This is a genomic window from Vibrio sp. SBT000027, assembly GCF_963894355.1.
Lineage (GTDB): Bacteria > Pseudomonadota > Gammaproteobacteria > Enterobacterales > Vibrionaceae > Vibrio > Vibrio splendidus.
The window spans coordinates 346029-807401 of the sequence record NZ_CAWQGD010000001.1 but is presented as its reverse complement, the minus strand read 5'-3'; the positions used below and the strand labels follow the sequence as shown (position 1 = coordinate 807401).

Below are 461373 nucleotides of genomic sequence, written 5' to 3'. Positions count from 1 at the left end.
GAAGCTGAAGTGACGGGTTTTACTTCCTCACTACCACCAATCGGTGTCATGTCATCTTTGTCGACGTTTCCTTCATACAAATAAACCGATTGAACGTAAGTATTGTCATTTGTAGGGTTACAAGCTTCAAAAGTTGTACTCGCAACAGTCCCTTCAATGTTTCCTGTCTCAACCGTATTGATAAGGCTCACAGACGTTCTTTGAATGGTGTAATCAGGGAGACTTGAACTGTTCTTTAGCCCACGTCGAAGATCGAACTCGACAACAAAGTCGTTACTTTGTTGGTTCACGTTAAATGAATCATTAAAGTAAAGTACGCCAGCGTTATCTTCTTTACCCACGCCTTGCGGGCACGCGCCTTCACCTTTCACCGTTAGCTCACGATTCGTATCATCGTTTTCTATCACGTAAGATAGATCTGTTGGATGATCGCCGTCATTTGCGAACACACACAACTTATAACTGCCTACCGGAATGACCTCATTTTCAATCAAAGGAAGCGCCTCGCTACCTTGGTAATCCAACAAATTCACACTTAATGGAATCGGATCCTCACCATCTGGCAATGGATCGCCATTTTCATCAACGTAGTCGCCGTTTTCGTCCGTTTTATACACATCATAAATCAGTGGCGAACCTCCCTCTTGAGGAAGCAAAGCGACCTTACTGAATGTCACGGTGACGTCTTTAACATCATCAATGGGCGCATCACTCACGCTCAAGGTAATGGGTGTCGTGCTGCTTGATGAACCTGAATCACCGCCACAACCAACAAGCCCAGCCAGCACAAGGCTCGCTAAAGCGGTTTCCTTTAAATACTTCATAACTCATTTCCTATAAATCACTGCTCAATAAAGGGCTTAGTTTGTTGCCCTCTTATTCTTTTCCTTAATGTGACTCATAGATAAACCGCGCTTATGGCCAAAATCGGTTAGCCCTATTATTTAGGGATTTCTTCATCCAAAAACTCTGTTCATCAAGGTGCACATATCAGGTCGCACATAGGTTAATTAAGTCTAGTAAGTAAATTGTCAGTAGTCGCACGTATTTGGCAAGGTTGCTGTCAATTGTGTTGGAATGGTCGGTATGTATAGGGTCGGAGAGGATGATTGAGAGCACTCAAATCAAAGTCAAAAATCGCCACCAAGATCAAAAAAGGCCGTTAAGACAACCTGTTGCTGAACTTAAACGACCTTTTTATTGAATGTGGATTAAGCTAATTCGATATTAGCTCATTCAAATTCACTTATTTTTGAAGTTGCTCTTTAGCGGCTTCAACCTTAGAAAAATCTAGGCCAAGCTCTTCAACTGCTTCTTTGATTAGCGCAGGGTTTTGCATTACCTGGCCCATCAGCATTTGAAGTTTGTCTTGAGGTAAACCAAGTTGGCTGATTGTCGCCATTGCTGCAAGAGGGTTCTCTGTCAACGTCTTGAAAATCTCGCTGATCTGCTCGTCGCTAATATTGTTCTCTTTCAACATTGCTAAAATCGGGTTCATTTTTTTGCCTTTGAAACACTAAATTAAGTAGGAGCACAGCATACCATCTAGCTGTGCTCGATTGTACTAGCAAGTGAAGCTTTGGTTTAACACGAACTGTACTTTTCCCAAACGAAAATAATGCTTGGGCTTAACGAGATTCCAATGGGTAAGAGCGGTAGCTCCACATACCATACGTTCTCAGTGCGTCACGGTAGATGCCTAGAAGCTCACCACTGCTCGCTTTCTTAAGATCTTCTAGCGGCTTGTCTGGGTAAGAAACCGTATCGAAGGTAATGCCCTGAGGGCCCGTTTGCCAGCTCGCGATTTCAAACAGAGTTTGACCACGACGAACATGGCTTGCCGAGCTGATAATGGTCGCGTGTTTAATATCATGACGAGCAAGCGCGTAGCTACTGTACAAGGCATTACCTACCGTGCTGGTCGCGTAATTCTCTTCAATGATGCGATCTTTGCTTACCCCTTTTGAGATAAGCCAATCCGCCATTAACTTGCCTTCAGTCTTATGGTTCTTCGGCACGCCGCCGGTTAACACGATCATCGCGTCTGGGTTAGCTTTCGACATTGCTAATGTGGTTTCAAGACGTTCAATCAAGATTTCATGCATAGAACCATCAGGGTTAAGCGCGTAGCCCAAAGTGACGATGGCACCGTGCTCATCCAATAAACCTTTGTCTGCCGACTCTTTCAGTGGTGTTTCTAACACGCGGTCAACCGTCGCAAAAATACGTTTGATGTCTTCGGCTTTGCCCTTGTTCAGGCTTTCCAGTTTCTCCATATGCTTGTAGGATTCACTTTCATTGCCTTCAAATCTTTGCCAAACCGCAAGATACGCATGCAAGTCGACATCGTCTGGCGCAACCGTCAATGCTTGTTCAAACAACTCAATCGCACGCTCCGCATTCTTGTTGTAGATCTGAGCATTAGCAGCCGAGATCAACAAATCAGTACGGTAAGGTTCTAGTTGGTATGCCTCTAACAATCTGTTAGTCACAATTTCCATGTTGCTTGGCATTTTAGCCGTGAAGCCCGCGTGTGAAATTCTTGCTGGAGACTTAAACGCCTGCAACGCATCAAGAAGTAGTTGGTCTACAACTTGTCGCTTAGTCACCAACTGCGCGTAGTCCGCAGAAGCCTGTACAGCGCCATCGTTAGCAGCAAAAGAATAAGGTGTTGCGCCAAAAGCGAGCATGCCACCAAGAGCGAGGGCGATAATGTTCTTTTTCATGGAAAGATCCTGTGTCGTTAAGTGTTCACATCAGATTTGCTCACCAATGTAAGCCGCCAAGATTAAAAAACCGTGAACCAAACCTTACTCTCCAAGGTTAATATTTATTTGTTGCATAAGGTGTGGCTGCAGATCACGATTTTATGCGCCAGAGTAGGCTCAAATATCCAGATAGCTTCGAGTTATAAGGAGCTCCCTTGATTACTTTGGAATATTTAACTTCGCATCCCACCTGCCTATTCCATCTAAACCCCTAAGTTTCGAAGCTCAACATCAAACCTAAATGTGCATTTTATGTTCATTATTTCAGCAACTTAAAACGCGATTCCCCTACCAGTCGACGATAATTCACGTTTACACAGCCAAGTTCAAAAGGCACAGGGTTTGGTATCAAATCAGTCAATTCACAGAAAATTCAAAAATCAATTATTGAACGATCGTTCAAGTGATGCTTTAATGAGTGACCAATACAAGGAGTTACCCCATGCTTAAGTTCTATTTTCACCAAACACCCAACCCAATGAAGATAGCTCTGTTTCTAGAAGAGACAGGCCTAGATTTTGAACTTGTTCCTGTCGATACCTTAAAAGGCGAGCAACACACACCGGAATATCGTTTAATCAATCCAAATGGCAAAACGCCTGCGATTGAAGACGAAGGACAACGTGTATTCGACTCTAACGCTATCCTGCTGTACCTATCTGAGAAAACAGGCAAGCTAGCTGGTCAGCCAGAAGACAGAGCTGAACTATTATCTTGGATGATGTTTATCGCCAGCGGACTTGGTCCATACTCTGGCCAATCAGTACACTTCCGTCATGCTGCACCAGCAGGCTTAGATTACGCGGTAAATCGTTATCTACGCGAAGCACAACGTCACTACGAAGTGTTAGAGAAACATATGGAAGGTCGTGAGTTTTTCGTCGGAAATGAGTACACCATCGTCGATGTCGCGGCATGGGGTTGGATTGATAAAGCACCGTTCGTGCTTGGTGAAGAAGGCCTAGAACCTTACCCGAACTTAAAGCGCTGGTTCGATGCAATCAACGCCCGCCCTGCCGCACTGCGTGCTCGCGAAATCGGCAAAGACGTTGAATTTAAAACCGAACGTGATGAAGAGGCACTTAGAGCGTTATTCCCGTCTAACTTCGCTGAATAGCAATAGCAATAGCAATAACTCTATTACCGACACTCACCAATTAAGCGTTCAGAACATGAATACGAAGCTCAGTTACGCACTGAGCCGTATTGTCAAAACTGAGCTTGATTGGTGAGTTAAGCTCGTTCTATTAAGTTCGTCCGTTATAAAGCTCGCATGTTATAAAGCTCGTCTGTTATAAAGCAATCCTTATCTATTTCCTTTAAAGCCTTTAGAAGCAGTACCGACTCTCGATTTCAAGCGTGTAGAAACAGACGTTGCGCGAATACGACCAACTACTGTCCAGAAAATTATGAATTGAGTAATGAGTAAGGTCAGCATCTTAAAAGAACTTCATTTCTAACGGCTTTGACTGCTTGGTTTTTCGCCTTTTATGGATATAAATAAACACTAACTTTATAACTATGATTGTCATGACTAACTCGATGATGAACAAAGGAGCGCTTATTCTACAAATTGAATGACATCAGACATCACAGAAGGCTTACATATCAGTTATAAAAATATAAACAAAAAAATAAAGTACTACTTATCAATAACTTGCCACTAAAATCCATATCGACAAGGTTTATTGAAATCAAAAATGGCTTCTATTCATTTCTCGTATTATAAAACGATAATCGTTTGATGATGCGCACATTCAAGCAACTATGCACAATAACGGCTCATCACAACTGAGGTCGTTATGCCGAACTTTCTAGTCCACATTTTTAATACACTAAAGCAATATGATTTGCTGCTTGCCCTTGTATTTATTCTTGCCTATTGGCTTCTCAAGCGCTTTATTTCGACGACCGTTATCAACCTTGCACAGGTAAAGTCTGTCGCGACGACACGCACAATGTTCATCACTCGCTGCTTCAACATTTTCTCGTTCATACTGCTGTTTGCGACCTATATCATCGTCAGTGGGATTGGCTATGGCAACTTCACCATTTTCATCTCGTCCTTGGTGACGGTTTTTGGTGTCGCCTTCATCGCCCAATGGTCAATTCTGAGTAATATCACCGCGAGCTTTCTGATCTTCTTCGTATTCCCTTACCGAATTGGCGATTCAATAATTGTTGCAGATGGGGATGATATCGAAGGAAAGATCCTTGAGATTAAGATGTTTCATACTCTAATCAAGCACCCAAGCGGCAACCTAATTACTTATCCTAATTCTCTGCTGTTGCAGAAAAGCGTAACTAAAGTCTTAAAGAAGAACTCTCCACGTACAGAAAGGCCTCGGTAACCGAGGCCTTATCATGTAATAGAGAAGCGAAACGCATTAGTTAGGTTTCAGTTGCTGTTTCTAGTGCGATTGCTATTTCCAGTGCGGCTGCTAATTCTAGTGCTACCGCTTTTGTCTGCTTTTAACTTTCACTATTTACCGTCAACATCGAGTTTGACACCCTGAAGTTGTTCAATCAGTTTGTCTAAATTACTGTCAAAGAACAACGGACCGGCTAGCGTCAATGCAATCGGTGAAGAAGTATTTTGTGTCGCTTGCAAATACAACTCTTTGGCACCCATGATGTGGCCACGCGCCTCTTCTGCTTTAGCCATTAACAAATAAGTCAGAGGGGTATGTTGATTGTAAGGAATCGACAACAAGATCTTTAACGCCTTATCAGGCTCACTTTGAGACAGCGCTAATATTGCGTTCGCTTCACAAACACGAGGATTGTTTCCTCGCTTAAGAATGGCAGACAAAGATGAGGAATATTGCTCGTTCAACGCCTTAATTCTAGGTTGAATATTTTCCTCATCTTTAGAGAAAACCGCCAGCACTTCACTTATGTAACTCACAGAAATAGCATAAGCGTTATCTGGAGCCAGCGCTCTGGCCTCACGAAAATACTTAAGCGCCATATCAAAATCCACGGTGCTGTAAGAAACCCCGGTCGCAGACATCAACGCCTTGACCGATTCTTTATCCTGTGGGAACACAGAAATATTGCGCTGTAACTCTTCTTCAGGCACATCGATATACATAGCACGCAATAGATCGTCGATCATCGCTGGAAACGTCTCATGGAAACGAGCAAAGTTGGTGGAATAACGGCGGTTTAAATGCACGCCTCCCGACGCTCGGTTAACATACTTCACCAATAACCGTGTTTTCTTGCCGTCACTGCTTTTTGCCGTTGAGATATTAAACTCAATCGCGGCCAACTTCTTATGCTCATCAGACTTAACCACTCTGATATTGCTATAAAAACCAATATGTTCAATCAGCTTAATTACGATTCCATAGAGCTCTGGTTGCGCCTTAACCTCTTCCGTTACATTCAATACAACATAACGAAATTCATAATGACTTAATGAGTGAGTTGAGCTTGCTTGCGAAGGGCTTTGTTTGTTCTGAGAAAACCTCATATATGATGATTGTAAAACAATGACAACCGCCAAAAACGCCAGTATGTAATGCAGCTTTCTATTTCTTGGCGAATTTTCTGATGGCTTTACATAGCCCTCTTCCCTATCTTCTCTTTTGACAAACTCTTTGGCTTCAGGCGTTGCATGGCGTTCATTAGCATCAAGCTGCTCAGTTTTTTGGAGAGCGGGTTTTTGGGGAGCTGTTTTCTGGAGATCAGGTTTTTGGAGCTCTACTTTCTCAACTCTCACTTCGCCATCAAATCGGTAACCACGCTTTGGAACGGTAACAATATAACTGCTTGTCCTTTTACTGTGTGTTTTCAGAACTTTTCGTAGTTCAAATACCGCTTGGGTGACAACTTGATCGGTTAATACACTACCACTCCACACCTCTTCAATTAACTCATCACGCGTATGAGTCAAACCCGGGTTCAAACATAAGAACTCAAGCAACTTAGTGAGGCGGTTATCAATCGTAATACACGAATCAGCAAACTGAATCTGCCCTTCGTTAGGCATAAACTGCCACTCATCAACGATAAAACTGATGTTTTTCTCAAGCATTCACGTTCACTCACTCTTTATGGCTCTTCTTATCGTCTAAACATAGCTGCAATCCAATGATTTTGCTGATAATTTCGACCTGTTGTGTGTGATTTTTCACAATTTTCGTTTCAGCCGACATCATTCAGAGGCATTTCCATAAAATTCACGGCGGTTATTGTGAAAACTCAGAACAAGCAAAAATTAATACGAGTTATCCCAAAGTTTTCTCAATAAAAATAGAGCCTAAATAACTGTAATGATTAACTTTATATTTTCTTGATATTGAAGTTATGAAACTTTATGAACTAGTGAGCTTTACGTTATGTCAGCGAATCACAAAATCTGCATGATAGCTCCACACCGCAAGTGAGGGGCGACATGCAAACGAGAGAAAGGCATAACGTTCCCTGTAGTCACTTGCAATAAGGACATAAGAATTGATGTAGATACATCACCCGCTGACGGATTAGGGAACATTAGTTAACCTTTATATTAAGAGCTTTAAACCATGAAACTGAACGAATTTATTCTTCCTATCGCTGCTATCTTCTTCGTAACTCAAGCAAGCGCTGACCCATATATTGGTGCTAGCTACCTATATTCTGAGTACCAAGCTGAAAGCGACAATACAGATTTCAGTGATGAGAATAGCGGCTACAGCCTTTACTTAGGCTACCAGATTAATGACCTACTATCGGTTGAAGCTGGATACGCGGATTTTGTTGATACACACAAAGATTTCGAACACATTTATTCAGATGCATGGTTAGCAAGTACAAAACTAACACTACCTATTACGATTTTTGACGTATACGGTCGTCTAGGTATCGGTCACTTCCAAAGTAACCTAGGTGATACAGACGACATTTACTACGGTGTGGGTACGGGTGTTACTCTAGGTCCTGTTCGTGTTGCACTGGAATACACAATGTACGAAGCAAAAATCGTAGACAACAGCTACGCACTAAGCGCCGAATTCCGCTTCTAATTGGGTAAGTAATAAGGCTCCCTAGCCTTCCCTACACAATGAACACCATCAAGCCTCTGACATACCATCAGGGGCTTTTTGCGTTGAATTTAAAACTGGACGTGATGAAGAAGCGAAACGAGCACTGTTTCCTTCGAATTATGCGAAGTAGAAGATGCTAGGGATTCAGTACTCTCCTAAGTGCCAGCTAAACCTCAAACAAAAAGAGCCGATGAAATCGGCTCTTTGATCTTTATACCAATCGTACATGGACAAAATATACATCTCTCGTCAAACAGAAAAGTTACACGAAAAAGGAACCATCACTGACGCTCAAAGGTAAATGTACCGATATACGCCCCCGTAGTTCGATGAATTCCATCAACAAAATCGGTATCAGAAATATTGGATGTAAGAAGCTCTATATTCATTTTCGGGGAACTATCTGAATTAGCAGACCCAAAAGTAACTCCACTATCAGTCCCCGAGTCATACACCTTAAGGTCTACTTGAACTTGATCTACCCACGTTCCATTTTGGTAAAGGTTCAAGCTATCAACACCGACAAACCAATCCGGACTGGGAGCAACCATAGTAATTATGCTAACTAAAGGGAAATCTTCATCGATATCGAATGTTAATTCTAATTGACTCTGTCCATTAGGAAGTCCACCTCCTTCAATTAAGGATTGGCTGTTACCTAAATTTTGAATATCCCCAATTTCTGATTTGATGACATTAGTGCTGCCAGTCTCAGCTACTTCTTCAACACCAGAGCTAGATTGACTACCTCTTTGAAACAAGCTTGCTGATGTATTATGTGTCATTCCTATAAGTGGTGAGAAGTGAGAGTTTGAAGGGTAATTTGTCGGGAAGCTAGTCGAAGTCCAATTGCTCGAAAATGTGACTTTATACGATACTGCACTTTCAGGAATAGAAGAATTCGTAGAATCACTTGAGCCACCACCGCAAGCTGTAATTATAATACTTGATGCCAATAAGAGAGCGACTCTCCAGTTTAGTTGATTGCATTTCATAAGTTAGTTCCTATTCCTTAGATACAATTAATATAGACCTAAGAACAGTGATTAAAATTTCAACAAACATTCACAATACAAATAAAAAAATCAATATTACCCAAAAAAATCGCTGCAACTCTTAAGTATCAATGAATTGGTGATGATTCAGATCTCAAATATGGTTCTAAATAAATTGGTTCACCGCTTAAACAAAAAAGAGCCGCTAAAAGCGGCCCTTGATTTTCAAACTATTCGAACTCGTTCAGATTACTCTTTACCGAATACGTTGTTCTCTTGCTCTTGTACACGGATGAAAGTCGTACGCTTAGTTAGCTCTTTAAGCTTTGCTGCGCCTACGTATGTACAAGTTGAACGTACACCACCAAGGATGTCAGAAATCGTGTAATGAACAGAACCACGGTATGGAAGTAAAACAGTTTTACCTTCCGCAGCACGGTACTTAGCAACACCACCTGAGTGCTTGTCCATAGCTGACTGAGACGACATTCCATAGAACTTCATGTATTGCTTACCGTCTTGCTCTACAACTTCACCACCTGACTCAGAGTGACCAGCTAGCATGCCGCCTAGCATTACGAAGTCAGCACCGCCGCCGAACGCTTTAGATACGTCACCCGCACATGAACAGCCACCGTCACCGATGATCATGCCGCCAAGGCCGTGTGCTGCGTCGCCACACTCGATGATTGCAGAAAGTTGAGGGTAACCTACGCCTGTTTTAACACGTGTAGTACAAACAGAACCAGGGCCGATACCAACCTTAACGATGTCTGCGCCAGCTAGGATTAGCTCTTCAACCATGTCACCCGTTACAACGTTACCTGCAGAGATAACTTTAGTCGGGAATTCAGCACGTACTTTCTGTACGAACTCAACAAGGTGCTCTGAGTAGCCGTTAGCGATATCGATACAGATGAATACAAACTCTTCGCTAAGAGCCATGATCTTCTTAACTTTCTCGAACTCAGCTTCAGATGTACCTGTTGATACAAATACGTTGTTCAGTGTTTTCTTGTCTGCTGTTTTAGCGAACTCAGCCCACTGCTCTACTGTGTAGTGCTTGTGTACTGCAGTCATAACACCGTGCTCTGCTAGAGCAGCTGCCATTTCAAAGCTTGCTACCGAATCCATGTTCGCTGCAATTACTGGAGTACCAGACCATTGACGACCGCTATGCTTGAATGTAAAATCGCGGGTTAATTCAACTTGAGAACGGCTTTTAAGGGTAGAACGCTTCGGACGGAAGAGTACATCTTTGAAACCTAACTTAAGTTCTTGTTCGATACGCATGGTGTTTTCCTTGATTCATAAAATTATGTGTCTCTCGCGAAATGCGTAGTAAAACCGTTGGCAGACGAGTTTACTTTTCTTCGGACACAAAAAAACCGGAGCGTTGGCAGACGCTCCGGTTTTCAGCATTATAGGTCGTGATTTAGTAACAGCAAGTCTGATATTTCACTTTTTTTTATGCTATCCTCTCAAAGATTCCATATTCGCTAAAACTCTCTCAGTTACACTTCCCAACTAAATTCATATTAATTAATAACTTAGCGAACCATTCACGCAAACGCTGTTGGTTTATTGCGCAATCGTTTTCCTTCATATTTCACACAATATCGCCCTCATAATGCAAATATGTGAAGAAAGTGCCTCGAAATCACATAAAAACCACACTTTTCTCCAACAAAAAAATGCCTTTTTTCTTAAATAAATTCGATTATTTTCCAATTTTTATCTGTTTTTGACCAAATTGGCTAATCTCGTGACGTTTCTGTTTTGCGGTCACTTAGAAAAGTAGAGTGAAAAGGACTCAATCTAGAGACCAATATTCACTTGGGTTTGATAATTCAACCTTCACACTCCATTAAATGCCCCTTCTCAACTTGCACTTTATAAAACCAATCTCTATTAACCCGTGGCATTACGGTTCCAAAAGCGCGTTTCGTCGCCGCCCTTTCGTTCATGTAACCTAGAAGACTCTGCAAAGCGCTCAGAAAAAGAGGATTGGTTGGCGTGAAGAACTGGGGAAAAGGTAAGATTTGAAGAATAGAAAGCAAAAAAATGGCTAAGGTGGTTAACCTTAGCCATTTTTATTCGCTGATTAGACTGATGCTAATACGCGTATAGGAATGCGTTGTTTGGCGAATAGAGCGATCTAGTTCTTTTGAGAGACTAACGCTTCAGCGGTCGCATCTTGAATAGACAAGAACAATGAGTTGACTTGCCCTGTTGGTGAGCGCATTGGGTTTAGCGTCACGTTCTGATACATGAAATCGGCTTGTTGAGTTACAGGGCGAACATTGCGGCACTTAAACAGATAAGGCCTTTGTTGCCATGTAATGAAACTGCGACAACCTAGGTCATAGACTGGCTTGGTTTTCAGCCTAAACCACTCTTCTGGGATCTCAGGGAACAGTTCAAAGATAGACTTACCGATCGCATCATGCGATTGCTTACCGCTATGGTGCGTCATAAAGCCATTCCAAACTTGTACCTGAAAATCACGGTTAATAACCACCAGCCCCATATCGACGTTTTGAACCATGTCGACCATCCAGTGGAACTGTTCAAATTCAGCAGGAAGATTCAGCATATTAAAACTCCTCCATTAGGTAGGCCAATTTGTTGTCTAGAAGAGGCAGAGACTCATCAACGAACATAAATAGAAGATCACAACGGATAGAAGTACCATCAATGTTGTAGCTGACTTCAAAGGTCATGGTCTTTTTGAACGAGCCGCTGGTATTTTCAATCACCGAATCAATCGAGATGTGTTGACCTAGCAGTACAGGAGAGCTCTGGAAGAAACGAACTTCTGACTGCTCCCCTAATCCATTCAAGAAAGAGCCGACTAAGATGTTCGATACATCCATCAACAACTCTAATTCTTCTAGCTGTTCGCTTTCGGTTGGCACCTTCATGAGCTTCTTAAGATCGCTCACACTAGAATCACTCAACAAGACTAATGCTTCGCCTGCAATGCCTTCTCCGCTAAAACCTTGGCAAACACCCGAAACTTGGTCGTTGTCTGCTAAGTCACGAAGCGCCATGTGCAATTCGCTCACTTCGAAGATGTTGACGTTCGGAAGTGGTAAGTGGACAAATACATTAAAATGACGAGCCAGTGCATCAGCGGCACGGCCTATCGCTACGTTCGCGACTTCCATATAAATATCGCGTCTGCGAAGTATTGGCAGTTCTAAAGCGGTTGGAGTAATGATCTGAGGCTGTTTTGGCGGCTCAACATGCTCACGTAAGATAGCTTTTAGCGCTTCTTTATCGATTGGCTTTTGTAAAAACGCTTTGGCGCCGAGATCCAGAACCTTCTGTTGTGCTTTTGGTTGTATGTCACCCGAAACAACGACAACGGGCGTGGTATCACCCAAACGTTGCATCTCTTCCAAAGTGCCATAGCCGTCCAATTCCGGCATGGTGAGGTCGAGGAACATCAATTTAAATTGGTTTTGAGCTAACTCTTCAAGTGCATTAAGCCCATGAACAGCAAAAGTTATATCTGCATTTAGAGAACTAGGCAGTGATCGAGCCATCTGCTTCCTTGCTAACGCAGAATCATCACATATAAGAACTGGGAACGACATAAATGCACCACCGACAAATTAAAGCTAATTCGGACGAGTGTAACAGAACATTATAGTATCAGGTACGGGGTGAATGAATTTATGTGTAGATTATTAGTAAGAATGATGGAACAAGCAGGTGAGTTATTATCTGGCATTATTCTTCATGAAAAACAATATGCTACAAAGGTAATAACCGTTCATCATTATAGAGTAATAGCACTTTTTGATAGAGCAATAGAGCTAATTTATGAAATGGCAGCCTTAATAAGTGAGTTTATTAAGGCTCGGTTTGCTCATTCATTTATCGGCTTTATGTAACTATGACAAGAGACGTAATGTGAACAACTAGAACTGATATGAAGGCCATAAAATCAGTAATGCGAAACGTATAACCACAGCAAACACCAATAAAGCGATACCCAAACGATACCATTTGTATTCCGCGATACTCATTGGGATACGCTTATAAAACATCGTAATCACGCCCTTCCAATCACTACTGCGTCTTCCATACTGCATCATGCTCGTCAAAACAAACAGTGCGCCAAGCACTAACATTCCTTTTTCAGCCCAGAACAATCCAACTTCCATTTGTGTATTCCTTGATAAAACGGTGAGCAACTCAAATCATTCTAGTCACCTTTGCGCTCAGTTTCTGTAAGACCAAGGTCTAACCCACTATCTACTTACTTGAAGGTACTTATCTGAACGAATTTAAGTGAACGTAAATCGCTGAGCACACTTAACTGAACAGCGTGTTCATATCGAGTTCAGCTTCGCCATCTATACTCATGTTTCCACTAACAGGAGAAATTCAATGAAATCACTGAAAAAGTCGCTTTGTGTATTAACTGCTTCAGCTCTACTCGTTACCGCTCCGTTTGTGAGTGCTTCATCACCACAACAACCGCCACAGCCAGCAGTGAGCCCGCTGCAAATGGTTATTGCTTCTTTAAACCTAAGCGAAGAGCAACACGCGGAAGTCATCTCCCTTGTTGAAGGCTACCAATCTGATAGAACACAGATTGACATGGATAGCGCAATCGAGCTCAAGAAGAAACAGATCAGCCTTGTGACTCAACCTGATTTCAATGAAGCCGAGATGGAAAAGATCATCGACACCGTTCAAGCAACCGAGAAGTCGATGGTGATGCAAGAGATGCGTCTCAAGAACAACATTTATAATGTGTTAACTGAAGAGCAGAAAGAGCAGTTCAAAACCATGATGAAGTCTGCGCTCTCTGGTGGAAAGTAGTCTGGTGGAAAGTAGTCTGGTGGAAAATAGTCTGGTAGAAAGTAGTCTGGCAATAAATCGTCTGGTAGACAATAGCTGCCCCTAATCCTGATATTGATTCTTCCCATCTCCCCCAGAAAAGGGAGAACCTGAATAGACAACAATAAGCCGCAGTCATTATGATGACTGCGGCTTTTTTGTGTTCAGTACACCATTAGCAAATCACGTATAAGCATGATTCGACAAATCCGGAGATTGGCTGTTCTTTTGGATGACACGCATCAATTGGATAAGCAGCAGAATACCTGTCACGCCCAAACCCACGCCGATTCCGCCCCAGATCCCCGCCAATTCGAATTTTGGCATCAAATACCAAGCGGCAGGTAGGCCAAATACCCAGTAACCGATAGCAGTCATCACTGTTGGCATGGAGACAATCTTCATCCCTCTCAACAAGTTAATTGCCAGTAACTGCCAAGCATCGACAATAAAGCACAACGCCACTACCCAGATAACAGAAGCCAACAATGAGGTCATCGCGCCAGTGCCATCGTCCAGCTTAAAGATAGACGCGATAATTTCCGGCCATATGATGAACACGGCAGACAAAGCAACGCTCAACACCGACACTAAGATAAAGCTGAGAATCGAGGTTCTTTTGATCCCTTCGTAATTACCCGCACCGAAATCACGCCCCACCAAAATCGCCGCAGCTTGTGAGAAACCGAAATTGAAGTTCCAGGTGAAGCTTAAGCATTGCAGCAGGATTTGGTGTAAGGCTAACGAAGCAATACTGATCGTGCCCGCCATCAAGGTGCCGCCGTAAATAAGGCCATGTTCAAGTAATGCCGCTAGTCCGATAGGTAAACCCATCATTAAAAGCGGACTCATCAACTTAATTGAATACTCTTCTGTATTTAACCAAGGGGCGAACTGCTTGAATTCGTCACGTTTGAATACCCAAACTGTGTATCCAACCATCACGATAAATGCCGCGATAGCCGTACCTAGCCCTAAACCCGTTAAGCCCATGTCTAATTGGAAGGTTAAGAAGTAGCTGACTGGCACATTCAGAATTACGGTGATAATAGACATCACCAGAATAGAGCGCACATTACCAAACGCACTGGTTAAGCCGCGAAGCACCAATAAGATAAGCGAAGGCAACATCACCCACTTCAAGGCGTGTACATATTCCATCGCTAAAGTGATCACTTCTGGCGGCTGTTTGGCTGCTTCTAATACCAACGGAGCAAACCAGAAGCTGGCCATTAGGGTCACGCTGAGCACGAATGCCAACATGGTTGCGCCTTTCACAGCCAATCTAATTTGCGTATTACCAAATTCTGGGCGTGCGACCCGCTGACCATAAGCAATCGCAATCAAGTTCGCGACACAACCCACGGTGCTGCTCGCAATAATGAAGATGAAAAAGTAGATAGAGGCGCCTAAGCCACCAGCCGCAAGGGCTGACACACTGATACGCGACATCATCCAAACATCAGTAAGGACTAACGCCATAGAGATCAGCTGTGAAATGATCAAAGGGAATGCAAGAGTGAGTATTTTTTTCATGAGCGCCTCAGGTAATTTCGCCCAAAATACGATCGATGGGGCTGGCGTTCAATTGATAAATTTGCGACTCTAACATTCCATAAACTCATGCGAACGAATTATGACCCCATATCCTAGCTTGCCATCCTCACATAATGGCTTAAAAGCGTTTGAAGCTGCTGCAAGACTGATGAGCTTTACTCTGGCTGCCGAAGAGCTGCATGTGACACAAAGTGCAATCAGCCGACAGATCAAACAGCTTGAAGATGAGTTAAACGCATCACTGGTTATTCGTAAGCATCGAGCGATTGAATTAACGGTACAAGGTCATGATTTGTATGTGGCTTTGCGTGAAAGCTACGGCAATATCGAAGCTGTCATTGCCTCTTGGAGTGAGCCCAAGCAGAAACGTATCGTGATCAAAGCGACCTTGAGTTTCGCGACGCGAGTATTGATCTCTAAAGTCAGGGAATTAAACGAGCGTTATCAAGATCATGAGATCGTCATTGTTCCTGTAATTGAAGAAGACGAATCGATTAATAGTAGTGAGTATGATCTACTGATCTTCCACACGCGCTTCAAAAAGCGCTATGACAAAGCACCTGACATCACCTTCTTGCGTGAAGAGTTTATGGCACCGGTCTGCTCGACTAGCTTAACGAATTCTGCCAACTTAACGAATAAAGACACCGACCTCGATTCGATCTTAACCTTACCAAGGCTCCACCCGACCTTAGATCATCACGACTGGAAAGTGTGGTTGGCCGATGTTGAATTCCCACCAAAGAAACCCGTCAGAAATACCAGTTTCTTGTCTTTAGATATGGCACTCAGTGCCTGTTTATCCGGAGAAGGGGTTACGGTCACGGATCTATTGTTAGTACAACAAGATCTCCAGCGAGGCTTCTTATACTGCCCTAAGAATGCAAAAATCCAACACAGTGCTTGGACTTACTTCATGCACCAACGTACTCACACGCCTATCATCAATGACCTTATTGAATGGCTTAGGGAAGAGACAGCAAAAGAGATCGAGTTGCTTAAATCACTATCCCATCAGAACCATTGGTTTGGTGTTATCCAAGATTATTAGGGGATCGGTGCCTCATTTTTTAAAACTGCATTAACCTTATAATTTATAACGTTTATTTATCGATTCGAATGACCTATCTTACGCCCTATGAACCAGTACACAGATATTGGCATCTTATTCTTAGGAGAAAGTCATGGAACAACAACGTCTAAAAGTTGCAATTATTGGTGCGGGGCTGAATGGTTTGGCACTTGCATTATCATTGCGTAAATTTGGTATTAAAGCTCGAATATACGAAAAAGCAGCACAACCACGTGCTGACGGTACTGGCATCATTATGTGGCCAGAAGGCATGCAAGTACTTGCGGCACTGGTTGGTGTCGATAAAGTCAAAGCTGCGTGTAACCAAGTCGATACCATCTCGACATTAACGGCGACAGGGTTGCCCATCAACACACTTAATATGAGTGACTCTCCGAGTAAAGCTAACGCGCCAATTGGTTTATTTCACCGCAGCCGTTTATACCAACTGCTATTAAATGAGCTAGGAGATGACTGCATCGTCACTAACCAAACCTGCACTGTTGTTCAAAACGACGATGAGCCGCAAATTCTGATCAACGGCGAACCCATTGATGCGGATATTATTGTGGGTGCCGACGGTGTGTTCTCTCAAGTGAGAAAGTTTGTCGCGCCTGATGTGTCGTTAAGACAACCGAACGTCTATTGCTGCCGTGGTGAGATTGATTTCAAAGCACCTGAAATCAGCGATGATGAGTGTTATGTTTTTGCGGGTGATAAATCTCGTATCGTAACCTACACCTACGACCGAGAAACCCAAGGTAAATACTGGTTTGCTGCGTGTGCCGTTCAAGAAGGTGAAACGCTGTCTAAACAAACCGTGTTAGAGCAATTCTCTCACTACCCAAGCTATTTACTGGATATGATCCGAGATACGCCTGAATCGAAGATCTTGCCTTCTCCACTCACCGATGTCGCCCCATTTGATACTTGGTATCGCGGCAATGCTGTTCTGCTGGGAGATTCTTGTTGCGCTGTGCTGCCGACCATGGGTATCGGGTTCAGCTTGGGCATTGAGAACGCTTACGTATTGGCACAAAGCATTGCCTCCAACTTTGAAGGTACAGAGCAGGCATTCAAACGCTATCAGCAGCGTGCTCAGCAACGGTCGCATGAACTGCAAAACATCACACACCGACTCAGTGAGCTAACTTACAAAGACGAGTTCAACCCAGTCGAAGTGGCGGAGCTTTACCAACAGTTCGCCATTGCCAATAGTCGTTCGCCTTTCTAAACATTTGGCTCGTAAAAACGCGCCAGTTGCAAAACGACTCGTTTACAAAACAATAAGCCGCAGCAGTCGCTGCGGCTTATGCTTTCTACCCGTTACTTTGTTGAGCAAACATTAAAGCTTAAACATACGCGCACTGCGTGGCGGTAAGTTGAAGGTGTGGTAACGAGAAGTCACGGTTTCTGTCGCGCTGCTTAATACGTCTTTGTATTGAACATTCCAATTGAATTCATGTTGGTAGGTATCAACCGTCACGCCACGAGTTTCGCCACACTTGTTAATACCAACAACGCCTTCTTTGCCACGTTTAAACAGCAAAGTACATTGGTCACTCGAAATCATCGTCATCGATTTACCTTGCATCGCGTTATGGAAGCTCAGCATATTCTTCATATTCGAGCTATTCCAAACATCGCCCCAACGACCGTTATCCTTGTCTTCTGAATCCGGTAGGTCATCACTGTAGATCAGTGGCGTGCCACCATCTTTACCAAGGATGTAAGCGTAAGCAAGCTGCTCGTCTTGTGGATCCATAATTTGGTAACGGAAACCGTCATTGGTTGGAATATCATGTGTGATCGCAAAAGTAATTGAGCGATTATCATCCAATGCTTGGCCGTACGCTTTAGGATCATGCAGTTGGTTCAAGCCACCGCCCATTGAGAATGCCGAGCGAATCGACGCAAACAGCGGGAAATCGTACGCGGAGTGATTAGTATTATTCAGGTACGGCGCTAAGAATGACTCATAGCCGCTGTTCCCTGCTCCACCGCTGGTAATGACTTCACCGAACACATGCATGTTCGCAGTAATTTCAGACGTGAATACCTGATCGATTTGGTACTGGCTCATGTGTTTTACCGCATCAATACGGAAACCTTTGATCCCCATATCTTTTAGCGCTTTCAGATATAAACGTTGCTGCGAAACCACCCAGTTATTCGGATCAAGGTCAGGTAAACCTACATCGCCATCGGCACCACACAAACGCCAGTACTGAACGTGACCAGGATCGTTCCAATCTGAAATACAGCCAGCGGCATGGAAATCGTTAGCCGAGACAAAACCTTGTGCTAAGCTGCCAAACAGAGTCTGGTCAGCATAGTAACTTGAACGGCTCGCATAATCGTTTAGCACTTCAGTGCCTGGGTAATCCAAGTCACTTCGCTTCCAGCTTTCATTCGCCATATGGTTGAGTACCACATCGGCATACACATCGACGCCCACACCTTTGAGTGCGGCAATCATTGCAGCTAAATCTTGTTTGTTGCCTAAAGGTGAATCAATGGTACGCAGATCTTGAGGTTGGTAACGCGCCCACCATTGGCTGCCGCTAGACTTCATCGCAGGTGCAACAAGCACCTTCTTATAGCCAGCTTGTGCAATTTGATCGGCGTTGGCCGTTACGTCCGAATACTTCCAATTGAAAGCATGCAAAATAGTGTCAGCATAAGTGGCTGAGCTAAAAGAACAAACTGCAAGTGCGGATATGAGTAGGGTATTGATTGGTTTCATAGAACATATCTCTCATTATAAATTCACAAGAATGATATGAATAAGAACGACAATTAAAACGACGGATAAATCAGAGTTGAATTAGCGTCACCTTCTGTTGATGATGATTTTATAAAACTGAGCTATCGCCGATGTTATGTGGGATGAGTTTTGAACAGAACTGAAATGAGAATTAATTGAATCAAGTTGACCAGAACAGGACAAAGACTTTGGTCGGCTCTTCTAAACTACGTTATGATTCCTTTTCCCCTCAACCAATTGATATTTTTATGCCTTCTTTCTCTTTTTCACTGATCCCTGTAGGGGTTCGGTTCATGATCCTTTCTGCTTTTGGATTCGCACTGATGTCAGCTTGTGTGAAATACGTTAGCAATTACGGCATACCTGTATTTGAAATTGTTGCAGCAAGGGCTTTGGTGTCGTTGATCATCAGCTACATCGACGTCAAACGAAAAGGCATTTCTATCTGGGGCAATAACAAGCCTCTGTTGTTTGTTCGTGGCGCGGTAGGCACCGCAGCCTTGATGTGTGTTTACTACGCTGTGACCACTTTGCCATTAGCAGAAGCGACCATTCTACAATACGTTCATCCCGTATTTACTGCGTTACTTGGCGTACTGTTCCTGAAAGAACGCGTCCAAAAGTCGACCATGATATGCATTGTATTCTGCCTAGCGGGATTATCGGTAATGGTACAGCCAAGCATGAACAGCAGCGCGAGCAGCGAGTTGCCGCTATTCAGTATTATGCTGGCGTTGTGTGGCGCGTTTGGTAGCTCAATTGCTTATGTGATTGTAAGAAAGCTTAGCCAAACTGAAGACAGCTCAGTGATCATCTTTTACTTCCCACTGGTCGCTCTGCCAATATCGACCGCCCTGATCTGGAACGACTTTGTGTGGCCTAGCCTTTTCTTAACCATGATGCTGGTTCTGGTCGGGATTTTCACTCAGATCGGCCAATATGGTTTGACCAAAGCAATGCAAACTCAAGCGGCTGGTAAAGCTTCAGCTTACTCATACGTTCAGATCGTATTCTCAGCACTATTAGGTGTTTGGGTGTTCAATGAGATTCCATCAGTTTGGACCTACCTAGGTGGTGGCCTTATTGTGACGGGTGCTCTTATCAATGTGTTTGGCAAACAACTGTTGGTGCCGTTTAGAGCTAAGTAGATAGCCAAATAACAGAGCTGAATACCATTTAGCTAATCAGCGATTAAATAGATCTAAAAAGGACATTGCGGATTATTCCACAATGCCCTTTTCTATAAATGCTCTAGCGCGTTTTCATTCAGCTAACCAACTTTAATAAAGCGGCGTATTACGGCTAGCTTGTAGCGTTACGTAGTTTTGGATCGTCACTCAAATACTCAACAAACTCGATTTCAAAGCCCGCCGGATCCACAAAGTAGACGTTTTTACGATAAGGTTCTTCGGCACCGGGTTTGGCAATTGGGAAGCCCGCATCAACAAGCCGCTTGGTTACGCTTTCGATATTATTGGTCACATAAGCGAAGTGTGCGAGGCCAATCGAATGCCCTGCCAAATCTCTATTTTCACCTTCACCGTGATCGCTCAACGCGATGTATTGGTACTCGTCACCAAAATGCAGCCAGTTACGTGGCTTGCCTGACCACTCCCCTTGTCCCTCATCACGGACATACCAATGAGGGAACGCCGCTTTATAGAAAACCAGCATTTCTGGGATGTCTTTTACCACTAAATTTACATGTTCAAGTTGGATCATTCTTCTCTCCTTAAAGTATTCTCGTAAGCAACGTTGCATATCCTAATACCTCAAGTTAAGTTGAGGTAAAGGGTTAATTTACGTTTATTTTCGAGAACGTTTTTTAGAGCCCAAATTGTTCTGCTTTGACTACATACAAACCTTAAGTTTAGACGACTTAATCTAATGTGGCTTCCTTGCCTGTGTTCTGTTATTTGTGCCTTGGTGATCTCGTTGTTCAGAACAGATAACTAAATCGCGACACACATTGGCGTATTTGAAATAGGGTCACGAAACACGCTCGCTTTGAGATCAAACACCTTACTGAGCATAGTTTCGGTCATCACCTCATCAGGCGAGCCTTCTGCTATTAAACTCCCTTTTTCCAGAACCACTAAATGGTCGCAGTAACGACTGGCTTGGTTCAGGTCATGCAACACAACAACCACCGTTTTTCCTTTGGCATTCATCTGTTGCATCAGGTTCATTAATTCCACTTGGTGAGACATATCAAGGTATGTGGTCGGCTCGTCCAACATCACTACATCCGTATCTTGTGCAATTACCATCGCAATCCATGCTCTTTGACGCTGGCCACCAGACAGTGACTCAACAGGCTTATCAGCAAACTCAAGCACACCTGTATCACGCATAGCTTGTTCGACAATCCTTTGATCGTCCTGCCCTAGCCTCCCCCAATGAGACACATAAGGCGAACGGCCATATTCGACCAACTTTCTTACCGTGATCCCCTCAGGGCTTACCAAGATTTGCGGAAGAAGTGACAACGAACGAGCAAGCGCTTTATCGCCATAGCTTGATAGCGGTTTGTCTTCAAACAACACCTCTCCAGCCACTGGTTTGTTAATTCTGACTAACGTCTTTAACAAGGTAGATTTACCGCACCCGTTAGGTCCTATCAATGCGGTGATTTTTCCCTTAGGGATAGAAACCGACAGGTTCGGTATGATCGTTTGTTTGCCGTACGCGACGGAAAGATTCTGCGTTTTAAGCATGGTTACCAACCTCGATAACGATAGAGAAGAAAGATGAAATAAGGCGCGCCAATCACAGACGTGAGAACGCCTGCTGGCAATTCAATAGGTGGTTGTAGACCTCTGGCCAACCCATCAGCGCTGGTAACCAGAATTGCCCCTACCAGTGCAGATGCTGGGATTAACAACTTATGATTATGCCCAAACAACAAGCGTGCTACGTGAGGCGCCAATAAACCCACAAAACTGATCGTTCCAGCAACAGAAACGCTAACACTGGCAAGCAATACAGCGGCCAATAACGCGAGAGCTTGAATCTGTTTTGGATTAGTGCCCAATGTGGTCGCACTTTCCTCGCCAAGCCCCATCACATCTAATCGCCACGCCAACCATAATGCCATGGGTAACAACAAGAGCAGCGCACTCCAAATAAACGGGACTTGCTGCCAGTTTCGTCCCCAAAGGCTGCCAGTAAGCCACACCATAGCCGTGTTGATCTCGATCGGGTTGGTGACCAGCAAGAAGTCGATACAACTGGCCAGAAACGCACTCACTGCAATACCAATCAGCGCCAATTTAGCGGGGGTAGGCCTTGACCACCATGCCAATACAGCAATCAGCCCAGCAGCCAATACCCCACCGAACATCGCCACAACCGGAAGCACACTGACTGGTGCATTGGGGAACCAAACTAAACTCGCTGTCGCAGCAAGGCCTGCCCCGGCGCTAATACCCATAAGATCAGGCGATGCTAACGGATTACGTATCACACCTTGCACTAATACCCCTGAAAGCCCTAACCCTGCGCCCACGCTTATCGCGAGCAACATACGTGGTAGCCGATACTGATTGATAACAAAGTCGTCGCTGGAAAACGCGACCAAATGTTCGATGACTTGAGAAACAGAAAGCGAAGCTGCGCCGACAAACAAACCTGCGGATGCCACTAATATGAGAATCCCTGATAACAAAATTATCTTAGTGTGATGGTGCATTAAGATCTCCTCGTCGCAATCAAAATAAAACAAGGTGTTCCGAGCAAAGCAGTAATAACACCAACGGGTGTTTCAGTCGGGAAAGCAATCGCTCGCGACAGTGCATCTGACCAAGACACCAATGCTGCGCCGGCCAATGCTGAAATAGGAATCAGTAAATGGTAATTGTGCCCGACCATAGGTCGAACCAAATGAGGCACTAACAATCCAACAAAGCCAATTGGCCCTGCGATAGCGACACTTGCTCCGGCAAGCAACACGATCGTCAGTCCACTCACGAGGCGAGTAAACCTGATGTTACTGCCCAACCCCACTGCAACCTCTTCACCAAGTGCCAGTAAGTTGAGGTTGCGAGCAAGACTCATTGCCAACACCAAACCAATCACTACAGGCGGCCAAAGCTGTTGCCATTGCTCATCATCCACACTAGACAGTGAGCCAGTAAGCCAATGCAAGACGCTATAAGCCATGTCGTCAGCAAGAATCAGCGCCGCTCGTGTCAGTCCGAGCAATAACGCAGTAATGGCGATACCCGCGAGAACCAAACGTAACGGATGAGAACGTTCGGAGAAAAAACCACCGAGGAGCATCACGGCACCGCCGCTTAGCAATGCACCAAGAACAGCATTAAGGATTGGGTTTAAATCACTAACCACAGGTATGCCTATTGCAGCTAACGCCATAAAACAGGCTGCGCCAGCGTTAATGCCAAGAATCGACGGAGACGCGAGTGGATTGCGCGTCAAACCTTGCATCAATAACCCAGCGACGGCCAAACTCGCACCAATAAACAACCCTGCGTAAGCTCTTGGCGCTCTTAGTGTCGCCAATATTTGATGAGTCATATTGTTTTCATCAAACGCAAACCAGTAGTGAATCAAGTCACTCAATGTTAAAGAGAAATTAGACCACCCGGTCATAGAGGCCGCGTAACCAGATAGTGCCAAAAACGACACTAATGCCGTAAATAATATGACTCGCCACGACACTATTGGCCAGAATCGCTTACTTTTAGGGAACAACATCGTACTCATGATGGATCCAAGATCTGCTCAAGATTTTTCGCCATTTGTTCTGCCGCTAACATGCCTCGATTCAATGACCAAAGTGCTGGTGACACTTCTACAACTTGCTGTTTTTTTGCAGAGGCTAGTACATTGAATAACGGATTTTTCTGCCAATCATCAACAATGTTTGGATGAGAGTAAGCACCAAGGAGCAACCAATCCGGATTGGTTTTCAACAACAACTCAAAGCTGGTTGGTAAATATGCCTTCTCTGTTGGCTTCACAATAGGGCTCGCAATGCCTAATGTGGTGAGCACGCCCCCTGCGTAAGATGCAGGGCTATGTAACCACATACCTTTATCCGACACGACAGCGAATTGGACGGTTTGTTTGAGCGAGAAATGACTTTTGAATTCAGCCATGGCGTGTTGATGTTGTTGAATTCGTTGTTCCATTGACGATTGCTTGTCGAGAGCGATGCCAATCTTGAGCGCAGACTCCAAATTCTCTTGATACGTCTCACCACGGCTTTTGAGCAGCAGAGTTGGTGCGATACGTTGTAGATCTTGATAGACAGTACGATGACGCTCTGCATCTGCGATGATCAGGTCAGGCTTTAATACCGCAATGGCTTCTAGGCTAGGCTGAGAACGCATGCCAACCGATTCCCATGGTTGAACCAATTCACGCACCGCCGGAATCACTCGTGAAGCATCATTGTCATCGGCAACACCAACTGGAGAAACACCCACCGCAGCTAACGCATCTACAAATGAGAACTCCAACACCACAATACGTTGTGGGGTAGTCGCTATCTCAAACTGACCTTGCTCATCTTGTATGACCCTGGTTTGTGCTGAACTGGAGAATGAGAACAAGCTTAAAATCAGCAAAGTTAAGGTTATCGCTATCTTGCTGAATAAACACTGCTTATTGAATGACAGCAGTCCGTTCGACAGCAGCAATGGATTCGAAAACAAAAGGCGAGAGCTGTTTTCCATATTTAATTTTCCTTAAACGCTAGAACCGTGAAAGTCGCCAAGAGTATTGGCGACTTTTATTCGTTGTTACTTTCAATAAATTACGTATTAGAACTGATAATTCAGATCCAAAGTGTAAGAACGTCCTGGGGCTGGATAACGACCAACGGGGCTGGTATCAATACCGCGGAAGTAATAGTCCTCATCAAACAAGTTGTTCACCGCAAGGTTCATGCGCAGCTTACTGTTTTCATCCTTGTACAAATCCGAACCTAGGTTAAAGTTCCAGACCATGTAGGCAGGCACTTTACCTGTCGCGCCCGTTGCATCTTCGGCACTTGTATTCGCATTGTCAGAGTAAGACTCGCTGAAGTAGTAACCAGACAAAGTCGTATCTACCTTGCTAAAGGCGTAAGTCGCATCCCAACTGAATTGATGTTTAGACGTATAAGGAAGTTGATTACCTTTGTTTGCACCCTCTTCCTCTAACGTTGCATCTAAGTAGTTATAGCCAGCGCCCAAACTCAAAGCTTGCATCGCTTGAGGAATATAACGACCAGAGAGCTCAACACCTTGGTGAAGGGTTTTACCAATGTTATCGAAAGTTTGGGTAGCACTTTGCCATTGCAGCTGATCTTCAAAATCAATGCGGTAAAGTGCAATGTTAAAGCTGGTTGAATCTTGGTTGTAGCGAGCACCCAACTCGTAGTTCCACGCTAGTTCACTGCCCTCTTCACCTTTACCACGGATGTAAGCAATTTGTGGTGCACGCAAAGATTTCTGTGCATTGGTGTACCCAACCCATTGTTCAGTCAGATGGTATGCCAAAGTTAAGCCAGGCAGCCATTCCGTCACTTTGTTGTCTGTGCTCTGTGCTGTACCCAGATCATCAAACGTCATATCAATCGATTCGTAACGAATACCCGGCGTGACTTTCAGTACGTCATTGAACAGGCCGATTTCATTGCTGATGTAACCAGCAAAAGCGTCAGTATCTAAGTGCCAATCACGTGGGGTTGTTGTAGCACCACCAGCAATTGGCGTTTGAGTCAGCTTGTAATCGATATCTTCGTTGACGTAGCGTGCCCCAACAATCACATTTTGCGTTACGGTATTTCCGTCAAAGTACATCGCGAGTTTAGGTTCAACACCATAAACAGCAAATTCACGTGGTGACGTACGGATATCGGTTGATGGTAATGCCGGGTCCGCCCAGTGACCGCCAGCGCTGTTAAAGCCCCATTGGAAGAAACGCTCAGAACGGTGGCCAAACGTCAGTATTTCTAATTCGGCGCTATCTGCAATATTCAAGTCATGTAAATACTTCAGGCTCCAACGCGTTGAAGTGCCTTGATATTCATCGTATGGACGCTTCGACTGAGTACGATCTTTGTCATAATCATCTGGCGATAAAGCACCGGGCATTTGGGTGTCGGCATCATAACGTTGAACGAAAGCTTGTAGCTCTTGAGTATCACTCAGTAACCATTGCAGTTTCGCTTGGAAGTTTTTGACATCTGTGTCGGAGTGTTCACGGAAGCTTTCACCTTTTAAGAAATTCCCCTCGACTTGAAGTGCCAGCGTATCGGTCAACCAACCACCCGTTCGCAGGTAAAAGTCGTTGAGCGGCGTATCGCCATCCTCGAATACAGTAAAGCGATTACTGATTTCCGTTTGCCACTCATGTGGAATAGGCTTGGTCACCAAGTTGATCACACCACCGACGTTGTTTGGTCCGTACTGAACCGCCGCACCGCCTCGCACAATATCAATACGATCAAGCATCGACAGCGTTGCAGGGAAAATTGATTGTCCTGTGTGACCATACGGCGCCAGTGTCAGAGGAACACCATCCATGAGGAATTGAGCGTGCCCACTGCGACTCGCTTTCAAACCACGCACTGAGATGTTAGGCAAAACACCGGTGCCCGTTTCGTCTTGAACCTTAATGCCCGGTACACTTTGGAAGGCAGAGTCAATCGAGAGTGCGCCAGTCTTTTTAATTTGTTCATTAGTCAGAACAGTACGAGCTCCCGGATACTCTTTCACATCCTCAAGTTCTGAATTACCGATCAAGCTGCCCGTCACGACAACCGTTTCCATGGTCGTCGTTTGTGGATCTGACGCGGCAAATGCGCCCATGGAAGTCACTGAAGCGATGGCCATTGCAAGGGCACTTAGACGCAACTTTTGATGTGATTGAGTACAGGGTTTACCATCCAAATTCTGGTAAGGCATGAAAATCTCCTAAATAGGCAAGTTAGGATCAAAGGCCATGTTTACGATTCGGCGCTTTGATCCTATGGGCTAAACGGCCTCAAAATGAAGCCAACTGTTCACTCACTCGTAGTGAACAAATCAATCGTTTTTAGAGTCGAACTAGCTCTTAGAAATGAACGAACTCTTAGAACTGAATTAGCTTTTAAAACTGGTAGCCGTAGCTAAGCATAAATTCGGCTGGTGCTCCGTAACCAATCTGGTTAGTACCCGACGTGCCGTTGGTTGCGCCCAGAATGTATTTCTCATTAAGCACGTTGTAAGCATTCGCTTGAACTTTGTGACGACCCGTGGTGTACGCTGCCATCAAGTCAACCGTGGTGTAGTCACCCAGAGCTACCGCTTCATCATTACCCGCGTAACGGTCGCCTACGTATTTCACGCCACCACCTAAACGCCAGTTGTCATCTAACTGATAAGTGCTCCAAAGAGAGAACAAATGATCAGACACATCGTTTGGCTTTTTGCCTGTCTCTTTGTTCTCCGCGTCTAAATAGCTGTAGCCTACAGAAATGTCCCACTGCTCGGTAAACTGACCGCGAGCTTCTAATTCAATACCTTGGTGACGAGCTTCGATCTTGTTAACAACGTCTCCGTCTATATTGGTTTCAGGTTGTTCTTGATCGATTTGGAAGACCGCGGCATTCAGCATCAAAGCGTTATCTAATAGGTAAGCTTTTGCGCCAATTTCTTTTAGATCGGTGTGGAAGAATTCTGCTAATTTAGGGTTGATGTAGATACCTGAGTAAGGTAATTGCCATGAACGAGCTAAGCTTGCGTACACTGACATATCGTTGTTGATTCGGTAGACCAAACCACCGCGGTAGCTCACTTTGTCATCGTCTAGATTCTCTTTTGCTGAGCCTGCTTTTTGCTGTTCAAGCTCCATCGAGTCGTAACGCACATTGCCGATCACTGAAAGATCACCAAAGGTGTAAACGTCTTGAATGTAGACACCTGTCGTCGTTGTCGTGTTATCACGGAAAGGTTTGAAACCCGGATCAGGTGTTGGGCCTGCTACAGGGTTGTAGATATCTTTTGGAGGTAAGGTTTTATCACTTGCGAGCGTTAAGTCGATATTGATCTGATTATAATCCGCACCGATCATCATTTGGTTCGAATCCGTTTCCCAAACTAACTCAGATTGAAGAGTCGTCGTGGTACGAGGGTCGTAACCGAAGTTATTTACAGTCTGAGATACTTCATTCCCAGTTACCGTTCCTTGGCGCGTACCCTTTTGCTCAAGCTCGATATGGTTGTATGCTGCGCGGTTCGTCCATGCCCATTCACTGTTCAAAAGCCATTCATAATTAACGCCAACACGAATGCTATCTGACTCTTGATAGTCATTCGTGCCACCGTAAAATGTGCTTTCAGAGACATCGACAGGCTTACCATTTTTAGATGGAACACCACGATATGGCACTAGCTCTTGGTGCGCATATTCTACATCGAGATCAATGGTATGCCCCTCAGCAGGTAATACACGAATGGTGGGTGCGATAAAGAAATCATTAGAGTCGACGTGATCTACATAGGAATCAGACTGTCGACTTTCCACATTGATACGACCACTAACCTTGTCACTAAGCGCCATCGAGCTGTCAACCTGACCAACAAAAAGATTATTGCTGCCAACACTGCCGTTGACGTGTGTGAAATTATCACCGTTAGCACGCTTGGTGACCAAGTTGATGATACCGCCAGCTGAACCTCGGCCGTAAAGTGCGCCTGCAGGGCCCTTTACCACTTCGACACGTTCGATATTCGCTAGGCTTCGGTACGATTGCAGAGTCCCGTCATCACGCATACCATCACGGTACATGTCGTTAAGCGCATCAAAACCACGAATCACAAATTGGTCTCGGCTTCCCTCACCCAAGGTATTGTTAACCCCTGCGACACCATCAAGTGCATCCACCAAACGTACAGCACCGCGGTCTTCCATTTCCGTCTTTGTGACCACCGATACTGCCTGCGGTACATCCAACCATTCGACATCCGTTTTGGTACCTGACTGAGGCATGTGCTCCGCGTAACCTTCGTACTGATGACCAATAACTTGTAGGGTTTCATCCACCGTTACTTCTTCTGCAGCCATTACATTCGACACGGTAGCCACTGCGGTTAATGCACCTCCAATAGCCAAAGCGAGAGGGGACAAGGCCAATCTAATGTTCATTTTCTAATTCCGTTTTAGTTTATAAAATAACAATATTGCGAATAAGAACAAATATCATTTATATTTGCAATATATATTTTTTGATCTATATTTGCTTTGCAATATGCAACACAACTAATGATATAAGAATCAATAAAAACAATAAGATAGAAAAATTCTCTTTCTTTTAACCCCGAAAGAGAGCACTTGAAAGCGAGTTGTGAGCAGGCGACAACAACGTTTTGGAAATTAGGAAAGCCCCATGAAATCTACGATAATCATCGTGAGTCACGTCGTGAATGATGCGATCACTCACGGCTTCGTGCCGACAGCAAAAGCGATGGGTCTCCACGTCATTTTGATCACAGACCACAAACTCAACCACTTAAAACTGGCAAATGAAGATGACCGCTTTAATCCCGATGAAATTTTGGAATGCGATGTCTTCAACCCTCTTGAACTCATCGAAATCATCACAGAGCAAGAACTAGAACCTCATGCTGTTTTCAGTAACAGCGACCACCTACAAACTTCCACTGCAATCTGTGCACAGTTCTTTGGTTTACCCGCTAAAGATTGGAACGTGACGATTAAGGCGAAAAACAAATACTTAACTCGTCAGGTTCTCAACGAAAAATCGTTACCTAATACTCAAAGTGTTTTGTTAAGTCGAGAGAGCGCTCCTGTATTCGATTTCGATTTTCCTGTCGTTGCGAAGCCCAAGGAAGGCGTGGCTAGTTTAGACGTGCAGCGCTGCGAGTCCGCAGCTGAGCTGGATAACTATTGCGATACGTTTTGGCAAAAGCACCCTACGACTCCCATTTTGGTTGAGGCGTTTTTACAAGGTCCGCTTATCACTGTCGAAACCATTGGCGACGGGGAAAATTTAGTCGCGCTTGGTGGGTTCGATGTAGAACTCTCTGCGCCACCTTACTTCATCGAAACAGCGGCAAGTTGGAATGGTATTAACAGCGTGCACTACCGTGATGAATGTATACGTCAGCTTCAAGAATTCGGGGTGGGGTTTGGTGTCTGTCATAGCGAATTCATCATCACAGATTCGGGGCCGGTACTGGTCGAGATCAACTATCGAAGTATTGGTGATGGACGAGAGTTTTTACTTGATAACCTCAGTAGCGGGAATTGGTTCAATACCATCTTAAATCTTCACTTGGGTCACAAGCTTGACCCTACATTTCGTATTGATGGCAGTGCCCATGTGCACTATGTAGTTGCTCAACAAAGCGGTTTGATTGAAGGGTCATCAACTTCTTTCATTCACCAAGAGGGCGATATTGTCACTCAGCAGCAAGTGCTTAAAAAGGTTGGTGAGACGTTCCAACAAAGTTTCTCCAACAAGGATTACTTAGCGAGAATTTCGGTCGTTTCCCCTTCTAGTCAAACTCTAGAACCCGTACTACAACAGGCAATCTCTCGCTTCAATCTAACAGCAACAAACGAGGTAACAGCATGAATGGCAACGCGTTATACCTCACTCAGCGACTAATCGATACTTGCTTGCGTGAAGATTTGTTTGGATTAGTTTCTCAAAGCCAATTTAAATCTCAGCTACCAAATACACTCAAACTATCTTCTTATTCTCGTAATCAAATTTGGGCTATTTTTGCGGGTTCAGACTTTACACTCTACTTGCCCGTTACTCCGAGTTATTACATGCAGCGTTGGGTATACGGGCAACCAGATGGTTCGAAAGGTGATGGTTGGTTCATCGAGAGAAATGGTGTCGTTGAAACCCAGCAGCACTATCAAGATTGGATCGAACTACTGAAAGCAAGTGCTCACGAAAGCTCGCATTCGTTATTAGATGGTTATTTGCAAGAACTCGAATGCGCAGAAAAACACAAAGGATTGTGTGATAGTGCCTTCAGTCAGCAATCCGAATCACTAATGCAACCGATTTCTCAACTAGAACGTTGGGAGCAAAAGCTATTGCGTGCCGATCAAATCGCATCCTATCTTGACCACCCTTACTACCCGACAGCACGTGCTAAGTTCGGTTTAAGCGATCACGACCTAGAACAATTCGCGCCAGAATTTGCACAAAGCTTTGAACTTCGTTGGCTCGCAATCGAAAAGTCACTCGTTACATTGACCAGTCCACAACCAGAATGTTGGCCAACGATGGAGCAAGTAGGTCTGCCCGCCGATTTTGCTCTTAGCCATGAGTTATTCCCCGCACACCCATTAACACTAAGAAGTCTTAATGGACTTCCTGACGGTGTCATTGAAGCGCCGGTTGCGTGTCTTGAGGTGACTCCTACCCTGTCAGTGCGCACTGTGGTCGTGAATCAAGCACCACAGATCCACATCAAGGTGCCGCTGATCATGCGATCTTTGGGTACTAAAAACATTCGCCTAATCAAACCCTCCACGCTCTATGATGGGCATTGGTTTGAACGTTTGTTGACGCACTTAGAGCAAACAGATCAAGATTTACACGGCACGCTTTTCCATTGTAATGAGAAACATGGCGGCCACGTTGGTGACGATAAAACCTTTGCTTACATTGTGCGTGAATACCCGCCGAATTACTTCCAAGACAAAGCACTGGTGCCTGTGGCTGCGCTTGCCAGTCCAATGCCTGATGAACGTTTGTTCTTGGAACACCTCGCCGAGCAGTATTATCAGCAAGATACGCTGATTTGGTTTAAAGATTACGTTGATCTGCTTTGCAAAGTGCACCTTACATTGTGGATTCGTTACGGTATTGCTTTAGAGTCCAACCAACAAAACGCCATCATTGCATTCGATGAGCAAGGCAAGATGACCTTAGCCATGAAAGACAACGACGCAGCGCGTATTTGGCCAGAACGTTTCCAAACGTTTGAACAACAATCGCCTGTAAAGTGCGAGCAGCTTTTAGATCAACGTATCACTGTAGATAACGAGCTTGCTCTTGGTCAGATGTTTACCACGATTACTTTGCAGTTAGACATTGCCGCGATTGTCGAAGCAATGGCGACGAAAGGAATCGCCACGTCAGCTTATCTGTATGAAGTGGTCGCCAATAGCCTCTCCCAACAGCTTAGCCAGTTGGACAAACAAGGACACAACACCAAGCTCGCAAACGAGATGTTTTTTGAGTCACCCAACCTATACGCTAAGTATCTATTGAGCTCGGGTAGCTTATTGTCTAAAGAGGCGTCTGGTGCAAGCGATATCAATAAATTTTATGGCTTGTCAGCACCGAACTTTTTATTGCTAACCAGCGAAGAAGCACAACACGCTTACCTTGAAAGCATCAAGCAGAGTGTGAGTTAACCCATCATGACCAAACTCATCTATTGTGTACTTTTAAGCCACTTTATCGCCGCGTTTGCAGCCTTAGGAATGCCGCTGTTTTTGCCAATGGTATTGCCAACACTGGATGCAAACATTACTTCGGACTGGGCGGGGGTACTGTTCATTTTGCCGACCTTTTGCACTGCCGTTGCGGCACGCTTTTGGGGGCAGTTTGCTGATAAATATGGCAGACGTCGCTCTCTATTACGTGCTCAACTCGGGCTTGCAGCAGGCTTCGCGCTGTGTGGCTTAGCCGATAATCTCTCAATGTTTGTGTTTGGTCTTATCGTTCAAGGAACCTTTGGTGGCACCATGGCCGCCTCAAACAGCTACTTATCCAGCCAAATCAACGATGCGAAATCACTCGGTAAGTCACTCAATAAAACTCAGCTTTCTGCCCGTCTGGCGCTAATTATTGCTCCGATAGGGCTTGGCTGGAGCTTATCAGAAACAAACCCGCTGAACGCGTATCTGTGGTTGTCCGCTTTGCCGCTATTCGCGCTATTGATCACCTTAACATTACCCATCGATGACTTAGCGAAATCTAAAGGGATTGTAAAAGATCAGGTATCGAATAAAGCTCAAAGCAGCCAAACCAACTCGCTAAATACGCTTTATTGGGTGTTTGGCGCGCAGTTCAGCTTTGCTTTCGCCATGGTCGTCACGTTCCCCTATTTCTCGCCTTATGTGCAGCAATATGGCGTGACAAGCCAAGCGTGGATTGGGTTTTTATATGCCCTCCCACATGGTGTTTATCTGCTCTTTGCAGGAAAAGTCCATCTGTTCTCAGAATGGGTTGATCGCCACCAGTTTGAACGCAATCAAGCGCAGCGTACTTTATGGCTAGGCTTTGGTTTGCTTGCACTCAGTGCAGCAATGCATCTCACTCCTTATCAAGAAGTGTTGGTTATTGCTCGTATTGTTTTCGGACTTGGCATGGTTTGCTGTTATCACGGCTTGCATCAAGCGTTAGCAAACCAAATTGATCGACGACAAAGCGGCAAAGTATTTTCGCGCTTTGACGCTATGTCTAAATGGGGTGGCGTTGCGGCTGGGTTGACCGCGTCTTTTATATCAAGCTTGGGCTGGCTTGAGGTTCCTTTCATACTTTCTATGTTGGTCAGTGGCATTGCTGCTATCGCGCTGATCATCCATTCAAAATTTGGACATCAACATGTTACAGAATCAATTATCTCCTAGTGAGTATTACGCTGAAGACCAAGTTCTTCAAAATCGTAAAAAAGTACTGCTAAACCGAGAAAAAGCCCAACTCAATACCATCATGGGCGTGGTGAACTGTTACTTACGTGAATACGCGATACCAAAGAAACAGGTTAATTGGCGCTACAGTTCTGCCTCTCTGCCTCAAACTTTGAAAAGAAACTACAACGCTCACCAACGCGTGGCCATTCACCTACCTCACCAAGATCAACCTCAGAAAAATGGTCTGATGGTTTTACCCGTTGAGTACATCAGTAAACTGGGGAAAGTAAAGCTCAGTGATACACCTTGGGCTAAAATGCCCGGTGCAGCTTGGTGCAAATTGGACGCAACTCAAACCCTGACGCTTCTACTCAGTTACCTAAAAGAAATGCTGACGATTCCATTCAATCACGAGTTGGTCGAGCAAATGGAAAACAGTTTGTTGATTACCGAGCAGTTCCTAAACTCAGACAACTCACCTCAGCATCACAACGCGTTTATCGCATCAGAGCAATCGTTACTTTGGGGACATACTTTTCATCCAACGCCAAAGAGTCGTTCAGGTGTCAGTATCGATGATCTGCTAGCGTGTTCCCCTGAGGTTGGCGCTAAGGTTCCCCTGTATTGGTTTAAGGTCGACACTACGTTGCTCGACGTCTTGAGTTCAGATAACCGAACCTCACCAACTACGATGCTTGAACAACTTGCACCTGATGAAAACAATTCAGCAGGTACCATGCTTTACCCTTGTCACCCTTGGGAAGTTTACACACTTTTGCAAAATCCAGTGGTCAAAACGGCCATTGAACAAGGCAAAATCATCCCGCTTGGATTAGGTGGTCAAAAACTCTTACCCACTTCATCCGTGCGCACTCTGTACCACCCAGATATGGATTGGTTTGCTAAGTTCTCTATCAATGTACGTTTAACTAACTGCGTACGTAAAAACGCATGGTATGAGCTCGATAGTGCCGTTCAATTAACCTCGATTCTGCATCCCATCAAAGAGAGTGAACAGTTACATAATCCTGTATTCAAGGTAATGACTGAACCTTACGCGACCACATTGGATCTAGAGTCGGTTGCCGAGCAGGAACAAACTGATGTTATTAAAGCTCGCGAGTCGTTTGGGATTTTGTATCGAGAGAATTTCACCTTAAGCGAAACCGATATTTTGCAACCAACGTTAGCGGGAGCCCTCTTTGCTTACGATACAGACGGGAACAGCTGCATCGCCACTCAACTCAAACAAAAAGCGCAAACAACACAAAGCCAATATGACAATGTCGCCACGCTGTGGTTTGAGCGCTATCTGCATTGTTTGATTCCGGGCGTCTTTAACTACTACTTCAAACATGGGGTTGCGTTTGAACCGCACTTACAAAATACGTTGATTGGATTTGAAAAAGGCATGCCTTGCTGTGTATGGATTCGAGACTTAGAAGGTACCAAGCTACTACGCGAGTTTTGGCCATCAGAAACACTTCAGCTACTTTCAGAGCGTGCTCGTCAATCGGTGTACTACAGCCGTGAGCAAGGCTGGAACCGTATTGGCTATTGCACCTTCATTAACAATATCAGCGAGGCCATTTTCTTTATCGCTGAGGGTAACTCGGCACTTGAGAATACGTTATGGAGAACTTTAAAAGACGCTATCGTCCGCTGGCAGTCTATCAATGGCCAGCAACCCGAATTAATGGCATTGCTTAACGATGGTCATTTCCCAAGCAAAAATAACTTCACAACACGTTTGATGCAAAATGCCGATAAAGAGTCCGGTTACACCCAAGTTGCAGCACCGTGGCCAACTCATTCAAAAGGAGTTCACCATGCTTAATTCTCCTCAACTTTCAGCCTCAATCCATCAAGAAATCCAGCAATTGGCCAAGCAACAAACGCAACCATTATGTGCTTATCTTTATGATCTCGATGCATTGGAGCAGCATATTAAGCAGATGCGCCATGTATTGCCAAAAAACGTAGAGCTATTTTACGCCGCGAAAGCAAATCCTTCAGCGCCGATATTACGCACTTTAGCCCCTTATGTTGATGGTTTCGAAGCGGCATCAGGCGGAGAGCTTGCACACCTCCACCAGCAACAACTCGACAAATCACTGATCTTTGGTGGCCCGGGGAAAGTGCCCAGTGAACTGGAGCAAGCGATTATACTCGATGTTGATGCGATTCATGTAGAGAGCCTCACTGAATTGCAACGCATTGGTTCTTTAACACAAAAGTTGAATCAACCTGCTTCGATCTTCCTGCGTATGAACATCGACATTGGTGACATCACACTTAGCAAATTAGCCATGGGAGGAAAGCCAACCCCGTTTGGCCTAGATGAGAGTGAGTTAAGTAATGCCTTGATGTACCTACGCGATTTCCCCTTAATAAAACTGAAAGGCTTTCACTTCCATTTGATGTCACATCAACTCGACGTTGATCGCCACCTCGCCTTGATGCAACGCTATTTCCAAGTGGTCAAAGAGTGGAAAAAAACGTTCTCACTCGATGAGTTGATCATCAACCTCGGCGGTGGCATGGGGATCAATTACCAAAACCCTAAACAACATTTTCCTTGGATGGAGTTTTGCGACAAATTGGAGTTCCTGATTTCCAAGGAACATTTACAAGATTGGAAGTTGCGTTTTGAATGTGGCCGCTACATCTCTGCACCTTGTGGCTATTACGTAATGGAGGTCTTGGATATTAAACAAAATCTTGGCGAACATTTTGTGATTGCCCGTGGTGGCACGCATCATTTCCGTACTCCGGCAGCGCAAAGCCATGACCACCCTTTTGCAATCGTGAAAAGTAATCAGCAACCCACGATTTCACATCCGATAAACCATGCCACAGCCACATTGGTTGGACAGCTTTGTACGCCAAAAGATGTTTTGGCACGAAATCAACATATCGAGCAGGTCGATATCGGTGACTATGTGGTGTTCACTCTAGCAGGCGCTTATGCTTGGAACATCTCGCATCAAAACTTCTTAATGCATGAACCTCCGGTGTTTCATTACTTCTAGGCATCCGCTGTGCTCTATGATTCCTAACTGATAGTTTGAGTTGAAACTCCATAGAGCCAGCTAAAGACACTAAATATAAAAGGCAATCAATAAAAAGACACCAAATAAAAAGGCGTTAGTAAACTCAAGTCTACTAACGCCTTTCTTCTGTTTGTCTTAGCCCTTATGCAAAACAGCTGCAGTGATTGAGCAACCGACTCCCCACTGTGATCGTAATGCAGAACCAAACCGTAGTTAATTCGAATACAAGCACTTAGCATTTTTCATCGACTGCGCAGCGGGAGTGGTACATGGACAACAGAATCACCATTTTAGAGTTTCTCAGAGTGTTCGATAGCATTCGCTCCTCTGGTAAGCAGTTGGATAGTAAATATCAATTGGGCGAGATGGTAGCGTGGCACGATTACGATGGTTACACCTGTTGGTTGAGCTACAGAGACGTTACGGTGACCCTGATGTTCCACGGCTCATTGAAGATCGAATACGACAAAGCATCGAACTATGAAGACTTCATCAAGCGTTGTTTAGCTATGCTTGAAACTGAACCCTCTCCTTAAACTATCCATAGCTATCAGTAAACAACGCAAAACCTATGGGGAGCAGTGGAGAAAATCATGAACGGAACCAATTGTAAAACGCGGTTACTCCTTAGGTTAACCACACCTTTATTCCTTCTACTCAGCCTACATTCGTTAAGTCTTAAGGCAGATGCAACAGGGACAAACATGATCGACTTTACACAAGCTAGTGAGCATCAAAACTGGACAGTGACCAACGACGATGTAATGGGTGGCATCTCAACAGGCGAGCTCATTTATCTTGATAATATGAGTCGATTTAGGGGCGAGCTATCGTTAGAAAATAATGGGGGTTTCAGTTCTGTAAAGCGCTCCATTGAATCACCTGCCCATGTTATAGATAGCGCAGAGCTAGTATTCATTGGTGATGGTCGCACCTACCAACTGAGGTTTACAACATCGAAGGACGGCAATCGAGTTCAATACAAACACGATTTCGATACCATAAAGGGACAGCAGCTAAATAAGGTGTTCCACTTCAATGATTTTCAAGCGGTGTTCAGAGGTCGGCTACTGAGCGATGCGCCGGAACTTAAGGCACAAGACATCAAACAAATCGGCTTATTGATTGCAGACAAACAGCCCTCGATTTTTGAACTAAACCTAATACAGCTTCACTTCAAAACATCGCAACCTATCCCATCACCGGAAGCTGACTAAACTGAAAACAAACAAAAGCCCCTGATACCTTTTCGACGAGCAACAAGATATCAAGGGCTTCTTCTTTTTAAACCGTCGACTATTCAAACAACGACGGATTAAAACATCAGCGATTAGTATTTGATGGCTGTTTTACCAATCGAAGCACTGCTTTCAATACGTTTGTGCGCATCCTTAATGGTATCCACACTAAAGCCATTTAGGGTCGAGGTTAGCGTCGTTTTAATACGGCCCGCATCAATCAGATTCGCTGCTTGGAATAGGATGTCTTGCTGCTTCTGGATGTCTTCGGTGTTAAACAGTGAACGTGTAAACATCAGCTCCCAAACAAAGCCTGCTGATTTGCCTTGCAGCGCTGATAAGTCAATTCCTCCATCGAATTCTACAATCGAACTGATCATGCCTTGCGGTGCGATCAACTCAACCATCGCATCCCAGTGCCCTTTTGTATCAGCAACATTGAAGATGTAGTCGACATGTTGAATGCCTTGCTCTCGCAAAGACTCGACAAGGTTACGGTGGTTCACCACATAGTCCGCCCCCATATCCCTTACCCACTGTTCAGTTTCAGGTCTTGAAGCTGTTGCGATAACATTTAGGTTGGTCAGTTGCTTAGCCAGTTGAATCGTAATCGAACCAACACCGCCTGCTCCACCAATGATCAGGATAGACTTTTTCTCTTCAGGACGAACACGCAAGCGGTCAAACAATGCTTCCCAAGCCGTAAGCGTTGCTAGTGGCATAACGGCTGCAGCTTCATCAGAAAGGCTCTTCGGCGCTTTAGCGGTAATACGGTAGTCCACAGCTTGGTATTCTGCGTTAGCACCCGTACGTGTTACGTCACCCGCATAGTACACACGGTCACCGACTTCGAAGCCTTCGACGTCAGCACCTTTGCCAACAACTTCACCGACTGCGTCATAGCCCAGCACTTTTGGCTGATCAAGAGTTTTGTCTTTGGCATTACGAATACGAATTTTTGCGTCAGCAGGGTTAATCGAAGTCGCGCTTACTTTTACCAGCAAGTCATTATTTTTTAGTGCTGGCAGACTCGTTTCAAACTCAAATAAACTGTCTTGCTCTGTAATCGCAAGTGATTGAGTAAATCCGATAGCTTTCATTTTTGATGGTACTGACATTGTGCTTTCTCCTTGAATTAGACGAGTTAATCTTAGTCAATTCTCACTCTAGATAAACCGCCTAATATTTGAATGATTCTCAAATATTTTTTGATAATGGTGTTGCCGTTATCTGGGCAATGCAGACATCTAACTGCATTGCCAACGGCTTAGAGGTTAAATCAGGCCTTTCTCAATCAACCAATCATGTGTCACTTGATCTTGTGGTTTACCTTCACGGCAAACTTTGTAATCGAGCTCTGCGATGATGTCATTTGAGAAGCGTAGGGAATCCAACTTCTGAATCTGTTGTTCGCTGAACAGATGCTTCTTGTCGTCTCTTAAAAGAAGCACTGCTCTATCAACAATTCCGAGTAGGCCTTTTGGCTCTTTGAGCTCACGAATATCGTAACGATAGTGCAAAAACTGAGGTTTCCACAGTGGCACTACCACCCACTCTTTGTTTGCGACCGCACTTTCAAAGGCATTGAAACAATCGTCTTCACTGCCAGGAAAGAACTGGTAGCCGGCATCGCTCAGGCCATAATCTTTCATCATCTGGATAGAGAAACGTGTGATGCCAGCGCCAGGGTTGATACCTTGAATGGTCGAGTTCATTTTCTCACCCACTTCGGCTTTTAATAAATCAGAGACTTCAGAAACCGCTTCTTCAGGCACATAGTCTGGTACGCCCCACAACGCATAAGGTTCATAATGAAGCCCAAGCTCGATAAGCGGTTCAACTTCTTCAACATCCGCTTTGTAGATACCGTGACTTGATGGCAACCACGCAGAAGAAAGCAAATCCACTTCGCCTGTTTTCAGCTTTTCAAAGTTCTCCTGATGTGGAGAGAGAATACGCTCTACCTCAAAACCCATGAATTTCAATACATTGGCAACCAATGATGCGGTCGTACGGTGGAACGACAAATCCGTTACACCCATTATGATTTTCTTAGTCATCTTGTCCCCCTAGATCGTAGGCTTCGTTCATACAGTGTGTACTGCGCTACGTTGTCGATAGGGGAAATGATAGTGAGAAAATTACTAATGAAAAACAGCCTCATATTTGAATTATTATCAAATTAGTTTTGACAATTAAGTGTTTGAAGCTAACTTAGAAGCGATAATTAGAGATAACCCATCTGCAGATTGTGATGGGGAAATATTCCAACGCCATGTTTAGAACATAATTCAATACAGGTAGACAACATGCTTCTTGAAGACTTACAGGTCATTTTGAAAGTGGCAGAGTTTCGTAGTATCACTGCAGCAGCCACCAACCTAGACATGCGAACGGCCACTGCCAGTGCTGCCGTTAAACGTGTTGAAGCCGCGTTAGGTGCTGAATTGTTTGTCAGAACCACACGCCACCTAAGGCTCTCTTCAGCAGGCGAGCGTTATTTACCGGAATGCGAACAAGCCTTAAAGATGTTGGAGCAAGCGAAGCTCAACATGCGCGAAGAGCTTGGTATTGTTGACGGTGAAATTCGCATCGCGCTTTCTTCTGATCTAGGGCGAAACCTAATCACACCTTGGCTTGATGAGTTTTTACTGGAATATCCTAACGCCGCACTACGTACTAGCATCAGCGATAGCAATATCGATTTTTACCGTGATTCTGTTGATATGGCGTTGCGTTATGGCTCCCCGACTGATGCCAACATGTATGGTTTCAAGATATGCGATGTACCCAGAATAATGTGTGCGGCCCCTGAATACTTGGCTGAAATGGGAACACCAAAACACCCTAGTGACTTAACTCAACACAATGGTCTGCTCTACCAACTTCATGACATATTGCAAGACGAGTGGATATTCAACGATGGCACTCAAGATCATAAAGTGAAACTAAAAGGAAATCGCGCTTCGAACGACGCAGACCTTGTAAGACGTTGGTGTATCGCAGGTAAAGGAGTGGCAATAAAATCTTGCCTAGACATGTCACGTCATCTGCTTTCAAGCGAAGTGGTTAAAGTCATGCCTGAATTTAAACCAACACCCACAGAGCTGTGGTTAGTATGCCCAAGTCGTCAATCCATCACCCCGACTGTTCGCTTATTAAGAGATCTATTCCGCGATAAAACTGCGGAGATCCTTTCGCAACTTAGTGAGCAAGGCATTATAGAAAGCAAAATATCATAGGATCTAATGCAGCTTAGAGATAAGAAGTAGAGATACAAAAAAGGCGTTAGCGAACTTCAATTCGCTAACGCCTTTAATCATTTGAACATCATATGGGTATGATGAACATACTGACTTTATTACAAGTACTTGGTTTAATAACCTTAATACAAGAGTTTAGTTTGACTCGTCTTCAACAACGTCACAACCTGCACAGCACTGAAGAGCAATTTCATGTTCGAAGGTGATGGTGTCTTCGCCTTCTTCCAGTAGCTCTGCGATTTCATCCGCGACTTCTTTCTCATCATCCGCTTCAATTTCGCTTGCTAGCTCTTCTTCTGAATAACCGAAGAAGTTAAGCAATAGGTACTCACGAGCTTCCTCTTTAGTACATACCACGTTTGCTGAAAGATCAGGTGTAATCTCACCTTGCGCAAGCGTTGCTGTCAGTTGAGCTATCACATCTTCTTTCATCGCAGGCGTTAACCAACCAAGATCAGTACTTACCGTCGTTTTTTTACAGTCGAAGCAAGGCAGTTGATGAAAATAGTATTGAAAGGTAGTCATAAGTAATTTCTTCTTTAAATGTTGTATAGCGAGATTATGCGCGTTTTGTAGCAAAATACTATCTCAATCACAACCTAAGGCTGGTTCGAACTGAATATTTGTACCAAGTTCAGAGCACCATGATGACTACTGATAAATTTAAGGCCTAGCTCACTAGGGACATCATCTCATTACGACGAAGTTTGCGAAGTCTTGTTTGCTCCACGCGACTTAGCTTTGTAATTGTGTAACCAGCAACAAAACAACCCGATGCACAGACCCCAAAATGCGCTACCGATTCCCAGTAAATTGGTCCCAGAAGCAGTGAATAAGAAAGTAAGCAGTGCGGGTTCTCGGTAATGACTGTCTGCCATTGATACCGCAAGGCAATTCATCAATGTCGGCATCACCGCTAAGCCAGCAACCGCAATGACAATCTCAGAGGGTACGGCGCTAAACAGCGACACAAATGACATCCCCATCACACCAGCTAACAAGTAAAACCCGCCCATACAGATCCCCGCCATATAACGTGTCTTTGGATTACTATCCGCATTCGGGCCCATGCAAATAGCGCCCGTAATCGCTGCAAGGTTATACGTAAAACCACCAAACGGTGCGAAGATCAAACCTGTCACCCCGGTGGTGGTAATGATCTTCGATGAATCGACTTGGTATCCGTTCGCTTTTAGAACCGCAAATCCCGGTAAGTTCTGTGAAGCCATCGTCACTATAAACAATGGGATACCGACACTGAACAACGAAAAGAACTCAAAATCGGGCGTGATGAACACTGGGGTCGTTAATCCCATAGTCACCTGACTAACATCGAGTTTGCCAAACCCCACACACATGACCAATGCGATGATGAAAATGCTTGGGATCAGTAAATTTCCTAACCGCGCTTTCGCCAGAATAAATACGGCGAGCATGACCGCTACGACTTGTACCTCTTCCATTAACGACGTGAATAAACCTAAGCCGAATTGCAATAGAATCCCCGCGAGCATCGCAGAGGCAATCGATGTTGGAATCTGTTTTAGGACTTTCTCAAATATCCCCGCTAATCCAACTAACGTGATCAACATCGAACTGAACAAAAACACGGCCACGGCCTGATTCATTGTCAGCCCTTCAAGAGATGTGATTAGCAACGCTGCTCCAGGCGTCGACCACGCTGTAACCACAGGCTTCTTGTAATGAAACGAGAGCAGGATAGTAGTTATGCCCATGCCAATTCCCAACGCCCAAAACCATGACGCCACTTGTTCTTCGGTTGCTCCAGCACTCATTGCCGCTTGGAAAATGATCGCCGCGGCGCTCGCATAACCAATGAAAACAGCGATAAAGCCGGTACTGACGTGAGAAAATTTTAGCTTAGTCATGTTAATTTATTCCTGCGTGCGTTATAACGTCCATAGACTGAACTTAGCACCCGTGCGCTATAACGCACAACTAATTTTTGAAAAACTTGTAGAGAAAATATGCAAACAGAAATTAAAGTCGGCGTTAATTTGAAACGCCTTCGCCAAGAAAAAGGCTGGAGCTTAGACAAAACAGCGAAAGCAACAGGCGTGAGTAAAGCAATGCTAGGACAAATTGAACGTGGAGAATCCAGCCCGACAGTCGCTAAGCTTTGGCAGATAGCTTCTGGGTTCGAGGTGTCACTTTCGAGCTTTATCGCGGCTAGCCCAAACAGTGAACTGACGAGTTTATTTAGAGATGCAAACGAACTAAGGCATGAGGAATACAACATTGGTTTTTTCGTCAGTTTGTTGTTTCCTTTTGAGGAAGCACTAGGGTTTGAAATATTCGAACTCACCCTAGCACCCGATTACCAGCATGAATCTGCCCCACATAACGCAGGTGTCACTGAGCACATCTTATGCATTTCGGGAGAGATGGAAGTGATGTTTGATGGTGAGTGGCATACGTTACGCGCAGGACAAGCCGTTCGCTTTAATGCTAACCAGAACCATGGCTATAAAAATGTCAGTGAAGGAAATGCCGTATTTCATAATGTGATTCACTACCCTAATAGTAAGCAATAGTGCCGGATTTGGCGCTAACATATGTTTAGCTCCAACCGGACGTTTAGCGCTAACGGATGTTTAGCACTAACAAAAGAGCTGGCAGACCACTGGCTGTTACTAACTTAAAACAACTATACGTTGACGACCATGCTGCCATCTTCGGCTTGATAACGAGCCCATAGTTGAGAAAGGTTTTCTTTATTAAGCTGTATCTCTTTTTCTTTCAGAAACGCTTCGTTGTGCAGCTTCGAATACGAGCGCTCAGCAAGGTCACAGCTGAATGTAACGATGGTTTTCCCTTTCCCCATTCTAGCTGCAGCGTATAGCGCACCTGCTACGTTCAACGACGAACTGCTTCCTAGAAGAATACCGTCATGTTCCGCAACAAGGCGGGATATCGTCACCAAATCCTGATCGGGCAGTGTGATTGCACGATTGATTTTTGCCTGCCTGAAATTTTCAACCGTCCGCATGATCCCTATGCCTTCCGTGAACGAACTTCCCGTTGCTTGATAGTGTCCATTACGTAGAAACGAATAAATGCCAGACCCATTTGGGTCAACTAACCAAGTTTCGAGATTGGGTTGCTGCTCAGATAGATAGTGTGAGTTTCCGGCAATGGTTCCACCAGTCCCCACCACTGAAACTAGAGCATCAATATTACCCTGTGTTTGCTGCCAGATCTCCGGTCCAGTATTTAAATAGTGCGCTCGATAATTACTGAGATTTTCGAACTGATCTGCCCACCAATAATTCTCATTTTCGACACCAATCCGCTTGGCCGTGTGGTAAAAATGTTCAGGGTTTGCAAAAGGACAAGGGTCGACCAATAACAATTCAGCATTATAAAGCGAGATCATGCGCTCTTTCTCTTGTGCCTGCCCTTTTGGCATCACCACCAACATTTTATAACCGAGGGATTTAGCCACTAGAGCAAGGCCAATCCCCGTATTTCCTGCGGTGCCTTCGACGATTGTCATTCCCGGCTTAAGCTTACCGGCTTCTACTGCATCCATAACCAACTGAAGGGCCGCTCTATCTTTAATCGAACCACCCGGATTCTGGTGTTCGCACTTAATAAGAATCTCACAACCTGATATCTCTGAGAGACTGTTGATTCTAACAAGATCGGTATCGCCGATGAGTTCACTGAGATTGTTTGCAATGTGGGCAGATGACATCGCGACTCCATTTATTTGTTGAGGATGAGTTGTTCATCGATTGGGTTGTCGATGATCATAAGCGTAGCTCTGAGGTCTGCTTAGTCAAGGAGTGGCAGAATTGAAAAGACTCTCATTTTCCAAATAACAATTATAATTAGGGGTGATCGAATAGACTGAGGGTAAAAAAATGTTTCTAAAAGAGAAAAAGAGCGGTGACCTCGTAGATGTAACTGAAATGACCAAATTAACCAACTTATTTCAGGACAGTATCGAAGGTCGGTTTCAAGCTGGCGAAGAACAGCAAGACCCTGAGATGTTTAAAAAGTCCGAACTGGTGTTTATGTCAGGTGAAGAATTACCTCGATGCTGGACAGATCCAAACTACCGCTCAGAGGTTAAATAACCTTAACTCTTCCAGAGTACCAAGTGAGTTGTAATTGAAACTCTGTTCTAAAAGCGTTTGACCATGTGGGCTATTCCCTCTGTTAAAGCGTTCAGATGCATCTTTACTAAACACAAAAAAGCGAGCCACTTAGGCTCGCTTTTCAATTGTTTCTTAAGCAGTTGCTTCGATTACAGAAGTTCTACCGACTGTTGAGCAATCACGAATTCTTCATTGGTTGGAATAACCATTGCTACTGCGCCAAGCATTTCAGACTTAGCGATGATGCCTTCAGCGCCAAAGCGAGCTGCTTCGTTGCCAGCTACATCTTCAACAAAACCAAGAATCTTAAGGTTGTTTAGGATTTCACGACGAATTGGTAGAGAGTTCTCACCGATACCGCCAGTGAAGATGATACCGTCTAAAGAGTCTAGCGTTGCAAGGTAAGAAGCGACGTATTTAGCTACGCGGTAAGTAAACACCTCAAACGCAAGCTTAGCGCCTTCATGGCCCTCTTCCATTGCTTCTAAGATGCCACGAGCATCGCTCGTAAGACCAGACACGCCAAGGAAGCCAGACTCCTTGTTTAGAGAGTTAAATACTTGCTCTTGTGACCAACCTTTCTTAAGTAGGTATTCGATAATACCTGGGTCTAAGTCACCACAACGTGTGCCCATCATAAGACCAGAAAGCGGTGTGAAGCCCATTGAAGTATCAACACTGTTACCGTCTTTGATAGCACATACAGATGCGCCGTTACCTAGGTGAACAGAGATGAAGCTCGATTCTTCTACTGGCTTGTTGACCATTTTCGCAGCTTCACGGCTAACGAAGTAGTGGCTCGTACCGTGGAAACCGTAACGACGAACGCCAAAGTCTGTGTATAGCTCTTTTGCGATTGCACCTGTAAATGCACGTTGTGGCATTGTTTGGTGGAAAGCAGTATCAAACACAGCGAACTGAGGTAGAGAAGGGAAAGCTTCAATCGCAGCACGGATACCGATAGCACCTGCTGGGTTATGAAGTGGAGCTAAGTCAGATAGGCTTTCAATCTCACTCGTTACTTCTTCAGTAATACGAACGGTTTGAGTGAACTTCTCACCGCCGTGAACGATACGGTGACCGATTGCCACGATATCAGCAGTGAAGCCTAAGTCTTCCATCAGACCAACCAATTTGCCAATGGCAATTTTGTGGTGGTTACCCTCGCCTTGAATAGCAATTTCTGTTTTCTGACCTTGATGCTTCCAGCTCATGCGAGCATCTTCAAGACCAAAACACTCCCCTAAGCCACTTAATACTGCGTCACCAGAAACAGAATCGATGACAGCAAATTTAAGGGAAGAACTACCCGAGTTAATAACCAGAACAAACGAATTAGACATTGGATATGGATCCTGTTTCAGTACGAATTTAGTGAAGTTTGCGCTTCAATTTTAGTTAAGTCTATTATTCAATAATTTTTGAATCTTTCAACTTTTGTTTTGCAAAAACCACCAAATGAACACAAATAAGTTGATCTTAGTCATCAATTCATTTCTTTCGAGAACGAAAATTAAAAAATAGTTGAATTAGATAAAGTAAATGCACTTATGAAACTGATAGATTCATACAAACCACATTGAGAGCAAAGTCATCTCGGATTGAAATCTTATCCAAGAGTCCAATTCATAAATTAAGCCCATAAAGCCAAAAAACAAGCTAGCGTTCGACGCTGCGACTTAAAAAATACAGCGCGACACTTAAATATAGAGCGGTTGGTTATCAATACCCGCTGATAGACTTTAAGGCGTTTAACTTCGCCTCAGCACTATAAATAGATCACCTATTCGGATCGAAAGGTTGAGCAGCTCTTACTTCAAAATCCATTTCATTTTTCATTATAGCTGTGCACTTCTTTTGCTATACATCGCTCGACTCCCATACATCCAGACTAAACACGCTACACGGCGCTTTACGCACATCTCACTGTTGCAGCCTTATGATGCGAGGCGCTATCTTAAACAGGGCTTAGAACGTGCTACAGGCGTGAAGAATAAAATAGCAGGCACAAAAAAGCCGAGCATAATGCTCGGCTTTTAAAGTCAATGTTTAAGCTATTCGTCTATAAGCACTTTGCTTGTAAGCTTCAACTTAAACTAAAGGTTGATTAACCTTCGCTGCGCTCTGGACGACGACCGCGGTTGCCGCCATTACCAGCTGCTGCGTTGCCATGGCCACGTTCGCCACGGTGGTTACCACGGTGATCACCACCACGGTTACGGTCAAAGCGACGTTCGCCATCACGACCACCAGCAGAGTTACCATCACGTGCGCCGTCACGGTTGCCACGGTAGCCACCACGACCGCCATTGCCACCTTCACGGTTACCACCTTCGCGATTACCGCCTTCACGGTTACCACGGTAGCCGCCGCCATCACGACCGCCACGACCGCCATCACGACCGCCACGGTTGCCATCACGACCGCCGCCGCCACGACGAGGCTCACGGAAGTCGTTGAAATCAACAACTACAGCGCCAGCTTCTTTTTGACGAATGCGAAGTTTGCTTAGCTTACCAGCAGTTTCAGAGTTCATTGCTTTTGGCAGTTGAACGTAAGTAGAACCTTGGTCTAGCTTGATAGCACCGATAGAACCTTTAGTTAGGCCTAGTTCGTTTGCTAGTGCGCCAACGATGTCTTTAACCTGAACGCCTTGCTCACGGCCAACTTGTAGTTGGTACGTATCCCAATCTTGAGTATTGAAGTTACGACCACCACCGTCACGGCCATTGTCACGATCTTCACGACGCTCTTTGCGACGGTTCTTATCACGCTCAATAGCAGCGATCATTGGGTCTTCGCCAACGTAGAATAGTGGGCTCTTACCTTGCTGACGCTTAAGAAGCATTGCAGCTAGAGTAGCAGCATCAACTTCTAGAGATTCTTGTAATGTAGAGATTAAACCTGCGAAGTTTTCTAGAGCTTTGCTCTCTTTCTCAGTTTCAAGCTCAGCACCAAGCTTAGCAACACGTGCAGCAGCAACTTCGTCACGTTGTGGAAGTTGGATTTCTTCCATTTGAGACTTAGTTACACGCTCGATTGTGCGAAGCATACGGATTTGGTTAGTACGAACTAGTAGGATCGCTTTACCTTTACGTCCAGCACGGCCAGTACGGCCAATACGGTGGATGTAAGATTCAACATCGAATGGGATGTCGTAGTTAAATACGTGAGTGATACGTGGAACATCAAGACCACGTGCTACAACGTCAGTTGCAACTAGGATATCGATAACACCTTGTTTGATGTGATCAACAGTGCGCTCACGTAGAGACTGAGGAATATCACCGTGCAATGCAGCAGCTTTGAAGCCACGTGCAGATAGCCAATCAGCTAGACGCTCAGTGTCTTGACGAGTACGTACGAATACGATTGACGCGTCAGTTTCTTCAGTTTCTAGAAGACGAGACATTGCTTCGTCTTTTTCTACGCCTTTAACAACCCAGTAATTCTGCGCTACTTTGTCAACTGTGTGGTTAGTACCAGCAACGTCAACTCGTGCAGGGTTACGTAGGTAACGGTCAACAATAGTCTTAACCATTGGAGGCATAGTTGCAGAGAAAAGTACGCGTTGTGCAGTTTCTGGAGCTTGCTCAAGAATCCAAGTAACGTCATCTACAAAGCCCATTTTCAGCATTTCATCTGCTTCATCAAGAACAAATGTATGCGCTTCATCTAGGTGTAGACGGTCACGAGTTAGTAAGTCTTTAACACGACCTGGAGTACCAACAACAATGTGAGCACCGCGGCTTAGAGCACGCATTTGGTCAACAATTGAAGCACCACCGTAGATTTCAAGAACTTTAAGACCGTTGATGTCACGACCTAAGTTTTTGATTTCCGCAGCAACTTGAATCGCTAGCTCACGAGTAGGAGCCATGATGATTGCTTGTGGTTTGTGTTGGTTCAGGTTGATTTTGTTAAGTAAAGGCAGAGAGAATGCTGCTGTTTTACCAGTACCAGTCTGTGCTTTACCTAGTGCGTCACGGCCTTCAAGAAGAAGAGGAATAGCTGCTGCTTGGATTGGAGTCGGAGAAACGAAACCCATGCTATCAAGAGCTGAAAGAATGTTATCGTTAAGGGCTAATTCATTAAATTGAATTACAGATTCGGACATTGGGATCCCACTATATATAAGTAAACAAAAGGTCCCGGGAGCTCTATCAATTCCAATACTGATCCAATCAGATACTGATTCCATTCAGAGTTACGAAGCAGTAATAAAACACTTCAAGCCATTAGGGACGTCTAAGGGAGGCGGATTATTCCCTAAATGCATAAAAAAATCCAGAAAAAATTGAAATACATCACATATTTTTCGCTTTTACATCAATACTGGTTATCATATCGTCAAAACTTGATGAATATCTCGTCACAGCACCCATCTTCTAGCAAATTGACCTAGTTAAATAAGAGGGCAATTAATTAACGCTCACTTCGCCTTTAAGTAGTAATCAAGCCTCGCAATGATTATAGTGTGCTCAATTGTCCTCGATAGATAAAAGTCAAAATGTTTCAAGATAATCCTCTACTCGCTCAACTCAAACAGCAAATCCAAGAAACCCTCCCTAAAAAGGAAGGTACAATCAAAGCCACTGAAAAAGGGTTTGGTTTTCTCGAAGTCGATAACAAGACCAGTTTCTTTATCCCACCGCCATACATGAAGAAATGTGTGCACGGTGACAAAGTTATTGCCATCATTCGCACCGAGAAAGATCGCGAAGTAGCAGAGCCTGAGGAATTGATTGAACAGGGTCTTACTCGTTTTATTGCTCGAGTGAAGTTGTTTAAAGGTCGTTTGAACGTAGTTCCTGATCACCCGCAACTGAAAAAGCTGCAACTTAAAGCGAAAGCAAAGAAGGGTCTAAACCCTGAAACGCTAAAAGAAGGCGACTGGGTTGTTGCTCATATCGTTCAACACCCGTTAAAAGGTGACAACGGATTCTTGGCTCAAATCTCTGAGAAAATCACAGATGCTGATGACAAGATCGCACCTTGGTGGGTAACGCTGGCACAAAACGACCTACCTAACAGCGAACCTGAAGGCATTGACGACTGGCAGATCAAAGACGACGCTGATCTTGAACGTATCGACATGACTCACGTCCCTTTTGTGACTATCGATGGCGAAAGCACAAAAGATATGGACGATGCGCTTTACGCTAAGAAGAAAGAGAACGGTGATTTTGAGCTAACTATTGCGATTGCTGATCCTACCGCTTACATCTCTCCAGATGATGCGATGGATAAAGTGGCTCGTGAGCGCGGTTTCACTATTTACCTTCCAGGTCGTAACATCCCTATGTTACCTCGTGATCTAGCTGACAACTTATGTTCACTAATAGAGAACGAAGTTCGCCCGGCACTTTGCTGCACAGTAACAGTATCTAAAGAAGGTGTTATCGGTGATGACATTAACTTCTTCGCTGCGAGCATCAAATCTCATGCTCGTCTTGCTTACGACCACGTATCAGACTGGTTAGAAACCGGTGCATCAGACAAATGGCAACCATCAGAAGAGATCGCTGCGATTGTTTCTGACCTTCACCAATTTGCACAAGCACGTTCAGCATGGCGCTCAACAAACGCTGTTGTATTCCCAGATCGCCCTGACTACCGCTTTGAGCTTAGCGAAGATAACGATGTTGTCGCTATCCACGCAGACATGCGTCGCACTGCAAACAAGTTGGTCGAAGAGTCTATGATCAGCGCGAACATCTGTGCAGGTCGAGTATTAAAAGAAAGCTTTAACCAAGGTGTCTTTAACTGTCACTCTGGATTTAAAGCTGAGAAAGTAGCAGACGTTCTAGAACTGGTTAATCCAGAAGCCGAAACACCATTTACAGAAGAGCAGATCGTTTCTCTAGAGGGCTTCGCAACTCTGCGCCGTTGGTTAGGCTCTCTAGACAACAGCTACTACGACAACCGTATTCGTAAATTCCAAGCGTACAGCGAGATCAGCAATGAACCTGCGCCACACTACGCAATGGGTTTAGACATTTACGCGACGTGGACTTCTCCAATTCGTAAATACGGTGACATGATTAACCACCGTATGCTTAAAGCACACATCTTAGGTAAAGCGCCAATTCAAACACCAGACGAAACTATTGGTGATGAACTTGCCCTGCACCGCCGTCACCACGGTATGGCTGAGCGCAATGTTGGCGATTGGTTGTACGCTCGTACTCTAGCAAACGCTCCTGTAGAAGAGACTCGCTTCCAAGCAGAGATCTTCGACATTAACCGTGCTGGTATGCGTGTGCGTCTGCTTGAGAATGGTGCAGCTGCATTTATCCCTGGTTCTCTCATTATTGATAATAAAGAGAGAATAGAGTGCAACGGTGATATGGGTACTGTATCTATCGATAAAGAAATGGTATACAAACTGGGAGACGTTTTAGAAGTAGTTCTCTTCGAAGTTAATCAGGAAAACCGTAACTTAGTAGCAAAACCTACTCAAGTATTTGCGGACTTGCCTAGCGAGCCTGAAACGACAAACGAAACCGAAGCTTAAGAACTTTAACGGTTACGGCTTTCAAGGTTACGGCTTTCAAGGTCAAAGCTTGCAAGGTTAAGGCTTTCAAGGTCAAAAGCTTCAAAGGTTCACTTCTAAAGGCGCTAATTATTAGCGCCTTTTTTGTAAATGTCTCATGCTTAAACAATACTTAAAAAAAATAATCAATAAGCAATCAGTTTACAACGTTAAAGAAGCACACTATGTCATCAATCACAGTTACTCAATTCAGAAATTTCATTCCCAGGAAACGGGAACGTTACCCCGCCTCTAAAAACGGTATTTTCATCGTTTCTAAAGGCAGTATTTCTTTCGTGCTACCTGATGGGACTGAAGCCTCATTGCAAGCCGGAGATTTTACTCTTTACAATTCTGGTCAGATTAAAGACATCACCGTTGACACTGAGAATGGCGAATTCAGCGCAACCTGTGTAGATTTTGATTTAGCTATTTTTCAGAAATTCATTAATCAGTTTAGCGACCTAGAACCCACTCGAGTCCCAGATAAATACATTAAGTTTAATCAAACTGATACCGAAATCTGCCAATTGAAAGAACTCATCATGTCGCTCGTTCATTCATCGACTCAGAATGACTACGCACTCACTCAATTAGGTTTAGGTTTACTTTCTCTAATGGTGGAGCAGCACCCTGCTCTGTTAGTTATTATTGCCCGAGCGTCAAGGTTAACCGTGACGCAAAAGGTCATTCATTATATTGAACAGAACATTGAGAATAATATCTCACTCGATACCCTAGCCAGCTATATGGGGATGTCACCAGCCACACTTAAACGCCGTTTATCGGCTGAAGACCTTTCCTTTTCAAATCTATTAAAGATAAAGCGAATCGCCCACGCAGCGACACAGCTCAGAACATCGAATAAATCTATTACTCAAATCGCTTATGAATCTGGATTTAAAAGCGCGGCACACTTCAGTACAGCCTTTAAAACCTATCATGGCAAGACTCCAAAAGACTTCCGCTCTTTGGTTGCACAGTCTTATTAGTTGCACAATCTTATTGGCTGCACTGTCTTATTGGTTGAACAGTCTTAGAAAGTGCAGGTGCAGGTAAAAGTAAAAATCTGAAATGTGTTGGTGGGAATTTACGAAGGTCGTTCGTTTTTGGTATCAAACCACCAGCGAACGCCTAAGTAAAATGGTCACGACCAGAAGTAAGATTTAGGGTCTTTTTCTATTTCAGCCAAAATAGCATCAAGATCCTTGGATTGAGGAAGGTAAGGGTAAGGTCCCCAATTGACAGAGTCGGTTTCCGCATTATCTTCAAGTGGCACCATCACCACCCAGAAAGATAACGACTCATCAAAGGTAACGCAGGCGATCTCGTTGGTATAATCACTATGAGATGAGTCGAGTAGATAATGCGCCTGAGAAAACAGCACACCACCCTCACACTCTTCATAAAGGGATTTGCCTAGCTCTACAGGTAAACTACGATTTCGTGAAGTACAGAGCCTCTCAGCTCCAATTAAAAGACGATTCAGTTCTATATGAATAACGGACATAACACCCCTTGTAACTTCATAGAAACTTCTAAGTAGTGAATTCCTCTACTTAGCTTAGGACTCAACGATCATTTTAGCGAACAAGTGCAAACAAAATACCCGCCCTGCTCCCAGAAACGAATCCTTCTTCAGTAAACACATTCTAAAAGGGTAAAGCCGTCTAAATTTCATTAACCAGTGCCATTTTGGCAGCCACACTGTCTTTCACTCACCAGATTAACTGCTATAACGTATCCGTATAGAATTTCACAAAAGTGTCATATAACCGACCTATCATAGCCAACAAATGTTATTAACTAGGAGTTGTTTATGTTACGAGTCGCGCTTGCCTCTCTTTTATCCTTAGCCCTGTCTTCTCAAGCTGCTTTAGCACAAGAAACCACTATTTCGGGCTCCACTTCAGTATCACGAGTGATGGATGTATTAGCTGAGGAGTATAACAAGACTCACCCTGATAACTATATTGCGGTTCAGGGCATCGGTTCTACAGCGGGTATTACCATGGTTAACAAAGGTGTCTCTGATATCGGTATGAGCTCGCGTTATTTAACCGACCGCGAACAGGACGAGAAGTTGAAGGTGTTTCCAATTGCCTTTGACGGCCTAGCTGTCGTAACTAACCGCTCAAACGCTGTAAGCAACGTTACACGTGAGCAGCTATTCGATATCTACAAAGGCAAAATTACGAACTGGAAAGCCGTGGGTGGTGCGGATCAGCCTATCGCAGTTGTAACTCGCGAAGCGTCTTCTGGTTCACGCTATAGCTTCGAAAGCTTGCTTGGTTTAACGAAAATAATTAATGACCGTCTGGTTTCTGACATCAACCCAAATAACTTGGTTGTAAACAGCAACAGCATGGTTAAAACGATTGTTAACCATAACCCACACGCGATTGGATTTATCTCTGTAGGTTCGATCGACCGTTCGATTAAGGCCATTACATTTGAAGGCGTAGAGCCAACATCTAAGAACATTGCTAACCACAGCTATGAATTGGCTCGCCCATTCTTGTTGCTACACAAAACTGAATCAGTTTCTGACGAGAGCAAAGATTTCATCAAGTTCGTGAAGTCAAAGCAAGGGCAAGATCTTATCGAAGAGTACGGCTACACGCGTATTAAGTAGCTTACTGCGTCTAAACTAACTAACCGCGTATTAATGAGCAAAACACGCATTAAGTAGTTACACAAGTACTAAATAGCGACATACACATTAAGTCAGCAAAGGCTTTTCGTGGTGTTGTTACCAACGCTAGAGATGTCGATTTGATACGACACAAACAAAAAGAGAGAGCCTTAAGCTCTCTCTTTTTTTGAATCTATAATCTTCGCTTAAAAGCAGTTCCACTTATAAAAAGCTCTAGAAGTGAAGTTGGATCACTGAAACGATCACAGCGCCAGGACGACGAATACCTTCGATTTCTACGCGAATTTCGCGTTCAATCTCTAGGCCTTTCTTAATTGGCGTTACTTTTGTTAGCGTACTTTTAGCACGAACGTTACTGCCCGATTTTACAGGATATGGGAAACGAACTTGGTTAAGACCAATGTTTACAACCATCTTCGCTGTTGGGAATTGAGACTTATCAGGATCAACACTGTCAGTCAGTCTAGGAAGCAGAGACAAAGTCAAAAAACCATGTGCGATGGTTGTTTTGAACGGAGAATCCGTTTCAGCCTTAGAAGGTTCAGTATGGATCCATTGCATATCTTCAGTAACAAGGCCGAACTGGTTGATACGGTCTTGACTAACATTGATCCAGTCGCCAGTATGAATAACTTCACCGATCTGCTGATTAAGCTCATCAAACACAAGCTGTGCTTCTCGCGTTAATACGAGCGGCTGTTCTATTGGCATCTCTGGTGCATCTTCATTTACAGCAGGTTTGTGGTGATCACGAACCCAAGCAAAGAAATGGCTATTTTGCGTACGATTCAGAAAGTCACCCCAGTAATCTCTAAGAGCTGGAGACATCCATTGCATAAACTCTGAGTGTTGCGAAGACACGCTATCGCCTCGGTGTTTAAATAAATCAATGACTTTCATAAGAACCTCAATGCACAAAAAATTTCAATATAACTATGTAATTTTGAAACACTTCACACTATTGTGCAAATGTTTTCGAGCATACACTCGTTAGCTGAACACTGTTATTTCCATATTAAACAGGCACTTAATAATAAAACATCATTTTATTACAAAACCCAAATTAGAGTGTTAGCTCCATCACAAAACGAACATTTGATTATATAAATAGCGTTTTTATTCACAAGCGGAATAAAAAAGGCTTAGCGTAATGCTAAGCCTTAGTTTTTACAAGGATTTAATCCTGCAAGGGATTAGCCTTGCAAGGCCTTAATCTTACCGGAGTTAAGTCTCCTATTCGTCATCAAGTGGAATCAACTTAGTCGTGCCACCGTGTGCCTTCTCACGCTTACGTTGCACGAATGCATAGAAGCCTGGGATTAGGAAAGTACCCGCTAACAACACACATAGCAGACCGCCGATCAGTGAAATACCCAACGAGTTCTGGCTCACGTGACCTGCGCCCGCTGCAAAGATAAGCGGGAAGATACCTAAGATGAACGACCAAGAGGTCATGTTCACAGCACGGAAACGCAGCGTACCGCCCTTCACTGCCGCATCTTCAATTGATGCGTCTTTCTCTTCACGCTCCACTTTTGCGAACTCTACAATCAAGATTGCGTTCTTCGCGGCCAAGGCTATCAAGAGAACTAAACCAATTTGCGCATAGAGATTCAGCGGTGTGCCCGTCAGATTCAATGCTAAGAAGGAGCCTAAGGTTGCAACCGGTACCACTAAGATAATCGCTATCGGTATTGTCCAACTCTCGTATTGAGCCACCATAAACAGGTAGATGAAGATCAGAGCCAGTGCAAAAGCAAAGATCGCTTGGTTGCCTGCCAATACTTCTTGGTAGGCCATGCCTGTCCATTCGTACTGATAACCCTGAGGTAAGACTTCAGCGGCTACACGTTCCATTGCAGCAATCGCATCACCACTTGAGTAACCCGGTGCTGGTTGGCCTTGAATCACGGCACTGCGGTACATGTTGTAACGCCATGCCACATCTGGTTCGAAGATCTGGTCGTAAGTCACTAATGTACTGAGCGGGATCATCTCGCCATTAGACGAGCGCACGTGGAATCGTTGGAGATCATCCATGCTGCTACGATGTTCACTATCAGCTTGCATGGTCACGCGGAAGTTCTTACCAAACATGGTGAAATCGTTCACGTACAGTGAACCAAGATTACCTTGCAGAGTTTGGAATATTTCCGACAACGGAATACCTAACTGTTGTGCTTTCTCACGGTCGATATCGACATAGTAGTGAGGAACGTTGGCACGGAAAGTACTGAACGTATGTGAAATCTCAGGCTGTTTGTTCGCCTCAGCAATCACGTCATTCATTACCATCGCCAGATCAGTACGACTACGACCTAATGTATCTTCTAGAACAAATTCGAAACCAGAAGCAGCACCCATACCCGGAACTGCTGGAGGTCCCATTGCAAACACAATAGCTTGAGGCAGTTCAGTGGCCGCTCGACCATTAATACGTTGTGAGATAGCTTGTGCGGAATGTTGACCATCCAGTGCGTTACGCATATCCCAATCATGCAGTTTGATAAATAGCGACGCGCCATTCGAAGCAGAAGCGCCCGTCATGAATGCGTAGCCGTTTACCAGTGTTACACCATCAACACCCGGCTCTTGCTCAACCATCTCTAGCAACTGCTCAGTCACATCTTCTGTACGAGATAATGATGCCGCGTCAGGAAGCTGCACGTTAACCAGCAAAATACCTTTATCTTCTTGAGGTACAAACGCCGTTGACGTCGTTTTCGCGAAGTAAGTAACTGCTGCTAGTGCCACAACAAAGAAAGTAAACAGTAGTACACCCTTTTTCACAAGGAAGCCCGCGATTTGGCCGTATTTGTTAGTAACAGACTCTAAGCCACGGTTGAACGCTTGGTACCAACGAGCTGTGTTGCCACCGCCCTGCTTTAGAACCAGTGAACACAATGCTGGTGACAGCGTTAGAGCATTAATAGAAGAGATAACAACAGCGATACAAATAGTCAGAGCAAACTGACGATACATGATGCCAGTAATACCCGGCAACATCGCCACAGGGATAAACACGGCAAGAAGTACCAGTGTTGATGTAACGATAGGACCCGTTACTTCTTTCATCGCGATAAGCGTTGCTTTACGTGGAGAAATCGTTGGGTCTTTGGCCATAGTGGTATCGACGTTTTCGATAACCAAGATCGCATCATCTACCACGATACCAATCGCCAATATCAAACCAAACAGGGTTACCGTGTTGATGGTAAATCCTGTCATCTGCATGACGGCAAAGGTACCAATCAATGACACCGGAATCGCAACCACAGGAATCAAGGTTGCACGCGCACTACCCAAGAATAGATAAGTAACCGCGATAACCAGCAAGATAGCTTCGATCAGCGTTTTCACTACGCCCTTAATCGACTCTGCAACAAAGACTGTGGTGTCATAACTCGCCTCGTAAGCAACACCTTCAGGGAAGTTAGTACTTAGATTGTCCAGCATCGCCATGACCGCTTTACCACTTTCCAACGCGTTTGCGTCTGACTGAAGTGACAGCGTTACGATTGAAGCGTCTTGTCCTCGGTATTTACCATTGCCGTCGTAGAATTTTTTACCTAACTCAACGCGTGCAATGTCTTTTAAGTAAACGGTTGAACCATCTTGATTTGCACGAAGTACAACATTTTCAAACTCATCAGCCGTTTCTAAGCGGCCTTTTGTCACCAAGTTGAACTGTACTTCTTGTGGATTGGCGTATGGTGCAGCACCAATACGACCGGCAGCGACTTGAACATTTTGTTCAGCCAATGCGCCATACACATCAGATGTTGTTAAGTTCAGGTTAGCCATTTTCTCAGGGTCTAACCAAACACGCATCGAATACTCACCGCCGCCCAACACGTTTACTTCACTAATACCCGACACACGTGCCAGTTGGTCTTTAATGTTTAAGTTTACGTAGTTGATCAGGAACTGGTCATCATACTCACCGTTTGGAGAGTAGAAGTTCAATACCATCAAAAGGTCAGGTGAACGTTTCTTAACCGTTACGCCAACCATTCTAACTTCTTGTGGAAGCTTCGATTCGATTTGGGCGACTCGGTTCTGAACGTTGACCTGAGCCATATCAGCATCAGTACCGACATCAAAGGTCACATTAAGATTGTATGAACCGTCGTTAGCACTTTTAGAAGACATATAGATCATATCTTCTACGCCATTCACCGACGTCTCTATGGGGTCGGCTATCGCCTGTTCCACCACTTCAGCACTGGCACCCGTGTAGAATGCCGATACACTGACCGATGGTGGGCTAATTTTTGGATATTCGGCCACTGGTAAGATAGCGAGAGAGATCGCACCCGCCAGCGTTAATATTATGGATATGACAAGGGCAAACTTAGGCCTTTGAATAAAGAAACGACTTAACATAAATAGCCCCCTTACTCAGCTTGTTCAGCAGAAGCTTGAATACGAACGGACATACCATTACGTACACGCTGTAGGCCTTGAGTGATCACCGCATCGTCTCTCTCTAATCCAGATTGAACAATCACCCCACCTTCAACTTGTCGACCCATCTCAATATTTCTACGCTCAGCGACTGGTGCAGCTTCGCCTTCAACCAGTACCATTACAAAGTCACCTTCTAGGTCGGTTTGAACTGCACGTCGCGGAATAGTCACAACATCAATAGATTGTTTTTCACGTAGATCAACGCGCACATGTTGACCCGGAAGTAGTTGCTGATTCGGGTTATCGGCAATCGCACGCATCGCGATTGTGCCTGTATTGAGGTTGATACGGTTGCCCAAGAAATCAAGCTGACCTAGGTGTTCAAACGCTTCACCATTCTCAAGTATGATCTGAACTTCAACCCCAGCAGAGTCGCTGTTGCCGTCGCCTTCAATGCGATCCATCCCTAACTCAATACGCTCACGCTCACTGATGCTGAACGACGCATGAATTGGGTCTAGGCTAACCAACGTAGTTAATACACCTGAAGACGGCGAAACCAGATCACCAGTGCTCACTTTGGTGTCGCTGATTCTTCCAGAAAAAGGGGCGGTAATTTGGGTATGAGAAAGCTGAACATTGGCTGCGTTTAACTGAGCATGGCTAGCTTCAAGTTGTGCTTGAGAGCCTAATAAGTTTGCCGTCAACGCATCGAATTCCGATTGAGAAATGCTGCCCTTCGGGAGAAGATTTTTACCACGGTTAAAATCAAGTTCGGCTTTTTTAAGGTTCGCATTCGCTTGAGCAACAGAGGCTTTTGCACTTGCAACTTCAGCTTCAAACGAAGATGGTTCGATTGAGTAAAGCAATTGGCCGTTTTCGACCATTTGGCCTTCATTGAAATGACGGCTTTGTAGATAGCCTGAAACCTGCGCGGTGATAGCCGTGTCTTCAACGGCTTCAATACGACCGATGTACGACTTACTTTGCTGGTGAGAAACAACGCTAACATCCTGTACAGCTACGAGAGGTAGAGGCGCTTGCTTGGCATTTTGAGCATCTTGCCCACACCCAGCAAGAATAAGAGAGCTTGCAAGAGCCGTAAGGATCAACTTTTTACGCATGGTTATACCGTCACTTATTAGTATTTGAACACCATAAAATTTACGTAACACACTCGTCACCATTGTCCGAGGAATATCAATTATAACTAGCCAAAGTGTATCAATATGTTAATTGAAACCAAGTGCTTATAAAGTGATTACAAACGCGTTACAATTCCTAAGTAAATCAACCTCTCAGCTTTTGTTCTCTATGGATATTGTCTAACATAATGTATGGTCAGACAGATAAGCATTCACATTTAATTGTTAAGGAATTCTCATGATTTCAAAATGGGCTAAACGTTTCTATCAAATGGCGGAATTGGTCGGTTCTTGGAGTAAAGATCCTTCAACTCAAGTCGGCGCCGTAATCACTAAGCACAACCGTATTGTTTCCGTTGGTTTTAATGGCTACCCACATGGCGTGTCTGATAGTGCGGATACTGATGACAGAGAAATGAAGTACCTCAAGACGCTTCACGCTGAAGAAAATGCAATCTTGTTTGCTAAACGTGATTTAGACAGTTGTGAAGTTTGGGTGACTCACTTCCCTTGTCCGAACTGTGCAGCAAAAATCATCCAAACAGGGATTTCAGCGGTACATTGCCCAGAGCAAAGTGAAGACTTCCTTTCTCGTTGGGGAGATAAGATCAAGATAAGCCAAGATATGTTTGAGCAAGCTGGTGTGGAAGTAGACTGGCTACCACTCGCTGACCTAGACTGATATCGAAGCTGAATTTCAGATATAGAAAAGCCGAGAGTCGATCTTATCGCTCTCGGCTTTCTTTTACTTTCAGAGCCTTACGTTTCGAACATGAAATACGTAAACAACATAAAGCGTTAGTTAGGATTAAGCGTTAATTGGGGTCAAACGCTAGTTGGAAAGGCCTCTGCGTACGCTTCCATAAAGTCTTTACGAATATCTTGCTCAAGATGAATCGCTTTTTCGGTCGGACAGAAGATCATAAAGTGCACTTCTTGCTCACCCGTCGAACTGCTCGTGATATGGATATGAGGCTCAGATCCCGGAAGGTCAACGCCAGCGTGTTTTTCGATCACACCGTTATAACGGCGCGCGACATCGATAAACTCTTCACAATGCTCTTCAATTTTCACAATAAGACCCGGCACCATCGGGTATAGATTGACGAAGTCTTTTACCGTCACAAAAAAGTTATGATAAACGTAGCGCTTCATGAAATTAAGGTTCTTGACCGGATAAGTGAAGAACATGCTATTGGGCAGCGTAGCGGTCTTACCTGTGAAATGGTATTGCCCGTGATATAGGTCGATTTCCTGAATCACAGTCGCCATCAAGTTGTGCTCAATCACCTCACCGCTTATTTTGCCTACTTCAATCCAGTCACCAATTCGAAATGAACGAGAGCTTGCGCGTTGAATCGACCCCGTAAAACACAAGATGATCTCTTTAGACGCAACGACTATAGCAACAGCAATGGCGGTGACCGACAGTGCAAATTCGCTGATTTCAGATTTCCACAGCACAAATAAAGTGACCATAATAATGGCAAACGTACCGTTCTTGGTACGTGACATCCAGTTACGTTGATCTTCACTGAGAAAAGCGACATCACCACGGATTCGAGACAGAGTGATTCGTCGGATAATTAATATAATGCAGATGATCAGCACACTAAAAATAAACTTATTAGCGAGTAAGAAATCGATCACTTGCCACAACTTTTCCATTACGTATTCCTTTGTATTACAACAATTAAGCTTTATAACGACGAGCTTTACAGCGACTGACTCAACCCAAAAAACGCATTATAAAAAAGCGCTCAAAAATAGAGCGCTCCTTTTCATGATTAATTCAGCTTAGGTAAGGCTATCATTTTATCTTGGCAGAAGTAATAAATTGACCAAAAGTTTCACACCAAATCACAACCGTATTAAATCGATTAAGATCAGTACCTTCAGGCAGCTCAACCATAAACCGATCAAATGTTTTCACATCTCCGACTCGAAGTAATTCGCTCTTGCTGTCATTGAATGCCTGCTCGGTTTCAATAAATTTAGGTGATAGGTAAACTTTGTAATCAGGCCCCGGTGCCAATTCACCTTCAAAAGCTATCGCATTTTCAGAAACCGAGACGATGCCTTCTCCCCAATGCAAAAAGTCACTGTCTTGTCGGTCTTTAGTGAACTCGCCTGTGTAGATAGCCTGCTGACTGATCGCTTCAACAGAACTTGAGGAAGGAGAATCAGGCTCAATCAAGATAGGTAGTGCATAGACACCAAGCCCAAAACCAAAAGCACCCACGGCTAAGTGGGTGCAAAGTAAAACTAACTTTTTCATCGCGTACTCCCTTATGCTTAAAGAGAGTATTATTGAATACTCTTAAAAATACAAAGAGATATAACGCTTTGATATCCTATTTTTGGTAATGAGTCGCCGTACGCTGAGACAATTCGACAATCACTTTTACCGCTTGCTCCATGCCTTGAATAGTAATGAACTCATGAATACCGTGGAAGTTATAGCCGCCAGTGAAGATATTCGGACACGGTAGGCCCATGAAAGATAAGCGAGCGCCGTCTGTGCCGCCTCGGATCGGTTTGATCATTGGCTCAACATCGCACTCGATCATCGCTTGCTTCGCTAATTCAATAATATGTTGATGCGGTTCAACCATCTCTTTCATGTTGAAGTAGCTATCGGTTAGCACCAACTCAACACGGCCTTTCTCAAGACGCTCATTCAGCTCATCCACTTTCTGCTGCATGAATACCTTACGCGCTTCTACACCCTCACGTTCAAAATCACGGATGATGTATCCCAGTTCAGAGCGAGCCACACCCATTTCCGCCGATTTCAGGTGGTAGAAACCTTCATAACCTTCTGTGCACTCTGGTGTTTCTTGCATTGGCATCATCAATTGGAATTGCGCCGCGATGTTCATCGAGTTCACCATTTTACCTTTTGCGGTACCTGGGTGAACATTTACGCCATGACAGATAACATCGGCGCTTGTGGCATTAAAGTTCTCAAATTCCAACTCCCCTACCGGGCCACCATCAATGGTATACGCCCATTCGGCACCAAACTTCTTAACATCAAACAGGTTCGCACCACGGCCGATCTCTTCGTCTGGCGTGAAGCCAATACAAATATCGCCGTGTTTGATCTCTGGATTCGCTTTGAGGTAAGCAATTGCACTGATTATTTCAGCGATACCCGCCTTATTATCAGCCCCAAGCAGAGTCGTGCCATCGGTAGTGATGAGGTCATGGCCATGCAAGGCATCAAGATCTGGGTATTGGCTTGGGTTCAAGCATTCACCGCTTGCACCTAATTCTATCGTTCCACCTCGATAATCTTTAATCACCTGTGGTTTCACGTTCGCACCGGAAGCATCAGGAGCGGTATCCATATGCGCGACAAAGCCAATGGCAGGCACATCGTAATCGACATTCGACGGCAGTTTCGCCATCAAATAGCCATTTTCGTCTAAAGAGACATCTGTTAATTCTAATGCGATCAATTCTGATTTTAAGGCTTCAGCAAATGTTATTTGACCCGGTGAACTTGGGCACTGCTGATTAGAAGGATCGGATTTAGTATCAAAAGTAACGTAATTCAGAAAACGTTCTACAAGCTTTTCCATAATTCATCTCACCATGGATTAAGTAATTGATTTACTGACTTAATACTTAATATAGGTAAGTATTTTATTGTTAGGGAGTTACCTACACAGAGTCAGTAGCGAGGTTTTTCATCTTACGCCCCTGACCATCTATGTAATTGCTCTACATCATTATTGTGCGAAATTAGACGAGCTTCCTATACTTGAAATCAGAGGGTTTCGTCAGTTCAACATTGCATACGGATGATAAGAGATCGCTTTGTACGCATTCTACGCCCTCCACTCTCAGCCTATAAAAAGTACAAAGTGGATGATGATCACCCTTTATCCTTGATGCAGAATCTGTCATACGTTACACGGAGACACAGTTATGACGATTAATAAATATTTCATTTTATCTCCTCAAGCCTCTGAGGAAACGCTTCAGCCAGCATTAACTGAGAAAGAAGTTCAAAGGCAGGAAGCTCTAAGACAGGCGCAATCTCAAGGTGGGTTTGACACCAACGCGACCTCGTAACTTAATCAATACTCAGAACATATTTATAGAACCCCTAATAAAAGAGCTCTACTTCTCTATGATGTAGAGCTCTTTTGTCTTTGACTCTTCTTCTCTCTTTCTATGATGCCTATTCAAGCGTCGAACCCATTCACGTTTTGTGACTCCCCTGCTTTATATCTATAGCTCCACGACTATGCGGCTAGCTCATTCGCTACGTTGAGAAATGACTCATTAAACTTCCCTCAGCCATACCTTGTCGTGTCATTTTGTGCTAATAATTTATATTCGTTTTCATTCCTCACTCGCTCTCTTTTCAAAAACTCTAATGCGAGTACCAGAGAACTTAACCACAGGAATCCCGAATTCAATGGAATATTCAAAACTAGGAAGTAGTCAAATTCCCGTTTCCCGCATCTGTCTTGGCAGCATGACTTGGGGACTGCAAAATACACAACAGCAAGCCGACCAACAGATCGAATACGCACTAAGCCAAGGTATTAACTTCATAGATACTGCAGAAATGTACGCGGTTCCGCCTTCTCCAGAGACCTACGGTAAAACAGAAGCGATCATTGGTAACTGGCTATCGCGCCACCCGCAGCGCCGCCAAGAACTGATCATAGCGAGTAAGATTGCAGGCCCAGGCCTTCCTTGGGTTCGAGATGGTGGTCCGATAACGGGTGAAGCAGTATTCGAAGCGGTTGATGCGTCATTAAAGCGTCTACAGACTGATTATATCGACCTATATCAACTGCATTGGCCAAATCGAAATACACCTCACTTTGGAAAACAGTTCCCAAATCAAATTCGCTTCAGTGATATCGACCGGATGCAGCATGAAGGGGAAATGTTGGAGATCCTTCAAGCCCTAGCGAGCTGCATTAAAGCAGGCAAAATCCGTCATGTTGGTTTGTCTGATGACACCACTTGGGGTATCAACACCTATCTCAAGCTGAGCGAAAAACACGATTTGCCACGCATGGTCTCGATTCAGAATGAATTCAGCCTACTTCACGCAAAAGACTGGCCGTATCTGATTGAGAACTGTGTGCATGAAGATGTCGCTTACCTGCCTTGGTCACCGTTATCTGGAGGAATGCTTAGTGGAAAATACATTGATGGTGCAAGACCGGAAGGCAGCCGCTGGACATACATGCAGCGTAAGGGCATTTTCCGCGACACCGAATCTGCCAATGAAGCGGTAAAAGGATATGCAGAAGTCGCGAACACTCATGGATTTACTCCGAGCCAATTAGCATTGGCATGGTGTAATCAAGTCGATGGTGTTACCTCATCCATCATTGGGGCGACCACGATGGAGCAGCTAAAAGAGAACGTGGCTGCTTTCAGTAAGCCATTATCAGAAGAGATTCTTACCGATATCAACACAGTGTTTAAGCGCTACCCTGTTCCATATTAAGCTGCAGTTCACCCAGCCTTCTCAGTTCGTCTAGCTTGTTCAGCTTAGTCTTAAATAATTAAATCCCATAAGAGCGCGCTATTTAGTGCGCTTTTCTTTTTTAAGTGAGTTGCTTTTGCTTTTTATGTGGATCGCATTGAGCTATCACGCTTTTGGTTCTCCAACCTTTGTTCTATAATGCGCGGGCTTATATCTAGGATAAAAACATGATTTCAAAAAACCAATTAAAACTCCTTCGTGCTTTGGGCCAAAAGAAACAACGTAAAGCCCACGGCTTGTTTCTAGTTCAAGGTGAAAAGAACGTTCTTGAGCTGTTCAATAGTGACTTAGTCGTGAAGAACGTCTTTGCTACCGCTGATTTTTTATCTGAAAATCACGCTTCACTGTTTGAGTTTGATTGTGTTGAAGCTTCACTAGATGACCTCACCAAAGCGAGTACTTTGGTGAGTAACAATGCGGCGATTGCTGTCGTTGAGATCCCAACATTTGAACTGCCAGAAGCAACTGGGCTGATGATTGCACTAGATGGCGTTTCAGACCCGGGCAACCTAGGTACGATTATTCGTGTAGCAGACTGGTATGGCATTAAGCATATCGTTGCGAGCAGCGATTGTGCAGACCCATACAACCCTAAGACCATCAGTGCAACTATGGGTAGCTTTGGCCGAGTACACGTAAGCCAAACAGACTTACCGGCTTATTTAGAACAAGCGAACCTACCGGTTTACGGCGCGTTCTTAGAAGGCGAAAGTGTTCATAAGACAGAATTTACTGCCAATGGCATTTTGCTAATGGGCAGCGAGTCTCACGGCATTCGTGAACATGCGGCTAAATACGTAACGGATAAGATTACGATTCCTGCATTCGGTGGCGCAGAGTCTCTGAATGTAGCAATGGCGACAGGTATTATTCTCGACAATATGCGTCGTCAGCATAGTTAATCGATTCAAGAGTAAACTACGAAATAGAACTCGCGGATATGAAGAGCAAGATTCCCTATCTTGCTCGTCCCTCGCTGTAGGGAATGACGTAACTTAGAGATAGAGACAAAACCAACCACCAGCTCTCACGGCACAAAGCATCAAGTAGATTTTGAAATATAACGTGGCAAGTAGGTCAATAATTAACTGAATCATCAGCCGTCATCCTCAAGAAGGAGGGACGACTGAGTTGGGGATCTTTTTTTGGGGAAGGTTTATTTCAAGTAACAGAATTACTTTTCTAACATTGCCAACTTATCAGACACACCATTCCACTTTTCAGCTTCATCCATCGGTGCTTTTACTTCCGTTTGCACTGGCCAGATCTCGGCAAGCTCGGCATTCACTTCAATAAAGATCTTTTGATCTTCTGGCAGTTCATCTTCTTGGAAGATCGCTTGAGCATCACATTCAGGTACACATAAACCACAATCAATGCATTCGATTGGGTTGATTACCATGAAATTCGGGCCTTCATGGAACGCATCTGCGGGGCATACCGCCACACAGTCTGTGTATTTACATTGAATACAGTTATCGCCTACGACAAATGCCATGATGCTCTGCTCTATAAGTTAGTCAAAATTGAAGAATGGGGGATAATACTCATCCCAAGGCAAAATTCAACATCATACGACTCTAATATCGTGTCTATTTGCTCCATGTTTCCAAATTAGTATGACAGATAAATCAATTTCTCGTAAAATGCGCGCCATTGTGAGCTTATCGCTTCTTTCAACATCAGCGTTTTCATCAAACTCTGCGTTTAGAAGCGGTCTAGCTAAGACACCTATAAAAACGAGACATCAAAATGATACGTTTAACCGAAATTAAACTCCCACTAGACCATGAAGAGTCAGCCATTCAAGACGCTATTGAAGCAAAGCTTGGCATTAACGCTGATCAGGTACTTTCTTTTAATATCTTTAAACGTGGCTACGATGCTCGTAAGAAATCAAAAATCTTACTTATCTACACGCTTGATGTTCTCGTTGAAAACGAAGCTGAGTTGTTAGAACAATTCATCAGCGATCCACACGTAAAAGTGACTCCTGACATGGAGTACAAATTCGTGGCTAAAGCGGTTGAGAACCAAACTGAGCGCCCTGTCGTTATCGGCTTTGGCCCTTGTGGTCTGTTCGCTGGCCTAGTACTTGCTCAAATGGGTTTCAATCCAATCATCGTTGAGCGTGGTAAAGAAGTTCGTGAACGTACGAAAGATACCTTTGGTTTCTGGCGTAAGCGCACACTGAACACTGAATCAAACGTACAGTTCGGTGAAGGTGGCGCAGGTACATTCTCTGACGGTAAGCTATACAGCCAAGTTAAAGATCCAAAGCACTACGGCCGTAAAGTAATCGAAGAATTCGTAGCTGCTGGCGCACCAGAAGAAATTCTATACGTAAGTAAGCCACACATCGGTACCTTTAAACTGGTTACCATGATCGAGAAGATGCGTGCTTCTATCATTGAGCTAGGTGGCGAAATCCGTTTCAGCACTCGCGTAGACGACGTTCATATGGAAGACGGTCAAATCACTGGCCTAACGCTTTCTAACGGTGAAGAGATTAAAACTCGTCACGTAGTACTGGCTGTTGGCCACAGTGCTCGTGATACGTTTGAAATGCTGCACGAACGTGGCGTTTACATGGAAGCTAAGCCTTTCTCTGTTGGTTTTCGTATCGAACACAAACAAGCGATGATCGATGAAGCTCGCTTCGGTAAGAACGCAGGCAACCCTATCCTAGGTGCTGCGGACTACAAACTCGTTCACCACTGTAAAAATGGCCGCACTGTATACAGCTTCTGTATGTGTCCGGGTGGTACTGTGGTTGCAGCGACTTCTGAAGAAGGCCGCGTAGTAACCAATGGTATGAGCCAATACTCTCGTGCAGAACGTAACGCAAACAGTGCTATCGTTGTGGGGATCGACCCTGAACGCGATTACCCAGGTGATGCACTAGCAGGTATCCGTTTACAGCGTGAATTAGAAAGTGCCGCTTATGTTCTAGGTGGCGAGAACTACGATGCCCCTGCACAGAAAATCGGTGACTTCCTAAAAGGTCGCGATCCAAGTGAAATCGGTGAAGTAAAACCATCATTCACACCGGGTATCCACCTAACTGATATTTCAAAAGCACTGCCTGATTTTGCTATCGAAGCAATTCGTGAAGCAATTCCAGCGTTCGAGAAGAAGATCAAAGGCTTCTCTACGCCAGACGGTCTATTAACAGGCGTTGAGACGCGTACGTCTTCTCCTGTATGTATCAAACGTGGCAAAGACTTCCAAAGCATCAACTTAAAGGGCTTCTTCCCTGCAGGTGAAGGTGCAGGCTATGCTGGCGGCATCTTGTCTGCTGGTATCGATGGTATTAAGGCTGCAGAAGCACTAGCGATATCAATGGCTGAACAGAACCAAGCTGAGAAAATTGAGATCGCTTAAGTTCTCGGTTTAAAGCAAATATCAAAAAGGGCTCAATGAGCCCTTTTTTAGATCTTGATACTAGCCATCGAGATTAATGCTGGTAGATGCAATCACTCTTCGTTTGACTTAATTTGCTCTGAATTCCACTTCCCTTCATGAATCGCTGAATTGACGTCTCTTCTTGGTAACCAGCCCATGGTTTCAAGTTCTGGTTTATCTTTGAAGTGATCAACGTAACCAATACACAGGTACGCCACGATATCGATGTTTTCTGGGATATCTAATGCGTCTCGCAATGTTGAGTCATGCAGGATACTCACCCAACCTAACCCTAGGTTTTCGGCTCTTGCTGCGAGCCATAGGTTTTGAACCGCACACACGGTGCTGTACAGATCCATCTCTTGCTTGATGGTTCTGCCTAACACGACCTTTCCGGTTCGATTACGGTCGCAAGTCACGCAGATTCCGATAGGTGATTCGACGATGCCTTCAAGCTTTAGACGCTTATACATCGCCTGTTTTTCATCGGTGAACATTTCCGCGGATTCGGCATGAGCCTGATTAAAACCGGTTTTGATTTGTTGCTTGGTTTCGATATCACGGACAACGACAAAATCCCAAGGTTGCATAAAACCGACACTGGGAGCATGGTGCGCTGCGGTTAGTACACGCATCAAAACGTCTTCTGGGATCTCATCAGGAAGAAACTGACCACGAACATCTCGGCGAGAAAAAATCGTTTTATATACTGCATCGCGTTCATTCGGCGTAATTTCCATACATCCCTGTCTTATCGTCGTCTTATTGAGTCAGTATTATCCAACTAAAGTGTGTATGTTGCTAGGGCGTGTTGACCTTTCGTGGTTAAATTTTGTTCGAGATAAAAGCGTTTTAATCGCGGCGAGGGAGAAGTAGCCTAGTCATTCTAAGCAAATCTCCCTCAACAAAGAGTAAAACGCTTTTAGCCGAACCCTTCGGGCAGCGTTTGCTGGTCATTTCTACTACGTTATCGGCTTCTCATGTAGGCTAGCTACACATCAAAGCCTCTGCCTTGTATAAATACCCAGCAACTCGCTGCAAAAATTAGCTCGAAAGATCAACATGCCCTAGTAGTACACAAGCAACATGGTAGAATGCCGCCATTAATCTTATCCTTGTATAAGATTGTTGAACCTTTCCATCGCTATTTAGCCAAATCATACCGAGAAACTTATGCCATTTTCCAAGCTTGGATTAAGCTCACCTATTGTTAAAGCCGTTGCAAAACAAGGCTATGAAAAGCCAACCTCTATTCAAGAAAAAGCAATTCCGATTGTGCTTTCTGGTAAGAACCTTATTGCTGCTGCACAAACAGGTACAGGTAAAACTGCGAGCTTTGTTCTCCCTATCTTAGAAATGCTAAGTAAAGGTGAAACACAACGTAAAAAACGCATTCGTGCTGTTATTCTGACACCAACTCGCGAGCTTGCGATTCAGGTTGAACAGAACATTACTAAGTACGCGAAATTCCTAAACCTGACATCATTAGCGATGTACGGTGGCGTGTCTTACCAACACCAGAAAGATCGTCTTATTGAAGGCGTTGATATTCTTGTGGCAACACCAGGTCGTTTGATCGATATGTACGGACAACGTGCCGTTCACTTTGATGAAGTTGAAGTTCTGGTTCTTGATGAAGCCGACCGCATGCTAGACATGGGTTTCATCGAAGACATCAACAAGATCATCGCACGTTTGCCACAAAACATTCAAAACCTGTTGTTCTCAGCAACGCTATCAACGCCAGTGCGTGCGCTAGCGAAAAGCGCAATCAGTGAAGCGGAAGAGATTTCAATTGCCAAAACTGACGCTTCTAAAGCGAACATTGAGCAATGGTTGGTAACCGTCGATAAAGACCGCAAATCTGCGCTATTAAGCCACATGATCACTGACGGTGAATGGGACCAAGCGCTTATCTTTATCGAGACCAAACACGGCGCGGCTAAGCTAGTTGCTCAACTTGAAAAGCGTGGTATCGAAGCGGAAGCTTTCCACAGTGGACGTAGCCAAGCGATTCGTGAAAAGATTCTGGCTGATTTCAAAAAAGGTCGACTAAAGTATCTAGTAGCAACTGGGGTTGCTGCTCGTGGTATCGATATCGATAACCTAAGCCGCGTAGTCAACTACGACATCCCATTCCCAGCGGATGACTATGTACACCGTATTGGTCGTACAGGCCGTGCTGATGCGTCTGGTGAAGCGATCTCTTTCCTATCGAAAGACAACTTCAAGAACCTGTGCATTATCGAAAAACGTCTTGGTCACTTGATTGAGCGTCGCGTTATTGAAGGTTTCGAACCACGCAAAGAAGTGCCAATCTCTGTATTGAACTTCGTGCCTAAAAAGAAAAGAGATCTGCAGCAACCTGAGTAATTTCAGATTTAGAAAATGCGAAAGTCCGCATTAGCCAAAACAAAAATAAGACGAAGCCCAATGTGGCTTCGTTTTGTTCTTTGAAATACAAATAAAACTGAGGCAATAAGATGATCACTCCTATCGCAACGAGATTAACCCGAGGCCAAGACCTAAAGCTTGAGATCCAAAAGCTAGTGACAGCGCACAATATCTCAGCGGGCTCTATCGCGTCTTGTGTCGGGTGTGTTTCTCAACTCAATATTCGTCTGGCTAATGCAAACAACACCAAGCTAATCACAGCTCCGTTCGAAATTGTGTCGCTTATGGCAACGCTAACCCCAAACCACCAGCATGTTCATATATCGGTTGCTGATGAAAATGGAAATGTGATTGGTGGGCATTTGCTTGAAGAGACGATTATCGCAACCACCGCTGAATTGATTGTTCACCGCTACGGTACTTTGACCTTCAACAGAGAGCATGACGATTCAACGGGTTACACTGAGCTCACTATCAGTAGCAACACGCAATAGAACAACAACACGCAATAGATTGACCCATAGCAACACTAAGCGCCCCATATAAAGCGATACAACCAAATAGTATTAGGAAACACGATGGCTCCAAACTCCGCAGACTCCGTTATCGTTCTCGATTTCGAAACCACAGGCTTATCACCAAACATGGGTGACCGAGCGATTGAAATCGGTGCGGTTAAACTCGTGAATGGCGAAGTCGTCGACACCTTCCAGCAGCTCATGAACCCGGGATTTCGCGTTAGTGGATTCATTGAAAGCTATACCGGGATCAGTAACCGTATGTTAAGCACAGCGGCCAGTTGCAGTGAAGTGATGGATGAGTTTGCAGACTTTATCCAAGGCAGCCAACTTGTTGCTCACAATGCGTCGTTTGATAAGCGCTTTCTCGATGCGGAATTAGACTTTATTGGCCGAGACTACACAGGCAAGTTCGCTTGCTCAATGTTGATCGCTCGTCGTCTAATCCAAGACGCACCGACTCATAAGTTAGGCGACCTTGTGCGTTTCAAAAATATCGACAACGACGGTACTTTCCACAGAGCGTTAGCCGATTCAGAAATGACAGCACGGTTATGGTTATTGATGATTGATGAACTGCAAAGTGATCACGGTATTCAACAGCCGAGCTTTCAATTGATGCAGAAAATATCTAAGACCGCTAAAAGCTCGATTCCAAAGCTGCTGATGAGTAATAGAGGCTAACTCTCTGCATTCGGTTTGGGGTTTGTCAGAAGGCTAGTAGCAAACAGTCACTAGCCTTAATATAGCTACCCTACTCCTGCAGTGTCACCAGCGTTGACTTGAGGCTCTCTAACTCATTCATGAAATAAGACCATTGCTTATCACTACTCGCTGCCGCGATATCCACCAAGAATTTCGCTGATGTCTGCATATTCTTATCAAGCTTAGACTCCAGCTCTTGCGGATAATAATCTTCATTGTTCAAAAGTAGCTTCATAATAATTGGCTGTGCAATATGTAAATCGGTCTTCTTCAGCATAAGTGTCGTTAGGTCTTGATACGTATTATTTTGATATTGTCGCCAGCTGTCGTTAGTATTTACCCACTCTTGAGACCACGTCAAAATAATCGTTTTTTGCTCTTTCGATACCGACCCGAGCCATCGCTCTAACCGATCTTCAATTCGACTTCGATAACGTTCTCTCGAATCTTCATCATTCAATGATAATCTTTCTTCGTAATACTCTTGCTGCTTTTCCCTAAAGTTCTTTAAGAATTCGTTATCTTGCTCTGGGGTAAGCTGCATACTTAACGCGTAAATATCTGGAGCGAACTTATTAACGATCGAGCGAATATGATTTTTAGTTTGTTCACTTTGATCAATGATAAAAGCAGAATTCATATCAGAACGGTCTAGATTTTGAATCGCTTGCAGTTGCGACATATACAGCGGAAGTTGGGTTTCTTTGTGCCATTGCTGTAATAAGTCGAGGCGTTCTTCGAGCTCTGATTCTTGACTGTTGGATAGAGAAACAAAGTCTTCAATATAGCTAACCGCAAACCAGCTTATATTGTTGTAGGCAAATTTAGTCCCGCAACCAGCGAATACAAAACAGACTAATAAGACTAACCATCGACACTTTCTCATTTAACCCTCTCACGATATTCAGCAAATCCACAATCCATTAACTCACCCTTTTAAGGTTAGCTCTAGTTCTTATAACGCTCGTTCTAGCTCTTATAAAAGTAGCCTTAATAAGCAGTGGCTGTAAAAACTTTGAGATAAATTGAGACTCAGACTTGCTAATCTAGCTATTTCGGCAAATGATTAAACTAAAAATAATTAATGGCAGTGATGTAACTTGATTTTTATTGCTCATTTGATGTAAACGAAACCTATAAACGAATGGTTTATTTATTTTCAAATGATTAATATTTGGGAGGTAAGCTATGGCCGCTACTCCTCATTATACAAGCGAGTTAGAGTACGAGCTTTGTTATTTTGACGATGGAAGACTAACCACAATTACGATATCCGCTAATAATCGACAGGAAGCGATGACTTGGTATCTTAGCGAAGGAAGACATATCAACGATTTCTATTCGATCAGACCTGATGAATAAACGTTTGATACGTTACTGGCTGTGGAAAACCCTTTACTGCATTATCACTAGCATGACTTAGCAGTAAAGGGAGACAATCTCGAATTACTTCAGAATTCGGGCACGGAATTGACGACCCTTCATTTTACCTGATTCGATTTTACCTAATGCTTTCTTAGCCATTGATCTTTCTACAGCAACGTAAGCACGCATCGCGAACAAGTTGATCTTACCTACTGACTTACCATCAATACCGCCTTGGCCTGTCAACGCACCAAGGATATCGCCTGCGCGAAGTTTCGCTTTCTTACCACCATCAATCTGGATGGTTACCATGTTTGAGTAGTACGGCTTAGCGATTGGTTTAGCTGGCAACTGAGATGGTTCGATTGGCATATCCATGTACTCATCAATTTGAGCAACACGGTGCATCTCTTTTTCGCTAAAGAAGCTAATTGCGACACCTTTGCTTCCTGCTCGACCAGTACGACCGATGCGGTGCACGTGTACTTCAGGATCGCGAGACAACTCAAAGTTGAACACAGCATCTAGGTTATCAACATCAAGACCACGAGCGGCAACATCGGTTGCAACCAAGATAGAGATGGTTTTGTTTGAGAACTGAACCAAAGCTTGGTCACGTTCACGCTGTTCCATGTCGCCATGAAGCTCGATAACACTGAAACCACGGTGGCTTAGCTCATCATTTACGTTCTGTACTTCTTTCTTAGTATTACAGAACACAACCGCTGACTCTGGTTGATGATGAAGAAGCATTAGCTCTAGTGCGTCATCACGAGCTTCAGTACCTTCAACCTTATAAAAGTGTTGTTGGATGCTTGAGTGATCGTGCGTTGATTCAACCTTCACCATTTCAGGGTTATTCATGATGCGGTCTGCAACAGATTTGATCTGTTTAGGGAAAGTTGCACTGAACAATAACGTTTGACGATCTTTTGGTGCTGCTTCAATAACAGCATCTAGTGCATCTTGGAAACCCATTTCCAGCATGCGATCGGCTTCATCTAACACAAGTGTGTTCAACTCAGACAGGTCAATACGCTCTCTCTCTAGGTGGTCCAGGATACGACCAGGCGTGCCCACAAGAATGTGTGCGCCATGCTCTAATGAACCAATTTGTGGGCCCATTGGCATACCGCCACATAGTGTCAGCACTTTAATATTGTGAATGCCACGAGCAAGAGTACGGATCTCTTTTGCTACTTGGTCTGCAAGCTCACGAGTCGGACATAACACTAAAGACTGAACACGGAAACGCTTAACGCGTAGGTTCTGCAGCACGCCTAAACCAAAAGCAGCTGTTTTACCTGAACCCGTTTTACCCTGACCGATAACATCCTTGCCATCCAGAATAGTAGGAAGACTCAACGCTTGAATAGGCGTCATTTCAGTATAACCAAGAGAATCTAACGTATTTAGAAGCTCAGGTTTAAGGGCGATTGAAGAGAATTTTGAAGTGCTCAATGGAAATATCCAACTGGTGAAAAACAGAGTGCATTATGAGTGTTTTTGAAAATTATTCCACCTTAATCACAGTTTTGAAGAAACAAACAACCATAACAAATATTTATCGGTTAGCAGTGTTAATCAGCCATTAAATACAGGATACTATAAAGATGCAATTTACCCCTTAGGATTTGTCAGTATGAAAAAATCGTCATTACGAAAAGGCTTCACACTATTGGAGCTGATTGTCGTTATTGTCATACTTGCCGTTATCGCTGTGGTCGCAGCGCCACGCTTTTTGTCTATTGCGGATGATGCAAGAGAAGCGACTAGCCGAGCACTATTTGATAACTTCCGTGCTGGTGCCGAAATCTATCAAGGCGCTTGTCTAGCGAGAGGTGGAGATGTCTCTGAGCTACAAGGACAAAACACTTCAGATTTCAATATTGATGGTATCTATTCTAACTTTTCAGGAAGCTGTTACCCTGTTCGTAATAGCAATGCAGGGGTGCGCAGAGATATCAACAACGCGAGAGGCTGCTACGAGCTTTTCCAAGACGTCGTCAACAGTGATCACTTCGAAGATATCAATTTTGGTAACGGTGGTTGGAAAAATGGAGAAAGGGTTAGCGAAAGCGACTTGTTGGCCGCTCGTGACGGTGGCTATCAAGTTTTCATCCATCAAAGATCGACATACTTTTCATACTGCCACTACTACAACATTGAAGGTGATTTAAGTAACGCACCTTATCTACTTTACAATGCAGTTGATGGCACTATGGTGTCAGGGACAAAAAACCTGTCGAGCGGATTTACTTGGGCAGATGAACTATTAGAGTACCCAGTTGCTACTCCCCCGCCATACGACAAATAGCTATTCGCAATGAGCCGTTTCGAAAATACCCATTTTAGAGATTAATAAACCCGTATCAAAACAAAAAAGCCAGCTTTGTTAGCTGGCTTTTGCTTCTATTTTGAATCGCTGCCTATGGCACACCGTGACCTTTAGAAGCAACCCATAGGCGATACCATTGTTCGCGAGTCAACTCGATTGTCAGTGCATCAACCGCCGTCTTCACGCGTTCAATCTTACCTGAGCCAATAATTGCAATTGGGTTAGATGGTAAACGACGAACCCAAGCGTAAATCACTTGGTCAATGCTGTCTGCACCCACTTCTAGACGAATCGCCTCTAGCTCATCACGAACGCGAATCGCTTGTGCTGAATCACCACTGAAGATGCTACCACCGCCTAGACAAGACCACGCCATTGGACGAATACGGTTCATCTGTAGTTGATCCAACGTGCCATCATGAGCCACTTCGAAGTTCAATGGGTTGATTTCAACTTGGTTTGTCACCAGTGGCTTACCTAGTCGAGATTGCAATAAGTCGAACTGACGCGGTGAAAAGTTAGAGACACCGAAGTGCTTAACTTTGCCGACCTTATGCAGTTCAGCGAACGCTTCTGCTACTTCATCCGCATCCATCAGTACATCTGGGCGATGAATCAGTAATACATCGAGTTCGGTTACACCCAAACGCTCTAGAGAGTTATTTACTGATTGGTAAATATGATGCGCGCTGGTGTCATAGTGATTGATCTTGCGATCAGGAGTGTGGTCACCACACAAGTTGATGTCGCACTTGGTGACGATTTGGATATCATCACGAAGGCTTGGCTCAAGCGCCAATGCTTCACCAAACAACTTTTCACATTGGTAGTTGCCGTAAATATCCGCGTGATCAACAGTTGTGATGCCAAGATCAATGTGCTGCTTCAGGAAAGTCAGGCGTTGTTGCGAGGTCATACCCCATTCTGCTGTACGCCAGTATCCTTGCACCAACTCAGAGAGTTCTGGGCCTTGTGGCGCTGTCGTTACTCTTGCAACCATGGGTTGTCTCCTTTATCAATACTGAACGTATCCTAAGCGCGTTTTACCGAAGGCTCAACGTATAACAAATGACAAAGGTACACGCTTACTAAAAAATGTGAGAGCCGCAGAAAAACGAACACTAAAATCAATAATAGCTTGCTGTCTGCCCCTCAGCCGTTCTTCTGAAAGGCCTGTTTACTCTAATGAATGACGAAACTATCTATAAATTTGAGCAATTAAAGACGATTTAGTTCAACCATTAAGTTTTCACCATCACTATGCAGCTGAATCCAAGGAACTGAAGAACCAGAAAAAGATGAGGAAGAACTAGGCACATTCCATAAACTCATTTGCTCAGAGGAATGATGTGGTGCATTGATGAATTCGACGAGTTGTTTATCTACCTTGTCGTAACCAACTCCCTCATGTTTCGCTTGTTCGAGTTGAGCGACCACATCGAACTCATCCTCTCCAATACGAATTGAGCTGAGAGCAAAGCCATCTTGGCGAAGGTAGGCTTGAAGTTTTGTGTAACTCAAATTTGAATATGGCAGGCTTAAGCGAACCACTTCGACGCTTGAGTCACCCAACTCCAGTTCAACATAAACATCCAAATCGTAATATTGAGTGAGGTCACTGCACAACAGAGTGCCTTCAACTTCGCCACAATCCATAAGATCGATATCGTTAATATAGTTTTGAGAACTCGGTTGAGTTGGGCTGCTATTGAATACCGTTCGCAACCACCAGCTTTCACTCGCTTGCGCAGAGAATGAAAGGGTATTCAGAACCAATAACAAAGGTAGGATTAAGACAGGAAGAGTTCTCATTAATTGTGCTTATTCGCGCGGTATGAAGCGCCCATTATACGTGACCAATCAACAAACAACCGCTCAAGGCACAAATTTTAGGCGAAAAAAAACGGGCATGCATGCCCGCTAGATAAATTCTATCGCCGAATAACGTAATCCGTCACGTTGAGAACCATTACGGAACTAACAATACCATTCCGACTAATCACACACAATACGTCATACTAATTACTTGTAGCCACCTTCTATTGCTGGCTCTTCAAGCGATAATCTAACTTTGTTACGCTGAATAGCTTCTGGCGGCAAGCTGATGAAACCATATTGCTTCAACACGGCTTGATAGCCATGTAATTTACATTCCGTTATATGCAACATCACAAAATACATTCAGTGAATGTGTCATAATGTTGAAATTACTGGTTAATTTTCAAGGAATGTCATGACTGCAACGAACTATCTCAACCAATTGAATCAAAAGTATCTTGCGACTCATAAAGCGAAAGAAGACTTCTTTTGGGATACATATATGGGGATCAGTGACGACCACGATGGCTCGACACTCGCGCAGACTCAGTGGACTGAATTTCTAAGCTCTGCCGAACAGATTGCTGCTATCGAAACTCAACTCGCTGCTATCGATAAAATTCAAGATCCCCTAGAAAAAGAGAGTACACTGACAGGCTTGAATGGTTGGTTAGCGACCTTTAGATCTCACGCTATTGAGTCTGAACAGTCACAGAAGCTCAAAGCCGAACTCATAAAGTTTGAGGCTGAACTGTTTGAGAAAAAACAAAACCATGTGATGACTTATGTAAATGAAACAGGCGACGAAACAGAAGGGTCGCTGCCCGTTTTAGGTTCAGCCGTTAGAAGTAATGGTAATGAACAAGTTAGGCTTTCTGCACATCAAGCACTATTAGATTTAGAACAGTGGCTGCTGGCTAACGGCTTCATTGAACTAATCAAAAAACGTAACCAATTTGCTCAATCACTGGGTTTTAAAACCTTCTTTGATTACTCGGTGGTTAAAACCGAACAGATGACGACAGAGCAGCTGTTTACGATTCTTGACGACTTCGAAGCACGTACACGCGATAGCCATCAGCAAAGTCTAGCCAATTTGGCTGAGCAGAAAGGCGAGAATGCACTTCAAGCCCATAACTTTACCTACTCTTTTTCAGGTGACGTTATGAATGATCTTGATCCTTATGTTCCATTCTCAAAATCACTTCGACGCTGGATTGAATCTTTTGGTCGCCTCAACATCGAATACTCTCAAGCGGCATTAACATTGGATCTGCTTGATCGCAAAGGTAAATACCCTAATGGCTTCTGCCATGGGCCTATCCCTTCTTTCTACGATCAAGACACATGGGTAGCGGCTCAAGTTAACTTCACGAGCAACGCAAAGCCCGATCAAGTTGGCAGCGGCTATGATGGCATCAATACACTATTTCACGAGGGTGGTCATGCAGCACATTTTGCTAACGTAAAAATGAACGCACCGTGTTTCTCTCAAGAGTTTGCACCAACCTCAATGGCTTATGCCGAAACGCAATCCATGTTCTGTGACAGCTTGTTGAATGACGCCGATTGGCTCAAACAATACGCGCTTAATGCAGATGGCCAAGCAGTACCTGACGAGTTAATCAAAGCAATCATCGATAACAAACAACCCTTCAGAGCTTATCAAGAACGCAGCATTTTAGTGGTTCCATATTTCGAGCGAGCACTTTACGAATTGGCGGATGAAGATCTGACACCTGAAAAGATCACCGCTCTTGCTCGTAGCAGTGAGAAAACGATTCTTGGATTAGCTTGTAGCCCTCGCCCATTAATGGCGATCCCTCATCTATTGTCGGATGAAGCGTCTTGCGCGTATCAAGGTTACCTGCTGGCTCATATGGCGGTGTATCAAACTCGTGCGTATTTCACCGATAAGTTTGGCTACTTAACGGATAACCCAGAAATCGGCCCTTTGTTAGCTAAGCACTACTGGCACAAAGGCAATAGCGTGAATCATGATGGGACAATCAAAAGCCTGACAGGGGAAGGTTTTAACGCCAAATACCTCGCTGACGAGTGCAACTTATCACCAGAGCAAGCTTGGGCGATTGAAGAACAAAAAATCAAACAGCTGTCGACAAGAGAACGTGCGTCAATTGCTGATTTGAATGCGAAGATTTCGATCGTTGATGGGGCCACCGAGTTGGCGAATAATGATAAGTCAAACCATCAGATGTGTGACGAGTTTGAACACTTTATCGTTGGGCAATACGGCCGATAGCGGGTGCTGAGCATCTGTAACCAAGGTTGAACCAAAAAACTCAAACGAAAAAAGGACGATAATTTATTGTCCTTTTTATATTCAGCGTTGGATCTATGCCGTGACACATGTCGAGCGAGTTTCAGTATCAAACTCAACATCAACAGAATCAGCACTTCGCAATGATTTTCGATGAATGCCAAATACTTGCCCCGTCAAAACAATATAAAACTTCTCTGTTTTGAGTAGATTCCAAGCTTCATCAAGAGATTCAGTATAAACCTTGTTCTTGAGATCTTGTGGGCGGGTACCTGCGACTCTTCCATGTTTACGCGCCAATTCAAATAGTCCATTACGATTCGGTTTACACGTAAACAGGGTATCATTTCCATAAATAACACCCTGGGCTGTAATGCTTTTAATCATTACATTTCTCCAGATAATAATTCCACTCGTAGCACTTGAGTGACAAACCACATATCAATCTGTGGATGCTTACACTGCAAAAAGAAGAGAACATGGTGTAACGACCGGGCAAGCTATTACACCATTACCATCAAATGTCCTAGAAGCTCCTAAACTCTGAAGAGTTCAAGTTCTTAGAAGTAGTAGTAAGCTGCTGCGAATACGTGAGTCTCTTCATCATATTGCAAGTTAGAATCGCCAATACGTGCGCCTTCTAGATCTTGCTTGATATCAATACCCATGTCAGCGTTGTCAGAGATGCGGTACATTGCTGCAACGTTGATGTAAGAAGTGTCTACGTCTGATAGGCCATCTTCCTCGTTGTTGTTGAATGCGTAACCTGCAGCAATTGTTAGGTCATCAGAAAGAGTGTAGCCACCAGAGAAGTAGAAACCCGTGTTCTTCATTTCGTCGTTCTGATCGATCCAAGAGTTCAGGCCTAGCTTCATTGAACCCAGCTTCATGTTACCTGCCACAGTGTAAACTTCGTAGTTATCTTCATCATCAAGAGTTTCGTAACCCGCGTATACATTGAAGACTTCTTGCTCAATACCGATGTAGCCGTTCACGCCTTTATCTGCATCGTTGTGATCATCGTCGGTTTCGAAGTAAGAAATCGCGTAAGCAATGCCGTTAGTCGCACCTTGGAACTTAACAACGTTAAACGCATCTGACGCATCGCCAGCAGAAGCACCGAACTCGTATGTGTTGTCACCCGCGCCATCGACTTTATCTAGCGCTGTGTCGTTTTCCCAACCGAAAGAAGCGATACCGTAGCCAGTGTCAAAACCGATCCACGCTTTATCAACGTGAGTCGCTGGGCCAGTGTCGATGCCATTGGTCCACTTGTAGTTTACAGAGTCATTGCTCGCTACGTTGTTGTCTGTCGTGTACTGAAGCATTAAGTCTGTTTCTACGTAAGCCACTACGCGGTTGTTACGGTAGTTAAGAGCCAATGTTAGACCTGTAGCCCAGTCATCGTAAAAAGCTTTAGAGCCCGTGTCGTAGTAACCACCAACACCGAAAGAGCCAGATACTGAGAATTGATCTTTGTGCATTGAATCGAATACAAACATTTCTTCGTTTTGGCTGTTTTGGCTGCTTGTGCTTACAGCGAAAGCTGAACTTGAAATGCTCGCAATCGCAAGTGCTACTAATGTCTTTTTCATGATAACCACTACCTATATATTGATTCGGCCTTGTTAGTCAGGCCTTTTGGAGTGGCGCTATTGTTCAAAAAAACAGGTTATTGATATACCGTAAATTTACTGAAAATTTTATAGCTTTGGTGAATTTCATGAAATAAGAATATATTAATGTGTCGTTTATATTGAAAAACGTAATCCGAGTGTAAAGCCGATATCGGTGCTGTTATCCATATTACGGATGTTTTCAATCATCAGCGCTTCGACTGCGAGTTGATTGAAACGGTAGCGATAGCCCAAAACGACCTCGTTAGAAGGTTCAGAAAAGTCCGGGTCATTGCTCGCCCAGCCTTGGAAATTGAGAGATTCAATCAATAAGCTATGGCGTTGATTCAACCGATACTCATACCCAATTGCCCAACTTGCGCTGAAATTTTCAAGACTAGCGACATACACGTCGCTATCTCGATGTACAAGACCAATGGTTGAAAAAACGCTGTGCCTAGGGGTGATATAGCTGTAGTTAAGCTGAACACCTTGCTCAAAACTGGTTCTCGCAAACTGCCCACTTCTTACATTGTTGTAAAACAAAGAGCCACCAGCCGAGAACGACATTGGCCCTCTAGAATACAGTAGAAGTTCATTGTAGAACGTCAGCGCGTTGGTTAAATCATCACCTTCAAAATCAGATACGTGCACACCTGCATTATGAAAACCCATGGTGAACTGATCTTCCGCCACTTGATCGCGACCATTCTGGCCAATGCGGAACAGGTCATGAAACCCCATAACAAAACTGTCTAAACCATTATCTTTTGCAGCCACAACTCGGTAATCCAGCTCCGTTTTCCAGACAGGTGAAGCTTGCCACTCAATCGCAATATTGGATTGATTTTGATAATAGTCGAGAGCATAAGCACTCGTGTGTGCCCATATACTGGCTTGGGTATAAGAGGACTTGAATTCAATGGTTCCCGCTCGATTAGGCTGAGCAGAGCGAAGTTGTGTTGAAAGCACATTTGAATGAATTGGAGATTGCGCGTAAACAAACATTGGAGAGGTATTCGCGTGTGTAACGGAATGAAAAAGGGTCAACATCGAGACTGAAATAGACAGTAACGTCCTTAAACTTATCACAGTGTTTACTCGGTTATAGAAATGCCCGATCTTATTAAAAAACACCGTTCAATTAATGCAGTAAATGTACTGCTTATCATTCGACAATCTAGAACTAAGAGTTATAAAAAACTTAAAAATAGAACCTATGATATATATAAGAATCTTATCTTGCACTGAGCCACTCGAACGAATATCTTCTGAGTATTGACCTAATGAATGTATCGAGAAAGGGAAAACGTGTCTGCTTTAAGCCTAAGTTTTGAACAGCTATTAATGAAACAATCAACCTCTCTTATTAATAGCGATCCTAAAAACTTTCAAACAACGTGGTCAGAAGCAAGCTTTGACGTACTCGATTGGTTCGGGATTGATCGTTTAACGCTATATCCGAATTCAATGGTCTTACTTGAAGACGGGAAAACTTGTTCAGTATCCAAAGCAAACATACCTCCTGTCGATAAGAAAAGTTTGGTTGGCGGTAACTACCTTGATTACCTAAAGCTATTAAAAACCAATGAAACATATCTCACCTTTACCAGTGACGAACTCGTTTCAACCAAAAACTATGTGTTAAAGAAGATCTATAAAGAAGGGGGAAGATGGCACTGCATCATTCCTTTGCAGCTGTTTAACCAACGCTGGGGAGCATTGTCTTTTACTAACTTTCACGACAACGAAACCACCTTCGACCTCGAAGACATCCAGCGCTTAAAGTTAGTCTGTGAACTTTGGCTCTGTTATTGGCAGCACTCAACGCTAGCGAGGACACTAAAACAAAATGAGAATCGGCTTGCAGATGATAGTGATAAGCTATTATTACTCACCAAAAAACAAACCAAGGTTTTGGCTCTCATTGCTCAAGGGTTTAGTGCAAAAGAGTGTGCAGAACAGCTCCACCTTAGCTCTCGAACGATAGAATCGCATAAATACAGAATGCTTGGATTGCTCGATTTAAACAGCCACAATGACCTGATTCAATTCGCCTTACGCAATGGCCTAGGTCTTACAGAAAACCTACACACGACACGTTAAAGCAAGGCTATGTACACTCTTTACGCATAATGTTGGTTGTTATTCATTGCCTTCACTCAGAGCAAATTTGATTTCATCTGAAGAGAACCCCTTTCGACTTAGCATCGCATAAGCCTTGGAGCGTTCTTTATGATCGTTGAGGTCATATGATTTCTTCTGCAACTGTTCTAAACAAGAAGAATAGAAATCCAGTTGCTCTTCATTAATCAATCGGTCGATGAGCGATGACAGTTCACTAGTGTCGATTTGTCGCTGTCTAAGTTCTTGCTGAATAGCAGTCAAGCCTTTGCCTTTACGAGCATACTTAAGCACCTCTTTTTCCAAATCAGCTTTCTCTGCCTTAATTTGAATATTACTTTTCAGTTCATGCGACTGCGTGTGCTGGTCAATCGCTACCTTCACCTGCTGGTAGCTAAAACCACGCTTTTGCAGGGTCGCGACAAGCTTTTCACGGCTCATGGTAAAACTTGTATAGTAATGGTTGATACGGTCTATCAAGATGGTTTGCTCATCAATAGACTTTTCGAAAGACACCTTATGGATTGCATCAGAAATCACTGAATCGGTCAGGCCTTTCTTCTTCAATTTTTCGACAATATATCGAGAACCGAATTCACCAGAAAAAGCTTGTTCCACGAATTGTTCTGCAAACGCTTGGTCAGACTTGAGATATCCAAAGCCTTTCAAAGTATTCAACGTTTCATCGATCCATTCTTGATTGTCGGTTTTCACTTTGAGCTTCGCAACCAACTCGCTTTCCGTCATGTCTCTCTGGGTTAGATGCCACATCGCAGAGTTCATAACGCTTTCAATTCGGGTCGCTTTTCTTACAGGTGTATTTCTACTATTCGTTTTTTGCTGTGAATCATCCATTCGCTTTCAACTGTCCAAACTAAGCCTACCCCATCATAACGTAATTCTAAGGCGGTTGAGTGACATAAAAGAATGAAGCTCAATATAAACGGAAGCCAATAAAAATGGACGCTTATTCAGCGTCCATTTGATATCACATTAAGAATGATGGCTCTAAGCCATGCTTAGCTTTTTCGTATTAGCTTTTTTCGTATTAGCTTTTTTCGTAATAGCTCTATTCGAAATTACTTCTCGTACTAACTCTTTCGCTTAGCTCTCTTCGTGATTGTAAATATGCACATCTCGTTGAGGGAATGGGATCGTGATACCTTCTTCATCGAAGCGTTTCTTCACGGTTTCCGTCACATCCCAATACACATCCCAATAGTCATCGGTCTTAACCCAAGGTCTGACGACAAAATCAACAGAAGACGTATTCAAGGTATGAAGCTTGATCATATGCTCCGGTTTTTTCAGTACTAGAGGGTGCGCAAGAATGATGTCGTTCAATACCGCTTTCGCTTTATCGATATCATCTGAGTAACCAATGCCGAAGACCATATCAACACGTCTCACACGTTCTGCAGTGATGTTGTTGATCACGTCACCCCAAATCTTGTTGTTCGGGATCACCAAGCGTTGGTTATCGATGGTTTGAATGGTCGTCGACACTAAGCTCATGTCTTTTACTGTGCCTTGAACGCCGGCCACTTTAACCATGTCGCCCACATCATAAGGACGATAGATCAAGATCATCAAACCTGACGCAAAGTTAGATAGTGTGTCTTGCAATGCGAAACCAATAATGACACCCGCCACACCGAAACCGGTTAATAGTGGCGCTAGCTCAATCCCAATTTGAGACAGAGCGATAAGTAAACCAATAAACACGACCGCTTTAGATGCGATGGATACGAAGAACTCCTGCATCAATACGCTAAAGTCCATTTTAGAGTGCGAAACACTCTTACGAACGGTCTTACGAGCCACGTTAGCAATAAGGCGAGTTACGTATAAAATACCGAGAAACAGAGCGAGTTTAACGATAAATGAAGGGGTGTTTTCAAACGCCCATGAACTGAATGAACGAAGCCAACCATCCAACAGATCCAACGCAACATCAACATCCAACACATCAGCGTTAATATCGCCTGTCGTTGCTAGTAACACACGCTTGTAAGAAGTCACATCAACGCCAAACGGTTCCATTAGCGTGATGGTTTCTTCTAAGCTCGCCACCATGACACTGGTTCGCTCACTGAAGCGTTCAAGCTCAGTTTTAATCGTCGCTTTCTCTTCTTCACTTACATAAGATAACCGACGTTCTAAATCTTGACGTTGTGTATCCGTGTATAGAATTGCATTAGTAAGATATTGAGAACGAGAAACAAGTGCCGTTTTGAGCTCAGCTTCAGGAACCGCAACATCAACATCACGCTCTTTCGACCAATCTAATGTCTTAGCAAGCTGCTGATAATAGACATCCATCATTCCGATTCGTTTTTGAATGCGTAATTCAAGGCGTTTTTTAGCATCACCTTCAGCGGAACGGTTTTCTCTGCTCATTGAAACGATTTTAACTTCATTCAATGACAGCAATTTTTGTAAGAGTTCAACCTGCTGAGCAAGAGTGACATCAAGCCCTTCCTTTTTATCGGACGATAGCTGTGAAAAAATCTCTTCACGTAGTGCTTGGTTCTTTCGTCTTAATATATCTTCTAGAAACGGCTTCTCAGCATCGTGCGCTGTTTCTAATGTTGTTAGGTCCAGCATTAGCTGGTCTTGTACTTCTGCTATTTTATCGACACTTTGTGCAAAACTCCCTGATGCCACAAACGCCAACATTAAAAATAGACAACGCCAAACCTTTATCATGTTAATTCCTATGAATGTCTAAATTGACCCCTTAAATAGTAGTAAAAAGAATATGGATAACAAGCATTTAAACGTATGTTGTGTTAAAAATTCGCAAAATATCAGTACGTATCTAATATTTGAGAGTTCCAATCCCCTCTTATGATCTGTAGAGTACGCAACCAACAAAGAACAACAGCCAATATCGTCACTTAAGCACATGCACAAAAACGCCTTAAATCCGATGTTAGCTAACAGCAAGAGAGCATAGAAATGAACAACGAACTTGATATTATCGAATCCTTAGAAGAACTAGAAAAGTTCCTAATCTCAGTGGAAGCTGGCGGTTTGGGTCTTGAAGGCGTTGAAGGTGTAGGCATGGCAACCAATAATTCAGATGGTCGTCACTTCGTTGCTGTATTCAACAGCAGCCACAAAGTTCTGCTCGCTCGCTGGATCACCAAAGAAGTTTTCGAAAATGGTAAAGACTTGGTACGTAATGGCCCTCGCCGTACTCACTAAGCCTTTCCAATAGCACCGATGATTAAAGCCCAACACGTTCACTGACGGTCTGTTGGGCTTTTTTGTATCGCCTCATCGTGGATAAACCACTCAATACAGAATAAATTAGCGATAGCTTCCTGTTGTGGTGAACTTTAGCTACAGCTCAATGTCGTATTCGCGTGAATTGGGGTTTATGCGTCGTTTATCGTGTATCTGCGGTTTCCCGCATTTATACATAGTTTCACTTTAACCATTTTATGACTTGTGGCGCGAAGAGAACTTATCTAAGCTAGCCACAATTCAATGAGCTCGCTTTAACGACTAACATATTTGATTACTGACTAATTTGCTGAACACATCGCTACTTTTCTTATCCACACAGAACCGCCGACAAAAGCATTCGCTTTGGGCGCTCTTCCTTACCGGACTGGTTATCGTAACTTGTCTGGCGAGCACTCTGGCCGTAAAGAAAGTATCGTTATCTACATCCGCTAATGGTCAATCAGTCCTAGTTGGCGCCCAAACTCATACAGAAACCAGTAATCCTCAAACCGACGTCGCTTCTTCAGAAAAAATGGCCGCTCTATACGCTAGTATTTTCGGTTTAGAAGCGTCTAAAATGTTAACGTCACCCACTTCAAGCTCGTGCAGTCTAAGTTCAAAAATGCTGACCTTTGCCGCACCTAAAACGGGCTGGCTGATCCCTTTCGTTCTGATGATTGCTGTTGCATTCAACTTATCTCCGCACATCTCGAGATTATCCGGAGAGAATCACCGCTCTTCTCGACCTACAAAACACCGCTTACACCTAAAGCACTGTATATTTAAAGAGTAAATAACCGGGCTATTCCACCCTTTTATTTATTTTTTGGAGATACATTTGTGTACAACACACTACTAACTAAGTTTGTCGATTCGTTGGCATTCTGCATGCGCACATGCGCAAAAGCTTTCGTCACTGCAATCTTAGTCATGACGTCATATACCGCCCTGGCTCAAACCACAGGCTGGATAAGCGTGCCTGAGCATCCGCCAGTTAAGATGCGAATGATGTCGACGGGTGAACAGTCGGATAACGGCGGTACCGTTCAAACTGTATTGGACGTTACACTCGACGGTGACTGGAAAACCTATTGGCGCAGCCCAGGTGAAGGTGGCATTCCGCCAAGCTGGGACTGGTCTGATTCGACTAATATAGAGTCTGTAGATTGGCATTGGCCGATCCCTAAATACTATGAACAACTTGACGTGATGACGTTAGGTTACAAAAAGCACGTAAGCTTTCCTGTCACCCTAACGTTGAAAGACAAAACGCAACCTGCTGTATTTAGGGCTTCTCTCTCGTTCCCGTCGTGCACCAATATTTGTGTTTTGACTGACTATGACATCGAACTCCCTATCGACACGCAGCAATTGCAGTTCGATGAAGAAGCGATGTTCTTGTTCAACCAAGGCATGAGCCAATCTCCAAGAGAAGCGAACCGGACTTCAGTGAACGGTCTATTTTGGGACAAAAGCAAGCAACAACTGGTCACTCAACTAACCAGTAACGAAGGCTGGGATAAGCCGATGGTGTTGATCGATGGCAAAGAAGTCATCGATGATTTCTTTGCTCAACCAACCGTCCACATCACCGGCAATACGATGACCGCGGTATTTGACGTCAGCAACTGGATAGGCGAAGTCGACTTAACGGATCGCACCGTTAGTGTCACCGTTTCAGACACTAATTTTGCCGAAGAGATGACCGCTCAAGTCGGCTCAGAACCTATTGCTTATCAAGCAAGTAACAACGGTTTTCTTGCAATGATCGGCTTTGCTTTGATTGGTGGTTTAATCCTCAATATTATGCCGTGTGTGCTGCCTGTATTAGGAATGAAGCTAAACAGCATCATTCAAAACCAAGGCGCATCTAATCGTCATATCCGACTCTCATTCTTAGCTTCTGCGTCAGGTGTCATTACATCATTTGCATTCCTAGCCCTTGGCATGACCGTTCTAAAAATGGGTGGCAATGCGATTGGTTGGGGAATCCAGTTCCAAAATGTTTGGTTCATCGGGTTCATGCTGATCATCACTTTGCTGTTCTCGATTAATCTACTTGGGTTATTCGAATTCAGACTACCATCAGGTTTAAACACTTGGATGGCAACCAAAGGTGATGACTCACATTCAGGCCACTTTATTCAAGGCATGTTTGCGACGCTGTTGGCAACGCCGTGTAGTGCTCCGTTCTTAGGAACCGCAGTTGCTTATGCACTTGGGGCAAGCTACCAAGAGTTGTGGGCTATCTTTATCGCACTCGGCATCGGTATGAGTGCACCTTGGTTGATTTTCGCGCTGTTCCCGAGTCTTACAAAACTGCTTCCAAAACCTGGGGCATGGATGTTCAGAGTTAAGCTGGTATTTGGCTTAATGATGTTCATTACCAGTCTATGGTTAGCAAGCCTAATGAGCCCATTCATTGGTAAATTCCCGACGATCCTGTTGTCACTGTTTATCGTGATTACAGTATTGATTTGGATTGGCCGTAAGTTGGGCCGCAAGGTACTTATTCCTATTGTCGCAACCACAACCTTGGTGTTTGGTGCTGCATTGATCGTCGGTAGTGTCACCGCTGATAACTGGGCGACACCGATTGTTGACGATCTCGATTGGCAAAAGCTAGATGCAAAACAAATCCCTCAATTGGTTGAGCAAGGCAAAACGGTATTTGTCGATGTGACCGCTGAGTGGTGTATTACCTGTAAGGCCAACAAGATCGGCGTCATTCTCCAAGACCCTGTCTACAGCCACCTGAAGCAAGAAGACATTGTTTTGATGAAAGGCGATTGGACAACACCAAGTGAAAGTGTCACTCAATACCTACAAAGTAATGGTCGATTTGGTGTGCCATTTAATATCGTCTACGGCCCAAGCTATAGAAGCGGTATTCCACTGCCTGTCATTCTCGACAGTGACACTGTCGTTCAAGCCATCGACGCTGCGAGATAATGGATGAAGACTCCCAACAATGAAGATAAATTTAGCACGACTGAAGACAGCGCTGTAAAGGGTGAAACCAAAAAGCCAAGTCGTCTTAAGAAGTGGGGAAAGGAACTGGTTTCAATGATATTGATCGTTGGCGTGGTTTCATTTGCGATGGACTTTTATCACAGCAGAAGCATGCCTCAGGGCGACGCGATTCCAATTGTGGGTCAATCGCTCCAAGGCGAAGATATTGATGTTATCGAGCTAAGCAAAAATGGTAAACCAGTCATTGTCTATTTTTGGGCGACTTGGTGTGGTGCCTGCAAATTTGTAAGCCCAACCGTCAATAGCTTCAGTGATTCCCATCAGGTGGTTTCGGTCGCTCTATCGTCTGGTCCAGACGAGCGTGTTCAGCGCTACTTGGAGGCGAAAGAGTATGACTTCCCTGTGATCAATGATCTTTCTGGATCAATCAGCAGAAGTTGGGGCGTTAATGTCACTCCAAGCATCGTCATCATAAAAGATGGAAAGATTAGCAGTATCGCAACAGGCATTACTTCCCCGATAGGGCTTTGGTTGAGAACCTACTTTGCCTAACTCGCTTACAAAGAAAAACAGAGCAAAGCAAGGTGAATAACTCGATTTAGCCCGTTTAACGAACAGAATTTCCGTGAGCGCGACCCAATGAGCGCTCACGATTATCAAGAATTAGAGAATAAATAGCATGAAAAAACATCTGATTAGTACACTGATTTTAGGCTCACTAATGAGCACCACTGCCTTCGCTGAGTTAAGCACAGAACAAACCCAGCAACTTGAAGAGATTAACCAATTTCTGAAAGAGAACCCTTCTACGATCTCTGGCTTGCATACCAGCCTAGAGCAGTACGTAGCAGGGCAAGAACAGTCGAAGAAAGCTCAAGCAGGAAGCCATGATTGGTTGTACAACAATGACGCTCACCCTATCACGGGCAACCCGGATGGCAAATCGGTCATCATTAACTTTACCGACTATAACTGCCCTTACTGTAAGCGCTTGGAAAAAGGCTTGGTTCAATTAGCCTCTGAAAACAGCGACATTAAAGTGATCAACGTGTACTTATCGTTTAAACAACAACAAGTTGCAGGGCTAGACACCAACGCGGCGCTATACGCGATGAAAGTATGGAAAGATAACCCAGAAGCATTCCCTGAAGTTGATAGATTGCTGATGGCCAAAAGTGGTATTCACTCGAAAAGCTCACTAGAAGCCGTTGCCAAAAAGACGGGAACAGAGGCGGAACTAAAAACAACTCAAGAACAAAACCAGGTTCTAACCACTAACCATCAAACGTTCAGTGCACTCGGCTTAACGGGCACTCCAACCATGATGATGAACGGAAATGTTTTACCAGGGTATGTGCCTTACGACCGACTTAAAGATATCGTGGATGACGCTTTTTAATCGTGCGTAGATAGAGATAAAGACTCGAAAGAGAAGTGAATAAAAGCCGACTCGCGCAACCCGCAGTCGGCTTTTTCATTGCTTCGAAACAATAGAACACTTTGAAGCGACAGTTCTGAAGTCATGGTTTTGAAGTCATGGTTTTGAAACAAAAAAAGTCGAAGTGTCACCATCTCGCAATAGATTCTTAATTAACCCTCGCTACGCTAAAAGCAGTTCTGTCGATGAGTCAAAGACGTGTTAACTCAAGACAACTGTCCTTTGACCGAGCCTGCTCGGTCTTTTTTTTGCGTGTTTTAATGGCGACACAGTGCATTAACACGGAAACGTCCAACCGACTGAGCCTTAACTTAGCAAGCGACAAACAAGCGCGCCCGGCTCCCTTAATGCATCCACGTTATAGCTGAGTACACGCCCAGAAGATGGTGCGTGGTAGCGGCGACATTCATTACCGAACGCATCATATTGGATAGCGAGCAGATCATCTTGTTCGACACTTTGCAAAAGCTCGACCTGAGGCAGCACAAAGCCACCTATGTCGGCGCGGATAGACACGACGTTGTTGCCTTCTATCCAGTCCATACTTGGCAGCTGACTTGCCTCAAACGGGTCTTCACCCTCAAGCATCTCGTAGTAAGACAGCATATTAAAAACACCGTCAACGGCTCGTTGAATCATATCAGGCTGAGTAAACTTACCCATACCCACTTCCACCGTAATACTCGGAATTCCACTTCGATTCCAAACCGTTTCAAGGATACCTGGGTCGCCCGGATCATTGAGAACACAATCTGGCGTCATCAACCTTGCCATTTCAAGGCATTGTTCAATTCGGTAGTCAGCAAAAACATAAAGTGGGTAGACCGCGCCACGAGTTTGGGTATGCAGGTCAACGGCGAATGTCGCATTGTGTTTGAGTAAGCGATCCCACAAAGACGCAACAAAGCGCTCTGCCGCTAAGCCATTCGCATCACCCGGAAAGAGTCGATTAAGGTTGGCAGGACAAGAGCCCGGATCCGAAGAGATAAAATCGCGGCTGTGATTAAGCAAACCCGACAAGTTCACAGTAGGCACTATCGTGACCGTGCCTTTGAGAGTTTTACCGACTAAGTCTCTGATAATTTGCTGAGCAGCCAACACACCGTTGAGCTCATCACCGTGAATACCAGCGGTGATCATCAACTTAGGACCTGCTTGACTGCCTTTGAAAACAGAAACCGGCATGTTCTTGGGTTGCCCTAGCCCATCACTGGTTACTTGAAACCAAAACTGGTGCTCTCCAACGGGTAGGTCTTCAACATTCAAGGAGCCAATAACCTGCCTACCTTGTAAAACATCGCCTAAGTACTCTGTTTTCATCCAACGTCTCCATCTTGTTGAGCAAAATCTATTCTCTTCTAAGTTTTTGCATCATAGAGGATATCTTAATCAGTACAAACAGTTAATAAGATGAACAAGCTCTGACTTCCCCATAATACTCACTCATATCATCATCACTTCTCCTAAATAGAAGCTTGTGAAAGTCAGCTATCAAGAACAGATAAGTTGTATAACCATTCACAAACCACTCAGTCTATTGAAATAAAAGTGCAATAAAATCAACACTTAAAAAGTTCCCCATTCACGAAAATGTAATTTTATAGAAATGAAAGCTTAATTTAGCTGCTCTAAATTAGCTTCATATCGAAACGGAGAGCACATTGCTCACGGATTTTAAAATACAAGGTAAGTGATTATGAAAAAGGCAGTTCTAGCTTCTGCAGTGGTAGCGGCACTAGTTTCAGGTTCATCTCTAGCAGCAACAGTTTACAGCTCTGATGGTACAGAACTTAAAATTGGCGGCCGTGCGGAATTCCGTGGTGATTTCATCGGGTCAGGCGGTAAAGAAATCGACGGAACCATGAAAAATAAGAGCCGCGTGCGTTTAAATGTTGGCGGTACTACTGAAATCACTAGCGATCTATCTGGTTTCGGTTTCTACGAAGCAGAACAAGGCGTAAATTCTTCAGCGGATAACGATGAAACTGATAACTTTAAACAACGCTATATGTACGCAGGCCTTGAAGGTAACTTTGGTGCTGTTTCGGTAGGTCGTCAAGATACAGCTGCTGCTCAAATCTCAGAAATGTCGGATGTTACTATCTACTCAGGTGATCAAAAAGCCTTCATTAACGCGGGCAACGAGCAGATTAACAACACGTTCGTGTACGCTTACGATGCTGATGCTCTTTCGTTGAAGGCAAGTTTAATCGCTGGCGAAGATAAAGATACAGACGGTTACGGTATCTCTGGTATCTACACATTGCCTATGGGCTTAGGTTTTGGTCTTGGTTACTCAGGTAATGACAATGGTGCGGGTAATGGCTCTGCAACCGCTGTAATTGCTGGTATCAACTACAAAATGGATGCTCTATACCTAGGTGCAACCTACACAATGGGTGACCTAGACGACAAAGCTAAGACTGAGTTCTCTGGTGTAGAAGTTGCGGCTAAGTACAAACTAACCGATCAATTTGAATTGGCTGCTTTGTACCAAAAACAAGAAAAAGACGCGACACAGAACATCACTGTAGATACAGCTGATTTCTTCGAGCTAACGGGTACATACAAGTTCAACAAGTCTATCCGTACTTACGTTGCTTACCAATTAAACAACCTAGACGATGTAAAAGTTGCGGGTCTAGAGACACAAAGCGAAGATTCTCTTCGTCTAGGTCTACGCTACGACTTCTAATCTAAATCGGCTTTAGATACAGACTAAAAGGTTGGGCAATAGCTCAACCTTTTTCATATTCAAATATTCTGACTAACTTCATCAATGCTTTTTCTGGTTAAGTGGTGCTAAATCCGTATCATAGGTGAACCACATCAAATAATTAGAAGCATCATGTCACAACACCATCCGATCCAAGGCGCTAGCTGGATGCTAACCGCAGGCCTAGCCTTTGCCGTCATTAACAGCCTAACTCAAATCGCTAGCATTCATTTCGGACTTACTTCTACTACCGTTGCCGTCATTCAATACGCCATCGCGTTGTTCGCTATTCTTCCTTATCTGAAAACGCTGGGCATTCGCCGCGCGCTAAAAACCGACAACCTCAAGTTGCATGTATTCCGTGTTTTTTTATCGGTAATTGGTATTCAACTTTGGATATGGGCGCTGGCTTACCCTGTTCCTATTTGGCAAGGCATTGCCCTTCTCATGACGTCGCCACTGTTTGCAACCATAGGTTCAGGGCTTTTCCTCAAAGAGAAAGTTGGAGCTGCTCGCTGGGGCGCAACCTTAGCAGGTTTCGTGGGTGCGATGGTGATTCTAGAGCCGTGGGCTGAAGACTTTAACTGGGCAACGCTACTACCGATTGGCGCCGCTTTCTTCTGGGCATGCTACTCATTGATGGTGAAAAAGCTCTCTTCGCAAGATAGCCCTTCAACCATGGTGGTGTACCTGCTGCTATTAATCACACCATTTAACATCCTACTTGCTGCGCCAGATTGGCAGACGCCAAGCGGCGGTACAATTTGGGCTATCTTAATTGTCATCGGCGTTATGACGGCACTTGCTCAATGGGCAATTGTAAAAGCCTACTCAGTCGCTGATGCTTCATTCGTACAACCTTTTGACCACGCAAAATTACCGCTAAATGTCCTAGCAGGTTGGATTGTATTTAGCTGGGTTCCACCGGGTCGTTTATGGCTCGGGGCTGCTATTATTATTGCGTCAGTCGCATTTATAACGCACTGGGAAACGAAAAAGCCGTCAAAACTGAAGAAAGTTTAGGGTTAGTGAAATAAATAGTTCAACTGTCCGTTCTATATGGATAAGAGAATTCAAACGAGGCCGTAACCATGAAGAAACCAGTCAAGATTACACTATACCGTTGGGCAGGCAGCTGGGGTCCATTTAAAGTTAATATCCCATGTGGGGAATGTACCCTTACCAAAGACATTCTTAAGGATACTTTTGAGAATGAGTTATCAGATGTCGATGTCGAACTGGAAGTGAAAGATTGGTTGTCTCACTGGTGGGAGCCTCTAAAACTGGGCTCTTGGCATGCTCCAATCCTTGTTGTTGAAGGCAAGGTTGTAAGCCAAGGCGAAGCGCTTAACCGCGGTGTGTTAGTTCAATCCGTGATCAAAGAGTGGACCAAACGCGACAGCCTAAAAGGCAACATCGTTTATGGTAAAGCGACCTGCCCATTCTGTGTTAAGGCAATGAAAATGCTTGATGAAGCGGGTGTTGAATACCAATACCACGATGTCGTAAAAGACAGCGCAGCTTTGTATCGCATGATTCCTGAGGTCAAAGCGCACATTGGTGAAAAAACACCAGTAACCGTTCCTCAGATCTGGCTCGATGGTAAATACATCGGTGGAGCAGACAACTTAGAAGCATGGATGAAAGAAAATGGTTTAGATACCATTCCAAATAACGTTGTCGACCTGTCCAACCAATCGGCAGGCTAAACTCACACTGAGTTACAAATCCGATCGTGAATTAATCAGTGTTTTTTTGTGTCCATCCACAACAAAACGAGCGATGACCTTCATTAATCGCTAAAACGAAAAAGGCCTTAAACTTCATCGAGTTTAAGGCCTTTTTAAATTCCGTTTTTGAAAATGCTTATTTCGCCATTTTCTTCATCATTCGCTTAAAGAATGATGCTTTTTTTGGCTTTGGCTTGCCATACAATGCTTCGTGCATCATGTTTTTTGCTACCATTTGACCAAGGTATGCGTGGCCTAGTTCGTAATTCATGCTTATCTCCGCACATAATCGATTTTCTTATGCGCGGATTCTACACTTAAAGCGGTCAAAAACAAGATCTAAATCACACTTTAGTGCAAGAATATCATTATATTGCAACGTCCGTATTCTTGTCTCTGCGTAAATCAGCATTGTATCGTTATATCAATGAGTTAATGTTAAGTCCGTCTAACCTTGATTCACCATACCCATTTGCAATCCAAGATATTGGTTTAGACATTCATAAAAAAAGCAGCTCAAGAGAGCTGCTTTTTAAATACTTAGCTTAGAAACACTGACCTTAAAAAGGGCATTATTCGCTAATGCCTAATAGTCAGTAACTTAAACACTAGCTACGCTTTGGCTGTCTGTAAGTTTTACCCGCAATTTGGTATGTGTCTTTTTGCTTTAACTCAAACATAGTTTCAAAGAACCAAGCTGCAAATTTGATTAAGTCATCGCCTTCATTCATGACATGTTCGATGTACTCTTGCTCTTCGCCTTGTTCATTTTCTTGAAGCGTCACGTGGTAAATACGCTTTTCGCCTTCTACTTCAGCTAGCGCAAATTGACCTGTTAGTGATCCAGCAGCCTCAGCGACTTCTGTATCCTCATTGGATTTCAATAGCTCAAGCGCTTGAGGCAGGCCATCTAGTGCGCAGATAGCTTTTACCAGTACTTCAAATTCATTTTGCTGCATGTTTATTACCTATTAAATGGACGCAGGTATTGTAGAAAACCATCCATACAAATACAACGTATTAACGACTGTACGCTGAACTATAGCGAGCTAATTGCTTAACTGTACTCTACTTCAGCTGTTTAACTGTATTCTACTTCGGTAGCTACGACTTTCTTATTCATTTTGGTTGAAGACCAAAGTATTGTGCCCATGCAAGCACCAATAATCAGATAGAACACGCCAAGTTGTAGGTGAGTTGTCACCCAACTTTCCACCAAATATCCTCCTAACAAGCCCGCCAAGCACATCTGAATTGAGCCTGACAATGCCGACACTGCGCCCGCTTGCTTCTTATGAGGTTCTAGCAACATACTGATCGATAGAGGGAACGAGATACCTTGCGCTATCGCCAACCAAGTAAACGCCCAAACTAAGTTAAAGATGGATAACTCATGAGTAAGAAGCCAAGTTCCCGACGCCAAAATAATCAAAATCGCAAGGCTCATCAATTGCGGAGTGCTAAACCTACGATTGAGCAAGTTCAAAGCCACGCTACCGATCAGTAAGCCAGCCGAAGGGACTATCATCAATGAGCCATATTCAGCCGCTGTCAGCCCTAACTGCTCTTGCATTAAGAATGGAAACAGCGATAAAGATACCAAACTTGCCATGTAGCTCATCCAGTTATAACTGGCACTGGTCAACACTTGACGGTTAGTCAACAAGCGTCCGTAGTTCTTCACCACTTGGCAGGCATCAAAGCGACTCTTTCCATATGGCAAAGTCTCAGGCAACACAAAGTAACCCAGAGTGAATATTGCCAGTAGATACAGTAGAACAAACAGGAACACCGCCTGCCAACCTAGATGGAATGAGATCCAACCACCAAATACAGGCGCAATGATCGGCATGATCGAAGCAGTGATCGAAATATAAGACAACGCTTTGGTCAGTTGAGGGCCATCATAGCTGTCGCGAAGCACACTTCGTCCGAGAACCGAGGCACTACCCGCCCCTAAACCTTGCAACAAGCGACCAACCTCTAGCGCCGTCATGTTGTCAGAAAATACGACACAAACGACAGTACCAATCAAATAAACACCCTGACCTAACAAGAAGATAGGTCTTCTTCCCACTGCATCAGACATCGGCCCGTAAAATAGCTGAGACAAGCCAAAACCCACAAGAAACAGCGTGACGAGCAGCTGTACATCTACCTGAGTCACACTTAAATCAGAAGCAATTAACGGCAATGATGGCAAGTAGATGCTCACACCCACCTGTCCCGTAGCAATAATCATCATTGCTAAAAGTAACGGCGTTTTTTTAAAGGTCGATTGGCTCAAAAAATTCCCTATTCGTTTGATATTTGTTCATGATATAAGTTTATATTCAAAACCAGTAATTGATAATTAACCAAATTGGAATTTAATTAAGTCCTAACAGGAAATAATATGGATTGGATTCTCAACGTAAAAAGCTACGTTAGAGTGGTAGAAGAAGGCAGTTTCAATGGCGCCGCTCGCAAACTTAACACCACCAGCTCGGCGATCAGCAAAAGAGTAAACTGGCTCGAAGAGCGTATCGGCACTCAACTTTTAAAACGCACCACTCGCTCGATTAACCAAACCGAAGCGGGTGCACTCTTTTACTTACGGGCCAAGGATCAACTCGACAATTGGCAATCAATTATTGATGAGACTCGCTCGGTTAACCAAACCCCGGCAGGCCTCTTAAAGATAGGCGCGACGATTGCTGTTGGCTCTAAGTTTCTGGTGCAATACATGGACGACTTCTTAGAAAAATACCCAGATATTAAGGTGCAGCTGATCACCACAACTCCAGGCCAATTGCCTGAACTCGGCTTGGATCTGGTTATCAGTCGTGAACTGGAACAGCTCAACTCATTAAGCTTCAGGAAAACACCGCTGTTTGAACACAAGGCCAGTTTCTATGCTGCGCCGAGTTATCTTGCCAAACATGGTTATCCCACCAACGAGCAAGACTTAGAACAACACAACTCCTTAATATGGGGCGAGCGCCCTACCCGTGAAGTCACACTCACTAAAGGGCAGCGCATCACTTTGAACGGCAACTTTGCGACCACCAACCCTGAGGCTTTGTTTCACGCGGCGAAACGAGGAATGGGTGTGCTGTTAACCATCAAAGCAATGATCAAAGAGGATCTTAAACAAGGGACATTAGTTCCAGTATTGCCAAATATTACCGCCGACGAAGTGATGGTTTACGCGTACTACCCTAAGCTTGATTACTCACATACGCGAACCAAGTTATTTTTGGACCATTTGAAAGATAGGCTAGATAAAGAGAGAAATAACCAGATTTTGTGAAATAAGTCTCAACTTAATTTGAAAAATGATACAACGCGGCCAATAATAAACTAAGCGCATATAAAAATAGATGCGTACAAACTAAACACACAGGCTTACACGCTGGATCTGGTTAACTAGGGATGGTAGCTATGACTCAACAAACGTACAACAATATGATAGACACTGAGCGTATAGGGCGCTTGCTCAAGTTGGAAGGTATCGACCTTTTGGAATCAGCAGTGCTTACTCTGCACCAAATGTTCGATACTAAGTACACCACTATCATTGAGAAAAAGTACTTTCCAGACCAAATTGTTCCTTTAGTTATTGCTCATTCTGATCACGTCTTGCATGACAGAATCAACCCTCGTCATGGGCAAATCTATCAGCAAGCCGTGAATCAAAACCACCCTGATTGCTCATTTGCTCAATACGTTGTCAAATCATTACCTACATCTGCCTTTCGGCAAGAGATTACCTCACAGAATTCCATTGCGATTCCTACACGGACTCGAAGCGGTGAAGTCATGGGGGTACTTTTTTCTACGTTTACTTCCCCACTGAGCAATGCTCAGCAACAAGAAGCGATTAAACATCATCAACTTTTTTCGGATATCATCATCCACACCCTGCGTGAGATGTGGTTCAACGATCGCTCTGAGCAACTGGTCAATCAACTCAGCTATGAAGTATCACACGATAGCTTAACAGGTCTACTTAACCGTAGTTGCTTATCTGATACGCTAGAATCAATCACTCAGCAAAACTCAACACCGTTCACGTTAGCAATACTGGACATTAATAGTTTTAAAGCGATTAACGATCTTCACGGCAACTATGTTGGAGACAAGGTACTGCAACATCTGGCTGAGATTTTGAGACGAACACTTCCAGAAAATAACCTCACCTTTAGAACGGCAGGAAATGAATTCGCCTTCATCACCTATTACGCCGACCCAACCGCTATTTGTGAACAAATCGTCGCCAAAGTAAAGCAGGGGTATAACAGTATTGATCTTAGGATCGATTTTGATATCAGCATAGGCATCGCAGGATCAGCCGGAGATAGCAAAGACGTAGAGCAAATCATCTTCAACACCAGCTTGGCGTTGAAAGAATGTAAGCAATATTCGGGTACCCATATCAAGTGCTATGACACCCACTTAAGAGCTCGATATCAGAGAAAGACCGAGTTAATTGCGGCCTTGAGAAATGAACTTGAAAACTCTATCTCGCTGAATAGCGGAATGTATGTTGTGGCTCAGCCGATTGTTGGTCAACAAGACAAACGTTGGAAGTATTTCGAAGTACTCACTCGTTGGAAAACAGAAAAGCACGGCGACATATCCCCAGTTGAGTTTATACAGGTAGCAGAAGAATCCGGACTAATTGTCGAGCTGGGTGAACGCATTATCGAACTGGTATGCCGAGCTAAAACGACATTAGAACAAGGCTTAGGATACAAGGTTAAGCTCGGAATAAACTGTTCCGCCCATGAGCTTACCGACTCTAAGCGTTACATTTCCTACCTCACTCGGACCATTGAACAGCATCACTTTAAGGCTGATGAGTTTGTTATTGAGCTGACCGAAACAGTATTGCTATCTCCAACTCAAGACACCAAAGACGCACTCAACTTTTTGCGAGAACAAGGCTTTACGATTGCGCTAGACGATTTCGGCACCGGTTACTCTAGCTTGAATTACATTCACAGCTATCCGATTGACTGCATTAAAATTGATGCCATTTTCATTCAAAATTTACTCACCAATTCGACATCAGAGAGCGTTGTTTGGTTGATCATCCAGCTTGCTCATCGACTCAACGTATCACTTGTCGCAGAGGGTGTGGAAAAGCGTGAACAGCTAAAGAAACTTCACGATATGGGGTGCGACAAGATCCAAGGATACCTATACTCGCCTCCTATGCGACCTGAAGCTATCGTGAGTTTAGTGACTCATTCAGAAGCACTCATTCAAAGCCCATAAAAATTAAAAATATAAAGCAGTAGCCAGACCAAAATCTAAAAAGCCGCGAAGCATGACTAAATACTTAAATATTTAGAAAAGCTCTCGCGGCTTGATTAATCGGCCTAATTTAGAGAAATCTATTAACTGTTATTAGATTGTGCTTCTAAAGCTACCTTTAACAGCTTATCAGCTTCATCTCTTGACGCTACGAACGTCGCTTTTTCCTTTTTAGGCACTGAATCAGCCATCGGAATATTCGCTGTCATCGCGTTCACAGGACGACCACGTTCGATTAACTCATAATGCAAGTGTGCACCCGTCACTCGGCCCGTTTTACCTGACAAGCCAATACGCTGACCACGAGATACCGTTTGTCCTTTACGAACTAAGATCTTACTCAAATGGAGATAACGTGTTTTGTAAGTGCTACCGTGCTGAATAACCACGTAGTTACCGGCGTATGGGTGCTTACGGGTCATGATCACTTTACCATCACCCGTCGCTTGAACTGGCGTACCAATTGGCGTCGCGAAATCTGTACCGTTGTGAGGTGAGACTCGCCCTGTCACAGGGTGTAAGCGCTTAGGATTAAACTGAGAACTCTGACGCCATCCACTGCTCACAGGGTAACGTTGGAAAGCACGTTGTAAGCTATCGCCATTGGCATCGTAATATTGCCCATCAGTGTGTAAGTACGCAGAAACAACACGATTACGATTCATGATCTTAATCGCTTCGATTTCACGCTTTCCGGTTGCGACACCATCAACAAATTGCGCTTTCTGAAGCACTTCAAACTGATCGCCAGCACGCAGGTCGCGGCTAAAGTTCAGCTTATCTTTAAGAAGCGTCACAATATGGTCAATCTCAAGACTATTCAGGCCAACCTTGTTCGCCGACATAGAGAAACTGCCGTGAATATCACCCACTAAAGGCTTTTGCTTCCATTCACCAGGAATAGAAATGTCTTCAAATTCATAGCTGCCATCTTCAAGTCGTCGGTAAACCGCTTTATCCGCAACACTAAATTGAATTTCCATTTTGGAAAGATTGCCCGTCGCCTCATCACGCCAAAAACGTAATGTATTGCCAGGACGAAGTGTGTCTAGGGCAAGGAAGTTTAAATCGGTTTCCATCACGCTCATCATCGATTTATAAGAAAATCCAAGTTGAGTGAAGATGCTACTCAAGTTATCGCCCGTTTGAATTTGATACTCAAACGTCGGCGGTTCGATAATCGCGACAGAAGAAGGTGATAGGATTGACTCAATAACGGTTGAGTCGGGTAAATCAAGATCGATCGTTTTCGTCAGATCCGATTCTGAAGATTGCAAAGCAATACCAAACGCTGCAATAAGTGGCAGTCCTAAAATAGCTACTTTTTTTACAGGTGAAAGCTCAGCAAACGGAGAGGAAAATATTTTTGAATACACGGTAAACAGGTCTTTCTACGATATAAAGGCATAGGATATGCTTTTCAAACGCATAAATCATCATTGCATTGTCATAATATGATGTGAATCTGCCCAATTTAGACTAAGTCATTGAGTTACCGTAAGTGGAAACCCGCTTCACGATTAATAATATTAACCGCCAAATAAAAAAATAAAAAAGCAGAAACGGCTAGTTTCTGCTTTCTATTGGTTCACGCTACTTCATCTCGATTAAGCGTTAACCGTCGATACCAAGCAATTGTCTTCACCAAACTCATTCGGGATATAACGATCAGCATTCGCATCGTTCACCCATTGTTGGTCATCTACTAGATAGCGGAATTGAAACTCGCCATCTTTAGGCAGGCGAGTTTTAAATTTGTAAACCTTCCCTTTGGCCAGTTTTTTCATTGGGGTGGCTTTCCAATCAAGAAAGTCAGCAACGATGGATACAGAGTTCGCTTCTTGAGCTTCTAGCTCGAAGGTCACTTCAACTTCATCTTTCGTCTTAAAAAAACGTTTATTAATCATTCGCAAGCTCCATTTGTAAAAATAGGCAGACACCAAGCATAAGGAGTGTCTAAATTTCATTCATCTAATTAAGATAATATGTAATTTAGCTCACATAAACAACAGATCCTTGCATTAACGAAAACGTTATTGCTTACCAATTGATTGCGTATCAAAAGAAAAGCTCATTAACACCTTTTCAGAAGGGGATTCTGCAAAGGATTGTTCCGCAGAATGCTGAGTAAAGCCGATAAAACCTTCCCCTGTTTGTTTGCTAGCGGATTGTAAATCTTGCTGCTGAGCGACCTCTAAAGTCTGAATTTGCACTCTATCGCCTAGAAAAAGCTGGTCGACTAGCACGACACGGCTTCGCTGCTGGTCATGTTTAAACAAGCCAAGATAATAGAACACGCCACTGCCTTGGTTAGATACCCACATCGGTGCGACAAAGAAACTCGCCTTGCCCAACGTGACGGCTGAAAGGTTGTTGGTGTCTACCGTTACCACACCACGCTCAACACCCGAGTCATAGCGTCCAAAGGCTATAGCTCTAGGTTCATCGACTTCATTAATAAAAGCGTACGCGTTGGTTTCGGGTACTTTAATTGTCCATGGGTTGGTCGTCTTCAAATCAAAAACGGTTTCTACAACAGGGTCATAACTTACTTGAGAAGAAGGAAACTTCGCCAAGATCTCTTCGTCACTTAAGCTAAAGCGATAAATACCCGCCAGTATCACCACAACCAGCATGACAATTGGAATCAGTAAAATCAGAGGTATAGGTAAGATTTTCTTTTTCATGAGCAATTATATTCTTTTGTTTTCATCCAGTTGTGCAGACCATAAAGGGCTTTAGTATAATTATCAATACAGGGTTAACCAGAAGTGGAGCATGGATGGATATCAATCATATTAAAGATAGAAATATCAGAAGTTGCGAATGCCGCTGTGGAGCAGTCAACCTAGTATGCAGAGGCGAGCCTCAACGAACCTCTGTATGCCATTGCTATGAATGTCAGAAACGCACCGGTAGTGTGTTTGGTGTTCAGGCTCGATTCCCAATAGAACAAGTCACATTAAACGGAGAAGTCACCTCTTTCTCACGCATCAGTGATACGGGCAGTGAAGTGACCTATCAGTTTTGCCCTAAGTGTGGCACCACCATGCTCTTACAATCTGTTGCTGCTGCCGATTTTTATATCGTCCCGCTCGGATTATTTAAAGAGCAAGACTTTCCGCTACCGAGCTTTTCAGTCTACGAAGAACGCAAACACGGCTGGGTCAAATTTGACCATCAAATGAGTCACTACAACTAGCCTGTTACTGACCTTTATCTCGATAAAGCAACAGCATTAGAACAAACTGCAATACTGTTGCCTAAGATCAAATATCAACGCACCACAGCGCTAGCGTATCTTTTCGCTAGCGTTATAATCTGCTCCTCTTTTTAACCCAGGGTGAACCACATGATTTCTAAGCTACCTCGCTGGGTTGAATACGGCGCTTTGCTGCTAGCAGGCCTTGCTGGCAGCGTTAATGCGATTGGCTTACTCGGCTTTCAGCATCAAGCGATCTCCCACATTTCAGGCACCATGTCTTTATTAGGCAGTAGCCTGCTCACACCAACTTCGGCTTCTTTACATCTTTTACTGATTATCATGAGCTTTATGTTAGGTGCAGCCTTCAGCGGGTTCTTTATTGAGAATCAAGCACTGAAGTTAGGGCGTCGTTACGGCGTTGCTCTGTGTATTGAAGGTGGGCTGCTATTTTTAGCACTTTGGGCACTGTTACAGGGCTACACTTCAGGTCAATACTTCGCTTCAGCAGCCTGTGGTTTGCAGAACGCGATGATAACGACTTACAGCGGTGCGATCATTCGAACAACGCACATGAGCGGGATCATCACGGATCTTGGGATCATGATTGGTGCTCGCTTAAAGGGGATGCCTTTTGACCGTCGTAAAGCCAAACTGCTGATGTTCATTGTGGTTGGCTTTCTGTTTGGTGGTTTAAGCGGTGCTTGTCTGTTCCAGCGCTTTGAAATTTTGGCGCTGGCTTTCCCTGCCTCTTTCGCCTTCATTATCGCATTTAGCTACTGGCTCTACCTGACCTATCGAACTGAAACTCCAGTCAATTTATAAATATCTGGCAATATATCTTCAAGTTACGTAACATCCGCAACACTTTATTCTAAACTCTTAATGAGTTGCAGAATAACCAGTGTGAATAGTTAGCGATATTTGATGAATAGTATTGCAAGCACTATCAATACTGGGTAATCTTGCAGCCAATGAGAAAATACGGATGTTTAGAGAATAAAAACGCCAAGGATGTGGCTTTTTTACATGTAGAAATACGAGAACAATTAACATGTCTAACAACACGAATACTGCTCAACCAGAGAAATCTAAAGGCAGTTTCTGGGTTTTCTTAATCCCATCTCTGATTGGTTTATTCCTTTTCATGGCACCAATCAGCTACCAAGGTGATCTAACGATCCCTGTCGCTATTCTAGCTAAATCAATTCAAGCGGTTTTCGGTGAGTCTCTAGTTGCTATTATCACTGCAATCGTTGCCTTCATGTCTGTAGCTTCCGTTTTAAGCACCATTTTCAAGCCTGCATTCATTACATCGAACTCATTTTTGAACGGCCTTTTCAATCCATCTCCACTGTGGTTGTTGGTTCGTCTGATCGGTGGTGCTGCAGCATTCATGGCTTTCTTCCAAGTAGGCCCTGAGTTTATCTGGGAAGAAAACACTGGTGGCTTAGTCCTAGAAGGGCTACTTCCAACACTGTTCTCAGTATTTATCTTTGCAGGTTTACTACTGCCACTGCTGCTTAACTTTGGTCTGCTAGAACTATTCGGCACTTTGCTAAGTAAAGTGATGCGTCCAATCTTCAACCTGCCAGGTCGTAGTGCTATCGACTGTATGGCTTCTTGGTTGGGTGACGGCAGCGTTGGTATCCTTCTTACAAGCAAACAGTACGAAAAGAAATTCTACACTCAACGTGAAGCTGCGGTTGTTGGTACGACTTTCTCTGCAGTATCTATCACGTTCAGTCTTGTGGTTATTGCTCAAGTAGAGCTAGAGCACCTATTCCTGCCTTTCTACGCAGCAATCTGTTTAGCGGGTATTGTGGCTGCAGTAATCATCCCTCGCCTTCCGCCATTAAGCATGAAGAAAGACACCTTCATTGATGGCAGCAAGCCTCACAAAGACGCTGACGCGATCCCTGCAGGTCACTCAACATTCTCTTGGGGTCTTGAGCTAGCAGTAAACAAAGCATCACAAGTTAAGTCTGCTAAGTCAGTATTTGCTGAAGGCATCCGTAACGCCGTGGATATGGTATTTGGCGTACTGCCTGTGGTGATGGGCCTTGGTACGATGGCACTGGTTATTGCGGAATACACATCAGTATTCTCATTCCTAGGTCAACCTTTCATTCCATTCCTAGAGCTACTTGGTGTTCCTGAAGCGGTTGCAGCATCTGAAACGATTGTTGTTGGTTTTGCGGATATGTTTATTCCTGCGATTCTTGCCGCTTCTATCGACAACGAGATGACTCGCTTTGTTATTGCAGCAATGTCGGTAACTCAGCTGATCTACATGTCTGAAGTAGGCGCTCTGCTTCTAGGCAGTAAGATTCCAGTGAACATCCTCGAACTGTTTATTATCTTTATTCTGCGTACGTTAATTACACTTCCGGTTATCGCTGGTGTAGCACATCTAATATTCTAAATTAGACCCTACTGATATAGCGTAATTAAGAACTATTTTATAAAGCCTCACTTTTGTGGGGCTTTTTATTGCCAGTAAATACATTCCCTACCCGCTTAAAATACATTCACCTACCTGACAAAAATACAGCCAATATATAAAATTGGCATATCATTTAATTTCATATCTGTTTACCTTCCTTCTCGTCTGAGAATAGAAAACAACACACATAAACGCTAAATTAATACATTCTTAATGCTCTTACACTCCGATTAAACCAATTCTTCAACTCATTGAACCAAATAACAAAAGTAGCAAATATGTAAATAAGTGAATTTTGCATTGTGTGGGTTGTTGTATTTTTGTAGTCTATTTTGTGAAATTAAACTCAAGTAAATTTCAATCTAGTCGATATATATAATTACAAAAATACGATTAACTTTAGTCTTCGCAAAGTCTGTGAGAAGGGGAAAACTCAATGAAATTTAGCCATAAGGTGGTTGCTGCATCATCAGCCTTGCTGCTAGTGACAGTATCATTGCTTTCAATACAACAACTTTACACTGTAAGAAGTGCTGTAGAAAACCACGTCAATGCAAGCCTGAAAGAAATGGTCTCTGGCGTTAAAAATACCGTCGAATCAGAGATGAACGCCAAGAAAGCGTTGGCTCAATCGACGACTGAAGTCATCGAGATCAACCCTGAAGATCGTACTTACGTAAAAGAAATATTAGAAAAGCCAAAGCTTAAAAGCAGCTTCCTAGCGGTTGGCTTTGGTTACGAAGCAAACGGTTTCGTTATTGAAAATGATGACGGTTGGGAAGCGGGTCCTGATTACGATCCACGAATTCGCCCTTGGTACATTGATGCTAAATCCAAAAACAGTTTAGTTGTTACCGCTCCTTATGTGGATGCATCAAGCAAGAAAGTCATCATATCAGTGGGCACTCCCGTTAAAGACAACGGCCGCTTCACGGCAGGTATGTTCTACGACCTAGAATTGACTAACCTTGCGACATTGGTAAACCAAGTGAACTTGTTCGATGCCGGCTACCTATTCCTAGTCACTGCTGACGGTACAACGATTGCTCACCCGAATGCGAAAAACAATGGCGAAATGCTTTCAAGCTACATGCCACAAGCAAGCATTCGTGAAGGCTCTCAAGAAATTGAAGTCGACGGCAAGATGTTCCTAGTGAACTTCACTCACATCCCAAGTGAAGATTGGTACATAGGTGCTATCCTTGATGAAGAGATCGCTTACCAAACCGTTGAAGATTTGAAAAACAGCTCAATGATCTACTCGTTGATTGCGGTTATTCTCAGCATCATTGCACTGACTGTTTTGATTCGTGTGTTAATGCGTCCACTTGATGTGCTTAACCAAGCAATTCAAGATGTGGCGAGCGGTCAAGGTGACTTAACTAAGCGCCTAGATACCAACACAGACCAAGAGTTCTCTGACCTAGCAAAAGGTTTTAATACCTTTACTGAAAACCTGCAAAACCAAATCATTCAATCAAAAGCGATTGGTGTTGAGATTAAGCGTGGTACTGAAATCACGGTTAAAGGTGCAGGCGAATCAGCAAACGCGATGAACACGCAACTGCAGGAACTAGAGCAATTAGCGACTGCAATGAACGAGATGGCAGTGACTGCAACAGAAGTAGCAAACAACGCTCAAGGCGCAGCAGCGGCAGCCCGTGAAGCAGACGAAGCAACGCTAGACGGCACATCTGTCGTAAGTGACACCACTCAAGCGATTGATAACCTTTCAGCTCGTATCGACCAAGCGGTTGCAGAAGTACAAGTACTGGAATCAGCAACAGCCAACATCGAAACGATTCTTAAAGTAATCAACGATATTGCAGACCAAACTAACCTACTCGCATTGAACGCAGCGATTGAAGCGGCGCGTGCTGGTGAATCAGGCCGTGGTTTCGCAGTCGTAGCCGACGAAGTTCGAACTCTGGCACAACGTACTCAAGAATCGACCACTGAAATCCGCAACATGATCGAGCAACTCCAAGCGGGTGCAAGCTCAGTATCGAACGCGATGAACCAAAGTAAAGACACAGCCACTGACGCCGTTGAACGTGCTCAGCAAGCAAACTCTTCACTTGACCGCATCCGTGACGCGATTCAGCGTATCTCTGATATGAATATTCAGATTGCTTCAGCAGCAGAAGAGCAGAGCTTAGTAGCGGAAGAGATCAACAACAACACAGTTAAGATCAAAGACCTTTCAACACAAGTATCCAACGCGGCTCAAGAAGCAAACACGGCAATGCAGGTACAAACTGACAATGTTCGCCAACAAGACGAGCTATTGAACAAGTTTACGGTTTAACAGAAATTTGTGTTAATCAGCGCTTAGCTTAACCAACACATAGTTTAATCAGCATTCCGCCAAGAACCTAAAAAACAAAAGACCCGTTTACTAGATGCTAGTAAACGGGTCTTTCTTTTTTCGACTTCTCTTTCTAACCGATCAGACTTAACTCATCACAGGTTCGAACTCATTGGTCGTCAACATCATGCACTGATTAGATTCAACCTGAATGGTTAGCGTCTTATCGACACAATCAAACACTGCACCAGACAACAAATCCGTTACTGTACCAGTCCAAGTCAGTGATGCCGTTTTACTTCGCTTCGACTTGTTGATCACCACAATGCCTTTGTCGCCACGGACAAACACCAGCAAATCATCATTTGCCTCAACCACACGCATCGCTTCGCCATGAACATGGTTATGAAACTGAATCATGTTTTTCATGTAAGGCGCTTGCCAATCGTTAAGCCAACGAGGCTGACCGTTCTGATCCAGAATGCCGCTGGTACTCAGTTCACTGTAAACAAGCGGCACACCGCCGTCTCGACCAAGAATAAAGGCGTGAGCTAACCGCTCGTCAACTTCACCCATTACGTGATCCAAAAATACTTCATTATTTGGAATATCATGAGTGACGGCAAAAGTGATTGCTCGCATATTCGATAACGCCTGACCAAAACAGTAAGGGTTGATCAGAGATTTAAAGCTGCCCTGCTCTTCAAAGGCTTTGAAGATGGTATTGAACAGAGGGAAATCGTAAGCGCCTAAGCGAGTGTGTTTGAGGTAAGGCTCAAGGAACAACTCATACTCTTCTTTGGTCGCACCACCATCAGTAATGATCTCGCCAAAGATGTGCATTTCTTCGCAGATATCATCAGTCCACACCTTGCGTAGATGTGACAGTGTCATGTGTTTCGCTGCGTCTATGCGAAACCCTTTCACGCCAATCTCTTTTAAGGCTTTTAGGTAAGCTCTCTGCTGCGCGACCACATTGTCGTTGTCTAACAGCGTTGGCAAGCCAGGGTCACTAACTCCACCGGTAATACGTCCGTTCTGCACTTCCCAAGTGTCTTTCCAGTTTTTGATACCAAACGCTTCAACAAAGTCGTTTTCATCAAATAAAGGCTTAGAAAGATCGCCAAACAAACGTATGGATTCGTAATAGTCAGCATCTTCTTGATAAGACGCCATGTCTTGCTGATTTGGATACGTTAAATCGCCACGGATACCCGACTCATTGGCCATGTGGTTAAACACGACGTCCACATAGGTACGAAGCCCGTGTTGCTTTAACGTGTTCACCATCGCAGTGAAATCTTGCGTGTCACCCAACTGATTATCAATCACACGGTAATCTTGTGGTTGATAGCGCTGCCACCATTGGGTGCCAGAATCACGGTCGCAACCTTTAGGGCCGCGCAGTGATTTCATTGCCGGTGATACTAAAACAGATTTATAACCCAATTCTTGGATCAGTGGGGCGTTCTTCATTACGTCAGCGTAGCACCAGTCAAAGGCATGCAAAATCACATCTGTCGCTGGGTTGCTTAACATAGCTGAACTATCCATGTTGTTCTCCTACCAAACTTGTTTACAGCTTTCTAGATAAATACAAAGGCTAAAAGGCAAAGCTGCATAAATTTCCTTAAGAATGGTATTTATTATATGAGTTACTCATTAAAAACCCTCCTCCTCCCACCGATTAGTCACGGCGGATAGTCAAGGGCGTAGTGCCAATTATCGCATAACGTCCGGGATGAACACTCAGCCATAGTGCTTTTAAATGCGCAAAAAAGTGACAAAAAAGGAGCGTATATACGCTCCTTTTATTCAATCTAACACATATTTATGACTAAGTTCTGTAAAGAACCTTCACGACGTGCCAGCCAAATTTTGTTTTTACAAGGTGTGGTACTAGCGTCTCGCCAGAGAAACAAACCTTATCAAACTGAGGCACCATTTGACCTTTTTTGAACTCGCCTAGGTCGCCGCCCTTTTTACCAGATGGACACGTTGAATGCTTCTTCGCTAGCGTTTGAAACTTAGCGCCTTTTTTAAGCTGCTTGATAATGTCTTCTGCTACTTCTTTATGCTTCACCAAAATATGAAGCGCTGCTGCTGTTCTTGCCATGATAATTCTCAGTGTGTTGCGGTCAGTTTACTTACGACGGTTGCTTAGAACATCGTTAGTGAACTGACTGTTGTAATTCTGTTTATCGCTAACGACTTGTCGACATAAAACCATCGACAGCGCGCGTTTAGCGTGATTTTAACCCAAGAACTGCCAATCTTCACTCTATAACCGAAAACAACTGCCTTAAAGCCCCTAAAAACCGTATAGTGACTTGCCGATACCCCTGTTTCCCTTTAAATTAATCCTTATAAATTAAGCGCGTATTAAGTAGGAGCCACTTATGGCCAAACCGATCAGTAAAGCGAGTCAGTCACAGGGAATGTTGATGTTCAAATTATCCCTTACTCAAAGTTTTGCGATTGGCACGCTTAAGGTAAGAGAAATAGTGCCTTTTCAGCCGATGACTCAAATCCCATACTCCCATCATCACGTGATTGGTACGGTGACCATCCGCGATCTTACCGTTCCAGTCATTGATATGTCTGCAGCGATTGGCTTTCGACCGATAACACCCGCTGAATACCAAGATTGTGTGCTCATCGTCACCGACTGTTTAAGAACAGTAGTGGCCTTTTTGGTTCGTTCGATTGATAAAATCATTGAATGTGATTGGAAAAGCATTGAATCGCCACCCGCCAGCGTGGGTCGTAATGTGTTTGTGACGGGTATTACGCGTTTTGAAGATCGTATCGTGCAAATGCTCGACGTGGAGTTATTACTTTCTAAGATCTACCCGGCTTATGAAAACGCACATATTCCAATGCTGACCGATGTAGAAAGGGAGCGTCTTAAAGCGCTGAATATCTTATTGGTTGATGACTCTTTAATCGCGCGGAAACAGCTATCAGATGCCTTAGACAGCATCAACATCCCTTACAGCATTTGTAATAACGGCTTAGATGCTATTGACCTAATGCGAGGCGAGGCAGCAAAAGGTACAGCAATTGATCTTCTCGTGAGTGATATTGAGATGCCTGGACTCGATGGCTATGAGCTTGCGTTTGAAGTACAAAATGACAGCGCACTGAGTCATGCCTACTGTATTTTGCATACCTCACTGTCCAGTGAAATCTGTGTCGACCGAGCCAATCAGGTGGGTGCACATGAAGCGCTTGAGAAGTTCAATGCGGGCGAATTAATCGAAGCCATGCTACGCGGCGCAAAAGTCTTAAACGAAGCATCTACGGCTGCTTAGATGCTATTTTGGAAGCTAAACCTAGCATCATGCTTAATGGCTTAGCTTCTTAGCTTCTTAGCTTCTTAAGGATTAGATATTAGTTATTAAATATGAATCAATGTAGAGATCTTCCTTAAGATTTCTTTGGCATAGAATAGCTCTTACTCACAAATTCCACTTCTTCAACTTCATTGACATGATTGGTAAAAGACGCCAATGCATAGAGTGTGTTCGCGACTAAGTTGGCGTATTTGAAAAGAATCGGGTCTGGCGATTTTTTGCTTTCATGATGTTCAATGCTCACCAGTGCTCGCACGACTTTTTTAGCCTGACAACGACACAAGTGAAGTTCGCTGGACACTCGATGTCCGCCGGGTAAAACAAACCCTTTGAAACCACCTTCTAGCTGATCGCGAATGTGATGATAATCTTGCTTGAGCTCGACCAATTCAGACTCGGTAATGGCGAGTTTTCCGCGAACAGAGCCATTCAAATGGTAGATGTTTGGCTGCAAGCGTTGCAGGATCTCACGAACCTGAGGCTCTAGCTCTAAAGACAACACCAATCCAACTCGGCAACAAAGTTCATCCGACAAAATCTCAAAATCACAGATAGGGCTGTCTTCATAGATAAATGGGTAACAGAACTCGTCCCAATCTCGACTTACTGGTTTCACGTACCGATCCTTACACATAAATAGTCATCAAACGCCAATATACCAAACTCTTTGATTTAGACATAAAAAAGCCCTCACATTGGAGGGCTCCTGAAGAAATCAGTTAAACGAGATTACTCGTTAGATACTTTTTTGTGGCCTTCTTGTAGGTGAACGAAGTCCACCAGATCATCACCAGACACTTGGTATGCCTGACCAAAGCCTTTAACGAATAGGCCGTTCTCTGCTTTAAGGTTGAATAGAGAGAAGTCTTGAAGTTGGCTCAAACCATCAATGATCTCACCAAAGCGTTCTTGCATCTGGCCGATCACTTGAGTCCAAAGTTCCGTTTCACGCTCAACAACACTTGCTTGCGCGTCAAACGTTAGACGCTTGCGTGCGTAAAGCTGCTTCGAGCTCTCTTCATCTTCAATCATCATCAAAGAGACTTGAGGGTTCGCTTTCAAGTTACGAGCATGACGAGCAATATCAGAAATTAGAACAAAGTAACCTTCTTGGTTCTGAACGAAAGGCGCGTAACTTACGTTCGGGCGACCTTCTTCATCAACCGTTGCAAGTTGAAGGGTACGGCGCTCTTGGCGAAATTCTTTAATTTCTGGACCTAGGCGACCTTGTAGACGTTCTTGTTTTACTTGCTGTTCCATGGGTAATTCCTTTCTTCACTTTCTCTGATTTATTATTTTTGCCCGAGGTTGAGCGATCATTGGCGAACTAAACGATCCTCGAGCATTGATGTACTGTTTAAACGAGTTGGCAACCTTAGTTCAGCTTGCCGTTAATCGTGCTTAAGCTTGTTCTTTTAGTGCTTTGAAGCGTTCTACTTGGTCGGCAATAAGCTCACGCTTTTCATTGCGGCCTAGGTAGATCTTAAAAATGTTCTCGCCCGTTTCACTGAAGAAACCGAAGTAATGACTTTCACGACCCATGAACGCTTTGCTCACCAAACCGATCTGTTTAACGTTATCAAGTTTCAGGTGGCCATGAAGCTCGCCCTCTTTGCCCATTAGGTTGTAGTAACCACGTGCTACTTTGCCTTTAGGGAACGGCGCCTTTACTTCGAAGATTGAGCCAAATGAATGCATAATTGTGGTCACAGGACCCCAACCCACTAAACCTTCTAGAATCTCTTGAGCTCGGCTGCCATCTAGCATTACCGCCATGTCGCTTGGAAAGGCTGCTACTACTTCAACCTCTGAAACACCTAGCTTCTCAGCAATTGCTGTCGGCAGTAGTTTTGGCTCTTCTTCTAAAATTCGAGCTACGCTTTGTTCTAGAGTTTCTGTCATTTCTAATGTTGTATCTGTCATTGAATATGTTCCGTATAAACGAGTAATTTACGTAAGTTATAAACTAAAAATTCGATATTAAGCGTGCTTCAAGCTTGCATGCGGGTGAACGCCCGAACCTGACACTTTCGGCGCTGGGTGCATCGCTTGATATTCAGCGTTAAGCACTTGAATTACACTCTGCGCTAGGCTTACTGCCCAGAAGCTGCCAGCAATAGTCAGGCTCAGATAATCTTCTGAAAGCTCAACCAGACCATTCTTTTCCCAATGTGAGAACAGAGGCTTCAGATAATCGAACGTGTCTTGTCCCATAAAGGTCGGTAATGTGCTTCTTCTAACAACACCAGAATCAAAACCTGCCTTCAATGAAGAGAAGCTTGGCTCTAATGAGCTTTGCTTGGTCATCATGGCAATAGGCAATTGACCTTGCTTTATAGACTCCATGTAGCTGTCTAAAGTTCGATGTTGCATTACACCGTGGCCACCAATGTTGCCACCAGCGCCACAACCAATCGGAAAAACTTCGGCATAGGTTTTCGCTAAGCTGTTGTAAATGCTGCGTTCTCGATTATCACGAGTCCAGTGATTCACGCTTAGCTGCTTCACTTTATTTTTTGCCATGAACTCAACACCCGCCAAATACATGCTCGCCTTATCTGGCGTATTGGCCGGTGGTGGGATTTTTCCTTTCTCAACGAGATTCAGCATAGGAGCATTACCCCCAACAATCAGTTGGTAAAGGTCAATACCGTGAGCACCAGTAGACATGTAATCTTCTAAGTCTTGTTGGAACACTTCCATAGACTGGTATGGTAATCCGTACAGCAAATCCAGAACGATGGGAGCTTGCTCGGTACGGCTCAAAGCACTGATACGTTCCAACACCACTTCACGGTCATCTAAGCGCTTGGCGCTGCGTCGAACCTGAGTGTTAAAACTTTGAATTCCGAATGAGAAGCGATTGAAACCACCTTCAAGCGCACGATCAAACATCTCGTCGCCAAAGCGATTGATACGCCCTTCCAAGGTCATTTCCACATCGTTTGCTAGTGGGAAATATTGGCGAATAGCCTTGCCTAACTGCTCTACTTGTTGAGGAGACAAATCGGTAGGTGTTCCGCCACCAATATAGACAGCATGAAATAGTCCAGACTGAGCCCAAGGCGTTTTGGCTTTTTGCTTTAGCTCAACCATCAGCGCATCGAAATACTCATCCACTAATTTGCGGCTGGCGGCATTTTGGAAGAAATTGCAGAACGTACAACGCACACGACAAAAAGGAATATGGATATACAAGCAGCGCTTATCCTGTTTCTTCCCTTCACTCAGCATCAGTTCATCAAAGAGCTCCAACTTCTTGCTCGGGTCGACCGGTATTGAACTTCCTCCGGCATGGGCAGAATGCTTTTTAGCAAACGCAAAACGAAGCGGATCAGGGCTAGAAACACCCAAGATTGATTCGTCATACTTATAGATATTAAGACTCATATAATCTCTCTAAACACTTACATAGCAAAGTCTGGAAGACTATTCGCTAAAACTGAAATAATCATAAATAGACGCAAATGATAATGCAATTGATAATTGATCTTATTTAGATTCTAGGCAATAATCCGATACAGATTTTGGATTTGGTAAAGGATTGAGTATGGACGTTCCTAGATATGTTATTGCAGGCGGTGCATCGTTAGTGATTCATGCGGCGCTATTATTTGTTGCTCAAGAATCCAAAGTATTCGCGATGCCTGCAGGTAGCCAATCGAACACGGTATCGATCAACTTCACTCCCAAGAGCGCGCCTTCTCCAGCTCAACAAAAAACCATCACGGAGCCGGTTGAACCAGAACCAATCAAAGAAACGGTCTCACAAGCTGAACCTAAACCTGTCGAACCCAAGGCCGTTGAGCCAAAGCAAGCCAAACCGACGCCAAAGAAAAAAGCGATCACCAATAAGCCTCAACCCAAGAAAGTTGAGAAAAAGGTTGTTGAAAAGAAGCCGATTCAAAAGAAACCAAAGACAGAGAAAAAGGTCGTTAAGAAAGAACGCCCAGAACCAGAGCCAAAGTCCAAACCAACACCTCAACCAGAAAAGCTGGCCGACAAGAAAGTCGATAGAAATCTTGCTGAGTCTGCCAACCAACCTCAGCAAGTAAACCAAGGCGTATCAAACCAAGAGCCTGTGCTAGTCACTAAGCCTTCGTTTTCAGCTCCCCCTACTCCCCCGACTTACCCTCGACAGGCAAGACGTCGTGGTATTGAAGGGGTCGCAATTTATGAGGTCTGGTTAGACGCGGAAGGCAAACAAATTAAGCAAGCATTAGTAAATTCATCAGGCGTACTAATACTCGACAACGCCGCTTTAGACGCCATTAAAAAATGGAAGTTCTCACCCCACACTGTCAATGGTCGAGCGATTGCTCACCGAGTACAACTACCTGTTCGTTTTAGGTTGGAATAATCATGCAACAAATCAGTTACTTACAAGATCAACTTGGCTTAATGACTTGGCCTCTTCTTATCTGTTCAGCATTAACCGCAATGATCATCGCTGAACGTGTCTTCCAAGTGATGTTAAGCATTGGTGTTGGCAAACGCGCCATTCGCCGTGAACTCAATCAGATCTCGCCAACCAACAGCAAAGAGATTGAGGCTCTCGCTCAGTCTATTTCAGGTAAACGACCGCTGCTGTACAAGGGCGTCTCGATGTTGCTTGCTCACCACTCTTTTTCGAAAGGACTACGTGAAGATGCGGCAGGCATCTGGCTACAAGAAAAACGCCACCAGCTGCACGCAGGTTTAAGGTTGCTTGGTTTAATCGGCGTGATCAGTCCACTAATTGGCTTGCTTGGTACGGTGCTTGGTCTTATCGAGATGTTCAAAGGTGTAGCTGCTACCACCGGAAGTATTACACCTAACGATCTAGCTGACGGCCTTGGCTTAGCAATGAGAACCACAGCTGCAGGTTTGATGATTGCACTGCCTGCGATCTCAGGGTCTCAACTGCTTGGACTTTGGGCCGATAGGGTTTTGGCGCAGCTAGAACATACTTTGAATTATGTGAATGTGTGGTTAGAAGGCATGTCGATTCAAACTAATCAGTCTGACGAAACTAAAGATTCATCATTAAACAAAGTCGCTGTCGGTGATGCGAGACAAGCATGATTAAAACGCCCCACTCATCTCAAACACAAAGTTTAGCTCCGGACTTAACACCGCTGCTCGACATCATTTTTATCGTGATGGTTTTCCTGCTGCTGACAGCATCGGTGAAGTTGGAGTCATTAGAAGTCGAACTGCCGAGCTCTGATATTAAGAACGTTTCTGAAGTTCATAAAGATTCGATTAGCGTCAATATCTTAGACCACGAACCCTACTGGGCGATTAACGGCCAAGAGTACATCGACTGGGAAAACTTCAAGATTGCATTGCTAGAAGAAACAGGCACATCAGACAAGAAGCCGATCATCATTGGTGCAGATAAAGCCGCCAACGTTGAGAACCTAGTGAAATTGCTGTCTTTCCTTCAAGAGAACGGAATACCAGCGACTCAATTGCTCACTGAAGATGGCTAGAACAACTCTCTATTTTCATGAAGTTTGGCTCTTGATGACTAACACCAAAGAAGCAGAGCTAAACCTCTCTATCGATACGAACTCACAATGCGAACGGACTGCTCACTGAGAATCTTCGCGAAACAAGTAGATAATATAAAGAAATGATTATGAACAACTTAAACGTGCTCAATAAATTAACGACTAAGAGACATCTCCTTTCAGTAGCTGCAATGAGCTTGGCACTGACTGCGCCAACGGCAATGGCCAATGACGTAGAACAACCTCGAATCATAAGTGCGGGCAGTGCTGTGACTGAATTGGTTTTAGCTCTAGGTGCTGAAGAGCAGTTAGTGGCGATTGATGTGACCAGCCATTTCCCTCAAGCAGAGAACCTGCCGAAGATTGGTTACCACCGAAACCTTTCAGCAGAAGGCTTGATTGCTTTAGAGCCAACGACACTCATCGGCTCAGATGAAATGGGACCTGACAACGCGATTTCTCAATTGAAATCTGCCGGTGTCGATGTCGAGATCGTCAATACCGAAGCAAACGTTGAGGGGTTATTAAAGCGTATCGACCAAATCGCAAAAATTACCCACACCGAAGCTCACTCACAACAAGTCAAAGCTGAAGTAAATAAGAAGATTGCAGCACTAAAAGCAAACCAAGTACCCGACAACGAAGCGAAGAAAGTTCTGTTCTTATTATTGCATGAAGGTCGCCCGGCGAACGTTGCTGGCGGTGAAACGTCACCAAACGCGATCATTGAATTGGCTGGCGGTGTAAACCCTGCGGCTAAAAGCCTGACGTCTTACAAACCACTATCGATGGAATCACTCGTTGAAATGCAGCCTGATGTCATCTTGGTGAGTGGCCGCAGCTACCAAAAAATGGGCGGCGCTGACGCCATTCTTAAATCGCTGCCTATGTTAGCAGCGACTCCTGCTGGCATGAATAAGCAAATCATTACCGTAAAAGGCAGTGCATTAGTTGGCGGACTTGGCCTCGAAAGCCTTTCAGAAGCCAAGCGATTAAACGCTCTTATCTATCCGTTATAACTTATCTACCCGCTATAACTCAACTACCCTATTTCCACTGTTGCTTGCTTAATGCTCATCACCGTCTCGTTTTTTGCGAAGTTGGTGAGAAGTATTGAAGCGGGTGATAGACATTGAGGCTCTTTATGTTGCTACGATCCGTCCCACTGAAAACATCGATGTTAGGCCTAGGGGCTACCCTAGTCTTCGTCGCACTGTTCTCAATTACCGTTGGGCCAATGAACATTAGCTTAGCTGACAGTGCAGCGAGCTTACTCCAACCAAACAATGATTTAGCCCCACACATCAATTTAGTGATTCAAGAGATTCGCTTACCTAGAACTATTTTGTGCATGCTAATCGGCGCGATTCTCGCGTTATGTGGTGCGGTTATGCAGGGGCTATTCCGCAACCCGCTTGCTGAGCCGGGGATCATCGGTGTCTCTGCAGGCGCGGCATTAGGTGCAGCGTTGGCTATTGTTCTTTTCTCTGAACTCTCATTGCAATACCCGGCCTTCATGAATTTTGCGGCCGTTCCTGTGTTTGCCTTTTTAGGTGGCGCTTTAACCACACTCTTGGTCTATAAACTGGGCACGGGTAAATTCGGAACCTCAGTAACCATCATGTTGTTGGCGGGTGTGGCGATCAGTGCGCTCTCTGGGGCTGGTATTGGGTTCTTGAACTTCATCGCTGATGACCAAATGCTGCGTGATCTTTCGTTATGGTCGATGGGTTCACTAGCGGGAGCAAAGTGGTCAGGCATTTTGCTTGCTGCAGTTACGCTCGTAGCACTGTTTATTGTTTTTTACCGTCAAGCTATGTCACTGAATGCCCTGCTCTTAGGCGAGTCAGAAGCGCAACACCTTGGCATTCCAGTACAAAAACTCAAACGAAAGCTCATTCTACTGACAGCCGCAGGCGTTGGTATCACAGTGAGCCTGTCTGGCATGATCGGATTCATCGGGCTCGTTATCCCTCATTTAGGTCGTATGTTGGCAGGCCCAGATCACCGAGTTCTTTTACCATTGTCAGCAGTACTAGGCGCACTACTGCTAACAGCCGCAGACATGTTCTCACGCGTGGTACTGGCACCAGCAGAATTGCCTGTGGGCATTGTTACCGCGATTATCGGCGCTCCATTCTTCTTGTACCTTCTATTTCAACAGAAAGGGAGAATCCTTTAATGTTTCCTTCAGCGTTAAAAGCGACCGATATCGAAGTGAAGTTCGGCAGCAAAGTGATATTAGATGGCGTTTCTATTGAGATTGAGGCTGGAAAGGTAACCACACTGCTTGGGCCAAATGGCGCAGGAAAAAGCACGTTACTTAAAGCCTTGTGCCAAGAGATATCAAGCAACGGCGATATCCAATATTTTGGACACACCAAAGACAAGTGGCCTTCTCAAAAATTGGCGAAGCATCTGGCTATGCTACCTCAGCACAGTACGTTGACCTTCCCATTTTTGGCACATGAAGTTGTCGAGCTTGGTGGTATTCCTCTGCAAGAGTCCAACAAGAACCTCACCAACATCGCTAGTCAAAAAATGGATGTTGCCGATGTGACTCACCTGAGTGAAAGGCTCTACCCTTCACTATCCGGCGGTGAAAAACAGCGTGTTCATTTGGCTCGAGTGCTAACCCAGCTTCACTATTCTGGTGACCAATGTATCTTGATGCTTGATGAACCCACATCAGCACTGGATCTTGCCCACCAGCACAACACCTTAAAGATCGCGAGAGATCTCGCCGACAACCACAATGCCGCGGTTATCGTAGTTTTGCATGATTTAAACCTAGCCGCTCAATATTCCGACCGGTTAGTGGTATTGAAGGATGGACACTTAGTTTGCGATGGAAGTCCCTGGGAGGCGCTAAAGCCGTCAATGATTGAAGGCGTATACGGATACAAAAGTATCGTCGAAAAACACCCAACCATGAGCTTCCCTCAGGTTCATCCCGCACAATAAACGCAATCAAAAACTGGCGCATTTAGAGTATTCGTTCCTTCTAACGCCGACACCATTCAAAGCCTCGATTTAGTCGAGGCTTTTTTATTGGCTCACAGCCTCTCTCTCGCCTTAAACTCAATTTTGTTAGTAACCATAGCAATAAGCTACAAAACGGCTCACCCAGAGCGTTTGAGGCTCTAGAAATAAACATAATCAGTTAGTGTTGCTAAGCTTTTCGCAATTGAGGTGGAATGTAAGACTCGAGCGTAAGCATATAAAAAGAAAAGAAATAACTTCATTTGGCACAAAGCAAGATAGCAGAAGCGATATGAGTTCGAGAGAAAAAGAGAAAGAGAAAGAGAAATTTCAGACACAAAAAAAGCCCCCGTAGGAGCTTCTTTTATCGTGTGTTGATTACTGACTCATGCGAATCAATGACTTACCAATCAACCACTCTAGTTCTTTACCGCTAGTATCACCAAACTGAGTTTCAGTCAGCTTGTATAGACGGTCAATACCGTTTGCAGCGAACTCATGAGCGCTCTCAGCAGTAACGATATGATGGAAAAGTAAACGTAAAATTGCTAGGAACTCAGCGTCTTCAAGTGCTGCAACCCAGCTAGCTGAAAATGCGTCAAGGCCATTTTCAAAGTCAATGTGTTCCATAAACATCTTGAAAATACGACCGTCTAAAGCAGCAGTAAAATCCGTTTTCTTAGGAAAGTGATGACTAATACCTGTACGAGAAACGCCTGTTTGTTGACTCAATGTCGTGTATGACATCTTGTCGTAACCCAATCTCAATAGCTGGTCCACAACGGCATCCATGATCTTCTGGATCGTGATTTCTGTATCTTCTTTACTACGCTTTGGCATATTCAGGCTCTTCTCTTTGTAAATCCATCTAACTCAATCAAATGAAGTCAGAATGAAAATCGTTATCAGCATTATGTGAGCAAGATGTTTTTTCGCAAGTATTTAGAACTAAATGCACACAAATACTATGTACGAACAATTTTACAGTGATGTCTCTTTGGACACTTTGTCTAATTATTCTTCGAAAATCACCTTACAATCCTAAGTCGATAATTTTAAATAACGACTTCGAATATGAAATACCCAACGAAAAATTCATTGTATAAATACCTATCAAGCGATAGATAGTCTTATAAAATCATTCCTGACGCAACTAAGTGAATGATATTCTGACAAATTAATAACATTCCTTTTCAACAAAACGTGAGGTAAATCACATACATATTTATCGGCGCGAATGTAGATATTCATTAAACACCTTAACAAACAACATAGCATACCAGTATAAATTAGTTCAAAGGTTTTAATTTTTGTAGATACAGTTCAAATTGCTCGTTAGAATAACCTCAGACTTTGTAAGAGGATTATTTATGAGCCAAGATATTGGTAACAACGATGTATGTGAGGCTTGCGGTTGCGCAGGTGAAATTGGCTTCATCATTAAAGAAGGCGACGAGGTTGCTGAGGTAACGGTTTACGGCAACTCCAAAGCACTTATTGAAGCTGAATTAGCTAAGTACGTTGAGTTAGCAAAGCAGGTGTCTAGCAATGTTGAATTTGAAGCATCAGAGATGACTGAAGACAGCACAGAATTGCACGCACGCTTTAAATTTGAAGTAAGCGCTGAGAAAATTATTTTCGAACTTAAGACTCGCTCTCTAGCGCGTTAATATAAGCACTTATGCTCATATAATTAAAAGACGAGTTTATTACTCGTCTTTTTTTATTATTTCAACCCAACCTAGAGCACCATTGGTCTCAAAGTCATTTTCAGCCACACATTTAATCAAAACACTAGTGACCTCAACGATAGCACCAACACTATATGCCTTATCATTGTAATAACAAACTCGTTGCTGTGAAGTACTCTGAGTGACAACCACTGCCGCTTTTGCAGGCGTTGATATTATTTTATTAGCACTTACTGATATTGAACAAAACGCAGAGGTCAGAATCACAAAGCATTTTAGAATTTGATGCTTTATTCGAACCGAAAATTTACCTTTCATTGTCTCTTATTCCTTTCTACCTACCAACAAATGAGTAAAACACTATGCGAGAATAATTTTTTCTTTATAGTGTTAACGTCTATCGTAATAAGAAGCTTGTTATGCTCCGAATAATTGCACTTATTATTGGTTCTTTAACCATAACAAATGTGACTGCTGAACCACTCGATCAGTATCAAATATTGAACCATCTGGATAATTACGGAAACTTATATTTACGAAATAAGCCATACACATCACTGCCAACAGGGTTAATCGTTGATGGCAACCTCAATATTGAGAACACTGCGATTACCCGCCTACCCAAAGGATTGGAAGTAAACGGAAGTCTTAAAGGCGGTAACAGCCAACTCTCGCGGGTTCCCTCGGGAGTGAAGATAAAAGGCTATGCCGACTTGATTGGCAGTCAGATTACCAGTTGGCCAAGAGGTGTGAGAGTGGGCGGATTTATTAACCTCACGGATACTCCCCTCCAGAGCCTGCCCAATGGCTTTAGAGTGAAAGGCGACCTGAGCGTGATTCGTACGCCTTTGACAGAGCTACCAAACGGGATAGTGATTGATGGCGATTTATATATAGGCGGTTCTGGGATTACAACATTTCCCGATACCATGACAGTCAAAGGTAATATCTACCTCGGTGGTAACACGATTACCACGTGGCCAACCAGCCTAGAGCTTGGTGGCGCTGTCGCTCGCTAGTTCAGCCTAAAACTCTAATGCTCTGAAGCTCTAAAGCTCTAAAGCTCTAAAGCTCTAAAGCTCTAATACAGCAGTAGCAGTAGCAGTAGTAGTAATTCAGAAACAAAAAAGGAGCCCAAGGCTCCTTTTTCAATTCAATCAAGTTACTACTCAACTCACAAGCTAACTAACGCTCGTTAACCAATGTTCTTCACTGGATTCGCATAGCTGTCGATCAAGTACTGACGAGCACCTTGTGGCAAACCAGATAGTTTATCTTCAAACTCCTGCTTAACCGCTGCTGTAATCGACTCGTCTTCTTTTTCCGCTGCCAGCAAGTTTACTGGAAACAGTTTGTAGTTGTCGTGGATCTGGCGGTCGATCTCTTGAGCAAGCGCTTCAGGCGTATCAAAATCTTGATCGATAACCTGACCGAAACCAACATGAACACGTCCTTTATTACCGATGATACCTTGAATGATACTTTCGATATCTTCAAATTCACCCTTTTCGTAACTGCCGTTTACGTCTTTTTCAAAAAGCTCGATCGCTTTCGCGATGTCACATGGATCGTTTTCGTAAGAAATAGACACAGGAACGATCTTCAACGACTTCACGTATTCAGGGAAGGCAATTTTCTGCTTACGACCTTCAACGTGGAACATCTTCAAGATTGCTGGCTCAGTAAAATCATTGCCGTCTTTTGCACGGCCTTCCTTTTGAGCGATCCAGATAGAGTTACCCGTTTCCAAAGAATGCTTGATGTACGAAGACAACTGCCCTAGTGCTTTCATCATCTCACGCGGCCCTTTCAAAGAACGCTTTACAATAAAGCTCTTATTAAGGCGCATCAGTTCAGTCGCACATGGTTTCTTCAACAAGTTGTCACCAATTGCAATTCGGCAAGTTTGGTGATTGTTGTGATGCAATGCGTAATTAACTAACGCCGGATCCATAGCAATATCACGGTGGTTTGAAATAAACAGGTAAGCTTGACTAGCGTCCAGTGACTCTACACCTGTGTATGTCACACCATTCGTGGTTTTCGCTAATGTATCTCGCAAGTATTTCTTAACTTCAATCTGAATGGATTCAACGCTGGTCAGCTTGCTCCATTTCATTTTCAAGTAAACGCGCAAGATCGGGCTCATTAATGCTTTAAACCAAGACGCATGGTTTGAAAAACGATAGTGCAGAATCGCACTGATAAATTCTTCATCATTAATAAGACGGTTTAGTGCCGCTGGAATTTCATCATCGCCGTAAGGACGAATATCAACATATGGATCGGTCGGAGAGGTCATTTTTTAATTCAAATAATAAAAATCTGGCTCATTCTACGCGTTGTTTTGACTTCTCGCAGCTACAGAGTCCATACTTTTGACAAGGTCAGACCAGAAAGATTGAAAATACCCTGTTATTGTTGGCATTCTTGAAAATTAACGGTAATCTTGACGCCCCAAAATTAAGGTACTATCTATGAACTTCGCTATTGAATATACATCGGCTTACTTTTCACACTTGGTGATCACACCTCGCAAGAAAGTACTTAAACATAGCCTTGTATCGGTTCAAAGTGGCTTGGTTTTGATAAAGCTGGGTAAACAAGAGTATGCCGTCGAGCCAGGCCAGAGTGTATGGATTCCATATGACTGCCTAACATCACTGACCTACTTTCCAAACACCCAGGTTAATCGTGTCGATTTCTCAGTTCGTTTGACCGACTCATTCCCGAGACAAGCAGGATACATCACGCAAACCAACCTCTCTTCTGCGTTACTGGAAAAGTTGGAGCTAACCAAAGCTCGCTCTTCAAATGCCAATAATACGGAGCAAGCGTTTAAAGATATGCTTTCTGTTCTCAAGCAAGAAGTGTTGGCATTTAAGCCACTGCTTTGCGAAAGTGCTTTGTCTCAGCGATTCAATCAGTGGAACATCGATGACTCGAACCTACCGCAAGAACACACCTTGGTGATGGTAATGCGCGAGGCAAAGAAACGTATGCAGTCGGGTCAGAAACGTGCACTTGTGATTGATGATTTGTTCTCAGGCAAAGAAGAAGAGTTTGAACAGCTGTGCATGCTTGTTTTTGGTGAAGATTTATAGCTTAGCGATAAGTTATAGCTAATATGAAAGCAACAAACCAGATACTAAAAAGCCGCAAAAACTCAGTTTTTGCGGCTTTTTTAATTCTTAGCATCGATTAATAACCTAACGGTCTAGAACGGCAATTCAACCTGCATCATTAGGTCAGCGTCTCGTGAGTCATGCCAACGGTAATCAAATCGCATGCGCGGTTGCCCTTCTACTTTATCACCAAAGCCAATACTTAATTGAAGGCCATGATTCATCAACCACTCTTCTGTCGACATATCATACTGATCATCTTCGAGATCTTCTGGGAACCACATACCTAATCCAACGTAGTTAGATTCAAGGCTTTGAGTTAATAGAGGCGCATCTTTGCTCTGAATAACCCAATCAGACCAATAGTCTGCCGTTGATTCAGGTTCATCTTCGCTTAATCCGCTGAGCTCCATCATACGTTGACCGAAGGATTCAAGGCTCGTAGATAAGTCTAAACAGTTATTTTCATCGTCAGAAGTCAGCATGATCGAATCTAAGCTAAAGAAATCACAATCAGCGTGAGCAGGCATACTGCATGCTGCAATGATCATCGTCGCTGGTATCGCGCGCTTTAGCATAGTCATCAGACCTCTTAAATTAGTGAATCTACATTATTGTATACAGTTCACCATCTTGCAATATCTTTGTAACTGACTTTGTACTCAATTTCGCAACATTGCTCCCATTTTGCAAAGCAAGGCGGATATCGGTACTACGAATCTTTACTTTTTCAGGGCAAGCCATCACAGACCACTGCTTGGTAATCTCATCTGATTTATAGAAAGATGAGAATTTAAAGAAGTTATCTGGGCCAATAACAAACGTCAGTTCAGCGTCACGATGTAACTTTTGGAGTTCACTGAGCACTGCATAAGTCGTGACGCTTTCACCTGGAGTAAATAGGCTCTTTTCGATCAAAGAAAGCTCCACTTGATCCAGTGAAAGATCGCTAATAAATGCGTTAACTAACTGACATCTCGTATCAAAGTCTAGCATCTCTTTTCCCCAAGCATGGGCAATACTTGGAACAAGTAGAATTTTGTCAAAGTGAGCCAACGAATCAATCACACTTTTGTGCCCTAAGCTCGGCGGATTAAACGCACTACCGAAAATGGCTATTTTTTCCATTATTTATTACTGCCTTCTCTTTCTAAGCTTGTGCAAAGAGGTTTTTAAATCGGATGATTTAGGTATGATAACACTAGATTTTTAATTTGCTTGCAGGAAAGGAATACGAATGGAACAGTTAATTCGTGACGAAATGCGCGTACTACCTTCAATTGACCCTCACTTCGAAGTGACTCGTCGTGTGGACTTTATCAAAACGAAACTTCAGCAGTCAGGCTGCAAGTCTCTGATCCTTGGTATCAGTGGCGGTGTGGATTCGACAACTTGTGGCCGTTTAGCACAAATGGCAGTTAATAGCCTGAATGAAAGCGCTGGTAGCGACAACTACCAATTCATCGCCGTTCGCCTACCATATGGTGAGCAAAAAGATGAAGATGAAGCACAACTTGCTCTATCTTTCATTCAGCCTTCTCAATCCGTTTCTGTAAACATTAAAGCCGGTGTTGATGGGCTTCACGCTGCATCTCATGTTGCTCTTGAAGGCACAGGCCTGCTGCCAACAGATTCAGCAAAAATCGACTTTGTGAAAGGGAATGTGAAAGCTCGTGCTCGCATGATCGCACAATACGAAATCGCAGGTTACGTTGGTGGTCTTGTCATCGGTACCGACCACTCAGCGGAAAACATTACTGGCTTCTACACGAAGCACGGTGACGGCGCATGTGATTTAGCACCTTTGTTCGGTCTGAACAAACGCCAAGTTCGTGAGCTTGCAGCAACGCTGGGCGCTCCAGAGCAACTTGTTAAGAAAGTACCAACTGCTGATCTAGAAGAGCTTGACCCTCAGAAAGCCGATGAAGCAGCATTGAACCTTTCTTACGATCAAATCGATGATTTCCTTGAAGGCAAAGAAGTCTCTCAAGACGTATCCGATCGCTTAGTTGGCATCTACAAAGCAACACAGCACAAGCGTCAATCAATCCCAACGATCTACGATTAATTTTTAAATTAGTCTCAGAATCAAAAAGGCCGGAAGCTCATTTACGAACTTCCGGCCTTTTCTATTTAGTGTTTTTCCTTTTGACCGAACGTGTCGTTAATCCACAACTTCGATATCGGTTTGAGGCACACTGCAACACGCCAGTATCTGACCCATATTGCGTTCATGCTCTTGCAATGCAGGCACATCAGGTTGATGAACTTGCCCAGACTCGAGGGTCACTTTACAAGCGCCACAGAAACCAGCACGGCAGCTTGAAGCGATAGACACACCCGCCGACTCTGCTTGCTCTAGCAAGGTTGACTGATTATTACCTTCGAACAAGTAGCCATTGACACTCAATTGCAGTTGCTTCACCGCCTCTTCGGTAGACTGAGCGACACCAAACGCTTCTTGGTGGTAATGCTGAGGATTAAGCCCCATTTGAATCAGTAGTTTCTTTGCATTGTCCATAAAGCCGTCAGGGCCACACACGAAAGCTTGGCGTTTGTGTAGTTCTTCAATTTTAGCGACATGCGACACGCTTAGACGCCCAGATAAACCATCCCACTCTTTGGTTGGTTGGCTTAATGAATAAATCACACGTAGACCGGCATGCTCACTAGCGATCTTATCAATCTCAGCTTGATAAGGGATGTCTTCTTCGCTGCTGCATTGATGATAGAAAACCACATCATCAATTTGACCATGGTCTGCCAAGTAGCGAAGCATCGACAACATTGGCGTAATGCCACTACCTGCGGATAATAGTAGTAACGGGTGCGTTGGATTTTGTTCTAGATAGAAAGCACCATCTGGGTTTTGAGCAACAAGAGTATCCCCCACTTGGAAGTGATCATTGAGCCAGTTTGAGATTTGACCATCGTCCACTCGCTTTACAGAAATCGCTAAACGCCCTGCGCGTGATGGGCTCGAAGATAACGTGTAACGACGAGACACTTTTTCGCCATTAATTACCATTTCAATCGGTAGATGTTGCCCTGGCTGATAGCTTGGTAATGCGTAGTTCTCTTTCGCTGGCTCTAGCCAGAACGTCGTAAAGTCTCGAGCGATCTCTTCACGTTCAACGCAAGTTAAGTGTAGCGATTCTACCCATGTATCTTCGTAGTGCTCTTTTTCTTTAGTTTCTAATACTTCAACAACATCACCGGCTTTGACTAAGCCTTCATTTTTAGCCACAAGGTTTTGGCCAAAGAAAACGCCACCGCGCTCGTTGGCTCGGAATGAAGAAAAGGTGTTAAGCGGCTCTTTTGTCGCTCTAAGCTCGCCACTCTCGACATCAACCGTGGTTAGGATACATCGTTCACAAGGCTTAACGGATTCAAATTCAACCTCACCAATTCGGATACGCTTCCAGCTATCTTCAGCAAAAGGTTCTGTGTTGGAAACAACAAAGTTGGTGCGGAACTGATCCATTGAATGGGTTTCAGGGCTGCGGCGATTGAGTTCATCAAGAGAGGCTTGGCTGATCACTAACATTGGGTAACCGTCAGCAAAACTCACATTGTGACCGAGCTTTTCACGAACACGATTCGATTGCTCGCCAGAAAACAGTAGCTCAACGCGCACGCCCAACACATCACTGAACCAATCATCGGCTTCATCACATGTCGTGTATGCCGTGAAGCTGTCTTTCCAAACCGTTGCTGGCGCTTCTTGCATCTTGAAGCTCGCATACTTTAAGCGCAGCGGTTCTTTAGCTTCATAAGTGAAGATCAAACCATCTGGTTGCAAACTAGAAGATACCTTGACCATTTTAGGGTACTTACGCGCCGTCACCATTGAGCCGTCAGCCAACGCCAACATAAAACGTCTGTCGAAAGTAAGACCTTGTTTTTCGACCCAAGCAGAAGAGAGCGCAATCCCGCCCACTGACTTAACCGGAAATACATTGATTTGAGATAGAGAAGGCACTTGCTGTGAAGCCTTTTGATCTGACGGTAGCTGCGACATAACGATTCCAATGTTTGTTGTTTGTCCCAATGCTAACAAATGGTTATAAATAGATAAACTGGCAGGCATTAAACACTTGATACTAAGCTATTATCTTGAGATGTTTAGCTTTCTGTTTTGATACATTAAGGCAGCAATGCCGTAACACTCTCCATACGTTCTATACTTTGAACACGATTAATGCATTGAACTTTCATTGAATAAAAAGGATTTATCATGAACAAACTCGTCATTATCATCTTATGTGTACTACTTCCGCCTGTTGGCGTGTTCTTCGCTCGTGGCGCAGGTAAAGACCTATTGATTAACATCATCCTGACTTTCTTCTTCTGGGTGCCAGGAATGATTCACGGACTCTGGGTGGCGACTCGTTAACCCGCCTCCTACCATCTCCGAGAATTAATACCGAATAAAATACTCAGAAAAACAAGCTCCTAGCCCTGAAGAGTTAAAAATAGGATGAAATGAAAGTGCTTTTCCACTATCATCCTGTCGCCTAAACGTAAGCGATTGCTTTCACAGATTTCGCTGAGTTTAGGCTCCAACTAAATAACACTTCAAATGGTGGGAGCCTTCAATGACACAACTTACGATTACTCGTCCTGACGACTGGCACGTTCATCTACGCGATGGCGAAGTATTAAAAGATACAGTCCGCGATATCAGCCGCTACAATGGTCGAGCGTTAATCATGCCAAACACCATCCCACCGGTAACCGATACCGAAATGGCTCTTGCTTACCGTGAACGCATCATGGCAGAGCAGCCAAGCGAGCAATTCCAGCCTCTAATGGCACTTTACCTAACAGACAACACAACACCTGACGAAATTCGCAAAGCGAAAGAGTCTGGTGCAGTAGTCGCTGCAAAGCTTTACCCAGCAGGCGCGACGACTAACTCGGATTCAGGCGTAACGTCAGCTCAAAAGATTTACCACGTACTAGAAGCGATGCAAGAAGTGGGTATGTTGCTGCTGGTACACGGTGAAGTAACGGCTCACGATGTTGATATCTTTGACCGTGAAAAAGAGTTCTTAGACACGGTTCTAGCACCGATTGTTAACGACTTCCCTAACCTGAAGATCGTTCTAGAGCACATCACGACTGCAGATGCAGCGACTTTCGTTAAGAATGCTAACGACAACGTAGCAGCAACCATTACAGCGCACCACTTGCTTTATAACCGCAACCACATGTTGGTTGGCGGCATTAAGCCACACTTCTACTGCCTTCCTATTCTGAAGCGCAACACTCACCAATTAGCGCTTATCGAGGCGGCAACAAGCGGCAGCAAGAAGTTCTTCTTGGGTACAGACTCTGCACCACACGCAAAAGGCGCAAAAGAGTCAGCATGTGGTTGTGCGGGTTCTTACACAGCGCACGCTGCCGTTGAACTGTACGCAGAAGTGTTCGACTTAGAAGGTAAGATTGAGAACCTAGAAGCGTTTGCAAGCCACAACGGCCCTGACTTCTACGGTATTCCACGTAACACGGACACCATCACTCTTGTTAAAGAAGAGTGGAACATTGCTGAAACCATGCCTTTCGGTTCAGACATCGTTGTGCCAATCCGTGGCGGCGAGACGATTGCTTGGTCTGTGAAATAAACACTTGGTCTGTAAAATAAACGCTTAGTCGGTAAATAAGCGCTCATATTGCAAAACAAGAGCGTGGTGTTAATTAAACACGACCCATTAGATTAAAAGGGGCATCATAATGACTATGGTGCCCCTTTTTCGTTTCGTGGAGAGAGGGTTTTATTAAGACCAATAATGAGCGATTACTTACCGCGAATTTTTCCAATCACAGTCCAAACAGCAACAACGATCAATCCAGCTAAGACACCAATAACACCATTCAACAGCGTTGGTACCACCGCGGTTGCAATCGAATGTCCACTGAAGTCCATGATAATCGGCTCAATTAAGTGATGAATCGCAGGAACGTTGTGCACCACAATGCCGCCGCCAACCAAGAACATCGCCGCCGTTCCAACCACCGCAAGCGTCTTCATTAACTTGGGCGCAAATGCGACTAGCCCGTTACCCAGTTGAGTTTTAATGGTACTCCCATTTGATGTTCGCTGGAGATAGAAACCTAAATCGTCCAACTTCACGATCCCAGCAACTAAGCCATAAACACCAATCGTCATCACAACTGCAATCAAACTCACGACAAGAATCTGAGTGACGATACTTGTACCCTTCACGGTACCCAGAGCTATCACGATGATTTCCGCAGATAATATGAAATCAGTACGAATCGCGCCTGCGACCTTTCTCTTCTCATATTCCTCTATGGATTCGCCAGTACTCGTATCCTCTCCCTTTTCATCATCTTGATGAGAATGAGGAAACAGCTTCTCTAAGATTTTCTCCGCCCCTTCAAAACAAAGAAACAAACCTCCAATCAAAAGCAAAGGCATGATCAGCCAAGGAATAAAGGCACTGATCAATAATGCCGCAGGCACCAAAATCAACTTGTTTTTAAATGAGCCTTTTGCAACCGCCCATACCACTGGGATTTCTCGTTCAGCAGAAACACCGGATACCTGCTGAGCGTTCAGTGCTAAATCATCCCCCAACACACCAGCGGTTTTTTTAGCTGCCACCTTAGACATCAGTGCGACATCATCCAACACGGTTGCAATGTCATCCAGTAGCGTTAATAAACTTGCTCCAGCCATTTTATGGTCTCTTTTAAGGGATTAAACAATTGATAAAATGTAACACCATCAATCCACTCATCAAAGTTATGAGTCTGTAAAAAATAGAGTCACAAGTTGTGTTTTCTATTGCCGTCTCAGCTAGACAGGACTAGTCTGTCTTCATCTTTCACGAACATAAAAGAAGAAGTATAGATGAAAAGTGAATACTCCTACCCAATCGGTGAGCCTGGAAAAAAATGGCAACAAGCAGAACGTCAAGCATGGTTCGCTCAAAGAACGGTTAAGCGTGAATATCAACAAGAAGTTGTGCCAAAAATCCAAGCATTGGCAGACCGCTTTGACATCGAGCAATACGGCGCACTGAGCTACGATGAAGCTCGTTTCCCGCTTTTTGCAATCAAAAGCAAAAACTGGGACGCATCAAAACCAACGATCCTTGTAACGGGTGGTGTTCACGGTTACGAAACCAGTGGTGTGCATGGCGCGATCAAGTTCGCCGCAACTCAAGCAGAACAGTACTCAGCACACTTCAACATTGTTGTTGCACCTTGTGTGAGCCCTTGGGGTTACGAAGTCATCAACCGTTGGAACCCAAATGCTGTCGATCCAAACCGCTCTTTCTACGATGGTACACCAGCAGAAGAATCAGCGAACCTACGTGCATTAGTCGCTTCTTTACCAGAAGTGTTGGTTCACGTTGATCTACACGAAACGACGGATTCTGACGAAACAGAATTCCGACCAGCACTCGCAGCGCGTGATGGCATTGAGTACATCGAAGGTATGATCCCAGACGGTTTCTACACAGTTGGTGATACTGAAAATCCACAGCCTGAGTTCCAAGCGGCGGTAATTGCTTCAGTTGAAAAAGTAACGCACATTGCGCCAGCAGATACAGACGGCAAGATCATTGGTTCTGAAGTTACCCAACATGGTGTGATTAACTACCCAATGAATAAGCTTGGCTTATGTGGTGGTGTGACTGATTGTAAGTACGGCACAACCACTGAGGTTTACCCAGACAGCGACAAAGTGACAGACGAAGAGTGTAATGACGCTCAAGTTGCTGCTGTAGTCGGTGCTTTGGATTACGTAATTCAACATGAATTGAACGCGTAAGCTATTAGCTAATAGCTGCTCCCTAAAACTAAAAAGAGCCACAAGTGACGATTCACTTGTGGCTCTTTTTTTGTCTTATCTGCTTGTCTTTGATTTCTTCTTGGGCATAAAAAAGCTCCCTTGCACACAGTACAAGAGAGCTTTGAAATAACGCTTAATAAGGAGTAACTAGCGAACTATCTACTCCCCATACTTGATTACTTTATTTAGCGGTTTCGCTAACGTTTTCTTGTCCTTTATCTACTTCAGTCAGTAGACCTTTCAACAAGCTGAAACAACCAATCAGAAGAATGATCGTAAACGGTAGTGCAGCAATGATCGTGATCGATTGCAGAGCTTGGATAGATTGAGTACCACCAATCCACAACATCACCATTGCAATAGCGCCTGAGATAACCGCCCAAACCACTTTCTGTTTAACAGGAACTTCAAGCTTACCACCCGCTGTCATGCCATCGATAACGATAGAGCCTGAGTCTAGCGTTGTAACGAAGAACACGATGATCAGCGCGACTGCGAGAACCGACAGAATACTACCGAACGAGTAAGCATCTAGCATGTAGAACAAGCTTAGAGACACGTCTGTGATGCCTTGGTCGAGACCAAGTTGCCCTACATGATTAATCACTTGCTCGATAGCCACGCCACCGAAGATAGCCATCCAAGCCGACGTTACCAATGTTGGGATAATCAGTACGCAAAGTAAAAACTCACGAACCGTACGGCCTTTAGAAATACGCGCTACGAACATACCGAAGAATGGTGCATACGCAACCCACCATGCCCAGTAGAACACAGTCCAGCCATGCAGCCATGTTGTGTCTTCACGACCAGAGCTTTGGCTCAACGCTACGATGTTATTCACATAACCCGTCACCGCTGTTGCCACAGAATCAAGCACGGTTGTGAAGTTCAGAACAGCGATAAGACCAAGGAATACGAACGCAATAACCATGTTCAGGTTACTTAGGAACTTAACACCACCGTCCATGCCACGCATAACAGAGATGATCGCCAAGCCCATAATCAAAACGATAATAGATTGCTGAAGGTAGATGTTGTTTTCCAAGCCAAATACATGGCTGATACCACTTGCTGCTTGTGTACCGCCTAAGCCTAATGAAGTCGCAAGGCCAAACAGAGTAACCAGTACCGTTAGTACGTCGATCACATCACCTGTTTTACCCCAAACTCGTTCACCCAGTATTGGGTAAAACACAGAACGCATTGATAGCGGTAAGCCTTTGTTGTAAACAAAGTACGCTAGACAAAGCGCCGTCATGCCATAGATAGCCCATGCATGAAAACCCCAGTGGAACAGTGTCGCACCGAGAGCCAGTTCACGGCCTGCTTCTGTAAAAGGTTCTGCACCGAGTGGCGTTCCGAACCAGTTCGTGAAGAACGCGGTTGGCTCTGCAACACCCCAAAAAATAAGTCCTATACCCATACCCGCTGCGAATAGCATTGCTATCCAAGATGACATGGAGTAATCCGCCGTCGCGTCTTCGCCACCTAGACGAATTTTACCCAAAGGTGAAAACGCGAGAACAACGGCAAACGCTAGCATGATGTTGGCTCCCCACATAAACAGGAAGTCAAACTTTGATAAAACAGCACCCTTAATAGAATCAATTGCAGCTTTAGCATCTGCAGGAGGAAGAGCAAGAAGAGTGATGATGAAGAGAAGAGATAAGCCTACTGAGGCTACGAAGACTGTGTTATGGACATCCATGCCCCATTTACTGACGTTGTCTTGACCAACTTGATAGTCAGTAGAATCAATACTGTATTTTTTTGATTTAAAACTCATAAATTATGATGTTCGCATATCCGAATCAACGAATATAAGGACGCTCTCCATATCCAATTACTACTTGATTGGCTCGCCGCACCACCTAAATAAAAAGGCGATAAAAATCACAATGATTGGTGAAAAATGGACTTATTGGCTCAATCCCAAGGCGCGGATTATAGCACAGCTCAAAGCATTTTGACTGAGTTTTAGCTCAATAGTCACCCAAACCACCGTCAATAGTGATAGTTAAGCCAATAAAAACAGAATAAAATAAACAAATAAAAATCTTTAAATACAGTACTTTAAATTAAAATAACGCACCGTAAAATCTCATTCAAACTTTCTAAAGATAAAATCAACAACAGCCTAATTTATTTATAGCTCTAACAAAAAAGCCCCGCTATAGGGGCGGGGAAATTACCAAAGGTAAAAGAGAAATCAGTATTCAAATGTCAGTGCTACGTCTAGCAGAGCAGCACTGTACATTTCAAAGACAGTACATTTCAAAGACAGCACATTAGATGGCGAAGCAAAAACCTAGGTTATAGTCTTCGCCATTTTTTGCCGTGAACTCTTTATCTTCACTTGAAGCGTTCGGTCGACCGCTTTCATCGCCTTTCACTAAGCTCACCCAGTGACGGATGCCAGAAGAACGGCTCGCCTCAGTTTGGCCAAACGTGGTGCATGTCTCTAACTGGATATCTTGAATATCAACCAATTCTAAGTAGCCAGTGCCTTTACGAGCACCGATTGTCACTTCAACATGTGTACCGCTTTCATCACGAAATAGGATTGCTGAAGGCTTAGACTTATCGCCGGTGAAAGCAACAAAGTGCTTCGCTCGTTTTAGGCCAGTATGTTCGCCATTTTTGAAGTAAACCTGAACATGTCGGTAGTCAATCTCATAGCTCACTGCGTCTTCGTGTGAACCAGCCTCAAGAGGAAATAGAGTATCAAGCAACTGTTTCGCCATTTTTTGTTTTTCGAGCTGCTTGTCTGCTTTCACCATTTCTACGGCAAAGACAGCTTCAGCAATAAATGTTGAATGGTTTCTGTGAAGTTCTGTTCTGTCTAGTGTCAGCATATTCATAGTCTTTCCCTCTTACGGCTTTGAATTTCATGTAGGTCAAAAATCCTGATTGACCCTTTTCAAAATTGTTCTTTACTGTGTTGCTTCCATGTATTTCATACTACTTGTATTTTAGAAACAATTTCACAACAAAAATTTCACAGTGTTAATTTTACTAAATTGCTTTTTTACACAAACCGGTATTTTGAGCCCCCAGCCCTTTATCTAACTGGGTTGAGGGCTCAGTAGAAACACTTTTACGTGTTGTTTGAATTTGTGTAATAACCAACACCAACCAGCTTATTGTCGATCACTCGATAGTAAGTGTGCTTGGTTTCCACTTTGCTCGACAGCGGGTTTAACCATTGATAGGTATAAACGCCTCGGCCATTTTCTTTCGCTAGGTTTAACATCTCAGTGAGAATTGGCTTATCGTCAGGGCTTAGGATTTCGTTGTGTGAACGCCCAACAAGCTCAGGGGATACACCGTGCGCGAGCAGCTTTCCAGAGCTCATATCCATCACGAACACATACAAGTCTCCCTCAACAAAGCTGCCTTCGGTATCATTGAACTCGGCGAGACTGTCCTGCTCTGATTCCACTATCGCGGCCATCGCTCTCGCCAATAATCGCTTAGCTTCTGTTGCACTAGAGCGTTCTGGGTAATACCCCACGGCAACAATCACATCACCCACACGTTCAAAGAAAGTGGTTTTAGGCTCGCCCATGCGGTCAGTCGGATTAGTCCAATGGTACTGAACTTCGCCAAACCCGTTGTGCACAGCCTTAGTGATCATTTCACGGAAAAAGGGATTACCGTAAACGTCTTGAGTATCCAAAACACTGTCGCCCACCAACACCATTGAAGAGCCGCCACTGGCAAGGAATTGGCCATCAATACCAAGAGCAAACACATAGAGCTCACCGTCTATATATTCGGCATCACTCATGAAGTCTTTGACACTCTCATCGCCATCCTTTTGTACATGGACAACCGCTTTAGCAAGCAGGGTTTTGGCTCTTCTTTCAGCATCGCTGACCACATGTGGCTCTGAAATATCGAGCACATTAACTGGCTCGTTTTCTTTTGCTGTTTCTGAATGTTCGGCACGTAGTCCAATGCCACTGATCACTGCAAATACGGCACAACCAATAAGGATAATTCTTGATATATTCATAGTGACTTCTCCTAATAGCCCACTAAGGACGGTAGCCAAAGCGTAATTTGCGGGAAGAAAGCGATAACGAAAACGCCAATGACGGATGCAAGCACAAAGGGATGGATCTTCGCGGTGATCTGTTCGACCGTGGCTCCGCCTATCCCCGAGGCGACAAAGATATTTTCACCGAGTGGCGGCGTAGCAAATCCTATCGAGAGCGTACATACCACCACAATGCCAACGTGAGTAGGATCCGCGCCGAGCATGTACATAATTGGCAGCAAGACCGGTACGATAATCATGATCGCGGCTAACGTTTCCATAAACATGCCAACGAAAAGCAGTAACACAATAGTCAGTGCCCATACCATGTACATATTGTCAGTGAACCCTAACAGTGACTCCGCCACCACAACTGGAATTTTTTGTTCGATTAGCAAGCGACCAAATACCGTTGCCGCGAATAGAATCAGCAACACACGTCCAGTGATCCATGTCGTTGTCGACAATGATTTAATCGTGCTTTTGAACGATAACTCTCGGTGAATAAACACCCCAACAAACAGTGAATAGAAGATAGCCACAACTGCCGACTCTGTTGGTGTGAACATGCCACTGTAGATGCCCCCGAGAATCAAAAACGGAGCCAGTATCGACCAAATACCACGACGCAAAGAGTGTCTTACTTCGCCAAATGACCAGTTTTCAGTCAGCCCTTTGTAACCTTCACGTTTAGCAATAAAGTAGTTAGTGACCACTAGCGTCGACGCCATAATGAAACCCGGCACAACCCCAGCAACAAACAGTTTTGGAATAGATAAAGAGGCAAACTGTCCGTGTTGAGCAATGGCCTCTGGCGGTGCCATCAATCCCATAGCGGAGATGCCGAAAATAACTAGCGGGATAGATGGCGGAATAATGATACCCAATCCCCCTGAAGCGGCAGTCACCGCGGAGGCGTAGCTCTTATCGTAATCTCGCTTAACCATTGCTGGTACCATCAACATACCAACCGCAGCGGTCGTGGCTGGGCCTGAACCCGATATAGCTCCAAAGAAAAGGCAGGCCATTACCGTTGCAGCGCCAAGGCCACCCGTCACAGGGCCGGCTAAGCTCTCGGCTATATCCACCAATCGTTTGGAGATACCCGCCGCCTCCATTAATGCGCCAGCAAGAACAAAGGCTGGTAGTGCCATTAACGGGAAGTTACCCACCGAAGTAAACGCGATTTGTACTAAAGCGATGGGATTTTTGTCGAGCAACATATAGGCCGCCATTGAAGCGCCGGCCAGTGATACTGTGATTGGTGCACCCAGAATTAACAGGGTTAAGAAGCCACCAAATAAAATTAGAGTTAAATAGGATTCCATTATTACATCTCTCTATTACGGCTATTCTCTGTGACGACTACTGTGATGACTTTTGTGCCGTCATTTTTCGCAGTTCTTTGACTTCTGGATCTTCGTTCTTAGCGCCTTTAAACAAACGCTCGTAGTTGTTCCAAATAATTCGAATCATCATCAACGAAAACGCGATAGGCAAAATCATATAGAAGTACTTCATTGGGATGCCTGTCGTTTGAGATTTCCAGAACAGGTTCATTTTGTTGAACACGAAATCGTAACTGAGATAGACAAAGTAACCGTTGAACAGCAACCATAAGAAGTCAGCGATGGTTTCACAGACGGTCTGAACAATCGGAGGGAAGAACTTGAAGTGAAAACTGACTCGGTTATGCGCCGACATTTTGGCCGCCACAACGGCGCCTAGATAGGCAAACCAAACGAACATGTAAGTCGCGACTTCATCACCCCAAGGTATGGAGTAATCGAAAAGCTGACGAGTAAGGATTTGAGTGAACAGTAATAAGACAAAGCTTGCTAGCAACAGACAACAAGTATATTCCTCGATGTTGTTAAGATGCTTTTTTATAGTTTTAGCGACTGACATATAACCTCCAATGTTGATTTCCACATGACAACCAGTCGCTCGCGGTACTGAGCAGATCAGGTACTAAACAGATCAACGAGTAAAGCCATGTAAATGCCCTATCTCACTGTTCTATCGCTAGGTGATTAAGTAGCGGAGAACAGCAGATAGGGCGTATCTGATCGTTACTTTCTACCTAGTAACTCAAGAACGTCGTCTAGCTTGTCTTTACCACCAATGCTTGAATAGAACTTAGGCCAAACTGATTTCGTTACCTTGCTAATCCACTCTTTCTCATTGTCTGCAGGGTCTGTGAATACCATGCCTTTTGCTTGTAGCTCTTCACGGATCTTGCTTTCAGTATTCTCTAGATAAGCAAAGCTGTGTTCTGTTGCTTCCTGACCCGCTTCAAGAATGATCTTTTGCATCTCAGGTGTCTGTTGTTGGAAGACTGTTTCACTGACGATTAACGGCTCAAGTGAGAAGATGTAACGCAGGTTTGTTACGTACTTTTGTACTTCATTGAACTTCATCGCATGAACAGTGATGTATGGGTTATCTTGACCATCAACCACACCTTGCTGCAGGCCAGTAAATGTCTCTGACCATGCCATTGGTGTTGGGTTTACACCCCATGCTTGGTACGAAGCAATCATAATTTCGTTACGAGGGACGCGAATCACTAACCCTTTTAGGTCTGCTGGCGAAGCCACTGATTTTTTAGAGTTGGTTAGAACCCTAAAACCAGAATAAGCCCAACCTACGATGCGAACACCTGCGTCACGAATCGTGTTATCAACAAGGTCTTGACCTACTTGGCCTTGAGTTAATAGCACCGCTTCTTCTGCACTTTGAATGACGTAAGGCATGGTCAATAGACCAACCGTTGGAGAGAAAGGCGTCACGTTGTTGATCGCCAATACAGAGAAGTCGAGAAGGCCGATTGCCGCGTCGTTCACGGTATCTTGCTCATTGCCCAATTGACCATTCGGGAACAGGTCAATTTTGACTTTACCGTCTGTTTTTTGCTCCATCAATTCAGAAAATGATGTCGCTAATTCCCACTGAGTACCACCAGCAGCATCGCCGATAGCCATTTTGAAATTTGCTGCCGCCGCGGTATGAGATAACATCGCTGTTGCTACAATTGTGACGCCAGCAATAATTTTATTTTTAATCAATTTCATAGTCTTAACCTTTAATATCATACAGACGTCCTGCCTGTACTTTGCTCACAAGGTGACCTGGTACAACTTTCCTGGTCGTAGTTCTATTTCCCTATTTTGGAAACAATGTTCGAGTAGTTAAAGCACTTCATCCTTTAACGAATACCACTGATAAAGGAACTGTTGCCCTACTCTTCGAAATGGTGCAAACATCTCAGATTCCACCACTTCCCTCACGTTGGGGAACGGAAGTTTTGATTCAAATATTGGCAAGTCAAGCTTATGACCTTCACCTGCGATCCACTGGGCAAGGCGCTTGCCTGCTTGAGCGGAGTACATCACACCATTGCCGCCATACCCTAGTGCGTAGAATATGGATTGCTTTGGATTCGGCTGATAGATTCTTGGCATCATGTCGTGGCTAACATCTACCCACCCCCACCATGAATAATCGATTTTGATCTGATCGAGAGAAGGGAATTTTCGGGTTAAATCCGCTCTCAACATGTCTTCGTATTTCTTTTCAGGTGCATTCTTGCCACTGATGGCACTGCGTGTACCTATCTGCACTCGGTTATCGGGTAACAAACGGTAGTAATGACGCAAAATTCTGGTGTCAGTAATCACCTGATTGGTTTTGAAGTTACACGCGGCAATTTCGTCTTGAGTTAACGGACGTGTCACCATCGAGTTAGAAAGTACAGGTAATAGGCGATTCTTAAGCTCTGAATGCAAACCTTGGCTTGTGTAACCACCGGTACAAACACCAACAGAGCGAGCCTTAACCACACCACCTGGTGTTTTTAGGTAATGCACACCATTACGTGTTTCCCAACCCATCACAGGGCTTGCGGGGTGAACTTTTACGCCGAGTGCTCTCGCCTTTCTTAGATAACCAAACGCCAGTTTCCCTGCATGGATGCCAATACCTTCTGGCTCATGCATTGCGCCTGCCGCTTCTTGGTCACCAACGTAATCACGCTTTACGGTTTCCGCATCTAAGATCTGCGCGTCGTAATCGAAGGTGTCACGCAGCAACTTGGCTTCTTTCTCGAGTGTTGCCATCACTTTTGGACGGTGAGCAACGTATAAGTGGCCACCCGGCTGCGGGTCACAATCAATGTCTTTGATTAGAGACTTAAAGGTGTTCATGCCATCGATGCATTCGCGGTGCATTTTTAGCGCGGTTTCTAGTCCCCAGCGTTCAATCCACTGAGAACGCTTCAAACGTCCTGACGCACACTGAGCCTGACCACCATTTCGGGTACTGCAGCCCCAACTCATACGGTTAGCTTCAATCACAATCGCTTTAATGCCATACATTTCAGCAAGGTGTATCGCGGTACTTAGGCCTGTGTAGCCTGAACCGATTATCGCCACATCGACATCCATATCCGATGTAATTGGGCCATCATCTTCAGGTGGTGCACCTGCGGTATCTACCCAATAAGTCGGGGCGTATTCCTTACCGTGACCTGGGCTCTTGTCTTTAAGTGGATCGTATTTTGGATCGTATTTATCTTGTGCTTGGGTGCTTTCTTTTGCTTGGGTGCTTTTCACCTTTGGCGGCACATCGGCTGCCGGTTGTTCCATTACTAAACTCATAATTCGACTCTCCTAGTCATAACACGTGAACGGGTTGTGGTTTCGTGTCTAGCTCTTGGGAGTGTTGTTAGGAGTCAAAAGAGGTCGTGTTTTACGGAAGGCATTTTTTACGCTGATTTTTCCAGCTTTCAGGGTAAACACATCAACCATACGAGCTTCGATGACGGTGCCATCAGGGTTAGTCGCAGAGAACGTTGATTCGCTTACCGCGCGGTCGCCACACACAAAGTGGACAGGGTCGCTCCAGGCTGCATCTGGAAAGTTCTGCCAAACCAATTCAAAGCTATTGCGAACGGCTTCGTACCCTTCGATAGTGTTGCCAAGTTCGCCTTCTCCTGCCACGGTGTGGAAGACACAGTCTTCGGTCATAAACGACATTAGCGCTTCAATATCATGGTTATTCCATGCATCACTAAAAGACTGTAAAAAGGCGGTGTCGACTTGGTTTTCCAGCACGAATGTCGCTGCATTGGTTTGCATATTCATATTCCAGAATCCTTTATGTTTTCGTTATTGGTTTAAATTTCAGTAGCTTTGCGCCACTTTTTTATTAGAGTGTTTAAACTAGATCTGTGAAAATTTAACAACTTGATAACAAGATTCGCCACTCTAACTTCGAGTTACTTTATAAACAATCTTTAAGCTCACAGATTTCATCTTTTTATAAATTAATTGGTGTTCTAATTTTATTTATCTCGTAATCACTAGATTTATATGAGCTCTAAATAAAATCAGTAGAAATATTAGACTTTAGTCGAAGTCAAAATCTTGATGGTACTTTCGGCCATACTGCTCAAGCTGGCGATCATGAGTATTAACTTGTAATTCGATATTACCCTCACCTTTATTAATTGCTTGATTGTTATCTACATGGGCTTCATTTTTCAAATCAGCCAGTTTCTCTTCAATATATTCTGTCGGTTCATTTAAAACATTCATGGAGGTTAATTCCTTTATCAGGTTTACTTTCGCTGATGGAAGAATATGAACGGACACTAGACCGTTTGAATATTCTTTCTCATCGTACAAAGGCTGAATGGCATCATTGCCACCTTCCTTAAATGGGTGAATGGAATACCACTTATCTTTTCGTTGCTCTTGCTGATCACAATCAGCCACATTGAATATCTGAGTTCTATTCAGGTCACATGGTGAGTTAAAAACACTAACCTTATGATAATCAATGGCTTTAATAATATTGATACAATCTTTGCTTTGGCTATGACACACAGACCACAACGCATTGACCAGGTTATCTGTCCACTCAAGTAAACGGGTTGGAAACCCCTGTTTCTTGGCTAAACACATCAATAACCAATCGTTTATCTCGTGTGCACTCAACGAATGCCCGCCATAAACTCTCACGGTCGAAAGAAGCTCTTGTTCGACACGGCGAATATTCTTTCGATTTGAGCGACCTAAGCTTGGCATCAAGTTATTATTTTCATAATCACACACGTTATAAATCAAACCACGATGCCCACTACACTCTGTAATAAGTAAATCGATTATTTTATACAGGTCTTCGAGTGAGCTTATATAATGTTTATTTTTCACAACATGCATACTACGATTCACTTAGTTTAAATCCGGTAAAATCCAAATATCAACAACCCTATCAATCGATTATAAAAATCAACCAATAATAACGATTAACCAATAGTCAACGAGTATCGTTATTGTATTTTTTCCTAAAATGATAATAAGTATATATCTTCATAAACAAGTATCAGTATTAGAACCATTCACTAAGTAGCTATGAGTTATTGGTCGATTAATAATAACGAGTAACAAAGTTTATATAGCTATAACCACTTATTTTCCTAATGAACATTTAATTAGTGTTCTAATGTTTAACTGGAAATTATTGAACTAAGCGTTTACGTTCTTCACCTAAGTCCTTTGCCAATACCCGTTGGTATTGCCCGACCACGTTCTCGATAGCACTTTCTCTAACACTCTCGAGATTTCTGTGGCCGGACAAACTTCCTATGACTTATACGTAATCTTTGTATTTATCTAGGAAACGAACCGGTGTTGATAGTGCATCTCGGCGGAACGGGTCGCCCAACTCCTGAGTACACATGATTTCAATGATGGTTGTTTTGCCTTCGTTCATCTGCATGTCGATGGCTTTTTGCAAGGTTGGACCTACATCTTCAAGCTTATCAACCGTGATACCTTCAGCACCCATTGCTCGTGCAATCTCTGCAAAGCTTTGGTTTTCAAGTTCACCGGCAACAAAGCGTCGGTTGTAGAAGTCGACTTGGTTCTTCTTCTCTGCACCCCATTGACGGTTGTGGAATACCACAGCTGTCACTGGAATGTTATGGCGAACACATGTCATGGTTTCCATCAGGCTCATGCCCCACGCACCGTCGCCTGCATATGAAATAGCGGGACGATGAGGTGCCGCAGCTTTCGCACCAATGATGGTCGGGAATGCGTAACCACAGTTACCGAAACTCATTGCAGCAAAGAAGCTACGTGGTTTTTCAAAGCGTAAGTAGCTGTTTGCCACTGAGTTGATGTTACCGATATCCGTCGAGACCATTACGTCTTCTGGCATCGCTTTTTCTAGTTCACGCAATACTTGGCGTGGGTGTAGATATTCGCCACCAGAGAACGGAGTCTCGTGTGAGTTTTCCTCAATCATATCTAAGCTGAACGAGTCACGTTCGTGTGTCCACTCATCAAGCTCTTTTTCCCAAAGAGCTTTCTCTGTTGCGACTGTATCTTGGCGAGCGCCTTTGTTGTCATCGCACAACAGTGCGCGGCCTTCCAATCTTTCAGATAGCGCAACCGCTGCTGCTTTTGCATCACCACAGATACCAACCGAAATCTTCTTAACCAGACCAAGCATCTTGTTGTCTGCATCAATCTGAATGATTTTCGCGTTCTTCGGCCAGTAGTCCATGCCATGTTGAGGCAAGGTACCAAATGGACCAAGACGTGTACCCAAAGCGATAACCACATCCGCTTGAGCCATCAATTTCATTGCTGCTTTCGAACCTTGGTAGCCTAAAGGACCACACCATAATGGGTGACTAGCAGGGAAAGAGTCATTGTGTAGGTAGCTGTTCACAACAGGAGCACCCAGTCTTTCTGCTAATGCCGCACACTCTTGAACTGCATCTGCCATGACCACGCCGCCACCAGAAATGATGACTGGGAATTTCGCTTCAGCAATCAGGTCTGCTGCTTCATTCAGAGACTTCTCACCACCTGGACCACGGTCTAAACGCGCTGGTTTAGGGATCTCGGTTTGAGTTTCACCGTAGAAGTAGTCACGAGGAATATTTAGCTGAGTTGGACCCATTTCGCTCATCGCACGGTCGAAGCATCGGCCTGTGTATTCCGCCATACGATCTGGGTGCGTTACGTGTCCTTGATACTTAGTAAACTCTTGGAACATTGGAAGCTGGTTACATTCTTGGAAACCACCTAAGCCCATTGTTTTAGTGCCTGTCTCTGGCGTCACAATTACGACCGGGCTATGTGCCCAGAACGCAGCTGCAATTGCTGTTACACAGTTACTGATACCAGGGCCATTTTGCCCGATAACCACGCCATGACGACCAGATACACGAGAGTAACCATCTGCCATGTGGGCAGCGCCTTGCTCGTGTACTACTGGGACCAATCGAATGCCAGCAGGAGCAAAGATATCCATTGCGTCCATAAATGCCGACCCCATGATGCCGAACATATCGGTAACATCATTAGCAACCATAGTTTCAACGAACGCTTCTGATGGTGTCATTGTTACTGTGCCGGAAACAACCGTACGTTTTTCTTGCTCGCTCATTCTTCCATTCTCCTTGAGTTAACCAAAATTTCATTTTTCGGAATGAATTGTCTCTTTTTCGAATTCATTTTCACCTTAGTAGTAGAATTTTTGCGCGTCAACTTTTTATATTAAAATGGAACAATTCATTCTAATTAATAAAACTGGATCACATTATTGGTAGTTTTTCGTACAAAAAGTGCCGTTAACTTAAGAGGAGCTGTTAATAATCGATGACATATCGCGATAGCAGCGACAAGTGATGAGCTATATAAAGGGAAATATGATGAAAGAGGCGGAATTGGTACCAACGCAACCGGTAAGTGTGAGAGAACGCTTTGGCATCGACAGCAACCTAACCGTGATGGCATTTGAACATCCGGGTGAATATGTGCCGAAAGTCGACCCAAATTACTGTTTTGATCCTGAAGTGACGTTGGCTATATTGGCGGGGTTCACCTCCAATCGTCGCACATTGATACAAGGCACACACGGAACGGGCAAGTCGTCTCACATTGAGCAAATTGCCGCGAGATTGAATTGGCCGTGTTTGAGGATCAACCTAGACGGACACCTGAGTCGATTGGATTTCATAGGTAAAGACAGCATCGTCATTAAAGACGGAATGCAGGTGACTGAGTTTAAAGAAGGCATTCTTCCGCAAAGCATTCAACAACCCATCGCACTGGTATTAGATGAGTACGACGCTGGTCGCCCTGACGTGATGTTTGTGATTCAGCAGTTATTAGAGCAAGACGGAAAGTACACTTCTTTAGAGCAAAACCGAGTGATCACACCTCACCCTTCTTTCCGCCTGTTTGCTACCTGCAACACGCTTGGCTTGGGTAACTTTTCAGGTTTGTATTCGGGTACTCAAGTGCTTAACCACAGTCAGTTAGATAGATGGAACATCATCGCTACGCTCAACTATTTAGACCCACAACATGAAACCAAAATCGTGCTATCTAAGCTTCCGCAACTGAATAATGAAAGTGGCCGACAACTGGTCGAGAAAATGGTCGCTACCGCAGGGTTAACGCGTAACGGGTTTCGGGCTGGTGACCTTTCGACTGTGATGTCTCCGCGAACGGTGCTCACTTGGGCTGAAAACATCCAAATATTCGATGATGTAGCCACTGCATTTAGGTTGTCATTCTTAAATCGCTGTGAAGACGAAGAGAAAGAACTGGTTAGCGAATACTATTTCCGTTGCTTTGGTGAAGCCTTGGAAACGCATACTCAAAACTATTCGCACTCGGAGTCGTAAACCATGGCCAATGTTTCTTCCCAGCAGAAAAAGATCCTCGATATTGGTGTGTCTGTCGCCAGAGCAATCAGTGGTGAACTCAATCTGAACTATCGGGGAGAACGTCTCTATAAAGGCAATAGCCCCTGTTATTATCAGTCTGCGCATACTAACGATCTCACCTTTGTTTCTCGCCACGAGCTAAAAAACAGCAAGCTATCGATGCAGGGCAAGATCGATTCATCGGCACTGCGATTATTGCTTTCAGACGCTGACCTCCACTATTCACTACGCCCTCAAAACGAAATAGAACGTCTGCTTTACGACTTCTGCGAACAGGTCCGAATTGAATCTCAAGTCCCGCCTTATCTAAAAGGCGTGACCACCAGCATCCAATTCAACTTTGCGTATTGGAGCGACCAATATCATCAAAATGGCTTTACCGAATCACGAATCGGCATGTTGTTGTTTACACTGATGCAGGTCATCCACACCCGTTTAACCGGTGTTCCGGTGTCTGAGCCTATCGCTGAGACCATTGAATCGACTCGCGCCGGCATCGTGCCTACTTTCGGGTACAGCCTGAAGCGCTTAAAGCAACATAGAACCGACCAACAACAGTTTGCTCACTGCGCCAATGAGCTTGCTGCCCTTGCACAAGAGCTCATCAACCAAGAGCAAGAGAGCGATAGCTCGGCTACGCCAACGGTTGAAGAAGATATAAAAATCCTTGCGCAGCTTGCCCTTATCGTTGATGGCGACATTCAAGATGAAGACATCGATACCGACATCACAGGCAGTAGCAAGGTATTCGAGTTGTCGGGCGCCAATTATCGGGTCTTTAATTCAGAATTTGATCAAGTCATCGCCGCAGACAAACTCGTCAGGCGCGCCCTATTACTCGAACTGAGACAAAAGCTCACCGATGACATCATGGCGAGACAAGTAAACACTCGCCGTTTAGCCGCTATGCTCACCAGCTTTGTCGCCACGCCACAAAGGAACCGACGTCAGGATCATTTAGAAGAAGGCATTGTTAACGCCACCACCATAACCAAGCTCATCACTTCGCCATTGGATCGCACTGTCTTTTATCAACCTGATATCGGTGCATCTCATCAATGTGCCATCACGTTTTTGATGGACTGCTCAGGCTCAATGCAAAAGCACAGTCACAAGCTAAGTTTGTTGATGGACACCATTCTCAAATCTGTAGGATTGGCTGATATCCCATTTGAGATCATTGGCTTCACTACCAACAACTGGAATGGTGGCAAGGTCTATCGACAGTGGCTTAAACAAGGCCAACCAAAGCACCCAGGCCGCTTGAACGAAGTTCGGCACATCGTGTTTAAGGATTTTGATACGCATTGGAGACGATCTCGCCTTGGCATTGCGAGTCTTCGTAAAGCAGACGTCTTTAAAGAGGGGATTGATGGCGAAGCGGTGCAGTTCGCTAGTCAACGGTTGCAACAGCACAGTGCACAAAGAAAGGTTTTAATCGTGTTCTCAGACGGCTGCCCGATGGATACCGCCACCAGCACCGCCAACGATCAGTTCTATTTGGATAACCACCTCAAACAAGTGATTGAACGTGAGTCGATCAAAAACGGAATTGAGATTCATGGCGTGGGGATGGGAGTGGATTTGAGCCCATATTACCGCAACAACATTACCTTGGACGTACAAGAGAGCTGCTTGTTCGGGCTATGTAGGAGCATCTTTGAGATGCTAAAGCGCTGACGTGTCAGTGAGGAGGGTGTCATCAAGCATTAAACGAGAATCAAGCCCTCCTCCTTCAAAGATAATTTTGATAAAGAAAACGTTCTAAGCCAAAAACAACGACCATGCAGAGACCGCCATCAAGTACCCACCAATCAACATCAATACAATAAACACTAACTTTCTGAGTTGATCATTAGACAGCGGCGGTGGAAAGCGCCGAGCAAACATCGTGACAAGCGCTACCAAGGGAACAGCAATAGCAGATAACCACAGTATGCTCTGTTCCATGTCGCCTGCAGCGTAGACATTGACAGTACGCGACATCGACGTACAAGCGAAAACCATCAGCAGTGTGCTTCGCACCAGATCGAGCGTAAAAGGTTGCCGATAAAGATGATAAACAATCGGTGGACCTGCCATCCCAAACAACCCACCCGCTAACCCAGAGCTAAAGCCTGAGACAAGGAAAGATACGGTTGCCGAGCGATCCTTTCTGGTTTTAGGTTTGAACATAAAACTCAAACCTGCGAATAGCACCATCGCACCCAATAGTCCTCGGAGAATATGCGTTGCCGAATCGCTTAACTCGTCCAGCAAGTACACCCCCATCGAAACGCCGGGAATAATACCGATGACCAACACCACCAGAATCTTGAGTTCCCCAAGCAGTGGCTTACCCATCAATGCGACCAAGCAATTGAACAAGGTCACAATACTGACCACAGCGGCTATAACGGGTAAGGAAACCAGATTAAGGCTAACCGTTAAACCAATCACGATGATACCGAGGCCAAATCCGGTGACAGTTTGAAAATAGGTACCCACCGCGATGGTGGCAAGAATAGCGAGTAAAACAGGTAACTCCATCAGCAGTCCTAGTTAGGTTGTTTTTGGGGGTTGATTTAAATGTGAGTATCAGCTTCAGGAGCTAGATTTTAGTATCTAAAATCAAATGTCGATTCATCTCTTTTTTCAGAATCAGCCGCCACGTTAGTCTTTGAATTTGCTGTTTTTCCTTGCTGCGCTTGTACCGCGGTCACCGCGATCACATTAAAGATGTCTTGTGCGCTGCACCCTCTTGATAAGTCATTCGCAGGTTGACTCAACCCTTGTAACAGTGGACCAATCGCAACTGCCCCGCCTAACCTTTCCGCAAGCTTATAACCAATATTACCGGCTTCTAAATTGGGAAATATCAACACGTTCGATTGACCTTTCACCTCTGAATCTGGCAGCTTTTTCGCGGCAATCTCAGTCACAATCGCGGCATCGAGTTGAACATCCTGATCGACGGCGATTCCGGGACAACGCTGTTTCACTAGTTGAGCCGCGTTACGAACCTTATCGACCGATTCGTGCTTGGCACTGCCGTTGGTCGAAAACGACAGCATTGCGACTTTAGGTTCTTCCATCAGTAGCGTTTGAGCGCTGTTTGATGCGGCCACTGCAATCGATGCTAGCTCGGTTTCATTGGGGTTAATCACCAAACCACAGTCACTAAAAATCATGCCGCCTTTAAGATTATGGAAAGGCTCACACAACATCATCAGAAAGAAACTGGACACCAATTCACTGTTTGGCGCGGGGCCGATAATCTGAAGCGCAGCTCGCACCACATCAGACGTGGTATAAACCGCACCATTAACTGTGCCATCCACCAGCCCCTCTCTGACCATCAAATTGGCAAAAACGAGTGGGTCTAGAACCAGCTCTAGCGCATCATCGTAAGTCATACCTTTCTCTTTTCTTAATGTATACAACCGCTCAGCGAGCACTTCTTTGAGTGATGACGCCTGTGGGGAAACAATATGAATGCCTACAAGATCAATGTGATGCAATTCTGCAGCAGCGATGATCGCTGGTTCATCCCCGACTAAGGTGATGTAAGCGAGCTGTTTGTCTATCGCCATTCTTGCGGCTGCTAGTACTCGCGGGTCCTCAGCTTCACTCAAAACCACTCGCTTACGATCTAAGTGAGCCTTGTCAATAATCCGTTCAATCGCCTTCATCTTAAATTCCATTTATTGAGATTAATTGTTCCATAATTTATATTTATATTATTGGAATAATAAAAAAGGTCAAATTTTATTCAGATAATTGAAGAATAATGATTTGGTATGTACACTCTTAGGCATAGACATATCGCAAGGATGGATCATTATATGCAAACAGAAACACCACCAGTTCAAGGGGATACACCGACTCTCCGACTTTTTGCACTATTAGAGGTGATAGCGCAAAAAGACGAGTTTATTTCTCTTCAAGGATTAGTCGAAGAAACTGGACTGCCAAAACCTACGCTGCACCGAATGCTTCAGCAGTTAGAAGCGGCAGGCATTATTCAAAGAGACGGCGATGAGAAGCACTACAGCTCAGGTATTCGACTCAGAAAACTTGCCGAAAACCTATTGTTGAATAGCACAATGCACAGTGCCCGACGCACGATTCTCGAAAATCTGAGAGCCGAAGTTGGTGAAAGCTGTAACCTAACGGCGCTATCAAGTGGTGAGATCATCTATCTTGATCGCGCAGAAACTGAAGCACCCCTTCGTTTTCATCTACACCCAGGTTCTCGCGTCCCGGTGCATTGCTCAGCAAGCGGAAAACTGTTTTTGGCGCACATGTCTAAGTCACAGCGCAGACGATTAATTGAAAATGTGCCACTGACTCAATACACCGTGAACACCATTACCGACTATTCAATGTTAGAGAAAGACATCGAAGAAGCGAAAATCCAAGGCTTTGCGATTGATGACGAAGAATTTTTGCCGGGCTTAGTCTGTATCGCCGTGCTGATCCCGTCATCTACGGGTCAATCAAACCTCGGCCTAGCGATACAAGCGCCTGTAATTCGAGTCAAACCTGATGAAGCGATCAAGTACCTACCCGCTCTTCAAAAAGCAGCAAAAGCGCTCGCTAAGATAGAGTCTGATAATTGGAGTCAACAATAGGTCATTTTCTTAGACCGCTTCGAGTGGCTATCGCTTCGAAAGCAACAACTTAAGCACGGACGAACTAGCAAACTAACGAGCTAACGAGCTAACGAGCTAACGACCACTATCTTCGACCAATCAACGGTTGGTCGAAGTCATTTGAACACTCGCCAACCCGCATATAAGCAACACGTCTAAAGTAATCACAACAAAGGAATCACGATGCTAAACATTAAGAACCAGCACTTACTCTCTTTTATGGTGACAGAAGCGAACAACGCAGTTGCAGTCACAAATCCAGCGACAGGTGAACTCGTCGGACACGCACCTATTTCATCACAAGCAGAGTTAGCAAACGCGATTGAACGTGCTCATGTTGCACAGAAAGAGTGGGCCAAGGTTCCAGCTAAATCTCGTGCTGCATCACTGCACCGTTGGCACCAACTGATCCTTGAAAACAAAGAAGATCTGGCTCGAATCATGACGATTGAGCAGGGTAAACCGTTAGCAGAAGCGACAGGCGAAGTCGTGTATGGCGCGAGCTTTATTGAGTGGTTTGCAGAAGAAGCCAAGCGTACTTATGGTGATTCTATTCCTAGCACAGTCGCTGGCAAACGCTTGGTGACCATCAAGCAGCCTATTGGAGTCGCGTGTGCAATTACGCCATGGAACTTCCCTATTGCAATGATCACTCGTAAAGCAGCACCTGCCCTAGCCGCTGGTTGTAGCTTTGTCGTAAAACCTTCAGATGAAACACCGCTTTCTGCGTTTGCTGTGGTTGAACTGGCCTATCAAGCGGGTATCCCGAAAGATCTATTACAAGTGGTGCTTGGCGACAGCCCTGAACAGATCGGTGAACTTTTCACATCACACCCACGGATCAAAAAGATCTCTTTTACTGGTTCGACTCGAGTCGGCAGTATCTTGATGGCTCAAGCCGCACAAGGCATCAAGCGCACCTCAATGGAGCTCGGTGGCAACGCACCTTTTATTGTGTTTGACGATGCCGATATCGACGCGGCGGTTCAAGGCGCAATGGCGTCGAAATTCCGCAATGCGGGACAAACATGTGTCTGTGCAAACCGATTCTACGTTCACAGTAAAGTGTACGATGAGTTCGTGGCTAAATTCGATCAAGCGGTTCAGCAGCTTAAGATTGGTAACGGTTTAGATGAGGGTGTCACCATTGGTCCTGTTGTCAGTCAGAATGCGAAGAACAACATCCAAGCATTAATAGACAGAGCGGTAGAACAAGGCGCGACACCTGTGACGCCAACTCAAGAGCTTGATGGGCTTTTCCTTCAGCCTGTTATTTTAAAAAATGTGAAACACAGCATGGACATTGTTCAGCAAGAGATCTTTGGCCCTGTCGCTCCTGTGATGCAATTCGAGACAGACGAAGAGCTTATTGAGATGGCAAACGACACCATTTATGGATTAGCGTCGTACTTCTACAGTCAGAACATTCATCGAGTATGGAATATCGCAGAGGCACTTGAGTACGGTATGGTCGGTATTAATGATGGCCTCATCTCAACCGAGGTCGCGCCCTTCGGCGGTGTTAAGCAGTCAGGTATTGGCCGTGAAGGCGCAAAAGAAGGCATCGATGAATACATGGATATCAAGTATCTGTGTTTTGGTAGTAACTAGGTCTCGGAAGTAGTTAGGCTTGGTCGTAACTAAGCCTGACTCTTAGGCATCAGCAAGCTTAAACATCGAATAGCCCTACTAACACCTCTCTTCTGAGATTCCCACGCACACCAAAAAAACAGCAAAAAAAAAGCCGCACTATAAAAGCGCGGCACCTTGGGCTCGGTTAAAGGGGGTTTCTTTTTTTAGTATTTTACATTCTCTGTTTTTGTTATTGGGTTGCTTATCTATCCCTGCGCTTTCAGTTTTAGACGCATAGCATGCAGAACTGGCTCGGTGTAACCACTAGGCTGAGCGCAGCCTTCGAATACCAACTGACACGCTGCTGAAAATGCAATGCTGTTTTCAAAGTCAGGTGCCATATTACGGTAGCTCGGGTCGCCAGCGTTTTGCTCGTCAACTACTGCGGCCATGCGCTTCATGGTTTTCATTACTTGGGCTTCATTACAAATCCCATGACGTAACCAGTTCGCAATGTGTTGGCTCGAAATACGCAGCGTAGCGCGGTCTTCCATCAAACCTACATCGTTAATATCTGGCACCTTAGAACACCCGACGCCTTGGTCAATCCAACGAACTACGTAGCCAAGAATACCTTGCGTATTGTTGTCCAATTCGTTTTGGATATCTTTCTCAGTGAGCTTTTGATTACCTAGCAATGGGATAGTCAGAATATCATCAACGTTCGCTCTCACACGCTCGCGAAGCTCTTTCTGACGGCTAGGAACACTCACCTTGTGATAGTGCAGAGCATGCAAAGTCGCAGCAGTTGGAGAAGGAACCCAAGCAGTATTTGCGCCAGCTTGAGGATGTCCGATTTTCGCGTCCATCATTTTCGCCATATTGTCTGGCTCTGGCCACATACCTTTACCAATCTGGGCTTTACCTTGCAGGCCACAAGCTAAGCCAAGATCAACGTTCTGATCTTCGTATGCGCCAATCCAAGTCATGGTTTTCAGCTGTGTTTTAGGAGCAAATGGTCCCGCTTCCATACTAGTGTGAATCTCATCACCCGTTCGGTCTAAGAAACCTGTGTTGATGAACACAACACGATCTTTAGCCGCTCGAATACATTCTTTAAGGTTAACCGAAGTACGACGCTCTTCGTCCATGATGCCAACTTTGATCGTGAATCGATCTAGCCCTAATGCATCTTCAATGCGACCAAACAACTCATTGGTGAACGCGACTTCTTCAGGACCATGCATCTTAGGTTTTACAATATTTATGCTGTTCGCGGTCGAGTTTTGGTAAGCACTGTTGCCTTTTAAATCATGCATCGCGATTAGCGAAGTGATCATGCCATCCATAATGCCTTCAGGCACTTCATTGCCTTGAGCATCAATAATGGCAGGGTTGGTCATGAGGTGGCCCACGTTGCGGATGAACAACATGCTGCGACCTTTCAGCGAGATCTCGCCTCCCGTCACACTGGTGTATTGGCGATCTGGGTTTAGGTTACGAACGATGGTTTTGCCGTTTTTCTCTAGCGACTCTTGTAAGTCACCTTTCATCAAGCCTAACCAGTTACGGTAAGCCAATGCTTTATCTTCACCATCGACCGCAGCTACTGAGTCTTCGCAATCCATAATCGTAGTCAGTGCCGATTCCACCAGCACATCTTTAATACCAGCCACATCAACGCTGCCAATTGGCGCACTCGGGTCAATTTGAATTTCGATATGGAGATTATTGTGCTTAAGCAGAATGCTTGAAGGTGCACTTGCATCACCCTGGTAACCAATGAACTGGTTGCGATCGATTAGAGTGACTTCTTCGCCGTTATCTAAGGTCGCTGTCAGTGTATTGCCAATGCTGACGTTGCTGATGCTGTATTTGGTGACGTCTTTATGAGAGACACCGTTTAACGGTGCAGCGTCATCAAGAAAACCTCGAGCGTAGCTCACCACTTTAGCACCGCGTACCGGGTTAAAGCTTCCTCCCTTTTCCGCGCCGTCACTTTCACTGATGACATCGGTTCCGTAGAGCGCATCGTATAAACTGCCCCAACGAGCGTTGGCCGCGTTAAGTGCAAAACGTGCATTCATAATAGGTACAACAAGCTGCGGACCCGCTTGTGTTGCAATTTCAGGCTCAACGCTGGCGGTCGTTACTTGAAAGTCATCACCCTCAGGAACTAGGTAGCCAATCTGCTGTAAGAACTGTTTGTACTCGGCCGCATCTAGCGTTTGTCCCGCACGCTCTTGGTGCCAAACGTCAATTTGATGTTGAAGATCTTCACGCTTGATAAGCAGTGCGCGGTTCTTGGGAGCCAAGTCTTCAAGGATAGTTGCAAATGATTGCCAAAAGTCTTCAGCGACAATGCCTGTTCCAGGAATGACCTGCTCATTAATTAATTGGTAGAGGGTGCTATCAATGTTCAAGCTTCCCTGTTGAATACGACTGCTCATAAAATCTCTCTCAAACTAACTGATGACTACTCATTAAATCTACGTAACTGGCTTAAATTCACGTTACTAGCTCAAATTTACGTTACTAGATTAAACTTACGCAACGGACATAAATTTAGCTAATTTATGCCGGTTATATTGGATATTCATATAAAAAATACCTTACAAACTATGTTATTCCGTCACGCCACTCTCGATTTCATTGGCGACACTTTTAATCAAACGACGCATCCACTGGTGGTCTGGATTGGTTTGTAACAATGGACTCCACGCCATCTTCACCTCAAAGGGTTCAATCGCAAATGGCGCAGGCTTGATCAACAATCTAGGGTTATTGCGCTGCAGTTGAGCGGCTTTGGTAGGAATAGTCAGGATCAGATTCTTCTGTTGTGCGAAGAGAATCGCCGACAGGTAGTGTCGTGTGAACACCGTGATATTGCGCGTTTTACCAATTCGCATTAATGCTTCATCTATCCAACCTAGCTTTTGCGCTTCGCTTGGGTTGATCCCAACCCCCGTTCCCATACCCGTCTTACTTACCCAGATATGTTGCGCCTTTAGATAAGACAAAATATCGAAGTTGTCGGCTATTGGATTGTCACAACTAAATAGGCAAGAAAACCCGTCGTGCCAAAGGCTCATTTGGTGGAACGACTGTGGAATATCGTCAAATCGATTGATAATTATATCAACGGTACCTTGCTCTACATCCTGATAACTCACGTCACTTGGCGTCATGATATCCAGTCGTATTTTCGGCGCGATCTCGCTTAACCTTTTCAGAAGGGGTTGAATAATAGTCGACTCAGCGTAGTCACTTGCCATGATACGAAACACGCGTTCACTGTCTTCTGCATTAAATTCCGTGGTCGGCTGCAGTGTCTTCTCTACATTAACCAAGATGTTTCGAATCAGTGGCTGCAACTTATGTGCTCGCTCGGTCGGTATCATCCCTTCACTGGTTCTCACTAACAGCGGGTCTTCAAAAAGATCACGCAGTCGGCGTAGGCCATTACTCATGGCTGGCTGAGTAATACCCAGTTGATTTGCTGCACGCGTTACGTTTCTTTCACGTAGCAACATGTCTAAATACACAAGTAAATTAAGGTCTACACGAGCAATATTCATAAGAAAAATACCGAATATAATAACTATAAATTAACAAAATTATCACATACATGGTTATTCTTTGTCCATGGTTAGATTTAATCCAAATCAAATGACCTCGCCAAATTGGCCAACATGTCCACGTGAAACTAAGGAATAGTTATGTCGCAAATTACACAAGATATCGAAAAGATTGAAGTTGCAAAAAGCGCTGCTGGTGCTCCATGGGATGCAATTAACCCTGAATCTGCAGCCCGTATGCGAGCTCAAAACAAATTCAAAACAGGTCTGGATATTGCGCAATACACGGCAGATATTATGCGTGCAGACATGGCGGCTTACGACGAAGATAGCTCTCAATACACTCAGTCTCTGGGTTGCTGGCATGGTTTCATCGGCCAACAAAAGCTGATTTCGATTAAAAAGCACTTTGATGGCAAGACAGACCGTCGTTACCTATACCTTTCAGGTTGGATGGTCGCGGCACTTCGCTCTGACTTCGGTCCACTTCCAGACCAATCAATGCATGAGAAAACCTCGGTTGCTGGCCTAGTAGAAGAGCTATACACCTTCCTACGCCAAGCAGATGCTCGTGAACTAGGTGGCTTATTCCGTCAACTAGATGCGGCACGTGAAGCTGGCGATGTGAATCTACAAGACCGAATCCAAGACAAAATCGACAACCATGTAACACACGTAGTGCCAATCATTGCCGATATCGATGCTGGTTTCGGTAACGCAGAAGCGACTTACCTAATGGCTAAGCAGATGATTGAAGCGGGCGCATGTTGTCTACAAATCGAAAACCAAGTAGCCGATGAGAAGCAATGTGGTCACCAAGACGGCAAAGTAACGGTTCCTCATGCTGACTTCCATGCAAAACTTCGCGCACTTCGTTACGCTTTCCTTGAACTAGGCATCGACAACGGCGTTATTGTTGCTCGTACCGATTCACAAGGTGCAGGTCTAACAAAAGAAATCGCCGTAGTGAAAGAACCTGGCGACCAAGGTGATATCTACAACTCATACCTAGATGTTGAAGAGATCGATGTTGCTGATATGGCTGAAGGCGATGTTTGCTTCAACCGTGACGGCAAGCTAGTTCGACCTAAGCGTTTGCCTTCAGGCTTATACCAATTCCGCGAAGGTACAGGTGAAGACCGCTGTGTATTCGACTGTATTGAAGCAATCAACGCGGGTGCTGACCTTCTTTGGATTGAGACTGAGAAACCACACATTGGTCAAATCAAAGAGATGATGGATGGCGTACGTGAAGTTCACCCTAACGCTAAACTGGTATACAACAACTCTCCATCATTCAACTGGACGCTAAACTTCCGTCAACAAGCATACGATGCACTGGCAGCAGAAGGTAAAGATGTATCAGCTTACGACCGTGCAAGCCTAATGAGTGCGGAATACGATGAAACGGAACTGTCTGCAAGCGCTGACGAGAAGATTCGTACATTCCAAGCCGATGCATCACGTGAAGCGGGTATTTTCCACCACTTGATTACACTACCGACTTACCACACTGCAGCGCTGTCTACTGACAACCTTGCGAAAGAGTACTTCGGTGACCAAGGCATGTTGGGCTACGTTGCGAATGTTCAACGTAAAGAAATCCGTCAAGGTATTGCCTGTGTTAAACACCAAAACATGTCTGGTTCAGACATGGGTGATGACCACAAAGAGTACTTTGCTGGTGAGAATGCACTAAAAGCAGCAGGTGAAGCGAATACATCGAATCAATTTGATTAATCGCTAGCACTTTTGATTAGTCGCTAAGACTTTTGATTAATCGCTAACACTAAAGCCTCCCCCGCCCTTCTCTCTTACTTAGGTAAGATCCGGGGGAAGGCTTTGAGATAAAGCTACTACTGCCAGCTTTATCTCAAAGCCTCAGATTTGTGTTCCACACCACGGTTAACCGAACAACTTCTGTTTAAGCTAACTGTATCCATATTTGTTCAGATTCCTATTTGTTGAGATTCTTATTTTTTGAGAGTGCCTATGACTTCAATACCGACACACCTACAAGATGCAAAAACACTGTTATCAGAAAATGGTTTCGCAACGGGTGATACTTGGTATCACGGCACATCTTCAGCTTTACTCGCGTCTATTCAAGGTCAAGGGCTTAAGCGCTCTGGAGACAAAGCGCTCAACGAGGCCGCTTCAAAAACCATGGCAACGATTGGCAATAACTACACAGAATCCGTTGAACCCGTCTTCTTAACTCAGAGTAAAGAACTGGCGTATTACTGGGCTCAGCAAACCATTCGCGAGCGCAGCACTCGTTTTGAGGGTGAAGAGCAACCTATCGTGTTAGCCGTCAATCTATCTGACAAACAACAAGCAAAAGTCAGACCGGATGTAGGCGCAATGAGCCTGTTGATGATGAGTGTTGGCGAGCAATTCATGTCTCACCTCACCGAGATCTATCAAGAGAACGACATTGCAGGCCCCGACATTGAGCTTCGCACAGCCGATCGCATGGACTATCTGAATAAACTTGGGATGGCCTACATTGATGAAGACATCAGCCGAGCTTGTGTTCAAGAGTTATCGGAACCCGCATTGGCAAACTAGTAACGTTTAAAAACGCCTCTAAGTAGAATAAAAATGGCTCCTAATTAGGAGCCATTTTTTATGTGCGAAGTTATTTACATGCTAGTTAATCAATAGACCTGTTAATTTATGGACCAGTAATCTATAGACACAGACGACCTTGCTGTGCAGGTTGCGTCATTTCAATGTCACCTTGTAGCGAGCGATACACAACGGTATTCCACACTTCACCATTATCCATTTCAAACTCGATAGCATAGTTCAAACCCGCGACAACCTGAGTTCGAACACTCAAGATCTGTTTGAGCTTAGCAGAGGTGTTCATTTGGCCAAGAACGACGTCTAACGCTTGCTTAGCTTGTGGTGTGATATCACTTTGCGACCAACCACCCGTCAGATTTTTAGTGCTACAAATCGGATTCGCATTCTCTTGTGATTGAACTGGAACCTCAGATTTCTGACTGCATCCTGCTAACACAGCGACACTAAGCAAGGTTGCTACTCCAAGTAATGATGTTAATCGTACTTTCTTCATAAATTCTCTCTACCTCTGTCATTCACGAGGCGTTACCCACAATGATGTTTCATATGCAGACAAGCTTAAACCTCGAATGTCATCACTTCATCAGAAATTATGCTGTAGCGCTCCCCTAAACACAGAACACTGTCAGAAAAACAAAGCCGAGCACTCATGCTCAGCTTTTTATCTCAATGGCTTAAATATCATTGATGATAAAAAGCCATTGAGGTTAGTGTCTTAATGAAAGTACACCAACATCTCGACATCATCCCCTTGTTGTTCAGCACTAAGTAAGAAGTGCACATAGCCTTCTTCTGTTACAGGGATTTGTAGGTACTCATTGCTACCACGGTAATCAGACGCATAGTCATGTTGCCCTGCCGTTGGCCAATATGAGTGACTGGCGAACAGATCAACGTTGCCTCGATTTGGTTGCTCAGTATTCTTATCGTTCAACCACACTCGAACCTCTTGTACGCCCTGTGGTACATAGACTGCTGCATAACGTCGTTGGTGCACAGTCAATACTTGAGCCTGACCGGATTCCAATACTACAGGCGTTAAATCATCTTGTTCTTGTGTTGGTGGTATTGGAGTTTCTGTTTCTAGCGAAGCCAACAGTGCCACATCATTGAAATCGGTACGCCCCGCAATACTCATGTAGTAGCGTCCCGGTTTGATATAACCTGATGCCTCTGGTTCAAACGTCACATGCTCATTGCTGCCGTTACCATATTGGCTGAATTCAAAATCATAGTAATGCGCCTGTTTGTTGTAACTCACGTAGAGGTCAGCATCACCTTGGCTTTGTCCTAGAACATGACCTTCAATAGAAACCTCGAAATGCTTGGTGTTCTCTGGCACATCAACATAAAACAACTGCTCGCTATACGCCTCTCCGTTCAGCACCACGCTTTGGTTCGCGACAAGCACAGTGAACTTCTCGGTGGGATCAGTAGGCTCTCCTGGGTTCGGATCCGGGGTTGGTATTTCAGGCTCGGTTGAGACAGATTCTAACCAACGTTCAAACTCACCATTGTATTGTTGCCCAAACACTTTCACTTGCTGCGCCCATTCGGCAAACTGACCAGAACGAGACAATGCCAATAAGCTTTCCACGTCTTGCGGGTGTTCTTCCATCATAAAGCGCACCGCTAAGTAACCCCATCGGTAGATACGATTAGAATCGTGGGAGTAAGTGGTTGCAAACACATCCGGCAGACTCATTTTTCCACTAGCAATCAAATTAATCGCGGCATCGTAGCCTTTCTGGTAATGCATGAACTCGGCAAAACCTTCTAGCCACCACACCACATAACCATGAGCCAAATTGTCACTAAAGGAACCATACTGGTTAAAGCGCGCATCGAGATAGTGAGTATACTCATGCTCTAAATTGAGAATAGAAAGGTCATCGCCATTGGCGTAACGGTAAGCCACAAAACGTGCCACGTTACCCACTTCAGCAGGGTTTCCTTCTAAATACTGACCGCCGTTATCGGTGGTGTTTCCAAACAAGAATGCAGAGTAATCGGTGTAGCTGCCTTTACTGCCAAATACCGCCACTTCAACGCGGTTGTTGTTATCGTCGGCTACAGGTTGTTGGCCCGTATTCGCCACTTGATGAAACTGTGCTTCTTTGGCCGCCAACACATCACACGCTTCAATGGCTTGTGACGCACTCAAGTCTTGAGATCGAATAATGGCAGGCCCTTGGCATTCATGACGATTAGGTAGAACACGCATCGCTAAATCACGTTTTGCTTGCTCAAGATCCAATCCGTTTAAGCCTTCAGGAGCGTAATACCCCATCATCTCAACCGCTGCTAACCAAAGTTTGTCGTGCTCACTGCCAAGCGGGTTTTGTGCCATCACTTGCTGCATAACTCGCAACGCTTTGTCTTTAGTTTCTTTGTTTGGGCTTGCAAGCAAGCGACCTGTTTCACGGACTGCGTTATAAACAAGAAAGCCGGCATCAGTATCCAGTGCCCATGAGTTATCACGAGCGAACGCTGCAAGTGTATCGATATGCTGGGTATGACTCGCCATATAATCGTAAAAATCATCTCTAGCCGCGTGACCAGCCATTGCTCGAAACAGATTGTTTAGCCCGTCGACCCATTGTGAGTCTTGCGCGGTCTCTCTATTGAAATGACTCAGTGCCGCAAGTTGTGCATCCATTGTGAATGGCAGTTGCTTTACGTTATCAACCATTAGCGTCAGGCTTTTCATTGCGCCAACTTGTTCACGACCTTGGTCTAGCGCATTAGGATTAGTAAGGAAGGCAATGGTTGACTGAGCAAACCGCTGGCTCAACGCTTCACTGAAGTCTTGTGCTTGCGCGTTATAGCGAACGTAATAAGCCGCACGAACAAACTCACCAAGGTTTTCTAGCCTGCGAGCTTGTTCAGGTTCGCCTCGATAACGGGCAATTTCTAGGTTCAGCGTAAATTGAATGAGACTTAAGCTCGCTTCGCTGTAGATATTGTTCAATGAACTTTCATCTGCCGAGAACCAAGCGCTATAACAAGCGTTGTCTGCTGCTGAAACTGAAGAAGCAAGATCAGATGCCTGTTGAAGATCAGCAACATCACATTGATTTTCGGCAAAAGAAAAACTAGAAACACTGGCGATCATGCAAGCAAGCGCCAAACGATGACGTGGGAATAAACGGGGATGAGACATACGGCACTCATTAGTTAATTGTATATTTAGGGTCGCCGTTATATTACTTACAACTAACAAGGTTAATTTACTTGCATATGATTTATGAGATTGGTTCAAAAAATAGATATTTCACGTTATTTTATAAATTCAAAAGTTTATGCTCGACTTAACTACACTTGGATCAAATACAGGAATAACCATCACAAACTGTTGATAGTAATGTATTTTATTCTTACATGATTTAGTCAATATATGACAAGCCTATGTTGTTAAGGGGCCGTGCAAGTAGTAGAATCTCGCCCGATTATGCAACTTATCCCTCAAGTAATAGGCTCAAGTAAAGTTACGGCAGACTCGCTCCAAGTAACATGACTCAAAAAAAATACTAAAAAAATTTGTGTCCTGTAGACAGTGCAGATCGAATAAAAATAATTATATAAACCTAGGCTAGGTTCGGTTAATCAAATGAAAATAACGTCGTCTTTAGGCTCACTGTTGGCTAGCAGTCAGTCTATCGAAATAAAACAGCGAGCTCTGATAGAGCTCGTCATCAGTACCTATCAGCCACACGAGCGCACTGCTCTTTTCCAAAGCGTGACAGAATATCGTAGAAGCCAATTAGAATTGCTTTTCCCTGAGCATCAAAACAAAAGCTATTCAGTATTGTTTGAGGTGATGGACTACCGCGATCTGATTCAGCGCTATCCAAACACACTATCTGCAGAGGTTGCTCTTCTAGAGCAGGCCGTAGGCCAGTGCTATATGCATTGGCTAGATTTCTGGTGTGAGTGCGAAATTGCTGCGATCAAAGCAAAATCGCCATTGAACACCAAGTCCCCTTCTCCTGTCGATCTGCCCATTAAAGATAGTGCCTACTACGGTGCAATCGTTGAACACATCGAAGATGCTCAACTTGTAGTGCAAACGCCCTGTCACCCACAAGGAATGTCAATCAGCGATGCCATCGCCTTAAGTAATCTTGAGGTATTCATCAAGGGCGAGAAATGGTTTGAGATGCTGCCTTTATTACACCTTTCCCAGGCAGGTAAGCATTTTATTCTACTCAAACATCCAGTTGATGAAGCCTTTCCGACACTGGTTTCCTCTGCGCTGATTCAAGATTGGTCAAAGAGTGATACGTGGTTAAGTTACGCGCCCCCGTTCAGCAATGAGCAATGGCACTACTGTTTACCCAATCACGGTTACGACGAACTGGCGAAGCTACAACTGTTCACACCGCCTACACTGTCAAAGTGTTACTCTCTGCCAGAATTTGACCAGCAATTCCAGTTACAATTGTCGGCTAAACACGCCCTATGTGAAGTACTGCGTCTGACAGTCAGTGGCAAGACTCAACAAAAGCTCTATTTCCTCTATCTTGCTCAAAAAAAGATGCTTAGTTTACTGTATCAAACAGGCTATAAAATGGGCTTCACCATTATAGACCAACCTTTGATACTCAATTTTTACAAAGCAATCGGACCAAAAGCATATTTACAACTAGGGTCTTGTGACCTGAACGGAAATAACTTACAGACTTACCGCGGTCTATGGAATATTGAACTGATGCTTTTAGCATTCGGTCGCGTCAACTTTCATGACTATAGACGCTGTCTTCGTGAAAATAAAAACACAGCATGGTAGAAAATAATGAACATGTTTGATTTCGGACTAGAGGCAATAGTCTATGCGAAAGCAATAACACTGCTTGCAACTGTAGCCATCGTCGTGATGTGGTTACTCTACTACTGCTATCGCCTTAGACAAAAGAACAAAGTTATTATTGGAACACACCATGCCCCTTACATCGCGTATTCGATCTGTATTGTTGCGTGGATCTGCAGTAACGCCTACTTCCATACCGACTTATTACCAGAACTTGGGGCCTCAGCCGCCGTATACGCAGCAAAATTGGCCAACCTCGCCTCTTTCTGTGCGTTTGCCTTTGCCTATTACTTCTCGTGTAAACTCGCAGCCGAACAACGTAATAGTAAGGTTCACCCGTGGCAACAAGCCATTTTTGTCACACTGACTGTCTATTCCTTCTTTATCAATTTAAGTCCGGGATTAACCGTTGAACATGTCACGATTGCTGGCCCAAGCGAGTTCGTTATTGAGTTTGGCCCGTACACGCCGTACTTTTTTACAGGAGTAATAAGCTTAATTATCCTGACGCTACTCAACCTGGTGGCCATGCGTGCCAACAGTAGCAAGTTAATATTAGCCAAAACCAACTACATGATTACAGGCATTTTGGTTTTCATGCTGTCTACTGCAACAGTTCATATTGGTATTGCCTATTTCATCCGCGACTTCTCACTCACTTGGCTGCCACCAGCCTTGTCGATCAGTGAGATGTTGTTCGTTGGCTATGCTCTACTGACCTCTCGCTTCTATAGCGTGAAATACCTTGCGTACATGAGCTTAAATACGTTGTTGGTGTGTGCAATTTTGGTGATACCTTTTGGCGCGATATTTATCCCACTGACAGACGATAACCAATGGCTCATTGCTATCCCGATCTGCGCGGTTATCGGCATCACTTGGCATTTACTCTACAAACGTGTGAGCAACTACGCCTCCTTCTTTATCTACGGAAACAAGAAAACGCCAGTACAACAGATCCTCGCGCTAGAAGAGGATTTCAAGCTATCAATTGATGATGCAATGCGTCGTTTGGGTAGCCTACTGCAAATTCCAGAAGATAAGCTACGTCTAGTTAACAGCAACTACAACGAAACCTTCTACGAAGATTATCTGTCTACTAACAAGTCCGTTTTAGTGTTCGATGAGTTGTCTCAGGAGCTTGATTACACCGCACCAGCCAAGCGCTCAATCAAAGCCCTGTATGACAAAATGAGCTCCAACGATACCGCTTTGGTGATGCCTCTATTCGGCCAGGGTAAATCGGTCACGCACTTGTTAGTATCGTCACACAAGAGCAACGATCAGATGTTCTCTAACGAAGAGATCTCTGCCCTGCAAACCTTGTTAACTCGAGTACAAAGCACTATCGAAGCCGATAGACGCATCCGCCAAAGTCGTGCCCTTGCTAACTCAATCGCTCATGAAATGCGTAATCCACTGGCTCAAGTGCAATTGCAATTTGAACTACTAAAACAGCACATTGATAATCAAGCACCAGCGAAACAGATCTTACTTGATATTGAGAACGGCCAAGCTGCGATTCAACGTGGTCGACAGCTGATTGATATCATCTTGCGAGAAGTCAGTGACAGCTCACCCGAGCATGGACCAATCACCATGACCTCTATCCACAAGGCCGTGGATCAAGCCGTCAGCCATTATGGCTTTGAGAACGAGAAGATCATTGAGCGAATTCGTTTACCACAACATGCTGATTTTGTGGCAAAACTGAATGAAACCCTATTCAACTTCGTTATTTTCAACCTGATACGTAACGCGATCTACTACTTTGACTCTTATCCAGACAGCCAAATTGAGATCAGCACCAAAACTGGGGCTTACGAGAACGTCCTCACATTCCGTGATACCGGCCCCGGCATTGACGAAGCCATCGTTCATAAGATCTTTGATGACTTCTTCTCTTACCAAAAAAGCGGTGGTAGTGGATTAGGTTTAGGCTACTGCCAACGTGTGATGCGTTCATTTGGTGGCAAAGTTGAATGCCATTCCAAACTTGGCGAGTTTACTGAGTTCCATCTGTACTTCCCTGTTGTGCCCAATGCACCCAAAGCAGACGCACTTCGTACACCTTACTTCAATGATTGGAAAAGTAACCAAGCCGCAACTGAAAACAAAACCAACGTAGACGCGAAGCCAGACAACCAAGCGGCAACGCAAAATTCAGAACCAACAAGCACGCTAACCCCAGGGAATCATTTGGCTCCAACCGTACTGATCGTCGATGATAAAGAAGTACAACGCACGCTTGTTCAAATGTACCTGAGTCGACTTGGCGTCAATAGCTTGCAAGCCAAAAACGGTGAGAATGCCGTCGAGCTGTTCAAAACACACAAGGTCGATTTGATCTTAATGGACGTACAAATGCCAATAATGAATGGTTTTGACGCAAGCCAAATTATCAAGGCACGCTCTCCTCAAACGCCAATTATTGCTTTGTCTGGCGAATCAGGACAACACGAGTTAGATATGATCAGCAAGTTGATGGATGGTCGCCTAGAGAAGCCAACCTCTTTGAAGGCATTGCAACACGCTCTGGACAACTGGCTAGAGAAAGGCTGGGCGTCAAACGCTTCTAAAGAAACAGAAAGTGAATAACTGGCTACGGTAAAGCGGATCAATGGTTAAACAAATCAATAGTTAAATAGTTAAATAGTTAATAAAAAATGCCCTCAAGAGATGTATTGAGGGCATTTTTTGGTCAACTCATTGAATCAATTAAAAACAATCACAGTTAAAGCTTACTGATGGTTGGCTTCAACCATCGCCGTTTCGATCAAATCCAGTAACCATTTGTATTTGGCAGAGTGTTGGTTTTTCTTATGAAGATAGGCAAATACCTCCATTTTCTCTGCATCTTCTTCTAATCCTTCAATCACAATCGAGCGCAATACTCCCTTGTGCTGTTCGATCACCGGAGGCATGCAGGGTGCGATCATATTGGAATGCTTAATCGTTTCTATTAACCCAACAACTGACGTCGTTCGAAGCGCCATATTAATCGATTTACCTTGGCTTAAAACTTCTTCTTCCAATCGCGAGTGTTTGTTTTGGTCGAAGTAAGCAAGGTCAACATGCGCAAATGGAAAGGACAACAAATCATCAATCTGTGCTACATCCTCTTTAAAAGGATGGTCGACTCTTACTGCCAATACAAATTTTAGGGTCACGAGAGGCACAGCAATGATCTCGGCGGGCAGGTTTTCAGCTTCAAAGTGAATAACAAAATCAATCTCGTCACTCTTCAGTCTTTCCAGTGAATCTTGGGAGCTAGTATGACTAATCAACCTCGAAAGTGGACTTTCATATGAGAGTTGATGAAACAGAGAGGGTGTTAACCAAGGCAAAAGGTGCGGGTTCGCCTCTATCTTAAAATCTTCGCTTAGTTCGGCAGGAGTAAACTGTTTACCCTCTTCTATCGCCGTGACCAGCCCGTCCAATAGTGGAAAGACACGTCGATACAGTTCATCAGAATAAGGCGTCGGGAGAAACTGCTTATTGGACAAAACAAATAGCTCTTCACCTAACGATTCCTTAAGCTTTTTGACGCTTTGGCTTACCGCTGGTGTCGAGACAAACAGCTTTTCAGCTGCTTTGCGCAAGCTTTTTTCCTGATACACCACCACAAACACTTTCAATAAGTTCAAATCGACATTATTCAGTTTCATACCCGAACCATAAACCACTACTTAACGAATGGTTAAGTTTATATGAATTAACTTAACGATGTCCACTTTGTATAGTTACCTCACCTTCACGCAGTACACGGATGTAGTGAGATAAATTTATGAGGCATCTATGTTATTACAACGTTCAATCCTTTCTCTAACTCCTTTGTTTCTGGCAAGTGTCGCGTTCGCGGAAGAAGCCGAAATTCAAGATATGTCAGACCCGTTAGCCGTCTATACACAAGGTGGCTTCGGTTACACAGACAAAGGCTTAAACCTGAAAATCGGGCAAACCTATGACACTGGTAGCGATACGACCATGGGTATGAATGTCTTCGAAGTCAAAGGCATCGCTGGTGAAGCCATTGGTTGGAATAACCGAGGCGCAGATGACAGTATCGATTCGATTCGTTTCAGAAACTTCGGCGTAGACTTAACCAATGGTCGAGGCACACAAGTCGATATGTCTTGGGATTTCGATAGTAATCAAGGTAGTGCGTCATACAGCTTTATACAGGCTCTTCCACAAATGGGCATGTTTAATTTCTATCCGCTTGCGGGTGTTGGTGTTGCTGCAGGTGAAGAGTTGGTAGAAGGTTCTGGAGGCAACCTCGACGCAGATCAACTTCGCGACCGCTACAACATGCACGGTACCTTTTACGTGGCGGGTATGTACGCAAAAATGCAACTTACCGACAAGATTTGGTTGAACTATAACCCTATGTATTTAGGCACAATGTCTGGTTCATCAACGTTCAAAGATTATGGATTCGAGGGCAGTGATTCTGTACTCGCACATGAGTTTGCTGCGAGCTACCAGATTAACCCAAGGGCGAACGTTCGTTATTTTGCAAACTGGACAGAAAACACCAGTATCGAAGACGGTGATCACCGCATCGAATTTAACTATCAGTTTTAAGCAGTCACTTTCTGCTTGGATGAGCTCTTTCAGTTTGAACCAATGATTTCGGTTCGACGAGCCATTCCCGTTTTGACGAATAATTTTGAGTTTTTGAGGACACATTATGAATATGATATCTAAAGCCTTTGTAGGTAGTTTCACTTGCCCACTACGCTCTGCTGCCATGCTAGTTTCTGTAACAGCCTTGTTTTCAGCCACAGCGATAGCAGGCAACGGTGATGCGACAGAAACGATCCAAACGCGTGCAGGTGACTTTACTTTCGAAACCGACTTTCTTCATGGCATTCCAACACAAGAAAGCTCAGCAAAACTGTTTGAACTGATGGACTATCAACGCGCGTCACAAGCTTACATTTGGTCCGTGCCTTTGGTGTCAAACTACGCATGGAAACAAGCCTATGCCGACATGGGTGCAGAGGATGGTCAAATTACTTATGTTGAGTCTCATGAATCTAAGCTAGGAGGCTTAACTTACAACACCTCTACGCCTTACGCGATTACTTGGTTTAACGTAGAAAAAGAGCCCGTTATTATAGAAATCCCCACAAATGAACTGCGCGGCGCAGTACACACCATGTGGCAAATCGGTATTTCTCAGATGACTGAGCCGGGCGTCTACGTGGTAAAAGCCAAAGGGTCTGAAACACCGAGCAACCTGCCAAAAGGCGCTAAGGTTTTTGAGTCAGACACCAACTATGTTTTCTTGGGTGTTCGCTTAATGGCAGATTCAGACCAACAACGTATGAAAGACTTAGAAGCATTAAAAATTACTGACCTTAACGGCAAGCCACTGAGCGATAACGGCGTGAACTTCCCTGAGCGTGGTGAAGATGCTAAGCACCCACGTGGTATGGCATTTTGGGAAACGTTGAATGAAGCGATCCAAGCCGAACCGGTGGCAGAGCGCGATCGTATGATGTACGACATGTTACGCCCATTAGGTATTGAAAAAGGCAAAGCATTTACTCCATCAGCTCAGCAGCGTGACATCTTAGAACAAGCTGTAATCATGGGTGAAGCTATGGTCAAAAACATCGATTTCAACAAAACAGAACGTCTACCACATGCGGCTTACGGTAAAGAAGGGAATTCGTGGGAAATCGCAACGGCTTCAACACCAAACCAAGACCGTCACTATGGTATGGATCTCGATGGACGTGCAGCTTGGTTTTATGAAGCCGTCACTAACGACATCGCAATGCATGGATTTGAGAACGGCGGTTGGGGACAGATCTACCTAGACAACTACCGTGACGACAATGGCAAAGGGCTAAATGGCAGTAACCACTATACTTTGACGCTAGATGGAGATGTAAATTTCGCCGATTTGTTCTGGACAATTACAGTCTACAACGTAGAGAACCGCGCCATCATCGACAACGATATTGAACGTGCCGACGTGGGTTCAAACATCGAAGGAACGGTCAAAGACGCACAAGGTAATTACACCTTCCACTTCTCGCCAACTAAGCCAGCAGGTGTGAATGAAGCGAATTGGGTGCAAACTCGAGAAGACGAAAACTGGTTTGTTTACTTCCGAGCCTACTCACCAAGTAAAGCATTTGTAGCGCAGCAGCCAGAGACCTTATTGCCTAACTTTAAGCGTGTGGACTGATCATCTAGAGCGAATCACAGATCATTTATCTATGCGTCTAAAAACTAACAGGCCCATAGAGTAAAAGAAAAGAGGAGCCTCAGAGCTCCTCTTTTTCTTTTCTATCTTCACTAATAACCGGGTAAGACCTTGATAGGTTTAATCTAAAAGTGAACGAACGTAGTCTGCAATGTCTGGGTCTTGGCAATGATCAAACAAGCATTGTTGGAAACGCTCACTGCCAACCGCTGTTTTCACGAGCTCTTGGTCGATTGCTCTTAGAGAATCAATAAAGTTATCTTTCACCACCGCCGCTTTCACTTCATTCAAAATTGCTGCGTTACGTTGCTGTGGTTCTGCACGTTCTAGTGGATACCCATTACCACGCTCGCCTGTGAACGCTTTTTCAAAGATATAACGAATGTTGAGTTCACCTGCCCAGCCAAAGCCTTTAGCAAAAGCGAGAGCGAGAGCATTACCGTTATTGATTTGGTTAAACAAGAAAGCATCTGATGGCTCTAGGCAGTAACCACAAACCACACCCGGATGCAGGTTCAATGACATCAAAGCACCTTGCCCTGTTCCACATCCCGTCACAACAAAGTCCACAGCCTTTGAGTTGATGAGAATACTCGCCATGATACCTAAGTGGATATACGTTAAGTGGTGATCATTCTCGTCGGTCATACCTAGATTAAAAACGTCATGACCAATGCCACCCGCCACTGACTCTAGCTCAGCTGCAACCATGGCATTTTTACCTGCCTGACTGTTTTCCATCATTAGTGCGATTTTCATTTATGTTCTCCTGCAAGATTGCTGCAAATTTAAAATTCTTAACCGTGTTTGTTACAAGGTCAGTTAACGAGCTAACCAACCACCATCAACAGCAATGGTATAGCCGTTAATGTAATCCGATGCTGATGAGGCTAAGAACACACAAGGACCTGCGATATCTTGCGGTTTACCCCAACGTTCAGCCGGAATACGCTCAAGAATCGCTTGATTGCGCACAGCATCTTCACGCAGAGCTTGAGTATTGTTCGTTTCCATATAACCGGGTGCTATCGCATTCACATTGATATTGTCGCGCGCCCATTCGTTCGCCATCGCACGTGTCACTCCCATCACAGCACTTTTTGAAGCCGTATAGGAAGGAACTCGAATGCCACCTTGGAATGAGAGCATCGATGCAATATTAATGATCTTTCCGCCAGTGCCTTGAGCCTTAAACTGCTTTGCAACAGCCTGAGACATAAAGAACACAGTCTTAGTGTTCACGTTCATTACGTCATCCCAATCTTGCTCTGAGAACTCAATAGCATCTTGGCGGCGAATAATTCCTGCATTGTTCACGAGAATGTCGACTTGGCCAAACTCAGCCAAAGTGCGCTCTATAACCTCTGGAATGCACGCTTGATCGAGAAGATCAGCACTCACGTTTAGGAACGAATGACCTGCTGCACTCATTTTCTCAATAGTCTCTTCAGGTTCTGTTCGGTTAACACCGACAACCTTACAACCAGCTTCCGCTAGGCCTAATGCAATACCTTGCCCAAGCCCCGTGTTGCAGCCAGTCACTATCGCTACTTTACCTTCCAGACTGAATGACTCTAAGATCATGCTCGCTTCCTCAATTACATTGGATTCATTGCGTATCATTACTACCAATAATTAAATCATACAATAAGATGTAAATGCGAGAACGATGTTGTAGAAGTTCGATCTTGCACCAAAATCAGTCAAGCAAGTTGAAACGAGCACCACAAACTAAATGAATGGGGGGAAGTGATTTGAAGAACAGAAGCCTATAACCGACTATGAACCATGATCTCGAAGATCACGTAAATCAGATATTTTAGGGATTTGGCAACAATTCCATGATTTAAAAGAGTAAAAGGGTTATACATAATGATGTGTTATCTAAAATACTGAAATTATCATGACGCTCAAAGAGATCCTTAACATTCCCAATGTCCGCTACTTCTTAATGTTTCGAAGCAGCTACTTTGCGCGTTTTTACTACCCTATATTCACCCTACTCTATTTAGATTACGGGCTAACTCTTTCTCAATTCGCGATGCTTAATGTAGTTTGGGCAGCTACCATTGTGCTTGCTGAGGTGCCGTCGGGCGCGTTCGCTGATACCTTAGGCCGCAAGAAACTAGTGGTGCTGTCTTCGATCGTGATGTTTGTTGAGATCGCCATGATAGCGCTAGTGCCAACCGGAAACCCCGACTTGGTGTTCATTGTCTTTCTGATTAACCGGATACTCAGTGGCTTAGCAATGGCACTGGCCAGCGGCGCCGACGAGGCATTGGCTTACGACACCTTAAAAGAACAAGGCAATGAAGAGTTGTGGCCGCGAGTGCTGCAAATCCAGCTTCGTGTCGCCTCAACCGTCGGTATCTTTGTCACATTGATTGGTGCGGCGATGTACGATGTGAACTTCATGGCGAACATCTTTGATTTCCTAGGATTAGCCGAGCCAGAAAGCACTAAAGATCTGATGCGTATTCCTGTGTTCGCCACCCTATTTGTTGCGATGATCGCTATCTATGCCGCGATTAATATGCGCGAAGAGAAAAAGGTGATGCCAAGTGACCAAACCAAATTGGCAACCACCATCTCAAGTCTTAAATTGACGATCGATGCGGGTAAGTGGGTATTTGCTACGCCTTACGTGCTGTTCATCTTGCTCTACTACAGCCTATTCGAACACACCTCACGCATGTTCCTAACCATGAACAGCCAATACTATCTGGCCATTGATATTCCAATTATCTACTTTGGTTTTATTGGTGCGGGTATCAGCTTGCTTAAGATTATATTGGCAGGACAAAGCCGTAGGCTAGCAGAGAGCATGGAGGCTAAAACCTTCATTGTAGTTATGGGATTGGCAAGCATGGCAACTTATTACTGGATCAGTTTAGGTTGGTCGATTTACGGAGTCATTCCGGCACTGGTATTAATCTTAATCATCATGACGATGAACATTTTCATCAGCTACCACCTGAATAAAAAGACCGAATCACACAACAGAGCCACGGTTCTCAGCTTTAAAGGGCTGATGTTTAACCTCGGATACGGCCTGATCGGTATCTTGTACGCTTACTACTATAAGTTGGTGTCTCAGGGCTACACCGAACAAGAGATAGAACAGAACCTTGCCTTCTTGGCCTCACTGTCTTCGTTTTTCTATTACTTCACCTTACTGTTCATTACGATCAGCGCACTGTTCTATTTCAAGAACCGAAAAGAGCCAATTTTTTGAGGCGGCTAGCTATATTGTGTTGAAGTTCAACGAGCTAACTCTTCAAAGGTTAGCTCGCACAAAGTTCTGATTTACCCAAATAGACTATCGCCTGAAAATGGACGCTCAATAAACAAACAAGCCCCTTCTTCTATTGGTTAAATTTGTTAATATAATCATAATTTTATATAACACACGGAAGCGTCATGTCATTTAGTTGGATAGCCTTTACTCTTCTCGCAGCCTTCAGCCAATCTTGGCGCAATGCCTTTCAAAGCAAGTTAAGTGGCACCATGAGTGTTGCTGGTGTGACGCTGGCGCGTTTTATCTGGGCAGGCCCAATCGCCTTAATTTATCTGTGCGCCCTCTATCAATGGAAGCCAGTATCCACACCTGATTTTTCGGGTGAGTTTGTTTTCTACATTATTGCAGCAGCCATTATGCAGATCCTCGCGACGGGTTTAATGGTGATGTTATTTAAGCTCGAAAACTATGCGATAGGAGCAGGCTTAGCCAAGTGTGAAGCCCCCGTATCTGCTGTGTTATCCGTATTGTTTTTTGGTACTGCTTTGACACTAACAGGTTGGGTCGGCGTGCTTATTGGCACATTAGGCGTACTAATCATGAGTAGTTCTTCTGGTTGGCGAAGCTTGTCTCCGAAAGTATTTTTGTTAGGTATGGCGTGTAGTACCGCTTTTGCTTTAACGTCTCTTTGGGTACGGGAAGCAAGTTTGAGCATAGGGTTGCCCTTCCCTCATAGCGCCGCATGGGTGCTGTTCCTCGTCATTTCCCTTCAGACAGTGATTATCTGTACGTATCTCTTTTTCAGAGAACGCGACACGCTGCGCCAGATATTCAAGAAGTCGAAACTGGTCATCATGACAAGCCTAGCGAGTGTTATCGGTTCTCTGGGTTGGTTTAGCGCGATGTCGCTTCAAGCCGTGCCGTACGTAAAGACACTCGGGCAAGTCGAAGTGATCTTCATGGTGTTGATATCCTACTTCTGGTTAGGGCAAAGCATCGCGCGCAAAGACATTCTTGCGCTCATTTTGCTTTCTATCGCAGCGGTATTGGTTATGTGGCAGTGACGAGCTCGTTAATATGACTAGGACAAATTGAAGTCATATTGCGACCGTTTGTTTTCGCTTGATATAACGCTTTGTCGGCTCGGCTAATAAACCCATTCCAACTCTCATGCGGATGAAGCTGAGCAACACCAAAACTCGATGTCAGAAACATCTCATGTTCTTGTACTGCTGATACCTCTGAAATAGACAATCGTAACTTGCAAGCAATAACCTGAGCTTGTTGGAAATCGACATTAGGCAATAAAATCATTATCTCGTCTCCGCCAAAACGAAACGCACTGGCTTTGGGCGATGTTTTTATCGCACTTTGAACCATTTCAGCAAAAGACTTGATCACGAGGTCACCTACAATGTGTCCGTATTGGTCATTGATCGACTTAAAATTATCAATATCCATCATAATGGCACTGACAGGCGCAGTCTCCGCCTGCTTCATGATAACAGGAACCATCTCATCCAATGCTCTGCGGTTTCCCAGTACCGTTAGGGGATCGCTGTAGGAGAGGTCGTGAATAGAACTAAGCAACCTTGCGTTAATCAGCCAAAGCATTGTAAAGCTCATCGACACAATAAGAACGATGCTCACTAAAAAGGCAAGTTGATGAATGAGAGTGGCCGCCATAAAATCCTGCAGCTCAGCCGAAAATAGCGTCACCATTACTCGGAAAACCATAAACCCACCATATATCGTAAATGACAAGGCCATCATCCGAATACCTAGAGTCAAGTCATCACGCAGGCCCTTTAATACCGCAAAGGCAGTGCAAAGAGTCACAAAAGCCAGATATAAACTAATGAGGATAATTCGAGCCTTTATGGAAGGCTCATAGAACGTGAAGTAAATAAAGCATGGTAAAAGAACCAACATCATTAGACTACTGAGGTAGGTGCATTTGAGAGAGTATTCTCGAAACAGACATAAGCTATACAAAGCGAGATGAAAACCAAGCGCAATGACCATATTGGCACCAATAACGGTGATCCAATCAGGGAACTCCCCTCTTAGGCTTAACATCAACGGCCCAGTTCCGATAACAAATATTGAAATGGAAAAGATTGAAAGCCCTTTAATCGGCTGTTGCGTGAATTGAAATAACAATAAGCCAATACAGTAAATGAAAGAGAACAAAATAATAATAAAATTAAGTGTTCTCATATCCAGCGAAAAACCATCCATGATTTTCTATCTTCCATACGCAACCAAATTTCAACATGGTTAATAATCATACAAACCACAAAAACATTCACCATATGAATCTTTATATTTTATAAAATAAGGGATGGATCACATATGCAGAGATTCTTGTCGCATGAGTCCATGATCTGAATAGACATGTAAAACTCGTCCACACATGGCTTCATAGCATCACGGAATCTACAGGCTTCTGCACTCGTTACTTGGTTGAATGGCGACTGTCTGGCATTATGCGCCCAAGAAATCTGTGGTTATTACACAGCAAAGAATGAACGAAGGTAATCAGTGGTAGAAAACAGCCAACAATTAAGTGACCGTTACGACGAACATGGTTACTTTGTTATCAGAAATTATTTCGATGAAGCTCAAATTGCATCGCTTAGAAAAGTCGTGCTGAAATTTCATGAATCATGGAAAGCAGACAACGAAGAATTCTATAAAGAAGAAGCATTTAACTCGTCTTTAATTACGGGAAGCGAATATTTGCTCGCCGACGATAGAAGCGTGCTTTTCGACTTCATCAGCTCGAAACAAGTGATGAACGTGGTTGATGCGGTGATTCCGAACAAACCGGCATTCATGAATACACAGCTGTTCTTCAACCCAGTAAATCCGCAACAAAAAGACTTCTGGCATCGTGACTGTCAATACGACTACGACGTTGATGACCAAATGAAAGTCATCATGGAAACCCAGGTATTGCATCTGCGAGTGCCCATTTTTGATGAGCCAGGTATGGAACTTATCCCTGGCACACACAAGCGTTGGGACAACGAAGAAGAGTACAATGTTCGCCAAGAAGAAAACGGCAAAGTGAGCAGCGATGACATCTCTGGTGGTAAGCAGATACCATTAGCCGCCGGTGACTTATTGGTTTTTTCAGCGGATATGATCCACCGAGGCCGATATGGCTTGGATCGTTTGGCTTTGGATATTTTGATCTTTGATTCGGCGGCAGACTATGTCGACTACGTTGATGATGACTGTTTACCAACACCAGCCATGTTGAGCAATATTACCGATCCAAGATTGTTTATGAACACGCTGCATTTGAAATCGATGTTGTGCTCGTAAACGATGAAAACAGTTACATCAAAAGTCACATGACTTGAAAATAATAACAAATATGTTCACATTTATTTCATAGCGCTCGCAATAAGATAGCTTCATATTCAATATTCGAGATAAGCAATATGAAAAAATTGATTACTAGCATGTCACTACTTACAGCACTTGTTTCGGGTGCTGCTTTAGCCGAAGTGAATGGTGAAGATTTTAACGAATTCCCTAAGCAAGATGCGGCTCACTGTTTTGGTTGGGCTGCAGGCTTAGATAAAGACCAAGATTACGCTAAGTTTATTGTCGAGCTATCGAAAGATCGCACAGTGAGTGTCAAAGAAGATCCTTATATAATGGAAGAGTTCGGCACTGCAATGGGTTATTCAGAAGCGATGTTAGAATTTGCCGGCAAAGAAGCTGCGGATGCTAAATATAAACTAGTCTGCGATCCAATCAAACAAAGCTATGGCTTTTGATCGCGGGGTTTCACCGCTACGTCAAAGACTTGATGCAAAGGCTCCACATGGAGCCTTTAAAGTGTACTGACTCAGTCAGGGATTCCGAATAGTAAAACTTATTTATGAACCTTCGCGATTTTCATTCCATGTATCCAGAACAAATTTTAATTGAACCATGCAAAAACTCGTTCTTTCAAGCTCGCATTCTTTCTCCAAATCCAATACAAGCCTTCCTCTAGCTCTTCAACGCTCATACGACTGGGCTGATAAACCGGATGGCTACCATCGTACTTGGACCAATCTTTAGTAAGAAGTCGCCCTTCACGCTCTAGCTGATTAAAAGACTCCGAACCGGGAAACGGAATCATGTAGTGTGGGATCACCTTATCAACCTTGATATCTTCGACGAACTTCTGCGTTTGTTTGAAGATAGAAGTGTCATGTTCATCAAAACCGAACAAAAAATCTCCCCATACTTCAATACCATGAGATCTTATCTCAGCGATGTACTCTTTCATTTTAGATGGTTTCACAAAGCCTTTTTTCTGAGCCTTTAAAGCCTCTTCAGATGGCGTTTCTATGCCTAATAATACAGCTTTGAACCCTGACTTCACCGCAGCACTAAGCAATTCGGTGTCACGAGCAATCAAGACTGTCGTTTCCCCATAGAAGCTCATGTTAAGCGGCTCAATGGCTTTAAATAGTGCCAAAGCATATTCACGGTCATGAGTGAGATTGTCGGAGTGTAACTCAACCCACTCAATACCTAATGTCTTGAGATCCGCTAACTCGCTGACGATATTTTCGATTGGCCTTTTCTGGAACTTATCAAAGAACCTTGGCACTAAACAGAAGTTACATTTAAATGGGCAACCTCTTGTCACAACTACTGACCATGTATAATTGTACGCTTCAGGATTGATGATATTTGTTGGGTATGGATTGAGCATACTGAGATCGACAGGCTCGGAGCTTTCATAAATAGGCTGTAGCGAACCAAACTCTGCGTCACGTAGTAACTGAACCCAGTAGTTCTCAACTTCTCCCATCGCCAAACAATCCGCATATACTGCCGCTTCTGAAGGGTTAAACTGAGTATGTAACCCCCCGAGTATGACTGTTTTGCCTTTTTTCTTATATTTAGAAGCTAGCTCGTAAGCCCGATAAGCATCTGGAGTCGACATAAATATCACCACCAAATCAGCATCATTATAAAGGTCGGCTTTTTCACCTATGGTCTCATCAACCATATCTAACTTGTACCACTTTGGTGTCGCAGCAGCGGCGGCAAAGATGTTTTGTGGAGGTCCCCCCGTAGAGGCTTTGTATTTTGAGTAATCGCTGCCAGCAGACGCTTTAATTAAATAGATTTTCATAACGTATCCTAATTATTAAATTTTGCTTTGCTACAAAGAGCTAAAAAACTCAAAGACTCTATTGTCCATATAGAAATATACCCCTCCCATCACAAACCAACTGATGATGATTAAGGTAAACAAAACTGGATGTTCTTTTAGCTCAATACGTTCAACAAAGAAGGCTTCTTTTGCGCGAAGATTTTCCCATCCCCAAAACCAGCAAAATAGCCCCCAAATCAGAAGTAGATCAAACTTAAGAGCAAACAAGGCCATGGTCAGAGCCAGCAATGTTTTCCACTTAGACATTACTTCAGGCACGTTCATCTTTATTAACTCCTAGTTATTAAACTAGGAATCATTGTAGATAGGTGTTGGTCAACTTTTGGTTAACTAATTTCAATTTGAACAATCGATTGCCAACAACATCGATGTTGAGCAATATTACCGACCCAAGATTGTTTATGAACACGCTACACTTAAAATCAATGCAGTACTCATAACCCATAAAGGTATCCGAACTATGACTGACACTAAGCAAAATACCCGAATTAGCCAGTTCCGTTTCGGTCAGCCAAAAGAATCTCTCAAGTTAGAACATGTCGCTTTAGGGGCACTAGACAAAGATAAAGTTCGCGTACACATTGAAGCCACTAACATCAACCCTAGTGATCTGTTGTCGATTTATGGTGTGGGCCAATACAAACATAGCCACCAGCCGCCGAGAGTACCGGGATTTGAAGCGGTAGGAAGGGTTATAGAATCCAGCAATGCTGAGTTTGCAGTAAACCAGCGTGTGCTTGTGGCAACCAGTGGAACATGGCAGAACTATGTCGATGTATCACCAGATGATCTGTTCCAAATTCCTCAGCATCTAGAAAATGGTTACGCCTGTCAGTTGTACATTAATGCGCTAACCGCATGGGTGCTAACGACAGAGGTAACCAAGCTGAACCAAGAAGATGTGTTGATCATCAACGCTGGCAGTTCAGCCATAGGTAAGATCTTTTCGCAATTATCAGTATCACTCGGCTTCAAAATCATTATCGTTACATCACAACCGAAACGATACCCAACTACCACCAACTGGATATTAGATACGAACGCTGATCTAGTTTCTCAAATTAAGGCGTTAGACTTGCCTATGCCAACCGTTGCCTTTGATGCGATTGGCGGCTCACCCGGAACCGATCTTATCCACACCCTTGGCAACAACGGGCGCTTTATCAACTATGGGACGCTGTCGTTGGATTTTTACGAGCCACGCTTCTTTGAGTACGCGAAAAGCCAACACATCGATTTCAGCACCTTCTTCTTACGTTATTGGGAAGAAGCGGAAGGTAAAGATGTTCGCCGTGAAAAGTTCACGACTATGCTAGATCACTTCATCACAAACGATATTCAGCTCGACGTTGACCGCTATCTGCCATTCGATGAAGTGCAAACCGCGATTGATCTCATTGAATCGAAAACCACACGCCTAGAGGGCAAGATCGTCTTACTGCCTGTGTAGTTTGGTGGAATTGAGCACACACTATTTACGCCAAACAAGATACAGAACGAATAACCCGCCAAGCGCTGCTGTCACAATACCTACTGGCAGTTCTTGTGGCGCTAATATGGTTCGGCTAATCACATCCCCAAACAGTAAAAGCACCGCGCCCCATAAGGCAACCAAAGGCAGAGCTCGCTTGTGAGTGACACCTGAAAATGGTCGTACTAAGTGGGGTACCATCAAGCCAATAAAGCCGACCACTCCGGTCATCGATACAATCGACGCTGTGCAAAACGCACAACAGAGAAAAATCTCGCTTTGTAGGCGGTGTACGTTGATCCCCAGTGAGCTTGTCGTCTGTTCACTCACTAACAAAGTATCAAGCTCGCGATAACGCTTGAAAATTAACGCAATCAGACATAACACGCCCGCCAAGGCAAAAATCAAATTATCCCAACGTGCGAGCCCTAAGCCTCCCATCGTCCAGAACAAAATCGAACTCGCCGCTCTCTGGTCGCCTGAATAGATCAAAAAACTCGTGATGGCGCCGAATAGAAATGAGATCGCCAAACCACACAAGATCAAGTTGTCATTGCCCTTTTTCTTCTGCATCGAAAACAGAATCAGAACAGCGGTCGCCGACACAATACCACCCGAGAATGCAGCCAGTGGCAGTGACCAAACACCCAGAGCGTCTCCCACTTTGGTGATCACCAACACCGCACCAGCAGACGCGCCAGATGACAAGCCAAACAGAAACGGATCCGCCAGATCATTTCGTGTCGAGGTTTGAAGCAACGCTCCAACCATCGCCAGCCCTGCACCCGCGATAACCGCTAACAATGCTCTAGGTAACCTTAGATCGATCAGTATTCGACTGGTCATATCCGGCGTTGGATCAGTGAAAGAGCTCAGCCCTACAATCACTTCCTTAAAAGACAAAGGGACCGAGCCAAATTGTAAACTCATCATGAAGGCGAGCAGCATGGCAGTGATACCTGTTAGCCATGCTGCTCGATATTTATCAAATAAAATCAAAGGACTACTACTCTTATCAATAACAAGCTTTCATCTAACAACTTTCCCGATCACTCAGAAACGAACGCCTCTGCAAGTTTCTCAATAGCATCGATATTGGCAGGCCCAGGGGTGAGTTGCTCATAACGCAGTTTGACATAACGACCAGAAGTGACCGCATTGGTGTATTTCATCAACGGATGGGCTTCTAAGAAACGTTGCAACGAATCGGCACCACTCGCCGATTGGTAATCCAGAAGAATAATCACATCTGGGTTTTCACGAGCGACATTCTCCCAAGAGGTTCGAGCCCAACTAGCTTCCATATTGCCTGTGATATTTTGACCACCAGCAGCTTCAATCATTGCGTTTGGCATTCCGTACTTACCTGCGGTGAAAGGCTTGTCTTCCCCCGAATCAAACAAGAACACTTTTGGGCTCGGCTTACCTGATGCTTTCTGCTTTTCTGCTACTTTTTCAACTCTCTCTTTCCAGCTGTTTACCAAAGCCTCGGCCTCTAGTTGCTTGTCAAAAATAACGCCTAACTTTTTCATATCGCCATAAAGCAGATCCATTGTCGCACCTTCTTTTTGGTCTTGGGTATGAATGCAACTCTCAGAGAGCACTAAGGTATCAATCCCATATGGCTTCAGTGTTTGAGGCGTCACTTCACCGCCCACTTTCATTCCGTAATTCCAGCCAGCGAAAAAGAAGTCAGCATCAGCAGCAATCAATGTTTCTAATGAAGGATACTTCGGTGCAAGCTCAGGAATATCTCCTAAACGTTCTTCAAACGAACTCGACATCTTGTACCACCCAGTAATGCCCGTAACGCCCACCATCTCCTTTTGAAGACCAAGAGCAAACGCCATCTCGGTCATATTGATGTCGTGTACAACCACACGCGAGGGCCGCTTTTCAATGGTCAGTGGGCTCCCACAGTTATCAACCGTCACTGGGTATTGAGTGCTTGTCGCATGCGCAAAAGAGAAAGGTAAAAGAAACAAAAGACTGGAAATTACAGGCCACTTCATTGGGCTGCTCCTATTAAAGAGTGATTAGAGAGAGTTAAGTGAGTTGAGTAAGTTGATGCAGCTTCAAAATGATGGATGGTGCTGCATAGATTAGGATGATTGAACGTGAGAACGCGCAATCCAAAAACAGGGATCATGTATCGGTCTTGCATCACGGTATCTGGGGCTGAGAACGCCACCATCTTTTGGTGTGACATCAACAAGACTTTGTCGGCGAATGGCGCTACCAAAGGTAAATCATGCAGCACCACAACAGACGCAATGCCGCGTTGTTTAATTAGGCTCAGAAGTTCAAGGCGAGCGAGAGGATCAAGGTGGTTTGTGGGTTCGTCTAAGAGTAAAAGCCTAGGCTCTTGTGCAAAGGCGCGAGCAATACTTGCACGTTGCTGTTCACCACCGGACAGCTCACCAAAGCACCGCTGGCTTTTGTGAACAAGCCCAACATCTTGCATCGCCTGCTGAACCGCTCGTTTGTGCTCTTTTGCACTACAACAAAATGTATGAGGAGTTCGGCCTAAGCCAACATACTCAGCAACACTCAAACGAGGATCAACATGCTCATGTTGAGTAACCACCGCGACTTGCTTGGCTATCTGCTGCCGCTCAAGGCTTCCAAGTGCAATGCCAGACAACATCAACTCACCTGCGACGGCTTTGTATTCGCCTGTAATGCCTTTCAGCAAACTGGACTTTCCACTTCCATTAGGCCCAATGATGGCAACGCATTCACCGTCGTTCACATCAAATGTCACATCGGAGACGGCCCTCCAGTTAGCCAAGCCATCAGCGCAGAGCCCGCGCACAGACAATACAGGTTTATTCAAATTCCCACCGAACATCCAAAAACAACATTTATTGTTACGTTATAACATAACAATAAATTAAAGACATAGTTAATAATAGAAATATTAAGACCGCGCTAAGAAGCATTGGAAATGGCGGGATAACCCAATCACCTTAAACAAAGACAGAAGTGCTTACGGAAATTGATTCACTGAGAAAGTTTGATTCAAGGAATTGAGTATTGAGAACGCAGTAAAGAGTTGTAATGCGTTTCTCCATAATTTAAGTGGTTACGAGATGGTCATGAATCACATTTATTTGAAACATCAGTAAGTTATATCACTATAAATATGACACTGATCACCCATAAGGTAATCTCGATTCTATATGGTAGCGTCATACTTAAAACCACGATGTGAACATACTTATGAAAAGACACATACTATCAAGCGCCATCCTACTCTCTCTAGCCTTTCCCACCTTTGCAGATGATGGCGACATACACGATGTCACGATACTGGGTACTTCAGATATCCACGGTCATTTTATGGCGTGGGATTACGCGGCAGATAAACTCAACACTCGTGGTAGCTTGAGCCAAATCGCGACCAAGGTTGGTGAGATCCGCAAAGAGCAATCTAACATTATCCTTGTCGATGCTGGCGACACCATCCAAGGCAACTTCGTGGAAACCTTCAAAGACGAGCCTGTTGATCCAATGATGCTTGGCTTTAATCACATGAAATACGATGTATGGGTTTTAGGTAACCACGAATTCGACTTTGGCCTTAAAACACTCAACAGAGCCGTTACCCAATTTAAAGGGCAGTCTCTCGGCGGCAACATCAAGAACAAAAACGGAAATCCATTCTTACCGGGTTACACCATTCTAGAACGCGGTGGCATTAAGATCGGCGTGATCGGAATGGATACCCCAATGACGGAGGTCTTTGCGCAAGGTACAAACCGTTTAGAAGGCGTCACTTTCACTAATCCAACCTTGGAAGTGAAGAAAATCGTCAAAGAGATTGATGATAAAGTGGATGCTATCGTATTGGTTGCCCATATGGGAATTGAGAACGAGAATGACATTGCCGACACCGGTGTCACCGACATTGCCAACGCAAACCCAGAGCTTGATGCCATTGTTGCTGGCCACATGCACACTCGTATAGATAAGGCTGTTGTGAATGGCGTTATTATTACTGAGCCCGACAAATATGGCCGAGCCCTATCTCGTATTGATCTTCAATTTGAAGAGCGCGATGGTAAATTCACTCTCGTCAACAAAGACAGCTTCACCTATAAAATTAAAGGTATAGATTCTGATGAGAATATGGACGAGTTATACCAGCCTTATCACAAACAACTCCGAGAAATGGCGAACAGACCTGTCGCTCAGCTTACCGGCGTTGATTTAGTCCCAGAAAACGAAATCCGCGGTATCCCTCAAGTCCACGTTCAAGACACCGGCATCAGTGCGCTATACCAAGAAGCGAGCTTCTTCTATGCACCCAAAGCCAATGTCATCGCACTTCAAATAGACAACGACAATGCAGAGCTCGATGTTGGCCCAATTAAAGCCAAAGACATCGCGTACAACTACCAATACGCGGGTGGCGAAATCACTGTCTACCAGATGACAGGCAAAGAGTTAAGAACCTACATGGAATGGTCTGCGGGCTACTTCAACTCAGTGCAACCTGGCGATGTAACCTACAGCTTTAACCCTGACCGTAGAGCATCAAAATACTCAACCAATGACTTCTTCGCAGGCGTAACTTATACCATAGACCTCACTCAACCTGCAGGTACACGCATCACCAACCTTGCGTTTGCAGATGGCACACCGGTTACTGATCAAACAGAAATCCGTATTGGTATGAATAGCTATCGAATGGGTCATCTAACCAAGAAAGGCGGCGTGCTAGAAGGTGAATCGTTCCCTGTACTCTTTGATACGGAAGCAGAGTATGGAGAAGAAGCAGGCACGATCCGTAACATGACTATCAAGTATCTTAAAGAAGAAAAGAGCGGTCAGTATGAAGGTAAAACTCAGCAGCGATGGGCACTTTCTGGTTTAGAGAGCCGTTACAATGAACAGCGAGAGATCGTAAAGTCATTGATTAATGATGAAACTATATCAATCCCGACCAGTGACGATGGCCGCTACACAAACATCGCTTCTATCAACGTAAAAGAACTGATGTTCAAATCTGACGAAGCCAAACAAGCAGCCATAACCACACGCGAAAAGAAACTGGCGCAGGCGACTGAGCAAGAGAGTAAGCAAATCAAACGCGAAATCACTCTGATCAAAGCGCTCAATTAAGCCCTGACCTCAAACCAATAACGACTTAACGATGCTTGGAGCGTGGTTAGGTCGTTTTTGTTCCCATTTTCCAACACCACATCTGTACTGAGTAAAACGGTTAATATTGGATGAATGATCTGCAAAGGCCAACTCATAGTTGGACAAAATCTTCTCAGCGAGTTTCCTAAATTAGTGATTTATGAATCACTTCAAGTATTGCAAACCTCCAATCAAGTGGCCAAATTCACTCAGCCACTACAGTACCACTACACGGTTGCTATAACGCCAACTCGTAAAGGTGATAAACGTCTTCACTGGTCAACGTTCTTGGGTTGCCTCCCATACAAACATCATCCATGGCTTTTTGAACCCAACCATCAATATCCGCATGCTTAACCCCAAGATGAGCCAGCCCAGAAGGGATACCCACTTCACGAGACAACGTGCAAATCAGGTCCACCGCTAATAGGGCTGCATTAGTGTCGTCTAACTGAGACGTATCCCCACCCATCGCTTCAGCTACTTCCCTAAACGCACTTGGAACCGTTTGAGCATTGAATGCGCTCACCACAGGCAGCAAGATAGCATTACAAACGCCATGCGCTAGGTTGTGTGTTGCCGAAGGCTGATGTGACAACGCATGAACCGCGCCTAATCCGGCTGAGTTGAACGACATCCCCGCTAAAAATTGCGCATCAGCAAGTGCCGACCGAGCTTCTATGTTCGCTCCATCCTTTACTGCCATAGGCAGCCATTTGGCAATTAGCTTAACCGCCTCGAGTGCGGTCGGAAGTGTTAAACGATGGGCGCCAGGAGTCACAACCGACTCAATGGCATGGGTCAGCGCATCCATACCCGTTGCAGCGGTAACAGAGGCAGGCAAACCAACCATCAATGATGGGTCGTTAACCGCAACATCTGGAATCTGTTTGGTGTCGACGATCACCATCTTAACGAGATTCTTCTCATCGGTAATCACCGAATTGGACGTCATCTCCGCCGCTGTTCCCGCCGTTGTATTAATAGCAATAAAGAACGCACCGCTATTCTTAACCAGGCCGACCCCATTATAATCGGTGATTTCGCCTTCATTTGATGTGACAATACGAATCGCTTTCGCACAATCAATAGGGCTACCGCCACCAACCGCAATCAAACAATCGCACCCGCTCTGTTGGTAAAACTCAGCACCTTGATTAACCAAACTAACGGTCGGGTTAGGGGTGACCTTATCAAAGGTGACATAATCGAACCCTTTATCATCGAGTGCACAATAAAGAGAATCTAATATCCCCAATTCAATAAGGTTTTTATCTGTCACTATCATTGCTTTTTTTACGGGTCGACAGTCCAACACTGCAACAGATTCTGCCACCGCACCTACGCCGGATAATGATAGTTTTGGTAAATTTAATGCAAACACCATAGTCATTCCTTTACGGTAAGAGCCCGACGGATCGGGCCGATATCAATTACTTCTCAACTCGCAATCCATACGTCTTGAACTTATCGAGTACATGATCCATCTCTTGGTTTGGAAGCACTGGAACGTCTGGCTGAATCGCTGCACACTTGAGATAAAGCTCAGCCAATACCTCGGTTTCATGTGCTAACCACAATGCTTTCTTCAGATTTTCACCAACGGTGATCATGCCATGGTGTTGAAGAAGAATAGATTTACTTTGACGAATGCCAGCATCTACATAATCAGCCAACTTAGGAGAGCCAAAGGTAGCATAAGGTACACAAGGTATTTCTGCCGCGCCCGATGCTGCAACCATATAGTGGATCGCCTGGATTGGACGATTGAGTATAGACACTGCTGTCGCGTTAATGGCGTGGTTGTGAACAACGGCATGGCAATCCTCTCTCGCTTGGTAGCAGGTTAGGTGGAAAGCCCATTCGCTTGATGGAATTTTGCCTTCCTCAAATTCTCCGGATTCGCTTACAAAAACGATCTTTTCCGGTGTCAGATTCTCATATTCAATACCCGTTGGAGTGATCAATAAACCACCTTCATAGCGCACCGAGACATTACCTGCGGTGCCTTGGTTTAATCCCAGCTTAGTCATCTCTAAGCATGTATCGATAATGTCTTGTGCTAGTTCATTTCTTGTTATTGTCATCGTATTACTTCCTTAAGCTGGCGTTACGCCTTTCTTTAAAATGATGTTTCCGTATTTAGCGGTTTCGCCCGTCAGTACAACTGCAAAGCATTTTTCGGCGCGGTCGTAAAAATCAAAACGATCCATGTGTTCTAATGCAGGCTTGTCTTTCGTGGTCTTTGTGATTGCCGTCATGTATTTCGATTCAACTGTTGGGTCGAGCTGGTCACCCTCTACTGCTTGCATCATGATCAGCGGGCTTTGGCAGTACACGTCGAGCTCAAATAGCGGTATTGTGCCCTCTAACAGCGTATCGATATTCACGCCATCGGCTCTTAGCACCACATGCGATCCAAACGTCTCCGCAGGAAAATGGGCGTCGGCAAACAGAATTTCATCGCCATGCCCCATTCGACTTAATACGGCAAGCAGTTCTGGGCTTATTGCCGGATGGATTCCTTTAAGCATTGTGTATTTCCTCCAATAACTGGGCGTATTGTTCACGGCTCTCAGACGGGGTGATGACTTGGTAAGCAGGCTTCATATTTTCTTGGGCATGATTGGCATCAATAAATACCCCAGCCCCTGCAAAGGCATACATCGCTGCCCCCGTCACTGTGGCTTCAGGCTGTTCAACCACATGGATAGGGATGCCAACAACGTCAGCTCTTATTTGGTTCCACAGTCTATTTTTAGACCCACCACCCACCACCATTAAACACTCGGTATTTAAGCGACAAGTCGTGGAAAGATAGTGCAGACTGCTCTTGAGTTTGAAGGCCAGTCCTTCTAGAGCGGCGCGGTATATCTCGCCCCTTGTGGCATTAATGGACAGGCCAGTAATCGCACCATTTCCTTTACCGTCACCACCAAGTAAAAAGGATGGATCGAACCTAACGCCATTTGCACCGATAGGGGCCGCTTCCCCTTCCGAAACCATCACCGCGTATTTACTGCTGCTCTCGGCAATATCCGTAAAGTAGGTGTTGGCGACCCATTCCATTACTGCACTAGAGAGCCATTGGATTGCTGGGTTAAACAAATCATTTTTAGCATCAAGCTCTGTTGTCATGCCCTCTTTGAGATAGTCAGGTTTTAACTGAGGACGTGGCGAACGAGCCATCAAGATCTCCCAAGTCCCTGAGCTTAAGAAAGACTGATTCTCTTTGGCACCAGAGCCGAACAAAGCAAACTGAGTGTCGTGACCTGCTGAAATCACTGGAACTCTGTTTGGAATGCCAAGCAGGAAGGCGACATCGTCTTTTAAACAACCCACTATTTCGCCCGCTTCAACCATGGGAGGAAAGTGCGCCTTCGTCAGCTCTAGGTACTGTAATACCCCTTCATTCCAGTCACCGCTGTCTAGGTCCGTCATCATCGACGTGCCAGCCATCGTTCGATCGGTTGTTAATTCGCCCGTCAGCTTTTGTGTCAACATCGACGAAATAAACACCCACTTATCCATATTGCTATAGACTTTTGGTTCGTTGTCTTTCAACCACTTAAGCTTGAATAAGGTATTGAACGAATAATCCCCGATGCCGTTGGTCAAATACAGTTCATCGCGGTCAATATCTTGCGAGATCTGGCTCATCACAGGCGCGGTACGAGCACATTTCCAAGAAATAATGGGATAGATCTGCTTTCCATCTTTATCGAAGGGCGCCCCGTCCACTCCAAAGGTAGTGACAGAAACGGCAACAATATCCGTCGAATTAATTTGAGCCGTTACCTGCTTTGAACACTCAACAAGCTTTTTCCAAATCTGTTGAAAATCCCAAACATGTTTAGTGCCATTCTGTAGCGTTTCATTAGCAATATAGTGCGACGCAACAATTTCACCTTGCTGGTTAATCGCAATAGAGCGGACGTTGGTGGCTCCGCAATCAAGAATAATAGCAATCGACATAACTCACCCCTTTAAGGCCTACCCCAAGTTGGGGCAGGCAAAATTAGTTACCTATTGAATTACTTATAGATAGGGCCGAAGTTCTGACAAGCGCGATAGTCCTGTCCCTCAACATCCTGACCAAATGCAGACCAAGTATGCGGACGAAAGATGTCTTGGCTATCCACGTTATGCATCGATACCGGAATACGCAGCATTGCAGCGAGAGAGATTAAATCGCCGCCAACGTGGCCTGAAGTGATAACACAGTGGTTAGCGCCCCAGTTTGCCATAACGTCATAAACCGATTTAAATGCGCCTTGGCCAGTCAAGCGAGGGACGAACCAGGTCGTTGGCCAAGTCGCGTTAGTGCGCTCATTTAGGGTGTTATGAACATCTTCTGGCAGTTCGATAGAGTGCCCCTCAGCAATTTGCAGCACTGGACCAATACCCGAGATAATGTTGATTCGATGCATAGTAAATGGCATGCCACCTTCAGTTAGGAACTGAGACGAGAAGCCGCCCCCACGGAAGTATTCTTCAATGGCTGGGCACCATTTCGTTGCATTTAGAGACGCTTCAACGTCGGCTTGTGTCAGTTCCCAGTGCGGTTTCATCGCCGGCTTACCATCAGCTGTTCTCGCTTTACCTGCCCCATCGAGCGCTGCTGAGCCAGAGTTAACCAGGTGCAAGAAACCGGAATCTGGGCGGGTCCCTGTCACACGCTCTACCGCATCTTCAGACCAGTAGGTACGAACATCATGGAAAACCTGAGCCTCACCCGTCAGTAGCTTACCAAACATCATATTTACGCCGTTCAACGCGTCGTTTTCTGTTGCCACACAGATTGGTTCACGAATGCCGTTCCAATCAAATGAGGAGTTCAAGATGGCCTCTGAAAAATCGCCATTGGGCAAATGATCGGTCCAATGACGCTGACCTTGGAAGCCAGCCAGAATAGCATTGTGTCCTAGCGATTCTTCACCAAAGCCTAGCTCTGCAAGTTTTGGGTTGCCTTGCATCAAATCGCGCATGATCATGGTCATCTTAATGACGGTATCCCAATCCTCTGCTTTACGCTCTTCGGTGAAAGGGGTGCCGTTATAATCTTTACCTTCTTTACACCAGTCTCGTACCCAAGCACGTGCCAGTTCAAACTCTTTCTTGTCATAGACTTCTCGATCCAAACGGCGTTTGATTTCTGTCATATCGACATATTCATTACGCATGCCCAGATACTTCTGGAAGAACTCAGGGTTAACCACAGAGCCCGCGATGCCCATAGATACAGAGCCCATCGAGAGATAAGATTTACCGCGCATTGACGCGACGGCTAAACCTGCACGGCAGAAGCGAAGAATCTTGTCCTGTACGTCACTTGGGATTGACTCGTCTCCTGCGTCTTGCACTTCTTTGCCGTAAATTGAGAATGCCGGTAAACCCACTTGTGAGTGGCCTGCCATCGCGGCGGCTAGGTATACTGCACCTGGACGCTCAGTACCATTGAAACCCCAGATGGCTTTTGGTGTATGCGGGTCCATATCAATGGTTTCTGTGCCATAACACCAACACGGTGTTACTGTCAGTACAAGGCCCACATTTTCACGTTTAAATTTGTCAGCCGTCGCAGCAGATTCTGCTACACCACCAATACAAGAGTCGGCAAGGACACACTCCACTTTCTCTCCGCTAGCATGGCGAATATTCTCTTGAATAAAATGAGCTGCGCGCTGAGCCATTCCCATAGTTTGATCTTCAAGAGATTCGCGTACACCCATTTGACGACCGTCGATGGTAGGACGAATACCGATTTTAACTAACTGTGACATCATTGATGTTCCTTATTATTTCTTTAATTCAGGGGGCAGGTTAATGCTGCCCCTGTGGATAATTCTTTACTTAACTTGGTAACCTTTTGCGCCGTAGTACACTAGGTAAACGAAGCCAATGAATGGGATAACAAATGCGGCACCAATGCCTGCTGCATCTGAGATTTGCCCCATGATGGCGGTTAGCAGTGCACCACCCAGGATTGCCATGATTAAGAAGCTTCCACCAAACTTTGAATCAGACCCTAAATCTCTCAGTGATAGCCCAAAAATAGTCGGGAACATCAGAGACATACATGCAGACACACCGACTAGTGCATAAGCTCCTGCTAACCCACCCACTACCATGATTACAGCGACTAAAATCGCAGCGATCGCAGCCAAAGCAGCAAGTAGTTTTTGTGGTTCAATGTGTTTCATCAGCGCGACACAAACCCAGCGCATGACAGAGAAAATCACAATAGATGTCAGTAGGTATGTTGATGCTTCTGCTTCTGTACCGCCGACTTCTTGCATCACGTAACGAATAGTCCATGACCAACAACCAATTTGCGCACCGACATAGAAAAACTGAGCTAACACGCCTTTGGTGAAGTGGCTTCGCTTGACAATACGGCGGTACGCCTGACCAAATGTAGACTCACCGGTAGTACTTGTGTCCTTTGCGGCCGGCATCTTAGTTTTAAGAATCAATAGCCAAATTAAAGCAATAACAACTGCTACGCCCATATAGGGCATCATTACTGCGTACAGTTCGTCAGATTGAATTTTCGCTAGTTCGTCAGCAGCCATGGCCGCACGTTCACTATCCGTTGCAGGGTTTAGTTGCGATAAGATGTAAAATTTGCCAATTAACACCCCAGTGATCGAACCAATAGGGTTACAAGCTTGAGCAATATTTAGACGTCGAGTTGCGGTTTCTTCAGGACCCATCGCTAATATGTATGGGTTGGCACTTGTTTCTAGAATGGAGAGACCGCCAGCTAGAACAAATAATGCCAGCAAGAAAGGTAAATATTCCATTGCTTGCGCGGCGGGATAAAATAGCAGTGCGCCGGTTGCAAACAATCCAAGGCCCAAAAGCACTCCGGCTTTATAACTGTATCGCTGTATGAAAAGCGCAGCGGGAAGAGCCAAACAAAAATAAGCGCCATAGAAAGCCGTTTGTACCAAACCGGATTGCATATCGGTTAAAGTAAATACTTTTCGAAACTGTGCAATAAGTACATCAGTCATGTTATTTGCCAAACCCCACATGGCAAAACAACAACATAGTAGCCAAAAAGCAAATTTAATTTCCTTTGGTATTACCTCTACTTTATTATTCCTCTGTGTTTCAGACGAACTTATATTGAGAGTATCAGTCATAAGATATCCTTATTTATTAATTAAATTATTTATTTTTATTTTAAAGTTTATTTTGTTTCACGTTATTACAAATCAGTTATTACTACATCTACCGATTCGTTATCACATATTTTAAGAAGACTTCTTTTTTTGTATTTAGATTTATCGGCAATTAGAATAACTTGATCAGATATATCGATAAAACTTCTTTTTATTTGATAGTTATATTCATTTGAATCCCAAACTCCTGAGTCATAATCAAACCCAACGCAGGAAAAGAAGCAGACGTCCAAAGACATATTAGCCAGTGTCTCCACTGCTAGTGGACCATAGAAACTACTGTACTTCTCGGAATAACTGCCACCAGTACAAATTACATTAATATTACTTTTACCTTCAAGGGCAATAACATTCTGAAGAGAATTGGTAATAATAGTGCAACTGATATTTGGAATCTCTCGAGCGAGACACCAACTCGATGAACTTGCATCTAAACCTATTACCATTTCTTCTTTAATATAATCTAACGCTTTGCTTACCAGTAATTCCTTTTCTTCTATATAGTCCTTAGAACGCGCATGAAAAGAAAGACCTTCATCAATTTCTTGAACACTAATAGCCCCACCATGAACTCTTTTAAGTGCGCCCGATTCATCAAGCTTTTTTAAATCTCGACGAATTGTTTCCACAGAAACATTAAAGGCTTCTGCTATTTCTTCGACGGTTGCACTTCTTTGATCATTTATTAGTTCAACAATTTGTAGGCTTCTCATAATGGTCTCCCGCTTGCTTGATTATTAATTTACCAATGAAAAAATGGCAAAACTGTGACGAAATCGCCATCAAGCCCGTTATTGACCGATTTGTGACTGATATTGTGGACTATTAAACACAAATGCCCGAAACTTATAAAAACAGTCATTCATTAATAAGGAATTATAATTGTTAGAACAGCTTGTAATCACCACTTACATAGATTGAATGATATTGCGAATACTTGCCTATTTAGACCAAAGCGTATAACTCAGGAGAGGGGAGGACACGAAATGTCTGCACAGAGACAGTAATAAGAATCCACCAAGTAAACATGAAATAATGATTAGTTGAACTTGGCTAACTAAAGTGGGTAAAAACAAGAGAATAAATACTCTAAGAAACTTGGGGGCATTAACAAGTTAGAGAAACAGCACTACCCCCCTCCTCCCCCAACACACTTTCATAAAGAAAACCTTTAACACGTTAAACCATGATTTATTGCACTTAAACGTGGTCACGAACCATCTAACGATAGGTTCGAAAGCCTCCGAGGTGGCTCAAAACTCCCACTAACAACTGTATTCCTCCTCACACTGATCTATTTCCCTCTTTTTGCAGTACAAGTTATTAATAATTCGATATAAATCGCTCTATTGTTTGAAATTGTTGTCTACAGTTTTATAGAACTTGTCGCTTCGGTAATTGCCACAAGTAACGACACCTTTTGATGGTAAGTTTTGGTTATAAGGAAAGGAAATGGAAAGCCCAATTGTCACACTTACACATGCCAGCAAAAGCTTTGTTGATGGCAACAATACCCATCACGTGTTGGACAATGTCGACTTCGCTTTGGCGACAGGGGCAAGCGTGGCTTTGACTGGGGCGAGTGGCAGTGGAAAGAGTACTCTGCTTAACATTATTGCGGGGTTTGAACCTCTATCCGGTGGAGAATTGTGGCTTGATGGCGAGAACACATCAAATTGGAAAGATCCACAGTGGAGCCGATTCCGCCATCAAAAACTAGGTGTGATCTTTCAACAGTTCAACTTACTAACCCCACTCAACGTAAAACAAAACATCGCCTTCCCGCTCCATTTAAATCAACAAAAATGGAGCGACTGGTGCGATTATTTAGTTGATGCATTGGGCATCAGTGAGCTACTCGAAAGACACGTATCTGCACTCTCTGGCGGTCAGCAACAACGAGTCGCTATTGCGCGCGCGCTAGCCCATAAACCTAAGCTACTACTTGCCGACGAACCCACAGGCAACCTCGACCAAAAAGCAGGGTTAGAGGTTATGAAGCTGCTGAGTGAAATCACTACACAAGGCAACACTGCCGTGCTTTTGGTTACGCACAGCCCAGAATGCGCCAGCTTTATGCAGACAAAATTGGTGCTAGATGATGGTTGTTTAAGGAACATAGATCTAACCCCAAGAGCAGCAGCGTTGTGAGTAATACAATGAAGCAAACTGGCTTTGCTCAGAACCAGCTCACCCATACCAAACTGACTCTGAATCTATTCGCGGCGCACTATCGTCAATCACCATTGCAAGCCGCAGCGATTCTGATCGGCATTGTGTTAGCGGTCTCCTTGTTTGTCGCAGTGCAAGCCATCAACCTCAATGCCAAGCGCAGTTATGCAGAATCGACCGAGCAACTTAGCGCTCAAGCGCAGAACCTTATCATTCCACCAGCAGGGCAAAACTATTTGCCGGAATCGCTCTACTTCAGCTTAAGACAAAGTGGATTAAGCGCAGCGCTACCTGTTATAGAAGGGCGAGTAAGAGACGAGCAAGGTCGACGTTGGTCAGTTCAAGGCAGTGAGTTGATCGCCGCCCTCACTTCAAGATCTCGTCACGCTCGCGTCGACGAACAAAGCAATACTCAAGCCAAAGAGCCAAACATTTCCCTGTTCGACAATGCCTTACCTTTGCCGCAACTCTTAGCGGGTGAACCCATTGTAATGATGAGCCAATCTCAGCACCAGAGTTGGGACGAAGTGGACACGCTCACTTTGGATGAAGTGCTCACTCAAGTGGTAGTGCTACCAGATGAATGGCAGCTAGGTAGCCGAATGTTGATGGATATTGGGTTCGCTCAGCAACTGCTTAACAAGCAAGGGCAACTGAGCTACATCGCTATTTTTGACACTAAGAGCGACACTAACAGCAATGCTCAGGATAAATGGCAAAGCCTTATTGGCGAGCAAGGGCAATGGATATCCAACAACCAAAGCACGGATCTCGGTTCAATTACCGATAGCTTTCACCTCAATCTCACCGCCATGAGTTTGTTGGCGTTTTTAGTTGGTCTGTTCATCGCTTACAACGGTGTGAAGTACAGTTTGCTGAAACGTAATCGGCTGTTGGTACAAATTCAACAAGCTGGGATTGCGCCAAGCATAGTATTTTCAGCTCTGTTAGTCGAGCTGACTGTTTTAGTCACACTGGGCGCGTCGCTTGGTTTCATTTTCGGCATTCAACTCAGCCATTGGCTACACCCAACCGTCGCGATAACGCTTGAGCAACTTTATGGTGCAACACTGCTTCCCGGCACATGGCAGTGGCAATGGTTAGTGCAGGCACTGCTACTCACGCTGGCCGCAACGCTTGTCGCGTGTTGGCAGCACTTTAAACAGCGCGTGCGACAACCCCTCTCTTCCCATGGCGGTTTCTATCAAGCGCCGGAAGCGTCTAACGAAAATCAGCTGTTTGTTATAGGATCAGCATTAACCATTGTCGCGTTAGCAGGGTTATGGCTGAGCGAACATCATCGCTTCACCATGGCATGGCTCGGTGTGTTAGTGGTGTCGATTCCTTTGTATTTGCCCAAAACACTCAGCGTGCTAGCGAACTGGAGCGAAAAACGCACCCAATCGGGGTTAATACAATATCTGTTCGCTGAGCTGCGTGAACTTATCTCCCCTCTCTCCCTTGCCATGATGGCGTTGCTTCTCGCCGTCACCGCCAATATCGGAATGAATACCTTAGTCGGCAGCTTTGAATCCACGTTAAAGCAATGGCTTGAACAGCGCTTACATGCCGATATTTACTTTAGCCCTGCCCAAGGTGAAATCGCGAATGTGGAACGTGCGTTAGAGCAGTTTGAAAATGTTGAAACCGTTTATAAGCAATATTATGTCGACGATAACTTGCAGGGCTTACCTACTTTGCTCGGCACCAAAGACAAAGACACACTTGAGCAAACCATGGTGTTCCAATCCTACCTTAATGACTTCTGGACGCGCTTTTACCAAGGTGAGTTCGTGGCAATCAGCGAACCTACGGCGGTGAAGCTCGGCTTGTCCCTTGGAAGCCAACTCAAGCTCGACGCGATCCAAGACAAAACACTCATCGTCGGGGCGATTTTCCACGATTACGGCTCACCGAATGGCGAAGTGTTGCTTGCACCTAATTTATGGCTCGAAAGTGGATTTACTGACTTACCCACCAGCTTGGGAATCAAAGTTTCTGGCGACCCACAAGTGGTGTACGAACAGCTACGCCAGCAACTCAATCTGCACCCAAGTCAGCTTTACGATCAAGCACAGATCAAATCGATCGCTTTAGATATCTTCTCACAAACCTTTGCCATCACTCGGGCGCTTAATGGCGTCACTTTAATGGTGGCGGTGATAGGGTTGTTCTGCGCCTGTTTCATGTTGCTCGATGCACGCAAAGCCGCCATTGCAAGGCTGTATGCGCTCGGTGTTAGTCAGAAAAAATTGATGGCGATGGTGGTCGGGCAAATCGTTGTTCTGGTCGCCTTCACTCTGGTTATCGCCTTACCACTCGGCGCTATGGTCGGTTATGTGTTGACGGACATCGTCACCCTGCGCGCCTTTGGTTGGAGCTTAAATTACGTATGGAATTGGAGTGACGCACTCAGCATCGCAGCCATCACCATTCTAGTGGCTGTGTTTGCGACCTTGATTCCACTGTGGCGTTTGGTCAGCAAACCCGTGGTATCCAGTTTGCAAAGTGAGGTGTTGTGATGAATCGATCAATGAGAGTTTTCGTTCTCACACTTGGCATCTTGCTCCTTTTAGGATGCGAGGAATCTGGACACGAGTCCACACAGCAAACAGCTCAAAATATGGGTTCGATACTTGGCGCAGAAACACAAACCGACGATGAAACACAAAAAGAGGCTGAGCAATTCACGCCGGTAGTAAAAGGTATCGACATCACCTTCCCTGCCGACCATCAAGCACACCCAGATTTTCGTCATGAATGGTGGTACTTAACCGCAAACTTAATTGATGAAGACGGTAACACTTTAGGCGTGCAGTGGACACAGTTCCGCTTTGCGGCTGCACCACAGGAAAGTGGCAATAGCACCAAGGAAACTACGTGGCAAAGTCAGCAAATCTACATGGCACACAGCGCTGTCACCACCGAAGACAAACACTATGCCGATGAAAAATGGTCACGTGACCAAGCTGAACTGGCGGGTGTAAGCGATTCGCCGTTTCGTGTTTATCTTGATGATTGGCAATGGACATCGACGACCGATGACCTGTTCCCAGCCACATTGGGCGCCAACTCGGATCAATTTGGATATTCGCTTAAGTTAACCAACAACGCGCCATATCAAAAGCAAGGCGAACAAGGTTACAGCACTAAAAGTAGCGATGGCAAAGTGGCTTCCTATTACTACAGCCAACCATTCATTGATGTATCGGGCGAGGTAACCATTGATGGCATCACGCATCAGGTTTCTGGCAAAGGTTGGATAGACAGAGAGTGGAGCTCGCAGTTTTTACTCGACTCGCAACAAGGCTGGGATTGGTTTGCGCTAAGGCTGAGTGATGAAACCAGCTTAGTGGTATTTCAGCTTCGAAACTCAACATCAGGCGAAGCCAGTTATGCTAACGCAAGATTAATGCAGCAAGACGGTTCTGGCATTGCCATTTCACAACAAGAGATAACCCTAACCGCCGTCAAGCAAACAGAAATCGACGGACGCGATTATCCAACAGAATGGCAAATTTCAATTCCAACTCAACAGATCGAACTGACCGTCTCGGCACTCAATCCAAATGCCAAAATGCCGCTGTCGGTTCCTTATTGGGAGGGGCCAATCATGATTAAAGGTTCTCATTCCGGATCTGGCTATATGGAGTTGACTGGGTATTAAGCCAACAGCATATTTCTGAAATGAGAAGCTTTAATTTTTAACAGACGAATAAGAATAAAATCAACCGTTACATCGGCTGCCATAAATATCGTTTACCCAGCTTGGGTTATCAATGAACGGGTTGCGGTTACCTTGCCACTGCACGGCTTTCTCGTGGCGTTGACGTTCCCAGTTGTCTACTGGGTCAGCGTTATGCCATTGAAGCAACGTACATAGCTTTCCAACTTTAGGTTTACCTGACGTACTCGAAGTGTCATCAACCAGATACAAGTCAGGCATGTTTGCGTTGTTGCCCTCATAGCGCACAGCCATGTAGAAAATTGAACGTGCGGTATCACCTTTCACTGCATCACGAGGTTCAAAGCTGTCGTAATCCGTTTTGTTCAGTGGCGACTTTTTCAATGGCGAACCGCCAAAATCAAAGTCTTTATTTGAACGGATGGAGTTAAGCTCTGCGTCGGTTGGTTGCAGGTGGTGGATATCGGTATAGCCCCATTGATCTTTGCGCTTAAAGCCAAAAGATTTAGGCCAAAGGTGTTCACGGTTCCAAGCATTTTTGTCGTTGTTACCCGATGAGGTAAAGTCTTTGGATTGTGAACGGCCGCTGTAATACAGAATCACGTTGTTCGGATTGTTCGGGTCTTCGTTGGTGTCTTTCAATGCAGACCAAACTTGAGTGTACGTTAATTGCTTTTGCCCACGAGCAGCAATCACACCGAGCATATCTTTTAACGCATTTCCGTTGAGTCCTTCAGCTTCGAGGTAGTAGCCATCAGGGTATGTAATATCAGCAAGCGCAACTGGACTAAGAGCTGTAGAAATTAGGAAAAGGCTTAGATTTAAACGCATTTTCATTGTTTTAAGTATCCTTGTTATTGTTTTAATGACCCATCATTAATGAGTGCCCTAATACTCTACAAAACAATATCCATATGCAATTGGTTTATTTACAAAAGGTGCTTCCTGATACTTTTCAATACCTCACGTTAATTATTGATGACTAGTATTCAGCTTTCGAAGCTAATTTTATGCCAAGACAAGTTGCTCTAGTTTGTCACTCCCCAACAAACTAGAGCAACTTAAAAATCAACGCCGTAGACAAACATATCAATAGGTTTTCTATTCAGTCGATAGCGCTAGTGCAGAAATCCCTTGGAATATTTCTTGTCCTTTATCTGTTTTAATTTCAAAATCATCGAGCCAATAGATGTCAGTTAATAACCGAACATCTCCGATTAATTCACAGCGATCCTTTTCGCACAGTGTGTCGATTTCTCCACTCCAACATGTTGATATATCGATGACTATCATTCTTTCTATCTCAAGAAACTGATGGCTAAAGTGCTCATGCAATGACTCTATACCTTCTGCGTAACTAAGCACTAGAGTGCATCTCCCTTCACCAATATCGCAAACTCTATATTTGCGATCGTTTAAATATATTGTGCAATCCACGTAGATTTATCCTCAATCATTAATTCAGATTACATTGTTTTAAATAAATCGAATCTCTGCGAGGAATTAGAGAAATTCATATATGCAAAGTCGAGCAAACCAAATATGAATTTCTCTAACCCATAGTTCTATTGAATCAAGAAACTAAGATAGCTCAGTAACCAACAGTTAGGTTTATCGATAAAACCGAAAGCGTCATCGATAACCTTTAGGATCCCTTAGTTTCAACTCATACATGATTAATACTGGTGCTTATTTAATAAATAAGCTTGGTGCTATTTACGTATGCGTTAATCAATAAGATGCAACCAAAATGAAGTTAAAGCGCTCAATCGCACCCATAAATTATTCAGCTAAATGGAAGGTCATCGTTCTCGTGTTGTCTGTAGTACTGATGCTTCTCAGTGCCCTACCCTCTGCATTTGGTGAACGTGAAGCTTTGCACATTTCAAACCAAACGCATTCGACACACGCTGATGATGTATATCGTTATCTTGTGGACAATAGCATTGATGTTCACAGTGTTAGCGAAAACAACGATAGGTTAGTTGTGACGTTTGCTTCAAGCGGGCAACAAGCCCCCGCACAAGCTTTGATGTCCGATTTTATCCAACCATCGGAGACCGTTGCCCTCACGCTCGAACCTTCAGCTCCTTCTTGGCTAACATCGCTGGGCTTTCAGCCGATTAAGTTTGGATTAGATCTGCGCGGTGGTGTGCAATTTCTGTTAGACGTTGACCTAGCCCCTGTCTTTAATGCTCACGCGCAATCGGTGATCGACGACCTTCGTCAGGAGTTTCGTGTACGCGGTCGTGTAGAAAGCGGTGAGGTGGTCATTGCTCGATATAACGAAGCATTACTTGGCGATATTCGAATCCACTTAAGAACACAGTATCCAAATTGGACTCTGAGCCAATCTGGTGAGCGCTTAATGATCTCAATGGATGAGGAAGAGAAACGCGCGATTCGAACTCTGACCGTGACACAAAATCTTCAAACAATGCGAGGCCGCATAGAAGAGCTAGGGATCACGGAAGCCGCAGTCCAACGCCAAGGTGAAAATCGAATTCGCATCGAACTGCCCGGAGTACAAGACCCGACATCCGCAAAAAACATTATCGGCGCCACTGCATCGTTAGCGTTTTACCATGTGGAGCCTAATGTCAGCGCACGAACAAAATCCATCAATGACCAAGATGGTAGACCTGTCATTCTGCATAGAAACAGTATCTTAGGGGGCGAGCATATTATCGATGCACGCGCCAGCCTAGGAGAAATGGGAACACCCGAAGTTAACATCACTCTTGATAGCACGGGGGGGCGGCTGATGACCAATCACTCGCGCAGCAATATCGGAAACCCGATGGCGACTCTGTACAGTGAATACAGTCAATCAGAGACAGGACAATCCATCGAGCAAAGCGAAGTTATCAGCGTAGCGACAATTCAATCAACGCTGGGTAACCGCTTTCGCATCACTGGCGCGGGGTCAATGGCAGACGCTCAAAACCTGGCTCTTCTATTGAGAGCTGGCTCACTCACCGCTCCTGTTACCATTGTTGAAGAACGCACAATCGGGCCAACTCTTGGTGCTGAAAACGTCAAAAATGGCTTTGCTGCACTCGCCTTGGGGCTTGGTTTTACATTGGTATTTATCGCTTGTTGGTATCGACGCCTTGGCTGGGTTGCGAATGCTGCACTGACTATCAACTTAGTGTGTCTGTTTGGCCTATTGGCGCTCATTCCTGGCGCTGTGCTAACGCTTCCGGGCATTGCTGGGCTTGTGCTAACCGTGGGGATGGCTGTCGATACCAACGTGCTTATCTTTGAACGCATCAAAGACAAAATGCGAGAAGGCAGAAACTTTTCCCAAGCCATAGATCGAGGGTTCGATAGTGCATTCTCTTCAATTTTCGATGCCAACCTCACCACTATGATCGTTGCCATCGCTTTGTATGCAATAGGTAACGGCCCAATTCAAGGCTTTGCTATCACACTCGGATTAGGCCTACTGACTAGCTTATTTACCGGCGTATTTGCGTCTCGAATTCTTATCAATTATTTGTGGGGAAGAGACACCTCACATGAGGTGAAACTGTAATGACCAAATCAATTAGCGTCACCAAAATACGTCAATTGATGACGATGATATCTCTGATTCTTTTGACGCTTTCCATTACATCAATCGTTGCAAGGGGGTTCAATTGGGGGCTCGACTTTACGGGAGGTGTTGTCGCCGATATTCAAACAAAACCAAACGTAACTCAAGTTCAGCTCAAATCTCACCTCGACTCAGCACTGAGCCAAGATGTTCAAGTGACGGCGGCAGGCAGTGAGGGAAATTGGCAACTGCGTTTCAATGATACAGACCTCGATTTGCGAGACGCACTTAACCAAGCGCTGTTGCCAATAGACAGCAATTTTCACATTGCTAACAGCAGCGTAATTGGCCCTCAGGTTGGGTTAGAAATGGTCGAACAAGGCGGCTTAGCGATTTTGGCTTGTTTCGTTCTTACCTTGCTGTACTTGAGCTACCGATTTGAATGGCGATTAGCGCTAGGTTCAATTGCGGCGTTGATTTACGACATTGTTATTGTGCTAGGGCTCTTTGCGGTGACTCAAATTGAATTCAACCTAACCGTGTTGGCCGCTTTACTGGCAGTGATGGGCTACTCCCTGAATGACTCGATCATCATTTCAGATCGAATTCGCGAGGTATTTCGTGCGAAGCCAGACGGTGAAACCGATGCCCTTCTCGATCAGTCCATAGTGTCAACGTTGTCACGAACGCTTGTCACATCAGGCACCACCTTAGTCACAGTCTCAGCATTGTGGTTGTTAGGAGGGAGCGCACTAGAAGGTTTCGCCATTGCACTGTGTGTCGGGATTTTAAGTGGGACATGGTCTTCTATCTCTATTGGCACACTCTTGCCAACTCGTGTGGGCTTGAAACCAACCCACTATAAACCGGAAGAAACTGAATCCCTTGAAAGCATGCCTTAGCTTTTACTTACTGCGCTCATTGCTTACTGCTTGCTTAGCACGCTATTAGGCGAATGTCGGTCGTCTGATAGCAACAAAGAATTTCTCTAATTCATAGTCTGAATCATCGGTTCACCTTAAGTTAGCAACATGGTTAGACGCATAGCTTTGTAGATATCGTTTTAGATGCAAAAGCTTAAACGCATAACTTGAAACGAACCGTTTGCTGCACAGGAAATTGCAGTATTCACCCGATTTACTCTCGTTAAAGGACATTAGCGAGCCTTCGGTTACTCAATAAAGGCTCAACATGCTCAACGTACTCAAACAAGAATACAAACTGCCACTTGGCATCGTTGCCGTTCTATTTTTCAAACTGATCGGCGACAACTTACTCACAGGAGAGCTGTCTCAGTTCGCCTACATAATGATTACTGCGGTGCTGTTTTACGCGGTGATGAGCGCCATTTTTTCGGTTGTTCGCCACTCAGATGCGCTGGCGATCAAGCTTGGCGACCCATACGGTACTCTTATATTAACGCTGTCTGTTGTCTTGCTCGAAGTCATTATGGTCTCGTCCGTTATGCTGACTGGAGAATCGAATCCCTTCCTAGCGCGTGACACCATGTTTGCTGTCGTGATGGCGGTGCTTAATGGCTTTGTCGGTATCACCTTGTTAATCGGTGGGATGAAATACCATACCCAAACCTACAACCTTGATGGAATAAAAGCGTACTTGGTGGCCATTATTCCACTCTCATTACTGTGCTTGGTACTGCCTAATTTCACCAGTATGGATTCGCTGGGTAACATGTCGACCAGCCTAACTTGGACATTAGTGCTCGCTTCGATCGCCTTGTATGCCGTATTCCTGTTCATCCAAACACGCAGCCATACCGACTACTTCATTGATGGTGATAATGAAGATCATCACGAACATCACGGCCCTCTGCACAGCAATATATTCCACACAATTATGCTGGTGAGCTATTTGATGGTGGTGATTTTGTTAGCAAAAAGCCTCGCGATTCCAATTAACGATGGCATCACGGAAATGGGCGCACCTGCGGCTCTAGGTGGTTTGATTGTTGCCTTGATTATTCTCGCACCTGAAGCGGTTGGTGCCGTTAAAGCCGCCGTGACCAATCAATTACAGCGTGCGATGAACCTCTTCTTTGGCTCAGTTCTCGCCACTATTGCACTAACCGTTCCCGCTGTTCTGCTGATTTCAGGGGTAATGAACGAACCCATCCAACTCGGCCTTGCCCCTGCAGAAATGGTGTTATTAGGTGCAACGCTATTAATGACAAGCGTGAGCTTTAGCAGCGGGAGAACTAACTCGCTCAATGGTGCAACCCACCTCATCCTGTTCTTTGCCTACATCATCTTGATGTTTGATTAAAACGCATTGTGGGCTCCGGCTATCAACAGCCAGAGCCCACGTTAACTTGGAGTTTCCATGCAAGAGATTATTTCCGCGATTTGGCTGCAAGACTTTGATGCCTTACTTGAATTGAATTCACTGCACGTTTTATTGCTTTTGCTTGGTGTCGTGCTTTTCCTTGAGTCGAGTTTTGTTTTCTTACCACTACCCGGTGACGGCCTAGTGCTGTTTGTCGGGGGTATGGTTGGTTTGGGCGCGATTGATTTTTCAAGTGCTCTAATGCTTCTAACCAGTGCCTCTTTTTTGGGCAGTATCATTGCCTACCTTCAAGGGCGATGGCTGCACAATACTCCGTTCATGCGTAAAGCTGAACAAACACTGCCAGATGAATCGTTACCCAAGGCAAAAAAACTGTTAAACCGATTCGGGTTTTTGTCCCTGTTCCTTTCGCGGTTTGTCCCATTTGTTCGCGTACTGACCCCAATGTTGATGGGCGTTGCACAACTCAGCGCAATAAGAACGCTGATTGTTAGCTTCACTAGCTCGATTACATGGGTCTTCAGTTTATTGCTGATAGGAAAGTGGATCATGCGACACCCATTCGTCTCTCAATATCAAGAGTTGATTACAAAGTGGTTCTTAATGGGCAGTTTAATCCTGATGGTTACTGCATTTATCGCCCTCTTTATTCGGCTTGCGACCAAGAAGCGACAACCACAAACATCCGAATAAAAATCGCTTCAATTGTATTCTCACTTATTGTCAAAGGTCTAACATATGACATTAATTACATTAGCTTTTTCATCAGAAGGGGCGGAAAAGCTGTACCTCAAAATACTGGAGTGTCTAACTCTAAGAAAGGCTAAACGACTGAATCAAACGCTTCTAGAGGCTGAACCCGTCGAACTGCCATCAGTCTTAAGGAAGCTCTCTGACCAGCAACGTATCGCCACTTGGACTCTATTAAGCGAAGTAAACCCAAGCCTTGCTGCCAACTTACTTGATCACTTATCTGATCCCGAGCTTCTATGGCTGATCAGTCAGCTATCTGAGAGTAGCACCATAGTGCTATTTCAATATTTGCATTCCGCAGACCGCCGGCTGCTACTCAATGAGCTGCCAAGCGACCTACAAAAACAGCTCAGGCAAGCCCTACCTTCAACATGGAAAGACGAAGAGCGTGCAGCCTTGAGCTACCCACAAGACTCTGCCGGAGGGATTTGTAAAAGCGAAGTCCTCAAACTGGCAGCAGACGCTACCATCGACAGTTTGAGCGCAATATTAAGCGCAGAAGAACACAATTTAGATCGACTAGAGTGGCGCTACGTTTACTTGCATGACACTGAAGGCAGCTATTTAGGTGGGCTGAAGATCCGTGATGTACTGCTGCTGCCACGTGGCACGCCATTAAGGGAATACATAGATACCACAGTGCCCGTTATCAGCCCTGACACGGATCTAAATACGATTAAAAGTATGCTGGACACCACTTTACACCCCGTTGTTCCCATCGTTGATGAACAAGGTTTCCAAATAGGCATCGTCGGTTTTAAACATCTCAATGAAGCCTTATACCAACGTTCGAAGCAGCAAATGCTGGAGCAATCCGGTGTATTTGGAGGTGATGAGTCTCGCACCATGCCAGTACTAAAACGTAACCTACGTCGACTCGCCTTTTTATTGCCCTCAGTCGCCTTAAGTTATGCCGCGATTTCAATCATTGCTATTTACGAACCCATCATTGAACAAATTGCCGTCTTAGCGGCCGTGTTGCCGCTTGTCGCCAATCTTTCTGGTGCGGCCGGGAATCAATCCGTTGCAGTGTCGATACGTGAATTATCTATGGGGCAGATCTCAGCCAAAGACCTGCTGTATGTGGTCGCGAAAGAGATTCCAATCGGCGCGATCAATGGAATACTAATTGGTGGTGTTCTGGCTCTGCTTACGCTGTTCACGCTTGGCGGGGAGCACTCTGGATTGCCATTGGTTATCGCCATTGCTTACACACTTTCTTCCACTCTTGCCGTCGTGATTGGAGGTACATTGCCCTTGCTACTAAAACGGCTCAACTTCGACCCAGCCATGCTATCAAGCCCAATGCTGACAACCTTAACCGACGCAATTTCGTTCTTCAGTGTTCTGTATCTAGCACACGCTTTTTTACTGTGATTTAACTTTTTCTTCCACCACAAAATGGGGATTCTTATGCATTTAGAAACATTGTTCACCTATATGACACTCACGGTTCTTGGCCTATTACCCATCATGAACCCACCCGCAGCAGCAACGGTTTTACTCGGTTTGAGTAAAGGACGAGATAAGAGCTATATTGTGTCGCAAGCCAAAACGACTGGAGTCTATCTTTTCATTGCCTTGTGCATCACCTTCTTCATTGGTGCATCGGTACTCGAACTCTTCAGTATTTCAATACCGAGCTTGCGTTTAGGTGGTGGCATCATCATTGTCGCGATTGGCTTCAATATGCTGTTTCCTCGCCCCGACAATGGAGCCGCCCCCTCTGGGCAAGATTCAATAGCACTAGTACCTTTAACCATTCCTTCACTGTGTGGCCCTGGTTCTATGGCGATGATCATCAGCCTGGCCGCTCAAATTGCTACTTATGAAAACCACACAAGTATGACTAGCGTCTATGGTGGTGTAGTCGCAGGGCTTGCTCTCGTTGCACTTATTGCGACCTTCACATTAACCATGGCGTACCCTCTGCTCAAGGCGCTTGGTCAAAATGGCATCAATGCATTTACCCGAATTATGGGCTTCCTATTGATCTGTATGGGAGTACAGTTTTTCACTCTCGGGATTCAAGAAATCGTTCTTGAGATCAATGAACTCTTATAAGTAAACAAACAGCCCAATTTTGAGCCTCAGCCATTTTTGGTTGGGGCTTTTTTATGTCTATACCCAAGTAACCTCAAGGTGCTTGGGTATATACGTTTAGCAAATATGAATCGCTGTAATTCATAGTCTATTCCCCGGTCAGTAAATAAAATAGCGGCATAAACAAACACAACTTGGATTTATATTTATGAAACTAACTAAAACATCTCTATTAATTGCATCACTTATTTCTTCACCTTTAGTCCTTGCAAATAACAATGTTGATTTCTCTGACTCTAAACAACATTATTCGGGGTTTGATATTGGTTACGGCAGCAACGATTTTGATATTGGTCTTCAATATGCCAAGTCACTAAATAACGATTGGAGTTTGCTAAGTTCATATAGCAGTGACGACAATTTTGATAACCACGAATTGGGATTTGATTTTCAAAGAAGCGATGGCTTAGGGCTTGTTTTTGAGTATGAACATGATACCAACTTCCAATCCGATAATTTGCGCGCGAATGACTATAGCTTCAGTCTCTACAAGGCCAATACGGTTAACGAACAGTTTTCTGTTGTACCTCAAGTAACGCTTGGCAACCTGAAGCATCAACAGATGAGCAGCAGTGTTTACTACACCAGTGCATCACTTGATATGACTTACAACCTGAACCCAAGCATGTGGGTAGGATTCACACCGGAATACACTTACAGCTTAGGTAAAGTGAAAGAAAAGAATGGCAACCAATCGACGCTTAGAGATTGGGATTACACGGCAGAACTTGGTTATCAATTAAATAGCACAAGCGCGTTCGTCTATAGCTATCAATATGATGATGGTAATAACCTTTCATTATTATCTTTTAAACATTCATTCTAAATCATTAGAGCTGCCGGTAATAGGCAGCTCATTTTTTAATACCTAATTTTTAAATATTTAAATAAGTGAGACACTTTGAAAACTAAACTAATATTACTGAGCTGTATTATCAGCGCTTATTCCATTGCTGATGAAAACACAATTGATTTTGAGTCCGCGGTAGAAGAGTTTACAGAAGCGACCATTGAAACAACACCCATTGATTTCACCGACCCGACTGCCGCTTATAGCTCCCTTCAATTAGGGTACAGCAATGAAGGCCTTGATGCCGGATTTGGATATGCTAGAGCAATCAATGACGATTGGGCGGGATTGATTTTTGCTCAGTCTCTAAACAGTTTTGACACATACAGAGTCAGAGCCGCGGCACTGAGCACCAATTTCGGTAGTGGCGTTATGGGAGACTATTTATATGATGACCGACATGACACACACACTTTCGTATTGAACGCGATGCAAGTCCTGCCGCTGCATGAACGATTACTGATTGCACCGACTCTTGGCGCGGGTGTCATATCCAGCGATAACCTTAATAAAGACGTACCTATTGCTATGGCGCAATTGTACGGTGTCGTTACCATTACAGAGCAAGTCTCTATGATGATAGCACCTATCTACACGACGTCCTTGAGTGACAAAACACTTAAAATCAACACATTAGACTGGGAAGGTAATTTTTCATACCAAATCGCAGATAACCAAAATATTTCATTTAAGTATAGTATCTACGATGAAACCGACAACAAGGTGGGCATCCACTACACCTATGCGCTGTAGCTACACTCATTCACTATAATGCCCTTGACTCTACCTAAAACGAGTACTCTAACTCGAAGCTCTTGTATCACATCAAGCCCTAAGCACCTTTAGTAACACGGATGTTGCTAGCCCTCCTTTTACTTACTCAAGATATTTAGAACGCCTTTCGTTGAAAGCTAACTTCTGCTCACAGCGCATTGCTGCGAACCGTATCAAACATTCTTTAACACATATCGTTCTTAAACTATTGAACAAAGGCTAATTTCCCTTATTCTTAGGTTACGCTTTCGAACTTCATTACGAAAAGGTAACCCATGAAAGAACTTCAAGACTTAGACCTAAATCTGCTCAAGTTACTTAAAGCGGTTGTTGAAACTCGTAATACCCATGCAGCAGCAGACAAGCTTGGTATATCGCAAACCAGTGTCAGCAGAGGGATGGCGAAGTTAAGAGAAACTTTTGGCGACCAGCTTTTTCTTCGTAAAGCACACGGCGTCGAGCCTTCAGAATTGGCAGAGAAACTCGCCGAAGCGGCCGATGAAATGTACTCCCCTTTGATAAAAGTGGTTGAGTCCTACCACAACTTTGACCCTAAAATATTTACCGGCGAAGTCACTATTGCATTAAACATATTTCTACTTGAACTGTATGGCGACGGGGTTTTTAAGGTTCTACAAGAAGCTTTACCACAAGCGAGCTTTAAATTGGTCTACTGGCAAGATAAAAGCTTGGTAGAAGTACTGAATGGACAAGTCGATTATTTACTACAACTTTCAGGTATTCCATTACCTCAAGATATCTACCAACATAAGCTCACCGAAGTAAAATTGAGCCTAATTGCGCGTAAAGATCACCCGGTGTTAAGTAAAAGCAGTGAATGGGAAGATATTCATCACCTACCAATAACAAGAATCTTAATTGATGGCATTAACACCAAGCGTGCTCCGATTGAAGACCTCTATATATCAAAAGGCTACAACGCGAATATTGTGCTGGCGACGCATAGCCTCACAGTATTACGAAGCAAGCTCAGAAATTCGGATGCCTTCTCTTTTGGCAGCAGTTTTATGACGGAAGATGATTCGGAACTCCGCTGTTACCCATTACCTAATTTACCAAAAGAAATGCGCCAAATTGGTGTAGAGGGCGGCTACCTGCAATCCAAACGAGGCTTCCCACTTCACCAACTATTGCATCAAACCATGCAGAGCTACTTTGATAGTATTGTTCAACCTGACGGTCGATAGCGAGCGGGATTTCTGGCCTCAATTAAAAAACTATTAACGATAAGCTCTGACCCCTAAAGCGATATATAGGTCGCTTTAGGGGTACGATGTCTTAGGGGCAAGGTGTCTTTAGGTTAATCGTGTATGAGGCTGCTTTAAGCAGAAGGTGGGCGCACAGCAGAGGTTGCCGCCGGATACATGATGGTATTTTTAATTTCGTACTTATATTCAAAGCTGAAATCAGGAAATGGGAAGGCTTGCTCTTCATGCCACTGCGCAACAACCTGTTCGGCTTTTCGTTTCTGTTCCTCATTGTCATTGGCATTTACATCCACAAGTTGATATTGCGTAGAGTGAGCTATATTCGCACCAATGCTCTCGACTTGGGTCAATACAGAAAACAAAATATCCTCTTGGACAGCCATGAACTCTTCATGGTCACGACAGCTAATGTAAGCCATCAGATTAATATTGATGGAGTATTCCCCAACCCCCATGAGCCTCACTCGAACTGGATCTTCTTCGATGATTGGATGTTGTAGCAACAGCCGGCGCAGATTAACGATCAGTACGCGTAATTGCTCAAGGGTGGTTTCGGAACGCAATCTCAACACATGATCCATGCGTCGCTTATCACGTCGCTCCAAGTTATCAATTTCCATGTTGGCAAATTCAGAGTTAGGAATGGTAATTAAAGAGCGCTCTAGCGTCCGGACTCGAGTCGAACGCAAACCAATACTCTCAATGGTTCCTAGTTTGTCTCCATAACGACAAAACTCACCAATCTTTACGCCCCCGTCAGCATAAAGCGTTAATCCGTTGATTACGTTCTCCAATATAGGGCGAATGGCCAGTGCAACCGCTAAGCCACCCACACCCAAACCTGCCAATATTGGGGAGATTGAGAACCCCATAAATTCGATGACATAAATGCCAAGAATCGCGATCGTCAACCCGCCAAATATACGTGCTAATACGGTAATCAGTGACGAATCTACGTGCTTTCCATTGTGCTTTTTGAATACATAAATATCAGCGAAATAATTGAAAATGGCCATAATAAGCCATGAGACGAAGAAGAACTGAGCCAGTAAGAAGAAGGTGGTGAACAGCTGATAAACACCACCTGTAATCCATATCCCATCATCAATCACCCATCTTGCTAAAAACAGCAAATTCACCACGCCCACTAGCGACAACAGTCGACCTGCCCGCCATTTCAAGCCTTTTCCTTCCCAGCGACGATTCCAGCGTTCACCAAGCAAAAAGCTAATTCTTATCATTATCTTACATAGTGACAAAACGCCAGTGAGTGCAAGCCATTGCCATAAAGGAAGCGGCCCATAAAGTTGATTAAAAGATGAAGGTAAAGAAAGAACAAATTGCTTAGAGAACATAGGTCCGGGGCTAATCAGAAATTCCTGATAATAGTCTGGACGAGCTTTGGCATAGTACGGAAGGACTGACATCGTTCTATACCACCGAGAAAGGCTTTGAATGGTGTTAGAACTAAATAGGAACTGATCGGTTCGATCGCCTAGAGTTTGGCGAGACAATACGATCTCAGTATTGCCTAAACGCCAGTGATCAATATCTTCTCCCCTTATTTGCTCGACATTTGGCACTAGCTGATGAGTACCTTGATCAATTCGATCCAACAACTCACGAAGAAGAATTATTTTCTCCATCACGACAACGGTTCGGCTTCGATTCGGAACCATAGACAAATCCATGGTTCGGATCACTTGTGAATAAGCATGCTGCGCTTCTTTAAGATGCAGTGTTTCATTTTTCCAATGCTCGATAACCACACTCGAATCCCTGATGAAGCTCGAAAGAGTATGTTTGGGGCTCGACGTGTCGGCGAGCTCCAAAGCAATACTTGGCATGGCTAGCGCATTAGGTATGGTTAGACATAAGGGTATGGTTAGAAAAACGGCTACTAACATCGAATAAAAACGTCTTATCACAACGATCTCCCGTCATCACTTTGTTCCAATGAAAACATAGGGGCTAGCGAATAAGAATGATCCATGACAGATTGATGTTGAGAGTAATGATAATTAGCTTGTAGTAACGTGGATATACATTTTAAAAGTGAAGTGAATAACGTTGTCATTATATCCTCCAAATAAAAATTCACATCCGTGTGATTCAATATTAGCTTGCTGAAATAAACTAGTTGATATGTTTATTAAAGAACTGGCCTAACTCATTAATAGCATCTTCAGACTCTGGCATATCGATTAAGATACCACTCATATAATCACCATGAGATTGGCCATCATATATATGCAGGTCAGTTTCTACGTCTGCACTACGTAATAATCGATGCATACGAACCGTATCACTTAACAAGAGATCTCGAGTACCTGAAATGAATATCGTTGGTGGGAATTCATCAATATCAGCGTATATTGGTGAAATAAGAGGATTATCAAGCGCTTCTCCACCAGCATAGACATCGAAAGTGCCCTCAATCAGCCCTTCTCGCTGACCTAGAGGGTCTAAGCCTTGCATCGTTAACCATGAATCCGATGTCTCTTTAAGGTCGACGGAAGGGGTCCCAACAAACAATGCGCCAGGTGCCGGAAGATCGAGCTCTTGCAGTTTAAGTGTCGTTGCTAACGTTAAGTTACCGCCTGCGGATGTGCCAAAAATCGCTGTTGATTCTGGTGATTGAGTTTTTATTAGCTCTTTCCATACTGCAACTGCATCATCAATTGCCGCTGGGAATGGATGCAGTGGCGGTTGACGATAGTCAACAGAGATCACCTGTGCACCAAGCCCGTTCGCAACCCAAATAGCTTCTCGTAAAGCTGATTCACCCCCACCGAAAACAAATGCACCACCATGGATATGTACTAGCCACTTATCTTTGTATTCAGGGGCGATATTCTTCGGCGTAACAAAGAACGTATCGACTCCGGCAAACTGCTTAGCTTCATAAGTAACGTCCAAGCGCTCTAGAGCTTGTTGAGCAATCTTAATACCTGGCGCATCGAATTGGGCTTGTAACGCCAACCACTCTGCCGTGTTGTTAGGAACAGGAATTGCCGGTGAGATAACTCTGTTCTCAAATAACTGAGCAAACTCTGTCGATATACCTGCTGGGGTCGGAACCTTTCGCTCTTGCAGTTCCATTCCAGCGAACGCCGCTGTGCTTGATAAGCTGAGTAGCAATGCAGGAATAACAGTGCGTAGTGATTTGGTTTTCATAGTAACTCCGGTAATGATTCTAAAAGCCGTGATTGGCGAACTGAGGCTATTATTCACGTCCGAACCCATTAGCACTATGAATTAGAGAAATTCAAATTTGATTATAGCTAAGTAGCAATAATGAATTTCTCTAATTCCTACTAAGTCTAAAAATCAAATGCGATATTAAATGAAGAAAAGATAAGGAGCTTACATGAAATACTTACCAGCAAGTATGGTATTAACAGGCTATTTAGTTTTCTTCTTTATATTGGTTATGCGTTTAAATAGCTAAACAATATAAAAAGACAACACTCAATCACTTATTTAACTTCTTACTAGTTTAATAAATAAAATAGTAAGAGGAACATTAAATTTAGTATCGGTCATCAGAATTAATTCGGACAGTATTAAACCATGAGAAAACCAATGAAACTTAATTCAACAACAAAATCAATCAAGCTATTCATTCTGACAGCTTCATTAAGCGCAACTGCCATCGCTCAAGACACGATGTTTACCTCTCCACAAAACGTATATAACGACAGTGAAGTAGTGCTGACTAAGTATAACAATGGCGGAGTAGTGAATGCTTCGGTGATAGAAAACGTAGCAAAGACTCAGCCTGAAGAGGCGTACATCAAACAAGTAACAGATGGAGTTTGGGCAATCACTGGCTATCATTTCGGCTACAAAACAGTTATTGAGGGCGAAACTGGCCTTATCATTTATGACTCTGGTGACGACATTGAAGAAGCAACGGAGATCTTGGAATTAGTACGCAAACACATTAGTGAAAAGCCGATCCACACCGTCATTTATAGCCATTCTCATTATGTATTTGGTGCACAAGCGATTCAACAAGCCTTTGATGGCGAGCTCAAAGTGATTGGTCATCCAGAGATCAACAAAAACGTTCTAGAAAGCGGCGGCTTAGGTGCGTCGATTCCTGAATTATCACCAACGCTAACAGCCCGTGCCTATGAGCAATTTTCGGTGCTTCTGCCTGCTGAGGGGCCTGACGCAAAATCACCAACACCGATAGGTAAAACACAAGGGTTTGTGCCAGTAAATACTCCTGTAGCACAAGGCCAAACAATGACGGTTGATGGTGTCGAGATGGTTTTCTACACCGACTTTGATAGTGATACCGACGATCAAGTGATCGTCTATCTGCCTGAGTCCAAAACGGTACTCAACAACCACCTATGGCCAACTTACCCGAACTTCTACACATTAAGAGGTTCAGTGTATCGTGATCCGACAGTTTGGGCTGAAGGTATCCGCCTTATCAGAGACTTAAATCCAGAACATCTTATCAACACGCACACTGAACCACTCAGTGGCCATTATGAGATCCAAACCACATTGAACGGTTACTATGATGGAATTATGTACCTCTATGACCAAACTATTCGAGGGATTCTACAAGGTAAAACACCTGAAGAGTTAACCTACTCGGTTCAGTTACCACAAGATCTCGCCGAATTACCCCATAACCAGATGACTTATGGTGAGTTTTCTTATTATCCGAAAAACATCTATTACCATGCGCTTGGTTGGTTTAACGGTGAAGCTGAAACCTTGAACCGTATTGAGCCGAACCTTCAAGCTAAGAAAATCATTGAAGGGTTTGGGGGAGTAGACGCGGTAAAACAAGAGCTAAACAAGACTATTGCCAACAATGAACTCGCATGGTCAGCAGAACTAGGCGGCTACTTAGTCCGTGTTGTCCCGAACGATGAAGAAGCTAAACAGCTTTTGGCAGACACATTAAGACAAATGGGCTACCAAACAGAGGCATCAATCCCCCGATCTTGGTATCTAACCAAGGCTCTTGAATTAGAAGGAAAAGTCCAAATACCAAGCGTGGTGTTTTCAGATGCTAATTCAATCATAGGATCCCCAGCCGAGACGTTGGTGGGCCAATTTCGAGTGCGTCTAGACCCAATCGCAAGCTATGGGGAAGACCAAATGATGGCAATTACGATAAAAGACTCGGATGCCCCAACAATGGGATTGCATGTACGTAGCACTGTCGCTGAGTTTATCTCAGACACCGAAGACTACAATCGCCAAGCTGACCTTGAAATCAGCGTATCTAAACGCACTTGGGCAGAGTACTTTGTTGGGGAGAAGAGCTTAGATCAAATGCTAGAAAGCGCTGACGTGAGCACTAACCACAAAGATGATGTGAGAGGATTCTTTAGCCTCTTTGACCAATTAAACGAATCGAAAACCCGGTTTGTATCGCCATCACAGTCTTAGACTTGAGCTTCGACATAGACTTAGTTTTTGGGCTTAAACATAGCGATAGCCATGGACTAAACCACTTTTAACCAAAGCCTCCACGACGGAGGCTTTTTGCTATTCATCGTGTTCTATTTATCTAAACGCTTGTTACAAAATATCTAATTTAACCAAACACTGAGCTCCCCTAAAATACCAATCAAATGATTAGGGGAGATAGAACATGATTAGCTCAGTACACAATGACGAACTCAACAGATACATAGAGAAACTAGACTTAAATCTTACAAAAGCTCAGGTTCGTGAACTTGGCTGGCAACAAAGTAATGAAGAGGTAGGAAAAGAAAAAACAGTATTAGGCTCGTGGTTTTTCTTTTCTTTCTTTGGCTTATGTACGTCTGCATGTCTTGCGCTGCTGATGTATATTTCATGAGGATAAACAAAACAATGACCACGTATAACCAGCATGGAACGTTCAATTGGTTCGAGGTCGATGGAGAAACGTACATGCTGTTCAAGGTCGGCAGCAACAGTGCTCTATTGAACCAACACTATGAGGATGTCACCGAACAACAGAGCGAAATATATGGGCTGTTAGGGGCGATTCCATAAGCTCATACTGCACGTATTCACTTATGGTCTATCTATTCACTTGTGGTCTATCTACGCACTAACTAGCGCAAACATCCGTTCTTTTGGCAACAAGACCGAGCTACAACAAACGGTTCTTATACTGCTCTGGCGTTTGGTTCGCGTAACGTTTGAACATGGTGATAAATGGACTTGCTTGGTTGTAACCCAATGTAAGAGCGACCTCTTTAACCGATTGGCCGTTTCTCAACAAGTCCATTGAGTAAAGGTAGCGTACTCGTAGCCGCCACTCGGTAAAGCTCATTCCGAGCTCCGTCTGGCAGTGGCGAGAAAGGGTTCTTTCCGTGGTGTGGACACGTTCAGCCCAATCTTTCAGTGTCACTTCGTCGGTTGGGTTTTCTTCAACAGAAGCCAATATGGGCGCGAGGTACTTATTGTCGGTCGAAGGTAAGAAGTGATGTTCAACCTCACGCTGCGCAAGTTGGTCAAGCAGTACCTGAACGAGCCTTTGATCTTGTTCTTTTTCCGCAACATTGATTCCACGCTCGCGAAAGTCATCGATGATAGAAGACACAATCGGCGTGATCTTTATAAGGCTGGTTTTATCTGGCAGGTGTTGCGTGAGTTCTGGGGCGATATTTAGCGAACAGTAGTCCAAAGGCTTACGGTTATAACTGCAATGCATCACCCCGGCCGGTACCCAAATCGCCAAATGTGGTGGTGCTAGAAATCGGGTGCTTTCCGCTTCCATCTCTAATATACCGCCACTGATCAATTGAACCTGTCCCCATGAGTGGCTATGAACTCGGGTTTCAGTGTTCGAAAGAAACGCTTCAAAATTCATAAATACGTTGGATGGTGCCTTATCAATTGATAAGGATGGATGAAGGTTTCTGGACTGTTTTTTCAAACTTGTCTTCCTATCGCGCCTGATGTCTTTCTAAAGATACTTGTAAATATAACGACCTGTCAAACTAGCCGCATCAACTCATTCGCCACGGAATTCACATGCATTATCTCTTACCATTTTTTACAGTCTGTATCTGGGGCGCCAATGCAATCGTCAACAAGCTTGCTGCAAGCACCATAGAACCTAGCGCGATGAGTTTTTACCGTTGGTTTTTTGCGATGTTAATTCTCACGCCTTTCTGTATTCGCCCGGTGATGAAGCAGTGGGCTGTCATTAAGCCAAACCTATCGAAATTAGCGTTCCTCGGCTTTTTGGGCATGGTGTTGAACCAATCTCTAGGCTACTACGCCGGCTTAACCACAACCGCTTCCAACATGGCATTGATCACGTCTTTAGTCCCGTTGATCAGTGTGTTTCTAAGCGTTCCTTTGTTGCACAAGTCGATTTCTAGTTTGAGTATTGTGGGTGGTGTGTTGTCACTGTCAGGCTTAGCTCTGATGTTAGGTAAAGGCGATCCTTTATTCTTCATGCATCAAGAGCTGACTCAAGGCGATGGCTATATGCTGATTGCGGCCTTTGTTTATGCGTCTTACTGTGTGCTATTGAAACGCTGGAAAATGCCCATCAGTAGCTGGGTGGTGATTTACATTCAGGGTCTGTTTGCTGTCGCGATGCTTACGCCACTTTGGCTTACCAGCGAACAGCTTTTACCACCGCAACAAGCGATCCCATTGATAGCTTACGCCGCGGTTGCCGCTTCAATCTTAGCGCCTTGGATGTGGGTGAAAGCGATTGACACCATTGGTGCTGACTCAAGCGCGATGTTCATGAACTTGCTTCCGGTTGTTGCGATCGTATTAGCCGCGACATGGCTTGGCGAAGAGATTAACCAGTTCCACATCATTGGTGGTGTTATGGTGATTTCAGGTGTCATTCTTGCTCAAATCAAAAGAAAACCAAGGCTTGAGGCTCCTCTCCCTCAACAAAGCTAAACGCATTACCCAACGCTCACATTAGGGTAAATATTCAAACTCACTTTTCTTACAGTGCCTACTTCCGAAGTAGGCACTGTTGTTTTATTCACAAGCCTTTCAAATGCTTTTAATACGCGTTCATTGTGGTTGCAACATGTTACCGACTCAGGTTTAATGTATTAAGTACTGTTTAAGTTGTAAAAGGAATTACAATGACTCAACCAACGCTCCCTGTGATCATCTCGTCCCTGCTTGCTTTGTCATCTGCTTCAAGTTTTTCTGCCACTGTTCCTGCTGATGTGCCATTAGCTGAAGAACTATTAGCTGAGGAACAACATTTTGTACGTGGTAATGGCGCAGAGCCCAACACACTAGACCCAAGCTTCGTAAATTCAGGTATGCCCGGTGACATTATCGTCAATGATATGTTTGAAGGCTTTGTGATTGAGGACAGTGATGGGCAAATCATCCCAGGGCAAGCCAAAGAGTGGTCTATCAGCAAAGACGGCAAAACCGTGACGTTTGTATTGAAAGAGAACCTCAAATGGTCGAATGGCGAGCCAGTCACAGCATCCGATTTTGTCTTTGGTTGGCAGCGCGCTGTGTCTCCTAAAACAGGTAACAACACGGGTTTTGTTTTTTCGACGGCTAACATCGTGAACGCTAGCGAGATTCTATCAGGAGACAAAGCTCCCTCTGAGCTTGGCATAAAAGCATTAGATGAGCGCACGGTTGAGATTTCACTTTCAAAACCTACGCCCTACTTTATGAGTCTAATGAGCATCAAGACCTTTTTCCCTCTGCCTGCTAAATTGGTGCAGGAGAAAGGCGACCAATGGACTCGCGCTGAAAATATCGCGACCAACGGTGCTTACACTTTGAGTAAATGGGTGCCTAACGAATACGTTGAAGTCGAGAGAAACCCAAACTATTGGGATGACACATCGACAGTCATCAATAAGGTAACCTATCTCGGTCTATCTTCTCAAAATGCCGAGCTGATTCGTTACCAAGCTGGTGAGATTGATATGACCAATCGTGTCCAGCTTGAGTACTACCAAAAATTAATCCAAGAAAGCCCTGAGCAAATCAAAGCGCAAGCTCTATTGGGCTCTTACGTTTATTCATTCAATACACGTCAAGCACCGTTTGATGACGTAAGAGTACGCCAAGCACTGAGCATGGCCGTCAATCGTGAGATTCTTGTCGAGAAAGTTACAGGTCAAGGTGAGCCAGAAGCATACAGCGTGACGCCGAATAATATTCCTGACTACACAGCGCCTTTATCCGAATTCAATTCTTTAGACAGCACGCAGCGTTTAACAAAAGCCAAAACACTACTTGCTGACGCTGGATACAACGAGAGCAACCCACTCAAATTCACACTGACTTATAACACCAGTGAAAATCACAAAAAGATAGCAATAGCGATTTCATCGATGTGGAAGCCGCTGGGTGTGAAGGTAGAATTGGAAAACATGGAGTGGAAAGCGTATGTTGCGGCAAAAGGCGCTGGTGACTATCAAGTTGCACGCTCATGGGCATTTGGAGACTACCCAGAGCCTTCTGCACTGTTAGAGGCGTTCACTTGTGATCACACAGCAAATGAGAGTGGCTACTGTAATCCCGATTACGATGAGCTCTTACAGCAAGCAAGTAAAACGGAAGATCAGTCTAAACGCTTTACTTTATACCAGCATGCTGAATCGCTACTTAACGAATCTGCAGCAGTTATGCCTTTATATCATTACAATCACACCCGATTAGTGCGAAATACTCTCAAAGGCTTCCCTAACAATAATCCGAAAGGAAATATCTACGCGAAGGATCTATACTTTATTCAAGAGTAAAAATGAGCTGAATAACAAATAGTTTTAACTACCACTTTAGTGGTAAAAAGACTAAAATAATTTAACTAAACCAGATAAACAGCGGTTAGTTGGCTAAAACAAAATAAGGTACCGCAATGAGTACCAAACGGCTTAGAAACACCTAGCATTACGCTAGGTGTTTTTTTTTGCAATCGATCTTTCTAGCTGTCAGCTCAACATTTATTGGTTCTTACTCAATATGGTTAGGCACCTGCTCAATCTTGCTTCATCCGCGTTTGCCACTCGCCTCTACCGCCTTTAAACATCAATATTCATCCGTTCGTCACCTGTTTGAAAAAATAGTCTTAATCGTGAGAAACACCGCTTTAATTTATGTCATCTTAAGTATATTGTTATTAGCAAGTAACAAGCATGTTATACAGCGCAATAATAATGAAGGAAGATAGATGAGCAGTAACAATAACCGACCAGATGGTAAACGAGACGTTACTCTGCGTTTTTTAGCTGAACCTGGGGATGTGAACTTTGGTGGTAAAGTTCATGGTGGTGCAGCAATGAAGTGGATCGATTTAGCAGCCTACGCTTGTTCTGCTGGGTGGAGTGGTAAATATTGTATTACCGCTTACGCAGGGGGGATTCGATTCGTAGCTCCGATCCATGTTGGCAACCTTGTAGAGGTAAGTGCGAAGGTCATCTATACCGGTTCATCTTCTATGCACATCGCTATCGACGTTCAAGCCAGCGACCCTAAAGAACTCAACAACCGCCTAACGACTCACTGTATCGTTATTATGGTCGCTGTTGATGAAAATGGTAACCCGACTAAGGTGCCGGAGTGGGTGCCAGAAACACCAGAAGACATCGAATTAAGAGATTCGGCTATTCGCCTAATGAACATGCGAAAACAGATCGGTGAAGAGATGGAAGCACACGTAAAGTACCTTAAGTAAACTTCACCAACCACTCTACACTACAAGACCTTATTACAATGCCAAGCACCTGCTTGGCATTGGTTGGTCTAATACCCTCGCTCTTTGCAAGCAAAGCCTCAGTAGATCTAATACAACCTATGAGACCGTGATGCCCAGCCAAAGGTTGAAATGAATCGACACTTGTTCGCGGATTTATTTTGACTGTAATAAAGTCGTCATTTTGCTCTGTTTAAATACCGCCAATCATAATGGATGTATTTGAATTTCCTGGAGCCACTCTTGAGCGTCACACGTCCCACTCTTAGCGAATCTACACTGAACAATTTAAAGGCGGTTGAGTACCAATGGGTTAGAACTTTGTACGTCGAAGGCTACGACAGCAACGAAATTAACCACTACATCCAAACTTGTTTTGGTGGTGACCAGACGTTTGCGGATCTATTTCGTCGTGTGGCACTCGATCAAGAAAGCATCTATGTGCTGTTGCAGCATCTTGGCTGTGCTCCTTCTAGTAGAGAATTCTAACCTCAACATCCGATTCCCTCTTATCTTTGAATCTAAAGATACTTCCAAGCAAACCAATAACTACGAGTGATAGCCATTCACAATGCATCAACAGTAGCCTGCCGTTATAGACATTTTCTGTGCAATCAGGCTAATCGTTGCATACAAATCATTGAAGTATCACGCATTGAAATATTAGCAATATATCAATAGAGCAACTGCCCCTTATACTGAGTGTCTGATTTGTGAGACTCGTTCATGCCATCCTGTAAAAGGAATGAGGCAGGAGAGGTTCGGGAGAGAAGTGACTCGAAACTTTAGTGGCTAAAGCAGATATGAGCACAAAAACTGACAGGTAAAACGAACATCCGGACAAAGTAGAAAGCAAAAAGTAGCAGGCATAAAAAAACCCAAGTAAATACCTGGGTTAGAGTTACAAAAACCACTAATCATTAATAGCGTAAGGAACCAGATTAGTAGCCAGCTATGCGTAACCTGAGGGTTATTTTTATTACTGATCGGCGGCCAAACCAAATGATGTAATAAAAATGCCAATACAGAGCGACCTATAAGGTCGCTCTTTGTCTTTCTTATAGGGTACAGCTTATCCTTTTACACCACCTGCCGTCAAACCGCCAACTAACCAACGTTGAGCAAGTAAGAACACGATAGTAATCGGAAGTGCTGAAAGTACAGCCGCTGCCGCAAAGTCACCCCATAGGTAGTTCTGAGGATATAGGTATTGCTGCATACCTACCGCTAGCGTGTAAGAGTTCACATCGGTTAGAAGGATAGACGCTACAGGCACTTCACCTACTGTTGCGATGAACGAAAGAATAAACACAACCGCTAGAATAGGCACAGAGAGTGGTAATAGAACCAATCTGAATGCTTGCCAAGGCGTTGCACCATCCAGTGCAGCAGCCTCTTCCAACGAGTTATCAATCGTCTCAAAGTAACCTTTAATCGTCCAAACGTGCAGTGCGATACCGCCTAAGTACGAGAAGATTAGACCACCGTGCGTGTTCAAGCCTAAGAACGGGATGTATTGACCAAGCTTGTCGAACAGCGCGTAAATAGCGACTAGAGCCAGTACTGCTGGGAACATTTGGAAAATCATCATCGCTTTCAGGATAGTTTCTTTACCTTTGAAGCGCATACGAGCAAATGCATAAGCCGATGTTGTAGACAATGCCACAATAAGAAGCGACGTCACACCCGCGACTTTAATTGAGTTCCATAACCACGTTAGTACTGGGAATGGAGGTGGTGTCACCGAGCCGTCAGCATTCGTTACCGACATACCAAGAGCCAATTTCCAGTGCTCCAGTGATGGGTTATCGGGAATCAAACTACCTGTTGCGAAGTTACCTTCACGGAACGAGATAGCGATGATCATCAGTAGTGGGAAGATAATCATTGCCAAGAAGCACCACAACACTGCATGCGTTGCCCACACTCGGTATTTAAGGCCTTTACCTTGTACCATAGCCATTGTCGTGCTCCTTAATCTTGAGACAGTTTAGTGAAACGAAGGTTTAGTAACGCAAGTCCACCAACCAATAGGAAAATAAGCGTTGCGATTGCACTTGCTAGACCAAAGTCTTGACCGCCGCCGCCTTCGAATGCAATTCGGTAGGTGTAGCTTACAAGCAAGTCTGTGTAACCCGCTGGCTCTGAGGTGCCAATCATGTTCGGGCCACCGTTCGTCAATAGTTGAATCATTACAAAGTTATTGAAGTTAAAGGCAAACGCTGCAATCAATAGCGGTGTAAGCGGCTTAATCATCAATGGGAATGTAATACGCTTGAAGTTATCAAGGAAGTTCGCACCATCAATCGCTGACGCTTCGTACAAATCATCAGGAATCGCTTTTAGTAGACCCATACATAGAATCATCATGTAAGGGAAACCTAGCCACGTGTTAACCATCAACACCATGGTTTTCGCAAGAATTGGGTCAGAGAACCAATTCGGGCTTAAGCCGAAGATATTCTCAAGCACCATGTTGATCTCACCAAAGCTCTGGTTGAATAGACCTTTAAAGATAAGAATCGAGATGAATGCTGGTACTGCGTAAGGCAGAATCAGTAGAACACGATAGATTGAACGACCTTTTAGCTCTTCCCATTGCACGATATTCGCAAGTACAAGCCCGATAACAAGCGTGAACGCTACGGTACATACCGAGAAGATCACCGTCCAAATAAAGATGCTGATGAATGGTTCTTTAATACCATCATCTTTCCAAACACGTTCAAAGTTATGTGTACCAATATTAACCACAAAGCCCGGGGAGATTGTGTTACCAGTAAACTCACCATTGGCATCAACAGGTTGATAGAAACCCTCTTCCATGTTCGGCTTGAGAACTTCACCCGTTTCATTGTTGATTAACGTTTGTTCATCGTCTTGTAGCGTGTAAAGCGGAGCAACAGAAGCAAACTTACGTAAGCCACTCATGCGGATGTCGTCGCCGTTAGGCAGATGGAAATCAACCGCATTAATCGCAGAACGGTTTTGGATGATCGCTTTGATCTTCTCTTTCTCACCTTGTGCAGACTCAATTGCAGATAGGTCCATCTCTGTTGCACTCATATCTTCAAAAGAAAATACGTCTGTTGCTAACAGCTGGTCGCCATCTTTCACAACGATCTGGTGACCGTCATCAGTCTTGTACAAAGTAAATGGGTAGCTATCACCGCTTTGGAATGAGCGATCTAAAAGAACGGTTTGAGTACGCTCTAGAGATAGTTGGTTTTTTGCGCTGTAGTTAGTGAACGCAAGCCCGACGGTATAAGCCAATGGGAAAAGAATGAACAAGATCATTCCGGCAATACCCGGATAAATATAACGGTGGGCGTAAGTTTTCTTACTGCCAAAAATGTAAAGTGCCAAAGCCGTTAAAATCACAGTAAGCAGCGCAAAAGCAAGCTCACCGCGTGAATACATTAGAATTGTAGCGTAGCCGTTAATTAAGCCAACACTACCAAGCAACCCCCATTTGATGAAGACGCTTTTACTGCCTAGAAGGCTTGATGGTGCTGGGATAGCATCTGTACCTTGAACTGACTGCATAGAGGAACCTGCTAGCGATATAGATAAAAAATAGAAAAGTAAGGAGAGGTTACCCTCTCCTTAAAAGGTAGTGCTTGGTTGTTACTTAGTCATACGACCTTCAGCAGCTTTTAGTGCTTGGTCTACTGTTTGACGACCGTCAACTACGTTACCGATCGCTTCTTCCATGCTGTACCAGAACGTTGTGAACTGAGGGATGTTAGGCATGATTTCGCCATTCATCGCGTTGTCCATTGTTGCTGCAATACGAGTGTCGCTGTCTAGTTGGCGTTGGAAAGAGTTAAGAGCAACAGCGCCTAGTGGCTTGTCGTCATTCAGGCTCTTCATACCTTCATCAGTTAGTAGGTAGTTTTCCATGAACTCAACAGCTAGGTCGCGGTTTGGAGAAGCAGTGCTGATACCACCAGCCCATACACCAACGAAAGGCTTAGACGCTTTACCGTTGAACTTAGGTAAAGTTGCTACGCCGTAATCTACGCCAGCTTTCTTGATGTTTTCCCAACCCCAAGGGCCGTTGATTGTCATTGCAACGTTACCCGCAACAAATTCAGACTCAGCAACTGAGTAATCCATGTCTGCAGAGATAACTTTGTCTTGTACCATCTTCTCGATGAAACCTAGAGACTTCTGAACACCTTCAGTCGCTACGCCCGCATCTTTAATGTCGTAACCTTCTGCAGTCTGTTTGAATGCGTAACCGCCGTCAGCTGCAAGTAGAGGCCATGTGAAGTAAGCGCCACCACGTAGAGGCCACATGATCGCTTTTTTGCCATCTTTTTTAAGTTCAGCATCAAGTGCTGGGATTTCTTCCCAAGACTTAGGTGGGTTAGGAACAAGCGCTTTGTTATAAATTAGAGAAACTGACTCAACCGCTACTGGGTAAGCGATTGTTTTACCTTCGTATGAAACAGCGTCCCATGCGAAGTCTACGATACCTTCTTTAATTTCTTTAGAAGGTTTGATATCAACAAGAAGCCCCGCTTCTGCATAGCCGCCAAAACGGTCGGGTGCGTAGAAGATCATGTCTGGGCCATCGCCAGCCGCTGCAACTTGAGAGAACTTCTCTTCTAGTTTGTCAGGGAAAGCCACTGTTACTTTAACACCAGTGTCTTCTTCGAAGCGTTTACCTACTTCAGCCATGCCTTCATAAGCTTTGTCACCACCTACCCAGATAGTTAGTTGTCCTTCTTCGATAGCAGCATTTGCACCAAAAGAACCCAGAGCAACTAATGTTCCTAGAGCTACAGCGCTTAGAGCGTTTTTCATGTGAATATCCTTTTTATATTTATACGTAGGGCACATCTACCAAGACGAGCCAGTTTTCAGGGCTTATGATCTGAGAAAATAGACTCTAACTCATCATCCTAGCCACTACGCCCTAGCTATTATGGCTTAATTTCGTGATCGCCATCCGGTCAGATTAGAGACTGAAATCACAAAATCCATACTCATCGTGATCAACATCACCGTTATGGGGTGGATTTATTTGAACTGGATCGCCAATTATTAATAACCCCATTTATCTACTCCTCCCCTACTACTCCCCCTCGTTAAATTTTCATTGGGAGGATGTACCATTGCGCCAATTCACCGAAACTGCATCCATCCAAGAGTGGATAGTAAGAACCCTTTACCAGCGAATGTCGTGTGTAACCGCACTGTTCATTTAGTTGGCTTCACTGCCCGCTGTTGTCTTTATTAAGCATCGAGCTAAATCTGTGATTGAATCACGGGGGAGATTTAGCTGGATGTGGGGGAAATAGGCACCAGTTTGGCTATGACGGGTGGGCTTGGTTAAAGAATCCAAGTCTCACCCACTTTTTTTCTTACTCATTCAATACTTACCAATTCCTACAGTTACTGCTGACCCAAAAATTTCTTATAATGATAAGCAGTAAAACTTAAAATTTGATCGATCGAGGACTAGCTAGATGGCGAGTGTCACGTTAAAAAACGTTTATAAATCATATGGTGATGTACAGATTTCTAAGGACGTAACCTTAGACATCAACGAAGGTGAGTTCGTAGTATTCGTTGGACCATCAGGTTGTGGTAAATCGACGCTATTACGCTGTATCGCAGGTCTAGAGGACATTACGTCTGGTGATTTGTACATTGGCGACCAACGCATGAATGACGTTGAGCCTTCAAAGCGTGGCGTAGGTATGGTATTCCAATCTTACGCGCTTTACCCTCACCTTAACCTTTACGACAACATGTCTTTCGGCCTGAAACTAGCGAACGCTAACAAAGCTGAAATTGATAAGCGTGTTGAACATGCTGCAGAAATCCTTCAGCTTGGTCACCTTCTTGAGCGTCAGCCTAAAGCCCTATCTGGTGGTCAACGTCAGCGTGTTGCTATCGGTCGTACTCTGGTTTCTCAACCAAACGTATTCTTACTTGATGAGCCTCTATCTAACCTAGATGCTGCGTTGCGTGTTCAAATGCGTTCGCAAATCACTAAACTACAACGTCAACTTGGATGCACCATGATCTACGTTACCCACGACCAAGTGGAAGCGATGACAATGGCCGATAAGATTGTTGTTCTTGATGGCGGTTATGTTTCTCAAGTGGGTAAACCTCTTGATCTTTACCACTACCCTAAAAACCGTTTCGTGGCAGGCTTTATTGGCTCGCCGAAGATGAACTTTATGTCGGTTCACATCGAGCAAGCTGAAGCAGAACGCGTACAAGTTCAACTTTCTAACGGTATGACTTTCTGGATCCCAGTTGATGGTACGACTGTCAATGCTGGTGACCGTATGTCTCTAGGTGTTCGTCCTGAACACTTGTTGTCTGCTGAAACAGGTGATGCGACGATTGAAGCTGAAGTGATGATGGTAGAGAAACTAGGTAACGAAACACAAGTGTACCTAAACCTCGAAAGTGCTGATGCTGACGTTATTTATCGCCAACCAGACACGTTGACGATTGAGTCTGGTGACAAGCTAGCGATTGGTATTCCTGCGCACCGTTGTCACTTGTTCCATAGCGATGGTCGCGCATGCCGTCGCTTGTACAAAGAGTACGGCACCGACTAATCGGTTCGCCTTTTTAAGATATAACTTGCCCATATCGAATCCCTCTTACCAAGTAAGAGGGATTTTTTGTTTAAAGGCGCCAACTACTTTCGCTTTGATGTTTTAGTCTTGCGCACCGCTCAGTTAGCTTTTTCGAGCGGCAATAAAAAAGGCCTAGCGGATGCTAGACCTTTATTTGTTTGAGCTAAAAAGCCACCCTATCTAAACGATATAGGTTGGCCCTGCAGAAACTTAGTGGATTGGCGTATCACTTGTTTTGTTGAACTGGCCAAAATGCTTTTCTAACACTTCTGGTGTTAGTTTGCCTTCCGCTTCTAGTCGCTTAAATTCAGCAACGATCGCTTTTTGCTCTTCAATTGATGGCAGTTTTACTTCTGGCTCATCGCCCATCTCTTGAGTCATCTGCTCTAGTTCTTTTTCAAAATCGCTCATGATACTTACCTAAATATTAAACCTAATCAGATTTTACTCATTTACGCTCTGTGATGCTAGAGCGATTAAGTGCAAAGCCCGAAACCAGATCAAGCTAAGGCCAGTTAGAAGAAAACAAGCCCGTAAATAAAAAGAGCTGGATTCACGATTAAATGAATCCAGCTCTTCGTCTGTGTCCCTTTCTAAGCCATGCTACAGCTTAAAGGAATCAAAGCTTAAAGAGATTAAAGCTTAAACGAGCCAACCATCTTATCCAGACGTGAAGAAAGGTCTCGGAGCTCTTGGCTCGCTTCAGCAAGCTGCTCAGCGGTACCCGTTGTCACTTCATTGATTGCGTTAATCTCTTCAATGTTCTGGTTGATGGTATGAACTACGGTTGATTGCTCTTCCGTTGCCGTTGCGACTTGCGTGTTACGATCGGTGATGTCTACGATGCGGTCCGAAATGCCACCCAGTACATCTACCGCTTCATCCGATGCTGCTACACCTTCAAGGGTAATGACTTTACCTGTACTCATTGCTGCTACTGCATCTTTAGCATCGCTTTGCAGTTGGTTGATCATCTTCTGAATCTCTTCCGTTGAGTCTGCTGTACGACTTGCGAGGTTACGAACTTCATCTGCTACCACGGCAAAGCCACGACCTTGCTCACCGGCACGCGCGGCTTCAATCGCTGCGTTCAATGCAAGTAAATTGGTTTGCTCTGAAATATCACGGATAACCCCCAGAATAGAACCAATGTCTTGAGTTGTAGAAGCCAGTTGCTCTACTACCTGACCCGTGCTCTCAATATCTTGAGCTAAGCGGCTAATTGCGTCTTTTGCTTTGTTCACCACAGAGCGACCGACTTCCGTATTGCCTGACGCTTGTGTTGCCGTTTCTGCTGCTGTTGCCGCGTTCGATGCAATCTCGCTGATGGTCATGCCCATTTGATTAATGGCAGCAACCACTTGAAGGGTTTGATCACGTTGCTCTTGGCTATTGTCGTGGGTGATGTGGGCTTTATTCGAAACACTCTCTGCTGCCACTTGAAGCGCTTGGCTTGTCGAGCATACTTCTTTCATAGACTCGTGAATCTTTTCAATAAATCCATTAAAGCCTTTTGAAAGCTGTGCAATTTCATCGTTGCCTTTCACTTCGATACGTTGCGCCAGATCGCCATCACCTTCGCCAAGGTCACCGAATCGCTTAGCCAAAAGTTTAATTGGTTGAGTAATGCTGTTTGCTAGCACTACGCCCATTAGGATAAAGACTAAAGCCACGATAGCAGTCATGATCAGCATCTTCTGCGCAGTCGCATCGAGCTCAGCAAACACTTCACCGGTTGGTACCACACCAATAACGAACCAGTCCATTGACGACACATACAAACTCGCCACAAACAGTTCTTGTCCTTGGCTCTCAGTGGTAATCAGATTGAAGCCCGACTTGTTCAATAGTTGGCTTGATTGAGTTCCGTAAAGTTGTTGAAGCGAAGAATCACTGCGAGAACGCTCACGGTGAATTTGTACATCACCTTGGCTATCGGTCAAAAATACAAAGCCTGTATTTTCAATCTTGAAACCGTTCAGCAGATTAACCATGTCGTCCATCGATTTTGATAGACCAGACATCGCTAAACCAGAAGGCTGCTGATAGTTAGCAAACATCTTCACTTCGCCATTCGCTTCTTGGAACATGCTCACCATGGTTGGCTGTCCAGATTGCGTAAAGCCAAAGAACCAACCGTCTTGTTGTTGGTTTAGCTGGCGTAAGAAACCATCTTGGTTCCAGTAGTAAGCTGTTTGACGGTTCGCCACCGAGGCATCGTTCAACTGATATTGGTTGCGAACATTGTTCAGTTGTTTAACCAGCTTATTCTCTAGCGCGGCATCGCGCTCGGTCGATTCGATAGCGTCAGAAATGAATTCATTTGAAGCAATTTGCTCCGCAGCTAACAATAACTGAGAGACTTCACGGTCAATTTCACCATTGATTCGCTCCAACATACCGGGAAGCTCAATATCAACCAAACGGTGACTCAATACATCTCTTGCTTGCTGTTGTGCCATCGCACCGACAATCACTGTCGATGCAAGAACCGCAAAGGTAATTCCAAGTACAACTTTTTGTTTGATACTCAGAGAGTTAGTTTTAAACATATTTGGACCTTTAAAAGAATCGCTCGTTATTGGTATACCCTGAACAGGACTTTTTTAGTGCACTCCAACAAGCAATGCACAATCTGAGTGATGTATCGGCCAAAACCAGTAAAACTAGAGACTTTTCTCTCAAAAAAACTGCAAATATGATGTAACAATAAAAAACCATTCAGATTAGATATGAATTAACTGAGCAAATATCGTACTTTCGAGAATCGATTTTAGCTCTCAGCCATGATATCTAACCGCACTCAAACAACGACCTCCCCCCGAGCTTTTGTATATAAAAACCAATTGATATGGTAATAATCACACCCTAACGATGTTTTTAGCTAAACACTTGTAAATCTTTCCAATTTTGAAAAAATAAATTCCGCAAATGTACTGGAACTTTTTCCTATTAATAAGTGACCAATACTCAAAATAAGAATCAAATGGCCCCCAGAGAGTCCAAAAATGCATAAAAATAACTTCGAAGTCCTTCAAAACTACTTAGAGTCTCAAATCATTGGTCAGCAAGAGCTCGTTAAGCAACTGATGATCGCCTTATTGGCAGATGGTCATATCCTAGTTGAAGGGCCTCCAGGGTTGGCAAAAACCCGTGCAGTAAAGTCATTGGCTGACTGTGTCGAGGGAGATTTTCACCGTATTCAATTTACCCCCGATCTATTGCCTGCCGACCTAACTGGTACCGACATCTTCCGTCCTGAGACTGGAGAGTTCACTTTCCAATCGGGCCCGATTTTTAACTCGCTTATTCTAGCGGATGAGATCAACCGTGCTCCGGCGAAAGTACAAGCCGCTATGTTAGAAGCGATGGCTGAGAAGCAAGTCACGGCTGGCCGAAAAACCTATGCTCTACCGGATCTGTTTTTGGTGATGGCAACGCAAAACCCGATTGAACAGGAAGGTACTTACCCGCTACCAGAAGCTCAATTAGACCGTTTCTTGCTGCATTTAGAAGTGGCTTATCCAGACATGGAAAGTGAACTTGAGATCTTGCGCCTAAACAGAGGCGAAGCTCAAGGTAACCAACCTATTCAACCAGAGCCTATTTCTCAACAAACTATCTTCGAAGCTCGCCAAGAAGTGCTCAACATTCACATGGCAGATACCATCGAGCAGTACATTATTCGACTGGTTATGGCGACTCGCCAACCTAAGCAATATAGCGACCAACTGGATCAATGGTTAGACATGGGTGTCAGCCCGCGTGCAACCATTGCCCTAGACAGATGTGCCCGCGCTCACGCTTGGCTTGCTGGCCGCGACTATGTTACGCCGCAAGATGTTCAAGCGATGGCATTCCCGGTATTACGTCACCGCCTGCTTCGTAGCTACCACGCACAAGCTGAAGGGGTCACTGCAAACCAAGTGATCGCACACCTTATCTCGTTGGTTGGTAGCGCATAGGGATACGCGCATGAATAATCAATTACCCAACCATAGTGACGGCGTCACGTTAAATCTGGATGAACTGCTGCAATACAAAGCGCAGTCTGTTCGCTGGTTACCTCCAGCCAAGAGCCTGTGGTCGCAACTAAACGGGCAACACGAGAGCAATCGTAAAGGTCGCGGCATGAATTTCTCTGAGGTTCGTCAATATCAGGCGGGCGACGACATCCGCAGCATTGATTGGCGCGTCACGGCGAGAACCGGCAAGGCGCACACCAAACTGTTTTCTGAAGAAAGAGAACAGCCTGTTATTTTGTTCTTAGATCTGTCGAGCAGTATGATTTTCGGCTCAACCTTGTTACTTAAATCGGTTCAACTCGCGCACTTTGCCAGCCAACTTTGCTGGTTAACCGTCGCTCAAAAAGACCGTATTGGCGCAGTAATAGATACTGGCCAAGAGATCATTGAGATTAAACCCAGTGCTAGCAACCACGCTCCGCTGCGTATTTTACAAAAAGTCATAAAAATCAATAACGCAGCACTGACCAACCCAGACAATCACAGCAACACAACCTTAGAGCATGGACTGAAATCTCTACACCAGCTTTGCCCGAAAGGCAGCGATATCATTATGCTCAGTGATTTTGTTCGTTATAGCGAAAGTAATTACTCACTTATCAATCAAATACGTCGACATAATCGAGTTCGCTTGGTGCATTTTTACGATCCATTAGAGCAAGGTGTCACTGCTTTCAAAGGTTCAAAACAGATCACCGACGGCAATAAAACGCAATGGTTTAACTTTTCATCAAGCAAGGAAAAGGTAAAGCTCAGTCACGCATTTGATCAGAAGCAGCAACAGCTTATGCAAATGAGCCTTTCTTTGGCGATCCCATACAGCTCATTGTCTTGTGCGCAATCGTTAATGAGCCAAGTATCAGGAGTTCAGTCATGAATCAACCTCTCGACTTGAGCCCTATTATTACGCCAAGCGCACCGTCATGGTGGCCTTTAGCATGGGGGTGGTGGCTAGTCATTATCACGGCCATCGTTCTGATCGCATTAGTATTTTTCATTATAAAACGCAGACAAAAGAACCAATACGCGAAGAACGAAGCACTTGCTTGCTTTCGTGATAGTCAGCCTTCAAATACCTTGTCTCCGAGTGCAGCTCAAGACATCGTTCGTCAGGCAGCACTAAGCTATTTCCCACGCGAAAAAGTGGCAGGCTTATCTGGTGATGATTGGCTGACGTTCTTAGATGCGCAATTGGCAAAACCTTTGTTCGCCGCAAAACAATCGCAATGGCAACAAGCGCTCTACCAAGATACAGCCTTAATGACCGACGAACAGAAAAAGGCTCAACAGCAATTGGTTAATGACTGCGAAACCTGGCTTCTTAAAGCCCTTCCTCCAAAGCGAGGTCGTTATGAGTGATTTTCTAAGCACTAACTTGTTAAACATCGAGTTCGTTTGGTGGTGGATGTTCTTCATCGCGCCACTGCCGTTGCTCGTTTACTTGTTCTCGCCAAGGTCAGAATCAAGCAGTGCCCTAAGGCTTCCATTTCTACCAGAAGACAGCAATACCAAAACGCCGAGCAGCCGCTTACCCAAAGCTTTGTCAGTCATCATCTGGCTTTTATTGGTAACGGCCATGGCACGCCCAGTTTGGTACGGTGAACCGGTTGAGTTTCAGCCAAAACACCGTGATTTGATGTTGGTTGTCGACCTCTCCTACTCAATGAGCCAAGAAGACATGCAGTTCAATGGCGAATACATCGACCGCTTATCTGCGGTAAAACATGTATTGAGTGACTTTATTGAGCGACGCAAAGGTGACCGAGTCGGACTGGTGTTATTTGCTGATCACGCCTATCTGCAGACGCCACTGACGTTAGATAGAGACACGCTTTCACAACAACTCAATCAAGCGGTGTTAAAGCTTATCGGTACTCAAACTGCGATTGGTGATGGTATTGGCCTTGCCACCAAGACCTTTGTCGACAGCGATGCCCCTCAGCGTGTAATGATTCTACTCAGTGACGGCAGTAATACTGCGGGCGTATTAGATCCACTTGAAGCGGCGGATATTGCTAAGAAGTACAACGCGACGATTTACACCGTGGGTGTCGGTGCGGGTGAAATGATGGTCAAAGAGTTCTTCATGACTCGTAAGGTCAATACTGCTCAAGACTTGGATGAACGTACTCTAATGGAAATAGCCAAACGCACTGGCGGTCAGTACTTCCGAGCGCGAGACAGCAAAGAGCTGGCAACGATTTACGACACCATCAACCAATTAGAACCCGTGAAGAACGCCACTAAGATCTGGCGACCACAACAAGAGTGGTTTGTCTGGCCACTGTCGACGGCAATGTTCTTCGCATTTATGCTGTTAGCCATTAGGAGAAACAATGTCTAACTTTACTTTTATCTACCCATATTGGTTCTTGGCTCTTGCCGTGCTGCCCGTTATTTGGTGGCTTAGCAAGAGACAATCCAAGCAAGGGTTATTGGCGTCACACATCGCCCGTTATTTGGCGCCAGAATCGAACAAACCCTCGAAAAATCGCAGTACTTACTTTGGTATTTGGTGGCTGGTCGGCGTTATTGCGTTAGCTGGGCCAAGCTTCGAGAAAAACGAACAACCAAGCTTTGAAAAAACGCAGGCACGAGTTGTGATCATGGATATGTCGATGTCTATGTATGCCACTGATATTAAGCCGAACCGTTTAACACAGGCGCGATACAAGGCTCTGGATCTGCTTTCGTTATGGAAAGAAGGCCTAACGGGAATGGTGGCCTACGCAGGTGATGCTTACACCATTAGTCCGCTAACGTCTGACATCAACACCATCAAGAACCTGGTACCCAACCTATCACCAGATATCATGCCCTTCCAAGGCGGCAATGCAGCATCGGCAGTTAAGCTTGCGATTGAGATGATGACTCGTGCTCATATCTATCAAGGCGATCTGGTACTGATTGGCGATGATATCGATGATCAAGAGAAGAAAGAGATCGACTCGCTACTCTCTGGCAGCAATTGGACATTATCAATCTTGGCTGTAGGCACGGAAAGTGGCGCGCCAATCTCTCTACCAAGCGGGTCGATGCTGCAAACAGATTCAGGGCAAACCGTGGTGGCAAAAACTAACTTAGACAATATGCGCGACCTGACTCGTCGCTCTGGTGGTACGTTCACTGAAGTTCAATTTGATAACTCAGACGTTGAACACATCGCAAGTTACCTCGACCGAGTTGCAACGACATCAGAAGTGACTAAAACCAATAACTCGCTCAACACCAGAGTGAACAACGGCTTCTGGCTATTGCCGTTTCTGTTACTTCCTGCCCTTGGGCTATTTCGAAAAGGGGTCATTTGGTGTGGCCTAGCAGTACTTGTCTCGTTCAGCCAACCGAATACTGCGTTTGCAAACCCTTGGAAAACCGATGACCAAGTGGGTTATCAGTTGTACCAAGATGAGCACTTTCAACAAGCTGCAGAACAGTTCGAGCAGCAAGAATGGAAAGGCATAGCGCAATACAAAGCTGGTGATTTCGAAGCGGCCGAACAGACGCTAAAAGGTCTTTCTAGCGAAGATGCTCGCTACAACCTCGCCAATGCACAAGCAAAGCAAGGCAAATACGACCAAGCGATAAAAGAGTATCAACGTATTCTCGAAAGCGACCCTGAACATGCTTATGCAAAGAAGAACCTAGAGATTGTCGAACAGGCTCAGAAGCAACAGCAACAGCAACAGCAACAGCAACAGCAACAGCAACAGCAACAGCAACAGCAAGACGATTCTGAGTCCAAAGACCAAAACGAACAAGATCAGCAAGGTCAGCAAGGTCAGCAAGGTCAGCAAGGTCAGCAAGGTCAGCAAGGTCAGCAAAATGATTCTTCGCAAAGCTCGCAGGATCAACAACAAAGCTCAGCTGACAATGGGAAGTCGCAAGATCAAAGCGGCAGCCAAAATCAAAATGAAAGCCAAGCTCAGAATACCGATCAAAGCCAAGCTGATAATCGCTCTGATTCCAAAACGGATGAAGAAAATGACAAGCAAGCTGAGCAACAAAACAAAGCGGGTCAAGCAGATAAGCAGCCACAAGATAAAGATGACTCAGCATCTCAAATTGCCCAAGCACAAGAGGCAGCTAAGAACGACAGTGATAGCAATGCTCAACAAGCCGCAGCACAAGTATCAGGTCAACCCATGTCGAGCGATCCTGATATGCGAAAACTTGAGCAAGTAGAAAGCGCTCGTGATCCGAGCCAACTGCTTAAAGCGCAAATGATTTTACAAGCACGACAAAAAAGTGCTCCTAACAACCAAAACAAAAAGTGGTAACCATGCGATTTTTAAACAAGCCATTTTTATCAATGCTACTGACACTGCTAATCGGTGTTTTCTCGTCACATTCTGTATTCGCAGCGACCGCTGTTGCGAGTGTTTCCCAAAACAGTGTGACCAAAGATGAAGTCTTCCTACTTAGAGTGGCGACCGATGAAAAAGTATCGTCCGGTGCTTTAGACCTAACCCCCCTTCAGAAGGATTTCTACGTCAGCACCCCAAGCTTTGGGTCGTCGATGCGAATCGTCAATGGCAGCCGCACTGTGTCTAGCGAGTGGAATATTACCCTTGCCCCGCTTCGACTAGGCCGATTAGAAATTCCTAGCTTTGATATTGAAGGCGCAAAAACCCAACCGATCACCATCAACGTTGCGGTTAATAAAGCCGCTCCAAAGCAGAGTGATATGGCCGAGTTTCAACTTAATCTGAGTAAAGATTCGCTGTACCCTCAAGAGGTCGCAGAGCTTGATGTAAAACTCATCATTAAGGCTGATCCTAGAAGACTGCAAGATCCTAAAATCGCACCACCAAGTTCAGCGAAATTAGACGTAGAACCTATTGGAGAGTCTAAGCAATTTCAAGATGTTATCAACGGACAAGAAGTCACCGTTGTTCAGCAATCTTTCCATATATCGTCACAGCAAGCAGGACAATTTCAGCTTCAAGGGCCAAAGTTAACCGGTGCTGTTGTTTACTCAACCAACAACTCAAGCACAACGCGCCTTTTCCAGCTCGACACGCCTGTTGAAACCTTAGATGTCACAGTGAATCCTGTACCAAAAGGCTATCAAGGTGAGTGGTTACCAACATCGGACTTCAAGTTGATTCAGAAATGGTCAGATAGCCAAGGCAACGAGCTGACAGGTAATAATACTTTAGGTGGCGACAAGCAGAATATTGAAATGGAAGCCGGTGATTCGTTAACTCGTACCATCACAATGACAGCCAGCAACTTGACCCAACACCAGTTACCAAAACTGAACATCACCTACCCTAAATCGGTGCGCGTGTATGAAGAGAAACCGCAATTTGGCACTACCCAATCCGGTAATGCTATCGTTGTTTATAAGCAGGTTCTCATCCCTAAGGAATCTGGAAGCATCTCCCTACCTGATGTTTCTCAAACTTGGTTTAACACCGATTCGCAATCACAAGAGACCAATAAAGCTCTTGGGCTTGAGTTGTCAGTTCAGGCAAGTGATCGCGTAACCTCAAGCACGCCGCCTCCTGTTATAGAAACACCCACCAAACAAACCAGCCCAACGATTGTTACCGTTGATAACCCTGGAATATGGCCTTATCTAACCGCGCTGTTTGCAGCATTATGGTTAATCAGCTCGGCGTTTGCTTTCTACTTCTGGTCACGCCGCGGTACAGCAGTAAAACCAAAGCAGAAAGATGAACGTCAATCAGATACAGCAGAAGCGCTTATTGAAGCGCTGAAAGCGAAAGATGGCGTGATGACCAGAACCTTGTTTGAACAGTGGCAAGCTGAAAACCCAGACTTGTGTGACGAGACAATAGAAGTGATTGAAACTGAGCTAACCAAGCTAAATCAGAGCCTCTATGCTGAAGCTGGTTCACCAAGTCAATCATGGGACCCGGCTCAAGCAATCAAAGCAGTTAAGAAGCCAAAGCGAGTCACAAGCAAAGCACGCAAGAGCACATTGGAAAAGCTTTAGTTAACCAGCAACCTAAGTAAACAAAAAAGAACGAAGCTGTGATGACCACATTGTGATCATCACGGCTTCATTCGTTTTACGATAGGAAAAAACAGATACCACACTAAGAAATTGAAACTGCGACCTTTTTACGTTTCAACGCAGAAACGATTCGATTTCTTCCCGAATCTTTGGCTTGATACAAGGCTTTATCCGCCTTGCCATACAGTAGGTCGAAGTCAAACTGGTGCTGATCAGAAGTTATCGAGGCATACCCGACAGACGCGGTTAAATACTGGCTGGTACTGCTTTCACAATGGAGGATCTTAGCCTCTTCAATGCATTTTCTGATCGACTCTGCTCGCCGCTTGGTCTCAGAATGGTTGGTGCCGATCATCAACAACATAAACTCTTCACCACCAATACGGCAGAAGGTTTCTTTATCGCTATGAACATGAGCATTAAGTATCTTGCCTATAGTGCGCAGAGCAGCGTCACCTTCCGTATGCCCGTAAACCGTGTTGTACAAACCAAAGTGATCAAGGTCAACAAGAATGAGTCCAAACGTGACTTCGTGGTCTGTGGCAAATGCCCCTTGATCATCACAATTGAGATCATCTAAAACCTGCGACAACATACGACGATTTCCAAGGCGAGTCAGAGGGTCAAGCTTAGAGATGATATCCAACTGCTCATTGGCTCGTTCAAGCTCTTGAGTGCGCTTACTGACCTCTTGCTCTAGCGTCTCATTGAGCTTTTTGAGCTCCTCTTGCGCCATAGTTCTCTGTAGCACCTCCGCTAAACTCGAAGCGAAGATACGTATCACTTCACGCAGTTGTGAGGTTAAAGGGCTGCGAGTTAGCAAATTATCCGCGGCAATAAACGCAATCGGCTCACCCGTATTGGTGGTGAGCATTGTCATTGCCGTCCAACCGACACCCACAATATTGAAATCGTGATAGATAGGCACCGATTCTTCAAAGGCAACTTGATTAGGGCAAGCGCGAGCGGCGGCTACAATGTCACGCTCCACCAGCTCTGAGCGATAATAAGATTCATCGACAATATCGCCTTTTATGTCCGTGCCCCACGTGCCTTGCATGTAACTGCAATTTTTATCGGTGAGAAAAACGGCCAGTCGGTCGATGCCTAAATGCTGAATCGCAAAGCTCACCGCCGATTTACACACTTCACTGACGGTATCGCAGCGAGACAACTCCACCATACTTGAGTGCAACATCCGTATATTCTGTTCTTGGCGCTTACGGATGTAGATCTGAGAAAGCAGAGAACCAAAGGATTCAAGCATCTGCTTTTGATAATTAGTGATGGGTGAACGGTGAATGTAATTGTCCATTGCGATCCAACCGACGGGTTTATCCCCTTCACGTAAGATCAACATGCCATTCCAACCTTGCCCTACGACCTTACCTTCGGTGTATAGCGGCGCTTTCTCAATAATAACTAGGTTGATGTGATTGTCAGACAACGCCTCAATGTATTCGGCTTCAAGTTGATGTAAATCGTACTGAGTATGATGCTCGCTGTTAGTTTTTCCCCGCTCATCGGTGCCGTAAGTGCCACTAAAGCAGCGCTTTTTCATATCGAGTAACATGAAGATCGCACGGTCAAAGCCTAGACGGTCGCGCACTGCCTCAACAGAAGCCTTATACAAAGCATCCAAAGAGTCAGGATTAGAAAGCTCTAACGCGACCTGATGGACTAGTTTCATGTTCTCAACAAATAGCTCTCGCAGCTTAATTTCATCAAGGTACTGCGCTTCACGTGTGTCTCTGTGTTTGATCTCAAGTGCCGCGTTCTTTTCCGCACGAATACACTGCCAGCGAGCTGCGGCTAGTTGAAGGACATCAAGATCTTGGTCGAACGTTTGGTTGATCTGCTGAGCATTGCAATTTTGAACAATTAAATAAGTTCTGCAGGCAGGCGCGTTGTCTAGCATCATGATGAACGACTCACCACCCAGCACCTCCATGTGTTCCCACTTACAAGTATTGATAGACATTGGAAGCACACCATCTGCGGTATCAAACTGGGAAACCCAAGGCCAAAAGGTTGAGGGATACTTGCCGAGGGAGGTTAGCTCACCGCAAGAAAACAAGGGTAACGAATCACCTTCTGGTGTTGGCTCGGCAAATACTCCGATCCCTTTTGGCGCGAGCACCTCAACAAGGTAACCAAAAAGAGATTCTGCCAACAGACGGTGGTCGCGAGTAGCAGATATTTGTTTTGCAAAGGCTTTAACAGGCACAGCTTCCGTCCATTGGCTAATGAGATTGAAGCAAAAATACCGAAGCCTTGATATGCAATCAATGTAACTAAAAATGAGATGTTAAGCGGGTCGCAATTTCACTTTTTACATTATCACAAGCATGAGAAGGACGACAAAAATGGGATTTCCTGCCCAAAATTTCATCGACATTAATACTTTTTTAGCGACATAAAAAAGCCCCACATTAGAGTGGGGCAAAACTTCCATCGCTTATAGTTATAGTGATAATTCTGTCGATCTATTCGATTATCTAACCTGCGTTTCAGTTAGCGTGCTGCACTTTAAAAAACTAAAACAGCACTGAGTTAATCGAATTAACCAAAGTCACCGTTTACGTAACCTTTAGTACGATCATCTTTTGGTTCGCTGAAGATAACACTCGTTTCGTTGTGCTCTACAAGCTCTCCCATTAGGAAGAAAGCCGTGCGGTCTGAAATACGACGCGCTTGCTGCATTGAGTGCGTTACGATAACGATAGTGAAGTCTTTCTTCAGGTCTTCCATCAATTCTTCAATCTTGTGTGTCGCGATTGGATCAAGTGCCGATGTAGGCTCATCCATCAGGATTACATCCGGTTCCATAGCAATCGTACGAGCGATACATAGACGTTGTTGCTGACCACCAGACAAACCAAATGCGTGTGCTTTAAGACGGTCTTTCACTTCATCCCAAAGTGCCGCACTGCGTAGTGAACTTTCTACTACTTCATCAATGTGTTTCTTATCTTTGATACCTTGAGCGCGTAAGCCGTAAGCGACATTCTCGTAGATGCTCATTGGGAATGGGTTTGGCTTTTGGAATACCATGCCTACACGAATACGTAGGTCAGCCACATCAATATTGCCGTAGATGTTTGTGCCATCCATATCCAGCTTACCTTTGATAGTAACGCCTTCAATTAGGTCATTCATACGGTTCAAACAACGTAGCAGCGTCGATTTGCCACAACCAGATGGGCCAATCAGTGCCGTTACCTGACGCGTTGGAATTGGCAGGTTGATAGATTTAAGCGCTTGGTTGTCGCCGTAAAACAGATCTAGGTTCTCAATATCAAATTTGTTCATATTCGTAATCTCTAAATTCTTAAATTCGTGTCTAACTTGATGCTTTCTTTATCACGGTGGCTCTCTTTATTGTTGAGCCAGCTAATGAGCTTAGTAAGTTGCCGTGTTGAAGCGTCTCGCAATCAGTTTTGTAACCATGTTGATCAAGAGAACCAATACGATTAGGACTGTCGCCGTGCCGTAGGCTTGGTTCCACTCATCGATAGTAAATAGCTCTGTTGTCAGCTTATATAGGTGAACCGTTAGTGTACGGCCAGAATCGAATACCGACTCAGGAACACGTGCCACCATACCTGCTGTTAAAAATACAGGTGCTGATTCGCCAATTACACGACCAATACTAAGAATGACCGAAGTTAAGATACCTGGCATTGCGCTTGGTAAGATCAAACGCCAGATAGTGTAGATTTTTGAAGCGCCAAGGCCGTATGAACCTTCACGATAAGTTTGTGGTACTGACATCAATGCTTCTTCTGTAGTACGAATGATTACAGGAAGAATCAGGATACTTAGTGTTAGTGCACCCGACAGAATCGAGAAGCCAAGACCAAGAATCGAAACAAAGAAGGTCATACCGAACAGACCAAAGATAATCGATGGAATACCCGCTAAAGATTCTGTACAGAAACGAATCACTTTAACCAGTTTACTGCCCACTTTTGCGTATTCGGTTAGGTATATTGCCGTCATAATGCCGAGTGGCGCCGCCACTGCAATCGATGCGATTACCATGTAGATCGTGGCAATGATCATTGGGAAAATACCACGTTCTTCACCGGTTCGAGTGTAGTCGTCGGTGATGAAGTTCCAGTCTACGTATTGCAGGCCATTCGATAGGATGTACCAAATGATCCAGAATAAGAAACCAACGGTGACTGCTGCTGCCGCCCAGATAAAACCTTTCAAGATATTATCTTTCGTTTGACGTGCTTGTTTTAGTTTTACGCGATCCATATTACTAATCCTCGCCTACTTCGTTTTTTCACGATTAAGATAAAGCAGAGCACCATTTAACATCATGATGAATACCAGAAGCACAACGCCGGTTGCGTACAGTGCACTCGCGTGGATACCACTTGCGTAAGACATCTCAATAGCAATGTTTGCTGTTAACGTACGAGCTGAGTCCAGAATGCCTTCTGGCATTGCTGGCGCGTTACCCATCACCATGATGATTGCCATCGTTTCGCCCAGTGCACGACCGATACCCAGAATCACACCAGTCATAATGCCTGAACGTGCAGCAGGAACGAGTAACTTAAAAATCGTGTAGATTTTCGAAGCACCCAGTGCAAGTGAGCCTTCTTTGTACGTACGAGGTACAGCGCGGATCGAAGTTTCAGAAACCGTAATAACGGTAGGAAGAATCATGATACCCAGAACAATGATACCCGCGAAGATAGTGTTACCCGCTGGTACTTGGAAGATGTTCTGAATCATAGGAACGATGATTACTAGACCAAAGAAGCCGTAAACTACCGACGGGATACCCGCTAGAAGCTCAACTGCTGGTCGAATAATATCGGCAAGACGCTTAGGAGCAATCTCAGCAATAAAAATAGCGGTTAATACACCGACGGGGACACCAACAACTACAGCGCCAAGTGTCGAGACAATCGATGCAACAATCATGGTTGCAACGCCGAATAGAGCTGGCGGTAACCAATCCACACCCAGAACGATGCCAGAAACACCAGCCTCTTGGAATGCAGGGATACTCTCTGCAACGATAAAGTAAGCGATAACGGCTAGTGATACGATGCCGATTACAGCACTCGATAAGAACAAGCCGTGGAAGATTCTTTCTCTCCAGTCGATGCGCTTCTTAGCACGTAGACTTGGCTTGTTTATTTGAGTCGCTTCAGTATTCATAAGCTTTTCACTATTTGCGATGGTCATATATAAAATCTCAAACTTTGTGGCTCAACAAGAGCTCGAAATAGACAAAGTTGAAAGAAAAGGCTCAGCCTAAGTTAGGCTGAGCAATAATTAAGTGTTGGTCAGTTAAGATTAGTTAACTGTGATGTAGCCTTTCTTGTCAGCGATAGCTTGAGCTTCATCTGCAACCATCCAATCTAGGAATTGTTGAGTTTCAGCTGTTGGAGCGCCGGCTTTGTAAAGAACTAGGAAAGGACGAGCAACTTTGTAAGAACCGTTCTTTACGTTCTCAACTGATGCTGCTGCGCCATCGATAGTTAGAGCTTGAACTGTGTTATCTACAGTACCAAGAGAGATGAAGCCGATAGCGTATGGGTTGCTTGCTACAGAAACTTTAAGTGCGCCGTTACCGTTTGCAACTTGTGCACGTTGAGAGATAGCCGATACTTTCTTGTCGCCAATCTTCTTCTTAAGTTTCATGATGTCTTCGAATGCACCACGTGTACCAGATGCAGTATCACGAGTGATTGCTACGATTGGCTTGTCAGCACCACCAACATCTTTCCAGTTAGTGATGTCGCCTTTGTAGATTGAAGTGATTTGCTCAGCTGTAAGAGCAGATACTTCGTTATTTGGGTTAACAACAACTGCGATACCGTCACGAGCGATAACGAGCTCTTTCAGGTCAGCTGTTTTCTCTTCTTCTTTTAGGTCACGAGAAGAGATACCAAGGTCAGCACTTCCATTTTTTGCTGCTTTGATGCCTGCAGAAGAACCTGGTGCTTGAATTTCGATGAACACTGGTTCGCCTTTATTCATGTAGGTTTCTGCAAAAACTTCAACCAGTGGAGAAGCACTGTTAGAGCCAACTACAGAGATAGTTTCTTTAGCTGAAGCTGTATTCACTGTTAGAGCGCCTAGTAGTGCAATTGCACCGATAACTGTCTTTTTCATCACAAATTTCCTTTAGTGGCGTTATTGCCGTAATGTTTTGCTTGAACGAGGCCTACTTTAGAATCCGAATGTGACAGTTGTGTTTCACTTAATTGAAGCCTATATGACAACTACAATTTATTTTCTTGTTTTTCCCCTACCAAATAGCCTTGAAGTAATAAATTAGCCTCACTCATAGGCGCTGAATATTCATTCCAACCTATTTAAGCCAAACCGCTCAATATCTCGCCCCCTGTCATTACCTAATACCGCACAAGGTTCCTCGTTAAATAACCCTATCTTAAAAATGGCTAAAGCCTTGTTTGTACGATAAATAATCAGAATTTATGAAATATCTATCGCATATATAAAAATAGCATCTATTACTGATTGAATTGTCATTCTCAGAAGTTAGAATCACTGGCTAATAACAATAATAACAATTGCTTCTGCTCATTTACTTATTCAAAGAAGGACAATACATGCGACAACTTCTCAGTGGCTTATCTATAAAAATACAAATTCTTATTCCAGTACTCTTTTCCGTCGTACTACTTTTGACGGGTGTCATTATCGGTGGTGACAAACTGGAAAATGCTTTTAAAGATGTATCAACAGCAACAGATCAGCTGATTCTACATAAAGAAGAGCTTAGCGAAATCGTCGACAACAGCTACGGCATGCGCATCAAAGCAATCTATAGCTTATTTAATCCTGACGACGTCAAAACGCTTGTCGAAACGCTAAATCAAAAACGCGACCAAAATACCCGCCTACTGAACTCGCTTGATACCGTACCAGGCATGCAAGATGAAGTAGCCGCAATGAGCAAGGCGATGAATCACTACGTTGACTTTTCTCGCACCACCATGCTTCCTCTATTAAGAGCGAAACACGGCGATGCATCACTCGCTTCAGATTTTGATAACCGCTACCAGATTGCAATCGACCAATACCGTCACGCGGGTAATGAAATGGTGCAAGCAATCAACACGCTTTCTAAAAAGCTCAACTTACTTGCCACCCAAGAAGTCGACACCAATGGCCAACAGCACACCAGCACACTCAATACCGCGACTATTGCGCTGTTAGTGATTCTTTCAATCGCATTAGTCATCAGTTGGACGCTGGCTGGCATCATTGTTAAGCCGCTTAGCAATATCCAAGAAACCATGCGCGAAGTAGCAAAAGGTAACCTGCTAGTAAAAGCCGAAGAACATGGCGACAACGAAATATCTCGCCTTGCCCAAGACGTAAACAAATCTGTTGAGCAATTGCGTGACACGGTAAGCTCACTGTCTCGAATCAGCATCGAAGTGGCTTCTGCGTCTACAGAACTAGCCGCAGTGATGACGCAATCAAGTGCTAACTCAGATCAAGAGAAGCAAGAAGTGGAGCAAGTTGCTTCCGCCGTGAACCAACTTGAGAGCACAGCAGCACACGTTAACGAGAATGCGGTACAAGCCGATTCAGCTTCCAAGCAAGCCGACGAAATGGCAACACACAGCATGAGCTTGTTTAACGAGAGCAACCAAGCTAATGAGCAAATGGCGATTCAGCTGAGCGAAGCGGCAAACGTTGTAGGCACGCTAAAAGAGCACTCTGAACAGATTGGTAAAGTGATTGAGGTGATTCAAAGTATCTCTGAACAAACTAACCTACTTGCGCTTAACGCAGCAATTGAAGCCGCTCGTGCAGGTGAAAGCGGTCGTGGTTTCGCAGTTGTTGCCGATGAAGTTCGAATGCTGGCGGCACGTACCCAAGATTCAACCAAAGAAATCCAAGCAATTATCGAAGGTTTGCAGGTTCAATCGGGTAACGCCAATGAGAGCATGAGCAGTTCACTGTCTATGTTAGAGCACAACCAAACGCTCTCGGGCGAGGTAAGCGCAGCCCTTTCTGGTATTGCGAACTCGGTAACCGACATGACTGAGATTAACACTCAGGTTGCCTCTGCCGCAGAAGAGCAAAGCCAAGTGACTGCAGACATCAACCGCAATATCTCCAACATATACAGCCTAGTAAGCCAAAACGTAACCGGCATTACCCAAGCTGCAGCAGCAAGCCACGAGCTATCTAACCTAGCAGAGCAACAGAAGCAGCAGTTGGATTACTTTAAGGTATAGAGTTTAAGGTGTAGGCTTGAAGGTCTAAGGTCTAAGGTCTAAGGTCTAAGGTCTAAGGTCTAAGACTTAAGTTAAGACTTATATACCAGAACCTAAAAGGCCGTGGAAAACCACGGCCTTTTTATTTACGCATTAAGAACTAAATCATTCTGCAACTAATAAGACGCTAAATTTATATTGTGCGGCGTTGTACTGGTAAACCTCGCCATTAATCGAATCAAACGTCATCACGCTCTGTCCATCACTTGCAGGAGTTGAACTCCATATATAAACGGCTAAGTTTCCAGCTTCAACGTTAAAAGTATCACCAAACACCTTGTGACTCATTGCTGGAGAGTGGCAAGCCACTTCTTTTAGTGACACTAACTCTTTGATGTTTGGCATGCGCCACTCTTTTTCACCACCGAACTGATGCAACGCATGACTGCCACTTTGATCATTGATTGATTCAACCATAGAGAGAGCACTCTGCCAGTGATACGTTTCAGCAGGCCCACTACAAGCTAATGTCTTCGTATCCCAAGTTTTACCCAGTTGGCAACGCATCCAAGTTAACCCTGTCAGTTCATCGCTAAACGTCCCATTATCATTCGCAACATAACGCGTGCTCGGAGCCGATTTTTCCATATCTAAACTGCACTCTTGTGCCATTGCACCCGCAGAAAACAGAGCCATTAAAGTGATGGAGAGTAAATTTTTCATGTCTATTTACCTTGTAGTGAAACTAAGCGAACTGGGAATTGGTACGAGTCATAATTATCTGAAGAATCGACATCACCTGAATAGATCTCTATAGAACCAACAACCCCTCTATCTGAGCCCTGGGTTCCAATCTCGTTATAATAGAAGCCACCTTCAACAGCAGTGTTTGTATATTGACTATAAGTAATGGATTGTGTCCATACCGAGCCAGTGTAAGTCGTATAGTCAATACCAAGGGTTTGATGTGGGAAGTACTTATAAGTTAAACCATAAACTTCACCATCCGAGTTGGTTTCGGTCTCACCGAAGTCGAGCACGTTGTAGAATTCATTGAACGTTGGCAAGCGCCAATCTGACTTGCCGCATAAGTTCATTGCATTGATATGTTCAACGTAATCTTGAGTGGTACATATCGCATCACCTTTCGTTTTACACGTCGCTAAATCAACATCTTGATCGTAAGGCGTTACTCGTCCAGGTAGCTCAAGCGCTAATATGCGATCTTTATGTTGAATAGAGCTTTCATCATCCGTTTTCGATTCCCAAATCAAGCCACTGCGTTGATCCAAAACACAAGACCACTCCGCTGCATCATCAGCAAGCACCTGACCACTTGAATCTAACTTTGCGAACTGGAAACCATTACCGGTATTGGCATTCAGCTCTGTTTTATCAAAGCCGTATTCTGCATCTTGACCTGGGAATGAACTCTGTGGATCAACGACATTTTGTGTGTCATCAATATCTGAGAAATAGCGTAAAACACCCGTATCATTCAATGCTGTCGCAGCTTTTAGCTCTCCTTCAAGGAAATTTGCAAAAGCAGTAACTTGGTCATTATCTAGTACTCCTCCCACATAATCGGCCGCACTCTTATCAAATTTCGCACTCAATTGAGCCAGCATGAACGCACGATTAGAGTGCTTAAACGCCTTAATTGTTGATACGATATTTTGTTCCAGACTCGCGAGCTCAGACGCAGATAAATCGTCTTGAATATCGCCAGAGATCGTGATGCCACTTTTCGCCAACTGCGCTTTTAATTTGTTGTTTGCTTCAGCTACCGTCAACCCATCCGCGACATAACCTGCCAATAGTGAACTGATACCATTAATCTCATTTCCCGTATTTTTTTGAAGACCGGGAGCGGCAATATAAGCGTAAGAAGAGGCAGAGCTGCTCGTGCTATTGGCTGCAATCCCCGCATCCATCTGAGCTAACAAAGGAACCGATAAAATCGACTTCTTAGTACTGGTAATACTAAATTCGCCATTCGCGTTAGCCGTCGAACTTGGCTCTCCACTATCACACATGTAGTTTTGATTTATGTCTGCACAGACCTTACTTTGTAAATCTATATTCTGTGCTGTCACTGTACCTGACACGGTATAGGTTGGTGCAGCTGATGCAGAAGTATCGGAACCGCCCGAACCACCGCAGCCAGCAAGAGCCAAAGAGATGGCCAAAATTGTCAATTGAGGTTTCATAGAGTTATCTTCTTGTTTTGTTTTTAAAGAGCCTTGCCATTAGAGACAAGTAACGCGTACTAAATGACCTGCTGAACGAGAGCAAGGACATGAATAGAATCAATATGGGTGAAGCTGAGCCACCGGAAGAGCCACTGGTAACGGTGGGTTCTTGAGGTGAAGTCGTTGTTTCTCCACATTCATATTTCGAAATCGTGCCAAGCCCCCACCGCTTTAAGTGCCCAGTTTCACCATTCACATAATCAGCGATTTCCAAACGCCATGACCCGTTAATAGGCTCACCCTTAAACGAATCGAGAATCGAGTCATGCTTAAGTGTGAAGTAACCATTAAAGCCAGAAAATCGAGTCGATTTATGGTTAAGTAAATCGACTCGTGTTCCCTTCGGTGAAATCAGGGTGGCCACTAAATCACTCAATCGAGGATGCTCGATCTCTAGGTACACTCCGAAATTGTCGTCTGCAGTTTGAGCCGTTCCATTTAGAGTGAAATTGAATGTCTTAAAGCCAACGATCGGCTGATTGGTCGAGCTAAACCGGCTATCGGGAAGATAACTGTTTACTTCTTTGATATCAGATTCAAGTACAGGTAAGCCATATACAAGGGACAAATCATGCTGCCAATTTTGTAATTTCAGTTCGTCGCTGTATCGATAGTCAACACTCGTATTCATGGTGACTGAAGAACCACACATCTCGCCTGTCGGAAGTGTCGCCTCAATCGTTAGTTGATTAACCGGAGGACTAACGAACGGCTTAACTAATTCAGAAATATTGATTTGGCCATCCACTTGAGCCTGTCTTAATGTCGGGTACAACTCAATCGTCAACGGCTTCTTTGGATTAACATAACGATCAGGAACCTCTACTTTAAATGGCTCGATGATCAATCCATGCACATCAAATTTTTGCTTCAATATTTCGACATAAGCTCGATTTGGATACAGCTGTTGAGCCACAAACAGTGTGCTCTCGGCTAAATCGTGCATTTTCAAGCCACGACCTAGCCCGTACATAGACTCAAGTATGATGGAGTCAAACTCTTTAAAAGCGAGCTCACCATATTGTTCAACCGATGCTTTCAGAGCTTGGAACAAAGGCGTTGACCAAAGCTCATCACCTAACTCACCAGCAACACTTTCATGAGGGCGATATTCCGCTTGTCTAAAGTAACGTGCTCTTTGATTCCATAGGCTACGCGTGGTATTCCTTACCCCGAAGTAACCATCCCAGTTAAAGACAGTATCTATCTCGAACTCTCGTCCACGAGTCTGTGCATTTTCATATTGAGTACGAAAACTAAAGCTGCCCGCCCAGTAATCACCAAACCCTTCACCGATTGCACCTGTATGACCGTAAGCCCAATCTTTTACTATGTGATAATGAATCCCGTGTCCAAGCTCATGCAGAATCACGTCACCATCTAACGCATCTGGAGAGCCACCGCCGATACCAAACAAAACCGCTTTGGGACCATAATAATACGTCGAGTTATCTGCAGATAAGCCTCTGCCATCGAACTCAAGAGGGGCATCAAACAGGTCAAAGCCCAAGCTGCTGATATAGCGTACAGACTGGTCTAGATGAGCAAATACCATCAATTGCGAGAATCGCACGTCTTGCCAATCCACATTTTGCAGCTCGTTCAGATCGGCAAACTTTGTAACACCTTCAGCTGCGAGAAAGTTTGAAGTGTCACGGTTCGTTGTCGCGCCGGAATCAGGGTCGAGCGAATATAGAGCCGTTGCATCAACCTGTGAGACACGATCATTGGTAAGGTAGATACCATCGCTGTGGTTCAACACCTCCACATCAGTTTGTACATAATGTGGAAGACTCGGGTATTGGCTGACATCGGTTAATAAAGTTTCTGGTGGTGCAGCTCTGTCCATAGTTCTCAAATCTGGACTGAATACGTTCACATGCGTCGCAACGACTTGACCACTGCTTAAGCTCGGCGCTCGCTCTGCTTCTAATAAACGAGGAACTTCCAGCTCAGCAGCCGTTGTCGGATTTCCGTTGAGTAACACGGTATTTTCTAAGCTTCTGAAAACGCGTGAAACCTGCTCGTCAGAGTTAGTGGATAGAACCACAGATTTCTGTTGTTGGTACTCACCTTCAATCAATACATCGAAGTTGTAGTGGCGCCCCAACTTAGACTGTGTTTCATAGCGAAACCTTAACGTACCAACCTCAGGATAAGCTTCTTCTAGATAAGTCTTAGCTTCTTGCTGCGTTGTCACAACGGTGTTACCAATTGGGTAATCCCACTCGGCAGCACTGCTTGTTGCTGAAACCAAGAACAAAGCGAGGTATAGAGGGCTCTTTTTCATATGTCCTCCTTAAAACGCATACTTGGCGTTAACGGTGAAGTAGCGGCCAGGTTCTGTGGAGTAGATTTTATTGCTGTTCGCAATACCCGCAACGTCTTGGTATCGGATGTATTCTTTGTCAAATAGATTCATCACATTGGCACTGACATCCAAGCCAAAGTTCCAAGAGTAACTTACCCCCAAGTCGACACTCGCCCAGCCAGAGGTGGTCGCACAGTCAGTAACGATACCTAAATCATCTTCACATTGAGGTACGTTATCCATCGCTTGCGCCCAATTAACCTGCGCATAAGCGGAGAAGGCGCTATCGTCATAAGCCACCTCGGCATTGCCTTCCCAAGGAGTTAGTGTGCGAACTTTTTCTCCATCCTCATCTTCTCCATCAACGTAGCCGACTTTAGTACTCACACTCCAAAAATCACTCAAACGATGCGCAATTGAAGCTTCAATGCCGTACGTCTCGACTCCATTTACGTTTTGATACTGCTTGTAGTAGTTACCTGTGTTTGAATCCGGCACAAATGTGATCTGTTTAACGTCGATAAAATTATCGAACTTCTGATAGAAAACGGCCGCATATAGCTGTGTTTGTCCATTATCAAACTTACTGCCTAATTCAAACGAATCACTGGTTTCGGCCTCTAGGTCCATATTCGGCACAATGACAAATGGGGTAATTGGGACAAAATCATGGTTCTGATAACCATAAATTTTGTCATAACCCGGTGCTCTAAAGCCGTGGTTGTACGAAAGGTATGTGTTGAGTGATTCTGTTAACTGATAACTCACCGATAAGCTAGGTGAGAACTCGCTAGAGCTTTGTTCCTTCACTTCGTAGCCATTGATCGTGCTCTGTGACTCAGGTTTCAACTGGTGTAAATCAAAACGGGCTCCTGCCGTCACAGTCCAATGGTCAATTTCAATCGCGTCACGAATAAAAGCAGCAAAGTTGTACGAGCGAGCCGGAGCAAAAGGAACATCTGCGTTAAGTGATACTCCGTTCCAGTCTAAAACAGAAGATTGACTTGGGCGCTCATGGAGGTTGGTTTCCATATTCACACCATATGACAAGGTATGGCTCATATTTTTATGTTGAAACGCACTAATAAAATCGGCGTTAGCACCAAGAAGCTGATCGGTGAAACCACGAACATCAATCGTTCTACGTAACTCGGAAACGTTGTTGTTGGTTCGAGACATCAAGCGATTTGTAGTGTCCTCATTAGTCATATCACGCCAATATATCTTGGCATCTAATTCCTCAAACCAAGTATTGGCAGGTAGGTACTCAAACCCCGCATACGCAGAAAACGTCTCGGTATAAGACTGTTGGTCAAAATCTTCAGTGTCCCATTTTCCGTCTTTTTGGATCTTAGAGGATCCTTCTTTTCGACTTAGATTATCTTTGTAGTACTCAACATTGCCTTTGAGCATCAAGGCATCACTTGACCAATAATTTAGAGTGTAACCACCACCGACGCCATCTATGTCTCGGCTATAGAGGTCCTCATCAAAGTTACGTGTTTCTTCACCTTCCCAATAAGAAAGGTTGACTAAGCTTTCGAATTTTCCTGAACGGAAAGCAAGGTTTGTCGCACCTTTGTATTTATTACTGATACCGGTATAGGTTGCAGATACGTCGCTGTAGAAATCTTTATCTCCGAGGTAATCTCCCGGTTTTTTTGTCCTAACAACCACCACGCCACCAATAGCGCCTGAACCATATACGGATGAACTCGCCCCTTTTATAACCTCAATACTTTCCAAGTTAGACATATCAAACGAGTTACGCCCTACCTTGTCATTGATGTCGTTGGCGCCAAAGCCATCAGCAGACTTTATTCCGTCTTTCACAATCAAAATCCGGTTGCCTGTCATCCCACGGATCGTAATGTTTTGAGGTCGACCAGCTCCCCCAGAAACACTGACTCCAGGCTCGCTCTTTATTGCGTCATAAAGCTCCGTTGCGCCTTTTCTTTCTAGATCTTCACCAGTAATCACGGCAACTGAGCCCGCGACTTCAGATAATGGTTGCTCTATTTTATTGGCTGTTACAATCACTTCTTCAAAGTGATAAACCTCAGATTCAGCGTGCACGAGGTTGGCAGCAAGTACACTCAGTACTGCCGCTGATAGGGGGGAAAGCTTCATTTACTGCTCCGCTTTAATGTCTTTCAGGGTAAGTGATAAAAGAAATGCGTACTCAAACGCTTGTTGCGATTGGGACTGTCGCCTGTCTGTCGAGTGTCCTTGAGTAAAATTTGTCGATAATAGGTAAGGGCCGCTTCCAGTCGTAAGTTCACTGAGTTTTGCGTAATACTTAGCCCCTTCCCAATAAGGTACGCGGCGGTCATTCAGGCCAACCTGAATCAATATTGGTGGGTAGTTTTGCTCGCTAAGATTCAGATAAGGGTCATATTGCTGCATTACCTTCAATTCATCGGCGATATTTGGGTTGCCCCACTCACCGTACTGCTGAGCCGTTAGAGGTAATGCAGAATCAGACATGCTGTTCACAACATCGACAAAGGGCACTTTAAGGACAGCACCGTCAAACAAGTCAGGAGCCTGATTTAAAGCTGCAGCAACAAGAGTGCCACCAGCACTTCCACCCATAGCATAAATAGGGCGCTTACCGAGATTGTATGCAGTCAAATCACGAGCAGCGGCGATGAAATCCAAGATGGCATTTTCTTTTTTAATTCCCTTACCTGCTTGATACCAAGCGTCACCATAGAAGCCACCACCTCGAACATGTGCAATCGCATAAATTACACCCTCATCAAGTAGGCTAATGGTTTGGGACATAAAGTAGGGCTTCATCGTCATGCCATAAGCACCGTATCCATACAAAAATACTGGAGAGGTCTTAGTCAATTTGTCTTTGCGATAAGCCAGTGTGACTGGAATCGTTACCCCACCAGAATTCACCATAACTTGCTCGGTTTGATACGCTGATTGTTGGTATTGAGGGTAATAGTCTTGAGAAAAGCGTTCTCGTTGTAAAGTATCAGTATTCAACCGGTCCCACTTCGCAGGCTGAGTCAAAGACATGCTGCGAATGTGCAATTTGTTACTTTGATAGTCGCCAACTTGGCTTACCCAAGCAACTTGGCCTGCGTCAGCCAATAACTGGCTTGAACGATAGCGATTGTCATTATCGAAGAAGTGCAAAGATTGAGACGCGCCACTCTGACTCACAACAACAGCGCCAGACTCAAACAAATAGAAGTTACTGATTCTAGATTCGTCCGTTGGTTCAAAAACCGTTCGCCAAAGGTTGATATGTGTAGCCTGAGTAAGTGGTGCAGAGTAAAAAGCAAAATCATTGCGCTCGTGATTACTGTTGGCAAACAACATAGAACCCGCAACATCAACGTAGTATTCCACTCCCGCTTTGCGTGGTAAAAGTGGTTCAGAAACTTCGCCGCTATCAAGGTTTAACAAACGTTGCTCGCTCGAGTTTTCACTGTTTGCCTGAACCACAGCAAATTGCGTATCACTAGAAAGGTAATACGAAAGCAACCAAGCGGAATCCAGCTCTTCCGTTAATTGAATCGGCTTTGACTCATTTAAGAAGTATTTTGTTAACGCATATGGTCTCGAAGTTTGTTGTTCGAGTTGAATCAAATATAGGGATTGACCGTCTTTCGACCACGCAAGCGAACTGTCTACATTTTGAGCTACTGATGTGACTTGCTGAGTTTTAAGATCAACAACACTCACTCGATACTGTTCAGTGCCCGTAATATCTTCTGCTATCGCGAGCTTGGTTTTAGTTGAGTCGAGCGCCCAATCACCTAACTGATAGTAATCATGTTCGGCAGAACGAGCATCAATGTTAAGCAACTCGGTCAAATCCTCACTCCCAACTAATCGGGACAACAAGGCTCTTTTGCCCTTGTGATTTAGGATCGCATACTCGTAACCACCGATTTCCTGCCATGGTTTATCGGCTCGTTCAGGGCGATTGTCTTGCCATTTCTGTTGTAGGGATTCACTCAGAGATCGAATACGTTCTTGATATAACTGAGTTTTATCATTCTGTTGATTAAGATAATTGAGTACTTTACTTGCACTACGAGAATCATCTCTGAGCCAAGAGAACTGATCAGATGCGCTAACCGCTCCCGTCAGTAAGAGCGCAAAAGCTAACAACACACACGCTTTCATAAATACAACAAATCCATACGCTAATTTAATAAATTTCGCGTATACTGCACCCAAACGATAATGAGATCAATTATCATTTACATAATTATGTGAGATTAATCACGAGAAGGGCATCAATTAATGATGGATTACTATTGTAATCATGGAAGGGATTTATATTTAGGTAAGCCAGATAAATCAGTCGATAGTGTTTAGTTCAATCACAAAATCCTCAATTAACAGAATAAGCAAACGTTTACTAAGTTTGTGAAGCGACTATCTCCACTAAGGCAATTTTGAAAATTTGGCTAACGTCGTTAGCTCAGCAAACCTTACCGACCGTTCTCAGCAGCTCTGATTCTTTCAATCGCTTCTACCCTTCTTAGCTGTTGTGGCTGGAAATGAGCTTCTCTAAGCTGGGCGATCGTCTCTTTTTGTTCAATTTCTGAGAGTGCTGAGTCATTCAAAATGTCATTTCGTTCAACAAAGTAAATTTCTAAAGCTCCTTCAAAGCTCTCTCTTTGTTGATCAAGCGCTTCGAGCCGCTGTGTCGCTTCTTCGCCGACCAGCTCATTTCTCTTCAAGTATTTGCCTTGTTCATCTAGACCTTCTGAACTGGATAGCTGTGGGAGTAATACCTGATTTTGATGGCTCGTTTGAACGTAATCTGGCTGTTCAGATAGATAATACTCAAGCCTTTGCTGATATTCCGGCTCGTCTAGCCCTTCTTGTTTCAGAAGTAACTTTTCTAAAGCGATTTCCCTCATTTTATTGTCATGGGTAAACAGGATACTTATCTCGCTCTCATTGAAAAATTGAGTTTGAAGGTCAAGCAGAGCTTGATTCAGTGCGCGTAAGTCCTCTGCGGATATTGATGTGGTGTCGAATTGCACGTCCAATGATGTCAGTGCCAATTTGTACTCAAGATATTTAGCGAACAATGCTTCATCGACCACCGCGGCTTGTGATTGCTCATGGTGTTTTGCCACATTGTCGCGAATATCTTCGAGGGTTAATTCGGTATTGCCGGAGACGAAATATTCCATCATGTCTTTGGCTGATGCGTTATCGATTTCGGTATCTTGTTGAGAGGCCACCTTCAATGAAGAAGCGCTTTGTTCGTTGTCACTATATGAATTTGGATCTTCCTTTTGTAGATACAAAAAGACCGCCGCTGTGCTCATCAGGGCTATCGTAGTTATCGACAAAATGGCGGTCTTTTTCATTATATTTTCCTTATGATCTTAACTTTTTGGCAGTGCGACTACAGGCCAGCCAACTTCAATCGATTGGCGTGTTGACGATATAACGTCACTGGATCGGTCTCAAAGAGGTGGTGGATACCCAACAAACCATTAATCTCGTCTAGGTGATTCATTTTGTAATCATCACCAATCACTTTGCCCAAATGCGCGCTGCATGCTCCCACTAAACCATCATTAGGTTCATTGAATGCTAAGCCAAGGATTGTCATCGCTCCGTCGGTAGGATCGAGAAGATTGGTGAAAGTGGAGGATCCTGTCCATGAATAATAATAAACACCGTTATTGGCTTGCCATTCACCATCACCACACTCAGACGTCGGAACGCCTTCAGGGTAAAACTGATTGAATGCAAGCGAACCTTCGGTGGTCAACGCTTCAAGGGAAGCAAGGCCATCTTGATCAAGATCCGTTCCGCCAGATAATAGGTTGATAAGCGTCGTCAATCCACCAGCCAACTTAACCGCAATGCCTTCCGCGGCTGAGCCTTCTGATACGGTTCCACGCACGAGGTCGGCGACTTTCGAGCCTTTATGAACACCACCAATGCTCGTCACCGAAGCAACCAAATCAGGACGTACTGATGCCACATAGCGCGCTGTTGGTCCGCCGTGGCTGTGACCAACTAGGTTCACCTTACTTGCCCCTGTCGCGGCTAACAGTGTTTCAACTTGAGCCAACAATTGCTCGCCACGTACTTCAGAGCTATTGGTCGCTGATACTTGCGCTACATAGACGCTCGCACCATCTTTGGTTAGGGATTCAGGTACGCCATAGAAGTAATCGACACCCGCTAATGTATCGAAACCAAACAGACCATGTACCAACATAATGGGGTATTTCGTTTGTGTGTATCCACTGACTTCTAATGCCGATGCGCTTGTTCCGGCATAAGCGCCAAAACTGGATAGACAGGCTATCGTCCAAATTAATATCTTTTTCAATGCTCTTTCCTTAAACAGATTAGACCTCTGATGAGTAAAAGAACCGTAGTTGATGATTTTATAAAACAGAAAATAGCAACTTGATATTTGTGATGTTGAACTTGAATTAAACAGTTGTGATGAACATTAGAAAAATAGAATCAGACCAAACGCCGAACCACAATAAGCTATTGATTAAATTAATATTTAACAAAAAACCATAAAGCTATAACTTCAATTATCTTGACCAAATAAAAACCAACATTCCCAAAATAATTTATCTCATTTAGATCTGCGGCGACAAACTGGCAGGTATCGCTCACTGAAATTAAATATTAATGATAAATCCCTCGCTTCGACTTGATTGTTTTTCAACCAGAAAGTCGTTGGAAATTTGATACTTATACCAATTATGAAACGCCAACAACCTGAATGTATTGACGAGAATTATTGATTCTAGATATAGGTCGTACCAGTTATTTACTTATCCACTTATCAACAAGCAAGAGGCAAGAGGCAACAAGAAATAGACAACAAGCAACAACGTTTTGTTTGGCTCACTAAATATCAAAGAGAATACAGTGATGAAAAATACGGCTTTAATACTCGCGTTAACCATACCATTTGGGGCTTATGCTGCAGATGACTCCATACCGACACCAGAATCGATGACATCCGCACAAGTGCTCAGTACACAAGGTTCTGAGACCTATTCTTATGTTCGATGTTGGTATCGAACCGATGCATCGCACGACTCTGCAGCCACCGACTGGAAGTGGGCGAAAAAAGAAAACGGCGACGATTACACGATCAACGGATATTGGTGGTCTTCTGTTTCTTTCAAGAACATGTTCTACAGTGATACCCCACAGTCTGAAATCAAACAGCGTTGCGAACAGACTCTCGGCATCCAACATGACGCCGCTGACATTACCTACTTTGCCGCAGACAACCGCTTCTCTTACAATCACTCCATCTGGACCAACGATAACGCTGTGCAAGCCAATTCCATTAATCGCATTGTCACTTTTGGTGATAGCCTCTCTGACACTGGGAACCTATTTAATGGCTCTCAATGGGTTTTCCCAAATGCAAACTCATGGTTTCTAGGGCACTTTTCAAACGGTTTGGTTTGGACCGAATATTTAGCAAAAGCCAAAGACGTTCCTCTTTATAACTGGGCCGTCGGTGGCGCAGCAGGTACCAATCAATACGTCGCACTGACTGGCGTCTATGATCAAGTCACCTCTTACCTAACCTACATGGAAGTCGCTAAAAACTACCGCCCAGACAACTCACTATTTACTCTAGAATTTGGCCTCAATGATTTTATGAATTACGACCGAGAAATCGCTGATGTGAAAGCTGATTTCAGTAGCGCTTTAATCCGATTAACGGAATCTGGTGCGAGTAATATCCTACTGTTTACATTGCCCGATGCGACCAAAGCGCCGCAATTCAAATACTCTACTGAGCAAGAGATCATTAAAGTTCGTGGCAAGATCTTAGAGTTCAACCAATTCATCAAAGCGCAGGCCGAGTATTACCAAAGCCAGGGGAAAAACGTGGTGTTGTTCGATGCAAGTGCGTTGTTCGCCAGCATTACCGATGACCCAAAACAACATGGCTTTCGAAACGCAAGTGACGCCTGTCTTGATATCAATAGAAGCTCAGCAGCAGACTACTTACGAAGCCATAGCTTGACTAATGATTGCGCAACCTATGGTTCAGACAGCTATGTATTCTGGGGCGTGACACACCCAACGACGGCTACTCACAAATATATTGCCGGTCATATTTTGGCGTACTCGTTCTCTACCTTTGATTTCTAACGAGGGAAACCTTGTCGAGTATCATCAAATGCCGTCTGTAAGTACCAGAAGCTAAGGGCTTACACGAAGTACAGGTACAAAAAAACCGCCATCATCGGCGGTTTTTATTTGCATCAACCTTTCAAAGCTAAGCTTTTAGGTCACGCATGTTGGTTACTCGTCGTCCACTTTTGGTGCGACTTTCTTCTTAGGGATAAACACGGTATCACCCACAGCCACATTTTGGTGGAAGCTCTTATCACGCTTAACCGGTTTCTTCGGCGTTTTCTTAACTTGGGTGCTGGTCTTCTTCTTCGCAGGTCCGCCTTTAGCAAAAGCAGGTTTACGAGGCTTAATACCTTTGAATTTACCTTTTAGACCTTCAAGCACAGAGAAAGTAAGATCTTGTTGAAGGTAAAGCTCAACACGCTTAAAGCTGTCCCAGTCTTTTGGACCAACCAAAGAGATTGCATCACCTTTGTTACCCGCACGACCAGTACGACCAACGCGGTGCACGTACTCTTCTGTATGCTTAGGCATATCAAAGTTGATAACGTGGCTTACGTTTGGAATATCGATACCACGCGAAGCAACATCGGTTGTTACCAAGATCTTGTAAACCGCACGCTCGAACTGGCTCATGATGGCATTACGTTGCGTTTGGTTTAGGTTGCCACTCAATGCAACGGCTTTAAGCTTCTTCTCGTTTAACTTATCCGTTAAACGATCAGTATCGGCACGAGTTGCAGTGAAGATCATCACCTGACGGTATTCAGCTTCTTCAATCACACGATCCAAGATCGCTTCTTTGTGATCGAGGTGGTCACACAGGTAGAACTTCTGAGTGATATCAAGGTGCTGCTCGTTAGAAACACCAACAGAGATACGCTTAGGTGCGTCTAGCATTTCATTTGCAATGCCATTCACTTCCGCGTGATCAAGCGTCGCAGAGAACATCAACGTTTGACGACGACGGTGCTTAGCTGCATTCGCAATGCGACGTAATTCAGGTGCGAAACCTAAATCCAACATACGGTCAGCTTCATCAAGGATTAGCGTTTCAACACCATCTAAAAACAGTGAGCGGTGCTCAAGGTGATCGGCCAGACGACCTGGAGTCGCAACAATAAAACGAGGGTACTTACGCAGGGCTTTAACCTGGTCGTTAAAGTTTTCACCACCCAAGATAAGTGTGGCTTCGTAAGACAGACCGCCAAGCATGCTACGCAGCTCGCCGTAAACTTGTTTTGCTAGCTCACGAGTAGGAGCCAAAATTACACCACGAGGATCTTTAGCAGAAAACGCTTTTGTTTTTAATGCTTTATGTATCATCGGCAACACAAACGCCAATGTTTTACCTGATCCCGTTTTTGATGAAGCCAATAGATCCTTACCAGCAATAGCAACAGGGATCGCTTTTGATTGGATCTCTGTCGCTTTCTTGAAGTCGTAATGTTTTAAGTTCTTCAGTAAGCGGTTATCTAAGCCTAAATCTTTAAAGTGCAAAGGACTCTCCAGTCATGATGGTATTGAATAAAATTAATTTAACGTGACATGATACCGCGAAAGTACTTTATAAGGATAGAGATCACAGTAAATTTATCCTTTTATCTGATGTTAACTAGAACATTGTATGCGTTGCTAACAAAGGGACCACTCTCCAAAGTAGTATCAAAACGACCTCGAAACCCCTCATCTCAGAATTGAGACAGAACGTGATGCTTAGCTAATTACCTCAAAAATTTAGCAATTTCTTTAGTTATTGTTTTTGCAGTTAAAAAATTAGTCGCTACAATCATTAATGAAGCGACTATATGATAAAAAATGTATAGCGCATCTTTTGATGATAAATAAGCAAGGAGTTCTTATGAATAAGACGTTAATCGCAGCTGCAGCCTCAGTATTTATTTTAGCTGGTTGTTCTTCAGAACCTGAAGAAGCAGCAGTATCAGAAATGGACCAACTAACTAACCAAGTTGCTGAGCTAAGCAGCGAAGTAGAAGCACTTAAGAGTGACAAAGCGGCTGCTGAAATGAAAGCTCAAGAAGCATCAGCTGCGGCTATGGCAGCAAAAGAAGAAGCGGATCGTGCTAACGACCGTATCGACAACATTGCTGAGTCTTACACTAAGTAATTGAGATAGAAACTCAATGAAGCTGTAGATTTCAAAAGACGTATATACATGCAGTAAATTGACAACACCACCTCTTTTAGAGGTGGTGTTTTTTTATTGAGGGGAAAGAAAAAGAAGGCTATTGGGCTTTACTCACAACCGATCAAATTAGAACTCAATCACAGGCGGTGCAATTTCAACAGGCACACCATTTTGAGCAAAGATGACTGCTTTGGCTTTTGAATTAGGAAGATCAGCGTCTTCAAGCCACCATTTTAGTTCAACAGGGATTTGCAGTAATTTCTTAGAGCCATCACTTCGCGTCAAAGGTTCGTGAGCTTCAACAAATACACTTCTATCGGGCTCTAGAGACACCTTAATCGGCTCATCGATTATTGTGACTTGTTCACCACGACTCACCTGTTCAAAAAGCCACTCAATATCTTTAGGTTCCATACGGATACACCCAGAACTGACTCTCAAACCTATCCCGAAATCTTTATTTGTACCATGTATCAGATAATCACCAGCACCATAAGCAAGTCGCAATGCATATTCACCTAAAGGGTTTTCAGGCCCAGCAGGAACCACTCTTGGTAACTCTATGCCTTTCTCTAAGTACTCTTTGCGAATTGAGTTTGGAGGAGTCCAAGTCGGGTTTGGACGTTTTTGGCTTATCTTTGTGATCATCTCGGGAGTATCACGCCCTACTCGACCGATACCGACAGGGAAGACATGCACCTGATTTTTCTCAGGCTCAAAGTAGTACAACCTTAATTCGGCAAGGTTAATCACAATGCCTTTTCTCGGAGTATCCGGCAGAATCAAACGGCTAGGAATGCTTAACACATAGCCTTCAGCAGGAAGAAAAGGATCGACCCCTTTGTTTGCCGCCATTAAAGAGAGAAAGCCAATATCGTATTGCTTTGCAATGATCGCCAAAGTTTCACCCGCCGCAACTTCGTGTTGCTGTATTCTGCCCACGATACGGCTTTCTGTTGGTGGCAACTCAAAAGTTGCAGCAGACACCCACGACGAAGTCATCGCGCCAGCAAGCAAAATGATTACCCGAGCAAGTAAAGCTGTTCTCACAGCAAACAAAGTCGTTCTAATCGTAATCAATGTGGATTTAACAGCAATCAATGCGGACTTAACAGCAATCAATGTGGATTTAACAGCGACCAACACTAGCTTATGTAACCTTGTTTTCGTCTGTAACTGTGTTTTCATCGAGTGCGAAGGCGTCGAGTTAGCGCAATACGACATACAATTCCTTGGTTTGTCTCTTTATCAAAGTTTAGATTATCGCTGATCAAACGTCTCTACAACGTATTGTTGTCTCCAAGGCAATATGCAACAGATTTAAATTTCGAGCTTTATCTTTAAATATCGAGCAATTTACCCATACAAAATCGATTGCCTTTACGCTTTCAACATATTTGGTTATCAATATTAATAAAACTATAATGGCAAAGCGGTTTTGTGACTAAAGTCTCATGGAGCCTCGTTTTAACTCGCTAATATTGCCTCAACAAAACGAATTCAATTCAACAGAATCGGTAATTGATTAAATCCTGTTCCTATCATTACCGTTTAAACTTTGGAGAACGACCATGGCTACACCTCATATTAATGCTCAAGCTGGTGATTTCGCAGAAACAGTACTTATGCCGGGCGACCCGCTTCGCGCAAAATACATTGCAGAAACATTCCTTGATGACGTGAAGCAAGTTTGTGACGTTCGCAACATGTTTGGTTACACAGGCACTTACAAAGGTAAGAAAGTTTCTGTAATGGGCCACGGTATGGGTATCCCATCATGCTGCATCTACGTACACGAGCTTATCGCTGAATACGGCGTGAAAAACGTTATTCGCGTAGGTAGCTGTGGTGCGGTACGTGACGACGTTAAACTAATGGACGTTGTTATCGGTATGGGTGCTTCTACAGACTCAAAAGTAAACCGCATTCGTTTCAACAACCACGACTTCGCTGCAATCGCTGATTTCGGTCTTCTAGAAGAAGCTGTAAACCAAGCACGTGCACAAGAAGTTCCAGTTAAAGTTGGTAACGTATTCTCTGCAGACCTTTTCTACACTCCAGAAGCTGACCTTTTCGAGAAAATGGAAAAGCTAGGCATCCTTGGTGTTGATATGGAAGCGGCTGGTATCTACGGTGTTGCTGCGGATCTTGGTGCTAAAGCACTAACCATCCTAACAGTGTCTGACCACATCATCCGTGGTGAGAAATTAAGCTCTGAAGATCGTCAAAAATCTTTCAACGACATGATGAAAGTTGCTCTAGAGACTGCAATCAACATCTAACGACTTGAATAAGATACATTGAAAAGCGTTACCCCGCAGCCAAGCTTACTTGGCTGCTCAAATAATCCCGAGGGGGAGATCGTGTCTAACGACAAGCTGCCAAAAGATGCGGATGGTTTGCAACTCAACTTTTGTAAAACATTGGCGTGTGACAACTTTGGCTTGAGCGATGCAAAACGGTATGTTTTGCAACACGCAAACCCTAAGCGTCCGGCGATGGTTTGTCGTGAATGTGGAGCTTTCCCCCCCTTACTTAACAATCGTGAAGTGTTAAGCGAACTTCATCGCCTAAGACAACTTCACAGCGATGGCCTTCCTGCTTGCCGCAATGATGATTGCGATAACTTTGGCCTATCGGTTCACACCCACAAACATCTTTATCATGCCTTCGGTTACAGCGGTGACAGGCAGCGTTATCGATGCAAAGACTGCCAATCAACCTTCGTTGACAAGTGGTCTGGATCCAATAAAAAACTTCAGTTTCAAGAGAACCTCATGGGCTTGTTGTTCATGGGCTATTCCGTACGTGAAATCTGCAGAAAACTAGAGATCAACCCAAAGACTTTCTATGATCATGTTGACCACATCGCGAGCCGTTGCCGTCGTAAATTAGCGATGATCGATGCACGATGGGTTAATCATGCCAAAGATTATCAATTCGCTTCTCACTATCAACGTCTACAACCGCAAAGCAACAATGGTGTGGTTTGGATAGCGACGGGTGAGGCGCATTCTGGCTATATCCTTTGCCAACACGTCAACTATTCTCAAAATGAAGAGCCTTCAGGGAATGTTGATCACAATCCTTACGATGACGTTGCGCGTTTTGTATCCAAAGATCACTCATCAGAAGCGAACCTCGAACAACCTCAGCCATCTGACAAGTTGAAAGAGCGTATTGAACAGCAGTACCAAGTGATTTTAGCGAGAGGTAACGTTGAGGATCCTATGGGTAACCTCACCACATTTAGCTACCCTTCGAAAGGCGCGCTGATTCGACCGCCTTATACCTCTTATGCTCACTTCCTACATGTGCTTGATATGTGTAATGAAGATAAGCATGTCGCTATCTATATGCCACAAGATCCATTACTAAGATCTGCCGCTTTAAGTGTATGTTTGCCGCGCATTCAGAGTCAAAATATTGACCTTATGTATGTAGAGGAAGATCCCGGCTGGCAAGACGATCAAAGTTTCGAAAAGATCGACATCGTTCACATGAGTTGGTGGCGCGATCGTTGGGCTATCGCAAATCAAGGTGATAACCAGAAAGGTATTTGCTACCTAACGGGTAACAATCCAGAACCAAAACAGTGGTTTAACACTGCCTCAATTCAGCAAACCAAGTTCTATCAACAACGCTTCCAGCTGTTATTTGATAGCTTCATCAATGAGCCCAGACGTAAGCTTCGTCCTGGGGGCATTCTTCCATTGCTCGACATATTTAGAGCTTGGCACAATCTGTGCTACCAAGATAAGCAAGGGCTCACGGCAGCGCAGCGCTTAGGTGTAGCAGAGCAGCCATTGACCCTAAAGCAACTACTTTCATAGAAACAGACCTCTAGATAATTATTCGGGAACTCATTGATTTTAAAGCAACAACATGAGGTAACACCCATAATTGGAAAAGATACATGTTCCTTTAAGGCCCTAAGAAAGATAATTGGTGCTTATCTCAAATCACACTCTTATAATGATTGTGTTATCAATATGTTCGATAATTATGGATCTAACTCTTGGACAAAAATCAGTACCTTCTTGAAACAGAACTAGAACAACTCAAAACTCGTGTCGACTCTGAGCCATCGGTGATCCTAGAGATTGCTCAACAGTGCCTAGTCCGATCGGAGCAAGTTCTGTTTGAAGAGGGTGCCATCCAGTCATTAATGTTAATGGCAAGGTGTAGCTGGAACCTGATGGATTACCAAAAAGGTTTGAAGTACATCAAGGAAGCCTACAAGCGCCAGAACCGATTAGATACCGACCTTTTCCTCCCTGAAATCCTCCATTTACACGCGCTCCAGTACTGGGGACAAGCCAAGTACTATTCCGCCCAACAGTTTTGGATCAATGCCTTAGAGCAATCTGCACTGGTTGATGAAGTCGAGATTCAAATTGAATGTCTCATTGGGCTTGGCAACATTTGGAGAATGACTCATGAATATAAGCTTGCACGTTCTACCCATCAGCTTGCCGTTAAAGTGGCTAACAACAGCCGCATTGGTTGGCTAGAGGGCAAAGCAAGAATACTGCTCGCTTGGGATTACTACCTGCTTAACAACTATGTTGAAATGCTGTCGGTACTCGACGGTGCAGAAGAAGCGTTAAAAGAGCATAAAGATAACACTTGGCATGCCGAAGTATGGGACTTTCGAGGCCTTGCTCTGCTTGGGCTTGAACGCCTAGATGATGCAGAGCGCGCGACAGCCAAAGCGCACAATCTAGCCGTAGAACATAACCTCGTTTGGATGAAAGCGCACTCTTACATCAGTCGAGCTCGATTGGAGCTCCTGAGAAAAAGACCAGAACATGCGGCAGAATTGCTGAAACTCGCTGAACACTCTGCAAATGAATTCGATAATGGTGAGTTGCTTAGCCAGATTTGTTACCAACAATCCTTGGTTGCAGAAGAAAACCAAGATTTCAAAGCTGCGTTGGTCGCCTTTAAAAAGTACCGTCAATATTCCATCGGTATGCTTAAAGAGCAAACTAATCGTGTCGGTTTAGACAAAGCGCGCAGTTCCAAGCGCCAGCTTGAACAGAGAGCACGAAAACTGATTAACCGTATTCGTGGCCAGCATGAGTACGATCCTGAAAAGCACCTCTCTTATGTCGTATCTGAAACCTTTTGGTGGGAGAAGTTGGTCTTATTTAAGACAGAACTTAAGCGTTCGAACCACAGCATCATTATGTTCCATCATGTCGATACCGATTACTTAGATGTCTGTACCGAGATTGCTCATACCTTGTGTAATCAAAACGACTTCATCGCTAGGCTGAGTTCAGAGCGTGTTGCTATGATGCTTTCAGAGAAAGGCGAAGCCGCAGAACAAACCTTCCAAACTCTCAGCACCATGCTAGAAATATATCCATGGCATAGAAAAGGATTAAAAGGTTCGAGACCTACCGTCAGCCTCAATGATATTTTGACGTTCCCGTTCACTCTTGAACAATTAGAAGAAGACGATGCTGAGGTAATAGAATAATGGAAACCCTATTACGCAAGATCACAGATGCTGGTTTAGACCCTTCATCGGTATCGGGTGAAGAAGCGATCATATTCTGGAACCACATTCGCCAGCACGTTTCGACCACGCAAACTGAGCAAGCGCACTGCTATATCATCAGCTCTGAGTACCGTGCCGAGTTACAACAAAATCAAACCAGTATCGAAGAACTCAGGTTTGCACTCGACCTACTCCACCTTCCTGTAGATATCGAAGACATTCTCACAGTAAAGACCAGCCTAAGCGACCGCTTAGTTGAAATTGGTGATTACACATCGGCACTGAATGAATTCGTCAGCTCATCGACAATTGCGGTTGAACACGGCCATATCGATGAATATGTATTGGCTATCTTAGGCATGGGCAACCTGTGTGATGCCTATGGTGATCACAACAGAGCTCTTCGCTATTACCAAAAAATCAGCAGTATAGACCACGCGATAAGCAGTCGCTCACTTCGCCTCAAATTCAAGCTGCATATGGTAGCAAGCCTACTTCTGCTCAACCGCATTACCGCGGCCAGCGATTTACTGAATGAGTGCGAAGAATTAAGTATTCTAGTGAGTGACAAGCTGCTCACAGCTCAAATATTGCTTTACCAGGCGAAAGTACTTCGTGCTAAGAAGAAATACCATGAAGCCTTACGTTGCCTATCAAAAGTTCAATACCCAGCCAACACCACTCAAGCAAGCTGGCTCGCGACCATGACTCGTCTCGAGTTAGCACATTGCCTAAGTGCAACCGGAAAGCAAGACTATGCGAGCATGATTTTGTCGAGCACAGACAAACGTGTAAAAGCCTACTCATCGCCAGTACTTGCAAAGCGTTTCTATGACTCTTTGAGTGACGTATGTATGAATCAGGGCCGTTTTCAAGAAGCTCTAAGCTATGAGAAAAAAGGTTACCGAATTGAAACGGATCTGATGAAGCAGATCCCGATCAGCGAACTTGGTGCAAGCCAACTACGCCGCCTATCGCGTTTTGAGTTACAACTCAAACTCATTCTCTCTGAACAAGAAAATAGAGAACTCAAAGAGACGACTGAACAACACAAGAATACAGTTGCTCAACTACAACAAGATGTTTTCACCGACCCACTGACCGGGTTACACAACCGTCGATGGTTAGATGTAAAACTAAAAGACCTGTTGCTTCACGAAGCACCTTTCGCCTTGATGGTTGTTGATATCGACCACTTTAAGTCTATCAATGATGAACTAAGCCACTTAGTGGGTGATAAAGCGATTGTCAGCGTTTCTCAAGAGCTGCGCTCATACTTTAAGTTTAGAGGCGCGTCATGTGTCAGATTTGGTGGAGAAGAGTTCCTCGTCATCCTTGAAAACACTGACCTTGCGAAAGCAGAAATGCACTCTGAAAATTATCGAGAGCGCATCTTCCAATTCGGATGGCATGAAATACTCGGAGAACGCGGTTTAACCGTGAGTATCGGTATCACTTTACATCGTGACGGAGAGAATACTCAGCGTACCTTCTACCGTGCCGATAAAGCGCTATACCGAGCTAAAGCCAACGGCCGTAATCAAGTGTGTACAGAGTAGTGGCATGTGACTCTATAGATCTGTAGGTCTGTAGGTCTGTAGGTCTGTAGGTCTGTAGCTAAGCCTGCATCTTATTGATAAAAGAACAGAGATATTCCAGCAAGGGCAGCAAGCGTCCCTATGACGCTTTGCTTTGACACCTTCTCCCCTTTCAGCGCATAAATCACCAAAATAAAGACCGGACTGGTCGCTATCAATGTTTGTGCAATCGCAGGATTGGCATTCTTCAATGCAACTTGCTGAAGCCACAATGCCAAAAAGGTTCCGACAAAGATTGCCCCTAATAACCAAAGTTTATCGAACTTGGTCATTTCCCATAAATCTCTTTTTATCGATGAATACGGCTTCTTTTCAACAAAAGGGATAATCAGCATTACTGCAAACACACCTATCGTGAGACGAATCAGTGCACCTAATAATGGTGGGATATCACCCGCCACTAACGCGTAATGAGAAATCACCACACCGGATGCCTGACAAACACTCGCCACAAGCCCATAACCAATGCCACCCCACTGCGCTTTGTCTTTAGAATCACCGCTCGTCGATTGTGATGGCTGGAAGACGACAAAAGTCACCGCTAGTGTTGTAATCACGACACCGAGCCAACTTTGTACTGTCAATACAGCGCCAAGAAACATGAGTGCCAGCACACCAGAAAGAGGTGGTGCTAAAGATTCCAGTAACAGCGTCTTATTGGCACCGATTCTTTTCAACGCCGCAAAATAGGCGCTGTCTCCAATCGCAATACCAATCACACCTGAAATTGCCAATATCAGAAAATGGTTGGTACTCAATTCAAATTCAGGCATCGGTATTAACGGCATGACCAACAGCATCATGCCAGAGGCTACTACACCCTTAACAATGTTCAATTGCATCGCAGAGAAGCGATGTCCAAATTGCCCATAGATCCATGTCGCACATGCCCACACAATTGCAGCGCCAATGGCCGCCAATTCACCTATATACATCCGTATTTATCCCTTGTGGTTATGCACGTCATTTAGAATCGTAGCTGTCATCATTTCAGCTGAAATACCAACCAGAAAGCCGAAATAGCCTCTTCAAACGCGATGAGATTTTATAAGATTCATCAATGCTTTTATTCGCATTAGAAGCGACAACACATTATTTTCAACTCGGTAAATCATTTTTATAACAATTACTTGGATGATAGCGTAGTATATTTATAACTAATATCTAACATTACAAGGATCTGTTATGTTTTTAGACTACTTTGCGCTCGGCTTACTTATTTTCGTAGCATTAGTAATCTTTTACGGCATCATCGTTATTCACGATATTCCCTATGAAATTGCGAAAGAACGCAATCACCCTCATCAAGATGCTATTCACGTCTCAGGCTGGGTTAGCCTATTCACCTTACATACTATTTGGCCATTTCTTTGGATTTGGGCAACATTATGGCGCAAAGATCGTGGTTGGGGCTTCGCTAAATTAGAAGAAGAACAACACGATATTCATCATCGCGTCGATATTCTCATCGATCAAGTGAGTACTCTTCAGGAAGAAATCGCACAGCTCAAGCAAGCAGGTGCTGAGCAAAGCAGGCCAGAGAAAGAGACAAACAACGTTCAAGATCAGGAGGCTAAGTAATGGATTTACTGCTGATAATGACCTATGCGGCGCTTTGTATCACCATTTTCAAGGTGTTCAATATACCGCTAAATAAATGGACAGTACCTACTGCCGTACTTGGAGGTGTGATCATAGTAGGTACCCTAATTCTACTAATGAACTACAACCATCCATTTACACAAATCGGTAACCAAGTTTACTCAACAACGCCAGTCGTTTCAGGCGTTAGGGGTAAAGTTATCGAAGTGCCAGTAGAAGCAAACAAACCTCTGAAGCAAGGGGATATTCTTTTCAAAATAGACCCAGTTCCATTCGAAGCTGAAGTCGCAAGGTTAGAAGCCAAGGTAAAAGAAGCAAGCCAAGGTGCTCTTGGAATGGAATCTGAAGTGGTTGAAGCAGAGGCTGCAAAAATCAAAGCCATCGCAGAAAGAGATAAAGCGCAACGTGAGTTTTCTCGTTACAAGCGCGGTTACGACAGTGGCGCTTTTACCGAGCAGCAATTGGATACCCGCAGACAAGCTTACAAAGCATCGGAAGCGGCCGTGAAAGTGGCAGATGCAAACCTAGAACAAACAAAGATCGCCTTGAACTCTGAAATAGGTGGCGAGAATACAGCGGTTTTAAGCTTATTGGCTGAATTACGTAAAGCTCAGTTTGATTTAGAACAAACCGTGGTTCGAGCTCCCACTGACGGATACGTTACGCAACTAGCATTACGCCCAGGTGTAATGGCAGTTCCACTTCCTTTAGCTCCCGTGATGACGTTTGTTCACACAGAGGAGCAGTTCTATACCGCTGCATTTAGACAGAACTCCTTACAACGCCTACAACCGGGTTACGAAGCTGAGTTCCTGTTTAGAGCATTGCCAGGAAAAATATTTAAAGGACGTATTGATGAAGTGATTCCAGCTATTGGTGAGAGCCAATTCCAAGCTAGAGGCGCGCTTCTAGGTACTGACGCATTACGTACCAGTGGTCGTGTGTTTGTTAAATTAAGCATCACTGATGATCTGTCTGACTACCATTTACCTATGGGTACCGCGGTTGAAGTTGCCGTTTATTCTGACAGCTTCACTCACGTGTCTATCATGCGTAAGGTCCTTATTCGCATGAAGAGTTGGCAAAACTATCTATATCTGGACCACTAAATGGTCGTAGATATGCGACGAACCCACTTAACACATTGTTAAGACGAATGAAAAAGCCAGACCCGCTCTGGCTTTTTTGTTGCTTGATTAACCGTAAAATTGCGCTTTTTACACGATATTTAGGTGTTCAGATGGAATTTTAGACATCTAGACACTTACCTTCCCTTATGGAAGGGTTCTACTGTATAATGCGCGCCTTATTTTTTATATTTGCCCAAAAAACGTTCTCATTGAGACGCATATTAATAATGGTGAATATTCGTTCTTTATTAAGCTTTATCTTTCAGTATTCGAGGTTATCTATGAACTTTTCAGCTAAAACAGTGGTCGTTATCGCCATTGGCGCGGCACTGTACGGCATTGGTGGTTTACCTATGTTTGGTGTCCCAGTGTTTGCGAACACGACATTGAAACCAGCGATGGCAGTCCTAGCACTTTTTTCTGTTTTGTTCGGCCCAATTGTTGGTTTCTTAGTTGGCTTTATCGGTCACTGGGTAACGGATCTGTTCGCAGGCTGGGGCGTGTGGTTAACCTGGGTTTTAGGCTCAGGTATCGTAGGTATGGTTATCGGCTTATTCCCTATGATGACTAAGAACCGTCTTCAACAAGGCGAACTGCCAATGAAAGATTTTGTATTGTTCGTGATACTGGCCCTTGCAGGTAACGTTGTAGGCTATGGCTGCTCTGCGTTCCTAGATACTATCTTATATGCAGAACCGTTTACTAAAGTCTTCACTCAACTGTCTATCATCGCAGCGGGTAACACCGTTCTGATCGCTGTTGTGGGCTTCCTGATCCTAAAATCAGTCGCTAAACGCAACAAACAAAGCCGCAACCTGACTGAGGCATAAGCGATAATGACTATAGCATTTTCGAACTTCTCTTTTAGATATGAGTCGCTGGATAAACCGACGCTAAAAAATATCAATCTAAGGATAGAGAAAGGAGAGAAAATCGTCATTATTGGACCAAGTGGCAGTGGTAAATCTACCCTAGGTCAATGTCTCAATGGCCTAATACCTCATGCAATTAAAGGTGAGGTAACTGGCTCTTTAGAGATCAACGGCAAGAATATCTCTGAATTTTCGATGCACGATTATACCGAACAAGTCGGCACGGTATTGCAAGATACTGACAGCCAGTTTGTGGGTTTGAGTATCGGTGAAGATATTGCTTTCGCATTAGAAAACCAGTTGATGTCGAACATTGACATGTACCCGTTAGTTAAGTCGACTGCAAAAATGGTTGACCTAGCGGACATGCTTGAGCGCTCTCCTCATGATCTATCTGGTGGTCAAAAACAGCGAGTATCGTTAGCGGGTATCTTAGTTGATGACGTTGATATCTTGCTGTTTGATGAGCCTTTAGCAAGTCTTGACCCTAAGACAGGCAAGGCGACCATCGAGATCATTGACCAACTGCATAAAGAAACCAACAAAACCATCGTGATTATCGAGCATCGCCTCGAGGATGTCCTACATCGTGATATCGATCGTGTGATCTTAATGGAGCGCGGTGAAATCGTCGCGGATATGACTCCCGATGAAATTTTAGCGTCTAAGTTACTTGATACGCACGGTATTCGTGAGCCTCTTTACTTATCTGCGCTTAAAGCGGCGAAAGCCCCACTAACCTGCGAAGATAAGCTGTCAAACCTCAAAGCTTTGGATTACAAAAGGTTCCGCCCAGCAGTTCAAGCTTGGTTTGCTGACCGCCCTGCCCCAGCTGCAGAAAAGCAGTATCAGCCTTTACTCGAAGTTCATGGTCTGACTTATTCTTACGACGGCGAGAAGAACGCACTCGAAGATGTGAGCTTCAAGATTGGCAAAGGCGAGTTTGTTTCGATTCTGGGCAAGAACGGTTCGGGTAAATCTACCATCACCAAACTCATCATGGGTGTGATCGATGCCGATTCAGGCTCTTCCTATCTAAATGGTGAAGACTTATCTGAGCTTTCTATCTTCGAAAGAAGCCAAAAGGTCGGTGTAGTAATGCAGAACCCAAATCATATGATTTCGCATCATATGATTTTTGACGAGATTGCTTTTGGTCTTCGTAACCGTGGCGTTGCAGAAGATGAGGTCAAAGAAAAAGTTGAAAACGTTCTTGAGCTGTGTGGGCTGAGTAAGTTCCGTCACTGGCCTATCGAAGCTTTGAGCTACGGTCAGAAAAAGCGTGTAACCATCGCTTCTATCTTAGTGTTGGAACCTGAACTCCTCATCTTGGATGAACCAACAGCAGGCCAAGATTACCGAAACTACACGTCAATGTTGGCGTTTATCCAAAAGCTTAACCGTGATTTAGGTATTACTGTGGTGATCATCTCACACGACATGCATCTCGTTCTAGAGTACACCACACGTTCAATCGTAATCGCAGACAGCAAGTTGATTGCCAATGCCGCCATGACGGAAGTGTTTAGTCAGCCATCGCTTCTAGAACGTGCAAACCTCTGTACCACCAGTATTTATGAACTCGCGACTATGATGAAAATCGACGATACCAATGCGTTTATGCAGTACTTCATCGACTACGAGAGAAGTTCTCTATGAACGCATCAAAAGTAAAATTCGGCATCAACTACATTGATACCAAATCCCCTCTGCACGCATTGAATGGCATCACGAAATTTGCACTCTTCTTAGCTTGGGTAACCGTGGTATTGACTACGTTCGACCTGAGATTGATTACGCTGCTTATTATGACTGGTTTATACCTATTAAAGCTCACCAATGTGCCTATACGCGTGTATAAACCTTTGTTATTAGGTACGGCGAGTGTCTTAAGTCTAAATGCTTTATTCATGTTCCTGCTTGCTCCGCAGCAAGGCACTGAGCTCATCGGTGGCGAAACTGTATTACTGACATTGCCGGGTAACTACTCGTTGAGCCAAGAGACTCTATTTTACTTAGTCACGGTCACGCTCAAGTACATGAGTATGTTCCCGATAGCGTTAATATTCGTATTCACTACGCACCCGACTGAGTTTGCCGCGAGCCTCAACCGTATCGGCGTTCCGTACAAGATCGCCTATGCGGTAAGCTTGACGCTGCGTTACTTGCCAGAAGTTAAGAAGGACTTCATCAATATCATGCATGCTCAGCAAGCTCGTGGTGTAGAACTCTCGAAGAAAGCGCCCCTAATAACTCGAATCAAAAACGTGGCTAAGGTTCTAGGGCCGCTCATTTTCTCTAGCTTAGACCGCGCAGACGAGATCTCTAACGCAATGACGTTACGAGGTTTTGGCCGACACAAAGCGCGCACTTGGTATAGCTATGCACCTTTGAAACGTATCGACTTTGTTTGTTTGAGTGTCATTGCTTTTATTGTGGTGTTGGCCATAGCGAAACGCATTCTTGAACCTGAATTGTTTTGGTATCCATTCTAAGTTTTAATTTACCACATACAAACAACGACTTAAAATAACACACCGCTCAATAGGGCGGTGTTTTTATGTGTGCCAAGATCTGATTAACAATTGAACCAATAACTCAATACTGACTATTTTTGACGATAAACTGACCGTTTACTTACGTCTTTGGTTTGAAATCTAATTTAGAAACTCTTAATATACACGTTTACAGAATGTTACACTCAATAGAGATTTGTAATGGCTCGAATTACTCAAGTACAGAAACTAGAAAATCAAAAGCACTACGATGAGATCGTACTAAACCTTTTTCTGGCTGAAGGACATGAAGCACTAACTTATGCAAGGATTGCTCAAGAAATTGGCATTAGTTTGACGACGCTTCAGGGCTATTATCCATCGACCCGCGCTATCCGATCAGCGTTACACCAACACATGCTATCAATTGTTATAGAGAATCTAGAGTTCTCATCGGAAGAAGTATTCATTCAATCTTGGCAAAACGCTCTAGATAATGATCAATTTCGATTCGTGATCAAATTGATGTTTTTCCATGCCTCCCAGGTCAAGAGCCCTGAACAGTTTAACATCAGTTCAGATGGTCAATTCCGCGAGATAATGTTTAATAGCTTTGGGCTTGATACCGTTCGAATCCTTGAGACTGTCGTAGGACGTTCAATGTTCTATCTCACGAACTTCAAGCAGCATTAAACCAAGCGTTAGAAATACAAAAATGGGAGCCTTTCGGCTCCCATTTTCTTTTTAGTTATCGCTTATTTCAACTTATAGACCTAATTTAGCTTGTAAAAAACGGTCGATAACGGTGGTAAACGCAGCTCAATCGATGTGTCTAAGCCTTCGCTTGCTATTGATTCAACCTCAGCAACCTGCTTTACTTCAAAACCGCTGCCTGCGTAATCAGCCGAGTCAGTATTCAGCAATAGCGAGTACTGGCCTTGGGCTGGAACACCTAAGCGGAAACGCTCATGAGGAACAGGCGTAAAGTTAGAAACAACCAACACGCGTTCACCCGACTCACTAATACGTTCATGAGCTAAGATACTCGCTTCAGCTGAATCCTGTAGACGCCATTCAAAACCTTTCGGGTCGAAATCAAGATCATGCATTGCAGCTTCAGAACGGTACAGGTTGTTCAAATCTTTCGTTAAGCGCTGAACGCCTTGATGACGTTCATAATCTAGCAAGAACCATTGCAGTTGATCATCATGGTTCCATTCCGCCGTCTGACCAAATTCAGCACCCATGAAGTTCAGCTTCTTACCTGGCTGCGCGTACATGTAACCCATGTAAGCACGTAGATTTGCCGTTTGCTGCCACTCATCACCAGGCATTTTTTCGTGAATAGATCCTTTACCATAAACCACCTCATCGTGAGATAGAGACAATACATAGTTCTCACTGTGTGCATAAACTAATGGGAAGGTAATTGTATCGTGGTGATATTTACGATTGATTGGATCTTCTTGGATGTAAGACAAACTATCGTGCATCCAACCCATGTTCCACTTAAATCCGAAGCCTAAACCACCCATAAAGGTTGGGGCTGAAACACCAGGGAAAGCCGTCGATTCTTCAGCAATCGTCATCGCATTCGGGAAGTGCTTGTAAACTTCTTCGTTCATCCACTTAAGGGTTGCGATGGCATCGTAGTTTTCGTTACCGCCGTCTGCGTTCGGAATCCATTGATCATGGCTACGCGAATAATCGAGGTACAACATCGAAGCAACCGCATCAACACGAATGCCGTCGATATGGAATTGTTCGAACCAGTACAGTGCGTTTGCAACCAAGAAACGACGCACATGCTCTTTGCCTAAATCGTAAATGTACGAATTCCAATCTTGATGCCAACCACGACGTGGATCTGGGTCATGGAACAAAGGTGTTCCATCAAAATTGGCTAAGCCGTGATCATCACTAGGGAAGTGCGCTGGAACCCAATCCAGAACAACACCTAAACCAGCTTGGTGACATTGATCGACGAAGAATTTGAAGTCATCAGGAGAGCCAAAACGACTCGTTGGTGCGAACAAGCCTATTGGCTGATAGCCCCAAGAACCGTAAAACGGATGCTCTGAAACCGGCATCAACTCTACATGCGTGTAACCCAAGTCCGTTAAGTATGGGATCAATTCAGCAGCAAGTTCACGGTAGTTTAAGAATTCCCCTTCAGCGTTACGCTTCCAAGAACCAGCGTGCAGTTCATAGAACGAAAGTGCTTCTTTACGCTTTTGCGTTACTGGGCGATTCTGCCACTGAGTATCTTGCCATTCGTAACGAGCGTGATCGTAAGTCACAGAAGAAAATGAAGGGTACTGCTCAGAGTAAAAACCCCATGGGTCAGCTTTGTGTGGTAAGCCTTCGCCATCAGGTCCTTTTAATTCAAACTTGTATTGAGCGCCTTCTTCCAGTTCAGGAATGAATAGGCCCCACATGCCATAATCTAAGCGTTGCATTGGATGACGACGACCATCCCAAGCGTTGAAGTTGCCCACTAAGCTTGCCGCTGTTGCATGCGGTGCATACACCAAGAAACGCGTACCTGAAATCGTCTGTCCATCACGCTCTAGCGTAATAAACTGAGCCCCCATGTGATGATACATATCTTTAGGTGTATGGAGATCTTCATAACTCGCGTACAGATCGTGGTACTGGTATGGATCATCGATGATCTGCTCGACTCCAGCCCAATCAACCGCGAGCTTGTAGTGAGTAAAACGTAAATCTCTCTCTTGCTTAAGAATGAAACCACTTTCACCCTCTCGCGCTAACTCAATACGAGGTTCCTTTCCAACAATCAACTCGACTTTATTTGCCCCAGGAATCCACACACGTAATGCACCTTGCTCAGAAGGTAGGTATGGCCCTAAAAACGCAAATGGGTCAGTGAAACAAGCCTGTGATAGTTGGGTATATATTTGTTTTTGCTTTGAAATCGAACTTAGTTCCAAAACGCTTCTCCCTAACCAAACATCCAAAAAATATAATACAAAAATGCCCGCTATTAGTGCGGGCAATATAACGACGGTTTATTCTACCAGATGAGCATTCATTATTGAGTGACCGAGGTTGTATTTTCGTACGGCGTAAGCAAAAAACCACCTATTTTCAAGCCACTCAACATCATTATTTAGCTGCTTTTTCTCGAACGTCAGTCAGCTTAGAAGCGATACGATTTACCCCTTCGTGAGCAAATATTTCGTCCAAGTTCATTGATAGTTTACGACGCCAGTTAGGGTATTCATCAACAGTGCCCGGAATGTTTACTGGCTTGTCCATCTCTAACCAATCTTCCAGTTGAACACTAAGAAGTGTCGAACCACCAGCCGCAACGTGCAGCTGAAGTGCTTCGGCAAGATAAGAGTCCATCGGTACTTGGCTTGCATCACGACCAACACCTTCAGGTAAGAAGCCATGCCATGCTACTGAATCTAAGATACCTTGTTTGCACTCCAGACGGTCGTCGAACAAGGTTTCTAGCTGTTCTGCATCTGGGTATAAACCAATCTCTTGACCCATTTTCAAGTCATCACAATGCCAGAAGCCGCGAAGCGTTGGCATATCATGAGTACAAAGTGCCGCCATCGATTGTGGTGCATAATGTTTCGGTGAGATAAAGCCACCGTCATCTTCTGATGTTTCGAAGAAGAATACTTTGTAAGAATGCACGCCCGCATCCGCTAGGATATCGACGATTTCATCCGGCACCGTACCTAAGTCTTCACCGATAACGCTGCATTGGTAACGGTGAGATTCAAGCGCCAGAATTGACAACATGTCTTGTACTGGGTAGTAGATGTACGCACCCTTGGTTGCGTTTTCACCTTTTGGAATCCACCACAAACGCAGTAGGCCTAATACGTGGTCAATACGAAGGGCACCACAGTGCTTCATATTGGCACGGAGTAGCTTGATATATGCGTCGTAGCTTGTTTCTTGAAGCATTTCAGGATTAAGCGGTGGTAAACCCCAGTTTTGACCTAGAGGACCAAGCACATCCGGTGGAGCACCGATGCTCGCATCCATCACTAGGTTGCCTTCATCGGCCCATGTTTCGCTGCCTGAATCCGCAACACCAACGGCTAGGTCACGGTACAAACCAACGGCCATGCCTTTCTCTTCAGCAAGAGACTGTGCATCGTTGATTTGGCAATCCGCTAACCACTGCAGGTACATGTAAAGATGAACATTCTCTAGGTTCTCTTTAATGTATTTCTGTGTCGCTGGGCTTTCGAATGTACGGTACTTCTCAGGGAATACAGGCCAGCCCCACATACCTGAATCTTCAGCATGTAACTCACCGTGCAGAGCATCAAACGCCGCTTGATGCATCAGGCTTTCACCGCCTTCTTCAACAAACGCTAAGAACGCTTGTGCACGATCGCTGTTCTTGTCTAGATGACGAGTCTTAAATTCTGCGAATAACAGAGGCAAGATGCTCATCTTAAGCTCAGACACTTCGGTGTAGTTTACCCAGTGCGCTTCACGAGCTTTTTGTAGACGCTGTTGGAATTCAGCGCTGCCTACCGTTTGTTGTGCTTCAGCACTTAATGCGAATTCAGGTACTGAGCTCACATCAATGTATAAGATGTTCAACCAACGACGTGACGACGGGCTGTATGGGCTCGCGCCTTCTGGGTTCGCTGGGAACAATGAGTGAATTGGGTTTAGGCCAACAAAATCACCACCACGAGAAGCGATATCAGCAACAAGCTGTTTAAGGTCACCAAAATCACCAATACCCCAGTTGTGCTGAGTTCTTAGTGTGTACAGTTGAACACTTGGTCCCCAAAGCTTTTTGCCTTGCTCGATTGGTGACTGCTTGAAACACGCTTTTGGCGTAATGATCAATGTCATCTCGTAAGGCTTCTTACGGCGCTTACGGCTCACAATCAGCTTGTGATAACCCCATGCCAAATCACTTGGCAATGCAAACACTAAAGGGCCACCCTCGGCACGCTCGTCACGAACGACTTGAGATTGAAGATAGCCTTCAAGTACCTCTCCTTGCTCGGTTTCTAAGCGCCAGCTGAACTCACTTTCACGAGCACTTACACCTAGATTAAGCGCCACTTCTACTGGCTCACCGTCACGCAAGACAAGAACTGGGTCTAGTACATCTTTTTTGTGTTTTCTTTCTGCAGATTTAAGCAGTGCATCATCGCTGCTTGTATCGTAGCCCAATGAAGCCAATAGAGACGTAATCGTCTCTTCTGATACTTGTGCTTCATCGCCCCACGCACTAACGTAACTGTCGGCAATGTTTGCCATTTCTGCGACTTGTTTTAATACGGTCTGTTCTTTCATCGCTCTCTCCGAAAACGTTCTGACGCTTTCTATTTTGTAGGGTTGTTAATTTAATTTTTTACTAATCAATTAGCTTGTGACAATCGGTTTGTAAGCAGCTTGTTTATAAACGACAAACCTTTAAGCCTTTCGTTTGCTCACAAGCTAATTGAGCCAAGGCAGAAACTGCCTTGGCTACTTTGGAAGTATTAACGGTTAACCGCTTCAAGTTTCCAAATGTTGTTCACGTAATCGCGAATAGAGCGGTCTGATGTGAACTTACCAACCAATGCTGTGTTAAGAATCGCTTTCTTAGCCCAACCTGCTTGGTCTTTGTACTGCTTGCCCATGTCCTCATGTGCTTTCACATAAGATGCGAAGTCAGCAAGACATAGGTACGGGTCGCCACCGTCTAGTAGGCTATCAAACGTTGCACGTAGAAGGCCTGGTTGACCTGGAGAGAACTCATCGCCAGTCAGTAGGTCTAGAGATGCTTTCAGCAGTGGGTCTGCGTTGTAGTAATCGTATGGGTTGTAACCCTGAGCTTGCAATGCCACTACACCATCAACGTCTAGGCCAAAGATGTAGATGTTTTCATCGCCAACTTCTTCGCGAATCTCAACGTTTGCACCATCCATCGTACCGATAGTTAGCGCGCCGTTTAGCGCCATCTTCATGTTGCCCGTACCCGATGCTTCTTTACCAGCGAGTGAGATTTGCTGAGAAACGTCTGCCGCAGGAATAATGATTTCAGCCATGCTTACACGGTAGTCAGGGATGAATACCACTTTCAGCTTGTTGCCAATGCGAGGGTCGTTGTTGATCTTCTCTGCAATCTTGTTAACCGCGAAGATGATCTCTTTCGCTAGGTGGTAACCCGGTGCTGCTTTTGCTGCGAAGAAACATACGCGTGGCTCACACTCGAAACCAGGTTCGTTAAGAATACGGTGGTACAGAGATAGAATGTGTAGCAAATCTAGGTGCTGACGCTTGTATTCGTGAAGACGCTTGATTTGCACGTCGAAGATAGCGTTCGTATCTAGCTCGATACCCATGTTCTCTTGAACCCAATCAGCAAGACGCTGTTTGTTTTCTTTCTTAACAGCCATGAATTCTTTTTGGAATTTCGCGTCTGTTGCAAACTTAGCGATGCCTTCAAGCTGCTCTAGTTTTGCTGGCCACTCAGTGCCGATCTTGCCAGTAATTAGCGTAGATAGGCCTGGGTTACAGAACTTCAACCAACGACGTGGCGTGATGCCGTTCGTTACGTTAGTCAGTTTGCCAGGGAAGATTTCGTTGAACTCTGGGAACAAGTCTTTCTTAACCAGTTGAGAGTGAAGCGCAGCTACACCGTTTACTTTGTAAGAGCCAATAACACATAGGTTTGCCATGCGAACCATGCGGTGGAAACCTTCTTGGATGATAGAAAGCTTCGCTTGCTTCTCACCGTCACCAGGCCACATCTTGCGAACTTCTTGCATGAAGCGGTGGTTGATTTCAAAAATGATTTCCATGTGACGTGGAAGAAGACGGTTGATCAGTGATTCAGACCAAGTCTCTAGCGCTTCAGGAAGTAGTGTGTGGTTCGTGTATGCGAACGTATGAGCACTGATTTCCCAAGCTTGATCCCAAGTTAAACCTTTCTCATCAATCAGGATGCGCATCAATTCAGGGATAGCGATCGTTGGGTGCGTATCGTTAAGCTGAATTGTTTCTTGCTTAGGCAGATCTTCTAGAGAGAAACCTGCTGCTTCGTGACGACGTAGAATATCGCGAACAGACGCTGCTGAGTGGAAGTACTGCTGCATTAGACGCAGAGTTTTACCTTTCTCGTGGTTGTCATTCGGGTAAAGTACTTTAGTGATGTTACCTGCATCGATTAGCGAGTGTTGCGCTTCGAAGTAATCACCGTTGTTAAAGCTCGCTAGTGAGAATGGTGCGATTGCCTGACATTCCCAAAGGCGCAGTGGGTAAACCGTGTTTGACTCGTAACCTACGATAGGTAGATCCCAAGGCATTGCTTTCACTTCCATACCCGGAACCCAAGTACGAACTTCTTTACCGTCGATGTATTCAACTTCTACATGACCATAAAAACCAATGTGTTGTGCTAGTTCTGGACGAGCCACTTCCCATGGGTAACCTTCAACACCACGCCATGCGTCAGGTGCTTCTTGTTGACGACCGTCTTGGAAAGACTGTTTGAATAGACCGTATTCGTAGTGAAGACCGTAGCCCACTGTTGGATATTCTTGAGCGGCACAAGAATCCATGAAACAAGCGGCTAGACGACCAAGACCACCATTACCTAGTGATGGGTCGCGTTCTTCTTCTAGAAGATCAGTTAGGTTTTGACCTAGCTCTTCCATTGCATGAGTGATCTGTTCATACAGACCCATGCTGATCAGGTTATTACCTGTTAAACGACCAATCAAAAACTCTAATGAAAGGTAGTTAACGCTTTTCGCGTTCTTAATTTTTTCATCGTTTTCAGTTTCTAACAGATCAAATGTTGTGAGTTCTGCTAGCGCACGCCCCATTGCTAGGTACCATGCGCGGCTATCTGCGTTTTCAATCGTTGTTGCGTAGGTTGCAGATAAATGCTTCTTAACGCTTTCTTGGAACGACACTTTATCGAAAGTTTTTTGCTGAGTTGGTTTCATTTCAGAAATCTCGCTTTTAATAGTTCTAATTCATCTGTGACATATCGTGCATGGTCACCATTAACTAAACATCCTCCCGCTAACGCGACAAACTAGGAGTAGATGGGAGGGCGTAGGGGGCGTACCGACATAGGGTTAGTGATCTGACTCTCATGTTCTGACTTCGAACAAAAACTTGGAGTGACTAAGATCACAAGCTCCCGTTCGATAACTTACCTTCAATTGATGTGACTTTTATTTAACCGGATTAAAGTCATTATCAAATTTGATATTCAGATCACGAAAATAATTTCGTCCTCTCATCTTTTGCATAGATTCACGTGTTGGAATGAAGGAAGTCACATTCACAAACCAACCCGCTATGTGAGCAAAGTCTCAAATAAAGGGCGTAGAAGCCTAAAAACATGCAGGAGTGCAAGGTTTCTGAGGAGGATCATAGTCGGTGCCGTTTTGCTTCACGTAATATGATTGAAGACTTAAGTAATTAGGCTGATGTCATTCGATTACACTCAACGATAGATTGAGGTAATCCAGAACATAAGCCACGGAATAGGTGAAAAACTTCGACATGTGGATCCCTTCGAAACTGACTCGTCCCGGCCGCTTACATAATGCAATCCTACGACCTAGGGTTCTCGATCTGCTCCAACACGCAGATTGCTATAAGCTTGTATTATTCCGCTCTCCAGCGGGGTACGGCAAAACCACAATGGCAGCACAATGGCTGGTAGATAAACCCAATGTGGGTTGGTACAGCATTGATGACAGTGACAACGATGCTTTTCGCTTTATCAACTACCTAATGCAATCACTCAATAAAGCAACTCAAAATGCCTGCCCTAATGCCCAAAAGCTGGCAGAAAAACGACAGTTTTCATCGTTGCATTCTTTGTTAAGTGAAGTATTTGCTGAGATGTCTGAATTCCACCAAGAATGTTTCCTGGTGCTGGATGACTACCACTTGGTCAACAATGACGACATCCACGAAGCAATGCGTTTCTTCCTTAAACACATGCCTGACAACCTGACGCTTGTTGTGACTAGCCGTGGGACACCACCACTTGGCACTGCAAACCTTCGCGTTCGTGATTTGATGATTGAAATTGGCAACGATTCGCTGGCTTTCGATACTGAAGAGACAACGCGCTTCTTCAACCAACGTGTCGCTGATGGCGTAGATGACACCACCGCTGGCAGTATCTGTACTTATGTTGAGGGGTGGCCTTCGGCGTTACAGCTTATTGCCCTTCAAGCTCAGCATCAAAAACGTACCCTTGCGCAATCTGCAGAATCGTTCTCTCACTTTAACCATGCCCACCTTTGGGATTACTTGGTTGAAGAAGTATTCGATCTACTGGATAAAGAAACCCGACAGTTCTTAATGCAGTGTTCAGTACTTGATCATTTCAATGACGAATTAGTCTGCGCGCTTACACAGCGTGAAGACGCACTGGGTATGATCGAATCACTCAACCGATTTGGCTTGTTCATCTACCCTCTTGAAGGCGAGAAGAACTGGTACCGATTCCACAATCTATTCGGCGAATTTCTTGCCCACGAGCGCCAAGCTCGAATTCCACAGCAAGAAGCCGAGTTGCACCGAAGTGCGGCTAAGGCGTGGATCAAACAGAAAACACCTCATCAAGCACTGCGACATGCACAACGTGCTGAAGATCCAGAACTGATCATTCAAATTCTGACGGAACACGGTTGGCCGATGTTCAATCAAGGCGAGCTTTCATCGCTAGAGATGGCGATCAAGCAACTGACTACGGATCAACTATACAGTGAGCCGAAGCTATCAATGCTGCGCGCTTGGCTTGCACAAAGTCAGCACCGCTATGATCAAGTGGGGACTTTGTTGGAAGAAGCTGAAACTCAATATCAAGCTCGAAACATCGAACTCGATACCCAGCAGCAAGGCCAATACAATGCCTTGCGCGCGCAAGTTGCCATCAACAGCAATGAACCAGAAAAGGCACTGGAACTCGCCGAGCTTTCGTTGAGTCAGTTGAACACCACCGTTTATCGTAGCCGCATTGTCGCAACCTCGGTTGTAGGCGAAGTGAATCACGTAATGGGTAACCTAAGCCGTGCGCTACCAATGATGCAGCAAACAGAAAAACTGGCACGTCAGTATCAGGTTTATCATCAGGCTCTGTGGGCGATTCTGCAACAAAGCGAAATCTTGATTGCTCAAGGTTATGTTCAAGCTGCGTTTGAGCTACAAGACAGCGCATTCAAATTGATCGAAGAGCATCAGCTTCAATACGTGCCTCTACATGAATTTTTGCTGCGTGTTCGCGCTCAGATCTTCTGGTGCTGGAACCGACTAGATGAAGCGGAAGAGTGTTGCTACAAAGGCTTAGATATCCTTGGTCACCACTCTCCGAGTAAACACCTGCACAGCTATTCTATGCTGGCTCGTATTTCATTGAGCCGCGGCGAGATTGATAAAGCGTCGAAGTTTATCGACCAAATTCAACACCTGCTACGTCAATCAACTTACCACGTGGATTGGACCGCAAATGCTTCTTTGTCTTTGATTCTTTTCTGGCAAGTAAAAGGCAATAAAGAGGCAATCCGTGATTGGCTAAGCGTGGCGGTTCGACCTGAATCGGCAAGTAACCACTTCTGCCAGCTTCAATGGAGAAACATCGTACGTGCTCACATCATCCTTGAGCAGTATGAAGATGCGGAAGAAGCGCTGACTTTCCTTAAGAGTGAAGCGCAGCGTTCACATCTGATTACAGACACCAACCGAAACTTGATCGTTGAAGCGGTGTTGCGTACACAAATTAACGATGAAGACAGCGCACGCGTGCTACTTGAAGAAGCGCTTCATATGACCAACCAAACCGGTATGGTTGGTAACTTCTTGGTCGACGGTGGAACTATCGGGCATATCTTGGATAAATTGAGCAACAAACCAGGCTTAGGTGACTTAGAACGCCATCGCGCTCAGCAGATCATGAAAGATATCTCAACCACCCAACGCAGCCGCTCGGTTCACTTCGATGAAGACTTTGTTGAGAACTTGGTTAATCACCCGAATATTCCTGAGCTTGTGCGCACTAGCCCACTCACCCAGCGTGAATGGCAAGTACTTGGTCTTATCTATTCAGGGTTCAGCAATGAGCAGATAGCTCAAGAGCTCGATGTAGCGGGGACCACGATCAAAACTCACATCCGTAACCTTTATCAAAAGCTGAACATTGCTAACCGCAAAGAAGCAATCAGCACGGCAGAGAATTTGCTGCAGTTAATGGGGTACTAAAACGGATTCGAGATTGATTCGAGATTGATTCGAGATTGATTCGAGATTGATTCGAGAAAAGCTTAAGCTAGTCACTAATGGTGGCTGGCTTTTTTTTCATCTGAAGTTAGAGCTTAAAAATGTAGGAACTGGAAAAGAAAAAAGACAATCACCAAACGACAGGCAAAAAAATAGCCAACCGCAATAATCGCGATTGGCTCTATATATTTGTGAACAAATCATAAGTTCACTAACAACGTCAGTTGGCTAGGTGACCCTCGGCTTAAGAAGGGTCAATGTATATAATGCAGTTAGCGTGCCAACTTTAATTCGGCGTTTTATAAGCCCTGCATCGCATAAAAACCATGAATTTGTCATGCGAATTGCAAAGTGCATTTGCATAATGCAACCAAGATGCAATATTGATAAGAGATCAGTTTCATCTCTGCTCTTAATGACAAATTACTAAGTGGTTGTATTTTAAATGTTAGGCAAATGTTCACTTCAACTTATTGCCTTACAATTAAGAGAGTAATAAAAGCCCCTCCCCAATGGCATATTCATACTTTTTTTACACTAAAGTTTGTATACTGCACAAAATCACCCTCAACTCTATGAAGCAATGAACTACTTAAGTACTTTTTTCAAAGGCATGGCAATGGGAGCAGCAGACGTTGTTCCTGGCGTGTCGGGCGGAACCATCGCATTCATCACTGGTATCTACGATACACTGCTAGAAAGCATTCGCAGGATTAACCCTAGCGTACTTGGCTTATGGAAACGCGAAGGCTTCAAAGCCGCGTTTAACCACATCAATGGTTTCTTCCTGATTTCACTGTTCGCAGGCGTATTCACGAGCATTGCGACATTTGCAAAGCTGATTTCTTGGTTATTGGTCACTCACCCGGTGCCTCTTTGGTCTTTCTTCTTTGGCCTGATATTGGTGTCGGTTTTCCACATTCTTAAGCAAGTAGAAAAGCGCGATATGATTCGATTCGTATTTTTGCTGCTTGGCGTTGCTTTCGCTTATAGCATTACCGTGCTTAAGCCGCTGCAAATGGAGCCTACCAGTATCAATATCCTCATTGCGGGTGCGATTGCGATCTGTGCGATGATTTTACCGGGTATCTCGGGTAGCTTCATTCTGCTATTGATTGGTATGTATGGTCCGGTTCTTGGTGCGGTTAAAGAGTTCCAAATCGATGTGCTTGCGCTATTCCTTAGTGGCTGTGTGATTGGCCTACTGACTTTCTCGCACGTACTTTCTTGGTTACTGCGCTCATTCCGCGATTTCACATTAGTGTTCTTAACTGGTTTGATGATCGGTACGCTGCCTAAGATTTGGCCGTGGAAAGAGACCATCAGCTGGCGCACAAACTCAAAAGGCGAACAAGTTCCTCTGATTCAAGAAAACCTATCACCGTTTGATTTTGAAGCCGTAACTTCTCAGCCTTCTCAGCTGGTAATGGCTATTGTGATGATGTTTGTTGCGATTGCCTTGGTTCTAGGACTAGAGAAATTTGCAGAGCGCAACGCTGATTAATCATTCAGCCTACTTCTGGAAAGCGTTTAGAACGGATAATGCTTAGAAATACTAAGCTCACTTCTCGATTGAACAGACAAAAGCGAAGCCAATGGCTTCGCTTTTTTAGTTCTACCATACGCACAAAATTGCTTTTTGATACAAGCACGTATTGAGGGGTATGATAACATCGCCGCTCTTATAAAATTAGATGAGAACACGACATGCACCCAGCATTAAAGGTGGTGGCTCTTGGCATTGCTCTCGTGGCAGGTTTTTATGGACCGCAAGTATTTCAAAAATTTAAGTCGGTCATTGAGCACTCAACTGCCGAAGTCAACTTGGATGACTACTGCATGCTTTCAACCACATCGTGTGAGCAGGAATCCATTTCAATGTCGCTTGACCGAGAAACCGCGCAACCTCTTCTACCCACAAAGATAAAGGTAGTTTGGGAAGGTGCTGCATCTGAGACACTGATGTTATCGCTCACAGGTTTAGAAATGGAAATGGGATCAGCGCGTTTTCAATTGAAGAGCATTGGCAATAATACCTATGAAGGTGAAGTGATTTTACCTGTATGTACTTTAGATAAAATGACATGGGTCGGTGAACTCACTGATGGTGTCGATACTGTAAACCCTGCAATAAGGATGGCAAGATGAGTAGAAATTGGTCGTTAGCATTGGTTGTCGCTTTTGTACTTGGCTTTGGTGTCAAAAGCTATCTTGATGGGCAAAACGAAGTTCAAGAACAACACGCTGCAAAACAAGAGTTCTCCGCAACGACTCTTTTCGGCAAAGACAACCAACCAACGGAAATCTTTGACCAAACCGATGACAGAATTCGTATCGTTTACTTCGGTTTCACACGTTGCCCGGATGTATGCCCTACTTCTTTGGCTATGTTGGCCGGAGCACTTAACCAAGTTTCTGATGAAGCAAAAGCCAAGATTCGCCCAATGTTTGTTTCTCTCGATCCTGAACGTGATGCCGCTGAAGCCTCGTATGAATACGCGCAATACTTCCACCCGATGATGGAAGGACTAAGTGGTCCATTGGATGTCACAACGACTCTGGCTCATAACTACGGCGTTATTTTCAGAAAGACCAAGCTTGAAGGTTCAGAGTTGGAATACACCCTAGACCACAGCTCATATTTTTATTTTTTAAAGCCCGACGGTACCTTGATTACCAAAGTACCGCACACGTTGACGCCAGCGCCAATTGTTGAGGCTATCAACAAGCTGACGCAGTAAAACGTAAAAACAAAGAACTTACTCAATAAAGTTCAAAAAAAGTCAGGTCCCAGACCAAAAACATAAAAATTAAGGACAACAACATGAAGTTAAAAGCACTTGCTCTAGCAGGCTTATTGCTCACCCCTTTTGCTCAGGCTAGTAGCGATATTATGGTTCATGACGCGTATGCTCGTGCAACCCCGCCTTCAGCAGTGAACAGCGCGGTGTTCACGACTCTGATGAACCACAGCGATAAAGATCGCGCTATTGTTTCTGCAACAACACCTGCAGCAGGTAAAGTAGAACTTCATGATGTAATCATGGATGGCGATGTTATGAAAATGCGCCAAGTTCAAGAGATCACCATTCCTGCGAACGGTGAAGCGGTACTTAAACCAGGTAGCCTACACATCATGTTGTTCGACCTAGCAAGCAGCCTAAAAGAAGGTGAGCAAATCGAGATGACACTGACTTTCGCCAATGGTGAAACGCAGACCTTCGATGCGCCGGTTAAGAAAGTAATGAGCGGCATGAAAAAGATGGATCACGATCATCATTAATCGTATTCACAATTGATAAAATAATTTAAGCCACGCTGACTTCTCGCCATCGTGGCTTTTTGTTAAACTGAGTTCGCTTTTTATTCAAAGCCTGAACACATAAATAACCCAAGGAGAATAGAAGATGATTGTAATGAAAACACTAAAACTGGCAGTAAAAGTAGCGCGTTAATTTGTTTGGTTAATCAAACTTAAATACCGATCGACCAACATCTCGTCACCCGTGACGACCGTACACTTTTACCCGGTTTACTATTGATCGTAAGTGATCAATACCTGCATGCCCATTAGCGCATGACTCAATCCGGGGTCCTATCTATTTGAATTCGACCCAAGCTCAAAACATTTTTGACGTCTCGACGCTTTTTAATCTCAGCAACTCTTTTTGGTCTCATTAACTCTTTTGATCTCATCAACAAATTGAAGTCTCACAAGAAGTTAATGCTCTCATAAGAAAAGAAAGCTCGCACGTCTGGGTAAATAGACATGAATTCACAAAACGCATTTTCTCATCCAATGTCGCTTCAACAGCTTGGATGGCAACCTGTATTCCAACAACAACTGACACTCGAAGACTATGACCATTCCGTCATTGCTCGCATTACCGCGCACCATCGCAGCGGTTATACGCTTGCGTCAGAACAAGGCGAAATCGTTCTACCCGTTCATCAAAACCAACCCGCAATGACGGTTGGCGACTGGGTGATATTAAACGTTGATTTACAATTCGACCGCTTACTTGAGCGTCAGTCTCTCTTCAGCCGTAAAGCAGCAGGCAGTCGTGTGGCAGAACAGTACATTTCAGCCAATATCGACACCGTGTTTATCGTGGTCTCGCTAAATAATGACTTTAATCTGAGCCGCATCGAACGCTATCTAGCACTCGCCAATGAAGCACAGGTTGAAGCGGTTATCGTACTTACCAAGAAAGACTTGTGTGACGACTACCAAGACAAAGTACAACAAGTGCAAAGCTTAGATCCAATGCTGATGATCGAAGCCGTTAATAGCCTAGATCAAGACTCTACTCAAGTATTGTCGCCTTGGTGTAAAACGGGCAAAACGGTGGCTTTGATGGGTTCGTCTGGTGTCGGAAAATCGACGCTGGTTAACTCGCTGCTTGGAGAAACTCAACAAGAAACGGGCGGTATTCGTGAAGACGACAGCAAAGGCCGTCATACAACCACGTCACGATCGCTCCACTTGCTAACATCGGGTGGTTTATTGCTCGATACTCCTGGTATGCGAGAGTTACAACTCGCCGATTGTGCTGAAGGAGTAAGTGAAACCTTTTCTGATGTGGAAGAGTTAGCGATGCATTGTCGCTTTTCTGATTGCAGCCATGAGTCAGAACCAGGATGCACAATACGCAAGGCCATTGAAAGCGGTGAGCTTTCTGAAAGACGATTCTCTAACTATGAGAAGTTACTCAGAGAGCAAGCAAGAAATGGAGCCTCATTGGCAGAGCAGAGAGCGAACAGTAAACAGCTTTCTAAAATGTACAAAACCGTGCAGTCAGAGAGCCGTAATATCAAGAAATCGTCTAAATAGCCGATTATTGGATTAGGTTTACAACACGTAAATAAGCCCTATGTCCCTATCGCGTATTAGCTCATTAATTCATGAGCTCTTTAATGCATTGGGCTGGGGCTTTTTTGTATCAGCGAGGCTTCTTTGTATTAACAGGTCTTCTTTATATCAATAGGAATTCGATGAGATCATTTCTGCACACAATGATCTTGCTAATCGACTCTGACGACACCAGAGCCAGAACATTGACCCGAATGAGTATTATCATGCAGATTTATATCTCAACAAGAGTACAAAAATTTAACATTTAGCTCTAAAAACACCACGTAGCGCAAACAATCACCCTAAAAGTAAACTATTCCTAGACACCCTCTTAGATCCCGCTAATATGACCGCCCATTCCACTAGTGTATAGTTGGATTTGGTACAACTTTATAAAAAAATACATCACTATAATAAATTAACAATTGCAGGTATTTTATGCAAAATCACAACATGCTCGCCCGCATCGCTCGTGGAAATCTCGTTCTACAGATCCTTGCTGGTATTGTTTTCGGTGTCGTTCTCGCCATGGTTTCTCCTTCAGCAGCTCAAGATGCAGGCCTATTAGGTAGTCTGTTTGTTGGTGCTCTGAAAGCTGTTGCCCCAATTTTAGTATTCATTCTTGTTGCAGCTTCTATCGCAAACCAAAAGAAAGGTCAGCATACTCATATGCGTCCAATCATTGTGCTTTACCTGATTGGTACGTTCTCTGCAGCACTGACTGCTGTAGTACTGAGCTTCATGTTCCCAACCACTTTGACACTGGTTGCTGGCGCTGAAGGTGCTAACCCTCCTCAAGGTATTGCAGAAGTTCTTCATACGCTTCTATTCAAGCTTGTAGATAACCCAGTTAGCGCACTAATGAACGCTAACTACATCGGTATTCTTGCTTGGGCTATCGGTCTTGGTCTTGCACTGCACCACGCATCTGCAACAACCAAAGCGGTTTTCGAAGACCTTAGCCACAGTGTTTCACACATTGTTCGCTTCATTATTCGTCTTGCGCCATTCGGTATCTTCGGCCTTGTTTCGACTACATTCGCAACAACGGGCTTCGATGCACTAGCAAGCTACGGTCAACTGCTAGCGGTTCTACTAAGCTCAATGCTGATCATTGCTCTTGTCGTTAACCCACTGCTTGTCTTTGTAAAGACAAAACAGAACCCATACCCACTTGTACTGCAATGTATTCGTGAATCTGGTGTAACGGCATTCTTCACTCGTTCAAGCGCTGCAAACATCCCAGTGAACATGAACCTTTGTAAGAAGCTAGAGCTAGATGAAGATACTTACTCTGTATCAATCCCTCTAGGCGCAACCATCAACATGGCGGGTGCTGCAATCACCATCACTGTGTTAACGCTTGCAGCTGTACACACAATGGGTATTGAGATTGATATCTTCACTGCGATTCTACTAAGCCTTGTTGCTGCAATTTCAGCATGTGGCGCATCAGGCGTTGCCGGTGGTTCACTGCTACTGATTCCTCTAGCTTGTGGCCTATTCGGTATCTCAAACGATGTAGCGATGCAGGTTGTAGCGGTTGGTTTCATCATTGGTGTGATTCAAGATTCTGCTGAAACAGCGCTTAACAGCTCAACTGACGTAGTGTTCACTGCGGCTGTATGTAAAGCTGAGCAAAACAAAGCTTAACAGCTCTTGGTATTAGGCTTTAGCTCTAAGCTCTAAGCTCTAAGCTCTAAAAGCAAATAGCACACAAATAAAAAGGGAAGCATTCGCTTCCCTTTTTTGTTGTCTTGGTTTTCTAGATTACGGTTAGAAGCTATATAGATTTATAGATTTATAGCTTCAGTCATTTTTGTCTAACTCATCAAAGCTAACCAACACGTTTTAGTGGTTGCTTTTCCAGCTTGGATCCACAGCTGCCTGACTGAAGTCTAGAGAGTTAGGGCTTGCTTCTTTGTTATGCGTTGCTTGATCGCTGGGTGACCCTTGATTCGCAGCACCGCTATCATGGTTTGGCGTCGCCTGCTGGCTGTAATCAACGTTAGCACCTTGCTCACTCGACGCTTTGGTCTCTAAATGACTACCATCGACATTTAACTCTTCGCCTTCTTCATCGTGCACTTCTTTTACTTTCTTAGGAACAGGTATATTGCGTTTGTAGAGCTTGTTGAGCGCCTTAATGATTGAGTGCTTAGTGATTGCTTCTTGTGTCAGCTTAGTCATTATCGGTTTAGTTAGGGCCTGTAAGCCCACGACGGCATCGACACCAAGTTCCCCGCCGACTTTATCCCTCAAATGCTTCGCTTCTGCGTAGCCAAAATGAGCTGAGAGGAATAACCAGATATAAGCAATGGCATTGCCGTGTTCACCATGGTCAATCCAAGCTTCACCTGCTCTAAACATGGCTTCTGCACTGTTCTTTTCTGCGGCCGTCTCAAACCAGTAAACAGCCTCACCATGGTTAGGCTCAACACCCACACCGTTCAAATAACTCATACCAAGTTTGATCTTGCCGTCTAAGCTATTCTTTTCCGCAGCCTTTTGGTACCACTCGACAGAACTTTCGGCAGAGTAATCTGGGTTTTCTTTATCTAGACACCAGTCACCGATGAACAGCATCGCTTCGGTATTACCACCAGCCGCAGACTCTTCAATATAGGTATAACCCTTAGGGATGTTCTTATCGGTTCCGCGACCAAAGACGAGCGCTTTACCCATCTCGAATTTCGCAGACACGTCATTGTCCAATGCGGATATCGCAAGCTGCCAAAAGTTGGCTTTCTCTCTTAAAATCAGGTCTTCTTTACGCTTCATGCTTAGGCGCACAATGCCGTACATGCCATTGATATTATCGAGTTGCGCCGCTTTGTCGTACCAATACAGAGCTTCCTTAATATTGTTACGTTCCGCTTCTTTTGCCAAATACAGAATCGACGGTACATGCCCGGTTTCGGCTTTGAAGTGACGCTCTTTTTGCTCTTGTATGCGCGCTTTTTCAATCGCTTTTCGGTAAGCGACAGCGCGAGCCTTACGTTCTTGTTCCAAGCGCTGCTTTCTTAACGATAAAGAGATCAGCCACACGGCGACAAGTATTAACGAAAGAGCCGTCGCACCAATTGCGATTCCCATTGTACTCATAAAATATTTTAACCTAACTCGGCTGATACTAGCCCCGATATCGGGAAAGTGATCAACCCATAGTGAATGGTATGTTTCTAATTACAGGGAAAAGCGCCGTTATTAAAACGTTCCGCCCTAAAATGAACTCAGTTCAGTATCTCAGGAATACATAGCGATAAAAAGTCTACTTAGACCTATCCTTATGCACTCCATAAATGGTGTGATCTTGCTTCAATAGAGTTCGATAATGAAGACCACCTTTGAGCAAAATAATCTTAAAAAACGACAACGAAATTGATGAATACCTATCAGCAATTTCGTGTCGCTGTAGTTAGTTCAGTTGACCGTATATGTAAGCCAACTCGGCAACTGTCTTCGCTGAGAATTTCTTCATTAAACTCGCTCGGTGTACTTCTACCGTTCTCATCGCGATACATAATTCATCAGCGATTTTCTGGTTACGTTTGCCATCGATAATCTGCTTAAGAATATCGATTTCTCGCTCAGTTAACGACGCATACGCTTGGCGATACACATTCATGTGTAAATGCTTTTCAGAAGCCTCTAGCCCTTGCTTGATCGCCTCAGCCAATTCGCTGCCTTTAACCGGTTTTTGAAAGAAGTTCACCGCGCCGGCTTGTAAGGCTTCAACCGCCATTGGCACATCACCGTGACCCGTCAGATAGATCACCGACAGTGGGCTCTGCGCTTTCACCATTAACTCATGAACTTGTTGCCCTCTCATTTCAGGCATTCGGCTGTCTAACACCACGCAACCTGGCGCACTCAAATCCACTGAGTCCAGAAAGCTCGGGCCATCTTCATAGGCTGACACCGTAAAATCATGCTCTTCCAATAAGAACACCAATGAGTCACGCATCGACTCATCGTCATCAACCACATAGACCGGCAACGTTTGATGAAGTTCAGACATAACAAGATTCCTTATGAATCATTTGAAATAGAGGAAGGTAGTGTCACCGCGACATGACAACCATAAGGAGTCAGTGAAGTAATGCTCATTTTGCCACTGTGGTCTTCAATCACATCTTGGCAAATCGCAAGCCCTAATCCCAAGCCGTTTTCTTTGCTGCTCACAAAGGCTTGAGTGACTTGTTGCTCGGTAAAATCTAAGCCCGTGCCGTTATCGATAACCGACAGCATCATTTTATCCGGTTGATACTCGGTAATCACTTTAATTGTCGATGGTTCGTTATTTTTGTTACCAATATCAGACGTAGCGCTTTGTTCGCGATGCATCTGAGCATTACACGCATCAGTCGCATTGTTGATCAAATTTACAACTACCTGCTGCAATCCGACAGGGTCAACATATAGCGTGATAGGTTTACCCACAACATAACGTTCAATGGTTATCTTGTGTTTCTCTAATCTAAACTGCAGTAGCTCGATGGTATCTGTAAGAAGCACTTCTATATCAATTTGAGATTTATCTGATGAGCGTTTTTTGATCATGTTTCTTAGGCGCTGGATGATCGCATCAGCACGGTCCACTTGCGACTGGATCTTCTCAAATACAGGCTCTATGTCAGTCAGCGGTTTGTTCTTCGAAATCCGCAGTAAACCACCTTCGCTATAATTCCGAATTGCTGCCAGAGGCTGATTAATCTCGTGTGCCAAGCTACTTCCCAGTTCACCAACTACCGCGATACGTTGTGAGTGCTCTAGTTGTTCACTCTTACTTTTCAGCTTATACAGCGTCGCTTCTAGTTGCTTTTTGCTGCGACTGAATTTGTATTCTAGCCAGAAGTGGTAAGCATTCAGAGACACGACAAGAATAAAGAACGCCCATGCCCACTGTTGATTGTACTTGAGCCAGATTAACGCTTCTTTCCACCAAGGTTGTTGCAGTGGATGCATGTCGAGTTGTTGATATAGCTTGTCGATCGACAGCAAGCTTGTCGGTGAAGTCCAGCCCGATGCATTCGCTGCAATGGCTGGCGCACTGCTTTTTGGCATCGCAAATAACACCTGACTCATTTGTTTCGCCAGTGCCGAAGACGCTCGCTCTGTTTTGGCAAACGACCAGTTAGGGTACAACGGTGTAGACACCTGACATCGGAACCCTTCTGGTGCTTGATTCTCGATAACACGATATTGACCCGCCACCAGCAAACCTTCGCTGATCATGCTCTCGACCAAACACGCAGGCACCACCGCAGCTTCAATGTACCCTTCACGCAGTTGATACAAGCTAGCATCAATAGGGAAACCTAAGAACTGAGTATTAGAGAAAAAGTGATTGGGGTTGAGCCCTTGTTGCATCACTTGGTAACGCATAGTGAGGTAACCACCAAAAGCATTTTCAGAGACTGCCGCAATCGGCTTACCGCTAAGTTGTTCGAGAGAGATATAAGGCGACATTCTTCTCACCACCAAGGCGGAACCAATGCTGCGTGTATTACTGGTGCCTTGAGCTTCAAAGTTATGACTGGTCATGGTTGCCATCCAAGAAAGCGCATACTGGCGTCCTAATCGAACCGCCTGACCGGGGTTGGTGATAACAAAATCAACAGTCACATCTTTTACCGCTTCGGCCATCTCTTCCAAGTTGAAAGGCTTAAGAACAAAGTGTTTTCCGGGAATGCGCTCAGACAACCAATCCATTGTCGGCTGCCAACGCTGCTGTGCGGAAAGCTTACCTCGAGTCGCCAACACGCCAACTTCTATGATTTGCTCAGACTCAACAGTGCTTGTCGTTGCAATATCTTGCTCCGATTGAGCCGCTAAACACGCGCCTGCAGTTAGGCTCAACCAACAAAGGCCAACGATTGTCATTAGGTTTCTGACTGTCACTGAAATCTCTTTCTCCAAACGGACTGTTTATTCAATTTATTCTCGATTCATTTTATGTCAGCGGCGTGTTTCGCGCTTAGCTCATGCTTGAGCGCCTTAAATAAGCCCCTAAAACAAAGCATAACAGCTAGATAGCGAAAACCACATTTGTTCTAGATCAACTTTGATCTGGGTATGTGGAAATCCACAATACCCCGCGTACGCCCAAAATCTGACAATGAGCCCAACAGATCGAATACCCATTTATAGGTACCTCCATGGACTCATTGAAAAGACGGTTTCTCAGCCAATTCGGCAAGGTTTCCGCTGGTGCTGCGCTCATTCCCATTGCCGGAATCAACACCGCAGTCGCAAGCACAGCCATTCGCAATAACAACCAACCTGACCGCAAAGGCGAAATAGGCAAACGCTACGCCATGGCGATTGATTTACGTAAGTGCGTTGGCTGTCAGGCGTGCACTGTTGGCTGTAGCGTTGAAAACCAAGCGCCAATTGGCCAGTTCAGAACCACCGTAAAACAGTATGAAGTCTCCCTTGATGATGGTTCGACGGCTCAACAAGACGTGAAATCATTCATGTTACCTCGCCTATGTAATCACTGTGACAACGCTCCCTGCATCAAGGTTTGTCCTGTTCAAGCGACCTTCCAGCGTGAAGATGGGATAGTGATGGTCGACAACGAACGCTGCGTAGCCTGTGCTTATTGTGTTCAAGCCTGTCCTTACGATGCTCGCTTCATTAATAACGACACCCTTACCGCTGACAAATGTACTTTCTGTGCACACCGCCTTGAAGACGGCTTACTGCCTGCTTGTGTAGAAACCTGTGTCGGTGGCGCGCGTGTCATTGGCGACCTTAAAGATCCAAACAGCGAGATCAACCGTCTGCTCAATGAAAACCAAGACGACATCAAGGTGCTTAAGCCAGAGCAGAATACCAACCCCCATGTTTTCTATATCGGCATGAACGAGCGTTTCGTTAGCCATATCGAAGGTCAGCCTGCGATTTATGATCCCGCCGCCATCGATAACTCATCCTCTAGCGAACAAGGAGAGACAGCATGAATATCACTGAGGTGTTAGTCCCCGCTCAAGAGATCGCTTGGCTACCGTGGGCGGTTCAGTATTTCTTCTACATAGGTTCGGCTTACGCGGCGGCGATTCTGTTTTTGATTGCCCTGATATTTAAAAATTCAACCAGTCATCAATTTCGTGCAGCCCTTGTGCTTGTGATGGCCATCGGCGCGATTGTTGGGCCATTAGCGCTTACTGGTGACTTGCATCAACCCGGACGTGCGTGGCATTTCTATGCTCACATCACGCCTTGGTCATGGATGTCATTAGGCTCTTTGTTTCTACCTCTATTCTCTGGTCTGGCTGTCACGACTGCTTGGGTTTACCTGCGTGACGACATCGCACAGCTTAAACAAAGTGAAAACCCATTTCTAAAACGTTTGTCTTGGCTGACGCTAGGTAAATGGCAAATATCATCAAAGCTAATGATTGCACTCGCTGCTGTGACGGCTATTTCGGGCCTAAGCATCGCGCTTTATACAGGCGCAGAGATTGCGATTTTGGCGAGCCGACCGCTTTGGCATCAACCGGCTTCTCCACTACTTTGGTTCACGACCGCATTCTTTGCTGCTACGGGTTTAACGCTGTTGATTTGGGCTCTGCTGCCTTCAAGCAAACCAAGCTTAAAACCAACAGACCTCGCTCTGATACAAAGAACCATTACCTTAACTGGTGGCCTTGCCATCATTCTCACGTCGATTTGGGCATCTAACCATGGTCACTTCAGCCTGTATGAGAACGACGCTTGGGGCATCAATTTAGGCATCATGACCACCAGCATTTTGCTGTGCATGATCTTGGTTCTACCACTGCAACGCCTATCGCAAAGTAAGCTAGGAATTGTCTGTGTTGCGCTTGCGACCATAGTTTCTGCATGGGCGGTACGTTGGGTCACCATGATGGAAGTTCAAACCATTCCCCGTTTTGATGTGGGTCCATTCCCTTATGAATTACCAATGGGTAGTGCTGGGTTACTTGGCATCGTTGGCATGTGCGGCCTTTGGCTAGCACTTGCGTTGTTCGCCTCTGAAATCGTGTCTGCTGGATCGTCAAGAACAACTGGCTCTGCGACAAAGACAGCATCTAAGCCAAACCAAAATACATCATCGTCACCACTTAACCGCTCACATAGCTTGTAGTCTGAGGAATCATCATGGATAACAAACGTCGTCAATTTTTGAAAACAGGCCTTGCTGCCGGTGGTGTTGGAGCTTTTGCTGCAGGTTATGCGACAACCACAAAGCACATGGTTCACGGTGCTATCGATGGCACCGCAGGTAAGAAAACCAATCACATCCATCACGGTAATTCGTTAGAGACGGAATACAGTGTCGATGAGCAGGGTAAGATCTCGCCAAATCCAAACCAACGCGTAGCACCGTCAATGTGTTTTGGCTGCTGGACACTGTGTGGCTTGCGTGTACGTATCGATAATCGCAATGATGAGATTTTACGTATCTCAGGTAACCCATATCACCCGCTTTCAAGTGATCAGCAGATCCCGTTCAAAACACCGATAAAAGATGCCTACATTGGCTTGTCTGGCGAATCCGGTATCAATAACCGCTCGACAGCCTGCGCTCGTGGTAATGGCATGTTGGAGATTCAAAACAGCCCTTACCGAATCACTCAACCGCTAAAACGTGTTGGTAAGCGTGGTGAAGGCAAGTGGGAACCAATCAGCTACGAACAGCTTATCTCTGAGATCACTGAGGGTGGTGACTTGTTTGGAGAAGGCGAAGTTGAAGGCTTGCGATCGATTCGCGACATCGAAACACCACTTGATCCAAATAACCCTGAATACGGTCCAAAAGCCAACCAACTGCTTGTGACCAATGCCGGTAATGAAGGTCGTGACGATATCTTGAAGCGCTTTGCATTTAACAGCTACGGCACACGTAACTTTGGTCATCATGGATCTTACTGTGGTTACGCGTTCCGTGCAGGTTCAGGCGCTATCATGAACGATCTAGACAAGTTCTCGCACTTAAAGCCAGATTTCAACAATGCAGAGTTCATTCTTTTCATCGGTATGTCTCCAGCTCAAGCGGGTAACCCGTTCAAGCGCCAGGCGAGACAACTGGCTGAGGCTCGTACCAACGGAAAGCTGAGCTACACCATTGTCACTCCAAGCCTTCCGGCAGGATCGTCAAGCCTTGCGGCGGGCGATCGTAACAACTGGCTTCCGATCAAACCGGGCACTGACTCAGCATTAGTTCTGGGTATGATCCAGTGGATCATCGAAAACCAGCGCTACAATCACGACTTCTTGTCTCGCCCAAATGCGCAAGCGATGCAAAAAGCAGGCACCACACACTGGTGTAATGCATCTCACCTTGTGATCAGTGACGAATCGCACCCACAAAATGGGCGTATGCTTCGTGCATCGGATATGGGTTTGCTAGAAACAGGCGAACCGATGTCTGACGATGACGGATTTATCGCACTTGATGTGACAACGTCACTGTTAGCATCACATATTCAGGTGAATGAAGCGGCGCTGTTCGTCGATCAAGACGTAGAAATCGATGGTCAGACTGTTCGCGTGAAATCTTCTCTACAAAGATTGAAAGAAGAAGCCTTCAAATATGACCTTGCTTACTACAGTGAGCAGTGTGAAATCCCTCAAGATCAAATTATTGCACTTGCGAAACGCTTCACGAGTTACGGGACAAAAGCCGTCGTCGATACTCACGGTGGCAACATGCACACCAACGGCTTCTACAACTCGTTCTCTATCCTAATGCTGAACGCGCTGATCGGTAACATCAATGCAAAAGGCGGGGCGATGGCGAAAGCAGGCGGCTACCCGACTTCGGTTGCAGGCCCACGCTACGACTTTACTAAGTTTAAAGGTAAGACTAAGCCGCAAGGTGTATTCTTGTCCCGCAGCAAGTTCCCGTACCAAAAAACCAGCGAATACAAACGTCGCGTTGCCGCAGGCGAGTCACCTTACCCGACACGCGCGCCGTGGTACCCAATCTCAGCACCGCTTTTAACCGAGCACTTATCAGCTGCAATTGATGGCTATCCTTACCGAGCAAAGGCATGGATCAACCACATGGCGAACCCACTTTATGGTGTTCCGGGTTTAGATAACTTGCTGGGTGAAAAGCTTAAAGATCCAAAACAGCTTGGCTTGATCGTGTCTATCGATGCCTTCATCAATGAGACCACAGCATTATCGGATTACCTCGTGCCAGACACAGTGACCTACGAAAGCTGGGGCATGGCAACACCTTGGCATGGCGTCGCGACTAAAGCGATAACCGCTCGTTGGCCGATTGTTGAGCCTAAAACCTCACGCACTCAAGACGGGCGCGCCATCAACCTAGAGAACTTCTTTATTGATCTGGCGAAAACACTGGGCTTAGGTGGCTTTGGCGATAACGTAATCAAAGACAACCAAGGTAACTGGCACGGTATTCATAGCGCTGAAGACTTCTACCTGCGCTCAGCGGCTAACTTAGCATTTGTAAAAGGCGGCGTGCCGAATGTAGACGCTGAAGATATCGTTTGGTCTGGTCTAGAGCGCCTTATACCTGTAATGAACAAAACGCTTAAACCAGAAGAGATGCTCAAAGTGGCGTATATCTTTGCGCGTGGCGGTCGTTTTGAAGACGCAACCAATGCCTACACCAATGAAACTATGAAGTACAAATGGACCAAACCTTTGGCTATCTGGAATGAAAAGCTGGGTACCTCTCGCAACACCATCAGTGGCGAACAGTACATGGGTTGCCCGACATGGTATCCACAAAAACTGGCAGACGGCACACCTTTGGCAGAGCAGTTCCCAGCAAAAGAGTGGCCGTTCACCCTAACCAACTTTAAGTCCAACATTCACAGTGCGGTCTCTAATTTGTCACCACGCTTGGAATCTATTAAAGGAGTGAACCCTGTTTACATCCACCCGCAAGATGCTTCTTCTGCGGGTATCAAAACTGGTGACGTATTTGCCATTGAAACACCGAGTTCAACCACACACGCGTTGGCGATGGTGATTGATGGCATCAAACAAGGCACATTAGGCTTTGAACACGGCTTTGGTCATAAAGAACTCGGCGAACGTGCCCACTGGATTGGTGACACACAACAACCAGTGAAGATGAAGTCGAACGATGGCGTTAACATCAATGATATAGGCTTGATCGACCCGACGAGAGAAGGCAAAGGTGTAATGCTGGATTGGGTTGTGGGTGCAGCAGCAAGACAAGCGCTTCCAGCTAAGATCTACAAAGTCTAGCTTAAACTCAGCAAGCTATAACTTAATCACTGAGTCAAAACACTTCCTTATCTGATTTGCAGATGAGAACACAACAGGGCAACTTCGTCATTCGAGGTTGCTCTGCTTTTTCGTCCCCTTGATCTAGAAAAGCACCCTATTTGGATAAACGTCCAATCTACATAAAGCACCCAATCTAGATAAAGCATCTGCTCTAGATAGAGTAATCAACCCAAAGCCATTAGGTAATCTTCATTTCACCACAACTTTTTTAGCCCGCCTCCATAAAGCAGCTATGCTTATACAATCGGTGCCATAAAAGAGCCTTAACAAGCAGTTATACCGAGGCGAACATGGCAGTTCCCTTGTTGCATTTCATAAACGGCAGTTGGATCAGCCTATCGAAGTTCACATCAATATCATTATGGTAAATGAGGTTATTAATGTGAGACTCACCTCAAGTTCCAAGTGAATTAATGTGGAAATCCACAATAGCGCGAACAACCAATTATGTCGAAAATGCGTGCATTACAACCAATAGCGACGCCTCATGACTAAGCTGACAATTAAAACTCAAACTCTAACGCTTTGCATCGCTGCTCTAGGAAGCCTTTCTTTATCCGCTTTTGCACAAGCAGCACCTAATCCAATGCCAGAAGCCGCAGAAACTTGTAGCGGCTGCCATCAAGCCGACGGTAAAGGCATGCCCAACATTGCCCCTATGCTTGCAGGGCTCAATGCTGACTATCTAGAACATCAACTGGTTCTGTTCTCAAGTGGTGAGCGTCAAAGCGCGATCATGAAGGGAATGGCTGACGGTGTATCTGATCCCGCTGTTCGTCGTGAGGTCGCAGAATACTTTGCATCACTGCCTTCATACGAATTTACCGATTTAGAGCAGCGCGGCTCACAGGCTGATATCGATAACCCCTATCGTAAACTTGTATTCCAAGGCGATTGGGATAGAAACATTCCAGCCTGTGCAACCTGTCATGGGCCAAGCGGGATGGGCGTAGACAAATTCCCGCGCCTAGCAAGCCAGCATGCCGACTACATTCAAACTCAGCTCAACGCTTGGAAAAATGGCACTCGTAAGGGTGATGATTTGAACATGATGGGCAACATCGCAGGCAAGTTGACCGACGATGAGATCAAAAACCTGTCTTACTACTTCGCCTCTTTCCGATACTAAAGGGCTCGCATGAAAACATTACTTTTAATTACCGCAACCCTTGCCTCTGGAATCGCTTATGCCGAAGCTGAGTTGCCCGATCGCCAAACCGAACTGCCAGCCGTTGAGAAGCCTCAAGATAACAAATATCTGGTGCCACGAGACTTGGTTGATATCCCTGCTGGGGAATTTGGCGACAAAGTAAAATTGGGTTATTCGCTGTTTGTCGATTCACAACAGATGCGTGGTACGTTCGTAGGCAATGAACAAAACTGTGTAAACTGCCACATGCAAGCGGGCATGAAGCCTAACGCTGCCCCTCTTTGGGGTGCGTACATGGCCTACCCTGCGTATCGTTCCAAGAACGACAAGGTAAACAGCTACGCAGAACGTATCCAAGGTTGCTTCACCTACTCAATGAATGGCCTGCCACCGGCTGAGGGTTCAAAAGAAATGGTCGCACTCACGGCTTACTCATACTGGCTGGCGATGGGTGGAATCCTAGATAAGAACGGCATGCAAGACACGCCTGTCCCTGAGATCAGCGATGCTGATTTACAAGTTGGTGGCAAAGCTGAAAGCTTCCCTCTTCCTGAAGAGCTGTTAAGCAAATACCCAATCGATGACCGCAGTAAACTGGCCGGCCGTGGCTACCCTAAGATTGCAAACCCTGAACAAGAGCCATCGATAGCCCGTGGCGAAAAGGTTTACCAAACCAGCTGCCAAACCTGCCATGGTCAAAATGGTGAAGGCATTAAAGGGGCTGATGGCCGCTCATACCTACCACCTCTTTGGGGCGAGAATTCGTTCAACTGGGGCGCAGGTATGCACCGTGTAAATACAGCAGCTTACTTCATCTACGAAAACATGCCGCTTGGAAAGAGCCAACAGCTTTCAATTCAGGATGCATGGGATGTAGCCGCATTTGTGAACAGTCATGAACGCCCACAAGACCCACGATACAAGGGTGATGTTGCCGGCAATGCTAAGCGTTACCACAACCACCAAGGTTACTATGGTAAAGAAGTCGACGGTAATGTTCTGGGTTCAAAAGCCTACCCAAGTGGTAAAGAAGTGATTCATGAGCATTGATAGGCATTAGTAAAAAGAGCCGCTCACGCCAGCTATAACTAAGCTTTACATTGTAAATCAGTTATAGCTGGAAGAATAAAAAGGAGCCAGATCGTTCGACGTTCTGGCTCCTTTTTTATGTTTGAACGATTAGAAAAACAACTAACCTTGCTGCATCTTCTCCCAAATCGTCGGAGAGCCAATATAGTCTTGAACCGTGGTAATGAACTCTTTGACCAGTTTGGTCTGTTTACGGTGTGGATACACAGCGTAGATTGCGGTATCAATCGTCGAGATCGGATAATCCGGAAGCAAAGTAACCAAGCCAAGCTCTTTCATTGAGGCATACAGGTTTGATTGATCAAGGAAGCCATAACCTAGACCATCTTTCACACAAGACACCATGGTACGAACATCACTCACCTTATAGTTGCCACGAATCGTTAGGCTCTGGAAGGTATTACCTCTCGGCTCTTCACTAATGCGCAGATGGTCGACCGTCATATCACCATTGGTATAAATCACCGCAGGCAGCGCGAGCAGATCTTGTGGCGTCTTAGGCTCACCATGCTCCTTAACAAAATCGTTTGACGCGACCAACATAAAGTTACTGTCGGCAATCTTCTTCGCAATCAAATTCGATTCCACGAGCTTACTGAAGCGAAACGCAATATCAAACTGCCCAGCAATAATATTGGCGATCTTATCGTCCAACGACAGTACGATCTGAACATCCGGGTACTTTCTCATGAACTGAGTGATGATAGGTTGCAGATATTGCTGCCCAAAATAGATCGGTGAAGTAATTCGCAGTACACCTTTGGGTTCAGACTGGTATGAATCTGCAATGCCTTGGATCTGATTGATGGTGTCTTTCAGCACATAGGTTTGCGCAAGAATATCTTCCCCTGCCGACGTCAACGAGAACGAACGCGTAGAACGGTTGAGCAACTGAACACCTAAATCTTGCTCGAGTTTTTTTATCTGTTTAGAGAGCGATGAGTTGTCCATATCGTGCAAGGTTGCCGCTTTGGTAAACGACCCTTGTTGAACCACATCTAAGAACAATAACAATTGATTGGTATTTGGCACAGTGCCTCTCCTGAAATAAAACTCGACTAGCGTTCGTCTTTGGGTGTATCCATCACAACCATGGTCGTAATAGATTGCACCTGAGCACATTCCCCAAGCACATCGGCATGAAACTTCTTATAGCCCGGTAGATCTTTGGTTTCTACCCTTAGCAAGTATTCGTTGGCACCGGTAATATTGTGACACTCCACTACCTCTTTTTCCATACTGACGTGCTGTTCAAACTCCAGTTGGGCGGCTTTGCTGTGGCTCGATAAACCAATCGAAACGTAAGCAATAAAACCAACGCCCATCAGACCATTATCCAGAACTGCGCGGTAACCTTGAATGATACCTTTACGCTCAAGATCTTGTACGCGCCTTAAGGTCGCAGAAGCCGACAAACCAATTCGTTCTGAAAGCTCAATGTTGGAGATTCTGCCGTCCAATTTAAGCTCTTGCAATATCCTTTCGTCAAATCTATCCATAGGTACTTATTATTGTGCATTTAGTGATAATAGAGGAAATAAAAGCACATAATTGCCTCACTTTCCACCTACTATGTTTCTCAACACGTGAAAGTCATGACTGGTCAGTCACTTCGTTCATTTTTTGCTGGAGAACCATAATGCCTTTAGAACAACTTAGCGCACTTGCCTTGTTTGCGTTTGTCTCGACCTTCACACCAGGTCCAAATAACATCATGCTCATGACATCAGGAGCAAATGTTGGCTTCGCCCGCACTATTCCGCACATGCTTGGCATTGCTCTAGGGTTTGCTGCCATGTTGCTGCTGGTTGGCTTCGGTTTAATGGGCATTTTCAACGCGTACCCAGTTACTCACCAAATACTGAAATACCTGAGCCTTGCTTACCTCGTGTACCTTGCAATCAAGATAGCATTGAGCGGCAAAGCAAAAAGTACTGAAGCTTTTAAACCAATGACCTTCCTCGGCGCTGCCAGTTTTCAATGGGTAAACCCTAAAGGTTGGTCGATGGCGCTGACGGCGATTTCAGTCTATAGCAGTGGCAGTTCATGGTGGGAGCTTGCGATCATCGCAGGTATCTTCACGCTAGCGAACTTACCATCAGTCACATTCTGGACGGCAGCAGGTAAACAGCTGCAGCACTGGTTAACAACACCCGTTCGCATCAAAAGCTTCAACTACGGTATGGCCGGCTTGCTGCTAGCCTCAACGATTCCGATGCTCTAATCAAATAACGTCCTATATTGTGATGGTTAGTGCACGACTACTAGCCATCATTCTCGTTAAAGATATCCAATAATCTCGCTAAGCCAACGACCAAAAATTGCCTGCCCGCTTGGGGTTAACGTCCACGCAAACGCCGCTACATTAATTACCACTGTCAGCCAATAGATGGATCTGAACGGCTGCTTCTGCGTTTTATGACGCAGCTTATCTTGAGCTATCAACGCCCCTAACCAGCCACCAGCAACAGAAAAAGTATGCAGGGTTTTCTCTGGCACGCGCCAATTGCCATTGATCGCAGCTCGCTTGTCCTTCGCGTACACAAAAAACGTCACCACACCGATAACCAAATACCACACCAACAGCGCTTTAGAACTTTCCGCAAACAACACAGATACCGCAACCAGAACAAGATAAGTGATAACGATTTGAATAGATGAAGACAACATCAACTCCTTTTGGGCAACAGCTCACATACTGTAGCAATTACGCCCTGTAGATTTTGATAAGGATGAGTAAGGCATATTGTAATTCGGTTAGCCTGCAAAGAATAAACAAGCCCATTCATCCCTACATAACATGATGGAAGTTAAAGGAATTATAAATATGTACAACCAAAAGTACGCCATCTACCAAGTTTTTACGCGTTTATTTGGTAATAAGAACACCCAACATGTTCCATGGGGCACAATCGAACAAAATGGCGTCGGTAAGTTCAGTGATTTTACCGATAAAGCGCTGTCTGAAATCCGCAAACTCGGTATGACTCATATTTGGTATACCGGAGTGCCACATCACGCCATCATCAATGATTACAAGCACATCGGGATTTCAGACGATCACCCAAGCGTGGTAAAAGGCCGAGCAGGCTCCCCTTATGCAATTAAAGATTACTACTCCGTCAATCCGGACCTCGCCAATAATCCTGACCATCGGTTAGAAGAGTTTGAGGCATTGATAAAAAGAAGCCACAACAACGGTTTAAAAGTGATCATCGATATCGTACCGAATCACGTTGCGCGTCATTATCAAGGCTTAAACAACCCACAAGGCGTCAGTGACTTCGGCGCTCACGATGACACAACGCTGGAATACCACAGAGACAATAACTTTTACTACATCCCCAACAGCACCTTTGAACTGCCAGATATCGAGCCCGCCTTTACGCCGCTTGGTGGTGAACAGCACCCTAACCTAAGCTCCCCGTTTATAGAGACGCCCGCCAAATGGACGGGTAACGGCTCTCGTTTAGCCAAGCCTAGTTTCGATGATTGGTATGAAACGGCGAAAATCAATTATGGCGTGCGACCAGACGGTTCAAAAGACTTCCCTGAACTACCGAGTGACTATGCCCAGCGAGATTACCGAGAGCATCATCATTTCTGGGAATCGGCTGCTGTGCCTAGCTCTTGGGTGAAATTTCGAGGTATAACATTGTTTTGGTTAGAAAAAGGTGTTGATGGGTTCCGCTACGACATGGCTGAGATGGTGCCTGTTGAGTTCTGGAGTTACCTTAATTCATCTATAAAGATGAAAAACCAAGATGCCTTTTTAATGGCTGAGGTGTACCAACCGGACTTATATCGCGACTATATCCACTTAGGAAAAATGGACTACCTCTATGACAAGGTTGATCTATACGATGGCCTCAAAGACATCATGCAAGGCAAGGCTTCAACGGCTATCATCCCCGAAATCCAGCATCAGATGATGGATATTGAACACCACATGCTGCACTTCTTGGACAATCACGATGAGCAACGCATCGCTTCTCCCGAGTTTGTTGGCAATCCAAATATCGCGAAACCTGCAATGCTAGTCAGTGCGTTATTGAGCAGTTCACCAACCATGATCTATTTTGGACAAGAAGTTGGTGAACCTGGAGCGGAAAACGCAGGGTTTGGACAGCCCTCTCGTACCTCTATATTCGATTACGTCGGAGTCCCACAACACCAAAAATGGATGAATCACGGTGCATTCGATGCCGGATTATTAAACGACAACGAAAAGCAACTACGTCACTTCTATCAGAAGGTAATGAACTTTTCGCTTGAGCACTCTTCAATGACTGGTGATTACCAAGACTTACACAAGTGTAGTAGTTTGAGTGATTCAGTCTACGCATTTCTGCGCTATGACCACCAAGAGCTAACCATTGCTGCCGCAAATTTCAGCCAACACGCCACAGAGAGTATTCACTTAAAGGTTCCAAACGATGTCATCCAAAAGCTCAAAATAGCGAATGGAAATTACTTGCTAGATGAACATATTGAAGGCGTTCAACAACAGGTATTAAACGTTGAGGAAAGTATTGGCAGTTTTAGTCTTGAACTAAAGCCACTGGCTTCGTTGGTTTGGGTATTTTCCTTATCTGAACAGGATATTTATCATTATTAACTCCCAAACAATCTGAGTTTTAATTAATTGACAAATAACTTAATTCCCACATTAAATTAACTTCACCTCAATTCGATACATTCCTCACATTAATAAGGATGAGCTCTCATCCTTATTATCTACTCCTAGCTTCTACGCCTTAGGTTATTAATATCGAACATATTAGCTATTGATCCAATTAATTTCACTTAAACCAAATACAAAGCGTGATATTGACACTAGGTTTCCTATTTTTACGTATTAAAAATAACTTTACATATAGCCATCACAAATAGTTGGCCATCATTCGGACTAGGATATTCATCTTCATAAAAAGTGAAATATGGATATCAAACGTGAACAACATAAATATTAATAAGAACATCACTCTACAACGCACCTTCAACATTACAAAAAAGAGAAGCTTCAAACGATCAACGCTAGCCAAAGCGATTCTGCCTCTCTTCACTGCCACCCTTATCGCAGGCTGTGGTAGCGATAACGACAGCGACACGGATGCTGGCAACAGTGGCTTATACAAAGCTGGCGAAAACGAAGTCGTTGTTTACTACAAACGTGATGTCGCGGCTGCTAGCACGTCTAGCTCGACCTATGATGGCTGGGGATTGCACCTTTGGAATGGCGAAGGCTGTACCAGCACAGACTTAGTAGCCATGGGGTTAAGTGAAACAGGGACTAACTGGGAAGCACCTTATGAATTTGATGGTATCAGCGATACCTACGGTGCCTACTATGTGTTGAAAGTCGATCCTGATGCTTCTGACCCGCATAAATGCATGAACTTCATCTTACACAATGGCGACGAAAAAGCGTTTGGTAGTGCCAATTCGAAAGTCGAATTAACCAAGCTTGGTGATTCGCAAGGTGTATTCGGATTCCATGGCAGCAGCGAGTTGTACTACGACCCAATCTCAGAAAGACCAGTCAATATTGATGGCCAAAAAGCACATTGGTTAGATGCAACCACCATCGCTTGGGAAGCAGCTAGTAATGCCGATTCTGTAAAACTCTTCTATGCATTAGATAACAGCATCACGATGAACGACGACAAAGAAATTGTCGGCGGAACTGCAATTGAACTAAGCAAAGACGGGGAGCTGTCCTCTGAATTGAAAGAGCGTTTCCGCCACCTTGCAAGCTTACCAGCCCTGGCTATCGATGTTGACGACAGCACACTTCGCACTATTTTAAAATCTCAGATAATTTTTGTTGCCTACAATGCCAATGGCGATGTTATCTCTTCAACTGAGGTTCAAAAACCTGGTGTGCTTGATGCAGTATTTGCTAGCGAAGACGCTGGTAATGCAATGGCTGAAGAACTAGGCGCAATTGTTGAAGGCAGTGCGGCTACCTTCAAGCTTTGGGCACCAACAGCGCAAGATGTAGAACTCGTCCTATACAGCGAAGATCTGCAAAGTTCACAAGTGTTCCCAATGACAGAAAGCACTGAGACGGGTATTTGGGCGACTGATGCGGTACCTAACGCTGTCAACAGTTACTATCGCTACCAAGTGAAGGTTTACCACCCAACCACAGGCAACATTGAGACTCGCTTAGTAACCGACCCTTACTCACTCAGCTTATCGAAAAACTCTGCATACTCTCAAGTCATCGATCTTGATGATTCAGCATTAATGCCTGAAGGTTGGGTTGGATATAAACGCCCAACCGTAGAGAAAGACGAAGACCACGTACTCTACGAATCACATCTTCGTGATTTTAGCTTCAGCGATAAGCTCGGAACAAAAAGCCTAAACGGCAAGTACCTCGCTCTCACAGAAGCAGATCGTGAGTCGGTTAAACACCTTCAAGAATTGAAAGATGCGGGCTTAACGACACTACATATCTTACCGGCATTCGATATCGCTACCGTCGATGAAGATGAAGCGAGCCGTGTCGATATTACTGACACCGTTGGTAAGCTATGTGATGTAAAACCGACTGCCGCCTTATGTGGAAACGAAGACGAAAACAAAGTCATCGAAGAAGTACTCGATGGTTATGATCCTTCAACAGGCGATGCACAAGCGCTAATGAACGACCTGCGTATGCTCGACAGCTTCAACTGGGGCTACGACCCATTCCATTACACGGTTCCAGAGGGCAGCTACGCGACAGATCCTAATGGTTCTAAGCGTATTCTAGAGTTCCGTCAAATGGTGAAAGCAACGCACGACATGGATCTTAAGCTGATCATGGACGTTGTATACAACCATACCAATGCGTCTGGCGTGAACGATAAGTCAGTGCTGGATAAGATTGTCCCTGGGTACTACCACCGTCTTAACGTCAACACAGGTGGCGTCGAAAACTCAACCTGTTGTGACAACACTGCGACTGAAAACCTAATGATGGGTAAATTGATGGTCGACTCACTTAAGGTGTGGGCTGACGATTATAAAGTGGATGGTTTCCGTTTTGACTTAATGGGCCACCAACCAAAAGATGTGATGGTAGAAGCTCTTGCTGAAGTACGTAAAATCGACGAAAACACACTGTTCTACGGTGAAGGTTGGGATTTCGGTGAAGTAGCGGATAACGCACGCTTCGATCAAGCGAACCAAATCAACATGGCAGGCACTGAGATCGGTACCTTCTCGGACCGTCTGCGTGACGCCGTACGTGGCGGTAGCCCGTTTGATGGTGGCGTCGATTCAGAAGGCAACCACCCACTTCGCTTTAACCAAGGCTTTGGTAACGCAGCGATTGCCAACGAAGAGACCAAAGTTGATCAAGATTCAATCAACGGTCGCTTACACAACCAAGATCTTGTTCGTTTAGGCATGGCAGGTAACCTCGCAGAATACGTGTTGATTGATTACAAAGGCGACACCAAACTGGGTAAAAACGTCGATTACAACGGTGCGCCCGCTGGCTACACCAAAATGCCTTCAGAGAACATCTCTTACGTTTCAAAACACGATAACCAAACGCTTTGGGACAACAACGCTTACAAGATCGCTGCAGGTACTAGTTCTGCAGAGCGTGCTCGCATGCAGTCTGTATCGCTTTCTACCGTGATGTTAGGCCAAGGTATACCATTCATCCATATGGGTTCTGAACTGTTGCGCTCTAAGTCTATGCAGCGCGATTCTTACGATTCAGGTGACTGGTACAACCGCGTAATGTTTAATGGCACTGACAACAACTGGAATGTTGGCTTACCACGTGAAGATAAAGATGGTGCTAACTGGGATTTGATCAAAACCATCATTGCTGACAGCACGGCTAAACCAGACGCAGACGACATTGAGCTGACTAAGCAGCAATTCCTAGAGCTATTGAAAATCCGTAGCTCAAGCGAACTGTTCCGCTTAGACACAGCAGACGAAGTCATGAAGCGTGTCGACTTCCGCAATGTTGGTGAGGAGCAAGTCGAAGGCCTAATCGTGATGTCTATCGATGATGGTATCTCAACAGGTAAAGACCTTGACCCAGCCAACGATGCAATTGTTGCTGTTGTAAACTCAACCAACGAGTCTCAATCATTCAAAATCACAGGAGCTACAGGTTTCGCACTGCACACAGTTCAACAAAGTTCAGCTGATGACACAGTGAAAGGCGTAAGCTTTGCCGCTGAAACCTTCACAGTACCTGCATTAACCACCGCTGTATTTGTACAAGCTCAAGGCGATGCACAAGGTGCTGGCTTGCCGGTTGATAACTCAGACAAGGATGTATCTAGCATCCCACCATACGGCCAAACAACCGTGTATGTTCGTGGTGATATGAATGGATGGGGCGCAAGTGATGATTGGGCGATGAGCTTTGTTGCTAATGGTGTTTACTCTTTGACAGTGCAAGTACCTAAGCCTAAAGACGATAAGGATGGACACGGCTTTAAGTTTGCAGATGCTGATTGGGTATCACCTAACTTTGGTTGTGAATCTGTCGAATTTGCCGATGGCTCGATCAACCTTGGTACTGATGGTAACTGCCAACTGAGCATAACTGAAGCAGGCAGCTACACATTCACTCTGAATGCGATTCATGAATTAGATGACAATGTGGAGAAAGCCGTAGTTTCAGTAACCAAGAATTAAGCCTTAAAGCTAATGATTCGAATAAACAGATAATAAAACCAGCGAAAGCTAGCCTTTGGGAGACGTCAGTCTCCCTTTTTTTATTCTCAACAAATACCAGTCCAAATACACCATTTCCTTTGCCTCCCATCGAACAATACGCAATGTTAAGTGATAGACGAATCGCCTAGTTCTTAGTTCTCAGTTCTTAGTTCTTAGTTCTTAGTAGTAGAAAGCATAACGACTTCGTGTGAGCGTCTAATTTAAGTGTATGAGAAATTTAGGAAGCCGAGTTTAGGTTGATAAATGAAATGGCTATTCGTCAATAGAGTTCGTATTCAGCTGTCTGAGAAGAGTAAAATAAGCGGAAGTGTTTTAATTGGCAGTTAGTCAATCAAAACCATAAACGACCAATAACGTCTATTTATATTAGCCATTAATTATTATGTGTAAGCCAGTGGTTATTTAAAACCCAAGTATTCAGTGAATATAAATGTTCCTTTTCACTTATCTCTTATCTCTTATCTCTTATCTCTTATCTCTTATCTCTTATCAAAAACAATAAAAAAGGCCCCTAACTAGGAGCCCTTATTTTCATATCATTCAGTATATACAAACCGTTTGATTACTTTTTATTGACGGCTTTTACAAATACTTCTTGTGCGCCTTCAATACCGAGTGCTTTTGCTTCATCTAATAAGCTCAGAGCTTTCGGAATATTATCTTCACTTACTGCCGTTTGAATTGCATTATGGTAGTAAGTTTGCGTCTCTGGTTGAATGGTATCAAGCTTAGCTGTCGCTGCTGGCTTAACGTTAGAATCACTGCTAGAACCAAACGAGAAGAAACTTACTCTATCAAGAGTCACTTCAATCTTACCTACGTTTGCGTTCGGAACTGGGATATCTTCCATTTCTGGCAAGTAGTTACCGCGGCCTTCTGCATCTAAACGAGCAGGATGAATGACATCAGTAAAACCATCCAGATCTTGCTGCTCAGTATAGATAACTAAATAAACCGATTCAGACGTCGTCGGTGGGTAAAAATCGTTGTCAGCAACTAAGCGATTCCCCAAGTGCAATCTTGGTTTCGCGTATTCGAAACTCTCTTTACCATAACGCTCTAGCTCACGACCATTTTTATCGTAAATGACGGCATTTGGTACAAATGCTGTATCGCCGATCATGCTCGTGATCTTAATAGAATACTCACCACGGTCTGCAGGGAGCTCTATCGCGACCACAGGGCTGTTGATGCCTTGGTAATTTAATATTTGACTATCTGGTGTTACATCAAAAATTGCTGAGCTTGGCAGCTTCATTGAAGCAAATTGAAGACCAGCAATAGAGTTAACTTGTTCAGCTTGCGCAACTTGCACTTGCTCGACTACTTGCGCAGATTGACAACCGGCTAACGCAACACAGCCACTTAGCATAAGAGCTTTAAAATACATAACCCTTCCTTTTTGTTATTTTTTTAAGAAATTTACTAACTTTAATTACCACAAAGAGAACTATTCACCTAGGGAACGATCAACTTAATCGTACATTCCTTAAAAAAATAGCCGACGCAAGCCGGCTATGAATTAGGACAGTTTAGGATTTAAGCTAAGTGGCTTACCACCAAGCTTCAGCTTGGATACCGAATACGTATTCAGTATCGTCACCGTTGAATGCTTCTTTATTTTCAGTATCTAGGATGTAAGAACCGTAAACACGGATTTCAGGACGAGCCCAGAAGCTGTCACCCATAGCCCAAGCTTGAGCTACTGTGAATTTAGCGTTACCGAAGTCTTCTGTTGCTAGACCGCCGTCAGCAATGCGCTCACCAGCGTTGTAACCAGCTTCAAATACTGTACGCATAGTGTCGTTCCACTTGTACATTGGACGAACTACAGCAGAATACTGGTCGATATCGAAAGTTTTGTTTGTGTAGTTACCATCTTTGTCAGCACCACCGATATCGCTACCCGCTAGGTAAGCTAGTTGGTGACCCATTTCCCAAGATTCGCCAAGGTTCATTACACCCCAGTTAATTAGACGGAAACCAGATGCTTCGTTGAATGCTTCAGTACCACGAGAGTAGTAAGAACCTGAACCCCAGAAGTTTGCAGCTTGTACGCCGTAACCATTAGTACCGTACTGAAGTACAGTTTGGTGGAAGCCGTTGCTCGTTCCTTGGTGTAAAATTGCAGAAGCTAGTAGGCCATCATCAGCAGACTCACTTGCGTCATTTGAATCAGTTGCGAAGTTGTATGCTAGTGCAAATTCTAGAGAAGCATCTTGCCATAGACCAATGTTCGCTAGACGAGCATCAAAGATGTAACCCGTTGAATCGTCAGTGTCACCATCTTGAATAAGCGCTACAGAAAGTTTTTGGTCACCAATAGAGATGTTCTCAACACCACCACCAGTACCTGATGTATTTAGGTAGTAGAAGTCAGTGATGTGGATGTCTTTACGTTGGTAGTATGTTTTACCAGCCCAAAGAGTCGCTTCTTGGTCAAAAGATAGAACGCCTTTCGCTTTAACTGCGAACTGAGCAACGTTAAAGTCAGAATCTTCCCAACCATTTGCGCCAGGAGCACCAGAAGCAATCATTGACTCAACGCGCCACGTTTGCTCACCAGTTTTCAGCTCTTCAGCTAAACCAAACTCAGAATAGTTGTCATTTTCGTTACCTAGACGACCAATACCGTTTTTATTTACTGATACATCACCGTTACCGTTACCGCTAATACCAGTACCAGCACGCATGTAACCATTAAAATCTACAGCGAACGCAGAGCCAGCAGCTAATGTAGTTGCCACTGCAGCAGCAATCAAACTTACTTTTTTCATTCTTAACTCCATTAAGGACGATTTATTTTAGGTTTTTATATTTTTGCTCTCTTGCGACAACCAAAGGCAGTAATGGCGGACGTAAGATAGAGAGGTTTAGGGTTGCCCCTGATTCGTTTCAACGGAGTCAATATTAAGAGGGGATGACAAGTTTGACTTCCTCCACCCCTAAGTTAATTAAGGGGGACTAGAGGGGAGTAGAAAATATACAGAACGGTGTTTTAAAGAGATAGATCACTTAATCTAGGAGGAGTAGACAGCACACAGATCTAATTATTCGATATAAGTGCGATCTAGTTCAAATATATAATTTGAACCTAATCGGTAAATTATTTTTTTAACAATAATTATTCTGTGAAGTTGCTTGACCTTACTGTGACAAAGCTTTTTACTTATAGTTCACTGATGTCGATAAACGAACAAGAAATCAAGCAATGACTAGAACGCTCGCTCGCCCTTATCCACTAGGCGCAACGCTAGGTAACACTGGCTGCAACTTCTCAATTTATTCTCCTGACTGTAAATCCCTTTCCCTCGCTCTCTTTGACGAGAACGATGAGTTCACCACTTATAAATTGGAAAATGAATACGCTGATATTCGATATGTGTTCATCGACGGAATAAAAGCAGGACAAGAATACGGCTTCATTGCTGAAACTGAAAATGGTCCAATCTTACTTTCAGACCCTTACGCTAAAGCAATCAGCGAACCGCTCGATTACGCCACGCCATATACCAATGAAAAAAGCTTTTCGATGGCGAAATGTGTTGTTATTGATGACACTTTCGACTGGCAAGATGTAGGCAAGCCGCGTATTAGCCGAGAAGAGACCGTTCTTTTCGAAACCCATGTAAAAGGCCTATCTAAGCTTCACCCTGAAGTCGCGACCCATACTAAAGGCCGTTACTTAGGGTTAGTTAGCCCTGAAATGCTCGCGTTCTACAAACAGCAAAATATCAACTCTCTACAACTTTTACCTATTGCTGCATGCATGCATGAGCCTCACCTATTAGATATGGGGAAAGTGAACTATTGGGGTTACAACCCATACTTATTCATGGTGCCGGACCCACGCTACGCAGAAAAGGACGCCGTGAATGAGCTCAAAACTGCGATTCGCGAACTGCACCGCAATGGCATCGAGGTCATTCTAGACGTCGTGTACAACCACACGGCTGAAGGCGGTGAAGGTGGAACTACCTTCAACCTAAAAGCACTGGATAGTCGCTACTACATTAAACATGGTTGTCATTACGCGAACTTTACTGGTTGCGGTAATACAGTCGACCTAACCCACCAGCCAGCACTCAACTTAGTGATGGATACGCTTCGCTATTGGGTTAATGAGTTTAAAGTTGATGGTTTCCGCTTTGATTTAGCAGCAACGCTAGGCCGTGAAGGCGATAATTACAATCCTGAGGCCGCTTTCTTCAAAGCCGTTGCTCAAGATCCGATACTTAAAGAAACAAAGTTGATTGCAGAACCTTGGGACATCGGCCCGAATGGCTACCAAGTCGGTAATTTTCCGTTAGGTTGGAATGAGTGTAACGACAAGCTCAGAGACATTACACGCAGCTTCTGGCGCGGTGATCAAGGTTATCTGAAAGAGTTTGCAACTCGCTTGATGGGATCGCGTGACATCTACAGTGCAGCGCACTGGCCGTACAAATTAACCGTCAACTACATCACTTATCACGATGGCTTCACCATGCAGGACCTTGTTTCTTACAAGCATAAGCACAACGAAGAGAATGGTGAGAACAACCGCGATGGGCACGGCGACAATCGCTCTGAAAACTATGGCGTTGAAGGCGAGACTGAAAACCTCTTGGTCGTCGCAACACGTGAAAAACAGAAGCGTAACTTCATGGCAAGCCTGCTGTTCGCCTTTGGTATTCCGCATATTCTGACGGCTGATGTGTTATCTCATACTCAAAAGGGTAACAACAATGCTTACTGCCAAGACGGCGTAACCAGCTGGCTGAACTGGGAAGATTCAGAGCGTAAGACTTACTTCAAGACTTGGCTGTCTGAGATGATCTCCGCACGTCAGCAATACATGGTGCCTTTTATTAAGGCATTCAGTGGCGAAAAGCGTAACTCTAACCGCATCTTCTGGAGCCGTGTCGATGGCACGCTCATGGAACATGATGATTGGAACCGTTTAAGCTCGGTTGCGTTGCATTTAGGTATTGGTAAAGATGGTGATGAGTTGATTTATCTGATCAACCAAACCAACGCACCAGCGCGCTTTTCTTTGCCTAGTGACCGCGAACAAAACTGGGTGACTATTTGCGATACTAACCTACGAAATGTAAAACCAGGTCATGCTGAAGGTGAAATGCTGTTATCTCCAGCTTCAATGGCGATTCTACACTATTCGCCAGACAAGACTGATTTAAGTTAAGTTAAAAGCTAAGTCAGCTTAATAAATCACCAGAAACCATAGGAGCCAGTTATATTTATAACTGGCTTTTTTGTCAGCCGAATATCACAGAAGTCATTCATTTATATGGAATCATTTGCATTGATGTGATTACGAAAACTGTTTAGTATGGCCGTACTATAAAAATGAATCTATAACGTCTTTGGATATCATGGCTTTACCTAAAACATTAATTCGGCTTTTTAAACCATACATTATTTTATTAACTGGAGGGATGCTCTATCTTGCTGTGGCTCAGCTTGAAAAAGTAGAAACAGCAGCAACCGAACAATCATCATCAAATATTCGAATCGCAAGCTCCACGATTCGTTCCAACATCGAAGCCACATTTGGCAAGCTCTATTTTTTAGAAACCAGTCTAGGCTTACCTCAAACGGCTCCAATCGGTGATCGAAAATTCAGAGAACTGAGTGATAACATTCTAAAAAGAACACCTAACTTCTCCGATATCATTCGATACCAACCTCAAACTCAACAATATATATCAAGTCGTGGCTTACCTCTTTCCAACGAACAAGTTGGCTCCATCAAATGGAACCCAATAGACAGTGTTGTTGACGATTTTTATATCTCTTCTATTTATCAAAAGCCCGATGGTCGTTGGGTGTTCGCGGTGAAACATACAGCAGAAAGATTGAACGAAGAGATATGGATTGAGTTTGATCTATTGCACACAACCCAAGGGTTAAGAGACTTAAAAACGCTTAATCACGGCTATGTGTTTGTGGTTGATCGAGCAACAGAACGACTTGTCTTTCACCCTAATCCGAAACGTATCGGCTCTAAATCTATCAGCTACCACGCTGGAATAAGCCACCAACTCTCGCAAGGCGAAACCGTCGGTAAACACGAATACTACTATCAAGATAACTTCAAAATATCGGTATTCGATGCTGACAACAGCTTGAACTGGGTGTTCATCGCAGGTACTGATCGTCACGATATCCTAACCAGCTCATATCAATTCACATTAACTGGTGTCGTACTTGGTTCTCTGATTCTTTTGTGGGTTGGGGCAAACTATTTGTCTTATCGCTTGAACGTATCTTTATCTCAACTGAATAAGGTCGATGACCTCGTAAGCTTTAAACGAGAGTTGAAATCCATACTGGCTAGCTTTACCTACCAAAAAGGCATTCAATTCTGTCTCTATCAGCCTGAAAACCACACATTCAGTACCATCGACTATCACGGAAACAAATCAACGGTACATTGTGACAAGGCCCTTGCAGAACGGTTTACACCAGACACCATGGCTTATCGAAGTGGTAAGTACGCCGATCCTCTGGCATGTAAACTCAAAATACACCAACGTCACTACTGCATTCCTTTGCACTCTCGCAAACAGTTGGTCGCAGTACTTTATGTGAACGCGAACTTACCGATCAGCCAGAGTATTCTGCGTATGATCAGAGATTACACCGAGGTCTCGCTGTCTAACTTACTGCTCCACCATCAATTGAGCAGTAAGGACCTGATGACTCAGTTGGACAACAAAAGCAGTTTCAACATCGCACTGGAAAACTACGCCGACGAGCCAGATACCTATGTCGCTCTGCTCGACATCGATAACTTTGACCACGTTAATCGCGCCTATGGTGAAGCGGTCGGTGACAAAATGATCAAGCTGACTGCAGAAGCGATACGCTCATACTTCCCTAAACCTAAAGGGCTTTGTCTAGCACGTATTGGAGGCAAAGAGTTCGCTGTATTGTTCAAAGCAAATGATGTAAAGGATGCCAAATTCCAGCTAGACCAATGTCGAATTGAAGTTAGTCAGCAAGCCGTTGCCACGCCAGATATCACGTTATCATTAGGTGTCAGCGTCGGATTCTCACAAATAGAAGGTGAAACAGATTCGGCTTTAGCGCTTGCCGAACAGGCGAAACTCATCGCTCAGCAGCTCGGAAAAAACCGAGTGGAAGGGCATATTAGAGCTATCGCGCAAGCTTCATAACACGCCACAGATTCGTATGTGCACACAAAGCACCTAGGATTCACACCCTAGGTGCTTTTGTTTTTATGGAAAGTCATTACAATGCGCCTTCGACACGACAATATTCCCTTTCTAACGACACGAACCTTATGAAGCTAAGTAACCGACTGCAAACTCTCCACTCCCTTGTCAGCAATGACTACCAACATATTTGGGACTGCTGCTGCGATCATGGATTTTTGGGTGTTCAACTGTTGTCGGATAATAAAGCGCCTCAGATTCATTTTGTCGATATTGTCCCGTCTCTGATGAATGGACTAGAAGACAAGCTAACTCGTTACTTTCCCCAAGATAATTCAGACCAACAAACGGTTACCAGCCAATGGCAAGTTTACTGCATGGATGTCGCCGCTATTCCGCTCCAGAAACATACTGGTAAACACCTGGTTATTATTGCGGGCGTCGGTGGCGATCTCACTCAGAAGCTCGTCGACGACATTCATCGCCAACATCCAGACAAAGATATCGATTTTTTGCTTTGCCCAGTCCATCAGCAGTTCGAGCTAAGAAGCCATTTAAAAGCGCTCAAGTTCGGTCTTATTGATGAAGTGCTGATCGAAGAAAACCGTCGTTATTACGAAATTTTATTGGTCAGCAATAACCAAGGCGAAGCTGAAAAGAACCAAAACGTTAACGAGATATCAAGCGTCGGCGACAAGATCTGGACGCCAAGTTGTGATGAGCAAATGAAGATATCACAGCAATACAAAGCCAAAACATTGCAGCACTACTTACGCATCCATCAAGGGCAAGAGAAGCAAGGCAAACCGAGCCAAGTGAAGCACATCATTGATGCTTACCAAGCGATTTAGCTTTGCATTCTCTTTGAGTATCTTCACTTTAAAGAATTAAGAACATAGTAAGCACTAACTTCACTGTTCAAGCCGATCAAACCGATTCAATAAAAAAGCCGACAGTTCAATGAACTATCGGCTTTTTTGATGCTATTTGTTTGGTTTGATCTTACTGCTCTTGCTTCTTATGAACCGTATCAAGCCCATCAATCGTTTCAACCTCACAGAGCGTATCAAGAGCATAAACCGTATCGAGATACTCGTCTTTCTCTTTCCACGTGTTATTCAACCAACTGTGGAAACGGCGCTTAAACGCTTTGTCTTCAAAGTAATTGCCGTTCACGTTCTCATCCATCGGATGCAATTTAATACGCACGACCACCTTTTTCATCTTACCTTTTAGCATGTCTTCAAACGGAGAAGTCTGATTCTCTGGATAAGCCAAAGTAACATCGACGATACCATCTAAGATTGGGCCCATCGCAGACAGAGCAAACGCCACACCGCCGGTTTTTGGCTTGAGTAGATGTCGATACGGTGTTTTCGCTGTTGCCAGCTTCTCGTGATTTGCACGTGTCCCTTCGACAAAATTGACCAATGTCGTTGGTGCCCATTTGAACTTAGTGCATGCCTTGTTGATTGCGTCGAAGTCATCATTACGACGCTCAGGGTTACGAATCAAAAACTCACGCGAATGACGTCTCATGAACGGCATATCCAAGCCCCAACAGGCCAATCCAACAAAGGGAACATACAACAGTTCGTGCTTGAGGAAGAACTTAGTCATCGGCATCTTGTCTTTCAAGATTGAAGACAAAATCACGATATCCGCCCAGCTCAGGTGATTCGACATCATCAGATACCACTGCTTGATCGAGATATCTTCCCCTCCTTCGACTTGCCACTCGATATCGTTATTCACATTCAACATCCAAAGGTTAAGCGAAGCCCAACACCAAAATGTGAAGTTCGCTAAACGAGTACATGACTTTTGAACAATAGAGATTGGAAGAATCAGTTTGATGAGGCCAAAGAAGCTCACGGTAAACGCAGTCATTGCGGTATTGATAGTCACGAACAATACGTTCAAAACCATACGAAGATTATCAAGCATAAAACACGGCTATATTGAGATCGAAAGCCGACATTATACTCATCTGTAAAATATTCTCTTTAGTAATTGGTTGAATACCCTGGGGGTCAAACCACTGTATCAATTTTGGTCTGTGTCCATAGAGCAACTCATCGTTCTTAATCACAAGGAATCACATCAAAAAACAATAAAGATGTCATTTAGACACAGTAAATACAAAGTCTATTTGACATCATTCAAGTTCATTTTCACCGAATTGTCAGTATTGATAAGCATTCTCACTAATGGCATGGTACATGCAACTCCAAAGTGTAAATAGTTGAGTATCCTTAATGAGATAACTTCTCTAAGTAAAGGTGATGATATGACAGATATTCCTCATGGTTTGGTAACTGGCAAAGTCTTACATAAAACACAATGGACAGATCAACTGTTCTCGCTCCAAGTCAGTGCTCCCGTCTCTCCCTATCAGGCGGGTCAGTTCACGAAACTTGGCTTGCTTAACAGAGAGGATGAGTTCGTAAGGCGAGCCTATTCAATGGTGAATGCGCCAGAGCACGAACAAGGTCACCAACACCTGGAGTTTTTGATTATTAAGGATCAGAACGGTCAGCTTTCACCTCAACTTCATGAGTTGAAGGTAGGTGATGACATCTTCGTCGGCAAAGACCCAAGTGGCTTTATGACCTTAGATGAGATCCCAGAGATCGCCGACGATCTATGGATGCTTTCAACCGGAACCGCGGTTGGGCCTTTTATCTCAATGCTCGAAAGCATGCAGATACAGCAGCAAAACGGCTCAGATGTCGAAAAAGTAATGTCATTCAAAAACCTTGTACTGGTTCATGCCGTAAGAACAGAGCAAGACCTGACTTATCGAGACCGTATCGCTCAACTCGTTAATCACTTCCAAGGGAAACTACAATATGTGCCAATTATTTCTAGAGAATCAGTCACCGGAACTTTGCGCGGACGAATCCCAAGCTTGTTACTTGGAGGCGACCTTGAGCAAACCACGTCTGTCGCTTTCAATCAAACCCGCAGTTTTTTCTACCTTTGTGGCAATCCGCAAATGGTTCGCGACACAAGTGAAGCACTAACCAGCTTAGGTTTCGAGAAGCACTTACGCCGAAAACCCGGCCAATTCAGCAGTGAAAACTACTGGTAATCACAGTCACCAATTCCATCAAAGCTAAAGCTTATATTCAAAATACAGACAGATAAGAGGTTTTATATGAGTCATTTACGTATTCCGTCACACTGGAAAATTCAACGTTCAACGCCATTTTTCACCAAAGACAACATACCGGCTGCATTGCTTAATCACCATAACACCGCAGAAGGCGTATTCGGCCAGATCTGCGTAATGGAAGGGACGGTCACCTTCTATGGTTTTGCCGATGCCGACGCGACAGAACCAGAAAGTGTTATCACGATCCAAGCAGGGCAATTTGCCACAAGTCCACCTCAATATTGGCATCGAGTAGAGCTGAGTGACGACGCGCAATTCAACATTAACTTCTGGTCAGAAAAAGAGACCAAGAAGATGTTCAACACCCGAAAGTAAGATCCATTCAATATTGATGAACTTATAAGCAAGCTACTTCGTAGTGTGATTTCCGATGTTCAAAAAGTGATGATAGAAGATCAAATAACCATAGTAATTACAGTGACTAATGGTGATAGACAAGACAAAAAAACTCTAGCACACTGGACAAAGTTATTAGTTTTAATCCCGTTTCAGATAATGAATCAGTGGATTATTTATATGTTAGGTAAGAGAGGAAGCCATGCTCAACATTGCTTTTTTTAGCTCAAAATCATACGACGAAAAATCATTTGAACTTGCAAAAGGCGAACTCAACGCCGAGTTCCATTTTCACGATTTTCGACTCACTACAACAACAGCAAAAATGGCGCACGACAACGAAGTCGTTTGTGCGTTTGTAAACGATGACCTATCGCGAGATGTGCTAGAGATTCTAGCGAAAGGCGGCACTAAGCTGATTGCGATGCGCTGTGCAGGTTTTGATAAAGTCGATTTAGATGCAGCCAAAGAGTTTGGTCTGCAAGTGGTTCGCGTTCCTGCTTATTCACCAGAATCGGTAGCAGAACACACGGTCGGCATGATGATGTGTTTGAACCGTAAACTGCACAAGGCATACCAACGTACTCGTGATGCGAACTTCTCTCTTGAGGGACTAGTTGGCTTCAACTTCCACGGTAAAACCGTTGGTGTAATTGGTTCAGGAAAGATTGGCTTAGCGACGATGCGTATTCTGAAAGGTTTAGGCATGAACATCTTGTGCTACGACCCGTACCCGAACCCATTGGCAAAAGAGCTGAGGGCTAAATACGTAGAACTCGACGAGCTTTACCAAGAATCTGACGTGATTTCTTTGCATTGCCCAATGAGTAAAGAGAACTACCATCTGTTGGATGCAACGGCATTTGGCAAAATGAAAGATGGCGTGATGATCGTCAACACCAGTCGTGGTGAACTGCTGGATTCAACTGCTGCAATTGAAGCACTCAAACAAAGCAAAATCGGCGCGCTTGGTCTTGATGTTTACGACAATGAGAAAGAGTTGTTCTTCCAAGACAAATCTAACGACGTGATTGTCGATGACGTATTCCGTCGCCTATCCGCTTGTCACAACGTATTGTTCACTGGTCACCAAGCCTTCTTGACTAAAGATGCATTGTTCAACATCGCCAATACAACGCTCACCAGTGTTGATGCCTTCTTTACTGGCAACACCAGCGGCAACGAACTCGTTTAATAACAGATTGAGTTAATAGCTGGCTGAGTTAATAACAGACCAGATCTACAAACACAAAGCCACGCTATTCCTAAGGGAACAGCGTGGCTTTTTCGTTTATCCAGTATTCTAAAACAGTTCTTAGACGCAGAAGTGACAATCCTCGGTATCCAAACCATAAACGCCTTTGCGAATAGCAAGGTGCTCTTCCCCTGCTTTAACACCCATCTCATAACCGGCATCAAGCGTTGATTGATCCATAGTCAAGCGCTTCACCGCGAAGGCTTCTGGCGGCGCTATCACTTTAATGGTCGCATCTTTGGGTGGGTTACGAATGAACTCCAGAGACTGGTTGTAGTTTTCAGCACGCACTGCCATCGATTCTGCAATGTTAGGGAATTTCTTTAATAGTTTTTTCAGCATCCATTGGTGCTTTTGAGGCTTCATTCGGTAGCTTAATGGGTGAGAAAGAATCACGGTAATGTCTCGTGCACCACGACGGTATGCTTCGCGAACCGGAATTGAATCCGCTACGCCACCATCGGTATAACAACCACCAGAGAAGCACGGAGTTTCGCGGTAAGCAATAGGTAAAGCAGTTGTCGCTTCCACCACGTTAGAGAGGTTTTCTGGCTTGATATGGTAGTAGTCTGCACTGCCTGTATCGACGTTTGTTACAGCTGCAATGAGTGGGATACTTGAAAACAGCTCACCACAATCGAGTGGGTAACGTTGGTTAGACTCATCCCACAACCACTTCACGTCCACCAAGTTACCGCCTTTAGCAAAGCGAGTTGGATTAAAGAAGGTTTTGTCGGTCGCCATGGTAGTAATCACGTTATAACTGCGCTTTGGCGCTTGAGATAAGTAACCAACAAGGTTCGACACGCCCGCAGATACGCCAATAGCAAAATCATAGGGACGGAAATCGTCTTGCATAAAGGCGTCCAACACTCCGGCTGCGAAGATGCCTCTCATTGCCCCACCTTCAACAATTAATGCGCTTTTACTCATCTCAAACTCTATTACTTTATAAACTGATAGCCGTAGGATAATCCCGTCCATCTTATAAAGATAATGGGATATGTTTATCAATTCGATAGGTAAAAACTATCAGTAGAAATGGTACTGAACTTCAGGGAATTCGCACTACTCACATGGATCGCGAATAGAGGCCAACTAATACTCGCATGATCAATAAAGGCCGCTGAGTGATTAACTCAGCGGCCTTCTGACTATTTAAACGAGTTTATTGATTACGACTTAAATTCGCTCACATCGATTTCAAGCAGTTTACCAATGCCTTCACCGTAAGCTGGATCGGCTTTGTAACAGTGTCTTAGGTGACGCAGTTGAATCTCTTTTGGTACGCCGCCTAGGTTACGAGCAGTGTTATCAAACAGAATCGCTTGTTTCTCTGGTGTCATTAGACGGAACAAGTCACCCGGTTGCGAGAAGTAATCTTCATCTTCGCGGTGATCCCAGTGTGCCGCTGCGCCATCTAAGCTCAATGCTGGTTCAGCGAAATCTGGTTGCTCAGCCCATTGACCTTCGTTGTTTGGCTCATAACCCAATGTGCTACCAAAGTTACCATCAACACGCATCGCACCATCACGGTGATAGCTGTGAACTGGGCAACGAGGTGCGTTCACTGGGATATGCTGATGGTTAACGCCCAAACGGTAGCGCTGTGCATCACCATAAGCAAACAAACGACCTTGCAGCATCTTGTCTGGTGAGAAGCTGATACCCGGAACCACGTTTGCAGGGTTGAATGCAGACTGCTCAACTTCAGCGAAGAAGTTTTGTGGGTTACGGTTCAATTCAAACTCACCCACTTCAATCAATGGGTAATCTGCGTGTGGCCAGATCTTGGTAAGGTCGAACGGGTTGTAAGACACTTTCGCTGCGTCCGCTTCTGGCATCACTTGTACTTTCAACGTCCATTTAGGGAAGTCTTGGTTGTCGATGCTGTCTAGTAAATCACGTTGGTGGCTTTCACGGTCATCACCGATCACTTGTGCCGCTTCTGCATCAGACAAGTTCTTAATACCTTGCTGAGATTTGAAGTGGAATTTCACCCAGAAACGCTCGTTGTCTGCGTTAATAAAGCTGAACGTGTGGCTACCAAAGCCGTGCATGTGACGGTAAGTAGCAGGAATACCACGGTCACTCATTACGATGGTGACTTGGTGAAGCGCTTCAGGTAGAGAAGTCCAGAAATCCCAGTTATTCTTCGCACTACGCATGTTGGTGCGCGGGTCACGCTTAACCGCATGGTTTAGATCTGGGAACTTAAGAGGATCACGAAGGAAGAATACCGGCGTGTTGTTACCCACCATATCCCAGTTGCCTTCTTCGGTATAAAACTTCAATGCAAAGCCGCGGATATCACGCTCAGCATCAGCGGCACCACGCTCACCCGCAACTGTTGTAAAACGTGCAAACAGGTCGGTCTGTTTACCTATTTCAGAAAACAGTTTTGCCTTGGTGTATTTTGTGATGTCGTGTGTCACGGTAAATGTGCCGTAAGCGCCTGAACCTTTCGCGTGCATACGACGCTCTGGAATGACTTCGCGGTCAAAATGCGCCATCTTTTCTAAAAACCAAACATCTTGAAGAAGTTGAGGACCGCGTTTACCCGCAGTTTGAACATTCTGGTTATGAGCAACAGGACAACCCGCAGCTGTAGTTAGTTTTTTACTCATGATCTATTCCTTAAGGTCCAAAGGTGCAGCAATAGTAAGTGCACCTTGATATTTATACTGGCTCCCTTTCAAAAGCCCCTAAAATACTATGGATATAGAATAGACCTCTAATGGCATAAAATATAATCGTTTGTATTTATCGTTATAATCTATAAAACCTATTAATCGGCCAACTTAGAAACCACGATGTGACACACTGATTAGCTCAGTATCTTTCTTCCTAGCTTGAGCGTCGCTGCTATATTTCTTGCCGTTCTGGTTAGATTCATTTCAGCCTCTTTCAGTACCTGATTGAGTGGTTGAGGAGAACGTACCGTTCCAAACAAGCTGCTCATTTCACCATATAAAGCTTCGACTTCAGTACCTAAAGATCCTGCAATTCCTATGGTGGGAATACCTTGTAAGCTCGCACGTTTAGCAATGCCATAAGGTGTTTTTCCCTGTAGCGTTTGGTTGTCCATTTGCCCTTCGCCAGTAATCACAAGGTCAGCACCTTTCAGTACTTCATCGGCTTGAAGAACATCAAGCACCATCTCAATCCCCGGTTTAATCTGCATATTAAATAGCAGACCAAGTCCCATCGGCGTGCCACCAGCCGCGCCATAACCAGCACGCTCTTGAACGGGTTCACCACCAACACAACCTTGCGATTCAGCGATTTGAGCAAAATTCGCTAGCGCCTTATCAAGCATCAAGACTTGGTCAGGTGTCGCCCCTTTTTGTGGGCCGAATATATGGCTAGCGCCGTTATCACCACACAATGGATTATCAACATCGCACGCCACAATCAATTCGACATCTGCACAGCGCGAATCTAAGCCGGTAAGATCTATTGATTCGAGTTCTGCAAGTGCAGCACCACCTCGGTTAAGCTCTTGTCCATCATCATCTTGCACTTTGCTATCTAACAAGCGCCCACCTAGAGCTTGAACGATACCCGCGCCGCCATCGTTGGTCGCACTGCCACCCAATCCAAGAATGATGGTTTGAGCACCCCGCTCTATCGCTTCGAGTATCAGTTGCCCAGTACCAAAAGAAGAAGCAACCAAAGGATCACGCTGCTCTGGTTTCAACAAGTCCAAACCCGATGCAGCAGCTATTTCAATCAATGCCGTTTTGTTCGGGTTGCTATCGGATGGCTCAAGCATCGCCCATTCAGCATTGATCAATGCTCCCAACGGCCCTTCAACTTGATGCGTTCGCTTTTGCCCTGCTAAGCCTTGCTGTAATACATCTACCGTACCTTCACCGCCATCAGCCAAAGGTAAGGTCACATAGTCAGCGTCTGGGAAGATTTCACGAAAGCCCTTTTCAATACACGCCGCCACCGATACAGCCGATAAAGATTCTTTAAACGAGTCTGGTGCAATAACAATTTTCATAGAAGCTGGCTCCAATACTTCACAAATATCTACCAAGAAATAGTCTAAAAACAACAAAACCACTATATAGAAGAGGGGGCAATTGTGCGTATTTCCCTTTCCGAATTTGACCAAAACCTCAGATTTCAACGCCACTATTTTATATTCAGTAAAGTTACTGTTTGCTCATAACCCATATTTTGACAAGTTTGATCCCGCCAAATTATCGAATTCCGACTTAATTAGTCGTAGAAACCAGATCCTGAACACGCTTTTTGTTTCGTATTGCGGAATTGTGGAATCTTTTTGTTCCATTTTTTAACCTACCAACAGTTATTAGAGAAAAACTTAATAAGGAAATATTTCGTAACTTTGCTCACAGAATATTTTCGGAATAACAACAATAATTCATTCCGTATTATGGAATTCAACTTATCGGAGAACACAGATGCCTTTAGTATCAACAGAAAAACTACAACAAGAATACGAACGAATCCTTTTGGCTCGCGACATGAAACCAGAGATGGCAACCAAGCTTGCAGCCGGCTTTGTTGAAATGGCAAACGAGGGTACTTACTCACATGGCATCAACCGTTTTCCAGTGTTCATTGACCAAGTAGATAAAGGTCAGATCAAATTAAATGCTGAACCTGAATGCGTTAACAGCATGGGTGCTCTAGAGCAATGGGATTGTAACTACGGTCCTGGCGTTCTTAACGGCCTTATCTGTGCAGAACGTGCAATGGAATTGGCTCGTGATTACGGCATTGGCATGGTCGGTATGCGTAACTCAAACCACTGGATGCGTGGCGGTGCTTACGTATTAAAAATGGCACGTGAAGGTTTTGCAGGAATTGCGTCAACAAACTCAATCGCAGTAATGCCTGCTTGGGGTGGTAAAGATCACCGTATTGGTTCAAACCCTCTCATCATGGCAGTTGCGGGCGATCCACCCGTAGTTGTTGACTGTTCAATGAGCCAATTTTCTTACGGCCAGCTACAAAACTTCGTGCTTGCTGACAAAGAACTACCTGTTGTTGGTGGCTTTGACAACGAAGGTGAACTCACTAAAGACCCACATGTACTTTGGGAAAACAAACGCCTACTTCCAATGGGTTTCTGGAAAGGTTCATCAATGGCAATCGTACTGGACATGATGCTAACGGCAATCACTGGCGGCCACTCAGTACCAGCGCTGACTGAAGATATGGGTGGTGAGTTTGGTGTATCTCAATTCCTTATCGCTATCGACCTAAGCAAAACAATGGATCAAAGCACTTACGCACAAGAGATGAAGCGCATCCGTGATTACGTGCTTGAGTCAGAGCCTGCAGAAAGTGGCTCAGTGATGATTGCTGGTTCTGAAATTGAAAACTTCATCAAGAAACACGAAGCAGCTGGCGGCATTGAAATTAACGATGGGATTTGGGAACAAATTACGTCTCTGTAATTAGCCAAAGGTAGGGAAAGCGTTATGCAAAGTGTATTAAAGAGTATTTGGAAAAGTATCGATGTCATCATGGCGGTCATTCTGACCTGTATGGTTGCGCTCGTATTTACTAACGTAGTTTTACGTTATGGCTTTTCCTCTGGTCTTCGTCCCTCTGTAGAACTATCTCGCCTTGGTCTTGTATGGGTTGTCATGCTCGGTGCTGCCGTTGTACTGCGCCGAGGTGAACACCTCGCTGTTGCGGAATTTTCTGAACGACTTTTCCCAAAAGCAGTACCCGTATTAAGACGTATCTGCTGGGTAATAGTACTGATTTCTGTAGGCATGCTTTACGTCGGTTCATACCGTCAAATGATGTCTAACTGGTCAGATATTTCTCAGCTTACAGGGCTTCCTTCAGCATTGTTTTACTTAGCCGGTGTGGTGTCAGGTTTGTTAATGGGCGTGATTGCCTTTATGCGAATCTTCAAGCCCGACTGGCAGCTAGATAGCTTAGATGAGGAGAAAGAATAATGACGTTAGCCATTTTCTTATCGGTATTGATTGTCTCAATCTTACTTGGTCTTCCTGTTGCGTTTGCATTGTTATTATCTTCAATGGCGCTGATGCTTCACATGGACTTCTTTAGTGCAGACATTCTTGCGCAGTCTTTAATTAATGGTGTCGACAGCTTCACTCTGCTTGCCATTCCATTCTTCCTCATTGCGGGTGAAGTAATGGCGTCGGGTGGTTTGTCGCAGCGTATTGTTCGCCTAGCAACCACTTACGTGGGACACCGTCAAGGTGGCTTAGGTTACGTTGCTATCATGACTTCGGTACTGCTTGCTGGCCTTTCTGGTTCAGCTGTAGCAGATGCAGCAGCCTTGGTCAGTATTCTTTACCCAATGATGAAAGCAGCGAAATACCCAGAAGCACCTTCAATGGGCTTACTTGCTTCAGGCGGTATCATCGCACCCGTTATTCCACCTTCAATCCCTCTGATCCTTGTAGGTGTTGCTGGCGGTATCTCGATCAAAAACCTATTCCTAGGCGGCATCGTTCCTGGCTTGTTAATGGGTATGACATTGATGTTTGTGTGGCGCTGGACAGTTCGCAAAGAAAACCTAGCGACATCAGAAAAAGCGACAAAAGCAGAAAAACGCGCAGCACTTAGAGAAGGTGTATGGGCCTTAATGCTGCCAGTCATCATTATTGTGGGTATTCGTTTCGGCATCTTTACGCCAACAGAAGCCGCTGTAGTAGCCGCAACTTACGCAATCTTCATCTCTACGTTTGTGTACAAAGAGCTCTCGATTAAGAAGTTCTACCACATCGTATTGAACGCAGGTCGCTCGACAGCAATGGTTATGTTCTTGGTGGGTTGTGCAATGGTTGCAGCTTGGCTAATTACTGTTGCTCAGCTTCCTCAACAACTCGCAGAAATGTTAGGTCCACTGGTGGATAGCCCACGCCTATTAATGGCAGTAATTATGTTGCTCGTACTTTGTGTCGGCATGGTTATGGACTTGAGCCCAACGATTCTAATCCTTGTACCCCTTTTAATGCCTGTCATCAAGATGGCTGGAATTGACCCAACGTACTTCGGCCTACTGTTCGTTATTAACTGTTCAATTGGCTTGATTACGCCTCCTGTAGGCACCGTACTAAACGTAGTGTGTGGTGTAGCGAGAGTACCAATGTCGACCGCAGTGAAAGGTGTATTGCCCTTCATCGCAGCTTACATGGCTCTGCTCACACTGTTTGTCATCTTCCCAAGCATTATCACTGTGCCAATGTCGTTTGTCATTGGTTAATCCTCGACGGAGAAAATAATAATGAAAACCCTACTAAAACTTACTCTACTCGCTTCGACTATCGCAATGAGCTCTAGCGCTTTTGCCGCTACGACTCTAAAACTGGCGCACGCTGCACCAGAGTCGGATTTGCAACAAGACCTATCTTTGTTCTTTAAGAAAGAAGTAGAAGCTCGTTCAAACGGCGAAATCAAAGTAAACATCTACCCACAAGGTCAATTGGGCAGTGATAAGCAAATGATCGATGGTTCACGTGCTGGCATCGTTGATTTAGCGATGGTTGGTTTGAACAACTACAACGGCCTAATGCCTGAATCAGCGGCCTTCACTCTGCCGTTCATGTTCCCAGATCGTCAAACAGCATACAAAGTACTGGACGGCGAGCCGGGTAAAGAAGTGTTAGCGAACTTTGAAAAATTCGGTCTTAAAGGTCTTGGTTTCCCTGAAAATGGTTACCGCAACATGACCAACAACGAAAAACCTATTCGTGTTCCTTCTGATGTTGAAGGCCTACAAATGCGTGTTAATGGCTCGAAAGCTCTAAACGACATGTTCAACGAGCTAGGTGCTAACCCGCAGCAGCTTCCAGTATCTGAGCTTTATACTGCACTTGAAACAGGCGTTGTTGACTCTCAAGACCACCCAATTTCTGTAACGCTATCTTTCAAGTTTGACGAAGTACAAAAATACCTAAGCCTTACACAACACGCTTACTCACCACTAGTTTTAACAATGAACCTACGTAAGTTCGACAAGCTAACGGAAGACGAGCAAAAAATCATTGAAGAAGTCTCTGCTGAAGCGGTTGCAATGCAACGTAAGCTAAGCATTGAAAAAGAAGACAAGATGATTGCTCAACTAGAAGCGAACGGAATGCAAGTAAACCGTGACGTTGATGGTGCTGCTTTCCAACAAGCTATCCAGCCTGTTTGGAGCGCATACATCGAGAAAAATGGCGATGTGATGATCAACAAGATCAAGCTAGCAGCTAAGTAACGCGATTGAGTGCGATTGCCTAGTCCTCTTTTTAGCTAGGAAATTTAGCTAGGCAATCCGCTCGTCATTCACTCAATACAACATGGGCAAACACAATGTCTCAAGAACAAAAAAAATACCAAGAATTAAAAGAACGCGTGTTCGCAGCAAACTTGCAACTTCCTAAATATGGCTTAGTGACTTTCACTTGGGGCAATGTCTCTGAAATCGATCGTGAACGTGGCGTGATTGCAATCAAACCGTCAGGTGTTGAATACGATGTAATGACGGCAGATGACATCGTTATTCTCGATTTAGAAGGCAACCGCATTGAAGGCAAGCTAAATCCTTCGAGCGACACAGCAACGCACGTTGAGCTTTATAAAGCCTTCCCAACCATTGGCGGCATTGTTCACACACACTCTCGCAATGCAACAATCTGGGCGCAAGCCGGCCGAGACATTCCAGCGCTTGGAACCACACACGCCGATTACTTCTACGGTGATGTGCCTTGTACTCGCCTACTAACGAAATCTGAAATCGAATCTGATTACGAGAAAAACACTGGCTTAGTGATTATCGAAGAATTCAACCAACGCGATATCGATCCACAGGCAATGCCAGGTGTCATCATCGCAGGCCACGCACCATTTACATGGGGCAAGGATGGTTCAGACGCAGTGCACAATGCAGTCGTAATGGAAGAGATTGCAGCCATGGCAACAGCTACTCGTGCCATCAGTCCAGAAGCAGCAATTCAACCAGAGCTACTCGACAAGCATTACAACCGTAAACACGGTAAGAATTCATACTACGGACAGAAGTAAGGCCTCGCACATGCATAAGTCATCACCGCATAAGTCCTATAAACATAAATTGGATAAGCACAAGCTATTGGCGTTAGATCTCGATGGTACCGTTCTCAGTTCGCAGCACACGATTAGTCAAGAGTTAGTCGAAGCCATCAAGCAAGTCGCTCAACACACTCATGTGGTTATCGTTACGGGTCGCCATCATGTCGCGGCAAAACCTTATTACGATCAGCTTGGTTTATCGACTCCAATAATTTGTTGCAATGGCACTTACATCTTTGATTACCAGAACGATACGGTCATTCAAGAAAACGCAATCGACAAAGAAATTGCGGCTGAGTTTATCACCCTATCTCAAGCTCATGATCTAAAGATGGTGATGTATGTGCGTGATGCAATGCTCTACTCGAGAGCACGCCCTATTGAATACATGGAAGCGCTACTGACGTGGTCTCAAACCTTTCCAGAAAGCCAGCGACCAAACATTCAAAAGGTCGACGACTTCCAACATGAAGCACTAATTTCAGAGTATGTGTGGAAGTTTGTCGTTGAAGGTGAAGTAAACACATTCGCAGAGATGCCTTTTGTGAAAGAGAACTTCAACGGCGAACGATCTTGGATTGATCGTGTCGATTTCGCAGCAACAGGTAATAGCAAAGGCAATGCATTGACTCGCTACATTGAGCCGCTCGGTATCAGCCTAGAGCAGTGTGTCGCGATTGGTGATAACCACAACGACATTTCGATGCTTAAAGCAGCAGGACTTGGCATCGCAATGCAAAATGCAGATGACACCGTAAAAAGCTCAGCCAACCTGATCACGCCTAAAAACAATGACGATAAGACAGGGTTAGCGACGCTTTTACAAGACCTATTTAGTGCCCATTAATTTAAAGCATCGGCTTTATTAAGCTGTTTATATTTAAAGAGAATTTTTATGTTAGTCGGAAATACTCAACCTACGCAGATCAGTAAGTCGTACCCTGTCGTTATTCAAAACGTGCTTGAGTACTTGAACAGTCTCGACCAAGAAAAACTCGCATTAGGTCGCCATGAACTCCCTGGTTTTGATTCAAAACAGGCATGGTTTGTTGTATTGGAATATGACAAAGAGCCTCTAGGAAACTTCCAACCTGAAGTCCATAAATACCATTCTGACTTGCAGATCATTCTCGAAGGTTCTGAAGTGATGGCATGGGCGATCGACACTGGCGAACACAGCAACGCGCAACCTTATAACCAAGAACGTGACCTTCAGTTTTACGAATACCCAGGAATTGAACTCAGCTTCATTCATGCAAAACGCAATCAATTTTATTTATTCACACCAAATATCGTGCATATCACCAATATTGAAAATGATGACAGCCAACCCGTTAGAAAACTGGTGGTGAAAATTCACAACGATTTACTGGAAGCCAAATAATGAATTACTACATTGGAATTGATTCTGGCGGCACTTTTATGAAAGCCGCGTTGTTTAACGCAAAAGGTGAACAACAAGGTCTTGCCCGCGTATCGGCGAGCGTCATCAACGAAAAACAAGGTTGGGTAGAACGCGACCTAAACGCACTATGGGGTAACGCTGTCGATGTCATTAAGCAGCTTTTAGAGACCACAAAAGTAGAACCGACCTCTATCAAAGGCTTGAGCATTTCAGCCCAAGGCAAAGGCGTTTACCTTCTTGATAAAGAGGGACAAAACCTCGGCCACGGCATTATGTCTTCTGACTCTCGTTCACTGCCTATCGTTAAAGAGTGGCTAGAACAGGATAAAGCACAAGAGATCTATCCAACCACACTGCAAACACTGTGGACAGGTCACCCTGTATCGATTATTCGCTGGATCAAAGAGAACGATGCCGAACGATACAACAACATTGGCGCAGTGATGATGTCTCACGACTACCTTCGTTATCGCTTAACGGGCGAAGTCGCAGCAGAACTGACCAATATTTCAGAAAGTAATTTTTTCAACTCCATCACTGGTGAGTATGACAAAGCCCTTCTGGAAACCTTTGGCATCGAAGAAATTTGGGATGCGCTACCACCCGTTGTAAAACCTCAACAGCAAGCAGGGAAAATCACTGCGGCCGTTGCTAATGAAACCGGACTAGCAATAGGTACACCTGTGTTCGGCGGTTTGTTTGATGTTGTGTCTACCGCGATCTGTTCTGGAATCAACTCTTCAGAAGATACCCTGAATTACGTGATGGGAACATGGGCGGTAACGTCCGGCATATCAAAGAAAGTAACGCAAGAAAGCCACAACTTTGTTTACGGCCATTACGCCGTCGATAACGAATACATCATTCACGAAGCGAGCCCAACCTCTGCGGGTAATTATGAATGGTTCGCCGACTACCTTGGTGAAAATGGCCAGATTAACCACCAGCAAAATCAAGCGTTAGTGGAAGCATTAGATCCGGCATCAAGCAGTATCTACTTTGTGCCATTCCTTTACGGTTCTAACCAAGGGCTTGGCCTAAAGTCAGGCTTCTATGGCCTGCAATCGCACCATACTAAAGGGCACCTAATTCAAGCCATTTGGGAAGGTATCTTATTCTGCCACAACATTCACCTAGAACGTATGCGTCAGCGTTTTCCAAAAGCCAACATACTAAAAGTGACAGGCGGCCCTGCATCTAGCCCTGTATGGATGCAAATGCTGGCTGACCTTACCGGCATGACCGTTGAAATATCAGACGTGGATGAAACCGGCTCATTAGGTGCCGCAATGATGGCAATGGTCGGCGCAGGTGAGTTCGCTTCATTAGCAGAATGTACTCAAGCGATCACTAATTCTACGTCACGTGTCGAGCCGAATCCTAAACACTACGATATATACCAAAAGAAATATAAGCACTATCAAAGACTGGTGCAGTTGTTTAAACAATTTGAGGATGAAATAGATGTCTAAGCCCTTGCTACAAATGGCACTTGATGCCACTGATATCGACACGGCATTAGCCTCAATAGAGCATGTTGCAGATAAGTTAGATGTAATTGAAATCGGAACGATTTTAGCCTTCGCCCACGGCGTAGATAGCGTAAGAATCCTACGAGAAAAATACCCAAATCACATCATTGTCTGTGACATGAAAATCACCGATGCCAGCGCCATTTTAACGCGTCTGGCGATGGATGCCGGCGCTAACTGGGTAACAGTAAGTGCAGCCGCACACATCGAAACTATTCGTTCAGCGAAGAAAGTAACGGATGAATTCGACGGCGAAGTGCAAATTGAGCTGTATGGACACTGGACAATGGAAGATGCGCAAGCTTGGGTCGACATGGGCATTAAACAAGCAATTTATCACCGTTCACGTGATGCGGAGCTTGCTGGTGTGAGCTGGACCGAAGAAGATTTGATAAAAATGCAGAAATTATCGGATATTGGAATTGAACTATCCATTACTGGTGGTATTGTTCCTGACGATCTGCATTTGTTTAAGAATCTGTCTGCAAAGTCATTTATTGCTGGCCGAGCGTTAGCTGGTAGCAATGGACGTGACATCGCAGAAAACTTCCATACTGAAATAGGTAAACACTGGTAGCACATATATGAGCGAGCAAATTAAATCGTTGTCTAAAGCACTGACCGTATTGGAATTCCTTGGGAATTATCCTAATGGCGTTTCGCTACAAAAAGTGTCTGAAGGGACTGGCTTCAACAAGTCATCTGTCCATCGTATTTTAGCAACGTTTGAAGCCTCTGGTTATGTTGCTCAAATGTGTTCAGGTAAAGAATATCGCTTAACAATGAAGTTGGTTCAGCTTGGACACGCTGCTATCAACTCTGATGTCACTGGCACCGTTAAGCCATACCTATCTGAGCTACTCGACGATGTGAATGAAACGGTTAACTTCCTCTCTTTTGATGCTGACAACATCATTTTTAAAGACAAGTTTGAACCCGTTAATTCTTCCTTTAGAACTCGAACCTACGTAGGGCTGCATTCTCCAATGTACTGCTCAGCGGCAGGAAAATGTTACTTAGCATTTAGCTCTGACAGCGTTCGAGAAACCTATTGGAAACGCAATGTCAGCACAATGAAGCCGTTAACTGAAAACACGATTCTCGACAAGTCTCAATTTTTTGGTGTTCTCGATAAAATTAAGAGCCGTGGTTATGCGCTCGATGATGAAGAGAACGAAGCAGGTATTTCTTGTGTTGCTGTCCCTATTTTTGACAAGAACAATTCTCCTGTATACGCGGTTAGCGTCTCTTCGCTTACGCCAAAAATGAAAGCTCTCGGCTACGAAGAAATTGCTAGCAGAATTCAAGACATAACAACGCGTATAGAACAACAACTCTTTTAAGGAAAAAGAATGTTTGATTCTAAAAACAAATTCAGATTAGGTATTTACGAAAAAGCGATGCCAACCACCCTTACATGGGAAGAGCGTTTGATTCACGCCAAAGAAGCTGGCTTCGACTTTGTAGAAATTTCAGTCGATGAGACCGACGAGCGACGTGCTCGTTTAGATTGGTCAGACGAAGAAATTTATGAGCTTCGCCGTCTATGTGAAAAGCACCAAATGCCTTTCCAATCAATGTGCCTAAGCGCACACCGTAAGTTTCCGTTTGGCTCAATGGATGATGCTATTCGCACTGAATCGCTGATCATCATGGAAAAAGCGATTTCATTGGCTTACAAGCTTGGTATTCGCTGTATTCAAATGGCAGGCTATGACGTTTACTACGAGCCACAATCGGCTGAAACTCACGCTCGCTTCATTGAAGGTATGCAGCAAGCCACCAAAATGGCAGAGCGCGCAGGCATCATGTTAGGTGTAGAGATCATGGATACGCCTTACCTGAACTCACTGAGCAAGTTTGAAGTGTTAAAGCGTGAGATCCCATCGCCTTACTTCATGGCTTACCCAGATGTCGGTAACATCTCAGGTTGGAATTACGATGTGTGTACCGAGCTAAAACTGAGCCGTGACCACCTAGTACAAGTCCACCTTAAAGACACACTACGAGTTTCAGAAACCTGTAAAGGTCAGTTCCGAGATCTTGTTATCGGTGAAGGCCAAGTCGACTTCCCTGCTATTTTCAAAACACTCGCTGAAATTGATTACAGCGCACCATTAGTGATTGAAATGTGGGCTCAAAATGACAACTGGTTCGAAGATATCAAACAAGCGAAAGCAACATTGAAATCTATCGCAAACCAATCTGGCTTTGAATTGTAAGGAAACGACCATGACTATTTTTCGCACCGCTTTTTTTGAAGCTGATTTAACTGAAGAACAAAAGCAAGACTTCTATCAATACATGGAAAATGAAGTCGCTCCGATCATTCGTACATTCCCGAATAACCAAGGGTTAACGCTGAATAAGCCTGAAGCGATTGAAGCTGACAGCCATAAAAACCTACTGCTTATGATGCAGCACAGTTATGAGAACGAGTCAGCCATGGCAGCGGCTTTAGATTCTGAACAACGAATCAAAAGTATGCATGCGACCAAAGTGATTATTGAGAAATACGATATCCATGTTCATCACATCAATTTTGTGCGTGATTAATGGTTTAAAAGGTAATACACCGTAAAGTCTCAATCGAAAAGCAGAAGATCATCTTCTGCTTTTTTTATCGCGATTAATAAGGAATCACTATGAGAGTATTCCCGTTAAAAGATGCCCCACTGGTCTTACTGTCTCTGATCTTTTTTATCTGGGGTTTAATTACCGTTTCAAGTAACTCGCTAATTCCACATTACAAAGAAGCTTTCTCTCTCGATTATAAAATGGCGATGCTATTTCCCATGGCCTTTTTTATCACCCGAATTACGGTGTCTCTTCCAACGTCATTTGTCATGGCAAAAATTGGCTATAGAACTACGCTGAAGTTCTGCTTGATCTGGTGCCTTCTGGGCTGTCTAGCGATGGCATATTTAGTACGAGGAGAAGAGCTTGTTCCAACACTCATCGGGATCTTATTGATGGCCTCAGGTGTGTCAGCAATTCAAGTAGTGAGTTCACCTTACGTATCACTTCTCTCGACACCCGATAAGAGTGTTATACGTCAAAGTGTAGCAACAGCATCTAACTCCGTTGGCACTGTGCTTGGTCCGCTAGTGCTTACCGCTGTCATTCTTGTGGCTGCTACCTTTAACGTAAATAGTACAGCTCACCAAGTCTCATTTCTGTTCCTATTTATTGCACTGTTCTTTTTAGGCTTGTTGGTATTTTTAAGTAAAATATCTCTTCCAGATATTAAACCGAAACAAATGACAGGCTTTTGGCGAGGACTAACTCTTCTTGTTAAGAATCGGCAGTTCATGAAGTTAGCGTTGGTACTGCTGCTGTATATCGGAGTGGAAGTCAGTTTTGGCACGTTTACTATTACTTACCTTGCGGACCAGCAATATGGCGACCTTGGATTGGTATCCGCAACACAAATCATCGCTCTTTATTGGGTATTAATGTTTATGGGGAGGCTGCTGTTCGCCAAATTCGGAAATACAATTAACAAACATGCTCTCTTCTCACTGTCTTGCGTGGTTGCCGCTTTGATTAGTGCCTTAGCGATCTATCAAAATCATGTCTGGGTCGGTTATTTGATGCTTGTCGTAGGGCTATGTAATTCTACGCTCTACCCCATCATTTACGCACAAGCGCTACATGCATCAGGTAAGCAAAACTCACAAGGGGCAGCAATTCTCATTATGTGTTCAATTGGAGGGGTTGTTTTACCATTCGTACAGGCGAGTTTGATTGATGAGCTTTCGCTGAGTACGAGTTATATTGCGCCCGCATTAGCGTATGTATTAATGATAGTTTTGTACTGGTCTAGTTTAAAGCATCGTGCTTAAACCGTTGATTTAGAAAAGTAACTTGGTTTAGTCAATCACTTGATTCAGTAACTAAGTCGATGACTAAAAAGTCGGCCTGATTGGCCTAGAAGATAGAGAAAGTGAACTGGAGAAAGATAAGGAAATGAATTTGGTGCTTCTGACGTTAGTTTGAATCAGTGAGTGGCTAATCACCACCACTGATCACACTTAACGCGGGTTATTTAAGAAATTAAACCCAAGCAGAAGCAACAAGTAGGATAATTGCACCCATGATAACGGTAGACTTAGCAAAAAATAGAACTTCATTCATTACTGAAGGTTTTGCTAGTGATACGTTGTTTTCATTCGTGATTACTGTAGCGTTCATACTGTGTTCTCATCGTTATGTGATCTGAGGTCAATTTTGCGCCGTTATGTGACCAAAGTCAATATTAACTGTAGTTTTATTACACAATGAAAAAGATATAACTGAAGAGAACTCCAACAACGCAACCTCCCCTGACTCCACGTAGTTTTCCATTAAATCAACATCTATTAGATACAAAAAAGCCCGAAGCCTGATACACAGAACACTTCGAGCCTTTATACAGCAGTAGATACACTACTTAATTCAATTGAGCTAACTCCGCTCGCATTGAATCGATAGCTTGTTGATAATCTTCACTATCAAAAATAGCAGAGCCCGCAACGAACATATCGGCACCCGCTTCAGCAATCTCTTTTATGTTGTTAACTTTCACACCACCGTCGACTTCTAAACGAATATTTCGACCTGATTCATTAATGCGCGTTCTGATTGAACGCAGCTTAGTTTCAGAGCTCAGGTCCGCTACCCACTTCCAAACCATTCGCTGGAACAAATTTAGTTATCTGCCCGTTTTCAACCATGTAGCAATCCATGCCTGCCGATGTCGCTGCGTGCTGGCCTATAATCGTATCTTCAAACACCACACAATCGCTCGGTTCAAGCTCTAACTGGCTAGCGACTTTCAGAAAAGTATCCGGGTTAGGTTTGTGATTTTCTACGTCATCTGAAGTCACAATCGTACGTATCATTAATGGGATATCGGTTGTCTTTAAAATCGCCCTTGCATGCTTGGCTTGAGCACCAGTGCCGATACCTATCTTTTTTAACTGATACTGTTGCTGTAAGAGTGCGTATGTCTCCGGGATAACATCCCCTTTGTGCTCAATAGCCTCAAAGTTAGCGATTTTGTCCGAAGTAATTTGTTGAGCATCAAGAGTTAGATCGTAACGCTTAAGGATCTCTTGAGTCACTTTTCGCGATGGCATCCCACCAAGTTGATCGAGCCACTCTTTGTCGTAGGGAATACCAAACTTCTGACAAGTTTGTTCCCATGCATGAGCGTGTGCCACCATAGAATTGACCAGAGTCCCATCGAGATCAAAAATAATTCCTTTATATTTATCTAACTTTGGCATCGTCAATCTCTCATATTGTTTTGAGACTCATACTACTAATCACCATACATAAAACCTATTCATGATCGCCTTAATATGATCTTATTCAACAATCCGACAATTAAACGAATTGATGTAATAAAAGCCGTTGTTTTACTATTGAAATCATATTTTGAGCACATCTCACCCATTTTTACTTAAACCAAGTAGAGTTGCATAAATTGAAGATGATATAGTCCACGAAAATCAAATACCTTGGACACGACCATGCATTCTAGCGACATCATCAAATTGGCAAATTTAGGCGTTAATATCGAAATTTCAAAAGACTCTTCATTGCATCCTTCTGATGCGTTGGAAGTAGTAAAGATTGTTGCTGAAATCGGTAGCCAAATCACCATCAAGAAAAAGTACCACACAGACTACCTAGTTCAGATGGCTGAAGTAGGCCGTGACCATGTGACGATTGCTGTTTAAACATCGCTTTTTCTAAACACGATTTGTTGGGAAGTAACAAACTATTTAGAAGAAAAAACAAAGCACCACATAGCTATAAAAAATGCAGCATATTGGGGGCAATATGCTGCATTTTCTCTTTTCGTTAGGAGCATGAAGAACGCAAAGAGAAACTGGTTAATAATTCTAGGTAGAGTTAGTGGTCAAACAATCTCGGAACACCCGTTTGCACACAAACATCATTCAGTCGTTTTTGTGCCGTGAGAATGTTCTCTTTCCAACGTTCATCTTGAGCCCACATCTCGATCACGAGTGGTACAACGCACTCAGTCTCTTTCAACGTTTCAAAAATGGCATTGAAGTCAACTTCACCATCACCAATCACTAAGTCTCGAAACTGCCCTTTGTACTCGTCAGTCACTTTATAAGTGTCTTTGAGGTGGATCTGAGTGATATGAGGCTTACTCAGTTTTAGCTCAGTCACTATGTCGTAATTCCAACCAGAAATATTACCCACATCCGGATACGCCGTGAAATACGGTGAATTGACTTCGCGACTCAGCACTTCGAACTTACTCAAAGAGTTCAAGTAATCTGTATCCATGATTTCCACAGCGAGCATTACGCCCGATCTTTCCGCCAACCGTGCTGAAAGCTTCATGCCTTCAATGAACCTCTGATGGGTCACCTTATCCGCAGGCTCGTAGTAAACGTCATACCCAGCCAGTTGGATGGTACGAATACCCAACTTATAAGCCAACGAGATCGCTTTCTCCATATGGATAACCGCTTGTTCTCGAATCGCAGGGTCAGCAGATCCAAATGGGAACTTACGATGCGCGCTTAAACACATGGATTGCAGCGGTACGCCGTGCTTTTCACAAAGACGACGCAAGGCATACACTTCTTCGTCATTCCAATCTAGTCGGCTGCGACGCTCGTCTGATTCGTCTACCGATATCTCAAGAAAATCAAAGCCGAGCTCTTTGGTTTGCTTAAGTTTATCTTCCCAGCTGAGTTCGTTAGGTAGAGCCTTCTCATAAAGCCCTACACGGTGGCGTAACAGGTTTTGATACATAACGCCTCCTAGTTCCAGTAGCGATCGATCTGAGCTTTTAGCGCTTCTGCTGTTTCTTTACCTTTGTCACCCGCAAGTGCTCGACCTGCGATAAAGGTTTTCGCTTTAATGCCTTCAAATAGGTAAAGGTCTTCAGGCACGATACCGCCCGTGATAGAAAGCTCGATGCCCATTTCAGACAAGGCACGCATCTTCACGAGATCTTCTTCTGTCCAACCCACACCGGCTAATTCAGCGTCACGAGAACGGTGGTAAATCGCTTGTGAAATACCTAAGTCGACCCAAGATTGAGCATCGTCCATTGTCCAGTTACCATAAATTTCGATTTGGATTTCACCGTTAAATTCATCTGCGACTTTCTTACATGCACCAATAGTCGCAATGTGTGCGGCTGCAGAAACGGTAATCCAGTCGGAGCCTGCTTCAAATGCCATACGCGCTAGAATTGCGCCGCCATCTGTGGTTTTCATGTCGCACACTAGGATATGGTCTGGGTGATTTTTACGAAGCGTAGAAACCGCCGTCATTCCCTCTGCAAACGCCAAAATAGTACCCACCTCAATCACATCAACAAAGCTTTCAACGTTATTTGCCACTTCAATTGCTGCAGGAAGGTTTGTTTGATCTAGGGCGATCTGAATCATTGGTTTAGTCATGTTGTTATCCTTTAATTTGTTCACGTATTAGACGGGCTAAGCCATCATGGTTGTTATCTGTTGAGCACACGCGTTGAACGTGTGACTTGACGATGTCATCAGCATTGAGCATCGCTACACCTAATCCGGCGTACTTGAGCATGGATATATCGTTATGGTTATCACCGACGGCAATAACGTCATCGGCGTGATAACCGAGCTCTGCAATGTATTCAGCAAGGCGTAGGCCCTTACTGTTACCTTTCGCTGCAAAATCGATTCGGTTTGACCAAGAACGCTCACCGTTGAAGTTCTCTTCTATCCATGGGTGTTGCATTAAACGGTCGACTGAATCTTGACTACCTTCCACCACAAACTTCCAAACGTGTTCGGCTTGCTGAGCCGTTTCAATGAATGATTCCACTTGGTAAATTTGAGGGCGATGCTGCTCTGGTGCCGTTTCTGCCCAACTTTCCAATGCCAACATGTAGGCAAATGGGTTGTAGTGTGAGTACGTCATGGCATGCGTGATGTACATGACCATTTTGAGCTGAAACTCGTCTGCCATATCGATGAAGGTCAGCGCTTTGTCTTTACCTATGGAATTTTGAGTCAGTACCGTTTCAGTTTGATAGTCATAAACATAAGTGCCGTTACAGCAAATGATTGGCGTATCTAACCCCAATTCGTAGTAATAAGGTCGTGCTGCTGTGTGGTGTCGACCAGTCACAATCACGACATGACAACTTTGTTTGGCTTCTTGGATCGCCTTTTTCACTTCTGGATGAATCGTGTGATCATCCTTTAACACGGTTCCATCGAGATCTAACGCCAGCACTTTATACATAGAGTCCTCTCACTTATTCCCTGAAGTCGGGCCTAGTCAATATTGAAACTACTTAGAGTCGAAGCTCGTTAAACGGCTTACTTAAACAGCCTACTTAAACGAACAGTCGATTTACTGTTGGCCGTAATAAGCATTTTCACCGTGCTTACGTAAGTAGTGTTTGTCGGATAGTTCTGGCTGAATTTTGATGCCGCTGTTCAAGGTGCGCGTTGCCAACGCCATTGCAGAAACTTCTTCTAATACCACCGCGTTGTGAACCGCACCGTTGGCGTCTTTGCCCCAAGAGAAAGGCGCATGTCCTGCAACAATCACGCTGGGAACGGCCATTGGATCAATTCGGCGTTGCTTGAACTCTTCAATGATCACCAAGCCAGTATTTTTCTCGTACTCTTCAGCAATTTCAGAGTGAGACAATCGACGTGTACATGGGATGTCACCGTAGAAATAGTCCGCATGAGTAGTGCCCAATGCTGGAATATCGATACCCGCTTGCGCCCAAATTGTGGCACTGCGTGAATGTGTGTGAACAATGCCACTGACCTCAGGGAAAGCTTTGTAAAGCTCTAAGTGAGTTGCGGTATCACTTGAAGGATTAAGTTTCCCTTCAACAATGTTGCCTTCTAGATCGACGACCACCATGTCTTCAGCCGTCATATCACTGTATTCAACACCCGATGGTTTAATCGCTATCACGCCATTAGTACGGTCAAACTCAGAGACATTTCCCCAAGTGAATGTCACCAAACCGTACTTCGGAAGCTGCAAATTCGCTTCTAAGACACGTTGTTTCAATTGACTATATTTAGACATATCGACTCCTTAAGCCGCTTCCGCTTGCAACAAAGCAGCATCAATTAAACGCGCGACTTCTTCTGGGCTTTTGCAGGCACGAAGTTTCGAGAAATCTTCGTCAAATTCAATCAAGTTCGCCACTTGCATCGTCCCTTCGATGTGCTCTTCTGAATCCTTACCCGCAAGCGTGATCAGCACATCAACAGGCTCATCAACACCTTCAAAGATGATCGGCGTTTCAAGAACCGTTAACGCAAAGCCGGTACGAATCACGCCATCTTCAGGACGGCAATGAGGCAGTGCGAACGCATCATGAATGCAGATGTAAGGGCCCTCTTCACCAATCGCTTTAGTAATCGCATCGTAGTAACGCTCTTCAGTAATGCCAGCTTTAACCAATGCATCAGTACCAAGCTTAATTGCGGCTTTCCAGTCAGATGCTTTTGCGTTCAGTAGGATAGAGTTATTCCTGATAAGAGATTCTTTTAAGTTCATGTTATTGCTCACTTATATAATTGTTTTTATTGGCTCAGCAGTGCGAGACCACTGAGCCGTTTTTAATTATTTGTGGAAGTTGTTCTCGATGATGGAAACCAGTTCGTCGCCGAAAGTTTTCACCATAATCATGTTCTTAACCGCTAATTGTTGCTTACCTTCCGGCAGGCCAGTGATCTTCGCAGCAAGCGCAACCGACGTAACGATGATGTCGAATGAACCAAGGTGCGATTTGTAATCAGTAATGGCGCTGTTAAAGGTCGAGCTTGGGATGCCTTTCTTGTCCAAGTACTCTTTGATTTTCTTAGAACACATCATTGAAGAACCTTGACCTGAACCACAGCACACTAAGACACGAACCGGTTTCTGGTCAGCTGCTGGTGAGACGCGAATTTCTGACGTTGCAGAAGCTGACGTCGTAGAAGCTGATGGCGCTTCAGCGGTTGCTGTCGATTGTTGTGGTACTGCGATTTCAACCTCGATGCCTTCAGGCGTTACTGCGGTCATTGTTTCAGCAGCAGCTTCTGCGTCTTCTTCAGCTCGTAGTTGCTTAGAAGCGAAGTACATGTAGACACCAGCTAAAGCCAGAATCCCGAAGAAGAACATATTAGAACTCGAGAGACCTTGCATGATAGGTGGGAAGACAAGCGCCCAGTCAGCCATACCCATCCAGCCATTAAACTCTGCACCCGATTGAGCAAAGATATGAATTGCCCAAGCAGAACCAACCACTTCGATGATGCCCATCACGAAACAGATCTTCATTACCGCTTTCCAACCACCAAAGTGGTTAGCAAACACACCGATAGTTGCGTTCGAGAAGAACATAGGGATAAAGCCAGGAATAATCATGATAGGAGAATCAAAGGCTAACATTGCAAGAACGGCTGTGAATTGGCCAACAGCGCCCCACATGAAACCGAATACCATTGCATTTGGAGAATATGCGTAGATAGCTGCACAATCGATTGCTAAAACAGCATTAGGAATAAGACGTTGAGAAATACCGTTAAAGGCTTCTGATAACTCCGCTACGAACATACGGACGCCCGTTACAATAACTTGAATAGCGACTGCGAATTTCAGACCAGTTTCGAAAATATAGATAAACCAGTGTGTTTTTCCTGCCATGTCTTGAAGGTTATCAAGACCAAATGAAAGAAGAATAATGCCGAAGAAAGCAGTCATGACTAACGTTGTCGCTGCGATGCTATCGTGGAAAATGTGTAACCATTTAGGCAGTTTGATGTGGTCAACGCTGTCATTTTTGTCGCCAAGCTTAGGAGCAACCTTTGTCGCTACCCATGACGCAAACTGTTGTTGGTGACCAATAGAGAAACCCGCCCCGCCAGTCACTTCTTGAGTCGGCTTGAACATGATATTTGACGAGATACCCCAGTACAACGCCATCAATATTGCTGAATAGATGATGGTTTCCCACATACCTGCGCCAAGCACGAAGTAGAAAACAGCAATGAGACCAGCTTGTTGGAACATAATATGCCCCGTCAGCATGATGGTTCTGATACCAGTAATGCGGCGGAAGGCAACAAGAAGAATGTTCAGTCCCAGTGCCAACAATACTGCATACCCGACCCAAGAGTAATTGTCGCCCATGGTTTCCATGGTAGACATCATGGTTGTGTAAGGGTCTATCACTGACCCCGTCAATCCATGAATCTCACTCATTTTCAAAATCACCGGTTTGAAACCCGCTACCAATGTTCCTGCACCTACCTGAACTATCATGAAACCAACGATGGTTTTAATAGATCCGGAGATAATAGTTGTTGCGTCACGCTTGAGTAGAATGTAACCCAGACAAGTAACAAGACCGAGTAGCAATGGTGCTTTGGTCATTACCTGACTGTAAAAAATATAGAAAATATCGTATAAGAATTCCATATCTTTACCCCTGATTAATTTTTAATTTTAATGGTTTGTAGGATGTGATGATGTCTAGTTTTGCTCACGAACTAAACTTTACCAATCAAAAGTAATCATTCAATGCTCACTTGTGATTACTTTGATTTATATCAATTAACCACACCCAGAATGTGCCTAATTGAGCTTCGGATCACACCGGAAAACAACAAAATGAATAAAATCAATAGCTTAAAAATGATTGTGATTAAGATCTGGTTTTTATAGCGATGTAGTTTGACAATCATGACGGTGATTATTAGAATCAAAACAAATCAAAAGTAATCATAAAATTGTCACAACGACATAAAGAGTGATAAATATGAATGAAGTACAAAGACATAACGGCATTGTGTCGCTGTTAGAAGATATGCAGACAATAAACGTCTCACATATCATTGATAAATTTAGCGTTTCACCAGCTACAGCAAGACGCGACATCGCTAAACTGGATGAAGTTGGTAGGCTTAGAAAAATTCGAAACGGTGCAGAACGAGTAGAGACTCAGAAGAGAAAGTGGTCACCACTCAATATAAACAGCACTGATTTCTATGAAGAGAAAGCTGAGATTGCACAAGCAGCAGCTGGACTTTGCGAGGCTGGCGATACAGTCGTTATCAACTGTGGTTCTACTGCGTTCCTACTTGGACAACAGTTATGTGGGGAAGATGTTCAGATCGTAACGAACTACTTCCCACTCGCAAGCTACTTGATCAACGAAGATCATGACGATGTCATCATCATTGGTGGTCAATACAACAAAGCACAGAACATCTTTTTAAATCCCGCGCCCAATTCACTGGGAGGCTATGCCGGAAACTGGATGTTTACTTCAGGTAAAGGCTTAACCGATGCTGGCCTCTATAAAGCAGACATGTTAACCGCTGTCGCAGAACAGCAAATGCTTGAACAAGTCGACAAGCTTGTCGTTGTAGTCGACAGCTCAAAAGTTGGGCAACGTACTGGAATGCTATTTTGCAGCGCTAAGCAAATTGACATAGTCATCACCGGTAAAGAAGCCAACCCAGACGTCGTTAAGCGGATTGAAGCACAAGGGACGCAAGTCATCCTAGTTTAAATCCAGGGCGAGCAAGCCCACCAAATAATAATAAATTTAGCTCAGTGCCTTAATCAAAATTAGGGCGCTCGGTTCCCTACATCCAAAATTAATCAAATTATTGAAATAAAAGGTATTATCATGAGCAACGTAAACGAAATTACTCGCGAGTCTTGGATCCTAAATACATTCCCTGAGTGGGGCACATGGTTAAATGAAGAGATCGAGCAAACTGTCGTGCAACCGAATACATTTTCTATGTGGTGGCTTGGCTGTACAGGTATTTGGCTAAAATCAGAAGGTGGTGCAAACCTATCAATGGACTTCTGGTGTGGTACTGGTAAAAAAACACAAGCTGTTCAAAAAATGAAAAACCAGCACCAAATGATGCGTATGGGTGGTGTTGAAGCACTTCAACCAAACCTACGTACTGCAATCTTCCCACTGGACCCTTTCGCTATTAAAGAGATCGATGCGGTTATGGCATCTCATGACCATGGCGACCACATTGACATCAACGTTGCTGCAGCCGTTCTACAAAACTGTGGCGAGCACGTTAAATTCATTGGTCCTAAAGCGTGTGTTGATTTATGGATGAAATGGGGTGTGCCAGAAGATCGTTGTGTTATCGCGAAAGTTGGCGACGAGATTAAGATCAAAGACGTCAATATTAAGGTTCTTGATGCATTCGACCGTACTGCTCTAGTGACACTTCCTGAAGGCACTTCTTCTTTAGACACTGATATCTTAGGTGGCATGGACGATCGTGCAGTGAACTACCTAGTAGAAACGACAGGCGGTTCAGTTTACCACTCTGGTGACTCTCACTACTCAAACTACTACGCAAAGCACGGTAATGACCACAAGATCGACGTTGCACTGCTTTCTTACGGTGAAAACCCACGTGGCGTGACTGACAAAATGACATCTTCAGACATTTTACGTGCCGCTGAATCTTTGGATTGTGAAGTCGTTGTTCCTTTCCACCACGATATCTGGGCTAACTTCCAAAATGACCCACGTGAAATTGAAATGCTGTGGAACATGAAGAAAGAACGTCTGCAATACGGCTTCGCACCTTTCTTCTGGCAAGTCGGTGGTCGATACACTTACCCAACAGATAAAGGTCGTATGCACTACCAACACTTCCGTGGTTTTGCAGATATCTTCAAAAACGACCCAGAACTGCCATACCGTGCATTCTTGTAATTAGAAAATCAACCAAAGAGGGAGCATGAGCTCCCTTTTCTTTATCTACTAAAATGGAATTTTTATGTTGTTGCGCGAATTTAAACATCACTTCAAGCGTGGTGATCTAGAATCAGCCGTCGCCGTTAACTCTCCAAATAATGATGGTTATTATCTAATGGTTCGAAGCAATAAATGGGGAGTAAATAGTTTCTTAGAGTCTGACAGAAAGCTGAAACCAAGAGTGTTCAAAACCCAACAAGCTCTGCTTAATGCTGCAAGATCAATTGGCTTCAATCATCAATCAGTCGATATGCAAAACCTCTAGAGCCTTCTGTCCCCCCAGTTCATCACATGATCCCCTTTGTCCATCTCACCTTTACACTGTGAATATTGCAACTCTGTTTGGATAGGTTAGGCTCTCTGTCTAACATCAAAACAAGGCCAGACAGGCGAGAAAAACAATGAAAGTTGACTATCACAAACGGCTGATTCCCGTTATCCGTTATCTAGAAAAACGCTTTAATGAGCCATTAAACCTGCCAGAGGTAGCGGCGTTAGCCAACTTTTCACCCTACCATTTTCATCGTACTTTTAAGGCCGTTCAAGGCGAGACGCTTGCTGATTTCATCAGACGATTGAGACTCGAAGCGGCAGCCAATGATCTCTTCAAATCCAAACAACCTATTATTAACGTCGCATTGGATTATGGCTTTTCATCGTCTCAGAGCTTTGCCAAGGCATTCAAACAACATTTCGGTGTAACACCGAGTGCATTTCGCGATTGCGAAGATTACCAAGCGTTCAGCGAGCTAACTCGAAATAGCAAGATTGGACACTCATTGCGCAAGAATGGAAACGATGCAACTGACGGCAATTCATATACTAACTCCGAACTTTCAACATGGAGTATGACAATGAAAACACAACAATTTGAAGCATCAAAACTGGCGTATGTACGAGTGACAGGCCCCTATGGGCAAGGCTATGAAGAGCCAAGCGGTCGTCTTTATCAATGGGCAGAAATGAAAGGACTAGCGAGTAATAGTTGCATCTTTATCTATCATGACAATCCAGAAATCACTCCAACAGATAAGTGCCGAACAGACATCTGCTTGATGGTTTCAGACGACACTGAAGTGCCAAGTGGGATCGAATTAAAAGATTTTCCCGGTGGGCAATATGCAGTAATGCGACAAAAAATCACAGAGCCAAGCCAATACGCTAAAGCGTGGGATGACCTGATGAGTAAGGTCATAGAGTCCGGTATCGAAACCGAAGACCGTCCTTGCTTTGAGCTCTACCACAGCTACAATCCACAAACTCAGCATTCAGACGTTAGCTTCTGCACCGCAATTAAATAACAAACAAAATTCAGTAACAAAGCCTACCTCGCGTAGGCTTTCGTTCTTTAGTTAACGAACCAATAAGGACTCTTACGAAAGCTTCTTAAAGTCTATGGTTCCATTTCCCTTGATGGTCGCGGTCGCAATTTTCTTGTGTATCGTAACTGACGTGCTTATCGATATTCTTCAATGTAATCCCAACCTGACTAAACGCCTTTTGGATAACAACAGAGACCTCCTGCTGCCCTCCTCCCTCTAAGAAGTTCGTTCTATCCTGATTGGTATCGAATACACAGACGATTTTCAAACTTTGCGGGAATGAAGAGAAATTGACCGTATGAGTCACCCAAAGAAAACCATCGTAGCTTTTCAACGTATCTTCACACACGTCAGTTAACACGTCTCTGATTTGATTCTCGATTTTCTTATCTGATTTACGCATGCGGCAAAGGTCCTATTTAACACCTTAAAAAATAAGGTTTTTCGGTCAGTTTTGTACTACCTGATATTGGACACTGTGGCGGTTTCAAATGCAAAGTATTTATTGGGAGAGTCGACTAGAAGATATAGGGAAAAACCTCATGTTGATCACTGACGGGGCAATCAAACATGAGGCGAATATAGAATTTACGAAGATCTTAGCTCGCCGCTTGTTCCCAATCAGTCAGTAACTTCATGATTACGCGAGAGTCTTGATGAGTCGCCATTGGCGCAGCAAGTTGTGTGTCACCTTGCTCAACCGCTTGGCGGATATTACGCACTTGATAATGGAAACCATCGCCTTGCGCTTCGACTTTCACTTCACGTGTCGACGTCTCATAGATCTCTACCGTAAACGTATTTTCTGCCGTCGGTAGCCATGGGTTGGTGTCGAGTGTGATACAGCCTTTGCTGCCTAGAATCGTGAAGCCATGCTTTAAGCCGTGGTCTTCTGCAGTATGGATTTGAGCAGTGAAGTGGTCGTTGAAGCGCATCATCGCCGACGATTCACAGATATTGCCATCTTGGCCACGTCGGCCGATTGCCGAGATCTGCACATCATCGAACACACTCTCGCCAGATTGCTGCTGCGCAACAGAATGAATCAGCGACATTGGATAGCAACCCAGGTTGTACAACGCGCCTTTACTTGCAGGATTTACGAACTGATCAATCGCCGCAACGTAGGAACCTTGGATTGAGCGCACTTCGCCAATCTCACCGGTTGCCAACTCTTGATGAAGCTTAGCGATAAGCGGGTGATTTAGATACATCAAACCTTCTGCGAAGAACACGCCAGATGCTTTCACCGCTTGTAGAGCTTGCTCGGTTTTTTCCATATCTACCGACAGAGACTTCTCACACAAGATCGCTTTGCCTTTTTGAGCGGCTTTAATCATGTATTCGTGGTGAACGTGGTTTGGTAGGGCAATGTAGATGATGTCGACCGACTCATCTTCAATCAAGGCGTCATAGCTGTTGAAGGTTCGTGTTGGTTGGTATTGGGCAGCAAACTCGTTAAATGTTTTTTCAGTACGACCAGCGACGGCATACAGTTCACTTTGAGCATCGCCTTTAATCGCATCCGCCATTACGCCTGAGATAAAGCTGGTTCCTAGGATTCCCCATTTCATGTCTTAGATCTCCTGCTCTTGTGCTTTGATAGGTCCACGTTGCGTTTCGAATGCTTGAACCAACTCGGTAATGCCACGCTCAATAAACGCTTTGGTATGAGGCATCACAAAGTGCTGATTGATCGCTGCACGGTTAGCGTATTGCTCAAGCAAAATCACACGATCGCTTTGGCTTTGATCATAGGTTGCAATCGCTTGTAGGCAGCCCGGTTCGCTTTGCATGTCTAAACAAAACTGTTCGATAGCTTCGATCGCAGCAGCTCGCTCTATGTTGGTTTTGATCTTAAGTTCGGCAGTAACAAAGATGGTTTCATTCGTTTGAGGCATTTCACGCTCTTATTTTAGTTAATTATCGGTTTGCCATTAATATAATTAACCCCTAATAATTGATAAACTCACCTTTTGTTTATTGTTTATCAACCAAGAGTGTTCAATGGATAAGTTAACCAGCATGAAAGTCTTCGTCTACGTAGTGGAACAAGGCAGCTTTCGTAGCGCCGCAAACCACTTCAACTTGTCGGCGACCATGATCAGTAAGCATGTCCATTCCTTAGAAACCAGTTTGAACTCTCAGCTGATCCACCGCACCACGCGTAAGCAATCGTTAACCGATTCAGGGCAGCTTTATTACCGAGAATGTAAGCGAATTCTCGAAGACATCAGCAATGCTGAAAACCTCATTCAAACCTTGGAAAATCAACCGCAAGGCACAGTAAAAATAAACTGCCCTGTCACCTATGGGAACAAAGTACTCGCTCCAATAGTAGCTAAGTTTCTCGCACATCACCCAACCATTAACGTTGATTTGATGTTGAATAATGACCTTGTTGATCCTTACTCTTCAGATATTGATTTGATTGTACGTATTGGTGAGCTGTCCGATTCAAGTTTGGTCGCCAGATACTTAGGGGATTATGAGATGTGTTATTGCGCCGCGCCCGCTTACCTAAACCAACATGCTGAAATCAGAGTACTAGAAGACTTGGCGCAGCACCCATCGCTTGGATTCAGTTACAGCAGCCAAGCCCCTCACGCCACACCGAATAAAGAGCGTGTGCGCTTGATGTCGAATAATGGTGATGTGTTGCGATATGCTGCTCTACAAGGCGTAGGTGTGTTGTTACAGCCGACTATCTTAGTTGCCGAAGAAATTGAGCGTGGGATGCTATTGGAGATCTTGCCCGGCATGGCGCCGTTACCAAAGCCGATTCACTTGCTCTACAAAACTAAGCAACTTTCTTTAAAGAACCGAACTTTTGTCGAATTTTTATTAGCCGCTCTTTCTGAGTAACTAACCGCTTTCTAAACAACAAAGACCGCTAGACTGTTTGCCAATGGCTCATCAAGCGTTTACCAAGCTCAGAAGGTGTGGTGTTATGGACGATCATCTCATCACATTGGTTGAACACCATGAAGTGTTTAAGTTCTTCGCACAAAGCGTGAATCAATGACTCATGACTTTTAACTTTGTCTTCAACAACCAAGTTACGAATATTGAGTAAACGGGTCTTCCTATCGACCTTACAATCCATTCGCGCCACCAGCTTACCTTGCCACAGAATCGGCAAACTAAAGTAACCAAACTGACGCTTGGCCTCTGGCACATAGCACTCAAGGAGGTAGTCAAAGTTGAACAATGATTGCATTCGCTTTCGTTGAATCAACAGATTATCAAACGGAGACAGTATCTTTAGCTTGGTTCTGGAAAGGGGTTGATTCAACAACTCAAACGCATCAGGCTGGACATAGTAATCAGAGCCTTGAATCTCTACTTTCAGAACCTGCTTATCTTCAAGCATCTGTTGGAGTGTTTTCTGAATCAGAGACTTAGTGTTCTTGAGCAGGTAGCTCATTTCCGACGCTATTCCGACACCATTAGCTTCTAAATAACGCGTAATTAGATGCTCGATGTACTCTTGTTCTGTCGGTTCAGAGGTATCAATTCCGCTCGGTAAAACTCGCTCGGTTAGGTCATACACCTTATGAAAATTCACTCGGCTTGGCACCATTAAGTCGCCTTGCATGAACAATGTTTCTAACGCTTGCTTGGCCGGTTTACCGCCCCAACCGCCGGGGTTTGGCCTATCCCCTTCAAAATCTTTCGCCATCAACGGCCCTTCATTCTCAATACGTTTGAGAACATGAGCCATCAGTGCGTCATCCTTTTTATACCAATGCTTGAGCTTACCGATCGCAAAGCCATTCTTGCGATGTAGGCTGAATCGAAAGTCACGCATGGGTAAATACGCGGCGGCATGAGACCAATACTCAAACACTTCTCGACGCTCTAACAACTTATCAAGATGGTTCGATTGGTAGTCTTGATTGCGATTCCACAACGTATGATGGTGGGCACGCTGAATCACAGAGATGGTATCAATTTGCACATATCCAAGGTTTTCAATCGCAGACAGCGTATTCGCCAAAGCGCCCCCATTACGTTGCTTTTTAGGTGGTAACTTTTTGGGTGGCAACTTTTGCGAAAGCAGTACAATTTTTTGCGCTTGAGCTAGTGACAGTGATTCCATGAAATTCAGACTCTAATTGATACTAATGATCCGTTTATGACTCAGCAACAAGCTCTTGAAGAATCTGCTTGTAGGTTTCTACCGTCTGCGCGCCCGTCACTGCACTCTTACGATTGAACACCACAGTAGGAACAGCTGAGATCCCCATGCGTTGCCATTCAAACTCTTGCGCTTCAATTTGCTTCAAGTTGTCGGTGTTCTTTAGGCGCTTCAATGCCTTCGTTGAATCTAGCCCAACCGCTTCAAGTTCTTGCGCGATGACCTCAAGATCAGACAGATCTTTTTGCTCTGTGAAGTGAGCGGTAAAGAAGCGTAGCTTTAACTTAGTCTGTTTACCATGCGCCAGTGCGAAATCGAGAAGCACATGCAGATGACGGGAATTGACCATTCTCATGCTGTCATAGAAATTGAAATCGAAACCAACCGCTTTGCCACGAGCCGCAAGTTGCTCACGCGAACTTTGGCTCTCTTCCGCACTAGAGCCGTATTTTCTCATGATGTGATCGCGCAGGTTTTCACCCTCTTGCAGCATATCAGGATTGAGCTCAAACGGCTGCCATTCAAGTTCAATTTGCTCTGCTAAGCCAAGCTCAGCAATAGCTTGCTCTAAGTTTTTGTAACCGACCACGCACCACGGGCACATTACGTCAGAAATAATATCGAGTTGAAGTTTCTTGCTCATCGTCATTCCAAATGATCATTGATAAGGCATGTCCGCTGTATAAGCAGGCATCCAATTTATCTTCAGACTACAACAACCTGAACAATCGTTCAAATTTAACTAACAGGATCTGTAGCCAACAAAAAAGCCAACTCATATTACCGAGCTGGCTTTAATAAAAATCTGTTGGAGCTTAACCGCGTTACGCTAGCAGCTTCTCTAGCACTTGGAACACACCTGCATCCACGTTACTTGGCGCAGCAAAACGAGCGATCTCTTTCAGCTTTGGATGTGCGTTTTCCATCGCGTAAGAGTGGTAGCTCTCCTTAAGCATTTCCAAGTCATTAAGGTAGTCACCAAAACTCATGGTCTGCTCGTAAGTGAAACCTAATGTGTTTTGTAGATGTTTAATCGCCGCACCTTTTGACGCTTCAGCGTTCATCACATCCAACCAAATTTTTGCACTTACCACCACTTGGTAGTTCTCACCGAATTTGGCATCAATAGTTGGGTTCACTTTCTCTTGTGAACCGTCGAAGTGACAAATAGCCACCTTAATAAATTCATCTTCTACCGTCAGTAAGTCTTCTACTTGCTCACGGCGATGGTAGTACTTAGAGATCTCCGCTAGAGCGAGTTCGTCTTTGGTTTCGATGTACGCCGATTTCTTACCACATAGCACCACATGCGCGCCTTCAATAGCACGAGCTTCTTTAATGATCTCTTTGATGGCATCAGTATCAAGTAAGCAGCTGTAAAGCTCTTGGCCTTTGTGCATCACCAATGTGCCGTTTTCAGCAACGAACATCATGCGATCTTTTAGCGGGGCAAAGGTTTCCATCAAGCTGTAGTACTGGCGACCCGATGCCGCAGCAAAAATAATATCTTGAGCTTCTAAGCGCTCGTAAAGGTTGAAAAATTCTGGGTCTAACTTTCCGTGTTCATTAAGCAGAGTACCGTCCATATCAGCAGCGATAAATTTGATGTTCTGTTGTGGCATTTCAGGGCTTACCTATTAGTAAAAATTAAAGTGCAAATTATGATTTTTCGTTATCTTGTGTAACGGTTCTACGTTCGATTATATCGCTAGAGTAGCCAGTGAATGCAATGCTTTTCGATAGGCTTTTTTCTTCGAATGATGGCTTGAGTCTGACTTTGAATCAAGCTGACCAAACTCACTTCTTACAATAAGTCCTTCGATAAAAGTCATAACCGATTCACTGCGTAATTCGAGTATTGCAGTGTCTACTTCTTCATTACCTCTTACCACATCACGAATGCTGTTTTTGAGCCAAACCTTGTGCTGTCGTGAGAGCATCGCAATGTCATCTTCCGACTCTTTAAATTCGGCTAGTGCGTGCATGAACATGCAGCCTTTGAAGTCAGGTTGTTCAAACCACGCAAGATGCCAATCTAACAGCGCATCGAGTTGATTTTGTATCCCAGAAGTTGATGATAGCACCGCTTCTAAACTCGACTCGAAACGCTGATGACGCCTCTCTAACACCGCTTCAATCAGTTTGGTTTTCGAGCCAAAATGGCGGTACATGGAGGTTTTAGATACCACCGCCTCGTCTCGGATCATATCCACTCCAACTGCGGTATAGCCATACTGATTAAATAGCGACTCCGCTACATCCAGAATCAAATCTTTTTTACTCATCGTTCATCAACCTCAAATCGCTCTGAAATCGTAGAGCTCAATTTCTCGTTGCAAGAAGTGTACAGATCTGTATCATCCAGATCAAATGGTACAGATCTGTACACTTTCAATAAAAAGAGATAACAAGAGGAAATGATTATGATCGATAAACTATCTGGTGGTGGAGCTCTTCCTCCGAAAGCAAGCATAAGCCAACTGATTAAAGGTTTTATTGGCGGTACGCTGGGTATCTTAATCTTGTGTTTATTAGCAGAAAGTTCTGGGGTTGCGTGGCTAATGGCTCCATTTGGTGCGACGTGCGTACTGCTGTTTGCGGTGCCTACATCGCCGTTAGCTCAACCTAGAAACGTCATTGCAGGCCACTTTATTTCGGCTGCTGTTGGTCTAATCGCGTTATATGGCTTTGGGGATGCCTATTTAACCATGGCAATCGCCGTCGGCTCATCCATCATGCTAATGCAATACTTTCGAGCGGTTCACCCACCTGCTGGCGCTAATCCTATTGTGATAGCTTTAGCAGGTACTACGCATGTGGATTGGACGTTCTTATTTACTCCAGTATTAATCGGCAGCATCGCTTTGGTCGGTATTGGTGCGTTATTGAATAACAGCAATTCACAACAAAAATGGCCGTTATACTGGTTTGGTTCATCTAAGTCTTAGTCCGTTGAATTTCAATAGTAAGTAACGATTTTCGTATCCAACTTAAGAGCAAATTGAAAGATCACATTGACCCTTGTATAAAATGGGCTTACTATTAATCGTCTTTTAACGATTATGGAAAGCGAAACATCAATATGAACGAAACTTGCCCTACAACTGGTGGCTGCGCTCTACCAATCGGACATGGTGATACCGAAGCTGAAACGCAAATGGCAGCTCTGGCCAAAGCGCTCGCTCACCCGGCAAGAGTTCGTATATTGAGTATCCTTTCAACGCTAGAAAAATCGGGGGGCTGTTTGAACAGTGACTTGGTTAGCGAATTAGGTTTGGCGCAATCGACAGTATCAGAGCACCTAAGAATCTTGAAAACCTCTGGTTTCATCACTGCTGAATCGATACCACCGAAGATGTGCTACCGCATTAATCGAGATAATATTCAGCAATTTGAATCGCTAATCGACACCATTTTGAAATAGATTTATCGCGCTTAGTTTGTCGAATACAATAAACTAAGCGTATTTTTTGCCTTTAAATATCGTTTTTCGACGATTAACGATATCAACAAAGAGAGATTATCATGAAACCAAAGTTAGGTTTTCTAGATCGCTACTTAACACTGTGGATCTTTATTGCCATGGGCCTTGGTGTATTGCTTGGCACCCTATTCCCACAGATCGAACAGTGGAATGAATCGATGTCGGTTGGTACCACCAACATTCCGCTTGCGATTGGCCTTATCTTAATGATGTATCCGCCTCTTGCTAAGGTTAACTACAACCTATTAGGCACCGTGGTCAAAGATAAGAAAGCCATCAAACTATCTCTGATCATGAACTGGCTTGTTGGCCCTATTCTGATGTTCGTGTTGGCGCTAACATTCTTAGGTGACCACCCAGGTTACATGGTCGGCGTAATTCTGATTGGTCTTGCTCGTTGTGTGGCGATGGTTCTGGTTTGGAACGACATCGGTGGTGGTAACAAAGAGTACGGCGCGGCATTGGTTGCTCTAAACAGTGCATTCCAGGTAGTGAGCTACAGCTTTATGGCGTGGTTATTTATCAGCGTTCTACCACCGGTATTCGGTTACGAAGGCATGATGGTTGATATCTCGATGATCGACATTGCACACAGTGTACTTATCTACCTAGGTATTCCATTCCTAGCGGGCTTCTTGAGCCGTAAGATCCTTGTGTCAATGAAAGGCGAGCAGTGGTACAACGACGTGTTTATTCCACGTATCTCTCCAATCACACTGATTGCGCTACTTGCGACTATCGTTCTGATGTTCAGCCTAAAAGGCGAGATGATTGTTGAGTTGCCAATGGACGTATTGTTGATTGCGGTTCCACTGACTATCTACTTCACAGCGATGTTCTTCATCAGCTTCTTCATTGGTAAGAAGATGGGTATTGAATACGACAAGAACGCATCAATTGCATTCACAGCGACAGGTAACAACTTCGAGCTAGCGATTGCTGTTGCTATCTCAGTATTCGGTATCAACTCAGACCAAGCGTTTGCAGGTGTTATCGGTCCACTGATTGAAGTACCTGTGCTGATTTACCTAGTGAACGTGGCGCTTAAGATGAAAGACAAGTACTACAACGGTCAGACGGTTAAACCTAGCGTCTAGCATCTACATCTAGCTCTTACAAAAATCAGTATCACTTTGAACAGAAAGGCTCACACGCTAAGCGGTGAGCCTTTTCTTTATTCAGTTTCGTCTAATAAGCCTTTCAAAGCTTGTTCAAGCCAAAGTAACGCAGGACCTTTTGAGCGTGTTTTAGACAGAACAAGATCAACGGGTGGCGACCATGTTTTGTGATCGAATGAGACATTAATTTCCACTAAACGCTGTTTATTCAGCTCCTCTTCGACAAGGTGCTTGGGTAAGTATGCCCAGCCAATATCACTGCCGAGTACCATCTCTTTGATCACAATAAAGCTGTTTGACCACCACACCTTACCGGCAATCATCGGAAACTGATCCATCACCTTACCTTTGTCTCCCCTCAACATTAACTGACGATGCGGGAGTAAGTCAGTGAGTTTCGCCACACCTGTTTTTGCGAGCGCATGACTTGGATGACACACAGCAATAAACGGTAAGTGACCGATAAAGCATGGCTCAGAACCGACATCAAAAGCCAAGTTGGTAAACATCAATCCAATGTCGGCTCTCTCTTCGATAATTAACGGATTGACCTCTGTTGTGGTACACGCAACCAGTTCAACTTCAGTAGCAGGGAATTGTTGACTGAACTGACTAAGGATCTTAGATAAGTTCGGAACCAGTAATGAATCATCTAATGCAATTTTGATGAGCCCCTCTTCACCGCTACCCATCGCACTAACCGTCACATTCAGATCTTCAACCTGAAGCACGATCGCTTTCACCTGTTTAAATAACTGCTCGCCTGCTTTGGTTAGTGAAGGCTTTCGAGTCGAACGATCAAAAAGCTCAACATTAAAATCTATTTCAAGATTACTGATGCCTTGGCTTACCGCCGACTGCACCTTCCCTAAATGACGAGCACTGGCAGAAAATGACCCTAATTCAACGGCATACACAAACATTTTCAGCTGTTCAATGTTGTACATTCGGTTTCTCCCAAAACTTATTATCACTAAATGTGATAATAACTATCTTTATATTATCACTTAAATAGATATTATCTAGCCAAGTCATTAGCCCATCGGCGGCTATTTAATCGTAAAGAGAGTTAGAAAAATGTCACATAAAGAACGCATGTTGCACATGGTGCTATTTGAATTGGTTGCTTTGGTTTTGATGGCAGGGCTTGCAACCTATATTACAGGAAACGGCGCAGGCGAAATGGCAGGCTTAGCGCTCGTAATATCATTGATAGCAATGGCTTGGAACTACGCTTACAACTATGGCTACGACAAAATTTACGGAGCTGACCGAAGCAAAAGAACCAAGAAAACACGTGTTCTGCACGGATTAGGTTTTGAGCTTGGGTTGATGACAGTGACTCTACCTGTCTTGATGTGGGTTCTACAACTCGACTTCCTTACCGTACTGATCATGGACATCGGCCTAGTTATTTTCTTCGTACTTTACGCGATAGCGTTCAACTGGGCGTATGACTCAGTTCGAGATCAATTGGTAGCGAAAGGAAAAGTAAGTGTGCTGAATTAATAAAGCCGTCTTCAAAAGAAGACGGCTCATATTATTTACCTAAAGTAGGGATTATTTGCTACGAGATAGCACTGTTCCCTTTAGATACATCGGACCATGCTGTTGTAATCGCAACGCGAGATTTACTATCAAGGTTATCGATAAAGCCATTATCACCAGCCTGAGGCTCAAAAGCGCTCATAGCTTGAACTAATGCATCAACCGCATTATTGGACAACACAGTATCATCTTGGGATGTGCCTTGCTCTCCCATCGCCACAACAACTTGCGCACGGTTACCATTGAAGTAATCATTGAAAGTGACAGAACCAATGTGTTCAAACTTGGCTTGGTCAGTATCACTTTCAGGATCGCGCAGTATCGACAATTTAAGATCATAGCCACTACGTTCTAACCACAATTTCTGCCAGTCAATCCCATTGAAAACAATGTTGTCTTCGCTGCGAATGTCTTCAACGAGGTTGTCAATGACGTCACCACTTACAACAAAGCTATCTACGCCAGTGCCGCCCTTGAAGGTATTTTGGAATCCACCAAGTACCATCACGTCACTTCCTTCGCCACCATTGAGCTGGCTGAACTTAGAAAGCGCAGCAGCAATTAGGTGATCATCACCTTCGCCACCGTTGAGCACCGCGTTATAACCCATTAACTTAACAACATCATTGCCGCCACTAGCATTGATACGGTTGTAATTGCCAAAGACATTGGCGAAGTCATTACCAGCCCCCAACTCAACTTGGTTATTATTACCAATCGTAACTGAGTAGTCTTGGTCGCCGCCTGTATCAACACGGTTATAGTTACCAGATGTGACGACATAATCACGGCCAGTTCCAGTGTCAATTTCGCCACCTTCACCAAAGACAAACGACTCATCATCACCCGCGCCCAAGAACACGTGATTGATTCGTCCAGCAACGACGGCTGTATCATTGCCTTCGCCACCGAACATCATATTTTCACGTCCCATTAGCACACCCATATCATTGCCTTCACCGCCGGTAAAGATATTAGATGTTCCTGTCGCATAGTAGACATCATCACCTCTACCACCCCAGAAGTTATTGTTATCTCCTAGGTACGCGCCGAGATCTTTACCATCACCACCCCAGTTGAAGTTGTAATTGCCTAAAGAAACGTTGATGTCTCCATCACCTTGCAAGTGACCGCTATTACGAAGGAAATCAAATGTTTTCTCCTTCATATTCAGTAGATCAGCCGTCAGGTTTTCTTTTAAGTTTTCCACCAGCGACTTCATTTCTGTTTGCTTATTTTCACTGAAAATAGTCGCAAACAAATTAGGTAGATTTAGCGAATTAAAACCAAATGCACGATCTTCTTTAGCGGAGCTATCTGCCGTTATTGCATCGCCGTTATCCTGATCTCCAGCGACATTAGTGCCATTAACAGAAACGGATGAATTATCTTCTTCCTCTTCCGGTGCTTTTTCTTTCAAGCCGTGTGTTTCTGCGAACGTCTTAATGCCGTCAGCACCCATATTGACGCCCGACTCTAGGTTGTCTAGCAACTTAGCTGGGTCAACGAAGGCTTGTAATTGATCGCCACTAAACTCACCAACAACTTCCAGCATTTCTTTTAGGATTGCGACACCATCTACTGATTCGCCAGTACGAGACACAATATGCCCTGCAGCTGTGTAATCCACACCGAAGATATCACCTAGCGTCGTCTCTGCACCTACACCGGCAAGTTGGCCTAGAAGCTTGTTTTTTAACTGACGAGGAAGATCCTCGGGGCTGTAAGTAAACGTTGTTTTAGCTTGCCCCGTTGTGGAAAATTGTTGAGTCATAAGACCAAACAACGAACCCAAATTGGTATCAAGAATCGACTGAATATTATCACCGAACATAAAGTTCCAGTTACCCGTCGTCATTTGAATATCAGCACCTTGGCCACCAACAGCAAAGTTAAACGCTAGCTTCTCATTCGCTTGACGGAACTTATCTGCACGACTCATTTTACTTGAGTCAGAGTTATCATTTCCGCCTAACCACTGGTTGTATTGCTTGTTTAACGTCGCTTCAGCGTCATTTTTCAAGCCGCGGCTACTGCGTTCATTTTGAGAATCCAAGTCAACCAAGCTTGTGTAATCAACACTGCTACTCTGATCTAAGCCAGACATATCTTTAACGAACTTTTTAGCCCCAGATAATGTCCACTGCTGCTCTTGAGCAGCTAACCAATCTTGACCTTCACCTGAACTCGCTATGCTTTTTAACACACCAGAGATTCGAGAGGCGCCGTCAAACGGATTAACCAGAGGAGGCGTAGGAATTGATTTATCCATCATCACAATAAGATCGTTGCTTTGCCCCAAATTGAAGCTCACATTACGATTACCGATGAACATCTGTGCGCCTTCTAGAGCTTGATATCCGCCAATATCAAAGCTGTGTTTACTTTCCCCGTCACCAACGTGAACCATCACGTTGTTGTCACCAAAAGCGAGAGATTTAAAGCCACCAGTGCCGACTTTAATGCTAACGTTCGAAGTGCCCCAGTTAACTGCAGTAAACTCACCATCACCGACATTAACTTGGATATTGCCAGAATAACTGAGCTTGCTCTTACTGCTACCAGATGATGAGGACTCTGTATCATTCTTGCGTTTTTCTGGTGCATTGAACACATCACTGTTTTCAGCAATTGCGCCGCGAGCGGTCTCATCAACGTCGCTGGTACCTACGCGAGAAAGATCGATGTCTCCTTCTGCGATACCATTTCTTATACGTTCATGTTTTTCGGTCACTTCGCCTTGTTCATCCCAGCTAAGTGTCACTTTGTTGCTTTTCTCTTTTTGTACCCAATGACCATTTTCGTCATGGGTATGTTTACGACCATTCGAGTCAACAGCAACTTCTGAGCTACGGACAGAAACATCGCTACGGATATCGTTGTCACCCATCGATTGAATAAGAAGTCTTCCGAAGCCATTTTGTTTGTCATCACTGATTAACGAACAACCGACTACACTAATATAATCAGGGCTAGCCTTGACATTTTCAGCCTCACTAAACGCTTGATTGAACGCTGCTAGTTTCACGGCTAACTCATCTGCGCTGTAACCGCTTAGATGAGTATTATTGTTTTCAGATTCATCACGACCATGACCAACTAGTTGCCAACGTAATTGTCCAGTTGACTTGTCTTTAGGTAACTTAGACGGGTCACCGTAAACCACACGATAATTACCGTCTGAGTCTAGCTGAACAACCACGGTACTATCTGGATGTTTGCCTGCTAAATTTTCAGCTGCTTTGGAAACCGAAGAATCATTCTCCATTTGAATAATGATTTGACCGTCAAAACGCGTTTCACCACCGTCAGATTGAGGGGATACTATGAGGCGTTCCCAACTGTTAACGTCTTTGTTTTTAACCGTGTCATCCGAGCCATTTAAGCTTGCTCGGAAATCAATCTTAGGTTTGTTCGCCACATCATCGTAGACAGTACGTAAAGTCTTATCATCTTGTTCGATGACAAACTGATCCGAGGCACTCACTTTAAGTGCAGGCAACCCTAAACGATGGGTAATACCTGGAACAAAGCTTTCGATGCCTTTATGTGACTGCAAGTGCGCTTTCCCGTAGATAGCGACAAACTTTTCGCCATCAGGAAGAGCTTGCAATGCATCGACGGCAACGTTGTTCGCAGCACCAGCACGGTACATCAAGCCATGCTCTGTACCTTGAACTGTAGGTCGCGCTGTACTATTTGCATCTAGAGCAAGAATACGCATCCCGTTAGCACGGGCGTTTTCAAACAACGTAATATCTAAATGCTTAGTTTTGATCATTGCACTCAACTCACTAGACATAATGCCTGTGGACAAATAGTTGTCGATCAGTGGTTGGGAAAGGTCGGAACGAAGATGCTCTAAGCCGATGACTGTCACACCTTGCTTTTTGAGCGCGTCCATTTGTTCATTAACAAAGCGCAGACCATTCACATCGCTTCCATGAACTTCCCCAATTAAGAGGCCTTTGCGCTCATTGAGAAGTACTGACAATTGTTCTTCAACACCGCCGTTCGCACCCGCAAGCTTGTCGCTTAACTCATCATAACCAGCACCAGAATAACGGCGATCCCAATTGTCAACGTCGGTCTCATGACTGCTGCGATATATACCCTCAATGTGATCCATACGATCTGTCTCAAGCTGAGATATATAGCCTTGATCAGCGAATTTTTTCAGCAATATCATTTCAGCGGAATCACTGGTCGTTGAGTCAGACTTTTTAGCGGCTTCTTTCAAGAAGTAGAAAGCCATTTGTACCGACTCAACCCCCGTCAAATCCTGAAGCTCCTGATAGCTATAGCCAAGGTGAACGGTTTGTGTTGCCTCATCCAAAACAGCTTTACTAAGCAAGTCAGCAGACTGTGACTTTTCTAACCATAGTTTAAAGTCAGAATACTGTTCACCAAGCTCGATGTGATACTTCGCGTCAAAGCCCAAGTCACTCGGAGTTTCTCCTGCATAACCTTGTTTTGGCGATAAGTATGGGTCTTCATTAGCCCAGCGCACCATCATGTCCGTTAGGCCAACATGCTCGCCATTTGCTTCTTCCATAGCAACAACATAAATACGAGCGGCCACATCAGTTCGCGTCTGTGCAATAGCATCAATGCTCTCTTGGGTTACTTTCATCTTGCCACTGAACAGCGCCGTGCTTACTTGCTCTTTCAATGTCGTCAACGCAAGGTTACGTCCAGAGGTTGGATGTTCGGCCAAATAATTATTGATCTGCTTGTTCAGTTCAAAACTCGCCCCCACCTGATCTCGACCAATAGAACTATGCACTAATTCAACTTGATCCAAGATGGCTTGATAAGAAGCACCAATCGGTTTAGCAAAGACTTTACCGCCATCTTTCAACTCTTGCTTCGTCATAATGGTAGACAAATCAACGACTAATTTTGTCTTGTTTCCTAACGATTCAAGGTCCGTTACTTTTACTTCTGTTGACTTCTTAATTGGTGTTGCGTCAAAGACAGGTAAATCAAGAATTCCCTGCAATGTCGTCTTGTCACCTAATGTAGGCTTGTAAGTAGCTAACGTATTGCCGTCCATCACCACAACACGGTTGAAAATAGCTTCTCCAACATCATTTTTTGGTAGTCTGTAACGTTGAGCCATATCCAAATCAGACTTACCAAAGAAGCGAGTTAAATAAGTGCTAAACTTGTCTTTTGATGAAAACTCTACAACACCTGCATTCGGATCATAGAAACCGTAAACACGATTTTCTCCATCACCTTTTGCCCAAGCAGCCATTGCATGACCAGGAGCATCTAGCTCTAATAAGACAGGCTTGTTGTCAACTGAAACGTCTGTGATCTTTTCAATTACACCCGTAACCGTTAGAGCTTTCTTACCCTCAAGCTTCTCTTGCCATACTTTCATAGAAGTATCATGCATTGGGTTTTTAGTATGGATCGCTGCAAGGCTATCCATTAGCTTACTGGCGTTTGCCCTCTCCGTTTCCGAATAGAGCGTAGGGTTACTTAAGACTGCAGCTGTTGAATACATCTTTTCTAACAGCTTTCTCGCCACGCCAACCTGACCATCGCTTTCTAGCTGTTTAGCGACAAGTATCAGCTTAGATAGCGGATCACAACGGCCACCAAATCCATCGTTTGATAAATTCAATAACAACAATTGAGGAGCAAGTTGTTCACTGGCTTTAGCGTCAGTGACTCCTGAAGACGCCACGTCACGGAATAAGCGATTATGCTTCTCCGATTTAGCTTGGAACGTTGCCTTCAAACCTCGGCTTTCGACTTCCCAAGCAAGCGCACCTTTCTGTTCTGCACTCCAGTTACCTTCGACCAATAGGTCCACTAACTGCTTGATATTCATATCAGGTCTAAAACCTTCCACAATATCTTTCGCATGGTCAATTTTGTAACCATTCAAGAAATCTTTGGTAGTGCGAATGTCTTTTGATTTACCTGGCACCTTTGTGTCTGGTTTTAGTGCTTCACCGTAGCGAGAAAGGTCGTTTTTGATGCCTTTTAGTACGTCGCTTGCATCCGCTGATACGCGGTCTGCGTCAAACAAACCAGATACGATTTGCTCAGCGTATTGGCTCATCAAGCGATTACTCGCCTCGTGGCCATAGAAGGTTTGCTCACCGGTCACATTAAAGCCAGATACCGCTAGCTTGGCACGAAGCTTCTCACCTTCACCGCCTAAACCTTCATTATCAGTTAACAGCATGATCGGCGTATCTTTCGGTAAACCTTTCAAGTTTTTCTCTACGGAAAACTGGCCATTGACCGCTTTAGACAAAGCTCCAACAATTCCTGCCGGATTCGCCACTTCATGCGCAGTGATCGCTTTGGTCATGCTCGGCATTGGTCTATCCAATAACAAGCCCGAAACAGCTTGACCATTTTGAGCAGCGAAACGCGCGAGATCAGCCGCAATCGGACCGCCCATAGAGTACCCGTGAATAATAATGTTACTTGGGTCTATACCCTTATCATTCACGAGATACTTGAACATAGTACGGGCATCTTGATAGAGACCTTTTTCACTCGGCCCACCGTCGCTTTCGCCATAACCACGCATGTTAACAGCCAACATATCAATATTTTGCTTGTGATAATGACTGCGAATTGCGCTCGCTTGTTCTTCTGAGGATGAACCAGAACCGTGTAGGAACAGCACTACTTTACCGTTCCCAACACTCTCTTCGCCTTCAGATGCTTTAGCCCCCTTATGGAAGTATCCTGACAAACGACCAGCTTCACCTTTCAGAGTCACTTTTTGAGACTCGCCTTTTTCGACAGCAAACCCTAGCAATGTTTCGGTGATATCATCAACCTTACGACGAGCATCTTTAGTTCCGAACAACTCATTGTTTAGGAATCGAGTTAACGGGCTAAGAGACTCTTTGTCGCGCGGTGGCGTACCATCATTTTCAATCGCTACGTTTTCTTTGTTCCGTTCTGAAATAGGTTTACGCTTACCACCAAGAGCTTCTAACTCGTTTGATGCGGAGTTTGCGTGCTCTTTGTAGAACTCAAGAGTTTTACCCAAGGCGTTGTCCAACGCATCACGCACTGTGCCCTTCGAGCTATCATCAACTAGATCTATCAGATCCTGATAATTAGCGGTATAGCTTTCCAGTACAGCTTTGCGATCATCTCCCGTTTCCTGAAGAGCCTTGTACACAGCAAGACTCTCGTTGACTGAGTGACCGCCGTCAAAGACTAGGAAAGACAATGTATTCAGATACGCTTGATCAACAGAGAATCCTGGATTCTTACTCGCAATATATTGGTTCAAGTGGGTCATGATATTGGTTGAACCCGACGCGCCCGTCACTACCGAGAGACCATTATTCAACGCATTGCTTTCAAAGGTTGTCTTTTTGCCCGGGTTAAGAATTCGACCATCCGCAACACTACGACCTTCTTTAAAGTCATCGTAAGTATCGCCCTTCGGCTGGTAATGAAGCGCTGTACCATAATCACTGGTTTTCTTTTCAATAAGGTTAACTTGGTTTTCACCATCAACCCCTGATGAGATTACTGTATTGGTTGAGCGAGCTTTGGTGATCACATTTTGATAAAAACGATCGCCTTCAGCTTTCCACGGAGCCATTTCCATCCCCAAGCCAGGGGTAATTGCCATTTTTACAGCAAGGAAAGGAACTTTAATCACTCCGAAACCATCATCAACCTGTGTCATCATGGTCTTGAAGTTGGCATGGCTCGGTGTATCTAAGAATTGAGTTAAGGTAGGTACTCGGCTAAACCATGGTCGCTCATCTTGAGCTATCGCTTGGGCAAATTCTTCCATTTTTGTCTGGATTCGCTCAGCTCTCAGGGCGTCATCCGCCGCGTCCGGTAACAGGCTATGCATCCACTCGTCGAAATCATTAACTAAGCTATTCCCGATTTGAGCTGAAGTATTAATCGCTTTATCTGTCGGTGTTTTTACCAACTCATGAGCTATTTCAGAATCAAAACGGCGTCCAAACAAGTTATCAAAGTACTGACCTATTTCTTTTTCTTTCTTTGCATCAAAAAGCAACTTGCTTGCCAAAACTTGAAGTTTAGGGTGCGCAGCAAGCTTGTCATTAGCTTCCGTAAACAGCTTAACGGCGCTGTCTTGAGTCACATTACCGCTCATCCATAGCGTCTTAGCTTGATCTGCTAACTTGTTTATTTCACTCGTAGAGGTTTCTGTACTCTCTACCTGACCTAATTTATAAATAAACTCAACAATACTCTCACTTTCAGTTTTTGCCGTTTCTCTGTCCGATGTTGAATTCGTCAGAGTCGGAGAAACCACTTCAAGAGACTTTAAGCTATTAATTTGGGCATCAGCTAGAGGTTCAACTAAACCAATTACACGGCCAACACCATCAAACACGACCTTAGACTCAAACGCTTCGACAGATTTTGGATCGATTGCAATACCAAAGATACCTGCATCCTTCGAACGGTTTTTCTGAATATGGCTTTGCAACGACACAATTTCAAACTGAAGTGTCTTAACCATCTCACCGCGTTGAGCAAATTCTTTCGGATTATTTTGCTGCCATTGTTCAACAGCTAGCTCTAATACAGCAAGGTTACTTTCAGATGGAATACGCTGAATTGACTGAATGTGACTTCTTACAGCTTTCAGCTCTTTGCTAGGTAAATCAGTTGAAAGTTTGCCAAGATGTCTCTTAGTCGAGTCGACAAATCTCACATCGTCAGGACCAAGTAATGAGAATTTAAAACCGTCTACGTTTTTCGTTATCGAAGCTGAAACATCAGCCGTTTCGCCCAACCCGTAAAGATTAACCCCTGAAATACGGATCTCTTTTCGAGCCACATCCTGAGAGTGCGTAGTCGGCAGCACAATGCTATCGGCATTGCTCTCAGTGAACAGAGAAGTGACTGAGCTTCCGGTATTTTTAGAACGAATGCCTGCGTTGATTTGTAGTCGATTTACGGCTTGTACCGCACCGTCTAACGCTTCTTGTTCTTGGTCGGTTAATCCTTCACTGAATCGACCGTCGGCACTCTGTGGATTTACCGTGTCGACATCGCTACTGGTTGTCTCTTCACTTTGAGTAAAGTGACTTTCATTAGATAAGCCGCTGCCAGAGGCACCTTGACGATCAGGACGGTCACTTTCATTTTGCTTAGAACCTTTCGCGTCCGCTTGTGCTTGATTTGCTTTATTTTCAGCATTTCTTGCATCACTATTACCACGTTCTTCAGCGTCTCTAGCTGAATTATTGGCATTCGATTCAGCTTGTTTAGCTTCATTGGTTTTCGTGGTCGCTTCTGCTTTACGTGCATCAGCATCGGCTTTAGCGTCCGCAATATCTTGCTCTGCACTAGAACGATTATCTTCGCCTTTCGCAACGCCTGCTTCTGATTTAGCCACCGAATCGTTGACGTTCTTTTGGTTGTCTTTATGAGCCTGTTTCGCATCGGCGATCTGCTCACCAGACACATCTTTGGCATTGTCTAATTGGGTTTGTACATCCTTTAGAAGACCACCAGCAAAACGATCGCGCCAATGATCACCAGACACTCCCGTATACTCAGCTTTGTTGTCAAGTACATCAAGGCCTTGAGCCATTGCCGTTAAATCTTTAGTTACCGCTTCAGACTCTTCGTTCACAGCGTCGCGCTGCGCTTGACCATTACTCTCTAATGCTTCTTGATCGGTTGATTCTAATTGAGCCTGAGAACCTGATACAGCTTCAAGTTGTTTCTGCTTTTCTTGCTCTAAACGCTGGCGATCGGCTTCCGCTCGTTCTTTGTCAGACATTGCATTTTTTGCAGCTTGATTTTGTTCCGCATTATCGGCAACAGCATTAGCTTGGTGTGACGTTTCAGATTTCGCCACCACATTATCTAAAACATAGCCCAACCCATCATTATGGCCTGTGCCTTTGAATTCTATTCGGTTGCTGCCAGAATTTGCAGTCAACTTAAGTGTTTTTTGTTGCCAAGCTGCTTCATCGCCAGAGGTTGAGAATACAACATCACCGTTCCAGAGAACCTCTATGCCTTCATTGCTTGAAATGCCTGCACGCTTCGCAAAATCAAAGCTAACCGCAATGACTTCACCTTCCGCTAAATCCGTTAAATCTTGAGAAAGACTTGTATTAGTATAAGTATCTAGCTCTGTTACACGTGAGCCATGGCCTTCGCCACTTACGCCATAAGCGCTACTTGAATATGATGCTTCTACGCCATGAGTAGATTCCCAACCGTCGCCACCTTGTTCAAAATCGCCGTTAACGATCAGGTTAGGCGCTTGCGTTTGATCTGAAGACTCTTCGATGTTGAGTTCATTTTCCATGCTGCTGAGATCAGGCGTTTCAACGTTAGTCACGCTTCCACTTAGCCCGTCTCCTAGTTCGGAACCTACTTCTTCGATTTCATCCAGAGCGAAACCATCAAGTTTCGTGATTTCAGGCGTTGAAATAGCACCTCGCCCTTTCTGAATTCCTGATGACGAAGCTTCATCACCTTGAACTAGGTAATTAATCGCTTGGCTGCCACCCACTCCAAGAAGAGTTTGTTTAATATTATCAAACAGTGCGGAAAGCTTATTGCTGCTCGTGTTACTTGACGCGACGGCTAGGCTATAGAAATCACCGTTACCCACTTTGATAGCAACGTTATTTCTGGCATAAGAAGCGTTAATCCCTAAGCCATCACCTACGTGAATATTCACGTTTGCTTTGCCTTTCATCACCGCAACATTTAGACCGTCACCCACTTTGGTGTTGACGTTATATTTGCCCCATGCAACGTTAACTGAAATACCGTCACCAATTTTGGTGTTGATATTCGCATCACCATAGGCCGCCGTTACACTCAGGCCATTACCCACGGTTGTCGTAATGTTAGCTTTACCTTTCGCCGCCGTGACCTGCATACCATCACCGACTTTAGTGACAATATTGCCCTTGCTCCAAAGTGCGTTGAAGCTATCTCCGTCACCCACTTGAGTAATGATGTTCGCTTCACCTTTCGCTAAAACAACATTACGGCCATCACCCACTTTCGTAATGATATTCGCTTTGCCCCAAGCCCCCGTGTAATCATCGCCATTACCGACGTGAGTAATGACATTCGCCTTACCTTGAACCACAGAAACTTCTTGGCCATCACCTACTTTGGTAATGATGTTCGCTTCACCTTTGGCGAAGTTGTATCGATCACCGTCACCGACGTGAGTGAAGATATTTGCTTGTCCCCAGGCCACGTTAACGCCTAATCCATCGCCCACTTTTGTGATGATGTTAGCTTTACCTTTCGCCAAACCAATAGTCGTACCATCACCCACATGGGTCATGACATTACCCACTTTTGATATCAGTAAACCAACGGTGGTTCCTTCACCAACTTTGGTTAAGATATTACCTTTACCCGCCAACACAGCTGCGGTTGTTGCATCACCAACATGGGTCACTACGTTTGCTTTCGCAGCTGCGACAACACCCATGAAGTCATCACCGACTTTCGTTATGATATTCGCTTCACCAAGGGCTAGTACGCCAGTAAGACCATCTCCTACGTGAGTCATAATGTTTGCTTTACCAAACATCGCGGCTAAGGTTGTTCCATTACCCACTTTCGTCATCACGTTTAGTTCGCCAGCAAATAAACCTAAGCTTGTGCCATCACCAACGTGAGTATAGATATTCGCTTTACCGATCATTAATGCAGCAGTTAGGTCATTACCCACTTTAGTCATGATATTGGCTTGGCCAAGCATTGCAGCAAACGTGCTGCCGTTACCCACCTGAGTGAATATATTTGCGTTACCTACCATCGCGGCTATCGAAGTACCATTGCCCACTTTGGTTGCAATATTACCTTTCGCCACCATTAATGCGACTGTTGTACCGTCACCAATATGCGTAAAGACATTGGCTTCCGCGACCATAAGCGCTAATGCATCACCATGACCAACCTTGGTAAATACATTGCCTAGGCCACCCATTAGCGCCCACGCGTTGCCTTCACCAACGTGAGTGAAGATATTGCCTACGCCGATCATAGCTGCTATTGAAGTGCCGTCGCCTACTTTGGTGAAGATATTACCCGCAGCACCCATTACGCCAATTGTTTGGCCATCGCCGACATGAGTCAGTACGTTACCAATACCCAACATAATGCCAGTGGTATCACCATCGCCCACCTTGGTTAGAATGTTCGCCCCACCAACCATGACGCCAGTTGTCGAGCCATCACCAACATGTGTAAGTACGTTAGCGCCTCCTCCCATAACGGCAAGCGCATTGCCATTGCCTTTTTTGGTTAGGATATTTGCACCACCAAGTGCGACTGCGGTCGTATTTGAGGCCGTATCATCACCGCTAATATGAGTAATGATATTGGCACCACCAAGCATACCTGCCGTGAGGTCACCGTCACCCACTTTAGTCATGACATTCGCGCCACCGACAAGTACAGATGCGATGTCACCCTTACCAACCTGTGTCATGACATTAAAGCCACCGACCGCTAACCACAGCCCGTTGCCAGAACCAATTTGGGTGTGCGTGTTGTAGCCGCCTAGCATAGTCAAACGACTATTACCGTTACCTTTGTGAACTGAAATATTGCCATAAGCAAGTAAGTGAGCTAAATATTCGCCATCACCAATACGAACCAATACATTGACCGCACCGCCTGCATAGACATCCATTTTGCCTTGCTTGCTCTGATGGACTAATACGTTAGCCAAGCCAGCACCACGGAAAGTGAGATCGCCTTCATCGCCACTTTTAACAATAACGTTAGCCGCGCCACCACCAATAAATTCAGTATCACCAAACTTAGAGCTGTGAAGGATAACGTTGGCAATCCCTCCACCATTAAAATGAACATCACCGCGGGTAACATTGGATTTGATGACGTTACCACCACCAACACCATTAAAACGCACATCTCCTGAGCTTTCACCGGTATCTGTAGCAGGTTTGATCAATGCTTGTTCATTGTACTCGTCAATATCTGCGACCGTTTCGCTAGTACTTCTTACCGCATTTACACTGTACTGAAGATCACTCAGCGAATATCCACCTCGACCCATTGAGTGATAACCATTTGCTGACGAAATATCCTCATTGGCCAAATTTCCGGTGTAATTACCTTCTTTGTACCAAGAACGGGCCTGGTACTTTAACTCGCCAGTTTCTGAATCATTCGCTAATTCAACCACCACAATTTTTGTATAAGGGCCAAGCACTTTCGCATATACATACGTGTTTGATTTGCGATTTGACTTAACACCTTTAACATCAACTGTTGTGCCATTTGTAGAAATAGCATGGCCACCCATTTTTGCATCGGCCAAAACAACATCTTCAGCATCGATTAAGGCACCGTTTGCGTATGTAACCCATTCATATTCAGTCAGGTCTTTCTCAATAGCATGAATCGTAAACACTTGTTGATGTTCGAGTTCGATATTAGATAGGGTGTAGCCGCCATTGATTGGATTTGACTCAAATCCACCTGAACCAGAAACATCGGATCGAGCAAGGCTAGTTAAATGATTTCCACGCTTATACCAAGCTTCTGAGTAGTACTTAAGATTTCCAGTTTCCGAGTCATTATAGAGACGAATTTTATTAATTTTGGTGTAAGTACCATCAGCGATAGCAAACAAGTAAGTATTTGCCTCTCGTTCTGATTTTATTGCCTTAACAGAATGGAACTTATTCCCATTACCAATCGATAACCCATGCATTTGTGCAGTAGTCAGAACGATCTCATCGGCATTGGCATTGGCTAACCCTTCGTCTTTGAAATCGTTACCAGACCCTTTACGGGTAATCTTGTTGTAAGCCCCGCCTCCAGAGAAATGGATATCACCGTGTGCCACATCAGAATAGATACTGTTGTATCCGCCAACACCTTCAAAGCGAATGTTGCCACGTGTTTCCACATAGACATCATCCGATTGTCGCGTACGTTCAATACGGTTTGATGCGCCCGCACCCTGCAATGTTATATCACCGACTTTACCTTTTCGAACGAGATGGTTATCGGCACCAGCACCACGGAAAGTGATATTACCCGTTTCTACTCGTGAGCTAATACTGTTAGCAGCGCCAACACCATCAAACGTCACATTACCGCGAGAGCCTTGGTATTGATTGAACCAAGTTCGATCAAGTTTGTTACCGGCCCCAGCTCCAGTAAAGGATAAATTACCTTGGTTTGTTTCATGCCAAAGGCTGTTATAGCCACCAGCACCACCAAATGTCACATTACCACTTAGGCCTTTACGGGTTATCCCATTATATGCAGCAACACCGCCATAGTTTACGTCACCGCGATTACCTAGATGATCAATAGAAACTCCGCCAGCAGCGCCAGCGAATGAAACGTTTCCATCGCCACTTTTGTTAATGTCCGCGTACCCGGCAGCACCTTTTACATTTAGGGTGCCAACAGAGTCTTCTACTCTTAGATATGCCGCACCACCTACTACCGTATCATTTCCGCTACCCGTATAAACCGTCGCCCCAATAGAACCGACAGTGACGTGATCATCACCTCCACGAGCATGTATTTCGCCGCCAAAACCGATAGCAACAATGTTGTTGTTACCTTCATCGGCGGAATAATTCCCTGTAAAGAAGTATTCAACACTTCTCCAAAATGGTTTTCCCATAAAAAAAACTCTAAATTTGGGTTAAATAGAAAACCACTGTACTTTTCTGATACAGCGATCATTTTGAACATCGACCTTGCCGCGGACAGTGCAAACTTTCTGCCCCTTCCACGGAAGGAATACACGGCGTCGAAGGTCATTTACGACCTCTCGACCATGCCCGAATGGCGCTATCATCTCTGGAATATAAATATGCTGACCGGACCTCCAGTCAGATAAAGAGATTTCTCGATTCCCTGATAGCAGTGCATCTCGACTCTGCTCAGACAAAAACGCCCAATTACAAAATGCAATTGGGCGACCTTGTTCATCTTCGTAATAGCAAAACTGGTTTAGCTCAAACGCCGGCATAATGCGCTGCTGCCATTCAGCAACAACGTATCTGCTGTGGAGAGGAGAATGCTGACTTAACAACATCACCCCACCAATTAAATTTTTAATTTGAGCTAAGGTAAGATTTGCTGATTGATGTGTAATAGACATAGGCTCTATATCACCGAATACAGCTATTATTTAGCTTTAGAAGCTCTCTTCTTTGGCGCAGGTTTTTCTTCTGTCTGCACTTCTTCAGTCTGCTCAACATTAGGCTCGTCTGAAGGTAAAAAACCTGCTGCAACTAGCTTGTCAAATTCTGCCGACATGCGAGGATCTTCGAGCATATTTTTAACCATTGAGACCATATACATAAAACCAGAAGCTGGCATATGAACGACTTGTTTAAGTTCGAGGTCACCATCATTTTCAGCCATTACGCCGCTAGCCATATTGTTTTGATCTTGACCTACGAAATAAAGAGAGAAAACACCTTTATTGTAATTAACACTAGATACTGTTTGAACAAACTTTTCTGTCATAAATTAAACCCGATTAATTATATACAACGGCTTGATTAGCCATGGAAACAACTATTATTAAAATAGAAAAACACAAAATAAGAATTAATTGCGTTTTATAAATTAATTTTACACCTCAAAAAAACTTGAATCAACTTACTTTTATTTTTGTTTTAGAGTATATATTCTATTAATTGAAAAACTTAAAAATCTCATTATCATAATAAAAAAAATAAACAATGCATTTTCCAAGAAAAATGTTGCATGTTTTATTTTTCTTATTAGTAAATATAAATTTGAAGAGTTTCTAAGGTGCTGATACTATGCCGCCCTTTTTTAAACATCATAAAAATCAGCAATGAAGCTTAAATAATGACACAAAATGAAGTTCTAACCCTGAAGTGTATAAACCTATACTTAAGTATTTTAGGCGTAAAAAAAGACATAACTAATATAAAGAACACAACTGAAGAATCAAAAAACTTCAACGATGAATTGAAGAAAATACAAATAAACAACAAAGTTAATGTTGTAATTAAACGCTCAAAAACAAAAAAAATTAACAATATAACAACACCTGTTATTCTATTTGATGCTCAAGGGTTACCATTTGTTTTAGCTAAGACTAATAAAGGATCTTGTTTAATACAAAACCCTAATAAAGAATCTCCTGAAGTTATTTCTTATGATAAAATCAACTCGATATGGAATAAAAGTTGGCTTGAAATAAAACAACCTCAATCACGTTTTGATATCACCTGGTTCATTCCTGAGTTTTTGCAACACAAAAGAATACTCGGGGAAATTTTTTTGTTTTCTTTTGTATTGCAAATACTCGCCTTAATCTCACCGCTATTTTTTCAGGTTGTGATGGATAAAGTGCTTGTACATCAAGCTTGGTCAACCCTTGACGTGCTTGTGATAGGGCTTGTGATCACTGGCATTGTAGAGGTTATACTTCGCGGCTTGCGCGAATATCAATATGCGCACACAGCCAATAGAATTGATATTCAATTGGGGCTTAAATTAGTAAAGCACTTACTTGGCCTTCCTTTGATGTTCTTCAAAACACGCCAAGTAGGCGCTATCGTAACTCGAGTGCGTGAGCTCGATACCGTACGAGAATTTTTGACAGGCTCTATGTTCACTTTAACTATCGAGTTCTTGTTCATGTTTGTCTTTCTCTACGTAATGAGCTTACTTTCGTCGACCCTCACATGGTTATTTATTGCAACCATTCCTCTTTATGTATTGCTCGCTTGGTGGCTTACGCCTCGAATGCAAACAGCGGTAGAAGAGCAATTTACACATGCTGCTGCAAACACCTCATTTCTAACAGAAACAGTGGCTGGCAGTGAAACTCTAAAAAGCTTAGCCGTAGAGCCACGCTTTGTTCGCCGTTGGGACGAACAAACAGAAAAAATGGTTTCTACTGGATACGTAGTCCAACAAATCAACAATCGCTCTAATCATGCTGTTCAACTTATACAGAAGGTAACCAGTGTCGGTATTTTATGGCTAGGAGCAACTGAAGTATTGTCATTGGAGATGACTATTGGCCAACTCATTGCCTTCAACATGATGACGAATCACATCGCTCAACCCTTATCTCGTATGGTCGAACTATGGGGGCAGTTTATTCAAACCCGCGTAGCGTTAGAGAAATTAGGAGACATGCTCAATTTGCCGGTAGAACAACATACAGGTAACGACATGGTGACAATGCAAGGGGCTATTTCTTTCAAAAACGTTCTGTTTCGTTACCAACTTGATACCCCTCCTACTCTCCATAATTTATCTTTGGATATACAAGCAGGAGAAACCTTAGGCGTTGTCGGCACATCTGGTTCTGGGAAAAGCACCTTAGCTCGATTATTACTGCGACTATACAACCCAGAGCAAGGGTTAATCACGGTTGATGACACTCCACTGAATCAAATTAGTATTCAGCAACTGCGCCAACAAATCGGCATAGTGCTGCAAGAAAACTATTTATTTAACAAAAGCGTTTGCGAGAATATTGCCCAATCAAAACCTGAGGCAAGCTTAGAAGAGGTTATCGAAGCGGCGAAGCTCTCTGGAGCCCACGAGTTTATTATGAAGCTCCCAATTGGCTATGACACGATATTAGCCGAAGGCGGGCAATCTCTTTCTGGCGGGCAGAAGCAACGGCTCGCGATTGCACGAACTCTGCTTTCTAACCCCAAAATCATTATTTTAGATGAAGCTACTAGTGCACTTGACGATGAATCACAGGCGTTGATTCAATCCAATATGGCGAACATCGCAAAGGGCCGAACGGTCATTACTATCGCTCACCGATTATCCACCGTACGAGATTGTGATCGAATTATTGTTCTTCACCAAGGGAGTATCGTCGAGCAAGGCAGCCACCAACAATTATTAACGTTGGGTAAACAGTACAAACAGTTGTGGCAACTTCAACAAGAGCTCAAACAAGAGGATTCAAACGCATGAAAAGCGTAATCAAGCAATTCTTGGCTAGATTCAAGTTCAACCAAGCCGCAGAGAACCACTACGAGTTTTTGCCTGCACACCTCGCTTTGTCACAGCGCCCTCCTTCACCATTTGCTCGTTTAACGGCAATCACTCTTAGCCTAGGGGTAATGGCGGTATTGCTTTGGGCGTATTGGGGAAAACTGGACGTACAAGCGACAGCAACCGGGCGTTTCGTTGTCTCTGGACGTTCACAAGTAATTCAATCTTATGAACAAAGTAGAGTCCTCTCCATTCACGTTAAGGACGGGCAGCGAGTTGATAAAGGCGCGCCACTTCTTACTCTCGACACCCTAGGCATTAATCAAGATATTACACGTCTCATCACTCAATCCGAATATCAGACAAATGAGTTAGTTCGCTACCGATCTCTGAACAGTGGCCTTCCACTCTCTAAAGACCTTCTATTTTCGACCTTACCATCGGCACAGCAGACATTAATCAATGAAAACTACCTTAGCGAGAAACGCGAGTACGAGTCGACTCTTGCAAGTATCAAGGCAGAAATGCACGTCAATAATGCATCACAGGCAGCCCGTCAAAGCGATATCAACGCTTTAATTCAGTTGACCGAAAATATTAGCCAAAGACTCGCGGCACGAAAAACGTTGAATCAAATAAAAGTCATTGGACACGTAGAGTATCTAGAGCAAGAAAAAGAGCTACTGGAGGTTCAGCGTCAAGTGTCTCAGCAGCGAGCTGAATTAGAGGTTTTGAAATCCCAATATCACAGCCTTGAAGAGAGGTTAACCGGTTTCAAAACACAAAAGCAAAGAGAGTGGCTTGAGAAACGAAAGCAAGCAAAGTTGCAGTTGGTTGGGTTAGCTCAGGAGTTATCTAAAGTTCGTGAGCGTGAACAATTAGAAATAATCCGCTCCCCTGTCGATGGCACGGTGCAGCAACTCAGCATTTATACGCTAGGCGCGGTACTTCAACCTGCACAAAACTTGATGATTATTGTCCCTGGAAATTCCGTTCAGCAAGCAGAGATACAGATTCTCAACAAAGATGTAGGTTTTGTTTATCCCGGACAGTCAGTGACCGTAAAAGTAGATGCGTTTCCATATACTCGCTACGGCACTATCGAAGCGGAGTTGTTAAGTATTTCTCGTGATTCGACCACGGATGAACGTTTAGGGCTTGTTTTCCCAGCCCAAGTTAAACTCATCAATAACAATATCTTAATTAACGGAGAAAGCGTTGAGCTAACGCCTGGTATGTCCGTTGTTGCAGAAATCAAAACGGATAAGCGCCGAGTTATCGACTATATACTTAGCCCAATACGTGAATACCAAGCTGAGTCGCTACGAGAGAGATGAGAATGGATATGACCTTATCAACAACACAAGATGTGCCTATCGCCCAAGATACATCTTGCACTCAAGATACCTCTAGCAATCAAGATATATCTGCCACAAAAGATAATGGCGGAATAGACGCCGTCGTTTATGCCGGAAATCACTTTCACAAGAAATCGACTAAAACACAGCTAAAACATGCATTGGGTGTCAATCATTCCAATTTGAGCGACATGCAAATAAGGGAAGCGGCGGATTATATCGGCCTGAAAAGTCAAGTAACGAAAGTAAAATCAAACGAGTTAGATACCCTTCCACTACCCGTTTTAATTGAAATCGACAATAGTTGGAAAGTACTCACAAAGTCAGCTGATGGTTCCTCTCTTTTATATGACCCAACCACTCAATTAGACCAACAGAGTGAGCTTAGTCTGAGTAGTCAATTATCGATGTACAAGGTAATGCTGGTCGCGGATGAAAGACTAAGTAACAAAGAAGTGAAATTTGGCCTTAGTTGGTTTGCCCCCTCTATTTGGCGTCAAAAGAGCCAGATGCGTGATGTGTTTTTCTATGCTATTGCACTTCAGATATTCGCACTAGTAAGCCCGTTGCTATTTCAAAATGTCATCGACAAAGTACTAGTAGGTCGCAGTTTATCAAGTCTTCATGTGCTCGCAATGGCCATGCTCGCATTAGCTATTGCTGAACCAGCATACAGCTACTTACGCAATACCGTCTTTGGTCATTTGGCGAGTCAGGTTAATGCAGAGCTATCAGGGCGCCTTTATCGTCACTTAGTTGGCCTTCCACTCACTTATTTTAAGCAGAGACAAACCGGGCAAATCATTGCGCGAGTTCGTGAAATGGCACAAATCCGTCAGTTTTTAACGGGTTCGACGTTAATGTTAGTACTCGACTTAATTTTTGTGGCTGTCTTTATCGCCGTCATGTTCCACTATGCTAGTACTCTGACTTGGTTAGTCATCGGTTCATTGATCATCTACTTCTTACTTTGGCTTATCGCTGGCCCCTTAATAAGAAAAAAAGTGGAATCAGAATACGAATCAGACGCCGACGCCACAACCTTTTTAACTGAAGCAGTAACAGGCATTGAAACCATTAAAACAACTGCGACTGAACATCGATTCTTACATCAATGGCAACGCATACTCAGCCAGCAACTAAAGCGTAGTTTCGATGCTCAAAAGTCTGGGTTAATCGCAGGGCAAAGCATCGCACTTATCCAAAAGCTTACCGCCGCATTATTGCTATGGTGGGGAGTCAGCGCTGTACTAAATGGTGAGCTAACGCCCGGTGAATTGGTCGCATTCAATATGTTAGCTGGTCATGTTACCCAACCGGTACTTAGACTTGCTCAAATTTGGCAAGACTTTCAACATACTCTCATTGCATTGAAGCGAGTGGGTGACATTCTTGATGAACCAAAAGAAAACAGTAAACAGGGGCTAGCTTCTGTCCCTGAACTCAATGGTGGCATAGAGTTTCACAACATTAGATTCCGTTACCACGAAGACGCTCCAGAGGTACTAGCTAACCTCTCATTAGAAATAAAACCAGGGCAATTTATCGGTATTACAGGCCCATCGGGCTCAGGGAAAAGCACCATAACCCGGCTACTACAACGCTTGTATGTTCCCCAGCATGGTCAAGTGTTGGTCGACGGTATGGACCTAGCTATCGCGGACCCTATATCGTTACGCCGAAATATGAGTGTTGTGTTGCAAGACAGCATTCTTTTCTCAGGAAGTGTTGAAGATAACATTCGCCTAAGTAAGCCACAAGCTTCAGATGAAGAGATGCGCCACGCAGCGCAACTTGCTGGCGCTCTAGAATTTATTGAAGAGCTTCCCCACGGATTCGATCAACCGGTTGGTGAGAAAGGCTCTTCTCTATCTGGTGGTCAGCGTCAACGTGTCGCATTGGCAAGAGCCTTACTCGTAAACCCTCGAATTTTGCTGCTTGATGAAGCGACTTCTGCTCTCGATTATAACTCTGAAGCTGCCATCATGAGCAACATGGACGAGATCTGTCGAGGTAGAACCGTAATTAGCATCGCACACCGCCTCAACACTCTTCGTCATGCGGATAACATTCTAGTTCTTGATAAAGGCCAAGTGTGTGAAAACGGAACTCACGATGAGCTGGTTGAGAAAGAAGGGCTTTATGCCAAACTCTGGAAACAACAGATAGGGGAATAAAATTATCGTATCTATTGCGAGAGAAACTCGAACTTAGGCTGTACCTGAGTATCTGTATTTGATTAATTCAATATCAAACATCGTTCAATAACTAGAGTCTCAAACACCGATCGTAGACAATTCTTTATAACTTGTTGTTAATCAACTACGGTAAGTTAAAAGCCATGAACTGACTAACTATTAAAACTGCCAAACTACAACATAGTTGGCAGTTTATTCATTTATGCATATAAGCTCATTTGTTAACGCCCTTGTTACATAGCAAAAACATCACACAGCCCTCCCTAATTAAGTCTAATAATCCGCCACTCACGAAGTAGCATCACAAATCTAAACATAAACTCCTCGTACCAGTTGCGCATTCATTTACATATAGGTAGTTTGAGCGGCTTCGCAACCTATCAATTCGAGCAATGACGTTCATGCGAGCATCTTTATCGAGCAAAAGTGTTCGGATTAACATTTCAAGTGACTTTAATTAACAATTTTATGCTCAAACGCTCACTTTTAATGTTCGTTTATTTTCGAGTTCGCAAATATATGCACAATACACGTGCTAGATAAGCAAAACTAAAAAGGACTCGAACATGACAACAAACAAACACCCTTCTTTATTTGGGCAATGCTTGGCTGAATTTATCGGCACAGGATTACTCATATTCTTCGGCGTTGGCTGTGTGGCAGCACTGGTACTAACTGGTGCGACATTCGGACAATGGGAAATCAGCATCATCTGGGGCTTCGGTGTTGCGATTGCAATTTACTGTACTGCCGGCGTTTCAGGCGCGCACATCAACCCAGCCGTAACGATTGCACTGGCCATGTTCCATGGCTTCGATAAAGCGAAAGTGGTGCCTTACATCATTTCGCAACTGCTTGGCGCTTTCTGCTCTGCAGCATTGGTTTACAGCCTGTACAGCAACCTATTTACTGACTACGAAATCGCACATAACTTCGTTCGTAGCAGCCAAGACGCACTATCAACTGCTGGTATCTTCTCGACTTACCCACATGCTTCACTTTCTTTCTTCGGCGCTTTTGCTGTGGAATTCGTGATTACTGCAGTGTTGATGTTTGCCATTTTAGCGTTAGGTGATGAGAACAACGGCGCATCTCGCGGTGCAATGAACCCTCTACTGATCGGTATTCTTATCGCAGTAATTGGTGGTTCTTTAGGTCCACTGACTGGCTTTGCAATGAACCCTGCTCGTGACTTTGGGCCAAAACTTTTTGCTTACTTTGCAGGTTGGGATTTCGCACTAAGCGGTGCTCGTGATATTCCTTACTTCATCGTTCCAATTCTTGCTCCAATTGCTGGTGCGTGTTTTGGTGGTTGGTTGTACCCACGTGTTATCGGTGCTTACCTACCAGTAGAAGGCCAAGGCTGCACAATTCCAAACCAATGTGAAACAGAAGAAGAAGCTGAACAAGCTCAAGCTTAATCCCTAAGCGACCTTACATTTACTAAAATATAAATAACGAAAGAAAAAGGATTCTTACCATGACCGAGCAAAAATACATTGTTGCCCTAGACCAAGGCACCACAAGTTCTCGCGCTGTAATCCTCGATCACGATGCAAACATCGTTAGCTCTTCTCAACGAGAATTCACTCAGATTTACCCGAAAGCGGGTTGGGTTGAGCATGATCCAATGGAAATCTGGGCGACTCAAAGCTCTACATTGGTTGAAGCTCTTGCTAAAGCAGGCATCCGCAGCGATGAGCTAGCGGGCATTGGTATCACGAACCAACGTGAAACCACCATTGTTTGGAACAAAGAGACAGGCAAGCCTGTTTATAACGCAATCGTATGGCAGTGTCGCCGCACAGCAGACATCTGTGAAGACCTTAAAGCGCGTGGCCTAGAAGACTACGTACGTGACAATACAGGCCTAGTCCTTGACCCGTATTTCTCAGGTACCAAAGTAAAATGGATTCTAGACAACGTTGAAGGCGCTCGTGAAGACGCTGAAGCTGGCAAACTACTGTTCGGTACGGTTGATACTTGGCTGGTTTGGAAAATGACTCAAGGACGTGTTCACGTTACGGATTACACCAACGCGTCACGTACTATGTTGTTCAACATCAATGACCTATGCTGGGACCAGAAGCTACTTGATGAAATGGGCATTCCAGCAGTCATGATGCCTGAAGTGAAGCGCTCTTCAGAGGTTTACGGTCAAACGAACCTTGGTGGTAAAGGCGGTACGCGTATCCCAATCGCGGGTATTGCCGGTGACCAACAAGCTGCGCTTTACGGTCAAATGTGTGTAGAAGCAGGCCAAGCTAAGAACACTTACGGCACAGGTTGTTTCCTTCTAATGAACACAGGCCAAGAGAAAGTAACATCAAAGAACGGCCTACTAACAACGCTAGCATGTGGTCCTAAAGGTGAGCCTGCATACGCACTTGAAGGTGCGGTATTCATGGGCGGCGCATCAATCCAATGGCTACGTGATGAAATGAAGCTACTGGCTGGCGCAGAAGACTCTGAGTACTTCGCAACCAAAGTAGATTCTTCAAACGGCGTTTACGTAGTCCCTGCGTTTACTGGTTTAGGCGCACCATACTGGGATGCTTACGCTCGCGGTACGATTGTTGGCCTGACTCGTGGTGTTAACTCTAACCACATCATCCGTGCAACGTTGGAAGGTATTGCTTACCAAACGCGTGACGTACTAGACGCGATGCAAGCTGACTCAGGCATCAAGCTAGCGAAACTACGTGTTGATGGCGGCGCAGTAGCGAATAACTTCCTAATGCAATTCCAATCTGATGTGCTAGATACTGAAGTTCACCGCCCTGAAGTAACGGAAGTAACCGCTCTGGGTGCCGCTTACCTTGCCGGCCTAGCGGTTGGTTTCTGGGACAGTATTGATGAGCTTCAAGACAAAGCCGTTCTTGACCGCACATTCATGCCGCACCACGACGAAGAGAAGCGTAACCGCCGTTACAAAGGTTGGAAACGTGCTATCAAGTGTGCACAGGTTTGGTCTGAGCTACACGATGACGATGACAACGAGTGATACTGAGTACTCAGCTAATCGTTAATCATTAGCCGCTGATCTAGGAACTCGAGTAATCTAATCGACTTGATTGTTCGAACCTCAGCAAACGAAACTAAAAAGAGCACTATTTTGTGCTCTTTTTTGCGTTTCAGGCTCAAATTCCGCGTTTTGCGCAGCGTTTTTGCGGTTTAGACATGATTCCTTACCATCATTACTTCTCTCTTTTCATCAATTCGAGCACAATAGCGTGAGTTTATATTTTCGATTTTGACGCGCTAGAGCCCTTTGCGCGCAGGGAGTGGTAAGTTAAGTGAAGCAGATACCAAGACACCAGCAGATTGTAGATCTGGTAAAAACACAAGGATATGTGAGTACCGAAGAGCTCGTTGAAAAGTTCGATGTCAGCCCACAAACCATCAGACGAGACCTCAATGAACTAGCCGATAGCAACAAAATTCGTCGCTATCATGGTGGTGCAACCATTCCTTTAAGCTCGGAAAATACCTCGTATAACACGCGTAAAGCGCTTAACTTCAACGAAAAAGACGTGATCGCCGACGAACTGGTTAAGCACATCCCAGATGGTGCAACCCTATTCGTTGATATCGGTACCACGCCAGAATCGGTGGCACGCGCACTCAACAAAAACCACAAACAACTAAGAGTCGTCACCAACAACATTAACGTTGCCAGCATCCTTCTACCGAACCCAGAGATCAAGGTTATCTTGGCGGGTGGCGAAGTGAGAAACCGTGATGGCGGTATAGTTGGCGAAGCAACACTCGATTTCGTGAAGCAGTTCCGCCTTGATTTCGGTATTTTGGGCATCAGCGGCATCGACTTTGATGGCTCACTGCTCGACTTTGATTACCACGAAGTTCGTGTGAAACAAGCCATCATCGAAAACAGTCGCAGCATCTTCTTAGCCGTCGACCACACTAAGTTTGGCCGTAACGCGATGGTTAAGCTCGGTAATATCTCTCAAGCGCACATGGTCTTTACCAATAAACAGCCACCAGAAGAGATTCTCAACATCCTTAAAGATTCAGCAATACCATTAGAAGTGATCGATACCGCTCGTCCTGTGAGCGAATAACTCAACATAAGTGCTCAGTGAGCCACTTTCTTAAATGAATCACGATTCTTTATAGAAAAGTTAAAAAAGTAAAACTTGCTCACTACCACTGTCGCTTCTATGCTCGAATTAGACTTATTTGAACCTCTGCTTTCATAAGCAGAGGTTTTTTTATGCCCAAATCACATAAAACGCGCATAAACGAAAATAATAAATGACCGCAAACGAAAGTTCATATAGGATTCAATTATGTTCTAAAATGCTCGTTCGCTCAGAAGAGGTCAAAACCATGAGTGCTCAACAAAATAATTCAAACAACAGTACATCTTCCACTTTAGACTTGATCGTGATTGGCGGCGGCATCAATGGTGCAGGTATCGCGGCAGATGCAGCAGGTCGTGGTCTAAACGTTGGCTTATACGAAGCAAATGATTTCGCGTCTGCGACGTCTTCTGCTAGCTCAAAGCTTATCCACGGTGGCCTACGCTACCTTGAACATTACGAATTTCGTTTGGTTTCGGAAGCACTCGCTGAACGTGAAGTCTTGTTAAGAAAAGCGCCTCACGTTGCTCAGCCAATGCGTTTCCGTTTACCTCATCGACCATTTTTACGCCCAGCTTGGATGATTCGCTGTGGCCTATTCCTTTACGATAACTTGGGTAAGCGCACCACTCTTCCTGGAAGTAAGACAGTCAACCTAGCGAAATCGGGCCTACTGAAACCAGAAATGAAGACAGGCTTCGAATACTCAGATTGCTGGGTTGATGATGCTCGTATGGTATTGCTCAACGTGTTGGCAGCAAAAGAAAACAACGCAGAAGTACGTAACTACTGCCGTGTTGAAAAAGCGCACCGCGAAGGTGGTATTTGGCATGTGACGATCCTTGATGTGATGACAAACCAACGCTTTGAACGCAAAGCAAGAGCACTGGTTAACGCTGCAGGCCCTTGGGTTAAGCAGTTCTTCGATGATGGATTAGAGCAGGCTTCGCCTCGTAATATTCGTCTGATCAAAGGCTCACACATCGTTGTGCCACGCATTCACGACGAACCACAAGCGTATATTCTGCAAAACAAAGACAATCGTATTGTGTTCATGATCCCTTACCTAGATAAGTTCTCGATCATCGGCACCACCGACCTTGAATACAAAGGCGACCCTCGTAACGTCGCAATTGATGATGTCGAAGTGGATTACTTGATTGATATCGTTAACCAGCACTTTGTTAAACAGCTTGGCCGTGAAGACGTGGTTTGGACATACAGTGGCGTAAGACCGCTTTGTGACGACGAATCGGATTCACCACAAGCGATCACTCGTGACTACACATTGGAATTGGACGCAGAGCTTGATCAAGCACCACTGCTTTCGATCTTCGGTGGCAAGTTAACTACTTATCGTAAACTCGGCGAAGCGGCACTTAAGAAGCTTGAGCCGCACCTAACCAACATGGGTGCGCCATGGACAGCGAACGACACGCTTCCAGGTGGTAACTTTAGTTGCAGCAGAGAGCAACTTGCGAAGATGATCCACACTAAATACCCTTGGGCATCTGAAGCGTTGTTACTTCGCTACGTGACTCAATTTGGTACTTACACGTGGAAGCTACTGGAAGGCGCAAATAGCGAAGCTGACCTTGGCATCCAATTCTCAAGCGAAGCGCATGGCGTTTATCAAGTTGAAATCGATTACTTGATCAATGAAGAGATGGCGATGACTGACGAAGATATCTTGTGGCGCAGAACCAAACTTGGCCTGTACATGAGCGAATCCGAGCAGCAAGCGGTGACGGATTACCTGAAAGAGAAGCTACAAAGCAAGGTTGTAAGCTTTTCTCAAGTAGGCTAACCCCACCAGCCTAAACATGGTTCAAGAACATATTTAACAACGAAGCTTAGCGTCCCCCGCGCTAAGCTTTTTTATTGCCGGCTATTCCGGCCTAAGAACTCGATCAGATAAATCTCTCGATTGATCGTCTCCTTCGCACGGACTGAGGCTTTGTTCACTCCCCCATTTTCAATAAAAACTAAATAGTGTTTTATTAATCAGCTTGATTATCAACTTTACAAAAGATTGCTATTCTTTACCTCAACGAAACGACACATTTAGAAACGCTCACTATGTCAGCGCTTTAATAAGGAATCTATTCCATGCAAAAAGTTATTCTGATCACAGGCTCTACCGATGGTATCGGCTTCGAAACGGCAAAAGTACTTGTTCAACAAGGTCACCACGTTTTATTGCATGGACGTAACCCAAGCAAGCTCAAAGACGTAGAGCAACAGCTTGTGGCTATCTCTGATGAAGCGAAAATTCAAAGTTATGTGGCAGACTTGTCTGTTCTGGCCGATGTGGATGCGTTAGCTGACGAAATAATTGCTGAGCACGATAAGATTGATGTACTGATTAACAACGCAGGTGTGTTCAACACTCCGAACCCAATCACTAAAGACGGTTTAGATGTTCGTTTTGTTGTGAATACCATTTCACCATACCATCTGACTAAACGTTTGCTACCTGTACTCGATGCATCTAGCCGAGTGGTGAACCTGTCTTCAGCCGCGCAAGCAGCAGTGAACATCGAAGCGCTAGAAGGTAAAAAACCAATGTCTGATGGCGACGCTTACGCACAAAGCAAGCTCGCGATCACCATGTGGACTCGCGAGATGGCAAAAGAGTTAGGCTCTACAGGGCCAATGGTGGTTGCGGTCAACCCAGCTTCATTACTAGGCAGTAAGATGGTGAAAGACGCTTATGGCATTGCAGGCGGCGACCTAAGCATCGGTTCTGATATTCTGGTTCGCGCATCATTGTCTGATGAGTTCGCACAAGCAGGCGGTCAATACTTTGATAACGACAACAACACGTTTGCGAACCCGCACCCAGATGCGATTTACGGCGATAAATCACAGCAAATTGTCGCTAAAATTGAAGAGATCATCAAAGCAACGCTTTCTTAATGACAGCTATGCTCAAGTGATTTTCTGATTCCAAGAAAAAAGCCCTACGTGACTAACGCATAACTTAGTCACGTAGGGCTTGTTCGTTAAATCGATCTGACTCTACGTTTGTTCCCAATACGGCGGGTTGCCATAATATTCAGAGAAGTAGTCGATGAAGGCTCTCACCTTTGGTGCAAGTAATCTTGTGCTTGGGTACACAGCCCAAATTGCAGGTTCTGAGGTTAATGGGTAATCTTCTAATATTTGAACCAGCTGACCGCTTTTCAGTTGTTCATAGGCACACCAATTCGATGTCACCGTGATACCCATACCACCTGAGGCTGCATCACGCAGTGCTTCTCCGTTATCTGCCCTGAACGACCCAGATGCCTTAATCGTCTTAGGCCCGCTTTCAGTATTGAACGTCCAGTTTTCTAAACCAATTAAGCTAATACACTGATGATCATTAAGATCTCGAGGTGTGGCTGGCTTACCATATTTGATTAAGTAATCAGGCGATACACACACAATACGCTTGTCTGTCGCAAGTTTTCGGGCAATCAGTGTCGAGTCTTTCAGCTCCGAGATGCGAATCGCGATATCAAAGCCACCTTCAACAACATCCACCATCGAGTCTGATAGCCTGAGATCGACTTTTAACCCAGGGTAGCGCTCTAAGAATCCAGGTAAAGCAGGAACAAGATGCAAACGTCCAAAAGACGCAGATGCGGTAACTCGCAGCGTTCCGGTTGGAGAATCACAGCCCACACCGACCGCCGATTTGGCAGCATCCACACTCGATAGCACTTCTTCAGCATGGGGTAAGAATGCTTCCCCCTCTTCGGTTAAAGAGACCTTACGAGTGGTTCTGTGGACCAAGCGAACGCCTAAATTGTCTTCCAGTTTACTGATGTGCGAGCTTGCAACAGCAGGAGATAAACCAAGCTCTTGCCCAGCCATGCTGATGTTGTGTGTGGAAGCTAAACGAACAAACAATTTGAGGTGTTCAATATTCATGAGATTACCAATAAAATCTTAAAAATCGTGTACCAGTAACCCTCATTATGCGTCATTCACATAACAATACAACGTATTAACTCAGTTGAATTGTGAAGAAGTGATTGAGCCAAAACGAAAAAAAACTCCCGAAGGAGTTTTTGTCTAAGTCTGTAATTCGCCATTTAGATAGTCAGCAAAATTACCAACTCACTAGCCCGTTAAACGAGCATGCAGTGAATCTTTAAGCTCAGAACGATCATGTTTCAATTGGTGCATCGAGCCGTCATCAATGGGTGAATCTTTCAGCTCTAGTTTACGAATCTCTTTATCAAGGTTGTCGTATGTCTTCATATCTGCTGCAAAGCCATCGTCAGTTTTAGCAAGCTCAGCAATTTTGTCTTTCATTTCAGGAAATTCGTGAACAAGAGAGTGATTTTCACCTAGCATAGAAACCTCTTAAGTTGAGTAAAGTGATTGGTAGTACACATTCATTATTTACCTTAGCAAGGGACTCAAATAACAAATGAGATCCAGTACACAGCCTAGAATATAGACAGTTCAGATTCACAAATTTACAACATAAATCGGCAGGGATGCATTGTTTTACATAGAAGAAAGCCTCACGTAATCGCAAGGCTTTGTAGAGGTGAGTTCTTTATAAGAACAGTGACAGAAATGATAATAACAGCAGCTAAAAAGTATTTTCAAAAAAGGATTAGCTGCTACAACCACCAGAATGAACTCGATTCATTTGATCATGTGAAGACGTGTCAGAGCCTGTCGATTGGCATCCTGCCACGAACAATAGCGTTACAGATAAGATAAGCCATTTCATAATTAATCCTCTTTTAGTCATGACTAAAGCATAGTGCTTAAAAGTGCGGATACCTCAGTCATTAACTAAAGCCTTACCTGCCGATAAAGCCTTAGTTAATGAACAAAGCATCGCTTCATTAACTAACGACCTGTCTTCTTGCAAAAAACTTTCACCAAACGAACAAAAAACAGTCAGAACTCTCTCTAAGCTTCACAAAAACCGGCCTTTCAATTCCTTTTAGTTATTATCTAAATAACATCAATTCATTTTTAGAATCACCGCCAAACCGATACATTAGTGCCATCTCCTAATGACGACCTCAAGGTAAACGATATGAAAAAGACCATTTTAGCAACACTGATTACCATCACATCAATGCAAACAATGGCAGCAGTTGAAGTAACCGACGAAAACTTCGCTCGTGCAGAAAGCGACCTTTACTTCACTCAACAGTTAGAGCATCAACCGGTTAATGTTTTTGAGCATAATCGTGAGAACGTAACGGTAGAGAACCAAATGATTATCCGCTCTAACACCGACCTGCTCTATTCAACCGCGGTTGTCGATGTCTCAGAAGGCGCAACATTCAAACTGGCGGAAGGCGATGCGTACCAGATCATGCATATCTTCAATAACAATCATGATAACCACATGGCCATTTATGGTGGCGAAGAAATTTACATCGACTCAGAAATCGCAGGTTCAGACTACATCTACATACTGATGCGAACTGCAACAAGTGCTGGCGCAGATGAAGCGCATCGACTGCAAGATGCGGCGGTCATTAATGCGAAATCAGCTAAGCCTTTTGAACCTGCTTCAGATTGGGATGATGCTTCTCGAGATAACGTCCGAGCAAAATGGGAGAAGCTAGTTAATGACATCAAGACAGAAGAAGCCTTCACACCAAACATCACAGCAACATCAGATAACAAGCAGTTTATGATTGGTACTGCGGTGGGCTGGGCTGGTATGCCAGCAGAGCATGCTGTGTATACATCACGAGCGGGCACAGGTAAAACGGAGTGTGCAAACATCACGTTTGAAGCACCCTCATTACGTTATGACGAAGGCGGTTATTGGTCAATTACGGCCTATTCAAGCCAAGGCTGGTTGATGACGAACAACAACAGTGCTGATTCAACGACATCAACACCCAATAAAGACGGTTCTTACACGATTCACTTTGCGCCAAAAGGGCAAACCTGTGACGCTGCAAGTAACGTGATTGAAGTAAACGATGATGGCTGGAACTTTGCAGTTCGTGCATACCGTCCTAGCGATGAAGCGGTAGCATCAGGTGAGATGCACAACTTCCCACAGGTCACGACTAAGTAGCGGGGAATAACGACTGAGTTGCGAGTAATTAGTGTTAATTAACTGGCAATAACAGCTGCTAACAATAACCTAGCCTCTCATTTGAGAGGCTTATTGCTTTTCTTTTATGATGGCTTGGGAGGTAGTGATAATTTTTCGCTTAAGCCATTGATTCATCGGGTGCATTCTCTTGTTATGAGATTCCACCAGCACGATTTTTTTGAGCTCTTCCGGTGCATAATCAGGAAAAGAGAGATAATCGAACTCTTCATGAAGATAAAGAGCAAGCTGCTTGGAACACGGTAGAATCATGTCACTTTGTTTAATGACCTCTAATAGCGTGTGCAAATACGAGCTTCTTGCTTTCACTTTAAGCTGCTCTGTCGACAAATGCTTGGCGATATAAGGCTGAATATCATTCCACCCCGGTATCACCAAACTCGCGTATTCCGCTTCATTTATCTCTTGCTGTGAAATCACTTTGCCAGCTAATGGATGGCCGGTTTTAACCAACCCGACAAAGTCATCCTCACCGATAATCTGATGGGTAAACTGCTTATTCGTGTCGATTGGAGAAAAGTTGATAGCTGCTTGTATCTCGCCATCCAACAATTTTTTCAGCGTTTGAGAGCCCCAATTAACGATATTGACTTGAGCATTGGGCGCTTCTTGAATGAGACCAAGGCATAAACGCGCACCAAGCCAGTTCGAGATAAAACCGTTAATCGCAATCGTGATGTTGCCTTGATACTCGGCAGGGTCAAAGCTTGGAGTTTCAAGAATCACGTCGTCCAAGCTTTCCATGATCATTGGCAGCCGTTCACCAAGCTCTAACGCACGTGGAGTTGGCTTCAAACCTGAATGGACACGAGTAAACAATTCGTCATCAAAGTATTCTCTCAATCGCCCTAGTGCTTTACTCACTGCGGGCTGACTCAGCGCCAATTTATTGCCAGCAATGCGAGTATTTTGAGTTTCTAGCAAAACCAGAAAAACGCGGATTAAATTGAGATCCAATTGTTTCATAGTTACCTGTCATTAAAGTTTGGTCAGGGAGATATTTAGCCGTCTAGCGATAAAAGCTAACTTAGCGAATATCTCTCTCATTATGGCTCATTTGACGATTGATTCGCTTAACGATCTTTAACTCTTTTCTAAGTATGTGACTCATACAAACCCGCTTACCCTCTGCTCCTTCGAAAATACTTGTTGTAAAAAAGGCTCGAATCAACAATCCGAGCCTTTATTGTTTTTACCGAGTGTAAACTAGACGTTAGTACACCTCACACCAATCTGATTTCATGTCGATCAGTGTCCAATCCTCTCTGGAATTCGCCTCATCTAGCGCTTTATCAAGCTTGCCAACATGGGACTCACGATCGTACTTCCACTCTCGCTCAGCATCAGTGTGATGAACAATCATAGCCATTGAGTTGGGTTGGCTCGTTGCCCACTGCATCATCGCTTGATCACCGTCTGAGTTGCCTACTGCTAAAATAGGCTTCTTACCGATAATATGCTGAATATTGGTGACCTTTCCGGCTTTGTCATCGATGGTCAAAATGGACGAATCCTTGGTAACCGTCGGCTTGCCATCGTTGTAGCTGTAGTTGTATTTAAGCGCGCTGCCGATGATCTGTTCTGTAGGAATGTTGTAAGCTTGCGGAGCCCACGCTCTCATGAAATCAACACCTCCACCCGACACAATGTAAGTATTAAAGTCATGCTCTTGCAGGTAAGTCAGCATCTCTTTCATTGGCTGATAAGTAAGGTCTGTGTAGGCTTTATTGAAGCGTTTATCTTTTGCTACCGCCAACCATTGCTCAACGTCTTGCTGGTATTGTTCTACTGTCATACCAGAATGTGTCGCCATGATGATTTTCAATAACCCTTCTTCGCCACTGCCCAGAACACTTTCAATATCATCTTCAAGTACAAACTTAAACGGTGCTTCTGTTTTCCATTCAGGGTGTTCAGGCGCCATCTCTTTTACACGATCTAGTGCAAAGGCTAGTTGGAAGTAGTAAGGTTTTTCTGACCAAAGCGTACCGTCGTTATCGAATACGGCGATACGATCTTCAATTGCCACGAACGTATCGGATTCAGCTTTGGTGGCTTGGCCCACAAAGTCGACGATGGCGGATTTACTGTCACTGTCCTTCCAAGATGGCAGCAAGTTAGGATCACAATCTTTAGCAAAAGATGAGAAAGACATACTGGATAAGATCGCGACGGATAAAAGGGTTATCTTCTTCATAGCACTACCATGTTGTTGAATTAATTACCGGGTTTAATGTAATTCATCCTAGTTGCTCTACTCTGATTTTCCACTTATGAACACTATAACCAATACTCATGTTGGTATTGGAACAAACGTAAAACGAGGGCTAACCTCACGGCCAACCCTCGTTGTTTAAAAAGCTAAATAGAAAGCTTAAAGGCTAGGTGGAGTACCTTCACCATTGGAAGCAATCGCATCAATTTGCACCAAGGCGCCCATAGGAATATCAGACACACAGATAACCGTGCGCGCAGGTAATGGACCTTCAAAGTAATGCGCGCACACGTCATTGAGCACATCTAGATCTGCCATGTCTCTTAATTGGATATTCAGCTTCACGATGTCATCCATGACATGACCAACGCTCTCAACTACTTCTTTAATGTTGTTCAGGCACTGCATCGCCTGCTCTTTTGCGCCATTCGCAACAATCGCTCCAACTCTTGGGTCTAGCGGTAATTGAGCGGAGATATTGTTGTAGTGTGAAAAGGCCACAGTTTGCGTTGAAAGCGGGCTGATTGGCGCAGCTTTGGTATTGTTCGCATTAATTACAATCCCATGTCGGTCTTCAACCGCTTGCGGCGGAGTGCCATCGCCGTGTGACACGGTCGCATCCATCTGTACTAACGCTCCCATTGCAAGGCCTTCAACCACCGTCACCGAGCGTGCTGGCATGTAGCCGACAGCTCTTGCAATCGCGGAATCCGGGAAAAAGGTGGTATACACTTCATTGACTGCTGCAAGGTCATCAAGGCTTCTCACATGAATATTCACCTTCACAATGTCATCAAGAGGAACATCAACACTTTCCAGTATCGATTTTATGTTTTTGAGGCATTGAATCGCGTGCTCTTTTGCTCCACCAGCGACGATGCTACCCGACTGAGGATCAATCGGTAACTGTGCTGAAATGTGATTATAGTGAGAGAAAGCCACCGTCTGAGTTGATAAAGAACTGACTGGTGCGTGTTGGGTATTTCTCGCGATTTTAACTAACTCACAAGCCGCTTGTGGGTAAGTGCCTTCACCATTCGAGATCACAGCGTCCATTTGTAAGCGAGCTCCTTCAAACGGTAAATCAGCGACAGCGAGTGTCGTGCACGTTGGTACGTAGTGTTGGAAAAACGATGCATAAACTTCATTCACAGTGTCGAGATCGGCAATGTTTTTCAAATATATATTTACTCTCACAACATCGTGCATGCGGTGTCCAATGCTCTCCACAATTGCTTGAATGTTCAACAAACACTGCTTGGTTTGATCTTCTAAAGAGCCTGAGATCAAGCCGCCCGTTTTTGGATCAATCGGTAATTGAGCTGAGAGGTTATTGTAGTGTGAGAATGCCACCGATTGTGTTGAGAAAGGGCTCAATGGTGCATCTTCAGTGTTTCTTGAAACTTTAATAATATCGGCACTCATGTCGATACATCTCCTATTCGAGTATTGATGTCAGGTAGAGCCAATTAGCTGCATGTTTACCGACATTTCAAAATAAAAAGCACAAAAATAGCCGAACCAATAAATCATGATAAATACTGGTTCAGCTTAATTCAGAGCGACACAGTGGAGGTTCTTACGCCCCCACAAATAAACCTCTACAGAGTGCTTAGGAAGCTACTGATTTTTTCTTCATGATGCTTAACGGTTTCTTGTGTTGGGATAACCGCATCTTTATGTGTGAAGTACACCAAAATCGCCATCTGAGCTGTTAGTCGGTTTTCAGCTTCATCGAACGCCACTGAGTATTCGCTTTCTAGTGCGCCGCGAGTCACTTCTTCTTTGTCATTCGCAGGTAGGCAGTGCAGCAGCATTGCGCCCGGACGAGCCTTCGCCATTAACTCTTCTGTGATAACGTAGTTGGGCATGAATGCCGCAAGACGCTCTTCCTTTTCATCCATTTGAGTGACCCAGTAGAAGCTATCGCCGTACACCACATCACAGGCGCTGATGCGTTCTACATCATCCGTAATTTCAATCGTGCCACCAGACTCTTCACAGAAGTTCAGCGCCATGTCGATCCATTCTTGCTCCATGTGGTATTTCTTAGGACCAATTTGCTTAAAGCCCATACCGTACTTAGCACAAGTCAGCATCAAAGAACGGCACACATCTGTCGCGTCACCCATGAATGCTAAGGTTAGGTCTGATAGCTTACGTCCATCTGTAATGTGCTCTCTGATCGTGTAGAGATCCGCAAGCATTTGAGTTGGGTGGAAACGCGTATCAAGGCCGTTGATCACAGGCACTGTCGACATTTCAAGTAGGCCATCTAGTGTTTCAGGACTATTAGTACGAGCCATGATGATGTCGCACATACGTGATAACACTCGAGAAGTATCATCAATCGACTCTTTACCACCTAAGTGAATGTCTTTTGGTGATAGGAATAGCGCATGCCCCCCCAGTAATGTTGCTGCCACCTCGAAAGAAACACGTGTACGAGTAGAACCCGCTTCGAAGATCATCCCAACTGACTTGCCTTTGAACAGTGGTGGAATAGCGTTGTCTTTGCGCGCCTGCTTCAGGTGAGTCATCAGCTCCATCATGTTGTCCATCTCTTCGACAGAGAAATCTTTCATGGAAACCATGTGCTCTAGATTTGCTTTGTTTAGTTCAGTTGCGCTAGAAGAAGGTAATTTCATAATAAGTTCCTATTTTTCATAATTTTGTGTGCGGTTCTTTTTAGTTCACTTTCATGGCAATTTGATTTTGAATACCTGCCATCACTTTCAAGAACCGCTACGTTTGGGGTTAAATATTGGTATTAACGACTGCTCTCAGTCTTTAGTTGTTATTAGGTTTATCGCTGTAACTAAACTCTTGGCACTTGTTGGGTGATGCAGTGGATGTTGCCGCCACCTAACAAAATTTCTCGAGCCGGGACGCCATTCACTTCGTAGCCCGGATAGATGCCTTCTAGGATCCCGATAACATCGTTGTCGTAGCGTTGATCGAGCAACGGCAACACAATTTGGTTATTGGTAATCAGGTAATTGGCATACGACGCCGCTAAACGCTCACCCGCTTCTCGCTCCATTCCGTCTGCGATATCGATACCTGCCGCTTCTTCCTCGGTCATGAAAAGAGGGCCTGGCATCGGCAGCTTGTGTACCTTGATTTGACGGCCTTTGGCATCGGTCTGGCTGGTGATGTAGTCATAGGCTTCGTTGCTGATCTCATATTGAGGATCATTCTCGTCATCGCACCACGTCAGAACGACTTCACCCGGCTTCACGACGTGAAGGATATTGTCGACGTGACCATTGGTTTCATCGTTGTATAAACCACGAGGTAGCCAAATTACCTTCTCAACATTGAGGTGTTCGCACAGCACTTCTGTCAGCTCTTCTTTGCTCATATCTGGGTTGCGGCTTTCGTGTAATAAGCACTCTTCTGTTGTGTAGAGCGTGCCTTCGCCATCAACGTGAATTGAACCGCCTTCTAGTACGATTGGAGCGCGGTATCGAGAGTCACGAATGGTTTCACACATCTTTTGAGCGACTTGGTTGTCGCGATTCCAAGGTGAATACAAACCATCCACAAACCCGCCCCATGCATTGAATTCCCAATCCACACCTCGACGTTCACCGCTGTCATCGACCACATAAGTCGCACCGATGTCGCGCATCCAAGAGTCATCCGTCGAGATTTCCAACACTCGAATGTCCTCTGGTAGGCGAGATACTGCGTTATCGTATTGGTCTGAACTCGCGAGCATGGTGACTGGCGTCGTATGGCTGATCTTGGTGGCAACATCAGCAAACACCGCTTGTGCTGGTTTTGCTCCATTGCGCCAGTTGTCGGTGCGCTCAGGCCAAGCCATCCAAATTTCGCTATGTGGCTCGTGTTCTCCTGGCATTCTGAAGCCATCATGTTTTGGAGTGGTATCAATCAGTTTTTTCATCGTTATATCTCCTAAATTATGCTTGAGCTTCTTTTTTATCTTGTGTCTCGGTCGTGTCGTCATCGCCTGAACCTTGTTGCTTCTTGCGTTTTAGAGCACCAAGAAGAATCCATTCACCAGCAAGGATGGTGGCAATCACGCCAATCAAAACAGGTCCTGTGTATCCCCAATCGGCAACAGTTAGATCAAGAGCCTCGGGGAAAATAAATAAGATCACGGCTTGAAGGACGACGAAGAAACAAACAATCGACATGACCCATTGAGCCGCCATACCGCCAGGTACTTTGAATGGGCGTTCACGTTTACCATCAACCACTCGAAGCTTTAGGTATGCCGGGAACATGAACAGGTAAGGAAGTAAGAAAATGCAGCTAGAGAAGGCAAATATCGACCAGAACAGATCATCATTACCCTGAGCAAACAGCGCGTAAGACAGAATGACGACCGTTGATACTGTGCCAGTAATGTTGTTTGCCCCAACTGGAGAGCCTTTCTCAGACACTTTCGCGACAGGGGCTGGAAGTTCACCTTCTTGAGCGGCTTCAGCAGCAGCTCGGCTAGCGCCCATTGTCCAACTCACCATGTTGCCGATAAGCGTTAACAAAGCGAAAGTACCGAAGATGTACACCATCGCTGTACCAACCACACCAGTGCCGAAAAGTGTTCTAAATGTGTCGATAAGGCCAGACACCAAGCCAATGCTTTCGACAGGTAGCGCCATCAAAATGCCTACCGTACCGAAGATGTATAAGAAAGCGGTGATACCGATAGAGAGGAAGACAGCCTTAGGCATATCACGAACGTCTTTCATTTCTTTAGTCATGGTCGCAACCAGTTCAAAACCCATTAGGTTGAACACAATCGCAGGTAAGAAAGAGACCGCAGAATCCAATGAAGGCATCATAGCTGGCAACGTAAATTCGTTGGCAACACCGTTTTTCATTGCATAGATAAAGCCGCCCACACCCAATGTACTGATCACGACAATTTTTAATATTGCGCCAATATTGGTGACCCACACACCGATGTCGGCAGACACATTACAAATCAAAACCGTTAGCCACGTCAGTAATATACAAATGGCAATTTGTCCCCATAAAGACAGATCTGGCATGAAGAGTTCGGCAAACATCCCTGCAAACATGATGTATACCGCAGGCATCCATAAACCCACGTTAATCCAGTAAAACCACGTTGTTCTCACTGCCCATTTGAAATTGAAGGCTTGTTTTACCCAATCGTAAATCCCACCCTCACCTGGGTAAGTGGTACTCAGTTCGGAAGTAATTAAGCCATATGGAATGACAAAGAAGACCAGCATTAACACCCACCAACCAATGGCACTGACACCAATACTGGCTGACGCGGTTAATGTGTCGACCACCAAAACTGCACACAGTGTAAAGAGTGCAATTCCCGTAACCCCCATTTTTCCTTGCGTTTCGTTACTCATCTCTTAGCTCCTTAATCTCTAATTCGGGATTAATTAAACGGCAAAGCGATGAAGTGAACTGGGATGAAAATTGAATATCGGTTTTACATAAACGAGTTCGGGGTAAAAACAAAATAAACCCAACAAATATTAGATTTATAATGATAAAAGTCGGAATACTTGATTTTGGTCAATAACCATTCGATTAATAAATACATTTTCTATTTCAAAACCAAGATCACATATCTAGTTAATCTAGGGGGAATTAAGGCTTTCTGTGACATATAGGCGACTAAAAACATCAAATATTGATCACAAATCGAATTGTGATTTCTATCCCCACGACACCTGCATTATTTAAATACAATTCAAACTAACTTATTTGCCCTGAGCAAAATATTATTTGGAGAGTTAAACATGTCGAAGCCTATTATTGTTGTTGCTGTCGGTGGGAACGCTTTACTACAGCGTGGTGAAGTAATGAGTTGCGAAAACCAAAAAAAGAGCATCGCGCAAACCGCCAGCTCTTTGGCTGAACTCAGCAAAGACTACCGTTTAGTGGTTGTGCACGGAAATGGCCCTCAAGTCGGCCTACTCTCATTACAGAACAATGCTTATAAAGATTGCCCTCCTTATCCATTTGATGTGCTTGGTGCCGAGACTCAAGGGATGATTGGTTACCTCATCCAGCAAGGGCTAAATGCTGCAATTAAAGATCGCTTTACGACCACGATTCTGACTCGAATTGTTATCGACGAGAATGATCCTGCGATTGCCGACCCAGCCAAATTTATTGGCCCTATCTATACAGAAGAACAAGCCAAACAACTCGCAGAAGCCAACCAATGGGTTGTGAAACCTGACGGCGCACACTGGCGTCGCGTGGTGCCATCGCCTTCACCAAAAGAAGTGCTAGAAATAAAAGCCATCAAAGACTTGCTAGAGAAAGAGCACCTAATTATTTGTGGCGGTGGCGGTGGCGCTCCAGTCGTCGAAAAAAATGGCGCTTATGTGGGTTTTGAAGCGGTAATCGACAAAGACATGACAGCTGCTCTTATCGCAGAAGAAATCGGCGCAGAACATTTACTGATCCTCACTGACGGCTCTCATGTTTGTTTAGATTGGGGAACCCCAAAGGAAGAGAAGCTTGAGAACGTATCAGTTGAACAAATGAAAAAGTACACTTTCCCAGCAGGTTCTATGGGGCCGAAGGTCGACGCATGTTGTCAATTTGTAGAAAAAACAAAACAGCATGGATACATTGGTGACCTGTCGAGTGCATTAGAGATCATAGAAGGAAAAACGGGGACACATATTAATGCTTAATATTGGGTTATAATGCTTTATATAAATAAAGGGTAATAAAGTCTAAGTTTCGATATTCCGATTGGAACTTTTCTTGAAAACCCTTTATGTTTTTTGTGTTCCAAATAAAAATGAGGATCATTAGATGCGCAAAGTAACAACCGAAGAAAAGTTAATTCGAATTCATGATGCTGTTGTGCAACTAATGGAACGCCGTGAAGCTACTGATATTTCAATGTACGATGTTGCCAAAGAGTGTGGAATGGCAACATCCACGGTTTATCACCACTATCCAAACATAGAGAACTTATTTCATAATCTATTAGATGACGTTTTTACTGATTTCGACTCTCTGCTAGGTAAATGTATAGATTACGAGCATGTTAATCATTGGACTGACATCAATCGCATGATTGAAACAGCGTATGTTAATTATTACAACAATCACCCGATTGCTAAAAAGTTAATTCTAGGTCGTCATACATTCACTGAACTAGGACATGCAGACACCGAGAATGACTTAATTCTTGGTAAAGAAGTAGAAACGATTTATCGACAGTTTTTTGATGTTCCTCAGTTACCACAATCCATCAATGTCTTCGCTATCTCACTGCAAGTCGCAGATAAAATATACTCGTTATCTTATCGCCAACATGGCTGCATCACACCAGAACTTGCCAACGAAGCAATCCGTCTGACCGAGTCTTACCTTAAGCTGTATATTCCTCATATCTGTCAAAAAACAGAGCCTAGCATGATGCATACGCATTAAGAAAACCTGTAATCCCGATAACGTCTTACCTTTCTATTTTCGCTTGATGACCTGACTAAACTCGCTGACCAAACAAAAAAGCAGAACTTCAATTCCTTGAAGTTCTGCTTTAACAATCCATAACTGCTTACGCTCTGCGCTTTTTGAAGGCGTGCCAGCCGGCGCTGAGAATTGTTTTTAACACCACACCGAGTGCGCTTAGTTTTGGGTCGGCGTTCTTGCCAGAGGCAATGCGCCACATCTGATGTTCATACCAAACCAGCCCGACCATCGCCACCTTGTCTAATGCGGGTTTTCCTGTGGTTGGCACCGTTAGTGGCATGCCGTGGCTAGGGTTTTCAATTAACTTGTTAGGGAAATCAGGATCAACCGCCATTGTTCGCGCAATACCAATAAAATCGGTCGCCGAGGTGTTTAATGCTTCATTCATTGCTTGCGCGGTTCGAAAACCACCCGTGACCACCAGCGGTGTACTCACGAGTTTTCTCGCCTTAACCATGTAATCCATAAAATACGCTTCACGTTTTACTGTGCTGGACTTGATTGATTCAGCTTTGCTCTTTGAACCCATCATTGATGGACTTTCATAGGTGCCGCCAGAGATCTCAATCAGGTCGATACCGTTATCACTCAGTGTTTGCACAACCTGCATCGACTCTTCTTCAGTGAAGCCACCTTTCATGAAGTCGGCGCTGTTGAGCTTAATTCCGACAGGGAAACCTTCACCGACCTCTTTTCGAATCGCGCGATAAACCTCAAGCACAAAACGAAGCCTGTTTTCGAGTGATCCACCCCATTTGTCTTGACGTTGATTGTGTCTCGAAGATAAAAACTGACTGACCAGATAACCATGAGCCCCGTGGATCTGCACACCAGTAAAACCCGCTTGTTTTGCAAGCTTTGCACTCAGCGCGAATTTATCAATGATTGCGATTATTTCCGTCTCAGTCAGAGCTCGTGGCGTATTAAAGCCTTTTTCTAATCCACGCTCTAAAGAGATCGCCGAAGGCGCAACCGGGCTATCACATAAGAATTTAGGAATTTGCTTACCTGGGTGATTCAGTTGCATCCATATCTGCGAACCATTTTGTGTTCCAGCCTTCGCCCACTCACGAAATACGCTTAAGTCACTTTGCTCATCCAACACAACGTTTTTAGGTTCACCAAGCGCACCTCTATCGACCATCACGTTGCCCGTCATGGATAGGCCAATTCCTCCTTGAGCCCAACGCTGGTAAAGCGTGACTAAACCTTGCTTAGGGTTATGATGTTTATCACCTAGCTGTTCACTCATTGCCGATTTGAACAGGCGATTTTTGATCACTTGGCCATTAGGAAGAGAAAAAGGGTCGTTGAGGCAGATCGGATTCATGCGCGTGGTTACTTTCTTTGGTTTATATATTGAGTCCAGTATGCCCTATTTTATCCGACAGTTTTTATCATTTAGTGCCTATTTCGAAGCAAGTTTCGCTCAATAATAAAATGCCAGCGGCATAGCAGCTGGCATTAATCGATTATAAATAGAATCTCAAAAACTGGGCTGACGCTGCTGAAATATGTCAACCAGAAAGGCTCAAACACTCTTTACGCTCATGGTAATTGTCGTTATTGTGATTCTCTACGCCATCATCACAAGGACTGTCTGAGAGTTATGAACAGCACGATTGAAACTATTCTGGGGCACCGCTCCATTCGTCAATATACAAATCAACCAATTGAAAAAGCACAACTTGATGTGATTATTCAGGCTGGTCTCGCGGCATCATCATCGAGCTTACTGCAGGCTGTTTCTATTGTGAGAGTGACAGACAAAGAGAAGCGAAAACTGCTAGCCGAATACGCAGGTAACCAAGCTTATGTTGAGAACGCGGCTGAGTTTTTGGTGTTCTGTATCGACTATCAACGCCACGCTCAAATCAACCCTGAAGTGAAAACCGACTTTACTGAACTGACCCTGATTGGCGCAGTCGATTCTGGCATCATGGCGCAAAACTGTATGCTGGCTGCGGAGTCTCTTGGTTTAGGTGGCGTGTACATCGGTGGCTTGCGTAACAGCGCGCAACAAGTCGATGAACTACTGGAACTTCCACAACACACGGCCGTGCTATTTGGTATGTGTTTAGGTCACCCTGCGCAGCAGCCTGAAGTCAAACCTCGCCTTCCTGCTCACGTGGTCATGCACGAAAATCAATACCAACCGTTGAGCTTAGATGAAATTGCCAGCTACGACGATTCAATGCAAAGCTACTACGCGAACCGCTCAAGCAATCAGAAGCAAAGCAGTTGGTCACAACAGATCACACAGAAGTTGTCTGGCGAATCTCGCCCGCACATTCTGCCTTACTTGAACAGTAAACAACTGACCAAGCGATAGCTCTAGATAAGATATAACGACAGAGAGAATATTCAGATGGCGAGCTCCGTTTTCGTCATCACAAACAAAAATGTCAGCGTATAATACGCTGACATTTTTCATTTCTGGGATACTGACACTCTTAGAGGTATTTCTCTATCGGCAACAGCTGTAGGAAGCCTGACTGCATTCGTTCCCACTTGCCGGTTTCTGGTTCGCTGTCCCAACTTTGCTCGCCTGAATACCAATACACATCACCGTCTTCCAGTTCCAATCGCCAACTGTTGTCTTCACTCATCGCTTGCTCGATGGTTTCAGCTAACGTTTCAGCAATCTCTTTATTCTCGATGATTAATACCGATTCCGTGTTCAGGTAAGTCGAACGCAAGTTGAAGTTGAATGAGCCTATACTCGCGATGCTGCGGTCGAATACGACTGATTTAGCGTGCAAACCATAGGCCGTATCAGGCGCACATTTCGACACGTCTTGAGTCGATGCTTCACATAGCTTGGATTCTGGTTTTAGCTCAAACAGGTCGATACCATGCTCCAACATGTCGTAACGTCTGCCCGCATAAGCTGAGTGATTAGTCACAAGATCATTAGACGCCATAGAGTTAGTGAGCGCTTTTATCTCAACGCCCTTATTGTTCAACACTTGCCACGCTTCGAGTTGACCATCATCGAATACAAGGTAAGCCGATTCCAACAAGATCTCTTGTTTCGATTCGCTTGCAAGCTGTCCTAAAAGAACCGCCGTTGCTTTCGGTTCATCTGTATTGTCTGAATCGACAGGCACAGGGCGATCGTAAACGAAATGAGCATTCACCCAAGTCATCTCACCAATCACCTCTTTCAGCAAACTATCAGCAGCCTTACGATCTAATGGTAATTCAGGATAATTTTGATAATGCGGAACAACAATATTATCTATCTTTGAGAGATCAGGTTGTTCGTCATCACCCAACATATCGACAGGGTAAGACCAACGACTGTTCCAGTATTCAACAAAACTGGTTTGGATGGTGTTAACTACGGAGCCCATGACTAATACATCGCGGTCTCGGAAATTGATTTCATCAGAAAGGTCAAAGTATTCATCACCAATATTACGGCCGCCCACCACAGACAAAGTACCATCGACGGTAAACGACTTATTGTGCATACGGCGATTTAAGCGAGAAAAGTCACCGACAAAGCTCAGCCATTTACTGAAGCCACGGCGTGTTGGCGTTGGATTGAAGATACGAATCTCGACGTTAGGGTGCGCATCCAGTGCCGACAGCAAACCTTCACGTTCGTTGAGGTTGATATCATCCAACATTACGCGCACCTTCACACCACGCTCAGCCGCGGCTAACAAACGGCTAGCGAGATAGCTGCCCGATTCGTCAGAGTTCCAGATGTAGTATTGAATGTCGATGGTGTGCTCGGCACTTTCGACCAGTGCTAATCGCTGTGCCAAAGCATCCCAACCAGACTCTTGCAGACGAACCGCGGTGGTGCCTTGCTCTAAAGCTTCAGGCTGAAATTCATTGGTTAGAACCGATAAAGAACTAGGTGCAGGAGAGGTTGGCGGTTCTGTTGGATGATCGATGCCTTCAGGAAGTGAAGAACACCCACCTAAAACGGCGATTAAGATTAACGTTAAACTGATGCGTTGGAGCACAGGCATGTATCTGACTTCCTTTTCACGATGGCGTCTTTAGAAACTTTCCGTACAGCTTTTCAATGAACAAGCTATTCCGATCTATTCATTGATTATTACTGCTAAAGCCTGAAATTTATAGGTAATTATCCAGTATAAATTTAAAGGTCGGTAAATTGGCCTGCAGATCACTTAAGTTGAGTGAGCGCTAAACAGTATAAACTCAGCGGCTTTTCGACCATTTCAATAGTGAGTTCAGTTCGGTCTGGGTGATGCTTCACCATTGTTTGGAGACCTAGTTTCACCGCTTGATTTAACACTAACAGGCGTGTCGACTTACTTATATGAGATTGTGCAAACTCATTACTTACGTAAGCGCTAAAGCTGTTGTTCATCTAAGGGGCATGTAAGGATCAACACCGAAAACATTGTTCACGCTACATAACGTTTATCGTCCCTACACAAGCCTTCCCTATAGTAGTACCCTTTATCGTCTCTCATTCTTGATGGTAGCTGGATATTATGAAGCTTTTGGTCGATCGCACTGGTGAACAGTTTTTAGAAATTCTGCAAGAATCGGGAGACACGCTGACGGTTCAATTCATTACCAATGAAGGCAATCGAAAGGGCAAGCCGTTCCAAGATAACTTGAGTGGATTGTTCCTCACAGGGTGGAAGCCGCGCACTACTTCAACCGCCATCGGATTAGAACACTTTAAGCAAGGCAAACTTGAAGATCCCAAGGTGAGTTTCGCATTGCACCAACTCTATCCACTGGGTCGAGACGTAAAATTACCTTCCGGTGATATCGCAACTATCGCGAGTTACGCCAATACCCATGCCGATGGCTACTATATGTTTGTGCGCCTCAACGATGAGTTAACCCGACTCAAGATTACGCCTGATTGGGAACTGCAACCTTCTGTTCAAAGGTTAGCCTTGCCTTATTACCCTGCGCCAAAAAGCCAGCAAGAACTCGACAATATTGATGACTTCGATGCTTGGGCGGGTGGGTTTTAATCGCTATTACCTACTCCGTTAGCCTGAAACATAAATGACTTAGCCCCATCATTTTCACTGTGGGACTTTTTGTCCGCTTTTGTTCTAGCGCTTTTCTTATACAATGGTGTACTACCTACAGGAAATACGTTCAGAGCTAATCACCTTATGCTGATCACCGAAGATGATATCTACTTCACATCGCAGATCCTCGACTTTCTCTCCGAGAACGACAAAGCACTCTCTTTTCGTAAACATGCGATAAAGAAAGGCGAGCCTATCTTTCAGCAAGGGCAAGAGATAACCGACATCATATTCATTACCGAGGGCGCTATATCTGTCGCTCGCAGCTCACGTTACGGTCGTCGATATCAGGTAGGCACTTTCAATCACAATGGCTTTTTAGGGCTTATGGAACTGTTTTCAGGGAAGCCCTGCTTCTACTCGGTAAAAGCTGAATCTAATTGTGAAGGGTTCATCATGAATGGGGCAATATTTGCAGAGCTCATCTGTCAAACCCCTATCTTGGCGGCACATACTTTTAAACACCTCACCTCCAAATGGTATTTATCGGTCGAGAGAATGTCGCGCAATATCCTGCACTCTATTACCTACTGTGTGATTGATGATTTGTTGCAGTTTCACAGCCTGAATCCAGAAAAAGATTACATCGTAAACAAAAGCTTAGAGTGTGAACGATTAGGCACGAGCCTGCGCGTTTACAATCGAATTTTAAAGCAATTGAATGACAGCGGCGCGATTTCCGTTACAAGAAAAAGTATTCGAATCATCAATCTAGACAAACTCGAAGCGACTCGTTTGAAAGAGTCCGAAAAGCAATAACTTCATTCTAATACTTAGTAATTTATTCACTTATTCCAACGCTCCCACAAACGTAAAACGGTGACCCATAGGCCACCGTTTATTTTGATTATCGACAATCATTAAGACTAAGCTTGAAGAAACTATGAGTTAGTTCCACAGCTCATGTTCAATGATTTTCTCAGTAGTGAAATTGGGGTAAGCCATCTTCCACATGTTCAAACCTGAGTATTCATCACTGGAGTACTGAGCAAAAAATTCATCCAACGCTTTTATCATAGTATCTTGAACCGCTTGACGTGGTGGCTCTGCGATATACGCCTCACCCATTGGGTTACTCAAATCATACCAATGGTCGATCGGCTCATTGTTCTTATTATAGTAACGCACCAACTTCCAATGCCCGTTAGTGATCATTCGTGCATTACCACGCTCTGAGAATTGGTACTGACGCCAATCACGAACGCGCTCACCCTTCATCATAGGTAACAAAGACTTGCCTGGGCCATAGCTCGTATCATAACCTTTACCATTGCTGGCGAGCTCCATGATGGTGGTATGCAGATCTAAGATATCAACAAACTCACCACGCACTTGTTTCTGACGCACCATGCCTTCAGGACCTTTGATGATGAAAGGCACGCGAATCGTCTCTTCATAGAAATTGTATGGGAAGCTGGCGTTGATCTTACCGTATAAGCCATATTGCCCCATCAACAAGCCATGATCAGAAACAAAAGCGATCACGGTATTATCCATCAAACCACGTCCCTCTAAACCATCGATCAACTGGCCGACTTGCTCATCCAATAGAGTCACCGCCGCCAAATATTGCGCGAGTTTCTCTTCATGATCAGATGGCACTAAAGTATAAGCACTCATGTGTTCGAGTACTGAGTTACCACCATAAGAGACCACTTTATGTGCGATATCGCGATATTTCTCTACTAATCGCTCAGGTAAACCTTCAAATGGGAAATGCGGCTCAACATAGTTAAGGCTAACAAAGAAAGGCTTATCACTTGGCTCATCAATGAACTTGATCGTCTCTTTAGTTAAGAACTGAGCTTGAATACCTGTGTGCTCTTCGTTTTCGCCATCACGAGAAAACAACACAGTTCCAGAATGGAGGTATTGGTTTTTCCAACCCGCTTCTAACGCGTCGTAACTTAACCAACGATCAAAGCCACGAATTGGCTCTTTGCTGTCCGTCGTGGCGTGCCATTTACCAATTAATGCAGTGCGATACCCTTCCTCTTGCAAGCGCTCAGACAACAGTTTTTCGCCATCCAACCAATCAGCATCGTACTTAGGATCTTCCGCTAAGAAATCATACACACCATGCTGAGAGGGCATTTTACCAGTATGGAATGAAGCTCGGGCAGCAGAGCTAACAGGTGCTGGCGTCATACCATTCTCGAAACGAACACCGGTTTCTGAAAGGTATTCTAGATTGGGTGTTTCAACGTATTTGTTATGGTGGCTTGTCGCCCAATCACCAAGATCATCGGCCATGATGACCACAATATTAGGTTGTTGGGGTTGTTTGACTTCTTCAGCGATAACACTGCCTGAGCAGGTCATTGCCGCAAGCGCGAACGCTTTTGAAACCGCACTAAGCGGAAATTTTTTCATGTTCGACTCCATGAATATTCAGGGGATGAGTTATTGGGATTCTTTGTTTTTGATGATTTGCATGATGGCAGCAGGAGGATGCCCGGCTTGATAGAGCTTCTTCATAAGATCAATGTAAGGCGCTGAATACGAGAAAAACGTTTTATAGCCATGACAAAGGTAGTTTTGATCAGGCTTACCCGAAGAGGAGAAAGAAAAACGATGTTTAGGGCAGCCGCCATTGCACACCGCACGATATTCACAACGCAAACAATCTTGAGAAAGCGAATGCTTTTTATCTTGACCAAATTCTTGGTTCGCGCGGCTTTCGTTTATCTCTTTAATAGTCGTGGTATGGATATTCCCAAGCTTAAATTCTGGAAAGACATAATGGTCACAGGCGTAAATATCGCCATTGTTTTCCATCGCAAAGGCACTGCCACACGTTTCGGAAAACACACATAATTGTGCTGGCTGGCCACATGTCATTGCAAAGGTATTCTCAAATAGCTGTACCCACACCTTTCCGACATCTTGCCGTACCCACTCTCTAAAAATTGCAGCCATAAACAAGCCGTAATGTTCTGAACCCACACTCCAATCACAAAGAGCTACCGCTTCCGACCGCCCAGGATGTAACAGTGTTAAGCCATCTTCCGTTTGCTGCTGCGCTTCACGTTCCACCAACGGAATGAACTGCATGTGCGCACTTCCGATCCCCTTAAGGTAGTGATACACCTCTAACGGAGATTTGGCATTCACATCGCTGATAACGGTTAGTGTATTAAACTCAACACCAAAGGATTTAAGCAGATTAATCGCCGCTTCAACTTTGTGGTGGGTAGCTTTCCCTGAGCGTGTTTTACGATAGGCATCATGCAGATGTTGAGGACCATCAATCGAGATGCCAATTAAGAATTGGTGAGATTTGAAGAACTGACACCACGACTCATCAAGCAATAAGCCGTTGGTTTGCAGGGTATTGATGATGGTTTTACCCAAACCGTATTTGTTTTGCAAAGCGACGGCTTTTTCAAAAAAGGCCAAGCCAAGCAACGTAGGTTCACCGCCTTGCCAAGCAAAGGTCACTTCATTTGAGGATTGCGCTTCGATATGTTGAATAACATAACGCTCCAACGTCGCATCATCCATCTTCCAAGAGGTCGGTGAACTGGCAGATTCAGGATAGAGTTTTTCTTTTTCAAGATAGAAACAATAGCTGCAATCAATGTTGCATTTAGAACCCGAAGGCTTTGCCATAACATGACAGCCTTGAGGTGAAAAAGTATCTATACCCATCTTCGATTACCTACTCAATTTCGATATGGGCATGCTAAAAATTGATAAGCTTCGTCAATAGGACAAATGTCCGAAAAGCGGTGGTTTTAATCAGTGAAAGTCAGTAAACGCTATTGAGATCACATCCACCTATCGAATCTCAAGACAACAATATGTGCTCTCTAAACATTGATACGAATACCCGTTCTCAAACGATTCAAATGACGGTTTGACTGTGTGCTGCTAAAGAGTGTTTCATTCTTCCCTACAAGCTCAAACGGGGCTGTATAAAATCAATAAACGCCGAGATACGTTTAGAGACAGAGGACGACTTGTAATAAACCGCATTCACTCGCTCTCGGTCTGTGTTGGCAAGTTTGCCTTGTTCCAGAATAGGGATTAAACGCCCTGCTGCCATATCTTCCTGCACCATAAACCCCGATAAACAAGCAATCCCATTTCCAGCTAAGACTAGTTGACGCACGGTTTCACCATTACTGGCTGTCACAGTAGGCGCGACATCACTTTGGTTTGGTAAAGGCCAATGGTTAAGCACTTTGTTACCCGCAAATCCCACAATTTGATGCGAACTCAAATCTTCAGGTTTGGTGGGCAACCCACGCTTAGCGAGATAACCAGGTGACGCCACAATATGGAGTAAGCTTTTACCTAACGGTCGAGCGTGCAGTGTTGAATCGGACAGCTTACCGATTCGAATCGCAACATCAGTTCTCTTTTCGAGAAGATCAACGAAGCCTTCGTTGGAAGTGAGTTCCAACTCAATGTCTGGGTAAGCCTCTTTGAATGACTGCACCAACGGCACTAGCTGATGGAATACGAATGGACTGGCGGCATCGACTCTTAAACGACCTTTTGGCAACTCTCCGCGCGACACGATTTCTTCTTCCGCGCTCTGAATCATCTGTAATCCCACCCTGACTGAATCGACAAACTGCCGTCCTTCCTCCGTCAATTCCACGCGTCTCGTTGTTCGGTTGAATATTGAGACGCCGAGTTGCGACTCAACCTTACTCACCGAGCGAGACACCTTGGCGACCTGCACATCCAGCGCCTCTGCCGCCGCAGAAAAACCACCAGCATCGACAACGGTGAGTACCATTTCTAAATCATCTGAACGGGTTAACATAAGGCTCCTTCGCTATCTTCATTTTGTTTAATGTCATCTCGCTTGTGCTCATCACAGCTCAAATCACGGTGTCTTTTCGATCTCATCAGCTTAATCCAATGATCGGCTAACTCTCCAATTATTGCAAATAACACAAAGGTTATTTGTTAATGATGGCATTTTTCACAAATATATTTTGCTAGATAATCCTCGCCATCAAACGAAGCGCTCCTATTGCAGTCACAAGCTGCCCCATTTTATCGCGCTCGGTATTTAACAAAGAACAGTAAGAGAGATGATTATGCCATTAGCATTACTCGCATTGACGCTCAGCGCCTTTGCCATCGGAACCACAGAATTTGTCATCGTAGGCTTGATTCCTACCATGGCGAGCGACTTGAATGTATCTCTGCCATCGGCAGGCCTATTAGTCAGTTTATATGCGCTTGGCGTTGCTATTGGCGCACCAGTCTTAACGGCATTAACCGGCAAATGGAATCGTAAAGCGGTGTTGCTGACCGTGATGGCATTGTTTGTCATTGGTAACTTATTGGCGTGGCAAGCTCCAGGCTATAACACGCTGATCGCCGCACGAATCTTGACTGGCCTTGCCCATGGTGTGTTCTTCTCGATTGGGTCGACCATCGCGACAGGTTTGGTTTCAAAAGATAAAGCAGCCAGTGCTATTGCGATCATGTTTACGGGTTTAACGGTTGCATTGGTAACCGGCGTACCACTGGGCACTTATATCGGCCAAACCTTTGGCTGGCAAGCGACCTTCTTGATCGTTGCTCTGCTTGGTCTTATTGCTCTTATCGGTAGCGCTATCTTGGTTCCAAGCAACCTTAAGCAACCACCTGCGGCGAAGATTTCGGCACAGCTAAAGGTTCTAACTCAACCACGCTTACTGTTGGTTTACGCTATCACAGCACTAGGTTATGGCGGCACATTCACAGCGTTTACGTTCCTTGCTCCAATACTGGAAAACGTATCAGGGTTTGATTCGAGCTCAATCAGCTTAATTATGTTGGTCTACGGTGTGTCAGTAGCGGTCGGTAACATCTGGGGCGGTAAAATGGCCGACAAGATGGGCCCAATTAAAGCACTGACCGTTATCTTCTCTGGTTTAGCCGCAGTACTGGTGGTATTCAACTTTACCGCAGTAAACCCTTACGCAGCTGTTGCCACCATTTTGGTTTGGGGTGCATTCGCATTCGGTAACGTTCCGGGACTACAAGTGTATGTTGTGAAACTGGCTGAGAAATACACACCTGACGCAGTCGATGTCGCTTCTGGGTTGAACATTGCAGCCTTCAACGTCGGTATTGCATTGGGCTCATGGGGTGGTGGTTTGATTGTCGCGAAATCTGGATTAATGAACACCCCTTGGGTAGGTGCTGTGATCGTTTTGATCGCTCTTGTTCTGACTCGATTCAGTGGTGCGTTAGATAAGAAGCAAGCACAACAAGCTGTTCCATCTAGCATCTAGCATCTAGCATCTAGCATCTAGCATCTAACATCTAACATCTAACATCTAGCAAGAATAGAAAAAACAAAGCCCGAACCTAGGTTCTAATGCCGTTCGGATAAGCATTATTGCTTGAACCTGAACGGATATTTGGCTGGGACAAAGAGGACTGAACGTGGAAACGTTCGGTCCTTTCTTTTATCTGGAAGAATGAAGTGACTCAAACTGTCTCTCATCCTTTTCAGTTTTACAGGTAGAGTTCCGTCTGGACTTAAAGCTAACCAACGTAATTGCGCATCAATAAGGTTAATTGCGGCGGTAAAACTGACCCTAGTCGCTCGAACCCCGGCTTCTGAAGCTATCTTAACCATCTCTAATCGCACTAAGTTATAGGCAAGTAATACGCCCCAAAGCTCTTGCTTCACACCGGCAGAAAAACGACTTCGTAAAGTGACGTGACTTTGCAGTTGAGTCTGTTTAATTTCACCATAACCTTCTTCTATCTCCCAGCGTTGCCAATAAATACGCAGCAGGCTTTCTAGCGAGTATCTACTAGGGTCTGTAAGTGAAGTAATAAAACCTTTTATCTCACCTTTTGGCTCTTGATATAGGATTAGTCTGGCTTCCCAACGTGCGGGTAAATTCGGATTCTGCCGTTGAGCTTGAGGAGAGATGGGCATTGAGATGAGCATGTCGTTCTCCGCATATTTCTCCAACACTTCATAGCGTAGCTTACGTTTTGCAGGCATTAACCAGTGAGCATTTTCCGCACTCTCTTGCCACGACAACAAGAGGTCTGCCGAGAAATAACAACGATCAAATAAGGTCAATGAATGTGCGGGGATATCATTGAATAGACGCTTAGCTAAGGTCGTTTCACCGACATGACAGCCATCAAAAGCCGCACCCATAATCATTCGTGTTTCTGTTGACATCAAAGCGACTAAACGAAGTTGAGGATAAGGTTTCAATTTTTTAGAGATGAACCCAAATTCTTCAGCGTTCTCTGGGGAATCTTGGCACCTAAATGTTGTTCCATCGACAGCAAGAACATTAAGCTCTAAGTCCTTATCTTGTTGAAGGATATCTCCGTTCCAAGCCTTTACCGTTGTGTGAAACAGAGCCGCTAACGGACTCTCATCTAGACGTCGGCGTGAATCAGTTAGGACACTGGGCGCAACACGAGACCAGCTATCTTCAGGTTTAGGCTGAAGTGCAATGTCTAATGAACTGCATACCTCTTTGATAGACATGTTGCGTTGCAGCCCCATCCAAATAACTAACCAGACAGCTTGCTGAGCGGGAAGTCGGCGTCGTCATATGCTCGCTTTATTGGTTTCAAGAAGAGCTTGTTCTATCCACTCAATCTGAATGGCGTCGACGACAGATTCATAATTGTCGGCATCTTCAATGGTCTCGTGTGCCATTGCTAATTCTTGTTCAAGCATAAAAAATCCCCATCAACGTTGTTGATGGGGATTATCTGCTAACTGCAAGATCGTTCAAGTCTTCTTAAACGATCGGCATTAGAACCTAGGTTCGGGCTTTGTCATTTAAATCTGATTATTGTCCGTTATCGATCGCTTTCAGCACTTTACATGGATTACCGACTGCAACCACATTGGCTGGGATGTCTTTGGTCACCACACTGCCTGCGCCAATCACGCTGTTTTCGCCAATGGTGACACCGGGGCAAATGATCACACCACCGCCAAGCCAAACATTGTCGCCAACATTAATCGGTGTGCCAAACTCAACTCCCTCTTCAACTCGGCCTTTCACATCAAGTGGATGACCTGCGGTAAGGATTTGAACGTTCGGACCAAGCAGCACATTATCGCCAATGGTCACTTCAGCCACATCCAAAATCACGCAGTTAAAGTTAGCGTAGAAGTTCTTGCCCAGCTTGATGTTCGAGCCGTAATCACAACGAAATGGAGGTTCTAGATGCGCGTTTTCACAGCCCGGAATGAGCTCTTGCGTTGCCGCTTCCCATTCGGGTGTGTCTGGAATACTGTTATTGAGTTTTTGAAGCACCTTACGACATTCGATACGAGCTGAATAAAGCTCTTTATCCCAAGCCTGATAAGGTTCGCCTGCTAGCATTTTTTGTTTTTCTGTTTTCACGTTACTTACCTGTTCTCGCATCACTTAGCTATTTTCATATTACTTAGCTAGTTTCACATTACTTAACTGTTTTCACATTACTTAACTAATGGTGGTCAATTCATCGACCAAAAAACGCAATATCGCACATCTAAATAACAGTGAATAAGGAGTGTTTGAGCTTGGTTTAAGAGATGCGCAGCTCGTCACTTTTTGTAGGTGAAATATGAAATGCGAACAGTGCTAATTTAGCTTCGCTATCGAATCACGTAACACCAAACTGCCAGTGGTATTGATGGTGGTCGCTTGCTCTGTTTCACCGACAATTTGCAGGATCGCCTTTTGCGTCATTTGCTCTAATGGCACACTGACAGACGTTAAGCTTGGCGTTAGAAATTCGCCCACTTTACTGTTATCAAAGCCAACAATAGAGATGTCTTTCGGTAATGAATATCCCAGATCCGTTAACGCCTTAATCGCGCCAATCGCCATGTCATCGTTTTCAGACAAGATCGCAGTGAAGCTTGCTTTGCTTTCCACTAAAGCTTGCGCGGCACGGTAACCACTCTCCATTGTCCAATCGCCCTGAACGACATTAAGTTCATTCACTGCAATACCGTGCTTGGTTAACACATCTTGATAAGCTTGGTAACGTTGTTCATCCGTTGAAGAACCCGCTTTACCACGAATTACCGCAATCTCTGTATGTCCCTGCTCTATGATGTGTTCAACCATCAAACAAGCACTTTGATAGTGATCTGTAGTGATAGCGTGATTGGGCTTCGACGGCATTTCACGATTGAGCACCAAAATTGGTGTATCAGTGCTTTCGATGATCTGAGTAATCTCGCTTTCCGTTAAGCACTGCGGATAAATGATGATACCCGCGCATTTCATGTCGAGTAGGAAATTGATCGCCTTTCTTTCGTCTTCAGCGCTGTGTTTGCCATCGGTGATCACCAATTGGTGATTTGACTTTTCACTGTAGGAAGCGGCGTGATACATCAAGGAAGAAAAGTAAGGGCCATTGAACAACTCATTAGTGATCACGAAGCCGATGAAGTTGGTCTTCTTGGTCGCCAATTGCTGGGCCAACAAGTTCGGTCGATAACCTGTTTCTTGAATCGCATCAAATACCTTTTTCACCACATCTGGGCGCACGATGTTCTTGCCATTTAAGACACGAGAAACGGTCGATTTAGATACGCCTGCGCGGTTCGCGACATCAAGCATGGTTACCATTCGCTTCTTTTCCTTTATAAAAAATTAGCCGACATAGGCCGACTAATTCATTGCAAAATGACAGCTCACAGTTCACATAACTGCGCTGGGAAATGCATTCTAAATAGTGGCACCGTTAGATGCAATCACGCCTTTATACCACTCGAACGACTTCTTGCGCTTGCGTTCTAGTGAGCCAGACTGATCGTTGTGTTTATCTACGTAAATGAATCCGTAGCGTTTTTTCATCTCACCCGTGGTGAACGACACTAAATCGATACAGCCCCAAGGGGTATAGCCCATCAAATCAACACCATCAATCGCAACGGCTTTTTTCATCTCTTTGATGTGGTCGCCAAGGTAAGCAATGCGGTAGTCATCATTGATGCTGCCATCTTCTTCGATGGTGTCGACAGCGCCAAAACCATTCTCAACGATGAACAGTGGCACTTCATAGCGCTCATAAAGAGACGCTAAGCAGTAACGTAGGCCTGTTGGGTCAATCGGCCAGCCCCAATCACTTGATTGGATGAACGGGTTATCGACCGAGTTTTCATGACCGCCGTCCATCGCTTCTTCTGTAGATTGGTGAGAAGAAGAATCCAAGGTATTCGACATGTAGTAGCTAAAGCCAAGGTAATCCGCTTTACCTTCTTTCAAGATTTGCTCATCTTCAGGCTGCATTTCAATGTTGAAGCCTTTGATTGCCCAGTCACGCTTGGCGTAATTTGGGTAGTGACCACGCACCATCACATCCGAGAAGAAGTAACGATCACGCATCGCTTGCTGTGCCACCATGATGTCTTCTGGCTTTGAAGAACGAGGGTAGAAAGGCACCATCGCACACATTGCACCGATTTGAAGATCTGGGTTAATTTCGTGACCTTTCTTAACCACTAAAGCACTTGCCACAAACTGGTGGTGAACCGCTTGATACATCGCCTCTTGCGGCTTTTCACATTGTGGGAACTTCACGCCAGAGCATAACCAGCCAAAGATATCTGCCGAAGTATTCATCTGGTTATTTATCTCATTGAACGTCATCCAGTACTTCACCTTGTGCTGGTAGCGTTCCATCACTGTGGTCGAATACTTAACGAAGAAATCGATCACTTTACGGTTCATCCAACCGCCGTATTCTTTGGCTAAGTGGTAAGGTATTTCAAAATGGCTCAGCGTTACCACAGGCTGAATGTCGTATTTCAACAGCTCATCAAACAGATCATCGTAAAATGCTAAACCCGCTTCACACGGCTCGGCTTCATCGCCATTAGGGAAAATACGGGTCCAAGCAATACTGGTACGGAAGCACTTAAAGCCCATCTCAGCAAATAACTTAATGTCTTCTTTGTATCGATGGTAGAAATCAACAGCGACTTGGTTTGGGTAGTTTTCGCCATCAATCACACCATCGGTGATTCGACGTTGCACGCCATGAGCGCCAGCTGTTAATACATCAACAACACTTACACCCTTGCCATTCGCATCCCAGCCGCCTTCTAGCTGATGCGCAGCAACCGCACCACCCCATAAAAAATCGTTCGGAAATTCGTTGTTCATACCATTACTCGCTACAAGTTATTCGTGAAAAAGATCAGAATTTGAGCTGCGATTACAACTCTCAAACCGATTTCAATAAAAGCAAAGATACAGACTGAAACCGGTTTCAGCAAGGTGGTTTTGATCTTTTTTTGATCACGAAGTGGGATCTAAGGAAAGTACTCATGGTTGATGGATAACGTTCGAGAACGCCTACACAGAATGCAAAAAAGCCAGTTCAATGAGGATTGAGCTGGCTTTGTGTTGTTAGAGAAAAAGAATAAATCAGACTACGACAATGGCAACTGACGGATCATCTGCTGAACCTCATTACCATATTTTATTCGTTGTCGTGTCTCTTCGAGTGCGTACATTTGCGTCTTCTTGGCTGCAGGGTTAGCACTTCGACCTTCCGTAACCATGGTATCTGCTGATGACTTTTCTTCATCTAATCGCCCTGGTATCGTTTTAACCGATGACCAACCTAAACCACCAATCGAGCGCGCCGTCATTATGCCTTGATAGATGGTATAACCTCGGGCGCCCACTTTGACTTGTCCAAGAAGAATCTTGGTAAATCCACCATGGATTGGAGGAGGCGTGTACGTCATCGTCTTACCGCCCTGCGTCATTCTGGTCGCAATCACCTGCCCCTTAGAGCTGCCTATGCGCATCGCTGGGTTCGTTTTAGAGGCCCACGCAAGATTGTACTCACCGGAAGGTCTAATCTTGTTCATCAAACGAGAACCAAGGCCGGGCTGAGTGACATCTTCCAATGCCCCACCCGCTCTTACCCAACGTAAGTTCTGAACCGACTTGTAGGCTGAATATCCGCCACTTACCACACCAATGATATCGAATGGAATGGTCGCAATATCGAGTTTATGAGAAATATCCCCATCATCGATAACTCCCGAGGCAATTTGTAGCGCACCACTAGTCATACCTGCAATACCACCGATAATACCTGCAGCCAATACCAAGCTAGAACCACCGGTTGGTGCCGCCAATGCAATACCCACAATACCCGCGATCACACCAAAAGCACCAAACAAGATCTTACTGATATTCAGGTGTCCGCTTGGGTCGGTGAAGTTAATCGGATCGTTATGGCAGTACACATAAGCATTGTGAACCCCCTCATTGAAAGGGGCCAAACTGTCCGGTGCATTGAAGCGCATCAACTTCGGCTGGTAAACGCGATAGCCTTGGCCTAGATGGTAGCCTTGCAGTACAGGATCCAACCACTCGCCATTAAAGCCAATCTCCGAATGAGAGATGGTCATCGACTGCGCCATAGCCAAACGAACCGAAGTCGGAAGCAGTGAGATGCCACCAGCCACAGCTGCAGTTTGACCAATTTTAATCAGGAACTCACGTCGATTAAGTGGGGTAATAAATACCGAGTCTTTATTGTTCATTTGCATTCCCCGCTTGATCACGTTGCCCATATGGAGAGTAACGGTACATAGACCCTGTTTTACCCGACGTATTTGACGCGATCACCGAACCATTTTGATCCGTTGCCAATAACGTGGTTTCCGAGTCCATCTCTGACCATTTAGGCACTCCTTCGTGATAGATATACTGAGTGAGTTTGCCATTTTCCTCGATCGAAGCGAGGTCACCCCATAGATAGTTAAAGTGACGCGATTCAGAAACGGACTGTTGTGTAGACAGTCGGTCGTTGCTGTCATATTGATAGAGCCATTCGGTATTATCAGCTAACACACGCTGTAATCGGTCGAAATTGTCGTATTCCAGAATTCGACCATCCGCATCTTGAATCATGTTGCCATTCAAGTCGTATTTCACTGTTACCTGACCGTCGAGTTGTGGGTGGGAATGAGTAATACGAGTCAACTGGCAAGGGTCATCTGACTCATAAAAGTAACGAGCGAAATCCTCAGATTCAGTAGTCGCTGTGCGTTGCGTCAGCATGTTACCTAACTCATCATAGCTCCAATCAATAGACGTCATAGGCTGAGACCAATCGCTCAGTGGGCCCGCGCCGAAAAACTCGACTTTCGTCAACTGAGAAAGATCATCATAGGTATAGATTTCCGTCAGATTACCTAAAGTTGCACACTCCTTTTTACGAGAATTAAGCAGCCCTAACGCGTTATATTCTTGTGATTGCTCAAAGATATAATTATCGTTCAAGGCTATAGCTCGGTTGACTTCGCGACTATATTCATCCCATTCGAGTTCAGTGACTTGGGTTTGACTGCCCGATATCAGTGTTTCTAGTATCACTCGATCAAACTCATCATATTCGTAGTAAACCGTTGTTGAATTTGAACTCAACTTCACTAATCGTCCGAGTTCATCGTAACCATACTGGCGAGTGTCCGTGTCACTATCAATTGCAGTGATAACCCCACCATCGGAGTAGCTGTAATAACGAGACTGACCATCATTCACCTCGGCTTCAGGTAAGCCTTTCGTCGAGTAGGTAATGGTACTTTGATTGCCTTCACTGTCCTGACTCCCTGTCGGTAAGCCGGATATTGGGTCATGACTGTAACTAGAAGCCTGCCCATCAGACGACTTAGCACTTAGCACACCCAATTGGCTATCGCGAGTAAATAGCCTTGTTGGGGCTGCCATGCTGGTTTCAGTTTCTGGGATATTGCAGCTATCCGCGTAAGTCCACGCCAATGAAGCTTGGGGACTCTCTCCTCTGCGCAGGGATCGCGGTCGTCCCAATCCATCAATATCGCGTTGCCCTAAAGTCACCCCACCAATTTTCAGGTCTACAACTTGTGACTGATCGGTATGTTCAGCGTAAGTGATATCTTGATCGACACCGTTCGCTTGAGTCATGCGAATCACACGATCAAAACGGTCGTAATGGTAATGCTTGGATCGAGCGAGAGGATTCGTTTCTCTAATCAATCTTCCCCATGAGTCGTACTCATAATTCCAACTGTTGATGCCTTGCTCTTTTTTCTCTTCTAGCCCCCAGCTATTCAGAGAACTGACCGTCATGGTCAAACCTTCAATACCTTGGGTTTTCTTACGTGAGGCAAGATTATTGAACTCGACACGACGCTTTCCATTCGCTAACAGAGTCGCTTTAACCTGATCCCACTCATCGTATTCATAGCTTTCTGTTAAAACCACAGGCGCAGATCTAGAATGGCGATCAGGCAGCACATCGTAGGTACTCTTGCTTTGGAGTCTGCCCAACGCATCGTACATTTTTGTCCATACGACCGAGCTACCAACTTTAGCCTCTAATTCACGTCCTTGACCGTCCCAGCTTTGTTCACACAAGTTGCCTTTGCAATCCGTTAGCAACAAGGTTTGTCGACTCATACCAGTATCAACAATGTATTGATACGAACGGGCTGCACTTCCTTCAATCCGTTCTTCAGTAGTTCTACGAAGCGAATCATAAGTAAATGCACAGCTAACTCCGTCTGAATCGACATGACGCGCGAGTTCTCCAATATCAAGGTAGTGCCCAACCGCAAGATTGGTTTTCGTATTGTCGTGACAGGTCAGCTCTTCGTGTTCTTCAAGGACATCGCTATCCAACTCATAGCGATAGTGAGAAACAGCAGAATACGTGCCGTTAGGATGAAGAATGTCATTTTGGACTGAAGCCAATCGGCCGAAAGAGTAAGTCTCACCAGTATCAGTTTGATAAGCGTAATGGCTTCTATAACGTTGGACGTCTTCTTCCAAACTCAGAACCACATCACGATGGCCATTCAGCCCCTCAAGAGAAGCGTATTGATAAGAGATCACTCTCTGTTCTGAGCCATTGTTGAGCGTACGAGATTTTACGAAATTCACCATGGCAGTAGGCGATGCAGGACAACCTGCCTCACCATTTTTAGCGTAGTATTCGTAACGTTCTGCGATGTCATTCTCATCAACGAACTTAAGCATGTTGCCATATTCGTCGTAATCCCATAATCGACTTTGAGCTTGGCTATCCGATCCAGAAAACCAGATTTGTTCCTCTTTACTGATCAAAGAATACTGAGCAGGTTGATCCGAAAACTGCTGGTTATCAATCGCTGGGTATTCCAGCCTTTTCAAATGAACAAGGTCTCCGTTTACCTGCCGGGCTTCTTCAACGAGTAAGTGAAATTGATTGTATGTTTGAGCGGTGACAATAGAGCCATTTTCGATTTTTTGTACGCGATAAGTATATTCGTAACCACGTTCAAGTAAGTTATCAAGCCCTTCACTTAATTCACCGCCACGTACACCGTAACCCATGAAATTGCGGCTATCTGTACCAACACTGTCGTAGGTTGTGGTAATAACTGGCGAATTAAGGGTGAGGACATCGTGTGCAGTAACGGCTGGTAAGTAAGTCATTGAATTGACTCGAATACCATCAGCCTTATATCTCAAACGCTCGGTCAAGCCACAAGGATGGTTTACCTCATTGATTAACGTATATGAACCAATGCTTTCATAACCGAAACTATAGCTACCTGCTTGTTCTGGTAAATTGCATTTGACGAGCTTGTTATTGCTAAGAGTAAGACTGAAGTAAGCTTCATGGGCACTGCCAATATTAGTAAAAATATTAACGCACCCTACCGAGATATACTCAACCCATAAAAGTGCGGTCTGTTTGGTTGTTCTGTCATCCCAAACTTTATCTAAGCGCTTATTTTGTCCCACGTTGAGCCAAGAAAAGTAGAGAGCATGACCATTGCTTTGGGTGATCTTAATGATGTCGCCATCTTTATCTAAAAGATCAGTACGTCCATTTTTATACGTGATTTCATAACCATTCGCGCTAGACGATACCGAAAAATCGAGCAGTTTCTTGTAACGAATACTCATCTCTATATTGGCGTTTAATTCAGCACGGTAGGATTGCCCATTTGCAAGATAGAGCTGTTGGTTCTCGATGTCGTATCTTGGGAGATTCAATTTCCAGCCTTTACCGAAACCAAGGTTGTCCGTCGAGTAAGGTGAGAATTGAATGGATATATCGAGGTTTGGTCCCTTAAGCCAGTTACCAATAAGAGAGCCAAGTAAGATTTGATATGAATAGCTTCTGGTTCTTTGGTCTACGCCGCCCGAACAAAAGCTATCAAAGTTAAAAGCGTTTGAAGTCCAATTAGACATAAATTTCCCCTAAAGTGAATGAGTTAGCCCAAATGGCTGAGCTAACTCTGTTTTATCCGAATGTTACTGGCTAACGAGACTCCAATGGGTGTAATCCCATTTCTGGCCGCCACCAGTAAATTCACTTTGAGGATAAATAAGCTTTAGTGGTCCTTTATTTCCGTATTGGTCAAATACAGTAAATCGGTACTCTTTTTGAGAATCATTGTTCGATGTCCCGCTATTTGAATAAAGCAATTGGCTCAGAGTCACTGATCTTAGTTGCTGGTTAACTCGCCATACCGCCGTGCGACCTTCGCCAGCGGCGCTATTCCAAACATATTCATCAGATACATTACGCTCTGAACCTGGAGCGAACACATAACCTTTCACTGAACGAAAGCCATTAGTGCAATCTGAATAACAACCTAACCACTCATCGTTTAGGAACACCTTATCGCTGTCCGACTCGTCGAAGTTATCCATAGCAACCTCGACCAGTTTCACTGAAGTATCTTTGGGCGTCACATAGAAGTTATACATCTCAGCTTTGTCGAAATAGAACCCATCAGCGTTACTCTCTTCCCATACTTTCTCTCCTTCTCCAATCTCCGAAAAGTCGGCAGCGCTATAGAACTTAGGCTGCACGCTTTGATAAAAGGCACTTGATTCATTTGGATAAGCACAGCTATCGTAATAGTTATTGTCATACTGACTACCAGTATTGAATTTAACTTTCATACAAACTTCACGATGCTGAGCTACCTCATTGCTATAAACCCAAGCGGTTAATTTGGTATCCGATGCTGCAACCCGGGACGTTGGTAGCCCCTTAGAGTACCCATAGCTGCTCCCCATTTGGTGAGAATAGTCATTTGGATTCAATGTATACCCCCAACAATCTCTTCCATAGGTACAGTCTTTATCTTTGCCTAAATCTTGCTCGCTATTCTTAAGGTAAAAAGATATCGCTCCCTCTAGATCACTCTTAGATACGGTCACTGGTCTGCCGTAGGTATCTGCGAAAGAAACAGAAACACTGAGTTTGGACTGCATTCTCCCGTTAGCATAAAAAGGCATCGGCACACCGTTGCTTTCGTTATGATCAGCCGTTAAGTCATCGGCCACCACATGATAATCACTATTAATTCCTGCAAAACTTGCACTAGAAAAAAAACACGCTGACATTGCTAGTAACAATGATTTATTCATCGACAACTTCATAGTATTAACCCTACATATTATTAGGTAAGAAATTAAAGAAAAGACAATGATATCTCTGGATATAACAATTTTTTTGATGGTTAAATTTACCCTAGGGTCTTTGCCCTATTTTAAAATTTACACTATCAACGATTACAAGTGCCATTATCCATTCTGATAACCATTGCTTACACGCCATTTAATTGATTAAACAGACAGCGCTAATTTAATTAATCAATTCATCAATGTAAAATTTCAAAGTCTTCTTAGCCCTAGCCAATTAACAAAACCCAATGAAAAACTATACCCATAAAAAACAATGACTTAAAATTACATTTGTAACATTATTTCAAATTCATTCATGCAATATCCACAATCAGAATCGAGAGGGAATTACTTTTTATAAAAATCAGCCTGTTTATTTGCTGTGACTCGCATCGTTATACCACCTTACTGTTAATACTATCAGCGCTTTTACATTGTTTTTATATTAAGAAGAACTATTCGAGACAATTACCCTTATCAATAAAATGGGAATATTCATGATTCAGCTTATTCCCTCAGCATTTATCCAGCTCGTTAATTACGTCAAAATATAAAAACCACCATAAAATTACCACTGTGTTCAATTATTAACCGACAAGATGATAATTTATATGCTTTTATCTAATTTCTATTAATATAATTAATGAAAAGTTAATGAGTTCTTATTAATGATCTCTCTCAATATTTTGAAAACCTGTTTGTCCCTCTACCAGGGTAGACTTTAGACTTAACACTCTAGAAAGCGAATCTCTGTTCTATGTTCTACGTTGGAACTCGGCTTAGTGGCCACGTTAGGCGCAACGATTGCCGCTATCTAAGTAAGGAAAATGGCGAATGTGGAATAGAAGGTCGTAGTGCTAGCTTATCAAGCCATATTCGTGGGGGGTGTTGCGCTGATTCCGCCGCTTATCGAGTGGCAATGGCCGACGTGGTATGAGTTGGTGCTGTTAGTGTTGGTCGGTGTTATTTCTTCTATCGGCCAATGGTTTGGTGTCACCGCTTACAAATGGGGAGAAGCGAACATAGTTTCAAATATTGAGTACTCACAGATGATCTACTCAATGATTCTTGGTTACTGTTGTACGCCGAGTTGCCAAACACCATAGCGCTGATTGGCGCCGCGGTGATTGTTTTCAGTGTCATTATGCCTTTTGTAATCAAGCTCAATAAAGGTCAATAATTCACGGCTCCATTTGCCCCGACCAATTAGATAAGAACGAATGGCACCCCAACATCAATGTTGTTCAAAATACTGATCATGCAGTGATTTGCCAGATTGGTCTTGAGTTCCAGGGTAGAACTGAACAAGTGTCTGATCGGCTAGTGTGAGGTGAATCCAACCCTCTTTGACTTTCAGCCAATTGGTGCCGTTGGTCTTATAGACGGCAGGAAAATGGCCCCAGCCTGACTCTGATACCTGCAACTCTTGAAAGCGGTCGATCGGCGTTAGCTTATTGCTGGCAAAATCTGCGTCGGCATAGACTGATAAAGGTTCGATAGCATCGTTTGGCTTAAACGTGTAACAGCTGACAGCGGCTGAAATGCGATCAAACCACTGGTAGGGTTGTGCGCCTGTTAAATCGTAGACCGTACAGTCGTTAAATTGAATGGCCCACTCTTGATGGGCTTTGAAGCCAAGGTAACCTATGGGTTTGGATGGTTCAGGCTTCGAGTCAGCCTCTGGTTCATATACCGGTTCTGAGGTAGCACATCCCATCAGCCCAAGACTAAAAAGGAAAGTCAAAGCACGCTTCATCATTGTAATACCTCAGTTCCGTTAGTGAGTTAAAAGCTATTCAAGCTCCCTCCATTAAACGGTAAGTTCTAAGCGATTACCATCCGGATCGAGTACACAGCTCTCATAATAGCCATCGCCAGTTCTTCTTGGGCCATCTAAGCGCTCATAGCCGTCTTCGACCAAGCGACTGGTGAGTTCATCCACCGCTTGTTCCGAGCCTAATGAAATCGCCATATGGATGAAGCCTGTGAATTGATCGTAGATGTCATCTTTCGATTCAGGCACCGAGTCCATTTCCATAATCTCTAAACGACTTCCAGTTTCGAAAGAGAGGAAGTATGAAGAAAACCCTTTGGTTGGGTTGTGATATTTTACGTTGGATGTCGCGCCGAAATAGTTTTCATAAAACTGCTTCAACACGTCGAGTTGTTTCGTCCAAATAGCGATGTGTTCAATCTTCATTTTGTTCACCTAAGTTTGATATCTAGCGCTAGATTACTCATCAAATAAGGAACAATAAACAGAACGAAATTCATCGAAACTGTTCCTATTTAATGGACGCGATCTTATGTCCATAACTGCACAGTATTGGTATCTATGTTTGTGTAATAGTTACCTTTCCTACATAGTCAGTGTTTTACACATTCTGAGATATAAGCCGTGAACTTTATAAAACTAATAACTCTCGCTGCGATATGGGGCGGTTCGTTTCTGTTCATGAGAATTGCCGCTAATCCGCTGGGCCCTGCGGTGCTGATTGAGGCGCGAGTTCTGTGCGCTGCCGTCACTCTACTCTTGGTTTCTTTTTATCTGAAAAGGAAGCTTTCTTTTAATGCCCATGCGAAACACTTTTTCATTCTTGGCTTGTTTAATACCGCACTTCCCTTTTTGTTTTTCGCTTATGCAGCGCAGACACTGAACGCCTCGACACTCGCTATTTTGAACTCTACCGCGCCAATATGGGCGGCGATCATTGGTGCGATATGGACAAAAACAACACTCGATGCAAGAGTTCTATTAGGGCTAGGTATTGGGGTAACGGGAGTTGGTGTGTTAGTTGGTTGGGACGCGATGAACATTGGCCGCGAAGCCATACTTCCTATTTTTGCAGCGGTGATGGCCGCCTTTAGCTATGGAATAGCGTCAAACTATACCAAACAAGCACCTAAAGTTGAGGCATTCAATAACGCTCATGGCAGCATGTGGGCTGCAGTATTAATCGTGTTGCCGTTTGTCTTCTTTCTGCCGATGAGAGAGGCTCCCGATCTCACCATCACCACATCAGTTCTCTTACTGGGCGCCGTTTGTACTGGCCTTGCTTACCTGCTTTACTTCAATCTCGTTTCAGAATTGGGTGCGCCTTCGGCTCTGTCTGTCACCTTCTTGATTCCTGTTTTTGGCATCTTGTGGGGCAACCTGTTCTTAGACGAAGCGATTGGCCTTAACACCATTTTCGGTTCGGTTCTTGTTATTACCGGCACCATGTTAGTGACAGGTATGACACCTTCTAGGATGATAGAGAGCGCAAAACAGAAACGAGCGGCAAGAGTAGCTCGCTAATCAGATGCCAATGAGCACTTAGAATCTCAGCAATACATGTTGGAATGACGTTGGAGAGCTAGTCAGCTGACGGTTAACCAATCGAAACCATTAATCGGCCATGTATTGCTGAATCTTGTTTCTCAACCACTGATGAGCAGGGTTTGGTTCCGTTCTCTTATGCCAAATCATGTATTGCTGCACAGGCAACACTTCAAACGGCTGATCAAGAACTTGAAGCTGGAATCGCTCAGCAAATTGATTAGCAAAACTACGAGAAGTACTGCCGACACAATCAGAGCCTGACACCAACACACACATCATCATCAATGAGTCACACTCTGAGCTCACTTTTCTCTGTTTGATGGCCTTCTTGGCGAAATAATCGGCCGTATAAAGACGAGAACGACGCATTCTAAAAGTGATGTGCTTTTCATCGTAATACTGCTCTTCAGTCACGACGCCATCAATTCTTGGGTGCCCTTTACGAGCAATCAATACCAACTTATCCTCAAGCACTTGCTGGTTCATATAACCATTGACCTGCGGGTAGTGAATATCGATAGCGAGATCCGCTTGCTGCATGCTCAAACTCTGCAGAAGTTCTTCTTCGTTATTCGGCACCATATTGAATTCGATTGAGATATTTCCCAGCGTGTCATCTTGCTCGACAAGCGGCTGAAGCTTGGTTAAACCTATCTCATTAACCAGAAGTCGGAATACATGATGCTGCTGATTATCGAATTGCTTCAAGGTACTAACAGCGCTGGTGATTCCTTCGAGTGCAGGTTCAACTCGGCTTGCTAGTTGCACCGCAGCATTGGTTGGAATGATCCCTCGCCCTTCACGAATAAACAGATCAGTATCAAGCTGAGATTGGAGTCGCTTCAAGGCTCCACTCACCCCAGGCTGAGTCATACCAAGCGATTCTGATGCAAGCGTGATCGACTTTAATCGATACACTTCTAAGAACACGCTCAATAGATTTAAATCCAACTTTTCCACGTCGCTCACCGTTACTCTCCCTGTCAATGTGGTCTTAATCAATCATAGGTCAGGATTCGTTTCCCAACCATTGCATGACTCAATACATAGCCAATAGTGATGTATTAAATAAAGCTTACTTTATTTTTTGCTATATGTCTTATTCCTATAATCGCCTCAACGAAACAAAATTCTGAAATGAAGAGGCTCTTATGAAAACTTCTCGCACGTTCAAAAATGCATCACTGTTCCTAGCTATCTCGCTCGCATTCCCGGCGATTGCAGCTAACCATGACCACGCACACTTCAGCGAAATTGGCGACCAAGGTGGCAAAAGCGCAACCGAGATGACGACCAAAGCAAACCAAGAGTTCGCAAAAACACTCAACTTTGCCGACACTCGTGCTTTCGACAATAACAACAAAGGTCTGATTGCTAGCTTTGATCAAGAGACAGGCGACATCATTCGCAATAGCTTTAACTTCATCGACCCAAGTGTGACGAATGCAGACCAAGCACCAGATTCAGTAAACCCTTCACTGTGGCGCCAAGCGGTATTGAACCAAGCGGCGGAAGGTTTATATGAAGTTGTTCCGGGTAAAGTTTACCAAGTTCGAGGTGCAGATTTAGCGTCTATCTCTTTCATTCGTAGTGACAACGGTTGGATCGCCTACGACGTTCTTCTTACCAAAGAATCAGCCGCCAAATCACTCGAATTCTTCAAGAACAATGTGCCTGACGGCGGTGAACTGCCAGTCGTTGCAATGATTTACTCTCACTCGCACGCTGATCACTTTGGTGGCGCAAGAGCAATCAAAGACGCGTATCCAGATGTAAAAGTGTACGGTTCGAAAAACATCACTAAAGAAATCGTCGACGAAAACGTACTGGCGGGTAACGCAATGTCTCGTCGTACCGCCTATCAATATGGCGCAACCCTGAACCGACACGAGCACGGTATTGTGGATGCGGCACTGTCTAAAGGTCTATCAACCGGTAGCATTACTTACGTACTGCCAGACTACGAGCTGAACCATAACGAAGAGATTGAAACTCTGGTTATCGACGGCCTAGAAATGCAATTCATGGATGCTTCAGGTACCGAAGCCGCCTCTGAAATGGTGACGTACATTCCGAGCATGAAAGCACTTTGGACTGGCGAACTGACCTACCAAGGCATGCACAACCTGTACACGCTGCGTGGCGCTAAAGTACGTGACGGCTTGAAATGGTCTAAGAAGATCAACGAAATGTTAGTCACTTGGGGTGAAGAAACAGAGGTGTTGTTTGCGTCTCACTCAGCCCCAATCTGGGGTGAACAAGAGATTTCTGATTACCTAAAAATGCAGCGCGATGCTTACGGTTTTACTCATAACCAAACGCTTCGTTTAGCCAATAACGGTGTGGTTCTACAAGACATTGGCGACGAGATCTACAAAGTAATGCCAGACAGCATTCAACAGTCTTGGCACACCAACGGTTACCACGGCACTTACTCTCACAACGCTCGCGCTGTGTACAACATGTACCTTGGTTACTTCGACATGAACCCAGCTAACCTAAACCCATTACCAATTAAGCCAGAGTCAGTGAAGTTTGTTGAGTACATGGGCGGCAGCGACGCTGTGATTGAAAAAGCGCAGCAAGACTTCCAAGAAGGTGAATACCGCTTCGTTGCAACAGCACTGAATAAGGTGATTCAAGCTGAGCCAGAGAACAAAGTTGCACGTGGCTTATTGGCAGATACATATGAGCAATTGGGTTATCAATCAGAAGGTGCAGGTTGGAGAAACATCTATCTAACGGGCGCTCAAGAGCTTCGTATTGGCACACAACCGGGCGCACCGAAAACAGCATCACCGGATGTATTGGCTAACATGACTATCGAGAACTTGTTGGATTACTTAGCAGTTAAAGTGGATTCGCTAAAGGCACAAGAAACACCATTTACGCTGAATATTCAGCTGCCTGATGTGAAAGAGTTCTACTACGTTGAGATGTCTAACGGCAACCTGAACAACATCCAAGTATCAGAGCTGCAAGATGCGGATACGACACTGATCATCAATAAATCTGACGTGTCTGATATCGTGCTTAAGAAAACAAGCCTTGGAAAACTGTTAGAAGACGGACAAGCAGGCGTGAAAGGTGATAAGACATCACTTAACAAACTGCTGTCTTCACTAACAGAAGCTGACTCCTCTTTTGAGATTGTACCGCGTCCAAACAAAGGCGAAGAAGTTGATGCAGAGCTATACCAAGATTCAGCGGTACACGCTCATTAAACGCCCGATACACTAAATAGATAAAACAACAGCAGTTAGCTAGAAAAACGTTCTATAAAGAACATAAAACAAGCCCCTACCTTTTGGTCGGGGCTTTCTTATTTGTTCTCAATAAGTGCTTCTGGAACGCTACTGCGTTTGCTCTCTTACTGAGGCTGAGAGCTTAATGAAACTGATAATTTGTTGAAGCTTATAGATTACTGAGTTTGCCCGTTTACTTCGCAATCCCAATAAGAAGGTGAACCATAATATTGAACAAAGTAGTCGATAAATACGCGAACCTTAGGCGCAAGTAACTGAGCACTTGGGTATACCGCCCAGATCGCAGCCTCATCTTTTAAAGGGTAATCCGGCAACACCTCGACCAGCGAACCTTCCGCGAGCTGCTTGTATGCTATCCAAGTCGCACACATGGCAATGCCCAGCCCATCGACACACACATCCCTTACCGCTTCACCGTGATCGACGCGGATCGCACCTTTTTTCTTGATGGTGACATCGCCTTCTGGCGTATCGAACGTCCACCCTTCTAAGCCGGTTTGATTGATACATTGATGTTGCTTGAGGTCTTCTGGTGTTTTCGGATGACCATGAGCAGCCAGATATTCTGGCGATGCACACAAAATACGTTTATCCGTAGAGAGCTTACGAGCGATCAGGCTTGAGTTCTGTAGCTTCGCATTACGAATCGCCACATCAAAGCCACCATCGACCAGATCGACGATTGAGTCACTGAGTGAAATGTCCACCGACAGATCTGGATACTTAGCCAAAAAACCTTTCAAAGCAGGCATAACATGCATGCGACCAAACGAAGACGGTGCAGATATTCGCAACACCCCTTTTGGTAATTCGTTACCAGTTCCGACAGAGGCAACACCCGCTTCGACACTCAAAAGGATTTGCTTCGCGTGAGGAAGAAATGCCATGCCTTCTTCGGTCAGGGAAACCTTTCTCGTGGTGCGATGCACAAGACGGGCACCTAGGCTTTCTTCGAGCTTTCCGATATGAATACTGGCTACCGGAGGTGACAACCCAAGCTCTTGTCCTGCTTGACTTATATTGTGTGTAGACGCAAGTCTCACAAACAATTTTAGATGTTCAATGTTCATCAATAATGGCTAGCCTGCGCTGAGTACACGCTGCTTATTGGCCGCAGCGGCACGAGGGATAATGTGAGTTTTAATATAGGCATTAAGCTTAAACCATGCAAAAGCGCCCGCTAAAACATTGGCGACGGTCGCCGCAATAACCGCATTGATCATGTCTCCAGTTATCGAGCCAAGCCATAAAGCGGGAATGTAGAAACCAAACAAACGTAAGAAAGAGACATTCAAAGCTTTACGAGGCACACCCAAGGCATTAAAGACCGAAGCAACCAACATGCAAAGCCCAAGCGGCCCATAGCTGAACGGTATAAATAACAAGGTCACTTCAAACCAGCTGCGTATGCTTTGTTCTTCCGAGATAACAGGAATAATCCAGCCACTAAACAGCGCCAGCAATGCGGCCATCACGGTGTGAAAAACCAATAAGAACTTCGCTGTTGTATTCAATAGCTCAGGGATTTTGCATCGCTGCTGCGCCCCTAGGTAACGACCAATCATAGGCGGGATAGACATGGTCAGAGCAAGAGAAAACACCAACATAAAACTTTCAACACGGGCGAGTAAGCTCCAAAAAGCCATCTCATCGGTTCCGATTCTCGCAATCAATAACATTGAGAAGAACGCGCTGACCGCAGGTAATATCTGATTCGCGGTGGTTGGCATTACCGTCTTGAATAACTCAAAACTGTAGCCTTTGATTTGCTTACGGCACGCGCCATTGAAGCCAAACCAACCTTTGCCACGAGACTTGATTAGCATGTAGATTGCGCCGAAAGCGTAGCCAATGCTCGATGCGATCGCCGCCCCTGCAATACCCATGTCCAATCCAAAGATCAGAATAGGGTCGAGAATCAGGTTAATCACGCTGGCAGCCAAGAACATGCTGCCGGTTGTTTTGGTATCGCCATTGGCTCGATAAACGCAGGTGGCCAGATAAAGCACCGCCACCATCAATGCACTGAATAGCCACAACGGCCAGTACACATTAAAAATCAACAGCATGGATTGGTATTGAGCGTCAGAGACATCATTCACAAACGACGCAAAAACAGCATCGCTAAAAACAATCAGGCCTATGCAGATCAAAGCAATCACCAAGACACCGAACCCGACAGATAGTGAGGCAATTAAGGTGGATTTACGTTGTTCTTTTGCCCCTACCGCTTGAGAAATAATGGACGTTGCCGCGACACCGATGCCCACTTGAACACCGGTAAACGCCGCTTGGAATGGCAAGGTGATACCGTGAACCGCCAACTCATTCACCCCTAGCTGACCAATAAAGATCGAATCGACCAATTGCACCATCATGATCGCAAACACACCCAGCGTCAGTGGCAGTGTTTTCTCAATAATGGTTTTCAAAGTCGCGGATCTCATCTGCATCGGTCGGTTTACTCTTGTCTGTACCTTGGGGCTAATTACCTAGTTGAGCAGTATACGAAGCTAAATGAAAAGGATAAGAGCGCCAAACAAGGAATGAGTTTTTAGATTTCGTTGACAATCGAATTAGCAAGATACCTTCAACGCTAAAAAATCCACCTAAGACACTGAATAAGTTGAAATTATACAACTCGCCAACACTCTTAATAATTCGTTAATAGTGTTTCGTTTAATGGTTAATTGTTGGTTCGAACATTCCTCGTTAGCCTGAATTTAGGTCGCATTCACACTGAATAGGCTGAAATGAAATCTCTCAGAAGGAATATGGAAATGGCATATCAAGGTTATACAACGTTTAAAGCTCAAGCCGAGGATGGGATTCTTACCGTCACTTTTGACTTCGGTACTGTGAATGTTCAAGGGCAAGAGATGCTTGCCGACCTCAATGGTTTAGCAATGAGACTAGAGCGCGATCGTGACATCAAGGTCGTGGTATTTCAGTCAGCAAACCCTGAAGTTTGGGTCTGTCACTACGACACCAATCTATTAAAAGACATGTCGACAGAAGCCGTTTCTCGTGAAGAAGCGAAGTTACTCGACCTGCAAGTGGTGCTCGAAAGAATCAGCAAACTGCCACAAGCTACAATTGCCAAGCTTGAAGGGTTCGCTCGAGGTGGAGGCCACGAATTTGCACTGGCGTGTGACATGCGATTCGCGGCTCGTGGTAAATACAAATTCATGCAAATGGAAGTGGGTATGGGCATCCTTCCTTGTGGTGGCGGCGCATCACGTATGGCACGCCAAGTCGGCTTAGGTCGCGCACTCGAGATCGTCCTAAGTGCACGAGACTTTGATGCTGACGAAGCCGAAGCATACGGCACCATCAACAAGGCACTAGAGCCGGGTGAAATTGGCGAATACGTCGATACTCTTGCCAAACGAATCGCTCAATTCCCTGCCGAATCGATCAATGCATGTAAGCAAGCGGTGTACGAGTCTATCGATAAACCGATCGACGAAGCACTCAAAGCGGAAGCTTACTGGTTGTATCAAGCTACGAGCAAAACCCCTGCGGTTAAGCGCTTCCAAATTGCCGATGAGCAAGGCCTAGAGCACGATATGGAAAACCAACGTAACTGGGAAACTCTGGTTATGAACGTTCAAGACATCAAATAACTCGGTCACTTCTCTTAAATTGGGTCAGCCACAAACTGACCCATAGTCTTACTTAATGGTTAAACGCCAACGGTTACACACCAAGTGTTAAAATGGTCATTATTTGCCCCATAGACTCACATTTGAGTCTTCAGCTTGTGAGCCAAATGCAACTATGTGTCATTAATCTTTGTTATAAAGTTGTTCAAACTATTTTTTGAAGGACGGAACATGCAAAAAATAATTCTGATCACAGGGGCCACGGATGGCATCGGTTTAGAGACTGCAAAAGCACTGACGCAGCAAGGGCACCATGTTCTGATTCATGGCCGCAACCCAGCTAAGGTCAATAAAGTCGTGACCGCTCTGTCTCGCCTGTCTAAGAATGCAATCATCGAAAGCTACATCGCAGACCTATCGACGCTCTCTGAAGTTGAGGCGCTCGCAACCCAAATCAAAAGCGATCACAAACGACTCGATATACTCATTAACAACGCAGGCGTGTATAAAGTTTCGGACATCACCACTCCAGACAATCTTGATGTGCGTTTTGTCGTAAACACCATTGCGCCGTATCTACTGACACAAAAGCTGCTTCCTCTTTTTGATGCGACAGGTCGTATCGTCAACCTATCTTCAGCAGCCCAAGCACCCGTAGATTTAGATGCATTGATTAGCCCGAATGCGGGGGAACTTGATGGTCCGGTTTACGCACAAAGTAAGCTCGCGCTAACGATGTGGTCCATCGAATTAGCCAATACTCTTTTAGACAAAGGCACTGCAATTATCCCTGTAAACCCAGCCTCTTTCCTTGGCAGTAAATTAGTAAAAGATGCTTATGGCGTTGATGGTAACGACCTTGCGATTGGAGCCGATATTCTTTGTCGTGCTGCGCTCAGTGATGAGTTTGCCAACGCTTCTGGTCAATATTTTGATAATGATTCAGGGTTGTTCAAAGACCCGCACGCCGACGCATTAGACAACACTAAGAACCACAAGCTGGTGACAGTGCTTGATCAATTGCTCGAAGAAAAGTTGTGCGTTGCCCACTGATCATTCATTAGTAAAAAACGACCACTAACACTCCCCCCCCCCCCCCACACACACAATCCAAGCCGCAGTTCTATCCATACAGACAAAGAACTGCGTGCTCTTTCGATTATTAAAATTTCTTTAATACTGATTCCCCGCTTTGCCCAATTATCACCCAAGATGCAGATTGCTAAACTTGCCCTCGTCGAAACAACACAGGCTACGGCCGAGGAGCATTTATGCGTTTTGAAGGTAAAGTTTATCGTCCTTGGATGGAAGCAGAGAGCGTACTCATCCAGACAACATTGGGGTGCAGTAACAACCAATGTACCTTCTGCACGATGTTTGATGATAAGCGTTTCAAAGTAAGAGATATCAAAGACATCTTTGAAGATATTGATGCGGCGAGAAAAATCTACCCGCATGTAGAGTCTATCTTTTTAGTCGATGGTAACGTAATGGCGATTAGAACCGAGATGCTGATTTCGATTCTGGATTACATCAAGATCACCTTCCCAGAGATCAAGAACATTTCTCTGTATTCAGGGTTCAATGACTTCCGTCGTAAGAGCTTGTCTGAATTAAAAGAGATTAAGTCGGCAGGTTTAAGCATGGCCTATTCAGGTTTGGAGTCAGGTGACCCAATTGTGCTTGAACGCATTCAAAAGCGCATGACGCGTGAGCATGCGATTGAAGGAATGAACTTAGCCCGTGAAGCAGACATCAAGGTACTGGCTTCTTTCATCTTTGGCCTTGGCGGCAAAGAACGCTCTGTAGAGCATGCAATTAATACCACCAGCTTGCTGAACATCATGCAGCCAGATGCGATAGCACCAATGGCTTTAGCCGTTCAACCGGGATCGGTATTGGAAAAAGAAGTAAATCGTGGCGAGTTTGTTTTACCAACACCATTGCAGATCCTGGAAGAAGAAAAATACTTGCTCGAAAACCTAGAAGATTTCGATTGCTACTACTGGGGCGACCACGGCAATAACATCTCACCAATGCGTGGCATGTTGCCTCAAGCTCGCAAGCCGTTTCTTGATAAGATCAATCAAGACATAGCTCACAACCCAATCACTAAGCAAAACGTCATTAAGACCTTTGCTTGGTAAGCGCTCGATTTAACTCGTAACCAGTAAACGTAAACAGACCAAACGACAGGCGTTGCAGCTCCATATTATGGAATAATCAAAGTCCAGCAGCGCCTAACGTATATCTTACTTTTTCAGGTGCACAGCCCTACCTAAGCCAAAGCCGCTAACAACAAGTCAGTACTCGCTTCAACGTGAGCTGCAATCTCTTGTTCTGTGGGTGCAGGCATTCCCATCAACACACCCTCTCTGACACTCATCACCATACCAAGCCACAGCTTAATTTTGGTTTGTGGTTCTTCAATATCGAATCGCTCATTGAAAAACTGAGCAAGCACGCGATCGGTATCATCTGGGCCAACGTCCATAAAACGACTCACTAATTCTGGAGACTTACTGCCTTCTGCTATCAACAGCTTAAAGGTCGCAATATGCTCGCTCGAAAGGTGAAACAAAACGAAGTCTTTTGCGAAGCCCAATAGCGCTTGTCGAGTATCGGCGTGTTGCAAATGCATCACCAACTTATCGTCTGTCTGGCTACCCATTTGTCTTAACGTCGCTTCAAACAACACATCTTTAGAAGAGAAGTAACGATAAAGCGTTTGCTTGGTCATTTTCGCTTCACTAGCGACTCGGTCCATGCTGGTTTGCACATAGCCTTCCGCGAGGAATATCTCCTTCGCCGCTTTTAAAATCGCGAGTCGTTTCTTCTCTTTGTTCTGCTCAATCTTGCTCATTACTTCATCCACCCCAAAACAGAGATCATACTTTAAAGTATGATTTGCATTGACTCAACCAATTTTTAAAATCATACTCGCCAGTATGATTTATTGATGATAGATAATTGGATAGAGAAATGACGACAATGAACCTCCCTAAAACTGAAGCAAGAAACACACGAACCCTCGGCTTTACCCTCGCGATCGCAGGTGCCGTATTAATGAGTATTGATCCAATCTTCATTCGTTATGCCGGTGTCAGCGGATTCGATACTGCCTTTTTGTTCGGCTTATTCAGCGCAATCTCGATGCCGATTTTGCTTAAGTTCAACGACAAACGTGGTATCCGAAAAGCAGTCGTACAGAGCGGTTGGCCATTGTTAGCAGCGGGCATTCTTATGCTCGGCAGCGCCTCTGGCTTGGTGTTCAGCATCAAGATGACCTCGATTGCCAATACCTTTGTGATCCTCAGTGCCGCCCCTGCTGTTGCCGCTATTTTCAGCTGGTTGATCTTGAAAGAAGCCACTAGTCGATCGACTTTGGTTGCCATTGTTGCGGTGATGATTGGTATTACGATTGTCGTTTCAGGCTCATTTTCTTCAGGTAATTGGATGGGCGATGCGTTGGCGGTGTTCGCGGTGATCTGTCTTTCGATGATGTTTACTTTGCTGCGCAAATATCAAGATATCAGCCGATTGGCGAGTGTTGGCTTAGGTGGCTTGTTGCTCGCGGTTGTGATGTTTTTCTTCGCAACACCATCAAGCTACAGCGTTGAAACATGGTTAATCATGGGCATGATGGGCTTGTTTACCGCACCGGTTGGACGAGTGTTATCTATGGTCGCAACACGCCACATTACCGCGCCAGAGGTATCAATGACTCTGATGTTAGAAACGGTGTTAGCGCCAGTTTGGGCGTTTATCTTCTTCACCGAGATCCCGCCAACAACCAGTATTATCGGTGGTGTGGTGATCTTGATTACGATCTTCATCTACACCTTAGTGACCATGAAAAACGATGACAAATAAATCGAGTAATAAAGAGATAAATAAAGAACTAAATAGGAGCTAAATATGGCTGCAGAACTGAAATTTATTGGCCGAATTACCACGCCTTATCACTCGGTTTCGGAGTGTCCGAATAACATCCAACCGGACAACGGCCCGATCTGTGAAATCATCTTAGATGACGTTTATCAGCAAGGTTTGCTCGGATTAAACGGCGGAGACCACATCTTGGTCTTGTATTGGTTAGAAGGCGCAAAGCGAGACGAGTTGATACAAAGCTGGGATGAAGAAACACCGACCAAAGGCACCTTTGCACTGCGCTCACCACACAGGCCAAACCCGATAGGTGCTGCCGTGTTACCGATTGAAAAAATCGAAAGTGGCACAGTGACAGTAAGAGGCTTAGATTGCTTGAACAACACACCACTGTTGGATATCAAGCCGGCAATCTATAAAGAGAAGGGATAAGGACGAAATTGGTCTTCCTAAACCAAGAGCAAGCTGTGCGTTAGCGAAAGGAAGGCATTACGCATACTTGATGAAAGCTTGGCTTAACTGCTGAAAGAGTGAGTCTACGTTGGGAAGGCTAGTCAAATGTGCGGACAAGGGAGTATGAACTTGCGCATCCACCACGGTTGGATTTCCACAAACTTGATTATAAAAATTCACGGGCACAACGATGTTCTCTAGGTCGACATCCAACAAGATACAAGCTTGCGAAAGTACGATTTGGCCGCCCCCTTGTTTAAGTAATACACGCTGCGCAGTACCCACTATTTTTTGTTTATTGATATTGAGGTTGTAGTCACCATCACAATAAGAGCCGGGGGTGGCGTGTACATCCACATCGACACCTAGTTCTTTAAAAAACAGGGTTAAGACATTGCACAGATGTCGATACGCTTTTTGGATGTTGTAAGCTTCATCGCGAGGCCAATGGTAAATGTGCGACAGGTTAATGATCCCCGGCAGTTGGGGAACGGGAGCGCCACCTGTTTTACGCGAGGTGAGTTGCCAGCCTTGTGCCGCGAGTTGCTTTCTAGACTCTACGGTCACTGGCCACTTTTTACCTGCGGGCAAAACGAGTGTTGGCGTTTTTGCTTGCCACAGCATTAAGGCTTGCCCAATCTCACCCGCCTGTATCTGCTGCAATAATTCAGCTTCTTTTTCAAACGCACGATCAACATCAATGTGCGGGTAACGTACGAGTTTATTCGTTAACTTCAATGCACTTTCCTCTACAGGTTGTGGTGACCTACCATTTAACGTTCTGAAATGGTTGATGATAGATAAGACTATATGGGATGGAAACAGCGCCAAAAGTTAGTTATTGGCGCCATAGTATTTGTTATACATACATTGCGCCATAGTTTGCTAGAAAGCCGATTGGAAGGAGCAATATCCATTGAGGAAGCTTTACAAAAACCTTCGCTCCAAAAAAATACAGCCCAACAGCCACAAACACCGATGCATACAGAATATACAAAAAACCTAGCAACTGGATTAGGAAATAGAGTGAATCAATACCATACCAACCGACGTATAAAAGCATTAATGAGCTAACAAACAAAGTGACCGAGACAAGATGCCAACAAGCTAGAAGTGTCGCTTTCGGTATATCATCGAGCTTCGATTTAAGAAAAGGTCTAACCGGGTCTATTTGACCGGCAAATACATGTACTAACGTAGTAAACAGGGCTAATAACCCCGAGCTAAATATCCATATATTCATAAAACACTCCGTACATATGACGCCAAGTTAAGGTGTGAACAACGCTACTACCTTACCTAAAACATTGTGTCATAAACACTAAACTTACTTGAAGTGAGAGCGCCAAGCGTTGTGAATCACTCTAAATTTATTGTTATGTTTGCTTAGAAACGCCTGAATGGCTTAGCAAACACCTGATATTTATCGGCGTAAACTATTTTACCAGGGGTTTCTGTTCTTAGTTGATCAACTGCGACCCCCTTACTTTCGACTAAGAAAACGAACTCACGTACTTTAGATATGTGTTCAGAGGAAGACTCAAGAAACCAACTGATATACACATCAGATTTCTTAGACTTCTGTTTGTTTAAGTAGTCTAGAGGAGATTCAAGGTTTTCATCGAACCACCCCATCACCTCGGCGATATGTTCAAGTTCATAGTCGTAGAATACTTCTTGTTTCTTCATACAACTGATTGCCTGAAATATGCCTGTTCTCTGATTTGAATCCTCATCGAACTGATCAACGACAAATCGTACGTACATTTTTATACCTCAAACATAACGCCTGCATAACACGTTTGCTACGATACAGACTTACCTGAATTTTAATGCCTTAATCACTGAAACTAAAGGCAAACTGACAACGCCGAGTGTAGCAAATCGTGTTGATGCATTTGTTATGCAGTTTTTAATATAGTTGAAATTGGCTTTGGCAGATCTGTTAATTCTCGTTTTTGCTCAACGCCAACAAGGTAACTATACGCTGCCATAAATACTGGTAATTTACGACGTAGTGATTTTAATGCACGCTGATTATTTTTATATGAACTCGCAATTGTACCTTTCTCTTTGTCGCTTATAAATGCAGCAACAACTTCAAATAACTCGGTACTAGCCCCATTTTTATACATTAAATGGCCATAAAAATAATTTGAACCTTTAATAATGTAATTATTAGGTAAGGATGATTCTGCTGTTATTTTCATTTCTTTATATACATCATCAAAATCCATATTTAAGACATCGATATCCAAGCCAACAACATATTTAAGATCTGCTTGTGAAATAACGTTATATATTAAATTAATATAACGAGATTCTGTCAAATTAAGTGCGTGTTTATGCTCTTCAACTGTTATCTTCTTTTTTAGTTCATCATAGCTATTAAGTATTTCTACAATAGTATAGTTACCAATCTCATCAAGTTGAGTCTTAGTGAAATTTTTCCACAGTTCTTTAAGTGCATCTTCACAGCGCTCTAAATAAAATGATGATTTTTTATGAACCTTTTCATCTCTTTTGTCTATACGATTTGTAATAAACGTCATTACAGCAATCGTAACTCCTAAAGTCACAAAAACAACGCTAACTAAACGCACCAAAGGTAAGAAATAAACTATTTTTTCCACAACATTCCCTTTCATAAAAACTGCATAACGCCTGCATAACACGTTTGCTATCATGCAGATTAAGCCTAAATTTACCACTTAACTTGGTAAACCAAAAGAAACCTAGAATGCCGAATGTAGCAAATCGTGTTGATGCATTTGTTATAACCCTACGCTGAATTTAATTAAGTTCATAATTAACAAAATTATTCCATTCCTCAATAGCTGCTTCAGCCGCATTAGAATGAGTTCTAATTGCGTCGTTCTGTTCTTCTACAAAATCATTGATGCACTCTTTATAATGTTGTACATCATTATTAAAATTATCAACTTCATATTGATTATTAAACTGATATGGCTTGTAAGGTTTACTGCAAGATGGACTTGGTTCGAACATATCTGCGTTTGCCACTGGACTGATTACCAGCGCTAATATACTTACTATTAAAAAATTATTGCGTTTAAAAATGCCGAACATAATTACCCCTTTATTTAAAGTGGACATTATAGGGATATTCATTATTTTTTCACTAAGTTTCATTGCAAAACAAGGTTATAACGCCCGCTTAAGGGGTGAGTAAATGTGTGCCAAAATTGTAGCGAAGCGAAAATGGCACGCGTTTATGAATGATCTTCACCCGATAAAATGGACACCCTATTATCTTTAACCCGTCGTTACTTCATATTCATGCGGGGTTCGATATCCAAGACTTGAGTGCAGTCTATAACGGTTATAAAAATGCTGGATATAACCGGCAAGTTTATCTCTAAGCTGCTTCTCACTTTTAAAACTATTTTTCCTAATTATGTCGCCTTTGAGCGTATGGAAGAACGACTCCACCTCCGCATTATCAGTGCAATGACCTGGACGATTCATACTTGGGACAATTCCATTTTTTGATAATAAAGCTTGAACTTCATGGGCTCGATATTCAGAGCCTCTGTCGGTATGAAACAATAAGCGCTCTTGTGGCTTTCGATTTCTAATGGCCATTCTCAACGAACTCATCGTTAGCTGTGTACTCTTCTTACTACCAAGCGACCAACCGACGATTTTACGTGAGTAAAGGTCGATAACGACGGCTAGATACATCCAACGTTTACCTTGCTTTATATACGTTAGATCTCCAGACCATTGTTGATTAACTGCCGTTGGTTTTGGTGTGTCTTTTTTAATATTCTTAATCGATTGATAGAACCGATGTAGCTTGGCCATTTTCATGTAAATGCGATAACTTCGTGCTCTCAGCCCTTGCTCTCTCATGATCCGAGCCACACGCTTGCGGCTAACCAAAACTCCTTGGCGCCTCAGTTTTGCATGAACTCGTGGGCTGCCGTAAGTCTCTCGACTCTGAGTAAACACTTTAATTATACGCTTCTTCAAAGCCTGCTCTTCTTGAACGTAGCGGCTTGGCTCTCTATCAAGCCATGCGTAGTAACCCGACTTAGAAACAGATAGAAAACGGCACATCAATACAATGGAATAACGCGTTTTGTAATAGGCTATGAATCGGAATTTTGTCGATTTTCTTGGGCAACGAATCGTTGCCACTTTTTTAGCAAATCATTCTCGAGCTTAAGTTGTTCATTCTGACGTTCGAGCTCTGCAATCCGACTAGACTCAGTTTTCTGGCTCGGGATCTGAGTCCTTTTCTTACGTTTATCTTCCATAATAACCCCTTCTCTATAGTCCTTTCGCCATTTAGAAAGCATATAAGGGTGGATATCTAATGATAGCGCCACGCCTTTAACTGTAGCTCCTTCTCGAAGCGAAAGTCGGACAGCAGTTACCTTAAATTCCGTAAGATATTGTTGAGTTTTTTTACCTGATTTATAAGCTGGCATAAACACCTCCAATTGCTATTGAAGGTGTCCACTAGATCGGGTCAACTACAGAATCCCTCTTGAAGCGTTTGTTAGGGTGCGATTACATTTAGTTGCTTGTACTCACCTAAGTTTAAAAATGTTTGCTTTATCTTCTGTTGCTTTAAAAACATCAAGTCTTTCTCTAGTGCTTTATTATGAAACAGAAAAGCATTTTCTTCATTGATATGAACTGCATCAGACAACAATGCCATTACAGTCTTTGAATCGTGATTAAGTAGAGTTACAAAGTAGTATTCGAAAAAACTAAAAACAGCAGACAAAGCAGACTTTGCATCACTACTAAACCAAAACATTGAAGAGCGATCTATTCCAGTGCCTTTCATTGGGTTCGCTTCAAAATGCAAACCCAACTCTCTAAAATCACCTTCCATGTCATTTACAGAAAACTCTAAAGGTATTTTAACTTTTTTAGGGTGTACAAAAGAGTCTCGTACTTTTTTTAGTTCAGAAACTCTCTGAAATTCTACACGTGACCGATCTATATGTTTGTTTTCGCTAATCTGCGCGAATAGATCTAACTTCGCAAATGCGGTTGTCTTTTCAAGATCGTTGATAAAATTACGTGAACTTTGAAGAGAATACAAACAGCAATTAGCTGCTGACTCTAATGACAACGTTGAGTACAAAATAGATGATCTGGCGAACTTCTGACTTTCATACGGGTCATCAGTTTCAATAGACATCTTGTAAAAATGAATCGCATCAGAGATTAACTGTACAAATGACTGCTCTGATAAATGAGGATATGACATATTTCTCCTAGCTCCCTAACGCTCGCTTAAGTTGTGAGCAACGAAACCGAACTGGCTGCATTGCACCGTAAACACTAAACCAATTTGAATCAAAAATGCCATGTATTGCGAATCACCTTGAAGCGCTTGTTAGAACTGGGCTCACAGATATTGACTCACTCTTTGAAACTCAGCTAGAGCCAAACTATCAGCCTCGATATCGACTGGGGCCGATGACAATGGATACCAATGTACACTCTCAGCCTCCTGAGCTGAAATTTCACCATTCCAGCTCTCGACGAAATAATAGTGAATTAATTGCAACTCACTAGTTGGGTGATAAAGAGAGCAAAGGTACTTATACGATAATGGGCTTACATTTAATTCTTCTCTTACTTCACGGAACAAAGCTTGAACCTGACTTTCATCATCGTCTATGTGGCCGCCAGGGATATTAATTTTACCTGCATCTGTTTCTTTGTGTTCACTACGTCTTTCAAGCAAGACGCTATCATTGTCTACCAGCAAAAACGATACACATTCGTGCACAACCATCAAATTTCCCTATAAGTTCTAACGAATGACATGGATTCCCCCTACCGAGGATCTGCCACACTTATGTGGTACTTAAATGCATCGGAGGCACCATGTCTGATTATTCTTATTTCTGCGGTATCGACCTAGCTAAAAACCACTTCAGTCTTCATGCCGTAGACCAAAATGGTAAGGTCATACTTCATAAGTCGGTAACTCGCTCTAAACTACTGACTACAATAGCAAATATGCCACTCATGCGTATAGGCGTTGAAGCGTGTGGTGGTGCACATTATTGGGCAAGAACACTCAATAAACTTGGGCACGATGCCCGCATTATGGCCGTTAAATACGTAATTCCTTATCGAACTAAAGGAAAGAACGACCTTAATGATGCTGTTGCCATATGCGAAGCTGTTCAGCGTCCATCAACTCGCTTTGTACCCGTAAAATCCCCCGAGCAACAAGCCATCTTATCGGTACATAGAATGAGAGAGCATTGGGTTCGTGAACGCACCGCGCTTATGAATCGCATGCGCGCCCTACTCTCTGAGTTCGGGTTAATCATTCCTGTTGGCCGCTCTTCATTAATGAAACACGTTCCCTTAATGCTTGAAGATGCAGAAAATGAACTGCCACATCTCGCAAGAACGGTGATTGCCGATGCTTATCACCACCTTGAAGAGTTGAATCAACGTATCGCCGATACTGAACAAGTCTTCGAGTCTTTTGCTAAGGTCAGCGCTAATGTTCAACGAGTGATGAAGGTTCGTGGCATTGGACCGCAAACCGCTACTGCGATACTTGCTTCGATAGGCAATGGTTCTCAATTTGATAAAAGCCGTGATTTCTCTGCTTGGCTAGGACTCGTACCAAAGCAATATTCGACGGGAGGAAAGCCTCGCTTAGGTCGGATAACCAAACACGGCGACAAATACTTGCGAACACTATTAGTTCACGGGGCAAGGACAGTCATTGCCAACCTTGGCGACAAGCAAGATAAGCTAAGTCAGTGGTGTCGAGGCGTTCTAGAACGAAGAGGAATGAACCGAGCGATAGTGGCACTTGCCGCGAAGAACGCACGAATTATATGGTCGCTTTTACACAATCAAACCGAATATGAAAACTATGCTGCTTAAGTAGAAACCTAAGCAGCATAAAGAGTTAAACCCACCGGGTCATTGCAGACGCTAATGATGGAGATAGGTTAAGACCACTTGCGGAGAGCCTGTTAATGCGGCGGACACACTAGATGTCATCTAACGAATAAGGCACCGCAGTCGCGCAAGTCATCAGGGCCACGACGTATTCGAATCGTCGATAAGTAGGCCGAATGTAGAGCGGCAGTCCAAAACCCATCAACATAAGTTTAGCGGATGTTTGACAACCGGGGGAATCCATGTAGCCGCATTAAGGTGTGAGCGGCGCTTGGCTATACTTGAGCGAAGCGAAACTGCCAAGCGTTGCGAATCACTCTTGAATGCTTTGTTAGTTGCCGGCTTCAAATTTATGCTGTGCCACTACTTCTACTACGGAATCCGACAACTCGCTTGTTACTAGTGCCATCAATTCAGATACTTGATTAATGTAGTTAGACGAAAGATTTACTTGACCAGTTAAGAGTGTAATACCTTCAACATCAGCAATAGCATCATTATTTTTTAACTTGCCACCATTATGAGCCCAAGCATTTCTTACAAGCCTAACTTCACCATTTAATCTTTCAACCGCCTGAATAAACTCATCTGATTCAATATCTAAACACCCAAGTCGTTTGAAACAATTTGTAATGTGCGTCAGCTGACTTACTCTCGGCCCATTTTGGTTGGGAAGTGTAGCTCTCCGCCCTAACATTGAAGCTACATGAGAATAGTAGGCTGTAAACTCGCATTCATATAAAGCCCACATGCTAAGAAGCATTGCTTGCCTCTGATACATTGGCATTACACCTGTAAAAATCTCTCTCAGGTTGTATTCTTGTTCTGTGACATTTCCCAGTCTTTCAACTGGGTACTCTATCAGTTCACCGGGATCACCTGCATAGTTCTGGTGCCAACCTTCTTGCCACTCGGTCTGAATGTGCTGGTCGATGTTTGTAATAAAGTCAGAGATTTGCTCTTCTTGTTGCTGATGAAAAGTTTTAAGCAATTCTAATTCTTCTGATACAAACCTTGTAGGTATCTTAAAAAACACTGTTTACTCCATTGTCAAAGCTGCAGGCAACTAACGCCAAGCTAACGTGCCCGAAACCGTGGCATAGACTTTTGCGAAGCAAAAATGCCACGCGTTGAGGGTCACTGTTGAGCGCCTTGTTAGCTGTATATCGTTAAGCGGTCCTAGGCTACTCTATATCACTAAACCAAATCTCTGGCGGCCATTTATCTGTGTTTTGGCTAGTTCTGACTCTTACTGATTTCCCAATCAACTGTTTTGCTTTTCTCTCTACATCAACACAAGTGCCTTTGTAAGTATGCATAGCCATCTTTCTATACTGATGCTCACTGTTTGTTACAATTAGATAGTTCTCGCCAACAGCGACATCTTTTAGAATTCCAAAGTTATTCCACACATATCCCATTACAAGGCCTTTCAATGTTTAGCAAAGTTAGCTCAATATTAGTTCCAGCTCTATTACTGTCAAGTGGTACTGCTTATGCAAGTTCTTGGAATACCAGTGTTATTGAAGATGAGTTTACGGGTGACAAAGAAGAAGTAACCTTTGTCGAAGACTCACTATACAGAATTGCAATAGCCTGTGGATGGGGCCCTAGAGGTTCGTACTACACTCCTCGTATTTTGTTCAAGAACAAGCAACCGAGTCGTGCTAACCCAATTAACATAGCATGGAAAATTGACGAGCAAGATGGAAAACGCGGGAATTATTGGCATCATTCTGATGGTTATTATGGGCCGAATTATGGCAACGAAGGTCAAAGAATGAAAGAAATATCAGATACGCTTGTGTCTGAAATGAAAGCTGGAAATAGTATATTGGTCTCTATGGATAATAAGCCTCCATCAAGGTTAACTCTGATCGGCTTTTCCGCAGCTTATAATTATGTAGAGCAGCAATGTAAGAATGTATACCCTAAGTTTGATGAGCATCATACTCAGAGAGTTTATCATAAGATTAATTAGTACTGTTGACAGCTAACGCCGCAATAACACGTGCGAACACCTTACTTTTCAAACCAATTATACTTCAAACCACAAACGCCGAGTGTAATTAGCATCGTGTTGATTGCTTTGTTACACGATCTTTGTCAACGCTTCGCTTTAATTGGTAAGGAACTGATTTACCAAGATTTGCTGTTAAACGATTTTAATTAGACTGGCTCAATTAAGCGAGCAAATTATCCAATCAACGGCAATAACTGTGAAACGAAACAATCCTTTTTCTAACACCATTTGAACGATTTGGTTTCAGCAAGTTTGGATCTGATAAACCAAATATCCTTGCCACAATTGGGATTGATAATGCTGCGAGGAAAACACTGATTCAGAGTAAAATGAGGCAAAACCATGAACAATTGAAACGTGAATTAGTTTCTGAAACCCATGAACTTTTGGCAATAATGGTCAATTGCCGAACCGGATGAAACGAACACCAAAAGGAAACAAAGAAGAAGGAAAACCACCCTACTTTTACATCTAAAAATCGAATGGTTCTATCACTGAACTGAGCCAAAAAACTGCTATCTTTAGTTCGTGTAACGCCTGCATAACACGTTTGCTACCATGCAGATTAAGCTCAATTTACCACTTAATACGGTAAACTAAAAGAAACCTAAAATGCCAAATGTAGCAAATCGTGTTGATGCATTTGTTATGTGTTACACCCACAAATCTCCATATCCCCAAATAAGTGTTCCCAAAACCGTAATAATTAAAGCTACAATTCCAACTAACTGAACTGGTAATTTCAGACCTTTCCTGATGGCTTCATCTAAACTTGTCTGCAAACCAGATTCCGACGTATAGCGTAATAAGCCGGCTAATCTTGCATCTATAATCACAGCAAACACCGTTACGATAGAACCACTTCGTTGAAACCATATTGCGCTCGATTCTCCGCTTGGTAAGCAAACTTCAAAGTATGCTAAAACAGCAACTAGTGGAGCTAATAGTACCAATACCAAACAAACGGATAACTCTATTTTAATAGATCTGCGAGCACTCAATACGTGAGTATTTGTAGAATATGGACTTTCTGTTTCTGACATTGAAGCTCCCTATAATTTAGATGACTATACAAACACATAACGCCTTGCTAAGGTGTGAGCACGCAATGCCCAAACCTCTGCAGACCACCTTAAACACAAAAAACGACGCATGGTAAAAATGGCACGCGTTGCGAATCACTCTTAAGCAATTTGTTATGTTTGTTCTACATGCGCGCGATCACACCAATACTCTGAGTAACTTTCGTTTACCCAACACTCAATTCGTATTGTGCCAAATTCTTTATAAGTACCTAGTTCTTCTGAGATTGTTATACGTTCAGAGGATAATAAATCACTAACTGAATCAGCCAAATCTTCAAACCCATAGAGTTCAACATTTTCGTGTTCACTTCTGAGAGTAAGCTTCAGAACTCCTTGTTCTTCGGTCCGAGTCGCTGTGAGATTACAAATAAAGTCAGGTCTCACACACTCGAATAGCTTCTTATAACTACTCATATTCCCTCCGAAAACATAACATTTTAATATCGTGCAATCACGAATCCATCCGCTTAACATATCAAAAAGGTCGCTCATAACCAACTGAATGCTATGCATTTAATATAAAAGTGGGTTTAAACATTAAGTGTGAAAACGTGCAAGCACACATTGCCGCCTATATAACGCTCGTTTTCATTCTTAACCACTCACCAATCTATATATTAATCAATAATTTAAAATCAAACTCTCGTTAAATTCGTGCTCAATCAGAGTTAAAAACCACTCTTTTTTAAGTCATTAATTATTCAACAAGCAATAAACTGTCTGTATGTACAGATTTTGTGAGGGGGATATATGGCGAGTCAATTCATGCAGGCAATTTGCGAACATATGACAATGCGAGGCTATAGTCGCAAGACAATCAAAGCCTACTGTTACTGGGTAAAATACTTCATTCATTTTCATAAGCTTAAACACCCTGAACAGATGCATGCCGCTGAAGTTGTCTCCTTTCTTTCTCATTTAGCTAATCAACAAAAAGTAGCCATCAATACTCAAAAGGTAGCTCTCAATGCTCTAGCCTATTTATACAATCAATTTATTAAGCAACCTCTAGGAGACTTAGGGTTTAGCTATGCGACTCGGTCTCGAAAAATTCCTAGCGTACTCAATCATGCGGAAGCTATCTCGGTGATCAATGAAATAGATCTAAAACAAGGGTCTCTCACTGTTCACAATGGGAAAGGAAATAAAGACCGAGTGACAATTTTAAGTTTTTCACTCACTGAAGCTATACAAGACAAAATTTCACAAGTTGCAGTTCTGCTCGCTAAAGATAACTTGAATGGGTTTGGGCCATCTTTGCCTCACCGATTAGGTAAAAAATACCCTAGTGCCTATCGACAACTTGCTTGGATGTACCTATTCCCATCAAAATCCGTCACTCAATACTCTGAGTCGGGGATCGTATGCCGACACCACCTACATGATTCGGTACTCCGAAAAACGCTGAAGAAGGCGACTAACTCTAATAAATTGCGCCACAAGCGAATTAGTTGTCATACTTTCAGGCACAGTTTTGCTACGCAACTTCTAAAGTCAGGCTCCGATATCAGAACGGTTCAAGAGCTACTGGGGCACAGTGATGTTAAGACAACTCAGATATACACTCACGTTATTGGGCAACACTTTAGTGGCACGACTAGCCCGCTAGACGGCTTATAACGAAACCCCCTCATCGATAGTTGAACCTTGGCTTGATGGCTTCTGTCTGACAAGGTTGTCTGATATGGTGGCGGCAGAACTTCAGCAATTGTTTAGATAGTATTGAATATGAAAACACTAACCATACTTGATGGCGGCATGGGCCGAGAACTCAAAGAAATTGGCGCGCCATTTTCTCAACCGCTTTGGAGTGCTCAAGCGCTGATTGAAGCACCCGAATTTGTTAGCCAAGCGCATCAAAACTTTGTCGATGCAGGTGCTGAAATCCTAATCACCAATAGCTACGCCTGTGTGCCTTTTCACTTGGGTGAAGAGCTGTTCGAGCAGCGAGGCTTTGAACTAGCCGCACTGTCTGGTGAGCTGGCTAAAGCAGTTGCTGTCAACGCTTCTCACACCGTGAAAGTGGCGGGCGCGATTCCACCGCCATTTGGCAGCTACCGACCAGACTTGTTTAAGGTAGAAGAAGCGGCGCCAATCATTCAAACGCTTTACGATGCCCAAGATCCAAACATCGATCTTTGGATAGCGGAAACCATCTGTAGCCTGCAAGAATTTGAATCCATTCATGCGGTTCTTAAGCAGTCCGATAAGCCGTGTTACTACGCATTCAGTTTGGAAGACACCAAGGGCGATTCTGCCAATATTCGTTCAGGCGAGAGCGTAACAGAAGCGATCAAACTTGCCTGCCAATCAAACGCAACAGGCATTATGTTTAACTGCTCAGTACCTGAAGTGATGGATCAAGCCATTATTGATACTAAGAAAGTGATCGGTGAGCTAGGCAGTGATTTAGAAGTTGGTGTCTACGCCAATAACTTTGCACCTATCAGCAGCGAGCATGAAGCGAATGACATGTTTCAAGAAATGCGTGAGTTGGATGGCCAAGGTTACTTAGCATATGCCAAACGCTGGCATGCACTGGGCGCGAATATTATCGGTGGCTGTTGTGGCATCGGACCAAAACACATTCAAGCCCTAGCCGATTGGAAACGCTCCATACAGAGCTAATCCTGAGCTTCAACTAGAATAAAATAAATAGAGAACAGGTTGAGAAATCTGTTCTCTATTTGTATGTGACGTCTCTGAGTACACTGATACAAAACAACGATTTGGAGCAACAGATGAGCGACACGCAACGCAAAATTAAATGGGGCATCGCAGGGCTAGGTAATATCGCCAATCGATTCGCAACGGCAGTCACAGAACACTGTCTGCATGGTGAGCTTTATGCGGTTGCCGCGAGAGACCATACACGCGCAGCCACATTCGCCAACAAGTTTGGTTGCGACAAGGCTTATGGTTCTTATGAAGAGATGGCGAATGACCCAAGTGTTGAAGCAGTTTACATCGCTACGGTTCACCCATACCACCAGCCACTCGCCGAGTTGTTTCTAAAGAGCAATAAGCACGTATTGGTCGAGAAGCCAGCTTTCACCAATCTTGGTGATTGGCTTGAGATGAAAGCCCTTGCAAATCAAAATGGCGTGATGCTGTTAGAAGCGATGAAAACCGTGGTGTTTCCCGCGTATCGTGAGCTCCAGTCATTCTTGGTCGACAACAACATTCAGATAGACTCAATTGAAGCCAGCTTTGGTAACCATCATGACTATGAGCCCGATTTGTTTATCTTCAATCCGGATTTGTCAGGCGGAGCAACACTCGATGTCGGCGTCTATGGGCTTTGGTTCTTCTACGATCTGTGTCGAACGCTGGGTGTGAACCCTTCAAAACCTCAGGTAAAGATGTCGTGTCTTTATGAGGGGGCAAATGTTGATACCGATGCGTGCTTTACCTTCTCTGGTGATATGAACGGTAAGATATCGGCATCAACAGTGCAAAATCTTCCCCGGTCAGCACATTTGAGTGGGCCAGATACCAAGATCACGATTCACGAAAAATGGTGGAATCCGGCCTTTATTGAGATTGAACATCAAGGGCAGAAGTCGACCATCAACAAACGAGTGACGGGCAATGGGTTCGAATTTGAAATCGACCATTTTTCAGATTTGGTGCTTCAAGGCAAAACTGAGTCGAATATCCTAAGCTCAGAGATAACCTCTCGAGTTCTCGATACGATGGAAAACGCACTCATTGACTCTGGCTATCCACATTTAACTCAACCTCGTCGTTAGGAAAAGCAAATTGGGCAACCTTAAGCGCAAGCTTGAACTGTATGAAAAAATATTTCAGGCTTTTGGGCCTGGAGTATCGCATTGTCAGGTCAACCAACTGGCCACACTGCTGCACGTGAGTGAACGTCATGTTCAGACCTTACTCAAAGCGATGACAGCGCAAGGCTGGATTGAGTGGCAAGCTAGTTCAGGCCGAAGTAAGAAAGCACAGCTGACGTGTCTGGTTGAGCCCATAGAGGCGTGTTACCAATACGCACAAACCCAAGCTGACGCAGGCAACATAGAACAGGTGTTTAGCACCTTAAGCTTCAACGGCCGCAATGCTGGCGCTGAGTTACAAGCCTTTCTAAGCAATACCAATCCATCGGCGCAGAATATCGCGTATATCCCCTTTCACCGAGAACTCGAGGCTCTTCACCCTCAACGAGTACTTAGACGCACCGAACGTTTCTTAGTGATGCAAGTTTGCCAACGCCTAACCTCCGTTCAACACGGTCAACTCAGCGGCGATCTGGCTTATCATTGGCAGGCTAATCAAGATGCAACACAGTGGCACTTTCAGATTCGTAATGGTGTTCACTTTCATAACGGTCGAACACTCGAACCTCAAGACATAGCGCGCAACCTTAACTCGCTCTGCCAAAGCAAAATATGGCGTCGTTGTTATCAGCATATTGATGAGGTCTCTATCGCGGCAGGCAATGTGGTTGTCGTGAAACTGAATCAACCTGATTGGCATTTACCACGCCTACTTGCCAGAGCTGAAGCCTCCGTATTTGATCCCTCATCACCGACTGATAGGCTGATTGGTTCTGGCGCGTTCTCATTAGACATTTTCTCAAGCAATATGTTGAGATTAAGCCGCAATAGCGCGTATTCACACAGCACGCCGATTCTTAATCGAGTCGAGTTGTGGGTCTACCCGGAATGGGCACAGAGCAAAGCCTGCGCTCAAAATCAGGTGTGCGTGAAACTGCCCGAGAAAACGATCACTGTGCGTTGCGATAACCATGCTTCCCAACCGGAATTCGGCTCAACCTTCTTTAAGATTCAAAACCCAGCGTTGTCGAAAACAGAGCGCGAATTCACCGTTGAAGACACCTCTGAATGCCAAAACCTTTTCGATCAATTATCAGTATCCGGCGACAGCAAAACCAACGTGGAATATGGCCACTACCTAACTAACTACCTAACTACCAAAGACGTCGTGTTGTGTAGCATTATTGATGAGAACGACACCTTCACTTCGTGGTTAAGCTTTTTCACTCGCTTCCCGTTTGAGGACTTAACTTTACCTGCTGAGATGCTAGAGAAAATCGAACAAGGCTTAACCTCAATAACAAACCAGCCAAACTTTGAGTTAGCGATGAATGCACTGTTGGAACTAAAGCAATGGTTGCATGAATCTGGGGTTGTGACTGAGCTCAAGCAAGAGGCGTTCAACTTAGAGGTTTCTGAAAAGATACACGGCGCACAAGTGAATGGCTTTGGTTGGTGCGAACTCGATAAGTTATGGATTAGCCATTTGTAAGTCTAGTCGTGTTCAAAATAAGTCATTAGGCACAGCGACTTATCTTTAACACTCCCCTGCCAATAGCAAAGAAATGGGGTGCTAATGTACTCTCGAAGTGAGACTCAACAAATATAAGCACAAACTAAATAGCCCCAAATAAGAAGGTAAACCATGACTCGACACCTAAAAGGCTCATTACTGTTTCTTTGCGCATTCTCTTTTAACAGCATGGCAAGCACCCAATGCGACGCGCTAACAGGTTGTGAAAAGAAATTCTGTGAGATCGAATATCAAATAAAGAAAGCGGAACAGTACGACAATCAGTACAAAGTAGAGCGATTAACCACGGCGTTGGAAGCGGCTAAAGAGAACTGCACCAATGAAGGTTTGAAGGATGATCTCCGTGAGAAGATTGAATCCAATGAACAAGATTTAGCTGAATACCAAGCTGACCTAGAAGAAGCAAAAAGAGACGATAGAGCGGATAAAATCCGAAAGTATGAGGGTAAGATCGAAAAAGAACTGCGTAAAATCGATAAATTAAAGCAAGAACTGGCTAAGATCCCTTAATCGATAATTGAAACAAAAACGGTCTTACTGCTTAGTAAGACCATTTAGAAAATACCGCTTTATGACGACTTCAGAATCAACCTAGCCAACGCCAGGCGTTATTATCCTACTAGCGCCAATTCAGACTCTTTATAAATCCGGTTAGCCACTTTGTATGCCGCCGGAGACATCAGTGTCTCTTTGCATCTGCGCTTAAACTGCTCGACTTCAATCGTTTGTTCTTCCAGTAAATAGCACAGCTCACTCAAGTAGTTAGCTTCAAACACAGCTTGACCAAGTGGTGTGCATTCGTATCGGCTCGACTCTTGGTAGCCAATTGCGGTCAACACAGACTCTGGCAGCTCCCAGAACTTAGCAATGGTGTAAGTCAGGCGAATAGAATAGCTGTTCATCAGGCGCTTCAATGCCAACGAGTTAGGCGGAACAGAAGGATCTACATGTTTGAAGGCTTCTACCATCATCTGGAAAATGATCATCTTGCCTAAGTTGCGAATCAACCCAACAAAGTATGCCGCTGCTTGATCTTCTTGAGATGAAGAGTCTTTCATCAACTCCTTAGAAAACGACGCCGTCTGAACACTGTGATTCCAAATTTTCTCACCGAAGTGACGCCAGTAAATATTGTTGCCCGGCGTGAAGTTCTTCATGTAGCTATTCACTACCCCTTCTATAAGCCCTTGAGAACCCATATTTAGGAATGCTGTTTTTAGGTCGGTAACCTGTTTTTCATTGCGTTTGTAAAAGGCGCTATTTGCCAACTTAATCACATCGGCAGCCATACTCGGCTCGCGTTCAATCACTGTTAGTAGTGCGTCAACATCAAACTCGTCGCTCTGTAATTCTGCCATTAACGTGGTTACAGAGGCTGGCATCACTGGCAGTTCATTAAGCAAAGCTTTTGGAGAGCGAATCAAACGTTCGATCTGACAAGCGACAAAATCACTAAATGGGTCTGACTCCGTTCGAAGACGAGACTCTCCAAACAAATAATCAAGGAACTCACCATCGTGAAGGCTAAGCGTATTATCGACGATTAATGATGATGGTTGAGCTGACGAAGGCGGAACAAAGATTGAAGACCGAACAGAATCAGTAGCAACGATTTGTTGTTGCTCTTTTTGGACAGGCTCTGCAGAGGGTTTGTTTTTTGAATCAACAAAAGGCGAGAATAGTGCCTGCAATACCCTTTTAAACATCAATACGGCTCCTAGATGAATACAACATAGATAGGGATATATAACGGCGGTGATTATCGCACAGTTAATTAATAAACCACACAGTGACAAATGAATCATTAACTTTTCAACTGTATAAGATCTGTTACTCAACAACCTGCGAGACTAGGCCTCCTGTATTCGCCAGAAACAAAAAGAGCGAACACATAATGCTTGCTCGCTCTTACATAGATTAGATGCGTGACACTGTCTAAAGTTAGCTCTGAGCGACTTCCAACACTAACTTACCAACGTGTTTTTTCTTTAAGAACTCATCTTGCGCTTTATGGATATCGGCTAGCGGATAAGACTCTGCGACGATGGCGCCAATCTGCTGCTGCTCAATACGGTCTACTAGATTCTGGAATACCTGTGGCTCTAAAACCGTGCAACCAAAAAAGCTAAGGTCTTTGAGATACAAAGTTCGGACATCAAGCTCAACCATAGCGCCACCAATTGCGCCAGATACAGCATAGCGACCATGTGGTTTCAGCACTCCAAGGAATTCCGGCCACTTATCACCTGCCACTAAATCGATAACCACATTCACGCTACTTTCGCCTAGTGCGTTAACCAAATCCGCATCACGGGCAATCACTTCATCAGCGCCAAGTTCAAGTAGCTGTTGGTTCTTGCTTGGGCTGGTAATCGCAATCACATACGCGCCGCGAGCTTTTGCTAGCTGAATAGCCGCAGAGCCTACACCGCCCGATGCGCCAGAGATAAGCACGCGATCAGCTTCAGCTACATTGGCACGCGTCAGCATGTTTTCTGCGGTTGAGTAAGAGCATGGGAAAGACGCCAGCTCAACATCCGACATTGTGCTGTTCACCGCGTAAGCGTGCTTAGCTGCTACTTTGGTGTATTCAGCAAAACCGCCATCGCACTCAGATCCGAAATACCATGGCTGTGGTAAATTTTGCCCATAAACCTCAGTCAGACAAGGTTCAATCAGAACACGCTCACCAATACGATCAGCAGGGACTTCGTTACCAACGGCTACGATAAAACCGCACACATCAGCACCTTGGATGCGAGGGAACTTCAACGCTTCGCCAGACCAACTGGCATCGTCTGAATCATCACTTTTCGCATACCAACCAATTCGCGTGTTGATGTCGGTATTATTAACGCCTGCGGCCATCACCTTGATCAGCACTTCATTAGGTTCAATTTGAGGAACAGCGATATCTTCACGGTAACCAAGCATTTCTGCCCCTCCGTGTCCTAGCATCTCTGCGCCTTTCATTGTTTTTGGGACTTCAAAATTCATACTGTTTCCTTGAGTAATTTTGTCACCATATTCTGTGCCGATGCCACTGCTTCTTCGCCCAATACTGGCCACGCACTTGATACGCCTTCATGAAGTAGAAAGAGCTCTGAAGCGAGGTCGTCTCTTTGGCTTTGCTTAGCCATTAACGCCTGAACTTCTTTCTTATGCTCGATTACGGCTTGGTTAATTAGTTCGTTGTCAGGAAAAGCAGCCAGTGCGTTCATAGATAAACAACCGTGCGGCGCGTACTCTTCCATCCACTGTTGAAGCTTGTTGAAGATATGAGTAATCGTTTGGTAGCCCGAGCTAGGGGAATCTTCCAACAGCAGACTCAAGTAGCGCTGATGACGATGTTCTAAGGCCCCGACGATCATCGCTTCTTTTGAAGGAAAATGTTTATACAAGGTTCTCAGGCTCACGTTGCAAGCGGTTTTCAGCTGTGCAACGCTCGGTTCCGCAAAACCTTGCTGGCTAAACGCCACTTCAAGGCTTGCTGCAATCTGTTCTCTCAACATAGTGCTCTCTTAATACTGAATACCAATCGTAGTAAGTAACAGTGATAGGTATAACAACAGGTAGAATGGTTGCTCTACCCACAGAGTAGAACGATCACTCTACCCGTGTCAATGAGATCTTTTTATAGAGCCCTAAAAATGAAAAATCCCGGATCCAATTAGTAGATGCGGGATTTCAATTATCAAAACCACTAGATTATTGCTTAGTGAAATTAGGATTCAATCAGTGTTAAAGAATCCAAAATCCCTTTTCCACTGTGGATTCCACCTTCATTTTCGCTGGCAGGTTTGCTGCGGATTAAGTAGCCCGCGTAACCGTCCAATTCGGTAACGGGTTTGCCTTGATAGTAAGCGGTGAATAGGCCGACTTCGCTGACTAAATCTGTCACTAGCGTTTGTTGGGTGTCACGTACAGCAATGGTCGGCACGTCACGCTCATGCGGGTACAAGCGCTGCATCAATGCCCACGCGTCGTACTCTTCTGGTTTAAGCTGGCTCAGTTGTTCGCTGATGTCGTCACCAAAAACACAATGACCACCGCCCTCGCCTTGGTTTTTCAAAACCCACTCTTGCTTATCAGCTTGGGTGTTAAACCATTCAATCGATTCACTGGTGATAGGCTTCATATCAGCCAGAACACTCTTGACCAGTTCGGCTTCTTCTAGCGTTAAACCCCAACGTGCGTATTCTGCTGCTGGCATCATGGTCAGTAACATTTGCATGGTTTTACTGGTCGCTAATTGCTGGCTTATCGTCGCGTTCATCGCGACATGGTGTTGCTCCATAAACAAGCGAGTCTGACTTAGCGTGTGGCAACAAACCGACTCATCTAGCTCGGGAGCCCAGTAATCTGAATACTGATAGCCCGCTCTTAGGTACACCACATCGACAGCGCCGACATCTTTCAGTAACAAGCGTTGATTATCACCTGATGAAAGCTGACAGCTCAATTGTTCAAAGGTGCGACGAACCGTACGTACACCCTGCTTTTTCAGTTCAATTTCGAGTAGGTGTTGATCGTAAACATTGTCTTCATTCTTTTGCACTACCATCAAGAATGTTGGCTTATCTGAATCATTAAAGTCAGCTCGCACTTTTCTTGCTGAAGTCGCAATACCATAAGCCAACTGCGTTAAGCCTTGATTTTCAGCAGGAGTCGCAGATTTATCTTCAAGCCAGCTCTGATAAGTCTCAGGCCATTGATTTTGCATGTAATCATGGAACTCTGTGGCCTTTTGCCCAAACGGAGCCATTCCTGCAGCAATGCCATTAAACTCAATCACTTTTGCGCCGTGTTGACGGTCATCCATGAAATCAGTGCGCATTAATAGCAATGGTTGGCGAGCTGGGTTCAAGCGCTCACCCGCACTGCCATGGGCTTGTTGATGCAACTCCATCAAGCGACCAAAAAACGGATCGGCTTTCGCCATATCGCTCAATGATGACTGTAAAAAGTCGTGGTCTTCAGAAACATTATTGATGAGCTTGGTGATAAGCGGTGTTACCTTCAACAAGTGTTCATAAACCTTACGCTCCATTGTCATTGGAGCCAAACTGAACGGGCAATGTCTCGCGGTATTGTCAGCTTGTCGAAACGCGACGCCGTGCATGAGTGCCCACTCACACGTATCTTCAATAATTTGTTGCGGAATCAATGACATGAGCATTGGATTCATTTTAGTCTCTCACTATTAACTGGAATTAAGCGCTCTACTAAGACGATGCCCACTCTAAAAAGACGAAAAAAAGCGAAAAACCTTTCACTTCTTTGAATACTTCAGTTGATGACTCACATCTGAGTGTCTTGGGTCTTATTGACGATCAGATCGCGCAACCATTTGTGGCTCGGTTCTGAATCGAAGTATTTATGCCACAATAGGAACAAACCTCCCGGTACCAAATCAACCGGAACGGGCTTCATCACCAACTCTCCGCTATCAATGTAATCGCGTACCGAGTTGTATGGATAACACATTAACAAGTCGCTCTGCTTGCACAGCTTGATGG

The 461373-nt window shown here is 44.4% G+C and carries 383 protein-coding genes and 5 pseudogenes (2 of these 388 running past the window's edge); 190 read left to right on the top strand and 198 right to left on the bottom strand.

The features are described 5' to 3' along the window. From AACU28_RS03440 to AACU28_RS03430, 3 genes are all read right to left on the bottom strand, one after another. Positions 1-824: the 5' portion of a DUF4382 domain-containing protein gene (locus tag AACU28_RS03440; protein ID WP_121602349.1), read on the bottom strand. Its footprint begins 205 nt before the window's first position; 824 of the gene's 1029 nt are visible here — the first part of the coding sequence; its start codon is at positions 822-824; its stop codon lies off the left edge, out of view. Positions 825-1246: 422 nt separating this feature from the next. Beyond that, on the bottom strand, positions 1247-1498 hold the full coding sequence (locus tag AACU28_RS03435; protein WP_009844829.1) for a DUF2999 family protein: 252 nt from the start codon (positions 1496-1498) through the stop codon (positions 1247-1249). 130 nt (positions 1499-1628) lie between these two features. Further along, a complete protein-coding gene (locus AACU28_RS03430) occupies positions 1629-2726 on the bottom strand; it encodes a YdcF family protein (protein WP_121602348.1) in 1098 nt (365 codons plus the stop codon). Positions 2727-3210: 484 nt separating this feature from the next. Between AACU28_RS03430 and AACU28_RS03425 the strand changes: the two genes are divergently transcribed. Both AACU28_RS03425 and AACU28_RS03420 read left to right on the top strand, forming a co-directional pair. After that, positions 3211-3885, top strand: a complete 675-nt coding sequence (locus AACU28_RS03425) for a glutathione S-transferase family protein (protein ID WP_121602347.1) — start codon at positions 3211-3213, stop codon at positions 3883-3885. Between the two features lie 685 nt (positions 3886-4570). Then, entirely contained in the window at positions 4571-5119 is a 549-nt protein-coding gene (locus AACU28_RS03420) for a mechanosensitive ion channel family protein (protein ID WP_121602346.1), read from the top strand. A gap of 131 nt (positions 5120-5250) precedes the next feature. On the opposite strand, the gene AACU28_RS03415 is transcribed toward AACU28_RS03420, so the two are convergent. Then, positions 5251-6810, bottom strand: a complete 1560-nt coding sequence (locus tag AACU28_RS03415; RefSeq protein ID WP_121602345.1) for a winged helix-turn-helix domain-containing protein — start codon at positions 6808-6810, stop codon at positions 5251-5253. A 490-nt stretch (positions 6811-7300) separates the two neighbouring features. On the opposite strand from AACU28_RS03415, the gene AACU28_RS03410 reads away from it, so the two are divergent. Then, complete coding sequence (locus tag AACU28_RS03410; protein WP_121602344.1) at positions 7301-7780, top strand: porin; 480 nt, start codon at positions 7301-7303, stop codon at positions 7778-7780. 302 nt (positions 7781-8082) lie between these two features. Here the strand turns inward: AACU28_RS03410 and AACU28_RS03405 are convergent, their stop codons facing one another. The 4 genes from AACU28_RS03405 to AACU28_RS03390 all read right to left on the bottom strand — a co-directional run bounded on the left by AACU28_RS03405 (position 8083) and on the right by AACU28_RS03390 (position 12398). Continuing rightward, positions 8083-8796: a spondin domain-containing protein gene (locus AACU28_RS03405; RefSeq protein ID WP_121602343.1), complete on the bottom strand. Its 714-nt coding sequence runs from the start codon at positions 8794-8796 to the stop codon at positions 8083-8085. Positions 8797-9045: 249 nt separating this feature from the next. Then, complete coding sequence (locus AACU28_RS03400) at positions 9046-10089, bottom strand: GMP reductase (RefSeq protein ID WP_004731658.1); 1044 nt, start codon at positions 10087-10089, stop codon at positions 9046-9048. An 865-nt stretch (positions 10090-10954) separates the two neighbouring features. Then, positions 10955-11392: a PAS domain-containing protein gene (locus tag AACU28_RS03395; protein WP_017081449.1), complete on the bottom strand. Its 438-nt coding sequence runs from the start codon at positions 11390-11392 to the stop codon at positions 10955-10957. A gap of 1 nt (position 11393) precedes the next feature. Further along, positions 11394-12398, bottom strand: coding sequence for a response regulator (locus AACU28_RS03390; RefSeq protein ID WP_004731662.1), 1005 nt, complete (start codon positions 12396-12398; stop codon positions 11394-11396). Between the two features lie 102 nt (positions 12399-12500). On the opposite strand from AACU28_RS03390, the gene AACU28_RS03385 reads away from it, so the two are divergent. Beyond that, a complete protein-coding gene (locus AACU28_RS03385; RefSeq protein WP_102491605.1) occupies positions 12501-12698 on the top strand; it encodes a hypothetical protein in 198 nt (65 codons plus the stop codon). A 27-nt stretch (positions 12699-12725) separates the two neighbouring features. Here AACU28_RS03385 and AACU28_RS03380 read toward each other — a convergent pair whose 3' ends face one another. Continuing rightward, a complete protein-coding gene (locus tag AACU28_RS03380) occupies positions 12726-12971 on the bottom strand; it encodes a hypothetical protein (protein ID WP_004731665.1) in 246 nt (81 codons plus the stop codon). A gap of 226 nt (positions 12972-13197) precedes the next feature. Here AACU28_RS03380 and AACU28_RS03375 point away from each other — a divergent pair, with 226 nt between their 5' ends. Continuing rightward, positions 13198-13635, top strand: a complete 438-nt coding sequence (locus tag AACU28_RS03375; RefSeq protein WP_017087288.1) for a Spy/CpxP family protein refolding chaperone — start codon at positions 13198-13200, stop codon at positions 13633-13635. 201 nt (positions 13636-13836) lie between these two features. Here the strand turns inward: AACU28_RS03375 and AACU28_RS03370 are convergent, their stop codons facing one another. Then, positions 13837-15189, bottom strand: coding sequence for an MATE family efflux transporter (locus tag AACU28_RS03370; RefSeq protein ID WP_121602342.1), 1353 nt, complete (start codon positions 15187-15189; stop codon positions 13837-13839). Between the two features lie 100 nt (positions 15190-15289). Between AACU28_RS03370 and AACU28_RS03365 the strand changes: the two genes are divergently transcribed. Both AACU28_RS03365 and AACU28_RS03360 read left to right on the top strand, forming a co-directional pair. After that, a complete protein-coding gene (locus AACU28_RS03365; protein ID WP_108187270.1) occupies positions 15290-16261 on the top strand; it encodes a LysR family transcriptional regulator in 972 nt (323 codons plus the stop codon). Positions 16262-16394: 133 nt separating this feature from the next. Continuing rightward, complete coding sequence (locus AACU28_RS03360) at positions 16395-17516, top strand: FAD-dependent oxidoreductase (protein WP_121602341.1); 1122 nt, start codon at positions 16395-16397, stop codon at positions 17514-17516. Positions 17517-17627: 111 nt separating this feature from the next. Here the strand turns inward: AACU28_RS03360 and AACU28_RS03355 are convergent, their stop codons facing one another. Then, positions 17628-19028: an alpha-amylase family protein gene (locus AACU28_RS03355; protein WP_121602340.1), complete on the bottom strand. Its 1401-nt coding sequence runs from the start codon at positions 19026-19028 to the stop codon at positions 17628-17630. 269 nt (positions 19029-19297) lie between these two features. Here AACU28_RS03355 and AACU28_RS03350 point away from each other — a divergent pair, with 269 nt between their 5' ends. Next, entirely contained in the window at positions 19298-20197 is a 900-nt protein-coding gene (locus AACU28_RS03350) for a DMT family transporter (RefSeq protein WP_029224332.1), read from the top strand. A gap of 154 nt (positions 20198-20351) precedes the next feature. Here AACU28_RS03350 and AACU28_RS03345 read toward each other — a convergent pair whose 3' ends face one another. From AACU28_RS03345 to AACU28_RS03315, 7 genes are all read right to left on the bottom strand, one after another. Continuing rightward, entirely contained in the window at positions 20352-20771 is a 420-nt protein-coding gene (locus AACU28_RS03345; RefSeq protein WP_121602339.1) for a VOC family protein, read from the bottom strand. 230 nt (positions 20772-21001) lie between these two features. Further along, positions 21002-21766 carry a Fe(3+) dicitrate ABC transporter ATP-binding protein FecE gene (fecE, locus tag AACU28_RS03340; protein ID WP_004731684.1) on the bottom strand — a complete coding sequence of 255 codons (765 nt, stop codon included), beginning with the start codon at positions 21764-21766 and terminating at the stop codon, positions 21002-21004. Positions 21767-21768: 2 nt separating this feature from the next. Further along, complete coding sequence (locus AACU28_RS03335; RefSeq protein ID WP_029405042.1) at positions 21769-22740, bottom strand: FecCD family ABC transporter permease; 972 nt, start codon at positions 22738-22740, stop codon at positions 21769-21771. Then, entirely contained in the window at positions 22740-23774 is a 1035-nt protein-coding gene (locus AACU28_RS03330; RefSeq protein ID WP_121602338.1) for a FecCD family ABC transporter permease, read from the bottom strand. Before AACU28_RS03330 ends, AACU28_RS03335 begins: the two co-directional genes overlap by 1 nt. Next, a complete protein-coding gene (locus tag AACU28_RS03325; RefSeq protein ID WP_121602337.1) occupies positions 23771-24748 on the bottom strand; it encodes a Fe(3+) dicitrate ABC transporter substrate-binding protein in 978 nt (325 codons plus the stop codon). Before AACU28_RS03325 ends, AACU28_RS03330 begins: the two co-directional genes overlap by 4 nt. An 87-nt stretch (positions 24749-24835) precedes the next feature. Further along, positions 24836-26965: a TonB-dependent receptor family protein gene (locus AACU28_RS03320; protein ID WP_121602336.1), complete on the bottom strand. Its 2130-nt coding sequence runs from the start codon at positions 26963-26965 to the stop codon at positions 24836-24838. Between the two features lie 184 nt (positions 26966-27149). After that, positions 27150-29186, bottom strand: coding sequence for a TonB-dependent receptor (locus tag AACU28_RS03315; RefSeq protein ID WP_017081965.1), 2037 nt, complete (start codon positions 29184-29186; stop codon positions 27150-27152). A gap of 241 nt (positions 29187-29427) precedes the next feature. Between AACU28_RS03315 and AACU28_RS03310 the strand changes: the two genes are divergently transcribed. From AACU28_RS03310 to AACU28_RS03280, 7 genes are all read left to right on the top strand, one after another. Then, positions 29428-30639, top strand: coding sequence for an ATP-grasp domain-containing protein (locus tag AACU28_RS03310; protein ID WP_121602335.1), 1212 nt, complete (start codon positions 29428-29430; stop codon positions 30637-30639). After that, positions 30636-32447 carry an IucA/IucC family protein gene (locus AACU28_RS03305; RefSeq protein WP_121602334.1) on the top strand — a complete coding sequence of 604 codons (1812 nt, stop codon included), beginning with the start codon at positions 30636-30638 and terminating at the stop codon, positions 32445-32447. Before AACU28_RS03310 ends, AACU28_RS03305 begins: the two co-directional genes overlap by 4 nt. 6 nt (positions 32448-32453) lie before the next feature. After that, complete coding sequence (locus AACU28_RS03300; RefSeq protein WP_121602333.1) at positions 32454-33668, top strand: MFS transporter; 1215 nt, start codon at positions 32454-32456, stop codon at positions 33666-33668. Further along, entirely contained in the window at positions 33643-35508 is a 1866-nt protein-coding gene (locus tag AACU28_RS03295; protein WP_121602332.1) for an IucA/IucC family protein, read from the top strand. Before AACU28_RS03300 ends, AACU28_RS03295 begins: the two co-directional genes overlap by 26 nt. Next, a complete protein-coding gene (locus tag AACU28_RS03290) occupies positions 35501-36703 on the top strand; it encodes a type III PLP-dependent enzyme (RefSeq protein WP_121602331.1) in 1203 nt (400 codons plus the stop codon). The genes AACU28_RS03295 and AACU28_RS03290 overlap by 8 nt, the downstream gene beginning before the upstream one ends. 290 nt (positions 36704-36993) lie before the next feature. Further along, positions 36994-37260, top strand: a complete 267-nt coding sequence (locus AACU28_RS03285) for a DUF3081 domain-containing protein (protein ID WP_121602330.1) — start codon at positions 36994-36996, stop codon at positions 37258-37260. 45 nt (positions 37261-37305) lie between these two features. Then, the gene (locus tag AACU28_RS03280; protein WP_121602329.1) at positions 37306-37941 is read left to right on the top strand and encodes a CIA30 family protein; all 636 of its coding nucleotides are present in this window, start codon (positions 37306-37308) and stop codon (positions 37939-37941) included. 113 nt (positions 37942-38054) lie between these two features. On the opposite strand, the gene AACU28_RS03275 is transcribed toward AACU28_RS03280, so the two are convergent. Both AACU28_RS03275 and AACU28_RS03270 read right to left on the bottom strand, forming a co-directional pair. Further along, positions 38055-39080 (bottom strand): zinc-binding alcohol dehydrogenase family protein, encoded by a 1026-nt coding sequence (locus tag AACU28_RS03275; protein WP_121602328.1) that lies wholly within the window; start codon positions 39078-39080, stop codon positions 38055-38057. A 156-nt stretch (positions 39081-39236) separates the two neighbouring features. Further along, complete coding sequence (locus tag AACU28_RS03270; RefSeq protein ID WP_121602327.1) at positions 39237-40004, bottom strand: glycine betaine ABC transporter substrate-binding protein; 768 nt, start codon at positions 40002-40004, stop codon at positions 39237-39239. A gap of 267 nt (positions 40005-40271) precedes the next feature. On the opposite strand from AACU28_RS03270, the gene AACU28_RS03265 reads away from it, so the two are divergent. Further along, entirely contained in the window at positions 40272-41204 is a 933-nt protein-coding gene (locus AACU28_RS03265; protein ID WP_121602326.1) for a LysR family transcriptional regulator, read from the top strand. A 156-nt stretch (positions 41205-41360) separates the two neighbouring features. On the opposite strand, the gene AACU28_RS03260 is transcribed toward AACU28_RS03265, so the two are convergent. Both AACU28_RS03260 and AACU28_RS03255 read right to left on the bottom strand, forming a co-directional pair. Continuing rightward, the gene (locus AACU28_RS03260) at positions 41361-41750 is read right to left on the bottom strand and encodes a hypothetical protein (RefSeq protein ID WP_017081954.1); all 390 of its coding nucleotides are present in this window, start codon (positions 41748-41750) and stop codon (positions 41361-41363) included. 170 nt (positions 41751-41920) lie between these two features. After that, entirely contained in the window at positions 41921-43114 is a 1194-nt protein-coding gene (locus AACU28_RS03255) for a benzoate/H(+) symporter BenE family transporter (protein WP_121602325.1), read from the bottom strand. 99 nt (positions 43115-43213) lie between these two features. On the opposite strand from AACU28_RS03255, the gene AACU28_RS03250 reads away from it, so the two are divergent. Beyond that, complete coding sequence (locus AACU28_RS03250) at positions 43214-43780, top strand: helix-turn-helix domain-containing protein (RefSeq protein ID WP_102454444.1); 567 nt, start codon at positions 43214-43216, stop codon at positions 43778-43780. 113 nt (positions 43781-43893) lie between these two features. Here the strand turns inward: AACU28_RS03250 and AACU28_RS03245 are convergent, their stop codons facing one another. Next, positions 43894-44943: a cysteine synthase A gene (locus AACU28_RS03245; protein WP_121602324.1), complete on the bottom strand. Its 1050-nt coding sequence runs from the start codon at positions 44941-44943 to the stop codon at positions 43894-43896. Between the two features lie 169 nt (positions 44944-45112). On the opposite strand from AACU28_RS03245, the gene AACU28_RS03240 reads away from it, so the two are divergent. Then, positions 45113-45328 (top strand): hypothetical protein, encoded by a 216-nt coding sequence (locus AACU28_RS03240; RefSeq protein WP_004731730.1) that lies wholly within the window; start codon positions 45113-45115, stop codon positions 45326-45328. Positions 45329-45498: 170 nt separating this feature from the next. On the opposite strand, the gene AACU28_RS03235 is transcribed toward AACU28_RS03240, so the two are convergent. Together AACU28_RS03235 and AACU28_RS03230 are read right to left on the bottom strand one after the other, a co-directional pair. After that, positions 45499-46692: an acetate/propionate family kinase gene (locus AACU28_RS03235; RefSeq protein WP_017077447.1), complete on the bottom strand. Its 1194-nt coding sequence runs from the start codon at positions 46690-46692 to the stop codon at positions 45499-45501. 764 nt (positions 46693-47456) lie between these two features. After that, positions 47457-49550 (bottom strand): DEAD/DEAH box helicase, encoded by a 2094-nt coding sequence (locus AACU28_RS03230; protein WP_076674180.1) that lies wholly within the window; start codon positions 49548-49550, stop codon positions 47457-47459. Positions 49551-49859: 309 nt separating this feature from the next. Between AACU28_RS03230 and rnb the strand changes: the two genes are divergently transcribed. Together rnb and AACU28_RS03220 are read left to right on the top strand one after the other, a co-directional pair. Beyond that, positions 49860-51866 carry an exoribonuclease II gene (rnb, locus tag AACU28_RS03225; protein WP_121602323.1) on the top strand — a complete coding sequence of 669 codons (2007 nt, stop codon included), beginning with the start codon at positions 49860-49862 and terminating at the stop codon, positions 51864-51866. Between the two features lie 203 nt (positions 51867-52069). Beyond that, positions 52070-52876, top strand: a complete 807-nt coding sequence (locus tag AACU28_RS03220; protein WP_004731740.1) for a helix-turn-helix domain-containing protein — start codon at positions 52070-52072, stop codon at positions 52874-52876. A 155-nt stretch (positions 52877-53031) separates the two neighbouring features. Here the strand turns inward: AACU28_RS03220 and AACU28_RS03215 are convergent, their stop codons facing one another. Continuing rightward, positions 53032-53394: a DUF3024 domain-containing protein gene (locus AACU28_RS03215; protein ID WP_121602322.1), complete on the bottom strand. Its 363-nt coding sequence runs from the start codon at positions 53392-53394 to the stop codon at positions 53032-53034. Between the two features lie 309 nt (positions 53395-53703). Between AACU28_RS03215 and AACU28_RS03210 the strand changes: the two genes are divergently transcribed. Then, the gene (locus tag AACU28_RS03210; RefSeq protein WP_017087313.1) at positions 53704-54519 is read left to right on the top strand and encodes a phosphate ABC transporter substrate-binding protein; all 816 of its coding nucleotides are present in this window, start codon (positions 53704-53706) and stop codon (positions 54517-54519) included. 234 nt (positions 54520-54753) lie between these two features. Here the strand turns inward: AACU28_RS03210 and AACU28_RS03205 are convergent, their stop codons facing one another. The 3 genes from AACU28_RS03205 to AACU28_RS03195 all read right to left on the bottom strand — a co-directional run bounded on the left by AACU28_RS03205 (position 54754) and on the right by AACU28_RS03195 (position 60074). Beyond that, positions 54754-55440 carry a MaoC family dehydratase gene (locus AACU28_RS03205; RefSeq protein ID WP_004731744.1) on the bottom strand — a complete coding sequence of 229 codons (687 nt, stop codon included), beginning with the start codon at positions 55438-55440 and terminating at the stop codon, positions 54754-54756. Between the two features lie 333 nt (positions 55441-55773). Beyond that, positions 55774-58926 carry an efflux RND transporter permease subunit gene (locus AACU28_RS03200; RefSeq protein WP_004731746.1) on the bottom strand — a complete coding sequence of 1051 codons (3153 nt, stop codon included), beginning with the start codon at positions 58924-58926 and terminating at the stop codon, positions 55774-55776. An 11-nt stretch (positions 58927-58937) separates the two neighbouring features. Next, a complete protein-coding gene (locus AACU28_RS03195) occupies positions 58938-60074 on the bottom strand; it encodes an efflux RND transporter periplasmic adaptor subunit (RefSeq protein WP_121602321.1) in 1137 nt (378 codons plus the stop codon). 259 nt (positions 60075-60333) lie between these two features. Here AACU28_RS03195 and AACU28_RS03190 point away from each other — a divergent pair, with 259 nt between their 5' ends. Beyond that, positions 60334-60777, top strand: a complete 444-nt coding sequence (locus AACU28_RS03190; RefSeq protein ID WP_004731749.1) for a dCMP deaminase family protein — start codon at positions 60334-60336, stop codon at positions 60775-60777. A gap of 143 nt (positions 60778-60920) precedes the next feature. Here AACU28_RS03190 and AACU28_RS03185 read toward each other — a convergent pair whose 3' ends face one another. The 3 genes from AACU28_RS03185 to pepT form a co-directional block, all read right to left on the bottom strand. After that, the gene (locus AACU28_RS03185; protein ID WP_004731751.1) at positions 60921-61763 is read right to left on the bottom strand and encodes a mechanosensitive ion channel family protein; all 843 of its coding nucleotides are present in this window, start codon (positions 61761-61763) and stop codon (positions 60921-60923) included. 142 nt (positions 61764-61905) lie between these two features. Continuing rightward, positions 61906-62373, bottom strand: a complete 468-nt coding sequence (locus tag AACU28_RS03180) for a DM13 domain-containing protein (protein WP_048606009.1) — start codon at positions 62371-62373, stop codon at positions 61906-61908. A gap of 76 nt (positions 62374-62449) precedes the next feature. Continuing rightward, the gene (gene pepT / locus AACU28_RS03175) at positions 62450-63682 is read right to left on the bottom strand and encodes a peptidase T (RefSeq protein WP_121602320.1); all 1233 of its coding nucleotides are present in this window, start codon (positions 63680-63682) and stop codon (positions 62450-62452) included. A gap of 349 nt (positions 63683-64031) precedes the next feature. Here pepT and AACU28_RS03170 point away from each other — a divergent pair, with 349 nt between their 5' ends. The 3 genes from AACU28_RS03170 (at position 64032) to AACU28_RS03160 (ending at position 66521) form a co-directional block, all read left to right on the top strand. Continuing rightward, positions 64032-64178 carry a hypothetical protein gene (locus AACU28_RS03170; protein WP_004731758.1) on the top strand — a complete coding sequence of 49 codons (147 nt, stop codon included), beginning with the start codon at positions 64032-64034 and terminating at the stop codon, positions 64176-64178. A 349-nt stretch (positions 64179-64527) separates the two neighbouring features. Then, positions 64528-65580: an aldo/keto reductase gene (locus AACU28_RS03165; protein WP_121602319.1), complete on the top strand. Its 1053-nt coding sequence runs from the start codon at positions 64528-64530 to the stop codon at positions 65578-65580. A 206-nt stretch (positions 65581-65786) separates the two neighbouring features. Then, positions 65787-66521, top strand: coding sequence for an RNA methyltransferase (locus tag AACU28_RS03160; protein ID WP_004731761.1), 735 nt, complete (start codon positions 65787-65789; stop codon positions 66519-66521). Between the two features lie 272 nt (positions 66522-66793). Here AACU28_RS03160 and fdxA read toward each other — a convergent pair whose 3' ends face one another. Continuing rightward, complete coding sequence (fdxA, locus tag AACU28_RS03155; RefSeq protein WP_004731764.1) at positions 66794-67117, bottom strand: ferredoxin FdxA; 324 nt, start codon at positions 67115-67117, stop codon at positions 66794-66796. Between the two features lie 254 nt (positions 67118-67371). Between fdxA and AACU28_RS03150 the strand changes: the two genes are divergently transcribed. Then, the gene (locus AACU28_RS03150; RefSeq protein WP_017077435.1) at positions 67372-69003 is read left to right on the top strand and encodes an NAD(P)/FAD-dependent oxidoreductase; all 1632 of its coding nucleotides are present in this window, start codon (positions 67372-67374) and stop codon (positions 69001-69003) included. Between the two features lie 92 nt (positions 69004-69095). Here the strand turns inward: AACU28_RS03150 and bluB are convergent, their stop codons facing one another. Beyond that, positions 69096-69764 (bottom strand): 5,6-dimethylbenzimidazole synthase, encoded by a 669-nt coding sequence (gene bluB / locus AACU28_RS03145; RefSeq protein ID WP_102442519.1) that lies wholly within the window; start codon positions 69762-69764, stop codon positions 69096-69098. Between the two features lie 433 nt (positions 69765-70197). Here bluB and AACU28_RS03140 point away from each other — a divergent pair, with 433 nt between their 5' ends. The 3 genes from AACU28_RS03140 to AACU28_RS03130 all read left to right on the top strand — a co-directional run bounded on the left by AACU28_RS03140 (position 70198) and on the right by AACU28_RS03130 (position 72620). Next, positions 70198-71397 (top strand): DEAD/DEAH box helicase, encoded by a 1200-nt coding sequence (locus tag AACU28_RS03140; protein ID WP_121602318.1) that lies wholly within the window; start codon positions 70198-70200, stop codon positions 71395-71397. 110 nt (positions 71398-71507) lie between these two features. After that, positions 71508-71912: a PPC domain-containing DNA-binding protein gene (locus AACU28_RS03135; protein WP_121602317.1), complete on the top strand. Its 405-nt coding sequence runs from the start codon at positions 71508-71510 to the stop codon at positions 71910-71912. Positions 71913-71996: 84 nt separating this feature from the next. Continuing rightward, positions 71997-72620 (top strand): 3'-5' exonuclease, encoded by a 624-nt coding sequence (locus AACU28_RS03130; RefSeq protein ID WP_017090133.1) that lies wholly within the window; start codon positions 71997-71999, stop codon positions 72618-72620. Between the two features lie 70 nt (positions 72621-72690). Here AACU28_RS03130 and AACU28_RS03125 read toward each other — a convergent pair whose 3' ends face one another. Beyond that, entirely contained in the window at positions 72691-73527 is an 837-nt protein-coding gene (locus AACU28_RS03125; RefSeq protein ID WP_121602316.1) for a DUF6279 family lipoprotein, read from the bottom strand. Positions 73528-73829: 302 nt separating this feature from the next. On the opposite strand from AACU28_RS03125, the gene AACU28_RS03120 reads away from it, so the two are divergent. Continuing rightward, complete coding sequence (locus AACU28_RS03120) at positions 73830-74003, top strand: hypothetical protein (RefSeq protein WP_017077429.1); 174 nt, start codon at positions 73830-73832, stop codon at positions 74001-74003. An 84-nt stretch (positions 74004-74087) separates the two neighbouring features. Here the strand turns inward: AACU28_RS03120 and dbpA are convergent, their stop codons facing one another. After that, complete coding sequence (gene dbpA / locus AACU28_RS03115; RefSeq protein ID WP_004731781.1) at positions 74088-75467, bottom strand: ATP-dependent RNA helicase DbpA; 1380 nt, start codon at positions 75465-75467, stop codon at positions 74088-74090. Positions 75468-75648: 181 nt separating this feature from the next. On the opposite strand from dbpA, the gene AACU28_RS03110 reads away from it, so the two are divergent. After that, positions 75649-76323: a prepilin-type N-terminal cleavage/methylation domain-containing protein gene (locus tag AACU28_RS03110; protein ID WP_121602315.1), complete on the top strand. Its 675-nt coding sequence runs from the start codon at positions 75649-75651 to the stop codon at positions 76321-76323. Positions 76324-76435: 112 nt separating this feature from the next. Here AACU28_RS03110 and AACU28_RS03105 read toward each other — a convergent pair whose 3' ends face one another. The 3 genes and pseudogenes from AACU28_RS03105 to AACU28_RS03095 all read right to left on the bottom strand — a co-directional run. Continuing rightward, positions 76436-77344, bottom strand: a complete 909-nt coding sequence (locus AACU28_RS03105) for an aldo/keto reductase (RefSeq protein WP_121602314.1) — start codon at positions 77342-77344, stop codon at positions 76436-76438. Between the two features lie 218 nt (positions 77345-77562). Beyond that, positions 77563-78156, bottom strand: coding sequence for a hypothetical protein (locus AACU28_RS03100; protein WP_065608251.1), 594 nt, complete (start codon positions 78154-78156; stop codon positions 77563-77565). A gap of 210 nt (positions 78157-78366) precedes the next feature. After that, positions 78367-78477, bottom strand: a pseudogene (locus AACU28_RS03095) (PstS family phosphate ABC transporter substrate-binding protein); the annotation flags it as partial. Between the two features lie 100 nt (positions 78478-78577). On the opposite strand from AACU28_RS03095, the gene AACU28_RS03090 reads away from it, so the two are divergent. Beyond that, complete coding sequence (locus AACU28_RS03090) at positions 78578-80425, top strand: M3 family metallopeptidase (protein ID WP_121602313.1); 1848 nt, start codon at positions 78578-78580, stop codon at positions 80423-80425. A gap of 93 nt (positions 80426-80518) precedes the next feature. Here AACU28_RS03090 and AACU28_RS03085 read toward each other — a convergent pair whose 3' ends face one another. The 3 genes from AACU28_RS03085 to AACU28_RS03075 form a co-directional block, all read right to left on the bottom strand. Next, positions 80519-80830 (bottom strand): hypothetical protein, encoded by a 312-nt coding sequence (locus tag AACU28_RS03085; protein WP_029406345.1) that lies wholly within the window; start codon positions 80828-80830, stop codon positions 80519-80521. 173 nt (positions 80831-81003) lie between these two features. After that, the gene (locus AACU28_RS03080) at positions 81004-82038 is read right to left on the bottom strand and encodes a porin (protein ID WP_029406346.1); all 1035 of its coding nucleotides are present in this window, start codon (positions 82036-82038) and stop codon (positions 81004-81006) included. Positions 82039-82194: 156 nt separating this feature from the next. Beyond that, complete coding sequence (locus AACU28_RS03075; RefSeq protein ID WP_409122113.1) at positions 82195-83112, bottom strand: DUF3187 family protein; 918 nt, start codon at positions 83110-83112, stop codon at positions 82195-82197. Between the two features lie 258 nt (positions 83113-83370). Between AACU28_RS03075 and AACU28_RS03070 the strand changes: the two genes are divergently transcribed. Next, entirely contained in the window at positions 83371-84165 is a 795-nt protein-coding gene (locus AACU28_RS03070) for a response regulator transcription factor (RefSeq protein ID WP_121602311.1), read from the top strand. Positions 84166-84204: 39 nt separating this feature from the next. Here the strand turns inward: AACU28_RS03070 and AACU28_RS03065 are convergent, their stop codons facing one another. Beyond that, positions 84205-85038, bottom strand: coding sequence for a regulatory protein RecX (locus tag AACU28_RS03065; protein ID WP_121602310.1), 834 nt, complete (start codon positions 85036-85038; stop codon positions 84205-84207). Between the two features lie 249 nt (positions 85039-85287). Further along, positions 85288-86892 (bottom strand): mechanosensitive ion channel family protein, encoded by a 1605-nt coding sequence (locus AACU28_RS03060; RefSeq protein ID WP_108118032.1) that lies wholly within the window; start codon positions 86890-86892, stop codon positions 85288-85290. 252 nt (positions 86893-87144) lie between these two features. On the opposite strand from AACU28_RS03060, the gene AACU28_RS03055 reads away from it, so the two are divergent. Beyond that, positions 87145-87393: a hypothetical protein gene (locus AACU28_RS03055; protein ID WP_004731805.1), complete on the top strand. Its 249-nt coding sequence runs from the start codon at positions 87145-87147 to the stop codon at positions 87391-87393. 528 nt (positions 87394-87921) lie between these two features. On the opposite strand, the gene AACU28_RS03050 is transcribed toward AACU28_RS03055, so the two are convergent. After that, the gene (locus AACU28_RS03050; RefSeq protein WP_102511104.1) at positions 87922-88125 is read right to left on the bottom strand and encodes a hypothetical protein; all 204 of its coding nucleotides are present in this window, start codon (positions 88123-88125) and stop codon (positions 87922-87924) included. Positions 88126-88305: 180 nt separating this feature from the next. On the opposite strand from AACU28_RS03050, the gene AACU28_RS03045 reads away from it, so the two are divergent. The 3 genes from AACU28_RS03045 to AACU28_RS03035 all read left to right on the top strand — a co-directional run bounded on the left by AACU28_RS03045 (position 88306) and on the right by AACU28_RS03035 (position 91789). Further along, complete coding sequence (locus AACU28_RS03045) at positions 88306-90369, top strand: protein-disulfide reductase DsbD family protein (RefSeq protein WP_121602775.1); 2064 nt, start codon at positions 88306-88308, stop codon at positions 90367-90369. Between the two features lie 3 nt (positions 90370-90372). Continuing rightward, positions 90373-90942 (top strand): protein disulfide oxidoreductase, encoded by a 570-nt coding sequence (locus tag AACU28_RS03040; protein ID WP_108189621.1) that lies wholly within the window; start codon positions 90373-90375, stop codon positions 90940-90942. A 127-nt stretch (positions 90943-91069) separates the two neighbouring features. Next, positions 91070-91789 carry a DsbA family protein gene (locus AACU28_RS03035; protein WP_017077412.1) on the top strand — a complete coding sequence of 240 codons (720 nt, stop codon included), beginning with the start codon at positions 91070-91072 and terminating at the stop codon, positions 91787-91789. A gap of 345 nt (positions 91790-92134) precedes the next feature. On the opposite strand, the gene AACU28_RS03030 is transcribed toward AACU28_RS03035, so the two are convergent. Then, positions 92135-93148 (bottom strand): succinylglutamate desuccinylase/aspartoacylase family protein, encoded by a 1014-nt coding sequence (locus AACU28_RS03030; RefSeq protein ID WP_076648781.1) that lies wholly within the window; start codon positions 93146-93148, stop codon positions 92135-92137. Positions 93149-93524: 376 nt separating this feature from the next. Here AACU28_RS03030 and AACU28_RS03025 point away from each other — a divergent pair, with 376 nt between their 5' ends. The 3 genes from AACU28_RS03025 (at position 93525) to AACU28_RS03015 (ending at position 96253) form a co-directional block, all read left to right on the top strand. Further along, positions 93525-94523 (top strand): porin, encoded by a 999-nt coding sequence (locus AACU28_RS03025; RefSeq protein WP_004731820.1) that lies wholly within the window; start codon positions 93525-93527, stop codon positions 94521-94523. 153 nt (positions 94524-94676) lie between these two features. Beyond that, complete coding sequence (locus tag AACU28_RS03020) at positions 94677-95567, top strand: DMT family transporter (RefSeq protein WP_017089881.1); 891 nt, start codon at positions 94677-94679, stop codon at positions 95565-95567. Between the two features lie 68 nt (positions 95568-95635). Further along, entirely contained in the window at positions 95636-96253 is a 618-nt protein-coding gene (locus AACU28_RS03015; RefSeq protein ID WP_121602309.1) for a glutaredoxin domain-containing protein, read from the top strand. Between the two features lie 157 nt (positions 96254-96410). Here AACU28_RS03015 and AACU28_RS03010 read toward each other — a convergent pair whose 3' ends face one another. The 3 genes from AACU28_RS03010 to AACU28_RS03000 form a co-directional block, all read right to left on the bottom strand. Beyond that, entirely contained in the window at positions 96411-96545 is a 135-nt protein-coding gene (locus tag AACU28_RS03010; protein ID WP_004731825.1) for a hypothetical protein, read from the bottom strand. 337 nt (positions 96546-96882) lie between these two features. Beyond that, the gene (locus tag AACU28_RS03005) at positions 96883-97233 is read right to left on the bottom strand and encodes a hypothetical protein (protein ID WP_004731829.1); all 351 of its coding nucleotides are present in this window, start codon (positions 97231-97233) and stop codon (positions 96883-96885) included. A gap of 122 nt (positions 97234-97355) precedes the next feature. After that, the gene (locus AACU28_RS03000; RefSeq protein ID WP_121602308.1) at positions 97356-98561 is read right to left on the bottom strand and encodes a multidrug effflux MFS transporter; all 1206 of its coding nucleotides are present in this window, start codon (positions 98559-98561) and stop codon (positions 97356-97358) included. Positions 98562-98669: 108 nt separating this feature from the next. Here AACU28_RS03000 and AACU28_RS02995 point away from each other — a divergent pair, with 108 nt between their 5' ends. Continuing rightward, on the top strand, positions 98670-99566 hold the full coding sequence (locus AACU28_RS02995) for a LysR family transcriptional regulator (protein ID WP_108175538.1): 897 nt from the start codon (positions 98670-98672) through the stop codon (positions 99564-99566). Between the two features lie 131 nt (positions 99567-99697). Continuing rightward, positions 99698-101536, top strand: coding sequence for a putative bifunctional diguanylate cyclase/phosphodiesterase (locus AACU28_RS02990; RefSeq protein WP_121602307.1), 1839 nt, complete (start codon positions 99698-99700; stop codon positions 101534-101536). 122 nt (positions 101537-101658) lie between these two features. Here the strand turns inward: AACU28_RS02990 and AACU28_RS02985 are convergent, their stop codons facing one another. The 3 genes from AACU28_RS02985 to AACU28_RS02975 all read right to left on the bottom strand — a co-directional run bounded on the left by AACU28_RS02985 (position 101659) and on the right by AACU28_RS02975 (position 104262). After that, on the bottom strand, positions 101659-102951 hold the full coding sequence (locus tag AACU28_RS02985; RefSeq protein WP_017077403.1) for a peptidoglycan DD-metalloendopeptidase family protein: 1293 nt from the start codon (positions 102949-102951) through the stop codon (positions 101659-101661). Between the two features lie 231 nt (positions 102952-103182). After that, positions 103183-103482 (bottom strand): isoamylase early set domain-containing protein, encoded by a 300-nt coding sequence (locus AACU28_RS02980; RefSeq protein WP_009845720.1) that lies wholly within the window; start codon positions 103480-103482, stop codon positions 103183-103185. Between the two features lie 126 nt (positions 103483-103608). Continuing rightward, entirely contained in the window at positions 103609-104262 is a 654-nt protein-coding gene (locus AACU28_RS02975; RefSeq protein WP_065207010.1) for a hypothetical protein, read from the bottom strand. 32 nt (positions 104263-104294) lie between these two features. On the opposite strand from AACU28_RS02975, the gene AACU28_RS02970 reads away from it, so the two are divergent. From AACU28_RS02970 to AACU28_RS02955, 4 genes are all read left to right on the top strand, one after another. Further along, positions 104295-104777: a GFA family protein gene (locus tag AACU28_RS02970; RefSeq protein ID WP_017077401.1), complete on the top strand. Its 483-nt coding sequence runs from the start codon at positions 104295-104297 to the stop codon at positions 104775-104777. A gap of 150 nt (positions 104778-104927) precedes the next feature. After that, positions 104928-105602 (top strand): YoaK family protein, encoded by a 675-nt coding sequence (locus AACU28_RS02965; RefSeq protein ID WP_004731845.1) that lies wholly within the window; start codon positions 104928-104930, stop codon positions 105600-105602. A 229-nt stretch (positions 105603-105831) separates the two neighbouring features. Then, a complete protein-coding gene (locus AACU28_RS02960) occupies positions 105832-107202 on the top strand; it encodes a YjiH family protein (protein WP_004731847.1) in 1371 nt (456 codons plus the stop codon). Between the two features lie 457 nt (positions 107203-107659). Further along, entirely contained in the window at positions 107660-109531 is a 1872-nt protein-coding gene (locus tag AACU28_RS02955; RefSeq protein WP_017081913.1) for a methyl-accepting chemotaxis protein, read from the top strand. Positions 109532-109678: 147 nt separating this feature from the next. Here AACU28_RS02955 and AACU28_RS02950 read toward each other — a convergent pair whose 3' ends face one another. Beyond that, positions 109679-111085, bottom strand: a complete 1407-nt coding sequence (locus AACU28_RS02950; RefSeq protein ID WP_108093424.1) for an alpha-amylase family glycosyl hydrolase — start codon at positions 111083-111085, stop codon at positions 109679-109681. A 283-nt stretch (positions 111086-111368) separates the two neighbouring features. Next, positions 111369-111647 (bottom strand): peptidylprolyl isomerase PpiC, encoded by a 279-nt coding sequence (gene ppiC, locus AACU28_RS02945; protein ID WP_004731852.1) that lies wholly within the window; start codon positions 111645-111647, stop codon positions 111369-111371. Between the two features lie 283 nt (positions 111648-111930). Between ppiC and AACU28_RS02940 the strand changes: the two genes are divergently transcribed. Next, positions 111931-112845 (top strand): chemotaxis protein, encoded by a 915-nt coding sequence (locus AACU28_RS02940; protein ID WP_017077393.1) that lies wholly within the window; start codon positions 111931-111933, stop codon positions 112843-112845. Between the two features lie 115 nt (positions 112846-112960). On the opposite strand, the gene AACU28_RS02935 is transcribed toward AACU28_RS02940, so the two are convergent. The 4 genes from AACU28_RS02935 to hutW form a co-directional block, all read right to left on the bottom strand. Next, positions 112961-113503 carry an ATP:cob(I)alamin adenosyltransferase gene (locus AACU28_RS02935; RefSeq protein WP_054541822.1) on the bottom strand — a complete coding sequence of 181 codons (543 nt, stop codon included), beginning with the start codon at positions 113501-113503 and terminating at the stop codon, positions 112961-112963. Between the two features lie 113 nt (positions 113504-113616). Continuing rightward, the gene (hutZ, locus tag AACU28_RS02930) at positions 113617-114147 is read right to left on the bottom strand and encodes a heme utilization protein HutZ (protein WP_004731858.1); all 531 of its coding nucleotides are present in this window, start codon (positions 114145-114147) and stop codon (positions 113617-113619) included. A gap of 141 nt (positions 114148-114288) precedes the next feature. After that, positions 114289-114810, bottom strand: a complete 522-nt coding sequence (gene hutX / locus AACU28_RS02925) for a heme utilization cystosolic carrier protein HutX (RefSeq protein ID WP_102511094.1) — start codon at positions 114808-114810, stop codon at positions 114289-114291. A 57-nt stretch (positions 114811-114867) separates the two neighbouring features. Continuing rightward, positions 114868-116277 (bottom strand): heme anaerobic degradation radical SAM methyltransferase ChuW/HutW, encoded by a 1410-nt coding sequence (gene hutW / locus AACU28_RS02920; RefSeq protein WP_121602306.1) that lies wholly within the window; start codon positions 116275-116277, stop codon positions 114868-114870. Between the two features lie 160 nt (positions 116278-116437). Here hutW and AACU28_RS02915 point away from each other — a divergent pair, with 160 nt between their 5' ends. The 6 genes from AACU28_RS02915 to AACU28_RS02890 all read left to right on the top strand — a co-directional run bounded on the left by AACU28_RS02915 (position 116438) and on the right by AACU28_RS02890 (position 121346). Further along, entirely contained in the window at positions 116438-117247 is an 810-nt protein-coding gene (locus AACU28_RS02915; RefSeq protein WP_121602305.1) for an energy transducer TonB, read from the top strand. Between the two features lie 2 nt (positions 117248-117249). Beyond that, positions 117250-117951 (top strand): MotA/TolQ/ExbB proton channel family protein, encoded by a 702-nt coding sequence (locus AACU28_RS02910; protein ID WP_017087354.1) that lies wholly within the window; start codon positions 117250-117252, stop codon positions 117949-117951. Beyond that, the gene (locus AACU28_RS02905) at positions 117948-118361 is read left to right on the top strand and encodes an ExbD/TolR family protein (protein ID WP_017077389.1); all 414 of its coding nucleotides are present in this window, start codon (positions 117948-117950) and stop codon (positions 118359-118361) included. The genes AACU28_RS02910 and AACU28_RS02905 overlap by 4 nt, the downstream gene beginning before the upstream one ends. Before the next feature lie 149 nt (positions 118362-118510). Further along, positions 118511-119401, top strand: a complete 891-nt coding sequence (locus tag AACU28_RS02900) for a heme/hemin ABC transporter substrate-binding protein (protein ID WP_121602304.1) — start codon at positions 118511-118513, stop codon at positions 119399-119401. A 125-nt stretch (positions 119402-119526) separates the two neighbouring features. Next, entirely contained in the window at positions 119527-120564 is a 1038-nt protein-coding gene (locus tag AACU28_RS02895) for a FecCD family ABC transporter permease (RefSeq protein WP_029222281.1), read from the top strand. Beyond that, positions 120564-121346 (top strand): heme ABC transporter ATP-binding protein, encoded by a 783-nt coding sequence (locus AACU28_RS02890; protein WP_121602303.1) that lies wholly within the window; start codon positions 120564-120566, stop codon positions 121344-121346. Before AACU28_RS02895 ends, AACU28_RS02890 begins: the two co-directional genes overlap by 1 nt. 396 nt (positions 121347-121742) lie before the next feature. On the opposite strand, the gene AACU28_RS02885 is transcribed toward AACU28_RS02890, so the two are convergent. Continuing rightward, positions 121743-122204 carry a TetR/AcrR family transcriptional regulator gene (locus AACU28_RS02885; RefSeq protein WP_004731875.1) on the bottom strand — a complete coding sequence of 154 codons (462 nt, stop codon included), beginning with the start codon at positions 122202-122204 and terminating at the stop codon, positions 121743-121745. A gap of 530 nt (positions 122205-122734) precedes the next feature. On the opposite strand from AACU28_RS02885, the gene AACU28_RS02880 reads away from it, so the two are divergent. Further along, on the top strand, positions 122735-123034 hold the full coding sequence (locus AACU28_RS02880; protein WP_004731876.1) for a YfcZ/YiiS family protein: 300 nt from the start codon (positions 122735-122737) through the stop codon (positions 123032-123034). Between the two features lie 39 nt (positions 123035-123073). Here the strand turns inward: AACU28_RS02880 and AACU28_RS02875 are convergent, their stop codons facing one another. Further along, positions 123074-123373: a DUF1496 domain-containing protein gene (locus AACU28_RS02875; RefSeq protein WP_121602302.1), complete on the bottom strand. Its 300-nt coding sequence runs from the start codon at positions 123371-123373 to the stop codon at positions 123074-123076. A gap of 101 nt (positions 123374-123474) precedes the next feature. On the opposite strand from AACU28_RS02875, the gene AACU28_RS02870 reads away from it, so the two are divergent. Then, positions 123475-124074, top strand: a complete 600-nt coding sequence (locus tag AACU28_RS02870) for a hypothetical protein (protein WP_102458308.1) — start codon at positions 123475-123477, stop codon at positions 124072-124074. 176 nt (positions 124075-124250) lie between these two features. Here AACU28_RS02870 and AACU28_RS02865 read toward each other — a convergent pair whose 3' ends face one another. Continuing rightward, a complete protein-coding gene (locus AACU28_RS02865; protein ID WP_029222283.1) occupies positions 124251-125357 on the bottom strand; it encodes a 1-acyl-sn-glycerol-3-phosphate acyltransferase in 1107 nt (368 codons plus the stop codon). A gap of 175 nt (positions 125358-125532) precedes the next feature. On the opposite strand from AACU28_RS02865, the gene AACU28_RS02860 reads away from it, so the two are divergent. Next, entirely contained in the window at positions 125533-126159 is a 627-nt protein-coding gene (locus AACU28_RS02860) for an AraC family transcriptional regulator (protein WP_121602301.1), read from the top strand. Positions 126160-126272: 113 nt separating this feature from the next. Here AACU28_RS02860 and AACU28_RS02855 read toward each other — a convergent pair whose 3' ends face one another. Both AACU28_RS02855 and AACU28_RS02850 read right to left on the bottom strand, forming a co-directional pair. Then, positions 126273-126764: a hypothetical protein gene (locus AACU28_RS02855; protein ID WP_004731883.1), complete on the bottom strand. Its 492-nt coding sequence runs from the start codon at positions 126762-126764 to the stop codon at positions 126273-126275. A 22-nt stretch (positions 126765-126786) separates the two neighbouring features. After that, positions 126787-127308, bottom strand: coding sequence for a nicotinate-nicotinamide nucleotide adenylyltransferase (locus tag AACU28_RS02850; protein WP_017081421.1), 522 nt, complete (start codon positions 127306-127308; stop codon positions 126787-126789). A 109-nt stretch (positions 127309-127417) separates the two neighbouring features. On the opposite strand from AACU28_RS02850, the gene nadE reads away from it, so the two are divergent. Then, complete coding sequence (gene nadE, locus AACU28_RS02845; RefSeq protein ID WP_121602300.1) at positions 127418-128248, top strand: ammonia-dependent NAD(+) synthetase; 831 nt, start codon at positions 127418-127420, stop codon at positions 128246-128248. Positions 128249-128344: 96 nt separating this feature from the next. Here the strand turns inward: nadE and AACU28_RS02840 are convergent, their stop codons facing one another. Then, entirely contained in the window at positions 128345-130201 is a 1857-nt protein-coding gene (locus AACU28_RS02840) for a hybrid-cluster NAD(P)-dependent oxidoreductase (protein ID WP_121602299.1), read from the bottom strand. Positions 130202-130417: 216 nt separating this feature from the next. On the opposite strand from AACU28_RS02840, the gene AACU28_RS02835 reads away from it, so the two are divergent. Both AACU28_RS02835 and pyrC read left to right on the top strand, forming a co-directional pair. After that, positions 130418-130576: a YqaE/Pmp3 family membrane protein gene (locus AACU28_RS02835; RefSeq protein WP_004731890.1), complete on the top strand. Its 159-nt coding sequence runs from the start codon at positions 130418-130420 to the stop codon at positions 130574-130576. A gap of 202 nt (positions 130577-130778) precedes the next feature. Further along, positions 130779-131807 (top strand): dihydroorotase, encoded by a 1029-nt coding sequence (gene pyrC / locus AACU28_RS02830; protein WP_121602298.1) that lies wholly within the window; start codon positions 130779-130781, stop codon positions 131805-131807. Between the two features lie 173 nt (positions 131808-131980). Here pyrC and AACU28_RS02825 read toward each other — a convergent pair whose 3' ends face one another. Beyond that, positions 131981-132886 (bottom strand): DUF808 domain-containing protein, encoded by a 906-nt coding sequence (locus AACU28_RS02825; protein ID WP_121602297.1) that lies wholly within the window; start codon positions 132884-132886, stop codon positions 131981-131983. Between the two features lie 174 nt (positions 132887-133060). On the opposite strand from AACU28_RS02825, the gene AACU28_RS02820 reads away from it, so the two are divergent. After that, complete coding sequence (locus tag AACU28_RS02820) at positions 133061-133987, top strand: M14 family metallopeptidase (protein ID WP_121602296.1); 927 nt, start codon at positions 133061-133063, stop codon at positions 133985-133987. Positions 133988-134189: 202 nt separating this feature from the next. On the opposite strand, the gene AACU28_RS02815 is transcribed toward AACU28_RS02820, so the two are convergent. From AACU28_RS02815 to xsc, 10 genes are all read right to left on the bottom strand, one after another. Next, the gene (locus AACU28_RS02815) at positions 134190-135797 is read right to left on the bottom strand and encodes a BCCT family transporter (RefSeq protein WP_017091709.1); all 1608 of its coding nucleotides are present in this window, start codon (positions 135795-135797) and stop codon (positions 134190-134192) included. Positions 135798-136299: 502 nt separating this feature from the next. Beyond that, positions 136300-136872: a malate synthase gene (locus AACU28_RS02810; RefSeq protein ID WP_004731899.1), complete on the bottom strand. Its 573-nt coding sequence runs from the start codon at positions 136870-136872 to the stop codon at positions 136300-136302. A gap of 236 nt (positions 136873-137108) precedes the next feature. Then, a complete protein-coding gene (locus tag AACU28_RS02805) occupies positions 137109-138029 on the bottom strand; it encodes a cache domain-containing protein (RefSeq protein ID WP_054545772.1) in 921 nt (306 codons plus the stop codon). An 11-nt stretch (positions 138030-138040) separates the two neighbouring features. After that, the gene (locus tag AACU28_RS02800) at positions 138041-139381 is read right to left on the bottom strand and encodes a TRAP transporter large permease (RefSeq protein WP_004731904.1); all 1341 of its coding nucleotides are present in this window, start codon (positions 139379-139381) and stop codon (positions 138041-138043) included. Positions 139382-139418: 37 nt separating this feature from the next. Further along, the gene (locus tag AACU28_RS02795; RefSeq protein WP_004731905.1) at positions 139419-139961 is read right to left on the bottom strand and encodes a TRAP transporter small permease; all 543 of its coding nucleotides are present in this window, start codon (positions 139959-139961) and stop codon (positions 139419-139421) included. 164 nt (positions 139962-140125) lie between these two features. Further along, positions 140126-141127, bottom strand: coding sequence for a TRAP transporter substrate-binding protein (locus AACU28_RS02790; protein ID WP_017090585.1), 1002 nt, complete (start codon positions 141125-141127; stop codon positions 140126-140128). A 117-nt stretch (positions 141128-141244) separates the two neighbouring features. Then, positions 141245-142711, bottom strand: a complete 1467-nt coding sequence (locus tag AACU28_RS02785) for an NAD(P)/FAD-dependent oxidoreductase (protein ID WP_065681634.1) — start codon at positions 142709-142711, stop codon at positions 141245-141247. 48 nt (positions 142712-142759) lie between these two features. Then, positions 142760-143197, bottom strand: a complete 438-nt coding sequence (locus tag AACU28_RS02780; protein WP_099165784.1) for a nuclear transport factor 2 family protein — start codon at positions 143195-143197, stop codon at positions 142760-142762. Between the two features lie 264 nt (positions 143198-143461). Beyond that, complete coding sequence (locus AACU28_RS02775) at positions 143462-144277, bottom strand: FRG domain-containing protein (RefSeq protein WP_121602295.1); 816 nt, start codon at positions 144275-144277, stop codon at positions 143462-143464. Between the two features lie 430 nt (positions 144278-144707). Continuing rightward, the gene (gene xsc / locus AACU28_RS02770) at positions 144708-146519 is read right to left on the bottom strand and encodes a sulfoacetaldehyde acetyltransferase (RefSeq protein ID WP_004731917.1); all 1812 of its coding nucleotides are present in this window, start codon (positions 146517-146519) and stop codon (positions 144708-144710) included. Positions 146520-146781: 262 nt separating this feature from the next. Here xsc and AACU28_RS02765 point away from each other — a divergent pair, with 262 nt between their 5' ends. Both AACU28_RS02765 and AACU28_RS02760 read left to right on the top strand, forming a co-directional pair. Further along, a complete protein-coding gene (locus tag AACU28_RS02765; RefSeq protein WP_183091182.1) occupies positions 146782-147765 on the top strand; it encodes an AAA family ATPase in 984 nt (327 codons plus the stop codon). Positions 147766-147768: 3 nt separating this feature from the next. Continuing rightward, entirely contained in the window at positions 147769-149487 is a 1719-nt protein-coding gene (locus tag AACU28_RS02760) for a cobaltochelatase CobT-related protein (protein ID WP_121602293.1), read from the top strand. An 84-nt stretch (positions 149488-149571) separates the two neighbouring features. Here AACU28_RS02760 and AACU28_RS02755 read toward each other — a convergent pair whose 3' ends face one another. Together AACU28_RS02755 and pta are read right to left on the bottom strand one after the other, a co-directional pair. After that, a complete protein-coding gene (locus tag AACU28_RS02755; protein WP_017081887.1) occupies positions 149572-150336 on the bottom strand; it encodes a TSUP family transporter in 765 nt (254 codons plus the stop codon). Positions 150337-150404: 68 nt separating this feature from the next. Beyond that, positions 150405-151478, bottom strand: coding sequence for a phosphate acetyltransferase (pta, locus tag AACU28_RS02750; RefSeq protein WP_121602292.1), 1074 nt, complete (start codon positions 151476-151478; stop codon positions 150405-150407). Positions 151479-151631: 153 nt separating this feature from the next. On the opposite strand from pta, the gene AACU28_RS02745 reads away from it, so the two are divergent. Next, entirely contained in the window at positions 151632-152420 is a 789-nt protein-coding gene (locus AACU28_RS02745) for an IclR family transcriptional regulator (RefSeq protein ID WP_004731927.1), read from the top strand. A 204-nt stretch (positions 152421-152624) separates the two neighbouring features. Next, a complete protein-coding gene (locus tag AACU28_RS02740) occupies positions 152625-154052 on the top strand; it encodes an NAD-dependent succinate-semialdehyde dehydrogenase (RefSeq protein WP_017091720.1) in 1428 nt (475 codons plus the stop codon). A 227-nt stretch (positions 154053-154279) separates the two neighbouring features. Here the strand turns inward: AACU28_RS02740 and AACU28_RS02735 are convergent, their stop codons facing one another. Both AACU28_RS02735 and AACU28_RS02730 read right to left on the bottom strand, forming a co-directional pair. Further along, positions 154280-156463, bottom strand: a complete 2184-nt coding sequence (locus tag AACU28_RS02735) for a malate synthase G (protein ID WP_121602291.1) — start codon at positions 156461-156463, stop codon at positions 154280-154282. A 174-nt stretch (positions 156464-156637) separates the two neighbouring features. Further along, entirely contained in the window at positions 156638-157591 is a 954-nt protein-coding gene (locus tag AACU28_RS02730; RefSeq protein WP_017077357.1) for a LysR family transcriptional regulator, read from the bottom strand. A 141-nt stretch (positions 157592-157732) separates the two neighbouring features. Here AACU28_RS02730 and AACU28_RS02725 point away from each other — a divergent pair, with 141 nt between their 5' ends. Then, positions 157733-159331, top strand: a complete 1599-nt coding sequence (locus tag AACU28_RS02725) for an isocitrate lyase (RefSeq protein ID WP_017091722.1) — start codon at positions 157733-157735, stop codon at positions 159329-159331. A gap of 252 nt (positions 159332-159583) precedes the next feature. Continuing rightward, positions 159584-160162, top strand: a complete 579-nt coding sequence (locus tag AACU28_RS02720; RefSeq protein ID WP_121602290.1) for a hypothetical protein — start codon at positions 159584-159586, stop codon at positions 160160-160162. Between the two features lie 121 nt (positions 160163-160283). Here AACU28_RS02720 and AACU28_RS02715 read toward each other — a convergent pair whose 3' ends face one another. Beyond that, positions 160284-160676 (bottom strand): cystatin family protein, encoded by a 393-nt coding sequence (locus AACU28_RS02715; protein ID WP_076648835.1) that lies wholly within the window; start codon positions 160674-160676, stop codon positions 160284-160286. 222 nt (positions 160677-160898) lie between these two features. Next, positions 160899-163346: a M9 family metallopeptidase gene (locus AACU28_RS02710; RefSeq protein ID WP_121602289.1), complete on the bottom strand. Its 2448-nt coding sequence runs from the start codon at positions 163344-163346 to the stop codon at positions 160899-160901. Positions 163347-163793: 447 nt separating this feature from the next. Between AACU28_RS02710 and AACU28_RS02705 the strand changes: the two genes are divergently transcribed. Both AACU28_RS02705 and luxN read left to right on the top strand, forming a co-directional pair. Continuing rightward, positions 163794-164972, top strand: coding sequence for an acyl-homoserine-lactone synthase (locus AACU28_RS02705; RefSeq protein ID WP_121602288.1), 1179 nt, complete (start codon positions 163794-163796; stop codon positions 164970-164972). A 12-nt stretch (positions 164973-164984) separates the two neighbouring features. Continuing rightward, entirely contained in the window at positions 164985-167591 is a 2607-nt protein-coding gene (gene luxN / locus AACU28_RS02700) for a quorum-sensing autoinducer 1 sensor kinase/phosphatase LuxN (protein WP_121602774.1), read from the top strand. A 143-nt stretch (positions 167592-167734) separates the two neighbouring features. On the opposite strand, the gene AACU28_RS02695 is transcribed toward luxN, so the two are convergent. Beyond that, complete coding sequence (locus tag AACU28_RS02695; protein ID WP_121602287.1) at positions 167735-168661, bottom strand: LysR family transcriptional regulator; 927 nt, start codon at positions 168659-168661, stop codon at positions 167735-167737. A gap of 130 nt (positions 168662-168791) precedes the next feature. Here AACU28_RS02695 and AACU28_RS02690 point away from each other — a divergent pair, with 130 nt between their 5' ends. Continuing rightward, positions 168792-169580, top strand: coding sequence for a hypothetical protein (locus AACU28_RS02690; RefSeq protein ID WP_004731951.1), 789 nt, complete (start codon positions 168792-168794; stop codon positions 169578-169580). Positions 169581-169686: 106 nt separating this feature from the next. Continuing rightward, the gene (locus tag AACU28_RS02685) at positions 169687-171198 is read left to right on the top strand and encodes a DUF1214 domain-containing protein (RefSeq protein WP_102462631.1); all 1512 of its coding nucleotides are present in this window, start codon (positions 169687-169689) and stop codon (positions 171196-171198) included. Positions 171199-171336: 138 nt separating this feature from the next. Here AACU28_RS02685 and AACU28_RS02680 read toward each other — a convergent pair whose 3' ends face one another. Beyond that, the gene (locus AACU28_RS02680) at positions 171337-171975 is read right to left on the bottom strand and encodes an RpiB/LacA/LacB family sugar-phosphate isomerase (protein WP_017085378.1); all 639 of its coding nucleotides are present in this window, start codon (positions 171973-171975) and stop codon (positions 171337-171339) included. Positions 171976-172038: 63 nt separating this feature from the next. Then, a complete protein-coding gene (kduD, locus tag AACU28_RS02675) occupies positions 172039-172800 on the bottom strand; it encodes a 2-dehydro-3-deoxy-D-gluconate 5-dehydrogenase KduD (protein ID WP_017077347.1) in 762 nt (253 codons plus the stop codon). Between the two features lie 319 nt (positions 172801-173119). On the opposite strand from kduD, the gene AACU28_RS02670 reads away from it, so the two are divergent. Both AACU28_RS02670 and AACU28_RS02665 read left to right on the top strand, forming a co-directional pair. After that, positions 173120-174451 carry an MFS transporter gene (locus AACU28_RS02670; protein ID WP_121602286.1) on the top strand — a complete coding sequence of 444 codons (1332 nt, stop codon included), beginning with the start codon at positions 173120-173122 and terminating at the stop codon, positions 174449-174451. A 185-nt stretch (positions 174452-174636) separates the two neighbouring features. Further along, a complete protein-coding gene (locus AACU28_RS02665; protein ID WP_065607841.1) occupies positions 174637-175518 on the top strand; it encodes a DMT family transporter in 882 nt (293 codons plus the stop codon). Here the strand turns inward: AACU28_RS02665 and AACU28_RS02660 are convergent. Beyond that, positions 175505-176695, bottom strand: coding sequence for a GGDEF domain-containing protein (locus AACU28_RS02660; protein ID WP_121602285.1), 1191 nt, complete (start codon positions 176693-176695; stop codon positions 175505-175507). The genes AACU28_RS02665 and AACU28_RS02660 overlap by 14 nt on opposite strands. Before the next feature lie 303 nt (positions 176696-176998). Between AACU28_RS02660 and AACU28_RS02655 the strand changes: the two genes are divergently transcribed. After that, positions 176999-177787: a phytanoyl-CoA dioxygenase family protein gene (locus AACU28_RS02655; protein ID WP_017081873.1), complete on the top strand. Its 789-nt coding sequence runs from the start codon at positions 176999-177001 to the stop codon at positions 177785-177787. Between the two features lie 119 nt (positions 177788-177906). Then, positions 177907-178248, top strand: a complete 342-nt coding sequence (locus tag AACU28_RS02650) for a hypothetical protein (RefSeq protein WP_017081414.1) — start codon at positions 177907-177909, stop codon at positions 178246-178248. Between the two features lie 146 nt (positions 178249-178394). On the opposite strand, the gene AACU28_RS02645 is transcribed toward AACU28_RS02650, so the two are convergent. Together AACU28_RS02645 and AACU28_RS02640 are read right to left on the bottom strand one after the other, a co-directional pair. Further along, positions 178395-179606 carry a B12-binding domain-containing radical SAM protein gene (locus tag AACU28_RS02645; protein WP_076649392.1) on the bottom strand — a complete coding sequence of 404 codons (1212 nt, stop codon included), beginning with the start codon at positions 179604-179606 and terminating at the stop codon, positions 178395-178397. A gap of 30 nt (positions 179607-179636) precedes the next feature. Next, entirely contained in the window at positions 179637-179912 is a 276-nt protein-coding gene (locus tag AACU28_RS02640; protein WP_076649390.1) for a hypothetical protein, read from the bottom strand. An 89-nt stretch (positions 179913-180001) separates the two neighbouring features. Here AACU28_RS02640 and AACU28_RS24550 point away from each other — a divergent pair. Beyond that, positions 180002-180088, top strand: a pseudogene (locus tag AACU28_RS24550) (phytanoyl-CoA dioxygenase family protein); the annotation flags it as partial. A 20-nt stretch (positions 180089-180108) separates the two neighbouring features. Beyond that, positions 180109-181098, top strand: a complete 990-nt coding sequence (locus tag AACU28_RS02635) for a zinc-dependent alcohol dehydrogenase family protein (protein ID WP_121602284.1) — start codon at positions 180109-180111, stop codon at positions 181096-181098. A gap of 21 nt (positions 181099-181119) precedes the next feature. On the opposite strand, the gene AACU28_RS02630 is transcribed toward AACU28_RS02635, so the two are convergent. From AACU28_RS02630 to AACU28_RS02620, 3 genes are all read right to left on the bottom strand, one after another. Further along, positions 181120-182067: a FecCD family ABC transporter permease gene (locus tag AACU28_RS02630; protein WP_017081412.1), complete on the bottom strand. Its 948-nt coding sequence runs from the start codon at positions 182065-182067 to the stop codon at positions 181120-181122. Positions 182068-182168: 101 nt separating this feature from the next. Further along, positions 182169-183131 carry an ABC transporter substrate-binding protein gene (locus tag AACU28_RS02625; protein ID WP_102561624.1) on the bottom strand — a complete coding sequence of 321 codons (963 nt, stop codon included), beginning with the start codon at positions 183129-183131 and terminating at the stop codon, positions 182169-182171. After that, positions 183128-183970 (bottom strand): ABC transporter ATP-binding protein, encoded by an 843-nt coding sequence (locus AACU28_RS02620; RefSeq protein ID WP_121602283.1) that lies wholly within the window; start codon positions 183968-183970, stop codon positions 183128-183130. The genes AACU28_RS02625 and AACU28_RS02620 overlap by 4 nt, the downstream gene beginning before the upstream one ends. 371 nt (positions 183971-184341) lie before the next feature. On the opposite strand from AACU28_RS02620, the gene AACU28_RS02615 reads away from it, so the two are divergent. Then, positions 184342-186246: a bifunctional metallophosphatase/5'-nucleotidase gene (locus tag AACU28_RS02615; RefSeq protein WP_121602282.1), complete on the top strand. Its 1905-nt coding sequence runs from the start codon at positions 184342-184344 to the stop codon at positions 186244-186246. A gap of 259 nt (positions 186247-186505) precedes the next feature. Here the strand turns inward: AACU28_RS02615 and AACU28_RS02610 are convergent, their stop codons facing one another. The 7 genes from AACU28_RS02610 to AACU28_RS02580 all read right to left on the bottom strand — a co-directional run bounded on the left by AACU28_RS02610 (position 186506) and on the right by AACU28_RS02580 (position 194170). Then, positions 186506-187654, bottom strand: a complete 1149-nt coding sequence (locus AACU28_RS02610) for an iron-containing alcohol dehydrogenase (protein WP_121602281.1) — start codon at positions 187652-187654, stop codon at positions 186506-186508. Positions 187655-187700: 46 nt separating this feature from the next. Beyond that, on the bottom strand, positions 187701-188348 hold the full coding sequence (locus tag AACU28_RS02605; RefSeq protein WP_029236427.1) for an L-fuculose-phosphate aldolase: 648 nt from the start codon (positions 188346-188348) through the stop codon (positions 187701-187703). 18 nt (positions 188349-188366) lie between these two features. After that, entirely contained in the window at positions 188367-188801 is a 435-nt protein-coding gene (gene fucU / locus AACU28_RS02600) for an L-fucose mutarotase (RefSeq protein ID WP_121602280.1), read from the bottom strand. Beyond that, positions 188794-190242 carry an L-fuculokinase gene (gene fucK, locus AACU28_RS02595; RefSeq protein ID WP_017059997.1) on the bottom strand — a complete coding sequence of 483 codons (1449 nt, stop codon included), beginning with the start codon at positions 190240-190242 and terminating at the stop codon, positions 188794-188796. Before fucK ends, fucU begins: the two co-directional genes overlap by 8 nt. A gap of 59 nt (positions 190243-190301) precedes the next feature. After that, entirely contained in the window at positions 190302-192050 is a 1749-nt protein-coding gene (locus AACU28_RS02590; RefSeq protein ID WP_029236428.1) for an L-fucose isomerase, read from the bottom strand. Positions 192051-192116: 66 nt separating this feature from the next. Then, entirely contained in the window at positions 192117-193286 is a 1170-nt protein-coding gene (gene fucP / locus AACU28_RS02585) for an L-fucose:H+ symporter permease (RefSeq protein WP_017059999.1), read from the bottom strand. Between the two features lie 197 nt (positions 193287-193483). Continuing rightward, on the bottom strand, positions 193484-194170 hold the full coding sequence (locus AACU28_RS02580; RefSeq protein ID WP_048662208.1) for a DeoR/GlpR family DNA-binding transcription regulator: 687 nt from the start codon (positions 194168-194170) through the stop codon (positions 193484-193486). A 739-nt stretch (positions 194171-194909) separates the two neighbouring features. On the opposite strand from AACU28_RS02580, the gene AACU28_RS02575 reads away from it, so the two are divergent. From AACU28_RS02575 to AACU28_RS02565, 3 genes are read left to right on the top strand one after another with little or no spacing between them, the layout of a single operon-like run. After that, positions 194910-195608, top strand: a complete 699-nt coding sequence (locus AACU28_RS02575; protein ID WP_121602278.1) for an ABC transporter ATP-binding protein — start codon at positions 194910-194912, stop codon at positions 195606-195608. An 8-nt stretch (positions 195609-195616) separates the two neighbouring features. Beyond that, positions 195617-198151, top strand: a complete 2535-nt coding sequence (locus AACU28_RS02570; RefSeq protein WP_121602277.1) for an ABC transporter permease — start codon at positions 195617-195619, stop codon at positions 198149-198151. Further along, entirely contained in the window at positions 198151-199296 is a 1146-nt protein-coding gene (locus AACU28_RS02565; protein ID WP_121602276.1) for a lipocalin-like domain-containing protein, read from the top strand. The genes AACU28_RS02570 and AACU28_RS02565 overlap by 1 nt, the downstream gene beginning before the upstream one ends. 60 nt (positions 199297-199356) lie before the next feature. On the opposite strand, the gene AACU28_RS02560 is transcribed toward AACU28_RS02565, so the two are convergent. Together AACU28_RS02560 and AACU28_RS02555 are read right to left on the bottom strand one after the other, a co-directional pair. Continuing rightward, entirely contained in the window at positions 199357-200151 is a 795-nt protein-coding gene (locus AACU28_RS02560; protein WP_102567354.1) for an endonuclease I family protein, read from the bottom strand. 264 nt (positions 200152-200415) lie between these two features. Continuing rightward, the gene (locus AACU28_RS02555; protein ID WP_017091753.1) at positions 200416-200679 is read right to left on the bottom strand and encodes a hypothetical protein; all 264 of its coding nucleotides are present in this window, start codon (positions 200677-200679) and stop codon (positions 200416-200418) included. Positions 200680-201064: 385 nt separating this feature from the next. Between AACU28_RS02555 and secD the strand changes: the two genes are divergently transcribed. The 9 genes from secD to AACU28_RS02510 all read left to right on the top strand — a co-directional run bounded on the left by secD (position 201065) and on the right by AACU28_RS02510 (position 210844). After that, positions 201065-202852 carry a protein translocase subunit SecD gene (secD, locus tag AACU28_RS02550; protein WP_121602275.1) on the top strand — a complete coding sequence of 596 codons (1788 nt, stop codon included), beginning with the start codon at positions 201065-201067 and terminating at the stop codon, positions 202850-202852. After that, entirely contained in the window at positions 202852-203754 is a 903-nt protein-coding gene (gene secF / locus AACU28_RS02545) for a protein translocase subunit SecF (RefSeq protein ID WP_012600222.1), read from the top strand. The genes secD and secF overlap by 1 nt, the downstream gene beginning before the upstream one ends. A gap of 289 nt (positions 203755-204043) precedes the next feature. Then, complete coding sequence (locus AACU28_RS02540; RefSeq protein ID WP_012600221.1) at positions 204044-205135, top strand: calcium:proton antiporter; 1092 nt, start codon at positions 204044-204046, stop codon at positions 205133-205135. 57 nt (positions 205136-205192) lie between these two features. Next, a complete protein-coding gene (locus tag AACU28_RS02535) occupies positions 205193-205849 on the top strand; it encodes a DedA family protein (protein WP_121602274.1) in 657 nt (218 codons plus the stop codon). 45 nt (positions 205850-205894) lie between these two features. Then, positions 205895-207286, top strand: a complete 1392-nt coding sequence (locus AACU28_RS02530; RefSeq protein ID WP_121602273.1) for a magnesium transporter — start codon at positions 205895-205897, stop codon at positions 207284-207286. Positions 207287-207322: 36 nt separating this feature from the next. Then, positions 207323-207973, top strand: coding sequence for a MarC family NAAT transporter (locus AACU28_RS02525; protein ID WP_017091757.1), 651 nt, complete (start codon positions 207323-207325; stop codon positions 207971-207973). Between the two features lie 187 nt (positions 207974-208160). Further along, positions 208161-208838, top strand: a complete 678-nt coding sequence (locus tag AACU28_RS02520) for a hypothetical protein (RefSeq protein ID WP_102462207.1) — start codon at positions 208161-208163, stop codon at positions 208836-208838. A 75-nt stretch (positions 208839-208913) separates the two neighbouring features. Next, entirely contained in the window at positions 208914-209615 is a 702-nt protein-coding gene (locus AACU28_RS02515; protein WP_012600215.1) for a hypothetical protein, read from the top strand. Between the two features lie 296 nt (positions 209616-209911). Next, entirely contained in the window at positions 209912-210844 is a 933-nt protein-coding gene (locus tag AACU28_RS02510) for a LysR family transcriptional regulator (RefSeq protein WP_017091760.1), read from the top strand. Between the two features lie 134 nt (positions 210845-210978). Here AACU28_RS02510 and AACU28_RS02505 read toward each other — a convergent pair whose 3' ends face one another. Together AACU28_RS02505 and AACU28_RS02500 are read right to left on the bottom strand one after the other, a co-directional pair. Continuing rightward, positions 210979-212712: a mechanosensitive ion channel family protein gene (locus AACU28_RS02505; RefSeq protein ID WP_121602272.1), complete on the bottom strand. Its 1734-nt coding sequence runs from the start codon at positions 212710-212712 to the stop codon at positions 210979-210981. Positions 212713-213001: 289 nt separating this feature from the next. Beyond that, the gene (locus AACU28_RS02500; RefSeq protein WP_017091762.1) at positions 213002-214042 is read right to left on the bottom strand and encodes an alpha/beta hydrolase; all 1041 of its coding nucleotides are present in this window, start codon (positions 214040-214042) and stop codon (positions 213002-213004) included. Positions 214043-214450: 408 nt separating this feature from the next. On the opposite strand from AACU28_RS02500, the gene AACU28_RS02495 reads away from it, so the two are divergent. From AACU28_RS02495 to AACU28_RS02485, 3 genes are all read left to right on the top strand, one after another. Next, the gene (locus AACU28_RS02495) at positions 214451-216289 is read left to right on the top strand and encodes an alkyl sulfatase dimerization domain-containing protein (RefSeq protein WP_259462589.1); all 1839 of its coding nucleotides are present in this window, start codon (positions 214451-214453) and stop codon (positions 216287-216289) included. Between the two features lie 205 nt (positions 216290-216494). Beyond that, positions 216495-216704 carry a hypothetical protein gene (locus tag AACU28_RS02490; RefSeq protein WP_017094616.1) on the top strand — a complete coding sequence of 70 codons (210 nt, stop codon included), beginning with the start codon at positions 216495-216497 and terminating at the stop codon, positions 216702-216704. Between the two features lie 14 nt (positions 216705-216718). Continuing rightward, a complete protein-coding gene (locus AACU28_RS02485; RefSeq protein WP_259462588.1) occupies positions 216719-216883 on the top strand; it encodes a hypothetical protein in 165 nt (54 codons plus the stop codon). A 100-nt stretch (positions 216884-216983) separates the two neighbouring features. Here AACU28_RS02485 and AACU28_RS02480 read toward each other — a convergent pair whose 3' ends face one another. Then, positions 216984-217772, bottom strand: a complete 789-nt coding sequence (locus tag AACU28_RS02480) for an AraC family transcriptional regulator (RefSeq protein WP_032546831.1) — start codon at positions 217770-217772, stop codon at positions 216984-216986. A 98-nt stretch (positions 217773-217870) separates the two neighbouring features. Here AACU28_RS02480 and AACU28_RS02475 point away from each other — a divergent pair, with 98 nt between their 5' ends. The 4 genes from AACU28_RS02475 to AACU28_RS02460 all read left to right on the top strand — a co-directional run bounded on the left by AACU28_RS02475 (position 217871) and on the right by AACU28_RS02460 (position 222035). Further along, a complete protein-coding gene (locus AACU28_RS02475; RefSeq protein WP_004732002.1) occupies positions 217871-218764 on the top strand; it encodes a DMT family transporter in 894 nt (297 codons plus the stop codon). Positions 218765-218958: 194 nt separating this feature from the next. After that, positions 218959-220596 (top strand): peptide ABC transporter substrate-binding protein, encoded by a 1638-nt coding sequence (locus tag AACU28_RS02470; protein WP_121602269.1) that lies wholly within the window; start codon positions 218959-218961, stop codon positions 220594-220596. Between the two features lie 428 nt (positions 220597-221024). Further along, the gene (locus AACU28_RS02465; protein WP_004732005.1) at positions 221025-221528 is read left to right on the top strand and encodes an acyl-CoA thioesterase; all 504 of its coding nucleotides are present in this window, start codon (positions 221025-221027) and stop codon (positions 221526-221528) included. Positions 221529-221762: 234 nt separating this feature from the next. Then, the gene (locus tag AACU28_RS02460) at positions 221763-222035 is read left to right on the top strand and encodes a hypothetical protein (protein ID WP_017079795.1); all 273 of its coding nucleotides are present in this window, start codon (positions 221763-221765) and stop codon (positions 222033-222035) included. Positions 222036-222618: 583 nt separating this feature from the next. Here the strand turns inward: AACU28_RS02460 and malG are convergent. From malG to malE, 3 genes are all read right to left on the bottom strand, one after another. Then, the gene (gene malG, locus AACU28_RS02455) at positions 222619-223509 is read right to left on the bottom strand and encodes a maltose ABC transporter permease MalG (RefSeq protein WP_017081399.1); all 891 of its coding nucleotides are present in this window, start codon (positions 223507-223509) and stop codon (positions 222619-222621) included. 11 nt (positions 223510-223520) lie between these two features. Next, entirely contained in the window at positions 223521-225092 is a 1572-nt protein-coding gene (gene malF, locus AACU28_RS02450; protein ID WP_102561636.1) for a maltose ABC transporter permease MalF, read from the bottom strand. Between the two features lie 81 nt (positions 225093-225173). Continuing rightward, positions 225174-226358 (bottom strand): maltose/maltodextrin ABC transporter substrate-binding protein MalE, encoded by a 1185-nt coding sequence (malE, locus tag AACU28_RS02445; protein ID WP_121602268.1) that lies wholly within the window; start codon positions 226356-226358, stop codon positions 225174-225176. 665 nt (positions 226359-227023) lie between these two features. On the opposite strand from malE, the gene malK reads away from it, so the two are divergent. Then, complete coding sequence (gene malK / locus AACU28_RS02440; RefSeq protein WP_004732014.1) at positions 227024-228136, top strand: maltose/maltodextrin ABC transporter ATP-binding protein MalK; 1113 nt, start codon at positions 227024-227026, stop codon at positions 228134-228136. Between the two features lie 231 nt (positions 228137-228367). Here the strand turns inward: malK and AACU28_RS02435 are convergent, their stop codons facing one another. Further along, positions 228368-228568 (bottom strand): hypothetical protein, encoded by a 201-nt coding sequence (locus AACU28_RS02435; protein ID WP_004732016.1) that lies wholly within the window; start codon positions 228566-228568, stop codon positions 228368-228370. Positions 228569-228792: 224 nt separating this feature from the next. Next, positions 228793-230709, bottom strand: a complete 1917-nt coding sequence (locus tag AACU28_RS02430) for a methyl-accepting chemotaxis protein (RefSeq protein ID WP_108091645.1) — start codon at positions 230707-230709, stop codon at positions 228793-228795. A gap of 456 nt (positions 230710-231165) precedes the next feature. On the opposite strand from AACU28_RS02430, the gene AACU28_RS02425 reads away from it, so the two are divergent. From AACU28_RS02425 to AACU28_RS02400, 6 genes are read left to right on the top strand one after another with little or no spacing between them, the layout of a single operon-like run. Next, entirely contained in the window at positions 231166-232122 is a 957-nt protein-coding gene (locus AACU28_RS02425; protein WP_102462199.1) for an AAA family ATPase, read from the top strand. 10 nt (positions 232123-232132) lie between these two features. After that, entirely contained in the window at positions 232133-233059 is a 927-nt protein-coding gene (locus tag AACU28_RS02420) for a DUF58 domain-containing protein (RefSeq protein WP_121602267.1), read from the top strand. Beyond that, positions 233056-233541, top strand: coding sequence for a DUF4381 domain-containing protein (locus tag AACU28_RS02415; RefSeq protein ID WP_121602266.1), 486 nt, complete (start codon positions 233056-233058; stop codon positions 233539-233541). Before AACU28_RS02420 ends, AACU28_RS02415 begins: the two co-directional genes overlap by 4 nt. Further along, positions 233534-234526 carry a vWA domain-containing protein gene (locus AACU28_RS02410; protein ID WP_121602265.1) on the top strand — a complete coding sequence of 331 codons (993 nt, stop codon included), beginning with the start codon at positions 233534-233536 and terminating at the stop codon, positions 234524-234526. Before AACU28_RS02415 ends, AACU28_RS02410 begins: the two co-directional genes overlap by 8 nt. Then, positions 234519-236459 carry a VWA domain-containing protein gene (locus AACU28_RS02405; protein WP_121602264.1) on the top strand — a complete coding sequence of 647 codons (1941 nt, stop codon included), beginning with the start codon at positions 234519-234521 and terminating at the stop codon, positions 236457-236459. The genes AACU28_RS02410 and AACU28_RS02405 overlap by 8 nt, the downstream gene beginning before the upstream one ends. A gap of 2 nt (positions 236460-236461) precedes the next feature. After that, positions 236462-238144 carry a BatD family protein gene (locus AACU28_RS02400; protein WP_121602263.1) on the top strand — a complete coding sequence of 561 codons (1683 nt, stop codon included), beginning with the start codon at positions 236462-236464 and terminating at the stop codon, positions 238142-238144. 103 nt (positions 238145-238247) lie between these two features. Here AACU28_RS02400 and AACU28_RS02395 read toward each other — a convergent pair whose 3' ends face one another. From AACU28_RS02395 to AACU28_RS02375, 5 genes are all read right to left on the bottom strand, one after another. Then, positions 238248-240392 carry a sensor domain-containing diguanylate cyclase gene (locus tag AACU28_RS02395; RefSeq protein WP_121602262.1) on the bottom strand — a complete coding sequence of 715 codons (2145 nt, stop codon included), beginning with the start codon at positions 240390-240392 and terminating at the stop codon, positions 238248-238250. Positions 240393-240727: 335 nt separating this feature from the next. Beyond that, entirely contained in the window at positions 240728-241477 is a 750-nt protein-coding gene (gene pstB, locus AACU28_RS02390) for a phosphate ABC transporter ATP-binding protein PstB (protein ID WP_004732036.1), read from the bottom strand. 90 nt (positions 241478-241567) lie between these two features. After that, entirely contained in the window at positions 241568-242431 is an 864-nt protein-coding gene (gene pstA, locus AACU28_RS02385) for a phosphate ABC transporter permease PstA (protein ID WP_102438304.1), read from the bottom strand. Positions 242432-242446: 15 nt separating this feature from the next. Further along, complete coding sequence (gene pstC, locus AACU28_RS02380) at positions 242447-243376, bottom strand: phosphate ABC transporter permease subunit PstC (protein WP_004732040.1); 930 nt, start codon at positions 243374-243376, stop codon at positions 242447-242449. 111 nt (positions 243377-243487) lie between these two features. Next, complete coding sequence (locus AACU28_RS02375) at positions 243488-244309, bottom strand: phosphate ABC transporter substrate-binding protein (protein WP_004732042.1); 822 nt, start codon at positions 244307-244309, stop codon at positions 243488-243490. Positions 244310-244770: 461 nt separating this feature from the next. Here AACU28_RS02375 and AACU28_RS02370 point away from each other — a divergent pair, with 461 nt between their 5' ends. Next, complete coding sequence (locus AACU28_RS02370; protein WP_065682261.1) at positions 244771-246414, top strand: methyl-accepting chemotaxis protein; 1644 nt, start codon at positions 244771-244773, stop codon at positions 246412-246414. A 144-nt stretch (positions 246415-246558) separates the two neighbouring features. On the opposite strand, the gene AACU28_RS02365 is transcribed toward AACU28_RS02370, so the two are convergent. From AACU28_RS02365 to AACU28_RS02335, 7 genes are all read right to left on the bottom strand, one after another. Then, positions 246559-247116, bottom strand: a complete 558-nt coding sequence (locus tag AACU28_RS02365) for an Lcl C-terminal domain-containing protein (protein ID WP_017081844.1) — start codon at positions 247114-247116, stop codon at positions 246559-246561. A 2-nt stretch (positions 247117-247118) separates the two neighbouring features. Next, positions 247119-248603, bottom strand: coding sequence for an Lcl domain-containing protein (locus AACU28_RS02360; protein WP_004732050.1), 1485 nt, complete (start codon positions 248601-248603; stop codon positions 247119-247121). 4 nt (positions 248604-248607) lie between these two features. Then, complete coding sequence (locus AACU28_RS02355) at positions 248608-250935, bottom strand: proprotein convertase P-domain-containing protein (protein WP_121602261.1); 2328 nt, start codon at positions 250933-250935, stop codon at positions 248608-248610. 9 nt (positions 250936-250944) lie between these two features. After that, positions 250945-253086, bottom strand: a complete 2142-nt coding sequence (locus tag AACU28_RS02350) for a TonB-dependent hemoglobin/transferrin/lactoferrin family receptor (protein WP_121602260.1) — start codon at positions 253084-253086, stop codon at positions 250945-250947. After that, entirely contained in the window at positions 253087-255108 is a 2022-nt protein-coding gene (locus tag AACU28_RS02345; RefSeq protein WP_121602259.1) for a prolyl oligopeptidase family serine peptidase, read from the bottom strand. Positions 255109-255419: 311 nt separating this feature from the next. After that, a complete protein-coding gene (locus AACU28_RS02340) occupies positions 255420-256313 on the bottom strand; it encodes a lipase secretion chaperone (protein ID WP_121602258.1) in 894 nt (297 codons plus the stop codon). Positions 256314-256351: 38 nt separating this feature from the next. Further along, positions 256352-257293 carry a lipase family alpha/beta hydrolase gene (locus AACU28_RS02335; RefSeq protein WP_017086552.1) on the bottom strand — a complete coding sequence of 314 codons (942 nt, stop codon included), beginning with the start codon at positions 257291-257293 and terminating at the stop codon, positions 256352-256354. A gap of 563 nt (positions 257294-257856) precedes the next feature. On the opposite strand from AACU28_RS02335, the gene AACU28_RS02330 reads away from it, so the two are divergent. Continuing rightward, complete coding sequence (locus tag AACU28_RS02330) at positions 257857-259104, top strand: SGNH/GDSL hydrolase family protein (RefSeq protein ID WP_121602257.1); 1248 nt, start codon at positions 257857-257859, stop codon at positions 259102-259104. Between the two features lie 153 nt (positions 259105-259257). Here the strand turns inward: AACU28_RS02330 and AACU28_RS02325 are convergent, their stop codons facing one another. Continuing rightward, positions 259258-260589 carry a DEAD/DEAH box helicase gene (locus AACU28_RS02325; protein ID WP_004732064.1) on the bottom strand — a complete coding sequence of 444 codons (1332 nt, stop codon included), beginning with the start codon at positions 260587-260589 and terminating at the stop codon, positions 259258-259260. Between the two features lie 361 nt (positions 260590-260950). Between AACU28_RS02325 and AACU28_RS02320 the strand changes: the two genes are divergently transcribed. Further along, the gene (locus AACU28_RS02320; RefSeq protein WP_004732066.1) at positions 260951-261217 is read left to right on the top strand and encodes an Lpp/OprI family alanine-zipper lipoprotein; all 267 of its coding nucleotides are present in this window, start codon (positions 260951-260953) and stop codon (positions 261215-261217) included. A 147-nt stretch (positions 261218-261364) separates the two neighbouring features. Here the strand turns inward: AACU28_RS02320 and AACU28_RS02315 are convergent, their stop codons facing one another. Next, positions 261365-262462, bottom strand: a complete 1098-nt coding sequence (locus AACU28_RS02315; RefSeq protein ID WP_121602256.1) for a L,D-transpeptidase family protein — start codon at positions 262460-262462, stop codon at positions 261365-261367. Between the two features lie 347 nt (positions 262463-262809). On the opposite strand from AACU28_RS02315, the gene deoD reads away from it, so the two are divergent. The 4 genes from deoD to AACU28_RS02295 all read left to right on the top strand — a co-directional run bounded on the left by deoD (position 262810) and on the right by AACU28_RS02295 (position 268306). After that, positions 262810-263520 (top strand): purine-nucleoside phosphorylase, encoded by a 711-nt coding sequence (deoD, locus tag AACU28_RS02310; RefSeq protein WP_004732072.1) that lies wholly within the window; start codon positions 262810-262812, stop codon positions 263518-263520. A gap of 81 nt (positions 263521-263601) precedes the next feature. Then, positions 263602-265071 carry a lactate dehydrogenase gene (locus tag AACU28_RS02305; RefSeq protein WP_029222154.1) on the top strand — a complete coding sequence of 490 codons (1470 nt, stop codon included), beginning with the start codon at positions 263602-263604 and terminating at the stop codon, positions 265069-265071. A gap of 185 nt (positions 265072-265256) precedes the next feature. Beyond that, positions 265257-266726: a hypothetical protein gene (locus AACU28_RS02300; protein WP_017090319.1), complete on the top strand. Its 1470-nt coding sequence runs from the start codon at positions 265257-265259 to the stop codon at positions 266724-266726. Further along, positions 266726-268306, top strand: a complete 1581-nt coding sequence (locus AACU28_RS02295) for a GGDEF domain-containing protein (RefSeq protein WP_121602255.1) — start codon at positions 266726-266728, stop codon at positions 268304-268306. Before AACU28_RS02300 ends, AACU28_RS02295 begins: the two co-directional genes overlap by 1 nt. 71 nt (positions 268307-268377) lie before the next feature. Here AACU28_RS02295 and AACU28_RS02290 read toward each other — a convergent pair whose 3' ends face one another. Beyond that, positions 268378-269280 (bottom strand): DMT family transporter, encoded by a 903-nt coding sequence (locus AACU28_RS02290; RefSeq protein ID WP_121602254.1) that lies wholly within the window; start codon positions 269278-269280, stop codon positions 268378-268380. A 250-nt stretch (positions 269281-269530) separates the two neighbouring features. Between AACU28_RS02290 and AACU28_RS02285 the strand changes: the two genes are divergently transcribed. The 6 genes from AACU28_RS02285 to AACU28_RS02260 all read left to right on the top strand — a co-directional run bounded on the left by AACU28_RS02285 (position 269531) and on the right by AACU28_RS02260 (position 275137). After that, entirely contained in the window at positions 269531-269926 is a 396-nt protein-coding gene (locus AACU28_RS02285; protein ID WP_121602253.1) for a DUF3302 domain-containing protein, read from the top strand. Next, a complete protein-coding gene (locus AACU28_RS02280) occupies positions 269926-271056 on the top strand; it encodes an HlyD family secretion protein (protein WP_108151803.1) in 1131 nt (376 codons plus the stop codon). The genes AACU28_RS02285 and AACU28_RS02280 overlap by 1 nt, the downstream gene beginning before the upstream one ends. A 302-nt stretch (positions 271057-271358) precedes the next feature. Continuing rightward, complete coding sequence (locus tag AACU28_RS02275) at positions 271359-271907, top strand: ECF-type riboflavin transporter substrate-binding protein (protein WP_004732085.1); 549 nt, start codon at positions 271359-271361, stop codon at positions 271905-271907. A 6-nt stretch (positions 271908-271913) separates the two neighbouring features. Beyond that, a complete protein-coding gene (locus tag AACU28_RS02270; protein WP_108185199.1) occupies positions 271914-273608 on the top strand; it encodes an ABC transporter ATP-binding protein in 1695 nt (564 codons plus the stop codon). Continuing rightward, positions 273605-274444: an energy-coupling factor transporter transmembrane component T family protein gene (locus AACU28_RS02265; protein WP_108185198.1), complete on the top strand. Its 840-nt coding sequence runs from the start codon at positions 273605-273607 to the stop codon at positions 274442-274444. The genes AACU28_RS02270 and AACU28_RS02265 overlap by 4 nt, the downstream gene beginning before the upstream one ends. 222 nt (positions 274445-274666) lie before the next feature. After that, positions 274667-275137 (top strand): TetR/AcrR family transcriptional regulator, encoded by a 471-nt coding sequence (locus AACU28_RS02260; protein WP_004732091.1) that lies wholly within the window; start codon positions 274667-274669, stop codon positions 275135-275137. 80 nt (positions 275138-275217) lie between these two features. On the opposite strand, the gene glgB is transcribed toward AACU28_RS02260, so the two are convergent. The 3 genes from glgB to AACU28_RS02245 form a co-directional block, all read right to left on the bottom strand. Beyond that, on the bottom strand, positions 275218-277398 hold the full coding sequence (gene glgB, locus AACU28_RS02255; protein WP_121602252.1) for a 1,4-alpha-glucan branching protein GlgB: 2181 nt from the start codon (positions 277396-277398) through the stop codon (positions 275218-275220). 175 nt (positions 277399-277573) lie between these two features. Further along, a complete protein-coding gene (malQ, locus tag AACU28_RS02250) occupies positions 277574-279754 on the bottom strand; it encodes a 4-alpha-glucanotransferase (protein ID WP_121602251.1) in 2181 nt (726 codons plus the stop codon). Between the two features lie 188 nt (positions 279755-279942). Then, positions 279943-282396: a glycogen/starch/alpha-glucan phosphorylase gene (locus tag AACU28_RS02245; protein WP_010431613.1), complete on the bottom strand. Its 2454-nt coding sequence runs from the start codon at positions 282394-282396 to the stop codon at positions 279943-279945. Positions 282397-282964: 568 nt separating this feature from the next. Here AACU28_RS02245 and malT point away from each other — a divergent pair. The 7 genes from malT to sstT all read left to right on the top strand — a co-directional run bounded on the left by malT (position 282965) and on the right by sstT (position 292199). Next, positions 282965-285673, top strand: a complete 2709-nt coding sequence (gene malT / locus AACU28_RS02240; protein ID WP_102462186.1) for an HTH-type transcriptional regulator MalT — start codon at positions 282965-282967, stop codon at positions 285671-285673. Between the two features lie 601 nt (positions 285674-286274). After that, on the top strand, positions 286275-287195 hold the full coding sequence (locus AACU28_RS02235; protein WP_032546399.1) for a DUF368 domain-containing protein: 921 nt from the start codon (positions 286275-286277) through the stop codon (positions 287193-287195). Positions 287196-287398: 203 nt separating this feature from the next. Next, the gene (locus tag AACU28_RS02230; RefSeq protein WP_004732102.1) at positions 287399-287839 is read left to right on the top strand and encodes a hypothetical protein; all 441 of its coding nucleotides are present in this window, start codon (positions 287399-287401) and stop codon (positions 287837-287839) included. Beyond that, entirely contained in the window at positions 287836-288432 is a 597-nt protein-coding gene (locus AACU28_RS02225) for an SCO family protein (protein ID WP_004732104.1), read from the top strand. Before AACU28_RS02230 ends, AACU28_RS02225 begins: the two co-directional genes overlap by 4 nt. 83 nt (positions 288433-288515) lie before the next feature. Then, on the top strand, positions 288516-288974 hold the full coding sequence (locus tag AACU28_RS02220) for a copper chaperone PCu(A)C (RefSeq protein WP_102445434.1): 459 nt from the start codon (positions 288516-288518) through the stop codon (positions 288972-288974). Between the two features lie 486 nt (positions 288975-289460). Then, the gene (gene rsgA / locus AACU28_RS02215; RefSeq protein ID WP_108162053.1) at positions 289461-290525 is read left to right on the top strand and encodes a ribosome small subunit-dependent GTPase A; all 1065 of its coding nucleotides are present in this window, start codon (positions 289461-289463) and stop codon (positions 290523-290525) included. A gap of 459 nt (positions 290526-290984) precedes the next feature. Further along, a complete protein-coding gene (gene sstT / locus AACU28_RS02210; protein WP_004732110.1) occupies positions 290985-292199 on the top strand; it encodes a serine/threonine transporter SstT in 1215 nt (404 codons plus the stop codon). A gap of 198 nt (positions 292200-292397) precedes the next feature. On the opposite strand, the gene AACU28_RS02205 is transcribed toward sstT, so the two are convergent. The 3 genes from AACU28_RS02205 to AACU28_RS02195 all read right to left on the bottom strand — a co-directional run bounded on the left by AACU28_RS02205 (position 292398) and on the right by AACU28_RS02195 (position 296450). After that, on the bottom strand, positions 292398-293642 hold the full coding sequence (locus tag AACU28_RS02205; protein WP_121602250.1) for a tetratricopeptide repeat protein: 1245 nt from the start codon (positions 293640-293642) through the stop codon (positions 292398-292400). 322 nt (positions 293643-293964) lie between these two features. Continuing rightward, positions 293965-294567, bottom strand: a complete 603-nt coding sequence (locus AACU28_RS02200; RefSeq protein ID WP_102492353.1) for a response regulator transcription factor — start codon at positions 294565-294567, stop codon at positions 293965-293967. An 11-nt stretch (positions 294568-294578) separates the two neighbouring features. Next, positions 294579-296450 carry a sensor histidine kinase gene (locus AACU28_RS02195; RefSeq protein ID WP_121602249.1) on the bottom strand — a complete coding sequence of 624 codons (1872 nt, stop codon included), beginning with the start codon at positions 296448-296450 and terminating at the stop codon, positions 294579-294581. Positions 296451-296707: 257 nt separating this feature from the next. Here AACU28_RS02195 and dsrO point away from each other — a divergent pair, with 257 nt between their 5' ends. From dsrO to AACU28_RS02170, 5 genes are all read left to right on the top strand, one after another. After that, positions 296708-297514, top strand: coding sequence for a sulfate reduction electron transfer complex DsrMKJOP subunit DsrO (gene dsrO / locus AACU28_RS02190; RefSeq protein ID WP_121602248.1), 807 nt, complete (start codon positions 296708-296710; stop codon positions 297512-297514). Next, complete coding sequence (gene nrfD / locus AACU28_RS02185) at positions 297511-298662, top strand: NrfD/PsrC family molybdoenzyme membrane anchor subunit (protein WP_121602247.1); 1152 nt, start codon at positions 297511-297513, stop codon at positions 298660-298662. The genes dsrO and nrfD overlap by 4 nt, the downstream gene beginning before the upstream one ends. A 14-nt stretch (positions 298663-298676) precedes the next feature. After that, a complete protein-coding gene (locus AACU28_RS02180) occupies positions 298677-301769 on the top strand; it encodes a tetrathionate reductase subunit A (RefSeq protein WP_121602246.1) in 3093 nt (1030 codons plus the stop codon). 529 nt (positions 301770-302298) lie between these two features. Continuing rightward, positions 302299-302940: a c-type cytochrome gene (locus AACU28_RS02175; RefSeq protein WP_017064226.1), complete on the top strand. Its 642-nt coding sequence runs from the start codon at positions 302299-302301 to the stop codon at positions 302938-302940. A gap of 9 nt (positions 302941-302949) precedes the next feature. Further along, a complete protein-coding gene (locus AACU28_RS02170; RefSeq protein ID WP_102498122.1) occupies positions 302950-304011 on the top strand; it encodes a c-type cytochrome in 1062 nt (353 codons plus the stop codon). A 141-nt stretch (positions 304012-304152) separates the two neighbouring features. Here AACU28_RS02170 and AACU28_RS02165 read toward each other — a convergent pair whose 3' ends face one another. Next, positions 304153-305082 carry a LysR family transcriptional regulator gene (locus tag AACU28_RS02165; RefSeq protein ID WP_121602245.1) on the bottom strand — a complete coding sequence of 310 codons (930 nt, stop codon included), beginning with the start codon at positions 305080-305082 and terminating at the stop codon, positions 304153-304155. Between the two features lie 26 nt (positions 305083-305108). Beyond that, positions 305109-305549: an Lrp/AsnC family transcriptional regulator gene (locus AACU28_RS02160; RefSeq protein ID WP_009845852.1), complete on the bottom strand. Its 441-nt coding sequence runs from the start codon at positions 305547-305549 to the stop codon at positions 305109-305111. A 140-nt stretch (positions 305550-305689) separates the two neighbouring features. On the opposite strand from AACU28_RS02160, the gene AACU28_RS02155 reads away from it, so the two are divergent. Then, positions 305690-306274 carry a LysE family translocator gene (locus tag AACU28_RS02155; protein ID WP_017064223.1) on the top strand — a complete coding sequence of 195 codons (585 nt, stop codon included), beginning with the start codon at positions 305690-305692 and terminating at the stop codon, positions 306272-306274. A gap of 56 nt (positions 306275-306330) precedes the next feature. On the opposite strand, the gene AACU28_RS02150 is transcribed toward AACU28_RS02155, so the two are convergent. Then, positions 306331-306720 (bottom strand): DUF1294 domain-containing protein, encoded by a 390-nt coding sequence (locus AACU28_RS02150; RefSeq protein WP_108086128.1) that lies wholly within the window; start codon positions 306718-306720, stop codon positions 306331-306333. Between the two features lie 157 nt (positions 306721-306877). Between AACU28_RS02150 and AACU28_RS02145 the strand changes: the two genes are divergently transcribed. Together AACU28_RS02145 and pulA are read left to right on the top strand one after the other, a co-directional pair. Continuing rightward, a complete protein-coding gene (locus tag AACU28_RS02145) occupies positions 306878-308668 on the top strand; it encodes an alpha-amylase family protein (RefSeq protein ID WP_121602244.1) in 1791 nt (596 codons plus the stop codon). 386 nt (positions 308669-309054) lie between these two features. After that, entirely contained in the window at positions 309055-312711 is a 3657-nt protein-coding gene (gene pulA, locus AACU28_RS02140; protein WP_121602773.1) for a pullulanase-type alpha-1,6-glucosidase, read from the top strand. Positions 312712-313315: 604 nt separating this feature from the next. On the opposite strand, the gene AACU28_RS02135 is transcribed toward pulA, so the two are convergent. Together AACU28_RS02135 and lamB are read right to left on the bottom strand one after the other, a co-directional pair. Beyond that, entirely contained in the window at positions 313316-314143 is an 828-nt protein-coding gene (locus AACU28_RS02135) for a MalM family protein (RefSeq protein WP_102453855.1), read from the bottom strand. Positions 314144-314306: 163 nt separating this feature from the next. Next, positions 314307-315530: a maltoporin LamB gene (lamB, locus tag AACU28_RS02130; RefSeq protein ID WP_017081800.1), complete on the bottom strand. Its 1224-nt coding sequence runs from the start codon at positions 315528-315530 to the stop codon at positions 314307-314309. A gap of 434 nt (positions 315531-315964) precedes the next feature. Here lamB and glgX point away from each other — a divergent pair, with 434 nt between their 5' ends. The 3 genes from glgX to AACU28_RS02115 all read left to right on the top strand — a co-directional run bounded on the left by glgX (position 315965) and on the right by AACU28_RS02115 (position 320785). Further along, positions 315965-317938, top strand: coding sequence for a glycogen debranching protein GlgX (gene glgX / locus AACU28_RS02125; RefSeq protein WP_121602243.1), 1974 nt, complete (start codon positions 315965-315967; stop codon positions 317936-317938). 253 nt (positions 317939-318191) lie between these two features. Continuing rightward, positions 318192-319934: a sensor domain-containing diguanylate cyclase gene (locus AACU28_RS02120; RefSeq protein WP_102534862.1), complete on the top strand. Its 1743-nt coding sequence runs from the start codon at positions 318192-318194 to the stop codon at positions 319932-319934. A 128-nt stretch (positions 319935-320062) separates the two neighbouring features. After that, positions 320063-320785, top strand: a complete 723-nt coding sequence (locus tag AACU28_RS02115; RefSeq protein WP_102534879.1) for a tRNA (adenine(22)-N(1))-methyltransferase — start codon at positions 320063-320065, stop codon at positions 320783-320785. 151 nt (positions 320786-320936) lie between these two features. On the opposite strand, the gene AACU28_RS02110 is transcribed toward AACU28_RS02115, so the two are convergent. Continuing rightward, entirely contained in the window at positions 320937-321881 is a 945-nt protein-coding gene (locus AACU28_RS02110) for an acyltransferase (RefSeq protein ID WP_121602242.1), read from the bottom strand. Positions 321882-322224: 343 nt separating this feature from the next. Between AACU28_RS02110 and AACU28_RS02105 the strand changes: the two genes are divergently transcribed. The 3 genes from AACU28_RS02105 to AACU28_RS02095 all read left to right on the top strand — a co-directional run bounded on the left by AACU28_RS02105 (position 322225) and on the right by AACU28_RS02095 (position 324643). Then, entirely contained in the window at positions 322225-323028 is an 804-nt protein-coding gene (locus AACU28_RS02105) for a ferredoxin--NADP reductase (RefSeq protein ID WP_004732167.1), read from the top strand. A 66-nt stretch (positions 323029-323094) separates the two neighbouring features. Then, a complete protein-coding gene (locus tag AACU28_RS02100) occupies positions 323095-323427 on the top strand; it encodes a DUF1971 domain-containing protein (RefSeq protein WP_004732168.1) in 333 nt (110 codons plus the stop codon). A gap of 223 nt (positions 323428-323650) precedes the next feature. Beyond that, the gene (locus AACU28_RS02095) at positions 323651-324643 is read left to right on the top strand and encodes a 2-hydroxyacid dehydrogenase (protein WP_121602241.1); all 993 of its coding nucleotides are present in this window, start codon (positions 323651-323653) and stop codon (positions 324641-324643) included. A 120-nt stretch (positions 324644-324763) separates the two neighbouring features. On the opposite strand, the gene AACU28_RS02090 is transcribed toward AACU28_RS02095, so the two are convergent. The 3 genes from AACU28_RS02090 to AACU28_RS02080 all read right to left on the bottom strand — a co-directional run bounded on the left by AACU28_RS02090 (position 324764) and on the right by AACU28_RS02080 (position 328712). Further along, positions 324764-325636 carry a patatin-like phospholipase family protein gene (locus AACU28_RS02090; RefSeq protein ID WP_121602240.1) on the bottom strand — a complete coding sequence of 291 codons (873 nt, stop codon included), beginning with the start codon at positions 325634-325636 and terminating at the stop codon, positions 324764-324766. A 242-nt stretch (positions 325637-325878) separates the two neighbouring features. Further along, positions 325879-327330: a catalase gene (locus AACU28_RS02085; protein ID WP_121602239.1), complete on the bottom strand. Its 1452-nt coding sequence runs from the start codon at positions 327328-327330 to the stop codon at positions 325879-325881. A 200-nt stretch (positions 327331-327530) separates the two neighbouring features. Next, complete coding sequence (locus tag AACU28_RS02080) at positions 327531-328712, bottom strand: glycerate kinase (protein WP_121602238.1); 1182 nt, start codon at positions 328710-328712, stop codon at positions 327531-327533. A 427-nt stretch (positions 328713-329139) separates the two neighbouring features. On the opposite strand from AACU28_RS02080, the gene yiaK reads away from it, so the two are divergent. The 13 genes from yiaK to AACU28_RS02015 all read left to right on the top strand — a co-directional run bounded on the left by yiaK (position 329140) and on the right by AACU28_RS02015 (position 340545). Beyond that, positions 329140-330141, top strand: coding sequence for a 3-dehydro-L-gulonate 2-dehydrogenase (yiaK, locus tag AACU28_RS02075; RefSeq protein ID WP_017078567.1), 1002 nt, complete (start codon positions 329140-329142; stop codon positions 330139-330141). Positions 330142-330165: 24 nt separating this feature from the next. After that, entirely contained in the window at positions 330166-330654 is a 489-nt protein-coding gene (locus AACU28_RS02070) for a TRAP transporter small permease (protein WP_012600147.1), read from the top strand. Then, positions 330654-331934: a TRAP transporter large permease subunit gene (locus AACU28_RS02065; RefSeq protein WP_017078566.1), complete on the top strand. Its 1281-nt coding sequence runs from the start codon at positions 330654-330656 to the stop codon at positions 331932-331934. The genes AACU28_RS02070 and AACU28_RS02065 overlap by 1 nt, the downstream gene beginning before the upstream one ends. A gap of 21 nt (positions 331935-331955) precedes the next feature. Next, positions 331956-332930 carry a DctP family TRAP transporter solute-binding subunit gene (locus AACU28_RS02060; protein WP_009845882.1) on the top strand — a complete coding sequence of 325 codons (975 nt, stop codon included), beginning with the start codon at positions 331956-331958 and terminating at the stop codon, positions 332928-332930. A gap of 95 nt (positions 332931-333025) precedes the next feature. Next, on the top strand, positions 333026-333736 hold the full coding sequence (locus AACU28_RS02055) for an L-ribulose-5-phosphate 4-epimerase (RefSeq protein ID WP_017078565.1): 711 nt from the start codon (positions 333026-333028) through the stop codon (positions 333734-333736). A 10-nt stretch (positions 333737-333746) separates the two neighbouring features. Then, positions 333747-334610, top strand: a complete 864-nt coding sequence (locus AACU28_RS02050; RefSeq protein ID WP_017081788.1) for a Cof-type HAD-IIB family hydrolase — start codon at positions 333747-333749, stop codon at positions 334608-334610. A gap of 48 nt (positions 334611-334658) precedes the next feature. After that, positions 334659-335147 carry a YhcH/YjgK/YiaL family protein gene (locus AACU28_RS02045; protein WP_009845885.1) on the top strand — a complete coding sequence of 163 codons (489 nt, stop codon included), beginning with the start codon at positions 334659-334661 and terminating at the stop codon, positions 335145-335147. Continuing rightward, complete coding sequence (locus tag AACU28_RS02040) at positions 335147-336640, top strand: FGGY-family carbohydrate kinase (protein ID WP_017089468.1); 1494 nt, start codon at positions 335147-335149, stop codon at positions 336638-336640. The genes AACU28_RS02045 and AACU28_RS02040 overlap by 1 nt, the downstream gene beginning before the upstream one ends. Then, complete coding sequence (locus AACU28_RS02035; RefSeq protein ID WP_052879203.1) at positions 336633-337277, top strand: 3-keto-L-gulonate-6-phosphate decarboxylase UlaD; 645 nt, start codon at positions 336633-336635, stop codon at positions 337275-337277. Before AACU28_RS02040 ends, AACU28_RS02035 begins: the two co-directional genes overlap by 8 nt. A 7-nt stretch (positions 337278-337284) precedes the next feature. Further along, positions 337285-338043 (top strand): IclR family transcriptional regulator, encoded by a 759-nt coding sequence (locus AACU28_RS02030; protein WP_017065667.1) that lies wholly within the window; start codon positions 337285-337287, stop codon positions 338041-338043. A gap of 9 nt (positions 338044-338052) precedes the next feature. Next, a complete protein-coding gene (locus tag AACU28_RS02025; RefSeq protein ID WP_012600141.1) occupies positions 338053-338922 on the top strand; it encodes an L-ribulose-5-phosphate 3-epimerase in 870 nt (289 codons plus the stop codon). A gap of 10 nt (positions 338923-338932) precedes the next feature. Then, entirely contained in the window at positions 338933-339256 is a 324-nt protein-coding gene (locus AACU28_RS02020) for a hypothetical protein (protein ID WP_102453869.1), read from the top strand. Between the two features lie 89 nt (positions 339257-339345). After that, complete coding sequence (locus AACU28_RS02015; RefSeq protein ID WP_050651019.1) at positions 339346-340545, top strand: MFS transporter; 1200 nt, start codon at positions 339346-339348, stop codon at positions 340543-340545. 211 nt (positions 340546-340756) lie between these two features. Here the strand turns inward: AACU28_RS02015 and AACU28_RS02010 are convergent, their stop codons facing one another. The 3 genes and pseudogenes from AACU28_RS02010 to AACU28_RS02000 all read right to left on the bottom strand — a co-directional run bounded on the left by AACU28_RS02010 (position 340757) and on the right by AACU28_RS02000 (position 341970). Further along, entirely contained in the window at positions 340757-340894 is a 138-nt protein-coding gene (locus AACU28_RS02010; RefSeq protein ID WP_012600138.1) for a hypothetical protein, read from the bottom strand. 238 nt (positions 340895-341132) lie between these two features. Further along, positions 341133-341336 (bottom strand): annotated as a pseudogene (locus AACU28_RS02005) (ribulose phosphate epimerase); the annotation flags it as partial. Positions 341337-341340: 4 nt separating this feature from the next. Continuing rightward, entirely contained in the window at positions 341341-341970 is a 630-nt protein-coding gene (locus tag AACU28_RS02000; RefSeq protein WP_121602236.1) for an HAD family hydrolase, read from the bottom strand. Positions 341971-342216: 246 nt separating this feature from the next. Between AACU28_RS02000 and AACU28_RS01995 the strand changes: the two genes are divergently transcribed. Then, on the top strand, positions 342217-342426 hold the full coding sequence (locus AACU28_RS01995) for a hypothetical protein (protein WP_050651020.1): 210 nt from the start codon (positions 342217-342219) through the stop codon (positions 342424-342426). 175 nt (positions 342427-342601) lie between these two features. Here the strand turns inward: AACU28_RS01995 and AACU28_RS01990 are convergent, their stop codons facing one another. From AACU28_RS01990 to AACU28_RS01965, 6 genes are all read right to left on the bottom strand, one after another. Further along, positions 342602-343483 carry an L-ribulose-5-phosphate 3-epimerase gene (locus AACU28_RS01990; protein ID WP_102453872.1) on the bottom strand — a complete coding sequence of 294 codons (882 nt, stop codon included), beginning with the start codon at positions 343481-343483 and terminating at the stop codon, positions 342602-342604. A gap of 8 nt (positions 343484-343491) precedes the next feature. Further along, positions 343492-344139 carry a 3-keto-L-gulonate-6-phosphate decarboxylase UlaD gene (locus tag AACU28_RS01985; protein ID WP_017078555.1) on the bottom strand — a complete coding sequence of 216 codons (648 nt, stop codon included), beginning with the start codon at positions 344137-344139 and terminating at the stop codon, positions 343492-343494. Positions 344140-344143: 4 nt separating this feature from the next. Beyond that, entirely contained in the window at positions 344144-344965 is an 822-nt protein-coding gene (locus AACU28_RS01980; protein ID WP_102445455.1) for a pyridoxal phosphatase, read from the bottom strand. A gap of 111 nt (positions 344966-345076) precedes the next feature. Then, positions 345077-345775 carry an L-ribulose-5-phosphate 4-epimerase gene (locus tag AACU28_RS01975; RefSeq protein ID WP_121602235.1) on the bottom strand — a complete coding sequence of 233 codons (699 nt, stop codon included), beginning with the start codon at positions 345773-345775 and terminating at the stop codon, positions 345077-345079. A 9-nt stretch (positions 345776-345784) separates the two neighbouring features. Then, on the bottom strand, positions 345785-346252 hold the full coding sequence (locus AACU28_RS01970; protein ID WP_017081778.1) for a PTS sugar transporter subunit IIA: 468 nt from the start codon (positions 346250-346252) through the stop codon (positions 345785-345787). Positions 346253-346318: 66 nt separating this feature from the next. After that, a complete protein-coding gene (locus AACU28_RS01965; RefSeq protein ID WP_076649246.1) occupies positions 346319-348157 on the bottom strand; it encodes a PTS ascorbate-specific subunit IIBC in 1839 nt (612 codons plus the stop codon). Between the two features lie 340 nt (positions 348158-348497). On the opposite strand from AACU28_RS01965, the gene ulaR reads away from it, so the two are divergent. The 4 genes from ulaR (at position 348498) to AACU28_RS01945 (ending at position 351784) form a co-directional block, all read left to right on the top strand. After that, complete coding sequence (gene ulaR, locus AACU28_RS01960) at positions 348498-349253, top strand: HTH-type transcriptional regulator UlaR (RefSeq protein ID WP_017081776.1); 756 nt, start codon at positions 348498-348500, stop codon at positions 349251-349253. Positions 349254-349373: 120 nt separating this feature from the next. Further along, complete coding sequence (ulaG, locus tag AACU28_RS01955) at positions 349374-350441, top strand: L-ascorbate 6-phosphate lactonase (protein WP_017089479.1); 1068 nt, start codon at positions 349374-349376, stop codon at positions 350439-350441. A gap of 64 nt (positions 350442-350505) precedes the next feature. Beyond that, entirely contained in the window at positions 350506-350748 is a 243-nt protein-coding gene (locus AACU28_RS01950) for a hypothetical protein (protein ID WP_017078551.1), read from the top strand. 136 nt (positions 350749-350884) lie between these two features. Beyond that, positions 350885-351784, top strand: a complete 900-nt coding sequence (locus AACU28_RS01945; RefSeq protein ID WP_121602234.1) for an AraC family transcriptional regulator — start codon at positions 350885-350887, stop codon at positions 351782-351784. Positions 351785-351869: 85 nt separating this feature from the next. On the opposite strand, the gene AACU28_RS01940 is transcribed toward AACU28_RS01945, so the two are convergent. The 3 genes from AACU28_RS01940 to AACU28_RS01930 form a co-directional block, all read right to left on the bottom strand. Continuing rightward, complete coding sequence (locus AACU28_RS01940; RefSeq protein ID WP_108192289.1) at positions 351870-352208, bottom strand: Fis family transcriptional regulator; 339 nt, start codon at positions 352206-352208, stop codon at positions 351870-351872. A 196-nt stretch (positions 352209-352404) separates the two neighbouring features. Beyond that, positions 352405-353379, bottom strand: coding sequence for a Gfo/Idh/MocA family protein (locus AACU28_RS01935; RefSeq protein ID WP_121602233.1), 975 nt, complete (start codon positions 353377-353379; stop codon positions 352405-352407). 3 nt (positions 353380-353382) lie between these two features. Then, entirely contained in the window at positions 353383-353706 is a 324-nt protein-coding gene (locus tag AACU28_RS01930; RefSeq protein ID WP_102483327.1) for a putative quinol monooxygenase, read from the bottom strand. A 106-nt stretch (positions 353707-353812) separates the two neighbouring features. Here AACU28_RS01930 and AACU28_RS01925 point away from each other — a divergent pair, with 106 nt between their 5' ends. Beyond that, the gene (locus tag AACU28_RS01925; protein WP_102575455.1) at positions 353813-354670 is read left to right on the top strand and encodes a LysR substrate-binding domain-containing protein; all 858 of its coding nucleotides are present in this window, start codon (positions 353813-353815) and stop codon (positions 354668-354670) included. A gap of 28 nt (positions 354671-354698) precedes the next feature. Here the strand turns inward: AACU28_RS01925 and AACU28_RS01920 are convergent, their stop codons facing one another. From AACU28_RS01920 to AACU28_RS01905, 4 genes are all read right to left on the bottom strand, one after another. Continuing rightward, positions 354699-355907 carry a winged helix-turn-helix domain-containing protein gene (locus AACU28_RS01920; protein WP_121602232.1) on the bottom strand — a complete coding sequence of 403 codons (1209 nt, stop codon included), beginning with the start codon at positions 355905-355907 and terminating at the stop codon, positions 354699-354701. 34 nt (positions 355908-355941) lie between these two features. Beyond that, the gene (locus tag AACU28_RS01915) at positions 355942-356589 is read right to left on the bottom strand and encodes a DsbA family oxidoreductase (protein ID WP_121602231.1); all 648 of its coding nucleotides are present in this window, start codon (positions 356587-356589) and stop codon (positions 355942-355944) included. Between the two features lie 181 nt (positions 356590-356770). After that, positions 356771-357568, bottom strand: coding sequence for a Cof-type HAD-IIB family hydrolase (locus AACU28_RS01910; RefSeq protein WP_121602230.1), 798 nt, complete (start codon positions 357566-357568; stop codon positions 356771-356773). 78 nt (positions 357569-357646) lie between these two features. Beyond that, positions 357647-358231 carry a TetR/AcrR family transcriptional regulator gene (locus AACU28_RS01905; protein WP_121602229.1) on the bottom strand — a complete coding sequence of 195 codons (585 nt, stop codon included), beginning with the start codon at positions 358229-358231 and terminating at the stop codon, positions 357647-357649. A gap of 138 nt (positions 358232-358369) precedes the next feature. Here AACU28_RS01905 and AACU28_RS01900 point away from each other — a divergent pair, with 138 nt between their 5' ends. The 3 genes from AACU28_RS01900 (at position 358370) to arsB (ending at position 360527) form a co-directional block, all read left to right on the top strand. After that, positions 358370-358894, top strand: a complete 525-nt coding sequence (locus AACU28_RS01900) for an HPP family protein (protein WP_121602772.1) — start codon at positions 358370-358372, stop codon at positions 358892-358894. Between the two features lie 134 nt (positions 358895-359028). Continuing rightward, positions 359029-359370: an ArsR/SmtB family transcription factor gene (locus AACU28_RS01895; protein ID WP_017092734.1), complete on the top strand. Its 342-nt coding sequence runs from the start codon at positions 359029-359031 to the stop codon at positions 359368-359370. Positions 359371-359471: 101 nt separating this feature from the next. Further along, complete coding sequence (arsB, locus tag AACU28_RS01890) at positions 359472-360527, top strand: ACR3 family arsenite efflux transporter (protein ID WP_086050533.1); 1056 nt, start codon at positions 359472-359474, stop codon at positions 360525-360527. Between the two features lie 77 nt (positions 360528-360604). On the opposite strand, the gene AACU28_RS01885 is transcribed toward arsB, so the two are convergent. Then, a complete protein-coding gene (locus AACU28_RS01885; protein WP_121602228.1) occupies positions 360605-361495 on the bottom strand; it encodes a LysR family transcriptional regulator in 891 nt (296 codons plus the stop codon). Positions 361496-361625: 130 nt separating this feature from the next. Between AACU28_RS01885 and AACU28_RS01880 the strand changes: the two genes are divergently transcribed. Next, positions 361626-362057: a PACE efflux transporter gene (locus AACU28_RS01880; RefSeq protein WP_086050531.1), complete on the top strand. Its 432-nt coding sequence runs from the start codon at positions 361626-361628 to the stop codon at positions 362055-362057. Positions 362058-362115: 58 nt separating this feature from the next. Here AACU28_RS01880 and rtxA read toward each other — a convergent pair whose 3' ends face one another. Genes rtxA through rtxH form a run of 3 tightly spaced genes read right to left on the bottom strand, consistent with a single transcriptional unit; the run spans position 362116 to position 377597 of the window. After that, positions 362116-376743 (bottom strand): MARTX multifunctional-autoprocessing repeats-in-toxin holotoxin RtxA, encoded by a 14628-nt coding sequence (gene rtxA, locus AACU28_RS01875; protein ID WP_121602227.1) that lies wholly within the window; start codon positions 376741-376743, stop codon positions 362116-362118. A gap of 21 nt (positions 376744-376764) precedes the next feature. Further along, positions 376765-377226 carry an RTX toxin-activating lysine-acyltransferase RtxC gene (gene rtxC / locus AACU28_RS01870; RefSeq protein ID WP_017078533.1) on the bottom strand — a complete coding sequence of 154 codons (462 nt, stop codon included), beginning with the start codon at positions 377224-377226 and terminating at the stop codon, positions 376765-376767. A 26-nt stretch (positions 377227-377252) separates the two neighbouring features. Beyond that, positions 377253-377597 (bottom strand): protein RtxH, encoded by a 345-nt coding sequence (gene rtxH / locus AACU28_RS01865; RefSeq protein WP_004732223.1) that lies wholly within the window; start codon positions 377595-377597, stop codon positions 377253-377255. Between the two features lie 351 nt (positions 377598-377948). Here rtxH and AACU28_RS01860 point away from each other — a divergent pair, with 351 nt between their 5' ends. The 8 genes and pseudogenes from AACU28_RS01860 (at position 377949) to AACU28_RS01825 (ending at position 390653) form a co-directional block, all read left to right on the top strand. Next, positions 377949-380054, top strand: coding sequence for a peptidase domain-containing ABC transporter (locus AACU28_RS01860; RefSeq protein WP_121602226.1), 2106 nt, complete (start codon positions 377949-377951; stop codon positions 380052-380054). Further along, positions 380051-381412, top strand: a complete 1362-nt coding sequence (locus AACU28_RS01855) for an HlyD family type I secretion periplasmic adaptor subunit (RefSeq protein WP_183091169.1) — start codon at positions 380051-380053, stop codon at positions 381410-381412. The genes AACU28_RS01860 and AACU28_RS01855 overlap by 4 nt, the downstream gene beginning before the upstream one ends. 104 nt (positions 381413-381516) lie before the next feature. After that, positions 381517-383610: pseudogene (locus tag AACU28_RS01850) on the top strand (type I secretion system permease/ATPase); the annotation flags it as partial. Between the two features lie 587 nt (positions 383611-384197). Then, positions 384198-385052, top strand: coding sequence for an MIP/aquaporin family protein (locus AACU28_RS01845; RefSeq protein WP_004732234.1), 855 nt, complete (start codon positions 384198-384200; stop codon positions 385050-385052). A gap of 59 nt (positions 385053-385111) precedes the next feature. Beyond that, positions 385112-386635 carry a glycerol kinase GlpK gene (glpK, locus tag AACU28_RS01840; protein ID WP_065206658.1) on the top strand — a complete coding sequence of 508 codons (1524 nt, stop codon included), beginning with the start codon at positions 385112-385114 and terminating at the stop codon, positions 386633-386635. 292 nt (positions 386636-386927) lie between these two features. After that, positions 386928-387713, top strand: a complete 786-nt coding sequence (locus AACU28_RS01835; RefSeq protein ID WP_004732237.1) for a DeoR/GlpR family transcriptional regulator — start codon at positions 386928-386930, stop codon at positions 387711-387713. Between the two features lie 268 nt (positions 387714-387981). Further along, positions 387982-389541 carry a glycerol-3-phosphate dehydrogenase gene (glpD, locus tag AACU28_RS01830; RefSeq protein WP_121602771.1) on the top strand — a complete coding sequence of 520 codons (1560 nt, stop codon included), beginning with the start codon at positions 387982-387984 and terminating at the stop codon, positions 389539-389541. A 302-nt stretch (positions 389542-389843) separates the two neighbouring features. Beyond that, complete coding sequence (locus tag AACU28_RS01825) at positions 389844-390653, top strand: SDR family NAD(P)-dependent oxidoreductase (protein WP_121602223.1); 810 nt, start codon at positions 389844-389846, stop codon at positions 390651-390653. A gap of 102 nt (positions 390654-390755) precedes the next feature. On the opposite strand, the gene AACU28_RS01820 is transcribed toward AACU28_RS01825, so the two are convergent. After that, entirely contained in the window at positions 390756-391652 is an 897-nt protein-coding gene (locus AACU28_RS01820) for a LysR family transcriptional regulator (RefSeq protein ID WP_121602222.1), read from the bottom strand. A 192-nt stretch (positions 391653-391844) separates the two neighbouring features. Beyond that, entirely contained in the window at positions 391845-392081 is a 237-nt protein-coding gene (locus AACU28_RS01815) for a YdcH family protein (RefSeq protein ID WP_004732244.1), read from the bottom strand. Between the two features lie 667 nt (positions 392082-392748). Here AACU28_RS01815 and AACU28_RS01810 point away from each other — a divergent pair. Continuing rightward, entirely contained in the window at positions 392749-393789 is a 1041-nt protein-coding gene (locus AACU28_RS01810) for a DUF1214 domain-containing protein (protein WP_121602221.1), read from the top strand. A gap of 90 nt (positions 393790-393879) precedes the next feature. Here the strand turns inward: AACU28_RS01810 and AACU28_RS01805 are convergent, their stop codons facing one another. From AACU28_RS01805 to AACU28_RS01780, 6 genes are all read right to left on the bottom strand, one after another. Beyond that, on the bottom strand, positions 393880-394794 hold the full coding sequence (locus AACU28_RS01805) for a LysR family transcriptional regulator (RefSeq protein ID WP_121602220.1): 915 nt from the start codon (positions 394792-394794) through the stop codon (positions 393880-393882). 247 nt (positions 394795-395041) lie between these two features. After that, positions 395042-396025: an HAD family hydrolase gene (locus tag AACU28_RS01800; RefSeq protein WP_121602219.1), complete on the bottom strand. Its 984-nt coding sequence runs from the start codon at positions 396023-396025 to the stop codon at positions 395042-395044. A 177-nt stretch (positions 396026-396202) separates the two neighbouring features. Next, positions 396203-397468: a RidA family protein gene (locus tag AACU28_RS01795; RefSeq protein ID WP_121602218.1), complete on the bottom strand. Its 1266-nt coding sequence runs from the start codon at positions 397466-397468 to the stop codon at positions 396203-396205. Between the two features lie 176 nt (positions 397469-397644). Beyond that, positions 397645-398691 carry an ornithine carbamoyltransferase gene (gene argF, locus AACU28_RS01790; RefSeq protein WP_046223241.1) on the bottom strand — a complete coding sequence of 349 codons (1047 nt, stop codon included), beginning with the start codon at positions 398689-398691 and terminating at the stop codon, positions 397645-397647. 170 nt (positions 398692-398861) lie between these two features. Next, on the bottom strand, positions 398862-399953 hold the full coding sequence (gene aguA, locus AACU28_RS01785; protein ID WP_121602217.1) for an agmatine deiminase: 1092 nt from the start codon (positions 399951-399953) through the stop codon (positions 398862-398864). 16 nt (positions 399954-399969) lie between these two features. Next, a complete protein-coding gene (locus AACU28_RS01780; RefSeq protein ID WP_121602216.1) occupies positions 399970-401406 on the bottom strand; it encodes an APC family permease in 1437 nt (478 codons plus the stop codon). A 396-nt stretch (positions 401407-401802) separates the two neighbouring features. Here AACU28_RS01780 and arcC point away from each other — a divergent pair, with 396 nt between their 5' ends. Further along, a complete protein-coding gene (gene arcC, locus AACU28_RS01775; protein ID WP_121602215.1) occupies positions 401803-402711 on the top strand; it encodes a carbamate kinase in 909 nt (302 codons plus the stop codon). Between the two features lie 124 nt (positions 402712-402835). Further along, positions 402836-403462 (top strand): TetR/AcrR family transcriptional regulator, encoded by a 627-nt coding sequence (locus AACU28_RS01770; RefSeq protein ID WP_004732262.1) that lies wholly within the window; start codon positions 402836-402838, stop codon positions 403460-403462. A 127-nt stretch (positions 403463-403589) separates the two neighbouring features. On the opposite strand, the gene AACU28_RS01765 is transcribed toward AACU28_RS01770, so the two are convergent. Continuing rightward, the gene (locus AACU28_RS01765; RefSeq protein WP_121602214.1) at positions 403590-404834 is read right to left on the bottom strand and encodes an NADH:flavin oxidoreductase/NADH oxidase family protein; all 1245 of its coding nucleotides are present in this window, start codon (positions 404832-404834) and stop codon (positions 403590-403592) included. A gap of 279 nt (positions 404835-405113) precedes the next feature. Here AACU28_RS01765 and nfsA point away from each other — a divergent pair, with 279 nt between their 5' ends. Beyond that, a complete protein-coding gene (gene nfsA / locus AACU28_RS01760) occupies positions 405114-405836 on the top strand; it encodes an oxygen-insensitive NADPH nitroreductase (protein WP_004732266.1) in 723 nt (240 codons plus the stop codon). Between the two features lie 121 nt (positions 405837-405957). On the opposite strand, the gene AACU28_RS01755 is transcribed toward nfsA, so the two are convergent. Then, complete coding sequence (locus AACU28_RS01755) at positions 405958-407490, bottom strand: phospholipase D family protein (RefSeq protein WP_121602213.1); 1533 nt, start codon at positions 407488-407490, stop codon at positions 405958-405960. Between the two features lie 495 nt (positions 407491-407985). Between AACU28_RS01755 and AACU28_RS01745 the strand changes: the two genes are divergently transcribed. Both AACU28_RS01745 and AACU28_RS01740 read left to right on the top strand, forming a co-directional pair. After that, positions 407986-408483, top strand: coding sequence for a hypothetical protein (locus tag AACU28_RS01745; RefSeq protein ID WP_121602212.1), 498 nt, complete (start codon positions 407986-407988; stop codon positions 408481-408483). 147 nt (positions 408484-408630) lie between these two features. Next, the gene (locus AACU28_RS01740) at positions 408631-409305 is read left to right on the top strand and encodes a Crp/Fnr family transcriptional regulator (protein WP_121602211.1); all 675 of its coding nucleotides are present in this window, start codon (positions 408631-408633) and stop codon (positions 409303-409305) included. Positions 409306-409434: 129 nt separating this feature from the next. Here the strand turns inward: AACU28_RS01740 and AACU28_RS01735 are convergent, their stop codons facing one another. From AACU28_RS01735 to AACU28_RS01725, 3 genes are all read right to left on the bottom strand, one after another. Beyond that, positions 409435-410919 (bottom strand): sulfatase family protein, encoded by a 1485-nt coding sequence (locus AACU28_RS01735; RefSeq protein ID WP_108223652.1) that lies wholly within the window; start codon positions 410917-410919, stop codon positions 409435-409437. Positions 410920-410949: 30 nt separating this feature from the next. After that, positions 410950-412158 (bottom strand): anaerobic sulfatase maturase, encoded by a 1209-nt coding sequence (locus tag AACU28_RS01730; RefSeq protein WP_241910290.1) that lies wholly within the window; start codon positions 412156-412158, stop codon positions 410950-410952. A 283-nt stretch (positions 412159-412441) separates the two neighbouring features. Next, positions 412442-413323: a LysR family transcriptional regulator gene (locus tag AACU28_RS01725; RefSeq protein ID WP_121602210.1), complete on the bottom strand. Its 882-nt coding sequence runs from the start codon at positions 413321-413323 to the stop codon at positions 412442-412444. A 280-nt stretch (positions 413324-413603) separates the two neighbouring features. Here AACU28_RS01725 and AACU28_RS01720 point away from each other — a divergent pair, with 280 nt between their 5' ends. Further along, the gene (locus AACU28_RS01720) at positions 413604-414791 is read left to right on the top strand and encodes an MFS transporter (protein ID WP_017062388.1); all 1188 of its coding nucleotides are present in this window, start codon (positions 413604-413606) and stop codon (positions 414789-414791) included. A gap of 104 nt (positions 414792-414895) precedes the next feature. Here AACU28_RS01720 and AACU28_RS01715 read toward each other — a convergent pair. The 7 genes and pseudogenes from AACU28_RS01715 to AACU28_RS01685 form a co-directional block, all read right to left on the bottom strand. Next, positions 414896-416218, bottom strand: a pseudogene (locus AACU28_RS01715) (IS4-like element ISVbsp1 family transposase). Positions 416219-416333: 115 nt separating this feature from the next. After that, positions 416334-416897 carry a sugar O-acetyltransferase gene (locus AACU28_RS01710; protein ID WP_017102277.1) on the bottom strand — a complete coding sequence of 188 codons (564 nt, stop codon included), beginning with the start codon at positions 416895-416897 and terminating at the stop codon, positions 416334-416336. A gap of 222 nt (positions 416898-417119) precedes the next feature. Continuing rightward, positions 417120-418118 (bottom strand): LacI family DNA-binding transcriptional regulator, encoded by a 999-nt coding sequence (locus AACU28_RS01705; RefSeq protein ID WP_121602209.1) that lies wholly within the window; start codon positions 418116-418118, stop codon positions 417120-417122. A 99-nt stretch (positions 418119-418217) separates the two neighbouring features. Beyond that, complete coding sequence (locus tag AACU28_RS01700; RefSeq protein WP_121602208.1) at positions 418218-419657, bottom strand: 6-phospho-beta-glucosidase; 1440 nt, start codon at positions 419655-419657, stop codon at positions 418218-418220. Between the two features lie 269 nt (positions 419658-419926). Next, positions 419927-421057 (bottom strand): RHS repeat-associated core domain-containing protein, encoded by a 1131-nt coding sequence (locus AACU28_RS01695; protein ID WP_017081371.1) that lies wholly within the window; start codon positions 421055-421057, stop codon positions 419927-419929. Beyond that, positions 421047-424739 (bottom strand): RHS repeat domain-containing protein, encoded by a 3693-nt coding sequence (locus AACU28_RS01690; protein ID WP_121602207.1) that lies wholly within the window; start codon positions 424737-424739, stop codon positions 421047-421049. The genes AACU28_RS01695 and AACU28_RS01690 overlap by 11 nt, the downstream gene beginning before the upstream one ends. Positions 424740-424802: 63 nt before the next feature. Beyond that, a complete protein-coding gene (locus tag AACU28_RS01685) occupies positions 424803-425930 on the bottom strand; it encodes a hypothetical protein (RefSeq protein ID WP_121602206.1) in 1128 nt (375 codons plus the stop codon). An 890-nt stretch (positions 425931-426820) separates the two neighbouring features. On the opposite strand from AACU28_RS01685, the gene AACU28_RS01680 reads away from it, so the two are divergent. Beyond that, on the top strand, positions 426821-427072 hold the full coding sequence (locus AACU28_RS01680; protein ID WP_029222560.1) for a hypothetical protein: 252 nt from the start codon (positions 426821-426823) through the stop codon (positions 427070-427072). Positions 427073-427200: 128 nt separating this feature from the next. On the opposite strand, the gene AACU28_RS01675 is transcribed toward AACU28_RS01680, so the two are convergent. Both AACU28_RS01675 and AACU28_RS01670 read right to left on the bottom strand, forming a co-directional pair. Then, a complete protein-coding gene (locus AACU28_RS01675; protein WP_121602205.1) occupies positions 427201-427725 on the bottom strand; it encodes a hypothetical protein in 525 nt (174 codons plus the stop codon). 51 nt (positions 427726-427776) lie between these two features. Further along, positions 427777-428166 carry a VOC family protein gene (locus AACU28_RS01670; protein WP_017078507.1) on the bottom strand — a complete coding sequence of 130 codons (390 nt, stop codon included), beginning with the start codon at positions 428164-428166 and terminating at the stop codon, positions 427777-427779. Positions 428167-428364: 198 nt separating this feature from the next. Here AACU28_RS01670 and AACU28_RS01665 point away from each other — a divergent pair, with 198 nt between their 5' ends. After that, positions 428365-429264, top strand: a complete 900-nt coding sequence (locus tag AACU28_RS01665; RefSeq protein WP_121602204.1) for a DMT family transporter — start codon at positions 428365-428367, stop codon at positions 429262-429264. A 90-nt stretch (positions 429265-429354) separates the two neighbouring features. Here AACU28_RS01665 and AACU28_RS01660 read toward each other — a convergent pair whose 3' ends face one another. Continuing rightward, entirely contained in the window at positions 429355-430257 is a 903-nt protein-coding gene (locus tag AACU28_RS01660) for a LysR family transcriptional regulator (protein WP_102566835.1), read from the bottom strand. 182 nt (positions 430258-430439) lie between these two features. Here AACU28_RS01660 and AACU28_RS01655 point away from each other — a divergent pair, with 182 nt between their 5' ends. Continuing rightward, the gene (locus AACU28_RS01655) at positions 430440-432512 is read left to right on the top strand and encodes an alkyl/aryl-sulfatase (protein WP_121602203.1); all 2073 of its coding nucleotides are present in this window, start codon (positions 430440-430442) and stop codon (positions 432510-432512) included. 197 nt (positions 432513-432709) lie between these two features. On the opposite strand, the gene AACU28_RS01650 is transcribed toward AACU28_RS01655, so the two are convergent. Together AACU28_RS01650 and AACU28_RS01645 are read right to left on the bottom strand one after the other, a co-directional pair. Further along, complete coding sequence (locus AACU28_RS01650) at positions 432710-433624, bottom strand: LysR family transcriptional regulator (RefSeq protein WP_121602202.1); 915 nt, start codon at positions 433622-433624, stop codon at positions 432710-432712. 9 nt (positions 433625-433633) lie between these two features. Then, on the bottom strand, positions 433634-435007 hold the full coding sequence (locus tag AACU28_RS01645; protein WP_121602201.1) for an MATE family efflux transporter: 1374 nt from the start codon (positions 435005-435007) through the stop codon (positions 433634-433636). A 327-nt stretch (positions 435008-435334) separates the two neighbouring features. Here AACU28_RS01645 and AACU28_RS01640 point away from each other — a divergent pair, with 327 nt between their 5' ends. The 3 genes from AACU28_RS01640 to AACU28_RS01630 all read left to right on the top strand — a co-directional run bounded on the left by AACU28_RS01640 (position 435335) and on the right by AACU28_RS01630 (position 438306). After that, positions 435335-436180 carry an enoyl-CoA hydratase/isomerase family protein gene (locus tag AACU28_RS01640; protein ID WP_017089528.1) on the top strand — a complete coding sequence of 282 codons (846 nt, stop codon included), beginning with the start codon at positions 435335-435337 and terminating at the stop codon, positions 436178-436180. Between the two features lie 210 nt (positions 436181-436390). Next, positions 436391-437212 (top strand): SDR family NAD(P)-dependent oxidoreductase, encoded by an 822-nt coding sequence (locus tag AACU28_RS01635; protein ID WP_017067571.1) that lies wholly within the window; start codon positions 436391-436393, stop codon positions 437210-437212. Positions 437213-437430: 218 nt separating this feature from the next. Next, positions 437431-438306, top strand: coding sequence for a radical SAM protein (locus tag AACU28_RS01630; RefSeq protein WP_017087617.1), 876 nt, complete (start codon positions 437431-437433; stop codon positions 438304-438306). A 131-nt stretch (positions 438307-438437) separates the two neighbouring features. Here AACU28_RS01630 and AACU28_RS01625 read toward each other — a convergent pair whose 3' ends face one another. Beyond that, a complete protein-coding gene (locus AACU28_RS01625; protein WP_121602200.1) occupies positions 438438-439022 on the bottom strand; it encodes a TetR/AcrR family transcriptional regulator in 585 nt (194 codons plus the stop codon). A gap of 119 nt (positions 439023-439141) precedes the next feature. On the opposite strand from AACU28_RS01625, the gene AACU28_RS01620 reads away from it, so the two are divergent. Both AACU28_RS01620 and AACU28_RS01615 read left to right on the top strand, forming a co-directional pair. Next, a complete protein-coding gene (locus AACU28_RS01620) occupies positions 439142-440032 on the top strand; it encodes a DMT family transporter (RefSeq protein WP_121602199.1) in 891 nt (296 codons plus the stop codon). A gap of 45 nt (positions 440033-440077) precedes the next feature. Next, positions 440078-440479 (top strand): SAM-dependent methyltransferase, encoded by a 402-nt coding sequence (locus AACU28_RS01615; protein ID WP_121602198.1) that lies wholly within the window; start codon positions 440078-440080, stop codon positions 440477-440479. 57 nt (positions 440480-440536) lie between these two features. On the opposite strand, the gene AACU28_RS01610 is transcribed toward AACU28_RS01615, so the two are convergent. The 8 genes from AACU28_RS01610 to AACU28_RS01575 all read right to left on the bottom strand — a co-directional run bounded on the left by AACU28_RS01610 (position 440537) and on the right by AACU28_RS01575 (position 446285). Beyond that, on the bottom strand, positions 440537-441238 hold the full coding sequence (locus AACU28_RS01610; protein ID WP_121602197.1) for a lipoate--protein ligase family protein: 702 nt from the start codon (positions 441236-441238) through the stop codon (positions 440537-440539). A gap of 121 nt (positions 441239-441359) precedes the next feature. After that, complete coding sequence (locus tag AACU28_RS01605; protein WP_054542608.1) at positions 441360-441743, bottom strand: hypothetical protein; 384 nt, start codon at positions 441741-441743, stop codon at positions 441360-441362. A gap of 143 nt (positions 441744-441886) precedes the next feature. Next, positions 441887-442189 carry a hypothetical protein gene (locus AACU28_RS01600; RefSeq protein WP_241762592.1) on the bottom strand — a complete coding sequence of 101 codons (303 nt, stop codon included), beginning with the start codon at positions 442187-442189 and terminating at the stop codon, positions 441887-441889. 212 nt (positions 442190-442401) lie between these two features. Next, positions 442402-443133: a hypothetical protein gene (locus AACU28_RS01595; protein ID WP_147434301.1), complete on the bottom strand. Its 732-nt coding sequence runs from the start codon at positions 443131-443133 to the stop codon at positions 442402-442404. A 160-nt stretch (positions 443134-443293) separates the two neighbouring features. After that, positions 443294-443632, bottom strand: a complete 339-nt coding sequence (locus AACU28_RS01590; RefSeq protein WP_259462563.1) for a hypothetical protein — start codon at positions 443630-443632, stop codon at positions 443294-443296. A 144-nt stretch (positions 443633-443776) separates the two neighbouring features. After that, positions 443777-444957, bottom strand: a protein-coding gene (locus AACU28_RS01585; RefSeq protein WP_121602194.1) for an IS3-like element ISVisp1 family transposase whose coding sequence is annotated in 2 segments (ribosomal slippage) — positions 443777-444672 and positions 444672-444957 — 1182 coding nt in all. Because the reading frame shifts where the segments join, the coding sequence is not laid out codon by codon here. Between the two features lie 71 nt (positions 444958-445028). Beyond that, positions 445029-445751, bottom strand: a complete 723-nt coding sequence (locus AACU28_RS01580; protein ID WP_121602193.1) for a hypothetical protein — start codon at positions 445749-445751, stop codon at positions 445029-445031. Positions 445752-445892: 141 nt separating this feature from the next. Beyond that, positions 445893-446285, bottom strand: coding sequence for an NUDIX hydrolase (locus AACU28_RS01575; protein WP_121602192.1), 393 nt, complete (start codon positions 446283-446285; stop codon positions 445893-445895). 92 nt (positions 446286-446377) lie between these two features. Between AACU28_RS01575 and AACU28_RS01570 the strand changes: the two genes are divergently transcribed. After that, a complete protein-coding gene (locus AACU28_RS01570) occupies positions 446378-447403 on the top strand; it encodes an IS110-like element ISVisp6 family transposase (RefSeq protein ID WP_121602191.1) in 1026 nt (341 codons plus the stop codon). A gap of 349 nt (positions 447404-447752) precedes the next feature. On the opposite strand, the gene AACU28_RS01565 is transcribed toward AACU28_RS01570, so the two are convergent. Continuing rightward, positions 447753-448457 carry a hypothetical protein gene (locus AACU28_RS01565; protein ID WP_121602190.1) on the bottom strand — a complete coding sequence of 235 codons (705 nt, stop codon included), beginning with the start codon at positions 448455-448457 and terminating at the stop codon, positions 447753-447755. Positions 448458-448856: 399 nt separating this feature from the next. Here AACU28_RS01565 and AACU28_RS01560 point away from each other — a divergent pair, with 399 nt between their 5' ends. Next, positions 448857-449402: a hypothetical protein gene (locus tag AACU28_RS01560; protein WP_121602188.1), complete on the top strand. Its 546-nt coding sequence runs from the start codon at positions 448857-448859 to the stop codon at positions 449400-449402. Between the two features lie 695 nt (positions 449403-450097). Here the strand turns inward: AACU28_RS01560 and AACU28_RS01555 are convergent. Beyond that, positions 450098-450487, bottom strand: coding sequence for a hypothetical protein (locus AACU28_RS01555; RefSeq protein WP_121602186.1), 390 nt, complete (start codon positions 450485-450487; stop codon positions 450098-450100). A gap of 792 nt (positions 450488-451279) precedes the next feature. Between AACU28_RS01555 and AACU28_RS01550 the strand changes: the two genes are divergently transcribed. The 5 genes from AACU28_RS01550 (at position 451280) to AACU28_RS01530 (ending at position 456364) form a co-directional block, all read left to right on the top strand. Next, entirely contained in the window at positions 451280-452149 is an 870-nt protein-coding gene (locus AACU28_RS01550; RefSeq protein WP_121602184.1) for a phage integrase N-terminal SAM-like domain-containing protein, read from the top strand. Between the two features lie 108 nt (positions 452150-452257). After that, positions 452258-453157 (top strand): homocysteine S-methyltransferase family protein, encoded by a 900-nt coding sequence (locus AACU28_RS01545; RefSeq protein WP_121602183.1) that lies wholly within the window; start codon positions 452258-452260, stop codon positions 453155-453157. Between the two features lie 113 nt (positions 453158-453270). Further along, a complete protein-coding gene (locus tag AACU28_RS01540; RefSeq protein WP_121602182.1) occupies positions 453271-454281 on the top strand; it encodes a Gfo/Idh/MocA family protein in 1011 nt (336 codons plus the stop codon). A gap of 10 nt (positions 454282-454291) precedes the next feature. Then, positions 454292-455812: an SgrR family transcriptional regulator gene (locus tag AACU28_RS01535; RefSeq protein WP_121602181.1), complete on the top strand. Its 1521-nt coding sequence runs from the start codon at positions 454292-454294 to the stop codon at positions 455810-455812. 153 nt (positions 455813-455965) lie between these two features. Next, positions 455966-456364, top strand: coding sequence for a DUF1090 domain-containing protein (locus AACU28_RS01530; protein ID WP_121602180.1), 399 nt, complete (start codon positions 455966-455968; stop codon positions 456362-456364). A gap of 101 nt (positions 456365-456465) precedes the next feature. Here AACU28_RS01530 and AACU28_RS01525 read toward each other — a convergent pair whose 3' ends face one another. The 5 genes from AACU28_RS01525 to AACU28_RS01505 form a co-directional block, all read right to left on the bottom strand. Continuing rightward, complete coding sequence (locus AACU28_RS01525; RefSeq protein WP_121602179.1) at positions 456466-457560, bottom strand: HDOD domain-containing protein; 1095 nt, start codon at positions 457558-457560, stop codon at positions 456466-456468. Between the two features lie 235 nt (positions 457561-457795). Beyond that, positions 457796-458851, bottom strand: coding sequence for an alcohol dehydrogenase family protein (locus tag AACU28_RS01520; RefSeq protein ID WP_121602178.1), 1056 nt, complete (start codon positions 458849-458851; stop codon positions 457796-457798). Further along, positions 458848-459366: a TetR/AcrR family transcriptional regulator gene (locus tag AACU28_RS01515; protein WP_121602177.1), complete on the bottom strand. Its 519-nt coding sequence runs from the start codon at positions 459364-459366 to the stop codon at positions 458848-458850. The genes AACU28_RS01520 and AACU28_RS01515 overlap by 4 nt, the downstream gene beginning before the upstream one ends. Before the next feature lie 212 nt (positions 459367-459578). Further along, positions 459579-461033 (bottom strand): glutathione synthase, encoded by a 1455-nt coding sequence (locus AACU28_RS01510; RefSeq protein WP_121602769.1) that lies wholly within the window; start codon positions 461031-461033, stop codon positions 459579-459581. Between the two features lie 122 nt (positions 461034-461155). Next, on the bottom strand, positions 461156-461373 hold the end of the coding sequence (locus AACU28_RS01505) for a LysR substrate-binding domain-containing protein (protein ID WP_017082825.1). 730 nt of this gene lie beyond the right edge of the window; only the last 218 of its 948 coding nucleotides appear in the window; the start codon falls outside the window, past its right edge; its stop codon occupies positions 461156-461158.

What these genes read in the sequence shown, in the direction of transcription:
- fucK (WP_017059997.1), bottom strand. Translation starts at nt 190,242, where the DNA reads ATGTCGATTGCTATTATTCTTGATTGCGGAGCCACCAACGTCCGCTCT.
- AACU28_RS01675 (WP_121602205.1), bottom strand. Translation starts at nt 427,725, where the DNA reads ATGATGAAGCGTGCTTTGACTTTCCTTTTTAGTCTTGGGCTGATGGGA.
- AACU28_RS01515 (WP_121602177.1), bottom strand. Translation starts at nt 459,366, where the DNA reads ATGTTGAGAGAACAGATTGCAGCAAGCCTTGAAGTGGCGTTTAGCCAG.
- sstT (WP_004732110.1), top strand. Translation starts at nt 290,985, where the DNA reads ATGCAAAATCACAACATGCTCGCCCGCATCGCTCGTGGAAATCTCGTT.
- AACU28_RS02630 (WP_017081412.1), bottom strand. Translation starts at nt 182,067, where the DNA reads ATGCTGCTCGCCTTCATGATGAGTTTACAATTTGGCTCGGTCCCTTTG.
- AACU28_RS02435 (WP_004732016.1), bottom strand. Translation starts at nt 228,568, where the DNA reads ATGAGCGATTTTGAAAAAGAACTAGAGCAGATGACTCAAGAGATGGGC.
- AACU28_RS03060 (WP_108118032.1), bottom strand. Translation starts at nt 86,892, where the DNA reads ATGATAAAGGTTTGGCGTTGTCTATTTTTAATGTTGGCGTTTGTGGCA.
- AACU28_RS02780 (WP_099165784.1), bottom strand. Translation starts at nt 143,197, where the DNA reads ATGAATATGCAAACCAATGCAGCGACATTCGTGCTGGAAAACCAAGTC.
- AACU28_RS03215 (WP_121602322.1), bottom strand. Translation starts at nt 53,394, where the DNA reads ATGTCCGTTATTCATATAGAACTGAATCGTCTTTTAATTGGAGCTGAG.
- AACU28_RS02180 (WP_121602246.1), top strand. Translation starts at nt 298,677, where the DNA reads ATGGATAACAAACGTCGTCAATTTTTGAAAACAGGCCTTGCTGCCGGT.
- AACU28_RS02345 (WP_121602259.1), bottom strand. Translation starts at nt 255,108, where the DNA reads ATGAAAGCGTGTGTGTTGTTAGCTTTTGCGCTCTTACTGACGGGAGCG.
- arsB (WP_086050533.1), top strand. Translation starts at nt 359,472, where the DNA reads ATGAAACCAAAGTTAGGTTTTCTAGATCGCTACTTAACACTGTGGATC.
- AACU28_RS03400 (WP_004731658.1), bottom strand. Translation starts at nt 10,089, where the DNA reads ATGCGTATCGAACAAGAACTTAAGTTAGGTTTCAAAGATGTACTCTTC.
- AACU28_RS03415 (WP_121602345.1), bottom strand. Translation starts at nt 6,810, where the DNA reads ATGCTTGAGAAAAACATCAGTTTTATCGTTGATGAGTGGCAGTTTATG.
- AACU28_RS03250 (WP_102454444.1), top strand. Translation starts at nt 43,214, where the DNA reads ATGCAAACAGAAATTAAAGTCGGCGTTAATTTGAAACGCCTTCGCCAA.
- AACU28_RS02060 (WP_009845882.1), top strand. Translation starts at nt 331,956, where the DNA reads ATGAAAACCCTACTAAAACTTACTCTACTCGCTTCGACTATCGCAATG.
- AACU28_RS01910 (WP_121602230.1), bottom strand. Translation starts at nt 357,568, where the DNA reads ATGCCACAACAGAACATCAAATTTATCGCTGCTGATATGGACGGTACT.
- AACU28_RS01575 (WP_121602192.1), bottom strand. Translation starts at nt 446,285, where the DNA reads ATGGTTGTGCACGAATGTGTATCGTTTTTGCTGGTAGACAATGATAGC.
- AACU28_RS03330 (WP_121602338.1), bottom strand. Translation starts at nt 23,774, where the DNA reads ATGAGTACGATGTTGTTCCCTAAAAGTAAGCGATTCTGGCCAATAGTG.
- AACU28_RS02835 (WP_004731890.1), top strand. Translation starts at nt 130,418, where the DNA reads ATGAACAAACTCGTCATTATCATCTTATGTGTACTACTTCCGCCTGTT.
- AACU28_RS02150 (WP_108086128.1), bottom strand. Translation starts at nt 306,720, where the DNA reads ATGTTGTCTTCATCTATTCAAATCGTTATCACTTATCTTGTTCTGGTT.
- AACU28_RS03300 (WP_121602333.1), top strand. Translation starts at nt 32,454, where the DNA reads ATGACCAAACTCATCTATTGTGTACTTTTAAGCCACTTTATCGCCGCG.
- ulaR (WP_017081776.1), top strand. Translation starts at nt 348,498, where the DNA reads ATGAATGAAGTACAAAGACATAACGGCATTGTGTCGCTGTTAGAAGAT.
- glpK (WP_065206658.1), top strand. Translation starts at nt 385,112, where the DNA reads ATGACCGAGCAAAAATACATTGTTGCCCTAGACCAAGGCACCACAAGT.
- AACU28_RS02580 (WP_048662208.1), bottom strand. Translation starts at nt 194,170, where the DNA reads ATGAGAAGCCTACAAATTGTTGAACTAATAAATGATCAAAGAAGTGCA.
- AACU28_RS03360 (WP_121602341.1), top strand. Translation starts at nt 16,395, where the DNA reads ATGGAACAACAACGTCTAAAAGTTGCAATTATTGGTGCGGGGCTGAAT.
- AACU28_RS02295 (WP_121602255.1), top strand. Translation starts at nt 266,726, where the DNA reads ATGGAAACCCTATTACGCAAGATCACAGATGCTGGTTTAGACCCTTCA.
- AACU28_RS01695 (WP_017081371.1), bottom strand. Translation starts at nt 421,057, where the DNA reads ATGAACAATAAAGACTCGGTATTTATTACCCCACTTAATCGACGTGAG.
- AACU28_RS02470 (WP_121602269.1), top strand. Translation starts at nt 218,959, where the DNA reads ATGACTCAACCAACGCTCCCTGTGATCATCTCGTCCCTGCTTGCTTTG.
- rtxH (WP_004732223.1), bottom strand. Translation starts at nt 377,597, where the DNA reads ATGACAGAAAAGTTTGTTCAAACAGTATCTAGTGTTAATTACAATAAA.
- AACU28_RS02015 (WP_050651019.1), top strand. Translation starts at nt 339,346, where the DNA reads ATGAGAGTATTCCCGTTAAAAGATGCCCCACTGGTCTTACTGTCTCTG.
- AACU28_RS02080 (WP_121602238.1), bottom strand. Translation starts at nt 328,712, where the DNA reads ATGAAAATTGTTATTGCACCAGACTCGTTTAAAGAATCTTTATCGGCT.
- AACU28_RS01845 (WP_004732234.1), top strand. Translation starts at nt 384,198, where the DNA reads ATGACAACAAACAAACACCCTTCTTTATTTGGGCAATGCTTGGCTGAA.
- fucP (WP_017059999.1), bottom strand. Translation starts at nt 193,286, where the DNA reads ATGACTGATGTACTTATTGCACAGTTTCGAAAAGTATTTACTTTAACC.
- AACU28_RS02120 (WP_102534862.1), top strand. Translation starts at nt 318,192, where the DNA reads ATGCTCTATCTTGCTGTGGCTCAGCTTGAAAAAGTAGAAACAGCAGCA.
- AACU28_RS02100 (WP_004732168.1), top strand. Translation starts at nt 323,095, where the DNA reads ATGAGTCATTTACGTATTCCGTCACACTGGAAAATTCAACGTTCAACG.
- AACU28_RS01670 (WP_017078507.1), bottom strand. Translation starts at nt 428,166, where the DNA reads ATGAAGATTGAACACATCGCTATTTGGACGAAACAACTCGACGTGTTG.
- AACU28_RS01755 (WP_121602213.1), bottom strand. Translation starts at nt 407,490, where the DNA reads ATGCCTGTGCTCCAACGCATCAGTTTAACGTTAATCTTAATCGCCGTT.
- AACU28_RS02265 (WP_108185198.1), top strand. Translation starts at nt 273,605, where the DNA reads ATGAACGCATCAAAAGTAAAATTCGGCATCAACTACATTGATACCAAA.
- AACU28_RS02905 (WP_017077389.1), top strand. Translation starts at nt 117,948, where the DNA reads ATGATTAAAACGCCCCACTCATCTCAAACACAAAGTTTAGCTCCGGAC.
- secF (WP_012600222.1), top strand. Translation starts at nt 202,852, where the DNA reads ATGACCAAATCAATTAGCGTCACCAAAATACGTCAATTGATGACGATG.
- AACU28_RS02320 (WP_004732066.1), top strand. Translation starts at nt 260,951, where the DNA reads ATGAATAAGACGTTAATCGCAGCTGCAGCCTCAGTATTTATTTTAGCT.
- AACU28_RS02355 (WP_121602261.1), bottom strand. Translation starts at nt 250,935, where the DNA reads ATGAAAAAGAGCCCTCTATACCTCGCTTTGTTCTTGGTTTCAGCAACA.
- AACU28_RS02860 (WP_121602301.1), top strand. Translation starts at nt 125,533, where the DNA reads ATGAACTTCGCTATTGAATATACATCGGCTTACTTTTCACACTTGGTG.
- AACU28_RS01540 (WP_121602182.1), top strand. Translation starts at nt 453,271, where the DNA reads ATGAGCGACACGCAACGCAAAATTAAATGGGGCATCGCAGGGCTAGGT.
- AACU28_RS02570 (WP_121602277.1), top strand. Translation starts at nt 195,617, where the DNA reads ATGAAGCAAACTGGCTTTGCTCAGAACCAGCTCACCCATACCAAACTG.
- AACU28_RS03045 (WP_121602775.1), top strand. Translation starts at nt 88,306, where the DNA reads ATGCGCACATGCGCAAAAGCTTTCGTCACTGCAATCTTAGTCATGACG.
- AACU28_RS02710 (WP_121602289.1), bottom strand. Translation starts at nt 163,346, where the DNA reads ATGTCTCATCCCCGTTTATTCCCACGTCATCGTTTGGCGCTTGCTTGC.
- AACU28_RS02270 (WP_108185199.1), top strand. Translation starts at nt 271,914, where the DNA reads ATGACTATAGCATTTTCGAACTTCTCTTTTAGATATGAGTCGCTGGAT.
- AACU28_RS03420 (WP_121602346.1), top strand. Translation starts at nt 4,571, where the DNA reads ATGCCGAACTTTCTAGTCCACATTTTTAATACACTAAAGCAATATGAT.
- AACU28_RS01625 (WP_121602200.1), bottom strand. Translation starts at nt 439,022, where the DNA reads ATGAGCAAGATTGAGCAGAACAAAGAGAAGAAACGACTCGCGATTTTA.
- AACU28_RS02510 (WP_017091760.1), top strand. Translation starts at nt 209,912, where the DNA reads ATGAAAGAACTTCAAGACTTAGACCTAAATCTGCTCAAGTTACTTAAA.
- AACU28_RS03055 (WP_004731805.1), top strand. Translation starts at nt 87,145, where the DNA reads ATGAACAACGAACTTGATATTATCGAATCCTTAGAAGAACTAGAAAAG.
- AACU28_RS02485 (WP_259462588.1), top strand. Translation starts at nt 216,719, where the DNA reads ATGACCACGTATAACCAGCATGGAACGTTCAATTGGTTCGAGGTCGAT.
- AACU28_RS02095 (WP_121602241.1), top strand. Translation starts at nt 323,651, where the DNA reads ATGCTCAACATTGCTTTTTTTAGCTCAAAATCATACGACGAAAAATCA.
- AACU28_RS02695 (WP_121602287.1), bottom strand. Translation starts at nt 168,661, where the DNA reads ATGAAACTGAATAATGTCGATTTGAACTTATTGAAAGTGTTTGTGGTG.
- yiaK (WP_017078567.1), top strand. Translation starts at nt 329,140, where the DNA reads ATGCCTTTAGTATCAACAGAAAAACTACAACAAGAATACGAACGAATC.
- AACU28_RS01980 (WP_102445455.1), bottom strand. Translation starts at nt 344,965, where the DNA reads ATGTATAAAGTGCTGGCGTTAGATCTCGATGGAACCGTGTTAAAGGAT.
- AACU28_RS02280 (WP_108151803.1), top strand. Translation starts at nt 269,926, where the DNA reads ATGGATTTACTGCTGATAATGACCTATGCGGCGCTTTGTATCACCATT.
- AACU28_RS03020 (WP_017089881.1), top strand. Translation starts at nt 94,677, where the DNA reads ATGTCACAACACCATCCGATCCAAGGCGCTAGCTGGATGCTAACCGCA.
- AACU28_RS02870 (WP_102458308.1), top strand. Translation starts at nt 123,475, where the DNA reads ATGCTCCGAATAATTGCACTTATTATTGGTTCTTTAACCATAACAAAT.
- AACU28_RS01990 (WP_102453872.1), bottom strand. Translation starts at nt 343,483, where the DNA reads ATGTATCAAAACCTGTTACGCCACCGTGTAGGGCTTTATGAGAAGGCT.
- AACU28_RS02645 (WP_076649392.1), bottom strand. Translation starts at nt 179,606, where the DNA reads ATGAAAATCTATTTAATTAAAGCGTCTGCTGGCAGCGATTACTCAAAA.
- AACU28_RS02840 (WP_121602299.1), bottom strand. Translation starts at nt 130,201, where the DNA reads ATGTCGCAGCTACCGTCAGATCAAAAGGCTTCACAGCAAGTGCCTTCT.
- AACU28_RS03130 (WP_017090133.1), top strand. Translation starts at nt 71,997, where the DNA reads ATGGCTCCAAACTCCGCAGACTCCGTTATCGTTCTCGATTTCGAAACC.
- AACU28_RS01730 (WP_241910290.1), bottom strand. Translation starts at nt 412,158, where the DNA reads ATGGCAAAGCCTTCGGGTTCTAAATGCAACATTGATTGCAGCTATTGT.
- AACU28_RS01640 (WP_017089528.1), top strand. Translation starts at nt 435,335, where the DNA reads ATGGCATATCAAGGTTATACAACGTTTAAAGCTCAAGCCGAGGATGGG.
- AACU28_RS03385 (WP_102491605.1), top strand. Translation starts at nt 12,501, where the DNA reads ATGATGGAACAAGCAGGTGAGTTATTATCTGGCATTATTCTTCATGAA.
- AACU28_RS02400 (WP_121602263.1), top strand. Translation starts at nt 236,462, where the DNA reads ATGCGATTTTTAAACAAGCCATTTTTATCAATGCTACTGACACTGCTA.
- AACU28_RS01965 (WP_076649246.1), bottom strand. Translation starts at nt 348,157, where the DNA reads ATGGAATTCTTATACGATATTTTCTATATTTTTTACAGTCAGGTAATG.
- AACU28_RS02690 (WP_004731951.1), top strand. Translation starts at nt 168,792, where the DNA reads ATGTTATTACAACGTTCAATCCTTTCTCTAACTCCTTTGTTTCTGGCA.
- AACU28_RS02275 (WP_004732085.1), top strand. Translation starts at nt 271,359, where the DNA reads ATGAACTTTTCAGCTAAAACAGTGGTCGTTATCGCCATTGGCGCGGCA.
- AACU28_RS02955 (WP_017081913.1), top strand. Translation starts at nt 107,660, where the DNA reads ATGAAATTTAGCCATAAGGTGGTTGCTGCATCATCAGCCTTGCTGCTA.
- AACU28_RS01920 (WP_121602232.1), bottom strand. Translation starts at nt 355,907, where the DNA reads ATGGAATCACTGTCACTAGCTCAAGCGCAAAAAATTGTACTGCTTTCG.
- AACU28_RS01645 (WP_121602201.1), bottom strand. Translation starts at nt 435,007, where the DNA reads ATGCAGATGAGATCCGCGACTTTGAAAACCATTATTGAGAAAACACTG.
- AACU28_RS03205 (WP_004731744.1), bottom strand. Translation starts at nt 55,440, where the DNA reads ATGAAAGTCATTGATTTATTTAAACACCGAGGCGATAGCGTGTCTTCG.
- AACU28_RS03170 (WP_004731758.1), top strand. Translation starts at nt 64,032, where the DNA reads ATGACGATTAATAAATATTTCATTTTATCTCCTCAAGCCTCTGAGGAA.
- AACU28_RS01600 (WP_241762592.1), bottom strand. Translation starts at nt 442,189, where the DNA reads ATGAAGAAACAAGAAGTATTCTACGACTATGAACTTGAACATATCGCC.
- AACU28_RS03310 (WP_121602335.1), top strand. Translation starts at nt 29,428, where the DNA reads ATGAAATCTACGATAATCATCGTGAGTCACGTCGTGAATGATGCGATC.
- aguA (WP_121602217.1), bottom strand. Translation starts at nt 399,953, where the DNA reads ATGAAAAAACTGATTGATACCACTCCAAAACATGATGGCTTCAGAATG.
- AACU28_RS03305 (WP_121602334.1), top strand. Translation starts at nt 30,636, where the DNA reads ATGAATGGCAACGCGTTATACCTCACTCAGCGACTAATCGATACTTGC.
- AACU28_RS02085 (WP_121602239.1), bottom strand. Translation starts at nt 327,330, where the DNA reads ATGAGTAAAAAACTAACTACAGCTGCGGGTTGTCCTGTTGCTCATAAC.
- AACU28_RS03120 (WP_017077429.1), top strand. Translation starts at nt 73,830, where the DNA reads ATGGCCGCTACTCCTCATTATACAAGCGAGTTAGAGTACGAGCTTTGT.
- AACU28_RS03425 (WP_121602347.1), top strand. Translation starts at nt 3,211, where the DNA reads ATGCTTAAGTTCTATTTTCACCAAACACCCAACCCAATGAAGATAGCT.
- AACU28_RS02430 (WP_108091645.1), bottom strand. Translation starts at nt 230,709, where the DNA reads ATGTTTAAAACTAACTCTCTGAGTATCAAACAAAAAGTTGTACTTGGA.
- hutX (WP_102511094.1), bottom strand. Translation starts at nt 114,810, where the DNA reads ATGACAGATACAACATTAGAAATGACAGAAACTCTAGAACAAAGCGTA.
- AACU28_RS03245 (WP_121602324.1), bottom strand. Translation starts at nt 44,943, where the DNA reads ATGTCATCTGCCCACATTGCAAACAATCTCAGTGAACTCATCGGCGAT.
- AACU28_RS03200 (WP_004731746.1), bottom strand. Translation starts at nt 58,926, where the DNA reads ATGTTAAGTCGTTTCTTTATTCAAAGGCCTAAGTTTGCCCTTGTCATA.
- rnb (WP_121602323.1), top strand. Translation starts at nt 49,860, where the DNA reads ATGTTTCAAGATAATCCTCTACTCGCTCAACTCAAACAGCAAATCCAA.
- AACU28_RS01655 (WP_121602203.1), top strand. Translation starts at nt 430,440, where the DNA reads ATGAAAACTTCTCGCACGTTCAAAAATGCATCACTGTTCCTAGCTATC.
- AACU28_RS02025 (WP_012600141.1), top strand. Translation starts at nt 338,053, where the DNA reads ATGTTTGATTCTAAAAACAAATTCAGATTAGGTATTTACGAAAAAGCG.
- AACU28_RS03350 (WP_029224332.1), top strand. Translation starts at nt 19,298, where the DNA reads ATGCCTTCTTTCTCTTTTTCACTGATCCCTGTAGGGGTTCGGTTCATG.
- AACU28_RS02735 (WP_121602291.1), bottom strand. Translation starts at nt 156,463, where the DNA reads ATGAGCAGTCGTATTCAACAGGGAAGCTTGAACATTGATAGCACCCTC.
- AACU28_RS02465 (WP_004732005.1), top strand. Translation starts at nt 221,025, where the DNA reads ATGAGCAGTAACAATAACCGACCAGATGGTAAACGAGACGTTACTCTG.
- AACU28_RS03025 (WP_004731820.1), top strand. Translation starts at nt 93,525, where the DNA reads ATGAAAAAGGCAGTTCTAGCTTCTGCAGTGGTAGCGGCACTAGTTTCA.
- AACU28_RS01940 (WP_108192289.1), bottom strand. Translation starts at nt 352,208, where the DNA reads ATGCGTAAATCAGATAAGAAAATCGAGAATCAAATCAGAGACGTGTTA.
- AACU28_RS01550 (WP_121602184.1), top strand. Translation starts at nt 451,280, where the DNA reads ATGGCGAGTCAATTCATGCAGGCAATTTGCGAACATATGACAATGCGA.
- AACU28_RS02725 (WP_017091722.1), top strand. Translation starts at nt 157,733, where the DNA reads ATGTCGCAAATTACACAAGATATCGAAAAGATTGAAGTTGCAAAAAGC.
- AACU28_RS02685 (WP_102462631.1), top strand. Translation starts at nt 169,687, where the DNA reads ATGAATATGATATCTAAAGCCTTTGTAGGTAGTTTCACTTGCCCACTA.
- AACU28_RS03240 (WP_004731730.1), top strand. Translation starts at nt 45,113, where the DNA reads ATGTTTCTAAAAGAGAAAAAGAGCGGTGACCTCGTAGATGTAACTGAA.
- arcC (WP_121602215.1), top strand. Translation starts at nt 401,803, where the DNA reads ATGTCGAAGCCTATTATTGTTGTTGCTGTCGGTGGGAACGCTTTACTA.
- AACU28_RS03430 (WP_121602348.1), bottom strand. Translation starts at nt 2,726, where the DNA reads ATGAAAAAGAACATTATCGCCCTCGCTCTTGGTGGCATGCTCGCTTTT.
- AACU28_RS03185 (WP_004731751.1), bottom strand. Translation starts at nt 61,763, where the DNA reads ATGGAAAAGTTGTGGCAAGTGATCGATTTCTTACTCGCTAATAAGTTT.
- AACU28_RS03370 (WP_121602342.1), bottom strand. Translation starts at nt 15,189, where the DNA reads ATGAAAAAAATACTCACTCTTGCATTCCCTTTGATCATTTCACAGCTG.
- AACU28_RS01930 (WP_102483327.1), bottom strand. Translation starts at nt 353,706, where the DNA reads ATGCCTCAAACGAATGAAACCATCTTTGTTACTGCCGAACTTAAGATC.
- AACU28_RS02660 (WP_121602285.1), bottom strand. Translation starts at nt 176,695, where the DNA reads ATGGATGGTTTTTCGCTGGATATGAGAACACTTAATTTTATTATTATT.
- AACU28_RS01780 (WP_121602216.1), bottom strand. Translation starts at nt 401,406, where the DNA reads ATGAGTAACGAAACGCAAGGAAAAATGGGGGTTACGGGAATTGCACTC.
- AACU28_RS02775 (WP_121602295.1), bottom strand. Translation starts at nt 144,277, where the DNA reads ATGCATGTTGTGAAAAATAAACATTATATAAGCTCACTCGAAGACCTG.
- AACU28_RS02420 (WP_121602267.1), top strand. Translation starts at nt 232,133, where the DNA reads ATGAATAATCAATTACCCAACCATAGTGACGGCGTCACGTTAAATCTG.
- AACU28_RS03405 (WP_121602343.1), bottom strand. Translation starts at nt 8,796, where the DNA reads ATGAAATGCAATCAACTAAACTGGAGAGTCGCTCTCTTATTGGCATCA.
- AACU28_RS02030 (WP_017065667.1), top strand. Translation starts at nt 337,285, where the DNA reads ATGAGCGAGCAAATTAAATCGTTGTCTAAAGCACTGACCGTATTGGAA.
- nfsA (WP_004732266.1), top strand. Translation starts at nt 405,114, where the DNA reads ATGAACAGCACGATTGAAACTATTCTGGGGCACCGCTCCATTCGTCAA.
- AACU28_RS01615 (WP_121602198.1), top strand. Translation starts at nt 440,078, where the DNA reads ATGGCTGCAGAACTGAAATTTATTGGCCGAATTACCACGCCTTATCAC.
- AACU28_RS02360 (WP_004732050.1), bottom strand. Translation starts at nt 248,603, where the DNA reads ATGAAACCTCAATTGACAATTTTGGCCATCTCTTTGGCTCTTGCTGGC.
- AACU28_RS02500 (WP_017091762.1), bottom strand. Translation starts at nt 214,042, where the DNA reads ATGAAAACCAAATCACTACGCACTGTTATTCCTGCATTGCTACTCAGC.
- AACU28_RS02200 (WP_102492353.1), bottom strand. Translation starts at nt 294,567, where the DNA reads ATGTCTGAACTTCATCAAACGTTGCCGGTCTATGTGGTTGATGACGAT.
- AACU28_RS02620 (WP_121602283.1), bottom strand. Translation starts at nt 183,970, where the DNA reads ATGTTCGGTGGGAATTTGAATAAACCTGTATTGTCTGTGCGCGGGCTC.
- AACU28_RS02975 (WP_065207010.1), bottom strand. Translation starts at nt 104,262, where the DNA reads ATGAAAAAGAAAATCTTACCTATACCTCTGATTTTACTGATTCCAATT.
- AACU28_RS01995 (WP_050651020.1), top strand. Translation starts at nt 342,217, where the DNA reads ATGCATTCTAGCGACATCATCAAATTGGCAAATTTAGGCGTTAATATC.
- ulaG (WP_017089479.1), top strand. Translation starts at nt 349,374, where the DNA reads ATGAGCAACGTAAACGAAATTACTCGCGAGTCTTGGATCCTAAATACA.
- AACU28_RS02855 (WP_004731883.1), bottom strand. Translation starts at nt 126,764, where the DNA reads ATGACTATGCTAAAGCGCGCGATACCAGCGACGATGATCATTGCAGCA.
- AACU28_RS02720 (WP_121602290.1), top strand. Translation starts at nt 159,584, where the DNA reads ATGACTTCAATACCGACACACCTACAAGATGCAAAAACACTGTTATCA.
- AACU28_RS01545 (WP_121602183.1), top strand. Translation starts at nt 452,258, where the DNA reads ATGAAAACACTAACCATACTTGATGGCGGCATGGGCCGAGAACTCAAA.
- AACU28_RS03105 (WP_121602314.1), bottom strand. Translation starts at nt 77,344, where the DNA reads ATGGTTGCAAGAGTAACGACAGCGCCACAAGGCCCAGAACTCTCTGAG.
- AACU28_RS01525 (WP_121602179.1), bottom strand. Translation starts at nt 457,560, where the DNA reads ATGTTTAAAAGGGTATTGCAGGCACTATTCTCGCCTTTTGTTGATTCA.
- AACU28_RS02460 (WP_017079795.1), top strand. Translation starts at nt 221,763, where the DNA reads ATGTATTTGAATTTCCTGGAGCCACTCTTGAGCGTCACACGTCCCACT.
- AACU28_RS03100 (WP_065608251.1), bottom strand. Translation starts at nt 78,156, where the DNA reads ATGAGAACTCTTCCTGTCTTAATCCTACCTTTGTTATTGGTTCTGAAT.
- fucU (WP_121602280.1), bottom strand. Translation starts at nt 188,801, where the DNA reads ATGCTTAAAGGAATCCATCCGGCAATAAGCCCAGAACTGCTTGCCGTA.
- malE (WP_121602268.1), bottom strand. Translation starts at nt 226,358, where the DNA reads ATGAAAAACGCTCTAAGCGCTGTAGCTCTAGGAACATTAGTTGCTCTG.
- AACU28_RS02910 (WP_017087354.1), top strand. Translation starts at nt 117,250, where the DNA reads ATGCAACAAATCAGTTACTTACAAGATCAACTTGGCTTAATGACTTGG.
- malT (WP_102462186.1), top strand. Translation starts at nt 282,965, where the DNA reads ATGTGGATCCCTTCGAAACTGACTCGTCCCGGCCGCTTACATAATGCA.
- nadE (WP_121602300.1), top strand. Translation starts at nt 127,418, where the DNA reads ATGGAACAGTTAATTCGTGACGAAATGCGCGTACTACCTTCAATTGAC.
- AACU28_RS03165 (WP_121602319.1), top strand. Translation starts at nt 64,528, where the DNA reads ATGGAATATTCAAAACTAGGAAGTAGTCAAATTCCCGTTTCCCGCATC.
- fecE (WP_004731684.1), bottom strand. Translation starts at nt 21,766, where the DNA reads ATGCTTAAAACGCAGAATCTTTCCGTCGCGTACGGCAAACAAACGATC.
- AACU28_RS01635 (WP_017067571.1), top strand. Translation starts at nt 436,391, where the DNA reads ATGCAAAAAATAATTCTGATCACAGGGGCCACGGATGGCATCGGTTTA.
- ppiC (WP_004731852.1), bottom strand. Translation starts at nt 111,647, where the DNA reads ATGGCAAGAACAGCAGCAGCGCTTCATATTTTGGTGAAGCATAAAGAA.
- AACU28_RS02665 (WP_065607841.1), top strand. Translation starts at nt 174,637, where the DNA reads ATGTCATTTAGTTGGATAGCCTTTACTCTTCTCGCAGCCTTCAGCCAA.
- AACU28_RS02010 (WP_012600138.1), bottom strand. Translation starts at nt 340,894, where the DNA reads ATGAACGCTACAGTAATCACGAATGAAAACAACGTATCACTAGCAAAA.
- kduD (WP_017077347.1), bottom strand. Translation starts at nt 172,800, where the DNA reads ATGATCTTAGAGTCATTCAGTCTGGAAGGTAAAGTAGCGATAGTGACT.
- AACU28_RS02800 (WP_004731904.1), bottom strand. Translation starts at nt 139,381, where the DNA reads ATGGAATCCTATTTAACTCTAATTTTATTTGGTGGCTTCTTAACCCTG.
- AACU28_RS02895 (WP_029222281.1), top strand. Translation starts at nt 119,527, where the DNA reads ATGTTGCTACGATCCGTCCCACTGAAAACATCGATGTTAGGCCTAGGG.
- hutW (WP_121602306.1), bottom strand. Translation starts at nt 116,277, where the DNA reads ATGAGTCTTAATATCTATAAGTATGACGAATCAATCTTGGGTGTTTCT.
- AACU28_RS01975 (WP_121602235.1), bottom strand. Translation starts at nt 345,775, where the DNA reads ATGTCTAAATATAGTCAATTGAAACAACGTGTCTTAGAAGCGAATTTG.
- AACU28_RS02415 (WP_121602266.1), top strand. Translation starts at nt 233,056, where the DNA reads ATGAATCAACCTCTCGACTTGAGCCCTATTATTACGCCAAGCGCACCG.
- AACU28_RS02225 (WP_004732104.1), top strand. Translation starts at nt 287,836, where the DNA reads ATGAGTAGAAATTGGTCGTTAGCATTGGTTGTCGCTTTTGTACTTGGC.
- AACU28_RS02805 (WP_054545772.1), bottom strand. Translation starts at nt 138,029, where the DNA reads ATGAATATATCAAGAATTATCCTTATTGGTTGTGCCGTATTTGCAGTG.
- AACU28_RS02020 (WP_102453869.1), top strand. Translation starts at nt 338,933, where the DNA reads ATGACTATTTTTCGCACCGCTTTTTTTGAAGCTGATTTAACTGAAGAA.
- xsc (WP_004731917.1), bottom strand. Translation starts at nt 146,519, where the DNA reads ATGAGCGAGCAAGAAAAACGTACGGTTGTTTCCGGCACAGTAACAATG.
- AACU28_RS02170 (WP_102498122.1), top strand. Translation starts at nt 302,950, where the DNA reads ATGAAAACATTACTTTTAATTACCGCAACCCTTGCCTCTGGAATCGCT.
- AACU28_RS02940 (WP_017077393.1), top strand. Translation starts at nt 111,931, where the DNA reads ATGGCCAAACCGATCAGTAAAGCGAGTCAGTCACAGGGAATGTTGATG.
- rtxC (WP_017078533.1), bottom strand. Translation starts at nt 377,226, where the DNA reads ATGTCTATTACACATCAATCAGCAAATCTTACCTTAGCTCAAATTAAA.
- AACU28_RS02765 (WP_183091182.1), top strand. Translation starts at nt 146,782, where the DNA reads ATGATGAAAGAGGCGGAATTGGTACCAACGCAACCGGTAAGTGTGAGA.
- AACU28_RS03040 (WP_108189621.1), top strand. Translation starts at nt 90,373, where the DNA reads ATGAAGACTCCCAACAATGAAGATAAATTTAGCACGACTGAAGACAGC.
- AACU28_RS03065 (WP_121602310.1), bottom strand. Translation starts at nt 85,038, where the DNA reads ATGGATGATTCACAGCAAAAAACGAATAGTAGAAATACACCTGTAAGA.
- AACU28_RS03180 (WP_048606009.1), bottom strand. Translation starts at nt 62,373, where the DNA reads ATGAAAAAGTTAGTTTTACTTTGCACCCACTTAGCCGTGGGTGCTTTT.
- AACU28_RS02995 (WP_108175538.1), top strand. Translation starts at nt 98,670, where the DNA reads ATGGATTGGATTCTCAACGTAAAAAGCTACGTTAGAGTGGTAGAAGAA.
- AACU28_RS02000 (WP_121602236.1), bottom strand. Translation starts at nt 341,970, where the DNA reads ATGCCAAAGTTAGATAAATATAAAGGAATTATTTTTGATCTCGATGGG.
- AACU28_RS02980 (WP_009845720.1), bottom strand. Translation starts at nt 103,482, where the DNA reads ATGATTAATAAACGTTTTTTTAAGACGAAAGATGAAGTTGAAGTGACC.
- AACU28_RS03260 (WP_017081954.1), bottom strand. Translation starts at nt 41,750, where the DNA reads ATGACTACCTTTCAATACTATTTTCATCAACTGCCTTGCTTCGACTGT.
- bluB (WP_102442519.1), bottom strand. Translation starts at nt 69,764, where the DNA reads ATGGAAATTACGCCGAATGAACGCGATGCAGTATATAAAACGATTTTT.
- AACU28_RS01745 (WP_121602212.1), top strand. Translation starts at nt 407,986, where the DNA reads ATGAAGCTTTTGGTCGATCGCACTGGTGAACAGTTTTTAGAAATTCTG.
- lamB (WP_017081800.1), bottom strand. Translation starts at nt 315,530, where the DNA reads ATGAAAAAAGTAAGTTTGATTGCTGCTGCAGTGGCAACTACATTAGCT.
- AACU28_RS02815 (WP_017091709.1), bottom strand. Translation starts at nt 135,797, where the DNA reads ATGAGTTTTAAATCAAAAAAATACAGTATTGATTCTACTGACTATCAA.
- AACU28_RS01725 (WP_121602210.1), bottom strand. Translation starts at nt 413,323, where the DNA reads ATGTTAACCCGTTCAGATGATTTAGAAATGGTACTCACCGTTGTCGAT.
- AACU28_RS02915 (WP_121602305.1), top strand. Translation starts at nt 116,438, where the DNA reads ATGGACGTTCCTAGATATGTTATTGCAGGCGGTGCATCGTTAGTGATT.
- AACU28_RS02370 (WP_065682261.1), top strand. Translation starts at nt 244,771, where the DNA reads ATGCGACAACTTCTCAGTGGCTTATCTATAAAAATACAAATTCTTATT.
- AACU28_RS02050 (WP_017081788.1), top strand. Translation starts at nt 333,747, where the DNA reads ATGCATAAGTCATCACCGCATAAGTCCTATAAACATAAATTGGATAAG.
- AACU28_RS01945 (WP_121602234.1), top strand. Translation starts at nt 350,885, where the DNA reads ATGAAAGTTGACTATCACAAACGGCTGATTCCCGTTATCCGTTATCTA.
- AACU28_RS03320 (WP_121602336.1), bottom strand. Translation starts at nt 26,965, where the DNA reads ATGCCTTACCAGAATTTGGATGGTAAACCCTGTACTCAATCACATCAA.
- AACU28_RS01985 (WP_017078555.1), bottom strand. Translation starts at nt 344,139, where the DNA reads ATGACTAAACCAATGATTCAGATCGCCCTAGATCAAACAAACCTTCCT.
- AACU28_RS02475 (WP_004732002.1), top strand. Translation starts at nt 217,871, where the DNA reads ATGCATTATCTCTTACCATTTTTTACAGTCTGTATCTGGGGCGCCAAT.
- AACU28_RS03080 (WP_029406346.1), bottom strand. Translation starts at nt 82,038, where the DNA reads ATGAAAAAGACATTAGTAGCACTTGCGATTGCGAGCATTTCAAGTTCA.
- AACU28_RS01560 (WP_121602188.1), top strand. Translation starts at nt 448,857, where the DNA reads ATGTTTAGCAAAGTTAGCTCAATATTAGTTCCAGCTCTATTACTGTCA.
- AACU28_RS01605 (WP_054542608.1), bottom strand. Translation starts at nt 441,743, where the DNA reads ATGAATATATGGATATTTAGCTCGGGGTTATTAGCCCTGTTTACTACG.
- AACU28_RS03085 (WP_029406345.1), bottom strand. Translation starts at nt 80,830, where the DNA reads ATGATTAAAAGCATTACAGCCCAGGGTGTTATTTATGGAAATGATACC.
- AACU28_RS02145 (WP_121602244.1), top strand. Translation starts at nt 306,878, where the DNA reads ATGTACAACCAAAAGTACGCCATCTACCAAGTTTTTACGCGTTTATTT.
- pstB (WP_004732036.1), bottom strand. Translation starts at nt 241,477, where the DNA reads ATGAACAAATTTGATATTGAGAACCTAGATCTGTTTTACGGCGACAAC.
- AACU28_RS01700 (WP_121602208.1), bottom strand. Translation starts at nt 419,657, where the DNA reads ATGAACAACGAATTTCCGAACGATTTTTTATGGGGTGGTGCGGTTGCT.
- AACU28_RS01580 (WP_121602193.1), bottom strand. Translation starts at nt 445,751, where the DNA reads ATGTCATATCCTCATTTATCAGAGCAGTCATTTGTACAGTTAATCTCT.
- AACU28_RS02040 (WP_017089468.1), top strand. Translation starts at nt 335,147, where the DNA reads ATGAATTACTACATTGGAATTGATTCTGGCGGCACTTTTATGAAAGCC.
- pyrC (WP_121602298.1), top strand. Translation starts at nt 130,779, where the DNA reads ATGACACAACTTACGATTACTCGTCCTGACGACTGGCACGTTCATCTA.
- AACU28_RS01650 (WP_121602202.1), bottom strand. Translation starts at nt 433,624, where the DNA reads ATGAACATTGAACATCTAAAATTGTTTGTGAGACTTGCGTCTACACAC.
- AACU28_RS01900 (WP_121602772.1), top strand. Translation starts at nt 358,370, where the DNA reads ATGATCGATAAACTATCTGGTGGTGGAGCTCTTCCTCCGAAAGCAAGC.
- AACU28_RS03295 (WP_121602332.1), top strand. Translation starts at nt 33,643, where the DNA reads ATGTTACAGAATCAATTATCTCCTAGTGAGTATTACGCTGAAGACCAA.
- AACU28_RS02315 (WP_121602256.1), bottom strand. Translation starts at nt 262,462, where the DNA reads ATGTCGTATTGCGCTAACTCGACGCCTTCGCACTCGATGAAAACACAG.
- AACU28_RS02810 (WP_004731899.1), bottom strand. Translation starts at nt 136,872, where the DNA reads ATGAATATGCTGACACTAGACAGAACAGAACTTCACAGAAACCATTCA.
- AACU28_RS03255 (WP_121602325.1), bottom strand. Translation starts at nt 43,114, where the DNA reads ATGACTAAGCTAAAATTTTCTCACGTCAGTACCGGCTTTATCGCTGTT.
- AACU28_RS01880 (WP_086050531.1), top strand. Translation starts at nt 361,626, where the DNA reads ATGTCACATAAAGAACGCATGTTGCACATGGTGCTATTTGAATTGGTT.
- rtxA (WP_121602227.1), bottom strand. Translation starts at nt 376,743, where the DNA reads ATGGGAAAACCATTTTGGAGAAGTGTTGAATACTTCTTTACAGGGAAT.
- AACU28_RS01720 (WP_017062388.1), top strand. Translation starts at nt 413,604, where the DNA reads ATGCCATTAGCATTACTCGCATTGACGCTCAGCGCCTTTGCCATCGGA.
- AACU28_RS03210 (WP_017087313.1), top strand. Translation starts at nt 53,704, where the DNA reads ATGTTACGAGTCGCGCTTGCCTCTCTTTTATCCTTAGCCCTGTCTTCT.
- AACU28_RS02490 (WP_017094616.1), top strand. Translation starts at nt 216,495, where the DNA reads ATGATTAGCTCAGTACACAATGACGAACTCAACAGATACATAGAGAAA.
- AACU28_RS03090 (WP_121602313.1), top strand. Translation starts at nt 78,578, where the DNA reads ATGACTGCAACGAACTATCTCAACCAATTGAATCAAAAGTATCTTGCG.
- AACU28_RS02960 (WP_004731847.1), top strand. Translation starts at nt 105,832, where the DNA reads ATGTCTAACAACACGAATACTGCTCAACCAGAGAAATCTAAAGGCAGT.
- AACU28_RS02155 (WP_017064223.1), top strand. Translation starts at nt 305,690, where the DNA reads ATGCCTTTAGAACAACTTAGCGCACTTGCCTTGTTTGCGTTTGTCTCG.
- AACU28_RS01620 (WP_121602199.1), top strand. Translation starts at nt 439,142, where the DNA reads ATGACGACAATGAACCTCCCTAAAACTGAAGCAAGAAACACACGAACC.
- AACU28_RS02990 (WP_121602307.1), top strand. Translation starts at nt 99,698, where the DNA reads ATGACTCAACAAACGTACAACAATATGATAGACACTGAGCGTATAGGG.
- AACU28_RS02890 (WP_121602303.1), top strand. Translation starts at nt 120,564, where the DNA reads ATGTTTCCTTCAGCGTTAAAAGCGACCGATATCGAAGTGAAGTTCGGC.
- AACU28_RS01570 (WP_121602191.1), top strand. Translation starts at nt 446,378, where the DNA reads ATGTCTGATTATTCTTATTTCTGCGGTATCGACCTAGCTAAAAACCAC.
- AACU28_RS02640 (WP_076649390.1), bottom strand. Translation starts at nt 179,912, where the DNA reads ATGAACGTGCCTGAAGTAATGTCTAAGTGGAAAACATTGCTGGCTCTG.
- deoD (WP_004732072.1), top strand. Translation starts at nt 262,810, where the DNA reads ATGGCTACACCTCATATTAATGCTCAAGCTGGTGATTTCGCAGAAACA.
- AACU28_RS02115 (WP_102534879.1), top strand. Translation starts at nt 320,063, where the DNA reads ATGAAGCTAAGTAACCGACTGCAAACTCTCCACTCCCTTGTCAGCAAT.
- AACU28_RS03220 (WP_004731740.1), top strand. Translation starts at nt 52,070, where the DNA reads ATGTCATCAATCACAGTTACTCAATTCAGAAATTTCATTCCCAGGAAA.
- AACU28_RS03050 (WP_102511104.1), bottom strand. Translation starts at nt 88,125, where the DNA reads ATGTGCGGAGATAAGTTGAATGCAACAGCAATCATCAGAACGAAAGGG.
- AACU28_RS03035 (WP_017077412.1), top strand. Translation starts at nt 91,070, where the DNA reads ATGAAAAAACATCTGATTAGTACACTGATTTTAGGCTCACTAATGAGC.
- AACU28_RS02540 (WP_012600221.1), top strand. Translation starts at nt 204,044, where the DNA reads ATGCTCAACGTACTCAAACAAGAATACAAACTGCCACTTGGCATCGTT.
- AACU28_RS02505 (WP_121602272.1), bottom strand. Translation starts at nt 212,712, where the DNA reads ATGCCAAGTATTGCTTTGGAGCTCGCCGACACGTCGAGCCCCAAACAT.
- AACU28_RS01590 (WP_259462563.1), bottom strand. Translation starts at nt 443,632, where the DNA reads ATGAATATCCCTATAATGTCCACTTTAAATAAAGGGGTAATTATGTTC.
- AACU28_RS03270 (WP_121602327.1), bottom strand. Translation starts at nt 40,004, where the DNA reads ATGGGTGTAACGGATTTGTCGTTCCACCGTACGACCGCATCATTGGTT.
- AACU28_RS02590 (WP_029236428.1), bottom strand. Translation starts at nt 192,050, where the DNA reads ATGTCACAGTTAGTTAAAATCGGTATTCGTCCTACCATCGACGGTCGT.
- secD (WP_121602275.1), top strand. Translation starts at nt 201,065, where the DNA reads ATGAAGTTAAAGCGCTCAATCGCACCCATAAATTATTCAGCTAAATGG.
- AACU28_RS01895 (WP_017092734.1), top strand. Translation starts at nt 359,029, where the DNA reads ATGAACGAAACTTGCCCTACAACTGGTGGCTGCGCTCTACCAATCGGA.
- AACU28_RS02650 (WP_017081414.1), top strand. Translation starts at nt 177,907, where the DNA reads ATGAAAAAATTGATTACTAGCATGTCACTACTTACAGCACTTGTTTCG.
- AACU28_RS03375 (WP_017087288.1), top strand. Translation starts at nt 13,198, where the DNA reads ATGAAATCACTGAAAAAGTCGCTTTGTGTATTAACTGCTTCAGCTCTA.
- AACU28_RS03380 (WP_004731665.1), bottom strand. Translation starts at nt 12,971, where the DNA reads ATGGAAGTTGGATTGTTCTGGGCTGAAAAAGGAATGTTAGTGCTTGGC.
- AACU28_RS02820 (WP_121602296.1), top strand. Translation starts at nt 133,061, where the DNA reads ATGAAAAGTGAATACTCCTACCCAATCGGTGAGCCTGGAAAAAAATGG.
- AACU28_RS02950 (WP_108093424.1), bottom strand. Translation starts at nt 111,085, where the DNA reads ATGGATAGTTCAGCTATGTTAAGCAACCCAGCGACAGATGTGATTTTG.
- AACU28_RS02110 (WP_121602242.1), bottom strand. Translation starts at nt 321,881, where the DNA reads ATGCTTGATAATCTTCGTATGGTTTTGAACGTATTGTTCGTGACTATC.
- AACU28_RS02260 (WP_004732091.1), top strand. Translation starts at nt 274,667, where the DNA reads ATGGCTCGAATTACTCAAGTACAGAAACTAGAAAATCAAAAGCACTAC.
- AACU28_RS03030 (WP_076648781.1), bottom strand. Translation starts at nt 93,148, where the DNA reads ATGAAAACAGAGTACTTAGGCGATGTTTTACAAGGTAGGCAGGTTATT.
- AACU28_RS03355 (WP_121602340.1), bottom strand. Translation starts at nt 19,028, where the DNA reads ATGAAACCAATCAATACCCTACTCATATCCGCACTTGCAGTTTGTTCT.
- AACU28_RS02530 (WP_121602273.1), top strand. Translation starts at nt 205,895, where the DNA reads ATGACATTAATTACATTAGCTTTTTCATCAGAAGGGGCGGAAAAGCTG.
- AACU28_RS03315 (WP_017081965.1), bottom strand. Translation starts at nt 29,186, where the DNA reads ATGAACATTAGATTGGCCTTGTCCCCTCTCGCTTTGGCTATTGGAGGT.
- argF (WP_046223241.1), bottom strand. Translation starts at nt 398,691, where the DNA reads ATGAAATTACCTTCTTCTAGCGCAACTGAACTAAACAAAGCAAATCTA.
- AACU28_RS02885 (WP_004731875.1), bottom strand. Translation starts at nt 122,204, where the DNA reads ATGCCAAAGCGTAGTAAAGAAGATACAGAAATCACGATCCAGAAGATC.
- AACU28_RS02235 (WP_032546399.1), top strand. Translation starts at nt 286,275, where the DNA reads ATGAACTACTTAAGTACTTTTTTCAAAGGCATGGCAATGGGAGCAGCA.
- AACU28_RS01685 (WP_121602206.1), bottom strand. Translation starts at nt 425,930, where the DNA reads ATGAATAAATCATTGTTACTAGCAATGTCAGCGTGTTTTTTTTCTAGT.
- AACU28_RS03110 (WP_121602315.1), top strand. Translation starts at nt 75,649, where the DNA reads ATGAAAAAATCGTCATTACGAAAAGGCTTCACACTATTGGAGCTGATT.
- AACU28_RS02795 (WP_004731905.1), bottom strand. Translation starts at nt 139,961, where the DNA reads ATGTCAGTCGCTAAAACTATAAAAAAGCATCTTAACAACATCGAGGAA.
- AACU28_RS01970 (WP_017081778.1), bottom strand. Translation starts at nt 346,252, where the DNA reads ATGAACTTAAAAGAATCTCTTATCAGGAATAACTCTATCCTACTGAAC.
- AACU28_RS03160 (WP_004731761.1), top strand. Translation starts at nt 65,787, where the DNA reads ATGATTTCAAAAAACCAATTAAAACTCCTTCGTGCTTTGGGCCAAAAG.
- AACU28_RS02035 (WP_052879203.1), top strand. Translation starts at nt 336,633, where the DNA reads ATGTCTAAGCCCTTGCTACAAATGGCACTTGATGCCACTGATATCGAC.
- AACU28_RS03195 (WP_121602321.1), bottom strand. Translation starts at nt 60,074, where the DNA reads ATGCGTAAAAAGTTGATCCTTACGGCTCTTGCAAGCTCTCTTATTCTT.
- AACU28_RS02755 (WP_017081887.1), bottom strand. Translation starts at nt 150,336, where the DNA reads ATGGAGTTACCTGTTTTACTCGCTATTCTTGCCACCATCGCGGTGGGT.
- AACU28_RS01935 (WP_121602233.1), bottom strand. Translation starts at nt 353,379, where the DNA reads ATGAAATGGGGAATCCTAGGAACCAGCTTTATCTCAGGCGTAATGGCG.
- AACU28_RS03395 (WP_017081449.1), bottom strand. Translation starts at nt 11,392, where the DNA reads ATGCTGAATCTTCCTGCTGAATTTGAACAGTTCCACTGGATGGTCGAC.
- AACU28_RS02340 (WP_121602258.1), bottom strand. Translation starts at nt 256,313, where the DNA reads ATGAAAAAGACCGCCATTTTGTCGATAACTACGATAGCCCTGATGAGC.
- AACU28_RS02705 (WP_121602288.1), top strand. Translation starts at nt 163,794, where the DNA reads ATGAAAATAACGTCGTCTTTAGGCTCACTGTTGGCTAGCAGTCAGTCT.
- AACU28_RS01860 (WP_121602226.1), top strand. Translation starts at nt 377,949, where the DNA reads ATGACACAAAATGAAGTTCTAACCCTGAAGTGTATAAACCTATACTTA.
- AACU28_RS02375 (WP_004732042.1), bottom strand. Translation starts at nt 244,309, where the DNA reads ATGAAAAAGACAGTTATCGGTGCAATTGCACTACTAGGCGCTCTAACA.
- AACU28_RS02230 (WP_004732102.1), top strand. Translation starts at nt 287,399, where the DNA reads ATGCACCCAGCATTAAAGGTGGTGGCTCTTGGCATTGCTCTCGTGGCA.
- AACU28_RS03230 (WP_076674180.1), bottom strand. Translation starts at nt 49,550, where the DNA reads ATGGAATCAGTATCTGATTGGATCAGTATTGGAATTGATAGAGCTCCC.
- AACU28_RS02245 (WP_010431613.1), bottom strand. Translation starts at nt 282,396, where the DNA reads ATGAAACCAACTCAGCAAAAAACTTTCGATAAAGTGTCGTTCCAAGAA.
- AACU28_RS02365 (WP_017081844.1), bottom strand. Translation starts at nt 247,116, where the DNA reads ATGAAAAATTTACTCTCCATCACTTTAATGGCTCTGTTTTCTGCGGGT.
- AACU28_RS02425 (WP_102462199.1), top strand. Translation starts at nt 231,166, where the DNA reads ATGCATAAAAATAACTTCGAAGTCCTTCAAAACTACTTAGAGTCTCAA.
- AACU28_RS01825 (WP_121602223.1), top strand. Translation starts at nt 389,844, where the DNA reads ATGCAAAAAGTTATTCTGATCACAGGCTCTACCGATGGTATCGGCTTC.
- pta (WP_121602292.1), bottom strand. Translation starts at nt 151,478, where the DNA reads ATGAAGGCGATTGAACGGATTATTGACAAGGCTCACTTAGATCGTAAG.
- AACU28_RS03135 (WP_121602317.1), top strand. Translation starts at nt 71,508, where the DNA reads ATGATCACTCCTATCGCAACGAGATTAACCCGAGGCCAAGACCTAAAG.
- AACU28_RS02520 (WP_102462207.1), top strand. Translation starts at nt 208,161, where the DNA reads ATGAAACTAACTAAAACATCTCTATTAATTGCATCACTTATTTCTTCA.
- AACU28_RS03325 (WP_121602337.1), bottom strand. Translation starts at nt 24,748, where the DNA reads ATGGAAAACAGCTCTCGCCTTTTGTTTTCGAATCCATTGCTGCTGTCG.
- pstC (WP_004732040.1), bottom strand. Translation starts at nt 243,376, where the DNA reads ATGACCATCGCAAATAGTGAAAAGCTTATGAATACTGAAGCGACTCAA.
- AACU28_RS01925 (WP_102575455.1), top strand. Translation starts at nt 353,813, where the DNA reads ATGGATAAGTTAACCAGCATGAAAGTCTTCGTCTACGTAGTGGAACAA.
- AACU28_RS03390 (WP_004731662.1), bottom strand. Translation starts at nt 12,398, where the DNA reads ATGTCGTTCCCAGTTCTTATATGTGATGATTCTGCGTTAGCAAGGAAG.
- AACU28_RS01740 (WP_121602211.1), top strand. Translation starts at nt 408,631, where the DNA reads ATGCTGATCACCGAAGATGATATCTACTTCACATCGCAGATCCTCGAC.
- AACU28_RS03075 (WP_409122113.1), bottom strand. Translation starts at nt 83,112, where the DNA reads ATGTTGACCCTTTTTCATTCCGTTACACACGCGAATACCTCTCCAATG.
- AACU28_RS03015 (WP_121602309.1), top strand. Translation starts at nt 95,636, where the DNA reads ATGAAGAAACCAGTCAAGATTACACTATACCGTTGGGCAGGCAGCTGG.
- AACU28_RS03125 (WP_121602316.1), bottom strand. Translation starts at nt 73,527, where the DNA reads ATGAGAAAGTGTCGATGGTTAGTCTTATTAGTCTGTTTTGTATTCGCT.
- AACU28_RS02745 (WP_004731927.1), top strand. Translation starts at nt 151,632, where the DNA reads ATGCAAACAGAAACACCACCAGTTCAAGGGGATACACCGACTCTCCGA.
- AACU28_RS03190 (WP_004731749.1), top strand. Translation starts at nt 60,334, where the DNA reads ATGATTTCAAAATGGGCTAAACGTTTCTATCAAATGGCGGAATTGGTC.
- luxN (WP_121602774.1), top strand. Translation starts at nt 164,985, where the DNA reads ATGTTTGATTTCGGACTAGAGGCAATAGTCTATGCGAAAGCAATAACA.
- AACU28_RS02350 (WP_121602260.1), bottom strand. Translation starts at nt 253,086, where the DNA reads ATGAAGCTTTCCCCCCTATCAGCGGCAGTACTGAGTGTACTTGCTGCC.
- AACU28_RS02670 (WP_121602286.1), top strand. Translation starts at nt 173,120, where the DNA reads ATGACGCTCAAAGAGATCCTTAACATTCCCAATGTCCGCTACTTCTTA.
- AACU28_RS02560 (WP_102567354.1), bottom strand. Translation starts at nt 200,151, where the DNA reads ATGAAAATGCGTTTAAATCTAAGCCTTTTCCTAATTTCTACAGCTCTT.
- AACU28_RS01950 (WP_017078551.1), top strand. Translation starts at nt 350,506, where the DNA reads ATGTTGTTGCGCGAATTTAAACATCACTTCAAGCGTGGTGATCTAGAA.
- pepT (WP_121602320.1), bottom strand. Translation starts at nt 63,682, where the DNA reads ATGGAAAAGCTTGTAGAACGTTTTCTGAATTACGTTACTTTTGATACT.
- AACU28_RS03235 (WP_017077447.1), bottom strand. Translation starts at nt 46,692, where the DNA reads ATGTCTAATTCGTTTGTTCTGGTTATTAACTCGGGTAGTTCTTCCCTT.
- AACU28_RS01510 (WP_121602769.1), bottom strand. Translation starts at nt 461,033, where the DNA reads ATGCTCATGTCATTGATTCCGCAACAAATTATTGAAGATACGTGTGAG.
- AACU28_RS03290 (WP_121602331.1), top strand. Translation starts at nt 35,501, where the DNA reads ATGCTTAATTCTCCTCAACTTTCAGCCTCAATCCATCAAGAAATCCAG.
- AACU28_RS02715 (WP_076648835.1), bottom strand. Translation starts at nt 160,676, where the DNA reads ATGAAGAAAGTACGATTAACATCATTACTTGGAGTAGCAACCTTGCTT.
- AACU28_RS03285 (WP_121602330.1), top strand. Translation starts at nt 36,994, where the DNA reads ATGGACAACAGAATCACCATTTTAGAGTTTCTCAGAGTGTTCGATAGC.
- AACU28_RS02175 (WP_017064226.1), top strand. Translation starts at nt 302,299, where the DNA reads ATGACTAAGCTGACAATTAAAACTCAAACTCTAACGCTTTGCATCGCT.
- AACU28_RS02065 (WP_017078566.1), top strand. Translation starts at nt 330,654, where the DNA reads ATGACGTTAGCCATTTTCTTATCGGTATTGATTGTCTCAATCTTACTT.
- AACU28_RS03005 (WP_004731829.1), bottom strand. Translation starts at nt 97,233, where the DNA reads ATGCAGCAAAATGAATTTGAAGTACTGGTAAAAGCTATCTGCGCACTA.
- AACU28_RS03435 (WP_009844829.1), bottom strand. Translation starts at nt 1,498, where the DNA reads ATGAACCCGATTTTAGCAATGTTGAAAGAGAACAATATTAGCGACGAG.
- AACU28_RS01795 (WP_121602218.1), bottom strand. Translation starts at nt 397,468, where the DNA reads ATGAGTGCCGATATTATTAAAGTTTCAAGAAACACTGAAGATGCACCA.
- AACU28_RS03150 (WP_017077435.1), top strand. Translation starts at nt 67,372, where the DNA reads ATGATACGTTTAACCGAAATTAAACTCCCACTAGACCATGAAGAGTCA.
- AACU28_RS01905 (WP_121602229.1), bottom strand. Translation starts at nt 358,231, where the DNA reads ATGAGTAAAAAAGATTTGATTCTGGATGTAGCGGAGTCGCTATTTAAT.
- AACU28_RS02330 (WP_121602257.1), top strand. Translation starts at nt 257,857, where the DNA reads ATGAAAAATACGGCTTTAATACTCGCGTTAACCATACCATTTGGGGCT.
- AACU28_RS02160 (WP_009845852.1), bottom strand. Translation starts at nt 305,549, where the DNA reads ATGGATAGATTTGACGAAAGGATATTGCAAGAGCTTAAATTGGACGGC.
- AACU28_RS02070 (WP_012600147.1), top strand. Translation starts at nt 330,166, where the DNA reads ATGCAAAGTGTATTAAAGAGTATTTGGAAAAGTATCGATGTCATCATG.
- AACU28_RS02880 (WP_004731876.1), top strand. Translation starts at nt 122,735, where the DNA reads ATGAGCCAAGATATTGGTAACAACGATGTATGTGAGGCTTGCGGTTGC.
- AACU28_RS02055 (WP_017078565.1), top strand. Translation starts at nt 333,026, where the DNA reads ATGTCTCAAGAACAAAAAAAATACCAAGAATTAAAAGAACGCGTGTTC.
- AACU28_RS02875 (WP_121602302.1), bottom strand. Translation starts at nt 123,373, where the DNA reads ATGAAAGGTAAATTTTCGGTTCGAATAAAGCATCAAATTCTAAAATGC.
- AACU28_RS01770 (WP_004732262.1), top strand. Translation starts at nt 402,836, where the DNA reads ATGCGCAAAGTAACAACCGAAGAAAAGTTAATTCGAATTCATGATGCT.
- AACU28_RS01520 (WP_121602178.1), bottom strand. Translation starts at nt 458,851, where the DNA reads ATGAATTTTGAAGTCCCAAAAACAATGAAAGGCGCAGAGATGCTAGGA.
- AACU28_RS02105 (WP_004732167.1), top strand. Translation starts at nt 322,225, where the DNA reads ATGACAGATATTCCTCATGGTTTGGTAACTGGCAAAGTCTTACATAAA.
- AACU28_RS02610 (WP_121602281.1), bottom strand. Translation starts at nt 187,654, where the DNA reads ATGGTGTTTGCATTAAATTTACCAAAACTATCATTATCCGGCGTAGGT.
- malG (WP_017081399.1), bottom strand. Translation starts at nt 223,509, where the DNA reads ATGGCTATGGTACAAGGTAAAGGCCTTAAATACCGAGTGTGGGCAACG.
- pstA (WP_102438304.1), bottom strand. Translation starts at nt 242,431, where the DNA reads ATGGATCGCGTAAAACTAAAACAAGCACGTCAAACGAAAGATAATATC.
- AACU28_RS02205 (WP_121602250.1), bottom strand. Translation starts at nt 293,642, where the DNA reads ATGGGAATCGCAATTGGTGCGACGGCTCTTTCGTTAATACTTGTCGCC.
- AACU28_RS02045 (WP_009845885.1), top strand. Translation starts at nt 334,659, where the DNA reads ATGTTAGTCGGAAATACTCAACCTACGCAGATCAGTAAGTCGTACCCT.
- malF (WP_102561636.1), bottom strand. Translation starts at nt 225,092, where the DNA reads ATGCAGTCAGTTCAAGGTACAGATGCTATCCCAGCACCATCAAGCCTT.
- AACU28_RS03410 (WP_121602344.1), top strand. Translation starts at nt 7,301, where the DNA reads ATGAAACTGAACGAATTTATTCTTCCTATCGCTGCTATCTTCTTCGTA.
- nrfD (WP_121602247.1), top strand. Translation starts at nt 297,511, where the DNA reads ATGAATATCACTGAGGTGTTAGTCCCCGCTCAAGAGATCGCTTGGCTA.
- dsrO (WP_121602248.1), top strand. Translation starts at nt 296,708, where the DNA reads ATGGACTCATTGAAAAGACGGTTTCTCAGCCAATTCGGCAAGGTTTCC.
- AACU28_RS01555 (WP_121602186.1), bottom strand. Translation starts at nt 450,487, where the DNA reads ATGTCAGAAACAGAAAGTCCATATTCTACAAATACTCACGTATTGAGT.
- AACU28_RS02220 (WP_102445434.1), top strand. Translation starts at nt 288,516, where the DNA reads ATGAAGTTAAAAGCACTTGCTCTAGCAGGCTTATTGCTCACCCCTTTT.
- AACU28_RS02635 (WP_121602284.1), top strand. Translation starts at nt 180,109, where the DNA reads ATGACTGACACTAAGCAAAATACCCGAATTAGCCAGTTCCGTTTCGGT.
- AACU28_RS01630 (WP_017087617.1), top strand. Translation starts at nt 437,431, where the DNA reads ATGCGTTTTGAAGGTAAAGTTTATCGTCCTTGGATGGAAGCAGAGAGC.
- AACU28_RS02290 (WP_121602254.1), bottom strand. Translation starts at nt 269,280, where the DNA reads ATGTATATAGGTGAATTGGCGGCCATTGGCGCTGCAATTGTGTGGGCA.
- AACU28_RS01885 (WP_121602228.1), bottom strand. Translation starts at nt 361,495, where the DNA reads ATGTACAACATTGAACAGCTGAAAATGTTTGTGTATGCCGTTGAATTA.
- AACU28_RS02575 (WP_121602278.1), top strand. Translation starts at nt 194,910, where the DNA reads ATGGAAAGCCCAATTGTCACACTTACACATGCCAGCAAAAGCTTTGTT.
- glgX (WP_121602243.1), top strand. Translation starts at nt 315,965, where the DNA reads ATGACTAGAACGCTCGCTCGCCCTTATCCACTAGGCGCAACGCTAGGT.
- AACU28_RS03345 (WP_121602339.1), bottom strand. Translation starts at nt 20,771, where the DNA reads ATGATCCAACTTGAACATGTAAATTTAGTGGTAAAAGACATCCCAGAA.
- AACU28_RS03365 (WP_108187270.1), top strand. Translation starts at nt 15,290, where the DNA reads ATGACCCCATATCCTAGCTTGCCATCCTCACATAATGGCTTAAAAGCG.
- AACU28_RS02900 (WP_121602304.1), top strand. Translation starts at nt 118,511, where the DNA reads ATGAACAACTTAAACGTGCTCAATAAATTAACGACTAAGAGACATCTC.
- AACU28_RS02495 (WP_259462589.1), top strand. Translation starts at nt 214,451, where the DNA reads ATGAAACTTAATTCAACAACAAAATCAATCAAGCTATTCATTCTGACA.
- AACU28_RS02525 (WP_017091757.1), top strand. Translation starts at nt 207,323, where the DNA reads ATGCATTTAGAAACATTGTTCACCTATATGACACTCACGGTTCTTGGC.
- AACU28_RS02825 (WP_121602297.1), bottom strand. Translation starts at nt 132,886, where the DNA reads ATGGCTGGAGCAAGTTTATTAACGCTACTGGATGACATTGCAACCGTG.
- AACU28_RS01800 (WP_121602219.1), bottom strand. Translation starts at nt 396,025, where the DNA reads ATGAAGAAGATAACCCTTTTATCCGTCGCGATCTTATCCAGTATGTCT.
- AACU28_RS02850 (WP_017081421.1), bottom strand. Translation starts at nt 127,308, where the DNA reads ATGGAAAAAATAGCCATTTTCGGTAGTGCGTTTAATCCGCCGAGCTTA.
- AACU28_RS02865 (WP_029222283.1), bottom strand. Translation starts at nt 125,357, where the DNA reads ATGACCTCTCCGACCGATCCATATGTTGATATTCGTCCTTACGGCGAT.
- AACU28_RS02730 (WP_017077357.1), bottom strand. Translation starts at nt 157,591, where the DNA reads ATGAATATTGCTCGTGTAGACCTTAATTTACTTGTGTATTTAGACATG.
- malQ (WP_121602251.1), bottom strand. Translation starts at nt 279,754, where the DNA reads ATGAAAGAACAGACCGTATTAAAACAAGTCGCAGAAATGGCAAACATT.
- AACU28_RS02625 (WP_102561624.1), bottom strand. Translation starts at nt 183,131, where the DNA reads ATGAAGTGGCCTGTAATTTCCAGTCTTTTGTTTCTTTTACCTTTCTCT.
- AACU28_RS01915 (WP_121602231.1), bottom strand. Translation starts at nt 356,589, where the DNA reads ATGAGCAAGAAACTTCAACTCGATATTATTTCTGACGTAATGTGCCCG.
- AACU28_RS02535 (WP_121602274.1), top strand. Translation starts at nt 205,193, where the DNA reads ATGCAAGAGATTATTTCCGCGATTTGGCTGCAAGACTTTGATGCCTTA.
- AACU28_RS01705 (WP_121602209.1), bottom strand. Translation starts at nt 418,118, where the DNA reads ATGGTAACCATGCTTGATGTCGCGAACCGCGCAGGCGTATCTAAATCG.
- AACU28_RS01765 (WP_121602214.1), bottom strand. Translation starts at nt 404,834, where the DNA reads ATGAATCCGATCTGCCTCAACGACCCTTTTTCTCTTCCTAATGGCCAA.
- AACU28_RS01690 (WP_121602207.1), bottom strand. Translation starts at nt 424,739, where the DNA reads ATGTCTAATTGGACTTCAAACGCTTTTAACTTTGATAGCTTTTGTTCG.
- AACU28_RS01815 (WP_004732244.1), bottom strand. Translation starts at nt 392,081, where the DNA reads ATGCTAGGTGAAAATCACTCTCTTGTTCACGAATTTCCTGAAATGAAA.
- AACU28_RS03335 (WP_029405042.1), bottom strand. Translation starts at nt 22,740, where the DNA reads ATGCACCATCACACTAAGATAATTTTGTTATCAGGGATTCTCATATTA.
- AACU28_RS02405 (WP_121602264.1), top strand. Translation starts at nt 234,519, where the DNA reads ATGTCTAACTTTACTTTTATCTACCCATATTGGTTCTTGGCTCTTGCC.
- AACU28_RS02680 (WP_017085378.1), bottom strand. Translation starts at nt 171,975, where the DNA reads ATGAAAATCGCACTAATGATGGAAAACAGTCAGGCAGGTAAAAATGCC.
- AACU28_RS01855 (WP_183091169.1), top strand. Translation starts at nt 380,051, where the DNA reads ATGAAAAGCGTAATCAAGCAATTCTTGGCTAGATTCAAGTTCAACCAA.
- malK (WP_004732014.1), top strand. Translation starts at nt 227,024, where the DNA reads ATGGCGAGTGTCACGTTAAAAAACGTTTATAAATCATATGGTGATGTA.
- AACU28_RS01820 (WP_121602222.1), bottom strand. Translation starts at nt 391,652, where the DNA reads ATGAATATTGAACACCTCAAATTGTTTGTTCGTTTAGCTTCCACACAC.
- AACU28_RS02790 (WP_017090585.1), bottom strand. Translation starts at nt 141,127, where the DNA reads ATGAAATTGATTAAAAATAAAATTATTGCTGGCGTCACAATTGTAGCA.
- AACU28_RS02565 (WP_121602276.1), top strand. Translation starts at nt 198,151, where the DNA reads ATGAATCGATCAATGAGAGTTTTCGTTCTCACACTTGGCATCTTGCTC.
- AACU28_RS03265 (WP_121602326.1), top strand. Translation starts at nt 40,272, where the DNA reads ATGCTTCTTGAAGACTTACAGGTCATTTTGAAAGTGGCAGAGTTTCGT.
- AACU28_RS02740 (WP_017091720.1), top strand. Translation starts at nt 152,625, where the DNA reads ATGCTAAACATTAAGAACCAGCACTTACTCTCTTTTATGGTGACAGAA.
- AACU28_RS02760 (WP_121602293.1), top strand. Translation starts at nt 147,769, where the DNA reads ATGGCCAATGTTTCTTCCCAGCAGAAAAAGATCCTCGATATTGGTGTG.
- AACU28_RS02410 (WP_121602265.1), top strand. Translation starts at nt 233,534, where the DNA reads ATGAGTGATTTTCTAAGCACTAACTTGTTAAACATCGAGTTCGTTTGG.
- AACU28_RS02285 (WP_121602253.1), top strand. Translation starts at nt 269,531, where the DNA reads ATGTTTTTAGACTACTTTGCGCTCGGCTTACTTATTTTCGTAGCATTA.
- AACU28_RS01805 (WP_121602220.1), bottom strand. Translation starts at nt 394,794, where the DNA reads ATGAAACAATTGGATCTCAATTTAATCCGCGTTTTTCTGGTTTTGCTA.
- AACU28_RS02785 (WP_065681634.1), bottom strand. Translation starts at nt 142,711, where the DNA reads ATGAGTTTAGTAATGGAACAACCGGCAGCCGATGTGCCGCCAAAGGTG.
- AACU28_RS03140 (WP_121602318.1), top strand. Translation starts at nt 70,198, where the DNA reads ATGCCATTTTCCAAGCTTGGATTAAGCTCACCTATTGTTAAAGCCGTT.
- AACU28_RS02090 (WP_121602240.1), bottom strand. Translation starts at nt 325,636, where the DNA reads ATGAGTAAAAGCGCATTAATTGTTGAAGGTGGGGCAATGAGAGGCATC.
- AACU28_RS03010 (WP_004731825.1), bottom strand. Translation starts at nt 96,545, where the DNA reads ATGAATTACGAACTAGGCCACGCATACCTTGGTCAAATGGTAGCAAAA.
- AACU28_RS01530 (WP_121602180.1), top strand. Translation starts at nt 455,966, where the DNA reads ATGACTCGACACCTAAAAGGCTCATTACTGTTTCTTTGCGCATTCTCT.
- AACU28_RS03275 (WP_121602328.1), bottom strand. Translation starts at nt 39,080, where the DNA reads ATGTCAGTACCATCAAAAATGAAAGCTATCGGATTTACTCAATCACTT.
- hutZ (WP_004731858.1), bottom strand. Translation starts at nt 114,147, where the DNA reads ATGGAACAGCAAGTAAAACAAGAACGTCTACAAGGTCGCCTAGGTCCA.
- fdxA (WP_004731764.1), bottom strand. Translation starts at nt 67,117, where the DNA reads ATGGCATTTGTCGTAGGCGATAACTGTATTCAATGTAAATACACAGAC.
- AACU28_RS02965 (WP_004731845.1), top strand. Translation starts at nt 104,928, where the DNA reads ATGATTTCTAAGCTACCTCGCTGGGTTGAATACGGCGCTTTGCTGCTA.
- AACU28_RS02615 (WP_121602282.1), top strand. Translation starts at nt 184,342, where the DNA reads ATGAAAAGACACATACTATCAAGCGCCATCCTACTCTCTCTAGCCTTT.
- rsgA (WP_108162053.1), top strand. Translation starts at nt 289,461, where the DNA reads ATGAATTCACAAAACGCATTTTCTCATCCAATGTCGCTTCAACAGCTT.
- AACU28_RS02135 (WP_102453855.1), bottom strand. Translation starts at nt 314,143, where the DNA reads ATGTATTTTAAAGCTCTTATGCTAAGTGGCTGTGTTGCGTTAGCCGGT.
- AACU28_RS01735 (WP_108223652.1), bottom strand. Translation starts at nt 410,919, where the DNA reads ATGAAAAAATTTCCGCTTAGTGCGGTTTCAAAAGCGTTCGCGCTTGCG.
- glpD (WP_121602771.1), top strand. Translation starts at nt 387,982, where the DNA reads ATGAGTGCTCAACAAAATAATTCAAACAACAGTACATCTTCCACTTTA.